The organism is Lysobacter soyae (genome assembly GCF_019551435.1).
GTDB lineage: Bacteria > Pseudomonadota > Gammaproteobacteria > Xanthomonadales > Xanthomonadaceae > Solilutibacter > Solilutibacter soyae.
Genome location: NZ_CP080544.1, coordinates 684,667 through 1,141,593, shown reverse-complemented (window position 1 = coordinate 1,141,593; position 456,927 = coordinate 684,667). Strand labels below are relative to the sequence as shown.

Genomic DNA, 456,927 nt, shown 5'->3' with positions numbered 1-456,927 from the left:
TCACGAAAGCACCCAACAACACCGCCCAGTAGGCGTATTGCGCAATGGCACCGCCGTGTTCGTGCGCATGCTCTGCCGCCGCTTCGATGATCGTGTCTTTGGAATAGAAACCGCTGAAGAACGGCGTGCCAACCAATGCCAGCGTGCCGATCAAGGACGTCCAATAGGTGATCGGCATGTATTTGCGCAGGCCACCCATCTTTCGCATGTCCTGTTCATGGTGCATGCCGATGATCACGCTACCCGCTGCCAAGAACAGCAAGGCCTTGAAGAAAGCGTGCGTCATCAAGTGGAAGACTGCTGCGGAATAGGCACTGACACCCAGCGCGACCGTCATATAGCCGAGCTGCGACAGTGTGGAATAGGCAACAACGCGCTTGATGTCGTTTTGCACCATGCCAATCAAGCCGGTCCAGAAGGCCGTTGTTGCACCAATGAACAAGACGAAGTTCAGTGCTGTCTGCGACAGTTCGAACAGCGGCGACATCCGCGCGACCATGAAAATACCCGCGGTCACCATGGTCGCGGCGTGGATCAACGCAGAAATCGGCGTCGGACCTTCCATCGAGTCAGGCAGCCAAACGTGCAACGGTACCTGGGCGGACTTGCCCATCGCGCCGATGAACAGACAGATGCACACGACCGTGGCCATCGTCCAGGGATGTCCGGCAAAAATTTCGACTTGGCTGTTCAGCTTGCTCGCACCGGCAAAGGCCTGTGCGTAGTCGAGCGTGCCCAACCAATACAGCACACCAGCGATCCCGAGCAGGAATCCGAAATCCCCCACGCGATTGACCAAAAACGCTTTGAGGTTGGCGAACACCGCCGTGGGCTTTTTGAACCAGAAACCGATCAACAAGTAGGAAACCAAGCCCACCGCTTCCCAGCCGAAGAACAGCTGCAGGAAGTTGTTGCTCATGACGAGCATCAACATCGAGAAGGTAAACAACGAGATGTAGCTGAAGAAGCGTTGGTAACCCGGATCTTCGTGCATGTAGCCGATGGTGTAGAGGTGGACCAGCAGCGACACGAAGGTCACCACCACCATCATCATGGCCGTGAGGTTGTCCACCATGAATCCGACGTGGGCACTGATGCCACCGATGTCGAACCACGTGTAGAGATTTTGATTGAAGCTCGCGGCGCCGTGTTGCAATTGCCACAGCACGGAGATCGACAACGCACAGCTGATGGCCACACCGGCGATGGTTGCGATGTGCGCACCCGTGCGGCCGACGAATTTGCCGAACAGGCCGGCAATGATCGAGCCCAGTAGCGGTGCCAGGACAATCGCGACCAGAACCGGTTGCGACAACGTGAGTTCAGTACCCGTCATGTTCAGCCCTTCAAGGTATCGAGTTCGGCCACGTTGATCGTGCGGCGATTACGGAACAGAGTCACCAGAATGGCCAGTCCGATGGCGGTTTCGGCAGCGGCAACGGTGAGAATGAAGAAGACGAAGACTTGTCCGGCCGCATCATTCATGTAGCGTGAAAACGCGACGAAATTGATGTTGACCGACAGCAGCATCAATTCAATCGACATCAACAGAATGATGACGTTCTTGCGGTTGAGGATGATGCCGGCGACGCTGATGCAGAACAGCACGGCAGCCAAAGTCAAATAGTGTCCCAAACCCAGCGCGGTCATTGCGCACCCTCCTCGTCCGGCGCCGCCTGTGCGGCCACGCGTTTTTCACTGACTGGCATTTTCACAAGACGCAAGCGGTCAGCAGATTTCACTCGGACTTGTTCCGACGGAATCTGATGCTTGATGCCCGGGCGGCGACGCAAGGTCAGCATCACCGCGGCGACCACGGCCATGGTCAAAATGATCGCGGCCACTTCAAACGGCAACAGGAAGTCCGTGAAAAGGTTTCGCGCAAGCCACACCGCGTTGGGCGCTTCATCGGTGATTTCGCGGAACGGCGCAAGCTTGGCGCGCACGCCGATCAACGTGAGCATTTCCACCAGCATGATGACCGCGACCACGAGACCGACCGGCATGAATTTGACAAAGCCCTCTCGCAACGGCTCGACGTCGAGATCCAACATCATCACCACGAACAGGAACAGCACCATCACCGCGCCCACGTAAACCACGATGAGGGCAACACCGAGAAACTCGGCACCGGCAATGATCCAAGTGCAGGCCACGGAGAAGAAGGTGAGCACCAGCAGCAACGCAGCGACGACCGGATTGCGTACCGAAATGACGCCGATACCCGCGGCGGCGGCCAGTACGGCGAATGCGTAAAAAGCGATCAACGTAAAGTCCATGCGATCCTCAGCGGTAAGGCGCGTCGATGGCGCGGCGTTCTGCGATTTCCGCTTCCAAGCGGTCACCGATGGCAAGCAACGTCGGCTTGGTCAGGATGTTTTGACCGCGCTTGTCGAAGTGATACTCAAACACATGCGTTTCGACAATCGAATCGACCGGGCAGCTCTCTTCACAAAAGCCACAGAAAATGCATTTGAACAAATCGATGTCATAGCGCGTCGTGCGGCGGGTGCCGTCTTCACGCGGTGCCGAATCGATCGTGATGGCCAGTGCCGGACACACCGCCTCGCAAAGTTTGCAAGCGATGCAGCGCTCTTCGCCGTTCGGATAACGACGTAAGGCATGAATGCCGCGGAAGCGCGGCGACTGCGGCGTCTTTTCCATCGGGTACATCAGCGTGTACTTCGGACGGAACACGTATTTCAGCGTCAGCCCCAAGCCCTTGATGAGCTCAATGAGGAGAAGACTTTTGAAAAAAGGAACAATTCGGCTCATCTCTGTCTCACTTGAACGGCACGAAGACGTTGAAATACGCCATGAGCGCCGTCACGAAGATCCAAACCAGGGCCAGCGGGATAAATACCTTCCAACCCAGGCGCATGATCTGGTCATAGCGGTAGCGCGGGAACGACGCGCGGAACCAAATGAAACAGCTCATGAAGAAAAATGCTTTCAGGAACAGCCAAAGTGCGCCGCCCTTCCAGATCCAGTCGACCAACCAATGCACGTGGCCGTCGTACAGACCTTGGAACGGGCTCAGCCAGCCGCCCGTGAAGAAGAGCGCGGTCAGAATGCTGACCAGAATCATGTTCGCGTATTCCGCCAGGAAGAACAGTGCGAACTGGGCGCCGGAATACTCGACCATGTGCCCGGCGACGATTTCCGATTCGCCTTCGACCACGTCGAACGGCGCGCGGTTGGTTTCCGCAACACCTGACACGAAGTAGACAATAAACAGCGGCAGCAGCGGCAGCCAGAACCAGTCGAACGGACCTTTCGAGCCGGACTGTGCCATGACGATGTCGGTCAGATTGAGGCTGCCCGCGGCAATCAACACGCCCACGAGCGCAAAGCCCATGGCGATTTCGTAGCTGACCACTTGTGCCGCGGACCGCATGGCGCCGAGGAAGGCGTACTTGGAGTTGGAAGCCCAACCGGCAAGAATGGTGCCGTACACGCCGAGCGAGGTCATGGCCAGGAGGTACATCAAGCCGGCATTGACATTCGCCAAGACGAGTTGGGTATCAAACGGCACAACGGCCCATGCGGCGAATGCCGGGGCGAGCCCGATCAAGGGCGCTAGCACGAACAGGAACCGATTGGCTTTGGCCGGACTCAGCACTTCCTTGAAGAGCAGTTTGAACACGTCCGCAAAGGCCTGGAAGATCCCCATGCCGACGTACATCGGACCATGACGGGTATGCATCCAACCGATCAGTTTGCGTTCCCAAACCACGTAAAAAGCAACGGTGATGATCACCGGCACCGCAATCAACAGAATCTTGAGGACGATCCAAGCCAGCAAACCGACGGTGCCAAAGCTCAGGAAGAAGTCTCGAATGGGGTCGATGTACTGCATCATGCTGCACTTGCCTCCGCATGCGACGTCGCCAACGGTGCGGTCGCACCAAATCCGCGTTCCACCCAGACCACGCCTTCTGCGACTGCGCTATCAGTGCGCACCGGCAAAGCCGCCGTACCCGCACCGGTCTTGAGCTTGGCGATGGCGCCATTGGCCAGACCGAGCTTTGACGCCGTTGCCGGATGCAAACTCAAGGACGCATCACGCGTTAGCGGATGTGCTTGGAGCGCTTCGGCGCGGCGCGTGACCGCATCGACGCGATAAATCGCATCGGTTGCCGTCACTTCGAGATCGCCCTGCCCTTTGGTAATTGCGCCACCTTGCGTGAGCGACACCGTGCGGGGTTCGCTACCAGCGCGCAGCCCGGCCAGGTCGTTGAAGCCGAAGCCCTGCCAGCCGAGACCGCCACCCAACGCACGCAGAACGCGCCAACCTTCACGCGCGAGACCCGGCAACTTCCCGGACGGCTCCGTGCCTTGAACATCACCTTGCAAATTGGTCAGCGTGGCCTCCAATTCCGGCAGGAGGGCGATCGGCAGAATCACGTCTGCGACAGCGCGCGTCGATTGGCAGGCGAAGTGACTGAAGGCCACCACGCTTGCGGGACCCAACGCACGACCGGCCAATCCCGGATCGGCGAAGTCGAGGCCCGGTTCGATCCCGTAGATGACGTAGGCTTTGCGCGGATCTTGAAGCATTTGCAGCGCATCTTTGCCCGATGGCAAAACGCCTGCGCGCGCCAAACCGATGGCGTTTGCGCCTTGCGGAACGCGACAGAACTTCGCATTCAAACGCGCGGCCAACGCACGGGCAGCCGCACGCAACTCACTGGCGTAGGCACTGCTTTCCGCGACATGGCCCAACACCACGACCGGCATGTTGGCTTGCCCGATATCCAGCGCTGCCAGGGCCGCCGCCATTTGCGAGGGCGCGACGATGGTTTTTCCGGCCACGTCGAAAGTGAATTCGAAGTCGACCGGATTGACCACATGCACTTTGGCACCGCGCGCCACCGCTTTGCGAATACGTTGGTGCAGCAACGGCAACTCGTGACGGATGTGCGTGCCGACCAAAACAATGTGATCGGCCTGCTCGAAGTCGGCAATACGCATACCGAAGACTTCCGCCTGCGCACCGTCAGAGAGGTCCGTCGCCTGGATGCGATGATCCAAATGTCCGGTACCCAACGCCTTCGCCATGCGGGCAAGCAACTCGCCTTCTTCATTGCTGGTGGCCGGATGGGCCAAGATGCCCAGTTCGTCACCCGCATGTTTCTCAAAAATCGCGGCCGCGGCTTCAAAGGCCTCGTCCCAGCTCACATCACGCCATTCACCATCGGCATCCTTGACCATAGGCGAAGTCGCCCGGTCTTGCGCGTACAGGCCTTGATGTGAATAGCGGTCACGATCCGACAACCAACATTCGTTGACGGTCTCGTTGTCACGCGGTACGGCGCGCAGCACTTCACCGCGCTTCGCATGCAGGAAGAGATTGCTTCCCATCGCGTCGTGATAGCCGATCGATTCGCGCGCCACCAATTCCCACGGGCGTGCGCGGAATTGGAAAACCTTGTTGGTGAGCGCGCCGACCGGACAAACGTCGATGACGTTGCCCGACAATTCGGTCGTCAGCGGCTTGCCGTCGTAGGTGCCGATTTGGAGATTCTCGCCCCGTTGCATCCCGCCGAGCTCATAGGTGCCGGCGATATCCGCGGTGAAACGCACGCAGCGTGTGCACTGGATGCAGCGCGTCATTTCCGTCGCAACCAGCGGCCCCATGTCTTCGTCGGGCACCACACGCTTGCGCTCCGAGTAGCGGCTCACAGAACGACCGTAGCCGACGGACACGTCTTGCAATTCGCATTCGCCGCCCTGATCGCAGATCGGGCAATCCAGCGGATGGTTGATGAGCAGGAATTCCATCACGTCGCGCTGGAACTTCAGTGCACGGTCGCTTCGGGTAAAGATTTTCATGCCGTCCGCAACCGGCGTGGCACAGGCCGGCGACGGCTTCGGAGCCATCCGGCCACCCAGCTCGGTGTCGACCATGCACATGCGACAGTTCGCTGCGATGGGCAGCTTCTCGTGATAGCAGAAGCGCGGAACCGGAATACCTGCCCTGTCGGCGGCGTGGATGATCATCGAGCCCTTGGGTGCCGCAAGCTCCTGACCGTCAATAAAAACCGTGACGTGATCGGGCGGCAGATTCGGGTTCACAGCTGACGGCGGCGTGCTCATGCGGCCACCTCCGAGCGGATCAGTGTGCCGGCGCGTTCATCGTCCACGTAGAAACGCTTGTTCACAATCGCGTACTCGAACTCGTGCCAGAAGTGGCGCAGGAAGCCTTGCACGGGCCATGCGGCCGCTTCACCGAATGCACAGATTGTGTGTCCTTCAATTTGTCCGGCGGAGGCCTTCAACATTTGCAAGTCGTCCATCGTCGCTTCATGGTTGACCATGCGGCTGAGCAAGCGGTACATCCAACCCGTGCCTTCACGACACGGGGTGCATTGACCGCAACTTTCCTTGAAATAGAAACGCGCGATCCGATGGCAGGCACGAACCATGCAGGTCGTTTCGTCCATCACGATCACCGCACCCGAACCCAAGCCGGAACCGGCCTTTTGCAATGCGTCGTAATCCATGGTCAACGACATCATGGTGTCGGCAGGCAGCACCGGCATGGACGAACCACCCGGAATCACGCCCTTCAATTTATGACCGTTGCGCACACCGCCGGCCATTGCTAACAGGTCTGCAAAACTTGTGCCCAAGCGGATTTCGAAATTGCCCGGCGTGTTCACATGACCGGAAACCGAGAAAATCTTCGGGCCGCCGTTGTTCGGCTTGCCGAGGTTCGCAAACCATTCCGCGCCGTTGCGAATGATCGCGGGAACCGATGCATAGGTTTCGGTGTTGTTGATCGTGGTGGGTTTGCCATACAGACCGAAGCCCGCCGGGAACGGCGGCTTGAAGCGCGGCTGGCCCTTCTTGCCTTCGAGCGATTCCATCAATGCGGTTTCTTCACCGCAAATGTAAGCACCCGCGCCCAACACCCCGTACAAGTCGATGTCGACGCCACTGCCGAGGACGTTCTTGCCCAGCCAGCCATTCTTATAGGCTTCGGCCAAGGCCTCTTCGAAATGTTCGAACGGTTCGTGGTGGAATTCACCGCGCAAGTAGTTGTAACCGACGGTGCAGCCGGTCGCGTAGCACGCGATCGCCATGCCTTCAATGACGGAATGCGGGTTGTACCGCAAGATGTCACGATCTTTGGCCGTGCCAGGCTCGGATTCGTCCGAGTTGCACAACATGTACTTTTGGCCTTCACCCTTGGGCATGAAGCTCCACTTCAAGCCGGTCGGGAAGCCGGCGCCGCCGCGACCGCGCAATCCGGATTGCTTGACCATTTCGACCACGTCGCCGGGCGCGATTTTCTCTTCCAGCACTTTGCGAAGCGCGCTGTAGCCGCCCGTTTTCAGGTAGTTCTCGTAGGACCACGGCTTGTCGAAATGCAAGGTGGTTCGAACGACGTTGTGTTCCTCGGGCGCGGGACCGACGGGACCGTAACCTTCCGAATAGTGACTTGCGTGCGCCATGCTTATGCCAACCCTTCCAGCAACGCCGTGACCTTCTCCGGCGTCAACTTCTCGTGGTAGTGACCATTGATCACCACAACCGGCGCGCCGCAACAGGCAGCCACGCATTCTTCTTCACGCTTCAAATAGACGCGACCATCGGCGGTCGATTCGCCCAATTTGCAGCCCAATACCTTCTCGGCGTGCGCGACCAGATCTTCAGCACCGTTCAACCAGCAGCTGATGTTGGTGCAGAAAGCGACGTTGTTTCGTCCCACCGGCTGCGTTTCAAACATCGAGTAGAAGGTCGCAACCTCATAGGCCCACACGGGGGGCAGACCGAGATAGCGCGCCACAGCAGCAATCAATTCATCCGTAAGCCAGCCGTTGTTCTGCTCCTGCGCGGCAAAGATGCCTTGCAACAGCGCAGAACGCTTGCGGTCTGCCGGGAACTTGGTCAGCCAATGATCAATATGCGCACGGGTTGCGTCGCTGAGGACGACCATGGGGTCGACGTGACGCGCATTTTCGAAATTACCTGTGGCCTTCATCGGTCCACCTCACCAAACACCAAATCATAGGTACCAATCATTGCCACGACGTCCGCCAACATATGGCCACGTACGACTGCGTCCATCGACGACAGATGCGCAAAACCCGGGGCGCGCAGCTTGACGCGGAACGGCTTGTTCGCACCGTCAGACACCATGTAAACGCCGAACTCGCCCTTCGGTGCTTCGACGGCGCAGTAGGTTGCGCCAGCCGGCACCGAATAGCCTTCAGAGAACAACTTGAAGTGGTGGATCAGGGCTTCCATGTCGTCTTTCATTTCTTCGCGGCGCGGCGGCGCCACTTTGAAGTTGTCGACGAACACCGGACCCGGGTTGGCCTTCAGCCACTTCACGCATTGCGCGATGATGCGATTGGCCTGGCGCATTTCTGCGACGCGGACCAGATAGCGGTCGTAGCAATCGCCATTGGTGCCGACCGGGACATCGAAGTCGACCTCGGCGTACTTGGCGTACGGCTGTTTCTTGCGCAAATCCCAAGCAACGCCACTGCCGCGCAACATCACCCCGGTCATGCCCCATTGGTAGGCGAGCTCAGGGGAGACGATGCCGATATCGACTGTACGTTGCTTCCAGATGCGGTTATCAGTGAGCAGTGTTTCGTACTCGTCCACGCGACCCGGGAAGGTTTGGGTGAAGTCCTCAAGGAAATCCAACAGGCTGCCTTCGCGCGCCTTGTTGAAGGATTTCAATTTGCTGCCCTTGCGCCACGGCGATTCGTGGTACTTCGGCATCGTGTCGGGCAAATCGCGTGCCACACCGCCCGGACGGTAGTAGGTCGCGTGCATACGCGCGCCACTGACCGCCTCATACGCGTCCATCAACTCTTCGCGTTCGCGGAAGGCATACAGGAAGACTGCCATCGCACCCAGATCGAGCGCGTTGGAACCGATCCACATCAAGTGGTTCAGGATGCGCGTGATCTCGTCGAACATCGTGCGGATATACAACGCACGGTCCGGCGGCGTAATGCCCATGAGGTTTTCAATGGCACCGACGTAGGCATGCTCGTTGCACATCATCGACACGTAGTCGAGCCGGTCCATATAGCCGATGGACTGATTGAACGGCTTGGATTCGGCCAATTTCTCGGTGCCACGATGCAACAGACCGACATGCGGATCGGCGCGCTGGACGATTTCACCGTCCATTTCCAAGATCAAACGCAACACACCGTGAGCCGCGGGATGCTGCGGACCGAAGTTCATCGTGTAGTTGCGGATTTCTTGCATTTTCTCTTTCGCATCGCTGGCGAGTGCAACACTGGCCGGCGCGGATTGAATGGAAGAGGCGGTCATTGCTTCGCTCCTGCAGGCCCGATACGCGAAGCGACTTTCAGGTCTGCGCTTTCGCCAATGGCGGTCACGATACGTGCGTCTTCGCGAATCACGCGCGGCACGCCCACCCTCGGCTCCACCGAAGTGACGGGTTCGTAAATCACGCGCTCTTTCTCAGCGTCGTAACGCACTTCCACGTTGCCTATCAACGGGAAATCCTTGCGGAACGGATGGCCGACAAAACCATAGTCGGTGAGAATCCGGCGCAAATCCGGATGACCGGTGAAGATGATGCCGAACATGTCGAAGGCTTCACGTTCGAACCAGTTCAACCCCGGCCAAATGGCCGTGAGCGAATCAACCACCGGCATGCGCGCGTCTTCGCAGAAGCACTGCACAGTGAGTCTTTGGTTGTTCGACAATGAAAGCAGTTGCAACACTACTTGGAAACGATTGCCGGGCACGGAGTCGGGACGTTCGTTACCGGTCGCGGCATCGGTATGAGTCGGAAACTCACCCCACTTGAAGCGACCCGGTCCCAACGCGTCCACGCCGCGACTGAATCCTTGCGAAGAAACATCGGTTTCCCACTCGTCTTCGCCGTAGCCGAGATGATCGACACCGCAAATATCGACCGCTTGCTCGAAGCCGAAATTTTTGCGGAGCGCGTCGTTGGTTTGAAACCAATCCGTCGCCGCTACCGTCAGGGTGACTTCGCCGCGCGGCAATGCCACATGGACAGCGGCATTGGGAAACGCCGAGCGCAGTGCTTCTGAAAATTGTTCAACGGTCTGGGTCATGAGGATCAGCGCGCAGTAATGACGCGAGTATCTGCGACGTTCTTGCGTTCGCCCCAGACGGTGTCGCGACGAATCTTCTTTTGAAGTTGCAAAATGCCGTAAATCAAAGCTTCAGCCGTCGGTGGGCAGCCCGGCACATAGATATCCACGGGTACCACGCGATCGCAGCCGCGCACGACAGAATAGGAATAGTGGTAATAGCCGCCGCCATTGGCGCAACTACCCATTGAAATGACCCACTTGGGATCCGGCATTTGGTCGTACACCTTGCGCAGTGCCGGCGCCATCTTGTTCACCAAGGTACCGGCGACGATCATCACGTCGGATTGGCGCGGACTCGGGCGGAACACGACACCGAAACGATCAAGATCGAGTCGCGACGCGCCCGCATGCATCATTTCGACGGCGCAGCAGGCCAAACCGAAGCTCATGGGCCACATCGAACCCGTGCGCGCCCAATTCCACAGCGCGTCCATGCTGGTGGTGACGAATCCTTGTTGCATCACCGGGTTGTCGCCTTCAGGACGGAGCAAATCGTCCAGGCGCCCTTCGGGCAACGGATTGAAGAACGGCGTGTGACTCACTCCCATTCCAGGGCTCCCCGCTTCCAGACATAGATGAAACCGATGAACAGCAGCGCCAGAAAGACGCCCATTTCAATCAAGCCGAAAACGCCGAGTTCGCGGAACACAAGGGCCCACGGAAAAACAAAGGCGATTTCGAGATCGAAAACGATGAAGAGGATCGCTAACAGGTAGTAGCGAACGTCGAACTTGAGACGTGCGTCCTCAAAAGGCAGGAAGCCACATTCGTAGGGAGAGAGTTTCTCGACGGTGGGCGTCTTGGGCCCGAGAAGATTGCCGATGACAATCAAGGCAATGCCGATTCCAAGTGCAACCAGCAGGAACAACAGCGTAGGCAGGTATTCGGCGAGCACGTTTCGTCGGTCCCTTCTGTTTTGATCGGTCGCTCCGGACTTTTCGTCCGGAGCGCCGTGATGTGGTGCCCAAGGGGGGACTCGAACCCCCACGACCTAAGCCGCTACCACCTCAAGGTAGTGCGTCTACCAATTCCGCCACCTGGGCAATGATTTCCGCATGAAGTTTTTTATGCGCCATGCGAGCGCATTAGTGTAAACCGTATTAAGGTTTTTGCGAAGGCGTTTGCTGCGTATTTTGCGCGGCAGGCGCTGCATTTTCTGCGGGCGCCGTCGAAGCCGGCGCTTGCGGAACCGGCGTTACGACAGAAGCCGGTGCTTGCGGCACCGCACTTTCGGTTTTTGCCGGTGAAACCGTCGCCGGTGCGGCGGCCGGCGCACCCGCCATCACACTGCCTTGCGCGCCGTTGGCGGCGTCGACCGGACGCTTCACGTGCATCCATGCCATCAACAAGGTGATGACAAAAAACGCGACAGCGAGCCATTTCGTGCTCTTGGACAAAAAGCTCGCGGAACCTTGCGCGCCAAACACCGTTCCCGATGCGCCCGCACCGAAACCGGATCCGGCTTGCGCTCCGGCGCCGCGTTGAAGAAGGATCAGCACGGTCATCGAGATCGCGATGAGCACGTAGAAGATATTCAGAACAAGAATCAACATTTAACAATCATCCAAACGTTACAGCGCGGCAGCTGCGGCCGCGATGCCCAGGAAATCTTGCGCCACCAAAGAGGCGCCTCCGACCAGGCCGCCGTCGACATCCGGCTGCGTGAACAGCGAGGCGGCGTTGTCGGCCTTGACGCTTCCACCGTACAGGATGGGGAGCGAGGCGGCGATTCTAGCATCCAAGGCGGCAATCTCGCCACGAATGAATGCATGAACGGCCTGCGCTTGCTCCGGGGAGGCGGTTTTGCCGGTGCCGATCGCCCAAACAGGCTCATAGGCGACGATAGCGCCATCCAACGCGCTGACGCCCGCCGTCGCGGTGAGTGCGGCAAGCTGAGCGCGGATCACCGCCTCGGTTTCATTCGCTTCACGTTGTGCCAAGGTCTCACCCACGCAAAGTACGGGCACCAGACCCGCAGACTTCGCAGCGACGAACTTGGCAGCGACATTCTCATTCGATTCCCGGTGATATTCACGACGCTCCGAGTGCCCGACAAGCACGTGGGTTGCACCGATATCCTTCAACATCGCCGGGGCGATTTCACCGGTGTAAGCCCCTTTATCGTGGGCGCTGACATCTTGCGCGCCAAAGGACAGGCCGCTTTCCGGAAATGCCTGAATCAGCGCCGCCAAATAGACCGCGGGCGGAAAAACCAAGCACTGGACATTCGCGGGCATGTTGGAAATGCCCTGCACCAGCGCATGCGCTGACGCCGTATCGCCGTTCATTTTCCAATTTCCGGCAACAATTTTTTGACGCATGTGAAAAATCCTCAAACGAGTTTGATTTCGCGCAACCGTTCCATCAAATACTCATTCGCGGTGATGGCTTCGGGATAGCGACTCGGGTTGTCCGGGGTGATCGTCGAAGGCAAAACGCCGACCGATGCATCCGGATTCAGGTGCAAAAAGAAGGGGGTTGAATATCTCGGCGCCCGCGCACTATCGCCCTTCGGATTGACCACACGATGCGTGGTGGAGGGATAAACGTGATTGGTCAGGCGTTGCAGCATGTCGCCGATATTCACAACGATGGTGTCGGCGTCTGCGGTAAAGGGCACCCACTCGCCCTTGCGCGACTTCACTTCCAGCCCTTCGGCGCTGGCACCGACCAACAGCGTGATCAAGTTGATGTCTTCGTGTTCCCCCGCCCGAACATTTGGGACGTCGCCTTCAGGGATCGGCGGATAGTGGATCGGGCGCAAGATGGAGTTTCCGGACGAGGTGCGTTCGACGAAAAAGTCGGGCGCCAGACCGAGGTCAGTCGCAAGCACTTCGAGAATCACGTTACCCAACGCATCCAACGACTCGAAAAGCGCGTATCCGATGGTCTTGAATTCCGGCAATTCCGCCGGCCAGACGTTGGCCTGCATGACATCGGCGTACTTGGAATCGCGCGGGATTTCGCGACCGATGTGATAGAACTCCTTCAAATCGAAATGCGTCGCGCCTTTCGCTGTTTCGATGCCGAACGGGGTATAGCCGCGTGCGCCGCCGGAACCGGGCAAGTGATAGGCCTTCTTGACCTCGTCAGGCAGGGCAAAAAATGCTTTGAACACGTCGTACGCCGCGTCAATGGTTTCTGCGGAAATACCGTGATTGCGAATGCCGGCAAATCCCCACTCGCGGTAGGCGTCGCCCAATTTCTTGACGAACGCGGCGCGTGAGGCCGCACTCTCCGCATGCGTGTATTCACCAATATCAAAGGTTGGAATCGGACCTTGGCTCATTTCGGACTCAATGTGCTTGTTCAACCACGGCAGCCAGCGCGTCGAGCGCTTGGTCCACCAGAATCATATCGTCCGCTTCGACGGTCACCCGGACAACGGGCTCAGTGCCGGACGGCCGGAGGAACGCGCGCCCCCTGCCCTCAACGAGTCGTTTTGCAGCATCAAGAGCGGCTTTGACGTCGTCACGTTCGACCACTTGCTTGGCATTGGCGATCTTTACATTCCGGGTCTTTTGCGGGACTTTCTTCAAACCACGCAACGCCTCGTCCAAAGACTCGCCCGACTCACGCAAGGCTTCCAGAACTTGCAGGGCCGCGATGATGCCATCACCGGTGGCACTGCGATCCAGGCACAACACGTGCCCTGAAGCTTCGCCACCCAAAATGCCGGCGTTATCCAGCAGCATGCGCAAGACGTAGCGATCGCCGACATTGGAGCGCATGAAAGGAATACCGAGATCGGCAAGCGACTTTTCGAAGCCGAAGTTCGTCATCAAGGTGCCGACGACCGGCCCTTTCAAACGTCCTTGTGCTTTCCAATGTTTGGCCAATACGAACAGGATGTCATCGCCGTCGCGGACGTTTCCGGCGCCGTCCACGAGGACCACGCGATCACCGTCCCCATCGAATGCGATGCCGAGTTCAGCGCCCAGCGCCACGACTTTTTCCGCCAAGGCGGCCGGATGGGTGGAACCCACACCGTCGTTGATGTTGGTGCCGTCGGGATCCACACCCAACACATCCACTTTGGCCCCCATTTCGCGGAACACCATGGGTCCGATTTGATAATTCGCGCCATTGGCGCAATCGATCACCAAGTGCATGCCCGACAAATCGACACCTTTGGCGATCGAGTTCTTGCAAGCCTCGACGTAACGCCCCACGGCATCGCGTGTGCGCACGGCCTTGCCCAGTTTTTCTGAAGCCACGGTTTCAAAAGGCGCATCGATAGCCGCTTCGATCGCACGCTCCGTTTCATCGTCGATTTTTTCGCCGTCGGCATTGAAGAATTTGATGCCGTTGTCATGGTGCGGATTGTGCGATGCCGAAATCACGATCCCGCCATCGGCACGCAATGAGCGCGTCAAATGCGAGACGGCAGGCGTTGGCATCGGACCCATCAGCTGCACATCCACACCGGCGGACACCAGCCCGGCCTCGAGCGCAGCCTCGAACATGTAGTTGGATATGCGCGTGTCTTTGCCGATCACCACGACCGGCTTGCGCCAATTGCCGCGCGCCTGATGCGCATGGCTCAACACACGCCCATAGGCATTGCCGAGCTGAAGCACGAAATCGGCCGAAATCGGATGCGAGCCAACCCGGCCGCGGATGCCGTCCGTGCCGAACCATTTGCGTCCGCTCAAGCCACCGTCTCCTCGTCATCCGCCGGCGCCGGCTTCTTGCCCAACATTGCGAGTAAAGTAGCAATCCGGTCACGCAATTCGCTTCGATCGCAAATTTGATCGATCGCCCCGTGCTCCAACAAAAATTCCGAGCGCTGGAAGCCTTCAGGAAGTTTTTCGCGGATGGTTTGCTCGATGACGCGAGGACCGGCAAAACCGATCAGTGCTTTGGGTTCACCGATATTGATATCGCCGAGCATCGCCAACGAGGCGGAAACGCCGCCCGTGGTCGGATGGGTCAGTACGGAGATGTAAGGCAACCCGCGATCACGCAGTCGCGCCAAGCCCGCCGAGGTCTTGGCCATTTGCATCAAGGAAAAAAGACTCTCCTGCATGCGGGCGCCGCCGCTCGCGGCGAAATTGACGAACGGCGCATCCAGGCGGATCGCTTCTTCCACCCCCAAAGCAAAACGCTCGCCGACCACCGAACCCATTGAACCGGCCATGTAGCCGAAGTCAAATGCGCTGGCCACGATCGGCATGCGTTTCAGCTGACCGGCGTACGCAATCAGACCTTCAGATTCGCCGGAGCTCTTTTGTGCCGCTTTGATGCGATCAGCGTATTTCTTTTGATCTTTGAACTTGAGGACATCGACAGGCAGCAAATCTCCGCCAATCTCCCGCAACTTGCCGTTGTCGAGAAAAGCGTGGAGCCGCGCACGTGCCCGAATAGGCATGTGATGCGCACACTTCGGACAAACCTGAAGGTTTTCCTCAAGTTCACGCGCATACAGGACAGACCCGCACTCGTCGCACTTTTCCCACAAGCCTTCCGGGACGTTGCGTTTGCGGGTTTCACTGCCCGCGTCCGTACGGGCACGTGTGGTTGTAATTCGTTTCAGCCAGGACATGGAATGTTTCGATCCAAAGAGCCCGACAGTCTATCCGACCGGTCGGGCAAACCCAATGCGGGTCAGGCCTGACCCGCGTTGGCGACGGCTTGATTGTTCTCGATCAAATTGTCGACGTTTTCTTCCAACATGCGGCGATACAAGTCGAGCATGTATTCGACGAAGGCTTCCTTGTTGGCCGCCGGGTTGGTTTCGTAACCGATGAAAGCATGAGAGTTATAACGCGCAGCGGCATACAAGATCGCTGCACTGACGCGCTTCATGCCGAAAGTTTGGCCTTGTTGATTGGCCAATTCCAGATAGGCATTCGTTGCGGTGAAAAATTGCGGGTCGAGTGCGACGCCTTCAGTTTCGTTTGCCTGGGTGTTGGTTGCGTTATCGTCAGTCATGTCGTGTATCCGGGAGCGTGCCTTCACAGGCGTTTTGGACCTCATGGCAATCGGCGCGTCTGGATTCGAAAACCACTTGACGCATCAGCTCACCGTCTTTGAGGCCGTGTCGGGCCTCGATCTCATCGCAGACGACGATGCCCCAAGGCTCGACGGTCGTGATGATCTCGAATATCTCATCGATTCTAAACCCGCCCGAGAGCAGAAAGGGCTTGGTGAGCTCGCTGGGCAACCATTTCCAGTCGGACTGTGACGTGGTACTCGAAGCTTGCGCCGCCCGGAATACGAATCCGGCAGCGCTTGGAAACTTGGCGTGCAACTGCTTGCCATCCATTCCGGGCACAAGCGCCTCCTGCTTGAAAGTCTTCAGGAAGGGGATGCCGAAAGCACGGCAAAACGCGTCCTCTTCTTCACCAGCGAAGATCGCCAGATTCGGCCGCAGTTGCTTGATGGCCTCCCGCACCTCCTGCTGGGTGTTGTTGGCAAAGGAGGCGACGGAACCCACCAACGGCGTGATGGCCTGACGCATGCTGCGCGCCGCCTCCACCCGAACGCTATGGGTCGATTCGCGCCCGAATTGAAAAGCCACCGCATCGGCACCGAGCTCACCCGCTAAGCGCACATCGCCCGGCCGCATGAATCCGTCAAACAGGGTTCGAGTTCGAAACAGCGATCTCACGCGTGGTGACCTCTTCGGGCAGATTCCATTTTTCAGGATAGCGTGGCCCGATGAACACCAATCCACACGCCGCCGCGGTGACGCCGCCTTGGGTTCTGTCGCGCATCGCCAACAGTTCGCCAATCCAGGACACGTGTTGCCGCCCCTTCCCGACCTCAATCAGTGCGCCGACGATGTTTCTCACCATGTGGTGCAGGAACGCATTGCCCTCAACGTCAATATGAATCAGGTCGCCTCTCCGCTGGACAGCGATCGATGTCAACAGACGGTTGGCATGCGGTGCTTCGCATTGGGAACTGCGAAAACTGCTGAAATCGTGCTCGCCCACCAACGATTGTGCGGCGATGTGCATGGCCTGCGCATCCAAGGAGTGCAGCTCCCACGCCAAATACTGAGCCATGAAGCCCGGGCGGGTTTGCCGGTTGAGTAGCGTATAGCGATAGGCCCGACGCACCGCAGAAAAGCGGGCATTGAATTCCGGATGAACAAGTCGGCACCATGCCACTGCGATCTCCCGCGGCAAATGCGTCGTCGCGCCAAGCAACCATGCACGCGTATCCCGCGCCACCTCGGAATCGAAATGAACCACTTGGCAGCGGGCATGCACACCGGCGTCGGTACGTCCCGAACAGGTCACGCTGATCGGCGCATTTGCCACTTTGGACAACGCGGACTCCAACGCCCCTTGTACAGACGGAACCTCAGCGGATGAACGCTGCCAACCGTGGAACGGGCCGCCATCATATTCGATGCCCAAGGCGAAACGCATGGCTTAAAGCGCGCTCAGCGGAGGTTTTGCATGAGTTGTTCGGCAGCGAGACGAGTCTCCGGCAGCAGCGTTCCTGCGAGCAATTCTTCGAGAATTTCACGTGCGGTGGATTTGTCACCGACGACGATGCACGCCCGCGCCTTGGCAATTTTCGACAACGCATCGTGGTCGCTGTCAGCCTTCTCGCTTTCATCAGCCGACACGACGTCATCGACGGGCGTACCGGTATCTTGCGCCGACGGAACTGATGCATCTCGGGGCATTTCTGCGGCAAACGACGGTGCAGTGCGTGCGCCCTCACCTTCTTGCAACCAGCGCGGTGTCGCCGACTGCGCGGTCTTGGGCGCCTTGCGGCGCAGGAAGAACCAAGCCAATCCGGCCAACGCCAGCGCGCCCAACAAGCCCAAAGTGAGACCCATCCAAGGGAACGCAGCGCTCGACGACGCGTCGTTGCGCGGGGATGCCTGCCGGGTTTCGAGATTCTTCTCGGCGCTTGCCAACTGCGTGTCTTTGATGGCAATCAACTGTGCCTGCTTGTTCTTGAGCTGCTCAAGCTCGGCGACACGCGATTTCAGTTCATTGATTTCGGCGTCTTTGCTGGCAATGGATTCGTTGGCTTGTTGGAGTTGTTGTTGAAGCATGTCGCCATCCCCTTGGGTACCACCGCCGCTACGCGTGGTGGGTGCATCGTTGTTGGCTGTGGGTGCCACGATCTTGAGCCTGGCTTCACGGGACGCCTTCGGCGCCGTTGCTGTGCTGGCGCGACTCGCACCCGACACGGTATTCGCCACGGTAGAAGTGTCTTCCGCGCGTGCAGCGCGATTGGTCATTGACGGCGCGGCAGCGGTCACTGCGGCACGCTCTTCGGCGTCCGCCGGCTTCACATCGCGGCTGCCTTCCGGTGTTCGAAGCACCGCGCCGGCCTTGAGCCGATTGATGTTACCGCCGATGAAGGCATCGCGATTGAGTGCCAACAACTGCTGCATGGTGGCCACGGCATCGCCGTTGGAGCCCGCCATTTCACGCGCGATGTCGCCGAGCGTCTCGCCATATCGGATCGGGCCGTAGGTCTTGCCTGATGCGGCAATACCCGAATCGCGGACCACCGAAGGCGTATTGGCGAGATTGCTGTCAGCAACCCGCGTCTCGTCGACGGTCGTTGTGGATGAAGGCGTTGGCGCGATGGCATCGGGCAGGCTTTCCGTCGCGGCCGTATCCATTCGCTCGACGGTATTGGCGGCGGCGACGGTTGGCGCTTCGATAACCGGTGGCGCACCGGCAATCGTATTGGGCGCCGCCATGAGTGCCGAATATTCGCGTACCAGCCGGCCGTCGGACCATTGCACTTCAACGAGGAAATCCAGCTCGGGCAAGGTCACCGGCGTCACACTGGTGACCTTGACGAACGGCTTGCCGTCATCGCCGGTCTCAATCGAGAAATGTAAATCGGAAACCAGTCGATCAGGCAAAGGCAAACCGATGCGGACGAAGGTCTCGGGATCGGCGAGTTTGGCGCTCAGCTCCTGCAGCTCGGCAGGATCATTTGAAATGATCGGAATATGGGCCAGAAACGGCTCGTTGAGACGCGACTTGACCTGGATTTGTCCCAATCCCAATGCCCATGCAGGCACGCTGGCCACCGCGAAAGCCAGTGCAATCACAATGACTTGCAAGAACTTCTTCATGTCAAGCCCCAATATCCTCTTGGCACTGTAGAGGGAATCAAGGCTTGTTTGCAATCAATTCGGCAATCTGGACCGCGTTCAAAGCCGCCCCTTTGCGAATATTGTCCGAGACCACCCACATGTTGATGCCGCGCGGATGCGAGATGTCTTCACGAATCCGTCCGACGAAAACGGCGTCGTTGCCGGAGGCATGGGTGACCGGTGTCGGATATCCACCGGGTTCACGCATGTCCACCAACTCGGCACCCGGCGCTTGATCGATCAGCTGACGCACTTCCGCCGCCGAAATCTTTTCGCGTGTCTCGATGGCAACCGCTTCGGAATGCCCGAAAAACACGGGAACGCGGACCACGGTGGCGTTGATCTGAATGGAAGGATCGCCAAGAATCTTGCGGGTTTCCCATACCAACTTCATTTCTTCAGAGGTATAGCCGTTGTCGAGAAAATCGCCACCATGGGGAATCACGTTGAATGCGATTTGCACGGGATAAACCGAAGGCTCGGCGGCATTGAAATTCAGCAAGTCGGCGGTCTGCTTACCCAACTCTTCCATCGCCCGTTTTCCCGTGCCGGAAACGGATTGGTAAGTGGCAATATTCAGTCGCTCGATGCCGACCTTGCGGTGGATGGGGGCAATGGCAACCATCAACTGCATCGTCGAGCAATTCGGATTGGCGACGATGCCTTTGGGAATGTCATTCAATGCCTCAGGATTCACTTCCGAGACGACCAAGGGCACATCCGGGTCCTGGCGGAAAGCGGAAGAATTGTCGATCACGATGGCCCCGGCCGCCGCAAATTTCGGCGCATAGGCTTTGGACGTTTCGCCGCCTGCAGAGAACAAGGCGATGTCCACGCCGACCGGGTCAAAGCTGGCCAAATCGCGCACGGTCAGTTTTCGATTTCCGTACTCAACTTCACTGCCCGCCGACCGTTCACTGGCCAAGGCCACAACTTCATCGGCCGGGAATTTGCGCTCCGCCAGAATGGAAAGCATCACTTCACCGACCGCGCCCGTGGCGCCCACAACTGCAACTTTCATATCCGTTCTCTGTGCTTTTGTACTGAAACGATCAAAATTCTTCACGACCCGGCGGGATGGCGGGCATATCGTGCACGACTTCACCGCATTGGGCCTGATGGCGCATGGCCTGATCCATTAACACGAGGGCCAACATCGCCTCGCAAATCGGTGCGGCGCGCAAGCCCACACAGGGATCGTGCCGGCCAGTCGTGACCACCTCCACCACTTCTCCGCGCTCATCCAAGCTTTGCACGGGGATACGCAAACTGGAGGTTGGCTTGAACGCGACACCGACGCGAATCATCTGGCCGGTACTGATGCCACCCAGAATTCCGCCGGCGTGATTGGAGAGGAACCCCTCCTGCGTGAGGGCATCCCGATGCTGCGTGCCTGATTGCGCGACACTGTCGAACCCAGCCCCGATCTCGACGCCCTTAGCCGCGTTGATCGACATCATGGCAGCGGCAATTTCCGCATCGAGCTTTCCGTAAACCGGTTCGCCCCATCCGGCAGGGACACCAGTGGCCTCCACCAACAAGCGCGCTCCGCAGGAGTCGCCCGACTTCCGCAATGCATCCAAATAGGCTTCCAATTGCGGCACTTGCGCCGCGTCCGGCCAAAACAATCCGTTGTCTTCGACGTGCGTCCAGTCCAAACGGTCCGCTTTGAACGTGCCGACCTGTGTGACGCAGGCACGAATCTCGATGCCGTGACGATGCCGCAGCCATTTCTTGGCGATGACGCCCGCCGCGACGCGGACCGCGGTTTCACGCGCACTGCTGCGTCCCCCGCCACGCGGATCACGAATGCCGTACTTGCGCAGGTAGGTGTAGTCGGCGTGCCCGGGCCTGAAGCTTTGGGCAATGGTTGCGTAGTCCTTGCTGCGCGCATCGACATTCTTGATCAACAGCGCAATCGGGGTGCCCGTTGTGACGCCTTCGTAGACGCCTGACAGGATCTCAACCTCATCCGGCTCATGGCGCTGCGATACATGACGCGATTTTCCGGTGGCGCGGCGTGCCAGATCTTCGCTGAAGTCAGCGGCCTTCAGAGGGATGTCCGGCGGGCAGCCATCCACCACGCAGCCGATCGCCGGTCCGTGCGACTCGCCGAACGTAGTGACACGCAAGAGCCTGCCGAAGCTATTCAACCGCGTGCGTCCGCCAAACTGCGAATGCGGTCGTGATGCTGCACCAAGTCCTCGCGTTCGATCACGAAAATTCCCATTTGTCCGACTTTGAATTCGACCCAAACCATCGGCACTTCCGGCAACAAAGCCGCCAAAGCATGTTCCGCTTCGCCGACTTCGCAAATCAACAAACCGTCCTCACTCAAATGCGCCGGCGCGTCCCGCATGATTTTCAATGCAAGGTCGAGTCCGTCATCACCGGCGCGCAAACCCATCTCGGGTTCAAAAGCGTATTCCGCGGGAAGCGCATCCGTTTCGTCATTGGTGACGTAGGGCGGGTTCGTCACGATCAAATCGTAGACGCGGCCCGACAATTGCGAGAACAGATCCGACTTCACCAACTCGACGTTTTCGGTCAGAAGTCGCGCCTTGTTTTCCGCCGCCAGTGCCAGCGCGTCATCTGACAAATCGACAGCATCGACTTGCCAGTCAGGCTGGTAATGGGCCATTGCGATCGCAATACAGCCCGATCCGGTGCACAGATCCAAGGCCCGCGATACTTCGCGACCGCCCAACCACGGCTCAAAGCCGGATTCGATCAATTCGGCAATCGGGGAGCGCGGCACCAGCGCCCGCGGATCGGACTTGAACGACAGGCCCGCAAACCATGCCTCGCCGGTGAGGTACGCGGCCGGAATCCGTTCATTGATACGGCGGTTGAACAGCGCCAGGATCTTGGCCTGCTCTTCCGCCGTCACAGCCGCAGCGCCATAGACCGGCGAGAGGTCATGCGGCATGTGCAAGGCGTGAAGCACCAACTGTGTGGCCTCATCCATGGCGTTGTCGAAACTGTGACCAAACGTCAGGCCGGCCTCATTGAAGCGGCTTCCGCCGTAACGGATGTGGTCGATGAGAGTGCGCAGTTCGGGGACGTTGGCGGGAAGCACGGGCGAGGCTCGATGGATGAATCCCACAGTATAGAGGCGACACGTCATGCAGACGGTATCATTGGGGCACTCTTCTGATGCCGATTTTCCATGTTCAATCGTTCGACTTTGTGGATCCTTGTAGTGGCATTCGGCTTGGCCGGCTTGGTCTCCGGATGGCTGTATTTCGAACGGCCCGCCGCAGCCCCACCGAAATTGACCGCGGTCCAGCTCATGGACGCACCGCGTGCGTTACCGGCATTCGAATTGCAACGCGCAGGCGGCCAGCGCTTCACGCCCGCGGATTTGAAGGGGCATTGGACCCTGATTTTTCTTGGCTTCACGCATTGCCCGGACATCTGCCCGACGACGCTCGCCACCATGAAGCCGGTGCAGGCGCACTGGAATCAGACCTATGCCGCCGATCAGCGCCCTCGCTTGGTTTTCGTCAGTGTGGATCCGAACCGCGACACACCCGAAGTTGCGCAGCGTTATGCCAGCGCCTTCAGTGCCGATACGCTCGCCGCGACCACGGATGAGGCGCACCTGCTGGAATTCACCCAGTCGCTGTCGATGGTTTTCATGCGCAACGCACCCGAGGACGCCTCGAAACCCGACCAATACAGCGTGGACCACTCCGCGGCGATGGCGGTGATCAATCCCCGCGGTGAATTGGCAGGATTTCTGAAGGCGCCGTTCGACGCGGCCGCCATCCAACGCGATTTCGATGTCTTGGCAAAGGCACCGACGCCGTGAGCCCGCTGACTTGGTTGACCTACGTACTGCCGCATCGCGCGCTCTCCAGCGCTGCGCGTAGCTTGGCTTACTCCCAACAGCCCCGTGTCAAACAATGGTTGATCGATACGGTTGTACGCAAATTCGGCGTGAATCTCGCCGAAGCAGCCGAACCCGATGCGTCCCGCTACCCGACCTTCAATGCCTTCTTCACGCGTGCGCTAAAAGAAGGCGTGCGCAATCCCCCGACGGATGACCGCATCATGGCGATGCCGGCAGACGGTCGCATCAGTCAATGTGGAACGATTGAGGACGGGCGCATTTTCCAAGCCAAGGGTCAATCGTTCACGACCGCCGAATTGTTGGGTGACGAGAATTTGGGCTCGCTGTTTCATGACGGCCAATTCGCCACGATTTATCTTTCCCCGCGCGATTACCACCGGGTCCATATGCCATGCGACGGCACACTGGTGGAAACCTTGCATGTGCCGGGACGATTGTTTTCCGTCGGTCCGGATGCCGTGCGCAATGTGCCCCGCCTTTTCGCTCGCAACGAGCGCTTGGTGTGCCACTTCGAGACCGAGTTCGGCCCGATGATGATGGTCATGGTCGGTGCATTGCTCGTGTCTGGCGTCGAAACCGTCTGGAGCGGCATTGAAATCCCCGCGTATGGCGACCGCATCCAACGCAAGGATTGGCGCGGCAAGGGCATCTCATTGAAACGATTCGAAGAGATGGCCCGATTCAATTACGGCTCAACCGTGATTGTTTTGATTCCGGCAAACGTCGGAAACTGGGCATCGGGCCTCACAGCGGAAACGCCCGTGAAATTGGGCGATCCGATGTTCGAATACAAGCGTTGAGTAACCTCAACGCTTGCAGTTGGCCAAGCTCAAGACCTGACCGGGCCGGATGTTATACCGCGGCGCTTTCAGTGCGTTGCCACTGATCAGCCCACCGACATTGCATTGGTAATCGCGCGCAATGCTGTAGAGCGTTTCGCCGTCGCGCACGCGATGCGTGGACGGTACCGAATTGGTGACCGCCGCGGATTTGGCGGGGGTTATCAAGGCCCGTGATTTGGCTGTCGCCGGCTTTTGCACGACCATGGCCGGATCGTTGTTAGACGTCGCGTCATCACCCGGACGATTGCTGGCGACGACATCCGAGTTGTCTGCCGACGCGTCCGTGCGATTGACCAACGCCCCCACCCGCACGATGGCGGTCGAGGGATCCGCGCTGATCACTTGCCGCGCGATGTCGGCACGCTTGCCGTTGACGCAATTCCAACTGTAGGCACGCGACATCGTTGAGTTGACCGTCAGCGTGGTTCCCGCTGGCAGCCATTGATTCGCATCCAAGCGCGGATTCATGTTGCGCAACGCGCGCTGGAAACCGTCGGTGCCGCGCTGATTGCCCATGCAAATCGTCATCTCATTCAAGGTGGTGGGCTTCTGCAGTCGCAGCGACACCTGCTTGTTGGAAATGCGCGGGAACCGCAGACCGTAGTCGCGTGCATGCAAGTACAGCCAAGCAGCGGCAATCACCATCGGCACGTAATCGCGTGTTTCCGCAGGAAATTGGTTGTAAACGGTCGAATCCCAGAAATTCTTGCTGCCCGTCGCGTTGAAGATGCGCAGCGCACGACCTTCACCGCCGTTATAGGCAGCCAACGCCATTTCGATGCTGCCATTCAATTCGGCAAAACGCTCCACGATATAGCTGGCGGCCGCTTCAGCCGACATGGCCGGGTCGTAACGGGTGTCGAATCCGGTCCCATCGTTCCCCAATCCGAATCTGCGTCCGGTGGCGGGCATGAATTGCAGAGGTCCGACCGCACCGACACGCGACCCGACATGGACTTTTCCGTTCGATTCCTTGGCAACGATGCCGAACAGCAAGGCCTCTGACAGGCCGTACTTGTGAAACGCCGGCGCCATTTGCGGTTTCAGGTACTGGAAATTCTCATAGCTGGTCATCAAGGACGGACGCATGTCCGTCAACCAGCGGCGGATGCCGGCCTGAACCGCCGGATTCATTTGCACGCGCGCCAGGAAATTGCGACTGCGATCATCCAACAGTGCATCGGCGTTCGCACCGTCCGGCACGTTGAGCCCGGTCACATTGATCCGGTCTTCCGCATCGATGTCATCCAAGTCCGCATCATCCAACGAATCTTCGATCGCGAGTGAACGCTTGTAGATTTCGAGCAACGGGACGATTTGGCAACCCTTCAATTTCCCGCATTGCTGGAGTGCGTCATCCATCTGTGAGATGGCGCGATCACGCTCATCGGCCGATTTGGCCGCCTTTGCCACATTTTCCAAACGCGTCATTTCTGCGCGCAATGCGGTTTCCTTGCTGTTCCGGGCGGCCGCGGAAGGCGACACCAGCATTGCCATTACCAGCGGCGACGCCGCCAACACACACTTTTTTGCAATCCGCACTTGTCCGATCCAGTCACTTGAAGCTGAAACCCGAGCCTAGTCTTTCCGGCGCGCAAGGGCAAGGTTGACACGCCCGTTCATTTGACACGAGTACCGCTAGAATGAATTTTTTCATTCGCGGAATTTCCATGGATCCCATTCTTGTCGGCAAGGGTGTCAGCAGTCCTGATAGCGGTGATGTCCATTTGCTTCCGAAATACGGCAATCGCCACGGCTTGGTGGCGGGCGCCACGGGCACCGGCAAAACCGTCACGCTGATGACGTTGGCGGAAGGTTTTTCCAAGATCGGTGTTCCGGTGTTCCTTGCCGACGTCAAAGGCGACGTCGCCGGCCTCGCCATGGCCGGGACACCCAATGAAAAAATCGATGCCCGCATCAAAGAACTCGGTGTGACAGGTTTCAGTCATGCGCCGAACCCGGTGGTGTTTTGGGATCTATGGGGTCAAAAGGGACATCCCGTCCGTACCACGGTCAGCGAAATGGGACCGCTTCTGCTCTCGCGCGTGCTTGAGTTGAATGACACCCAGAGCGGCGTGCTAGATATCGTTTTCAAACTCGCCGATGATCGCGGCCTGTTGTTGCTGGATTTGAAAGACCTGAGGGCGCTGCTCGGACTGATTGCCGACGAACGCAAGGATATTTCGACCAGTTACGGCTTGGTGAGCACACAATCCATCGGTGCGATCCAGCGTGCACTGCTGCAAATCGAGCAACAAGGCGGCGACGCGTTCTTCGGTGAACCCGCGCTCGACCTCAATGATTTGATGCGCACCACAACAGACGGCAAGGGTGTGCTTAACATCCTCGCGGCCGATCAACTCATCCTGAAACCGCGTCTTTATTCGAGCTTCCTGCTCTGGTTGCTGAGCGAGTTGTTCGAGCGATTGCCGGAAGTCGGTGACTTGGACAAGCCGAAACTGGTCTTTGTTTTTGACGAAGCCCATTTGCTGTTCGACGATGCCCCGCCCGCCCTGCAACAGCGCGTCGAGCAAGTCGTGCGCATCATCCGCTCGAAAGGTGTGGGCGTGTATTTCTGCTCGCAGTTTCCGGACGATGTGCCGGACGCCATCTTGGGCCAGCTTGGCAATCGTTTCCAACACGCCTTGCGCGCATTCACGCCACGTGACCAGAAAGCCGTTCGCACAGCGGCGGAAACCTTTGTCCCCAACCCCGCCATTGCCGATTTGCCGCAAACCATTTCGAGTCTCGGCGTAGGCGAAGCGTTGGTTTCCACGCTGCAAGACAAGGGTATCCCCATGCCGGTCGAGAAGACCTTGGTTGTTCCGCCGGGCTGCAGGCTCGGCGCGATCACGGATGCCGAAAGAACCCAAGTGCGCGCTACCAGCCCCGTCGGTGGCAAATATGACCAAGCCGTGGACCGCGAATCCGCCGCAGAAATGTTAGCGAAGAAAGCGGATGCGGCCACGGTTGCCGCCGACGCGCCGCCGGCGAAAACAGCGGATCAATCCGCTGAAGAAGACAGCGGCATCGGCCAAACGGTCAAGGACGCATTGTTTGGAACGAAGCGCCGTCAAGGCATGATCGAGACCATGGCCAAGCAGACGGCACGCACAGTGGGCTCCCAGGTGGGCCGGCAAATTCTTCGCGGCGTTTTGGGCGGCATTTTCGGCGGGCGTCGCTGAGGCAAGCCGCAACAGACATGGGACGTTGGCGCCCTCCATCCCCGACCAGCACCGCGCTGATCACGCCCGACGGGCATGCGCTCTTGAAAGCGGAGCTCGATGACCTGTGGCGCGTGCGCCGTCCGGAAGTTGTACGTGCTTTATCGGCGGCGGCCGCGGAAGGGGACCGCTCGGAGAACGCGGAGTACATCTATCGAAAGAAGCAATTGGCGGAGATTGACCGTCGCGTCCGCTATCTGAGCAAACGCATCCCGGCGCTGCGGGTCGCAGGTGACACCCCTACAGATCCGGAGTGCATTTTTTTCGGCGCCGTGGTCCAGCTGGAAGACTTGGACAGCGGCGATTGCACGACCTATCGAATCGTCGGTCCGGATGAAACCGATGCCGCGAAAGGCATGATCAGTATCGACTCGCCGATGGCCCGTGCCTTGCTCAAACGGCGTGTCGACGACGAATTCGAAGTCGAGCTTCCGGCAGGCAAACGCAGCTTCATTGTTGCGGGAGTGCGTTATCCCGCTTAATCGTCAAAGGGCACTTCGCCGTACAAATCGTGCTCGTCACTGCCCATGATGTCGACATCGACGAAATCGCCGGGCTTCAAACCGGCCTCGAAACCGTTTTGAATCTGTACCAAGCCGTCGATTTCCGGCGCGTCGGCCTTGGATCGTGCGATGGCCAATTCACCGTCAATCTCATCGACGATGCAAGATTGACGTGTCCCCACTTTCGCCGCCAGCTTGGCCTCTGATATCTCGGCCTGCAAGGCCATGAATCGCGCCAGACGCGACGCTTGCTCTTCCGCCGGGACATGACCCTCAATCGCATTCGCGGCTGCGCCTTCCACCGGCGAATAAGTGAAAGCACCGACGCGGTCAAGCTGGGCGTCTTCGATGAAATCCAACAGCATTTGGAAATCGGCCTCCGTTTCACCCGGGAATCCGACGATAAACGTGCTGCGAATCGTGAGATCCGGACAAACCTTGCGCCAGTTGTGGACACGTTGAAGGGTCTTGTCGATAGCGCCAGGGCGTTTCATCGCCTTCAACACCTTCGGGCTGGCATGTTGGAACGGAATATCGAGATACGGCAGGATTTTCCCGTCAGCCATCAAAGGAATGATGTCGTCCACATGGGGGTACGGATACACGTAATGCAGGCGCGTCCAGATCCCGAGTTCGGACAATCCTTCGCACAAAGATTTCATGCGCGTTTCATAGATTTTTTCATGCCACGTGCGCGGTGCATAACGCACATCGACGCCATAGGCACTGGTGTCCTGTGACACCACCAACAACTCTTTTACGCCGCCGGCGGCCAGCTTTTCGGCTTCACGCAAGACCTCATCCACGGGACGCGAAACCAAATCGCCGCGCATGGAGGGAATGATGCAGAAGGTGCAGCGATGGTTGCAGCCTTCCGAAATTTTCAGGTAGGCATAGTGCTTGGGCGTCAGTTTGATGCCGTAGTCCGGGATCAAGTCGATGAACGGATCATGCGCCGGCGGCAGCGCCGAATGCACGGCATCCATCACGCTCACGTAGTCTTGCGGGCCGCTGATCGACAACACGCCCGGATGTGCCTCGCGAATGATGTCTGCACGTTTACCCAAGCAACCGGTGACGATGACCTTACCGTTTTCCGCCATGGCTTCGCCGATCGCGTCCAAGGATTCGGCCACCGCTGAATCGATGAATCCGCAGGTGTTCACCACCACCACATCCGCGTCGTCGTAGTTCGGTGCGACGGCATAACCCTCGACTTTCAGTTGCGTCAGGATGCGTTCTGAGTCGACGAGCGCCTTCGGGCAGCCGAGACTGACGAAACCGACTTTGGGTGCTGCGATGGTCATGTGCCGTGGTTCTGATCAAGGGACCGGTCTATTCTAAGGCTGATCCCCCCGGACCGTTCCCATGGAAACCGTCTCTCTTCACGTCGCGAACTGCCCCGACGTCAAAGCCTATCTCGCTGAACCTGAAACGCCTGCAAGCGCCGGCATTGTGGTCATTCAGGAAATTTTCGGCGCCAACGCGCATATCCGTGATGTGACCCGACACTTCGCGCAAGAAGGCTATTTGGCGATCGCACCCGCGTTTTTCGATATTGAATCGCCGGACGTCGAACTCGACTACGACGCTGACGGCATGAATCGCGGCCGGGCGCTTGCGGCGGCCGTCGGTTTCGATCGCGCGCTCGATGTCGTTCGCTCGGCATGTGATGTCCTGAAGGCACGCGGCGCCGGCGTTGTTGGCGTGGTCGGATTCTGCTGGGGTGGCAGCGTGGCGTTCCTGTGCAACACGCGGCTGGGCTTGCCCGCAGTCAGTTACTACGGCGCGAAATCCCTGCCCTTCCTCAACGAAACCGCGAGGGCGCCATTGATGTTCCACTTCGGCGCGGAGGATGCCTCCATACCGCCGGAGGCCATTGAAAAGACGCGCGCGGCACAACCGGCCGCCGAATTGTTCGTCTACAAAGGTGCCGGGCACGCGTTCAATCGTGACGTGGACAATAGTCACTACCACGCCGAAGCCGCTTACCTGGCGGATGAACGAAGCTTGCGGTTTTTCAAGGAGTCCTTGCGTTGAGCTCATCCGAATGGCGACTCGACCCGCGCCTCGCCGCAGATACATTGGCACTCGGGCGCTGGCCCTTGTGCCACGTGCTTCTGATGGATGACACGCACTACCCTTGGCTGGTTCTTGTGCCCGAAGTCGTTGGCGTCACCGAGATCATTGACCTGGCGGCGGCGCAACGTGCGCAACTCGCCGTCGAAACAGACGCTGCCGCAAAGGCACTGCGCGAGGTGTTCTCACCCGACAAACTCAATGTCGCCGCCTTGGGTAATGTGGTCAGCCAATTGCACGTGCATGTCGTCGCGCGCTTCAAAGCCGATGCCGCGTGGCCCGCACCGGTTTGGGGCGCGGTGCCCGTCGAAAAAAGGCCCCACGCACAATCACTCGCACTTCGCGCCCAATTGCGCGAGGCACTCAGTCATGTATTACCCATGGAACCGGTCTTATGAAGAAAATCGCCCTGCTCGCGCTCTTGTTAGCCAGCCAAATGGCCAGCGCGGGCATTTTCAGCAAGAGTCCCGCCAAATCGGCGGAAGAAGCCGCGGCAGCAGCAATGCCGGCGGTGACGATCTTCGTCGACGCGACTTGGGGTTTCCGGAAACAGGGCGCGGCCAACGGATTGAGCGAGGCGCACGCCGCGTTCTATGCACGCGGCTACCACGTGGTGAGCGTCGAGCCCTATATCGAAAACGCCGATCTCGTAGGCTTTTTTGTCACCTATGAGCGCAATCGTTGATGCCCGATGGACTTCAGGTTTTCGGCAAGGTGACGCCGGTTTGACCTTGGTATTTGCCGCCCCGGTCGCGATATGAGGTATCGCACACCTCGTCGGATTGGAAGAACAGCATTTGCGCCACGCCCTCATTGGCGTAAATGCGCGCAGGCAAAGGCGTCGTGTTGCTGAATTCCAAGGTGACATGACCTTCCCACTCGGGCTCGAGCGGCGTCACATTGACGATGATGCCGCAACGGGCATAGGTGCTTTTACCCAAGCAGACCACCAGAACATCTCGTGGAATCTTGAAGTACTCAACCGTTCGCGCCAACGCAAACGAGTTGGGCGGAATGATGCAAACGTCGGACTCGATGTCCACAAAGCTGCCACTGTCGAACACCTTGGGATCCACGATGGTGGAGTTGATGTTGGTGAACACTTTGAATTCGCGGGAGCAACGCACGTCATAGCCGTAGCTCGAGGTCCCGTAACTGACGATTCGACCGCCTTCTTGATTCACCTTGACCTGACCCGGTTCGAACGGCGAAATCATGTCGTGCTGTTCCGACATGCGGCGGATCCATTTATCGCTCTTGATACTCATCAAAGTCCTTGGTGGTTGATCGGTGTGCTCAAACGAGCGAAGCGGCAATACTGCCTTGTGTGCGTGGGCGCCTTTCAAGCGCTTCGATGGTGCGTTCGGCAATGGCAACATACGCGGCGGCCAAGGCGGAATCCGGTTCGGCAATGGTCACCGGGACGCCAGCATCCCCTTGGGTCCGGATACGGATATCGAGCGGCAGACTGCCCAACATCGGTACGTCATAGCGTTCCGCCATGCTTTGACCGCCACCGCTGCCGAATACCGGTTCTTCGTGCCCGCATGCGCTGCAAATATGCGTCGCCATGTTTTCTACGACCCCCAGAACGGGCACGCCGACCTTCTCGAACATACGCAAAGCTTTGCGCGCATCCAATGTGGCGATGTCTTGGGGCGTCGTGACGATAATCGCGCCCGCGACCGGTATTTTTTGCGCCAGCGTCAATTGGATATCGCCCGTGCCCGGCGGTAGATCCACCACCAAGACATCGAGATCATCCCAACGGGTGTCATTGAACAATTGGGTGAGCGCCGAGGTCGCCATGGGGCCCCGCCAAATGGCCGGCGCGTCCTCCGAGTCGAGCAGCGAACCGATCGACATCGCCTGCAGCCCATGCGCTTGCAAAGGGGCAAAGGATTTGCCGTCCGGTGTCGTCGGTTTTCCGTGCAGGCCGAGCATCGCCGGAATAGACGGGCCATAGACATCCGCGTCCAAAATGCCCACCCGATAGCCCAATTTTTGCAGCGCAGCGGCGAAGTTCACGGCGGTTGTCGATTTCCCGACCCCGCCCTTGCCCGAGCCGACCACGATGACATTGCGCACCCCCGCATGCGGGTGGAGGGCACCCTGCACGGCGTGCGCCTGCAGTCTTTTCGGCAATGAAGTATTCATGACGCCATTTTAAGGCTTAACGTTCGGCATCGGCGAACATACGCCAGCTGAATGTTGCGTTGCGACTTTGCATGTTTGACCGGACATGCGATATACGTGTTGGTACGGCGACTGGCGCCGCATCACGAATACAGGGACCCATCCAAATGCGCACAATTTTCAAGACTGCGATTCTCATGTTGGCTTTGTCGCCGCTTGCCGCCATGGCCGATACCGCTTCGCCGATCGGCAAGTGGACAACGCTCGACGATGAATCCGGCAAACCCATGACCGTGGTTGAGGTGTACAAGGCCGCAAACGGCACGCTCGCCGCCAAGATCGTCGAAAACATTGCGGCGCCTGCCACTTGCACCACCTGCAAGGGCAAGGACAAGGGTCGCCCGATCGAGGGTGTCGTCGTTCTGTGGAATTTGAAGGCTCAGAAAGATGGCAGCTACGGCGACGGCAACGGCTTCAAGCCCTCCTCCGGCGATAGCTTCCGTGCGAAATCCATCAAAGTCACGGACGGCGGCAAGAAGCTCGCTGTGACCGGCTGCAAGGCGATTTTTTGCCGCACGGCCACCTGGGTCAAGCACCACTGATCCACGGTACAGACCGGGATTGGAAAAGGGCCCCATTGCGGGCCCTTTTTTTTGCCATGCGATAATCCGTTTTTTGCTCGATTCCGCCGCATATGCCTTCGAAACAACTCGTCACCTGTGCGCTGCCCTATGCCAACGGCCCGCTCCATCTGGGCCATTTGGTGGGCTACATCCAAGCCGACATCTGGGTGCGCGCCCAACGCATGGCCGGCAACGAAACGCATTTTGTTTGCGCTGACGATACCCACGGCACGCCGATAATGCTCGCCGCCGAGAAAGCGGGCGTCGCACCTGAGCAGTTCATTGCCGACATCCAAGCCGGACACGAAACCGATTTCGAGGATTTCAGTGTCGCGTTCGATCATTACGACTCGACGAATTCACCGCGCAACCGCGCGCTGGTGGAACGCATTTATTCGGTATTGAAAGAGAAAGGCCATATCGCATCGCGCACGATTTCGCAGTTGTACGATCCCGAGCGCGGCATGTTCCTGCCCGATCGCTACGTCAAAGGAACCTGCCCGAAATGCGGCACCGCCGATCAATACGGCGACAACTGTGAGAACTGTGGTGCGACCTATGCGCCCACCGATTTGATCGACCCGAGGTCTGTGCTGTCAGGCGCGACGCCCGTAATGAAGGACAGCGAACACTATTTCTTCGAGCTGGGACACTTCGATACCTTCTTGCGTCACTGGATGGCAGGAGATGTGGCTGTCGGCCCGGTCAAAGCCAAACTGCAAGAGTGGCTCAATATGGACGGCGGGTTGCGCGCATGGGACATTTCGCGAGATGCCCCCTACTTCGGCTTCGGCATTCCGGGCGCACCCGGCAAGTACTTCTATGTCTGGCTGGACGCGCCGATCGGTTATCTCTCGAGCTTCCAGGCATTGTGCGAAAAGCGCGGCATCGATTTCGATGCATGGATCGCGCCCGAGTCCGAACACGAACTGCATCACTTCATCGGCAAGGACATCGTCAATTTCCACGGCTTGTTTTGGCCGTCTGTGTTGGAAGGCGCCGGACTGAAAACCCCCGACCGCTTGCACGTCAACGGCTATCTGACCGTCGATGGCGCGAAAATGTCAAAGTCGCGCGGCACCTTCATCAAAGCACGCACGTTTTTGGACCATGGGCTGGCGCCCGAAGCCCTGCGTTATTACTTCGCCAGCAAAACCGCAGGCAGCGTGGATGATCTCGATCTCAATTTGTCGGACTTCACCAGTCGGGTGAACAGCGACATCGTCGGAAAATTTGTCAATCTCGCCAGCCGCTGCGCAGGATTCATCAACAAACGCTTTGAGGGCAATTTGGCACCGGCGCTGGATGACGCAGCCATGTACGCAGGCTTTGTCTCCCGCTTGCCTGCTATTCAATCCGCCTATGCGTCGAACAATGCGGCGGAAGTGCTGCGTGTCGTCATGGCAATGGCCGACGATGCGAACCGCTACATAGATGAGCAAAAACCGTGGGTGATCGCCAAACAAGAAGGCGAAGAAGCGCGCTTGCAGACGGTTTGCACCCAAGGCTTGAATTTGTTCCGCGTGATCGCCTTGGCATTGGCCCCGGTCCTACCCGAGACGGCATTCCGTGTCGGCGAGTTCTTCAACGCCCCGATGAACACCTGGCACGATTGCGATACACCGCTTCTGGCGCATCGAATCCGTGATTACCAACCGCTATTTACCCGCATCGACAGCAAGGAAATTGAAGGCATGATCGACGCCAGCAAGGAAACATTGAATGCACCGGTCGCCGCAGCACCGGCGGCTGTAGCACCTGCCGCCGTTGTCAAACAGTCGGAAGACGTGGCCTATATCGGTATCGACGACTTTGCCAAGCTCGATCTGCGAATTGGCCGGGTCACGCAATGTGCATTCGTTGACGGCTCGGACAAGTTGCTTCGATTCGAATTGGACGCCGGGCCGCTCGGCACACGCCAAATTTTTTCGGGTATTCGCGCGTCTTATCAGACACCCGACGCCCTCGTCGGTCGCAATGTTGTCTTCATCGCGAATTTGGCACCGAGAAAAATGCGTTTCGGTCTCAGCGAGGGCATGATTTTGTCGGCGGGCAACGATGGCGGCGATCTCTTCCTGCTTGACGCGGATAGCGGTGCCGAGCCGGGCATGCCTGTCCGTTAAGCCGTGTCCGGGAGCCTGCACAGCCCGACGAATCTTGTCGAGCGTATCGATCGACTGTTGCCGCAAACGCAGTGCGGACAATGCGGATTTCCCGCATGTCGTCCCTATGCGGAAGCTTTGGCAGTTGGCGAGGCCGGCATTGATCATTGCCCACCCGGCGGCGACGCCGGCGCTGCAGCGCTGGCGAAGCTCTTGGGCAAACCCTTCAAGCCCTATGACCGGAGTCGTGGGAAGCACGACCCTTCACTGAAGGTCCGCATCGTTGAAGCGGACTGCATCGGCTGTACAAAATGCATCAGCGCGTGTCCCGTCGATGCGATCATCGGCGCTGCAAAGCTGATGCACGTGGTAATCGAGCCGCTGTGTACCGGTTGCGAGCTCTGTATCCCGGCCTGCCCGGTGGACTGTATTGTCGTTAGCGACGCATCAGCGTAAGTTACAGGCCGCGCACACCCGTTCAACGGTATGACCGTTGCGCTTCAACATGGCGATCACGCTGTCATCGCCCAACAAATGCAGCGTACCGACAATCACCATGGCATTGCCGGATTTCATCTCCGCCATGGTGTTCTCAATTTTTTGTACCCAAAGGGTATTGCGGTCGGTCTGGATGCGCTGGTAAAGCTCGGGATAGTTCTTCTTGGTAGTCGACCCGAGCTCGGTCCATGCCGCGCGCTCGTCGCCTGCCAGCCAAGTATTCCGCAATTTCGCGAAGACCGCAGGTCCTTTCTCAAAGGAATCCAAGGACTCCTCCAACAGTTGGATCTGTGCTTTCTTGCCCAAGGCGTCAAACACATCGATTTGATCTTGCATGGACTCCATACCCTGGACGGACGCATCTGTGGCGCTTAAGCGCCCTTCCATTTGCTTGTCGAGACCGTATTCCGGATCCAATTCGCCTTTCTCCACACCCGAAAGCGTCAGCAAAAGCGCGACGTACCAGACCTCCAGCTGCTGACGCCCTTCCCCGTTGAGTAGTGCGAGCACTTCGCTCTTCTGACCGTGCTTGTCCAACACCGCACGCAGTTTGCGCTGTAGCGCGGGTGTCAAATCGTCATCCAGGCGACTGCCGTCCGTGCGGATCGCCGCTTCGAGGAATGCCATCCCCGCACGCATCGGATCTTTGGTCTCAGCCGGATCCACCTCGAAGAAAAACCGGTCACTTTGCGCCTGGGCGGACGCCACTTCGGGCGCGATACGCGTGTCTTGTTTTTTCAGGGCATGAAAGGTGCCGAGCAGATAGACACAACTATCACTATCGCAAGCCTTCCAGAGGAACGGTTTGTCGACTTTCTGGGTGTCGGCGAAGGCAACGCCCGACGCCAGCACCATGGCCATGCCTGCTGCTGCAATCTTCAAAAACATGTCATCTCCCCCGTAAGAACCATTTGTCCATGTCCGACAGACCGAACTGCGTCCATGTCGGCCGGCCGTGATTGCACTGACCCGAGCGTTCGGTCTCTTCCATTTGTCGCAGCAACGCGTTCATTTCGTCAATGGTCAATCGGCGATTGGCGCGCACGGCGCCATGGCAGGCCATCGTGGCCAACAACTCATCCCGTGCTTCTTCGACTTTGCGGGAATTGCTGTGCTGCCGCAGATCGCTCAAGACATCACGCACCAGGCTTTCCACATCGCCTTGCGCCAGTACATTCGGCACCGCGCGAATTTGGATGGCAGATGGCGAAACGCGCACCAGCTCAAATCCGAGCGCTTGCAACGAATCGGCTTCCGCTTCGACGACGTCCGCTTCGCGCTCACCCACAGACATGGACACCGGCACCAACAAAGGCTGACGAACAATACCTTCGGCGTCGTGTGCGAGTTTCAAACGTTCGTACTGGATGCGCTCATGCGCGGCGTGCATATCGACCACGACCAATCCTTGCGCGTTCTGCGCGAGGATGAACACGCCATGCAGTTGTGCCAGGGCAAAACCCAGAGGCGGCACCTCGCCGGGTTGCACCTCGGCCATAGGTGCGTGTTCGAAGCGCGGCGCCGTTTGTGACGCATCTACCGCCGGACCATATAGCCCCTGATAGGCCGCACGCATATCGTCCAAACGCAATCCCAGACCGATTGCCTGGGGCGGTGAGTACCCCGCGACGTTGACGGTTTTCGCGCTCCCCGCACGCGTCTGCGACAAAGCGTTGCTCAAAACACGGTAAACCACCTCATGCACTGCGCGGGAATCGCGGAAGCGAACTTCATGTTTGGCCGGGTGGACATTGACGTCGACCCGCTTCGGATCGATATCCACGAAAATCACATACGCCGGATGACGTCCGTGAAACAAGACATCCGCAAACGCTTGGCGGATGGCATGGGAAATGGTTTTGTCGCGGACGCAGCGTCCATTGACATAAAGATATTGCTGGTCCGTCGAGGCACGATTGTAGGTCGGCTTGGCGATCCAACCGGCGACACGTATACCGCCCATCTCGTCATCAACGGGCAATCGTTGCGCGAAAAAATCCGCGCCAAGCGTGTCGATGATGCGCGCGTTGCGCGTCTCGTTCGCATCCAATTCTTGTTTGTAGCGCCGAACGGCTTTGCCATTGTGCGAGATTCGCAGCTCGACGTCCGGCCGTGAAAGCGCCAATGTGCGCAACCAATCTTCGATATGGCCGAACTCGGTTCGCTCAGCACGCAGAAACTTGCGTCGCGCCGGTGTATTGAAGAACAAATCGTGCACTTCAATGGTGGTACCACGCGCATGCGGTGCCGGTGTTACGTCTCCGACGTTTCCGCCGTCAACGGTCAATTGAAACCCGCGTCCATCTTCCGCTTGCGAAGAGGTCACGATAAATCGGCTGACCGAAGCAATTGAGGGCAAGGCTTCACCGCGGAAACCCAAGGTCTGGACGGCTTCCAAGTCATCGAGCGAGGTGATCTTGCTGGTCGCATGCCGTTGTACCGAAAGCCTCAGATCCGCCTGCGACATGCCCATGCCATTGTCGCGGATCCGGATCAATCGCACGCCGCCTTCGACCAATTCAATGTCAACGCGCGTGGCACCCGCGTCCAAGGCATTTTCGACCAGTTCTTTGACGACAGAGGACGGACGTTCGACCACCTCACCCGCGGCAATTTGATTTGCCAGCGTTTCCGGCAAGACATGGATTACCTGCACACCCGGCTCCTTTTCAGCGACGACCGTCGCCGTAAATCGAAGCGTACTGTGTTCCCGGGGGTGGTTGGCGCTTGAAGTAGGTGTGAATGCCATTCAACACCGCACGTGCGAGTTGCTCCTGATAGGCAGGATTCAACAAACGGCGTTCTTCCTCCGGATTGCTGATGAAAGCCGTCTCAACCAGGATCGAAGGCACATCCGGGGAGCGCAGCACGACGAAATTGGCCCGTTCAATCTCGCCCTTATGGGTCTTGCCGAGATCTTTCAGGCCGCGCAGCACCTGTGCGCCGATCTCTTCGGAAGCGCGTTGCGTGGCGCTTTGCGAGAGATCCAACAACACCGATGCCAAGGAATTGTCTTTGTCTTTGAGGCGCACACCGCCCACCAGATCGGCGGCATTTTCCTGATCCGCGAGCCATCGCGCGGCTTGTGACGAAGCGCCGCGCCGCGACAGAACGAATACCGACGATCCGCTTGCCGACGGACTGGTGAACGCATCCGCGTGCACTGAGACAAACATATCCGCCTTCTTGGCGCGGGCACGTTGATACCGTTGCGCCAAAGGAATGAAGAAATCAGAATCGCGGGTCAAATAGGCACGCATACCCGGCGTCGCGTTGATTTGCGCCGCCAACTTCTTGGCAACCGCCAATGTGATGTGCTTTTCCATGCTGCCGGAAGCACCGCGTGCGCCCGTGTCCTGTCCGCCGTGGCCGGCATCAATCGCGATCAATAGCGGACGCCCGCCAGCCCGCTTGGCCACGTCGGCCACGGTGCGTACCGGTGCCTGCACGGTCGGTGTTGTATTTTTGGGCGGCGTCGCGTCGACGGCGCTTGTTGACGGTTCCCCGGTCGCAATGCCCACGATGGGGCCCGCGGGTTTGACCGTCGGCATGGCTTCCGGCGGCGGTTTCACGGCAACGGCCGGGGTGTCTTCGTCGCCCGGCAGGTCGAACACGAGCACGCGCTTTCCTGCGCGGGTCTCGAAGCGGGCATTGAGCGGCGTAACGCTTTCGGACAAGTCGAACACGATGCGCGCCACATCGGGACTCGGCGCACCGGTACGAATGGTGGTGATAACGCCTTTGCCGGAAGGAATGCGGGCGCGCGCCGACACCGTGGTGTCTTTGAAGTCGACCACCAGACGTGCAGGATCCTTCAATTCAATGAATGTGTAATCCGCATTTTCTGTGAGGGTGATTTCTGCTTGTGTACCCGTCGGCGTTTGCGACAAGCGCACTTGCGAGACCTCGCCTGCGTAAAGCGGCATCGCACAGAACAGCGCGCAACTGACGCCCACGATCCATTTCAAAAGCACATGCACTTCCCTGGAGACTCTTGGGGATTCAACCATCCCAAGCCGATGTTTACAAGAAAATGCGGTCTTTTTTTAAAGCGCCAGTCAGGCAGAAGCCACCCTCAGCGGTACCTTGGCAATCGCTTCCGCAATGCGTGAGAGCCATTGGGCAGCCGAAGAATTCTTCGCGTAAAGGCGCGCTGTGCGTCCGTCGCCCTCCATGGCGAAGGTGATCTGCAAATCTGCGTCACCCAATGCCTGCGCGCCTTGCTCGGGCCACTCGATCAGCACCAAGTGCAGGGCCTGTCGTTCCGGCAATCCCAGAAATTCGAGATCGTCGGGGCCCGCGAGGCGGTACAAATCGAGGTGCGCCGCCTGTTTGCCTTCAGGCAAGTCATAGAGTTCCACCAACGTGTAAGTCGGACTCTTGATCGCGCCAGCCACCCCGAGTGATCGCAAATAGGCCCTGGAAAACGCGGATTTTCCGGCCCCCAAATCACCTTTCAGCCAAATGACTGCCGGCGCCGTCTGCGTCCGGGCGACACACGATGCCAGTGCGTCCGTCGCTTCCGGATTGGGCAAAAAGACATCAAGGCGTACCATGTTGCAAACCGATCCGGCCAAATCTGGATTCTAAACGCCCCACCTCGCCGACGTGCACATGCCCGACATTTCGACCTACGCGACCGGACAGGATTTGAAGGATGCGCTTCGAATTCAGGCACACGCCATCGGGTTTACGCATTTCGGCGTCACCGATGTGTCCATCGAATCCGATGCGACCCATTTGACGGACTGGCTCGCAGAGGGCCGCCACGGGACGATGGCGTGGATGGCGCGCAACCACGAAAAACGCATCGCACCGGGAGCGTTGGTGCCGGGCACGGTCTGCGTGATTTCGGTCGGTCTGGACTACGGACGCGACCCTGATGCCGCCTGGGATAACTTGCGCGACAGTGAACGCGCTTACGTTGCGCGCTATGCACTGGGTCGCGACTATCACAAGCTGATGCGCAATCGATTGCAGAAGTTGGCGGATTGGCTTGCCGGAGAACTCGGCCCGCTCGGCCACCGGGTTTTCGTCGACTCCGCGCCGGTACTGGAGCGGGCGTTGGCCCGCAACGCAGGACTCGGTTGGATCGGCAAACACACTTGTTTGATCGACGCCGAAGGCGGATCCTGGTTTTTCTTGGGAGAACTTTTCGTCGACATCGCGCTACCGGTCGATCCGCCCGCCACGGCCCATTGCGGTACTTGCGTCAGGTGCATCGATATTTGCCCGACCCAGGCCATCATCGCGCCCTGGCAGCTGGATGCACGCCGCTGCATCAGCTATCTGACAATTGAACATGAAGGGGCGATTGCCGAAGAATTTCGCGAAGCCATCGGCAACCGGATTTTCGGCTGTGATGATTGCCAGCTGATTTGCCCTTGGAACAAGTTTGCGCAACGCAGCGACGAACCGGATTTCAGGGTGCGCAACAATTTGGATCAGGCGACGCTGAGCGAGTTGTTCCAATGGAGCGAAGACGAATTCCTCGCGCGTACTGAGGGCTCTGCGATCCGCCGCTCGGGACATCAGCGTTGGCGAAGAAATATTGCCGTCGCGCTCGGCAACGCAGAAACCAGCGCGGACGTGTTGGCAACGCTCAACTCGGCAAAAGAAGATCCGGATGTATTGGTTCGCGAGCATGTGCTTTGGGCACTCGGCCGACATGCGCAAAGGGCCCGTTGATTCGCGACTAGTCGCGACCGATTTCATCCATCAACGCGCGCGTGACCGGGTCATGCGCAGCTGCGCCATCGTCCCATGTGCGAAGGAGTCCGGCGGCCAGATGCTTGCCCAGTTCGACGCCGAATTGGTCGAAGGCATTGATTCCCCACATTACCGATTGCACGAAGACACTGTGCTCATAAAGGGCCAATAGCTGCCCCAACGAATCCGGGTTCAAGCGCGACATCAGTATCAAGGTATTCGGACGGTCACCCGCGTGCGCGAGGTGCGGATCGGTGGCAGCGTGCCCGTTGGCCAACGCCTCACTTTGCGCGAACAGGTTGGCGAGCACGACCTTGTGTTGATCGTTATGGGAATGATCGGGGTGAACGACACCGATCAGTTCGATGTTCGATGTCGCGTTGCCTTGGTGCAGGCATTGGAAATAACTGTGTTGCGCATCGGTACCGGCAGAACCCCACCAAACCGGCGACGTTGCGTCCACGATCTTCTGACCGTCAAAGCGTGTCGACTTGCCGAGACTCTCCATGACAAGTTGCTGCAAATACGCCGGCAGAAGTCGTAAACGTTCGTCGTAGGGCACCACCACGTGACCGGCGAGTCCGAGCGCATTCGTGTTCCAAACGACGGAAAGCGCGTGCCAAACCGCGGGATTTTCCCGCAACGGTGCTGAGTAAACGAGCGCATCGGTTTTTGCAGCGCCGTCGAGCAGAGATTTGAACCCGGACATGCCAAGCGCGAGAGCGATCGGCAAACCCACCGCGGACCACAACGAATAGCGCCCGCCTACCCAATCCCACATGGGCAGCACATGCGCCGGCGCCACGCCGAATTCAATGGCAGCCTCCGGACGGCTGGTCACGGCGTAGATGCGGTCGTTCGCGTATTCGCCTAGCCACGCGCGTGCAACACCCGCGTTCAAGAGCGTCTCTTGCGTACCGAAGGACTTGGACATGACGATGACAGCGGTATGGGCCGGATCCAAGGCAGCCAGACAACGGTCCACGGCATGCGCATCCGCATTCGAGACGAAATGCACACGCGTCGGTGTTTGACTGCCAAATGCGTCGACCACGAAGCGTGGTCCCAAATCGGAACCACCGATACCCAAGCTAACCACATCGTGGATATCCGGACGCGACAGGCGTTCGACGATTTCCGACATCCGTTCGAATGTCGCATTTGCCAATTGGTTGGATTCTCGCGCTGCCGGCGCATTGGAAATGTTCGAACGCAATGCTGTGTGCAACGCCGCGCGTTTTTCCGTGCGATTGACTTCCTTGCCGTCGAACAGATCTTTCAACTGCGCCGACACATCGCGTGCCGTCGCGATGTCGAACAACGCCTCCAATGCCTCGCGATCCCACCGTTGGCGCGCAAAGTTCAAATACAAATCATTGGCCTGCAACGCGAAATCCCGCGCACGCGCGGGATCATTAGAGTTCAGCTGCGCAAGCGGGATCGCTTTCAGGCGACTCGCGTGCGGGGCAAGCAGGTCGGTCAGTTGCATCAAGCCGCGGCTTGCTGGGGAATGCCGTTGTTGGTGTGGGTCAGCGCGTTTTCGCGGTCGACGTACACCAAGGTCGGTTTGTAGGCGCGCGCTTCCGCTTCGCTACATTGACCATACGCGCAAATGATGACCAGATCGCCGGGTTGTGCACGATGGGCGGCCGCGCCATTGACCGAAATGATGCCGCTGCCTTCTTCCGCCCGGATTGCATAGGTCGCGAATCGGTGGCCACTGTTCACGTTATAGATTTCAACGCGCTCGTTTTCGAGGATGCCCGAAATCTCCAACAAACGACCGTCAATCGCGCAGGAACCTTCGTAGTGAAGCGCCGCATGGGTGACCGTAGCGCGATGAATTTTTGCTTTCAAAACAGTGAGTTGCATGATTTCGACTTCTTTCAACGTGGAGCAAGTGTAACAGTCGTCACTGAATGATCCCAAGGTTCAAGTTCGGTCGAACTCGAGGTTGTCGATCAAACGGGTTTTCCCGAGGCGTGCCGCCACCAGGGCGACCAAACGGGTGTCATGACTTTCGGGCGCAGTGAGTGCCGGGGTGCGAACGACAAGGTAGTCGGGATCGAATCCCAGCGCGCGAAGCTGCCGCAATCCTTCTTGTTCCGCCGCGTCGATGTCGCCGCCGCTCGCGACACTGCGCGCCACTGCTTGCAAGCTTTCATAAAGGGTCGGCGCAAGCGCTCTTTGCGCCTCGTCGAGATACTGGTTGCGAGAGCTCAAGGCCAACCCGTCGGGTGCGCGCGCCGTGGGTGCGCCCACGATTTCGATAGGAAACGCCAAGTCGCGGACGAGGTAGCGGATGACCGCCAACTGTTGATAATCCTTGCGCCCGAACACGGCAGTGTGCGGCTGCACTTGGTTGAACAATCGCGACACGACGGTCGCCACGCCATCAAAGTGACCGGGGCGATGCGCGCCATCAAGAACTTCGGTGACACCCGGCACCGATACCTTGACCGTCGCTTCGACGCCGAAGGGATACATCTGCGCAACATCGGGCATCCAAAGCGCATCACACCCGGCTTCTACCAAGCCCCGGGCGTCGTCGACCGGTGTGCGCGGGTAACGGTCGAAATCCTCGTTCGGACCGAACTGTGTCGGATTCACGAAGACGCTGGCCACCACTTTGTCGGCATGCTGACGTGCCAACGCGATCAGGCTGAAATGTCCCGCGTGCAGATTTCCCATCGTCGGGACGAACGCGATCCGTTCTTTCTTGTCACGCCATTCCGCAATACAGGTTCGCAGCGCCTGCAAATCCTTGAACGTTTGCATTTTTATCAGCTCGCGTAAGTGTGTTCTTCGGCCGGGAAACGGCCTTCGCGTACCGCGGCGCAATAGGCGGCGATGGCACCGGCGACGGAACCGCCGTCGGCCAGAAAATCCTTCACAAATCTGGGCCTGCGGTGCCCGCTGTCCAGCCCCAGCATGTCGTGCAGCACCAACACTTGACCGTCGCAGTCTGCGCCGGCGCCAATGCCGATAGTGGGGATGCCGGCACTTTTCGTGATGCGGGCCGCCACCGGTGCGGGGACGCCTTCCAAGACCAAGAGTGCTGCACCGGCTGCTTCGACTTCTTGTGCTTCGCGCAGGAGTTTGTCCGCCGCTGCCTCACCCCGGCCTTGAACCTTGAACCCGCCAAAGCGCAGCACCGATTGCGGCGTCAGGCCGAGATGTGCGCAGACAGGGATCTCGCGTTCGCTCAAATAGCGAATGACTTCCAGTTTGTGACCCGCCCCTTCCAACTTCACCATGCCGGCACCCGACTGCAGGAATTTGACCGATGCATCCAAAGCGCGATCCGGCGACGCGTCCGCTTGGAACGGGAGATCCGAAACAATCAAAGCCCGGGTCGCAGCACGCGCAACGCAGGCGGTGTGGTACGCGATGTCATCCACCGTCACCGACAAGGTATTGCCCTCACCCTGCACGACCATGCCCAAGGAGTCGCCGACCAAAATAAGGTCGACGCCCTCGCCGTCCATGACCCGGGCAAAGCCTGCGTCGTAGGCGGTGAGCATCGTCAGCTTGCGACCTTCGCGCTTGGCTTCGGCCAGCGAAGGTACGGTAACGGCCTTCAAATCACGTTGTTGAATCGGTTTCATTCTGCCGCTCCGGCTGGATCCGTCTGTCCAAGACCGTCATTATCGCGCCCGCGTGTGCAGACGCGATATCACGCAGCACGGATCCGTCAAAAAGGACCAGATCGGGGGCGATCTCTGCCATCGGCACCACCACAAATGCACGTTCTTTGAAGCGCGGATGCGGCACTTGTAACGATTCATCGTCAATGCGCAGATCGCCGTACAGCAACAGATCGAGATCCAAGGTTCTCGCGCCCCAACGGATTTCTTGCGCGCGCTGCCGTCCGAAGGCCGCCTCGACCGCAAGCATTCGCGTGAGCAAATCTTGCGGCGTCAACGTTGTGTCCAAACGCACGACTGCGTTCAAATAGTCGGGCTGCGCGATGCCACCCCAAGGCGGTGTGCGATACACATGCGAACTCTCGCGAAAACGGATACCGCCGTCTGCAAGCAATCGCGTCAGTGCCTTGTCGAACGTGGCAGCGACATCTCCCAGATTGCCGCCGAATCCGACAAACGCCGTTTGCATCAACCCACGGTTCCGGATCTGCGACGACGTTTGCGCGTGCGGGGACGGTCTTCATCCACCGTCTCATGCGCGACCGGCCCAGACCCTGGCACAGCGTCGACAGCAGGTGCGTGTGCCGCCCAAAACGCCGCGTCTTCAGCATGTTGGGCCGTCGTGTCGGCACGCAGCTTGAAGAAGTCGTAGGCGGCGCGGAATCTCGGGTGGGTCACCAAACGCCCCACTTTTTTCCTTTGAGAGAACCGCGATTGCAACAGCCAGATTTCCTGCATCGGCAGCGAAAAACGACGCGGAATGGCAATGAGATGGACCTGCTGCAAGGTCACTTTGTCGGCTGCCCTTTGTTGCGCTTCGGCCGAATGCATACCACCGGCTTCCAACTGCGCTTTGGTACGACACCATGCGGGCCACAAGAGCAGTGCGAACAGGAATGCAGGCGACACCGAATCACCGCGTTGTACGCGGTCGTCCGTCTGCGCCAATCCCCGCAACAACATGGCGCGCAGACTGCCGTTGGAATTGGACTTCAACGCCTTGGCAGTGTCAGGCAACATCACCGGCAGCAGACCCATGCGCTCAAGGCCTTCGAAACTTCGCACGGCGTGTCCGGAGAGGAACAACTTCAAGCATTCGTCGAACAAGCGCGCCGGTGCCGCTTGATTCAACAAGCCCGCCAATGCAGGAATCGGCGCTGCGGTTTCCGGACTGATCTCAAAATGCAGTTTTGCGGCCAATCGGACCGCTCTCAGCATCCGGACCGGATCTTCACGATAGCGTCCTTCAGGATCGCCGATCAATCTCAGCCGGCGGTCGAGAACGTCTTGGAATCCGCCGACATAGTCGTGAACGGAAAAATCGGCAATGTTGTAATAGAGCGCATTGGCGGTGAAGTCACGGCGTACCGCATCTTCTTCAATTGATCCGTAGACGTTGTCGCGGATGACACGGCCGTCTTGATGGACTTGGCGATCTCCGGTGCCGTCATCGGTTTGACCGCGAAAGGTCGCGACTTCGATGATCTCGCGGCCGAAGACCACGTGGGCAAGACGGAATCTGCGCCCGATCAGCCGGCAATTCCGAAACAAGCCACGCACCTGTTCGGGCGTAGCGTCGGTGGCGATGTCGAAGTCCTTGGGGGTGATGCCGGCCAAGGCATCCCGCACGGCGCCGCCGACAAGAAACGCCGCAAAGCCTTCTTCGTGGAGACGATAAAGGACACGCAGAGCGCTTGTGCTGATTTGTTTGCGCGAGATCGGATGTTGATCACGCGGGATGATGGTTGGCTGCCGATTCAAGCAGTGACAGTCCTTGTTCAGGGTCTTAACGGGCCACGAATCGCGGCCGACTGGCTGATATACTAGCAAGTGTCGGTAATTCACCGGCTTGGGGCGCGCAATTTCTTGTGCAAACGACCCGCTAATTGAAATTGGAAAGACCGCAATGCCCTTCGTAGTGACCGACAATTGCATCAAATGCAAGTACACCGACTGCGTGGAAGTCTGCCCGGTGGATTGCTTCCACGAAGGCCCGAACTTCCTCGTCATCGACCCGGACGAGTGCATCGACTGCACCCTCTGTGAGCCGGAATGCCCCGCCCAAGCGATCTTCCCTGAAGATGATGTGCCGGCAGGCCAAGAACACTACATCAAGCTCAACGCCGAGCTTTCGCGCGACTGGCCAGTCATCGCCGTGCGCAAGGAAGCCCCGCCGGATGCCGCCGAATGGGATGGCGTCAAAGACAAACTCAAATACTTGGAAAAATAAACTTTCCAAAACAAACAAGGCGCCCATGGGCGCCTTGTTTTTATTTCAGCGGACGACTTATTGAAGACCCGCCTTCAATGCATTCAACAACTTGACCGGTGCCGCACCCTGTGCCGGCACGCCGCGGGGATCCACCGCAGAAACATACGCGCCACCACTCACATCGCTGACGCGGAGCAGGAAGTTCGCGCCCTCGAAGTTGACGTCATAGCTGCCGAGCAACTGTGCTTTGCTGGCAATGGTCACGCCCGGCGTCGCCGCCAAAACGGTGCCGACCTTCTCGAAGACCTGATCGCGTGAACCCTGCACCGTAAAGCCGGCACCGGACTCAGGCGACGCCATGGACTGTTGTACCGACGAGCGCGTGACGCTGTTGCCTGCGGCCGGCGCGTTCAATGCGGCGTCAGCAGTCGGGCGGTCGAGATCAGGCGGAATTTCCAACGGGCGCTGCTCGGCCGGCAACGCATAGTCTTTGTTCTTCTTGCCTTTCAACCAACCGCAGCCGGAGGTGAACGCCACACTCGACACCAACAAAACCGCGGTGATGCGAAGAATCTTTTGGGATTGCATATCGTGATTTCTCTACAAAGTATTCGGACGTCAGCTGCTTGACGATTCCAGCGCCACAATGACCTTGGCGATATCGTCCAAGCCACCCGAATGCGCAGCGGACAATTCTGTCAAAGGCAACCGCAAGCCGTGACCATAACCGAACTTCGCCAACAAAGCCTTCACGGGAATCGGATTCGGTTCAGCGGACAGAAAGGCGTACAGGCCGCGCATCTGTTCATCGAGGTCGTTGGCGGCGGGGTTTCCCGCCATCGCCAGATCCACCAAGCGAACGAACGTGCGCGGCGCAATATTGCTGCCGACCGAGACCAGACCATCGGCGCCCGCCTGGCACGCGTGCGCCACCGTCGGATCGTCACCGGACAACACGGCAAAGTCGGGCGACTTGAGCGCGAGCAATGCGTCCATACGCGCCGGCGCGTCAACCGCCTCTTTGACGCCGATGACGTTGGCATGCGTCGACAACTCAGCCACCGTTTCGGGCTGCATGTCCGTGCCCGTACGTCCAGGGACGTTATAGAGAATGACCGGCAAACCGCCCTCGTCCGCCACCGCGCGATAGTGGGCAATCAAACCGGCTTGGGTCGGCCTGACATAGGCCGGGGTGACCACCAAGGCGGCCTGCGCACCATGCGATTTGGCAAGACGCGTCATTTGAATGGTCTTGGCCGTGTTTGGAAGCCCGGTACCCGCAATGACTTGCATCGACCCTGCATGCGTGACAGCGGATTCAATCAGCTGCCCGTATTCAGCGTCGCTCAAGGCGTTGGCCTCCCCGGTCGAACCGGCAACCACCACACCGGCGATGCCGGCCGCCACTTGGGACTTGAGCAATCGCTCCCACGCGGGCATATCCAACTCACCGGTCGCGGCAAACGGTGTCGCCAGCGCTGTTATCACTCCACGCAGTTGCATCAAACGGTCCAATTGGGGATAGTCCGTTGATGTTACTTGCCGATCGAAACATCGGGCAAGTATTCTTGGGACAAGGCGTCCCGCCATGGAACATGCGATGAATCTGTCGCCGGAAGCACCACTTTGAATGAATTTGCTGCACGTCAGGCCACCCATGAGAACTTCCTTCTCATCAATGCCTATTCAACGCATCCGCTCTCGCCGTTGCTCCCGGTCTCCCGAAGAATCAATGACAGTGGCTGCAACCTTTTGGATGCGCGTTTGGCCACGGTCGGAAGGGACGTTTCGGTCACGCTGCTGGCGACCGGCTCTTGGGATGCCATCGCGAAACTCGAGGGCATCCTCGGCCGCTTGGAACGCGAGGAAGACGGCATTCGCTTGAATTGGAACCGCACCGGGCCAAAGCCGATCCAATCCAACCTCATTCCCTATGTGGTCGAGGTCGTTGCTGCCGACAAACCCGGCATTCTTTATCAGCTCGCTGATTTTTTTGACCGGCAAAGCATCACCGTCGAAAACCTGCAGAGCTCACGATACAAAGCCATGCAAACAGGCGCGGAAATGTTTACCGCGCAGCTCACCATCGGCGTGCCGGCGGATATGCATATCGCCGCATTGCGTGACGATTTCCTCGAGTTTTCAGACCGCCTGAATCTCGATGCGATCATGGATCCCATGAAATTCTGAGTACGGAATGCTGACGCCAGGCAAAGTGATTCAAAAAACCCTCGCGCGGATGCCACTCACCAACCAATCGGGTGAGGAAATCCGACTCTCGGATTACACAGGGCGTTGGCTCGTCGTGTATTTCTACCCGAAAGACAGCACACCCGGCTGCACCACAGAGGGTCTAGACTTCAATGCCTTGCTGCCCGAATTCGCCGCGAGCAATGCAACCGTCTTGGGCGTCTCGCGCGACTCCGTCAAATCCCATGCGAATTTCTGTCAAAAACAAGGATTCGCATTCGACCTGATCAGTGATGCCGATGGCGCACTGTGCGAGGCGTTCGGCGTCTGGCGCAAGAAAAAGAATTACGGTCGCGAATACGACGGCATCGTCCGAAGTACTTTTTTGCTGGATCCCGATCAAAAGCTCGTCCACGTCTGGGACCCGGTCAAAGTGAAAGGCCACGCTCAGGACGTACTCACCACTCTCAAGCAACTTTCCAACTGAAGGAATTGCGCATGACCCGAGGCAAGCGGATCTACGTACTAGACACCAACGTTTTGATGCATGACCCCACTGCCTTGTTCAAATTTGAAGAGCACGATGTTTACCTCACGATGCAAGTCATCGAAGAGTTGGACAACGGAAAGAAAGGCACCTCGGAAGCCAGTCGGAACGCACGTCAAGTCAGCCGCTTCATCAATGAATTGATCGAAGAGCAAGGGACCGATCAAATCGAAAAAGGGCTGCAACTGCGCCAGCCCGGCAGTGTGCAACTCAAATCCGGTGACGCGCGCGGCGTACTGCGATTCCAAACAAAGGGTTTCGGCGGCGGGGAATCCCTCGGCACTTCGATGGCCGACAACCACATCCTTGCCGCGATCGTCGCGTTGCAGGCACAAGAACCAGACACGCCGGTGGTGTTTGTTTCCAAAGACATCAATCTGCGGATCAAAGGTGCGATCGCGGGCATTCGCTCGGAAGACTACGAAAATGACCGCGCACTCGACGACTTCAATTTGCTGTTCACCGGCGCGACCGCGCTGGACGCGGAGTTTTGGAGTCGCAACGGCAAAGATCTGCGTTCTTGGACTGAACACGGTCGCACGTTTTACGAGGTCAGCGTGCTGGAAGGCGATGACTGGTATCCGAATCAATTCCTGTATTTGCCGGGCGATGAACAATCCGAATTCCGCGTCGTGAGCCTTGACGCCGGCAAGGCGGTGTTGCAGATCGTGGACGACTATCGCAATCCGCAGCACGCGGTGTGGGGTATCACGGCGCGAAACCGCGAACAGAATTTCGCTCTCAATGCATTGATGGAACCGGAGATCGATTTCGTCACCTTGCTCGGCACTGCCGGGACCGGCAAGACACTGCTCACTTTGGCCGCCGGTCTTGCCCAATCCATGGACGTGCAGCGCTACCGCGAAATCATCATGACCCGCGCCACCGTCAGCGTCGGCGAAGACATCGGCTTTCTGCCCGGCACCGAAGAAGAAAAGATGACCCCGTGGATGGGCGCGCTTACGGACAACCTGGAAGTCTTGATGCCGAATGCCAAAGAAGGCGGCGCTTGGGGACGCGCGGCCACCAATGATCTGTTGTCCTCGCGTATCAAGATCCGCTCAATGAACTTCATGCGCGGCCGCACGTTCTTGAGCCGTTACCTCATTCTGGATGAAGCGCAGAATCTGACGCCGAAACAGATGAAAACCCTGATAACGCGTGCAGGCCCCGGCACCAAAATCGTGTGCCTTGGCAACGTGGAGCAGATTGATACACCCTATCTCACCGAAACCACTTCCGGTCTCACCTATGTGGTCGATCGTTTCAAAGGTTGGGCACATAGCGCACACATCACCCTGCGTCGCGGCGAGCGCTCGCGTTTGGCCGATCACGCATCGGAAGTTCTGTGACCTGCGATGAGTGACGTGCGCGTGCCGCAATGTGCACTGACCATCGCCGGATCCGACTCCGGCGGTGGCGCCGGCATTCAAGCGGATCTCAAAACATTCGCGGCCTTGGGTGTTCATGGTCTTTCCGCAATTGCGGCACTCACCGCGCAAAACACCCGCGGCGTGCAAGCGGTCGAAGTGCCCGCCGCGTCATTTGTCCGTGCGCAAATCGACGCATGCTTCGATGATTTCGACATCGCCGCCGTCAAGATCGGAATGTTGGCCAATACCACGATCATCGACACTGTGGCCGATGCCCTGCTCGCCCACCGGGCCACGAATGTCGTCCTTGACCCGGTCATGATCGCGACTTCCGGTGCGCGTTTGTTGGCCGCCGATGCAGTCGATACCTTGATTCGACGATTGCTGCCGTTGGCCTGTGTTGTCACACCCAACGTTCCCGAACTCGAGACCTTGACGGGCATGCCGATTCGCACGGCAGAAGCCCTGCAAGCAGCTGCGCAGAAGCTGCTGTCGCTTGGCGCCGCAGCGGTCATGGCCAAGGGCGCCCATTTGGAAGAAGGATCGCTAGTAACAGATCGACTGTTCATGGCCGGCGAGCACTTCGAGTTCGTCCACCCGCGACTTGCCGTCGAAGCCCATGGCACCGGTTGCACTTTCGCCTCGGCCATTGCCGCGCAACTCGCCAAAGGTGCAACCCTGCCCCGCGCCTGCGCCAATGCAAGTGAATTTGTTTCAGAAGCCTTGAAACAAGGCTATTCCGTGGGTCGGGGACAACTGCATTTGCTACGACACATCCACTGAATCAAGCTCATCCTGAACAGGCATGAGGTATCCTTGTGCCTTCCTTCATGTCTGACCTTTGGCCCCGTAGCTCAGCTGGATAGAGCGGTCCCCTCCTAAGGGACAGGTCGTGCGTTCGAATCGCGCCGGGGTCACATGCCAGTCTTGCGTTTTCGAAATACATCACGGAGTTCCCATGCACCCTGTACTGACCGCCCTCGGCTTGAATGACACCGAATCCGGCACCTATCTCGGCAACAGCGAGTGGTCGCAAACGCGTGATGCCGGCGTGCTTGAGCCGGTCAATCCGACCACCGGCGAAGTCTTGGGCAAAGTCCATGCCAGCAGTCGCGCCGACTACGACACGATGATGGCGCGTGCCGACGCGGCCTTCAAAGCCTGGCGCAAAGTGCCGGCACCCAAGCGCGGCGAAGCCATCCGTCTGTGTGCCGACGCCTTGCGTGCCAACAAAGACGCATTGGGTTCGCTGGTGGCGCTGGAAATGGGCAAGTCCAAACCCGAAGGCGACGGCGAAGTCCAAGAAATGATCGACATCGGCGAATTTGCGGTTGGCTTGTCGCGTCAGCTTTACGGCTTGACCATGCACAGTGAGCGCCCGGGCCATCGCATGTACGAACAATGGCATCCGATCGGCATTGTCGGTGTCATCAGCGCGTTCAACTTTCCGGTCGCGGTGTGGGCATGGAACAGCTTTGTCGCCGCCGTCTGCGGCAATATCACCGTGTGGAAGCCCTCGCCGAAGACGCCGCTCTCGGCGATCGCGTCCATGAAAATTTGCAACGCCGCCTTGAAGGCTGCCGGCTTCCCGGACATCTTCTTCCTTTTCAACGATGCCGGCACCGAATTGGCGCAGGACTTCGTTGATGACAAACGCGTGGCCTTGGTGAGCTTCACCGGCTCCACCAAAGTGGGCCGCATTGTCGGCGAACGTGTCGCACGTCGCATGGGACGTTCCTTGCTCGAGCTGGGCGGCAACAACGCCATCATCGTCGATGAAAGCGCTGATTTGAAACTGGCGATTCCGGCCATTGTGTTTGGCGCCGTCGGCACGTGTGGCCAACGTTGCACCACGACGCGCCGATTGATCGTGCACGAATCCATTTACGACAACGTGCTCGCCAAGTTGATCACCGCCTACGGCCAAGTCGAAGGCAAAATCGGCGATCCGACCAATCCGGCCAACCTGGTCGGTCCGTTGAATTCCTCGGATGCCGTCGACGCGTTCCTGGATTCGATCGCCAAAGCCAAAGCCGCCGGCGGCAACGTCGAGATCGGCGGTACCGCCATCGAAGGCAAAGGTTTCTTCGTGAAGCCGGCAATCGTGACCGGACTCGGCAACGACGCGGAAGTGGTGCAACACGAAACATTTGCACCGATCCTGTATGTCATGAAATACAGCGACATCGATCAAGCGATCGACATGCAAAATGCTGTGCCTCAGGGCCTGTCGTCGGCGATTTTCACTACCGATCTGAAGCGTGCCGAAGCCTTCCTCGCCGCAACCGGTTCCGACTGCGGCATCGCCAACGTCAATATCGGCACCTCGGGCGCGGAAATCGGCGGCGCGTTCGGTGGTGAGAAGGAAACCGGTGGTGGTCGTGAATCCGGTTCGGACGCATGGAAAGCCTATATGCGTCGACAAACCAACACCATCAACTACTCCGACGCACTGCCTTTGGCGCAAGGCATCAAGTTCGATTTCTGATCGTGTATCCGATTGCGCGACCGTTTCTGATGCGTATGGACCCCGAGCGGGCCCATAGCGCCACGCTGGCGGGCTTGGACCGGATGCACGCGTTGGGTCTGACGTCATTGCTGACCAAACGTCCGCCCTCGCATCCGGTTCGCGTGTTCGGTTTGGACTTTCCGAACGCGGTGGGATTGGCAGCGGGACTCGACAAAAATGCCGGACACGTGGACGCCTTGTTCGCGCTGGGCTTCGGCTTTGTCGAAGTCGGCACCATCACACCGCGTCCGCAATCGGGGAATCCGAAACCGCGTTTGTTCCGTATTCCGGAAGAGAACGCCATCATTAACCGGATGGGCTTCAACAATGACGGGATGGACGCCGCCATCCGCAATTTGGAAGCCTCGCGATTCGTACGCGCGAACAAGAAACCCGGCATTCTCGGCATCAATATCGGCAAGAACAAAGATACGGACAACGATTCGGCGTGGCGTGACTATGTCACCTGCTTCGAACGCGCCTATCCATTGGCGGACTATGTCACGGTCAATATCTCGTCACCGAATACAATGGGATTGCGCGAGCTGCAGGAAGAACAGGCCTTGCGCCGTTTGATCGCCTCATTGTTCGAGCGTCGCGAGCAACTGGCAACCCGACACGGACGCCGTGTGCCGGTGCTGGTGAAACTCTCTCCGGATCTTGCCGAGCCCGATATTGACGCGGCGGCGCGTGTGTTCACCGAACTCAAAGTCGACGGCGTCATCGCGACCAACACCACGATCTCGCGTTTGACCGTACAAGCCTATCCGCAGGCGGCCGAAGCCGGCGGACTTTCCGGCGGCCCGTTGTTGGCGCGCTCGACCAGCTGCCTGCGCAGGCTCTGCTCCCGCTTGGATGATTCGATTCCCGTCATCGGTGTGGGCGGCATTTGCAAAGGTGCGGATGCGGTTGCCAAGACGGCTGCCGGCGCCACCTTGGTGCAGTTGTATACGGGATTTGTGTATCGCGGGCCGCGATTGATTGCGGAATGCGCGGAGGCCATTCGGCGTCGAAAAGTCGACCGTGCTTCGGGTATCGCGAATCTTCCATGAGCCAAGGATTTCGCGTCAGCCGCAACGCATCGCTCAAGTTCCTGAACACCTTTGGGATTGACGTCGCTGCCGACACCTTGATCGAGATCGACGAGCTCGACGCGTTCGAGGCGGCGATTTCCGCGCACGAATCAGCGGATTTGCTCTTGCTGGGGTCCGGCAGCAACGTCGTTTTCGTCGCTCCGCCCGCGTCGGTGCTGCGCATCGTCGACGAGTCCGTTTCCGGAACCGATATGGGCAACGGGCAAATCCGTGTCAGTTGTGCAGCCGGAAAATCCTGGCATGAATTCGTCATGCAGACTTTGGAAAACGGCTGGTACGGTCTGGAAAATCTTGCCTTGATTCCCGGCACGGTCGGCGCCTCACCGGTGCAGAACATCGGTGCGTACGGCGTCGAAGTCATGGACCGCATCGCGCATGTGGAAGCATGGGATCGGCGTGCCGGCATGCCGGTGACATTCATGCACGACGCGTGCGAGTTCAGCTATCGCGACAGCCGTTTCAAGCACGAACCCGACCGCTACTTCATCACGCGCGTTGAATTCAACCTCAGCACGCAGCCGCAACTGGTGCTGGATTACGCCGGTATTCGTGATGCGCTCACACGCGCAGGGGTGTCGGAGCCGACACCGGTCGATGTCGCCCAAGCGGTGATTCGCGAGCGCTTGCGTAAGCTTCCCGACCCGCAAGTGATCGGCAACGCCGGCAGTTTCTTCAAGAATCCGATATTGAGCGATGCCTTTTCGGAGGCCTTGGCGGCGAAATATCCGCAGATGCCGACGCATCCCTCCGGGATCGAAGGCACCCGCAAATTGTCGGCGGCTTGGTTGATCGAGCAATCCGGGATGAAAGGCTATACGCGCGGCAAAGCCGGCGTCTCCGATCGTCACGCGCTGGTGCTTGTGAATCATGGCGGGGCGAGTGGCAGCGAAGTCCTGCAGGTCGCGCGCGATGTCGCAGAGGCCGTCGAGCAAAAGTTCGGCGTACCGTTGCATCCCGAGCCACGTTTGATCGGCGGCCATTGGTAAACGCATGAATCGCAACTTTCAGGCACCGTTGTTGATGTTGGCCTCGACGGTGGGATTCGGGTTGATGGCCATCACCATCCGCTTGGCGTCGAAAACCGAACCGACTTGGGAAGTGGCTTTCTTCCGCAATCTTTTCGGTGGCTTGGCCGCATTGCCAGTGATCTTCATGCCGTTGTTGCGACAGCGGGCGACGCCACGCGAACTCGCCGCTGGGGTGAAATCCAATCAGTTGGGACGCTATTTCATACGCTGTCTGATTGGCGTGGTCAGCATGTTTTGTGGCTTCTGGGCCATCGCGAATTTGCCGTTGTCGCAGGCCATTGCCCTCGCCTACTCATCGCCGATCTTCGCCACCATTGCGGCCGCGTTGTTGTTAGGCGAAAAAGTGCGGGCCAGACGCTGGATGGCGGTGGTGATCGGCTTCATCGGCATGCTCGTCATCGTTCGGCCGTGGTCGCACGCGTTCTCCATCGGCGCACTCGTGGCCATCAGTGCTGCCGTGATCACCGCGATCGTCGCCATTCAAATCAAGCAACTCACCAAGAACGACACGCCAAACACCATTGTGTTTTGGACCTACGCGTTCTGGATTCCGATGTCCTTGGTACCCGCGTTATTTGTTTGGCACTGGCCCCAAGGTCAGGCGTGGATTTGGCTCGCCGCTTCCGGTATTTTGGGCACGGTCGGACAGTTGCTCTGGACGCGCGCATTGGATATCGGCGACGTCTCCGCCCTCACACCGATCAGCTTTGTCCAGCTGCCCATCGTGACCTTCGCGGGCTGGGCACTGTTCGGAGAGAGCATGGACGGTTGGACGCTTGGTGGTGCTGCCATCATCTTGAGCGCAACTGCCTATATCTCACATCGTGAAGCCAAGCTGGCGCGGCAAAACAAGAGCATGCAGCCCTCCAGCGGCGCCGAGCCAGGCGGCAACTAGACGCTGCGGCGACGCGGGTAATCAGGCCTCGACGATGCGCGCGTAATGCGTTTCCACGTAGTCGTCGATGATGCCAATGAATTCTTCCGCGATGTTTTCGCCGCGCAAGGTCACTTTCTTCTCACCATCGATGAAAACCGGCGCTGCGGGGGATTCACCGGTACCCGGCAACGAGATACCGATATTTGCATGACGGGATTCGCCGGGTCCGTTGACGATGCACCCCATGACGGCGAGCGTCATGTTTTCGGCACCGGGTCGGCTGACTTTCCATTCCGACATGCGTTCGCGCACATGGTTTTGCACCACTTTCGCAAGTTCTTGGAAGAACTCGGAAGTCGTGCGACCGCATCCCGGGCAAGCGGTGACCATCGGCGTAAACGCACGCAAACCCATGGTTTGCAGCAATTCCTGGGCCACGATCACTTCCTGGGTACGCGGCGCACCGGGCTCCGGCGTCAAGGAAATCCGGATGGTATCGCCGATGCCTTCCTGCATCAGCACGGCTAGGGCGGCACTGCTGGCGACAATGCCCTTGCTACCGATTCCCGCCTCGGTCAAGCCCAAATGCAGGGCGAAATCGCTACGTTTGGACAGATCACGGTAGACCGCGATCAATTCTTGAACGCCGCTGACTTTCGCGCTCAGGATGATCTTGTCGCGCGCGAGTCCCAATTCGACGGCGCGCTCCGCAGAATCAATGGCCGACAAAATCAGCGCTTCACGAAGCACGCGCCCCGCATCCCACGGTTGCGCACGCAGGTGGTTTTCATCCATCAACCGGGCGGCCAGGCTTTGATCCAGCGAGCCCCAGTTGGCACCAATACGCACCGGCTTGCCGTAACGGATGGCGAACTCGATCAATTGAGCGAATTGCGTGTCTTTTTTCTTGCCGAAGCCCACGTTGCCCGGATTGATCCGGTATTTCGCCAACATTTCCGCACAGGCGGGCTCTTCGGACAACAGCGTGTGACCGTTGTAGTGGAAGTCACCGATGATGGGCACCTCGATGCCCATCATGGCCAACTTCTCGACAATCTTCGGAATGGCCTTGGCGGACTCAGAATTGTTCACCGTGACACGGACGAGTTCCGAACCCGCACGCCAAAGTGCTGCCACTTGTTTGACCGTCGAATCGATGTCCGCCGTGTCCGTATTCGTCATGGATTGCACGACGACCGGGTGCGCCCCACCGACCCAAATCTTGCCGACTTGCACGGGCAACGTCGGCTTGCGAGCGCCGGTGCCGAGGGATTCGTTGGAATCGTCACGAGATTCAAGGTTCATGGGCGCATTTTACCTTCTGACCATGGCTGAATCGTTATGCTGATCCCATGCGCACCCCAGATGAGCCCGTTCTCACCCCCAGCCAACTCAACAGCCTCGCCCGCAACGCTCTGGAAGATATGTTTTCAGACATCCAGGTGGAGGGCGAAATCGGCAATCTGGCCCGGCCGTCCTCCGGCCACCTGTACTTCACGTTGAAGGACGAGCGCGCGCAGGTGCGTTGCGCATTGTTCAAACCCAAGAGCCAACGCCTCGACTTCCAGCCCAAGGACGGCACGCGCGTGATCGTCCACGGACGCATTTCGCTGTACGAGCCGCGCGGCGATTACCAGTTGATCGCCGATGGCATGACACTTGCAGGCGAAGGCGAACTGCGCCGGCAGTTGGAACTGCTGCGGCAGAAGTTGCAAGCCGAAGGTCTGTTCGACCCCCGCAACAAACAAACGCTGCCACGGTTCGTGCGACGTTTGGCCGTTATCACGTCGCCAAGCGGCGCGGCTGTAAGGGATGTCATCAGTGTGATCTCGCGGCGGTTTCCCTTGGTCGCCATCGACCTGATTCCTGTTCAAGTGCAAGGCGTTACGGCGCCCGGACAAATCCGCGAGGCCTTGCAATGGGCGGATGCGAGCCGACGGTACGACGTCATCCTGCTCACGCGTGGCGGCGGCTCGCTTGAGGATCTATGGGCATTCAATGACGAATCATTGGTGCGCGCCATTGCCGTGGCGCAAACACCCACCGTGTCGGCGGTCGGGCATGAGAGCGATACGACCTTGGCAGACTTCGCCGCGGATGTGCGCGCGGCAACGCCGTCCGCCGCCGCGGAGTTGATCACGCCCGCTTCTGGAGATCTCGCCATTCGCGTCGACGCCGCCATGCGCCGACTGTCTCAGCGCAACCGACACGGGCTCGATCTGGCGCGCCGGCATCTTGACCAAGTTGAGCGCCGGTTGTCGGCAACCTCGCCGCTGTCACGGTTCAAGTCGATGCGCGAACGTGCTGATGCGGTGTGGGCGAGAATCACCTATCGCCGTGCCATGGAGAACAACGAGCGGCTCACGCGCCTACGGCAGTTACGCGCGCGCCTCATGGCCAATCATCCGGGCGGACTTCCGGGTGAATTGCGGGCGCGCAGCGACACAGCGCTACACAGACTGTCCGAGTCCACCGGTCGGTTGATGCGTCTTCGCCTGCAAAGGTTGCAGGGATTGGGCCGGACGCTGCACGCCATCAGTCCGTTGGCCACGGTAGACCGCGGATACGCCTTGTTGCAAGACTCCGCCGGCAAATTGGTGGTGTCGGTGGAACAGGTGGCGACCGGCGACTCGTTGAATGCCAAGGTCAGCGACGGCACGTTGTTTTTGCGCATCACCGGAACGGAGAAACTTCCATGAAGCGTTTGCCTTTTTATTTGGCCGGTTCACCGGTACATAGCGAACACACGCTCGAGGTTTTGGACAAGTACACCGGTCGGGTCGCTTGGAAGGTCGCGTTCGGAAAGCGTGCCGATGTACTGGCGGCGATTCGCGCAGCCGAGCGCGCCAAACCTGCTATGGCGGCGCTTCCGGTCCACGAACGCCAACGCGTCTTGCAGCATTGCGTAAGCGCGTTCGAGTCCAAGCAGGACGCGCTGGCACAGGCCTTGTGCGTCGAAGCCGGCAAGCCGATCAAAGATGCGAAAGGGGAAGTCGCAAGGCTCATCGATACATTTCGCGTTGCCGCCAGCGAAGTGATGCGCGAGCAAGGCGATGTCCTTTCACTGGCCATTTCGCCCCGCGCCGACGGTTTGCGCGGATTCACCAAACGCGTGCCGATCGGCGTCTGCAGTTTCATCACGCCCTTCAACTTCCCGCTGAATTTGGTGGCGCACAAAGTTGCCCCTGCCATTGCCGCAGGCTGCCCATTTGTCCTGAAGCCCGCGGCCAACACACCGGTCGGGGCATTGATCATTGCGGAAGTGTTGGCCGGCGCGGGATTGCCCGAAGGGGCATTTTCAGTTTTGCCTTGCAGCAATGACGACGCCGCACCCTTGGTGGAAGACGACCGGATCGCGCTGCTCTCCTTCACCGGCGGATTGGTGGGCTGGGATCTCAAAGCCAAAGCCGGTCGCAAGAAGGTCACCTTGGAATTGGGCGGCAACGCCGCCTGCATCGTTGACGCGGATCCGGGCTGTGACCTCGGGACATTGGTCGAGCGAATCGTTTTCGGCGCCTATTACCAAAGCGGTCAAAGTTGCATCAGCGTGCAACGCTTGTACATTCACGAATCCCTCTATCCGCAACTGAAGACACGGTTGATCAAGGCCGTACGCGCATTGAAATCCGGCAACCCGATTCACCCCAAGACAGATATCGGCCCGATCATCGACATTCCCGCGGCAAAGCGCATTGACGAGTGGATGGATGAAGCGGAAGCGCTAGGCGGAAAAGCGTTGGTGCGCGGCGTGCGGCGCGGCAATCGACTGCCTCCCGCGCTCTTTGAACAAGTACCGCCGAACGCCAAACTCCAAACCGAGGAAGTTTTCGGCCCGGTCTTGGTGATTGAACCGTTCTCACGTTTCGACAGCGCACTGAAACGCGTCAATGCGAGTCGGTTCGGTCTTCAGGCCGGCGTATTCACGGCCAATCTTTCCCATGCGATGCGCGCATGGGACATCTTGGAAGTCGGCGGCGTCGTCATCGGCGACGTTCCAAGCATTCGCGTCGATGCCATGCCCTATGGGGGCGTCAAAGATTCCGGCATCGGGCGTGAAGGCGTGCGATACGCCATCGAAGACATGAGTGAAACGAGATTGCTGTTGCTGAAAGACCGTTAGGGGTCGAGCGATCCGGGGCGACCGTACAAGAAGCCTTGTGCATAACCACAACCCGCGGCGACCAGACGTTGCGCTTGGTATTCGGTTTCCACCCCTTCAGCGACGCACTCCAGATCCAAAGCGTGAGACATGGCGACAATCGCGTTGACCAATGCCTCGCTGCTGCCATCGCCGTCGGCGCTCATGCCGGAGACAAAGGAGCGATCGACTTTGATGCCGTACAAGGGGAAGCGCCGCAAATACGAGAGCGCCGAATAGCCGGTGCCGAAATCATCCAACAAGGTCTTGATGCCGCTGCGACGCAACTTCATGAGCACCTCCATGGCGAGACCGTCGTCTTCCATCAAGGCGCTTTCCGTGATCTCGATCCGAAGCCGATTCAAGTCGGCACCGGCATCGTTCATCATGGCAATCAAACGCTCGACAAAATCGCCGGACTGGAAATGCTGCGGCGATACGTTGATGCTGACGTAGGTGTCGCCCGCATTGGCCAGCCTCGCTGCCACTTTTTTGTAAACCAACCAATCGACGGCTTGGATCAAGCCGCTGTCTTCACCCATTCCGATAAACCGATCCGGCAGAATCCGGCGGCCATCCGGCGCGATCCAACGCACCAAGGCTTCGTGACCGACCACCGTCGCACGGTCGATCGCAACGACAGGCTGATAAACGACTTCAAAAGACTCATTGTTGATGGCACGGCGCAGATCGGCTTCCAGATCAAGCAAGCGCATGGATTCGGCGCGCATCTCCTCGTCGAACACCATGAACTTTCCGCGGCCCAGTGCTTTCGCGCGATACATCGCCGCATCCGCGTCCCGCAGCAATTCTTCTCCGTTGACGTAGCCTTCGCGCCAATAGGCAATGCCGATGCTGGCCGAAGGGAATAGCTCGCGGTCATGAATCCGCAGCGGCCGTTCGAAAGCAGATAGGATTCTCGCCGCCATGGACTCGATAACCAAAGGATCATCGAAATGTTCGGTGAGAATGGCGAACTCATCGCCCCCCAGTCGCGCGACAAGATCATCGGGACGCACGTGATCTTGCAGGCGTCTCGCCACGTCCACCAGCATCTCATCGCCAGCAGCATGTCCCATCGAGTCATTGACCAGTTTGAATTGGTCCATGTCGAGGTACAGCACCGCGAATGAGGGCGCCGTGCCATCGGATCGTGCATTGCGCATGTCGCGCGACAAACGGTCCAAGAGCTGTCTTCGATTGGCAAGGCCAGTCAACACATCATGCTGCGCTTGGTGGTGCAGACGATCTTCAACGCGAATGCGCTCTGCAATTTCTGCAAGCAACGCGCGATTGGAGCGTGCCAATTCCTGTGTACGGCGTTCGACGCGGTCTTCCAGTTCGCCCACCGCAGCGCGCCGGGCGAGCGCGCCGCCCACCTGTTGCGCGGCGAAGACAAACAATTCGAGATCCCGCTCGCTGTAGGTGACGCCCGGATCGTAGCTTTGCACGACCATCGCCCCGATCACCATGTTGTCTTTGCGCAGCGGGACGCCCAACCACGAATACGGCACTTCGCCACTCGGCACAACTTGTCCGGAATCGATCATGGCTTGGACGCCGTTGCGATCCAGCAAAGTCGGGCGACCGTGAGTGACCACATAATCCGTCACCGAGTTCAAACGATGCCGGCGCTTGGGTGTGGTGTCCTGCAAATCGATCCGATACACCAGCTCGAGATACTCACCGGTGTCATCCAATAGCGCAATGAAGAAGTTCTGGCATTCGACCAGTTTGGAAATGATTTCGTGCACCTCGGCAAAAAACCGTTCGCCGCTGATCGGCGCCGTTGAAAGCTCCGAGATGCGGAACAAGGTGCGCTGCAGCGCTTCACCCCGCTGTCGCTCGCTGATTTCCGATTGCAACACCGCATTGGCTTGGCGCAACTGTCGCGTGCGCTCGATCACGCGTGCTTCCAACGCATCGAACTCACGGCGCTGATCCAACGCCATTTGCAAATGTTGCGCGACGAACTCCAAAATCCGCAAGGATTCTTCCGAATACTCGGCTTCTTTTTCGTAGCTTTGAACGACGATGGCGCCACGCACCACACCGCGGCTCAACATCGGTACGCCCAACCACGCCTTGCTTGGTGAACCGTAACGCGGGTCGGTGCTGATGCCATACTCGATGCACAAGTCATCGGATGGGCCCAGCAATGGCTTTCCGACCACCATCATTTTCACAGCGAGACTTTCGGTCATTTTCGACGCGGGCTTGGGTTCCCGTGAAGCAACTTTCGTTGCCTGGTCCATCTCATCAATGAAATAGCGCAATTGAACCAAGTCCGTTTCACGATCCCAGGTGAGTACCATGAAGTTGCGCGCGTACATCAATTGCGCGACATCTTTATGGATGATCTCCAAGACCTCGTCCATGGTGGCATCCGACTGCACCACTTCACTGATGTTGAACAAGGCTTGTTGAAGTTGCTTCGAGGCATCCAACGCCTGGACCTGCCGATCAGCGCGCTCGGAATCGAGGACCGACTCAAACTGCGAGACGGCGAAGTTCCAAATGGAAGCTTCAAGCGTCGCCCCGGCGGGCACACGAACCACAAATGCCTGCTTGCGCCGACCCGATGTCCAAACTTTCAAGTAGGGCTCGAGCGGATACGCTTGCTCCAATGCACTCAGGGCAAAAGTCTCAAGATTTTTGCGATCAGCGCCGCTGGAACAGGCGGCGGAAGCACCGGCAAAGACCCAAGCGCCGGCGACCGCGGCGCCATCAGGCAAAATGGCGCCGATTTCGCGCAAGAATCGGGCGATTCGCGGGAACTCCGCGCAACCATTGGACTCCCCGACGATCGTGGTGCTTGAAACGACTCCCATGGCTGCAGAATAACGCAAAGGACGACCCCGAAGACGACACGCTCCCGTTCAATCCATGTCGGGTAGCATGGTGCTGCGGAACAAGAATTTTTCCCTTATGGACGGCGACTCGAACATCGATCAGGACAACGTTTGGATGGCTGCCTATGCGGCCGGCGATCCGAATGCGTTTGATCGTCTTTATCAAAGTTGCCGCCTGCCGCTGTTTCGATTTCTCATGCAGCACCTGCGCAACCAGGCGCTAGCAGACGAAATTTTCCAAGATGTGTGGCAAAAAGTGATTGCCAATCGCAAGCAATGGCAGCCCACCGCCAATTTCAAAAGCTGGCTGTTCCAGATCGCCCACAACCGCTTGATGGACCATTGGCGCGGCGCAAAATTGCGTCCCTCCGCGCCGGCCGATGCGGAAGCGCGTCTTGAACGGGTGGCTGAGACCCGCACGCCGGAGACCGAGCTCTCCGAGTTTGAACAAAGGCGACACCTGCAATTGGCCTTGGAGCGCCTTCCCGACGAACAACGGGTGGTCGTGGCATTAAGGCTGGATCAACAGCTGTCCTTGGAAGATATCGGTCGTATCACCGGTGTGGGGCGGGAAACGGTCAAATCCCGTTTGCGGTATGCCATGGACAAATTGAAGATGGAGATGGCGTCGTGAGCATCGATGAGTTCGATCCGTTGACCGAAGACGAGCGCGTACTGGCGGCGAAACTGGGTTTCAGCAAACGGACGCATGCGCCCTCGCCGGGGGTGGACGATGCGATACGTGCCGAAGCGCGACGTGCATTGCAGTCCGAAACGCGAACCCCGGCGCACGGAATCGGATGGCTGAAGTACGGCGGTGTCGCCGCGGTGTGCGTGCTTGCCCTGGGCTTGGGTTGGAAATCCATGCACGCACCACGCCAGGAAGGCGTGGATGCGATGCGTTCGAGCGAACCTGCGGCGGCTGCCCCCGCAAACAATGTCGAATCGCCCGTACCGATGCCTACCGGCGTCGCGGCCGAAGCCGCGATCCCAGCAGCGACAGATGCTGCCCCTGTGGTCTCGCCGCAAGCGCCTGCGCCCGCTAGCGCCGACGCGCCCGTGGTTCCGCGCCGCGATCCGGTGGCGGAAGCGCTCACTCCGCCCGCCGCGCCCGCCGCGCCCGCCGCGCCCGCCGCGCCTGCTCCCATCGCCGCGAAGCCGACAGCGGATGCCGCGTTCAAGGCAGCTGAAGCAGCTGAAGCCGCCGGTGCCCAAGCCGCACAAATGCAGGCAAAACGTCGCCTGTCACCGCCACCCGCTCCACCGGTGGACGACACTAGCGCGCGACGTGCAGATGAAGCGGCGGGTGTGGTTTTGCCGGTGCCCTCCGCTACGACGGCGGTCACTGCGGCGGAACTTCCTGCGCCGGCATCGTCCCCCGCGGTTGCCTCCCCTCCTCCGGCAGCCGCTGCACGCAGTGGCGAAATCGCGCTTGAAAACGGTTACGATGCGCGACCACCCAAAACCATGGATGCGGAAGACGTCCAGCAAGCTTGGTTGAAACGCATTCGCGCGCTGTACCAAGCCGGCAAAAAGGACGAAGCCGCAGCCAGCCTGGAGGCATGGCGCAAGCGTTACCCGCAATCGACGGTACCCCCGGATCTCGCTCCCTTGGGGAAAGTGACCCCTGAAAAATGACTGAAGAAAAGAAACCGCGCGTCGCAGTCGGCACCTTGCGCGCACTATGGCCGTTCGTCCTTCGCGAAAAAGCCTTGTTCGCCGGTTGGCTGATTGCACTTGCCTGCAGTTCGGCCGCGACGCTGACCATTCCGGTGGCGATCCGCAAGATGATTGACCAAGGCTTCCACGATCTGTCGAAGATTGACGGCACATTTCTTTTTATTTTCGGCGTTACGCTCGTGCTCGCGGTGGCAACCGCGGTGAGATTCTTTTTCGTTTCGTTGCTGGGTGAGCGCGTCGTCGCGGATTTGCGCCAACGTTTGTTTACGCACTTGCTTTCCCTGGATGCGGAATTTCAAGACAAAACCCGCAGCGGCGAGCTGGTCTCGCGCCTGACTGCCGATGCCGAATTGTTGCGTAGCGTCGTAGGTTCGACCATGTCGGTAGCTTTGCGCAGCACCATCACTGTGCTCGGCAGCTTGGTCGGACTCGTCGTCACCAGTCCGCATTTGGCCGGCTACACAATGATCGGCATTCCTTTGGCTGTGGCACCTATTGTTCTGAGCGGTCGTCGACTGCAAGGCATGTCCAGGCAAAATCAAGATCGCATTGCCGATGCCAACACGCATGCCAGCGAAGTGTTGGGCGCCATGCGCACCGTTCAAGCCCACGCGCGAGAGACCTACGAATTGACGCGCTATGCCAGCGGCTTGCGCGTGGCGCTCGATAGCGCGCGCAAACGCATTGCCGCGCAATCCTGGGTGACAGCACTTGCGATTGTCCTGATCTTCGGTGCGGTGACGCTGGTGCTTTGGAGCGGCGCCCGCGAAGTGGTCTCGGGTGAAATGAGCGCGGGAACCTTGGGCCAGTTCCTGATGTACGCGATGATCGGCGGCGGCTCGGTCGGCGCATTGGCAGAAGTGTGGAACGAACTACAACGTGCCGCGGGCGGCATGGGTCGGATCAATGAACTGATGCAAGAGTCGCCGGAAATTCGCGCGCCGGCCGACCCTGCCCATTGGCCCGCGAAGGTAAAGGGTGACATTCGTTTTGAAAACGTGGTCTTCCACTATCCGTCGCGACCGGATACGGCTGCCTTGCAGGACTTCAGCTTGCATGTGCGCCCGGGTGAGACCGTCGCTTTGGTCGGCCCGTCCGGCGCAGGCAAAAGCACCGTCTTTTCTTTGCTGTTGCGTTTCCATGATCCGGACGGCGGACAGGTGTTGTTGGACAACGTGGATATCCGGACGGCTGACCCCGCCGAGCTTCGCGACAACATCGCGCTGGTACCGCAGTCGCCGACGCTGTTTGCCGCAACGGCGGCGGAAAATATTCGATACGGACGCTTGGAAGCCACCGACGCGGAATTGCATTCGGCTACGCGTGCCGCAGAGGCGCTCGACTTCATCCAAGCCTTGCCGGATGGCTTCAACGCCCAATTGGGCGAACGTGGTGCGCGTCTGTCAGGCGGACAGCAACAACGCATCGTCATCGCGCGGGCAATTCTCAAGGACGCGCCGGTGCTGCTGCTGGATGAGGCCACTTCAGCGCTGGACGCCCAGAGTGAAATGGCGGTTCAAACCGCGTTGGGGCACCTGATGGAAGGTCGCACCACCCTGGTGATCGCACATCGTCTCTCGACCATATTGAAGGCCGACCGGATCGTCGTGATGGAGGCGGGTCGGATCGTCGCCAGTGGCACCCACAGCGAGCTCTTGTCGCAAGGCGGCTTGTATGCCGACCTCGCCAAACTTCAATTCCTAGACTGATCAGTCTTCGACGAAGCGGACACGGCGTGTAATTGAACACACCGGCTCATAGCCGATGGTGCCTGCAGATGCGCCGACGTGTTCCACCGGAATGTCCTCGCCCCACAAGGTGACTTGCTCGCCCGGCTGCGCGTCGGGAAAGCGTCGCAAATCCAAAGTCATCAAGTCCATCGAGACCCGGCCGACCGTGGGAACAACGTGGTCGCCAACCTTCACCAAGGTGCCGGAAGCGGCGGTGCGCGGATAGCCATCACCGTAACCCACAGCGGCAATACCGATGGTCATGTCTTCGGGCGCGGTCCAAGTGCCGGCGTAACCGACACGCCCACCCGCCGGAATCTTCTTGACTGAAATCAGACGTGTGGTGAATGTCATGGCCGGTCGAAGCCCGTAATCGGCCCCGGTTTTGCCCTCACAGACCGAAATACCGTAAAGCGCCCCGCCCGGCCGTACCCAATCGCCATGCGATTGCGGCCATCCCAGCACCGCGGCCGAATTGGCCATCGAGCGCTCGCCACCCAGGCCCGCCGTGACTTCATCAAACAACTTCAACTGAGACAATGTTTGGGCACCGCGGGAGGCGCTGTCCACATATTCATCGGAACTGGCGAAGTGCTGCAGCAATCCGATCTCGGGATCGACATTTGGCAATTGACGCAAGCGGGCGTGCGCGTCACGCGCCTCTTCAGGCGCAAATCCCAAACGGTGCATGCCGGTGTCCACCTTCAGCCAGCATCGCAAGGCCTCCGTGCCGTCTGATTGCGCCAGCATCGCCAGTTGCGAGGCGTGGTGCACCACCGACCAAACATTCAACGCACGCATGCGCGGAAGATCATCCGGTGCGTCGAAACCGGATAGCAACAGGATCGGCTGCGACATGCCGGCGGCGCGCAATCGTTCCGCGTCTGCCAGCGCCGCCACGCCGAACGCATCCGCACCCGACAAGGCATTGGCAACCCGTTCCAAGCCATGGCCGTAACCGTCGGCCTTGACGATGGCCATCACCTTGCTTGAGGGCGCGAGCTTGCGGACGACGCCCAAATTGTGCCGGAGCGCTTCGGGATGGATGATTGCGGTGGTTGAGCGTGCCATCGATAAAGTTTAAAAGATGCGTGTCAGGCCCGCGTATTATTCGAAACTGCCAACGCTGTCGCGCGCGAGATTGTCAAAGCGCGTGTACTCACCGAAGAACTTCAGCTTGACCATGCCGGTCGGACCGTTACGTTGCTTGCCGATAATGATTTCGGCCAAGCCTTTGTCATTGGATTCTTTGTTGTAGTACTCGTCGCGGTAGATGAAGCAGATCATGTCGGCGTCTTGCTCGATAGCACCCGATTCGCGCAAGTCAGCCATGACCGGACGTTTGTCGGTGCGAGTTTCCAGCGACCGGTTTAACTGCGACAAGGCGATGACCGGCACATTCAATTCTTTTGCCAGGGCTTTCAGGCTTCGGGAAATCTCGGAGATTTCGGTGGCGCGGTTTTCGTTATTGCCCGGCACGGACATCAACTGCAGGTAATCGATCACGATCAAGCCCAAATCGTGCTCGCGCTTCAGGCGACGCGATTTCGAGCGCAGCACATCCGGTGACAAACCGGGCGTTTCTTCGATGAAGATTTTTGCGGTATTCAACATCGACACCGCATGGGTCACCCGCGTCCAATCTTCGTCTTGCAGTTCGCCGGTGCGCAATCGCCGCGCGTCGATCCGACCGACGGAGGACACCAAGCGCATGGCTAACTGCGCCGCCGACATTTCCATAGAGAACACCGCGACCGCCTTGCGCGACTTGATGGCGGCGTATTCGGCCATGTTGAGTGCCAGCGTGGTCTTACCCATCGAGGGACGCGCAGCGACGATGACCAAATCGCTGGGCTGCAGGCCCGCGGTCATTTCATCCAGATCGGTGTAGCCCGTGGACAAGCCGGTGACCGCGCCCTGATTGGCGTAGCGCTCTTGCAGCATGTCCACCGCGCTGTTCAGTGCGGAATTCAAATCAACAAAATCCTTGCGACCCTGACCTTCTGTATTGGCCAATGCGAAGACGTCTTGTTCTGCCTTGGCCAGCACCTCGCGACTCTCCCGCCCTTCCGGCTGGAACGCGTCGTTGACGATCTTGGTGCCGACTTCGATCAAATTCCGCAGCGTGGCCTTGTCGCGCACAATGTTGGCGTAGGCGCGAATATTGGCGGCCGAAGGCGTTGTCGACGCCAGTTCGATCAAGTAGGCGCCGCCTGCCACCATTTCCGACATGCCTTGCGAATCGAACCACTCGCCCAAGGTCACCGCATCGAAGGGCTGGTCTTTATCGTTCAGTTGTTTGATTGCGCGGTAGATCAGCTGATGGTCGCGGCGATAGAAAGCCGCCTCGGTCAGGATCTCCGCCACGGCTTCGATCGAGACGGGAGACAACATCAGTCCGCCTAAAACACTTTGCTCAGCTTCGATCGAATGCGGCGGCACACGCAGTTGATCGATCTTCCGTTCTGTCCGGTTATCCGAATTGAAGCGCGGTTTGGATGACATCGGACAAGGGCTCCATGAAACATTGCAACGGCCGACCATCTAATCACGTCGACGCATCCCGGTGTTAGGGACAAGCCTGTGGATAACCGGTGGGAATCTTCAATACCTATACGCGAACGCCGTCTCACCGATTGAGACAAAAAAATACGGGCGCCGAAGCGCCCGTATCAAACAACATGGAACCTGCGATCAGGCAGCGTCACCTTCGACGATGACCTTGACCGTGGTTTCGACGTCTGCCGCGAAGTGCAGCACCACGTCGAATTCGCCGGTGTGGCGGATCGGACCTTCGCCCAACACCACTTCGCTCTTTTGCACCGGGGTGCCTTGCGCGGTGAGCGCATCAGCGATGTCACGCGGGGTGACCGAACCGTACAACTTGCCTTCGGCCGATGCGTGCGCCTTGATGGTCACGCTGCCACCGTCGAGTTTGGCACGACGCGCTTCGGCTTCGTCAAGGATCGACTTGGCTTTCGCTTCGTATTCAGCGCGCTTCGCTTCGAACGAGGCCAGGTTTGCGGCCGTGGCCGGCACGGCTTTGCCTTGGGGCACGAGGAAGTTGCGGCCGTAGCCCGGCTTCACGTTGACGGTATCGCCGAGCGCGCCGAGGTTTTGGACTTTTTGCAACAGAATCAATTTCATGGGGTGTCTCCGTTAGCAGCGTTCGCTGCAGCAGTGTTGTTGTCCGGATGGACAGCGGCGATCAAACGTCGTGGTTGTCGGTATACGGCAACAGCGCGAGGAAGCGGGCGCGCTTCACGGCGGTAGCCAGTTGGCGCTGGTAGCGCGACTTGGTACCAGTGATGCGGCTCGGGATGATCTTGCCGTTTTCGGTGATGTATTGGCGCAGAGTATTGAGGTCTTTGTAATCGACTTCAACGATGCCTTCTGCGGTGAATTTGCAGAACTTGCGACGGCGGAAGAACTTGGACATGTGTGTACTCCTCAGGCGGCTTCAGTGGTGTCGTCGTCGGATTCTTCCGAATCTTCAACGCCTTCGACTTCAACGTCGTCGCGACGGCGACGGTCGCGGTCACCACGTTCGACCTTCTCGTCCTTGTTCTTCATGATCAAGGATTGCTCGGTCACGGCTTCATCACGTGCGATCACAAGGTGACGCAGCACGGCATCGTTGAAGCGGAAGCCGTCAACGAGTTCGTTCAACGAAGCTTGATCGGCTTCGATGTTCATCATGATGTAGTGGGCCTTCACCAGATTGTTGATCGGGTAAGCCAGCATGCGGCGGCCCCAATCTTCGGTGCGGTGGATTTTGCCGCCGGCGGCTTCGATCAGCGCGGTGGTGCGCTCGATCATGCCCGGCACTTGTTCGCTTTGGTCCGGATGGACCATGAACACGATTTCGTAATGACGCATGGTGTTTTCCTTGTGGATACCCGGCCGCGGGATTGCGATCCGGACAGCTCCCCCATTGGGATGGAGCAAGGTCTCCCCTTCCGGGGAGCCGGATATTATGGCAAATCAATCACTTGTGCGCAAGGCAACGCCGCGCCGGACGACTCAGAGCGCTTTGTCGGGGTCAGTGGTGAAGCTCTCACCACAACCGCACTCGCCCTTCACCTGCGGGTTTCTGAAAACAAACTGCTCATTCAGGCCCTGCTTGATGAAATCAATCTCCGTGCCGTCGACCAGGGGCAGGCTCGCAGGATCCACGAGAATTTTGACGCCCGCCTGTTCGAAAACCGCATCGGCGTCGTTCACCGCATCTGCCATCTCGATGACATAGCCCCAGCCCGAACAGCCGGTCTTGCGGACACCAAATCGAAGCCCTGCCTTGGCGGGCTCGGCGGCGAGATAACTTTGTACGCGTTCAAGCGCCGAGGGCGCCAATTGGATACTCATGCGCACATCATGGGGCCGAGCTGCACCCGCTTCAAGCCACCATGCCTCCGGCGGGCTTTCCTTTATTATGGATGTTTCCCCAAGATTCATCCCGAGCGCCTCGCACCATGACGATTTCCAGCGTAGAACATGCGCTTTCGGGCAAGTTGCCCGAGGGCGGAAAAGTCACCCTTCGCGGCTGGGTCCGCACCCTGCGCGAATCCGCCAATCTGTGCTTCATTCAAGTCAGTGACGGCTCGTGCTTTGCACCGATGCAGGTAGTGGCGACCAATGCGCTTACCAATTTCGAAGACATCCGCAAGCTCACCTCGGGCTGTTCCGTCATTGCGACGGGCACGTTGGTCAAATCGCAGGGCAAGGGTCAGAGCTATGAAATCCAGGCCGATTCGGTCGAGGTGATCGGTTGGGTGGAAGACCCGCTGACCTACCCGATCCAGCCGAAGCCGATGTCACCGGAATTCCTGCGCGAAGTCGCCCATTTGCGCCCGCGCACCAACTTGTTCGGCGCCGTTACCCGCATCCGTCACTGCCTGTCGATGGCGGTACACCGCTATTTCCATGAGAACGGCTTCTACTGGATCTCGACGCCGATCATCACCACCAGCGACGCCGAGGGCGCCGGCCAGATGTTCCGGATCTCGACGCTGGACATGGCCAACCTGCCGCGCACCCAAGATGGGCAAGTGGATTTCAGCCGCGATTTCTTCGGCAAAGAAACCTTCTTGACCGTCTCGGGGCAATTGAACGTCGAAGCCTATTGTTTGGCGCTCAGCAAGGTGTACACCTTCGGGCCGACCTTCCGTGCCGAGCAGTCCCACACCACGCGCCATTTGGCCGAATTCTGGATGATCGAACCGGAAATCGCTTTTGCCGACCTGAATGACAACGCCAATCTCGCCGAAGACTTCCTCAAGTACCTCTTCCGCGCGGTGTTGAGCGAACGTGCGGACGACATGGCCTTCATTGCCGAGCGCGTGCAAAAAGACGCGGTGACCCGCTTGGAAGCCTTCGTCAATGCACCGTTTGAGCGTATCGATTACACCGATGCGGTCTCGCTGCTGCAAAAGAGTGGCAAGAAGTTCGAGTTCCCGGTCGAATGGGGTCTTGACCTGCAAACCGAGCACGAACGCTGGTTGACCGAAGAACACGTGGGTCGTCCGGTAGTCGTGATGAACTACCCCGAACACATCAAGGCGTTTTATATGCGCCTCAATGACGACGGCAAAACCGTTGCGGCCATGGATGTGCTCGCGCCCGGCATCGGCGAAATCATCGGGGGCTCGCAACGCGAAGAGCGCTTGGACGTCTTGGATGCACGGATGCAGCAGTTCGGGTTGGATCCCGAGCATTACGGCTGGTACCGCGATTTCCGCCGCTACGGCAGCGTTCCGCACGCGGGGTTCGGGCTCGGATTTGAACGCTTGGTGGTCTACGTCTGCGGCCTGACCAATATCCGCGACGCGATTGCGTATCCGCGGGCACCTGGCAGCGCGGAGTTCTGATCATGGTCCTGTTTTTCGCATTGTGGTTTGTGGCAATGGCCATTGCAGGCGCCACCGCCTTCGTGATTTTTTGGCCGCTGTCGCTCGTGCATCTGCGCGACAAACACCCTGAAACCAAACCCCTGCTCGGGGAATTCGCGTTCTTGAATCCCAAAGCGCTCTGGTGGTTGCTCACGGGTCACTATCGCAGTTTGCAGGATCGCTCGTTCACCGGATTGGCAACACCTGCGCGAATCTCGCTCATCATCATTTTGACGGGTCTGTTTTTCGCCTTTTTGCTTTACCTCTTTGCAACGCTGTATCCGGGAGTAGGCGGATGATCGACGACGAACTTCCGCGGGATGAATGGTGGCTCGCCACCTTGGGCAACACGCTCATCTGGGCACGGATGCGGATATTGGATGCGGGCACCGCAGAAGTGCTGGATTCCGATGGCAACCGTCTGCCTTATGACAGTCCGGATACCGCGCGCGCCGCATTGATGGACGCCGAGTTCGTGTCTTGGGACGGTTTGGACGAAGACGACGCACGCATGCGCGGCTTCAGCCTGACGGAATTCGCGCCGCCGACCGCAGCGCATGACGACGCTTTGATACCGCACATGGTGCGCAAATTGGGAACCCCTGCATGACACATTTGAATGGCCTGCTTGAAAACAATCGCCAATGGTCCGAGCGTGTCCATGCCGAGGATCCGACGTTCTTTCAGCGGCTTTCCAAGCAGCAAGCCCCGAAATACTTGTGGATAGGCTGCTCTGATTCCCGCGTGCCTGCGAACCAAGTGGTGGACGTCGCACCCGGTGAGGTCTTCGTCCATCGCAACATCGCCAATGTCGTCGTTCACACCGATCTGAATTGCCTCTCGGTGATCCAGTTTGCCGTCGATGTTCTGAAAGTCGAACATATCCTGGTGGTGGGTCACTATGGTTGCGGCGGCGTCCACGCCGGTTTGAATCAAAGCCGGCTCGGGTTGGCAGACAACTGGATCCGCCATGTGACTGACGTTCGCGATAAACACGCTGATTTCATCGAATCGCTGGGAGATCAGGAACTGCGTCACGACCGACTCTGCGATTTGAACGCTTTGGAACAAGTCACCCATGTGTGCACGACCACAATCGTTCAGGACGCGTGGGCGCGGGGTCAGAAGCTGGTTGTTCACGGCTGGGTCTACAGCTTGAAGGACGGCATCGTCCACGACATCGGTCTGAACATCGATTCGAACGAGGTCTTGAAGACGCAATACGCGCGCGCCCTCGCGCAAATCCACATCGATACGGAAAACCGATGACGACAGAAAGCATCCACAGTGATGCTGCGCCGCTTCCGGTTGGCCACTACCCGCATGCGCGCCGCGCCGGTCGATTCTTGTTCCTTTCCGGGATCGGCCCGCGCGACCCCGAAACCAACCAAGCACCCGGCAACACCTATGACGCCGACGGCCGGCTGATCGCGTATGACATCGCATTGCAAACGCGGTCGGTCTTGGACAATGTCGAGCGCGTCTTGAATGCCTGTGGCGCGACGTGGTCGGACGTCGTGGACGTGACAGTGTTCCTGACTGACATGGACCGCGACTTCAAAACCTACAACGCCATTTGGGCAGAGAAATTTCCGCAAGCGGCGTCTGCCCCTTGCCGCACGACGGTCGGGATCACCGCCCTGCCCGCACCGATTGCCATCGAATTCAAATGCACCGCCGTGCTGAAGGATGACTGATGTTGCCGAACCCGATCAACTTGCCTGCCTGGATTGAAGAACACCGCCACCTGCTCAAACCGCCGGTCGGCAACAAGACCATCGTCCAAGATGACTTCATCGTGATGATTGTCGGCGGCCCGAATGCGCGCACCGACTACCACTTTGAAGAGGGACCGGAGTGGTTCTACCAAATTGAAGGCGAGATGGTCCTGCGAATCCAAGAGGACGGACAGGTACGGGATATCCCGATCAAAGCGGGTGAGATTTTTTACTTGCCGCCGCGCATTCCGCACAGCCCGCAACGCATGCCGGGATCCGTCGGTCTGGTGATGGAGCGCAAGCGTCTCGCGCACGAAGATGACGCATTGATGTGGTTCTGCGTCAACTGCAATGAAAAGATTTACGAGGAATTCTTCCATCTCGAAGATATCGAAAAGGATTTCTTTGCCGTGTTCGAGCGTTTTTATCGCAGCGAAGACTTGCGCACCTGCAAGCATTGCGGCACTTTGAATCCGAGACCCACCCGATACGAACTTGATGCCAGCTCACAAGCGGACATCACCTGACCCGACATCACCTCATGCTCAAGATCGATATCCACGCGCACTACCTTCCCAAGGATTGGCCCGATCTGGCAAGCAAGTACGGCGATCCGCGCTTCGCCGTCATTCACCACGGTGACGACGGTCGCCATCGCATCTACAAGGACGGCAAATTTTTCCGCGAAATCTGGCCGAAAACCTGGGATCCGGAAATTCGCATTACCGACTACGCCGAGTTCGGCGTGCAAGTGCAGGTGTTGTCGACGGTCCCAGTGATGTTTTCGTACTGGGCGAAACCGCACCATGCTTTGGAGTTGCACCGTGCGTTGAACGACCACATGGCAGAAGCCTGTCGCAGCTATCCCAAGCACTATGCCGGCATCGGTACCGTGCCAATGCAATCTCCCGAATTGGCCATCCGCGAATTGGAACGCTGCATGGACGAACTGGGACTGCAAGGCGTTCAGATCGGTTCGCATATCGGCGACATGAATCTCGATGCCCCTGAATTGTTTCCGTTCTTCGAAGCGGCCTCGGAGTTGGGTGCGGCCATCCTTGTCCATCCTTGGGACATGATGGGCAGCGAGTCCATGCCCAAGTACTGGTTGCCTTGGCTGGTCGGCATGCCGGCCGAGCAATCGCGCGCCGCCTGCTGTTTGATTTTCGGCGGAGTGCTGGAACGCCTTCCGAATTTGCGCGTCTGCCTCGCGCACGGCGGCGGGAGTTTCCCCTACACCATCGGCCGAATCGAGCACGGTTTCAAAATGCGTCCTGACCTCGTCGCCACCGACAACTTCCGCAACCCGCGTGAATACTTGAAGCGCCTGTACTTCGACTCTTGGGTCGCGGACGAACTGGCGCTCAAATATTTGTTGGACGTGTGCGGCGCCGATCGGGTGATGTTGGGCACCGACTACCCCTTCCCCTTGGGCGAACAAACACCCGGCGAAAGCATCGAACGCTTGCCGTTGGACGAAGTCTCACGCGCACGGCTCTACAACGGCACAGCGCTTGAGTGGCTCGGCCTGAAAGAAACGAGATTTTCATGAACCAAGACCTGTTGTCTCCCGAGTTCGCGACGCGCATGGATCAAGCCGATCCGCTCAAGTCCTTTCGCGATGAATTCCTGTTTCCTAAACATGCGGGTGAACCGCAAGCCTACTTCGTCGGCAATTCCCTGGGACTGCAACCCAAGGGCGCACGCGCGCAGGTGGAAGAAGTCTTGAGCAAATGGGCCGACGAAGCGGTCGAAGGCCACTTCACCGGCCAAGCGCAGTGGATGCCGTATCACGAATTGGTAAGGGACGACCTCGCTGCCCTGGTCGGTGCCAAACCCCATGAAGTCGTGGCGATGAATTCGCTCACCGCCAATCTTCATTTGATGATGGTGAGCTTCTATCAGCCGACAATTGAACGCACGGCCATCCTGATTGAAGCCGGTAGCTTTCCCTCTGATCGCTATGCCGTGGAATCGCAGTTGAAGTTTCACGGCTTCAACGCCCAAAATTCGCTGATCGAAGTCGAGCCCGATTTGCCCAACGGCGTTTTCTCCGATCAATGCATCATCGATGCCATTCGTACGCACGGCAAACGTCTGAGCTTGGTGCTGTGGCCCGGCGTGCAATACCGCACAGGGCAAGCGTTCGATTTGCAAGCGATTGCAGGCGCGGCGCACGAGGCGGGCGCACTGGTCGGTTTCGACCTGGCGCATGCCGTCGGCAACTTGCCGTTGCAGTTGCACGATGACGACGCCGATTTTGCTGTGTGGTGCCATTACAAATACTGCAATGCCGGTCCGGGTGCGGTGGGCGGCTGTTTCGTCCATGAACGCCATGCCGAGACGACGCGTCCGCGATTGGCGGGCTGGTGGGGCAACAATCCCGATGTGCGATTCAAGATGGGGACGGAATTCAACCCGACGCGCGGCGCCGACGGCTGGCAATTGTCGAATCCGCCGATTCTCGGACTGGCGCCCCTGCGTGCATCGCTGGATCAGTTCAAACGTGCAGGCATGCCGGCGTTGCGGGAAAAGTCCCTTCAACTCACCCAGTATCTGGCGCAATGCATCGAGACCTACCTGTCGGATGCCATCGAGATCATCACGCCGATGTCTGCGGAAAAACGTGGCGCGCAATTGTCCTTGCGAGTGAAGGCGGGTCGCGATGCGGGTCGCTCGCTGTTCGAGCATCTGGCAGCGCAAGGCGTCTTGGGCGATTGGCGCGAACCCGATGTCATCCGCATCTCGCCCGCCCCTCTGTACAACAACGTTGCCGACGTACAACGCTTCGTACGCGCCACGCAGGAGTGGATGCATGGCCGACGCTAAACAGCTGACGATCATCGGCGGCGGTCTTGCCGGAGCGCTGCTTGCGAGTCTGCTCGCGCAACGGGGCTGGCAAGTCGACGTCTTTGAACAGCGTGGCGATCCGCGCGTCGAAGGCTATGCGGGCGGCCGTTCGATCAACCTGGCGCTGGCAGAGCGCGGCTTGTATGCACTTAAACAAGCGGGTTTGGATCATCGCGTTCTGGAACAGGCCGTAATGATGCGCGGCCGCTTCGTCCACCCGTTGGCGGGCGCGTCGCAATTGCAGCGCTATGGCCGCGATGACAGCGAGGTGATCTGGTCGATCAGCCGTGGCGAACTCAACATCACTTTGTTGAATGCCGCGGAACGTGCAGGCGTCCGCTTGCATTTCAATCAGCCCTTGAAATCTGTGGATTTCGAAGCGCGTCTGGCGACATTTGAAACGCCCGATGGTGAGAACGTCGTGCCCTTCAATGCGCTGATCGGTGCGGACGGTGCCGGTTCGACGCTTCGTGCACAAATGCACGCCACGTTGCCGTTTGATGAACGCACCGAATGGCTGGATCACGGCTACAAGGAGCTGGAAATTCCGCCCACCGCTTCCGGCGACTTCCGGATCGAACCGAACGCGCTGCATATCTGGCCGCGCGGGCATTACATGTGCATCGCGTTGCCCAATGATGAGCGTACTTTCACGGTCACCCTGTTTATGCCGCTAAAAGGTGTGTATCCGAGCTTCGAACTCATCACGACGCCTGACGCGGCGCAGACACTTTTCGAAACGCAATTCCCCGATACCCTGCCGCTGATTCCGGACCTTGCCGAAGATTTCGCCCGCAACCCGGTCGGCAAGCTGGCGACACTGTATCTCGATCGTTGGCATCTGGCGGACAAGGCGGTGCTGATCGGCGATGCCGCCCACGCAATGGTGCCCTTCCATGGCCAGGGCATGAACTGTGCCTTCGAAGACTGCGTCAGCTTGGCCAATCATTTGGACCGTTCACCGGCACTGTCAGACGCCTTCCAAGCATTCAGCGAAGAGCGTATGCCCAACGCTGCGGCGATCCAGCAAATGGCGCTGGAGAACTATGTGGAAATGCGCGACAAAGTCGACGATGCCGCGTTTTTGTTGCAGCGTGAGTTGGAATTGACCCTTCAGGCCAGACATCCCGAGCGATTTATTCCGCACTACACCATGGTGACTTTCATGCGCATTCCCTATGCGGTCGCACTGGCGCGCAGTGATATCCAACGCGACATTCTTGTCGCCGCCACCCACGGCAAGCAGCGTCTTGACGAGCTGGACATGGCACAGGCGGACGCGATGGTGCTCGCGCAGCTTCAACCCTTGTCGGACCTCGCGTGAGCCAAAGCTATCTTTTCTATGACCTCGAAACTTGGGGGCTGGATCCGCGAAAGACCCGCATCGCGCAATTCGCAGCGATTCGCACCAACGCCGAGCTCGAGGAGATCGACGCACCGGTAAGCCTTTTCGTGCGCCCGTCGGATGATTTTCTGCCATGTCCGGAAAGCGCTTTGATCACCGGCATCACCCCGCAACAAGCTGACGCCGAAGGTCTTCTCGAGGCCGACGCCATCGCGCAAATCCATGCCCTCATGGCGGAGCCGGAAACCTGCACGCTCGGTTTCAATACGTTGAAATTCGATGATGCTTTCATCCGGCATGCGCTTTACCGGAATTTCCACGATCCCTACGAACGGGAGTACCGTGAAGGCAATACGCGTTGGGATATTTTCAATGTCATTCGTGCGACACACGCGCTTCGACCCGAAGGGATTCAATGGCGGCCGCGCGAAGATGATCCGGACGCCACCAGTTTCAAATTGGAACATTTGGCCGAAGACAATGACCTGCGCGTAGGTAGCGCACATGAGGCCTTGTCAGACGTGCGCGCCACGATCGGATTGGCCCGACTGGTGAAAGACCGCCAGCCCAAACTGTGGCATTACCTGGGCAAACTGCGCGACAAGCGCCATGTGCAAGGCATGATTGATTTGGCCGGCATGACGCCTCTGCTACATATCGCGGGACGGTACCCTGCCCGTCAGCGCAATGCGGCGATTGTGGTGCCGCTGTCGGAGCATCCGGTCAATCGCAACCAGATCATTTTCCTTCGGATGGACGTGCCCGCCGACGCGCTGCTCTCCGATTCGGCGGATGCGGTGAAAACGCGATACTTCAGCCGGCGCGAGGCCCTGCCTGAAGGCATGTCACGCCCGCCGTTCACGGATATCCGCATCAACGAAAGCCCGACCCTTCTCCCGCTCGGTGATTTAAGAAGCGCCGACTTCGAGCGGATGAATATCGACATGACCGAGGTCGAGCGCAACATCGCGTTTGCCCGCAAACACCGCAATGCGCTCGCCGCACTGGCGCGACACGTGTTCGCGCCGGAAGACGGAAAGGAAGGGAACGCGGGGAACGACGTCGATGCCGCGTTGTACGACGGATTCATCCCTCCCGCCGACAAATCCCTGTTCAGTCGCATCCGTGCCTGTACGCCGGAAGCCTTGGGACAGGAAGGCTTCCGATTTCAAGACCGGCGCATGCCCGAGCTGTTCTTCCGCTATCGCGGGCGCAATTGGCCGGCGCTGCTCAACTTCGATGAACAAGTGCAGTGGCAGGCGCATCGCCGGTCGAGACTGCTCGACGGCGTACAGACACCTTACACACTCGCGGCACATGCGGAAAAGGTCCATGCATTGCGCGAAATCCACGCGGATCAGCCGCAGAAATTGGCGATACTCGATGCCATGGACGCTTGGCGCCAAGCCATCGGACACTCACTCGGAACATGACCATGTCGACCGCACAAAAATCCCCTCAAGCGACCCACGCCTCACTGACCATTCGTTTGGCGCTCGCGTTGGCGGCGTTGTTGCTGCTGTTGATCGCCTACGTGGCGGCCGGACCTTGGATCGCCATGCGCGGCATCCAGCATGCCGTTGAAACCCGCGATCTTGCCTCTTTGCCGAAATACATCAATTTTGAAAAGCTGCGACCGAACATGAAAGCGCAGCTGGAAGACGTGATTGCCGCGCAAATTGCCAATCGCGGCGGTTTGATGGGAAGCGCCGTCGCCGGCGCCGCGAACGTCGTGGCGGGCAGTGCTGCGGAAGGTATGGTCTCTCCTGCCGGCATCGCCATCTTGCTGGAAGGCGACGCATTGTTGAAACGCGCGCGGGGCGATATGAAACCGGGTTCCGGCATTGCCAGCGGCGGCCCGAAGTCGTTGGAAGCCTTCAAGAATGCCCAGACGCGTTTCGTTTCAATGAGTGCGTTTCAGGCCACCGTGGAAGTCGGCGATCAAAAAGTTGTGGATTTTCTCTTCGAACGCGAAGGTTTCAAGTGGCGTTTGGTCAACATCAAATTGCCCCACAAGAAAACCCCTTGATCAAGATTCGTTGTTGACCCCGTGCGGCACATGCCCGGCGGCGACGTGCGCACGCGCCGACTCCACGTTATGCAGGGAGTCGTCAAAGAAGATGTCGGCACCGAAGGCATTCAAGAACTCGCCCTTGTCGCGTCCACCGAGGAATGAGGCCTCATCCAGACGGACACCCCACTCGCGCAGGGTTCGAATCACACGCTCGTGGGCCGGAGCCGATCGCGCTGTCACCAAAGCGGTGCGGATCGGGGCGTCCTGACCTGCGGGAAACGCTTCTTGCAAATCGTGTAAGGCCTGGAGAAACCCGCGGAACGGTCCGCCGGACAGAGGCGACATGGCGTGCTTGCGTTCGTGCAAGCCGAAGGCTTCAACGCCTTGCTCGCGCGAGATTCGCTCGCTCTCATCTCCGAAGATGACGGCATCGCCATCGAAGGCGATACGGACCTGCTCCAGATGCGGCGTTTCCGCGGCATTCGCCGGCAAGATCGTGGCCGCAGCCACACCGGCGGCCAACGCGGCGGCCACCGACTCCGGGTTCGCCGACAAGAACAATTGCGCGCTGAAGGGTTTGATGTACGGCCAAACCGGCGCGCCGGAAGTGAAGGTCGCGCGCTTGATGTCCAGCCGGTGATGCTGGATGGAATTGAAAACGCGCAATCCGGTGTCGGTGGAATTGCGCGACAGCAAGATCACTTCCACATGCGGCGCGAGCTCCGGTGTCCGGGCATTGAGTGCAAGGATCTTGCGTACCAAGGGGAACGCGATGCCGGGCGGCAACGGGTCGTTTTCATGGGCCTGTTGGTATGCGCGATACGCCTCGATGCCTTCACGCTCGAACAAGCCGTGACTGTCCTCCATCGAGAACAAGGCTCTCGAGGTAATGGCGATCACTAACGGTGGTGGCACACGATCATTCATCAGGCAATGAATTGTTCACTCAAGATTCGTTCTTCGAGATTGTGCTCGGGATCGAACAACAAGACGGCGAACTGCGTTTGCGCTTCGCGGATCGTCACTTCGAGCACATCGCGCACCTCATGCGAATCGGCGGTCGCACTGACCGGACGTTTGTAGGGATCGAGCACGCGAAATTTGGCTTCGGTTTCACCGCGCAACACAGCACCGCGCCAGCGCCTCGGCCGGAACGGCGCAATCGGTGTCAATGCGACAACCTTCGAGCCCAAGGGCAGTATCGGTCCGCCGGCGGAAAAGTTGTAAGCGGTGCTTCCGGCGGGCGTCGCCACCATGACACCGTCGCAAATCAGTTCGTCCAAGCGCTCGACACCATTCAACTCTACGGCGATGTGCGCGGCCTGACGCGTCTGGCGCAATAGCGACACTTCGTTGTAGGCCAACGAATGGACGGTGGCACCCGATTCTGTCTGCGCCACCATTTCCAGCGGGCGCAAATTGGCCGGCTCGGCTTTGGCGATCCGGTCCAGCAAACCCTCGGCATGCGATTGGTTCATCAGGAACCCGACGGTGCCGTGCTTCATGCCGTAGAACGGCTTGCCGAGGCCCGCATGACGGTGCAGGCACTGCAGCATGAAACCGTCGCCCCCCAAGGGAACCAACACATCGGCCGCCTCGGGGGTGAGGTGACCGAAGCGCGCGGTCAGTGCGGAGAACGCCGCTTGGGCATCCTCCGCTTGGCTGGCCAGAAATGCGAGCTTCGGCGTACCCACTCAGCCCCGCGACGCCAGCTGGGCCAGACGCTGCACGGCCACCGATGCGGTCGGATAGTCGAGTTCCTTCTGCGTGGCCAGTTCCGCGAGCATCGACAAGGTGAAACGCAGGTTCGAATCATCGCGTTCCAACCAGGCTTGGACCCGTGCATCCGGATCCTTGCCCGGCAATTCGAGTACCTGTGCCGTCAACTTGCGCATCTGGGTGGACAGTTCGTCACGCAATACCCCGCGTGCGACGGCGTGCCAGCGTCCTTCGACTTCCAATGCTTCGATTTGACTGCGCAGCCACGGCAAGCGCAGTGCATCGCCCAGACGGAAATACAACTTCGCCACTTCGACCGGACGCAGCTTGTGCTCGCGCGCAAGCTCGATGATGTCCGGCGATGCGTCGAGGTAAGGCAGTGCGGCGATCTGATCGGCCAATTGCGCCGGCAAACCTTTCGCGCGCCATGCCTTGCGGGCTTCTTCATAGGCCGGACGTTGCGACGGCGGCAAGATGTTTTCACCGGCGCGAATGTCGCGGAACCCGTCGTGATAACGCTCGACAGCCACAGAGATTTGCGGAATCGCGCCCGCACGCGACAACAACCAGCGCGTAAAGGAACGTTGGAGCTCCCAAATGACCTGCAGCGCATCGATTTGCACGGATTCGGCGACTTTGCCATCCAATGCGTCGATGGCTGTCCACAAATCACGCGCATCCAGCGTTTCGCGGGTGATCGTGTAGGCACGCGCGATCTCGCCGATATTGCGGCCGCTGTCCTCCTCCATCCGCAACAGGAAGGTGGCACCCATTCGGTTGATCAACGAATTGGTCACTGCTGTGGCAATGATTTCACGCTTCAACGAATGGGATTCGGTGGCCTTTGCGTACTTCTCCTGCAGGGGCTGCGGGAAATAGCGCAACAGTTCCTTGGACAGATATTTGTCTTCCGGAATGTCACTGGCCAGCAAACGGGGGAAGGCCACCAATTTGGAATAGGCCAACAGGACGCTCAGCTCCGGACGGGTGAGGCCCATGCCACGCGACTTGCGCTCTGCCATTTCCGCATCTGTCGGGAGGTCTTCGATCTGACGATCAAGCAGACCCTGAGACTCCAGCGTGCGGATGAAATGCAGCTTCGAGCCCAAACGCGTGGCGGACATGCGTTCCATCAAAGTGAGAGTTTGGTTTTGACGATAGTTGTCGTTCAGCACCAAACCGGCGACCTCGTTGGTCATCGACGCCAAAAGCTTGTTGCGGTCCGCAAGCTTCAATCGACCCGATTGCACCTCACCGTTCAACAGGATCTTGATGTTGACCTCGTGATCGGACGTATCCACGCCGGCCGAGTTGTCGATGAAGTCGGTATTGATCAGCACGCCATGCTCGGCGGCTTCCACACGGCCCAACTGCGTGAAGCCGAGGTTACCGCCCTCGCCCACGATCTTGCAGCGCAGATCGCGGCCGTTCACGCGCAAGCCGTTGTTGGCGCGATCGCCGACATCGGCATTGGATTGCGAAGACGATTTCACGTAAGTGCCGATACCGCCGTTCCACAACAGGTCCACAGGGGACTTGAGAATTGCCGACATCAAATCGTTCGGCGTCATGCTCTTCACGTCCGCGTCGATCCCGAGCGCCGCCTTCACTTCCGGCGTCAGGTCAATGGACTTGGCACTGCGCGGATGCACGCCGCCGCCCTTGCTGATCAGCGCGGTGTTGTAATCCGCCCAGCTCGAGCGCGGCAATTTGAACAGACGTTGGCGCTCTTTGAACGACTCGGCCGAATCCGGATTCGGGTCGAGGAAAATGTGGCGATGGTCAAAAGCCGCCAACAAGCGGATTTTCTTCGACAGCAACATGCCGTTCCCGAACACGTCACCCGACATGTCGCCAATGCCGACGCAGGTGAAGTCTTCCTTCTGGCAGTCGTGCCCCAATGCGCGGAAATGGCGTTTAACCGATTCCCAGGCACCGCGCGCAGTGATGCCCATGCCCTTGTGGTCGTAACCCACCGAACCGCCCGAAGCGAACGCATCGTCCAACCAGAAGTCGTGCGCTTGCGAAATGCCGTTGGCAATGTCGGAGAAGGTCGCGGTGCCCTTGTCGGCGGCCACCACCAAGTACGGATCGTCATCGTCGTGACGGACGACGTTGGCCGGTGGAACCACCTTGCCCTTCACCAGGTTGTCGGTGATATCCAGCAGACCGTTGATGAAGCGCTTGTAGCACTCGACACCTTCGGCAAACCACGCATCACGGTTGACATTGATGTCCGGCAGTTGCTTGCAGTAGAAACCGCCCTTGGAACCGACCGGCACGATCACGGTGTTTTTCACCATTTGCGCTTTGACCAATCCCAACACTTCTGTGCGGAAATCCTCACGACGATCCGACCAACGAAGGCCACCGCGTGCCACCGGACCGAATCTCAGATGGACACCCTCGACACGCGGGCCGCAAACCCAAATTTCGCGATACGGACGTGGCTTGGGCAGATCCGGCACATTGGCCGAATCCAGTTTGAAACTCAAGTAGTCGGCCGGACCGCCATCCTTACGCTTGCCGTCGACGTAATCAACGTAATAGTTGGTTCGCAACGTGGCATCCATGACACCCATGAATGCCCGCAAGATGCGATCTTCATCCAAGCTCGAGACACGATCGTACAAGGCCATCAGCGTGGCATGAACCGCCTCGACTTGCGCCGCACGGCTGTCGGCACGCGCCTTGATCGCGCGCGCAAGCAACGCCATGGTGGCTTCGTCGCCGTCCGCAAGTGATTTCAGTTGCGATTCAAATGCTGCCGCACCCGCTTGGATTTGCGCCTTGCTTTCCTTTCCGGTGGTCGGGTCGAAGCGTGCTTCGAACAATTCAACCAGCAATCGTGCGATCAGCGGGTATTTCGCGATGCTCGATTCCATGTAGCTCTGCGAAAACGGCACGCCGACTTGCAGGAGGTACTTCGAATAGCTGCGCAACATCGCCACTTGGCGCCAGGTCAGACCCGCACCCAGAATCAAGCGGTTGAAGCCGTCGTTCTCGCATTGCCCCGCCCACATGCAGGAGAATGCGTCCACAAAGGCTTGTGCGTTGGCATCGACGTCAACGCGGCCGGAGGCCGGCAAGACGCTGAAGTCTTGGATGAAATACGGACCGTTGTCCGTCGAAACGCGATGCGCTTTTTCACCCATGACCCGCAGCCCCATGTTTTCCAACATGGGTAGGACGTCGGACAGCGGCAAGCTCGATCCGGCGTGGAACAACTTCACTTCGAAGCAGCCCTCACAGTCACTCGATGGGGCTTCAGAACGCAGTGAAATGCGCAATGCGCTGCCCTTTTCGAGCGCCGACAAGTGGTCCACGTCATCGGCGGCCGACAAAGTGGTTTCGGACTCTATATAGGCGAGCTGCAAACCGCGGCCAAACACTTTGGCAAGGCGCAAACCTTCAACTTCGCCATGACGCTCGATCAAGAGATCGGTCAAATCGTCATGCCAGTTGCGGACAATTTCGGCCAATCGTGCTTCCAACTCGGACATGTCGAATTTCGAGACGTCGGCCGAAGCGCGCGGACGCACAATCAAGTGCAGTTGCGCGAGCGGAGAATCGCTCATCATCACGTGGCTGTCGACCGAATCGGCTTGCAGGGTTTCCTTCAGCAATTGCTCGATACGCAGGCGCACTTCGGTGTTGAAGCGGTCACGCGGCACGTACACCAACGCCGAGAAGAAACGCCCGTAACGATCGCGACGCAGGAAGATCTTGCTTTCGACGCGTTCTTGGAGCCCGATGATGCCCTCGCCCAGCGAACCCAATTCTTCGGCGCTGGATTGGAACAATTCGTCGCGCGGAAGTGTTTCGAGGACGTGGCGCAAGGCCTTTGCGCTGTGCCCAGCATCCGGCAACTTCGAGTCGGCCATGACCTTTTCGAAGCGCGTGCGCACCATCGGGATTTCCCAAGGGCGGCGATTGTATGCGCTCGAAGTGAACAAACCTACAAAACGGCGCTCGCCGGTGGCGTTGCCCTTGGCATCAAACGTCACGACGCCGATGTAGTCCATGTAGCCGCGACGATGCACATTGGAACGCGCGTTGGTCTTGGTGATGATCAACGGTTCGCGCACGCCATGTTTTTGCAGCGCATGGGCATCCATCGATTTGAGCAAACGCGGCGTGCTTTCGTCATCATCACGGAGAATGCCGAGACCGCTGCCGTCGACGGCAACAAGCATTTGTTCCTTGCCTTGCTTGACCACCTCATATTCGCGATAGCCGAGATAGGTGAAGTGGTTGTCGGCAGCCCAGCGCAAAAACTCTTGGGATTCGGCGATGGTTTCAGGATCCACCACGCCCGCTTTTTCTTCCAAACCCTTGGCGGCGGCCAACATGCGATCGCGCATCTTGGCCCAATCATCAACACTCGCACGCACATCCAACAGCACTTCGAGCAAATGCTTCTCAAGCGCCTTTGCATCGTCAGCATCCAAGCGATCGATCTCGATGTGCATCAGCGATTCGAGACTGCCGCCGCTCAGCGCCTCGAGCTTTCCGGTTTTGTCGCGTGCAACAGACACCACCGGGTGCAGCAAACCGTGGACGCCGATGCCGCGCTCGCTCAAGGCATTGGTAATGGAGTCGACCAGGAACGGCATGTCGTCATTGACGATTTGCAGCGCCATCCGGTTGGACGTCCAGCCATTGGCCTTTTCGCTCGGCGCAAGGATGCGCAAATTCACCTTGCCCCGCTTGCGATTGCCGGCGTAGGCCAACAGATCATTCGAAATCGCCGCCCATTCTTGCGCGGAATGCGCTTGAAGTTCGGAAGAATGGGTGCGAGCAATAAATGCTTGCGCAAACTGCGTGGCGGTCTTCTTTTGCGTCGCGTTTGCTGCTTTTTGAACGGCAGCAATGATCTGTTCCGGCGTGGCCGGCGGCTTTTTGGCTGTGGTCATGTCTATGTTTGGAAATGTGCTCGTAGAGTTGACGGGGGAAAGCTGAGAATCAACGGATACCGGTTTCACCACGCGCGATCACCAAACGCTGGATCTCGCTGGTACCTTCATAGATTTCCGTGATCTTTGCGTCGCGGAAGTAACGTTCGACCGGCATTTCTTTGGAATAGCCCATGCCGGCATGGATTTGCACGGTTTGATGCGTGATCCACATCGCCGCTTCGGAAGCGGTGAGCTTGGCCACGGCGGCCTCGGTCGAAAACTTCTTGCCTTGACCTTTGGTCCAAGCGGCGCGCAGGGTCAGGAGCAACGACGCATCGAGTTTGCATTTCATATCGGCGATCTTCGCCTGGGTCATCTGGAAGGCACCGATCGGCTGACCGAACGCTTTTCGCTCTTTCACGTATTCCAAGGTGGCTTCATACGCGGCACGCGCCAGCCCGATGGCCTGCGAGGCGATGCCGATACGACCTGCGTCCAGCACACTCATGGCGATCTTGAAGCCTTCGCCTTCGGCGCCCAGCACGTCTTCCGCGCGTGCCACGTAGCCGCTGAACTCGATTTCGCAGGTTGCCGACGCCCGAATGCCGAGTTTGGGTTCGGTCTTGCCGCGATGGAAACCTTCCCGATCGGTGTCGATGATGAACGCCGTGATGCCTCGCGCACCTTTTTCCGGATCGGTCATTGCGAACAGCACAATGTATTTCGCCACCGGACCCGAGGTGATCCAGCTCTTTTTGCCATCGATGACGTAGCTGCCATCGGCTTGCTTGACCGCGCGGCAACGCATGGCCGTGGCGTCGGAACCCGATTGCGGCTCGGTCAATGCGAAAGCACCGATTTCACGGCCTTCAGCGATCGCGCGCACATAGGTCTGTTTTTGCTCCTCGGTGCCGTGGGTGAGGATGCCGTTGCAAAACAGCGAGTTGTTCACTGACATGATGGTGCTGTGGGCAGCGTCGCCCGCGGCAATTTCAACCATGGCCAAAACGTATGCAATCGGGTCCATGCCTGCGCCGCCGTATTCGGTCGGCACTTCGATGCCCATCAGTCCGTTTTCACCGAGCAAACGGATGTTTTCCAACGGAAATTCGCCACTGCGATCAAAGCTCTCGGCCGAGGGTGCGATCTTTTCGCGCGCGATGCGGCGCGCCACATCCTGGATCATCAGCTGCTCTTCGGTGAAATTGAAATCCACGCTTTTTCCTCAAATTTTCGGACAAAGATGAATTGTAGCCCTCCGGTTGCGGAACCGCTCTCCTGCTTGAACATTCCGCCGATTCGCGCGACAATTATCTTTTAATCCGTATAAAGAGATATATATGGATCTCGACACTTGGTCGAACCATCTGAAGACACTCGCCGACACCACACGCGTGCGTTTGCTCGCGCTGCTGGAACGCGAAGAGCTGACGGTCGCCGAACTTGCCGCGATTACCGGTCTTGCCCAGCCACGCGTCTCCACGCATCTGTCCAAGCTGAAAGAGTTCAACTTGGTTCGTGATCGTCGTTCGGGTGTATCCGCCTATTACCGGTTCGACGAAGATACGCTGGATGAGGCACAAGCCAGATTGTGGGCGCTACTGCGTGACAGCAGCAATGACCCGTTGCTGGATCAGGATGCACGACGCCTCCCCGGTGTGTTGGCGAATCGCGCCGATACGCAAAACTGGGCGGATGGTGTCGCCGGTGACATGGAGCGACATTACTCACCGGGTCGCACTTGGGAAGCCATGGCGCGCTCCGCACTGCCGCTGCTGGATGCCGGTGACGTGCTCGACATTGCATCGGGCGACGGCGTGCTGGCCGAGCTGCTTGCCCCCCACGCGAAACGCTACGTCTGTCTAGATGCCAGCCGCCGCGTGGTGAATGCCGCAGCCGACCGATTAAAGCCTTTTCCGAACGTGGAAGTCCGCGAAGGCGATATGCATGCCTTGCCGTTTGACGCGGGCAGCTTCGACTTGGTGGTGCTGATGCACGCACTGACCTATTCGCGTGATCCGGCCACCGCAGTGAAAGAGGCTGCACGCGTACTGCGCCCGGGCGGCCGCGTATTGCTGAGCAGTTTGCGCAAACATGCGCACGCGACCGCCGTTGAACCGTTCGGCCACTTGAACCACGGCTTCACCAGTAAAGAGCTACGCAAATTCATGGATAAAGCCGGACTGAACTCAGAGGGCCTCGAATCCGTCACGCGTGAACGCCGCCCGCCGCATTTTGAAGTCATTTCTTTGATCGGTCACAAGGCATGAGTCACACCCTTCCCTGGCTGGATGCCGCGCGCGCCGACGCCCTTTGCGCTGCCCTGGCGTCTCGAATCCTGGTTTTGGACGGCGCCATGGGCACCATGATTCAAGCGCACGAATTAACCGAAGCCGACTATCGCGGCGACCGCTTTTCGGACGGCTATGACAGTCTGTTTGCTCCGGACGGCAGCCATGTACACGGCGCCGGTTGCGGCTGTGAAGCGCATGACCAACGCGGCAACAATGACTTGTTGACGCTCACCCGACCCGACATCATTCGCGACATCCACTTGCAGTACTTGCGCGCCGGCGCGGATCTCATTGAAACCAACACCTTCAACTCAACCTCGGTGTCGTTGGCCGACTACCGGCTGACGCATTTGGTACGCGAGCTCAATCGTGAAGGCGCGCGCCTTGCGCGTGAAGCGTGTGCGATTGTCGAAGGGGAAACGCCCGGGAAGCCGAGATTCGTGGTCGGGGTTCTTGGACCGACCAGCAAAACCGCATCGCTGTCGCCGGACGTGAACCGGCCCGGCTACCGCGCCACGTCGTTCGACGCATTGCGCACCGCCTATCGGGAGGCCGCCGACGGACTGATTGAAGGCGGTGCCGACATCCTGATGGTGGAGACCATTTTCGACACGCTCAACGCCAAAGCGGCGCTATTCGCCATTGAAGAGGCTTTTGACGCGCTCGGCAAGCGCATGCCGGTCATGATTTCGGGCACCATCACCGATGCATCCGGACGAACCCTCTCAGGCCAAACCGCGGAAGCATTTTGGTATTCATTGCGTCACGCCCAGCCCTTGGCGATCGGCTTGAATTGCGCTTTGGGCGCGAAAGAATTGCGGCCGCACGTGTCCGCACTCGCAGCCGTGGCAGACACCCATATTTCCGCCCACCCGAATGCGGGATTACCCAATGCCTTTGGCGGCTACGACGAAACGCCTGAGGACATGGCCGAAGTCGTAGGCGAGTTTGCACGCGCGGGGCTGGTCAATGTACTCGGCGGCTGTTGCGGGACATCGCCCGCGCACATCGCCGCCATTGCCGCCGTCGTCGACGGTGTCGCGCCCAGAAAAATTCCGCGCATGGAGGCGGCAGCATGACCGATTTGCGCCGGCAGACACGACTGTCGGGTCTCGAGCCGTTGGTGATCACACCGGAGCTCAACTTCATCAACGTCGGTGAGCGCACCAACGTCACCGGCAGTGCGCAGTTCAAGAAACTGATTCTCGAAGGACGTCTGGACGAAGCGGTCGTCGTCGCGCGCCAGCAAGTTGAGAACGGCGCGCAGATCATTGACGTGAACATGGACGAAGGCCTGCTCGATTCCGAGAAAGCGATGGTCGAGTTCTTGAATTTGATCGCCGCCGAACCCGATATCGCGCGCATTCCGGTGATGGTGGATTCGTCCAAATGGAGCGTGATCGAAGCCGGCCTGAAGTGTTTGCAGGGCAAAGGCATTGTCAATTCCATTTCGATGAAGGAAGGCGAAGCGGAATTCTTGCGCCAAGCGCGGCTCGTCCGCCGTTACGGTGCCGCCGTCGTCGTCATGGCCTTTGATGAGGTCGGCCAGGCGGACACCGCGGAACGCAAGATCGATATCTCCGCGCGCGCCTATGCCCTGTTGACCGAAGAGATCGGTTTTCCGCCGGAAGACATCATCTTCGACCCGAACTGTTTCGCGATTGCCACCGGTATCGAAGAACACGACAACTACGCGGTTGACTTCATCGAGGCGGCCAGGGAACTGCGACGCCGCTTCCCGCTGAGTCATATTTCCGGCGGCGTCTCGAATGTGTCCTTTTCCTTCCGCGGCAACGAAACCGTTCGCCAGGCCATTCACGTCGTCTTCCTTTACCACGCCATCAAAGCCGGCATGGACATGGGCATCGTCAACGCGGGCGCCCTGCCCCTTTATGACGACCTTGATCCCGAATTGCGTGAGCGCGTTGAAGATGTGGTGCTGAATCGTCGCAGCGACGCCACCGAACGCTTGCTCGAGATCGCCGACAAGTTCAAAGGCAAGAAAGGCGAAAAGAAGGTCGAAGATTTGCGCTGGCGTGATGCGCCCGTCGCAGCGCGCCTCAGTCACGCCTTGGTGCATGGCATCGATCAATACGTTGAACTGGACACCGAAGAAGCCCGCCTTGCAGCAACGCGTCCGCTGGATGTGATTGAAGGCCCCTTGATGGACGGCATGAACGTGGTCGGCGATTTGTTTGGCGCCGGAAAAATGTTCCTGCCGCAAGTGGTGAAGTCGGCGCGTGTCATGAAAAAAGCCGTGGCGCATCTGCTGCCGTACATCGAAGCCGAGAAGCTGCGGACTGGCGACGTTGGAAAGTCCAACGGCAAGGTGGTCATGGCGACGGTGAAAGGTGATGTGCACGACATCGGCAAGAACATCGTCGGCGTGGTGCTCGCCTGCAACAACTTCGAGGTGATCGACCTTGGGGTGATGGTGCCCGCGCAAACAATTTTGGATCGGGCGCGCGAAGAAAATGCCGATTTGATCGGCCTGTCGGGTTTGATCACGCCCTCGCTGGAAGAGATGAGCCATGTGGCTCGCGAGATGGAACGCCAATCCTTCAAGATTCCGTTGTTGATCGGCGGCGCGACGACCTCGCGCGCCCACACCGCGCTCAAGATCGATCCGCATTACACCTCGCCGACCGTCTGGGTGAAAGACGCCTCGCGCGCCGTGAACGTGGCGCAATCTTTGATTTCGCCGGAACTGCGCGCACCCTTCATGGCGGCGAACGACGCCGACTATGCGGAAATCCGCCAACGCCACCGCAATCGCGGCGACGCAAAGCGATTGGTCTCGCTGGAGAAAGCGCGCGCGCAAAAGTTCGACGGCGGATGGGATGCCTATACGCCGCCGACGCCGTTGAAGCCCGGCATCACGGTCTTCACCGACTATCCGCTCGACGATTTGGTCGAGTTGATCGATTGGGGCCCGTTTTTCAACGCCTGGGAATTGGCTGGCCGCTTCCCGGACATTCTCGACGATGAGATCGTCGGCGCGCAGGCGCGCGAACTGTTTGCGGATGCCAAGAAGATGCTGAAGCGCATCGTCGAAGAAAAATGGCTCTCCGCAAACGGGGTCATCGGGCTGTTTCCCGCCAACGCGGTCGGCGACGACGTCGTACTTGAAGACGGTAAAACCCTGCATTTCCTTCGGCAGCAGGTCGACAAGCCGGTTGAACGTCCTGACTTTTGTCTGGCCGACTTTGTCGCACCCGCGGATTCCGGCAAGCAGGATTGGATCGGCGCCTTCGCCTGCACCGCCGGAATCGGCATCGAAGCGCATGTGCAAAAGTTCGAAGCAGACCACGACGACTACAACGCGATCTTGTTGAAGTCTTTGGCGGACCGGTTGGCGGAGACGTTCGCTGAACGCTTGCATCAAAAGGTCCGCAAGGAATACTGGGGCTACGCATCCGACGAGAACCTGGATAGCAACTCACTGATCGGCGAGCAATACCAAGGCATTCGCCCGGCGCCGGGCTATCCCGCTTGCCCCGAACACAGTGAGAAACGCAGTTTGTTCGACTTGCTCGATGTCGAAGCCAACACCGGCATGCGTTTAACCGAGAATTTCGCGATGACGCCCGCCGCGGCGGTCTCAGGCTGGTATTTCAGCCATCCCAAATCCCAATATTTCGTCTTGGGTCGCGTCTCGAAAACGCAGGTGGCGGACTATGCGCAACGCAAAGGTGTGAGCGTGCAGCAAGCCGAACGTTGGCTCGCTGCAAACCTTGATTACGATCCCGAATAAGCGCCGCCACGCGGCGCGCGATCACCAGACCAGATCGTCTGGCACCTGATAGGCGGGATCACTGTACGGGTCGTCTTCGGTAGGCGCTCCCGGATCGATCTTTAACGCGACGGCCTGCGCGAAAATCTTCTCGGCTTCCGAAAGGGTCTCCGCAGTGACCAACAAATAACGGCCGTTCTGCTGCACGACGCCGAGCTCGCCGGCATTCAATGCCTTGAGCTGGCTCTCAGTGACGTAAACGCGTTTGATCTTGCCGCCATATTCGAAATGTCGTGCAATCTCCGCCGCTTCGTCGTTCAACGTTTTGCCGGTCAGGAACGCATTGAGCTTGGCGCGCGCCTCGCGCTTCAAACGCGCCTGTTCTTGCGCCAAGCGTTCCGCCTCGGCCCGTTCGCGCTGCTCTTGCGCGTTGCGTGCCGCGTACGCCCGGGCAAGATCGAATTCCTCGCTTGACGTTGCCTTGCCCGGCGGCCGCTGTCCGCGGGGCTTTTTCGACGCATCCGATCGGTTTCCGGAACCTTTGGGTGTGTGGGGCTTTCCGCGCGCGGATTTGGCCGCGGGCTTCTTCTCAGGCGTGGATTGTTTGAAACCCAGGCCCATGAGTTGATCACGCAATGAATCTGTCATGGCTTTCAGTAATGCGGAGGTGGCGGTTCGTCTGCGGCATCAATACTGACGCCGGCGCCCCGTGCGGATTTCAACTCCTCGACAACGCGTTTGAGCACCAATTGTTGCTTGCCCAATTCCATGCGTGCTTCAGCCAAGGCGTCGTTCAATGCTTGAATCGTGTGATCCTGAAACGCCACGCGCGATTCAAGTTCGATCAAACGGTCTTCGATGGTCATTCGGGCTCCACGCGCGTCGAACGGCCGCGTCCGATCGCCCAGTACGCCAAACCGTGGCCCTCGACTTCCGCCGGCTCGTACAAATTGCGCCCGTCGAAAATCACGCGATCGGCCAAGGCATGACCCAAAGCATTGAAATCGGGGCTGCGGAATTGCTTCCACTCCGTGACAATCACCAAGGCATCGGCCTGCGCCAACGCATCGGTCGCGCGCGGCACAATCTCCAAACCGGCGACGTCGCCGAAAATGCGTTTGGCCTCGTGCGCCGCCTCAGGATCGTAAGCGCGAACCTTTGCGCCCGCTTCGAGCAGCAATGCGATCAAACGGCGACTGGACGCCTCGCGCATGTCGTCGGTGTTGGGTTTGAATGCCAGGCCCCACAGTGCGATGTTCTTGCCGCGAAGCGCTTGCGCGCTGCCATAGTGGCGCACCATCAGTTCGAACAGATGGGACTTTTGACGGTCATTGACCGCCTCTACCGCACCGAGCAATTCCGCGCGGTAGCCGACCTGAGTCGCAGTCCGTTCCAAAGCCTGTACGTCTTTGGGAAAACACGAACCGCCGTATCCGGCACCCGGGTAAATGAAGTGCCAACCGATGCGCGGATCAGAGCCGATGCCCTTGCGGACATGCTCGATATCCGCACCGACGCGCTCGGCGATATTGGCGATCTCGTTCATGAAACTGATCTTGGTCGCGAGCATGGCGTTCGCGGCATATTTGGTCAGTTCGGCTGAGCGGATATCCATGGTGACCATTCGGTCGTGGTTGCGATTGAAAGGCGCATAGATGCGACGCATCACCATGACTGCATCTTCATTGTCGGCACCGATCACGATCCGATCAGGACGCATGCAATCTTTGACCGCATCACCCTCTTTCAAGAATTCGGGATTGGACACCACATCGAATTTGACCGAGGCGTTCCGGGCTTTCAATGCGCGTTCGATCTCGGCCCGGACTTTGTCCGCGGTACCCACCGGCACGGTGGATTTATTGACAACAATGACCGGGCGATGGATGTTTTCGCCGATGGTGCTCGCCACCTTCAACACGTATTGAAGATCGGCACTGCCGTCCTCGTCGGGCGGCGTGCCAACGGCAATAAAAATGACGTCGCCGGTTTGAATGGCGGCGACGGCATCGGTCGTGAAATTCAGACGTCCGGATGCGTGATTGTCCTTCACCATCGGCGCCAGGCCCGGCTCATAGATGGGGATCACACCGTTGTTCAAACCTTCCACCTTGGCGATATCGATATCCACACAGGTGACATCGTGTCCGACCTCGGCAAGGCAGGTGCCGGTGACCAATCCCACATAGCCGGTACCGAAAATGACGACTTTCATGCTGGCAACATCCTTATTAGTGCAACGGCCCGCGAGGGCCGTTGCTTGGTGGATCTATTACTTCGCGCCCTTGGGCATCGGCGGCGCTTTTTCGATGCTCAAAAGTTCGACCTCGAAGGTCAGCATGGCATTCGGCGGAATCGGACCGCCCGGGGTGCCTTGCTCGCCGTAGGCGAGATTCGAAGGAATCCAGAACTTGTACTTGCTGCCGACCGGCATCAACTGCACGCCTTCGGACCAACCCGGAATCACGCGGTTGACCGGGAACATGGTCGGCTCATTGCGGGTGTAGGAGCTGTCGAATTCCTTGCCGTCGAGCAAGGTGCCCTTGTAATGGACCTTCACGAAATCGGTGGCCTTCGGCTTCGGGCCGGTGCCCTCAGTGATGACGGAATATTGCAGACCCGAGGCCGTGGTCTTCACGCCTTCCTTCTTGCCGTTTTCCGCCAGGAATTTCGCGCCTGCTTCGGCGTTCTTTTTCTGGTCAGCCAACATCTCGGCAATTTGCTTGGCTTGCATCTTTTGACCGAAGGCTTCGCGGATCGCGTCGGCTTGCTTTTCGTCCATCAATTTCTTGCCACCGGCCAATTCGTCCTTGATACCTTTCATCATGGTGTCGAGGTCGATATCGTCTTTCGCCGGCTTCAAGGTGCGGCCCATGTCGAGACCCACCATGTAGCTCACTTGTTCGCGTTCTGTTTTGAGCCCGGGGATATCTGTTTTGGCGACGTCCTTGGCATCGGCCGCGGCGCCCGTCTTGGCATCATCTTTGTTTCCGGCACCGTCGGGCTTGTTACAACCCATCAAGGCCACGGTTGCGGCTGCCAGCATCGGCAAGGCGACTTTGCGAATCGACATCGTTTGTTGCTCCTGTTTAGAACCGGCATCAGACCGGCATGGGGACATTATCCAGAGATCGCGCGGGTTTATCGAACCACGCTGATAAGTTCGACATCGAAAATCAGGGTGGAGTTCGGCGGAATGGACGAAGATGCGCCTTTTTCGCCATAGGCCAGATAGGCGGGAATGAAAAACCGGAACTTCGAACCGGGTTTCATCAGCTGCAAACCTTCGGTCCAGCCCTGAATGACACGGTTCAAGGGAAATTCCGCCGGCGCATTTTCGGTGGCATCGAACACGCTGCCATCAATGAGGCGTCCTTCGTATTTCACCCGCACAGTGGAGGTACGCAAGGGCGCCGCACCCGCGCCCTGCTTCAAGATTTTGTATTGCAGCCCGCTGGCGGTGGTTGTCACACCGTCTTCGGCCTTGTTCTTTTGCAAGAAGGCTTCGTTCGCGCGTTTGTAGTCCGCGCCCGCGCGCGCCGCATCATCGATGTTTTTACGGATGTAGGCGTTTCGAAGTGCCGCGGCTTGGTCGTCACTCAACTGGGTTTTCTGACCCGACATGCGGTCCAACGCACCTTGCATCAACGGCGCCAGATCAAAGTCCGCTTTCATTTCCGTCAGCGGCGTACCCACTGCGTGTCCCACCAAGTAGGAGATGGTCTGCTTGCTGACATCCTTCGGCAAGGCACCGACACTCTTGCCGCGTTTGCGGCTGGCCACCCGCGCTTTCATGACCTCGCTGGCGCGCGTCGCCGCCGCCCCGGATACGAGGGGTTTGTTGCCGGCCAAAGCATTGCGAATCGCCTTCTCCAGCGCCGCCGGATCCAAGTCCGCGGCCGCCGGCGCGATGGACTTGCCGACGTCCATGCCCACCATATAGCTGAACTTCTCACGCTCGTTCTTAAGCGTTTTGTCCGCCGCAAAGGCAGACGTCGTCATCAAGGCCCCGGCGATCAGGATCAGGCCCAATGTTTTGCGCATTACTTACTCCAGCGTTCTCTCTGTCCGTATTGTGAATGATTCCGCCTGAATCCCGGACATAAATCACAGACAAAAAAAGACCCGCCTTTCGGCAGGTCTTTTTGGAATAGTGGCGTCCCCACGGGGATTCGAACCCCGGTCGCCACCGTGAAAGGGTGATGTCCTAGGCCTCTAGACGATGGGGACGCAGATACAACTTTGAGTTTTACAGCCAGTTCGTGGGCCTAATCACAAACCTTGAAACGGTACAGCTTGAAACATTTGAAACTTGGTGGAGCCAGGCGGGATCGAACCGCCGACCTCCTGCATGCCATGCAGGCGCTCTCCCAGCTGAGCTATGGCCCCGGATGGGAAGCACGAAAGAATACCGAGGTCTTTATAGTCCGTCAAGCATTTTTTTCATGCCACCGAAGCTTCGTGCAGCGGGCTGGCATCGAAGCTATCTGCAGCATGCCCTTGAGACGCCAAATAGTCCAGCCATTTACCCAAAAAAATGTTCATTCGCAGGCGATGGTCGATCATTTTTTCCGGCGGCGGGAACATGCCGATGGCGTCTTGCCAGTTTCGCCCTGCCCTGCAATGGGTCGCCTCGGCCTGATGCGCATCCCGATACGCGCGGATGAATGCAGACGGATCCAAGGTGCCCGTTTCCGGGTCTTCCACCGTGTACGTCAGCCGCAATTCGGTAGTGAAACGATGTTGCTCGAGCACATCCGCGCGAACGATCAAACCGTCCGAGCCTTGCGAGAAATACGTGCCGGGTGCGCGTTGCGCCGGGGCAAACAACTTTTCGAGCTTGACGTGATTCTCGGCGTACAAACCCATCAGCCATCGAAAACTGCTGAGGCGTGCCCATTGATCGGTGCGGTCAAGAATTTTCGTCATTGCAGCGATATATAGGCGAAATATCTTTCTTCAACAAGTCTTTCAGTACATCTCACGATTGATGCCCAAGGCTTCCAACACGCGGCTGGAAATTTCTTCGATGGAGGCATGCGTCGTGGACAGAACGGGGATGCCCTCGGTGCGAAAAATCACATCGGCGGCCGCAATTTCCCGCTTGCAGGTGTCCAACGCGGCATAGCGAGAATCCGGACGTCGTTCCTGACGGATCTGGTGCAAACGATCAGGATCGATCGTGAGACCGAAAATCTTGTTTTTGTAGGGCCGCAATTTGGCCGGAAGGCGATCGGTTTCCAGATCCTCTTCCGTGAGCGGATAGTTGGCGGCGCGAACGCCGTGATGCAATGCGAGATAGACACAGGTGGGTGTCTTCCCTGCCCGCGAAACGCCCAACAGGATCACCTCGGCATCCTTGTAATCCAGACGCACGCCGTCATCGTGGGTCAAGGCGTAATTCATCGCATTGATGCGCTGGTGATAACTGTCGAAGTTGACGATACCGTGCGCTTTACCCACGCGCGGTTGGCGCGATTTACCGAGCTCACGTTCAAGTGGTGCGATGAACGGCTCAAAGATGTCCAGTACCAACGCGCCGCTGCCGGCAATGATCTCGGCAATGTCTTGATTCACGCAGGAGCTCACCACCACGGGCCGCTCTCCGGCCGCCTCGCCGGCTGCCCGGATGTTGCGCGCCGCCTCATGCGCTTTGGCATCCGTATCGATGAACGGCATGCGGTCGCTTTTGAACTCGGTTTCAGTGAATTGCGTCAGCAAACTGTGGCCGATGGTTTCCGCTGTGATGCCGGTGCCATCGGAGACATAGAAAATTGGACGTGCACCCGGCATAAAGATCCCTTTGCGACCCTGCTAAAATATCGAACTCTTGCTGCAGCCCCAACCATAAACGGAGTACGCCTTGAGCGCCAACATCCTCTGGCTGAAAGACCTTCGCTTGACCGACCTCGCACAAGTCGGCGGCAAAAATTCCTCTCTGGGTGAAATGATCGGGCAATTGGCCGATCTCGGCGTGTCCGTCCCGGGCGGTTTCGCCACCACCGCCGATGCCTTCAAGGCGTTCATTGCCCACAATGACCTGCACGCGCGCATTTACGACAAGCTCGCCACGGTGGATGTTGAAGACGTGCCGGCGTTGACCCGTGCGGGTGCGGAGATCCGCGGCTGGGTGATCGATGCGCCGCTGCAGCCGGACCTTGATGCCGACATCCGTACGGCCTATGCGCAAATGTGCGCCGAAGCCGGCAGCACCGACATGGCGGTTGCCGTGCGCTCATCCGCCACCGCGGAAGACCTGCCCGACGCTTCCTTCGCGGGCCAACAAGAAACCTTCCTCAATGTGACCGGTGCCGATGATGTCGTGCACAAGGTCAAAGAAGTGTTCGCATCGCTGTACAACGATCGCGCCATCGCCTATCGCGTCCACCACGGCTTTGCCCATGAGGACGTGTTCCTGTCTGCCGGCGTCCAGCAAATGGTGCGCTCGGATATCGGCGCGTCCGGGGTCTTGTTCACCCTGGATACCGAATCAGGTTTCCGCGACGTTGTGTTCGTCACCTCAAGCTACGGCTTGGGTGAAATGGTGGTGCAAGGCGCCGTCAACCCGGACGAATTCTATGTCTACAAACCGACCTTGAAACAAGGCAAGCCGGCCATTCTGCGCCGCTCCCTCGGCAGCAAGCAGTTGCGCATGGTCTATTCGGATGTGCCGGGTGAACGCGTACGCACGGAAGACACGCCGTCGGAACTTCGCAATGCCTTCTCCATTACCGATGCCGATGTCCAAGAGCTGTCGAAACAGGCTTTGGTGATTGAGCAACATTACGGTCGTCCGATGGACATCGAATGGGGCAAAGACGGCAATACCGGCAAGCTTTACATCTTGCAGGCACGACCGGAAACAGTGAAATCGCGCGCCAAAGCCACGCAGATGGAACGCTACACCCTCGGCGAGCGCGGCGACATCGTTTGCGAAGGTCGCGCGATCGGACAAAAGATCGGCGCCGGTGTCGCTCGCGTAGTGCGCACCTTGGAAGACATGAACCGCGTGCAGCCGGGCGACGTGCTCGTTGCCGACATGACCGACCCCGATTGGGAACCGGTGATGAAGCGTGCCGCAGCGATTGTCACCAATCGTGGCGGTCGCACCTGCCACGCCGCGATCATCGCGCGTGAACTCGGTGTACCGGCGGTGGTCGGAACCGGCAATGCCCTCGACACCATCCAAGACGGCCAAGCGGTAACGGTCAGTTGCGCGGAAGGCGATACCGGCTTCATTTATGCGGGTCAGTTGCCGTTCGAACGCACCACCACCGATCTCGGCAACATGCCGCCCGCGCCGCTCAAGATCATGATGAACGTCGCGAACCCCGAACGCGCCTTCGATTTCGGTCAATTGCCGAATGCAGGCATCGGCTTGGCGCGTCTGGAAATGATCATCGCGAGCCATATCGGTATTCACCCGAAGGCGCTGCTCGAATTCGACAGCCAAGATGCTGAGACCCGCAACAAGATCAACGCCAAAATCGCGGGCTATGCTTCGCCGGTCGACTTCTACGTTGATCGCTTGGCGGAAGGCATTGCGACGATTACCGCTTCGGTGGCACCGAATCCGGTCATCGTGCGCTTGTCCGATTTCAAATCGAATGAATACGCGAATCTGATCGGCGGCAAGCGCTACGAGCCGCACGAAGAAAACCCGATGATCGGTTTCCGCGGGGCCAGCCGTTACATTTCGCCGAACTTCACCGAAGCGTTCGCACTGGAATGCCGCGCCGTCAAACGCGTGCGCGAAGACATGGGGCTCGACAACCTGTGGGTCATGATTCCGTTCGTGCGCACCTTGGACGAAGGCCGGAAGGTCATCGAGGTGCTGGCCAAGAACGGCCTGAAACAGGGCGAAAACGGTCTCAAGATCATCATGATGTGCGAGGTGCCCTCCAACGCCTTGTTGGCGGACGAATTCCTCGATATTTTCGATGGCTTCTCGATCGGTTCGAACGACATGACCCAGCTGACTTTGGGCTTGGATCGCGATTCCTCAATCGTCGCGGAGTTGTTCGACGAACGCGACCCCGCCGTCAAGAAGATGTTGTCCATGGCGATCAGTGCCGCCAAGCGCAAGAACAAGTACGTGGGTATTTGCGGTCAAGGGCCGAGTGATCATCCGGATCTTGCACAGTGGCTGATGGATGAGGGTATCGAGTCGGTGTCGTTGAATCCCGATACTGTGGTGGATACTTGGTTGAGGTTGGCTGGTAGCAAGAAATAATTGTTGTGCGCTGGAAAGCGCCTCACCCGCCCCCTTTGGGGGCACCCTCTCCATCGGAGATGGAGAGGGGAGGAGTTATTCCTTCTCCACGCAGTGGAGAAGGTGGCGCGAAGCGCCGGATGAGGCGCTCTTAACCCCGAATGAGCCGCTCTTAACCCATAAAAGACGCCAACCGCGTCCTGTAATAACGAAGCTCTTCAATCGAATCATGCACATCGCTCAACGCAGTGTGCTTGCTTTCCTTGCTAAAACCCGCCAGCACCGACGGCGCCCAACGGCGCGCGAGTTCTTTGAGCGTGCTCACATCGAGATTGCGGTAGTGGAAATACCGTTCGAGTGACGACATTTCCCGATGCAGGAAACGTCGATCCTGGCAGATGGAGTTGCCGCACATCGGCGAGGCTCGCTCCGGCACCCATTGCTTCAAGAACGCGATGGTTTGCGCTTCGGCCTCTGCCATCGGCACACCCTCTTCGACCACACGGCCCCACAGCCCGGACTTTGTGTGTTGATTGCGATTCCAATCGTCCATCGCTTCCAACTTGGCCAACGGATGCGCAATCGCTAGATCCGGCCCCTCAGCGAGCACATTCAAATTGGCATCCGTCACCACGGTGGCGATTTCAATGATGGAATCCGAATCGGTGTCCAAACCGGTCATTTCCAAATCGATCCAGATCAATCGTTCTGCGGGATTGTCACCGTGTGTATTCATGAAAGCGCTCTTGCGGTCAACTTGCGGCATGATACATCGGTACCCGCTCGGAGCCCGCCATGCCTTTCAGCAATGCCGTCAGCCACTACGCCATTCTGACCGCGATGCTCGCGCCTGCCTTGTTGATGACGGCGACCGCCTCACTCTTGGTGTCGGCCAACACACGTCTGGCGCGTGTCGTGGATCGCCTGCGGGGTTTGATCATAGAGTGGCGGCACGACGCGCCTGACCGTGCATTTCGCGAAGATCAAATCGCGCGTCACCGAGCGCGGGCGCAATTGGTATTGCGCACCTGCCAACTGCTGTATTTGGCGATGGCGGCCTTCGTTGGCACCAGTTTGGCGTTGGCGGCGGATGCCATCATCGGATTCAAGCTGGGTGCGCTTCCCACGGTGCTCGCCGTTTTTGGCGTTTGTTTCCTGTTGGGCGCGAGCTTTTGCATGTGGCGCGAAGTCACGATGTCGGTACAAAGTTTCGACAAGGAATTGGATCAGGAATACGCGCGGCGCAAACCGGGCGAGTGATCAGGCTTTACCGCGCTTCGCTCTGAAATAGGCGGTTAAACGGCTACCGGCTTCTTCTGCCAAGACACCGCCGCGCACCTCGACACGATGGTTGTGGCGGGCATCGGTCAACAAATCAAATACGCTGCCGGCGGCGCCGGTCTTGGGATCGTGTGCACCGAAGACCACGCGGGCGACACGTGCATGCACCATCGCCATGGCGCACATCGCACAGGGTTCCAAGGTGATGTACACGGTGCAGCCCACCAAACGGTGGTTGCCCAAGGCTTGACCTGCCCGACGCATCGCCACGATTTCGGCGTGGGCGGTCGGATCACATTCGTTGATGTTGCGATTCCAGCCTTCGGCGATGCAATTCCCGTCGGCGTCCAACACCAACGCCCCCACGGGAATCTCGTCGTCTTCGTGCCGGGCGCGATCACCCAGCGCCAAAGCTCGGCGCATCCATTCTTCATCAAGGGCGTTTTGGTCAGGACTCATCTTTGACCCGATTGGCGGAAGCGGTGGGATTCGAACCCACGAATGGTTTCCCATTGCCGGTTTTCAAGACCGGTGCCTTCAACCGCTCGGCCACACTTCCGGAAAAACGCGAACGCCCATTGTCGCATGCACGCGGGAATCTTTCAGCCCCCGCGCGCCCGAATCACACCGTAATGACAGACTTTCCACGCATGTAGGGCTGCAACACTTCCGGCACACGAATACTGCCGTCGGCTTCCTGGTAGTTCTCCATGACGGCGATCAGGCATCGGCCCACCGCCACGCCGGAGCCGTTCAAGGTATGCACCCATTCCGGCTTGCCGGTCTCCGGATTGCGCCAGCGCGCTTGCATGCGCCGCGCTTGGAAGTCGCCGCAGTTCGAGCAGGACGAGATTTCACGGTAGTTGGATTGCGACGGCAACCAGACTTCAAGGTCATAGGTTTTGCGGGCAGAGAAGCCCATGTCGCCGGTGCACAACAACATGCGCCGATACGGCAGGCCAAGGCGCTCAAGCACTGTTTCGGCCGCGCGCGTCATACGTTCGTGTTCCGCGTCGGAATTCGCCGGTTCGCTGATGGTGACCAATTCGACCTTTTCGAACTGATGCTGACGGATCATGCCGCGTACGTCGCGTCCACCGCTACCGGCTTCTGCACGGAAACACAGGGAGTCCGCCACCATGCGCAATGGCAACTGCGCCGCATCGACGATGGTGTCGTTGACGGTGTTGGTGAGCGGCACCTCCGCCGTCGGTACCAAATACCGGCGCGAGGCCTCTTCGCCCTCACCGACGGAGGTGGCGAAAAGATCATCTTCGAATTTCGGCAGTTGACCGGTGCCGCGCATCGCGTCGGCATTGACCAACACCGGCACGTTGGTTTCCACGTAACCGTGCTCTTCCACATGCAGATCGAGCATGAATTGCGCCAATGCACGATGCAGGCGGGCGATATCGCCACGCAACACCGTAAAGCGCGATCCGGACAATTTTGCGGCGGTCTCGGCATCCAGACCGCCCGCGGCCTGGCCGAGTTCGACGTGGTCTTTGGGCGTGAATGCGAAGGCGCGGGGCTCGCCCCAGCGCTTTTCTTCGCGGTTGTCGGCTTCATCCTTGCCGTCGGGCACGGATTCGTCGGGAATGTTCGGAATCGTGAGCGTGATGCTTTCAATGTCGGCCTTCAAGGCATCCAGTCGCATCTCGCCGGCCTTCAGCGCCTCGCCGATGCCGCCCACTTCCGCCATCACTGCAGAAACGTCTTCGCCCTTGGCTTTGAGCTGGCCGATGCTCTTGCTCAGGGTATTGCGCTTGTTCTGCAATTCCTGCGTTTCAACTTGCACTGATTTGCGCTCGGTTTCCAGCGCTTCAATTCGGGCAACGTCGAGCACATAACCGCGTCGGGCGAGCTGCGCGGCGACTTCGGTGATTTGCGTCCGCAGTTTCTGAGGGTCTAGCATGGGTTTTCACTTGTTCACACGTTCAAGTGCATTATCCATCATTGCCCCCGACTATCGCTCCAGACACAGGTTGCCCGTGGAAGAAATGCGTCCCAGTTCAAATCCGAAACGCCCTGATATTCACCGAAACCCGTGGGTGACCCGCAAACAACGGCGGTGGTTGATCGCGGCATTCGTCGTCGGGCTGCTCTTTTTCTTGTTGATTTGGAACCGGGAACGGCAGAACAAGTTTTTCAAGGTGGCGCCCGTAGCGCCGGTGACCAACAGCGAGGAATACCAGCCCTTGCCTGTGCCACTGCCCGGTGACGTTCGCGGCACCGTGGGTCCCGGCATCGCCCCACCCGACAGCAGCGAAGGGACCGCGCGAATTGAAGAGCGCACGCCGCCCCCGGCACCGGCGGCGCCGGTTCAACCGCGGCCGGCACCCACAGCACAGGCACCCAACGCGCCGATCAAAACCACGGATCCGCAACCTGTCTCCCGGGCGCAACCCGTCTACCCGCGTTCCCTGTTGAACGCCGGCATTGGCGGACGCGTGGTGATTCGCGCAACGATCGGAAGCAACGGCGAAGTGATCGATACCAGCATCGCCGAGCCTTCCGGCGAGATCCAACTGGACCGTGCGGCGAATCTAGCGGTGAAGCGCTGGCGCTTTTCGCCGGCAATGCAAAACGGACGCCCGGTGGTGGGCAGTGTCCTGATTCCCTTCGATTTCAAGCCGGATAGTCGATAGCCGCATCCCGGCGACAAAACATCGTGTGACTTCAAATCGCCTCGATGTTTGCGCCGATCGTCGAAAAATCCGCCACGAAACCGGGATAAGACGTTTCGACGTTGCCGACGTCTTCGATGCGGACCGGTGCTTCCGCAAGAAGTCCGGCGACTGCGAAGGCCATGGCAATGCGATGGTCGCCGTCCGTGTCCACCCGCCCGCCATGCATTGCGCCGCCGTGAATGTCGGCACCATCGGCGGTTTCCTCGACGCGGACGCCCAGAGTGCGAAGGCCCTCGGCCATCTTCGCGATCCGGTCCGATTCTTTCACCCGCAGTTCCGCGGCGCCGCGAACGCGCGTGATGCCTGTTGCGCAAGCCGCTGCGACAAACAAGATCGGAAATTCATCGATCATGTCCGGCACCGTTTCCACCGGCACGTCCACGCCCGACAGCGGCGATGCCTGCACGTCGATATCAAAGAGCTCGGTCCTACCTTGCACGGGCGTTATGTCGATACTCGCGCCCATCATGCGCAAAACATCGAGCAAACCGGTGCGCCGGGGATTCATTCCGACGGCGGTCAAACGCAGATGGCTTCCCGGCACCAAACACGCCGCCACAATGGCAAAGGCTGCAGAAGAAAAATCCGCCGGCACCTCGACATCCATGGCCTGCAGTCGTGAACCGCCTTGCAAACGTGCGAACCCATCGCCGTATTCAATGGCCGCGCCCATCTCTGCGAGCATCACTTCGGTGTAGTTGCGGGTCGGCACCGGTTCCACGATTTCCGTCGTGCCTTCCGCAAACAAGCCCGCCAACAGAACGGCGGACTTCACTTGTGCACTTGCCACCGGGCACCGGTAGCGGATGCCCTGCAGCTTGCCTGCCGGACTGAATTCGATTGGCGCCGTGTCAGTGGACGAGAGCGAAATCCTTGCACCCATATCCCGCAGTGGCGTCGCGATGCGATTCATCGGGCGACGGCTCAATGAAGCATCGCCCACCAGGACGCTGGAGAACGATTGCCCGGCCAGTACGCCACTCAACAACCGCATGGCCGTGCCTGAATTTCCGCAATCCAGTGCGGCATTCGGCGCCATCAAACCGTTCAAGCCGACGCCGTGAACGCGGCGCTCGCCATAAGCGGGCGTGTCGATTCCCACGCCCAGTTGTTGCATGACGCGTGCCGTGGCACGTGTGTCTTCGCCTTCAAGAAAGCCGCGAATATGCGAAACGCCATCGGCCAGAGACGCAAACATGACAGCCCGATGCGATACGGATTTATCGCCTGGGACGCGCAGCGCACCGGCGAGGGATTGTTTGCACGGTGCTACTTTCCAGGATTTCAAAGAGGGCGGCGTATCAGCCATGACGCATCTGGAAGTCGCGCATGAAGGCACACAATGCCTCGATGTCTTTCAGCGCGATAGCGTTGTACAACGACGCGCGCATGCCACCCAATGCCTTATGCCCTTTCAATCCGATCATGCCGGCACGCTCGCTCTCTTCGAGAAACACCGCATCGAGCGCAGCGTCATGCAAAACGAAGGGAATATTCATGCGCGAACGACAATCGGCCGCCACCGAATTGGTATAGAAACCGGCGGATTGGTCAATGGTGGCGTACAACAGCGAAGACTTGGCGAGATTGCGCGCCTCAAACGCCGCAGTCCCGCCCTCTCCCAACATCCATCGAATACAGAGTCCGAGGATGTACCAATTCAAGGTCGGCGGCGTGTTGAGCATCGAGCCTTGTGCCGCATGTGAGGCGAACTTGAAGATGTCCGGCCGTTGCATCCCCTCACGCGCCAACAACTCGCGTGACACGATGGTCAAGGTAATGCCGGAAGGTCCCAAATTCTTTTGCGCCCCTGCGTAAGCCAGGCCGATTTTTGAAAAATCCGTGGGCCTGGAGGCAATATTGGAACTCAAGTCCACCACCAGTGGCGCTTGCGTTGCCTCCGGCAGGTTGAAGAGCTCGACGCCGTGAATGGTTTCATTGCCGGTCACATGGAAATAGGCCGCGCCCTTCGTGTGCGTCCATTGCGACTTCTCTGGCAAACGCAGAAATCCATCATCTTCCGCACTGGCCACGGTGTGCACGGCGCACACGGCCGAGGCTTGCTTGATCGCCACTTTGCTCCAGTGGCCGGTCACCAAATAATCGGCGGTTTCGCCGGCCGCACAGAGATTCATCGGAATCAATGCTTGCTGGGTGGTCGCGCCGCCGGAAAGAAACAAGATGGCGTGCGAATCGGGCACCGCCAACAAACGACGCGCATCCGCTTCGATTTCCTCCGCCAACGCCATGAACGGCTTGCCGCGATGGCTGAGCTCCGCCACCGACGCACCGGTTCCACGCCAGTCGAGCAGCTCGTCTCGCAATTGTTCGAGTACGGGCAAAGGAAGCTGGGCAGGTCCCGCACTGAAATTCAGGCTACGCATTGCGTTTCAACGACCTCACGCACCGAACCAGATAACGGCCAATAACATCAAGGCGATGAACGCGGCCGACAGCAGGATCCATATGAAGGTCCAACGCTCGGTGTGCTTCGGTTCCGCCACTTCGACTTCTGCCACATCCACGTCGCGAACGACGACGCGTTCCGGACGGCTGCTCGGTGATTCGACGATCAAGCGCTGACCGCCCGGCAATCGCAACTGATCGCCCGACGACAGCAATGCTTCGGATACCGGCAAGCCATTGACCTCAAAGGGTCCGGATTCCGGAGAGGCTTGGATGAAAATTCGCTCACCGACGTCCGTCATCCGCAAACCGTTTTGCGCCGCCAGATCGATCACCGGGCAGTAGGTATCTCGCGAAGACACCGGCAAGGCTTGACCATGCAACGGACCGCAGAGACCACGCAGCACCGGATGCGGCACCACCGGCGGCACCTCCAAATCCACATCGCCGTCCACCCCGCCCGTCTCGGCTGATGATGGGCGCGTCAGCACAATTTCCATGCCTTCCACGTGCAGGCTGTCACCCACATGCAGGCAGGCCAAACTTTGTACCGGACGTCCATTGACGTGCACGCCCCAAACGCCTTCCGAAACGGTCATCCATATGCCGCGGCGATCCACCACGATGCGAATGAACGCATCTTGATCGGGCTGGACAACGGCGATGCCGCGATCGAAATCGGGGTCGCGTCCGAGCCCGGTCGCACCCGGCGGCAACGCAAGGTCCACATGCTCGTGATTGGGAAAATGGAGTCTGACGGAGTTCACGTTTTGGATTGTAGCCTGTGGCAAGATTCAGCCATCTTTTCGACGCTTTGAAATATACATGGCACACATCCATTTGCGACATGCACACCCGCTCGACGATGCCAAAGCGCGCAAGGCGATCGACGAGATCGCGAAAAAGCTTTCGGAGAAACTCGGCGTGGTGACCCAGTGGGAAGGCAACGCACTGAACTTCCAACGGACTGGCGTGCAAGGCAAGATCACCATGCACCCGGGTGAATTGGAGATCGATGCCAAGCTCGGCATGTTGTTTTCGGCCATGAAAGGCACGGTCGAAAGCGAGCTGAAACGCATACTCAAAGATAAATTCTGAGTGCAGGTGACAGCGCCGCGGTTTGCCGCTAAAATGGCCGGCTCGGGCGGTTAGCTCAGCGGTAGAGCATTGCCTTCACACGGCAAGGGTCACAGGTTCGATCCCTGTACCGCCCACCAAAAGAAACCGGCATTTTGCCGGTTTTTTTGTGCCTCAATGTCTAGACTTGAGTTTTCCGGTTGAGAGGACAGGCCATGAAACTGAATGACGAAGACCGTAAAGCAGCGATCGCGGCACTGAACAAGATCCTGGAAATCGAATTGGCGGGCGTCGTCCGCTATACGCATTACTCGCTCATGATTTACGGCTACGGCCGCATCCCGATTGTCTCGTGGATGAAAGGCAACGCCGAGGAAGGCTTGGTGCACGCCCATCGTGCCGGCGAAATGGTGACCCTGCTGGGTGGCCACCCCTCACTCAAGATCGGGCAGCTGTTGGAGTCGGAGCGCCACGACATCGGCGACATCTTGCGCGAGAGTCTGGAGCATGAGCACGCCTCCCTGGCCGCCTACTACGACTTGTTGAAATTGGTCGAAGGCAAATCAGTGTTGCTTGAAGAATATGCACGCGAGTTGATCGTGCATGAAGAGCAGCACATGGATGAAGTGAACAAGATGCTGCGCAAGCCGGGCGAGATTGCCCCTTTCCACGACTGAGTCGCGATTACCAGTCCGTTCTTTGCGGCAGTAGGCTGCGCAACTCCGCGTCCGTCAAGTTGCGCCATTGCCCAGGCTTCAAGTGACCCAGCTTGACGGTGCCGATGCGCATGCGCACCAATTGCTTCACCCGATATCGGAAATGCGCTGCCATCAGTCGGATTTGCCGGTTCAGGCCTTGCACCAAGATGATTTTGAAACCGACTGCGCCAAGCTTGCTGGTTTTGCAGGGCAGCGTCATTTGCCCGTGGACGGGCACACCCTTGGCCATGGCACGCAGGAACTCTTCAGTCACGGTCTTGTTGGTGCCCACCCAGTATTCTTTTTCCAGCTTGTTTTCGGCGCGAAGAATTTCGTTGACGATGTCGCCGTTGCTCGTGAGCAGGATCAAGCCTTCCGAATCCTTGTCCAAGCGGCCGATCGGAAAAATGCGTTGGTCGTGATCAACGAAATCCACGATGTTGCCTTTCACGGATTCATCGGTGGTGCACGTGACCCCCACCGGTTTGTTCAGCGCGATATAGACATGCTTACGCTGCCCCTTGGCGGCGGCGCGCGGACGGATTTTTTCACCGTCCAGGCGAATGTCATCCCCTTCGGCTACCTCATCGCCCACACGCGCACGCGTGCCGTTGACCGTGAGGCGGCCGGCACTGATCAACCGGTCGGCCTCGCGGCGCGAACAATAGCCGGTATCACTGATGTATTTGCTAAGACGCATGAAAATCCCGCGGTAACCAAACGATGCGGCCTGAAAGCCATTCAGGCTAGACTGCCAACATTCCCCCGCAAAATCGCACCATGCACGGAAAAGCAGACGAACTCCTGACGCCCGCATTATCGCAGGCTTTGCAAGCGGCCATGGCACAAGTCAACCAAGTGGTCCTTGGCAAGGCTTTGGAGGTCAGGCTCGCGTTCACGGCATTGCTGGCAGACGGCCATTTGCTGATCGAAGACCTGCCGGGCCTTGGCAAGACCACCCTCGCCCACGCCTTGGCGTCGAGTTTGGGTCTCGGGTTCCAACGGGTGCAGTTCACTTCGGATCTTTTGCCCGCGGATGTCGTAGGCGTCTCGATCTTTGACACCCACGCCAACGGCTTCGAATTCCACAAAGGCCCGGTGTTCACAAACGTCTTGTTGGCGGACGAAGTCAATCGCGCGCCGCCACGTACGCAGAGTGCCTTACTGGAAGCCATGGCGGAGTACCAAGTGACCGTGGACGGTGCGACCCATGCGCTGCCTACGCCGTTCTTTGTCATTGCCACGCAGAATCCGGTGGATCTGGTCGGCACGTATCCGCTACCGGATTCGCAACTGGATCGTTTCCTGATGCGGATCTCCATGGGCTATCCGGGCGAACAAGCGGAACGTGAATTGTTGGCCGGCATCGATCGGCGCACCTTGCTGCAATCGGCGCAAGCGATTTTGACGCCGGCCATGCTGACTGACTTGCGCGCCGCGGTGAACAAAGTGCACGTGAGCGAAGCCTTGGTCACATACGTTCAAAGCTTGTTGGCACGCAGTCGCAACCACCCCTGTGTGCGCGTGGGTCTGTCACCGCGTGCCGGCATCGCCCTGCTGCGTGCCGCGCGTGCCCATGCTCTGCTACTTGGGCGCGACCATGCAAGGCCGGAAGATATCCAACAATTGTTTGTGCATGTGGCCGGCCATCGATTGATGTCCAATGCCGACGCAAAAGAAGCGCGCAGCGTTGCCCATTCGGTGATGCTCGCCGTACCTGTGGACTGACAGTGTTCAAGCGTTCCGGCAAACCCCTGTGGCTGAAGCTTGAGAGATTTGTCCGTCGTCAACGCGTCGATACCCTGCCCGTACATATCGATCGTCGCCGAGTCTACGTGTTGCCCACCCGCTTCGGACTGTTTTTCGGTGCCGTCGTATTCGTCATGGCCGGCGGCGCCTTGAACTACAACAACAATCCTGCATTGCTGTTGGCGCTGATGTTGGGAACCGCCGGTCTTGCGGGATTGTTGACCGGTCACTTGCAGCTCTCCGGCCTGGTCATGCGTGGCATTCATGCCGACGCCGTGCATGCGGGCGACGATGCGGTCTTGCGCGTTTCGTTCCAAGCGCTGGATGCCCGTCCGCGCACCGGCGTGATGATCGGCATTGATGGGCAAAGCGCGATGTTGATGATGCGGGCATCGTCTGAAAGCGTGGTCGAACTGCGATTGCCGATGGTGCATCGCGGCTGGCATGAGATCGACAAGGTCAGTGTGTGGACCACACGACCGATGGGGTTGGCACATACCTGGTCTTGGCTGTATCCGGTGTACGGGTGGATTGTCTATCCGGCACTTGAGCACAACGGCCCGCCCCTGCCCGAAGCCAGCGCCGATGCGTCGCGCATGCGCGCCGCGCAAGGTGGCGATGATGTTCATCAATTGCGCGCCTACCGCCACGGTGATGCGCTGCGCGCCATCGCATGGAAGGCGTCTGCCAAGACCGGCGCCTTGTTGGCGCGCGAGTACGAACAAGCAGTTCAAGCCGATATCTTGTTGGCGTGGTCGCAAGTGCGGCAATTACCGCACGAGCAGGCCATATCGAGACTGGCGCATTGGGTGGCGCTGGCGGACAGACAAGGACGTCGATTTGCATTGCAGTTGCCGGGAATGCGGGCCATTGAGGCAAACACGGGCCTTGCCCATCGGCACGCTTGCATGGAAGCGTTGGCGAGACTCCCGGGTGTTCGCGCATGAATCTGGATGAGAAGACACGCCCCTATGTGATGCTGGCACTCGGTCTTTGCATGCTGCCTTTGCTGCTGCAATTGGAAATCCCGGTGGCACTCACAGTGACCGGCACTGCGCTCCTGACGACGATTGCCAGTTGGCGCAATCCGCTCCCCGGCGTTCTCAAGATCTTGCTGCTGGTGATCGTGGTGACTGCCGTCTTCATGGTCTATCGCGGCTTCGGAAGAGATACCGGCTGTGCCTTGCTCGCTGCCATGCTCGCAATCAAACCGTCCGAGACCCAGACCGTTCGCGATGGCCGGAGTTTGGTTGGCTTCGGCACGTTTGCGCCGTTTTCAACGTACCTGCTCAATCAAAGCCCGACTGCATTGATTTTGGGGGCCATCGCGGTCGTCGTGGCGATTCTTGTGTTGATGCGCCTCGCCGATTTGGAAAACCAGGTCGACTCAGCCGATTGGTCACCCAGAGAGCCGCTGCGCGCGACCGGTAAATTGCTGTTGACCGGTTTGCCGTTGGCGATGGCCGCGTTCTGGTTGTTTCCGCGCTTGCCTACCCCGTTGTGGGGTTTGCCGGAAAAGTCAGTCTCCAAGGTCGGCTTAGGCGACACGATGAAGCCCGGCGAATGGAGCGAGTTGCTATTGGATGACACCCCGGCCATGCGCGTGCGTTTTCAAGGCACGCCGCCGTCTTCGCAAGACCTGTATTGGCGTGGCACGGTGTTTTGGGATTTCGACGGTGTGGAGTGGAAGCCCGATAGCGCGGCGGCGATTGACACCGGCGGACGCAGTTTGATCAAGACGACGGCGTCACGTTGGCACTACACGGCCGATGTGGAACCGACCGACCGCAAGATTTTGCCGTTGCTCGAATACAGCACCGCAGTGCCCGAAGGCGTGCGCATGAACGTCGACGGTGCTCTGCGAACCGAAACCAACATGAGCAACCTGACGCGCTGGCAGGTGGAGGCGGCACCCGCAGCACTCGACCCGACTCCCCTGTCACGGGTGATCCGGCAACGTGCGCTGCGTTTGCCGAACGACTTGAACGGCCGGACGCGCGCATTGGGCCGTCAGTGGCGCAGTGAATTCGGCAGCAACGATGAAGGCATTGTGCAAAGGGCACTCGATACCTTCCACAGGGACTTCACCTATTCGTTGACTGTGCCGCAGCCGGGCCTGCATTGGATCGATGATTTCATGTTCCAGAACAAGGTCGGGTTTTGTGAGCACTACAGCACCGCATTCGTGGTGCTGATGCGCGCAGCCGGAATTCCGGCAAGGGTTGTTACGGGCTACGCCGGTGGTTTTTACAACAAGACCGGCGACTATTGGCTGATCCGCAATTCGGACGCGCACGCATGGTCGGAAGTTTGGTTGAACGGCCGCGGCTGGACGCGCGTCGACCCGACTGCCGCCGTGGCAGCCGCCAACATTTACGACACGCTCGAAGAACGCGCGCCTGGTCGAATCGGCCAGTTCGACGGATTCCAGCGTTTGTGGGAGGTCAGCGACAGTTTGCGCCGCGGGTGGAACGACTTCATTTTGGGCTTCGACGCGAAACGCCAAGCCGGCATGTTCAAGCGCTTCGGCATCAACAAGATGGATAGCAGCACGTTGATTGCACTATTCGTCATCGCGGTCGTCATCGCCATGGCGTGGATGGTGCTGTTATTGCGACGCGGTGAACGCGTGGCCGATCCGCTATTGCGTGCATGGCACGGCTTGAGCAAACGCTATGCGAAGCATGGCCTGGCGCGCGAAGCATACGAACCTGTGCATGCATGGTTGGATCGCATCACGCGGGCGCGACCGGAAAATGCGGCGGCGATGCAGGCGTTGGCCGAACGCTTCAGCGCAATGCGTTATGCGGCCGTATCCCGTGAAAAAACCGCACAGCTCATCAGAGACATCAAACGATTCAGGCCGTGAATCCGGCGCCCCTTGCGCCAAAATGCCCTAAGGGCGCACCCGCCAGCAAATGCAGATGGATTTGGAACACGGTTTGTCCGCCGTCGCCGTTGCAGTTCATGACGATGCGATAGCCGTTTTCGGCAAAGCCTTCCCGCTTCGCATAGGTCGCCGCCGCTGTCGCCAACCGCCCGATGATTTCCGGCGAATCGGCCGGCACATCGTTCAACGTGGCGAAGTCTTGCTTGGGCACGAACAACACATGCACCGGCGCTTGTGGCGCGATGTCGCGAAAGGCGAAGACGTGTTCGTCCTCGAACACAATCTCGGAAGGAATTTCGCGGTTCTTGATCTTGTGAAAAATGGTGTCGCTCATAACGCCCTCAGCTCATTTCGATGCGGCTACCGAAGGCATGCGCCAAGGTGCCACGATCCACATACTCAAGCTCGCCGCCCAACGGCACGCCATGCGCCAGACGACTCGGTTTGACCGACTTGCTGCGCGCCAACTGCGCAAGAAAATGCGCTGTGGCTTCACCTTCCACCGTCGGGTTGGTGGCAATGATCATTTCCGTGATCTCACCTTCGGCCAAGCGCGCGGCCAATTGATCCAAACCCAACTCCGCCGGCCCGATACCGTCGAGCGGACTCAGTCGGCCCTGCAAAATGAAGTACAAGCCCCGAAAGCCCGTGGCTTGTTCCAAGGCCATCCGGTCGGCAGGCGATTCCAAGACGCACAGCAAGTGCGCATCGCGCGAGGCACTGGTGCAAATGGCACAGACCTCGGTTTCACTGAAGTCGCGGCAGCGCGTGCAATGACCGATCTTTTCCACCGATTCGGCCAATACCGAGGCCAGCCGCGTCGCGCCATCGCGCTCGCGTTCCAGCACGTGATACGCCATACGTTGCGCCGTCTTCTGTCCTACGCCGGGAAGAATACGGAGGGCGTCAATCAGTTGTTCGAGCAGCGGTGATGACATCGAATCAGAACGGCAGCTTCATACCAGTCGGCAGACCCATGCCTTGCGTTGCCGCACTCATGCGTTCTTGCGCCGCGGCGTTGGCCTTGTTCACAGCGTCATTCATCGCTGCAGCCAACAGGTCTTCCAGCATTTCGACGTCTGACACCGTGGTGGGATCGATACGCACCTTGCGGCATTCCATACGACCCGTCAGCGTGACTTCCACCATGCCGCCACCTGCTTGGCCCACGACCTCGACATTGCCGAGTTCGTTTTGTGCCCGCTGCATGCTTTCTTGCATGGCCTGTGCCTGTTGCATCAATTGCGCGATATTGCCTCGCATGTTTTGCTCCTAATCGTTATAGGGTTGAATGGAATCCGGCACGATTTGCCCGCCTTCGGCCAGCAACGTCTGCACGAACGGATCCTCACGGAAAGATTGTTCCGCGGCGCTCATCCGGTCGTTTTGCACTTTCTCGTCTTGCGCGCGCACGGTGTCGGCCTTGATTTCATCTTGCAGCTCAACGGAAATCACCGGCACATAGCCGAGGATCGGCGTGAGCTTTTCTTCCAGCGCGCGCAGGGTGTTCGGACGCGCGGTATGCCCCAGGTTCTTCGGCAAGCCGAGCACGATCTGTGCACCCTTCTGCGACAGCAACGCGGCATTGATGGCACATTGCCCGATCAGCCCGCTGAGCTTTGCATTGCGCACCAGCGCGACCCAATCGTCGTGGTGCATCGGCACGATGTTTGAAGGCGTCGAGGCCGGCTTGGCGGGAATCGGCGGTTGCGCAGGTGCGGGCGCAGCGGCAACCGGCGAAGGCGCAGCCTGCGGAACCGGCGCATCTCGCTCCACGCGAGCGGGCGCAGCGGCAGGTGTTGCCGGCTTCAGCGAAGGCACTGGCGGCGCATGCGTTTCATTTCCCGCGGCAACGGCCTGCTGCGGCATCGGACGGAACGCCAACATGCGCAGCATCGACATCTCGAATCCCGTCCGCGCGGTCGGCGCGTGGTCGAGATCGCGTTTTCCGTTCAACGCGATTTGATACCAAAGCTGGACCAACTCCGGCGACACCGCCTCGGCGAAACCTTGCAGGTTTTCGGTGCTTTCGTCAGCCAAGGCTTCCGGCACCAGTTGCTTGATTTGGATCTTGTGCAAGGCTTTCGCCATCGCATCGAGCACCGCGCGCCAATCCGGCGAGAAATCCGCCAGTGCGGCGATCTCCTGCATCAATTCGGGTCCGCTTTGATTGACCAAGGCATTCAACAGCGCCTCCACACGGGTGCGGTCGACGGTGCCCAGCATCTTCGCCACCGCCGCTTCATCCACCTTGCCACCGGTGTAGGCGATGGCTTGATCCAGCAACGACAAACCATCGCGCAACGACCCGTCAGCCGCATCACTCAATTGCGCGACCGCTTCGACGTCGAACTCGATGTTTTCCGCCTGCAGAATGCGGGTGATCTGACCTTCGATTTGGTCGAGCTCCAAGCGCTTCAAATTGAATTGCAAACAACGCGACAGCACCGTGATCGGCAGTTTTTGCGGATCCGTTGTGGCAAGCAAAAATTTGACGTGACCCGGTGGCTCTTCGAGGGTCTTCAGCAAGGCGTTGAAGGCATTCTTCGTGAGCATGTGCACTTCGTCGATCAGATAGACCTTCACGCGACCGCGGGAGGGCATGTACTGTGCGTTGTCGATCAGCTCGCGCACATCGTCTACGCCGGTATTGCTGGCGGCGTCGATTTCCAGCAGATCAATGTAACGACCCGCATCGATGTCTTTACAGGTCGAACACTCGCCGCAGGGTTCGGCGGAAGTCCCGTTCTCGCAGTTGAGCGATTTGGCGAAGATCCGCGCAATCGTGGTTTTGCCGACGCCGCGGGTGCCGGTGAACAGGAAAGCGTGATGCACGCGCCCCGTTTCCAAGGCATTGGTCAATGCACGAACCACGTGCTCTTGGCCGACCAGTTCACTGAAACGACGCGGGCGCCATTTGCGCGCAAGTACGAGATAGCTCATACGGCCATTTTGACATGCCGGAGATGTCTGATTGCGAAGATGACCACAAGCTGCCACGTTGCAGTCATCCCGCATTGGAACCGGTCGAATGAATTCATTGAAACTCAGCCTCGCGACACTTGGCACCTGTGTCACCCTTGTCGCCTGCAGCCCGCCAGGCGCCAGCGCGGCCGCCGGTGGCGCGCCCTCTGAAGCATTGAATGCGGCCAAGTCCGAACCGGTTTCGGCGCCGCCGGAATCAACCTATACCGCCACGTCCCGCCTGCCCGGCTTGCATGCCAAGGCCTTGGGCACGCTGCCGGCGCCCGCAAAACCATCGAAGTTTGCGCAGGATGACTTTTGCAGCTACATCGCCCAAAAACCTGAAACGGCTGCCGGCAAAGATGCGGCCGCAAAAGGCTGGACAGTCAGCAGCGAAGTCACGGAAGGCGGCTTCACTGCTGTCGGCATTTTCAGCCAAGGCGAACAAGGGACGAGTGGCACCTGTATGGTCCGCGACGGCAACATCGCCATCTATCGCGGCACGCAGTTGCTCGGCATTGTCTATGGCGATACCCCGAAAGAAGGGGAAATGGGTGACGTGGGCGGCGTCATGAGAACGCCCACACCGGGCCGCCTGAGGATCGGTGACTTCACCCCGGCAAATTATGTCAGCGGCGACATTGTGCTGGCTGAAAACGGCTTTGAGGTTGCCCCGCTGGCAACATCGGAGAAATACTGCGGCCTGGACATCCCGAGCCTGTATGGCAAGGAGGTCCCGAAAGCGCGTGCCCTACTCGCCAAAACCGGCTGGAAGCCCAAGGCCCCGCGTGAAGAAGGCGACGAGAGCTACCCCGGCCACCTGACCGGTGAACCCGAAATCGCCGATTGCAGTGGCACCGGCTACGGATTCTGCAGTGGCGGCTATGCCCACCCCTCGGGCGCCCTGATGTCGTTCACCACGGCCGGCGACGGCCCCGCCACCATCGTGAGCTACAACGTGATCTGCCCGGGCAAAAAATGATTCATTGCCCCGGACCGCACTTCTCCGTAAAATAGCCGGTTCGCAAGAGAGCACCCTTGCGCAAGATCCGGAGAGGTGTCCGAGTGGTTGAAGGAGCACGCCTGGAAAGTGTGTAAGCGTCTAAACCGCGCTTCGGGGGTTCGAATCCCCCTCTCTCCGCCAGTAAGTGAAAGCGCCCCCAACGGGGCGTTTTTGCTTTCAACCCCTTCTCCACAAAGTGGAGAAGGTGGCGCGCAGCGCCGGATGAGGCGCCTTTCCGCCCCAATCGCACCCCCTGAGACACCCACCCCGCAATCTCCCCCCATCGCGGCCCAGTAACCGCACCCAGGGGAAACACGTGAGCATCAAGGTGAGGCACTGCAATTTGAAAGTCGAGTGCCACAAAAAATGGGACGACTTGGAAATCATTCGCACAGAAATGTACGTGCGATATTGCGGCGAGTGCCAGAGCGCGGTTTTCTTCTGCGCGACACCTGCGCAGATGGAGCAGCATGTCCGGCTCAAGCATTGTGTGGCGTTGGAAAGTGAGTCGATGCGACCGGTGCGGCCTCTTCCTCTCCCGTCAACGGCTTCGCTCGCTCACTTCACCGCAGACAAAAGCACCTAGGGAAGCTTCTTCGTTCTGCGGCAAAGACCATCGCAACATCGTCAATTCATGGAAGGCGTTGATCGACTCGCCGCCAACCGTCTTGCCATTGACATCGAACAGTTCGAAGCCTGAGGTCGCCACCTTTTCCGCGTCTTCGCCCTTGCACTGCCAAAGGTTTCTCACCACTGCCGTGCGAAAGGTCTTGCCGTCCTCGGTGCGTTGATCGGTGGGCCACTCGTATTTGGCGGTTGATTCCCAATGCGGAGGCGATTGGCCGGCTACATAATCGCTCAGGCCCAAGTAGGTGTGGCGTTTGATCGAGTGCGCGTCGTATTGAATGACGCCGCCATCCGGCAGCACCGCCACGACGATCCAGGATTGCGCAAGCGCTGTACCTGAGACCGCCAGCAAGGCCACAGCCAGCGAACCACCGCGCAACTTCATTCGCGAAACGCAGCCGGACAGTTGTCGAATCGAATTGCGGAGCCGGATTTTCATGAGCACACCCCCTTGTGCGAATGGCCTGCAATCAGGCCCGATGCCCACTATACGTGTCGCTCAGCGGAGATGTAGGCCTCAGCGCGAAGCGTAGGTCAGCCGCCGCCAAAACGCCTCCACCGGCCCATGCTCAAATCTTATCAACCACAGATGTGACACGAGCACCTGCACCGAGAACAAGGCCAACGCCCAAGCATACGTTTGCCCCATCGACAGCGTGCCCATCCACCCCAGACCGAATCCGAAAAACACCACACCATTGACCACCGACTGCATCAAGTAGTTCGTGAGCGGCATGCGACCGGGGGCAACCAGTACTCCGAGAACCCGCTTCGCCGTCGGCCAAAGCAACAGAAACGCCGACGCATATGCCAGCGCAAATGGAACCGTCCCGATCATCGAGGTCCAATCGCTTTGATTGACGCCTTTGCGCGAGGCATAAAAGGCGGTGGCCGGCACGCCGATCAACGCGCCCAATGCCAATACCCGCTTCAAGAAGGCGCGATCCGTCAGCAAACCATCGGGGATTTTTCGCCCGCACCACAGGCCGAGAATCATGATTCCCAGCACCTTTGGAATTCTCCAGCTGTCCAGCCGCAGTCCGAGCGAATAGACGGTGCCAGACAACGTCCACTTCGGATACTCGGCAAGGTTCGTGGATTGCAACCACGCCACTTCCCCACCGAACTGAGGGCCGCCCTGGGATTCGAGCCATTTCAAGGACCCGTCCAACAGGTAATCTGCGGGTGCCCAGCCCATCGCCGCAAATACCGCCTTGCCAAGGAAGGGCACGACGAATATCAACAGAAATGCCGCTACCAGCAAGGTACGGTCGGCGCGTTCCGCAAACCACGGCAAAGTGAAACCAAGCACCGCATAAAGCAGCAAGATATCGCCATCCCAAATCAGCAAGGTGTGCACGATGCCGATCAGCATCAACACCGCCATGCGTCGAAAATAGGTGCGCTTCCACGCATGCCCGTCGCGTTGCAGCCGCAGCATGATTAACACGCAGCCTGCGCCGAAAAGCAGCGAAAACAGGGTGTAAAACTTGCCATCGATCAGGAAGCGCTCGATGCCGCGCATGACACGGAGTTCGCTCGCATCATGGAAACGCGCCGTCTCCTTGGGCGACATCATCATCCAGCCCGCCCAATATTGGATGTTCGCCATCAGAATGCCGAAAAGGGCGAACCCCCGCAGCGCGTCGAGCACCTCGAGGCGCTCTGCGACGCGAACACCGCGAAGCGTTCGCGGCAAGGCATTAGCACTTCCAGTCTTTGTACCCACTGCGGCATCGATCTGGTTCATGGCTCGGTTGCGCCCGTGAAACGCCAAACTACATTATGTGACCTTTATCACATTTAAGGAATGGACGCCAACCCCTAGGCCTTGGCATCGACCGGGCTGGTCAGGCGTTCATACGTCTGCGGGGATTTGGGCAACAATGCCTGCATGTCAAGCAGCGAAGGTGATGCGATGTGCTACTCGGCACAGATCGAGCAAAGTTATAAGGACTACGTCCGCAAATTCGGTGCTGATATCAGCATCGATGAGTTCGCCAAAGTGTTTTGGAGCGACCGAAGCGCCAAAACACCCAAGGCGATGCGACAGGCGTTCTTGAATTCCAGCGAGCCATGGGCAAATGAAATTATTCAAGGCATCGAAGCACTAAACAAGGAACAGTCTGCGAAATTCGAGCAAGAGTTGTTTGCACAGAAAACGCGCCTGAATAAAGCCGTGGTGTCCTTGAAAACGAAAGAAACCAAGAAGGCGCTTGAGGACAAGCGCATTGCAAGCAACAAAATCAAAGCGGCGGAAAGCCGCTTGAAAGACTTGAAGCGGTCGAAATTGGAACCCAAAGATTCACGCGTCTTTCCCGGCATCTTCAGCACAGTGGTTGCCGCAGAAAACGGGAAGCGATTCGTCGCACCGATGCGCTATGGATGCCGACTTGCGGGAAAGCCGGCCTCATACGACCAACGTTACCCCGGAACCTACAACGCTCGCCGGGACAGCCTGGAAGGATTCTGGCGGCAACAATTCGGCTACACGCACGCGCTGATCATCGCCGACAAATTCTATGAAAACGTGGAGATTGACTGCAAAAACGTCGTGCTTGAATTCGAACCGAGAGATGGCGAGCCGATGTTGATTGCGTGTCTTTGGTCGCGTTGGACAGACCCGAAGGGGATAGAACCCGACTTACTTTCTTTTGCCGCGATTACGGACGAGCCCGAGCCCGAAGTCGCTGCCGCCGGCCACGACAGGACGATTATCAATATCAAGCCCGAGCACGTTGACGCGTGGCTAAATCCTGACCCGGCGAATCTTGAGGCTCTTTACGCGATCTTTGATGACAAACGGCATCCGTACTATGAGCATCGGATTGCGGCTTGATGAGAACTTGTGAGGTAGTTGTGTGGTCATGCGAAGTTTCGATTCTCGAAAGAAGCGCGCCTATATCAGGACGTGGATGACCGAACCTCCAAGATATTGACCCTCTTGGTCGCACGCAACCACTTTGAAAGAATTTCCGACACCTTCTCCACGTCCGCTTCAATGGCGCACTCCCAAACAACGGCAACGGACCAACCTCCCTCAACCAAAGCCAATGCACTTTGTTCGTCCCTCGTGCGATTTCCGTCCAGTTTCTCTTGCCAGAACTCAACACGCGACTTCGGCAATCTGAATCCAGCGCAATTCTCATGTGCGTGCCAAAAGCAACCGTGGACAAAAATTACGGCATTCCATTTGGTGAGAACCAAATCAGGCCGCCCAGGCAATCCTTTGCGGTGTAATGAATATCGGAAACCGATTGCCCACAATGAGCGACGGAGAAGCAACTCCGGTTTCGTATCCCGCCCACGAATCTGTGCCATCACATGTGATCGCTTTTCGCGTGAAAAAATATCCACAATTCGATCACTCAATTAAGGATGAGCGTGCCGCCTTCCTCGGACTTGGAATTCCACTTCGAAAGCGGATCGATCTTGCGATTCGAGGAATATGCTTCCATGACACGGTCTATATCAACATAAAGACAACGGATCTCTCCGAAATCGGTTGCCTCAGAACTGGTTTCACGAGCAATGAACTTCAAATACTCAAATCGACCTTCCGTGCCGGAAGCCGAAGGAAATAAGAAACAAGTGTCGACACGACTTCCGACAACGATGTGGCTCATCGCCATCCGGTAGCACACCTGTTTCAAAGCATCGCCCAACGCGGGAACGGAAAATGCGCCTTCAGCCGCATAGTACTTGGCGTCGACAATTACAAAGGTTGAATTCCTTCTCACCACGATGTCAGGCAACATCCCCGAGGCTACGACGTTAGCTCCGCTACGCGCAATGTACGTGGGCAATGGCAAACGCCGGTTCCAGCCCTGCTCCACCCCTTTAGTAGTTTCGCGAAGCATCACCTCCCAAACAGTGTGAAAATCCCGAACTCCGATAGTCAAGGCGCCATCACGTTCTGACCCCGTTTGCGTCAAATAGGCGCAAAGCAACCGCACTAGAGCAAGGTCACGACTTGCAAACATGTCCTTGGAAAGACTTTTTAACCTCTTGACCAATGCCTCCTTTCTCTGGCCAAGCAAATCCAAGCGTCTGATTGACTTGTCAACCGTGTTAGACGGTGGAATCCACCAGATATGATTTTTTTGAACTTCTCGAATCACCGCCGCATGAATAATGCTCAACGGATTCTCTGTGTCGGTGTCGAGCAACCGGGTGCGTATTTCATCAAAATGAGGGATTCCATCCGCTTGGAAATTGGGAGCAACGCGATTGGAGGTCGCTTTCCAGTCAGCTTTTCCCACATTCCTTGAATTGCGAGTGACCGAGTCCCTGAAGATTCCCCAGCGCTTGTAATCCTTAAGCAACTCCATGATCGTATGAGCGAGAGAAACTGAACCATCAATCTCCAGGGCAGTACCGGCACGTTCATTCCTAGAACCGAATTTTGCCAACACCCGCATGAGGCACCTGGCTTTCTCGAACCGCTGATCTTCCGGACAATTCAGGCCGGCTTTCAAAGGGAGAAACACAGTTGTATTGCCAAATTCATCTTGAATCAATCCGGAAAACTGAACCGTTCTGGCACCAGCGGGTATCGCGCCAAGACGCCTCAGACGATCAACAAGTTCCGGAGATTGCCTCTCAACTTCCGAAACTAAAACTCGGTCATTGAGAATTGCGTGCCTCATCCTTGACGTGTCCACTGAGAAGCAATCGTCAGAAAACCCTCTGAGAAATATGTCCCGCGATCATGTGCCTCTGCCTGAAGATGGGCATACGTCCTGAGATTCCCTGAAAATAGTGCACTCCTATCTTCGCCTCTCAGCAAGTCATCCCACAAGTAAAGCAGCAATTTGTCAGGAATTCGGCCATCTGCGAGATCCGTTTCGGATGCAAAATACTGACCTATGAGTCGGTCTTCCTCCGTCGCAAACTCAGAAACCAAGTAGTCGTTCAGAGCACCCAGAAAATCCCGCCAAGACATTTGAAGTGTCGGATCCAACCACACGAAGACATCAGAAGCGCGTGACACGTCCAAACGCTGGTAGATCGCCTTCCAACGCCGCCTAAACGCCATATCGATCGACTTTACGCCTTGGTCGGCGGAATTCATTGTCGCAATAAGTGACAAATTCGAAGGAATGTAGATTGTGGCTTGGGAAGCATTTTTTTTCTCGCCTTCCGATCCATAAACATATATCGAAAGCTCTTCATTCTCTGGATGAACTTCATAACAGCTTGCGCCGAACTCATCACGGTCCAACAGTTGAAACACCTCACCGAACGCCGCTGCCGCATTCGCTCGATTCAGCTCCTCGATAATTAGTACCACATGCTCTGAAGGATTGGCGACCGCTGCTTTCAATGCCCGCGAAAAAGGGCCTGGCGCAAATCCGTAGCTGACGGATGCACCATCCAACTTCGGTCGTATTGCACCAATAAAATCACCCTGCATAGTGTCCCCATGGAAGACCGTCCTGAATACCAGTTCGCTCTTGCCTGCGGTCCGCAGCAAAGCGTCATCGTTCGCCGCCTTGCTTTTACCTGTTCCTGGCGCCCCATACAAAAGGATATTTTCACCCTTCATTGCTGGTGTTGGGGCCCTATTCGTCGCAACCTTGTATGGAACAGATGAATTGTTATGCGTAGCTTCGCCAAATGCTTCCAGCGTCAACTTCAATGAAGTTCGTCCCAAGTCCAGGCGATTCTCATCGAAATCCCTCTCAGACATTTTTCTTGCCGCGCTTACCAACCTCGAAAGCACGGTGAAAAACGCCTTCGTCTGGGTGCTTGCAAGCGTCTTGACAGCGTCAGAACGGAACAGAGTCTTTGAGGCTTCACGCCATCTAGTTTCGTTGTATTGTTCGCCTGCTTCCAAAAAACGATCATTTTTATCGAGCAGATCCTCCAACGCCAGAATCAAATCCGAAACGGAGAGAGTAAATCTATTTCCTGTCGAATTGACAATATCTACAACACTTCGAGTTTCAGGAACAGAAAGTCCCATTTTTGATTCGTATGATGTCGCCAGCTCAAGAAAACCAATTGTCACTTCCCACCCCTTGTCAAATGACGAAAGAAAGTTACTTCAATTCCACGCTATTGCTTCAATAAAATCCTGATCATTTGCTTGGCGATGGCTTGAATCACTGGAACACTGACGGAGTTTCCAAATTGCTTGTAGGTCTGATTATCAGAACAGACCAACTCAAATTCTTCCGGAAACCCTTGAATACGCGCGCACTCGCGCGGTGTCAATTTACGCGGCAGGCGCCCGATATCCGACTGATCTATGAGGATCTCGCTTCCATCTTTGTAATACCTTGCGCTAATCGTGTTGCAATATTCACTCTTGTTGGAGAAGAGACTGAAACCGAACCCATTGCCCTTCAACAAGTGTTCTTGTTTTCGCCTCTCGTGTCCGGAGAACAATTTCTGAGAAAGTGTGTACTTTTCGTCAACCGTTGAATTTTCCTCGAGTACCTCACCCAGAAACTTCTTCGGCTCTCTCTTGATTGATGTCGTGAAGGCATCTCTGTCAAAATCAGGGAATCGTTTGCGATCGAATCCAACGAGGTAGATGCGAATCCGATTCTGCGGCACTCCGAAATCCCTAGCGTTCAAAACCAAGGGGACGACTTCATAGTCCAATTTTCTTGAAAGACTCTTCCGTGCTGCGATGGACATTGGGACGTCATCAGGTATGTCAGCGCTAGAGCGACCCTCAAGGACGTCCAAGATCGTCTTCAAAGTTCTGCCTTTGTCGTGCCCCTGCAACTGTCTCACGTTCTCCAGCAAGAATGCGGCGGGCCGCTTCTCAGCAAGAATCCTCTGAATTTCGAAAAACATGGTTCCGCGGGTGTCCGAAAAACCTTGCCTCAGACCTGCTTGCGAGAAGGCCTGACACGGAAAACCGGCTAACAAGACATCATGATCAGGAACATCAGCGGCGGCGATTGCGGTGATGTCACCCGACGGAATCTCGCCAAAATTGGCCGCATAGGTCTTCTGAGCGAACTTGTCCCATTCAGATGTAAAAACGCACTGTCCCCCCAGCTTCTGAAAAGGCAGGCGAATTCCACCAATTCCGGCAAACAAGTCAACAAATCGGAATTTATGTTCTTTCCGCTTGTCCCTGAAAGGTTGCGCCTTGCTGGCTGCAAGCAAAGCCTCAGCGCTCTCGCGGGATGGGAACCTCTCACCACGCTCCCATGCTCGAACGACGCGCCCATCTGAAACACCGACTTTTCGTGCCAACTCGCTCTGCGAGACTCCGACTAAGCCCCTGAGTTCGACAACTTCTTTATTCCGCATATTACCGGTGACTCCGAAGACAATGCACGAGCCTACCAGGCGGGAGTCGCCGGGTCAAATAGAGGATCAGTCTTTCTCGCACATTCGAGCAACAAATCTATTTTCCCATCGTCTCACTACGCGAGATCAGAGCCAATTCAAGAAATCTTCGCGATGACGACAGCGCACGATCCTCATATAAAGAAGAGTTGGTAGATTTGAATTGGGGAGGCCTGCAGGCGTGAATACCGCGACAAAGCGTTTTGAATGGGAGTTCTTGACGAACGATGCCAGGGAGGATGAAGGACTGGCTCACGCGGGCATTGAGACGTTTCGAGGCATGCAGTTTTCAAGTCTCGCGCGAGAATGTGCCCAAAACAGCTTGGACGCCGCCTTCCGTCAAGAAAATCTGCCGGACGAGCCAGTGGAGCTTCGGATTCGATTGGAACACATAGAAACCAAGTCCGTGCCGGGCGTCGCCTCACTCAAGAAATCGATCGTGGCTTGCCTGGATAGAGCCAAATCCAAAAACCTAAAAAAGGAACTGACATTCTTCGATTACGCATACCGGCTGCTTGAGTCGCAGACGATTCCGGTTCTATTAATCGAAGATTACGGAACGACTGGACTCGGCGATGCTTCAGAAGGCGGCGCATTCCATGCTTTGGTTAAGTCATCAGGTGTCAGCAAGAAGTCCCACGATGACGCTGGGGGTTCTTTCGGAATTGGGAAAAATGCGGTGTTTGCAAATTCCTCCCTCCGCACCGCCTTCTACGCTTCCCTAAGCACAAAGAACGGGACTAAGCATGAGCTTTTTCAAGGAAAGAGTATTCTCGTTTCGCACATGGCGGACGCCAAGCCAAAACGGGCAACAGGCTTTTACGGTGAGGAACAATTCGCACCAATCTTGACACACTCCGACTTGCCCAAATGGCTGCGCCGTGAAAAAGTCGGAACCACGATCGCTTGTTTGGGGTTCAAAGAAGCAAAAGACTGGCAATGGCAAATGATTGCCTCCATCACAACCAGTTTTTTCGCGGCGATACATCGTGAAGCAATTCGGTTTTCAGTATCTTGGGGACCGAATGAGTCGGTACGTATAGACAAGTCATCCCTTGCAGACTTATTCGCATCCCCTCAAGTGCAAGCCGCCGCGGACGACAATGGCTTCCTCGAAGACCTTCAATACGGCGCATCGATGTTTGCCGCACTTCAATCTGGCCAGACGGAACTGCATACCCGGACCTTTCCCACGATCGGAGAAATCGAACTCAGAATCCTCCAAGAAGAAGGGTTGCCGCGAAAGGTCGGAATCCTCAGAAACGGAATGGTGATCGCAGACAATTTGAAGTCCTTCGGTCAGTCTTTTTCCAGATTCTCCATGTGTCGGGACTTCATTTGTGTAGTGGAACCCGCAAGCAAACAAGCCAGCTCTGTGATCAGAGAGATGGAAAGCCCGCGTCACGATGAAATCTCGGTGGAGAGAATCGATGATCCGGCGCGCCAAAAAAAGATCCGATCAGAGATGAAAACCTTGGCATCGTGGATACGAGACACGATCAAGTCATCTACGACATCCCAATCCGAGACAATAATTTCATTGGATGAGCTCAATGAATTCTTTGCCGCACCGGGGGATCCGGAGAAGACAAAAGATGACGGCGATGCCGAACGCAACCCTGTGGAGATTGTAGTCCGAGGACCTGATCAGACAAATCCTCCCAAAACCGGCCGAGGTACTGATGGCGACAGCGGATCAGCGGGCGGTAAGCGGAAAAACGACCAGAGTGGCGGCACCACTTCGGGCGAAAGGAAAGGACAGGGCAAGGGATCAATCGGAGGACGTGGTGGCCGCGCAATTCCCTATTCGAGTGCGAGAACTGCATTGGCGGAGGCCGGAACGGACAGAACGCGTTTTATCGCATTTACTCCGGACAGAGACGGTTTAGCCGCGTTGGAAATTTATTCTCCGGGGGTATCAGGAGAAGAACCTTTGTCATTGGCGAAGTTCGGCGGCATCGAATGCATAAAGGCTCCGAAGCTCAAATTGAAGAAAGGAGTCAGGTTTTCGGTTGAAGTGGAGTTTGACCGACCTTACACCGGACCGATCAGCTTCGACTTGATTGCGGTAACGGAGATCTGAGATGCGATTGAAGAGGAATGTTCTATTCGCACATCCGGTGCTTTCTTCTGAGAATGACGACTTCCATGGCGGCAGCTTCGATTTTCGCGTCACCAAGGTAACTGAATGCGGCAACGGCGACGTCCTTATTCAAGGTGACTTTGAGGTAAGAGAAGAAACCACGAAGGTCGCACTTTCTTCCGGGGCACTCAAAGTGGTTCTGTTGTTGCAATGCTTGAACACTTATTTCGACGGAGCGTTCCCGGTTGGAGGGTCGCCGTTCGAAATTCGAATCCCCGACGGAAAACTCCTTGGCTTGGTCACACTTCGGGCTGTCATCGCGGCTCAGGCAAAGTCGTTCACCATCGAATCCAAAGCGGTTAGCGCGGAATTTCCTTCACGTTCGCTGTCGATAGCGAAGGCTGATGTTGTCGGACTTTCCGGTGAATACAAGTTCTATGTCGGACTCAAGACTCTCGCACCCTTGGAGTCCATCTTTCGCCTGGTGGAAAACGAATTCGCACCGGTTGACGCGTTCGACCTTGAACTCGACTCGGAATGCATCGGCATACATGTGCGCAAGCCGCTATTCGACTTTTTTGCAATCACCCGTGGAACTGCCAAGAGAGACGTATTGCTTTCGTCACTCTACTTGCCGGCACTTATCGGCGTTCTGGTTGAGATGAAGGACGGAGCCTACGCGGATCGGCGCTGGCATAGCGCGCTCATCGAACGCTTGAACGCGCTTGGCTTGACCCCGCAGGAGAACCCCTTGATCGCCGCACAAAAGCTGCTCGGTATGCCAATGGGTGCCTTGCAACAAGTATTCGCCAAGGAGTGAACATGCAGAACCTGCTTTATGTCAGCCAATCTGTCGCGGACGACCTCAAAGAATCCATAGGGATGAATATTGAAAGGTATCGATCCGGAAGCTTTCATGATTTGGAAGCCACTGGAGAATGGCGATACACGTTGCCGGTTCAAGCAAACCTTGCGGCGCTCTCGCAATTGGATCCATCCGGCTCTCCGGAAAGCGAGATTACTAATTCCATGATTGTCGGACAGGCATTTGCATCTTTGACGCCGGTATTGGCTCGAGAAGCACGGCTGTGGACACGGTTGACGCATACCGATGGCCTCGAGTTCGCGCGCAAGCGCTGGCTCAAGGCCGGTCAGAGCGATTTACAGGTTGAGCGATCTGTCTCTAAACATTTCTTCGCCAATGGCTTGACGGCATGCCGTGACGACCATGCAATCTCTCGATTGTGGTGGAATCATTACATCGCAAAAGGTGCCCTTCCAGAAGATCCGGAGCGCGCGCTCCGAATGATCTTGTCTCGATCGGACATAAGAAGCAGCTTGGTCGAACGACCTGCGCTCGGAGCTCGAATGCCTGTCACGCGCGCGATCATTCGGACTCTCGAGATAAATCAGGGACTTCGCCGCAATGAGAATCTGTTTCGCGAGTTCATGAAACGCCTAAACTTGTATGGTGCAGGCTTGGTCCTCGAGATGTTTGACGAAGAAGAAATGGACTTCTTCTTAAGTTCGTTAGTGCCAAAATAGTGTCCCCGGGTTGGAAAAGAGGAACAGCGTCTCGAACGTATTCATTATAACCGGCGCAACACCCCCGTTTCCGGATCCCTAAACTTCAACTGTCGAGCAACCAATTGCAAAGGATTCGAATAATCCCCGTCGCTCGATTCGCGAACGTCGGGGTAAATCGAATCCCCCATAATCCCCACCCCCAACCCCGCCATCTGCACCCGCAACTGATGCTTCCGTCCCGTCACCGGCATCAGTTTGTAAAGCCATAAATTCTCGCCACGCTCAATCACATCAATCACTGTCTCACTGTTCGGCTCTCCGAGCACTTCCTGCATTCGGAAGAAAGGCTCCCCCGGCACAATCCGTGTCCGATGGACAAACGGAAACTCACGCCCCTTTAAAGGCGGCGCAATGGCCTCGTAGGTCTTCTCAATCCTGCGTTCACGAAACAAAGCTTGATAGGCGGCACGCGTGTCTGGATTCGCCGAAAACATCACCAATCCGGCCGTCTCCCTGTCGATTCGATGCAAAGGCACCAAATCGGGATTTCCCAATCTCTCAATCAAGCGCGTCAGCAAGGTCTCGCGCACAAATCGCCCTGACGGCATGACTGGCAAGAAATGCGGCTTGTATGCAACGACCAAATGCGCATCCTGGTAGACGATGGATTCGGTGAAAGGAATCACCGGCTCCGATGCCACTTCGCGGAAGTAGCGCACTTCCAAACCGACGCGATACGGGGTTTCCGGCGTCAAGTTATTGCCGTTTGCGTCGGTCACCAAGCCCCGTGCAAATCGAGAGCGCCATGTCTCTTCCGAAATCCTCGGAAATCGTGCGCACAATCCTTCAATGAGCGTGGCCCAAGGACCGACGGGCAATTGTAGCCGGCTCGGTGGCACGGGAACCCCCGATCAAGGCTTGGCTTTGAATCCCAGCCAACTCAAGGCACCCGCAACCACGAGACCGAGAATCGACAACGCATTCGGCATTGCCCAACCACCCACGTCAATCGGCAGACCGACAACCAACCGACACACATGGAATAGTGCCAGGAGCGCAAAAATCGTTCCAACAAGCTTTGCATAGGCAGACTGTTTCACGAAGCGAATCCTCTTCAACTCAATCTTCAATACACATCGTATACCTTCAATGGCGACCTTCTAGAAGGAACCCGCATGAACACCCACACAAACGCCGCCGTGGAATTCCTGCAAATGTGCGCCCGTGGCGACGTCGCAGAAGCCTTTGCTAAGCATGTTGCACCCGACTTCCGTCATCACAATGCCTGGTTCCCAGACGATCAGGAAGCGCTCAAGCAAGGGATGGAACAAAGCGCTCGCGATGAGCCCAACAAGTCATTTGACGTCAAGCAAACGCTCGAATCGGGCGATCGCGTCATGGTGTTCTCGAACGTCCAGCGCGCGCAGGGCGAAACAAACATTGCGGTGGTCCACATTCTTCGATTTCACCACGATCAGATCGTCGAAATGTGGGATGTCGGCCAGGTCATCCCGAAAGATTCACCCAACCAATCCGGCATGTTTTAAGTCGCAGGTTCAGCCCTGTTGGGCATTGCCGGGAAACGCCGCCATATCCATCCAAAACACCTCCCAGATGTGACCGTCGAGATCGGTCAACGAGCGGTTGTACATGAATCCCAAATCTTGCTTTGCGTTCACATCGGCGGTCCCGCCGTGCTTCTGTGCAATGTCCAACGTCGCGTCGACCGCCTCCCGGTTTTCGCGCGGCACCGCAATCATGACTTCGCTTGCGCCCTTGGGCGGAATGGGACGATCGGTGAACTCGCGCCAGCGCGGATGCGTAATCAGCATCACGGCGAAGTGCGCATTCAACACCATGCAGGCGGCACTCTCGTCAGTGAAGACGGGATTGTTTTCGAATCCAAGAGCGCTGTAGAAAGCTTTCGATGAGTCGAGGTCTGCAACGGGCAGGTTGACGAAAATCATTTCTGACATGGCAAAGCTCCAGGCAAAGGGGAAGATCGTTGCGACAGTCGCGATGTTATGCCTGCCCCGTGACGGGCGCGACACGCGCTAGGTTTTTAGCGGCGGTGCGGCACTGTCAGGCAGCGGAATGAATTCCATATCGTCGCCGACCGGCAATTTCATGCGTTGTTGGCGCCAATCTTCGGCCGCTTCCGCCAGTCGCGCTTTAGACGAAGAGACGAAATTCCACAGCAGGAATCGTTCACCTACCGGTTCACCGCCCAGCACCATCACGGTGGCGTTTTCACGCGCACGCAAATCCACGGCTTGACCGGGCTTCAAGACCGCCATTCGTCCGGCAGCTAATGATTGATCCGCAATCTGGATTGAACCGCTCGCCACATACACCGCGCGCTCAGAATACTGTGCAGAGACCGTATGCCGCGCATTGCTCACCATTTCCAAGTGCTGATAGAACTGTGGCGAATGGACTTGTACGCCTGCACGCAATCCATCAATTTCGCCGGCAATCAGGCGCCCTTGCACGCCAGCGTCTGACCAGGTCGGCAAGTCGTCGCCGGCATGATGTGCAAAAGAAGGATCTACTTCTTCGGCTTCGTTCGGCAGCGCCACCCAAGCTTGAATGCCATGCATGTTCGCGCCTTCCAGTCGCGCACGCTCAAAACGCTCACTGTGGGTGATGCCCTTCCCCGCCGTCATCCAATTCACTTCGCCGGGACGAATTTCAATGTTCGAGCCCAGGCTGTCCCGGTGCGTCATCGCGCCGCTGTATAGGTAGGTGACCGTGCTGAGACCGATATGCGGATGGGGCCGTACATCCAAATTCCTGGGGATGCCCGGCGCGAGCATCATCGGCCCCATATGGTCGAAGAACACGTACGGACCGACCATGCGACGCGCGCGAAACGGCAGCACACGCCCGACTTTAAATCCGCCACCGAGGTCGTGAATGCGCTTGTCGATGATGAGGTCGATGGCCATGTCGCTGCTCCGTAGATCAGCCTTGATTGTCGCAAACGGCTGTAAAAGGTTCGTTCGCCCGTCTTTCCCAAAGCGGTTTCACTTCACCCACGGATAGGTGATCGCTTCAAAATCCACGTCCCGGCTGTGCACCATCAAATCGATCACTACGGGCATCAATGTGGACAGGATTGCCGCGGCATCCCGCACTTGGGCGCGATTGGCCTGCCCGTTCCATGTGGCGCCACCATGAACCAACTGGTTACGCAAGACATGCAGTCGGTCGGCGACCACTGAAAGCACGGTGGCGGTGTCGCGATCCATGATGGCTTTCAAGGCCACGCCTTTGGCTTGTTCAAACTTGGACTTCCAGAGTTCGCTACTGTCATGCTCCCGCATCGCCCGCCAAAACGGTTCGAATACGTATTTGTTGTCAATCAATGTGCGAATGGGGCCGCTGAATTGGTTGAACAGCACCGCGTGGATACGACCCTCAATATCGCAAGCCAGAAGCTTGCGCAGGAAGCGCATGGCTTCATCCCGCTCCGACTGCTCATAGCCGAATTCGCGAGCGTAGGCGGCATTGAGCGAGATCCACAAGAAAATGAATCTTGCATCCATGTCTTCTTTTTCCATCTCGGCCCGCTCCAGCCAGCTGATCGCGCGGTGGATACGCACGCGCAGGTTCTCGGGTTGAGCATCGCGCGTCGCGCGATGCGCCTCTCGAAGCGAAGGTGCCGAGTTTGGCGGCGGCATCATGATCATCTCGGATGTCTATAGGACTTTTCCGACTTTGCCTGAGGACGCGCCCTGACTTGCTCAGAAATTTTCGCAAGTGCGGACCGGCTAGCTGACGAGCTAGTTCTGGAAAGACGAGCGTGTAACATGTGGCGAATCACGTTGCAGCGGTGATTACAGCAAAGGCGATCAGGCAGCAATTGACGCCATTCCAGAAATCTAAGGTAGACCGAATGAATTTTCAGACGCGATTGTTCACGACAGCCATTGCGGCGGCGACCATGGTTGCTTCCTTGCAGGTGAAGGCTCTTGAACGCTGCGGCGATATCAATGGCAGTGGCGATCCCGTCGCTGTGGAGGTATCGGGTGTGACCTTGGGAAGCCGTGTGAACGACAAAGCACGCGTTGTGGTTCCGACAAAACTCTTCAAACCTGATGACACCATCTACGCGTCGGTCTCAACGAAAACCTGCACGGATGCCGCGACCGATGGCACGCTGGGTGTGCTCTGGACCTACGGTGAAGGTGATGCCAGCCAACAGGTTCAGACGGAAAGCACCGACCTGCGTTTTTCCGGCAGCGGCGACACCGTGTTTTCAATCGCGAAGCCGGATGCATGGCCAAATGGCAAGTACACGGTTGAAATCTTTTTGAACGGAGTTTCCGCTGATCGGCAGACTTACTCGGTCAAATAATTGAACGCATCAATCAACTGGCGCTACCCCTCGAACGACGCAAGAATCGGGCAAGGACCGGTCTTTTTCGCACTGCACTGGTGCGCCAGCTTTTGCAGATAATCCCGAGCCTGTTCCATCTCGGCAATTTGTTCATTGAGCAGCGTGATTCTGGTGCGCGCCAGTTCGCGTGCCCGCTGTCGATCCTGGCCTGCATCAAGCGCAAGCAATTCTTTGATTTCTTCGAGCGTGAAACCTGCGTGCTGGGCCATGCGGATAAACCGGAGTCGCCGGACATCGTCTTCACCGTAACGGCGGATACCGTCACCTTTTCCGGGCGTATCGAGTAACGCACGACGCTGGTAGTAGCGGACCGTTTCGACGCCGACGCCACCGGCTTCGGCAAACTTTTTGATGGAGAGATTCATGGGCTTGACTCCGTACCGTGGTACGGGAGTTAGCATACACCTAACCAATTCAAATCAGCGTTTTGAATCAGGAGGACAAATGTATACCTCAGGACCTCAGGGCCGCAAGCGCGCTTTTCTTCATCGCATGGTGATGGCGCAACATACCTGCCCTTATGGCTTGAAAGCCTTGGATTTGCTGCGTAGAGAAGGCTTCGACGTTGAAGACCGTTGGCTGACCTCTCGCGAAGAGGTGGATGCATTCAAGGCCGAGCACGGGGTGAAGACGACACCGCAGGTGTTTATCGCCGGTGTGCGAATCGGCGGCTATGACGATCTGCGACGCCATCTCGGAAAGCACGTGGCAGCGCCGGGTGCGACCAGCTATCGGCCGGTGATGGCGCTGTTCGGTATGACGCTGCTCATGGCGCTCGCGGCAAGTCAGGCCGTCCACGGGACACCTTTCACGGTTCGCGCCGCGGAATGGTTCATCGGCTTCAGCATGGCCGTGCTCGCATTGCTCAAACTGCAGAACGTCGAAAGTTTCGCGACGATGTTTTTGAACTACGACCTGCTTGCCAAGCGCTGGGTGCCCTATTCCTATCTGTATCCGTTTGCTGAAGGACTGGCCGGCATCTTGATGATCGCGGGCGTGCTCACGTGGCTCTCGGTTCCGGTCGCGCTCTTCATCGGGACGATAGGCGCTGTATCAGTGTTCAAAGCGGTGTATATCGATCGCCGGGAACTCAAGTGCGCCTGTGTCGGCGGGTCGAGCAACGTGCCGCTCGGCTTCGTCTCGCTCACCGAAAACTTGATGATGATTGCGATGGCAGTGTGGATGGCGCTGGGCGCCTTCGGTTTGCTACCTGCCTGGGCACATCAGGCCATGTAACGGCCTTGTCGTCCGGCGATGATCACTCCCACTCGATCGTCGCCGGCGGCTTGCCACTGATGTCGTACACCACCCGGCTGACGCCGCGCAGCTCATTGATGATGCGATTGCTGACACGACCCAGGAATTCATACGGCAAATGTGCCCAGTGCGCGGTCATGAAATCGATGGTTTCCACGGCGCGTAGCGCGATCACCCACTCGTAGGCGCGCGCATCGCCAACCACGCCCACTGACTTCACCGGCAGGAAGACAGCGAATGCTTGACTGGTTTTGTCGTACAAATCGGCCTTGCGCAGCTCGTCGATGAAGATCGCATCGGCTTGGGCCAGCAGCTCCGCGTATTCCCGCTTGACCTCACCCAAAATGCGAACGCCCAAGCCCGGGCCCGGGAACGGATGGCGGTAAACCATCTCGCGCGGCAAGCCCAAGGCCACGCCCAAACGGCGCACCTCGTCTTTGAACAGTTCGCGCAAGGGCTCTACCAAGCCGAGTTTCATGTCTTCAGGCAGGCCACCCACGTTGTGGTGACTCTTGATCACATGGGCCTTGCCGGTTTTGCTGCCGGCGGATTCAATCACGTCCGGATAAATGGTGCCTTGAGCCAGCCATTTCGCATTCGACAGCTTGTTGGACTCTTCATCAAAAATATCGATGAACAGATTGCCGATGATCTTGCGCTTGGCTTCCGGGTCTTCCACACCTTTGAGTTTTTCAAAGTAGCGATCGGCAGCGTTGACGCGAATCACCTTAATGCCCATGCCGCCCTTCTCGGCTTCATCGGCAAACATGGCCATGACCTGGTCGCCTTCTTTGTAGCGCAACAAGCCGGTGTCAACGAAGACGCAGGTCAGCTGGTCGCCGATCGCGCGATGCAACAACGCCGCGACCACCGAAGAATCGACGCCGCCCGAGAGACCCAAGATGACTTCGTCGCTGCCCACTTGCGCGCGCACGCGGGCGATCTGATCTTCGATGATGTTGTCTGCGGTCCACAGCGTGTCGCAGCCGCAAATGTCCACCACGAAGCGGCGCAACAAGGCTTCGCCGGCCGCGGTATGGGTCACTTCCGGATGGAATTGAACGCCGTAAATTTTGCGCGCATCGTTGGCAAACGCCGCGATGCCGAGACGATCTGTTTTCGCGGTGATGTCGAATCCTTCCGGCGCTTTGGAGACGTGATCACCGTGGCTCATCCACACGTTTCGCAGCGCGTCAGAGGTCGCGACTTTCGACAGCAAATTGTCTTCCGCAACGATCTCAAGCGCGGCATGACCGAACTCGCGCTGGTTGCCTGCCTCGGTGTCACCGCCGAGTTGCTTCGCCAGCGTTTGCATGCCGTAGCAAATGCCGAGTATCGGCAAGTTCGCATCGAAGACGGCCTGCGGCGCGGTCGGGCAACCGGCCTCTGTCGTGGATTCCGGACCACCCGACAAAATGATGCCCTTCGCACCGAATGCGGCAATCTCTTCCGGGCTGTGGTCCCACGCCCAGATTTCGCAATACACGCCGATCTCGCGAATACGACGCGCAATGAGCTGCGTGTATTGAGCGCCGAAGTCGAGGATCAAAATTTTGTCGTTATGAATATCAGTCATGCTCAATCTTCGATTCCCCTCTCCACAAAGTGGAGAGGGTGCCCCAAAGGGGCGGGTGAGGCGCTCTTAATGCTTATCAACCCGCCCGATAATTCGGCGGTTCTTTCGTAATCTGCACATCATGCACGTGGCTTTCGCGCTGCCCGGCGCCCGTCACTTTGACGAACTGCGGTTTAGTGCGCATCTCTTGAATCGATGCACAGCCGACATAGCCCATCGTTGCGCGCAAGCCGCCGATCAGTTGATGCACCACCGCGGACAGCGGTCCACGATACGGGACGCGTCCTTCGATGCCTTCCGGCACCAATTTGTCGGCGTCGGAGGCGTCTTGGAAGTAGCGGTCTTTCGACCCTTTTTCCATCGCTGCCAACGATCCCATGCCGCGATAGCTCTTATAGCTGCGTCCTTGGAACAATTCGGTTTCACCGGGGCTTTCTTCGGTGCCCGCGAAGAGTCCGCCGATCATGATCGTGGACGCGCCTGCCACAAGGGCTTTGCCGAGGTCACCGGAATAGCGAATGCCGCCATCGGCGATCAACGGAATGCGGTCTTGCAATGCATCGGCCACCATCGACACCGCGGTGATCTGCGGAACGCCGACGCCGGCCACAACGCGCGTGGTGCAGATCGAACCCGGACCCACGCCGACTTTCACTGCATCGGCACCGGCATCCATCAACGCCAACGCGGCGTCGCCGGTGACGATATTGCCGCCGATCACTTGCAACGACGGGTAATGCTTTTTCGCCCATGCCACGCGTTCGATCACGCCTTGCGAATGACCATGCGCGGTGTCGACGATGATGACGTCGACATCGGCATCCACCAAAGCTTCAATGCGTTGCTCGGTGTCTCCACCGACGCCGACGGCCGCGCCAACCAGCAATTGCCCGGTGCTGTCGTAAGCAGCGTACGGATTGTCGCGTTTCTTTTGAATGTCTTTGACGGTGATCAAACCGCGCAGCGCGAATTCGTCGTTGACCACCAGGATTTTTTCGATGCGATGACGATGCAACAGATCAAGGACTTCATCATCACTCGCGCCCTCGCGCACCGTGACCAGCTTCTCCTTGCGGGTCATGATGTTGTAGACCGGATCGTCCAGCTTCTTTTCGAAGCGCATGTCGCGACCGGTGACGATGCCGACCAAATGGCCTTCGGAATCCACCACCGGAACGCCTGAAATATTGCGTGCGCGCGTGAGGTTGATGACTTGGCCGATGGTGGTTTCAGGCGTCACCGTTAACGGTTCGCGAATCACACCGGCTTCGAAATTCTTGACCCGCTCAACCGCCTTGGCTTGTTCTTCCCAAGACATGTTCTTGTGCAAAATGCCGATACCGCCGAGCTGCGCCATGGCAATCGCCAAACGTGCGTCGGTGACCGTGTCCATTGCCGCGGACACAATCGGAATGTTCAAGGTGAGGGATTTCGTCAGCCGTGTGGACGTGTTGACGTCCTTGGGCAGCACGATGCTGTGGGCAGGAACGAGGGAAACGTCGTCGTAGGTGAGCGCTTCGGCCAAGATGCGGAGCATAAGAAGTCCGGTGGCTGGGAAGCAAGTAATTGTACCAGTAAAAGCGCCTCATCCGCCCCCTGCGGGGGCACCTTCTCCACTTTGTGGAGAAGGGGGAGCTTTCCCCTCTCCACGAAGTGGAGAGGGTGGCGCGAACGCGCCGGGTGAGGCGCTCTTGCCTTTGTGCTTGCCTACGCCCAAGTCAAGGCTCTTGCAGCGCAGCCGCTTCCAACGTGTTCTGCATCAGCGTCGCCACGGTCATCGGCCCCACCCCGCCAGGCACCGGCGTGATCCAACCGGCCCGTTCCAGCGCCGCGTCAAAGCCCACGTCGCCGACCAAACGACCGTCGTCAATGCGATTGATACCGACATCGATCACCACGGCACCGGGTTTCACCCACTCGCCCGGCACAAGCCCGGGTCGCCCCACCGCGACCACCAAGATATCGGCGTTGCGAACGGCGGCTTCCAAGACATCCGGTGGCGTGAATTTGTGGCAGCTCGTGACCGTGCAACCGGCAATCAAAAGCTCAAGCGCCATTGGGCGGCCGACGTGGTTGGAGACGCCGACGATGGTCGCGTTTGCCCCGCGCACCGGACGGTCGGTATAGGCCAGCAATGTCGTGATGCCGCGCGGTGTGCAGGGGCGCAGTCCGAATTGGCGCAGCGCCAGATGGCCGACGTTAGTCGGATGGAAACCATCGACGTCTTTGTCGGGGCGGATGCGTTCGATCAAGCGGCTGGCATCGGGAATTCCGGGCAGCGGCAGCTGGACCAAAATGCCGTGCACCGCCGGATCCGCGTTCAATTGGTCGATCAGGGCCAGCAGTTCGGCCTCGGTCGTGCCTTCAGGCAGGTCATGGTCGAAGGCTTGAATCCCGACTTTTTCCGCGGCCCGGCGCTTGTTGCGCACGTAGCTTTGCGATGCGGGGTCACCGCCCACCAGCACGACGGCAAGTCCCGGACGGCGCTTGCCGGCGGCAATAAGCGCGTCCACTTGCGCTTTCAAACCGGACAGCAAGTCGTCTGCAATGCGTTTGCCATCAAGAATGCGTGCCTGTGTCATGCGTCGGTCGTGCGTTGGGGAGCTGCGTATTATCGCATCACGCTTTGCCGCAGGCGCGACAGGCCGGATCCGGAACAATCTTGCTGCGTTTGAACTGCATGTCCAAGGCGTTGAACTGCAGCAGAGTGCCACTCAAGGTGTCGCCGATGCCGAGCAATAGCTTCAAGACTTCGGTCGCCTGAATCATACCTACGATGCCGGGAACGACACCCAGAACGCCGGCTTCCGCGCAGTTCAGCACGCCTTCCGGGGCATCGGGGAACAAGCAGCGATAACAAGGTACTGCGCCGCGCGCACCCGCGTTGAAGACGCTGGCATGGCCGGTAAAACGATCGACGGCACCGTAAACCAACGGAATGCGCGCCGCGACAGATGCGGCGTTCAATGCATGACGGACCGCGAAATTGTCAGAGCCATCGAGCACGACATCGGCCCCCGCAATCAACGTCGCCGCATTTCCCATGTCCAATGCCAGGTCATGTGTCTCGATTGAGATCTGAGGATTCAACGCCATCAATCGCTCGCGTGCGGAAGCGACTTTCTTCCGGCCCACGTCGGCGTCCACGTGCACGATTTGGCGTTGCAGATTGCTTCGATCGACGACGTCGTGATCCACCAAACTGAGGTGGCCCACACCCGCGGCCGCAAGATAGTAACTGGACGGTGCGCCCAAGCCACCCGCACCAACAATGACGACGCGGGCGTTGCTGAGTTTGCGCTGCCCTTCCATACCGACTTGGGGCAGACGCATTTGCCTTGAGTAGCGTTCGGCAAAATGCGGATCGCCCGTGGAATCGTCCAGCGCCGAGGATGTGATTGGCAGATTCGCGGCGATCCAGGCTTCGGTGCCGCCGTCCACCGACAGCGCGTTGAATCCGGCATCGCGCAATTGCGCCGCGGCGTTTGCAGACCGAATACCCTTCTGGCAAATCAACATCACCGGCGCATCGCCAAGATGCGTGTCCGGCGCCGCGAGCAAATCATCCATGACGAGAGCGGTGGCGCCTTCGGCCATGCCCGACAATCGTTCTATCTCACCGCGAATGTCCAGCAAGCGCATGCCCGCACGCATTTTTTCAATCGCCTCGCGGGGTGAAAGCGAGTGCTTGTCCATGGCTTATTTGTCGTTGCGCTTGTGGTGCCGGATCATGCGTTGGCGCTTGGCCTTTTGCTTGTCGGTCAAAACGTTGACTTTGTCTTTGAACGGGTTGTCGCTTTCGCGGAACACAAAACGCACAGGCGTGCCAACCAACTTGAATCGCTTGCGGAAGAAATTTTCCAAATAGCGGCGATACGTTTCCGACAAGGTACGCAAACGCGTGCCATGCACGATGAAGGTCGGTGGATTGCTGCCTCCCGCATGGGCGAAACGCATTTTGGCGACATGACCGCGAATCACCGGCGGCGGATTGGCGGTATAGGCCGCTTCAACCGCGCGCGTGACTTCGCTGGTACCGAATTCGCGCGTCGCCGATGCGTGGGCACGGTGGATAGCGCGGAAAAGCTCCCGCAAACCCGAGCCATGCAAGGCAGAAATCCGCACCGCCTGTGCCCAATCGACAAAGCCGAGCTTGCGGGACAACATCGTCTCCGCTTGTTCGCGCTGGTATTTTTCCAGACCGTCCCACTTGTTGATCGCAATCACCAAGGCGCGTCCCGCATCGAGGACCGCAGACAGAACCGTCGCATCCTGGTCGGTCACGCCTTCGGTGGCATCGAGCATCAGCACGGCGACTTGGCATTGCTCGATCGCTTGCAGCGTTTTCACGACCGAGAACTTCTCGACCGCTTCATCCACTTTCGAACGGCGACGCAATCCGGCGGTGTCAATCAATCGATACTTGCGGCCATCGCGTTCCAGATCGACGGAGATCGAATCGCGCGTGGTGCCAGGCACATCGGAGGCGATCATGCGCTCTTCGCCGAGAATCCGGTTGACCACGGTGGACTTGCCGACATTGGGGCGGCCGATAAACGCAATGCGTACGCGCTCCGGATCATCGTCGAGTTCTTCGCCCTGCCCTTGCTCAGGCAATTTGGGCAGCACGGCGTCGAGCAAATCATCAATGCCCGAGCGGTGCGAGGCCGCCGTGGGAATGACTTCCTTGAAACCGAATCGCACGAATTCGTTGATCGCGGCTTCGGTGTCGATGCCATCCACTTTGTTGACGACCAACAAGGTGGGTCGTGCGAGTTTGCGTAGCCAGCGCAGGATTTCATCGTCCAAAGCGGTCGGACCATCCCGGCCATCGACCACGAAACAGATGAGATCGGCCTCTTCGGCTGCGGCACGCGATTGCTTCGCGGTGGCGCCGGCCAAACCTTCGTCTTCGCCGGCAATACCGCCAGTGTCGATGACGACAAACGGCCGATCTTCGTCCAGACGGCAGACGCCGTAATTACGATCCCGGGTCACCCCGGGTTCGTCATGCACCAGGGCGTCACGCGTGCGCGTGAGGCCATTGAAGAGCGTGGATTTGCCGACGTTGGGGCGGCCAACAAGCGCTAACGTCGGCAACATGACTTAGTTCGCGCGGAAAGCGGCAATCTCACCGCCCGAGTTCTGGACAATGACCATGTCGTTGGCGACCACCGGTTGGCTGCGGATCGGACCGCCGCCAAAGCGCAGACGATTGACCAACTGGCCATCGCTCATACGGAACCAATGCAGGTAGCCGTCATAGTCGCCGACCACGGCATAGTCGCCGAGCACGGCCGGGGCCGAGATGCTGCGACGTGCCAGTTCCGGATACGACCACATCGGTGCGCCGGTGCTCTTGTCGAGCGCCCAAACAACATCCTTTGCGTCGCTCACCACCAGTGCGGTCGCACCGACGCCAACGCCGCCGGCGCCACCGTGTTCTTGTGCCCACATGATTTGACCGCTCGGGCCGTCAACCGCCACCGTACGTCCTTTGTAGCTGCTGGCGTAAAGGACCGAACCTTCGAGCACGGGCGTGCCGTCGACGTCGACCATGCGTTGCAATTCATTGCGACCGTCAGGATCGGCAACCGTGGCTTCCCAACCTTGTCCGCCATCGGCAGCACCCAGCGCAACCAACTTGCCGCTGTCGGTGCCGGTAAAGACTGCGCCAGGGCCCATCAGCGGCGCGCTGTTACCGCGCACCGAAAGCGCGACCGGTTCAGCTGACCAGTTCCAGCGACGCTCACCGGTGTTCATATCGAACGCGGTCAGACGACCGTCGTTGGAGCGCACCACGACCACCCCGTTGCCGATCGCCGGCGCGGTGATGACTTCGTTGATGACTTTGGCTGTCCATTTCTCTGCGCCGGTGGCGGCGTCGAGTGCGATGACTTCACCGTCCAATCCACCGACCACGACCAGACCTTGACCTGCGCCCGGACCGCCCGACAAACGCGCCTTCGAATCGTATTTCCAAATCTGTTTGCCGGTCGCGAGATCGTAAGCCTGCACACCGCCCGATACGGCAGCTGCATACACATGGCCATCGGCAACGGCGGGGACTTGGCTCAGGCCGGCGCGTTCGCCGCCCTTACCCACATTGATCGACCAGACTTTGGAAAAATTGGCGGAGGGTTTGAACTTCACCAATTCTGCAGGCTTGCTGGCTTTTTTGTCAGCGCGCGCGGAGCTGCTGCCGAACATGTTCTTGACCGAAGCACAACCGGCCAATGACGCGACGCCGGCAATCAACAGTGTGGTCTTGAACAAGGTGGAACGAGCTGTCATACGTGAAATCCTTGGGAGCTGTCGGAATGCGGGATCAGGACGTCGCAACGCCTGCGTTCGGCACTTGACCGCCCACATCTTCAAGTTTGAGTTCAACAATGGCGCGAGCGTTACTGCCGACTTCCATTGCGGTCAGCGCACGTTTATATGCGGCCTGCGCTTCTGCGTTCTTGCCGAGGCGCGCGTAGGCATCACCCGTGACTTCGAAAGCGCCGGCCGAGTCCAAAGCCTTGACCGTCGTGATCGCTTCTTGCGGTTTGCCGGTTTCGATCAACAGGCGCGCGATGCGCACTTGAACCGTACTCATGATGCCGGCGTCTTTGACCTGAATTTGCTTCAGCGTCGCCAGAGCGTCGGCCGACTTGCCGGCATCGACTTGTGAACGTGCGAGTTGCATGCGGGCCAAAGCGCCGTACATGGAATCCGCCGGCAGTTTGGCGATACCCGCAGCCGCTTTGGCCGGATCCGCCGTGTTGGCCACTTGGGCTTCAAATTGCTGCGCGCGCGCCGACGCATCGCTGGCTTGCTTGGCTTGCCACCATTTCCAGCCCATGATCATGGCCAATCCGATGAGGATGCCGGTCAGGATGCTGGCGCCGTTGCGGCGCAACCAATTGCGGACAACTTCGCCCTGTTCGTGTTCGTCTAATAGATCGTCAATAGCCATGCGTGTCTGGAGCCGCGATGCGCGACTCGTCATCAATCCGGATTGAAGGGTTTATTCGGCGTTTCCGCCGCCGAGCTTGCCGTCCGAGGATACAGCAATTCGTGCCACGTTCGACTTTGCGAAGGCTGACGTGTCAACGGCCGCACCCCCTTGCGTGATGCTGACTTCACTGACATTGCCGATCGTCATGCGGCTGATGTCGCTCGACTTGAAATTGCGGGTTTCGCCGGCTTTGATCAATCCTTTCTCGACCACGGCACCGTCTTTTCCGAAGATCTGAACCCAGCTTTCGCCGTTGAATGAGAGGGCGATATCGCCGATGGGTTGCGCGGCTTCAGCAAGACCGGGCGTCATGGAGGCAATGACCGGTTTTTGCGAGACGGCAGCGGCTTGGCGGGTCTCCCCATTGGCGGTGCTGCCGGCAACTTGCGCGTCGGACTCCAAACTGGCGGTTTGATTGTTTTGGCTTTCGCCCAAGGGCGATCGCGTCGCCGCCATCCATACCGGCACGGCAATGATGGCGGTCATGAGCACGTACACCAAACGCGGAGCAACGACATCCATCACGCGCTTCACCGGCGGCGTACGGGTATGGGAAACCAGTTGCGGCGGTTCTGACTGCGGCACACCGACCAAATACGGTTCGACGTCCACACGCATCAATTTGCCGTAGCTGCGCACCGCGCCTTTGACGAAAATCGGCGCACCGATCGGCGCCCATTCCCCGCTCTCGATCATCGTGACCGTTCGCAGCGGCAATCGGGCGGCGGTCGCCACTTCTTGAATCGATTTACCTGCATTCTCTCGCGCAGTGCGCAACCGGTGACCGCATTCGAGGGTGCCCGGATTGGTGGTGCTGTAAAGGGACTCTTGCATTTCGGTGACTTCAGCGTGAGGTGGCGGGGGAATTGAGTTTTGTCAGACGATCACGGTAGCGCTGTGCGCTGGCGCTATCGCCAAGTTTGGTTTCGATGAGAATCGCGCGCTGCAGACTTTCCGACGATTCGCCAAGCGCCAAGCGACGCTCGGAAAAAGCGCGCGCTTCGAAGTTTTGGCCGCGTTCGATCATGAGCTGGGTCATGCCATCCAGCGCGACACCGTTATTCGGTGCGGCGTCCAATGCCGCCCGCAGGTTCTGCTCGGCGCGTGCGGTTTGCCCGGCCTTCAATGCACATTTGCCGGCGTTGGCCAACATGCCCGCCGCATCAACGGCATCCGGGTACTGCAGTGCGCGATCGATCCAGTTGAGCCCTTCCGTCGCTTGGCCGCTTTCACACAGCCAGGAACCGTAGTTGCCCCACGCTGCCGGGCCCGCGTTGGGCAACGCGGCCGCTTTCTTGAAGTTGTCGCCGGCAGCGGCCGAATTGCCGCGCGTCTGTTGCACCAAGGCGAGAATGGAGTAGCCGGCGGGATCGGCCGGGGAAATCTTGATGGCGTTTTTCGCCGCCACTTCCGCACCGTCCAAATCGCCCGCTTGCAGGCGGTTGGCCGCCGCTTCGACCGAATCGGCCGCCATCATTCGGCGCTTGTCGGCGTCGCTGTCGTGCAGGTTGGGCGCTTGCTTGACCTGCTCAACCTTCATCTTGTCGTAGTTCGGCTTGATGAAAGTGAGGCGCTTGCAGCCGGCGATGGCCACAGTCGAAACCAATGCAACGAGGAGCGCCTTACGCAGCAGCATCAAAATCACCCGTTTGTTTGAGCCGTTTGGCGTGCTCGGCCTGACGGCGCGTGCGGTCGAGCACTTGGCCCTTCAACTGACCGCAAGCCGCGTCAATGTCATCGCCGCGCGTGCGTCGCACCGGCGCCACCAAACCTGCGTTGTTCAACACCTGTTGGAACGCGCGGATGTCATCCGCCTTCGAACGCGCGTAGCGCGTACCCGGGAAGGGGTTGAACGGAATCAGATTGACCTTGGCAGCGTCTTTCATTTGCACCGAACGATCGAAATCGCGCATCAAACGCGCCAAGGCACGTGCGTGCTCGGGCTGATCATTGATGCCTTGCATCAAGGTGTATTCAAAAGTGACAGACTCGCCCTTCTTGCGCAGTGCATAGCGCGTGCAGGCGTCCATCAACGTGGCAATGTTGTATTTCTTGTTGAGCGGCACCAATTCGTCACGCAGCTCGTCGAACGGCGCATGCAAGGACACCGCCAAAGAGACGTCACTTTCCTGCGCGAGCTTATCGATCATCGGCACGAGACCCGCCGTCGACAAAGTGACGCGCTTGTTGGCCAAGCCGTAACCGAAGTCATCTCGCATCACGCTCATAGCGCGAACGACGTTGTCGAAGTTCATGAGCGGTTCGCCCATTCCCATCATGACAACGTTGGTGAGTTTGCGTTCGCGATGCGGAATGTTGCCCAGGTGTTTTGCCGCCACCCAAACCTGGCCGATGATTTCAGCCGTTGAGAGATTGCGATTGAAACCTTGTGTCGCTGTGGAGCAAAACGTGCAATTCAATGCACAGCCCACTTGCGAAGACACGCACAAAGTGCCGCGCCCTTTGTCAGGGATATATACGGTTTCGATGGCATTTCCGCCATCCATCCCGAGCAGCCATTTGTGCGTGCCGTCGACGGATGGCTTGTCGAACATGACGTTGGGGACAACGATCTCGGCAGCGTCTTCGAGCTTTGCACGAAGGTGTTTGCCGAGATCGGTCATTTCCTCTATCGAAGTCACGTGGCGGTGATGAATCCACTTCATCACCTGATGCGCACGGAACTTCTTTTCATCGAGCGTTTCCACGAAGAAACGCTCCAGACCTTCGCGATCCAGCTCAAGCAGGTTTTGCTTTTGGCGCGAAGCTTCCGTCATATCAGCGGCCGTAAACGTCCGTTGCCGGGAAGAAGTAAGCGATTTCGATCGCGGCGTTTTCGAGCGAATCCGAACCGTGCACGGCGTTCGCATCGATCGAATCGGCGAAGTCGGCGCGGATGGTGCCGGCAGCGGCTTCCTTCGGGTTGGTGGCGCCCATCAGGTCACGGTTCTTCAACACCGCGCCTTCGCCTTCCAACACTTGGATCATCACCGGACCCGAGATCATGAAGTTGACCAACGCGCCGAAGAAGGGACGCTCGCGATGCACGGCGTAGAAGCCTTCCGCTTCTTGCTTGGAGAGTTGCTTCATTTTCGAAGCAACGACGCGCAAACCGTTCTTCTCGAAACGGGCGTAGATTTCACCGATGACGTTCTTGGCAACGGCGTCGGGCTTGATGATCGAGAGGGTGCGCTCCTGCGCCATAAGAAAAACTCCGAAAAAGTTGAGTGCAGATACGAAAAATGCCGCAAGCCCTCTGCAAACGCGGACTTACGGTGGAAATTGATTGCTCATTCTAGCCCTTTCACAGCTTTCCTGTCATTTGCATGAATGCGACCATACGCTATAGTCTGCATATCAAACGCTTGATTGAATCGGACACTCCCTATGGCAACCGCCCAATTCAACACCAAGGACCGAATCCTGAATGCGGCTGAGACCCTTTTCGCCACCCACGGCTTCATGGCGACCTCCCTGCGCGAGGTCACCTCTAAGGCCCAGGTGAACATCGCAGCCGTGAATTACCACTTCGGCAGCAAGGAAAACCTGATCAATGAGGTGTTCCGTCGCCGGATGGACGACATGAGCGCCAACCGCCTCGCCAGGCTGGAGCAGGCGTTGGCTCAAGGCAAAAACAACCTCGAAGGCATCCTCGACGCCTTCATCAGCCCTGCCCTGGCGCTCGCGGGCTCCACAGGCACGGCGTTCATCCGCATCTTGGCACGCGCCTATGTGGAGGAAAACGTCGGCCTGCGGGAATACGTGTCCAAGCGCTATGGCCACGTCTTGCGTGAGTTCGCCCACGCCTTGTCCGAATGCCTGCCCGAGCTCAGCAAGCAAGAACTCTATTGGCGCCTCGATTTTGTCGCGGGCGCCCTGACTTATGCGATGGCCGATTTCGGGCTCATCCGGCGTCCGCCCGGCCGTTCCGAACAGGCCCACCGCCAAGAGGCCTCGCGCCATCTCATCGCTTTCGCCATCGCCGGCCTCCGGGCCCCCTGACTTATCGATTCTCCCAGGAGTTTTAACCATGTCTCAGAAATTGCTGGTCCGTCGCGTTGCCGTTTTGGGCGCTGGCGTGATGGGCGCGCAAATCGCCGCGCACTTTGTCAATGCAGGCATTGATGTCGTGTTGTTCGACCTTCCCGCCAAAGAAGGCGATCCCAATGGCATTGTCCGCAAGGCCATCGCCAATCTCGGCAAGTTGTCGCCGGCACCGTTTGGACGCAAGAGCTTCGCCGATGCCATCGTGGCCGCCAACTACAACACGGGTCTGGACGAATTGAAGTCCTGTGATTTGGTGATCGAAGCGATTGCCGAGCGCATGGATTGGAAACAAGACCTCTATAAGAAAATCGCGCCGTTCGTGCCCGCCCATGCCGTCTTGGCAAGCAACACCTCGGGCCTCGGCATTGACAGCCTGAGCGACGTCCTTCCGGAAGAACTGCGCCATCGCTTCTGCGGCGTGCACTTCTTCAATCCGCCGCGCTACATGCACCTGGCGGAATTGATTCCTTCCAAACACACCGAGCAATGGGTGATGGATGCGTTGGAATCCTTCCTCACCACCTATATGGGAAAAGGCGTCGTTATCGCACGCGATACCCCGAACTTCATCGGCAATCGCATCGGCGTGTTTTCGATCTTGGCGGCCATGCATCACACGGGCGCGTTCGGTTTGCCTTTCGATGTGGTGGATGGTTTGACCGGTCCTTTGCTCGGCCGTCCGAAATCCGCCACCTATCGCACCGCCGACGTGGTCGGCCTTGACACGATGGCGCACGTCATCAAGACCATGGGCGATACATTGCCGGATGATCCTTGGCACAAGTATTTCAAGGCACCGGTGTGGCTGAGCGCGCTGGTGGAAAAAGGCGCCTTGGGTCAAAAAACCGGTGCCGGTATTTATCGAAAGGTCGGCAAAGACATCTTCGTGCTTGATCTTGCCAAACAAGACTACGCCGCCGGTTCCGCCGGCGCGGATGCCGAGGTTATTGAAATTCTGAAAGGCAAAGACCCGGTCAAGAAGTTGGGTGACTTGCGGTCAAGCGCCAATCCGCAAGCGCAATTTGTATGGGCGACCTTCCGTGATTTGTTCCACTATGCGGCTTATCACTTGAAGTCCATCGCCGATACCGCACGCGACGTGGATCTGGCTTTGCGTTGGGGCTACGGCTGGCGCATGGGCCCGTTTGAAACCTGGCAGGCATCGGGTTGGCAGCAAGTGGCCCAATGGATCGAGGAAGACATTGCCGCCGGCAAGGCCATGAGTGACGCACCTTTGCCGGATTGGGTGAAATCGCGCGAAGGCGTTTATTCCACTGAAGGTAGCTATAGCCCGACACGTGACGCCATGGTGCCCCGTTCCGACTTGCCCGTGTACAAGCGCCAGCGTTTCCCCGATCCGGTATTGGGCGAAAAGTTCGACCGCGGCGAAACCGTGTGGGAAAACGACGGCGTGCGCTTGTGGCGTGACGCCGGCGAAGACATCGCGGTCCTGAGTTTCAAGACCAAAATGCACACGGTCAGCGACCAAGTGCTCGATGGCATTCAAGAGGCCATCAAAATCGCCGAGCGCGATTTCAAGGGCATGGTGATTTGGCAAGACTCGGAGCCCTTCTCCGCCGGCGCCGACTTGGCCGGTGCGCTGGGCTTGTTGAAGGAAGGCAAGCATGCGCAATTCGAAGCCATGGTGTCGAACTTCCAACGCGCGAGCCAAGCCATCAAATATTCCTTGGTACCCGTGGTGTCCGCCGTGCGTGGCCTGGCGCTCGGCGGCGGCTGTGAATTCCAAATGCACAGCGCCAAGACCGTTGCGCATCTTGAAAGCTATATCGGTCTGGTGGAAGCCGGCGTCGGCTTGTTGCCTGCCGGCGGTGGACTGAAGGAATTTGCGACACGGGCATCGGAAGCCGCAGGTGCGAACGGCGACGTCTTTGAAGAGTTGAAGAAAATCTTTGAAACCGTCGCGATGGCCAAGGTCTCCACCTCGGCTTACGAGGCGCAGGATCTCGGCCTGATGCGCAAGAGCGACCGCGTGGTCTTGAACGCATACGAACTGTTGTATGTCGCGAAGGAAGAAGCTGCAGCCATGGCCGAAGCCGGTTACCGCCCGCCGCTGCCGGCCAGAAACATTCGCGTCGCCGGGAATGTCGGTATCGCCACTTTCAAAATGATGTTGGTGAACATGCTTGAAGGGCGTTTCATCAGTCCTTACGACAACGAAATCGCCGAGCGGATTGCCACGATCCTGTGTGGCGGCGAGGTGGATCGCAACAGCATCGTCGACGAGGAATGGCTGATCCGTTTGGAGCACGAACATTTCTGCGAACTGTCGAAGCAGCAAAAAACCCAAGACCGCATCGAACACATGCTCAAGACCGGCAAGCCGCTGAGGAATTGAGGCGCGCACGCGTCACAACCCTACTTCTTGCATTCAAGGAATTTCAGAAATGACCAAACAAGTACAGGACGCCTACATCGTTGCCGCGACGCGCACGCCCGTCGGCAAGGCACCTAAAGGCATGTTCCGCAACACGCGCCCGGACGACATGCTCGCCCATGTGTTGCGCGCCGTCGTCGATCAAGCACCAGGCATTGATGCGAAGCGCATCGAAGACGCCATCATCGGTTGTGCGATGCCGGAAGCCGAGCAAGGCATGAACGTCGCGCGCATCGGCGTGCTGTTGGCAGGACTGCCGAACACCGTCGCCGCACAAACCGTCAACCGTTTTTGCTCTTCCGGCCTTCAAGCCGTTGCTTTGGCGGCTGACCAGATCCGCTTGGGCCAATCGGATTTGATGCTCGCCGGCGGGACCGAGAGCATGAGCATGGTGCCGATGATGGGCAACAAGATTGCGTTGTCACCGGAAGTGTTTGCCAAGGACGAGAACGTGGCGATTGCCTACGGCATGGGCATCACCGCCGAGAAAGTCGCGGAGCAATGGAAAATCAGCCGTGAAGCGCAGGATGCGTTCGCTGTTGAGTCCCACAACAAGGCGCTCGCGGCGATCGCCGCCGGTGAATTCAAGGACGAAATCACGCCGTATGACATCGTGTCGCGCGTGCCGGATCTGGCGAACGACGTCATCCGCAACATGACCATGACGGTGGATACCGACGAGGGCCCACGTCCGGGCACCTCAATGGAAACCCTGGCGAAATTGCGCCCCGTGTTCCGTAACGGGCAGTTCGGCGGCACGGTCACCGCCGGTAACGCGTCGCAAATGAGCGACGGCGCCGCCGGCGTGCTGTTGGCCTCGGAAGCGGCCATCAAGGAATACAACCTCACGCCATTGGCGCGTTTTGTGAGTTTCTCGGTGGCCGGTGTGCCGCCGGAAATCATGGGCATCGGCCCGATCGCCGCCATCCCGAAGGCACTGAAGCAAGCCGGTCTCACTTCGGATCAATTGGATTGGATTGAATTGAATGAAGCCTTTGCCGCACAGGCGCTGGCCGTGATTCATGACACGAAGTTGGATCCGTCCAAGATCAATCCGCTGGGCGGCGCGATTGCTTTGGGACACCCGCTCGGCGCCACCGGTGCCATCCGTACCGCAACGCTGGTGCATGGCCTGCGTCGACGCAACCTGAAATACGGCATGGTGACCATGTGTATCGGAACCGGCATGGGTGCCGCGGGTATCTTCGAGCGCCTGTAACGCCAAAAAAAAAAGCACCGCATTTCGCGGTGCTTTTTTTATCGCCGGTTCTTCCGGCTGGGGAATTTGATAATCACTTGATTGTCGGCTTCGCCGTCCGCATTGCCGGGTTCGAATTCCGGCACGGATGCGCGAAGCAAATCATTGAGCGCGTCCAAGTCGTACGCATCGCTGGCGGTGCGCAAACTCGTTGCCATGGCATTGACCAGCGCCGGATCCAATTCGCGCGCGACCGCCTGCAGAATCTTGTTATGGCTGGTCGGCTTGTAGCTTTCTTCCGAATGGAACAAAGTCTCATGCAATTTTTCGCCGGGACGCAGGCCGGTATAGGTGATGGCGATGTCCTTACCCGGTTGTTTGCCCGCCAAGCGAATCAGTTGCTCTGCCAGCGTCCGGATAGACACCGGTTCACCCATGTCCAAGGTGTAAATGGAATCGTGGGCACCGATGGCCGCGGCTTGCAGAATCAAAATGCAGGCCTCGGGAATCGTCATGAAGTATCGAGTCACTTCCGGATCGGTGACCGTCACCGGCCCGCCAGTGCGGATCTGCTCACGGAACAACGGCACCACGCTGCCCGCCGAATCCAAAACGTTACCGAATCGCACGGTAATGAAGTGGGTATGGCTTTCCGCCGCCTTTGATTGGCAAATCATTTCGGCGAAACGTTTGCTCGCACCCAAGACGTTCACCGGATCCACGGCTTTGTCGGTCGAAATCAAAATGAAGGTCGCCACCCCCACCCGATCGCTTTCTTCCGCCACCACATGGGTGGCGAGTGCATTGTTACGCACGGCTTCACGGAGCTGCGTTTCCAACACCGGTACTTGTTTGTAAGCGGCTGCATGAAACACGGCATCAGGCACACATTGCTTGAATGCATGTCGCATCACGGCGGCATCGCCGCAGTCTCCCAACACGGACACGACCGCCAACGTGGGGAAATCGCGGCGCAATTCCGCCTCGATGCGCATCAGCGAAAGCTCGTCGATTTCCACCAAGAGGATTTGTGTGGCGCCGTGGCGCGCACATTGGCGGCACAACTCGGAACCGATGGAACCACCGGCACCGGTTACCAGCACGCAGCGGCCAACCAGCCATTCGCGAATTGCCTTCCAATTCGGCACGACCGGATCGCGCCCCAAGAGATCGTCAATGTCGACTTGTTTCAGCTCACCAGGCAACGCGCGACCACTCAGCACATCTTCAAGCTTCGGCAGCATTCGAAATGCAACGCCCGAGCGTTCACAAATGCCAATGACGCGTTGCATTTCTTCGGCGCCGACGTTGGGCAAGGCAATGACGAGAAGTTCGGCGGCGGTTTGTTTTGCCATCAGTGCCGCATCTTCAAAACGGCCCAGCACCGGGAATCCGAGCAATCGGCTGTTTTTCAGGGCCGGCGAATCATCCAAGAAACCGACCGGATGATAGGTGCCGCTCCGCAGCAAGTCACGGGCGCAGGCCTCGCCGGATTCACCAGCGCCCAAGATCAGGACGCGTGTGGCCTGGGGCTGCAAACGCATATGGGTCAGGCGATCCTTCCAAATGCGATAGAGCAAGCGCGGTGTGCCTAGGAGTGCCCCGAGCACGAACGGATAGAGCAACAAGACCGCACGGGAGACGCCGTTCAAGCGGTTGTAAGCGAAAAGTGCAACGGAGGCCAAAATGACCCCGCCGATGCCGGCTTTGATGATGTTCCACAAATCGGGAAGGCTGGCGAAGCGCCACAGGCCTTTGTACAGCCCCACCCATTGAAAGACCATCGCCTGGGACACCAGGACGATCGCCATTTCGGCGCCCAAGGCCTGGAACGGCGGCGTTTGGTTATTGATCCAATAGCGGATGGCGTGCAAGCCCAGCCAAGCAACGACGACCATGACGAGATCGTGCAAAACAATCAGATAACGCGGTAACTGCGCCATCCATGGACTACCACGCTTGCTCATCCAAATCCCTAGAAAGTTCGTGCAAATCCTTGTTTGCGAAGGATCCACCACGCCAGTGACAGGGATGTATACCACAGTGTTAGCGAAATCTTAATGAAATTGATGTCCATCCCTTGAACACCCAAGGCAATGGCGGCACCGGCCAAAGCCAGCGACAAGTAGGCCAAAGTGACCGGGACATGGGATCCGGCAATGCGCGCCCAGACCTGGTAGACGTGCGTGACATGGGCGGTCCACCAGCGTTCCCTTTGCCGCATGCGTGCCAGCAGGGTCCAACCTGCGTCCACCAAGAACGGCGCCAAGGGAAAAAGGAGTGGCAACACGCCTCGATAGCCGCCCGCCTCCATCAAGGCCGCGCATAGGAGAACGGCCACTAGAAAACCCAAAGTGCCGCTGCCCACGTCGCCCATGAAGATGCGCGCCTTCGGGAAGTTGAACGGCAAGAAGCCAAGGCAGGCACCGAGAAAAATGACCGCCAATGCGTGCGGTAGCGCCAATCCGAGCAACACCGAGGCCAGCCCGGCAAACACCGCTGCCTGACTTGCGGCAATGCCATTGATGCCGTCCATGAAATTCCAGACATTGATCAGCACGACGGCAGCAATGAAGACCAGACCGCCCCAGAGAGGGCCCAATCCGGAGGCCCAAGCCAACAACCCTGCGGCCACGATGTGCGCGATCAGGCGAAGCCGGATCGACAGATCGCGGTGATCATCCAACCAACCCACGCCCGCGACCAAAACCACACCGGCCAGAGCGGCTACCGCAAATGGCGATTTTTCGAGCCCGGAAAGATAGGCCAAACCTGTCGCGACCACCAGAACAATGGCGAGGCCACCGCCGCGCGGTGTTGCCTCGGCGTGGCTGCGACGTTCGCCGGGTTCATCCAACAAGCCACGGCGTCGCGCATAGACGATGGTTGCCAGGGTCAGCACGCCTGCAGCGATCGCTGCGACCATGACCCAGACCAAGGTTGGCGTCACGCTCAGACCACCGCGTAATTCAATAGCGGCTTGACCGTCGCCCACTCTTTGCAGCTCGGGCATTGCCAATGGTGCGATCGTGCGCCGAATCCACAACGCGTACAGCGATAGCTGGGATTGCGAACCAAAAGTTGATCGGTGATGCCCTTGAGTTCTTTGAGGGTGTCCACGGCATCGCTCTGCCCGGCCAGCGACAAATCAATCAACACGGATTCGCCGCGCACGGAGGGGCGCTTTTGAAGCTGTCCCACCAGAAAATCCCGTGCGGCCGCCGGACCGTCATCTTTCTCGACCAAGCGTGTGAGGGCCAGTACCGGTGAGATGCCGGCGTAGTGCTCGGACATTTCCGTCAGGAAGCCTTTGGCGCCCGGCGTGTCACCGATACGCGCATAGCACTCCAACAAGTGCGGCAATATCTCTGGCAGGAAATCGGGATCGTGTCGCGCTGCGCGCTCGTAGGCGCGTGTCGCGCCGCGCACGTCGCCGGCCTCCAAATCCAATCGGCCTTCAATCATGCCGGCACGGCAGCAGGTGGAATCGGCGGCGTAGGCACGCGCGATGCATTCACGTGCACCGGTGGTATCGCCTTCAGCGCGCTTGCGCTCGGCGAGCTCGCATTCCAACTGCGCAATCAGTTTGCCCATCGGCTCACCGGTGACCGACTCATAACGCACGGCGTTGTTGATGGCCTTTTCCCAGTCACGCTCGGACTGGTATATGCCGATCAAGTGTTTGAGCGCCAACGGGGCTTTTTGGTCAATGGAGGCAAGTTCCGAAAACACGGTTTCGGCGCGGTCCAACAGGCCGGAACGCATGTAGTCCTCGCCCAGCGCCAACAGCGCTTGAACGCGTTGTGCGTCGTTGAGGTCCTTGCGCTCGACCAATCCCTGGTGCAAACGGATGGCGCGGTCCACCTCGCCGCGACGACGGAACAAATGGCCCAAGGCGACTTGGGTCTCAAACGTTTCTTTGTCTATTTCCGCGATATGCAGGAAGAGCTCAATCGCTTTATCCGGCTGTTCGGTCAACAGGTAGTTGAGGCCGCGAAAATACGTGACAGACAGCTTGCTGACCTGGCTCTCTTTGTGGATCTGGCCGCCGCGACGCCCGACGATCCATCCGATGACGGCCGCACTCGGCACGAGGATGACAAGCCACAGCCATTGGTCGAGAAAGGCAAGCATGCGTTCCCTTGATGGATCAAACAGAATTGATTCTAAACCTTGCGCGGATTATTCCGCGGCATCGCTGTCTTCCAGCGGCACGACATCCGTCACCATCGTGCGGAGCTCTTTGCCCGGACGGAAGTGAGGTACATGTTTGGCCGGCAACTCGACGGCAGAGCCGGTACGCGGATTGCGACCGGTGCGCGAGGCACGGTAATGAATGGAAAAACTGCCAAACCCACGCACTTCAATGCGATCGTGGTTGGCCAAAGAGGCGGTCATGGCATCGAGGACCAATTTCACGGCGAGCTCTACGTCGTCCGTCTTGAGATGTGGTTGCTGCTTGTGCAGCTTTTCGATGAGTTCCGATTTGGTCATAGCCCCTATTCCGACCTTTTTTGCGTGCCGTGACATGCAGCCTGCCGAAGCAGGCTGCATGCGATTCACGATTTACAACTTATTCCGACTTGCCGAGTTGCTGACGCAGGAGGTCGCCCAACTGCGTGTTGCCGCTCGACGTATCTGCCGACTTGTTGTATTCGGCCATCGTTTCTTGCAGTTCGTCTTGATCCTTCGCGCGGATCGAGAGTTGCAGCAAGCGGCTCTTGCGATCGGTACCGACGATCTTGGCTTCAACTGCGTCACCGACCTTCAACTTGGTGGTGGCGTCGTCGACGCGTTCGGTCGAGATGTCGCGGGCGGCCAAGTAGCCTTCCACGCCGTCAGCCAATTCGATGGTTGCGCCCTTGGCGTCCACTTCTTTGACGGTGCCGTTCACGATCGAACCGCGGCTGTTGCTGGCTTGGAATTGACCCATCGGGTCTTGTTCCATTTGCTTGATGCCGAGCGAAATGCGTTCGCGTTCCGGATCAACGGCCAACACAACGGCTTCCAGGTTGTCACCCTTCTTGAAGTTGCGCGCCAGGTCTTCACCGGTGGAATTCCAGCTGATGTCCGACAAGTGGATGAGGCCGTCGATGCCGCCGTCCAAGCCGATGAACACACCGAAATCGGTGATCGACTTGATTTGGCCTTCGACCTTGTCACCCTTCTTGTGGATGGCAGCAAAGGTTTCCCACGGATTCGAGCTGACTTGCTTCATGCCGAGCGAAATGCGGCGACGTTCTTCATCAACGTCGAGGACCATGACTTGGACTTCGTCACCGACTTGGACAACCTTCGACGGGTTGACGTTCTTGTTGGTCCAATCCATTTCGGAGACGTGGACCAGGCCTTCGACGCCCGGTTCGATTTCAACGAACGCACCGTATTCGGTGACGTTGCTGACCTTGCCGAATGCGCGGGTATTGGCCGGGTAACGACGTGCGACGTTATCCCACGGATCTTCGCCCATTTGCTTGAGGCCGAGCGACACGCGGTTGCGTTCACGGTCGTACTTGAGCACGCGGACGTCGAGTTCTTGGCCGACTTCAACGACTTCGGACGGATGGCGCACGCGCTTCCATGCCATGTCGGTGATGTGCAGCAGGCCGTCGATACCGCCGAGGTCGACGAATGCGCCGTAGTCGGTGAGGTTCTTGACGACGCCCTTGAGCTTGGCGCCTTCGACCAGCTTTTCAAGCAGCTGTTCGCGCTCTTCCGAATGCTCGGTTTCGACCACTGCGCGGCGGCTGACCACCACGTTGTTGCGCTTGCGATCAAGCTTGATGAGCTTGAATTCGAGTTCCTTGCCTTCCAGGTAGACAGGATCGCGGACCGGACGCACGTCGACCAACGAACCCGGCAAGAATGCGCGGACGTCCTTGATGTCGACGGTGAAGCCGCCTTTGACCTTGCCGTTGATACGACCCACGATGGTGGCATCGTTGTTGAGCGCTTCTTCGAGCTCGTCCCACACCATCGCGCGCTTGGCTTTTTCACGCGAAAGGACGGTCTCGCCGAAACCGTTTTCGATGAACTCGAGCGCCACCTTCACGGTGTCGCCAATGCCCACGTCGATTTCGCCAGCGTCGTTACGGAACTGTTCGATCGGAACAATGCCTTCGGATTTCAGGCCGGCGTTGATGACCACGACATCGTTGCGGACATCCACGACGACGCCGGAGACGATAGCGCCCGGCTTCAGCTTGACCAGTTGGGCTTCGCTTTGTTCAAACAGTTCTGCAAATGATTCAGTCATTGATTTAACTCGGTTGTTGTACGGATGCGCGCACGACAATGCACGTATCCCCCGTTCGTCGGCACGGGCGGGATTGCCCATTGGCCGGGAGGTCAGGAAGTGGAAAACCTGCCGGCATGCCGACAGGGCCTTTTCTGCAGGGAAAGTGCTGCGATTTCCGCGAATGCGGAAAAGCAGAAATCTAGCGTGGCGTCATCAAAGACAAGACCTGTGCCACCACGGTGTCGATGTCGAGTCCGGTGGTGTCTATGACGACGGCATCGGATGCGGCTTTCAACGGTGCAATGGCCCGGTTTGCATCGCGGGCGTCACGGGCGACAATCTCGCCCAGCAGACCCGCTAGTGTAACGGAAATCCCCTTGTTCTTCAATTGCTTATAGCGCCTTTGCGCGCGCTCTTCGGCACTGGCATCGAGGAAGACTTTGACTTGGGCATCCGGGAAAATCACCGTCCCCATGTCTCGTCCGTCTGCCACCAAGCCCGGGAGCTTCCGGAAATTTCGCTGAACGTCGAGCAATGCGTCACGAACTTCCGGCAACGCCGCAATTGCCGAGGCCGCCGCACCGGCGGTTTCCGTACGGATTTCATCGGTGGCGTCCACGCCGTTGACCAACAAGCGAGGCTCTGAGTTTTTATCGCCGCCTTTGAACGCCAACTTGGTGCGGCGAGCGCAGGTGGCGACCGCCTCCGCGTCGGACAGATCGACCGATTCCCAGGCGGCGGCAAGACCCACGGCCCGGTAAAGTGCCCCCGAATCCAGATAGTGCCAACCCAACGCATTGGCGACCAAGCGACTGATGGTGCCCTTGCCTGAGCCGGAGGGTCCATCAATGGTCAATACCGGGACGTCTGGGCGCATGGGGCTCCGATCTGAGGTGTTCGTTCGCCATATATTAGACGTTGCCGGGCGAGGCTCGAAAGCTTCATTGGAGAAAGTCTGCAAGCGCTTGATCGCAGAGCATTTTTCCTGCTATCATTTCCGACTTCCAGTTTTTCAACGTTCTAGCCATTCGAGGTTCATCATGAAGGTCCTGTCCTCTCTGAAGTCGGCGAAGGCCCGTCACCGCGACTGCAAAGTGGTTCGCCGCCGTGGCAAGGTCTTCGTGATCTGCAAATCCAACCCGCGTTTCAAGGCGCGTCAGCGCTGATTCGCCACAGTTGCGAAGCTTCATGAAAAAGCCGCCTTTTGGGCGGCTTTTTCTTATGCGCTCGCTCGCTTCACTTCGCGGCCTCGACCCGATCCCATAAGGTCAGGAAGCTTGGCGAATAGCTGTAGCCCTCAGCAATCAATTGCTGCGGAAGCCGTGCCGACACTGTGTACCGGCCTTTGAATCGTTTCCCGAATTGCTGTTTGAGTGTCCCAAGGCGTACGCCGTCACCCTTCAACGCCGCGCAAACCAACAAACCCAACCAGCCATCCACCTCGTCAGGATCCGCGCTGAACGCACGGTCGAAGTGATCACAGGCGTTTGAGGTTTGCGCCAAATCCAGTTCGGTATAGGCCAAATTACGCCGCAATCCGTGATTGTCGGGATCCTTGATCAATTGCCGCTCGAGGATGCCCGCACCCTCTTTTAAGCGGCCGGTATTGATCAGCGCGTACGCCTGATGTTCTGCGATGGCCGGATTCTTATCTTCAGCGCTGGTCGCCTGGATCCGTTGTATGCGTCCTAACGCAAGTTCGTAATCCCGACGCGCACCGGCGATGTCATTCAATCGCTGCTTGAGACCTGCACGATTGAAAAATGCGGTGTAGTCAGCGGGGTTTCCGTCTATCGCCTCTTGCAGCACCTTGAACGCAGACGTGTTGTCGCCACTGCGCTCCAACGCTGAAGCCAGGTTCAATTGGACCGTGGTAATCATGTTCAAACGCGTCTCGCGGTCCAACTCGGGATCCGGTTGACGCTTCAGGGCATCGCGATACCAAGCAATGCCTGCGGCCGGATCATTCATCTGCAAAGCGTATTGGTTGCCCAAATTGAAATAGGCATCCAAGCGATCAGGTGCGAGCGCAATCGCACGCTTGTATGCGGCGACCGCGTCTTGTGCCTGCCCTGCCTCAGCCAAGGCATTGCCCAAATTGAGTTGCAGGCCATAGTTGGACGGCAGCTTTTGCGCGCCCTCGCGCGCGATCACCAACGATTTGCGGGTGTCGCCATGCGTCAACAAGAAAGCACTGTAGTTGACATACACCTCCGGCGCATCGGGCGTGAACGCCACACGCGCCAATTCGAAGTAACGACGTGCACCGGTCGTATCACCGGTTACATCCAAATGGCGCGCGTAGTTTTGCAGGGCACTGCTGTTGGTCGGTGCAATGCGCGTCAAATGCGCATAGTCCTTTCCGCTGCCCGGTTCGTCACCCAAGCGGCGCAACAGGTAACCGCGATTGGCAAGCGCCAGTGGCTGGTCAGGTGATCTCGCCAGCACGTCGTTCAAGATCTTGAGCGCCTGTTGCGGTTTGTCCAGATTGACGAGCACCGCGGACATATTGACCCAGGCCACGTCGTACTCCGGCCGCAAGCGCACTGCCGCCTCCAGCATGCTCAAAGCAGCGGTCCAATCCTTGTCTTTCATTTTCGCCGTGGCTTCGTTGACACGAATGGTTGCCACATCTTCCGGCGCCAAACCGTTGGCCGCGATCTCGTTTTCTCGCGCCGCCCGACCAGACTGGCCGAGATCGCGCAGCAAAGTGGCCCGATTGGCGCGCGCTGCCGCATTCTCGGGATCCAATTTCAGCGAGCGATCGTACGCGTCCAACGCCTGTTGTTGTTTGCCCAAGCGCTCATAGACAACGCCAAAGTTTTGCCAGAGTGCGGTATCGTCCACGCCCAACGCGTTCGCGCGGGTGAACGCCTCCATGGCGAGCGCGTAGTCCTCGGAATGCAGCCAAGTGACGCCACGCAGGAAATGGTAGTTGCCGTCTTTGGGCGCCAGCTCGATTGCTTTCGCGAAATCCGCCAGTGCCAGCGCGTATTTCCCCATGATGTCGTAAGCGATGCCGCGGTTGCCGTAAAAGCCGGCGTAGTCCGGACTCAGTGCAATGGATTCGTTCAAAAGCGTCACGGCCCGCATATAGTCTTTGCGCGCGATAAAGGCCAATGACGCGTAGAACGGAATATCGGCCTTGGCTTCCAATTCGTCCGGCGCGTCACGATGTCGTTGAACGTACTTTGCATACACGTCCATCAGTTCGTCATAGCGCCGCAATTCGTTGAGCGTATGCAGATAGTTGCGATAGAAGCCGGCGTCGAGCCTGTCGTAACGCAAAGCCAAACGGTAGTCGTCGAGCGAAAGCGCCTTGTTACCTAGAAAATAGTTCGCATTTGCGCGCATTTCGTAGGCTTCAGCATCTTCCGAATCCACTTTCAGTGCCGCGTTGGCCGCACGCAAAACGCCCGCGTGGTCATTGCGCGCCGCGGCGATATAACCGTCAAACTTGTGGTATTCGACCTCATTCGGATCGTTCTCGATGGCGCGCCGAATGGCCCGATCCGCGGCGCTCCAATTCTCCGCATCGTAGGCTTTGCGCGCCTCTGCAAAGGCTATCGCCGCTTTCAGGTTCACGGTCGGCATTTCGCCGACGTGATCATCGACAGCCTGCGCGACTGCCGCGGCTTCGTCCCCTTCCCCATTGTTTGACGCGTTCGATTGTGCAAACCCTGCATTCGCCAACAGCCCGCCCATCAAACACACCGTCAGGCGTGCCCTGTCAAAATTTCCCACCTGCTCTCCCCAGCAATTTTTGGTGACGTAGGATGCAACGGCACGGGTCCGGAAAGCAATCGGCGCGGTGACGGGGCATTGACGACAGTCGCCATGCGGTTCGCTATAGTGCAGTTCTGCACCGGAGGGCATTCATGAAGACATTCGCGTTTGTTGCTGTTTCGATATTGGCCTTGGGCACCGGGGTCTCCATGCCCCAAGCGAAGGCGCAAACTCTGCTGGTGGATCGAACCTTGGCGGAAAGAGCAGTCTCCGAACCCACCCGCGGCATGACGATGGCCCAAGTGCAGGCCCGTTATGGCGCCCCGCAGAGCAAGCTCGAACCGCGTGGCGGCCAAAAGCGTCAATGGCCCACGATCAACCGCTGGGAATATCCGAACTTCATCGTCTACTTCGAGAAGTCCAAGGTGATCGATGTGGTGTTGGTCAAAGCCTCACCAACGGAAGTCGGCCCTGCTCCCGCCGTACGCTGAGCTGCGACGACGTCACGTAACTTGTAGGCGATAGAATGTCGCATCCGCATTACAGGTTGCGAAATTCATGAATTCAAGCGCGCGTTTCCCCGCGGAATGGGAGCCCCAATCTGCGATTTTGATTGCTTGGCCCAACGATGAAACGGACTGGGCCGAGCGACTGGGCGAAGTCGAGGAAACCTACGTTGCGCTCGTCGCAGCCATCACACGTTTCGAAGATGTCGTGATCATCGTCCGCGATGATGACGTGGAAGCCTATGCCGAGGCGCGGCTTCGCAGCAATCGTATCGACATGGCGCGCGTCCGGTTCGTTCAAGTGCCCTATGACGACACCTGGTTGCGGGACAGCGGTCCGATCACGCTGCTCGACGACGGACGCTATTTACTCAACGACTTCCGCTTCACCGGCTGGGGCGGGAAGTTCGGCGCGAGCCAGGACGATCAGATTATCGAGCAGTTGGATCGCCAGTCGGTGTTCAACCATGCCACGCGCCATCCGATCGATTTTGCATTAGAAGGCGGCGCGATTGAAACCGATGGCCGAGGCACCTTGTTGTCCACATGGACCTGCCTGCACGAGCGTCACCCGGATGCCAGTCGTGAAGACATCACACACAAGCTCTGTGACTGGCTGAAACAAGACCGCGTGCTCTGGCTCGACCATGGCTATCTGGAAGGCGACGACACCGACGCCCATATTGATACCTTGGCTCGCTTCGCCAGCGAAGACGCCATCGTCTACCAAGCTTGTGACGATGAAGCCGACAGCCACTTCGTCGAGCTCAAGAAAATGGCCGAAGAAATCTCTGCTTTGCGCACGCGCGATGGCAAGCCATACCGGCTGTTCCCGTTGCCTTGGGCACGCCCGATTCTGGATGAAGGTCGACGTCTCGCGGCGAGCTACGCCAACTTCCTGATCGTCAATGGCGCGGTGTTGATGCCCGCCTATGGCGATGACGCCGACGCACCGGCAGCCGAGGTCATGCAGGCCGCGTTCCCAGATCGCGAAATCGTGCAGATTCCCTGCCGCCCCTTGATCTGGCAAAACGGCAGTCTGCATTGCCTGACCATGCAACTGCCTCGGGGTCTGGTTTGACCCATTCCGTTGTTGCCGTGCATTTACCTGATGCTCGGTAGCATGGACCCATCCATTTCGTACAAACCGCGAAGACATCCGCAATGAAATACGCACAACTCCCGGTTGCCTTGGTTCAGGAACGCAATCAAGGCGACGCCGACGCCAATCTTGCCGTGATCGATGACCGCGTGGCCGAAGCCGCCAAGCAAGGCGCCAAACTCGTCCTGTTGCAAGAGCTGCACAACGGGCCGTATTTCTGCCAACACGAGTCGGTGGACGAATTTGACTTGGCTGAGCGAATCCCCGGGCCGAGCACCGAGCGCCTGGGCAAACTCGCCAAGCAACACGGCGTGGTGTTGGTCAGTTCGTTGTTTGAAAAGCGCGCGACCGGCCTCTATCACAACACCGCGGTCGTCTTCGATGCTGACGGTTCTACCGCCGGCAAGTATCGAAAGATGCACATTCCGGATGATCCGGGTTTCTACGAGAAGTTCTATTTCACGCCGGGCGACCTCGGCTTCGAACCCATTGATACGTCCGTGGGTCGGTTGGGCGTGTTGGTGTGCTGGGATCAGTGGTATCCCGAAGGCGCACGTTTGATGGCTTTGGCGGGCGCGGATCTTCTGTTGTACCCGACGGCCATCGGTTGGGACCCCGACGACGAGCAAGAAGAGAAAGATCGCCAGCGCGATGCGTGGGTGTTGAGCCACCGCGGCCACGCGGTCGCCAACGGCCTGCCGGTGCTGTCGTGCAACCGTGTCGGTCATGAGGCATCACCGCTGGGCGCTTCCGGCATCGATTTCTGGGGCAATAGCCACGTCTTGGGCCCGCAAGGCGAAATGCTCGCCGAAGCCGGCACCGAACCAACTTTATTGATGGTGGACGTGGACATGCAACGCAGCGAACACGTGCGGCGTATTTGGCCGTTCCTGCGTGACCGCCGCATCGACGCCTACGGCGATTTGACGAAACGTTTCCGTGACTGAGCCCGTCATCGCCGATTGGCGCAATCAACCGATTGCCGAAGTTGAACGCGACGGCGTTCATTACACCTTGTTGGGTACGGCGCATGTCTCCCACCAAAGCACCGAAGCCGTGCGTGAAGCGGTGTCGTCAGGTGACTTCGATCTGATTGCCATTGAGTTGGATCCGCAACGCCACGAGGCGCTGTTCAATCCGGATGCCATGGCAAATCTGGATCTTGCCAAGGTGATGCGCGAAAACAAAGTCGCGATGTTTGCCGCGAACTTGGCACTTGCGGCTTATCAACGGCGCTTGGCCGAGCAGCTTGGCATCGAACCGGGTGCGGAGCTGAAGGCCGCATCCACCGAGGCCAAAGCACGCAACTTACCGGTGCACCTGATCGACCGCGAGATCGGCATCACGTTCAAGCGCGGCATGCAGCGATTGAAGTTTTGGGACCGGATGAAAATCGCCGGCGGCATGATCACGTCGCTGTTCGCCGACGAGGAAGTCAGCGAATCGCATATCGAGAATCTGAAAGAAGGCGACATGCTCGAAGCGAGCTTCGGCGAGTTCGCCAATGAGTCGCCGGCCCTGTATTCCGCGCTGATCGATGAGCGCGATCAATACATGGCAGCGAAGCTGCGTCAGTTGCAGGGCGGAAAACGCGTTCTGGCGGTTGTCGGTGCGGGCCACTTGAAAGGCCTCGCCAACTACTTGGCCAACGAGAGTGCACCGCCTTCGGAGAAGATCTCCGCACTCGACGAAGTCGTGAGCAAGCGCAAGATTCCTTGGATCACCTTGCTCATCTCAGCACTGGTGATTGGCGGCATCATTTGGGGTTTCGCCCACGGCGGCTTCACCAAAGGCATGGATCTGATCATCCTCTGGAGCGTGTGGACGGCAGGATTGTCTGCGCTCGGCGCCGCATTGGCTGCCGGGCATCCGTTCTCGGTACTCGCTGCCGCGATCGTCGCACCGTTCAAACCATTTCGCCCGGGCATGCCGGCCGGCATGTTCAGCGGCTTGGCTGAACTGAAAATGCGCAACCCGACTTATGCGGACTTCATGTCTTTGCGAAACGATGCGCAAACGCTCAAGGGTTGGTACTCAAACCGTGTGTGCCGGGTGATTCTGGTCTTCATCATGACGAATTTCGGCATGATGGCGGGCGAATGGATTGCCATTGCCCGCGGCGCCAAACACCTGTTTTCTTAAAAAACCCTCATCCGCCCCTGCGGGGAATCTTCAATCTACCCCTCTCCACAAAGTGGAGAGGGTGGCGCGAATGCGCCGGGTGAGGTGCTTTTTTGAAGAGCGCCTCATCCGCCCCTGCGGGGCACCTTCTCCACTTTGTGGAGAAGGGAGGATTCGACGGGCGGCAACTTCGACTTTTTGCCGCGCCATTGCCAATCGCGTGCCCACGCCCACTTCTTGCCGCTCTTGGTGCGCCAGTCGTCAAGCAGCGCGTAGATCGTCGGCAGGAACAACAAGCTCACCAAGGTGGAGAATGCCAAGCCGCCCGCGATGGCACGCGCCATCGGGAAGTAAGGCGGACCTTCACCACCGATCTGGGTGTTTGACACCGCAATCGGAATCATCGCGAGAATCGCCGTGCCCATGGTCATCAGGATCGGACGCAAACGCTCGCGACTACCCTCGACCAACGCATCCGTTCGACTCATGCCGCGTCGGCGCAAGTTGTTGATGTGTTCGATCATCACGATGCCGTTGTTCACCACCACGCCCATCAACACCAGGATGCCGATAAAGGCCATGATGTTGAACGTCGTGCCTGTGATCCAGAACAACCAGAACACACCGAAGATCGAGAAGACCACGCCGCTCATGATGGCCGCCGGGAACAGCAGCGACTCGAACACCGCGGCCATCACCACATAAATCATGACCAGCGCGATCAGCAAGTTGAAGCCCATCTGCGCCATCGCTTCCTGCTCGCCGATGTTCAGACCGAAGCCCTTGGTCGAATAGCTGTATCCCGGCGGGAAGCTATAGGCCTTGAGCACGTCCTCCATGGCCTTTTTGGCTTCGTCCTGATTCGAGTCGGCGGACACATTCGCGGTCAACTGCAAGGAGGTCTGGCGATCGAGACGCTGGATCTGTGTGGCCGAAGGCGACACACCCACGTCCACCATGGCCATCAGCGGAATTTGACGTCCATCAGGGCCGGTCACCATGAAGGCGCGCAATTGCTCCAATGTGGATTCTTCAGCACCTTCAAAACGCACGTTTACCGGTATTTGCTCAGAGCCGCGATTGAATTCACGCAATGACGAGCCGCGCAAAGCGATGCCGATATAGCGCGCGACGTCTTGGGTGCTGAAGCCGTAGGCGGCTGCGCGTTCGCGGTTCACGGTGATGCCGACCTCACTGTTCCGATCACCGGTATCAATGCGGACGTCACGCAATTCCTTACGCTGCGACAACAAGGGGATGACTTCTTTGGAGATGTCTTCCAAGCGTTGCGTGGAGTCGCCCACCAATCGGATGCGGACATCCTGCCCCATGCCGCCTTGGCCGCCGTCCTGCTGACCGATGCCGATCTTGGCTCGTGCGGATTTGGGCATCTCCTTGCGGATCAGCTCCTGGATATCCTTGGTGACCTTCGCATCTTTCGCGTCGATCTTCAGCGTCGTCCGACCCCAACCCTGTTCGCTGTAGCGCGACGACACTTCGGTGACTTTAAAGCGTTTGCGGTTCTTGTTGATGAAGTCTTCGACACGCTTCACCTCCTCGCCCATTTGGTCTTTGGAATAGGAACCGTTCCAGCTGTAGAACATCTCGATCTCGGCCGGATCATCGGCATCGAACATGCTCTTCTTGGTCAGCATCATCGGCACGACGCTGATGAGAACGACCAATACGATGCCCATGATGCTCTTGCCGCGATGCTCGAGCGTCCAGCGCAACAAGGTGGCATAGCGCAATTGCAGGCGCGCAATGAGGCCTTTCTTCGAACTCACCGCTGGCGGCGTTTTCATGCGCGCCGACAACATCGGGATCAAGCTCACCGCCACCAACCAAGACGCCAGCAAGGACACCGAAATGGTGATGGCAATTTGCGACATCTGGATGGTGATCATGTTGCGCGGACCGAAGAGGTTCGGCACAAACACAATGCAGTGGCACAAGGTGCCCGCGGTCAACGCGATAGCCACGTGGCGGGTGCCGACCACCGATGCGTACATCGGATTGTCCGGATAGCGTTCGCGTTCTTGATAGATGCTCTCCACCACGACCACGGCGTTGTCGACCAACATCCCGATAGCGAGCAGCAGGCCCATCATCGTGAGGATGTTCAAGGTGACATTGGCGAAATACATGAAGCCCAAGGTCATGATGAAGCAGATCGGAATCGCCAACGTCACCATCAAGGTGGAAGGCCAGTGGCGCAGGAAGAAGTACAACACCAGGATGGACAAGACCAAGCCGATGGCGCCAGCCTCGGCCAAGGCCATCAACGAGCTGATGACGCCCTCTCCCTGGTCGTCGGTGATGTCGATCTTGATGCCCTTGGCTTCAGGCGAGGCCTCGATGTCCTTCACCGCCTCACGGACCATTTTGCTGATTTCCACGATGTTGGCCGCGCGCTCTTTGTAGATATCGATGGCGACCATCGGCTTGCCGTCAATGGTGCGCGAGTAATTCATGCGCTGGTCGCGCATTTGCACGTCGGCAATATCGCCAAGGCGCGTGCCATTGGACGCGACCACCATGTTGCGCAACATCTCGACGCTCTTGAGCTCGCCGATGGGTTGAACGCGATAGCGCAATCCACCGTTGTCGATTTGCCCCGCCGAGACCGAGAAATTGGCGGATGACAGCTTGGTCACGAGGTCGTTCAGCGCGAGCCCGGCAGCGGACAGTCGATCCGGTTTGACGGCAACTTCCAACTCTTGATTGGGTACGCCCTCGATTTCGATTTTCGCGACGCCCGCCAACCGTTCGAGCGGCCGCTTGAACTCGCGATCGATCATTTCGCTTTGCGTGCGCAGATCGGAATCACTCGTCAGCTGCAGCGTGATCACCGGCTCATCGGTGGCCGACCAGCGGAACACAAAATAGCGCTGGAAGTCGTCCGGCAATTGGTCGCGAATGGCGTCCAATCGTTCGCGGGCTTCCGAGGCGGCAATGGAGACGTCCTTACTCCAATCGCGAAACAACACCATGACCGAACCACTGTCGGCCTGTGAACGCGATTGCAAAGCTTGCACACCACTCAAGGTGGCGAGTGCCTCTTCGGCCGGGCGAACCACGTTCCGCTCGACTTCTTCAGGTGTTGAGCCCGCATAGGGCAGTTGCACGAAGACGAACGGGAACGACATGTCCGGCATCATTTCCAACGGCAACCGCACCGCGGCAATGAGCCCGACCACGACCATGGACACGAACAACATGATCGTGGTGACGGGACGCTTGATGCTGAATTCAGACAAGCTCATGGCGATTACCCGTGATCCGCCACTTCGTGGTCGCCTGCGGCGATCACTGCACGTGCCCGGTCACCGCGCTCCTTGTAGAAGCTGTCCGGCTTGCGATCAAGCAAGTCGTAAATCACTGGCACCACGATCAGCGTCAACAAGGTCGACACGAGCAAACCACCCATCACCGTGATAGCCATGGGCGAACGCACTTCCGCGCCCTCACCGGTCGCGATCGCGAGCGGCAAGAAGCCGAACAAGGTACACAAGGTCGTCATCATGATCGGGCGCAAGCGCGAACGCGCACCTTCCACCAAGGCATCTCGCTTGGCGACGCCCTCTTCTCGCAACTGGTTCACCTTGTCGATGAGGATGATGGCGTTTTTCACCACCAAGCCCACCAACAGAATGAGCCCGATGAACACCACGACGGATATCGTCGAGCCGGTAATGAAAAGGGCAAGCACCGCACCGACAAGGGCCAACGGAATCGAGAACAAAATTACGAAGGGATGCAGCAAGGATTCGAATTGCGACGCCATCACCAGGTAAACCAGGAAAACCGCCAGTCCGAATGCGAACAGCAATGAACGCAACGACTCACCCAATTCTTCGCCCTGACCACCGATATGCAAATCGGTTTCCGCATCCAACGGATTCTTGGCGACGATTTCGTTCACTTCCCGTACCGCGCCCTGCAAGTCGATGTTTTGAAGGTTGGCCGAAATGATTGCGACCCGACGCTGGTCGACACGATGGATTTCCGAAGGGCCGGTGGTTTCCACGATATCGGCAACGGACGACAGGGTGATCGGCGCACCGCTGCCCGGGTTCACCACCAAATTGCGGATGGCTTCGACCGAATTACGATCTTCGGGACGCGAACGCACCAACACATCGATTTTGCGATCACGGAAGCTGTAGCGCGTGGCGACATTACCCGCCACCTTGTTGACGACAATGTCGGCAATTTGTCGGGTGGTCAGGCCCAAGGCTGCTGCGCGTTCCTGATCGAAACGGATCTGGATTTCAGGGAAACCCTGCTCCACCGTCGACTTCACGTCGGTGTAGTGCGGGTTGTTGCGCAGCAATGCCGCCAGTTTTTGACCGGCAACCTTCAAGGTGTCGAGATTGTCACCTTCGATCTCAATTTCCAAAGGCGGCGAGAACGAAAAGAGTTCGGGGCGGGCAAAATCGACCTGGGCATTGGGATGCGACTTCATCGTCTCCCGGAGCTTGGCAGTGGTGTCCGCTTCGACTTTTTCACTTCCGCCGCCGGCCATTACCACCGACAACTTGCCGATGTTTTCGCCGCTCTCCGTGGGGTTCGCATCCAAGCGTGTTCCGCTACCGCTCACCGCGAACAACGTTGAGACACCCGGCTCTTTGGCATGCTTGGTTTGCAGTTCCTTCACCAAGGCGTCCGTGGTCGCCAGCGGCGTTCCCGGCGGCAACTTGACGGTCATCTCGAAACGGTCCTGCGCCAGTTGCGGCATCAGGTTCGCACCGAGGAACGGAAGAATCGCCATTGACACCACAAACATGGCCGCCGCCACGACGAGCACCAACACCGGCTTGCCCATCGCCTTCGGCAACATGTTGAGATACATGCGCTCAGCGCGGTTGTAAGGTGCCATCACCAGATCACTGGCTTTGCGCATCACCGGACCGATCACACGTGACAGTCCGTTCCAGACGCGCATCACCAGCCACGCAAAGCCGTAGCCGATGGCACCGAAACCCATGCCCACACCGCGGCCGGCTTTCGCGACCGGCTTTTGCCATTTCTTCTCAGGCTGCCATTGCGGATGCGGCGCTTCTTCCGGATACGCGTCAACGTCTTTCGCCTTCAGCGCCGACAACATCGGCACCAGCGTCATGGACACGGCCAACGAGATCGCGACCGCCAAAGCGACCGTCAGCGCCTGATCGCGGAACAATTGACCGGCAATCCCTTGCACGAACACCAGCGGCAAGAACACGGCAATCGTCGTCAAGGTCGACGCGACAACCGCCATGCCGACTTCCCGCGTACCCGTCACTGCGGCCTGCAAGATTCCCAAGCCGCGCTCACGCGCCTTCGCGATGGACTCCAAAACCACGATTGAATCGTCAACGACCAAGCCGGTCGCCAACGCCAAACCGCCCAACGACATCACGTTGAGCGACAAACCCAACTGTCCCATGAAGAAGAAGGTCGTCACGATCGACGTCGGCAGGGCCAACGAAATGACAAACGTGCTCCATCCGTCGCGAAGGAACAGGAAGATCACCAGGATGGCCAATAAGCCGCCGATCACAGCGTCCAACTTCACGTCGCTGATGGCGTGACGAATGAAAACCGCCTGGTCTTCAACGGTGGTCAATTCGACATCGGCCGGCAATTGTTGACGCACACTTTTCAGGCGTTCCAACAAGCCGTCTGCCGTTGCAACGGTATTAGCATCGCCTTCTTTGTAGATGGCCAACTCGATCGCTTCGCGGCCATCCAGTCGAATGATGGATTCACGCTCTTTCCAGGACTGCGTGACGGTAGCAACGTCGCCAAGACGCACCGGCACCGAGGACCCGCTATTCGTGGTGTCCAACCCCGAGGCCGCAGCGACCGCCTCTGCAGAGCCGGAAGCCGCGGCAATGCGCGCCATGCGCGCGGCCGCAGCGGCCGATGAGCTATTGCCGGCGGATTGCACCGTCAACAGCATGTTTCGGATCGCCTCGACATCCTGGAATTGGTTGACGGTGCGCACGAGGTAGCGTTGCGCGCCCTGCTCCAAACGACCGCCGGAAACATTGACGTTTTCCGCCTTCAAGCGATTGATGACGGTATCAATCGAAATGCCAAGCTGCGCGAGCTTGCGCTGATCGATATCCACTTGGATTTCGTCTTCGAGGCCGCCGCCGACTTTCACCGCTGCAACGCCGGCCACGGTTTCCAATTTCTTCTTAAGGTCATCATCGGCGAAGCGACGAAGACCGACCAGTTGCGTATCAATACCATCGCTACCGGTCTTGGCGACCTTGGGCGCCAGCGCCAATCGCATGATGGGTTGCGTCGACGGATTGAATCGCAACATCACCGGACGCTTGGCGTCGAGCGGCAACTGCAGCGCCTCCATCTTGTCGCGCACATCCAGACCGGCTTGGTCCATGTTGGTGCCCCAAGCGAACTGCAGCACCACGTCGCTTTGACCGGTACGCGACACCGATTCCAGCTTGCGCACGTTCTTGACCACTCCCAAGGCCTCTTCGGCCGGCTGCGAAATCAGTGTTTCGATTTCGGCCGGCGCGGCGCCCGTATATTCGGTGCGCACGGTCAGGGTCGGATAGCTGAGATCCGGCAGCAGGTTCACCTTCAAGTCGCGCAAGGCAATCATGCCGAACAAGAACAAGGTGACCCACAGCATCGCGATGGTGACGCGACGACGGGTGGCGAATTCAACCAGTCCCGACTTCAGTGCCTCTGTCCGGGCTGCGAAGGTTTCAGAGGTACTCATGGTTATTTCGTCTTCGCGGCGGCCGCAGCCGGTGCCGGTGCGACCGGCTTGCCTTCGTTGATGACCTGGACTTTCACGCCGTCACGCAATGCCGCCTTGCCGGCAGTCACCACCGGATCGTTCAAGTTCAAACCGGAGACGATTTCGATCCATTCGCCTTCGGAATAGCCGGTTTTGACCGAGACGCGTGCTGCTTTTCCGTTCCGCACCGTGAACACGGCGGCTTCACCTTCGTCCTCGAGCAACGCTGCGCGCGGGATTGCCATGGCGCTGGCTTTTTGGTCGAACACGATATTGATGCGTCCGAACATGCCCGGCTGCAGCACGCCTGCACCGTTGAATGCTGTGACCACACGGAAGGTGCCGCTACCCGAATCCACCACGGGCGACACGCGCGCGACGCTGCCTTCAAACACTTGGCCAGGAACGGCATCGAGGCTCAATTGAACCGGCAAGCCGGCGCGGATGACGTCGACATTGCGTTCCGGCACGTTCAACGTCGCTTCAAGCCGGTTGGTATCGACGATGCGGAAAATGGGATTGCTGATTTGGACCAAGTTGCCGGTCTTGATCGAGCGCGAGGCCACGATACCGGAGATCGGTGCCACCACACGGGTGTAACTCAAATCCAACTTGGCGATATTCAACGCGGCACGTGCGTTTTGCAGATCGAAGCGGAGTTGATCGACATCATTCGCGCTCACCATCTTTTGCGTGGCGAGTTGCTGGGCGCGGGCATAGCTGCGCTCGAGCTTCATGACTTGTGCGGAGGTTTGTTGGACGCGAAGCTTCTGTTGCGCATCTTCGAGCTGCACGAGCACTTGGCCTGCGCCGACGTGTTGCCCTTCTTCCACCATCACACGTTGCGCGATGCCGGAGGTCTTGGCGACCACTTGAGCCTCGTTGCGTGCTTCCAGCGCCGCGGTGCCACTGAAACTTGCCGACATCGGACGCGTGGCAACGCGTGCGACTTCAACAGAGACAATCGTCTCTTGGGGTTTGCCGTCTTTCCCCATCCCGGGGCCTTGCGCGGCGCCACCCGGACCGCCCTTCTTGCAGCCCGCCATACCGCCGGATACGCCGATGACCAGTGCCAATGGCACGATCGCCAACCAGGTTTTGCCGGAGAGTCCGTGAGTTTTGTCGACGCGCATAGATAAGAGCCTGAGCAATAGATTCGAGGTGTTTGGGCAAGATATAACACCTTCCTGTTTTTCCATCGTGCCAGAGGTCATATCCGCCACAGGTCATGGGCTTGCAGGACTTGAATGCGCGGTCGGGCTATACTTCCCCACTGAATACCCACGGGCGTACGCGCCCCGCGCAAGAGACTTCAACATGCGAAAGCTTTGCCTGGCCATCGTTCTGACACTCGCCATGCCTGCCATGGCCCAAGCCGCTGACGTCAACGTCAAACGCGGCAAGGAAATCGCCTTCACCTGTCTGGGTTGCCACGGCATCACCGGTTACAAGAATGCGTACCCGAACTACCACATTCCCCGTATTGCCGGTCAGTCCGATCAATACCTGTTGAATGCGTTGAAGGACTACAAGGCCGGCAAGCGCAAGCACGCCACCATGCAGGCACAGGCCGCCAGCTTCAGCGATGAAGATCTCGCGAACCTCGCCGCCTACCTGTCCAGCATCAAGACGAAGTGAGCCACCCGATGATTGCAAAACGTATTCAAGTCGCCTGTTTCATCGCATTTGCCTCGTTGGGCCTGGCCGCATGCGGCAGTGGCAATAAAGACGCCACAGCCGAATCGCATGCCGAACAAAAAGATGAAGCGGCAGAAAAATCGCATGAAGCCGCGCAAGAGAACATCTCGTCGCGCTCGCTTGCAAGCTTGCCGTCGCCGAACATGGCAGCCGGCAAAGAAATCGCTGAAACCAAGTGCGTGACCTGTCATGGTCCGGGCGGCGCAAAACCGGTCAACAATCTGACCCCGCGTTTGGCCGGTCAGTACGGCGACTATTTGGCGCACAGCATGATCATGTATCGCGACGGTGAGCGAGATCACGCCATCATGAGCTTGCAAGCCAAAGAATTGACCGACCAACAAATTTCGGACTTGGCCGCTTATTTCTCGTCGCAACCGGGTCAGCTCGGCGACTTGGCAAACCAACACTGACTTTGTCGGTGGATGAAAAAAGCCCGCTACTGCGGGCTTTTTTTACGTCAGGATTTCACGGCGACGAGGCCGGCTTGGTTGACCATTCGTCGTTGGCCGGCTTCTTTGCTTGATCGGTTTTCGGCGGTCCCAACACACTTTGGTCCTCAAACAACTCACGTTTGAACGGAATATCCGGCGGCGGTCGCGCGGTCGCAGGGTTGTCTTTGGGACCGTTCTTTCCGCTGCCCGGAATACAACCCCCGCCCAACTGCAGCAGTGAAATCTGGCAGTTCAAGACCATATTGGTGCCCGGGATCGGAATCGAAATCGCTTTGATGCCCCGGCGCACCCAATCTTCAAGCAAGGTTCCCGGCGGTCGCCAGTACTTGTTGAACACCGTGTCCTGGACAACGATCCCCGGACGCTTCATCCAAGAACCTTCCTTGTAGGGATCCGGCGGCTTCGCCTTGAATTGATCCGGCAACCGGATACTGCCATCAGGATTGAAAATGCCTGCAGTGTTGTTTCCGGTGCCGTTCGCCTTTCCGTTGCCTCGGCTGCCACCTTTGGGCTTCCCCGCCACGTTCTTTTTCGCATCGCCCCAATCATCACCACGAATCGGCGTGGGCACGCTGCCCTGTTTGGGCGAAGTTGCGGCACCCGCACCCTGAGCGTTCGCGGCCACGCCTTGTTTGTTGCCGGCAGCGGCCGTCGGCGCGGCATTCGTAGCCGCGTTTTGCGCGCCGGTCGTGGTGCTGGCCTGTGCCTTATCAGAACTATCTGCCTGACCGGCGGCGCTTCCATTGGACGGCGTCGGATTGGGCAAAGCCTTGACCGCACCGGTCAAGTCCGAGGCCTGCATGCCCTTGGGTGCCTGCGTATTTGGCGCGATGCGAACATTCGGCATGGAAACACGGGGCGCCGCGGGCTCAGGCTCTGCGGGCATGGGCAATGTCGACAGCTCGGGTAACGTCTCCGCTTTCAATTCAACCGGGCGCTGCGCCGGCAGCGGCATGGGTTTGATATCCGGTACGCGGTACTCGGTCACCGCCGGGGTCGGCTTACTTGCAACAATCGGCTGGCTCTCGACAGGCTGTTCAATGTGCTGAATCGGCGGCGTGATGTTGCTGTGCGTGGGCACGGTGGCCTGCGTGACCGGGACGCTGGTTGCCTCGATATTTTCTTGCACCATCTCCGGCGTCATCGCATTGGCAGATTCCGATGCGGGTGCGTCGACGGTGGATTGCGCAGAACGGGATTGAGCCGACGCCACTTCGATATCACCGGCCCGTTCGGGCGCGCCGCCGCCCTCTTCTTCAGGTGCGCCCGCGCCGATCATTTGCACGCGAATGCTTTCATCCATTTGCGGGCGAGGCGGCATCATGAACTTCCAATACATGAGCCACAACAACATCGCGAAGAAAAACAGGTTCATCAAGGTACTGATGAAGGCTGCCGAGATTCTGAGTTTGCGATCTTCCGGTCCCGGCGGCATCCATTCCTGATTGAAGAGCCGTCGGATGGCTTGCCAGCGCGTGAGCTCCGGCAGGCGGCGCGTCGGTGGCTTGGGGCCGCGTTCAAAAAACACATCGCTCAAGCCGACCGGACTGAACACCGGTTGTGGCGCACTCGCCGGCCGCGCATCCAAGATCGCGTGCACGCGCGCAGCGTTCGACTCGCGTGATTCAGGCCGGATGGAGGTCAGTTTGCGTCTGGAATGCTTGAGGGCGTCGGCCAAACCTTCAGGCGTAAACATGCAGGCCCGCCGCTCAGTGACCCGTGCGCGGCATATAAGGCGCCGCACCCGAATCATGGTCGGTCGCATCACGGACGGCCGTGACCTCGGGCACACGTTCTTTCAGCGTCGTTTCAATGCCTTGTTTGAGGGTCACGTCCGCCATGCCACAGCCGTGGCAGCCACCGCCAAAACGCAGATACACCACGCCGTCGGCATCCACCGATTCCAATGTGGCACTGCCTCTGTGGCTCGCCAGCATCGGATTGATTTCGTGTTCCATCACATGGCGCACGCGCTCAATGACCGATGCGCCCTCGCCCGGAACTTCACCCTTGATTTTCGGCGCACGGATTTGCAACTGGCCGCCCATGCCTTGGGTCAGATAGTCGATGCGCGCACCATCCAAGAACCCTGCGGAGGCACCATCCACCCACAACGTGAAGCCATGGCAATCGACCGCCCATTCTTCACCGTCCAAATCGCCCGGCCCGGCAAATACCAAGGAAACATCGGCTTTGGGCGTACCGGCATTCACAGCAGCCAAACGCACGCCGATGTCCGGCATGTCTTCTTTTTCCAACAATCGGCGGAAGTGGGCTTGTGCAGATTCGGTGATTTCAATCATGGAAGGTATTCTAACGACACGTGGCCGGATCGAGGTCTACCGCGCTTTCGCACCGTCCACGGTTTTAACTCGCATACAGAAGAGACACCGCATGATCGATTTGGTTCCCCTCCTGCAAGCCCATTGTGTCGCCAAAAAGGGCGCCGAACACAAGTTGGGCGAAGTGGATGTGCGCAATCTGATGAGCCAGCTCGACGGTTGGTCATTGATTGAAAACGGCCACGCCATCGAACGAACGTTCACCTTTCCCGACTATTACAAGACGATGGCCTTCGTGAACGCGTTGGCGCATATGGCCCATCGTGAGGACCACCATCCGGACTTGGGCGTGCACTACGACCGCTGTGTCGTGCGCTATTCGACCCACGATGTGGGCGGCTTGTCGGAAAACGATTTCATTTGCGCGGCCAAAGCTGACGCCTTGAACCGCTGATCGTTGCGACCTAGCCGGCCATTTCGTCCAGCACCTGGCGCAGATCGTCCGACAACGGCGCATCGAGCACGTATTCGTCGCGACCTTCGTTCAAACGGAACTTCAACGACGCCGCATGCAGAAATAAGCGTTTCAGGCCGTACTTCGTCTTGAAACGCTTGTTGACGGTTTCGTCGCCGTATTTCTCATCGCCGGCCACCGGATAGCCGATGTGTTGGGCGTGAACGCGAATTTGGTGGGTGCGCCCGGTTTCAATCCGCACTTCACAGAGCGAATGGCCGTCCAGACGCTGCAAGACTTTGAAGTGGCTGATCGACGGCTTGCCTTGCGGGTTGACCTGTACATGGCGTTCACCGCCCTGACGCAAACCCACGTGCAGCGGCGCGTCCACATGCATGGTGCCATCGGGCATCCGGCCCACCAGCAGGGCCATGTAGCGCTTTTCGATACCCGCCCCGTGGTCTTCCCGCAGCAGCGCTTGCAATTCGCGCAGGGCCGAGCGCTTCTTTGCGAACACCAGCAGGCCGGAGGTATCGCGATCCAGCCGGTGAACCAACTCGAGATTGTCGTTGGGCCGTAGCGCACGCATGGCTTCGATCGCCCCGTGGCGAATGCCGCTGCCACCGTGGCTGGCCAATCCGGTCGGCTTGTTGATGGCCAGGAGGCGCGCATCTTCAAAGACAATCGCGCGCTCCAACACCTTTAGTAAGCCTTGGGCGACTTCAGGCCTTTCCGCGTTCTCATCAGGCATTGAGATTGGCGGGATTCTCACGACCTCGCCTGCGACCAGCTTGCGCTCGGCTTTGACCCGCCCGCCATTGACACGCACCTGGCCCGAACGCAGCAGCTTATAAATGAGTGACTTGGGGACGCCCTTCAGCTGACCCAGCAGAAAATTGTCCAGCCGCTGGCCGTCCCGATCATCCGGAACCGTCACCATACGCACGCCCCGTGGCGCTGACAAAGCTGAATCTGACATGGGCTTTCTGATACACTCCGGATACGAAACTTTATGGCTGTTTTTCGCCACAGTTGCGGCCGAAAGCCCACTGTACGAAGTTCCGCCCAGTAACGGAACCACCACCCTTGGGGTGGACATGTTAACCGGACTGGCGGCGCCAGCGACGATCGTCGGGCCTGAAGGGCCTGTAGTAGAACCCATTCGTGTCGAGCGTTGCGCTTTTCGCTGCGCCGGCTCCACAAAAACCAAGGAAGAAGCGCTCCCGCGGCATGCCGTGGTGTTGTAGCGCTGAACGACTCGAAATACGCGCTTGCGCGGAGTTTTCGTTGTTCAGAGGCAGTAACGCCCGGCGTTGGCGCGCATGGTAGCGCGAGGAACGCACAATGAAACGCATGCTCATCAATGCGACACAGGCAGAAGAACTGCGTGTCGCCATTGTCGATGGCCAGAATCTGTACGACATCGACATCGAACAACCGTCCAAAGAACAAAAAAAATCCAACATCTACAAGGGCAAGATCACCCGTATCGAACCGTCGCTTGAAGCGGCATTCGTCGACTACGGCGCCGCCCGCCACGGCTTCCTGCCGCTGAAAGAAATCTCCAAAAGCTTCTTTGTCGATGGCGTCGACCACCGCAGCGGCAACATCCGCGAGCTGCTGAAAGAAGGTCAGGAAATCGTCGTTCAGGTCGATAAAGAAGAACGCGGCAACAAGGGTGCGGCGCTCACAACCTTCATCTCGCTGGCCGGCCGTTACATGGTGCTGATGCCTAACTCGCCGAGCGCGGGTGGCGTCTCGCGCCGTATCGAAGGCGAAGATCGCGCTGAACTCAAGAAGGCCATGGACGCGCTCACGATTCCGGACGGCATGGGCGTGATCATCCGCACCGCCGGCGTCGGTCGCGATGCCGAAGAACTGCAATGGGATCTCGATTATCTGCTGTCGGTGTGGCGCGCCATCACCGAGGCCTCGTTGTCAAAGCCCTCGCCGTTCCTGATCTATCAAGAATCGCGTTTGATCATCCGTGCGCTGCGTGACTACATGCGTCCGGACATCGGCGAAGTGTTGGTCGACACGCCGGAAATGTACGAAGAGGCGCGTGAGTTTGTCGAGCAGGTGATGCCGCACAACTTGCGCAAGCTCAAGCATTACACCGACGACACGCCGCTGTTCAATCGCTTCCAAATCGAATCGCAAATCGAAAACGCCTACGAGCGCGAAGTGCGTCTGCCGTCCGGCGGCGCGCTGGTGATCGACCAAACCGAAGCACTCACTGCGGTCGACGTGAACTCCGCCCGCGCAACCCGCGGCGGCGACATCGAAGAAACCGCCTTCCAAACCAATCTGGAAGCCGCCGAAGAAGTCGCACGCCAATTGCGCCTGCGCGACTTGGGTGGCCTGGTGGTGATCGACTTCATTGATATGGATTCGACCAAGCACCAACGCGAAGTCGAAAACCGTCTGCAGAATGCCTTGCGCTCCGACCGTGCGCGCGTGCAGTTGGGTCGCATTTCGAAATTCGGCTTGATGGAAATGAGCCGACAACGTTTGCGTCCTTCTTTGGGCGAAAACAGCCAGATCGTGTGCCCGCGCTGCGAAGGCCATGGCCGCATGCGCAGTGTTGAGTCGCTGTCGCTTTCTATCATTCGCGTGGCTGAAGAACACGCCATGAAAGACAACACCGGACAAGTGCTGGTGCAAGCGCCGGTGGACATCGCCAACTATCTGTTGAATGAAAAGCGCAGCGCGATGGCGGAGATTGAGCGTCGCCACGGCGCACCGATTGTCATCGTTGCCGATGAGCAGCTGCACACGCCGCATTACGAAGTGACGCGCCTGCGTGAAAACGAAATGGGCGAAGAATCGTCGCGTCCGAGCTACCAACGCGGCACGCCGCGCAAGTTGCCGACCTATGCGCTGACGAAGAAGAACTTGAACATTCCGGATGCGCCCGCCGTCAAGGCTGTCCGCCCGTCGCAACCTGCCCCGATTCGCGAACCCCAAGCCCCGGTGCAGGAAATCGCACCCGCGCCGGTGGCGGCGAAGCCACGCAAGGGGTTGTTCGGCCGCATCCTCGACGCGTTGAAGGGTGAGGACGCCGCTGCGCCGGTGGAAGCACCGAAGCCTGCGCGTGGCAATGACGCCCGCAACAACAATCACGATCGCGGTGGCAATAACAACCGCAATCGCAATGCGCGTAACGACCGCAACGCTGATCGCCAAAAGCCGGCACGCGACGAAGCAGCACAAGGGAATCGTGCCAACGATCAACGGACCAAGCAGGAACCGCGCCCGCAGCAAGCCAAGGCAGCACCGGCGGAAAAGCCGGCAAATGCCAAGCAGGCACCGATGCCGGCAGCCGCTCAGGCACCTTCAGATGCCGCAACGCCGAACGACATCGCCGCGAACAGCGAAGTTCGTAGCAGCCGCCGCCGCAATCGCAATCGTCGTGGCCGCAACGGCCAGGATGAGGGCGCGGCAACGGGTGCCGTGAACGAGGCGGTTGAAACCACAACGACTGAAACGCCCGCAACGGCCGTCGCCGACACGACCGTGGCTAGCGCACCGGCACCGGCGGAAATTGCAGTGAATACCGCCACTGTTGCTGCGGAAGTCAGCGCCGAAACGGACGCGCAGAGCGATGAAGCAGCAGGCGAAACCGACAAGCCGAAGCGCCGTCGTGGCCGTCGCGGTGGCCGTCGTCGTCGTCGTGGTGGCGAAGGCGCGGCAGGCGAAGGCGCAGAAGATTCGGCATTCGATGACGCGGACGACACGCACGCGGAAACCGGCAGCCAGCCGGAGTTCGAATTTGACGACATTGAAGCCGGCGCGCCGGTCGAGACCGCCAAAGCAGCCCTCGTTGACGCGTCCGCCCCGACCACGCCGAATCTGAATGTCACAGCGACCGCGACCACAGCCAGCGAAGGTGTTGATGCCGTCGCATCGACCGAATCCTTCGTGCCGGCGAGCAATGCGGAAGCGGCTGCGCCGCAGTCGGATTCCGTGACAGCGACCAGCGATGAGGACATGCCTGCCACCTCGGCAGCTGTGCAACAAGCCGAACTCACTGCCGCGCCGGCCATGGCCGTCGTCGAACCGGTTACGGAAGCTCCGCAGCCGGCGGATGCGGCTGTGAGCACGGCAGAGGAAGCTGCTGCCGCCCAGGTCGACGAAGCGCCTGTCGCCGAATTGACGAAAGAAAGCGGCATGGGTTTGAACCAAACCCGTATTCCGCAACCCCTGCCCGCGTTGTCCTTGTCTCAAGCCATCGCGGTATCGCTTGCGGACCCGTCCAACAGCATCTTCCGCAATTCAACGGCGCCCGCGCCGAAGATCGAAGATACCGACGACAAGCCCGAGGCCTGACCGGCCTCAATCGCGGGACAAAGAAAAGGCGCAATCCATGGATTGCGCCTTTTCAGTTTCCACTCCCCGGAAATTTCAGAAGTCTCTAGGCAACGTCTGACTCGGATCCCCCAGCCCATGTTGCGACACCATGCGCGCCAGCGCAACTACATCTTTGATCCCCAGCTTGTCGTAAGCGCGTGTCTTGTGCGTATTGATGGTCTTGGCACTGAGGTTGAGCCGGCGGGCAATTTCTTCCTGGCGGATTCCCCGAACCAGCAGCAAAGACACTTCAATCTCCCGGCGAGATAGCAACTCGAACGGCGATTTGTCCTTGTTGACGCTGTAAAGCGCCATGTTCTGCGCGACATTGGTCGCCAAAAACCGCTTGCCCTTGTACGCATCACGAATCGCGCGAATCAGCTCACGCGAATCCCCGCCTTTGCCCACATACCCACATGCGCCCGCATCCAATAGACGCCTCGGCAGCGGACCATCCTCCATCACGGAAACCACAACAACCTTGATTTCCGGCATGGTCCGCGTCACACGCTCAGTGACTTCCAATCCGCTCACCCCTGGCAGATGGATGTCACACAACAAGACATCAGGTCGCAATGCCCTCAGCTGCGGCAGCGCAGTCTCCCCAGACTCCGCTTCGCCAACGACCTCGATATCAAGCTCCGCCTTCAACATCATGCGCATCCCCGAGCGCACGAGCGTGTGATCCTCCAGCATGAAAACGCGTATTGCCATACGATCTCTCCCCAAAACGTCATCCAATTCTGGTAGATGCGTCACACAATGACAACGATGAAAAGCGAGTTTTGGCCTGAGAAGTTTCGCGGAGCCAATGGGATGGAGAGTTTTCTACCCAAAGCAAGTCAAGAAGAACTCATGAGAAAGCGATTCACAGATAAGCAGGTTTTCCACACATTTTGGAAGCAAAGGCCCGCACAACTTCGATCAAAGCATTGTGCTAGATACATAACATTTCGGAACGCTCGTTCTACCGATGGCGCAATCAGATCGTCCGTCTTGAGTAGCTCTGCGGAAGCATTCTCGTTGCTCTTAATTCAACACAGTCAGTTCAATGATGGGCCTTCAATTAGTCCGTCAATTGATTGAGCGAATTGCCGATTTTCTGCCATGATGTAGACAGTCGTCACACTACACATTCCGCCATGTTCGAATTCGGCCATCTCACCCATACCGGCTTGCGTCGCGACCACAATGAAGACACCTATCACGGTGAGGCGGCGCTCGGCTTGTTCCTCGTGGCCGATGGTATTGGCGGCCACGACTACGGTGAAGTGGCGAGTGCTCTGGCACGTGATGTGATCGTCCGGGAAGTGCGCGATGGCCACGGTTTGGTCGATGCGTTTCGCACCGCCGGCGAGGAAATCCTGCGCGCCTCAAGACGTCGTGCGGATACCCTGCCAATGGGCACCACCGTCGTCGCCGCATTGGTCAAGAAGAGCCGGTATGAAATCGCCTGGATTGGCGATAGTCGCGCCTACCTGTGGCGACCCGGCACACGCGCAGTTCAGATCACCCAAGATCACAGTCATGTGGAAGAGTTGGTCGCACACGGCATGCTGAGCCGTGAAGAAGCGCGCTCCCATCCCAAACGCAAGATGGTCACGCAAGCGCTGGGCGTGACTGATTTGACGCAGCTGAATATCGAAAGCATTTCCGGAGATTTCGAACCGGGTGCCCAACTTCTACTGTGTAGTGACGGGCTGACCGAACACGTCACCGACGAGGTGATTTCATCAGTATTGGCAAACACCAAGGCGACCGCGCAAGAGGCCGTCGACACTTTGGTTGCCGGTGCGCTGGATGACGGCGGGACGGATAACGTCACCGTCCTCGTCATACGTCACAGTTGATCAAGCTAGAGAGACCAAACGAAAGGAATCTGTTCACAAAAATAGAACAAGCCTCACTTGAACTGCAGACAAACAATTGTCTCGTCCTCGTTCGACCGTTCCAAACCTTTTCAGACCGCACCTTTCAATACCGTGCGACATTTCCCCGCGCATAGCCTAACGCATCCCGGTTTCTTGCACCCGAACCGGCTAAAATGGACGGTATGAGCACAGATACCGACGCCACTTTGCGAGCGGCGAGCTTCCCGAAAACCAGTCCGGGCACGCTCTCCGATGACGGCGATGCGCTTAGCTTCTGCACAACTTGTGCATTCTCAAACGCCTGCATTTCACATGGGCTGGACAAAGACCAGCTGAATGAACTGCACGTTCTGGTTGAGCATATCGGGCCATTCCATGCCGGTGAACATATCTTCCGGGATGGCGATGCATTTGATGCCATTGCGGCGGTACGGTCCGGCAGCGTGAAAACTTACGTGCTAGATCGCGACGGCAATGAACATGTGCTCGGCTTCCACTTGCCGGGCGAGCTGATCGGCTTGAATGCGATTGATGGCGATCACTATCCGTGCAATGCCGTGGCGTTGGATACGGTGAGCCTGTGCCGCTTCTCGTTCCCGAAGATTTCGATATTGGCTGCCAAACTGCCCGGCTTGCAGCGCCAACTTTTCCGTTTGTTGAGTCGGGATATCGGCAAGGCCGCCTTGATGGCGGGTGATTGGACGGCGGAACAACGCATTGCCGCCTTCCTGGTCGGCATGTCACGCCGGTTGAGCGAGCGTGGCTATTCGCCGACTCGGTTCCAACTCAGCATGGCGCGAACCGACATTGCCAACTATTTGCGTTTAGCACCGGAGACCGTCAGTCGCGCCTTACGCAAATTCCAAGAGGAAGGTGTGCTGCACGTCGACCGACGTAATCTGGAAATCCTGGATCTCACCAAGTTGGAAACGCTCGCCAATCCGATCTTGCGTACTTAAGCGCCTAGGTTGAGGGGTCGGCCGGCGCATCGCAGGCCTCACCTTTGGCAACAACGCTGGTTGCCGCCAAATCGCCGGTGACATTACCCAGCGTGGCAAACACATCCGGAACGGTGTCGACCGCGAGCAAGACGCCCAGCGGCTCCACCGGCAACCCCATCGCATTGGTGATGGGGAGATTGGTGGCGATGAAACTGGCTTGCCCCGGCAGCCCGACCGAACCCAAGCTCACCACGACCGCCAACAAAACGGCGACCAACATTTGTACGGGACCCAAGTGCACACCTTGGGTCCAGGCAATGAACGAGGCCACGACGATGTATTGGACCGGGCTCGTCAGACGGAACAGCGACACCGCCATCGGCAATACCAACGAAGGTACACGCAAGGGATGACCCAAACTCTTGGCTGCAACTTGCAGCATGGCCGGCAACGACGCCAATGAAGACTGCGTGCTGACCGCCACGGTTTGTGCCGGAATGATGCCACGCGCGAATGCCGAAACCCGGTCACGCCCTGCCACGAATACGACGACATACATCGACAAAGTCGCCAGCACATACAACACAATGCTGACGGCGATGTAGATCGCCAACGCGGAGACCATATCCAAGCCGGTCTTCGCGGTCACCGCAAATACCAACGCAAACACACCGATCGGCGCGACCGCCAAGACCCAGCGCACGATGACAATCATCGTATCGGCGACGGCTTGAACGACTTCTGTCAGACGTGCCGCGCGCGAGGCTTCGATACGCGTCAACGCAAATCCGAAAAACAAGGCAAATACCACCAGCGACAGCATGGTGCCATTGGCCGCGGCGGCGATCGCATTGGTCGGAATGATATTGGTAAACCAATCGGTGGCCGCAGGTGCTGCCGTCTTGGCAGCGTCCGCACTTCCTGGCCCGACCAACGCATGCATCAAGGTCTCGCTACGCGGGGCAAGATTGAACAGCAGCGGCGCCAAGATTGCCGTCAAGGTCGCACTGAAAACCAAGAGCACCAGAAACACGGTCAAAGCTTTGCGCGTCATCCGACCGGAGGCCGCGGCGTGCTCGGCGTTGCTGACCGCCAAAACCACCAAGGCGGCGACCAGCGGAACAACCGTCATTTGCAGTGCGTTCAACCACAACTTGCCGATGGTTTGAAAAATGGTGGCGAGCGTGAGGGTGGCTTCCGGCGCCACACGGCTGGAAGTGAGCCCAAGCAGCACTGCCGCTATCAGGGCCGTGATCATTCGCGCAGTCGTCGACAACTTCATTCGATGCCATTCTCCATTGCCGGCAAAGCCAAGCTCGCCGCGTATGCTTGGTAGGCGTTTTCAGGCATCAACACAAAAACGGGATTCTCGCGTCGATCCAACCAAGCAATGAGTGTTTGCATGTCTTCAGGGGCCATTGCCGTACAGCCGGCCGTCGGCGTATCTCGATTCTTCCATTGATGCGCAAAGATGCAGCTGCCCTTGCCCGGTACGGCATCGGCGTTGTGTTCAATGACGAACCCGCGTTGATAACGCATGTCGCCTGGCTTGATCAAATCAAGTCGCATCGGCTCGGTTGAACCCAAGACCGCCGATTCCCCCACCTTGTTGGCATCCACGATGCGGTTGTACAAGGGCGATGCTGGTACGTCCATGCAGTAGTTGCTGGCTTGCATCGGGAGATAGATGAGTCGTGTGTCCAACTGTGTTGCATAACCGAATGCCGTGCCGATGCGGAACACGCCCGCCGGTGCTTTGCCGTCACCTTCGCGTTTTACCGGTGAAACGGCATCGGCAACCACGTCTTCCAAGCCGCGTCCCCAAGCACTGCCGGTACGACCCACAACAACTTCGACGGGGGCACCGACCGGCCGCCACTGCCCATGATGCTTTTCGAAACGTTGCAATTGACCGTGCGTCGCGTCCCAATCTTTGACCAGCACACGCACCAACTGCGTTGCGCTCGCGGCGTTGTGCACAGCCTTCGTCGACGGGTTGGCGGCGCAGCCTGACATCAGCGCGACGCTGGCAAACAAGAGTGGGTAAAGTAGTCGCTTCATTGCGCCAGCATACCTTCCATGAGCCCTAGCAGGGAATCCCGCACATCCGGCGCAATCACGCCTCGCCCCGCCGCATTGGGTGCGCAGGTGGGCGAGGCACGGCTGAAAGATGAGTTTCCGAAAGTCCTGCGCACGGTCGCCGGCGTGTGCACCGAATGGCATTCCGATGCCGGTGAACTGCGTGGCGCCGCAGTGCTGATGTCGTTCAAGGAATTTGCAGTCATTGATGCGGCGAGCGTGCGAATCGAAAGCCCTGCGCGCCCCGATTCGGAAGCCGTCGTCAGCTTGCTGCGCTCGGCGCTTGCACAACTTTCCGCACCGCCTGATTTGCTGTTTGTGCATGGCCATGGCGTGTCGCACGCTTCACGTGCAGGTTTGGCGGTGCGCTTGGGCGTACTGATGGATTTGCCGACCATTGGTGTTGCCCGGGAATCCGATGTCGGCACCTCCAAGCCCTTACACGAAATGCGGGGCGCGTTTTCGCCACTGCGGGAAGGCGGCGTGCAAATCGGTTGGGTGTTGCGCAGCAAGATCGAATCGCCGCCGTTGATTGTGTCGCCGGGCCATCGCGTTTCCATGGCCGCCGCACCCGAACTTGTGATGGATGTCATGAGATCGGACCGCATTCCTGAACCGATTCGTATCGCGGAATCGTATTTGCAGGGCGAATAGCGCGTTCTTTCACGTGCCATGCGGACGCGCTGCGGCAGTCTGTGGCTTCGTTTGAGGAGATCCGCCATGCAAAGTCAACGTGGTTTTTTAGCCGGTACCGGCTTGATGATGTTGTTGAGCATGGGTGCCTGCGCCAGTGGCACCGGACCGGGCAAGCCGACAACCCCCGCACCACCCGCTGTCCGTTTGGAGGTCGGTACGCAGACAACCTTGTCAGCCGGCGCGAACGCTCTGCTTCCGGACGGCTCGCGCCTCACCTATCAAGGCATCGTCAACGATTCGCGTTGCAAACCGGGTGTGCAGTGCGTTTGGGCTGGCGATGCCGAGGCGCGATTTACGCACACGACGCGCGCTGGCACGTCGGAGATCTTCTCCATCCATACCGAACTGCAGCCGCGAACCAAAACATTGGGTGCCACCACCCTGCATTTGCGCGGCGTGGATTGGCAGACACCGCCGGTGGTGACGATCGAGTTGAAGTAATCAGCGCGCGGTGATTCGCCAAGCCCGATGAATTTTGCTGTTGCGTGCGAAGTCCACCGGGATCGTCGACGAGGTGATGTCTTCAAAATTTGCAAACGCACTCAAGGCTTCTGCGTCCAGCTTGAAGCGACGTGCATTGTTCGAAAAATACAAGACGCCGCCCGGCGCAAGTCTGTCCACGCACAGGCTAATCAACTCCACATGCGATCGCTGGACCTCAAAGTCTTCCGCACGCTTTGAATTGGAGAAGGTCGGCGGATCGCAAAAAATCAAATCGTATTGCGCACGCTCTTCCGCCAGCCATTGCATCACGTCCGCTTGAACAATCCGGTGCTGGCGTCCCGCAAGGGCATTCTCTGCCAAGTTGTCCTCCAACCATTGCAAATAGGTGCCGGATAGATCGACGCTGGTGGTATTTCGTGCACGACCCAATGCGGCTTGGACGGTGGCCACGCCGGTATAGCAGAACAAGTTCAGAAAACGCGTGTCTTCGGCCTCATCGTGGATCCGCTTCCTGAGCGGCCGATGGTCCAGAAACACACCCGTATCCAAGTAGTCGAAAAGATTGACGCGGATACGTGCGCTGCCCTCCTCCACCACGATGAATTCATTGCGCTGGTCGAACTGGCCGTATTTGCTGCCGCCTTTGGCAATGCGACGTGTTTTCACGGCGACGTGCTCGCGATCCACGGCAAAGACTTCGCGTACCGCCGACAGCAGATCTGCGAATCGCTTGCGCGTAATTGCTTCCGGAATTTCCGCCGGCGCCTGGTACTCCTGCACGTGAATCCAGTGCGCCTGACTGCCGGATTCGGTATAGACGTCAACCGCCGCAGCGTATTCCGGAATATCGGCATCGTAGGCTCGCCAGTTGCCGATATTTTCGCGTTGCCGCCAAGCCTTGCTGTTCTTCAGGTTTTTGCGCAGACGATTCGCCACCATATGTGCGCCTTCCGACAATTCGGCCGGTTCGGCGACCGGTCGCGGCGCCTGCTTCATTCGCTCAATGACCAACAGGCTGCATTCCAATGCGCCATTACGCAGTGGATAGGCCTTCTTCCAACGAAGACCGATGGCCTTGGCCAAGGATTCACTGCCGCACAAAATACTGCCCGACCATTCCGGCGCGATACGTTGCAAGGCATCACCCAATGCCCGGTATTCGCCAGGATTGGATTCAAGGCGCTTGTCATAGGGCGGATTGCACACCACCAACCCGCTGACCAAATGCATCGGTGGCAAATCGGCGACATCCATTTGTGTGAACACACAGGCGTCTTGGATGCCTGCACGCTGTGCGTTCTCGCGGGCACTCTCTATCGCTCGTGCATCCAAATCACTGCCAAAGAACACCTGCCGCAACGCGGCGAGACCGGCATCCGCACGCGCCTGCGCTTCGTCTTGAAGCGATTTCCACACAGCGACCAGCAGGCCCATCCATCGGGTCGGTGGCAATCCTTGATGCCGTTGCAAACCCGGCGCAACATCGGCGGCCATGAGTGCGGCTTCGATGACCAGCGTACCGGCGCCGCACATCGGATCGAGCAGTGCCCCGCCATCGGCGTACACCTGCGGCCACTTGCCGCGCATCAACATGGCGGCCGCAAGATTTTCCTTCAGGGGCGCCGCGCCTTGCGCCGACCGCCAACCACGCCGATGAAGCGACTGCCCGCCCAAATCGATCGAGAGCGTTGCTTGTCCTTTTTGCACGACCAAATCCACGCGCACGTCCGGCGACTCCGTGTCCACGTCCGGGCGCACGCCGGTTTGGGCACGAAGCTGGTCCACGATCGCGTCCTTGACGCGCAGGGCCGCATATTGCTCATGCTTAAGCGCGTTACCCGAGACATGCGCGTTGACGGCGAAACTCGCAAGCAGCGGAATGTGTTGCTCCCAATCGATCTTTGAAATCGCCTCGTACAAGGCCTGCTCGTCTTCGCAGGGAAATTTCGCCAATGGCCACAGCACACGACTGGCGAGGCGCGACCACATGACGGCGCGCATGGCATTGTCCAAAGACCCTGTCGCGTTGACGCCTGCACGTGCCGCGGTGGCTGTCGCGCAACCCATTGCAAGCAACTCATCGACCAACAGGTACTCAAGGCCTTGCGCACAGCTGACAAAAAATGACGAGGTGGTGTTCAGAGTCTTTCCAGGAAGTGTTGGAATTGCATGCGGGTGGTGTCGACATGGTCGGACAATCGATGACTGTCGTTGACCAATAGCAGGCTGTCATTGCGTGCCTTCGCCCACTCAATGACGTCGGTCGCCGGAATCAGTTCGTCATGCCAGCCGTGGATGATCGCAGTGGGCACCTCCGCGGCGCGCAACGGGTGTTCGTCGTTGAGCGAAATGGGGGGCGCCATCAGGTATAGCCCCTTCACCGGCACCTTCAAGCTGGTATGCCCCGAGATATAGGCACCCAGGCTGGACCCGGCCAAAACGACGGGCCCTTTCTGGGCCGCCGCTTGCGCCAGCGCAAGGAGATGCGCCAAGCGCGCATCGACATCACCCAAGGGGCTGATGTCCCGCTTTGCGTCGTAGCCGGTGAAGTCCGGTCGCTCATGGGTCCAACCACAGGCTTCGGCAGCTTGGGCCAAGGCGGTGACCTTGGTGGCGTCCGGCCCGCTCTCGAAGCCGTGCGAAAGAATGCAATGACCCTTCATGCCATGGATTGAACGCGATAAAAGTGAATGATGAATGCTAGCATCCAGCTATGCCAGACTGCCCTGATATCCAGCGTTTGCCCCTGCCCTATGCGCACAATCTGGAGATTCGTGCGCTGGACGCGGTGAGCTTAGTGGTGATGCATTGCACGGAATTGCCCGATTTGGCCACGGCGCGCGAATTCGGTGAGCGGATTCACTACACCGAAAGCCAAACCGGCAACAGCGGGCATTTTTATATTGATCTGGACGGCAGTGTGCATCAGTGGGTGCCGTTGGATCGAGTTGCGCATCACACGCGCAATTTCAACGCGCAGTCCATCGGGATTGAATTGGTGAACATCGGTCGCTATCCGAATTGGCTTCATTCCCGCCACCAGACAATGGCTGCGGCGTATACGCCGGCACAACTGTCGGCGCTGGAAGGCTTGCTCGGCTTTTTGACGGTGCGCGTCCCCTCGCTGCGCCACATCGCCGGCCATGAGGATTTGGACCTGACCCGCGTGCCTGCGGAAGACAACCCTGACATTGAGGTGCAACGCAAGCTCGACCCGGGCCCGCATTTCCCGTGGCAACAGGTGCTCGACAAGACCCGATTGACCCGGCTGGATAGCGCCCGGCCGCTATAATAGCGAGTCTAAAAATTCGCGAATTTGAAATGAGCCCTGCCGTCTCTGAACTGGTCGAACTGCTCACCCTCGAGCGCTTGGAAGACAACATCTTCCGCGGACAAAGCCGCGACATCGGTACCAAATACGTCTTTGGCGGCCAGGTACTGGGGCAAGCCTTGTCCGCCGCGCAAATGAGTATGGATCCGAGCCGCTCTCCGCGCGCAGCGCATTCGTTGCATGCGTACTTTCTACGCGCCGGCGATATCGACGCCCCGATTCTCTACACCGTGGATCGCACACGCGATGGCGGCAGTTTCTCGGTTCGGCGGGTGACGGCCATCCAACACGGCCAAGTGATTTTCTTTGCAGCTGCCTCTTTCCAGCATGAGGAAGAAGGTGGCACGCACCAGCTGTCGATGCCGGAAGTACCGCAGCCTGACGACATTGCACCGCCCGCGCCAATTTCCGCCGAAGTGATGGCGACGCTGCCCACCAAGGTCCAACGCTGGTTGGATCGCGCCGGGCCGTTCGAATTCCGCCCTGTCTACCCGCGCGACGAACTGAATCCACCCAAGCGTCCACCGTTTCAGCAGGTGTGGTTCAAACTCAACACGCGCGTGCCCGACGAACCCGAACTGCATCGCGCCCTGCTCGCCTACGCATCGGATTTCCATTTGCTCGGCACGGCCAACTTCCCGCATGGCATCAGCTATTACCAGCCCAACGTCCAAATGGCTTCGTTGGATCACGCCATCTGGTTCCATCGCCCTTTCCGCGCCGACGAGTGGTTGCTGTATTCGATTGACAGCCCCAGTGCACAGAACGCACGCGGGCTGGCACGCGGTCTGATTTACGACCAAGCCGGACGATTGGTCGCAAGCACGGCCCAGGAAGGCATGATTCGCGTCATGCCGACGGAGGGCTGATATGCGCCAAGTATTCTCGAGTCGTCGATTGGAAAATGTCGAAGGCGTGGCAAAGCTCTTGGAAGACGCCGGGATCGAAACCCGCACGTACAACGGTCGCAGCTACAAAGGCAACCACCGCCATGCCTTCAGCTATCGCGAAGGACAAGACCACACACCGCAGGCCGAACTGTGGGTGGTGAAGAGTGAAGACCTGCCGAAGGCGCGCGAAATCCTACGTGAAGCCGGTCTGCTTGAAACAACGCGGCCGGCTTATGTGCCGGCCGCGTTTGCCGGAACCTCAGCACCCGAAACACCGAAGACACCGGAACAACGCGCGTTGAAGCTCAAAATCGCCTTTTTGTTCGCCTGCGTCATTGCGATTGCACTGATGCTGATTTTCCGCTGACGACAAAAATTACTTCGTCGGCTGCGACATCATGCCGGGCTTGCCGTGCATGTCATGCATGCCACGATGTTTGCCCATACGTCCTTTGCCACCCATGTGACCGGCCTTCATTTCTTCCATAGAAATGCTGCCGTCCTTGTTGGTATCCATGCGCGCAAACATTTCGTCTTGGCGACTAGCTTGCTTTTGCGCACGCTCGGCTTGCTTGCGGGTATGGAATGATTGCATTTCAGCCTTGCTGATTTTGCCGTCTTTGTTGCTGTCGACTTCGGCGAAATGCTGTTGCTGCATTTGCGCGCGTTTGGCTTCGAATTGTTTTTTCATGGCGGCGCGATCGGTGGCGTCGATGTAGCCGTCTTTATTGACATCCATCTTGTCAAAACCGGCAGCCATGCGCGGATTGGCGGCGACTTCCGCCTTGCTCAATTTGCCGTCTTTGTTGGTATCGAGCTTCGACATGCGGTCTTGACGCACTTGGCCGTCGCGCATCGGCGCGCTGGCTTGGGTTGCAGCTTGACCGGCCGCGAGCGCGGCACCCGCAATCAGCACTGCGGGGATCATCAGTAGTGCACGTTTCATGTTGGTTTCCTTTGGTCTGGTGGCGTGTCCACACAGGCATCAACGTCCGGACCATTCGCACGGTTGACCCTCCGACCGACGCATTCATGAACGGTTGCAGCGGCTGGCGTCGTCTCGCGCCGGAATGCGAGAATCCATTTATGGCCGTCGACGATGAATTGCGGATCTACCGCACCGGTTTCCACACCTGCGGATACTGGAAGGATCGTTTTGCGCGCGATTTGCTTTTGGATCCGCGCGAGCCCCGGCTGGATGCGATTTATCCGCTGGCCCTGTCCTGGGGGTTTCGACGCTCCGGCGACATGGTGTATCGCCCAGACTGTGTCACATGTCGCGAATGCAAGGCCGTACGCATTCCTGTGGCGCGCTTCGAGCCCGACCGTGCACAACGCCGCTGTCTGAAACGCAACGCAGATATCCAAGTGCGGGTTGTTGCCGCAGAACGAACCGACGAACAATTCGATCTTTATCACCGGTATCTGCAGGCGCGCCACAAAGACGGCGGCATGGACGACCACGTTGAAATCGACTTCGACCGTTTCATGGTGAGTGACTTCGCACAGACACGTTTCATCGAGATGCGCTTGGCAGAAGGGGCGCAGGCCGGCCGGTTGTTGGGTGTCGCTGTGACCGATGTTTGCGAAGAAGGACTGTCTGCGGTCTATACCTTTTTTGATCCGGCCGAGCGCTATCGAAGCCTCGGCACCTTCGGCATCCTTGAGCAACTCGCATGGGCGCGCCGGGAAGGATTGCCGCATGTGTACTTGGGCTATTGGATTGCCGGCCATCCGAAGATGGACTACAAGCGACGATTCAAGCCACTGGAAACCATCGAACAGGGACAATGGCGGGACTTGGACCCGGAGGCAGGTACATGAACAAACCATTCGCGATAGCGCTGCTCGGTTGCGCCGCCGCCCTGACCGCCGGTTGTTTGCGCATCGTCGTACATGGCGACCCGACATTGGCGGCGGAGCGGATGCCGAAGACCGTGGTGCGCGCATTCAAGGCGGCGATGCCGCCGGTACGGATTGCGACCTACAACGTCTCGCTGCATGGCAACGCCGCCGGCGAGCTCGTCAAGCGTCTCGAGAAGGACGATTTGAACGCACGTCGAATCGCCGCCGTGATTCAAAACGTTCGTCCGGACATCGTGCTCTTGAACGAATTCGATTACGACGCGGAGGGGCGCGCGGCCGACCTGTTCCAACGCCGCTATTTGGAGCAGCCGCAGCTGGGCGAAAAAGCGATCCACTATCCGTATCGATATTTGGCCGCGGTCAATACCGGCGTTGCCAGTGGATTCGATCTGGACCGTGACGGCAGCATCGGCAAGTCCGGCCGCGCATACGGCAATGACGCGTGGGGATTTGGTCTGTATCCCGGTCAATACGGCATGTTGCTCCTGTCGAGATACCCGATTGATGCGGCGCGGATTCGTAGCTTCAAGCACCTGAAATGGTCAACGATGCCGGATGCGAAAGCGCCGGTCATCATTGCGACCGGGCAACCCTGGTTTGCCACGGCGGCATGGCAGAAGATGCCGGTTTCATCAAAATCGCACTGGGATGTGCCGGTGCAAACACCGCAAGGTGAAATCCACGTGCTGGCATCGCATCCCACGCCGCCGTCATTTGACGGAGCTGAAAACCGCAACGGTCTGCGCAACAAGGCCGAATTGGATCTTTGGAACGCCTATCTGTCCGCGCCGGACGCCCGTTGGCTGTGCGACGACGGCGGTCAGTGTGGCGGCTTGAAGCCGCAGGAAAGTTTCGTGATCTTGGGCGATTTGAATGCCGACCCTCAGGATGGTGACGGCGAGCATGCCGGCATTGCGAACTTGATTGCGCACCCGCGCGTTGCCAAATACGCCGCACCGGAAAGCGATGGGGGCGCAAATACCGCCCTCAAGTACGCGCGCACCCGCGCCGGCAATGTACGCACGCACACCGCAGACTTCGGTCCGACAGTCGGGACGTTGCGGGTGGATTATGTGTTGCCTTCCGCAGACTTCGATGTTTTGCGGTCAGGCGTGTTCTGGCCCGTGGCGCCCAATCCCAAATCCCAATGGGTCGGCGCCAGTGATCACCACATGGTCTGGCTGGACATCCGAACGCCGCTGCCCAAGTAAGGCGACGTCGATCTATCAAAGGCTGAGATTGGCGGGTGCGGTGGCCATTTCTTCGGGCGTGCGCACCCGGAAGCCGAATCCGGCGCCGTCACCGTGTGCGGAAACGATCATGCGCACCATGTTCATCGGAATCATGAGTTCAATGTCGGTGACTTGACCGTTTGCGTCTTTGCCTTCGATGGTCAGTTCAACGAGCGCGCCTGCGGTATCGACTTCTTTGCAAACGAAGAAGTGCTCCGCACCTTCGCCCTCACCCTTTTGCATCAGCGGCAACGCCGGCGCGCCCAAGGCCTCGATGGCCGGCGGAAACAAGTAGACGATATATCCGGACGTGGTCACTGGGACTCCTCAGCTGTCTTTGAATTCGATGGCAATGGCTTGCGCACCTTGCCGTGCGATGGCGCGTGCCTCGTCACAGGATTCTGCACGCGCCAACGTGACTCCGACGCGACGATAGCCCTCCACGCGCGGTTTGCCGAACAGGCGCAAGGCGGTATCCGGTGCCTTCAACGCCACTTCAATATTTGAAAAACACGGCACGCCATGGCCGCGCGCGAGCAACGCCGCACTGGCGGCCGGCCCCAGGTTCGCAATATTTCCGTCCGCATCCGCACCGACCGGCAATCCGAGAATGGCGCGCGCATGCAACGCGAATTCGCTCAAGGTCTGCGACACCAACGTCACCAGTCCGGTGTCGTGCGGACGCGGAGACACCTCCGAGAACCAAACGTCATCGCCCTTGACGAAGAACTCCATGCCGAAGACGCCATGCCCGCCCAATGCGGTGGCGACTTTATCCGCCATCTCACGCGCGCGGGCAAGCGCCAGGGGCGGCATCGGCTGCGGCTGCCAAGACTCGATGTAGTCGCCGTCTTGTTGCAAATGCCCGATGGGCGCGCAAAACGCCGTTCCGCCGGCATGGCGCACGGTCAGGAGCGTGATCTCGTAGTCGAAATCAATGAAACCCTCGACTATGACCCGCCCTGCGCCCGCACGTCCTCCGGACTGCGCGTAGTCCCATGCCTTTTGAATGTCATCGGTGTGCTTGATGGTGGATTGTCCTTTGCCCGACGAAGACATGACCGGCTTCACCACGCAGGGCAACCCGATGCGAGTGACGGCGGCCTTGAAATCTTCGACATTCTCGACGAACGCAAACGGCGACGTCGGCACACCCAGTTCGACAGCAGCCAATGTGCGTATACCTTCGCGATCCATCGTGAGTCGCGTGGCGCGCGCCGTGGGCACGACCCGCAATCCGAATTCCTGCTCCATCGCTTCGAGCGTCGGTGTATGGATCGCTTCGATCTCGGGCACCACCAAGTCGGGCTGTTCGGCTTCGATCAGGGTGCGTAGGGCGTTCCCGTCCAACATATCGATCACATGACTGCGATGCGCCACTTGCATGGCCGGTGCATTGGCATAGCGATCGACGGCAATCGTCTCGACGCCAAAGCGCTGCAATTCAATGGCAACTTCCTTGCCCAGCTCACCACTGCCCAACAACATGACGCGAAAGGCTGACGTGGTCAGCGGAGTCTTGATATCGACCATAAAAAGCCACCTGGGAATGTGCCACAAGTTTAGCGTTTGGATACCGTTCCGACATCGCTTCTGTCATGCTTTGGGGGATGCGTCGTCTGCTTTTTGTCTCCACCGTTTCTTTGGGATTGTTGGTTGCGTGCAAGCAAGGCGTGCCCGTGGGCGACGGTGTACAGCTCGTCGGGATTTCGACCAACAAAGCCTTGGATGAAACCAGCGGCATCGCTGCTTCACGACTGGATCCGAACCGGTTGTGGGTGCTTGATGACAGCGGCAATCCGCCCAACCTTTACGCCATCACACCCGGTGGAAGTGACATCGGCACCTGGCATGTCGAGGGCGCCGACAAAAAGGATTGGGAAGACATCGCGAGCTTCAGCGATCACGGTAAAAACTGGCTCCTGGTGGCCGACACCGGTGACAACGGCGGAATTCGCAAGCGCGTCCGGCTGTTGTTTATCGAAGAGCCCTCTTTGGGCGACAAGCCCGGCGTGCTCAAACCGGCCCGGATCGTCGATGTCGTGTGGCCGAACGGCCCTCGTGACTGTGAAGCGGTCGCGGTCGATCTGACACGACGGGAAGTTGTGCTGATCACCAAGAAGCGACAACCGCCGTTGGTCTACACGGTGCCGCTCGATGTCGAGGACGGTGAAACCGTCACCGCGAAGTTGATCGCCAACCTGCCCCACGTGCCGCGTCCCAGCGCGAAAGACATCGCCAACAATCCAAAGCTTGCGAAGCTGTCGGTACAAGTCACTGCGGCCGATATCAGCCCCGACGGATTGTCGTTGGCGGTTTTGACGTATCGCCATTTGCTGCTCTACAAACGTGCCACAGCCAAGACCTCTTGGGCGCGTGCGACCGAACAACGTGCCCCGCAAGAGCTCTCCATGCCGCTCTTGCCTCAGCCGGAAGCCCTGGGTTGGGCCACGGACGGCCAGTCGCTCTATGTCAGCGGCGAGATTTCGCCCACCCTGATTTACCGCCTCCACCCCTGAAATACGGCGCCGTGACGGGCCCTGGGGTTAGACTTGCTCATCAGATATCATTTTGATATCATTTGAACATCAACGGAGAAAACTCATGAAAGAACGCGAAATCGGCTCCCTCCCGGGCATCCCCTTCCTCCTGTGCGTCCTGGTCTTGGCCATCGTGTCGGCTTGGATGTTCGTCACCGGCATCGGTCCGGATCCGGACAATGCCGGCGTCAATTCGCTCGCCAAAGTCTTCGGCGGCATCGTGCTTGCCACGCTGTCGTTCCTGAGCTTGATCGGTCTCTACAAAGTCGAGCCGAACCAATCGGTCGTTTTGAGCCTGTTCGGCAAATACGTCGGCACGGTCAAGGCCAACGGTTTGCGCTGGAACAATCCGTTCTATGCCAAGCGCAAAGTGAGCCAGCGGGTCCGCAATTTCGAGAGCGGCAAGTTGAAAGTCAATGAGTTGGACGGCTCGCCCATCGAAATCGCCTCGGTCATTGTTTGGCAAGTCGTGGATGCTTCCGAAGCGGTTTACAACGTGGACGAATACGAGACCTTCGTGCACATCCAGTCCGAGTCCGCACTGCGCGCGATGGCCACCAGCTATCCGTACGACCAACACGAAGAAGGCCAATTGTCGTTGCGCAGCCATGCGACGGAAATCGGCGAACACTTGAAGAAAGAACTGCAAGAACGTCTGGCCGATGCCGGTGTGCAAGTGCTCGACGCACGTATCAGCCACTTGGCCTATGCACCCGAAATCGCCCAAGCCATGCTGCAGCGTCAACAGGCCAACGCCATCATTGCGGCACGCACCCGCATCGTCGCCGGTGCCGTCGGCATGGTGGAGATGGCTTTGCAGGAGCTTCAAAAGAACGGCGTGGTGACTTTGGACGAAGAGCGCAAAGCACAAATGGTCAGCAATCTGCTGGTGGTGTTGTGTGGTGAACGCTCGACCCAACCCATCGTCAACGCCGGTTCCTTGTACTGATTGCAATGAGTGAGAAAAAGGCCTTTCCGCTGCGCATCAATGCCGAAATCATGGCGGCGACGCAGCGCTGGGCGGATGATGAAATCCGCAGTCTGAACGCGCAGATCGAGTATCTGTTGCGTGATGCCTTGCGTAAAAACGGTCGCCTGCCCAAGCCGGACGTGCGACCCGTCAACCAGGAGGATTCACAATGAGCACACGCTGGACGTTTCAAGTCGTTGAAATCAAGCCCGACGTTTGGGGCCGGATGAAAGCCCCGGTCATGCAGGAACAAATCAACAAGATGGGCGCACAAGGCTGGGAACTGGTGAATGTCGTCAGCCATGGACTGGCCGCACCGATGTACGCTTTCTTCAAGCGCGAGGCTTGACATGAAACGCCTCCTTCCCATCGTCTGCGCGGCTTTTGTGGCGACCACAGCCACGGCGCAAGTGGCGCCCGAGCGGGCGAAAGCGATCAGCACCACCCTGCTTGATCACTTGGATGCCGGCCGCTTCGAGCAAGCCGAGGCCATGTTTTCAGAATCCATGAAAACCGCGGTGCCGCTCGACAAAATGAAAGCCGCTTGGGGCTCGATGGCGGGCGCCGGGACGCGCGGTGATATCCGACTCGTTCAAAAAAACACCAGCCAAATTGCCTTGGTGCCCATGCACCGCGGGAATCAAGACTGGCAAGCGACGGTGTCGATTGATGCCCAAGGAAAAGTCGAAGGGCTCTTCATTCAACCCCAGCAAGCCCGTGCACCGGTTCAAGCCGTTCCTGCCAATGCGCATTTCAGCGAACGTGAACTGACGGTTGGATCTGGCGCAGACGCCCTTCCCGCGACCTTGGCGATGCCCAAGGGAACTGGGCCCTTTCCGGGGGTCGTCTTGGTGCACGGCTCAGGTCCGCAAGACCGCAACGAAACCGTCGGCGCCAACCGCCCGTTTTTGGACGTGGCGCGTGCTTTGGCCGACCAAGGGATTGCCGTACTGCGTTACGAAAAGCGCAGCAAAGCCATGCCCGAATGGTATGCATCGCATCCGGTGACCATCGACAGCGAAACAACAGATGATGCGGTGATGGCCCTTGCGACACTTCGCGCGCAGCCCGGCATCGATAAGAAACGCCTGTTTGTTTTGGGCCATAGCCAAGGGGCGATGCTCGCGCCGAGAATCGGGCAGCGTGATGGCCAAGTCGCCGGATTGATTCAATGGTCCGGACCTGCACGAAAGCTGGTGGAAGTCTTGCCTGAGCAAATGCGCTTCATGGGCAAGACGGGCAAAGTGCCCGCTGAAAAAACGGAAGAGAACATCCGGCTATTGGAAGCCGCCATCAAGATGTTTCGGGATCCGGGTTACCGAGGACCGTCCCTCATGGGGCAAACCGCCGACTACTGGCGCAGTGTGGATACAGTCGACCCAGTGAAAGACACCCGCGCGTCCAAATTGCCTGTGCTGTTGCTGCACGGCGGTCGTGATTTCCAAGTCAGCGACACCGATTGGCAGCTTTGGCAAAAAAACCTCCGCGGCGATAAGCGCATCGAAATGAAACGCTATCCCACGCTCAATCACTTGGGCATTACCGGCACCGGCGAGCCGAATGCCGCTGAATACTCGGCGCCCGGCCACGTGGACGCCGCGATGATCAACGACATCGTCGCCTGGATCAAGCGACATTGAATGCATGTCGACCTTGAAACTGCATAACCACGTATCGTTTGAAGCACTGCCCGCGCGCCTTGCACGAGCCAGTGCATCGTCGCACGCACGAGCCCTCGCGCTCTCAACTTGGCTGTTGAAACGAAAGCGCGATGGTCGTTTTCTTGCGGCCGTCGATACGCGCGGACAAATGCAGCGATTGGCGCCCATGCGCGCATCCGAAGTGCTGGCGTTGGAAAAGTTTGCGAAACAGATTCAAGCCGCTGGCAGATCGACGGGTCATACGCTCCCACTCGCCGGTCTCGAGCAGCGACTACGCATGCTCGGATTGTCGTCCGAGGACTACGCTCACCGCACCGGGTTGCACCTCATCGCTGAACCCGCCACGCTCGACTTCGCCGGATGGGATCGCTATCAACGTCCGCTTTGGTTGACGCGTGATACGGCGCGCGCATGGCATCAAATGGGTGTGGCCGCACGGCGGGACGACGTCCATCTTGAGGCAGTCTCCGGCTATCGCGGTCACGATTATCAGCTGCGCATTTTTGAACGCAAGTTGGGGCGCGGCCAACCCGTTGAAGACATTCTCCGCGTCAATGCTGCGCCCGGTTATTCCGAACATCACTCTGGTCGCGCGTTGGATATCTCTAGCCTGGGTGAGCCGGCTGCGGAAGAAAGTTTCGAGCGCACCGATGCTTTCCAATGGCTGTCAACGCACGCGCCTACATTCGGCTTTCGATTGAGCTATCCGCGCAATAACCCTCATGGCATCGTCTACGAGCCATGGCATTGGTATTACATCGGATGATCAGCTTTGCGAGCGTTTCACCGGTACAGCGTCGGCTTGCTTGAAGTCAGAAATTCGCCATAAATAGAACGACGCTTGCGTGCGCCAAGGGCCCCAGATTTCACCCAAGAGCGCCGCTTCTTTCGGCTTGGGCATGTCGGGCAATTCGCGCAATATCTGGATGCCGCGGCGAATGCCCAAATCATCGACGGGCAACACATCCTGACGGCCGAGTCTGGACATCAGCATCATTTCCACAGTCCAGCGCCCTATCCCGCGCACCGGCACCAAGGCGGCGATGATGTCGTCATTGCCCATGGTCGCCATACGACGCGTTGTCGGAATCTCGCCATCCTGCTCCCGCCGCATCAGGTCACGCAGCGCAAGGGTTTTGTTTCCCGAAACACCGCAGGCACGCATCCCCGCGTCGTCAATCGTGGACAGAGTGTCGCAATGCAGTCGTGTGCTGCCGATAGCGTTTTCCAACCTTCCGACAATGGTGCCTGCAGCTTTGCCGGAGAGCTGTTGATACAAAATGGCGCGTGCCAGCGCATCCACCGGATCGAACGGTTTTTTCCAGCCCGGGTTATTACCCAAAGCCCCAACGCGCTTGATCCAGCGACCCAATGCAGGGTCTCGCTTGGTCAGTACCCGGTTGGCCTGCGCGGCATCATACCCACGCACGTGGCGCACAGCGCTCATCGCCAAAACCGGTTGATCGCTACCCAAGCCCAAGCGAGCATCAACATCGAGCCACCCAAGGGTGCCAAAACCGTCGAGAGACCCAACAGCGCCCCGGCAATGACAGAACCCGAGAACAACACGGTACCGACCAACATCAACATCAACGCATAGCGATCATTGGGAATCACCGCCTGCATCGCCAGCGCGGTCGCGACGGCGCCATGCAACAGCATGAAGGTCGCGGCATTCATCGCACTTGCGCGCACATGCTCGATATCCGTGCCTTGCAATTTCCCCGCATGCGCGATCACCGCGGAGAGTGCCACCGCACACAAGGCCAGTACTGCCCCGCTGCCACCCAATACACGCTGCATTCTCACGGCGCGCCGTGCGGCTTCCAGTTGTGTGACGTGACTCATCGTGTCCTCCAAATACAAACGCCGCGAAAATCGCGGCGTTTGCTTCAACAGTGTTGTCAGATCACTTCTTGATCGGCCAGTAGGTATCGAACTGTGCCGAGCCTGCAGTGAACGACAGATCCGTTCCGCTCTTGTACACGTCAAACGGACGGTCGGCAATCTCCATGCCACGCACCATGGTCCAAGCGCGCAGAGATTCACGCGTCAGCTGCAACGAGTTGAAATCTGCGTTGGCAATCGAGGTCATGGTGGCGCGACGCGCCGGAATCTTGAGGAACTTCACCGGTGCAGCGACGCTCATGGTCGGGATTTGACCCGGTTGCACGCCGGCCTTGGTCACCGGTTGAACCAGATCGTAGCCGTAGTTGGCCGAGTTGTAGTCGGTGGTGACCAAGCGATAAGGACCGGCTGCTTGCAGACCATTGGCGGCGAGCGTGCGCGAAATCCATTCCTGGTTCTTCTTAACCGACAGCCAGACATCGGAGATGTCGTTGTTCAACGTGCCCGAGCTGATCACCAGCACGTCTTCGGCCGGCAGTTCAACCACTTTCGGCGGAGCCAACGGAACGGTCATGCGGTCGTACGGCATGTTCGGGATGTCAGACAACAAGCTGGTCAACTTGCGCAGACCCATCTTCATGTCTTCGCCCATGTAGCTCTTTGCGTACATACCGGCGTAGCGACCGATCAGGTTGAAGCCGTATTCGACATCGTAGGTTTGCTTGATTTCAACTTTGCGACCGTTTTCGTTCGGCGTCAGGATGAACGAAGACTTCTTGTTGTTGCCCATATCTTCGTTCACCAGCGCGAAATCAATGCGCTTGCCCGGTTCGTTACCGGTGATGGTCCAGCTGCCCTTGCCGACTTCACGCACTTTGGAGGTGTACTCGATTTTTGCGCCCTTGCCTTCGGCCGGACCGGAAATCTTGTACTGCGCGGCCGGATCACGCATGAACACCGCGTTCCAATCCTTGAAGCGGCCGAAACCGTTCAACATGTCATAGACGACAGTCGTATTGCGATTGGTGTCGACGGTCTCTTCAATGTGGCGCTTCGAAGGAAGCACGACGCCCATCAAAAGGAAGAACACGGCCACGATAGCAACCGACACCATTAGTTCTTTGAACAGCTTCATTCAGCAAATCTCCGGGGGCAACCATCCGGCTGCCAAGGGCAGGAAACAGGCATCGTAGCAAATGCCCTGTTTAAGCGAAATGGGGGAAACCGCGAAGGCCGTCGAATCTTCAGACCAATTTGGCTTCCAGGGCCTTGAGAACGGCACGCGTACGATCACGTACGCCCAATTTGGACAGGATATTCGACACGTGATTCTTGATCGTCCCTTCGGCAACACCCAAGGAGTTGGCGATTTCCTTGTTGGAAAACCCGCCCGCCATGAACCGGAGGATCTCGGTTTCCCGTTCGGTCAGCGGGTCCGGTTTGTCCAAGCTGGCAAACCCGGTCTGCATGTGCTCAAGCCCCGACAGGAGCTTTTGCGTAACTGTCGGCTGAACCAAGGAGCCGCCACTGGCCACGGTCCGGATTGCACCCACCAATTGCTCTAGCGAGACGTCTTTCAACAAGAATCCGCGTGCCCCGGCTTTGATACCGGCCAAGACCAGTTGGTCGTCATCGAAGGTGGTCAAGATGATGGTGGGCGGCAACATGCCGAGCCGCGACAGCGACTGGATGGCCTCGAGACCTGACAACACCGGCATGCGCATGTCCATCAGCACGACATCCGGGCTGACATCAGGGATCATCTCGATGGCTTGCTTGCCGTCCGTCGCCTCGGCCACGACTTCAATGCCTTCCGCTTCAGGCAAAGACAACAAAGAACGGATGCCCTGACGGACAAGGGTTTGGTCATCCACGAGCATGATTTTGATCACGCGATTCTCCTGTGTTTCAAGCGGTCATGGCCTGAAGCGGTAATGTAACGATGAGCGCAAAGCCTTGGCCCGGCGCGGTTTGGATGTCGAGCTTGCCGTCCTGCGCTTTGATGCGTTCCCGCATCCCGGACAGACCGTTGCCGGCGGTCACCAAATCGGCACCTTGGCCGTTGTCGCGGGCGGTCAAGTGAATATGGCCTTCGCGCACTTGCACGGAAATATGCAAGACGGAAGCCCCGGCATGTCGGACGGCATTGGTGATGATCTCTTGTGTGGTGCGCAGGATCACGTGGGCCAGATCCGGATCTTCCACCCGGAGCGCCTCCTGCACGTCGAGTTCGACCGACAAGCCGGGGACATTCTCCGCGAGCGGCCGCAGCGCCGTCGCGAGATCGATGCCGCCGTTTTCACGCATGTTGCTGACCGCTTCGCGCACATCGGTCAACAGCAATTTCGCCAGCGTGTGCGCTTGTTTGACGTGGTCCCGGGTTTTCCCGTCGGCCAAATGTCCGGCCACTTCGAGATTCAAGCTCAGCGCGGTGAGGTGATGACCGAGCAAATCATGCAACTCACGGGAAATTCGGGTGCGCTCGTTGACGCGCGCGCTTTCTGCCAACAACGCCCGCGTGGCCCGGAGCTCGGAATTCAGGCGCCGCTGTTCTTCCCGGGCCGTGGCCTGTTGCATCGCAACAAACGCGGTGACAAACACCAAACCCGAGAACCCCACATACAGCAAGGCCTGAATGACCGCCAAGATGGGGGAGTAATTCATCGCCATGACGAAAAGCGGCACGAACGCCAGGTTGCCGGCCAGCATCCAGACCAATCCCACCCGGACGCTCAAAATCCACGGCAACAAGGCCGCCATGACCATCAGCAAGACACTTCCGAGACCCGTGGCCGAAAAATAGCTGACACCGATGGCGCAAACGGTCATGACCAACAGTGCGGCATGATCAATCCAGCGGGGCTCCCGGCGCCCGATGCTGCGCGTGATCCACCAGTAGCAGACACCGAAGGTGAAATAGACGACCAGCCAAGGCATGATCCGGCTCCATACGGACTCCCCTTCCTCCAAGCGGAGGTAGTCCGGATCCAGCCATGCATTCAGCAGCCAACAACCGACAAGCGCCCACGTCACCATCCCGACGTAGCGCAGCAGTTGTATATGGTTCAGCTCTCGCATCATGCCCAATGGTACGGGGAATTTCTGAAGCAAATCACCCGCCGGAAGTCACGGAACCGGTTGCCCGCGAACATTCTTCGAGGCGCGCGCGTGGCATAATGTGCGGAAGTCGCCAAAGGCGGCTTTTCGCTTTTCAAACGGAGTGTGGAATGTCGCTTGTCATTCGCGACGTGCAAGAACATGAGTTGGTTCGCGTTCTTGAACTGAACAACGCAGCAGCAGGCCCTTCCATCAATGCTTTGGATCTGGATCGACTCCGCCGGTTTCATTCCGGGGCCGAATACTTTCGTGTTGCAGAAAAGGACGGAGAGATCTTCGCCTTCCTGGTCGCGTTCGGATATGACGCACGCCACGACAGCGACAACTTCGGCTGGTTCCAGCAAAACATTGACGAACCCTTCTTGTATATCGACCGCATCGTTGTCGATCGCGCGCAGCGGGGCAAAGGCACCGGTCATGTTTTTTATGCCGACGTGCAAACCTATGCCGAAATGCGCTACCCGGTGTTGGCCTGCGAAGTATTCCTCGTAGAAGGCTTCAACCGCGCCTTGCTCTTCCACGGCAGTTTGGAATTCCAAGAGATCGGTCAGTGCCCGCAAAACGAGCGCACCCGCGCGGCCATGTTGGTCAAAAACATGTGTAGCCACGCGTGGATCGCCGATACTTATGGCAAGAATCTCCCCGATTTGCCGTGGGTGGGCCATCCCCGCACCGAGTGGATCGACAAACGCACGAAAGGAACCGGTACCCGATGACATTGCCTGATTATTCGCTCGCGGGCGACGTCAAAATCGGCCAAGTCGGGATTGCGAACCTCAGGCTGCGTACCTTCGATATCGAGAAACTCGCGCTGGAAATGCGTGATCGCGTCCAACGGGCGCCCAAACTGTTTGAACGCGGCGCGGTCATTGTGGATTTCGGCGGTCTTGCCGAGCTGCCCAGTGTCGAGCAAGCCGGCGCCCTCATCGAAGCGCTCCGTCGCGAAGGGGTCCGCCCGGTCGCCATCGCCTACGGCAGCCCTGAAAACGACGCGCTGGCGCAAGCTTTGGGCTTGCCGACGCTGGCGAAATTCCGCGCCAGTTATGAACGCGCGGGTGGCGAGCCCGACGTGCCACCCGCACCTTCACCGGCACCAAAGTCGGCGTCGGCGCCGGTCGCCGCTAATCCGGTGACTGCCCCGTCTGCGGCAGCGTCCAAAACCTCTCAGGAAGGTCTGGTCATCACCCACCCTGTCCGTTCCGGGCAGCAGGTGTATGCCGAGCACCGCGACCTCACTGTCGTGGGCACGATCAGCATGGATGCCGAGGTGATGGCAGATGGCTCGGTGCACGTCTACGGCCCCTTGCGCGGTCGTGCTTTGGCCGGTGCGCGTGGCGACACTTCGGCACGCATCTTTTGCAACGAATTCAATGCCCAGCTCGTGGCCATCGCCGGGCACTATATAGTGTTGGACGAAGTGCCGGAAACACTGATCGGTAAAGCCGTTCAAGTGTGGCTGGAAAACGACAAAATTCAAATCGCCGCGCTCTGAAGCGCAGCACGAACAGGAGACTGCAACTTGACCGAAATCATCGTCGTGACATCCGGCAAAGGCGGCGTCGGTAAGACGACCTCCAGCGCAAGCATTGCAACGGGCTTGGCCCGCCGCGGCAAGAAAGTCGCCGTGATCGACTTCGACGTCGGCCTGCGCAATCTTGACCTCATCATGGGTTGCGAACGGCGCGTGGTTTACGACTTCGTCAATGTCGTGACCGGCGAAGCGACGCTCAAACAAGCGCTGATCAAAGACAAACGCTTCGATACGCTCCATGTGTTGGCCGCCTCGCAAACCCGCGACAAAGATGCCCTGACCCAGGAAGGTGTCGAGCGCGTATTGAATGATTTGAAGGCCGAGGGCTTCGATTACATCGTGTGCGATTCGCCGGCCGGCATTGAAAAGGGCGCGTTTCTTGCCATGTATTACGCCGACAAAGCGGTCGTCGTTGTCAATCCGGAAGTGTCCTCTGTACGGGACTCGGACCGCATCCTCGGTCTTCTGGCATCGAAGACCAAGAAAGCGATCGACGGCGGACGTGTCGAAGAGTTTCTGCTGTTGACACGCTATAGCCCGGCGCGCGTCGAAAAGGGCGAGATGCTCGGCATCAATGACGTGGAAGAAGTGCTCGGCTTGAAGGCGATCGGCGTCATTCCCGAATCCACCGATGTCTTGAATGCCTCCAACAAAGGCGAACCGGTCATCTTGGAAAACAACTCCGATGCCGCCATCGCCTATGACGATGCCGTCGCCCGCCTGATGGGTGAATCGCGTCCGATGCGCTTCCTGCAAGCCGAGAAAAAAGGCTTCTTCAGCAAGATGTTCGGAGGTTGATGATGGGTTTGTTCGACTTCCTCAAGCCCCGCAAAGACACTGCGCTTGAAGCAAAAAGCCGTTTGCAATTCATCATTGCCCAACAACGTGATTCACGTGATCCGCACGACCTCGAAATTCCGCCGGAATTCAAAGTCGAGTTGATGGCTCTGATTCAAAAGCACTTCCACATTCCGGACAGTGCGATTTCGGTCACCAAGGAAAAACACGGCGATTACGACGTGCTCGATATTTCGATCGAGCTGCCGGAAACGAAAGAAGACTGATCCCGTCGCCATGCGTGCAGACGATGTTCTCCGGGTGCGGCAAATTGATTTTGCCGCACTGTCTGCATTGTTACTGCGCTACGACCTGCAGCTTCGTCTGATTGCAGACGGCGACCCCATCCCCGGCAGCTATTGGGGTGACGACGAAGCGGGCATCATCGGCCACGACGTCTATGTTCGCGCCGACACGCCCGTACACTCCGTCTTGCACGAAGCAGGCCATCTGATTGTATTGCCACCGGAAAAGCGCGCCGGTGTTCATACCGATGCCACGGACTCCATCGACGAGGAAAACGCGGTGTGCGTGCTTCAAGCGCTGTTGGCGGACGCCCTGCCCGGCGTAGGACGCCACCGCATCTTGGCCGACATGGACGCCTGGGGTTACACCTTCCGCTTGGGAAGCGCACAGGCCTATGTGGAGCAGGATGCCGCGGACGCTTGGACGTGGCTGGCATCGCGCGGCTTGATCGACGTCAACCATCAACTCTCTATAAAGTAACGCCATGTCATCCAACGCCGATACCGACGACTCGCCGACCCGGCAAGTCGCTGCACGCCCCCTTGGCCTGTGGTCTGCCACCGCACTCGTCGTCGGCAGCATGATCGGCAGTGGCATCTTCGTTCTTCCGGCGTCTTTGGCGGAGTTTGGCGGCGTCAGCCTGTTGGGCTGGGCCGTCACCTTGTCAGGCGCGATGATGCTTGCCCTCACCTTCTCCAAGTTGGCCACGCGTTGGCCGCAATCGGGCGGGCCTTATGTGTTTGCGCGGAACGCTTTCGGCGAGACGCCCGGATTTCTGGTGGCCTGGAGTTACTGGGTGTCGGTGTGGTGTGCCAATGCCGCCATTGCCGTTGCCTTTGCCGGAGCGCTCGGTGCGCTGTGTCCACCGCTCACGGCCACACCGATGCGTGCCGCGGCATGTGCTGTGGGAGGCCTGTGGCTGTGCGCCGGCGTGAACCTGATGGGCGTACGCGAAGCCGGTCGCGTGCAACTTTTGCTCACTGTCCTGAAATTCGTGCCGTTGCTCGCGTTTGCAGGCATCGCCATCTGGTGGGTGGATGGCGCACACTTTGTGCCCTTCAATCGAAGCGAGTTGTCGATGTCCGGCGCCGTCCATGCGACCGTCGCGCTCACTTTGTGGGCCTTGCTCGGCCTCGAAGCCGCGACCGTGCCGGCAGGCTCGATAGACAATCCTGACCGAACCGTGCCGCGCGCCACCGTGATCGGTACGTTGTTGGCCGGGGTCGTCACTGTACTTGCTGTGACATCGGTGCTCGGCATCGTTCCCGCCGAATCGTTGAAGCATTCCGCTGCGCCCATGGCCGATGCGGCGGGACTGCTCTGGGGGCATTGGGCCGCCATTGGTATTGCGCTGGTGGCTGCGGTGTCGTGTCTGGGCGCTTTGAACGGCTGGGTGTTGATTTCGGCGCAAGTCCCGTTGGCCGCTGCCCGGGATGGCTTGCTGCCTGCGGTGTTCGCCAGGGTGGATCGCCGTGAAACGCCGCGATTCTCCATTCTCGCCAGTAGTGTGTTGGCAACCGCGCTGGTGTTGTCCAACTACACGCGATCATTAGTGTCGTTGTTTACGTTTTCGATCTTGTTGTCCACCGCTGCGACATTGCTGCCCTATTTCGCCGGCAGCGCAGCTTGGCTTCGCACCGGGGAAAGCAAAGGCCGCGTCATCGCCTTCATCGCATTGCTTTATAGCGCCTATGCCTTGCTTGGCACGGGCCATGAAGCGCTGCTGTGGGGCGGCATTCTGCTCTTGTCCGGCTTGCCGATTCACCTGTGGATGCGGCTGAAGCGATAACCGCTTGTGTCTCAGGGTAGCCAGCGCTGGCGGTGCCACCAGCCGGTGATCTGTTCTTCCCGCAACAAGGTGAACAAGCCCGCGACGAGAATGACGGCGATGCCAAGCCAAGTGAATCCGTCTACCGTCTCTTTGAACAGGAAATAGCCCAAGAAAACCGCCCACAGCATCTGCGAATATTGAATGGGCGCAACTTGGTTGACCGGTGCTTTCAAGGTCGCCATCATCAAAAACAGGCCGCCTGCCGCCGATAACAAACCGTAGCCGACGGTTTTCAGGGTCATGTCCATGTCCATGCCCTTCCACTGGGTGATGGACAGGCAGCCGCCGATAACGATACTGCCGACCAACGTGGTCGTGAAAAGCGTGATACGACTTTCCGTGTCGCCGGCCTTTCTCACCAGCACCACGCTCGCTGCGCCGCACAAGCCGGCCAATACGGCGCCGAAATGCCCGATGTTGAGTTCACGAAAACCGGGGCGCAACACGATCAAAACCCCTGCAAATCCCGCGGCAACGGCAAGCCATCTGCGCCAACCCACGTGTTCGCGCAAAAAGATGACCGACAACAACGTAACGAAAATCGGCATCAGGAAGATCAATGCAAACGCTTCAGGCATGGACAGCCGCTCGAAGGCCCAGATGGCGCCGATGGTATTTAGGACGCCGAAAATCAGCCGGAGAAACCAAATCAACGGTCGTCGCGGGGCGATGATGTCGCGCCATTGCCCGCCGGTGCGTAACACCAAAGGCACGACGACCAAACCGCAAAGGCTGCCTAGAAACATCAGCTGGAACGGCGGAACGGCGCCGCCCAACAGTTTGATGAAGGCATCACTCCACGAAAAAGCGGCGTAGGCCGCCGCACCGTACAACAGGCCCGTTGTTGTCTGCGAACGAAGCGTCGTTGCGTTTGCCATCACAATTCATCCAAGGGTTGCAACGCGGCCGCATCCGGCGTCGAACGCAACGCCAAACGCTTGCCACGAATCAAATCAAACCGCCAAATCAACCAACCGGAAATCAACATCGCCGCACTGCCATAAGCCAGCGTCAAGGCGGACCCCGACAGCAAGGGCGAAACGACACCGGCAATCAATGCGTTGGAAAGCAATGCAATAAAGGCCTGTACCGATGATGCGCCACCGCGCATGGAAGGAAACAAATTCAAATTCGCGAGCGTAATGATCGGCGAGATCAGCGCGATCGACAATGACGTCAGCATGATCGGAATCAACACCCAGGGTAATGCGGGTGGCATCCAAAGATTGAGTGCGATGTTCGACAACGCGGCGATGAGTCCCAGCGCAAAACCTGCGCGCATCTGCAAATGACCACTCAAGCGACCGGCCAATCTACCGCTCAGGAATGCACCCAAAATCATGCACGCAATCACCGGCACGAAGAACAGGTAGAACTCTTGCGGCGTTCGCTTCAGATGTTTCAGCACCAAGGCGGGTGCGGACGCGATATACAGAAACAGTCCCCCGAAATTCAACGCGGCGATGACCGACAGGCGACGAAAGCGGCCATTGGAGAAGATCGTCCAATAGCTTCGCAATAGCGGCTTGATCGCCAATTGTGTTCTGCGGGATTCGGGATGGGTTTCCGGCAAAGCGGCCGCCGTCGCCAGCAACAAACCCAAAGACAAGGCCACGAGAAAATAAAAGATTCCCGGCCATCGGCTGAAACCGATGATCCAACCGCCGACGATCGGTGCGATGGCGGGGGCGACACCGAAGACCATGGAAACGTGGCTCATCAGCCGCTGGGCATCGGCGCCTTCGAATAAATCACGGATCACGGCACGACCGACGATCAATCCGACGCCGGCGCTCAAGCCCTGCAGCGCGCGAAAGACCAACAGCATTTCCAACGTCGTCGACAAGGCGCAGCCGAGCGACGCCAAGCCGAAGCAAAACAACCCTACGGAGATCACCCGCTTCCGTCCCAGCGCGTCGGACAAAGGCCCGTGGAACAAGCTCATTCCCGCATAAGCGAACAAGTACACGCTGATGGTCTGTTGCAGTGCGAGGTCGTTCGCAGAGAACGCACGGCCAATCTGCGGGAATGCCGGAAACACCGTATCGATTGAAAAAGCACCGAGCATAGCCAAGCAGCCCAACAACGGGGCAAGCAATCGCGCCGCTTTGGCTTGACCACCTGTGCTGCCTTGATGCGAATCCAATGCCCCTTCCACCTGTCCCGTGCGAATGCGACAGGTAGTTTAACGAAGGCCCGTCACGGCACCGATTTGGCTTTGGCGTTGTCGCCGGAACGCTGCGAGGTCGCGCTTCCCTGTGTCGATGCCGAAGTCGTTGCAGGTGCCGCCTGCCGGCGCACAGATTCGATCCGTGCCGCCGATTCGAGTGACACCGCTTCCGCGCGCTTCGTGTCCGGCCAATAAAGGAATACGAAATCCCCTACGGCACCAAGCATGCGTGCGGTGCCGGGTTCGGGCGATTGTGCACCCGCAAACGTCACGCGGACACTGTGTCCGCCACCGCGCCGGACGCTTTCGGCTTTGTTGACTGCGACAACCATGGAAGAGCACAGGCTTAAGGTCAGTACGCCATACATGACCGCGCCGATAGCAGTGAAGCCGCCCCAGCCGATTTTGCGGCGCATCCAGCCGGCGAAACGATCGGGGTTTTCCGGAAGCAGCATCCGCTTGATTCGAGAGCCCATCCTGAAGGCCGGGTAGCCGGCGGGATCACGCAACCAAACACGATGCGGCCAACTCACCCATTGGGCCATGAAGTAGGCGAATACGACCACGACGATATTCGACGGATCACGCAGTCCCGCGGTTAGATAATCGCTTGGCGACATGTAATCCAGAATCGCGACGCCGAAACTTTTGAAAAACCAATAACTTCCCCAAACGCCTAGCACGGAGATGGAAAGGTAGGCCAGGGTAATGGCGTGCGCCGGGTCTTCTTTCAGCTCTTCGACCAACCAGGCCCACCACCTTGGCGGCCGCGCCAGTTGGGCGACGGCTTCGGCCTCATAGGCGGGGGTTTCCGGCGGCGGCGGGTTAGCATTCATATCGGCATGGTAGCGGATGCAAAGGTATAATCGTTCGCTAAGTTGTGGGAAAAGCGGCGCCGTGTTCCGGCATCCGCTGCCGAAGGCGCAACCGCCCGGAATCGCTCAGGCCCAAGACCGCAACCGGCTACATATTTCTGGAGAGATCGGCGATCAACAATGCCGGCGCCGAAGGGGCAAGACGCGCAAGCGTTCAAACTCTCAGGCAGAAGGACAGAGGGGCACACTTCCCGGCTCTTGCCGCGCTCACGGATGCCCCACCATGCCAAATACACCGTCCCTGCTTCAACTCGAAGATCACGATGCATTTATCGCCCGCCATATCGGCCCCGGCGAAGATGAGATCGCAGCCATGCTCAAGACATTGGGCCATGACTCCTTGGATGCGTTGACCGACGCCATCGTCCCCGCGAAGATTCGCAGCACGGCACCGTTGGCATTGCCGGCGGCAATGAGCGAAGTCGAAGCCCTTGCCAAGATTCGCGCACTGGCTGACAAGAATACGGTATTCAAAAGCTTCATCGGCCAAGGCTATTACGGCACCCACATGCCGAATGTCATCTTGCGCAACATTCTCGAAAACCCGGCTTGGTATACGGCATACACGCCCTACCAAGCGGAAATTTCGCAAGGCCGGATGGAAGCGCTCATCAACTTCCAAACCATGTGTGCCGATCTGACCGGCATGGAAATCGCCAATGCCTCTTTGCTGGATGAAGGCACTGCGGCAGCAGAAGCCATGACGTTGGCCAAGCGCTCGGCAAAGTCGAAGTCCAACACCTTCCTGGTCGCCGGCGATACCCATCCGCAAACCATCGAAGTGGTGCAGACCCGCGCCGAGCCGCTTGGCATCACTGTCGAAGTCGTTCGCAGCACGGATGAATTCCATGCGGCGGTTGAAAAAGGCGACTACTTCGGTGTCCTCGTCCAATACCCCGCCTCCAGCGGTTGGATTGCCGATTGGGACAAAGACGCGGAGATGATCCACTCGCACGGCGCATTGTTTGTTGTCGCCACTGACCTGCTGGCGCTGACCTTGCTGAAATCGCCGGGTGAAATGGGTGCCGACATCGTGATCGGCAACTCGCAGCGTTTCGGCGTGCCGTTCGGATTCGGCGGCCCGCACGCTGCCTACATGGCTTGCCGTGACGCTTACAAGCGCAACCTCGCCGGCCGTTTGATCGGCGTTTCTGTGGATGCCGAAGGCAACAAAGCCTATCGCTTGACGCTGCAAACGCGCGAACAACACATTCGCCGCGAGAAGGCGACCTCGAACATTTGTACCGCGCAGGTGTTGCTTGCGGTGCTCGCATCGATGTATGCCGTGTATCACGGCCCGGAAGGGCTGACCCGCATCGCATCGCGCGTTGCACGTCTGACGGCGATTTTGGCTGCCGGATTGAAGTCCATGGGCGTTGGCTTGGTTCACGCCTCGGCCTTCGACACCTTGTGCATCGAGAGCGCGGATGCCGACGCCGTTCTCGCGCGTGCAAAAGACGCGCGCATCAACTTGCGTGTCCGCAAAAACGGTTCCCTTTGCGTCTCTCTGGACGAGACCACCACGCGCGAAGACGTCGACACCTTGTGGCGTGTATTCGCAGGTGAAGGCAAGACCTTGCCGTCGGTTGACGCACTCGATGCGGACGCACCGTCGCTCATTCCGGAAGCACTGCGCCGCACCTCGAAGTTCCTGACCCACCCGGTCTTCAACACGCACCACAGCGAGCACGAGTTGCTGCGTTACATGCGTTCGTTGGCTGACAAGGATTTGGCCATGGATCGCACCATGATCCCGCTGGGATCCTGCACCATGAAGTTGAACGCCACCGCCGAAATGATTCCGGTGACGTGGCCGGAGTTCGCCAACATCCACCCGTTGGCACCCGCCGAACAAACGCGCGGTTATGAAGAACTGATCGCGGGACTCGAAGCCATGTTGGCGGAATGTACCGGCTACGACGCCGTCAGCTTGCAGCCGAATTCGGGTGCGCAAGGCGAATATGCGGGTCTGTTGGCCATTCGTGCCTACCACGCGTCGCGCGGTGAAACGCAACGTGACATCTGCTTGATTCCCGAATCCGCACACGGCACCAACCCGGCTTCCGCGCAGCTGTGCGGCATGAGCGTGGTCGTCGTCGCCTGTGACAAGAACGGCAACGTCGATGTCGAAGACTTGCGCGCGAAGGCGGAGAAGCACAAGGACCGCTTGGCGGCCATCATGATCACTTACCCTTCGACGCACGGCGTGTTTGAAGAAGGCATCGTCGAGATTTGCGATATCGTCCACGCGAACGGCGGTCAGGTCTACACCGACGGCGCAAACATGAACGCCTTGGTCGGCGTGGCCAAGCCCGGCAAGTGGGGCTCGGATGTGTCGCACTTGAATCTGCACAAAACTTTCTGCATTCCGCATGGCGGCGGCGGCCCGGGTGTCGGCCCGTGCGCGGTGCGTTCGCACTTGGCGCCCTTCCTGCCCAAGGCGGCCACCGATGCCTCGTTCAAGACCGAAGGCGTGGGCACGGGTGCGTTGGTCAGTGCTGCCAGCTATGGTTCGGCCAGCATCCTGCCGATCAGCTGGATGTATATCACCCTGATGGGTTCGGCTGGCTTGCGCAAGGCGACCCAGGTCGCACTGCTGAATGCCAACTACGTGGCAAAGCGTTTGGCACCGCACTACAAGACGCTGTACACGGGACGCAACGGTTTGGTCGCACACGAATGCATTCTCGACCTGCGTCCGATCAAAGACGAGACCGGCATCAGCGCGGAAGATGTGGCGAAGCGTCTGATCGACTTCGGCTTCCACGCCCCGACGCTGAGTTTCCCGGTGGCAGGCACGTTGATGGTTGAACCGACGGAATCCGAATCGCAATACGAATTGGATCGTTTCATCGACGCCATGATTCAAATCCGCGATGAAATCCGCATGGTTGAAAAAGGCGAACTCGACCGCGAAGACAATCCGCTCAAGCACGCCCCGCACACCGCCATGCAAGTGGCTACCGGTGAGTGGAAGCATGTGTACAGCCGCGAATTGGCCGTCTTCCCGTTGCAAAGCCTCAAGCAGCAAAAGTATTGGCCGCCGGTGGCACGTGTCGACAACGTCTACGGCGATAAGAACGTGTTCTGCTCCTGCATTCCTGTGGACGCCTTCAAGGAAGAGGAAGAGCCGGAAGCATTTAGCGAGCCGATGGCCGTTTGATACGCGTCATGATGAGTTGGGAAAAGGGCCGCCAAAGAGCGGCCCTTTTTTATGTTCAATGGGCATGTCCGTATTCGATCCCGCTGATGAAGCGCCGACCGGCATGCACTTGCACGTGAACCACGATATCAATGGTGCTCTTCAAGAGTCGTACGATGCTGTCAAAATCCAGACCCGCACCTTCCGGCGACGCTTTGATCATCAAGGCGAGCTGGTCCCATGTTTGCCGGGGGCTGCCTGCGTGACAACTGGTGATTGAGCCCGGATGTCCCGATGCACAATTGCGAATGAAATAGAAGGCTTCGTCGCCGCGCAATTCCGCCAGGATGATGCGATCGGGGCGCATCCGCAAGCAGGCTTCCATGCAACTCTTGGCTGTGACATTGCTGTTGGATTGCGCATTTTTCGGAAAGAGCAAATGCACGTGATTGGGTTGCGGCAATTCGATTTCACGCGCGTCTTCGATGCTGATGAGCCGCTCGTTCCGCGGAATATTGGCCACCAACGCTTTCATGAAGGTTGTCTTGCCACTGCCTGTCGCGCCTGCCACGACGATGTTCTTTCGCAGTGTCACGGCGAGCTCGAAAAATTCTGCGTGTCGGCCTTGCGACAGCAATGTCTCCAGCGGATCGACGGCGTCCGTCGCTGATGCGTCCGGACGCCGTGTCCGATCAAAGAATCCATCGTAGGCGTAATCGGTCAGTGTTTTTTGCACCCGCGAAGGAATGCGCAGCGTGATCGACACCTTGCCGGGTTCGCATGCCGGCGGCATCACCAGTTGTGCGCGCGCCCCATTAGCCATTGCCAATGAAACCATCGGTTCTTGATCGGTGATGCGCTGGCCCGTATTGCTTTCATTGACCACGGAAATACAAAAGTGTCGAGCGCGCTCGTAGGTCAGATCAGGCACGTCGATCTGCCGCCATTCGGCGCCGTTCTCAACAAACACACGCCCCGGCTCGTTGATGCAAATCTCGGTCACCCCGGCAGTCTCAAGCAAATCATGGATGCCGAGCACCTTGAACTGATGCCTCAGGAATTCGCTGATGTCCGATCTCACCGCCCCAGCGTCCGCCTGCTAACCGTTTGACCCAGTGTTTCCCAAGACCTCATTGAAATCGATGTCTTCGGTCACATAGACATTCAGTAGTGTGCCTTGCTTGATCACCACTGTTCGAGGACGACCCGCGCCTTGCGACAAGGCCTGCTCGGCAAGCGCCTGCGCCGTTTGCGCCGTATTGCTATTGAAGGGCTCGCTCACCACGGTACCGCCGGCATAGATTTCAGTCTCTCGCGGACCGTTCTTGGCGGCCGCATATTTGAATCCATCCGAGAGAATGCTGATCAGCATCGCCGATGCAATCCGTTCACCCCAATGCGAACTTCCCTTGCCTGGATGACCGGCGCCGCCCAAGGTATCCGTGCCGCTTCCGCCAAGCACTACATCCAAGCCGTCGGGCGTCAATGCCCGATCCCAACGCACTTCGAGTCGATCCCCTACGCTCGCACCGGAAGCATATTGCCCTAACAGTCGTGTTCCTTTCGGTAGCAAGACGTTGCGGCCATCCACGGCGTAGGCGGGCTCCACCAAAACACAAGACGCATAGCCTTGGAGATCACTGACAAGTCGGGAAGCCAAGGCGCAGCGCAAGTAGGTGCCGCGCACCAAGAGCATCGAAGGATGCTGCAATCGGCGCACCTTTCCCTGGTTTGTTGCGACCGCTCGAGAGGTTCCGGCGGAAGCGATGTCTGGACGGCGCCCGTCCTCCGTCGCTGTGGATGCGTCCGGGTCATTGCCATTCCAAATGCGCCGTTGCAACAGGCTTGCTTGATCGCGTGCTGGCGCGCTGGCTGACAAGGATGACGTGGTGGCTGGCGACGGTTCGCTTGCGTATTGCTCGGGCGACGCCTCGCGCGTCAATTGAATCGGCTCGGGAGGCAAAGGCGGCAACCCATTCGCTTCGGAGCTCATCGCCGACGATCCGGTACCGCCACTGCCACCTTCGCCTTGCGATGCGGCGTAGGGACTGTTTACCGGCGTTGTGTCGCCGGGCATGTCGGGCGATTCGACCGCTTGTTGTTGCTCCGTCGAAGCCAACGGTGTTGCCGACGACGTACCAAATGAATTGCCGACCCAGAGCATCAGTCCCAGCAACACCAAAACACTTGGTCCGAGAATCCACAGGGCGCGTTTGTTCAGACGCCGCGCATGCGCGTCATCCAATACAGCCAAGTCTTCATCGAGCCCGACGGCCGGCGCATCGTGCGGCGTCGCGTTGTCGGGTTGGTCGGCATACCACCGCGTAACGGGGGTCGATTCGGGATGTTCGGTCATTTCTTCGGATTCCGTCGAAGAAGTACGAGTTGCGACCCGTTCCGAAGCGCAAGAAATGGATAGACGCCATGGACGATCACGTTGTCGCCTTCGACGTGCGTGTTGACAACCATGTCACCGCCATCGGCCGAGCGACGCGCGAAAACGGCCGGTTGAATTATTCCAGACTTGCCCGCCGACCGCTTCAGAATCAGAACCGTAAAGACACCATCGTCATAGACGTTTTTCGGTGCCAAGGCTTCCGCACCCTTGGAAAGGGCGACGTCGTAATCAAACACATATGATTTGGCAGGATCGAAACCGATTCGGGACGTCGGCGTGCGTGCGGACGTCGCATCGATCCGCCGGCCTGCGACCGTCACACCGTCTGCGCTTCGTTCGGGTGCAAAAACCACCCGGTATTGCACGCCGGCCTGCTTCGCCTGATCGAGCTTTCGCCAATTCGATGCGACCACCTTCAAATCCATGATGTAGGTTCTAGCGCGCGTGCGTACGATCAAGTTCGTGTCTACATCCACGTTTTTTGGGCGAACGTAAAGCACCTGACCGCGTCGGCTGATATCCCAACCGCCACTGAAACCCACGCTGTAGTCTTCGACGTCGTCATCGCCAACCAAAACAATCTGCGTCGTGATGCCGAGTGCCGTCCTGACCGGGAAAGTCTTGCCCGTTTCGAACACATACTCTTGCACCACATCGGCATGTACCGGCGCGGCGCACAGCAACAAGAACACGGCGCCAATGCCGACACGCCACAACAAACGATTTGCCGCCGTCATTGACCCTGCCCCGTCAGCTGTACAGGAGGCATGGCGACCATCTGCTGTACTGGTATTGGTGTTGCGGCATCGGTGTCGACACGATAGTGAGTAACCACAAAACGAAGCGGGTTCTCAACACTGTCTTCGTCTTTCATTTTCAAATTCGGGTCATACTTGAATTCGAGCGTGGCGAGTTTGTTATCCAGAATTTGCGTCGCACCGCTTGCCTTGTCGAACAACAATCGTTGAAAGCGGACCGTGGCGCCCTTCGGCGGTTCACCGCTACGTTGACCAATGGGCGTAATGCTGAGAATCTTGACGCGAATGGCCGATTGCGTGCCGTATTTGCGCGACGGACTGTCGAGATTATTGGCATCGCGTTCCGCCTGCATTTGCCGCACCACTTCCGGTGCGGACATCATGTGCACCGTTCGCCAGTCGCGTTCGGACGTCCAAGTCGAATCCCAGGATTCGCGTGCCAAGATGAAGTGCCAGATATTGCTTCGATTCACGGCATCACTGGCCTTCATCTCGTCGAAGCGTGTGCCTGTCGTGAGGCGCGTCATTGAAGCCGTTCCTGTATAGGCATCGGCCATGACCAGATAAGGCACCTCGGTTTTCAGCGGCAATAGCCAGGCGAGTACGCCGCACATGCACACGGTGACGAACACCGCGACGGCGGCAATGCGCCAGGCGCGTTGTTCGCTCTTTCTTGCCATGTCAGCGAGACTCACCTCGAAGTCGATGGCACGGGCGACGACCTGTTTCGAACTGGCACTGACGCCTTGGACACTCATTTTCGGCCTTTACGTTTAGAATTTCGCGGCGAAGGCGGCAGCGATGTTGTAGACACGATCGGCTTGGATGCAGCCACGAGCACGCCAGACGCGAGATTTAATTGCACGCCGTTATCGGCATAGATCCGATTCAAGGCTTCTAGGGCCGCCTCCAATGAGCTCGCACGAATGGCCGCCGCTTCTTGGGACAAGCTGAAGTCCGACGCCAACTGGAAATCCAGCGCCATATTTCCCTCGCGCGCCCAACGTGTCAGCAAACCGCGTAGGGATTGATCAATCGGTGTCGACATGTACTGCGTGGCGGGTGCACGCAGGATGGGTTGCGGGGTTGTGTCCAGCGTATTCGCCGGACGCCACCCGCCGGAAACCTTGGCCGACTGGGATGCGCAACCAGCGCACAACAAACAAGCGGCCAAAAAAGCGGCACGCCGCCCACGAAGCGGCAAGGCTCCCGGCACATGAAACGATGGCATGTCTCGCCTCCCCGCGACACATCAAGAACGAACACACACCTTATTTTGACGACACAAAATGCGTCTGTAGGTGTAGTCCGAATCCGCTGTGGGAATCGGCGGCGTCAATCCGACCAGAGATCCACGCCGCTCTTCTTGGCGATGGCCGCGGTGCGCTCCCGATGCGCCGCTTCATCCGTAGGGCTCACTAGCATGCGCGGTCGCGGCGGCAATCCGATCGCGGATCGCGCACTGACCTTGGCACGGCCGGGCTCCGCGTGCACGGCAAAACCCATCTCATGTTGGCCGGATGTCATGGCCAAATAGACTTCTGCGAGCAACTGCGCATCGAGCAAAGCGCCGTGCAAATCGCGTCCCGAATTATCCACCCCCAATCGCCGACAAAGGCTGTCGAGGCTGACGCGCTGTCCGGGATACATCGATCGGGCAAGCTTCACGGTATCGAGCACGGTCACACGCGAGGCAAGGCCTTCGCGGCCGTCCCTGAGCAGTCGCAATTCGTTTTCCAAAAACCCCATGTCGAATTCGGCGTTATGAATCACGAGCTCGGCGCCTTCGACAAACTCGAGGAAAGCATCGGCGACTTCGGCGAAGAGCGGCTTGTCTTGCAGGAATGCATCCGACAAACCGGTGATTTCGACCGCCTCTAGGCTCATCGCGCGCTGCGGATTCAAATACACCTGGAAGCTGCGGCCGGTCGGGCGCCGCATCATCAATTCAACGCAACCGATTTCCACGACGCGATCGCCATTTTGCGGCGAAAGTCCTGTGGTTTCGGTATCCAATACAACTTGTCTCATCGCTTTCCTTCAATTTTTGTAGCGCTGCGCAGCGTCACGGGCGAGCTGATCCACACGTTCGTTCTCCACGTGTCCGGCGTGTCCTTTGACCCACACCCACGCGATGTGATGGCGTTGCGAGGCGGTCGCCAGACGTTCCCACAGGTCGCGGTTCTTCACCGCCCCACCGCCGGCGGTCTTCCAACCGCGTTTGATCCATCCGGGCAACCATTCGCTGAAACCTTGCAGCACATATTTGGAATCGGTGTGAAGCGTGACATCGCAGGGTTCGGTCAGGGCTTCCAGCGCCATGATGGCCGCCATGAGCTCCATGCGATTGTTGGTCGAGTCCGGCTCACCGCCTGAGATTTCGCGCTCGTGTTTCCCATACTTGAGCAAAGCGCCCCACCCGCCCGGCCCCGGATTTCCAGAACACGCACCATCGGTATGGATTTCGATCTGTTTTCGACTCACTTGACCAACCCCGGCACGACGGTCGGTTGCGCGGCTTTTGCCCGAATGGGCGTGAGTGGCACGGTGCGCTTTTCGGCGTGAAGTAAATAGGCAGCGCGCGCACCGGCACCGCGCCCACTACTGGTATCCGGGCTATTCCCCCACACAGGTCCGAAGCCCAGCGTCGAGGTGTCGCAGTGAAACCCTTCGCGACGCAAGCCCAAGCGCAATGACGAAGGCTCACTCGCGGCAATTCCGCATCGCCACCACCATCGACGCGCCGGCGACAAAGGATTGAGGGCGAAAACGAACAATTGACCGCCGGGCACGAGCACCCGATGACAATCTTGAAACAAGGCCTCACGATCACCACGGACGTCGGTGAGATGGTGCAACACGATGGTTCCGATCGATTCGGACGGCAACGGCCAAGGATGATTGCAGAGCGCATCGCCCGTATAACCGTCTTGCCAGGCACTGAGCCACAGCCCGCTCGGCAGCGACAGATCAGCGAACGCCGTCGGCTTTCCCATGACCGAAGCGCAGAGCACCGGCATGTTCGGACGTGTATTGCACACCGCCGCAAAATGCGGCCAACCGGAGACGAGTACGTTGCCGGCCTCCTGCGTGTGGAACCATGCTGCAGCACGGGATTGACGTTGGGCGTAAATATTGGGCATCGTGGACTAGTTTACGGTTCCCGGATGCCGCCGCGCCGATGTTGACGATCCTTCCTGCATTTGACGACAACTACGTATGGCTGTTCGGCCTTCCGGGACGTCGTATCGTCGTGGATCCCGGTGATGCCCGGGTTGTGATCGATGCATTGAACGACGAAATTCCTGCGGCCATCTTGATTACCCACCACCATGGCGACCATATCGGCGGATTGCCCGAATTGTGCGCACGCTGGCCCGACGTTCCCGTGTATGCGCCGGAGGATCCGCGCATTCCGCCTGCGACGAGGCGCGTCCAGAACGGCGATGTTGTCACTGCGGGCGACATGTCGTTTGAGGTGATTGCGGTGCCCGGACATACCTTGAGTCACGTCGCCTACTTCGGTGAGGGCCACTTGTTTTGTGGCGACACTCTTTTCAGCTTGGGTTGCGGTCGATTGTTCGAAGGCACGCCACAACAAATGTTGAACTCTTTACAACGTTTGTCGCAATTGCCCGCAAGCACCAAGGTGTGCTGCGCGCACGAGTACACCGCCGGCAATGCCGCATTTGCCCTGACCGTCGACCCGGACAACGCAGATCTCAAGGCGTATGCGGTTCAGATCGCCGAACTGCGTGCCGCCGGCCACCCCACCTTGCCGTCCACGCTGGCGCTCGAAAAAGCCTGCAATCCGTTTCTTCGTTCCGATACGCCCGCGATCATCGATCGTGTGTCCTCACACTCGGGGCAAACACTGTCGAACCCGGCCGCACAATTTGCCGCACTTCGGGCATGGAAGGATGTTTACCGATGAAGCGAATCTGTATTCAGGGGTTGTGCCTCTTGGCCATGGTGGGATCTGCCTGGGCCGCCGAACCGGCGAAAAAACAGTCAGCGCCGCGCACTGAATTCCGTTCCCACTTGGCCGACAAAGCGCCTTGCACGCATTCGAGTAAAAAATGGACACGCCATTACGCCCCTTATACCCGGCAACTGCAGTCCAAGAATTCGCGTGTGCGGCTGATGTTCAACAGCGTGTTGTCGAAAACGATTGCTGCCGGCTTACCGGCGGAGTACGCGCTCATTCCTTTCATTGAAAGTCATTACAAACCTTCCGCCCGAAGCGCGCTTGGCCCCGCGGGTTTATGGCAATTCACCGCACCGACTGCTCGAAATCACGGGTTGAAAGTTTCCGGAAAACAAGATGAGCGTATGAACGCCATCCGCTCCACCGACGCGGCCATCAAGTACCTGCGCTATTTACACCGCAAGTTCAAAGGCGATGAGGCCACAGTGCTGATGGCATTCAATGCCGGCGAAGGGCGTCTGCTCGCCTCACGACGGAAAAGCGGGCGGCGATTGTCGGGAATCACCCATGCCTACCCCGACAAGGTGACTGCGGTCGCCTGTAATCTGGTGCGGCAGGGCTATTGAGGCCTTCACTACGCCGGCGAAGGGTGAAAAACGGTGACCGACAAGGCACACTAGCCACTTCCAGAAAAGAAGGTGAATCATGGGATTCCTGCAAGGTAAACGCGCCCTCATCACGGGCATCGCCAGCCAACGGTCGATTGCCAATGGCATCGCCGAAGCCATGCGCCGCGAAGGCGCAGAGTTGGCTTTCACCTATCAAAATGAAAAACTTAAGTCGCGGGTGGAAGACGCCGCGGCCGAATACGGTTCGAATATCGTCATTCCGCTGGACGTCGCCGACGATGCGCAAATTGACGCCTGCTTCGCCGAGCTGAAAACCCACTGGGACACCCTCGACATCCTGGTGCACTCGATTGGCTTTGCACCGCGGGAAGCCCTGGACGGCGGCTATCTCGACAATTTGTCGCGTGACGCATTCCGCATTGCCCACGACATCTCGGCCTACTCCTTGTCTGCTATGGCGAAGGCGGCCCGCCCGATGATGGTCAATCATGATGCGTCCATCCTCACCCTCACCTACCTCGGTGCAGAGCGCGCCTTGGTGAACTACAACGTGATGGGCGTGGCGAAAGCGGCGTTGGAGGCCAGCGTGCGCTATCTCGCCATGAACCTCGGTCCTGAAGGCATTCGCGTCAATGCCATTTCCGCCGGCCCGATCAAAACCTTGGCAGCGTCGGGCGTGGGCAATCTGCGAAAGATGCTGACCCACGTCGAAGAGCAAGCGCCGCTGCGCCGCAACGTCACCATTGAGGACGTTGGCAACGTCGCTGCATTCCTCTGCTCGGACCTTGCCAAAGGCGTCACCGGCGAAGTCACCTACGTGGACTGCGGATACAACATCATGGGCATGACCGGATTGGACGCTTGAGTCCGACGGTTTGAACAGAAAAAAGGCGACCCTCGGGTCGCCTTTTTCATTTCCGTCGTCAGTGCCGGATCACATGCGGTCTTCAGCGACTTTGATCTTGAACTGCTTCTTGAGTGCGTTTACATAGTTCATGGCAGACGACACGCCGTAGGCATCGCCCAACTGCTTCATGATTTGGGCCCGCACTTCCGCCGGCACACGCTCTGCGTCACCGGGCTTTGCTTCAGTGACGGCAAACACGAGGACATTGCCATCAGGCAGCGTTGCCTTGCCGGGGCTTTGCTTGCCTGCGGCCGGTCGCGGCACGGCAAACATGGCGCGGTTCACTTCCGGCGTCGGAATTTCACCGCGAACAATTTCACCCTTGTTCTGCAATTGCGCACCGTTGGCTGCAGCCACTGCTTCAAGCGACTGTCCGGCCTTGATCGCGGCCAGAATCTTGTCGGCCTTCGCCAAGGCCGCCTTGTTAGCGCGATCCGCACGCACATCGGCGATGATCGCATCACGCACTTCCGTCAGCGGCAACTGGCGTTCCGGCGTACGCGACAGGACGCGGAACAACACGTTGTGGTTGTCACCGATTTTGATCGGATCACTCACGGCACCGATCGATTCCGCCACGTTCTTGGAGAACAAAACGCGCTGGACCGCCGGATTGGTGATGACCGCGTCACCTTGGCCCATCGCGATGGGGCCAGCGGTTTGCACGTTCAGCCCCAAGCGCTTGGCCGTGGCTGCGAAATTCGCCGGATTCTTGTAAGCCTCGTCGGTGAGCTCACCCAGCGCCGAGCTGAGGGCGCGTTCGCCTGACTGCTTCTTCAATTCCGCCTCGAGCTCAGGCTTCACGTCTTCGTAGGTCTTTGCGGTGCCGGCTTTGACATCACGCACTTCGATCACGTGCCAGCCGTATTGCGTACGAACCGGTGCACTCACCTGCCCCGCTTGCATGGCGAAGGCAGCAGCTTCAAAGGCGGCGTCGTTGCTGCCATCCCGTGAAATCCAACCCAAATCGCCGCCGGCGGCCTTTGAACCGACGTCGTCGGAGTTGGCTTTGGCCAGCGCTGCGAAATCGGCGCCGGGCGCACGCGCCTGTTCGGCAATCTGCGCCGCCTTCGCTTCTGCCGCGGAAATTGCCGCAGCCTTCGCATCCGCCGGGAGCTGAATCAGGATGTGAGAGACCAAGCGTTGATCATTACCAACATACTTCGATTTGCGTGATTCGTACAACGCGCGGACATCGCCTTCCTTGATGGCAGGCGCGGCGAAATTCGCCAGATCCGCATCCACATATTCAAGCGTCACTTTAGGCGGCGCGGAATACTGTTTGACGTGGGTCTTGTACCACGCGGCGATCTCGGCATCGGTCACCGGCGCGGTGTCTGCGAGCTTCGGAACAATCGCGGCGATCACGCCGCGTTGCTCGGTCATGATGTTGGCCAACCGCGTTTTTTCAGATGGGGTGACAAAGTCGGAACTGGCAATGCGGCCGGCCATGGCGTTACGACGCAGGTCTTGGCGAATGGACTCTTCGAACTGCGCAGGCGTCATCGGGTTCTGCAGCTTGGACAGGACCGTCTGATAGCGCGTCATGTTGAATTTGCCGTCCACTTGGAAATCCGGGAACGACTGGACGACATCGCGCACTGCCGCGTCGGACACTTGCACGCCGTTGCGGGTGCTCGCCATTTGCATGATGCGATCGTCAATGACTTGGTCGAGCACCTTGCGCTTGTTGTCGGCGCTTTCGAACTGCTCGCTATCGAACGCATCGCCCAAACGCTGGCGCTCGGATTGGCGAAGGTCATCGAAGGCTTTGCGGAACTGTTCGGTGGTGATCTCTTCAACGTCCCAGAGGCGCGTCAGCGGCCAGACATGCGGGGCACCTGCCCACCAGGTCGGCGGGGCTTCCACTCGGGCGACGAAGGTTTCCGAACTGGTGCCGTATTGTTCGATACCGAAAAAAGCGAACGGGATGACGAGCAATCCCATGATGACCGAAGCAATCCAACCACTGGTTTTTTCGCGCAAGCTCTGAAGCATATTTCTGTTTCCCGACGTGACTGTGCAGTTTAGCGCGAATGTCACCGGCTACGTTTATCGCAAAAACAAAAAACCCCGCATCTCTGCAGGGTTTTTTGCTTCATATGGCGGAGCGGACGGGACTCGAACCCGCGACCTCCGGCGTGACAGGCCAGCATTCTAACCAACTGAACTACCGCTCCGTGAAGCGCGAAAGTTTACAACAACACTTCCGGGCTTTGCAACACAAATTTTTTATTTCTTGAAACTGGTGGGCGCTGAGGGGATCGAACCCCCGACCCTCTCCGTGTAAAGGAGACGCTCTACCGCTGAGCTAAGCGCCCGACGAGCTCGTCAACAATCAGCTGTTGACGGCGTCCTTGAGGGCTTTACCCGGCTTGAATGCAGCAGCCTTCGACGCCGGAATGGTGATCGGTTCCTTGGTCTTCGGATTGCGGCCGGTGCGTTCGGCGCGGTTACGCACTTCAAACGTACCGAAGCCAACGAGCGCAATGGAATCGCCGTTCTTCAGCGTCTTGGTCACGGTGGACACGACGGCGTCAACTGCGCGGCCTGCGTCAACCTTGGACATGCCGGCGGCTTCGGCCACTGCATCGATGAATTCACCCTTGTTCATTTGGTTCTCCAGAGTTGATGGTCATCCCGACCATCGTGAAATAAATGTTCCGATCGACCCCGGGGGACGGGTGGCGAGAACTTCGCCAAATCGAGCGAATCGTTATACCAGCGTTTCACACACCACCGCAAGCGCGTGAAACGCTTGCAATGACTGGGTTTTAATGCTTGACACCTCGAACACGCGTTGCCTCACGGCGCTTGGACGCTGGCTTGGACACCGCCGTCGAAACCGTCTTTTTCCCGCTTGTCGAAGCTTTTTTGCCCACAACAATCGGACTTTCCAGTGCGATATCCAACACTTCATCGATCCATTTGACGGGAACAATGTGCATTTGCTCGGTGACCGCCTTGGGAATGTCGGCGAGATCCTTGGCGTTTTCATCGGGGATGATGACGGTCCGGATGCCGCCGCGCAGCGCGGCCAACAGTTTCTCTTTCAGTCCGCCGATCGCCGTCACGCGGCCCCGCAGCGTGATTTCACCGGTCATGGCGACATCCGCGCGCACGGGAATCTTGGTCAACGTCGAGACCAAAGACGTGGTCATGGCGATGCCTGCGCTCGGGCCGTCTTTAGGGGTCGCACCGTCGGGCACGTGCACGTGCAGGTCGAATTTGCCAAGGAAGTCGGGATCGATGCCCAACCGTTCCGCACGCGCGCGCACCACCGACAAGGCGGCGGACGCCGATTCTTTCATCACATTGCCGAGCTGACCGGTCAAAGTCACGCCACCCTTGCCCGGCACCAGGGTCGATTCGATTTGCAGCAAGTCACCGCCGACTTCGGTCCAGGCCAATCCCGTGACCAGGCCGATTTCGTTGTCGATTTCCGCGCGACCGAAGTCGAAGCGACGGACATCGAGGTATTTGTCGAGGTTGCTCTCGTCCACTCGCACTGTGGCGGCCTTCTTGGCCTTCGCCGGTGCTTTGGCCTTGCTGCCTGCCGTCTTTTTGGCCTTGGCCGGTGCGGGCGTTTGCGGGCCCGCCAGAGCGATCTGTTTTACCACCCGACGGCAAATCCGCGCAATCTCACGTTCCAAATTGCGCACACCGCTTTCGCGCGTGTAATAACGCACGATGTCGCGCACGGCACTTTCGTCAATTTCGAGTTCGCCGTCGCGCAACCCGTTGGCTTTCATCTGTTTGGGAATCAGATAACGCAGGGCGATATTGAGTTTTTCTTCCTCGGTATAGCCCGGAATACGGATCACTTCCATCCGGTCGAGCAGCGGCCCCGGGATATTCATCGAGTTGGACGTGGCGATGAACATCACCTCGGACAGGTCCAAATCGACTTCCAAGTAGTGATCGTTGAACGAATGGTTTTGTTCCGGATCGAGCACTTCCAACAATGCGGAGGAAGGATCCCCACGGAAATCCATGGCCATCTTGTCAATTTCGTCGAGAACGAACAAAGGATTGCGCGTGCCCGCCTTGTTGAGATTTTGGACAATGCGGCCCGGCATCGAACCGACGTAAGTGCGGCGATGCCCGCGAATTTCCGCTTCATCACGCACACCACCCAAGGCCATCCGCACGAAATTGCGATTCGTGGCTTTCGCGATGGACTGTCCTAGCGAGGTCTTGCCGACGCCCGGCGGCCCGACCAGACACAGGATCGGTGCTTTCATCTTGGAGACGCGCGATTGCACCGCAAGATATTCCAAGATGCGCTCTTTGACACGCTCCAGGCCGAAGTGGTCTTGGTCCAAAGTTTCTTGCGCCAACTTCAAATCGCGACGGACTTTGCTGCGCTTCTTCCACGGCACACCCAGCAGCCAATCGAGGTAGTTGCGGATGACCCCGGCTTCGGCAGACATCGGCGACATCTGCTTGAGCTTGGCCAATTCTCCCTTGGCCTTGGTTTCGACCGCTTTGGGCATGCCGGCATCGGCGATCTTGAGCGCGAGCGCGTCCATTTCATTCGGCGCTTCGTCGAGGTCACCCAATTCTTTCTGGATGGCCTTCATTTGTTCGTTGAGATAGTACTCGCGCTGACTCTTTTCCATCTGCGATTTGACGCGACCGCGAATGCGCTTTTCGAGCTGCTGCACGTCCAGCTCGCCGTCGACGAGAGCGATCAACTGTTCAAGACGCTTGCCGGGGTCGGTGGTTTCGAGCAATTTCTGCTTGTCGGGCAAGCGCACGGACAAGTGCGCGGACACGGTGTCCGACACGCGCGCGGGATCTTCGATGCCGCTGAGCGATTGCAGCAGCTCCGGTGGCAACTTGCGATTGGTCTTGACGTATTGCTCGAACAAGCCGAGCAAGGAACGACTCAGAGCTTCGATTTCGGAGGTTTCGCCTTCGGCGATTTCTTCCAAAGTTTCAGCGTGGGCGAAGAGCGCATTGTCGTGCTGCGTCATGTCGATCACGCGCGCGCGTGAAACGCCCTCGACCAGCACCTTGATGGTGCCGTCCGGCAATTTCAGCATCTGCAACACCTGCGACATCGCGCCGACGGTGTAGAGATCGTTCCGCTCGGGGTCGTCGATATCCGGGGAGACCTGCGCCAGCAGCAAGATGCGTTTGTCACCCGCCATCGCCGCTTCCAGCGCGCGGATCGACTTGTCGCGTCCCACAAACAAGGGGATCACCATGCTTGGAAACACCACCACGTCGCGTAGCGGCAACACCGGCACCATGCCTTCCGGGGCAACGATGCCCGGGGCGTTGTTTTCGGTGATCTCTTTGGATTCTTCCACGTTCTAATTCCTGATTGTTTCCGGTCGCACCACGTGCGACCGCCATTCCAAACGAGATGGGGGCACGTGCCTGCAATGCAAGCCTAACGCGATTGAAGTGAATCGGTCCCCGCCGAAATGTAAATGGGCGCCAATGGCGCCCATTTGCTTACTCACCACTGGCGAGTTTCTGCGGTGGCGCAGCCGCCGCGGCCGGATCGTAGATCAGGTAAGGCGGTGTGCGGTTTTCGATGACCGACTCATCAACGACTACTTTGCTGACGCCTTCGAGTGACGGCAAGTCGTACATGGTGTCGAGCAGAACCGATTCGACGATGGTGCGCAGACCGCGGGCACCCGTCTTGCGCTTGAGGGCCTTGCGCGCGATGGCGGTCAAGGCTTCGGGACGAAACTCGAGATCAACGCCTTCCATTTCGAACAAGCGGCGGAACTGTTTGGTGATGGCGTTTTTCGGCTCCGACAGAATCATGACGAGTGCGGCCTCATCCAATTCTTCGAGGGTTGCCACCACCGGCAGACGACCGACGAACTCGGGAATCAAACCGAACTTGATCAGATCTTCGGGCTCGACGTCGGCGAGGACTTTGCCCGTTTCAAGCTTGCGTTCGCTGCTCTTCACCTTGGCCGAGAAACCGATCCCGCCGGCGTCGGTGGTGCGCTGCGAAATCACTTTGTCGAGACCGGCGAAGGCGCCACCCACAATGAAAAGAATGTTGCGCGTATCGACTTGGAGGAATTCCTGTTGCGGATGTTTCCGGCCACCTTGCGGCGGAATCGAAGCCACCGTCCCTTCAATCAGTTTCAATAGCGCTTGCTGCACGCCCTCGCCCGACACGTCGCGGGTGATGGACGGGTTTTCACTCTTGCGGGAAATCTTGTCGATTTCGTCGATATAGACGATACCCTGCTGGGCTTTGTCCACGTCGTAATCGCATTTCTGCAAAAGCTTTTGGATGATGTTTTCGACGTCTTCGCCGACATACCCGGCTTCGGTCAAGGTGGTGGCATCCGCCATCGTGAACGGCACGTTGAGCGTGCGCGCCAACGTCTCGGCCAACAAGGTTTTGCCTGAGCCGGTCGGGCCCACCAACAAGATGTTCGACTTAGACAGTTCGATATCGTCGGATTTCTGACGGCTTTCAATGCGCTTGTAGTGGTTGTACACCGCTACGGCGAGCGTCTTTTTCGCACGTGCCTGCCCGATGACGTACTGATTCAGTACCTCAAGGATCTCGTGCGGTTTCGGCAAGGAACTGCGCGTGGCGTCCGATTTCGGATCCAATTCTTCACGGATGATGTCGTTGCACAACTCGACGCATTCGTCGCAAATGTGAACAGCAGGACCCGCAATCAAGCGGCGCACTTCGTGTTGGCTCTTTCCGCAGAAGGAGCAGAACAGGACTTTGGACGTGTCGGAAGTTCTGCCCGAACGGTCTTCGCTCATTTTTTTCCCAGTAAATCCAGTTGCATTTGGAGAATAGCACAGCCTCCCCGGATGCCAAGCACCCGGGAAAAGCCCGTCACTTCAATGCCCGAGAGGGGCTGCAGGCGGCGTATCAGGCCGCCTGGATGGTGTCGTCGAGTCGACGTTCGATGACTTGGTCGACCAGGCCGTAATCACGGGCGGCCTCGGCGCTCTTGAAGTTGTCGCGCTCGGTATCCCGGGCGATGGTTTCAAGCGACTGGCCGGTGTGTTTGGCCAAGATCTCGTTCAGACGCTGGCGCAAGGTCAGGATTTCGCGGGCATGGATGTCGATGTCCGTGGCCTGGCCTTGGAAGCCACCGAGCGGCTGGTGAATCATGACGCGGGCGTTGGGCAATGCGTAGCGCTTGCCGGCGGCGCCGGATGCGAGCAGCAGCGCCCCCATCGAAGCCGCTTGGCCCACACAAATGGTGGACACATCCGGCTTGATGAACTGCATGGTGTCGTAGATCGCCATGCCGGCCGTGACCACACCGCCGGGCGAGTTGATGTACAGGCTGATGTCCTTCTCGGGGTTTTCCGCTTCGAGGAACAACAGCTGGGCGACGATCACATTGGCCATGTAATCGTCGATCGGACCGACCAGGAAAATGACGCGTTCTTTCAGCAGGCGCGAATAGATGTCGTACGCGCGTTCGCCGCGGCTCGATTGCTCGACCACCATCGGCACGAGGTTCAAATTCTTGGTTTCGATGCTCATCCGGTTTCCCTGTTTTGGCTTTCGCCCGGATTATTCCGGACGAATCGCTTCTTGGAAGCTTAGCTGCGCGTCGTTGTGCTTGGCTTGCTCGGCGATCCAATCGATCACCTGCTCTTCCATCACGCGATTTTGCAGACCCTGCATAAGTTGGGGGTCGTTGCGGTACAAATCAATGACCTCTTGCGGTTGCTCGTAGGTCGATGCGATCAGGCGCATGGTTTCCATCAAGCGATTCGGGTCGAGACGCAGATTGTTTTGACGCGCGAATTCGCCGACCAACAGGCCAACCAACACGCGCTTGCGGGCTGCTTCGGCGTACGGGCCCGGCAGGGCTTCCATTTTTTGGCCCATTTGCGCCGCTTGCGCAGCGTCGGCATTGGCCATGGCTTGCGCTTCTTCCTGGATCATTTGCGGCGGCAATTCGGTTTCAGCGTAGGCCTTGATCAGCGCCTCACCCACTTCGCTGCGCAAACGGTGCATCAACGCACCCTTCAGTTCGCGTTCGAGATTGGCACGGATATCCGCGCGGAATTGCTCGGCGTCGCCGCTCTTCACGCCAAAGCTGCGGATGAAGGCTTGGTCCACTTCCGGCAAGGTGGCTTCGGCCACTTGCGTCACCTTGATGTTGGTCTTGGCGGTCTTGCCGGCGATGTCTTGGTTGCCCCAGTCTTGCGGGAAGGTCACGTCGAGCGTTTTTTCGTCCCCTTTGGCCATGCCGTCCAAGGCATTCTCGATATCCACCAACATGCTCTTCGAGCCGAGGACCGTCGCCGAGACATCGGCGCCTTGCGGCGGCATACGCTTGCCGTCGAGTTCGCCCCACATTTCGACGTCGACCAAATCGCCTTCTTTGGCGGCGCGTTCGACCGGCGACCAGCTGCGACGTTGAGCGCGCAGGTTCTCAATCATGTTGTCGATATCGGCGTCTTGCACTTCTGCCGTATAGCGCGTGACTTCGAGTACGGAGGCGTCCAATTTGCCGAAATCAGGCACCAATTCGAAATCGGCGACGTAAGCGAGTTCACCTTCGCTTGCGACGTTTTGATCGGGGGTGATGCGCGGATTGCCGGCGATACGCAGCTCTTGGCCTTCGACGGCCTTGCCGAAACCTTCGCGCAGCATTTCGTCGAGCAATTCGCCGCGGACCTGTGCGCCGAAGCGTTTGTCGATGACGCTGGTGGGCACTTTGCCCGGGCGGAAACCATTGATACGGGCATCACGTGCGATTTCGCGCAAACGCGAACCCACCTTGTTGTTGAAGTCGGCGGACGGCACACGGAAGGTGACGCGACGGCCCAGATTACCGGTGGATTCAATCGAAACTTGCATGGAAACTCCTGCCACCACGGGAATACCGTGGGCTGATGAACGAATTGGGGGCGCACGGTAGCGTGCTACGCGCGGCTAGCCGGTTATTTTGGCCGATTTTCGGGGTGGGTGCTAGTGGAAGGGCGAGGCTTGCCGTTGGTGGGGCGGGCTCTGGGTGGACAAAGCTCGTAATTGAGGTTCCTCGCTCGCGACGGCTCGTTCATCTTCATAGCCGTGCAAAGACTTTCGTGCGTCGTGGTGCGAAAGGGGGGACTCGAACCCCCACGCCTTGCGGCACTGGTACCTAAAACCAGGGCGTCTACCAATTCCGCCACTTTCGCAATGTGCAAATTGTACTGAATCAAACAAAAAACCCCGCTTTTCAGCGGGGCTTTTGAATTGGTGGGCTGTGAAGGATTCGAACCTTCGACCTATTGATTAAGAGTCAACTGCTCTACCAACTGAGCTAACAGCCCGAACTACACATTCTACAACGCGCCATTTCCATTGTGAATAGGCGATTGAATCAATGGGGTGGCTGAGGGGACTCGAACCCCCGACCACTGGAATCACAATCCAGAACTCTAACCAACTGAGCTACAGCCACCATTGAAACCGACACCACACAACTGGCGCGCCCGGCAGGAATCGAACCTGCAACCACCGGCTTAGAAGGCCGGTGCTCTATCCGGTTGAGCTACGGGCGCAATCGGATCGAACCAGAGTTGGTCGGGGTAGAGGGATTCGAACCCCCGACATCCTGCTCCCAAAGCAGGCGCGCTACCAGACTGCGCTATACCCCGACGTGAGCATTCCGTCGCACCCGCCCGCCAAGGCAAGCCTTTGGCACGTTGTGTTTTGCGAAGACGGGCATTTTGGCCGTAGCCCCGCCTGATGTCAATGCGAACGCTGAAACAAACTTGCGTTATGCTCAAGTGACGCCATATAAAAGGCGTATTCATACGGAGCAGAAAACATGATTCGCAGCGGAAACCCCGCCCTCAAGGAGTCCACCTTTCTAGACCTCGGCACCGGCAGCGTCGTCCGTGGCGCCGCAGATGCCATGACCCTGAACGGCACGGTCAACAAGACCGCCATTTTGCTGATCTTGTCCTGCATTTCGGCCGCCTTCGCTTGGTCGCAAATGATTGACGCTTCCGGCAACCTCAATCCGGGCGGCTCGATGTACATGCTGGGCGGCGCCATCGGCGGCTTTGTCCTTGCCATGGTGACCGTCTTCAAGAAGGAATGGTCGCCGATCACCGCCCCGCTCTATGCGCTGGTGGAAGGCTTGTTCCTCGGTGCCGTTTCGGCCGTCTTTGAAGCCAAATATCAAGGCATCGTCTTGCAAGCCGTGATGGCCACCATGGGCACCATGGGCGGTTTGTTGCTGGCTTATCGTTCGGGCCTGATCAAAGCCACCGAGAACTTCAAGCTCGGCGTCTTCGCCGCGACCGCGGGTATCGCCCTGCTCTACCTCGTCTCGATGGTCATGGGATTCTTCGGCAAATCCATTCCGATGATCCATGACAGCGGCATGATCGGCATCGGCTTCAGCGTCTTCGTGGTCATCATCGCCGCGTTGAATCTTGTGCTGGATTTCGACTTCATTGAAAACGGCGTCGAACGCGGCGCACCGAAATACATGGAGTGGTACGGCGCATTTGGCCTGATGGTCACCCTGGTGTGGCTCTATATCGAGTTCCTGCGTTTGCTCGGCAAACTGCGCAACTGATCTGACGAAAAACGCGGGCGGAACTCAGACGGCGGGTGTCGTCGGTTCCGCCCGTTTTTTATGGCGCGGCCACAGCATGAAAACGCAGGTGACGGCCATGAGTGCCCAGCAATAGTGCGCTTTTCCGATCAACGCCAAAGGCGACAGCGCGGCCAATGAGGCAGCCAACAGGATTTGCGCACCGTGTGGCAACACGCTCTGCACACAGCAAACAAACATATCCAACACACTGGCGGCGCGAGCCGGCTGCACGTCGTGGCGGTCCGCGATATCACGCGCGACGCCGCCGCTGACCAAAATGGCGACAGTGTTGTTGGCGGTGAATACATCCGTAATCGCGCCCAAGATTGCAATACTCCATTCGCCGGTTCGTCGGCCGTCACGATGACGGGACGCGCGCGCAATGGCCTGTGCCAACCATTCGAGGCCGCCGCCGGCCTTCATCAATGCGCCAAGACCGCCAACCAGCAACGCCAGCAGCAAAATTTCAAATACATCTTCGAATCCGGCATAAATATCGGCGGCGAATGCAACGACCCCATAGTCGTTTGACGAGAAGACAACGCCCGTGACCGCCGCGGTCATAAGGCCGATACTGAGAACGAGCAAAACGTCCAAACCCGCCAAGGCGAGCCCCAAGACAATCAAATACGGAATGACAAGGCCGATCGAAAACGATCCCGTATCCGTCACGGGCGTCGCGTCGCTGACGTAAGCAAGCATCGCCAGTGTGATCAGGCCTGCCGGCAAGGCCATTTTCAAATTCTCACGGAATTTTTCGCGGACACTACACCCCTGGGTGCGCGCCGCTGCGATCGCAGTGTCTGAAATCAGTGAAAGGTTGTCACCGAAGGTGGCGCCGCCCAACACGGCACCTACGACCAACGCCTTATCAAGACCTGAAGCTTCCGCAACAGCAAGCGCGATCGGCGTGATGGCGGCGATGGTGCCCATTGACGTTCCCACGGACAGAGAAAGAAAACCGGCCAGCAAAAACACACCCGGTAAGACGAGGATCGCCGGCAACGCACTGATACCCAATGACACCACCGCGTCAACAGCACCGATCTTGCGGGTGACCACCGCAAACGCCCCCGCCAACAAGAAAATCAAGCACATTTGCAGCAAGTCCGGATCGGCCATGCCCTTCAGAAAAGTGTTTTGCGAATCGATTCCGCGACGCGCGGCGATCCAAAGCGCCAAGGCGATGGCTGGCAGAATCGCGACCGGCGCCCGTAACTTGTAAAAGCCCATCGGGTCGCCGTGCGCCGTGAAAAACAAGCCGGCCCCGAAAAACAGCCCCAAAAACAGTAACAAGGGCGCAAGGGCGACAACACTGGCACGCGATTCCATCGCTTCATCCGCATAAAAGGATGGATATTGTGTCGATATCCTTTGGCAGATGCAATATGGCGCGCGAAAACGAAAAAGGCACCCGTGGGTGCCTTTTTTGAACCCGGATCAACGAACCGTTCAGAGTCGTCGTGCGATCGCCTCGGCAAAGCTCATCGTGGTGCCCGAGCCGCCCAAGTCCGGCGTCAAATTGTCCTTGGCTTCCAAGGTATCAACGATGGCTTTGCGCAGACGGTTTGCTTCGGCCGGCATCGCCAAATGGTCCAGCATTTGGCCGGCTGCCAGCAGCAAGGCACAGGGGTTGGCCACGCCTTTGCCCGCGATGTCCGGCGCCGAACCATGCACCGCCTCGAAAATGGCGGCGTCGTCGCCAATGTTTGCACCCGGCGCCAAGCCGAGACCGCCCACCAAGCCGGCGCACAAGTCCGAGATGATGTCGCCGAACAAGTTGGTGGTGACGATGATGTCGAATTGTTCGGGACGCATCACCAACTGCATGCAGGTGTTGTCCACGATCATTTCATTGGCTTCGATATCGGGATATTTCGCGGCGATCTCACGCGCGGTTTTCAAGAACAAGCCCGAGGTGGATTTCAGGATGTTTGCCTTGTGCACGATCGTGACTTTCTTGCGACCGGTCTTGCGCGCCAGTTCAAAGGCATAGCGCACCACGCGCTCCGCACCCTTGTGAGTGATGCGCGAAGTGGAGGTAGCGATTTCACCGTCTTCCGACACGGTCTGACCGTCGCCGATATACAGACCTTCGGTGTTTTCACGGATCGTGATCAGATCGACGCCGTCGGGGAAACGCGATTTGGTGTTCGGGAAGCTCTTGGCAGGGCGCACATTCGCGTAAAGATCGAACTTCTTGCGCAGGCTCACATTGATGGAGGTGAAGCCCTCGCCCACCGGCGTCGTCAACGGGCTCTTCAGTGCGATGCGATTCTTGGCGATGGAGTCCAAGGTCGCTTGGGGCAGCAGCTCGCCGTGCTTCTCTTGGGCCACCATTCCGGCATCGGCTTCTTCATAAGCCAAGCCGAGATTCATGGTGTCGAGAACGTGCAGCGTGGCGGCCATGATTTCAGGGCCAATGCCGTCGCCACGGATCACGGTGATCGTGTGGGTCATTTTCGGGTTCCAAGTGGGCGCGTAACGCGGAATGCATACGCCAGCGAAGGCACAATTATGCCAGACGACACCCTGTCATTGCCTGAAAAACCGCTTAGTCGGCGAGCAGCGACTCGAACTTGCCCTCACGGTGCAACGCCATCATGTCGTCATAGCCGCCGACATGGGTTTCACCCACAAAAATCTGCGGAACGCTGGTGCGCTTGGTGGCGGCGACCATTTTTTCGCGCTCAACCGGATCGGTATCAATGCGGATTTCGGTCCAGGCCAGGCCTTTCGACTTCAAGAAGTTCTTGGCCGCGACGCAGTACGGGCAAACCAATGTGCTGTAAATCTTGATTTCTTTTTGTTGCGACATCTGAAACCTCCGGTGAAGCGACTATTTTGCGCCGTTTCCGGTTGCATTGCACATGGGGGGTTTACGCACAATTCACGCGCTGGGCCGGGCTACGCGGCATGCTTAGCTAGCCATCAGACCACTCCATAAGGTACGTGTGTTGTTTCGATCCCGCGCTTTAGCTGCCTCCATTCTCGTGACGTTGTCGGCCGGACAGGTTCTCTCCGGCGGTTTGCACGCCCAAGAAAGCCGATTGCCAAACATGGGCTCATCGGCCGAGTCGCTGCTTTCTCCGACGCAGCAACAGGGCTACGGGGCGATGATGCTGATGCAGCTTCGCCACATGAATCTGACCTTGGAAGATCCGTTGTTGAACGAATGGATCCAATCGGTGGGTCACAAGTTGGTCGCCGCGAACAACCAGCCGGACGCATCATTCCATTACTTCTTGATGCGCGAGCGCGAAATCAACGCCTTCGCCACCTTGGGCGGCTACGTCGGGGTTAATTCCGGATTGATTTTGCTGGCTGAGAAAGAAGACGAACTGGCGGGGGTGCTGGCGCATGAAACCGCACACGTCACACAGGCGCATGTGCTGCGCGCCGTTGAACAAGCCAAACGCGACCAACTCCCAATTCTGCTCGCCATGCTGGGTGCGATCGCCGTGTCGCAGTCGGTTGGCGGAAGCTCCGCCGCCAACGGCACCATGGCTGCCGTGATGGGCGCCCAGGGACTGATGGTGCAGCGTCAAATCAACTACACCCGGGGACGTGAAGCCGAAGCGGATCGGGTTGGCATCCGCTTGTTGGCGCGTGCCGGTTATTCCGCTGATGCGATGGCGACATTTTTCGAGCGTATGCAAAACGCGCTTCGTGCAAATCGTGGCGGCGATCGCGAGGAGACGCCGGATTACCTGCTGACCCACCCGGTCACCCAGGTGCGTATTGCCGAAGCCAAAGAACGTGCGCGCGCCTATCACTCGAATGCGGGTTTCGCCGTCACCACCATCGGCAACAACCCGCTACTGCCGGGCAATATGCAAGTGACCTCGAGCACTCACACCGGCCAGGCCAGTAACTTCGAATTTGCCAAGGAACGCATTCGCGCACTCAGTGCGGATACCGCCGCCTTGGCCATCAAGGAATACAACGACTACGGCGCCGCAGGTGCGCTGCCTGATGCAAAACGGTATGGCATGGCAGTGGCGCAAATTCGCGCCGCGCGATATGCCGATGCGTTGGCATCGCTCGACAAGATTTCTACCGCGAACAGCCATCACGCTTGGGTGGAATTGGCGCGCGCCGAAGCGTTTGGCCTTTCCGGAAACGTGGCTGCCGCCGATGCGGCTTTCGAAGGCCTGGTCTCACGCATGCCCAACAGCCAACCGGTCGCCCTCACCTGTGCCCAAGTCCTGCTGCGCCGGAACTCAAAGGCCGCCGGCGCGCGCGCGCAAGCCGTCTTGCGAACCATCGCCACCAACGCCGCTGATGACCCGACGTTTCAGACCACGTACGCGCGCGCCAACGAAGTTGCCGGCGATTTGGTCCGTGCAGGCGAGGCCCACGCGGAGGCGGCCTACCTGACCGGCAACCCGGAAGCCGCACTCCTACAGCTCCATACGCTCAAGGCGCGCCCTGACTTGGATTACTACGCGCGGGCGCGCATCGACGCACGGATCGCCGCGATGACCCCCGTGGTGTTGGAATTGCGCCGCCAAGGCTTCAAGGACTGGGACGGACCGCAAAGGGATCGTTAACCGCGGTCGCATTTTTCCGTCCATGACACTGTCATGACACTGTCACTAAACTGTAGTCCCATGTGCACGTCTTTGGATATTTGGCGAAACCGTGCAGAAGCGAATACTGATAGTCGATGACGAACCTGCCATCCGCGACATGGTGGCCTTTGCCCTGCGAAAAGCCGAGTTCGAGCCGGTGGCCGCAGGCGACGCACGCGAGGCGCAAACGGCAATTGCAGATTTCGTTCCGGACCTGATCTTGTTGGATTGGATGTTGCCCGGCACCAGCGGGCTCGACCTAGCCCGCCGCTGGCGCAAGGACGCCCTCACCCGCGAAATTCCGATCATCATGCTGACCGCGCGCGGCGAAGAAAACGACCGCGTGTCCGGGCTTGAAGCCGGCGTCGACGACTATGTGGTCAAGCCGTTCTCCTCGCGGGAATTGCTTGCGCGGATCCGTGCGGTCATGCGCCGTACGCGCGAAGACGACGAAGAAGGCAACGTCGCCGTCGGCGCCATTCGCATTGACGGTGCAGGACACCGGGTATTCGCCACGGTGGACGGCGCACAAGTGCCGGTTTCGATTGGCCCGACCGAATATCGCTTGCTGCATTTCTTCATGACCCATCCCGAGCGCGTTTATACGCGGTCGCAATTGCTCGACCATGTTTGGGGTGGCAGTGTTTACGTCGAAGAACGCACCGTCGATGTTCACATCCGACGTTTGCGCAAGACCCTCGAGCCGCATGCATTGGACCAAATGGTGCAGACGGTCCGTGGTGCCGGATACCGTTTTTCGACGTCGACCTAAGGCATGTCACCTGAGATCCGATCCGCTTGGATGAAAACGCTACTTCCGCTGGCGTTTGCGATTGCGTGCGCGCTCTTGATCGGCATGCTCACCGGGCATATTTGGATGATGTTGGCGATTGCCGCACTCGGCGTTGTCGCATGGCACTACTGGCAGTTGCGCGCCATTCTTCATCACCTCAACGCACGGGCCATCACCCGTGCACCGGTGGGCGGTGGTGTTTGGAACGAGTTGCTGCGCTTGCTTGCGCGCCACCATCAGGAAGTGCGCTCCCGCAAAAAACGCTTGGTGTCCATGTTGCGCGCTTACGGCAAGGCCGGTGCCGCACTGCCTGATGCCGTCGTGATCATTTCGCGCAAGCGCAATGAGATCGAATGGTTCAACCAAGCGGCGACCGAGCTCCTGGGACTTGTCTATCCGCGTGACATCGGTTCGTCGCTGGAAGCGCACTTGCGTTATTTGAGCGTGCCCGACTGGCTCGACGTCAATCAAAATCCGGAGCCGTTGCTGGACGAAATTTCTCCGGTGAACTCCAGCGTCCACTTGGCGATGAAGATCATTCCTTACGCAGACGATGCGCGCATTCTGATCGCGCGCGACGTCAGCAAACTGATGCATCTCGAACAAATGCGCCAGGATTTCGTGGCCAATGTGTCGCATGAGCTGCGAACGCCTTTGACCGTGTTGCACGGCTATCTCGACATGCTTGACGGCGAGGATGACCCGGAGAGCGCGCGCATGTTTGCCGAGATGCGCCAGCAATCCCAGCGCATGAACCAATTGGTCGAAGATCTGCTGACACTTTCACGTCTCGAAGCCCAAGAGCATTCGGACGAGGACGTTGTTTCCATGCCTTTCATGCTCGCGGCGCTGCGGCGCGAAGCGGAAGCCTTGAGCCGCGGACGGCACAAGATACGCGTGGTGGACAATGCCGAAGTGGACCTATGGGGTTCGAACAAGGAATTGCACAGCGCATTTTCGAACCTCGTCAGTAACGCGGTGCGATATACCCCAGTCGGGGGCGAGATCGACATCGAGTTCAATCGCGATGGCGAAGGCGTGGCACTCAGTGTCATAGACAGCGGCTACGGTATTCCGGAAGCGCAGATTCCGCGCATCACCGAACGTTTCTACCGTGTATCGAACAGCCGATCACGGGAATCGGGCGGCACCGGTTTGGGCTTGTCCATCGTCAAACACGTTTTGAACCATCATGACGCCACATTGGAAATCGAAAGTGACGTCGGCAAAGGGAGCAGGTTTACATGTCATCTGAACGCAAATCGCGTGGTGCCGCGCCAAGTCCACACCATCTCACCGGTGTAGAGAATCGGGCCGTGACGGAATCCGACCCGCGCGCACTGCATGACAGCGGCTTGTATGCGAACCGCGAGCTGTCCCAGCTCGACTTTAACTTCCGCGTCTTGGATCAGGCTTACAACACCGACGTTCCGCTTCTGGAGCGCCTTCGATACATGTGCATTTCCTGCACGAATCTGGACGAGTTTTTCGAGATTCGCGCGGGCCGCGTGCGGCATGCGGAACAGTTGGATTTGGCCGCAGGTAGCGATGGTCGCGCCTATTCGACCCTGATCAAACAAATCCATGCGCGCGCCGCCGAGCTGGTTCACGATCAGTACGATTGCTTTTACAACGCGTTGAAGCCCGCCCTTTCTGACGCCGGCATCAATTTGCCGGAACAAAACCAGTGGACCGAGGCGCAGCGCGAATGGCTTCGCGCGTATTTTCGCGAACAGATCATGCCGGTGCTTTCACCGCTCGGCTTGGATCCTGCACACCCCTTCCCGAAGATTCTCAACAAGACCTTGAACGTCGTCGTGGTGCTTGAGGGCCGCGATGCGTTCGGGCGCGAAGGCCACTTGGCTGTGGTGCGCGCGCCGCGCTCACTGCCTCGCATCATCCGGATGCCGGACGCCGATGGCGATGGCGAGTCCTTCCACGATTTCGTTTTTCTGTCTTCGGTCCTGTCCGCCTTTGTTGACGAAATGTTTCCGGGGATGACGGTCAAGGGTGCCTATCAGTTCCGTGTGACGCGAAACTCGGAATTGATCATGGACGATGACGATGTCGACAATCTCGCCCACGCATTGCGAGACGAGTTGGTCGGACGCGGGTATCTGCGCGCCGTGCGGCTGGAACTTGAGGAAGGCTGTCCTGAAGATATCACCCGGATGCTGCTGCAAAATTTTGAGCTGACGGACAATGCGGTGTACCGCATCAATGGCCCCGTCAACTTGAATCGCGTCGGACAAGTGTATGACCTGGTCAACCGTCCGGAATTGAAGTTCCCGCCGATGCAGCCGCGGCAGATGGACACCACCAACATTTTCGAGACATTGCGAAAGGGCGATGTGCTGCTGCATCACCCGTTCGATTCGTTCAGCCCAGTGCCCGAGATGGTGCGTCAAGCCGCGATCGACCCTGATGTGTTGGCCATCAAGCAAACGCTTTATCGGACAGGCAAGGACTCGCCCATCGTTGATGCGTTGATCCATGCCGCACGCAACGGCAAGGACGTGACCGTGGTGGTCGAGCTGCTTGCGCGTTTCGATGAGGAGGCGAATCTGGGATTTGCCGACCGCTTGCAAGAGGCCGGCGTGCAAGTCGTCTACGGCGTGGTCGGTTACAAGACGCACGCAAAAATGATGCTGGTCGTGCGCCGCGAAAACGGCAAACTCAACCGCTATGTGCACTTGGGGACGGGTAACTATCATGCCGGGACAGCGCGCCTTTACACGGACATCGGGCTGATGACCTGCCATCCGGACATCGCCGAAGACGTGCACCAGATTTTCCAACAGATGTCAGGGCTCGCTTCGGAAGTCAAATTGCGCAAGTTGCTGCAATCGCCTTTCAGCCTGCACAGCGGTCTTTTGGAGCGTATCGAACGCGAGGCCGAAAACGCCAAGGCGGGCAAGCGAGGCCACGTCATTGCCAAAATGAATGCGTTGAACGAACCGAATGTGATTCGCGCGCTTTATCGCGCTTCTCAGGCCGGTGTGAAGATCGAACTGATCGTGCGCGGCGCTTGCACTTTGCGTCCGGGCATCAAAGGCGTATCGGAAAACATCACGGTGCGTTCGATCATCGGTCGCTTCCTGGAGCACCATCGGGTCTATTGGTTCGCCAATGATGATCAGCCGGAGATCTTTTGCTCCAGCGCCGACTGGCTGGAACGAAACCTTTTGCGGCGCGTGGAAACCTGCTTTCCGATCTTGGATCCGCAACTGGCCAAACGCGTTTTTGACGAGACACTGGCAAACTATCTTGCAGACAACACGCAAGCTTGGGAGCTGATGCCGGATGGCCACTATGTTCGCCGCACACCCGGACCGGGCGAAGTGCCGCACTCCGCGCAAGGCGCATTACTCGCCAAGTCGCAAAAATAAAACCACACGCGGAATGACATTTTGAGCACACCGCTTTTGAAAAATGGCGACATGCTGGCGGCCGTGGATTTGGGCTCGAACAGTTTCCACATGGTGGTCGCGCAGCAACAGCTCGGCCAGCTTCGCATCATCGATCGCATTCGCGAGATGGTACGCATGGCCGAAGGTCTGGATGCGAAAGGCAATCTGGACCGCAAAGTGGAAGATCGGGCAATTGCCTGTCTCGAGCGCTTCGGACAACGGATTCGAGGCATACCGGCAACGCAGGTGCGCGCCCTCGCCACAAACTCAGTGCGTGCCCTCGCCGATCCGCAGGCCTTCTTGGTGCGCGCAGAGGCGGCGCTCGGACACCGGATTGAAGTGGTGGCCGGACGTGAGGAAGCGCGTCTCGTGTACTTGGGCGTGGCTCAGGCCAATCCGACGCGCGATAACAGCCTGCGTATGGTCATGGATATCGGCGGTGGTTCAACTGAAACCATCATCGGGCGAGGCCTTGAGCCGATTGAGCGCGAAAGCTTGCAAGTGGGTTGCGTGGCGACCACCCGTAGATTTTTCAATAACGGCAAGTTGACACGCAAAAAATGGCGTCAAGGTTTGATCGAAGTGGCCGCGGAGTTCCAACAGTTCGCCACCGCCTATCGCCAGTTGGGCTGGAACGAAGCTATTGGATCTTCCGGCACGATCAAGGCGATTGGCAAAGTCTGCAAAGAAATGAAGTTGACCAACGGCGAAATCACGCCGGTGGCGCTTTGGACACTGCGCGATCGCGTTTTGTCGTTCGGGTCCATTGAGGCTATCGATCTACCCGATTTGAACGCCGACCGAAAGCCCGTCATCGCCGGCGGCATTTTGGTGCTGGAGGCGGCGTTTTCGGCCTTGGGTATCCGCGAAATGCGTGTCAGCAAGGATGCGATGCGCGAAGGCATTCTTTACGACATGGCCGGACGTCTCGGCGGTGTGGATCCGCGTGAATTGTCCATCGACGCGCTCATGGAGCGTTACGGGGTCGACAAGGCCCAGGCAGCGCGCGTCGAACGCACGGCACTGGCCCTGTTCCGACAAGTCGCCAAAGCCTGGAAACTGGGACCCGACGAACAAGCCCTGCTTTCTTGGGCCGCGAGAATTCATGAGTCCGGCCTCGCCATCGCGCATAGCCAGTACCAGATACACGGTGCCTACATCGTGCAAAACTCGGACATTTCTGGCTTCACCTATCAAGAGCAGCAACAACTGGCTTGCATTGTCCGGAACCAGCGGCGCTCTATCAGTCGTTCGAGTTTGGCCGCCCTGCCCGATCGCGTTCGTTTGTCGACCAAACGGTTGGTGCTGCTTTTGCGTCTTGCGGTTTTGTTGCATCGTTCGCACGATGCGGAAATCATCAGACGAAAGAAGGCGACCGCGAAGGGCACCACACTTACCTTGGAACTCAGCCGCAAGTGGTTGGACAACCGCCCTCTACTCAAGACCGATCTGGAGAGCGAACCCGATGACCTCAAGGGCCTCGGCATCAAACTCAACATCAAACAAACGTAGGCCTGTCACGGTGTTGTCACCCGTCTGACAAGCCGCCGTCATCCCCGGCATTCAGCATGATCCGAGCAGACAAGGGTTACGGGCATGCATTACACGATCGTCACCGAGACATACCCGCCGGAAGTCAACGGCGTCGCCCTGACCGTGCAAGATTTGGAAAAAGGACTGCGCGCACGCGGGCATGCGGTCGATGTCATCCGACCGCGACAGGGTGAAGACACCACCGGTCAGCCGCACGAACTGCTGATGCGCAGCTCCGAGATTCCGCGCTATCCCGGCATGCGCTTCGGGCATCCGGCCGGTAGCACCTTGCGCAAGCGTTGGCAGAAGTCTCGACCCGATGCCCTGTACATCGCGACCGAAGGACCGCTCGGCTATTCCGCTGTACGCGCGGCCGTGAAACTCGGCATCCCGTTTGCCACGGGTTTTCACACGCGTTTCGACCAATACATGCGGGACTACGGTGTGCCCTTCCTGCAGCCCCTTGCGCTGCGTTGGATGCGGCACTTCCACAATGCCTCCGACGCGACGCTTGTACCGACCTGTGAATTGGCCGACTTTCTGATTTCCATGGGCTTTGACAAAGTCTCGCATTTACCGCGGGCGGTCGACACCGCACGTTTCAGTCCCGACAAGCGCGACCATACCTTGCGTGCCTCGTGGGGCTTGGGCCCGGACGACCTTGCGGTCATTTATCTGGGGCGCATTGCCGCCGAGAAGAATCTACCGCTGGCCGTGCGCACTTTCCGCGAAATCCAACGGCGCCAGCCGACGGCCAAATTCATTTGGGTCGGCGTCGGTCCGGAAGCGGAAAACATCGAACGCGCCAATCCCGACTTCGTGTTTGCCGGACTGCGGCGCGGAGACGACTTGGCCAGGCACTTTGCCACCGCCGATATGTTTGTGTTTCCGAGCCACTCCGAAACATTCGGCAACGTCACGATCGAATCGATGGCCAGTGGCGTTCCGCCGGTGGCCTATCGCTATGGTGCGGCCAAGGAACACCTTCGCGACGGCATTGACGGCTTTGCTGTTGAGGGAAAAGGCGAAGACAACTTTGTGGACGCCGCAATCCGCCTCGCGACCGATGCCGAGCTTCGCGCTTCCATGCGCGTCAACGCGCGTGAATCGGTGGCGCGTTTGCAGCCTGCCCAAGTCGCGTCCGACTTGGACGACATCCTGATGCGAATGATCCGTGAGAGGAGCCCACATGAACTCTCTGCTGTCGCGTAATCATTGGTTCACCCAAGACCGGGGTTGGTGCAAGCGTGCCAACGCCCTAGGGCGGCAATCCCTGGTTTTGCGCTACTTCTCGACGATCAGTCGATTGGGCGACGGCGTTTTCTGGTATGGCTTGATGGTGGTCTTCAGCGTGTTCTTCGGTGCCGCCGGTGCCAAAGCCGCCGTCCATCTGGCGGCCACCGGCATCGTCTCGCTTCTGCTCTACAAAGGACTGAAACATTGGACACGTCGACCCCGTCCCTTTGCTTCGGATATTTCCATCAAAGCCTGGATCGCCCCGCTGGATGAGTTCAGCTTTCCTTCCGGTCACACCTTGCATGCCGTGACATTCACGCTGCTGGCCATGGCCTATTTTCCGATGTCGGGTTGGTTGCTCATCCCGTTCACGGCCAGCGTGGCGCTGTCGCGCGTCATCTTGGGCTTGCACTATCCCAGTGACGTGGCTGCCGCAACGGTGATCGGCAGCTTGCTGGCAAGCCTTTCCCTTTGGATGGTTCCCGGAGCCAGTCTGTTGCAGTAAGACCCGCGCTCACCGTGATGCCTTAACATGCGGCGATGAATTATCGCCATGCCTTCCACGCGGGAAATCACGCCGACGTTTTGAAACATGTCGTGCTGCTCGGTCTGTGCGACGCCTTGATGGCGAAACCTACGCCGATGTTTTTTTGGGATGTGCACGCAGGCGCGGGTGTCTACGACCTGGCCGGAGAAGAGGCGGGCAAAACCGCTGAGTTTCATGAGGGCATCGCCAAAGTTTGTGCGCCTGACGCGTCTCTCTTGCAAAGCTATCTCGCCGCGATCGACTTGTGCCGTCAGCAATGGGGTGAATCTGCCTATCCGGGCTCCCCTTGGTTGATACAGGCGCGCATGCGCACCGATGATCGGCTGATTTGCACGGAGCTCCAACCGGATGTCGTCGCCTTGCTTCGCGAAACGATGCGCGGCGATACGCGTGTCTCCGTCCAGTCCGCCGATGGCTATGGGAAGGTGCGCGCATTGCTGCCACCCAAAAGCGGTGCCGCGCGTCTGAATCGTGGCATCGTCTTGCTGGATCCGCCGTACGAGGCACAACTGGCCGAGTTTGATGCCGCATTTCAAACGGTGTCGGCGGCGATCGAGCGCTGGGCACAAGGCACTTTCGTACTTTGGTATCCGATCAAGCGACGTCGGGACCTTGCCCGAATTTATCGGGACGCGGCGGCGCTTCCCGCCAAATCCTTGTTGTCGGTGGAGTTGATCGTGCGTGACGACGATAGCCCGTTGCGCATGAACGGCAGCGGGCTCTTCATTTGGAACGCGCCATACCAATTCGACGCCCGACTTGACCCCGCATTGGCGGAGCTGGGCAGCCTATTGGCCGAGGCGCAGCCCAATGCCCGCGCCACTTGGCTGAAAAAGGCCGACTGACCTTTCTCAGCGGGCGTTTGCCCGCGGAAGCTCCGGCTCGAAAAAGCTCCAACGCACTTCTTTGAACTCGGCCTTGATGCGTCGTTCAACCGTCGTGATTTGCTGGATGAATCCGGCCACGTCTTCTTTCTCGGTCATCACTGCTTGCACCGACATCATCACTTCGTTGCCCAACTGCAAGGTGATCAAGCTGATAACGCGGTCCACTTCAGGTTGTGCTTGGATGAACTCACGGAGGGCATCCTCCCGGTCCGGGTCCATGCGCTGGCCGATCAACATTGCTTTGACTTCGATGGCCACGAACACAGCAACCACAATCAGCAACAAGCCAATCGCCAATGTGCCCAGGGCATCCCATACCGGATTGCCGGTGACGATGGTCATCAGAACGGCCGCCAAAGCCAGGACCAGACCAGTCAATGCCGCCAAGTCCTCGCCGAAAATTACAATCAGTTCCGCTTGACGACTGGTCCGGAACCACTGCCAGATGCTGCGCCCGCCGCGCGCCTTGGCAACTTCCTGCAGGCAGGCACGCATCGACATGCCTTCCGCGATAATCGCGAACACGAGCACGCCGACTGCCCACCACAATTTGCCGGTTTCTGGCGCATGCAGCTCGTGCAATTTGTGCCAACCTTCGTAGAGCGAGTACATCCCGCCCACGGTGAACAACATCACCGCGACAAGGAATGACCAGAAGTAAATCGCTTTGCCATAGCCCAATGGATACTCATCGGTCGCGGGCCGCTTGGATTGCTTCACGCCCAAAATCAGCAGCAATTGGTTGCCGCAATCCGCTAGCGAATGGACTGTCTCGGCCAACATGGCACTCGAGCCGGTGAAAAACGCCGCAACCCCCTTGGCGCACGCGATTGCAAAATTCGCCCCCAGGGCGAACAGAATGGCGCGGGTCGAATCTCCACCACCTGACATCGGAACTTCCTGTCTGCGAAAACGTGCGCCAGTCTACCAAAACGGCGGCGTAACCCCGATTCAGCCCAACGAAAATTTCATGCAAATCGTGGCAGGATGTGCCTATGGCTATCCGTAATCAACTGCCGCCTTGGCACGAAAAAATGCACTTGGCGAACGGCCGCGAAGTGTTGATCCGACCCGTTCGTCCGGAAGACGCGACCATCCTCAGGGCAACCTTTCCGTTGTTCGAACCGCAATCGGTCGCCAAGACCTTCCAATCGAGCGACGCCGAACTCGGTGTCGACGATGCGGCACGTTTGGCCCAGCCCGACCCTAAGAACGAATTCGTCCTGGTGGCCACCGAGCCCTACGAGCCCGGTGAAGCGATGATTTTCGCCATGGTCCGCGGCAAGACGGAGGAAGGCTCGGACGAAGCCGAATTCCATGTGTTGGTCGGTCGCAATGTGTTGAACCTCGGATTGGGTCGCCACCTGTTGTCGCGCTTGTCGCGCTGGACCAAAGGCCGCGGCATCAGCCGCATGGTTGGCGATCTGCCGCAGGAAAACAGCCCGATTCTCGATCATGCCGACTCACTCGGTTTTCAACGTCAGAGCGAAAGTGAAGAATCCGGATTGGTGCGGGTGGTACTGGATGGCGGCGCAAGTGCCGAGGCCGAAGCCCCGCGTTGAGTCTCCGCGGCGTGACGCGCGTCCGCTAAAATGCGCGTTCACATGAGTTCCAAGGCTTCGAGTTCCCCACCGCTTCCGCGCGCTGGTCAGCAGCGCGCGTGGTGGCGTGCGCCCGGCACTCCCAGCGGACTCGCTTGGGCCATTCTTCGTGCGGCCATCGCACATGAGGGGCCGTTGCTGGCCGTGACGCCGGACAATCAACAGGCGCACCAACTCGAAAACGATTTGCGCGTACTGGCAGGCAGCGATTCCGGCTTGGATATCTTGCCGTTTCCCGACTGGGAAACTCTGCCCTACGACAGTTTCAGTCCGCATCCTGAAATCACCTCGCAACGCCTGGCAACCTTGCACCGGTTGCCACAGATCCACAAAGGCGTGGTGGTTGTTCCGGTGCAAACACTGGTACAGCGGCTCGCCCCCCTCGCCCACATTGTCGGCGGGAGTTTCAATTACGCTCGTGGCGAAAAACTCGATCTCGATGCCGAGAAGCGTCGACTGGAATCGGCCGGCTATCGAAACGTCCCACAAGTACTCGACCCCGGTGATTTTGCAGTGCGCGGCGGTTTACTTGACGTTTTCCCTATGGGTACGGTCACGCCTTACCGGATCGAATTGTTCGACGACGAGATCGACACACTCAGGGCATTCGACCCTGAGACACAGCGTTCGCAGGACCATGTCGAACACGTTCGCCTATTGCCCGGTCGTGAAGTCCCGGTCGGTGACCAACCTTTCGAGAACGTCATGCGTATTTTGCGTGACCGCTTCGAGATCGATACGCGCCAAAGCGCGCTTTACAAAGATTTGAAGTCAGGCTTGCTGCCCGCGGGCATCGAAGCTTGGCTGCCTTTGTTCTTCACCGATGCGTCGGGCAATTCGAAAACGTCGACGCTGTTTGACTATTTGCCCGCCAGCACCTTGCCGGTGTTGTGCGAAGACATCGGCGCGAATTTGGATCGATTCTGGCAACAGACCGGTAATCGCTACGAACAACGCCGCTATGATCCCGAGCGGCCGATTCTGCCGCCGGCCGAGCTGTATCTGACGCCCGATCAGTTGCGCGAACGTTTGAATCAGGGCCTCCGGGTGGAGGTGTGCGGGAGCGCGCATCCGCGTTTTGCTGACGCCACGCCGTTGGGAGTCCAACCGGTTCCGCCATTGCCGTTAGCCAGCCATTCCGAGACCCCTGCCGCAGCCTTCAAGCAATTTGCCGCCGCGTATCCCGGCGAAATCCGCATTGCGGCGGAATCCGCCGGCCGCCGCGAGGCATTGCTCGACGTGTTCCGTGCCGCCGGAATCGCACCGGATATTCGCACGACGCTTGCTCTGGGTGATGCCGTACAACCCAAGCACATCAGCATTTGTGTTGCCCCGCTATCGGATGGTTTCGCGCTTGACGATCCGCTCGTCGCCGTACTGACCGAGCAACAATTCTTCCCCGAACGCGCGGCACATGTGCGGCGCTCGCGCAAAGCCGCGCGCGAACCGGAAGCGATCATTCGCGATCTGGGTGAACTCACGGAAGGTGCGCCGATCGTTCACGAAGACCACGGTGTCGGCCGCTATCGCGGACTGATCACGCTGGTCACCGATGGCGAAAAAGGCGAATACCTCGACATCGAATATGCGAAAGGCGACCGCTTGTATGTGCCGGTGTCGCAATTGGATTTGGTGTCACGCTATTCCGGCGCATCGCCGGAAACCGCGCCGCTGCATTCGCTGGGTGGCGAGCGTTGGACCAAAGCCAAGCAGAAGGCCGCCGAAAAAGTCCGCGACGTCGCCGCAGAGCTTTTGGATATCCAAGCCAGACGTCAGGCACGCGCAGGGATCTCACTGGAAACCGATCGCGCTTTGTACGAGCCTTTCGCCGCCAGTTTCCCCTTCGAGGAAACCCCTGACCAATACGCGGCAATCGAGTCAGTGTTGCGGGATCTCGCCTCTTCCCAACCGATGGACCGGGTGGTCTGCGGCGACGTTGGGTTTGGCAAAACCGAGGTCGCTGTGCGCGCGGCATTTGCCGCGGCATCCGCCGGCAAACAGGTGGCAGTGCTGGTACCCACGACCCTGCTTGCAGAACAGCATTACCGCAACTTCCGCGATCGTTTCGCCGATTGGCCGCTGAAAGTCGAAGTGCTTTCGCGCTTCAAAACCGCCAAGGAAACCAAACTCGCGTTGGAACGGCTGGAGCGCGGCGACATCGACGTTATTGTCGGCACCCACAAATTGCTGAGCCCCGATATCCGCTTCAAGGACTTGGGGCTGGTGATCGTGGATGAAGAGCAACGCTTCGGCGTGCGTCAAAAAGAGGCCCTCAAAGCTTTGCGCGCAAACGTCCATCTGCTGACGCTGACCGCCACGCCGATTCCGCGCACCTTGAACATGGCCATGGCCGGCTTGCGCGACTTGTCCATCATCGCCACTGCCCCGACCAATCGCCTCGCCGTGCAAACCTTTGTGGCCCCGTGGGATACAGCGTTGCTCAGAGAAGCGTTCCAGCGTGAGCTTGGTCGCGGGGGTCAGGTGTACTTCCTGCATAACGATCTGGACAGCATCGAGCGCATGAAGACAACACTCGAAGAACTGATTCCGGAAGCACGCATCGGTGTCGCGCACGGCCAGATGCCCGAACGCGAGCTCGAGCAAGTGATGCTCGACTTCCAGAAGCAACGTGTGAACGTTTTGCTGTGTTCCACTATCGTTGAGTCTGGCATCGACATTCCGAATGCCAACACGATGATCATCAATCGCGCGGACATGTTCGGCCTGGCGCAATTGCACCAACTGCGCGGGCGCGTCGGCCGTTCGCATCATCGCGCCTATGCCTATTTGTTGATCCCCGACGACCGTTCCATCACGTCTGATGCGCGCAAGCGGTTGGAAGCGATCAGCTCGATGGACGAACTGGGCGCAGGCTTCCTGCTTGCGACCCATGATCTTGAGATTCGCGGTGCAGGCGAATTACTCGGTGAAGACCAGAGCGGTCAAATGACCGAAGTCGGTTTCAGCCTGTATACGGAACTTCTTGAGCGTGCCGTTCGCAGCATCAAGGAAGGCAAATTGCCGGAATACGACGCTGACGCGGCGCGCGGTGCCGAGGTCGAACTGCATGTGCCGGCGTTGATTCCGGACGACTACTTGCCGGACGTGCACACGCGGCTGACCTTGTACAAGCGCATCAGTGCCGCGCGCACCGAATCCGCCTTGCGTGATTTGCAGATCGAGCTCATCGATCGCTTCGGATTGCTACCTGACCCCGTCAAACATCTGTTCGCCGTGGCCGAGCTCAAGCTTGAAGCCACGCGCATGGGCATCAAGAAACTGGTGTTGGGCGAAAACGGCGGACGCGTTCAATTTGTTGAAAAGCCTGACATCGATCCGATGGCATTGATCAAGTTGATTCAAACGCAACCCAACCGCTATCGCATGGACGGCCCGCAAAAACTGCGTATTGTGGACGCCGACCTGCCCGACTTTGCCAGCCGAATGAAACAAGCGCAGGGCTTGCTCACCCTGCTGCGTATTTCTTGAATCAGCGCAACTGACTGTCTTTGCTGCCGCGACGGTTGTAGCCGCCGTCGGTGGCGTTTTCCAAATCAACCGTTTCCTGGCAAGGCACGCATAAGCGCACGCCGGGAATGGCTTTGCGTCGCGCTTCCGGAATTGGCGCATCACACGATTCGCAGTGCTCGAGACCGGGACCGGTGGGCAATTGCTGACGCGCGCGTTTGATCGCGTCTTTCACCGTCGCATCAATTTGGTCTTGAACGGCGCCGTCGCCTGCCCAACCGGTGGCCATCTTGTTTCTCCGTTACACCGCGCCTGTTTCAGGCGCCTTCTTGTTCTTCCATCCCGACGTGCACATGCGCCGAATCGTACACCGCTTGATCGAGCAATCCGGTTTCTTTCGCCACCAGGACCGGAATCAACACCTGACCGGTGACGTTGGTCATCGTGCGCATCATGTCCAGGATGCGGTCGATGGCATACAAGATGCCGATAGCGTGCAAGGGCAAGCCGGCCGAGCTCAAGACCACCGTCGCCATGATCACCGCAGTACCCGGCACACCTGCCGTCCCGAAACTACCCAACACCGATGCCAAGGCAATGATGAAGTATTGGCCCGGCGACAAATCGATGCCCATGTATTGGGCAATGAACACCGCCGACAACGCCGGATAGATGGCGCCACAACCGTCCATCTTGATGCTCGCGCCGAGCGGCACCGCAAAGCTCGCATAGTCCTTGTTGACGCCCAGGTTGTCAGTGGCGGAACGCAAGGACATCGGCAACGCAGCGAAACTGCTGGACGCCACAAAAGCGACTTGCATGGCCGGCGCAGCGCCCTTGAAGAACTTCCAAGGATTCAAGCCGTGCGCGATCAACAGACCGGTGTAGACAAAAACAATGTGGAACGCGCAGGCGGCATACAAGGCAATCACGAACTTGCCCAGCGGGATCAGTTGTTCAAAGCCATAACCGCCGACCAACGCCGCGATCAAACCGAAGGTACCGATGGGCGTGAACTCAAGGACAAAGCGCGTGACTTGAATCATCACTTCGCTGGATTGTTTGAAGATGTCGCGCACGCCGGCCGTCTTCGCACCCAGTTTCACAAAGGCGAAACCGATCAATCCCGCAAAGAAAATCACTTGCAGGACCGTGAAGTTGCTCGGCACGATGATCGATTGACCATCCGCGGTCTTACCCGACCCCAACGCCGCCATCGCCCGGAAGGGATTCTCTGGCACCAAATTCAACAGCACTTGAAGCGGACCCGGCACGTTTTTCGGTTTGTAGTCTGCGGCCACCTGCAGGCTGGCCACGTCGACGCCAACCCCGGGCTTCAAAATCCAACCGAACACCAATCCGACGGTGACGGCCAGGACGGCCGTGATCGCGAACCACAAGAACGTTCGCCCGCCCAAAGCAGCGATGGATTTTTGACCATGCAGGGAACTGACCGCACTGACCACCGCAAAGAACACCAGCGGGATGGCGATCATTTTGATCAGGTTGACGTAGACATCGCCCAGCGGCCCAAACCAAGTAACGGCGTTTTCGCCGAACGCCCAACCCGCCAACATGCCCAAGACAAAACCGGCAACCACGCGCTGCCAAAACGGAATTCGGAACCACCAAGCCATCGGACGGCGCCTTGCGAAAACGGAAAGTCAAACAATAGCGGAGACCGGGGCAACCTGCATTGAACGAATCATCACGCAGGCGATCGACACGGCAAATCGTGATAATGGAGGCATTCCAGACGGTTGACAGCGATGAATCTTTTGAAACCCATCACACTTGCCTGCCTGTCCACCCTGCTGGGCGCTTGCGCCACAACCGCGACTTCGGGAACCGCTTCCACCGGCGCGGCGGTCGAGATCGCAGTGCCGGTGATTGAGCGTCCTGCCGGTGAAAGCGCGGCTTGGTGGTTCAACAATGGTGCTGCTGAAGCGGCCCGTTTGGGCGCATCGCGCGGCAAAGCCAAGAACCTGATCCTGTTTATTGGCGATGGTATGAGTTTGACCACTGTCGCCGCAGCAAGAATTTTTGAAGGTCAACGCAAAGGCGGCAGCGGCGAAGAGAACCGCCTGAGTTGGGAGAACTGGTCCAACACCGGCTTGAGTCGCACCTACAACACCGACTCGCAGACACCCGACTCCGCCGGCACGATGTCGGCCATGGCAACGGGTGCCAAGACGCGACTCGGCGTGTTGAGCATCGGACAATCCGCGGCGCGCGGTGACTGCAGCGCGGCACGCAAGGCGCCGCTCTTGACGCTTTGGGAGCTGGCTGCCGCAAGTGGCTTGGCGACGGGGGTCGTCACAACCACACGCGTGACGCATGCGACGCCCGGCGCGACCTTCAGCCACAGCGCGGATCGCAACTGGGAAGACGATACCGATCTGAAGGGCGATGCCCGTGAGGCCGGTTGCGTGGATATCGCCCGGCAAATGGTGGAAACGGATTTCGGCAACGGACCGGACGTCTTGATGGGCGGTGGCCGTGCACAGTTCATGCCCGCGCAACAAACTGATCCCGAGTACGACGACAAAGTGGGCGCCCGTCTGGATGGACGAGATTTGATCGCCGAATGGAAAGCGCGCCACCCCGACGGCAACTTCGTCTGGAATGAAAAACAATTGCAAGACGCCCCGAAGACCGGCGCACTGCTCGCGCTGTTCGAGCCAAGCCACATGCAGTACGAACATGACCGCAAACAGGATGGCGCCGGTGAACCTTCACTGGCAGAGATGACGCGTGCGGCGATTACACGTCTGAAGAACAACCCCAATGGCTTCGTTCTCCTCGTCGAAGGCGGTCGCATCGATCACGCCAACCACGCCGGCAACGCGTACCGCGCATTGTCCGATACCGTCGCGTTGTCGGATGCCGTTTGGGCCGCTCAGGCCATGTCGGATCCCGAAGACACGTTGATGATTGTCACCGCCGACCACTCGCATTCGCTGAGCTTTGTCGGCTACCCGACCCGCGGCAATCCCATCCTGGGCAAAGTCAAAGGCGGCAGCGGCGAAGGCGGCGATCCCGCACAATTCGCGCGCGATGCCACCGGCCTGACCTACACCACCTTGGTGTACGCGAACGGCCCGGGCAATGTCGGCGCCACCGATCAACAACCGGAAGGGCCGAAGAAGTTCGAGCACTATGCCAGCGGCTATCAACGGCCGGTGGCTGCGCGGCCGAATCTGGAGTCGGTCAATACCGAAGATCCTGACTACATGCAGGAGGCATTGGTCCCGATGAGTGCCGAAACACACGGCGGCGATGACGTCGGCGTCTGGGCGTGGGGCGCGCAAGCGTCGGCGGTTCGCGGCAACATCGAAGAGAACACGATCTTCCATTTGCTCCTGCAAGCAAATCCGCGCTTGCGTGCCGCCTTGTGCGCGAAGACGGCCTGTGTTCAAGGTGTGCCGGTTGCGTTGCCCGATCCAAAGGTATTCGAGACGCCGGTCAAGCGCTGATCACTTCACATCCCGCTTCCAGTGCGGCACGGAAAATAGAGGATTCGCAAGGAGCACTCATGAACACATCATTGAAGGACAAGGTCTGCGTGGTGACCGGTGCGGCTAGCGGTATCGGCAAACGCATAGCCGAGGTCTATGCCGCTGCAGGCGCGCGCGTTGCCATTGCCGATCTCAAGATCGAAGCCGCCGAAGCCACTGCACAAGAAATTCGCACTGCCGGCGGCGAAGCCTTGGCGGTTGCGATGGACGTCACCCAGGAACAGGAAGTCATCGACGGCATCGCGAAAGTCGTTGCCCAATGGAAAAAAGTCGACGTGTTGGTGTCGAATGCGGGCATCCAGATCATTAACAAGATCACCGACTTCGCCTTCGACGATTGGAAAAAGATGTTGGCCATCCATTGCGACGGCGCATTCCTGACAGCGCGTGAATGCATGCGCGACATGGAACGGCGCAAGGCTGGTGGCGCGATCATCATGATGGGATCGGTGCACTCGCACGAAGCCTCGCCGCTGAAGGCACCTTATGTCACTGCCAAACACGGCCTGCTCGGTCTCGCCCGCGTGATCGCCAAAGAAGGCGGCAAGCTCGGGATCCGTTCCAATGTAATTTGCCCGGGATTCGTGCGCACGCCCTTGGTCGACAAACAGATTCCGGAACAGGCGAAAGAGCTCGGCATCAGCGAAGAAGAAGTCATTAAGAACGTCATGCTGAAGGAAACCGTCGACGGTGAATTCACCACGGTCGATGACGTCGCGAATGTCGCATTGTTCCTGGCAGCGTTCGAAACCAATGCGCTGACCGGACAAAGCATCATCGTCAGCCATGGCTGGCACATCAACTAAGCACGAGGAGCGGCTGCAGCGCATTCGCGCGGCTGCCGCCGATTACCCGACCATTGCATTGGTGCTGCAAGGCGGCGGCGCGCTGGGAGCCTACCAGTGCGGCGTTTACGAGGGTTTGGCCGAGGCCGGCGTGATGCCGAATTGGCTGGCCGGCATTTCCATCGGCGCCATCAATGCGGCAATCATCGCGGGCAACCCCGCCGAAGAACGGATCCCGCAACTCAGACGTTTTTGGGAACAGGTCAGCCAGCCCGGTGAGGCACTCGCCATGCCGGCCACCTATATCCGGAGTCTGTTGTCGGCCATGCCTCAGACTGATTTCACCCACGCTTGGGCGGCCGCCTTGAGTGCCGGCGCGGCAATGTTGAACGGTCAGTCGGGGTTCTTTGAATCGCGGCCTATTTCCCCGTTCTTGAGTTTGAGTGGCGGCGAGGCAGCCACCAGCTTTTACGACACATCGAGTTTGAAGCTAACGCTTGAACGCTGCGTCGACTTCGACCGCATCAATCACAAAGACAGCTGTCGGTTGACCGTCGGCGCAGCCGAAGTCACTACCGGCAATTTCCGCTATTTCGACAGTCGCAAAACGCGCATGACCCCGGAGCACATCATGGCGTCGGGTGCGTTGCCGCCGGCATTTCCCGCCATTGAAATCGATGGGGTCGCTTATTGGGACGGCGGGTTGATTTCCAATACCCCGCTCGAATATGTGTTGGATCTATGGCCGCGCGAGGACACGCTCGCCTTGCAGGTCGATCTTTGGAGCGCACGCGGACCGATGCCGACCACCATGCTGGAAGTCCTCGAGCGCCAGAAGGATATTCAGTATTCCAGCAGAACGCGTCATGGCACTGACATGGTCGCGCGCACCCAACATCTGCGCACGGCACTGGGCGATTTGATCCAGCGATTGCCCGACCGAAAAGTCCCTGATGAATTGAAAGATGCCTTGGCACCTTGGCTGGACGATCGGGTTTTCAACATCGTGCATTTCATCTATCAGGCGAAGTCACATGAGGAAAACTTCAAGGACTATGCGTTTGGCAGATTTGCAATGCACGAGCACTGGGAGAGCGGTTTGCGCGATACGCGGATGACCTTGGAACACCCCGAGTTCTTGAAGCTTCCGGATCGCCGCAAAGGCTATGCGGTGCACGATGTGCATCGCATGGCGGAACAACCCCAAGTCAAGCTGGTTTGAGGGTCAGAACGGCTTGGCGAGCACCAGCCACACGATGCCCACCAAGATGAGGACCGGTAGCTCGTTGATCCAACGCAGGGTCTTCGCGGAGGGCAATGCACCGCCGCTGGCAGCACGCTTGACGAGTCGGCCGGCCCAAATGAAATAAGCGAGCATCACTGCGACCAACACCAACTTGGCATGCAGCCAACCGCCTTGGATCTTGTAGCCGAACCACAGCCACAGCCCGAGCAACACCATGATGCCGAACATATGGTGTCCGAACCGGTACAAGCGACGCCCCATCAATACCAAGCGCTCGCGCACGGCCGGTGCATCTCCCGCTTCCGCGATATTGACCAAGATGCGCGGCAGGTAAAAGACGCAAGACATGAAGGCGATCACGAAGACCAAGTGGGCGGTTTTGATCAAGAGATAGGACGTCGCCATAAACTATTCTTCCGAAGAGAAGTGGACATCATAGGCTGCATGCGCAAGTCCCCCAAAATTTACGACAAGAAATACTTCGACCGCTGGTATCGCAAAAGCGATATCGGCGCACGTGCGGAAGTGGCGCGCCTGGTCGCCTTGGCAGTGGCGATGGCCGAATACCATCTGGAACGACCGCTGCGCAGCGTCTTGGACATCGGTTGTGGCGAGGCCCCTTGGCAGCCGATCGTGAAGCGTCTGCGGCCGAAGGCGGACTATTTGGGATTTGATGCCAGTGAGTACGCCGTACAAACCTTCGGTGCCCGCAGGAATATCCACTTTGCCCGGTTCGGTGACTTCGAACTGTTGCGGCCCTGCCCGCCCGCGGATCTGGTGGTGTGCTCCGACGTCCTGCACTATTTGACTCCGCGAGAAATCGACCGCGGCCTACCGGGGCTGGTCGAATTGACCGGCGGCATCCTATGCCTGCCGACCTTTGTGCGCGGCGATGCGGTGGAAGGCGACTTCCACGATTTCTATCAGCGACCCGCGGCGTTCTACACCCGCCGGCTGACGGCACTGGGCATGCAATCGCTCGGGGCACATTGTTGGATTCATGCCGACCATCCGCTGACCGGACTGGAAAAACGGTGAATCCGCGCACGAAAACCTTCATCCCAGTGCGTTATGCTGCATTGCACAAGCGGAGAACTGCATGTTTTATCAATTGAACGAATACACCCGCGCTTGGTTGCAACCGTGGACTTTCCTCGCGGATGCCGGCGCACAAATGTATTCCTCACAAGGGAGTTGGATGTCGCAACTGCCGTGGGCCGACCGCACCGCCGCAGGGTTCGAACTGTTTCACCGCTTGGCCAAGGATTACGAAAAGCCGCGCTTCGACATCGACCGCGTTGAAGTCAACGGCCGGGAGTGCGCTGTCCTGCAGCGCACGGTCGCCTCGAAACCGTTTTGCAAACTCGAGCATTTCAACCGACTGTCAGACGATGCGCAAACGGTCGAGCGTTTGATGAACTCCCCCAACGTGTTGTTGGTTGCACCGCTCTCAGGCCACCACGCCACGTTGTTGCGCGACACCGTGCGCAGCTTGCTGCAGGACCACAACGTGTTCATCACCGACTGGGTTGATGCACGCATGGTTCCCGTCGGTGAAGGTGAGTTCTCGCTCGACGACTATGTGAAGTATGTCGAGGAATTCATTCGCGTCATCGGTGCTGACGACCTGCATGTCATCAGTGTCTGCCAACCGACGGTGCCGACACTCGCCGCCGTATCGCTGATGGCGGCGCGCGGTGAGGACACGCCGAATTCATTGATCATGATGGGCGGCCCGATTGATACACGCCGCTCGCCGACGTCGGTCAACAATTTGGCAACGCGCCATCCCTTCAGTTGGTTTGAACAAAACGTCATCCATGTCGTCCCCGCGAATTACCCCGGCGCCGGTCGTCGCGTTTACCCGGGCTTTTTGCAGCACATGGGATTCATTGCCATGAACCCAGAACGCCATGCGGTTTCGCATTGGGACTTCTACCGCGACTTGGTGAAGGGTGACATGGAAACCGCGCAAGCCCACCGGCGTTTCTATGATGAATACAATGCCGTGCTCGACATGCCTGCCGAATATTATTTGGACTGCATTCGCATCGTGTTCCAAGAACACTTGTTGCCACGCGGCCAATGGCATGTTGCCGGTGAGCGTGTTGACCCGGCAAAAATCAGCTCGGCGATCATGACGATCGAAGGCGAGCTCGACGATATTTCGGGTGTCGGCCAAACCAGTGCCGCGCACGACCTTTGCACCAATGTGGCGGAAAAAGATCGCGAGAAGCTGGTGGTGGAAGGTGCCGGGCACTATGGCATCTTTAGTGGCCGACGCTGGCGTACGCAGGTTTATCCGCAGGTCCGGGATTTCATCGCGCGCGAACGCAACTGAAAATCGAGCTATTCTGCAACGAGTCTTTTGAGGGGCGTTGCATGAATCGACACATCGCACGAGTCACGGGTTTCGCAGCCCTGTTCGCCACCGCACTTTGGGCCGGCGGCTTGCGGGCTGAGGGCAACAAGCCGACTTATCAATCCGCCAACCAGATCATTGATGCCGCGCCCGCGACTGCGTGGCGAACCCCCGACCCGTCACAGGTTCTTTATATGGATCTGGCGGATGGCAAGCGGGTCATCATCGAGCTGGCCCCGCATTTCGCACCGCAACATGTCGCCAACATCCAAGCCTTGGCACACGGCGGATTCTGGGACGGCCTTTCCATCTACCGCTCACAGGACAATTACGTCGTGCAGTTCGGAGATCCGGACGCCGACGACGCAACAAAGGCAAAGCCATTGTCGGCCGGCGCCAAGCCGAAGCTGGTTGCCGAATTTGAACGCAGCAGCAAGCAATTGCCCTTCCACCGTTTGAAAGACGTGGATGGCTGGGCACCGGAAACCGGCTTTTCCAATGGATTTCCGGCGGCACGTGATCCGGCCACCCAAACCGCGTGGATGACGCATTGCTACGGCACGTTGGGCGCCGGACGCGGCAATGAAGCCGACAGCTCAACCGGCGCGGAACTCTACGTGATCATCGGTGATGCACCGCGCGGCCTCGATCGCAACATCACCGTCGTGGGTCGCGTGCTGCAAGGCATGGAAAACTTAAGCGTGATTCCGCGCGGCCCGGCACCGATGGGTTTCTTCGAAGATCCTGCCAAGCGCGTTCCGATCAAATCCATTCGTTTGGAGGCGGATGTACCCGTTGCAGAGAGGACGCCCTTGCAGGTCTTCCGTACAGACACCGTCTGGTTCGACCGCGCCATTGAAGCGCGGCGCAACCGACGTGACGAATGGTACAAGCGCCCCGCCAACCATATTGGTATTTGTAGTGTTGCACCTGTGGTACGTACGCCCAAGTAAGCTTGGGGTTCGCATTAAAACCTGGAGATCATCATGATGATGTTGCGCGTGCGTATGACCGGCGACGAGAGTCAAATCCGGACGATGATGAATTTGTTGGAAGGGATGGACGGCGTCCACTCCGTTGAAGAAGTGGCGGACTTGATGCCGCACATGGATGACCCGGACTCAAGCTCATCGGGCTTGAGCGATGAATTGGGGCCGGATGCGCACGAAGTGGAGGTGGAAATCTCCAATCGTTCCACGGCGCAAAAAGTTCAAGAAGCGATGGATGCATTGGCCTACGACCTCGACATGTTGGTCGAGTTCGAATCAGTGGACGACGAATGAAAAAAATGATCTTGGGGGCTTCCGCGCTGGCGTGCGCGGCGGCGGTTTTCGCCTCAGTGCAACCCACGCCAACCGCCGCAGTCACGCAAAACGCTGCACCTTCCCCCGCTGGCTGCGCAAGCATTCCCCTCGCTGGCAAAAATGCCGGCATGGTGACCACCCCCAGCAGCGCATCGGCTTGGGGTGGCGAGCGCGCCGCAGATAGCGGCACGTTGTCCGATCGCGTCGTGAGCTACAAGATCGATGCAACGCTTGATCCGGTCAAACACACGGTGAAAGGCCAGCAACAGTTGGGCTGGCGCAATCGCAGTGCGCAGCCCGTCTGCAGCGTTTATCTGCATCTGTATTTGAATGCATTCAAGAAGGGCAGTACCTTCCGTACAGAACAAGAAAAAGGCTTCAAATTCCGCTCCGGCGTGACCTCTGATGAAAAAGAGGCGGGAGACGCCAAACTGCTGAGCGTTTTGCAGAACGGTCAGGCGGTGAAATGGCAGTTTGTCCAACCCGACGGCGGCCCGAAGACGGACCAAACGGTTGTACGGCTTGATCTGCCCATGCCCGTGGCCGCGGGCGCGACCACCCAGCTTGATATCGCCTTTGAAAACAAATTGCCACGCGTGGTGGCACGGACCGGCTATTTCGACACCTTCCATCTGGTGGGCCAATGGTTCCCGAAGATCGGTGTCCTTGAATTGCCCGGTGAACGCGGCGCCAGCGCGCCACGCTGGAATGCCCACGAAATGCATTTGCATAGCGAGTTCTATGCCGACTTCGGTAGCTACGACGTCAAGCTGACAGTGCCGGACAACTACATCGTGGGCGCCACCGGTGCGCTGCAAGGTGCGCCTGTCCGCAAGAACGGTTGGACCACCCATCACTATGCCCAAGACGACGTCCACGACTTTGCATGGACCGCGTACGACAAGTACGGCACACCTTTGGAATCCACTTGGCGCAGTCCGGCAGGCCATGATGTGAAAGTGCGCGTCTTGTACCCCAAGGGTTATGAGGCCAGCGGCAAGTTCGTCATGAAATCGACCGTCGACTCGCTCGATTATTTTTCAAAGACCTTGGGCGCCTATCCGTATAAGACCGTGACTGCGGTAGTCCCCGCTTACAACGCGGACGAAGCGGGCGGCATGGAATATCCGACATTCTTCACCGCGACTCTGACCGAGCCCAGCAAGAAGGGTTATGGCGTGCCGGATCTGATGTTGGATTTCGTCACCATCCATGAGTTCGGGCACGGCTACTTCTACGGCATTCTCGCCTCGAATGAATTCGAAGAGCCGATGCTCGACGAAGGCATGAACGAATATTGGGACATGCGCATGGTGCGTGATTTGAACCGCGGTCCGAAGATCGAGCGCTTCGACAAGAAAGGTTTTGTGCCGTTCAACGCATTTGCGGTCGAGCGTGTGATGTCGCGCCCCGACAAACCGGAAGACCCGCTCGGAAACAGCGCGTGGAACCGCAAGTCCAGCCAAAGTTACACGCGTGTGTACCAGGGCACTTCCACCGTGATGCACGACATCGAAGTCGCCGTGGGTCGCGAGTCGATGGAGCGCGCCGTGAAGCTGTATTACGACCGCTGGAAGTTCCGTCACCCGTCCATCGCTGATTTGGAACAAGCACTGATCGACGGCACCGGGCGCCCCGACATCATCAAGCCCTACTTCGCCGCACAGATTTACGGCGCCAAGCGTTTGAATGACCGGATCGCCAGCGTGTCGACTGCCGCGGCAGCCAGCGGATTCGAAACGCGTGTGGATCTGCGTCGCAGCGGCGTGGCATTGCCGCGCTCGCTCGTTGTCACCTTTAAGGACGGCAGCCGACAAACGCGTCTGATCACCGACGCAAAAGCCGCGCAAAACTTGGTGTTCACAAGCACTTCGCCTGCCGTCTCCGCCGCGCTCGATCCCTCGGGTGGCAACTACCTTGATATCAATCTCAACGACAACGCACGAACGGTTGCTGCAGTAGAGACCGGGAGCTACACCACCTGGGCCCGCGCCGCATTCCAAACCGCATTCGGCTGGATGTTCGCACTATGACGACTCATGCTACTCAATCGCGCGTTGGCGCACTCCAAGCCATCGGCCAAGGATTCCGCGCCGGCATCAAACATTGGCGCTGGCTGTCGCTGTCTGCGGTTTTCGCACTGCTGCTCGGCGGTATCGCATCGCTCCCATTGACGCGCCAATTGAAAGCCAGCCTGGGCTTCAACCCTGCCGGCGCTTCAACTGACTCGGGCGACCGCATCCAAGCGTGGGTCGAAACCCTGCGTTCGCTTGCCGGAAACGCAGAAGGCATGGCGCAGTTTGTCACCGGGGTACTGTGTTGCGTCATCGTCGCGTGGTTGCTGAAAACCTGGCTCGCCAGCGGCTTGGTCGGCAGCGTTCGCAGTGGCCGCGGTCTCGGCTATCGCGAACTGATTCGGATTTCCAATGCGGGGTTTTGGCCGCAGCTGAAACAAAATCTCTTGTTTGTGGTCGTTTTCGTCTTGTTTGCGTTGCCGGTCTTCTTCACCTTCAAATGGGTGCAAGGTGTCCGTAAAACGGCGATTGCGGCAGCGCAGGTTGAACAGGCCAATCTGGTGTTCTATCTCGTTGCCCTGCTGTGTTTGTTCTTGTTCGCCCTATGGCTGGAAATGGCACGTGCCAACCTGGCCAACGCGCATCAGACAAGCCCGCGAATTCGCAGTAGTGTGGCGCAGGGTTTGAAGACGATGTTCAAACGGCCGTTCGCGGTGATTTTGGCCTTCGTCTTGTTTCTTGCCCTCGGGCTTGCGGCATTGGCCCTGATCAGCATGCCGGTGTCGGGCATTGCCAATCCTTGGCTGTCGGCGGTCATCGTCGCTTTGGCGACCATGGTCGGTGGCGCGTTCCGTGCCATGCGTCTGGAATCACTGGCCCGCGTCGCACGCTAATCCGGCGTCGTTTCTTCCATACCGGCGGAGACGAATCCGCCGGTTTGCCGTTCCCACAATCGGGCGTACAGGCCACCCGAAGCCAGAAGTTCGGCATGGCTGCCACTTTCCACGATTCGGCCTTGATCCATCACGATCAAGCGATCCATTCGCGCGATGGTGGACAGACGATGCGCAATCGCAATGACGGTCTTGCCTTCCATCAGCGTTGCCAGCGACTCTTGAATGACCGCCTCCACTTCCGAGTCCAATGCGGAGGTCGCCTCGTCCAGCACCAATATGGGCGCGTCTTTCAACAACACACGCGCAATGGCAATGCGCTGGCGCTGACCGCCGGAGAGCTTGACGCCGCGCTCGCCCACGTGGGCATCCAAACCCCGGCGCCCTTCGCTGTCTGACAAGTCGGGTACAAATCCGTCCGCGCGCGCAGCTACGAGTGCCGCTTGTATGGCATCTTCCGATGCGTCGGCTTTCGCGATCAACAGGTTCTCGCGAATTGAGCGATGCAACAGCGAAGGCTCCTGCGTGACGACGCCGATCGCTTGTCGCAGACTCTCTTGGGCGACCTCCGCGATGTCTTGATCGTCGATCAAAATCCGACCCGCTTCGAGATCATAGAAGCGCAGCAACAAGTTCATCAGCGTGGTCTTGCCTGCGCCCGAAGGTCCGACCAACCCGACGCGTTCGCCTGGCGCGATGCGCAAGTCCAAACCGCTGATGACGCCGCTACCTTTTCCGTAATGGAAATGGATATTGTCGAAATGGATGGCGCCGGCCCGCACATGCAACGGCTTCGCATCCGGCTTGTCGGTGACGGTGAGCGGTTTCGCGACGGTTTCCATGCCGTCTTGCACAGTACCGATCGATTCGAAAATCCCGTTGATCACCCACATGATCCAACCCGACATGTTGTTGATCCGGATCACGAGTCCCGTCGACAAGGCAATCGCACCCGCCGTGATATGTCCGCCTGACCACAGCCAGATACCGAGCGCACCTGTAGCAGCAATCAACAATCCGTTCCAGAACGTGATGCTGAGATCCATGAGCGTTGTCAGGCGCGTCATCGCACGGACTTTATCGACGTTCTCCTGCACCGACTCACGTACGTATTCGTCCTCACGTGCGCTGTGCGGGAACAGCTTCAGCGCGCTGGCATTGGTGTAGCCGTCGACCACCCGCCCCATAAATTTGGATTTCGCCGTTGAGGCGGCCAAAGACCTAACTTTCGTTCTCGGGACAAACACCACCAACAACACGATGTAGCCGACCAGCCAGATCGCCAGCGGCAGACTCAGTTTCGGATCGGCCTTTGCAAAGAGGACCAGCGCAGTCACTGTGTAAATGACGACATACCAAACCGCGTCGACGATCTGTAGCGCCGATTCTCGCAAACTTGCGCCAGTCTGCATGATGCGATTGGCGATCCGTCCGGCGAAATCATTATTGAAAAATGCCAGGCTTTGCATTGACACATGGCGGTGTTGCTGCCAGCGGACCAAAGCGGTGAAAGATGGCAGCATCGCCTGATTGATCAACAAATCGTGCGCAAAGAGCAGCAAAGGCCGTACAAGCAACACGATGACAGCCATCCAAATAAGCTCGCGCCCGTGGATGGTCAAGAAATCGCGCGCCGGCAACCCTTGTGCCAGGTCGACAATGCGTCCGACAAATGAAAACAGGGAGACTTCAACCAGCGCGACCAGAAAACCGAGAATCGCTGTGCAAAACAAGACGCCCTTGGCCTGCTTCAAGTAATGCAAATAAAATCGCCACAACGATGTCGGCGGGGTGACGTTGGCCACCGGCCGGAACGGGTCAATTCGCGATTCGAACCATTTGAATATCATTCGTCATTGTGCTCGAAGGCCGGTGAAGCCGCCTCAAGCGTCGATGAATTGCGCTTGCAACTCTGCAACGGCGGTTTCGCCCAACATGGGCCGCCCCAAATGATAGCCTTGCACGAAGTCGCATCCCAATGACGCCAGTACTTCCAGCGTCTTCTGGTCTTCCACGCCTTCCGCCACAGCAGTGATGCCCAGACGATGGGACATATCAATCATCGATGCGACAAGATGTTGCAGGCGTTGACGGTGCAACAAGGTTCGAATGAACACTTGGTCGATTTTCAGTTCGGATACCGGGAAATCTTTCAGGTAGGCGAACGACGCGTAGCCGGTGCCGAAATCATCGATGGCGATCGAGACGCCGCTGCGTTTCAAGGCCATCATGCCGTCAATGACGGCGTCGGCGTTTTCCGCAAAGGCTGTTTCGGTGATTTCCAGTATCAGTCGCTCCGGCGGAACATTCCATATACCCATCGCGCGCTGGACAAGATCGGGGAAAACCGGATCGGCGGCAAAAAGGGGCGAGATATTGACCGAGACACTGATATCGGGCGCGAACTCCAACCATTGCGAGAGCAAGCGCAATGACGAATGCAGACTCCACATGGTGAGGTCCTGGATCAGTCCGCCGCGCTCTGCCATCGGAATAAAAACATTCGGGGGCACGAAGCCGCCTTCGCAAGGCCAACGGGCCAGCGATTCGAACGCGACGATCTTTTCCGGAGAGCGCGCCGAATGAATCGGCTGTAAATACAGCTGCAATTCGTTTTGACGAATGGCTTGAACCAAGCGTTCGTGCTCGTATTGGGTCGCAGAGGCATCGCTACGATGCATCTCGTAACTGTATTGGTTGTTGACCGCCCGCGAGCAGGCGCGATCGGCCGCCATCAGCAAGGCGTCGAAGTCGTGTGCGTCATCGGGAAAGTAGGCGGCACCGACGGCCACGCGAACACGGAATTTGCGCTCGCCGATTTCCACCGGGTCAGAGAACGAACGCGCGATGCGACCGGCAGCCAATTCAAGGTGATTGCGGCTGCGCAGATTACAGAAGATCACGGCGCAATCAGCCTCACCAATCCGCACCAGCTTGTCGCCCGGCCGCAGCGCTTCGCGAACGCGTTCGGGCATGGCGTGAAACAGAGCATCGCCGAGCTCGTGCCCGTACAAGAGCTCGAGGTCACGAAGACGCTGAAGTCTTGCGACCACCAAACCGACCGGCGCGACATCGCCGTTTTCGCCTTGAATCGCGCGATCAAATTCTTGACGCAGTGCAAGCAAACCGATCAAAGAAACAACTCCGACGGATCCAATCCGAAAGCACCGGGTCCCAAAGTGCGCAAGATATGAACGCTGGCATCCTCGCGCGTTTCAGAGAGATCCATAGAATGAAAGTGACCCAAGGTTTGCTTGAGTTCGTTGGTCAAGACCATGATTCTGGGGCGCAACCGCAACAAGGCGTTTTGTACCATCACAATCGCGACTTCACCGGTATTGAGCTCGACAAGGGATCCCACGGGATAGATGCCCAAGCACTTCACGAACTCTTCGACGAGCTCGCTGTGGAAATGCTTGCCGCGCTGGCAATAAAGTTCGTGCAGGGATTCCGACCGCGAAATGGCAAATCGATGCGGGCGATCCGCCGTCATGGCGTCGAATGCATCGACGATGGCGGCCAAGCGACCGGCCATCGGAATCCCCGCGCCTTGCAATCCGGACGGATAGCCGGTTCCGTCGTAGCGCTCATGGTGGCACCTGACCATCGCCAAGGTGTCGACGTCGCTGAAGCCCATCGCTTCAACGCGTCGAATGCCGTGCGCCACATGCGTTTGCACAATTGCCCGCTCATCGCTACGAAGTTCCCGGCGCACGCTGAGAATGTCGTCTGGCACGTCGACCATGCCGATGTTCATGATGAGCCCGCCTACCGCAATCGCATTGATTCGATCCGGCGGCAGTGCGAGTTCGTGCGCGAATGCGGCCGACAACGCGCAGCAATTCATCGCGTGCAAGTACTCATAGTTCGAGTGGCGTTTCAACGCCATCAACCATAGGAACGCATCCTGATTCTGGGTGACATTGCGGACCACCGGTTCCGCGGCTTGTTCGATGGCTTCTCGCGTGACGAGCCGCCCCTCGCGCAAAGACTCGAACAAATGGTTAGTGCGGTCGACCAAGGTCGCGATGGCAGCGCGGGCCGTATCAAGATCGTCCGGCGTGGGCATTCGCCCGGTCTTGTGTGGCGCGGGCACCTGCGGCGGCGGCATGGCCGCCTGCACCGCGCCACTAGCGGAGAAAGGTGATTTGGCGCCGTTGGCCGGGCGCGGCAATGCACGCAGCTTGGCAGCGATTTCGGGCTTGCTCAAATCGACGTCGACGAACACGGTTTTGCAGTACTCGGCCAACATTTTGACGTCGGCCGGCGTCTCGATCAGCAGCCCCTGCAACAAGAACGGTGTCCCCGCCCACGGCCTGTCGAGCCGGCATACCCACATGCCGAGCTCGAGAGACTGAACAGGAATTTCACGCTCTTCCAGCATTCGTGACCAAAAGCCAAAGAAATCTCCATTGCAGGTTACCGCGAAAAAGTCTTAGGGTGACTACGCGCCTTTGACGGGATTCACGGGAGCGAGACGGAGGTCTTGGAAATCGAAGCTGAAATCGGTCAACGGGGAGATCGATTCCATACGCGCCCCGACCGGCTTGCCATCAGGATCGAGCTGGAAGGTGATGAAGGCATCCGCATTGAGCGAGCGGTCGTCCCAACGGATGATGAATGTTTCACCTTGCCAATGCTCGAGTCTGCCCTTCAGCTGCGCCGTCTTGAGGAATTGGATGTTCAGTGCGCCGCCCGCCTCTGACAAGGAGACGTCGCCATACCAAGGATCCCGCCACACCCCTGCATAGCCTGACAGCGGCAATTGCGGCTTGCCGGCTTTGCGTGCGGCCACGTGTTTTTCCCAACTGGTATCGGCATCCGATTGCGCCTTGTCGAATGACTTGCCATAGGCCGCGAGCCAATCATTCCCGCTGCCGCCGTTCAACATGAGATCCAATGCCTTGAAGGTGACGGCATTGAACGCGACGCCGACCTCTTGGTTGGTCAGCACCACGACGCCGATTTTGCTGTTCGGCATCAAAGTGAGGCGGGAAACTTGTCCCGGCCAGCCACCGGTATGCCAAACCAGTTTGTTGCCCTGATAGTCGCCCACGTTCCAACCTTGGGCGTAGCCCATCATGTTGGGGACGGCCGGGGCCAGTTCGGGAATCGACGGTTTGCCCACCGGCATCGGCGTCAAGACGTTCCAAAGATCACGCGCGGCGCGCTCACTAAACAAGGCTTTGCCGTTGGCTTCACCATTTACCTTGCCACCGGCCAGCATGGTATTCATCCAACGCGTCAGGTCATGCACGCTGGAGTAGAGCCCGCCGGCGCCCGGCGCATTCGACCAGGTCAGGGTCCCAACCGGTTTCAACTCGGTGAAATTGAATTTGGCGTGTCCGGTGGCGACGTTGTCGCCCGCCTTCAGATCGTCGGCGTTATAGCGTGTCTCGGTCATGCCGAGCGGTGTGAAGAAACGCGTGCTCAGGAATTGTTTGAACGACATGCCCGAGGCTTCTTCAATGACCAGCGAGGCAACGCCAAACAAGATGTTGTCGTAGGCATAGCGCGCGCGGAATGAGCCGGTAATCGGCACATCTTTCAAACGCTGTGCCACTTCTTTGGTCGAATAGGACGTGGTGGGCCAATACAACAGGTCGCCCGCGCCCAGCCCGAGACCGCTGCGATGCGCAAGCAGGTCACGTATGCGCATATCGTGGGTGATGTAGGGATCCGACATGCGGAACCATGGCAAATGGTCGATGACGCGATCGTCCATCGACAGCTTCTTTTCGTCGGCAAGGATTTGCAGGGCTGCAGCCGTGAATGCTTTGGTGTTGGAAGCAATGGCGAACATGGTGTGCTCATCCACCTTGCCGGGCTTGCCCATTTCGCGATCACCGTAACCGCGTTCGAGCACGACCTTGCCATCTTTGACGATGGCTACGGCGATGCCCGGCACATCAAAGCGCTTGCGTACCGCATCAACGTAGGCGTCGAAAGCCGCCCAATCCGGGTCCGCGCGCGCGACATGGGGCTTCGCTGCGGCGATGGCGGCATCTTGCTGCGGGGGCGCGGCGAAGGCGGAAGCGGTAACCAGTAGCAAACCTGCGGCAAGGGGTTTCAAACGCATGGGATCTGATCCGTTGGACTTCCATCGAATGTAACAAACCCGTGCCATCAGTAACCGGGCCAAAAGTGCTAGAGGCGGTCGATACGAGCAAACGGCAAGTGTGCGCGGATGCGATAGCCCAGCCGCTCATAAAGGGCATGCGCACGCGTATTGGCCGGACTCACTTGCAAGAAAGCAACATCCCCACGCGTCAGCGTGTCGCGCGTCAACCATGTGGTGAGTCGCCCTGCTAATCCCTTGCCCAGATGATCCGGATGCGTGCAGATCGCACTGATCTCACGAAATCCCGGTGCTCCCAGACGTTCGCCGGCCATCGCCGCCAATTGGCCTTGCCGGTCAATGCCGAAGTATCGCCCCATGCATGTTGTGCGGGATCGGAAGTAATGCGGATAGACCAAGGCGGTCAATCCCAAAATGTCGGATTGGCGTGTCGCATCGAGGGCGATGATGTCGTCATCTGCGCAGGCGGGCATCGGCACATCGCACACCATCTGCCAAAGCGTTTCCAGTGGTGTCAGCGTGAAGCCTTCCGGGACGGCCTCCGGCAACAAACCGAGCACCAAACGCGTTTCACCGGGCTGCATGAGCGCCTCGAGCGTCGCCCGCGTTGCCGCGCCCGGATGCGCCAATCCGAGAAACGGCGCAACATCGGCGGGGAAAACCGCCGCATCTCCGGCGCGCACTGCCAGGCCGGCGTGGATCGAGTCCAACGCCGACCAAAACGGATTATCGAGCGCGCGCGTATCCATCAACGCCGAATGATCAGCTCAGCCAACCCCGGCTTTGCGCGCGACGCGCATACCAAAGCAAGGCCACGGCAATCACGGTGACCACGATCGGCATTGTCAGGGCCTGTGCCGCACCGACTTTTCCGATCATGTCGGACATCAGAAAGCTGTAGCCGAACATCACGACAATGGCGATCAACGAGAGCCAATAAAACGGCACGGACAGTTTCTTGCGCATGATCAGTAAGAAAGATGCCACCACGCCCGCAACCACGGCGACGCCGTTGGCGATCCAGACCCACTGCGGCATGGCTTCATGCACCGCGCGCTGGCCCTCGGGAAGTTGTGCCAATTGCTCAGGTGTGATGTTCCATTGCATCCAGAACATTGCAAGTCCCATCAAGTTCCAAGCCAGTGCCATGATGGCCACCAGACGAAATGTGCCGGTTCGCGGCGTCGTCAACGTATCCATGCAATTTCCCCATTAGGCCCGGAGCGGGCGTTATTGAGGTTAGCGCACTCAGGCGGGTTTGTCGGCGGCGATGTCGCGGAGTGCTTTTTCGAAGATTTCCGGCGGCTGCCCGCCCGAAATCAGGTGGCGCTGATTGATGATGATCGCAGGGACAGAGGAAATGCCGTTTCGCTGAAAGAATTGCTCCGCGGCACGCACTTCATCGGAATATTGGCCCTCAAGCAGCACGGCACGTGCGGCCTCTTCCGGCAGACCGACAGAAACCGCAACATCCACCAATGTGTCGACGTCGGAGACGTTTCGCCCTTCGGTGAAGTTGGCCTTGAGCAACGCGCGCTTGAGTTCGAGTTGTTTGCCCTCCAACGCCGCCCAATGTAAAAGGCGGTGGGCATCGAACGTATTCCAAGTGCGCTGGCGGCGCTGCCAATCAAAAACGAAGCCTAGTGCGGCGCCTCGCTCACGGATGTTCTCTTGATTGTCCGCCACCTGTTCAGCGCTCAAGCCGTACTTCTTCTGCAAATGCTCGACCACATCTTCGCCCTCAGGCCCAAACTGGGCGTTGAGCTCGAAGGGCTGGAAATGGATTTGGGTTGCAATCTCGTCCTCTATCTTCGCAAGTGCCTGTTCCAACGAGGCGAGGCCGATCGCGCACCAAGGGCAGACGACGTCCGAGACGAAATCGATACGAAGTGGGGCTGCAGTATTCATTGCAACAGCCTAGCGCACCCGGAATGACCGACGCGTGCAGGACACACCCCCGCGCTTCCTGCGATCATACGCAGATGGATGACACCTCTGATTTCTCGACCCTTGCCCTTTCACCACAGCTGAAGTCCGGCCTTGATGCGCTGGGCTACAGCAAAATGACCGCGGTCCAAGCGCTTTCGCTGCCGTCCATTCTGGCCGGGCGCGACCTGATTGCCCAAGCCCCAACCGGCAGCGGTAAAACGGCTGCGTTTGGCTTGGGCTTGCTTCAGCAAATGGATGCCGGACGCAGTGGAACCCAGGCGTTGGTGCTCTGCCCGACCCGTGAGTTGGCCGATCAGGTCGGCAAGCAGTTGCGAAAATTGGCCATCGGCATTCCCAACCTCAAACTGTCCATTTTGTGCGGCGGCATTCCTCTGGCACCGCAATTGGCTTCTTTGACCCATGCACCGCACATCGTGGTCGGCACACCGGGGCGCGTGCTTGAGCTGACCGAAAAAGGTGCACTGGACCTATCCGCCGTCTCGGTGTTCGTGCTCGACGAAGCTGATCGCATGCTGGATATGGGTTTCGAGGAAGATATCCGTGCTTTGTCCAAGCGGATGCCGAAGCAACGCATGGGCCTGTTGTTTTCCGCGACATTCCCGGACGCGATTCGTGCATTGGGCACGGCTTTGTTACGCGATCCGGTGGAAGTCGCTGTGGATGCCATTGAACACCGGCCGGACATCACGGCACGATTCATCCATACCGATCCGGCGAAGCGTGTGCAGCAGCTGGCGGCCCTGTTGATGCAGTATCGACCGCAATCCACCGTCGTTTTCTGCAACATGCGCCGCGATACGGTGGAGGTCGAACAGTCCCTGTCGCATTACGGTTTCAGTGCCTTGAGTTTGCACGGCGATATGGAACAGCGCGATCGCGAGGAAGTTTTGGTGCGCTTCGCGAATCGGAGCTGTTCGGTCTTGGTCGCGAGCGATGTCGCCGCGCGCGGTCTGGACATCGACGGCATTGACGCGGTGATCAATTACGAACTGCCGACCGATGCCGACACTTACTTGCACCGCATCGGACGCACGGGACGCGCCGGGCGCGCCGGACTCGCCTTGAGCCTGGTCGCCGACAGCGAAGATGGCCGCGCACGGGTCATCGACTTGCACTTGGGCAAAGCGACTCCTTGGGAGACGGTGGCCGCCATCGAAGGACGCCCGCGTGCCGTGCCGCAGGCGCCGATGGTGACCTTGAGAATCGATGCCGGTCGCACTGACAAGTTGAGGCCCGGTGACATCGTCGGTGCCTTGACCGGTGATGTTGGCTTGAAGAAAGAAGCCATCGGCAAGATTGATGTGTTTGCAACGAGAAGCTATGTGGCCATCGCCCACCCGCAGGCCGGCCAAACGCTCGAGAAACTTCGCAACGGCAAGATCAAAGGCCGGAAATTGCGCGTCCATCGCCTCTGATCCGACTCTCCTCCACGATCCCCTCCCCCTCTCCATCTGCGATGGAGAGGGTGCCCCCGAAAGGGGGCGGGTGAGGCGGTTTTTTTGCAGCGGTTTAAGAGCGCCTCATCCGGCGCTTCGCGCCACCTTCTCCACTTTCTTGAAAAAGGGTTAGAGCATGGGGAGGTCTAGGCCTTGTTCTTTGGCGCAGGTCTTGGCGATGTCGTAGCCGGCGTCGGCGTGGCGCATGACGCCTGTGCCGGGGTCGTTCCAGAGTACGCGTTCGATGCGTTGGTCGGCGGCTTCGCTGCCGTCGCAGACGATCACCACACCGCTGTGCTGCGAGTAGCCCATGCCGACACCGCCACCGTGGTGCAGTGACACCCAGGTCGCGCCGCCGGCGACGTTGAGCATGGCGTTCAACAAAGGCCAATCGCTGACGGCGTCACTGCCATCGATCATCGATTCGGTTTCACGGTTCGGGCTTGCCACACTGCCCGAATCGAGATGGTCGCGACCGATGACAACCGGTGCTTTCAGTTCGCCATTGCGCACCATTTCATTGAAGGCGAGGCCCAACTTGTGGCGCAATCCCAGACCGACCCAACAGATGCGCGCGGGCAAACCTTGGAAGCTGATGCGTTCGCGCGCCATGTCCAACCAACGGTGCAGATGTGGATCGTCGGCGATGATCTCTTTGACTTTCGCGTCGGTTTTGTAAATGTCTTCCGGATCTCCGGACAGGGCAACCCAGCGGAACGGGCCGACACCGCGACAAAACAAAGGACGCACATACGCCGGTACGAAACCCGGGAAATCAAAGGCATTCTTGCAACCGACATCGAAGGCCATTTGCCGGATGTTGTTGCCGTAGTCGACTGTCGGGATGCCTTGCGCATGGAACGCCAGCATGGCTTCCACATGGACACGCATGGACTGTTTGGCTGCGTCACGGACAGCTTCCGGCTCAGAGGCTTGTTTCGCCTCCCACTCGGCCACCGTCCAGCCGATCGGCAAATAGCCATGGACCGGATCATGCGCTGACGTTTGATCGGTCACGCAATCCGGCCGCACGCCACGCTTCACCAATTCCGGCAAGATTTCCGCGGCATTGCCAAGCAGCGCAATGGACTTGGCTTCACCGGCGGCCGTGTATTTGGCGATACGCGCCAGTGCATCGTCGATATCGGTCGCCTGCTCATCGACATAGCGTGTCTTCAAACGGAAATCGATGCTCGATTGGCGACATTCGATGTTGAGCGAACAGGCACCCGCCAGTGATGCTGCCAAAGGTTGCGCGCCACCCATCCCGCCCAAACCGGCGGTGAGAATCCATTTGCCTTTGAGGCTGCCGCCGTAATGTTGACGCCCCATTTCGACGAAGGTTTCGTAGGTGCCTTGAACGATGCCTTGTGACCCGATGTAGATCCACGAGCCGGCGGTCATTTGACCGTACATCATCAAGCCGCCGCGATCGAGTTCGTTGAAGTGCTCCCACGTGGCCCAATGCGGCACTAGGTTTGAATTGGCAATCAACACGCGCGGTGCATCGGCGTGCGTCTTGAAGACACCGACCGGTTTGCCGGATTGCACCAACAGCGTTTCGGTATCTTCCAAACGCTGCAATACCTCAAGAATTTTGTCGTAGCTCGCCCAATCGCGCGCCGCCCGACCGATGCCGCCGTAGACCACCAAGTCTTCAGGACGCTCGGCAACCTCCGCATCGAGATTGTTTTGAAGCATGCGAAACGGTGCTTCCGTCAGCCAGCTTTTGCAGGAGAGCGTCGCACCGCGCGGCGCGCGAATGCTGCGCGAGGGATCGTGGCGTGAGGGGCGTACCGTGCCTTCCATGCAAACTCCGGGGTGAAAGAAGCCAATTATCGCATTTACGCCCATTTTTTCTGACGATGCTGCAAAGGTCATATTGGCGTGGCACTCTGGACGGATGCGTATTGTCGTTTCCCTATTTCTTGTGGCACTGCTGGCGGCCTGCGCCCACCTCCCGCCAACGCATCAGGCGGTTGCGCCGCTCATTCTTATTTCGGTGGATGGATTGCGTCCAGACGACGTCAACGCCGCGCAGATGCCGCGCTTGACGCGCTTCGGTCGTGAAGGGGTGCGCGCACGGATGCGACCCTCGTATCCGAGTCTGACATTCCCCAATCACTACACCTTGGTGACCGGCCTGAGGCCGGACGTCCACGGCATCGTGCACAACCAAATGCGTGACGCGGCCTTGGGCGAGTTTCAGGTGAAAGACGGCAATGCCGTCGGCAATCCTGCGTGGTGGGGTGGAGAGCCTTTGTGGGTCGGCGTGATCCGTGCTGGCGCACAAGCCGACACGTTGTTTTGGCCCGGCAGTGAAGCACCGATTCAAGGCGTGCGTCCGCGTCGCTGGCTGCGCTATGACGACACCCTCTCGCCGAGGGCGCAAGTCGAACGGTTGCTGTCATGGATACGCGACAAACACGCGCCGTTGGCAAGACTGTCGACCATGTACTTCAGCCAAGTCGACAAAGCCTCTCATGACCATGGCCCCGACTCGCCCGAGGCGCGCGCGGCGCGAGGCGAAGTGGATGCCGCGATCGGGACACTCATGGATGCGTTGGCCGCCGATGGACTGGCGGTGAATCTGGTCGTCGTTTCCGACCATGGCTTTGAGACCGTGCCAATCGGCCAGCAAATTTCCACCAGCGATCTGCTTCCAACGACGTTGGCGACACCGATCAGCGAAGGACAAGTCATCGGCTTCGTTCCGCGGCAAGGGCAATCCGATCAAGTGCGGAAGGCCATCAGCAATCCGTTGCCGCATGCGACGTGTTTTACGAAGGACTCGCTTCCCGAACGTTGGCACTCCGGTCGCAACCCGCGCATTCCGCCCATCGTCTGTCAAATGAAACCGGGCTGGGATGCCCTTTATCCTGCTTCACTGGCGAAAGCACGGACGCATCCCGCATCGACTCGCGGATCGCATGGTTACGATCCGGATTTGCCGGCGATGCGCGCGCTGTTTATCGCCCGCGGCCCCGCATTTCCCGCCGGGATCACCCTGGCCGATTTCGACAACGTCGACGTCTATGGCCTTCTGCGCCGACTGGTCGCCTTGCCGCCGGCGCGAAGCGACGGCAACCCGCATCGTTTCGACGACTTATTGGACGCCGGCCGACACGCCCGACATTGATGTCCGAAAATGGCGAGAATGATCGCAAGGCTCGCCTGATACTGACCCCATGCCTTCGCTTTCCGCCCATCGCAAACCTGACGATGTCGTCGCGCCGCATATGCCGAGCCGTGACGCCTGTGATGCCGCGCGGCAATCGAAAGACGCACGCTTTGACGGGCTTTTTTTCACGGCAGTCAAGACCACGGGTATTTATTGCCGGCCGGTCTGTCCGGCGCCAACGCCCAAGGCCGGCAATGTTGATTACTACCCCAGCGCGGCCAGCGCCGAGGCAGCGGGCTTCCGGCCGTGTTTGCGCTGCCGTCCGGAGCTGTCTCCCGCAGACGGCGGATGGCGGCGCGGCGACGACGTCGTCGCGCGCGCTGTCCGTCTGGTCGAGGCGGGCATGTTGGACACGGCCTCTCTCGCGCAATTGGCCGACCGCATGCATGTCGGTGAACGCCATTTGCGTCGATTGTTCGTCTCGCGCCTGGGCACGTCGCCCAAACAAGTCCAAGCCACAAAGCGCCTGCTTTTCGCCAAACAATTGCTGACCGAGACCGCACTGCCCGTCACTGAAATTGCATTGGCCTCCGGTTTTCAAAGCCTTCGTCGTTTCAATGACGCGTTCTTGAGTGCCTACGGACTCGCGCCGAGCAGACTGCGCAAAACCACCGGGCACACCGCCGATGGTTCGGCGCTCAATTTGCGTTTGGTCTATCGCCCGCCGTTTGAGTTCGGCACCACCCTCGCCTTCTTGTCGACGCGTGCACTCGCAGGTTTGGAGCACGTGGATGTTGAAGCAAGAACGTATCGACGATTGATCGATGATCGCGGCGCTTGGTTATCTGTGTCGGAATGGGGACGCAATGAATCGGCTTTGCGCCTCACATTGCATGGTGTACGGGCGCACGCGATTCCGGAGTTGGTGCAGCGGGTGCGGAGAATGTTCGACTTGGATGCCGATATGCGCGCCGTACATGACGTGCTGAGGAACGATCCACGCCTTGCCACCACGGTTACCCGCCACCCCGGCTTGAGGCTGGCAGGCGGCTGGGACGGCTTGGAAATGGCTACCCGCGCCATCGTCGGCCAGCAAGTCAGTGTGGCCGCCGCACGTACCTTGGCGACGCGACTCTTGCAGCGAACGGGCACGCGTTTGACCGACAGTCCGGTCGAAGGCCTTGAATGGATCTTCCCGACCGCCGAGACACTCGCAGCGGCAAATTTGGACGGCATGGGTCTGACCGGACGCCGTGTCGCAACACTCCAAACCATGGCTTCCGCAGTGGCACGCGGAGACGCGACGTTCGACGCGCACCTGCCCTTGAACGATTTCATCGAACGCTGGTGTGCGTTGCCGGGTATTGGCGAGTGGACGGCCCACTATTTGGCCTTGCGCGCTTTGGGTCATCCGGACGCGTTTCCTGCAGGTGACTTGGTGCTGCGACAACAGCTTCAACCTGGGACTCTCGTGTCCGAAGCGACACTTCGACAGCGGTCGAAAGACTGGCAACCTTGGCGCGCCTATGCCGCCCTTCATTTATGGCGCGCTGCGCTACCCGAAACAGGCACAAGCCCATGACCCCATTGTTCGTCAATACGTTTGAAAGTCCCGTGGGCACGCTCACGCTCGTCGCGGGCGATGAGGGCTTGCACACCATCGAATTTCCCGAGAACCGCCATCAGGTCAAGGGTCGTGAGGAATGGCAATCCGGTTCGCACCGCGTGTTGGATGCCACCATGCAACAACTCTCGGACTACTTCGACGGCAAACGACGCGCGTTCGACTTGCCTTTGGCGCCGCGCGGCACGGCTTTCCAACTTCACGTATGGAACGCTTTGCGCGACATCCCCTATGGGGCAACCTGCAGTTATCTCGACATCGCGCGCAGCATTGGCAAGTCTTCAGCGACACGGGCCGTCGGTGCCGCAAACGGTCGAAATCCACTCCCGATTGTGGTGCCTTGCCATCGGGTGATCGGTGCCAATGGCGCACTCACCGGATTCGGCGGCGGATTGCCGACCAAAGTGTTTTTGCTGAATCTCGAATCGTCCGACCACAGTTCAGACGCCTTCCGCTTGGAGTGAGGTCAAACGCGCACGCAACGCTTCAAGTGAAAGTGCACCATGCCCCCCGGGTGACACGCGCGCTGACAAACTGACCTCGGGATCGCCCGCTTCCCAGCGTTGCGGATTCGCGACTTCAACATAGGCATCCCGGAAAGGCATGCCCTTTGCCGCCAGTTCAATGGCAAGGTCGGTGGCATACATCGACGGCTCCAACGCCGCGCGCATGGCCTCGGGCTTCCATTCAAGCGCGCGGAGCAACGCCGGCAAGAGATTGAGCGCTGCCAAGCCACGACCGAATCCATGGAAAATCGCCCCTTTGCTCGACTGCAGATCGCGGTGGTAGCCCGTCGGCAGAGATAACAGCTGCTCGATTTCGGTCCGTGCGGCAGCGACGCTGGCGTGGCTGGCACGCATCAGCTCGACCACATCCGGATTGCGCTTGTTCGGCATCAAGGAACTGCCTGTGGTGTATTGCGCGGGTAAGCCGACAAAGCCGAACTCGGCGCTGGTGAAGAGACTCAAATCCCAGGCCAAACGGCGCAAGTCCAGCGTCGCGCTGCCCAAAGCTTCGAGCGCCGCAAGCTCATATTTACCGCGTGACAATTGCGTTGCGATCGGCGAGATCTGCATGCGTGCAAAGCCCAAGACCTCCGTCACGTGCGCACGATCCAAGGGCAAATTCACCCCGTAGCCGGCGGCCGTGCCCAGCGGATTCGCATCGATCAAGGCACGCGTATCCCCCGCACGTTGCGCCGAATCGAGGAAGGACTCCGCCCACGCGCTCCACCACATCGCCGTAGAAGACACCATGGCGCGCTGCATGTGTGTGTATCCGGGCAGGGGCCATTGTTCGGATTCGGCGCGCGAAAGTGCCACGTCGGCGACCTCGACGCAGAGGCGCTGCAATGTCGTCAGTCGCGCCTTCAACCACAATCGCGTCGCGACCAACACTTGATCATTGCGGCTGCGCCCGGTGTGGATTTTTTTGCCGGTCTCACCCAATTGCTCGATCAGGCGTGCCTCAATCGCAGAATGCATGTCTTCATAGCGCGCATCGAGGACAAACCGGCCTTCGACGATATCGGCGTCCAGCGCCAACAAGGCTTGGCGAATGGCCAGAGATTCGTTTTCCGTCAGCACACCAATGCGTTGAAGACCGCTCGCGTGCGCGAGACTTGCTTCGATGTCGAAGCGGATGAACTCGCGATCCAACAGTACGTCGTCACCGGCCAAGAAGTTCTGGATCGACTCATCAATGACAACACCCGATTTTTGCCATAACAAATCGCTCATGCTGTCTTCTCCAGTTCCAAGCCCGTGAATTCATCGATCCCCAAGGCAATGTTGATGTTTTGCATGGCTTGGGTCGCCGCGCCTTTGAGCAAGTTGTCGAGCACCGATACGACGACCAGTCGCCTGCCGGATGCGTCCAACGTAAAGCCGCCGATGCGGACGCCATGCTTGCCGGCGATGTCACTGACCCATGGCGGATCGGACTGCAGGTGAATCAAAGGCTCGTTCGCATACGCCGATTCAAATCTCTCGCGAACTTCCGAGGCCTCGAATCCCCGCGACAGATGCAAATTGCATGTCATGGTGATGCCGCGGAAATGCGGCGCGACATGCGGTATGAATTCAACCGGCGCGCAATGCCTGGCCACCTCACGCTCGTGAATGTGATTGACCAACGCATAGGGCATTAGATTGTCAGCCAATTTGCGGAGGTCATTCTTATCGCTTGGCGTCGTGCCGGCGCCGGAGTAGCCGGACACGCCGAAACACTGCACGGCACCGTCCAACGCGTCGCGCATGGGGTGGATGGCCAACTGCATCGCGCTCGCATAGCAGCCCGGGTTGCTGATCCGACGCGCACCCGCCGCGTGCGTGCGCGTCAGTTCGGGCAAGCCGTAATACCACGCCGAATCAAACCGGTAATCGGCCGACAGGTCTACCACCAGCGCGTCAGGGTGAAAGCGTTCTATGGAAGACACGCAGTCCGCGGCCATGCCATTGGGTAGCGCAAGCACGAACACATCAACGGGCTGTCGACCCACCTCGTCAAAGGCGACTTGGCTATAAACCAGATCCTGCTTCAAGCCGGGAAAAAAATCCGACAATGGCTTGCCGACCCGCTCTCTTGACGAAACGAATCCCAAGGAGAGATCCGGATGCGCGTCGATGATGCGGATCAGCGCTTCGCCGACATGCCCGCGCGCGCCCACTAAGCCGATTTTCAGCGTCATACCGCCTCCAAGGTGGCCGGCCTCGACAACGCATCGCGAACCAAACGCTCGATTTTGTCGAACGCTTCGACGCCAAACCAAAATGCCGTCCATGGATCGCGTTTGTAGCTTCCGTCCGCTTCCGCGTCGTAGAACACATTCACCGGATTCGCTCGCCGCGAACGCCAGTACAAGCTTGGCGTCTCGCCACGCATGACGTGCCAAACCGCACGCCCCAACCCTTCTCCCTGGGCGTCGTCCAAGACAGCAAATTTATCCAGATAAGGAACGCCCTCGGCGCCTTGCGTCAAAATCAGTGCCGCCCGGTAGTTTTCACTGACGTAGGCCTTGAGCAACCGCGCCTCGTCAAAATAGTCGGCGGTCAATTTTCGACCGAAGGCGGACTCAATCAACTCGCGCAGCCGCGGGATGTCAAACGCGTCCCATCGCGATGCGACAAGCACGCGCTCACCGCGACGCACCAAGGTGCCCGACCCGCGATGGGTGAACAATTCCTTGGCAAGTTCAGCCGGCTTGGTGATCGACACGGAGGAAGACAGGGGCACGCTATCCAACAGCGCTTTGATTTGCTGGATTTTCACCCGCATGCCGCCATTGATCCAATCGGCCGCCATCAATTCTTCGTACTCCGAGGAGAGATTGATCGAATCAATGATCTCGCCTTCGGCATTCAACAGGCCGCCGGTTTCGGTGAGGAAAACGATTTTGTCCGGCTGGAGTTTGGCCACCAACGCATTGGCGGCGAAATCCGCGTTGATATTGACGATCTGACCGCTCGCCGTTTCACCAAGGCATGCGAGCACGGGAATGGATCCGGCCTTCAAACTTGCGCGAATCGGGCCCAGCTCGACATCCGATACCTCGCCTACCAAACCGTATTCGTCGGCATCCAGCAGCTGCGCTTCGAACACGCCGGAAACAATGGATGTTGCCCGCGCATCGCGCGCTTGCAAGTCTTCCACCAAGGCCAAATTTTGCGCATGAAGCACCTTGCGTACGACCGCCAAAACCTCAGGCGTGGTCACACGCAGGCCGTTCTTGATCTGCTTCTCAATGCCAAGATCTGCCAAGGCCGCATCGAGCTGGGGTCCGGCGCCGTGAATCACGATGGGTGTAAGTCCCACATCCTGCAAAAACGCCAAGGCGCTGGACAGCGCTTCCAAATCGTCACGCAACACTGCGCCGCCAACTTTCACCACGGCAAAGCGCGCGGCTTCAAGCTGCGAATAGCGCTTGAGATACTGAGTGATCTCTTTGGCGCTGCCCATGCTGGACAGCAGCCGCACAATCGTCTGGCGTGTTTGCGGATCGTGGACGGCGGCTTGTTGATTCAACGGCGTCATGCCTGCTGTGCTCCGATGATACGTACGACGTGTTGCGAATACCGCGCAAGATCGGACAGCGCGACCCATTCGTCGGCGCTGTGTGCTTGTGCAATGTCCCCCGGACCGAACACCAAGGTGTCGTAGCCCGCCTGCGAAAACAGGGAAGCCTCGGTCCAGAAGTCCACGGGGGCCCGAACCGGAATCCCGAATCGCTTTGCTACCGCTTCGGCGCGTTCACGCCGGACGTCGCTGTCAGGCCCGACCGGCAAAGAAGGGCCGCGAAACAATTCCTCGTATGATGCGCCCTCGCCGGCTGCGGCACGGAACTGCGCGTGCAAGGCATCCATGTCTTGTGAGGGCAGCGGACGGAAGCCGAAGCGGCACTCCGCCGAAGGGGCGATCACATTGCCTTTGATGCCGCCTTGCACTTTGCCGATATTGAAGCGCGTACCGCGCAAACCCGCGAACTCCTCTTCGGCCTTGGCTTCAATCAAGTCAAGACAGGCAGCGCCCCAACGAATCGCTTTGTGGACCGCACTTGGATTGTGTGCGTTTGAAGCGTGGCCGGCTTCGCCATGGAATTCGACACGCACCGACGAAATCCCGCGGTGTACCGCAACGGCCTCGCAACCGGTCGGCTCGGCGACGAGCACAGCCTCGAACGATTCATTGCGTTGCAGGAAATCTGCGATGCAGCGTGCGTCGTTCGCCTCTTCATCACTGCTGAAAAGGAAAGCGACGTCGCCCTTCACCGCCCGCGACGCCGCAATCAACGCCGCGGCCGCACCTTTGATATCACAAGCGCCGAGCCCCACCGCGCGGTCTTCACCCACAGTCAGCACGAATGGATCTTGTGACCACGCAGGGGAATCGGGGACGGTGTCCAAATGCACGTTGAACAGAACAGCAGGCGCTCCGCGCTTCGCGTACAAATACACAGCACCGGCACCCAAGTCGCGCACTTCGATGTCGAAATCCGGCAATTGCGCACGGACATACGCAAAAATGCCGGCCTCATCGAACAAACGCGGCGGATTGCGCGTATCGAACGACACCAGTGCCCGCAAATGAGCAACCACGTCAGGCATGAGATCGATATCAGCCATTGGCGTCGGCATTTACTTCGGCCCACAAAGTGCTGCTCATGCCGAACAGCTTGATGAATCCCTCGGCTTCTTCCACGCCCCAGTCAGCACTCTGTGCATAAGTGGCGCCCTTCGACTGCAGCAAATGCGGCGAAGTCACGGCAACCGCGTCCACATGCGCGCCACTGGTCTGGAGCACGACGTCACCGTTCACCATCCGCTGGCTGGATTTCAGGAAGCTTTCGATATCGGTCTTCAGCGGATCGTGGAAGAATCCTTCGTAGACCAATTCGACCCACTTGCGGGCGAGCTCCGGCTTGAATCGATTCTGTTGTTTGCTGAGGACGGCTTCTTCCAACGCGCGATGGGCGACCAGCAGCGCGGTCAGACCCGGCGCTTCATACACAATCCGCCCTTTCAACCCGATGGTGGTGTCACCCGTGTACATGCCGCGGCCGACGCCGTATTCGGCGAACATGGCGTTCAATTGTTGCAGGAGCTTGTCTCCGGCCAGCGACGCACCATTGATGGCGACCGCTTCACCCTGGACGAAGGTCAAACGCACCTCCAAAGATTCGGCAGGCCACTCCCCCCGCGGCTTGCACCAACCGCGCGCGTTCTCACCCGGGGCTTTCCACTCGTCGATTTCCGCGCCAGACAGGGTGACGCCCAGAACGTTTTCGTTGATGGTGTACTGCTGTTGCTTGCTCCTGACGCCGAAGCCGCGTGCATCCAAGAAAGCTTGCTCGTAAGCGCGGGTCTGCGTGTGTTCTTTCTGAATTTCGCGAATCGGTGCAACGATGCGATAGTCGCCACTGGCTTTGACGGCCAAATCAAAACGCACTTGATCGTTACCCATGCCGGTACATCCGTGGGCAATCGCATTGGTACCCAAAGCCTGCGCGCGTGCCAACGCAGCGTCCACAATCAAATAGCGATCTGAGACGAGCAGCGGATACTGCGCTTGATAGCCTTCGCCCGCCCAGACGAAGGGCTTGACGAACCCTTCCCAAATGGCCGGACCGCCGTCCACGGTGACGTGACTGGCCACGCCCAACTCCGCCGCGCGCTGCTCGATATAGGCGCGTTCGTCGGCATCGACGCCGCCGGTATCCGCAAAAACGGTGTGGACATTCCAGCCGCGCTCTTTCAAATATGGCACACAGAAACTGGTATCCAGCCCGCCGGAAAACGCGAGCACGATGTCTTTGGAATCATTGACTGACATTGGCAAATCCTTATTGCGCGATGAGTGCGGCCATGATGGCCTTTTGAACGTGCAGCCGGTTCTCGGCTTCTTCGATGGCGATGCACGCGGGCGAATCCATGACGGCATCGGTGGCTTTGACATTCCGGCGCAGCGGCAAGCAATGCGAAAACGCCGCTTCACGTGTCAATGCCATCTTTGCTTCGTCGACGATGAAATGTTTGTACTGATCCCGAATCGGTTTTTCATCTTGCCAACGACCGAAATAAGGCAGCGCACCCCAGCTCTTCGCATACACCACGTCTGCGTCGGTGTAAGCGCTTTCGATATCGTGACTGACCGTCAGTGAGCCGCCGTTCTCCGACACGTTTTGCGCTGCCCATCCCATGTAACGCTCATCGAGGACGTAGTCAGGTGTCGGACACAGCAAGGTCACGTCCATGCCCATGCGCGTGGCAATCGTCAACGCGGAGTTAGCGACGGCAGTGTTCAGCGCCTTCGGGTGGTAAGTCCAGGTGAGCACATACTTCTTGCCGCGCAAGTCCTCTGTCCCGAAACGCTCTTGCAGGGCCAGCACGTGTGCCAATTCCTGACAGGGATGGGTGATGGTTTCCATGTTGATGACCGGTACGCCTGCATATTTGGCGAATCCCTTCAACACGCGATCTTCGCGGTCTTGTGCCCAATCAACGAATTTCGGGAATGCGCGCACGCCGATCAAATCGGCATAGCGGCCCAACACGCGCGCCACTTCCGCAATGTGCTCTTCGGCTTCACCGTCCATCACCGTGCCGAAATCGAACTCGATCGGCCATGCATCCTTGCCCGGCGACAACACAACGGCATGCCCGCCCAACTGAAAGGTGCCGAGCTCGAAACTCGTGCGTGTTCGCAATGACGGATTGAAGAAAACCAATGCGACACTTCGGCCCTTCAACGCGTCACCGAGCTTGTGGCGCTTGAAGTTTGCCGCGTCGCGCAACAGGGCATCAATGTCCGGACGGGACCAGTCTTGGGTATTGAGAAAATGCTTCATGAAAGTATTCAAGCGGATGAAAGTGACGGAAATAAAAAAGCCCGGCATGGCAGCCGGGCTTTTTCGCGAACAGCAGAATGCGAGCCGGCTTCAGTCGGGCAAGCAGGTACGGGCGCGCGAGGTCATGCCGCTGGCCATGGCAGCGGAACAAGCAAAGGAATGGAAACTCACGGTACGCATGCGCACATGATACTGCGATTGCGCCACGGCGGGTGAACCGCGGTCATCGGGTTCAGGCAAGCAGGGTCTTGATGGCCTGGTTGTAGCCGGCGGCGACGCTGTCGTGGTTTCGGTGACGCCCCGATTCCACCCAGCGGACGCCATCCACCACGACCTCCCGGACGCAGGGCACATTGCCGGAGAAGATCCATCGATCAACCACGTTCTCTTCCGTGGCACCCACCAAGGTCGGCAGATCGCCCGACAAAATCACTTCCGCACGATTCTCCGGGAATCCGGTGGAGGCCGCCGCACTGGCATAGGTTGCCCCCAACAGATTGAGACCGGTGCTCGGAGCGCCCGCCTGGCTCGCGACATTGCGACGGTGCGTGATCAAGCGTTGGCCGTATTCGAGCCAACGCAGTTCTTCCACAGGTGACACGGAGATATGCGAGTCCGAACCCACGCCCCAGGCGCCGCCCGCCGAGACGTAGGCGCCGAATGGAAAGAGTCCGTCACCCAAATTGCCTTCGGTGGTGGTGCAGATGGCAACCGTGGCGCCCGAACGGGCCACACCTTGGATTTCCGAGTCGTCCAAATGCGTGGCATGAACGAGCGTCCAGCGAGGGTTGACCTCCGCATGATCCAACAACCATGCAACGGGACGGGCACCGCGCAGCGCCACGCACTCTTCCACCTCTGGCAACTGTTCCGAGATATGGATGTGGATCGGGGCGTTGTCAGGAAGCGCCGCCACCACTTCGCGCATCGCCGCTTCGGGCACCGCGCGCAAACTGTGCAACGCGCAACCGATTCGCACATTGTCGGTTTCGTGCACGCGCAAATTCTGCAGCAACTTCAAATAGGCATCCACGCTGTGTCCGAAACGTGCTTGCCGCGCGTTCAAGGCGCGCCCATCGAATCCGCCTTGCATGTAAAGCACAGGCAACAGGGTCATGCCGATGCCGGTTTCGCGTGCCGCTTGAATCAAGACGTCGGACATCGCGGACGCGTTGGCGTGCGGTCGACCGTCCGCTTCGTGATGCAAATAATGGAATTCGCACACATGCGTATAGCCCGATTCGAGCATTTCCACATACAACTGGCTGGCAACGGCATGCAACAGCTCAGGCGTGAATTTCTGCGCCAATCCGTACATGACTTCACGCCAGGTCCAGAACGAATCCGCCGGATCGGTCTGGTGCTCGGCGAGACCCGCCATCGCGCGTTGAAAGGCATGGGAATGCAAATTGGCAATGCCGGGCAGCGACCAATCGCCGTTGCCGAATGCCTTGACCGGGCTTGGGTATGTCATCATCCGGTCAATTGTGACGTAGCAAGGGGCGGGTTGCAGAATGGATGGCGTGATCTTTGGCGCGACGTTGGTCACCTTCTCGAAAGACGAAGGCTTCGGGCGCATCGAGAACAGTGCGCTGGCTTGGAAAGACGGCCGCATTGCTTACGTCGGCCCACGTGACGGGCTGCCCGACAGTGCACAACACGCTGTGCGTCAGATCGAGTTCAACGGCTTGATTACGCCTGGCCTGATCGACTGCCATACCCATGCGGTCTTCGCAGCCAATCGCGCGCACGAATTCGAACTGCGCTTGAAAGGCGCAAGCTATGAAGAAGTCGCGCAAGCGGGTGGTGGCATCGTCTCGTCGGTGAAAGCGCTACACGCGGCGTCCTATGAAGAACTGCTCGAGCAATCCCTGCCGCGCGTTTACGACTTGATTGCCGATGGCGTGACCACACTCGAAATCAAATCCGGCTACGGATTGGATCTTGAGAACGAACGAAAAATGCTGCGCTGTGCGCGCGCCATCGCCAAGCGAACCGGCGCAACGGTGAAAACGACCTTTCTTGCGGCGCATGCCCTGCCCGAAGCGTTCGCCGGACGGGCCGATGACTACATTGAAGCCGCCATCTCCTGGATGTTGGAGCTGCATGCCGAAGGTCTGATTGATGCGGTGGACGCATTTGTCGAGCGCATCGGCTTCACGCCCGCACAAGGCGAACGCATGTTGTCAGCGGCGCGCACCTTGGGACTTCCGGTGAAACTGCATGCCGACCAACTCAGCGACGGCAACGGCGCCGCTTTGGCGGCCAAGTTCGGTGCCCTATCGGCAGACCACATTGAATACACCTCGGAGAGCGGTGTATTGGCCATGAAAGAGGCCGGCACCGTTGCCGTGCTTTTGCCTGGGGCATTTCATGTCCTGCGCGAAACACAACTGCCGCCCATCGATCTGTTGCGCAAACACAAAGTGCCGATGGCAATCGCTACTGACCTGAATCCGGGCACCTCGCCGCTGCGTTCAATGCGGCAAGCCATGCAACTGGCTTGCACGCATTTCAACATGACGCCCGAAGAAGTCTTGCGCGGTGCCACGGTCAACGCCGCGCGCGCCTTGGGTCTGGAGGATCGCGGTCGTTTAGTGGAAGGGCTGCGTGCCGATTTCAGTTGCTGGCGCGCCCATCACCCGGCGGAACTGGCCTATTGGTTGGGTGGTCGTTTGTGCGCCGCGACCTTCAAGGCCGGCGTTCGCTTGGAAATCGAATAAGTCCGACGTCCGGACGCAAAAACGCCCTGCATGGCAGGGCGTTTTATTACAGCGGTGAAGCGCTGGAATTACTTGGCAGCGGCTTTCTTAGCGACCACTTTCTTGGTGGCCTTTGCAGCGGACTTCACAACGGGAGCTGCTGCGTCACCGGTGGCCTTCAAGATGCCGCGGCCGCGTGCATTGCCGTAGCTCGAGTTGTAACGCTTGCCTTTGGTGGTACGACGGTCGCCCTTGCCCATGTGAATCCTGCTCCAAATCTAATAAGTTCGTGCCACGGCCGAGGCGGCCATTGGCGTGTGAAAGACCTGCAATTCTAACAAATTTCAGTGACTGCAGCTCGCGTCGTGCACGTGGCCGTGGTTCAGCTTCAGATTGATCAGGTGCGCTGCCGCAACCAAGGTGCCGCCCATTGCCATGACGGCGGCATGGCGAACGACGTTTTCATGCAGGTAAGGCAGGAGCAAAGTGAGCCAAATCAAGGCAAGGCCCGGCAGCATGAAACTCAATGCCCGCGTTGCCCGGTGTCGGCGCCAGCCTAGGTAAACGCTCCCCAAGCCCAAAATCGTGACAAAGGTAGCGATCGAAAACTCTAGTCGCGGATCAAACCAGCTGAGGCCGAGCGTCGGCAGCAGTGCGATCAACACCGGTCCGATGGCGCAGTGAACTGCACACAGTAAGGAGCCGGTTGCGCCGATCCGATCGAGCCACGAGTCGTTTTGCATTTTGTAATGATATAACAAAAACGACGACTGCGCGCTAACGCTGGTCCCCACTGCACGATGCACAAATCCCATGGACTTCCAGCGTCTGGGTTTGCGGGCTGAATCCCAGCGCCCTCGCCTGCCTATCCAAGTTTTCGACCACGGCCTGATCCTCCAGCTCGACGGCCTGGTGGCAGCGCGTACAAATCAAAAATGGCACCGAATGCTTGTCCGCGTTCGGGTGATGGCAGGCCACGAAGGCGTTGACGGATTCCAATTTGTGGATGAATCCATTCGCCAAGAGAAAGTCGAGGGCCCGGTAGACCGTCGGCGGCGCCGCCGCCCCGGGGCCGTCGCCCTCACGAACACGCTCGAGCAAGTCGTAGGCCTTGATCGGTTGCGCGACCTCGGCAATCAAGCCGAGCACATGCGCCCGAATCGGCGTCAGTCTGAGTCCGCGCGCCGCGCAGGCCCGTTCGACGGCGGCGACAAAATCGCCGGCGCCGTGGACATGCTCTTTCGGATGGGTGCAGTGCGCGGGTTTCATCCTTCCATAGTGGTGGCGAATGCCCCCGGCTTCAAGCCGGAATCATTCCCACGGCGGCCTCGATGCGCGCCAAGGCACGTTCACGCCCAGTCAAATAGATGGTGTGAGAGATGTCGGGGCTCACTGTGTTGCCGACCAAGGCAACGCGAAGTGCGGGCGCAACCTTGCCCATGCCCAGCCCCAATTGTTCGAGCACGTCGTGGAATGCAGCGGAGATCGCTTCCACGTTCCAAGTCTCCAAGCGCTCCAGCGCCGAGTGAACCGCCGTCAGCGGCGCGCGTGCGGCTTCCGTGAGTTGCTTGGCCACTGCCGCGTCGTCATAGCTGACTTGCGGCTGATACCACGGCGCCGCTTTTTCAGCCATTTCTCTCAAAGTCTGTGCGCGATCGCGGAGAGCGACGACCACATCGGCAGGTGCGGGACCTTCGCCGAGGTCATAGCCTTGATGCAGCAAATGCCACTGCAAATGCTTGGCCACTTCTTCCGGCGCGTCGGTCTTCAGATAGTGCTGGTTCAACCAACCCAGCTTGGCCATGTCCAGACGCGACGCTTTCGCATTGACGTCTTTGAGTTCGAACAGGTCGATCATTTCTCGGATCGAGAAAATCTCCTGATCACCATGTGACCAACCCAGACGCGCCAAGTAATTCAAAAGCGCATGCGGCAAATAGCCGGCATCCCGATACTGCATGACATCGGCCGCGCCGGTGCGCTTGGACAACTTCGCGCCGTCGGGATCCAGAATCATCGGCAAGTGGGCAAAACGTGGCGGTTCAACACCCAATGCACGATAGATGTTGATTTGGCGCGGGGTGTTGTTGACGTGGTCGTCGCCGCGCACCACGTCAGTGATGCCCATGTCCATGTCGTCCACCACCACGGCGAAGTTGTAAGTGGGATAGCCATCGGAGCGGAAGATGACAAGATCGTCGAGCTCGGTGTTTTGCCACTCGATCCGGCCTTTGACCAAATCGTCGAACACCACACTGCCATCGGTCGGATTCTTGAAGCGGATGACGCGGTAGGGGTCTTCTTTGAAGCCCGCATTCGCATCACGATACGCGCCGTTGTAACGCGGCTTCTCGTTCATCTCTAATGCGGCATTGCGCATCGCTTCGAGTTCTTCTTTGCTTTCGTAGGCGTAATACGCCGTGCCGTCAGCGACCATGCGTTCTGCAACTTCCTTGTAACGGGGCAGCCGCGCAGTCTGGTAGATCGGACCTTCCTCGTAATTCAAACCGAGCCAATCCATCGCCTGCAAAATCGCATCGATCGCTTCTTGGGTGCTGCGTTCGCGATCGGTGTCTTCAATTCGAAGGACAAACTCACCGCCGGCGTGGCGCGAGGCCAACCAGCAGTAAAGTGCGGTGCGGGCGCCGCCGATGTGGAGGTAGCCGGTAGGACTGGGCGCGAAGCGCGTGCGGACGGTCATGGTCGGAAAGCAATGCGGAAAGGCACTATTTTAGCGTCTCTCGAATGTCTGCTCCGGATGCCCCCTACAATGCGTTCATGACCACTTTTTTCGTTTCCGACACGCATCTGGAAGACGACGCCCTGGACAATACCGCCCGTTTCGAGCATTTCCTTCGAGACGAAGTGCGTGGCGCGTCGGCGTTGTACATCTTGGGGGACTTGTTCGAAGCATGGGTAGGTGACGACGACCCGAGTGAAATCGGGGCGCGCACAGCAGAAGCCATTCGCCAACTCTCGGATAGCGGCACGGCGGTGTACTTCATCCACGGCAATCGGGACTTCCTGTTGGGACGCGACTATGCCGCGCGTTGTGGCATGCAATTGCTGCCCGACCCAAGCGTGGTGATGCTCGATGGCGAACCGCTTTTGATCGGACATGGCGATTTGCTCTGCACAGATGATCTTGCCTACCAGCAGTTCAGGGCGATGACGCGCAACCCGACATGGCAAGCGCAATTTCTGTCGCAGCCGCTCGCCGCCCGGTTGGCCTTTGCCGAACAGGCGCGCGCCGCCAGCAAAGCGCGCTACGGCGAACTGAAAGCCCAAGGAACGCAAGAACAAATTGGCGACGTCTCATCAGAAACGGTACGCGAGACGTTTGCCCGTTTCGGCGTGAAGCGGATGGTTCACGGTCATACCCACCGACCGGCTGTCCATGACAACGAAGGCGGCGAACGCATTGTGCTGGGCGACTGGTACGGCGTGGGGACGATTGCGCGTGCGGATGCCGGGCAAATCACATTGATTCATCCCAAGGGCACCTAGCCCGCCATTGCTGCGTTGATCCCCTAAAGTGAGGCGATTCGTTCTACCAGAAACAGATCTTCCAACTCTTCAAGATCAAAGCCCGCAGCCAATCTAGCCTCACGGTTGTAGGGGCCGTGCAGCACGGATTTTGCATAGGCTTCGAGCAAATGCTTGAACGTTTCCCTAGGCTCGACGACCTCCCGTGCGCACAGCCAACGGAACCAACGCGAACCGCAGGCAACGTGCGAGACCTCTTCAGCGAGAATAATTTCGAGAATAGCTACGGTCTCGCGGTCGCCCAAACTCTTGAGTCGCTCGATCATGCTCGGCGTGACATCCAAACCTCGCGCTTCCAACACACGCGGCACAAGCGCCATGCGTGCCAAGCCCGAATGGGCTGTTTTTTCCGCCATTTCCCACAAACCGTTATGGGCAGGAAAGTCACCATAGTCATAGCCGAGGGACTTCAGCCGCGCACGCAATAAGGTGAAATGACGCGCCTCGTCGTCCGCCACTTTGATCCAATCGCGGTAATAGTCTTCCGGCATGTCGCGAAAGCGATAGACCGCATCCCAAGCCAGATCGATTGCGTTGAATTCGATGTGAGCCACAGCGTGAATGAAAGACGCCAGCCCCTCGGTACTCCCAAAGCCGCGTTTGCGCAGCAAGCGTGGTTCGACCAACTCGGGTTTGGTCGGGCGTCCGGGCATCCGAATCGGCAATGGCGTGCCCCGCGTAGCAGGAATTGCCAGCGAGCCATCTTGAAACGCCGCAGCCATTTCCCGCGTCAGGACCGGCTTGGCCTCCACTCTTCCCTCTGCGAGGCAGGCTGCAGCAGCGTCAAACACATTTCCTGACGTCAGTGCGTCCATCACGCTCAGGCGCGACGTTTGGTCTTCGCGTCGTCGGAGCGCTGTGACTGCAATTGTTCGAAGTAACCCTCGCCCACGCCGGTCACGTATTCACCGGAGAAGCAGGAGGTGTCGAACTTCATGCCGGGGTGCTTCGGACCTGCGACTGCGACTTCCATATCTGCCAAATCCTGATAGATCAACCAATCGCAGCCGATGAGTCTTTCCACTTCCGCTTCGCTGCGATCATGCGCAATCAATTCAGTCGGCGTGGGCATATCGATGCCATAGATGTTCGGGTAACGCACCGGCGGCGCCGCAGAGGCCAAATACACTTTTTTCGCGCCGGCATCGCGCGCCATTTGTACGATTTGTTTGCTGGTCGTGCCGCGAACGATCGAGTCATCCACCAAGAGCACCACCCTGCCCTTGAACTCCAAGGGAATCGGGTTCAATTTCCTGCGCACAGACTTGGAGCGCTCTTGCTGCCCCGGCATGATGAAGGTGCGGCCGACGTAGCGATTCTTGATGAATCCTTCCCGATACTTCACACCCAGCACGTTGGCAATTTCCAATGCGGCGTCACGCGAAGTGTCCGGAATCGGAATGACCACGTCGATGTCGTGATCGGGGCGTTCGCGCAGGATTTTTTCACCGAGCGTGACACCCATGCGCATGCGCGCCTTGTGCACGGAGATGTTGTCCATCATCGAATCGGGACGGGCGAAATACACGTATTCGAAAATGCACGGACGCATCAGTCCTTGTGCCGCGCAATGCTGATGCAGCAAGCGCCCGTCATTCGTGATCACCACTGCTTCGCCGGGCTCGATATCCCGCATGCGTTCGAAGCCGAGCACATCGAGCGCCACCGACTCTGATGCCACGGCATATTCAAACTGGCCTTCCAGTTCGCGGCGACCCAACACCAGGGGACGGATCGCATTCGGATCGCGAAACGCGACCAAACCCAAACCCATCACCATGCAAATAACGGCATAGCCGCCTTTGGCGCGCTTGTTCACACCTTCCACGGCACGAAACGCCGCTTCCGGACTCAGTTCTGACTGGATCGCGAGTTCGTGCGCGAACACGTTCAGCAGCACTTCCGAATCCGATTGCGTGTTGACGCTGCGGCGGTCTTGCTCGAAGACCTCTTTGCGCAAGGTCTCGGTGTTGATGAGGTTGCCGTTATGCGCGAGTGCAATGCCATAAGGGGAATTGACGTAAAACGGCTGGGCTTCGTCCGAGCCTTCGCTGCCCGCCGTGGGATACCGGCAATGCGCAATCCCGATGTTGCCGTGCAAGAGCGACATCGAATTCTCGTCGAACACATCACTGACGAGACCGTTGCCTTTCTCCACTCGCATCTGGCGTCCATTGCTCGTGGCAATGCCTGCGGCATCCTGGCCGCGATGCTGCAAGACGGTCAGGCCGTCATACAGACGCGCAGCGACGTCGTGGATACCAACAATGCCAACAATTCCGCACATGCGAACTCCGGATCAGGGTTGCGAACGCACGACGCCTGCGACGCCGAGCTTGGATTGCGCGGAAGCGCGCATGGCGTCCGCGGATTGACGGGTGGTGGTCGGACCCAATTTGACCCGGGTGAGCACACCTTTATCCGTCTTGACGGACTCGGTCGTGGCGCTAAAGCCGGCCGCACGTGCGCGATCACGCAGCTTCTGCGCCTCGTCCGGATTGGCGAACGCACCCAGTTGCACTGCGAATCCGGTGCTCGAGGCCGCCGGTTTTTCCACGGGCTTTGCAACCGGCGGTTTCTCAACCACTGCGGTTTGTGTCTTCGTTTCCGAAGCCGCCGGCTTTGTTACCTGAGGCTTGACCGTTTCGGTCTTGGCCGGTGCAGGTTTCGGAACTTCAGCGACTACGGGTTTTGCTTTTGGCGATTCCGCAACGGCAGCAACCACCGGCGGCGTGGACGCGGCCGGGGCCGAGGCCGGTTTGATCGATTCGGTCGCCACGGCATTCAAGGCGACGACTTCGGTCTTGACGCTCGGATTCACGCGAGCAGCATCAATACGCGCAGCCTCCGCCGCTTCGCGGGACGCATACGGACCGATACGCACGCGAAAGGCGGGTTTGTTCCCCGCATTCACCGCATCGCTGTAGGCACGCAAACCAGATTTTTCCAGCGCGGCGATCACCTTTTGGGCATCACCGGCGGAGCCGTAGTTACCGAAATTGATGGCATAGTCGCCAGCAGCCACCGCGGCCGGAGCGACGTCTTGCGCATCCACTGTGGCGGTGGTGTCGTCAAAGCCGGTTGCGCCGCTGGCAGGCAGTGCGCCCGGCTCACCCAAAGGGAGCTCTTGAATGTTGGACTGCGGCTGCTCTGAGGCTTTCGGAATATCGAGCGGAACATCGCGCACGCCGCTATCCGGTGCAGGTCCTTTCACCAACATGGGCAGGAAAATGACCGCAATGGCAATCAACACGGCGGCGCCCCATAGGCGCTGGGTGGTAGCTCGATCCATGCGTATTCGACCGGTTTCTGGAAGCCCGTGAATTATACGCCCGACCTAGCGCCCTCGCCCTCGCGTTTCGCGAGATGCGTGAACGCTTCCGCAACGGTATGAAACGAACCGAGCACGATAATGCGATCTGCGCTGGAGGACGCAGCGATTGCCGCGTCGAGTGCCTGCGCGACCGTTTCATGTGTCCGGTAGTCGGACGCATCCCGTTTGCCCTTCGCTGCCAGTGATTCAGCGGTTTGACCGCGCGCACCGCCGAGTGCGGCCAAATACCACTGCGCGATTTCGGCATCGAGCGCCTCGAACACCGCTGCCGCGTCTTTGTCAGCCAACATCGCGAGCACTGCACGTGTGCTGCCGGCAATCGGGTTGGCCGCCAGCCACTGCTCAAGCGCCGCAGCGGCTTGGGCATTGTGGGCAACGTCGATATAGAGCGGGATGCCGTCCACCTGACGATATTGCAAACGACCGGCGACATGGGCTGACGCGACGCCCGCTGCATAGGCACTCTCCGGAATGGAAAGTGGTGAAGCCTCCAATGCCGCGACAGCCATCGCCGCATTGCGTAACTGAACCGGCGCCGTGAGACGCGGCATCGGCAATTCGCGCTCCCCGCCCAGGGTTCGCCATAGCCATGTCGACGCGGTGTTCCGTCCGAAGAAGAAATCGCAGTTGATGCGAATCGCCGGGGCACCCAAGGTGTAAGCACGGCGCAACACACTGGACGGCGGATCATCATCACCGATCACGACCGGCTTACCCGCGCGCGCGATGCCGATCTTCTCAGCGCCGATGGCCTCGCGATCCGTGCCGAGCCAGTCGGTGTGATCGATATCCACCGTCGTCACGATGGCGACATCGGCATCGACCAGGTTCACCGCGTCCAAGCGCCCACCCAAGCCGACTTCCAAAACGGCAAGATCCAATGTCGCGTCTTCAAACACGCACAGCGCCGCCAGCGTGGTGAACTCAAAGTACGTCAGCGCCGTGTCTTGACGTGCTGCATCAATTCGTTCGAATGCCCGGACCAAGGTCGCATCGTCAACATCTTGGCCATCGATGCGAATACGTTCGTTGAACGCAAGAATATGCGGCGACGTGTAAGCACCGACGCGCAATCCGGCTGCACGCGCAATGGACTCGACAAATGCAACCGTCGAGCCCTTGCCATTCGTACCTGCAACAGAGATCACACACGAGGCAGGCTTGCCCAAACCTAGCAAGCCTGCCACGTGTTTCACACGATCCAAACCGAGTTCGATGGACGCGGGATGCATGGCTTCGATTTTGCGAAGCCATGCATTCAGTGCGGTCTCGCTCAAGGCTTCGCGACGCCCATTTCTTGCAACAGACGCGGCGCCGGATAGACCTCTTGCATGATCCAACGCATGTAACGCTGATCCACCGAAATCATCCGCGTCATGACGGGGTCGAACACCCAATTGGACGCCACCGATTCCCAATTGCCGTCAAAGGCGAGACCGACCAACTTGCCATTGGCATCCAAGACCGGTGAACCCGAGTTGCCACCCGTGATGTCCAGATCGGACAGGAAATTGACCGGTACGGTTCCGAGCTTCTTGTCTTCCAATCCGCCGTATTTTTTCGCTGCAATGGCGGCGAGCAATTCCGGCGGTGCATTGAACGGCTCTTCTTTCGTCGCTTTCGCGGCGACTTCCTCAAGCTTGGTGAACGGCGTCTGCACCTTGCCGTCCAGCTTGGTGTACCCGCGCACTTTGCCGAAGGTCAGGCGAAGCGTTGAGTTGGCATCCGGATAGACACCCTGCTTCTTCGAACGTTTGTAGTCAGCCACTGCTTGCAGATACAGCGGTCGATTGACCATCATTTCTCCCGCTCGATCCTTGCGTTCGTCTTCCACTTTGAGCATGGTCGGCATCAACGCCACGGCATAGCGAATGGCAGGATCCTTGCTGGATTCGAAGGCCTTGCGATCGGCCTTCAACCACTTCAGGCGCGCAGATTCCTTGCCCAGTTCGCTCTTGTGCATGTTCTTGATCGCCGTATCCACATTTTTCGCTTCGGCGCCGCCCATCCAAGCGTCCAGCGGAGCAATGCGTTGCGATGCATCCAACTTGACGTACTTGTTCAACCAATAGCGCTGGATGTCGCTATCCATGCCGGCTTCATAGCGCCGATCCATTTGTTTCAGCGCACCTTCAATCGCCGGGTAATCACGATCCTGGTAGCCCTTTTCACGTTCCGCATTGGGTTTCTCGCGTTCGATCGACGCGCGGTACAACTGCATCGCGACCGATCCCAATGCGCCACCCAGGTTGTTCATCACCAAATCGCGCTCGCGCGTTTTTCGGCCTTCCGCGTTGAGGGCGATCACCCGATCATGCGCATCCAGCGCCGCTTGGCCGGACTTGCCGTTCTTTTTCAACCACGCGATCACGGCGGCTTCTTCCGCTTGCTTCGTGGCCAACGCGTTGGTGCGTTTGAAACCGGCCAGCTGACCTTCGAAGTTCTTCATCGTATTTTCCCAACCCCGAACGGTGTTGGCATATTTGACTTGAACGTCCGGATTTTTCTTGCCGGCAGACAGCACGAGATTGGTCAAATCCTTGTAGTTTTGAACCACATTCGGATAGACCCAATCTTGCGTGCTCTGGAATTCATCGACCAAGGCATAGCGGTTGGTGGAGCCCGGGTAGCCGGCCACCATCACGAAGTCACCTGCCGCAAGCGGCTTGTCGGCAAACTTCAACCAATGCTTGGGTTTGTACGGCACGTTGTCTTTGCTGTAGGCGGCAGGCTTGCCGTCACGACCCACATAGGCACGGATGAACGAGAAATCGCCGGTATGGCGCGGCCACATCCAGTTGTCGATTTCACCGCCGTAATTGCCGATCGAACCCGGGGGCGCGTAAACCAAGCGCACGTCCTTGATTTCAATGGCACGGAACAGACGATAGGTATTGCCACCGAAAAAGCTCGAGACGCTGCAGCGATAGCCGCCGGGCGCTTCGCATTTCGAAACGATATCTTTTTCCAGCTTTTCGACAGCACGCGTGCGATCTGCAGGTGCCGAGGCGGAAGCAATAGCCGACTTGAATTGCGCGGTCACGTCATCGATTTGTTCCAGCACATAGATGCGGCTGCTCGGACCTGCCGACAACTCATCGCCCATCTTGGCGGCATTGAAACCCTTGGCAATCAGGTTGTTCTGAGCGGTGGAGTTCAATTGGATCGCACCGTAAGCGCAGTGATGGTTGGTCGCCACAAGGCCATCCGGCGACACGAAGCTTGCCGTGCAACCCCCCAACGAAACGATCGCGCCCAAAGGATCGCCGGTGAGGTTTGCCATCTGCTTCGGATCAAGTTTCAATCCGGCTTTCTTCAACTGAGCGGAGATCTCCGGCAGTTGTTGTGGCACCCACATCCCCTCACCCGCGACGGCCGCGGAGGTGGTCGTGATGGCCATCGCCAATGCTGTCCATTTCAATGTGTTCTTCATCTTCCTTCCTCTTTATTCGGCCGGGACATTCAATTCTTTCAACAACCAAGGCGCCGGATAGACCTTGGCCATCAACCAACGCATGTAACGCAAATCGACGTGGATGGCGCGCTTGTAACGCGGGTCGTACATCCAGCTGGCACTCACGGCTTCCCAGTTGCTGTCGAAGTTGAGGCCGATCAGTTTTCCATCTGCGTCCATGACCGGTGAACCCGAGTTACCCCCCGTCGTGTCGAGATTGGTCATGAAATTCACGCTTTGCGATTTCAAGACCGGATCTTTAGTGCTGCCGAAATCCCCTTTGGCGATGGCTTTGCGCAGTGCTTCCGGCGCATCGAAGGGGAACTTCCCGGTGTGCTTTTCAGTGATACCGGCTACCGTGGTCACGGGCGTGTATTCCATGCCGTCTTTGACGTGCATACCGGTGACTTTGCCGAAGCTGACCCGAAGCGTGCTGTTGGCATCCGGATACATGGCGCGGCCCTGGCTTTGGCGGAAGCCGGCCAGCGTGCGCATGTAGGCAGGACGCAAGCGAAGCAATTCACCGTCACGTTCCTTGGCTTTTTGCTCACCCGCAAGAATCGCACGCATCAATTTGGCTGCGGCCACCATGACCGGATCGGTCGAGCCGGCCACTTCGGCGGAATCGGCCTTCATCAAACGCAGGCGTTCCGACTCTTCGCCCAAGCGCGTGGTGGCATAGAGGCTGTCGAGTGTTTTGCGCGCGCCTGCCATGTCTTTTCCAAACACGGCGTCAATCTCTTGAATGCGCTGATTTGCCGGCAATCCGTAATAGCGTGCCAACAAATCAGCCAGGATCGCCTTCTCAACCGCCGGATCATAACGGCGCTGGACCTGTTTCAAATTGCCTTCAATCAAGGATTCGTCACGTTGCTGGTAGCCGCTTTCACGTTCCGCGTCCGGTTTCTTTTTCTCGATCGCAAAGCGTTGCAACTGAATCGCCGCACGCAGCACTTGCGTTTGAGAACGCATCAACATGAACAATTGATCGGCGTCACGTGTGGCACGCCCATCGGCCAGCAACTTCTCGACGGCATCCATGTCGCGAAGGGCCGCCTGCGCATTCGGTTGTTTTTTCAGCCATACCAACATGGCTTGTTCGTCTTCTTTGCGAACCGTATCGGCATTGCTGCGCGTCATGCCTTCCAGCTCACCTTGCGCACGCTTCAGCGTGTTTTTCGCACTTTGGACTTGCGCGGCATATTTCACCGCCGCTTCGGTTCCCGCCGGCGCGGCAGCCGCAATGTCTTTCAGGATGCTGCCGTAGAGCTCGACACGTGTCGGCAATTGCCAACGCATTTGGTCGGCAAACTCACCCGCCGTGCGATTGCGATAGGTGGTTCCGGGGTAGCCCGCCAACATGGCGTAGTCGCCGTCCTTGATCGGCGTGGTGCTGATTTGCAAGAACGCAGGCGGCGTGTACGGCACATTGTCCTTGCTATACGGCGCCGGTCGACCGTCCTTGCCCACATACGCACGCAACACGGTGAAGTCACCGCTATGGCGCGGCCACATGAAGTTGTCGATTTCATCGCCGTAATTGCCGATCGCTTCCGGCGGCGCATAGACCAGACGGATATCTTTCAACTCCAATTGCTTGATCAGATAAAAATCGCTGCCGTAGTGCATGTTGACGACACTGCAGCGGTATCCGGGATCTTGCTCGCAGGCCTTGACTTCGGCTTTGCCGGCCAAATCAATCGCTTCGTAATAGGCACGGCCGGTCTTGCCTGCGGCGGCCTTCAAAATGCGATCGGTGATCCGATCGAAACCGGTGGTGACCAGTACGCGGTAATCCGGATTTGCCGGCAATTCGGCTTCACGGTTTTCAGCCACAAAGCCGTTTTTGATCAAATCGCGCTCTTTCGAGCTGTTGTATTGGATGACGCCGAAGGCCACGTGATGATTGGTCAACACCAGTCCGTCTTTGGAAACGAAGGCACCCGTCGCGCCGCCCACTTTCGCCACTGCCGACAGCGGCGGCTTGGTAACATCCGCCAGCGCATTGACGTCACCTTTGTAACCTGCGGCCTTGATTTGCGCTTGAATTCCCGGCAATTGCGAAGGCAACCACATGCCCTCGTCCGACCATGCCGCCGGAGCGACCACCATGCCGGCGACAACGCCCGCCAGGATTTTCTTGCGCATATTCACATTTCCTTTCGAGTGACCTCCCATTACAGCATGTGCGTCGCGTTTTTTCTCGGGTACGCGTCATGCTCCGGCGCTAAAATGGTGCATTGAAATCCATTCGGAGCCGTGCATGACGCAGATGATGAAAGCCTTGGTCAAAAAGGAAGTCGGCAAGGGCATTTGGATGGATCAGGTCCCGGTTCCGGCCCCGGGCGCGAATGAAGTGCTGATCAAGCTTGAGAAAACCGCGATTTGCGGCACCGATCTGCATATCTACCTGTGGGATGAGTGGAGTCAACGCACCATCAAACCCGGCCTCGTAATCGGCCACGAATTTGTCGGCCGGATCGTGGAACTCGGCGCAGGTGTCAGCGGCTACGAAGTGGGTCAACGCGTGAGCGCGGAAGGCCATATCGTCTGCGGCCATTGCCGCAACTGCCGGGCCGGCCGCCAGCATCTGTGCCCCAACACCGTCGGGATTGGTGTGAACCGCAACGGCGCTTTTGCCGAATACATCGTCATGCCCGCGACCAACCTTTGGCCGATTCCCGACCAGATTCCCAGCGAACTCGCTGCGTTCTTCGATCCCTATGGCAATGCCGCCCACTGTGCATTGGAATTCGATGTCGTCGGTGAAGACGTGCTCATCACCGGCGCCGGCCCGATCGGCATCATTGCGGCGGGCATTTGCAAACATATCGGCGCGCGCAATGTCGTCGTCACCGATGTGAACGACTACCGCTTGAAGCTCGCGGCCGACATGGGCGCGACGCGCGTGGTCAACGTCGCCAACACGTCGCTGAAAGATGTGATGGCCGACCTGCACATGGAAGGGTTTGACGTGGGCCTTGAAATGAGCGGCAACCCCCGCGCTTTCGGCGACATGTTGGATTGCATGTATCACGGCGGGAAAATCGCCATGTTGGGCATCATGCCGAATGGCGCCGGCATTGATTGGGACAAGGTGATTTTCAAGGGACTGACCTTGCACGGCATCTACGGCCGCAAGATGTATGAAACCTGGTACAAGATGACCCAACTCGTGCTCTCGGGCTTCCCGCTTGGAAAAGTGTTGACCCACCAGTTGTCCATTGACGAATTCCAGAAAGGCTTTGAGCTCATGGAAGGCGGCAAATCGGGCAAAGTCGTTTTGAGTTGGAACTGATCGGGCGCACCCCAAAAGGAATGGCAATGTCGTTGACCGAACGCTACAAGCACACCCTCGAAGAAATTCGCGACGCGGGGTTGTTCAAATCAGAACGCGTGATTGCGAGTCCCCAGTCCGCTGAAATCGAACTGGAAGACGGCCGCAAAGTTTTGAATTTCTGCGCCAACAACTATCTGGGTTTGGCAGATCATCCCGACATCATTCAAGTCGCGAAGGATGCGCTGGACAGCCACGGCTTCGGCATGGCCTCCGTGCGTTTTATCTGTGGCACGCAAGATTTGCATAAGGCGCTCGAAGCCAAGATCGCCTCGTTCTTCGGCACCGAGGACACCATTCTGTATGCCGCATGTTTTGATGCCAACGGCGGACTGTTTGAGCCGCTGCTGGATGAAAACGATGCGATTATCTCGGATGCCTTGAATCACGCCTCGATCATCGACGGTGTCCGCTTGTGCAAGGCCAAGCGCTATCGCTATGCCAATTGCGACATGAGCGACTTGGAAACGCAATTGAAGCAAGCCAAGGCCGATGGCGCGCGCAGCATCATGATCACCACCGATGGTGTCTTCTCGATGGACGGATTCATCGCGCCGCTGGACGAAATCACTGCGCTCGCCGAGAAATACGGTGCGTTGGTGCATATCGACGAATGCCACGCGACCGGATTCCTTGGCGCCACCGGTCGCGGCTCAGCAGAAGTCAAAGGTGTCATGGACAAGATCGATATTTTCACCGGCACCTTGGGTAAGGCCATGGGCGGGGCGCTCGGCGGATTCACCACCGGCAAGCGCGAAGTGATCGAATTGTTGCGCCAACGCTCGCGTCCGTATTTGTTCTCCAATTCCCTGCCGCCACATGTTGTTGCCGCCGGCATCAAAGCGTTCGACATGCTGGCATCGGCTGGTGAGTTGCGTGAACAATTGGCCGAAAACACACGCTATTTCCGCGAGCAAATGACGGCCCGCGGTTTCGAAATTCGTCCGGGCGTGCATCCGATCAGCCCGGTCATGCTGCATGATGCCCCCTTGGCACAGAAGTTTGCCGCACGCCTTCTTGAGGAAGGCATTTATGCGATCGGTTTCTTCTTCCCGGTGGTTCCCAAAGGCCAGGCGCGCATCCGCACGCAAATGAGCGCCGCGCATACCCGCGAACATCTGGATCGCGCCATCGATGCATTTACGCGTATCGGCAAGGAATTGGGCGTCATCCGTTAACCGGACGAATCACGCTCAGGCGAGTGACTTGATCTCTGCGGGCGTCAGCGCACGCCATTCGCCTTTCGCGAGTTCGCCCAAACTGAGCTCACCAATGGCAATCCGGATCAAACGTAGGACGGCGATATCGAAGGCGGCAAGCAAGCGCCGGATTTGGCGGTTCTTGCCTTCATCCAAAACGATTTCCAACCACGCATTCTTGGTGCCTTCACGCAAGACAATCACGGAACTTGCCCTCAGATGCTCCCACTCGACTTCAATCCCCTGCATGAGGTTCACGATGGTGTCGATATCGGGAATGCAGTCCACCTGCACGTGATAGGTCTTTGAGGGCCCTGTTTCAGGCGAGGTGATTCTTGCCGCCCATGCCGGGTCATTGCTGAAGAGCAGCATGCCTTCACTGGCCTTGTCCAAACGCCCTACAGGCGCCACCCATGGCAAATCCGCCCCCGCCAGGCATTTGTACACCGTCTCCCTACCCTGCTCGTCTTTGGCGGTCGTGACCAAGCCGCGCGGTTTGTTCAACACCAAATAGGTCGGATTCGAAGACGCGCCTTCTTGACCGGCAATGTCGATCACTGCGGTCTCCGGATCGGTCGGGTGTTCGGGATCCCGGACGCAAACACCGCCAAGCAAAACGCGGCCCTCGGAAATGAGCGCCGCGGCTTGAGTGCGCGAACACATGCCGCGTTTGGACATCACGCGTGCGAGTCCGAACTTCGGCGCACGCTTAAGGACCATGACGGATTACTTTTTCTTCGGCGCGGGGTTTTCCGGCGCAACCGGCGCCTTGGTACCTGCCGGTGCCGATGGTTGACTCGTCGAAGGTGCAACCGGCGCGGTGCCACGCGCGACGCGCACGCCGCGAGACTTCATCCATGCATCGAATTCGTCGGCGGTCATACGTTTGCCGCCTTGCGTCATGTCAAAACGCCAAGGGCCGTTGTCGAACTCCGAGCGCTTCTGATAGGCCGCAGGATCGTTGGGCTTCGCGGCGGACGGCGCCGGAATCGCGCTGGCGACGCTCTTGCAGTTCTCGATGCGGATCCGGGTGATGACGGCGTCCACCGAAATGGCATCGCCGTAAGCCTGCGCCAATACGCCGGCAGGTCTACCCAGTTGGGAATTGATGGCGGAAAGCTCGGGCGCGACGGGCGCCAGCAAATCCGTATTCGCCGGCAACGAGCGCGGAACATTCGCACAGTTTTGTGATTGTGCCGCAGCAGTTCCACAGCAAGCGATCAATGCAACAGCGAGCAGACGACGCATCATGATTTCCTCTTCGGTCTGTCGACAGTGTATCGCCGATGACGGGTGAAAAAAAAGAAGCCCGGCATTGCCGGGCTTCTTTGTCTTGCTGAAACTTCCGCTTTGCGAAAGCAACGACCAATTAGTTTTGGACGTTGAGTTCGGTACGACGGTTGGTTTCGTTCTTGCAATCCGGCTTGGTTTGAGCGGTGTTGACCAGCGGACGGCTTTCGCCGTAGCCGACCGGACCGACCATACGGCCAGCGTCGATGCCATTAGCGGTCAGGTAGTCATACACAGCGCGTGCACGACGTTCCGACAGAGCTTGGTTGTAGGTGTCGGAACCGCACAAGTCGGTGTGGCCGGCAACTTCAACGCGCAGGTCGGGGTAACGCTTCAGGATTTCGATGCCTTCGTTCAAGATGGCGATCGCGTCGGGACGCAGCTTGGACTTATCGAAGTCGAAGTTGACACCCTTCAGGTCGATCGTCAACGGAACCGGGCAACCGTCCGGACCAACGGCTTGGCCAGCGGTCGAAGCCGGGCACTTGTCGTTGCAATCGTTCACGCCGTCGCCGTCGCCGTCTTTGTCGGCGCAGTTGTCGACAACCGGAGCTTCAACAACCGGAGCCATGCGGTCCGGGCCCAAAGCCACGGTCAGGCCAACCGATGCGAGCAGGTCGGTGAATTGCGATTGTTGGTCTTGCGGACGACGTGCTTGTTCCTTGTCGAAATCGACGCGTGCGCCGAGTTCGGTGCGGAGGTCAACGCGGCCGAAGTCGAATTGCAGGCCGACGCCGAGGTTGGCAGCTGCGTTGTTGTCTTCGTGTTGCGCCGGGCAATCAGCTTGCATCGGGATGCCCGAAGCCGGACCGCAGATGGCTGCGAATTCTTCTTCGTGACGTTGCATGCCGAGACCGAACTTCACGTACGGCCACCACTTGCTGTCCGCATTGCGGAAGTGGTAACGCGCGTCAACGGACAGACCGTACTGGGTCCACCACAGGTTCGGGTTCGAGGTCTTGTCCGGGTTTTGGTAGTTGGCTTCCAAATCCACCGACCAGTTCGGGGTCCAGAACTTACCGAAGCCCAAGGTGCCGAACAGCGCATCCTCAGTACCGCGATCATTATCCTGGAAGTTGACACCGGTGCTGCCCGAAACATACCAGCGGTCGTCGAACTCCTGGGCAGAAGCGGCTTGCGCCACGCCCATACCGCACAAGAGGGCGGCGCAGAGGAGTTTCTTGTTCATCGTGAGCTCCTTGAACTATTGAAATAAAAGTCTTGCGACATATGGAACAGAGGTAAAACGAAATCTGTAATAAAACTTAGCCGTTTGCCGACATGGGCAACCTTAAAAACCCAGCCGTGAAGACCGCGTTAACGATACCATAACGATATGCTGAATTTGCGCCTAGTTTGAATCGCGTGTTCAGGAACTTTTTTCGGGAAAACCTGTCTAGGAATCGGAATCTCGACTCCCCGCGCCGGCGCGAATCGCGCACGTCATCCAAGCATAAATACGAATCCTTGGGCAAATCGGCCATTCAGGATGGGTTGGGGTTCGACCTTTTAAGGTTCGCGCACTTTCCCCCATCCACTCATCGCTGAACAGAAAGCTGAACGAGTTGGAATTCAACAGGCCAGTCCGTCCCATTTGATGGATGCCTACAGGGCAAAACGCCGGCAGAGATCGGCGCCCTCCCCAAAACGCCAGAACATCGAATGTCGCGCAATCCAGCGTGACGGACGCTGGGGCAACGCGCAAGGAGTCGCTGTATGAAATTGGCATGGTTGTTGTGGTTGGCCTCGGTGTTACCGCCCCAGGCATCCGATTCACTTTGTTTGAGCACCACCGTTTATCTCGAAGCGCGCGACCAGCCCGTCATGGGTCAGCGCGCCGTCGCCGAAGTGGCGCTACGTCGCCAAGAAAGTGGTCAATGGGGCGATTCCATGTGTTCGGTCGTGACCGCGCGCAAGCAGTTCGCACCCACGCTCGTGTCGCCGCAATATGACCTCGGCAATCCCGACGCTTGGGGCGCCGCCGTCAATGTCGCTCTTGAGGCTGAACAGAACTGGGCGCTGCCGGTCGGTCGTCGCAAGGAAGTCGTGCCCGGCGCCACGCATTTTGCCGCGCTTGATTTGGCGCAGCCCAGCTGGCGGAACGCCTATCGCGTTGCCACGATCGGCGACCACACCTTCTTTGAAGTCGATCGCGTTCGCTCGCCCTACCGTCGCACCGCAACCGGAAGCTAACACCCGCCCGGGCACACTAGTCGACTTTCAACCCTGATGAAGGTCGCTATGAAGCTCTATACGAAACCGGGTGCCTGCTCCACCGCCGTCCATATTGTGTGCGAATGGGCCGGCAAGCCTTATGAATTTGAAGTGGTTGATGCGGCGACGATGAAGTCGCCGGAATTCCGCGCGATGAATCCCGTCGGCGCGGTTCCGGTCATCACCGATGGTGACTTCACGCTCACGCAGAACGCCGCGATCATGGCCTATATCGCCGATGGCGCACCCGAATCGGGTTTGTTCGGCGACAACGGCCGTCAGAACCGCGCAGAAGCCACGCGCTGGTTGGCATATGTGAACTCTGACGTGCACCCCGCGTTCAAACCGATTTTCGGTCCGAGCCTGTTTATTGACGACGACGCGCAATTCGATGCCGTGAAGGCACGCGCGATTCGTCGCGTGCAATCGATCTTTGAACTGGCCGACCAGCGCCTCGGCGAAGTCGAGTGGTTGGCCGGATTCAGAAGTGCCGCTGACGCTTATCTATATATAACGGTGCGTTGGGCGAATGCGATGAAGATTGATTTGAGCGCGCTGAAGCACCTTCAGGCATTCAAAGCCCGCATGGATGCCGATCCGGGGGTTTTGAAGGCGCTCGGGGATGAAGATTTGAAGGTGATCTGAAGAGCGCCTCACCCGCCCCGTTCGGGGCACCCTCTCCATCGAAGATGGAGAGGGGACTAATTCCTTCTCCGCGCAGTGGAGAAGGTGGCGCGCAGCGCCGGATGAGGCGCTCCTCAAACCGCCACAACATCCCCCGGATACGCCAAATCCACATCCACGCCATATCTCAGGGCCAGTTCCCCTGCCAGCGCCTCACGCGCAATGTCCTCGCCATGCACCAACATCACGCGCGGCGACACCTTGAACCCCGAATACCAATCCAAAAGCCCTGCCTGATCGGCATGTGCCGACAATCCGCCGACGGTATGTACGCGCGCATTCACGCGAACGTTGGCGCGATCAATGCGCACCCATTGCGCGCCATCCACCAGACGCCTTCCCAATGTGCCATTGGCTTGATAGCCGACAAACACCACATGTGACTGCGGCCGCTCCAGATGCTGTTTCAAGTGATGGATGATGCGGCCGCCACTGGCCATGCCATTGCCGGCAATGATGATGGCACCGCTACTAAGTGCGTTGACCGATTTCGATTCCTCAACCGACTGCGTGATCAAAAGATTCGGCAGGCGAAACGGGTTTTGCGTCCCCTGCATGACTTTTTGCGCCGCCTCGTCGAAGATCGCGTGGTACTTGTCGTAAACGCGCACGACTTTCGCCGCCATCGGAGAATCCAAAACGATTTTCCAGCGCGACATGTTCCACGCGTCCCAGTGCTGCGCAAACCAATACAACAACTCTTGCGAGCGTCCCACGGCGAATGCCGGAATCAACACATTGCCGCCGTTTTTCCATGCGGCCTCGAAAATTCGCCCAAGCTCCGCCACTGTGGTCTCACGGTCTTTGTGCAATCGGTTTCCGTAAGTGGATTCCATCAGCAGCAAGTCGGCGGCCGGCACGGGTTCGGGATCGCGCAGGATCGGCGTGTTCTTCTGTCCGATATCGCCCGAGAACACGAGGATTTTTCCATCTCCCTGCAGCTCAACGGTGCTCGAGCCCAGGATGTGTCCGGCATCACGGAACTGCAAATCAACACCGGGGAAGATCGATATGCGCAAATCGTATTTGAGCGTGCGAACTTGGGTCATCGCCCGCGCAACCGACTCTCTGCCGTAGAGCGGTTTGATTTCCGGCGCGCCCGGCTTGCGTTTGCGGTTGCTTCGCTCGGCATCGCTCTCCTGTAATGACGCCGAATCCATCAGCATGATCGGCAACAGTTCCGCCGTGGCTTCTTGCGCCAGAATCGGCCCTTTGAAGCCGCGGTCGGTCAATAGCGGCAGGCGCCCGACGTGATCGATATGGGCGTGGCTCAGAAGCACGGCATCAATGGTCGCCGGATCAAACGGAAACGGCTCGAAATTGCGTTGTTCAGCCTCCCGGCTCCCCTGCATCAGCCCGCAATCCAGCAGAATTCGTTTGCCTCCGACTTCCACCAGATGCATCGAACCCGTGACCTCACCTGCTGCGCCATGAAATTCCACCTGCACGTTCACACTCCTCTACCGGATGCCGGTCCGTCATTTAAGAATACTGTCGGGGCGTGACTTCCAGCACCCCTGTCGGTACGTCGCTTTCGCCTACAGTGAAGGTTTCCATGTTTCGAGGGGTGAAGATGAAATCGATTTTCCCGAAGCGCGCCGCGCTTGCCGCGGCCATTGCCGTCACGATGTTGGCCGCCGGCTCGGCGATCGCCGCCAAGCAAACTGCCGGCGCGAAGCCGAAAGACGATCCGTCTACGCCGCGTTTCCGCGTGACAGATTTGGACACCAGCAAGCGCGTTTGTGACGACCTGTCGGAATACGTCAATTCAAAGTGGCTCGCCGCCAACCCGATTCCGTCCGATCGCACCACCTGGGGCGCATTTGAACGTTTGGCGCAACAATCCGAAGAAGCGACCCATGCGCTGTCCGTGAAGGCCGCCGCAAACACCCGTGCCACCGGCGCGGAAAAGCTGGTGGGTGATTTGTTCGCCAGCGGCATGGATACGAAAGCACGTGAAGCGATGGGGGCGACGCCTTTGCTCGCTGTCTTCAAGGAAATCGATTCACTGAAGACGCCGGCGGATATCGCGCGCTACATGGCTGTTCACAACGATGACGGAATGGCAGACGCATTCAATGCTGGCGGCGGTTCCGATTTCAAAGACGCCACCAAAGTGATCGCGTTCGCGATGCAAGGCGGACTCTCTTTGCCGGAACGCGCCTACTACCTTGAAGACGGCAAAGACGGCAGCTACAAACGCATTCGCGAAGCCTTTGTCGGTCATTTGAAGAACCAATTGGTCAATGCCGGCGTTGCGCCGGACGCGGCCGCGCAACAAGCAGCGCAAACCTTGAGCCTGGAAACCAAACTGGCCGAAGCCTCCTTGAGCCCGATTGAACGTCGGGATCCGGCAAAGAACTACAACGTGGTGTCCATGGCCGAGGCACAGGCAGCCAACCCGAATTTGGATTGGGCGAATTTCTGGAAGGCACAAGGCGTCAATGTCGATTCATTCTCCTTGTCGCAACCCAAGTTCTTCCAAGCCTTGGACGGACTGGTCGCGAATGAGCCGGTCGCCGTGTGGCAATCCTATTTCCGCACCCATGCGGCGATGAGCTTGGCGCCGTATCTGTCAAACAAGTTCCAAGATGAGCAATTCGCCTTCTTCGGAAAGACCTTGAAAGGACAGCCCGAGCAACGTGATCTGTGGAAACGCGTGCTTGGCAGCGTTCAAGGCAGCACCGGCGAAGCGCTCGGCCAGCTGTACGTCAAGGAATATTTCCCCGCCTCTTCCAAGAAAGCCATGGAAGGTCTGGTGGCGGATTTGAGCCAGGCATTGAAGGCACGCATCAATCAGCTCGACTGGATGAGCCCGGAAACCAAGAAGAAGGCCATGGAAAAATGGGCGAGCTTCAAACCGATGATCGGCTACCCCGACAAATGGCGCAGCTGGCAAGGCCTGTCGTTCAAGCGCAATGACTACGTCGGCAACATTCTGGCCGCACGCAAATTCAATTCCTCATATTCGATGGCGAAAATCGGAAAGCCCTCGGATCGCAGTGAATGGGGCATGACGCCGCAAACCGTGAACGCGTATTACAACGCCAGCAAGAACGTGATCGTCTTCCCGGCCGCCATTTTGCAACCCCCGTTCTTCGATCCGAACGCCGATCTGGCGGTGAATTACGGCGGCATCGGCGCAGTCATCGGCCATGAAATGCTGCATGGTTATGACGACAAAGGCAGTCAGTTCGATGCCAACGGCAACTTCTCGAACTGGTGGACGGAATCGGATCGCAAGGGCTTTACGGCGCGCACGGACAAACTGGTCCAACAGTTCGACGACTATCGTTCTGTGGATGGACTGCCGGTCAAGGGACAACTCACCTTGGGCGAAAACATCGCGGACCTCGGTGGCCTGAACGTGGCGTTCGACGCCTTGCACGCGGCTATGAAGCGCGACGGCATCAAGCCGGACGCAAAAATCGACGGTCTCACCTACAACCAGCGCTTCTTCATGAACTGGGCAACCGTGTGGCGTCGGAACCACCGTCCGGAAGAGCTCAAGGTTCGTCTCAACACGGACTCACACGCACCGGCGAACTTCCGTGCCATCGGCGCCCCCAGCAACATGCCGGCATTTGCCAATGCATTCCAATGCAAAGCCGGAGATGCAATGGTTCGTGACGAGGCGCATCGCGTCGTCATCTGGTAAACGCGTCACTTGATAAACTTCCGGGAACCTCGGAACCCGGAAGTTTTCATGATCCAACGCACTTTGGTCATCGCCCTCTCGGCAGCACTCGCGCTCGCGCCTTCCATTGCCGGCGCCGATCCCGCCAAGGCCAAGGCCAAACCCAAGTCAAAGGTGGCCAAAACCGTTGCACCGCAGGTGTGCACCGACTTCTACAGCACGCTCAACAAGGATTGGTTGAATGCCAACAAGGCGCCCGAAGGCGCCGCCGTGAATTCGGCCATGGCCGTGCTGCAAGCGAACAGCATTCAACAACAGCGTCAATTGCTGGATGCCGCGATGACGGCGCCGCAGAACCAGAACCAAAAACTGCTGGGCGACTTCTGGGCCAGCGGTCTGGATGAAGCCTCGATCGAAACGGACGGGTCCAAGTCCATCGCGCCGCTGATTCAACGCGTGAACTCCATCAAACGCGCGAAAGACATTCCCGCTGCTATCGCCGCATTGCATCAGGTCGGTATCCCGGTCGCTTTCAATTTCAGCGCCGATGTCGACTTGAATGATCTGAACCGCCATATCGGCTACTTTTCGCAAGGCGGTTTGGGCCTTCCGGATGCGGCGTTCTATACCCGCAACGATGCGGACACGGTGGCACTCATGTCGCGTTATCGCGACTACGTCAAGAACATCCTGACCCTGACCGGTAGCGATGCCGGCAAAGTCGCCAATGATGTCAATCTGGTGATGGGCATCGAGTCGAGCATTGCAAAATTCTCGAAGCCCGCGCAAGCGACGCGTGATCCGCGCACCGCGTATGCCGCGATGCCGATTGCCAATTTGAAAAACCAGTACCGGAATTTGCAATTGGCGGAGTTCATTGCTGCGCAAGGCGTCAAGGACGACATGGTTTCGATGGTCGATCCGCAGTATTTCGCGCAGCTCGACGCCTTGGTGAAGAACACCTCGACCGAACAGTGGAAAACTTATTTGCGCTATCAAATCGGGCATGCCATGGCGCCGTATTTGTCGCGAAGCTTCCGTCAGGCCGAAGGTGAATTCTTCGGTCGCGTTTTCCGCAACGAAACGACGGCCCCACCGCGTTGGCAACAAGTGCTCGCTGCAATCAATCTGGCTGCCGGTCCGATGCTGGGTCGTGAATATGTCTCGCGCTATGTCCCGTCCGGTGCCGCCTCACGTGCGGAGTCCGTGGCCAAGGATGTTGTCGAAGCGCTGTCGCGCCGGATCGACAGCAACACTTGGATGAGCGCCGCCGCCAAGCAAGAGGCGAAAAGCAAGCTCGGCAAGACGACCATCGAAATCGGTGCGCCGCGTCGCGACCTCGATTACACCATCCAACCGATGGGCCGCGGCAGTTTCGGCGGCAACATGTTGATCGCTTCGACCTGGCGCCACGCACAGGAAATGAAGCGGATCGGTAAAGGCAATGCAGATCGTCGCTGGGATGTGCTGCCGCAGGACGCGGCGCTCGGCTATGACATGGCGCACAACCGCATCATCATCACCGCCGCGATCTTGCAGGCACCGGTCATCGACATGACCCAACCGCAAGCAGCGCAATACGGTGCGCTGGGCGCGTTGATCGGTCATGAATTGACCCGCGGATTCGACAATCGCGGCCGGATGGTGGATGCCGGCGGCAACCTCCGCGACTGGTGGACGCCGCAAGACGCTTCCGGCTGGAATTCGAAGATGACTGCCATCGCCTCGCAATACAGCGCCCACCCTTATCCGGAACTGTCCGGCGCGAAAGTCAACGGTGCGCTGACGCGCGAACAGGACACCGCCGATTTGGCCGGCCTGGAATTGGCTTGGGATGCATTGGCCAAAGGCGGCGCGCCGGATGTCGCCAACGCCACCGCGTTCTTCAATGGCTGGGGTCGCTTGTGGCCTCAGGCCATGAGCAAGGAAGCTGCCGCGCTACAACAGGCCACCAGCAGCTACTCGCCGGGCAAGTGGCGCACCAATGGTCCGCTCGCCAACATGCCGGAGTTTGCCACCGCGTTCAAATGCAAGGCAGGGACACCGATGTCGTTGCCGGCGGCTCAACAAGTGAAGATCTGGCGCTGAGTCAGACCACGCGTCGCAAGGTGGGCGGCTTCTTGCCCCCACCTTTGCCGCCGCGACCAAACGGCGGCTGCCCGCGCCAATAGCGGATCAGCAACCAAGCGAAGAGCATGCCGCCCAAGTGCGCGATCACCACCACCGGGGATTGCAAACCGCTGCCGGCAAAGACCAGCGCAAGAATGCCGTAAACGATGACCAGCGTACGCGCCTTCATCGGGATCGGCGGAATCAACATCATCACTTGCTGGTTCGGGAACAACATGCCGTAGGCCAGCAACATACCGAACAAGGTACCGGACGTGCCCATGGCCGGGCTGCCACTGCCGAGCAGGGCGCTGACGAGCAGCCAACACAGGCCGGAACCGATGGTGGTGACGGCAACAAACGTCATGAAGCGCTGCGAACCCCAGGTGTATTCGAGCTGCGCACCGAACATCACCAGCGCCAAGCCGTTGAAGAACAAATGCAGGAAAGACATATGCAGGAGGCCATGGGTCAGCAGTTGCCACGGCATGAATCCGTTCGAGAGCGGCCAGAGCGCAAAAAACTGTGTCAACCACTGCCCCGCGATCATCTGCGCCAAAAATCCGACGGCGATGGTGATGGCGATGGCACGGGTGACCGGGGGAATGTTGTTGATCATGGAGTCTCCGCAATTGCGCATATGATACGGACATGCGTGTCATAGACGTTGAAGGCAACGCCCCGGACGAAATTGCAGCGGCGTTGTTCAGCTCCGGCGCCTGTCGCGTGCGGAATTTCATTCCCCAGGTTCAGGCATGCGCCCTGCGCGACGAAGCTATGACGTTGGACGCAACGAATGCCTTCTCGATTGCACGCATGGGGCGCGGGGGTTCGACGACCACCGACGTGGCTTCACGCGGCGACCGTACGCTTTGGCTGGACAACGTCGCTTGTGTCAACGGCGGTGAATTTTTAGCCGCGCTGCATACACTCAGCCAGCAACTGAGAGCGAACTTACGGATGCCCATCCATGGCGTGGAAGCGCACTACGCGCTGTATCCGCCCGGGGCCCGCTACGTACGACACAAAGACCGCATGCAAGACAGTGGTGCGCGCATGATTTCCTGGGTCACCTATTTGAATGCGGATTGGCAACCCGCGGATGGCGGCCTGCTGCGTCTTTACTCGGACGATGGCGGCCACACCGATATCGCACCGACAATGGGAACTTCCGTGTGCTTCTTGAGCGACATCGAGCACGAAGTGCTGGCGTCACACCAGACGCGTCTCAGCATCGCGGGCTGGATGCGTCGTTTGGACTAATCCGGCGGTCCCCACAACCTCTCGTCTTCAGTCTTGGGGCGTTTCATGGCGACTTTGCCGTCTTTCACGCTGACTCCCTCTCTTTTGAGGGCCGCGACTTGGCGTTTAAAACCCGCACTGCCTTCGGCGAAGGCGATGCGGCCGTCACTTCGCAGCACGCGATGCCAAGGAATGTCGCCCGGCGACTTGCTCCACAGCAACTTGGCCACCCAACGCGCGCGGCCCGGAAAACCCGCCAGGCGCCCGACTTCGCCGTATCCGCGTACCGATCCGTGTGGAATCGCGCGTATGACCCGCCACACCTTGTCTTCGTCGGCTGAATCCACCATCTCTTCTCCGGCAGGCGCGTCAATTTCACTCGCGTCGCCTGCTACCATGCAGACGGAGCATTGAATCACACATGGACGAACCTAACTTAGCCCTGCGCATCGCGCACCCGAACCTCGCACTGAACGAACAGCAGGTGTTGCGCCCATGCTGAAGTTTGTCATCGTGCTGTTCCTGATCGTTCTGAATGCATTTTTCGCCATGTCTGAAATGGCGGTGATGACTTCACGTAAAAGCAAGTTGAAGCAGATGGCGGCGACCAGCCGCGGTGCGGCCAAAGCACTGGACTTGGCCAACAATCCCGAAAGCTTTTTGTCAGCGGTGCAGTTGTGGATCACGTTGTTGAGCTTGATGATCGGCTTCTTCGGCGGCGAAACCATGGGCGCGCAAATCGCCGAGCCTTTGAAAGATGTCCCGCTGTTCGCGCCGCACGCCGATCTGATCGGGATCGTCGTCGGTTTTATCGTCATGCTGTTCGCCTTCGGTTTGCTGGGCGAACTGGTTCCCAAGCGCCTTGGCACCATCGCACCGGAGCGCGTCGCTTCCGTAGCAGCGTATCCGATGGAGTTTTTTGCGCTCATCGTGAAGCCGCTGGTCATGCTGCTATCCGTCAGCACCCGCGGCATCATCAAGTTGTTCGGATTGGCCGGCGTCAACGACCAACAGATCACTGAAGAAGAAATTCAAATGTTGGTGTCGGAAGGACACGAACAAGGCGTCATCGACGACGACGAGCGCAACATGATGACGCGCGTTTTGAGACTCGGCGACCGCACCGCGGAAAGTTTGATGACGCCGAGAACGCGGATTGTCTGGCTCGACAGCGAAGCGGAATTCGAAGAGAACTTCGAAACCATGCGTCAGACACCATTCTCACGTTACCCCGTGTATCGCGGCAGCGATGCCGATGTGTTGGGCGTACTTGAAGTCAAATCCTTGCTCGACAATCTCGGCGAATCGCGTCCGCCGTTGTTCGATGAACTGCGCGAGGTTCTGTTCGTCAGCGAATCCACCCAGGCGATGAAGTTGCTGGAAATTTTTCGCGAAGAGCAACAATCCTTGGCGTTGGTTGTCGACGAATACGGCGATGTCACCGGTCTCGTGACCGTCAGTGACGTGATGGGCGCGGTCACCGGTCGTTTGCAGTCGGCCGAACACAACGACGCCGAAAACATGGTGTTGCAGCGCGACGACGGTTCCTGGTTGATCGATGGCAGTTTGCCGATTGACGAAGTCAGGGAAATCGTCGAATCGAACAAGCTTCCACTCGAAGACGAACATGACTATCACACGGCTGCGGGCCTCGCGATTGCCTGGTTCGGTCGGATTCCGCACGTGGGCGAGTCGTTCGAATGGAATCAATGGCGCTATGAAATCGTCGACCTCGACGGGCCGCGCGTGGACAAATTGTTGTTGACGCCCTTGCACAGCGAGCAAGCACCGGTCGGGCCCTGATCGTGAGTGACGAGGACGACGTAGGTCTGTTGGGCATGCTGGGGCGGTTCGCCCAGGGTGATCCCGAATCGCATATCACCTTGCATCAAATCATTGATGCGGTCGAAGAAAGCGGCTTCGGCATGATGCTGTTTGTCCTGACCTTGCCGGCTTTTATTCCGATTCCCGTGGGTGGCGCGCTTTCAGGGCCGATAGTGGCTTTGCTTGCCTTGCAAATGATCATCGGCCGGCGTGAGCCTTGGTTGCCACGCCGCGCGCTCGAGAAAGGACCCAAACGCGGTGCATTGGCCAATCTGCGCCGTCGGTTGTCGCCGGTCCTGCGTCCCTTGCACAAATTGATCAAGCCGCGCGCAGATTGGATCTTCGAAAACGGTCTGAGTTTTCGCTTCACCGGAATCATTCTGCTGCTGCTCGCGCTGCTGTTGGCGCTGCCCATTCCCGGCACCAATTATTTGTTCGGTCTGGCCTTGGTGTTGTTCGCCTTGGCGATGATCGAACGCGATGGCTGGTTGATGATGGCCTCTTGGATCGTCGGCTTCGCACTGATCGGCACAGCCGTGGTTCTGTCCAGTCAAATCATCGAAGCCTTTGCCGCCATGCAAGATCGCCTAAGCGACCTGTGGCAGCGCATCGTGATCTGAATCGCTAAACCTGCTTGCCGGCCAACATGGCCATGCGTTGCGCGTCCGCCAAAACGCCGCGCAGTAGACGGACTTCTTTGATTGACAGCGCATTGCGCAGGAAAATCCGGCGCAGTTTGCGCATCGCCGATTCGGGCGCACGCCCTTTGTGAAAATCGATGGCATGCAAGGTGGCGTCGAGCTGGCCAAAGAAACCTTCCAAATCCTGATGGCTCGCCGGCGGGTCGGTCTCGTTTTCAGCATCTTGTATCGACGTGCCCACGACGCCCGTTCCGTGCATCAGTTGACCCATGCGCACCGCATAGGCGATCACTTGCACCGCGGCGGCGAGATTCAAGGAGCTGAAATCAGGGTCGGACGGAATGTGGATCGCGGCGTGACACAGCTGCAGCTCTTCGTTGGTGAGCCCGGTGCGTTCACGACCGAACACCAAGGCCACTTCCCTGCCCTTGGCTGCTGCAGACAGGGCACGCTCGGCAGCCAGGGGCGGCGCCAGCTCCTCAAGCGCCACCCGGCGGCTTCGCGCCGTGCAACCCAGAACCAGACCGCAATCGGCGACGGCTTCCGCCAAGCTGGCGAACACCGGTGCTTCCCTCACCAGCGACTCGGCGCCGGCCGCCATCGCATCGGTCTCGTGGTTCGGCGCCTTTTCCGGCGCGACCAGCACCATCCGGGTGAAGCCCATCGTGCGCATGGCACGGGCGGCCGAACCCATGTTGCCCGGGTGCTGGGTGCCCACCAAAACGAAACGAATGGCAGGCGAAAGTGACATGTGATCTGGTTCCATGGCATCAATGTTAAACTTCCCGACCCGGCCACGGAGCCGGATTGTTCTTTTTCATTCCAGCAGAGGGCTCCCGCGATGCAGAAACCCGCGGTCACGATCATGGTCAAGGCGGCACGTGCTGCCGGTGATGTTTTGTTGCGCAGTGCGCAGCGTCTGGACAAGCTCAATGTCGTCGAAAAGGCGACGCTGGATTACGCAAGCGACGTCGATAAGAACGCCGAAGACGTGGCCATCCGCGAATTGACGCGTGCGATGCCCGAATGCGCCGTTCTCGGTGAAGAAGGCGGTTTGCGCGGTCGCGGCGGCCCCTTGGTTTGGGTCATCGACCCCCTCGACGGCACCAGCAACTACATCCGCGGTTTCGGCCACTACTGCGTCTCCATCGCACTGGTGGAGCGCGGCGAACCGATTCATGCTGTCATCTACGATCCGTTGCGCAACGACCTGTTCACCGCCAGCAAGGGCGCCGGTGCGCTGTTGAACGGCGTCCGCATTCGTGTCGGCGAGCGTAAGGATTTGAACGGCGCCTTGATCGCCACCGGCTTCCACCCGCGCGAGCGCGAGCGCACGCCGGCCCAACTCGAATGCACGCGCCAGCTGCTGCTCCATGCCGAAGATATCCGTCGCACGGGTTCTGCCGCGCTGGACTTGGCCTATGTCGCCGCCGGCCGTTTGGACGGCTACTTCGAAGCGGGCGTGAAGCCTTGGGATATCGCTGCCGGCGTTTTGCTGGTCCGTGAAGCCGGCGGTCGCGTTTGTGACTACAACGGTGCGCAAACGGGCCCGCTGGACGAACGCGGCATTGATAGCCGCACGATCATGGCCGGCAACTTGAAACTCGCCGATGCCTTGCAAAAAGTGATTGCCACATCCGGCTACGCCGCAACCTTCCGCCGCTAAGCCGCGAAACAAAAATGGGGTCAGAAGAAATTTTTCATTGAAAAATTTCTTCTGACCCCATTTTTTGCCCCGTTTTTAGGGGCGGCGGTTGAGGGCTTCGTTGTCCTTGGCGCGCGGCAACAGATCCTGGCGCGTGACTTTCAACGGCCCGATGGTCAGCAACGCACAGGCGATGAAGATCGACGACAGGGTGCCGATGACGATACCCATCATTTGCGACAAGGCCATGCCTTCGAGCGAACCACCGCCGTAAATGTACAAGGCCAGCACAGTCAAGAACGCGACGAACGAGGTGATGATCGTACGGGAAAGCGTTTGATTGACCGACGCGTTCAACACTTCACGCGGATCGGCGCGCATGCTGCGGAAGTTTTCCCGCACGCGGTCGAACACCACGATGGTGTCGTTGATCGAGTAACCCATCACCGACAGCAAACCGGCCAACACCGTGAGATCGAACTCACGACCGGTCGCCGCGAAGAAACCGGCACAGATCAGCACGTCGTGCATGGTGGCGACGATCGCCGCGACCGCGAACTTCCATTCGAAGCGGAAGGCGATGTAGCCGAGGAAGCCGATGATCACGAAAGCCAAAGCCATCGCCGCGTTCTTGGCCAAGTCGCTGCCGACCTGCGGATTCAAGAATGTCGAACGACCGACCTTGGCCGGGTTCGACGGCTGGTTGACTGCCTGCAAGACGCGTTGCGCGGCCAAGCTGCTGGCTTCGTCGGCATTCTTGGCGTTGCTATCGGATTCCGTGCGTACCAAGAGCTTGTTGCCGGCGCCATAGGTTTGCACGGTGGCATTGCCGAAACCGGCCTTGTCCAAGTTGTTGCGAACCGTATCGATGTTCGGCGTTTGTTGGAACTCGAGTTCCACTAAGGTGCCGCCGGTGAAATCCAGCGCGAAGTTGAAGCCCTTGAACGCGATCGCACCGATGGCGGCGAACATCAAAAGCGCGGCGATCGCGATCGAGACCCAGCGCAGTCGCATGAAATCGACGCGGGTGTCGTTCGGAATGAGGTGAAGCGGGAAAAGTTTCATTGTCTGTATTCCGTCAGATGGCGATCGACTTCAGTTTCTTGCGCTTGCCGTAAATCAAGGTGGCGAGCGCACGCGAAACCGTCACTGCGGAGAACAGCGAGGTCATGATGCCGATGATCATCGTCATCGCAAAGCCCTTGAGCGGGCCGGTACCGAAGGCAAGCAAGGCGATACCTGCGAGCAAGGCGGTCATGTTCGAGTCGAAGATGGTGCCGGACGCACGGTCGTAACCCACGGCAATGGCCGCTTTGGGCGGTACGCCCGCGCGCAGCTCTTCGCGGATGCGTTCGTTGATCAAGACGTTGGCGTCCACCGACATACCGACCGACAACGCCAAGCCGGCAAAGCCCGGCAACGACATCGTGGCGCCGAAGATCGACATAACGGCAACGATCATCACCATTTGCAGCAGCAGTGCCAGACAGGTGATCAAGCCGAACATGCGGTAGTAAACGAGGAAGAACACCAACGCGAAGGTGAAGGAGTACAACACCGCCTTGACACCGCGCTCGACGTTTTCACGACCCAAGCTCGGCCCGATCACGCCCTGCTCAACGAAGTCCATCGGCGCCGCCAAGGCACCCGACTTCAATTGCTTCGCAAGGTCGGTGGCCTGCTCGTTGGTCAAGCCCGTGGTGTTGAAACGCTCACCGAAAGGCTCGGCGATATTCGGTGCGGCGATCACGCGTTCCTGCGTGCGCGACGACTGCACTTCGTTGCCATTCGCATCTTTGGTGGTGACGGGAATGCGGTCGATGTACACCGTGGCCAATTGCTTGTTCACGTTGTTCACCGTGTGGTTGAACATGCGCTTGCCGGCGGCACCGGTCAGGGTCACGCTCACAGACGGCATACCGGACTTCGGATCCGGGGTGACTTGCGCATCCAGCAATTCATCACCCGAAACGAGCACGCGCTTGGAGAGCAGGATCGGGGCACCGTTTTCCATGCGGTAGAGCTTGGAACCCGGCGGCACCACGCCGCTACGCTCGGCCTCGGCCGCTGCTGTCATGTCACCCGTCACAGCGCGGAACTCGAGCGTCGCGGTTGCACCGATCTGGCGCTTGGCTTCAGCCATGTCTTGCAGACCGGGCAGTTCGACCACCAGACGATCGGTGCCTTGGCGTTGCAAGACCGGTTCCGCCACGCCCAGCGAGTTGATCCGGTCGGCGATCACGTTGCGGTTTTGGTCGACTGCATCGGCAGATACCGCCTGCAGCGCAGCTTCGTTCACGCGCACCATCAAGGTGCTGCCTTGCTGCACCACGGTGTACGGGTTGTTGGTACCCAATGCCAGGCCGGAGGCCAACGTGTTGGTGATCAAGGTTTGCGCCTTGCCCACATCGGCGGACGGATCGAGCACCACTGCCACGCTGGAATCGGCCAAACGTTCGACCGAACCATAGGGGATTTTTTCCGTTTGCAATGCGGTCCGGATGCGCTCGGCCGTGCCTTCCATGCGCTTTTCAAGTGCAGCCTTTTGGTCGACCTGCATGAGGAAGTGCACACCGCCTTGCAAGTCGAGACCCAAGGGCATGGGTTTCGCCCAGATATTGCGCAGCCACTGCGGAACCGTCGACACCAAGTTCAACGCCACCGATTGACCTTCGCCAAGCAAAGGACGCACTACATCGTTGGCACGTGTTTGATCGTCCGCCGTCTTCATGCGCACCAGCACTTTGCCGCTGGCGTCGGTTTCAATCGACTTCGGCGTGATATTGGCGGCCTTCAGCGCTGCCGAGACCTTGCCCTGCATGTCGGCGGGTACCGGCTGGCTGCCGTTACTGATCTGCAATGACGGGTCTTGCGGATAAATGTTCGGCATCGCGTACAAGGTCGAGAGCAACAAGACCAAGACGATGACAACGTACTTCCAACGGGGAAACTCAAGCATGGTTCGAATCCGGTGCCGGCATGCGCAGGCACTTAAGTAGGTTAGTTCTTCAGGCTGCCCTTGGGCAGAACGCTGCTGATCGCGGCGCGTTGCACGCGGACGACGACGCCCGGCGAGACTTCCATGGAGATGAAGTTTTCATCGATTTGGGTGACGGTGCCGGCCAAACCACCGCTGGTGAGGATTTCATCCCCTTTCGACAACTTTTCCAACAAGGCGCGGTGTTCTTTGGCTCGCTTCATTTGCGGGCGGATGACCATGAAGTACATCAGCAACACGAAGATCGGCATCATGAACAACATGCTCATGCTGCTGCCTTGGGCGCCGCCGGCGGCAGCTTGGGCGTAGGCGGGCGAAATCAAGAAATCCAACGGATTCATCAGGTACATCCTCAAAAAATCAACAGGCGATTATGCCATGCGGCCAAGCGGAGGCGGATTCAAGCCCCTCTTGGCGTAAAAATCGGCACGGAAGTCCAAAAACCGGCCGGTCTCGATCGCGCCGCGCATCCCCGCCATCAAACGCTGGTAGTGGCGGAGGTTGTGCATGGTGCCGAGCATCGGCCCCAGCATTTCATTGCAGCGGTCCAAATGTCGCAAATAGGAACGGGTGAACCCGTTCGCACAGGCGTGACAATCACAGCCTTCCTCGATCGGGCGCAGGTCATTTTCGTACTGTGCATTGCGAATCCGGACCACGCCGGAATCCGTGAAGAAATGGCCATTGCGCGCGTTGCGGGTCGGCATCACACAGTCGAACATGTCGACACCGCGCGCGACGGCTTCGACCAGGTCCTCGGGTCGTCCAACGCCCATCAGATAGCGCGGCCGGTCTTCGGGCAACTGCGGACAGATGAAATCCAAGGTCGCATTGCGCTCTTCTTCCGGCTCGCCAACGGCCAGTCCGCCCACCGCATAGCCATCGAAGCCGATTTGTTTCAGGCCTTCTGCAGAGCGGGTCCGCAAATCGTCGTACACACTCCCCTGCACGATGCCGAACAGCGCGGCATCGTTGCCCTCGTGCGCGCGCTTGGAGCGCTCCGCCCAGCGCAAGCTGAGTTCCATGGAGCTGCGCGCGACCTCGTGCGTCGCCGGGTACGGCGTGCATTCGTCAAAGATCATGACGATGTCGGAATCTAGAGTGCGTTGGATGTCCATACTGACTTCAGGGCTCAGAAACACCTTGCTACCGTCGGTCGGCGCGGCGAAGGTCACGCCCTCCTCAGTGATCTTGCGCCGGTGCGCCAGCGAGAACACTTGGAAACCGCCGGAGTCTGTCAGGATTGGTTTCGACCACTTGGCGAACCCATGCAAGCCGCCGTGCTCACGAATGACTTGCAAACCCGGTCGCAAGTACAAGTGGAACGTATTACCGAGAATGATTTCCGCGCCGAGGTTTTCAACCTCCGAAGGCAAAATGCCTTTGACCGACCCATAGGTGCCGACCGGCATGAACGCCGGCGTTTCAATGGTGCCGCGTGGAAAAGCGATCCTCCCCCGACGCGCCGCGCCATCCGTGGTGATGCGCTCGAATGTCATGCGGCTCATGCGTCATCCTCAGCGGCGTCACTTTGCGGCCAAAGCATCATGGCGTCGCCATAACTGAAGAAGCGATAGCGCTGCGCCACCGCATGCGCATACGCTTCAAGAATGCGATCACGGCCGGCAAACGCGGAGACCAGCATCAGCAACGTGCTTTCCGGCAGATGGAAATTGGTGATCAACGCATCCACGCTACGAATGCGATAACCGGGGAAAATGAAAATCTGGGTTTCGCCTGCGAAAGGTTGCAACTCACCGTCGCGCATCGCACTTTCAAGCGCACGCACGACGGTGGTGCCGACGGCGATGACGCGCCCGCCGGCCTCACGCGTACGGCGAATGCGCTGTACCAGTTCGGCACCCACGTTCAACCATTCACGATGCATGGTGTGGTCTTGGACGTTCTCCACGCGCATGGGCATGAATGTGCCCGCCCCCACATGCAAGGTGACGTAATCGGTTTGCACGCCTTTTGCACGAAGGCGATCCAACAACGCGTCATCGAAATGCAGGCCGGCAGTCGGGGCCGCAACGGCGCCCGGTGTTTTCGCGAAAACCGTCTGATAGCGAAGCGCGTCGGCGGAATCGGCCTCGCGCGTGATGTAAGGCGGCAACGGCAACTTTCCCGAATGCTGCAGCCACGACTCCAAGGCTCCCGGCACGTCGAATCGCAGGTGATAGAAGCCCTCGTCACGACTGAGCACTTCGGCGCTGCCGCCGGCATCCAATTGAATGGTGCTGCCGGGCTTGGGGGATTTGCTTGCACCGATCTGGGCGCGCGCTTCATTCGCCGGCAACAAGCGCTCGATCATGATTTCGACGCGGCCGCCGGTTTCCTTGCTGCCGAACACGCGGGCGGGTATCACCCGTGTGTCGTTGAAGACCAACAGATCGCCAGGCGCGAGCAAGGCTTCCAGTTCGGCAAACCGGCGATCTTCGAAGTCTGCGCCCACCGGCGGCACCCACAGCAGCCTGCTCGCCGTACGCTCCGGTAGGGGCGCTTGGGCAATCAGTTCGGGCGGCAAATCAAAGTGGAAATCGGACTTTTTCAACGGAAACCACGATCGTCTCGGCTCGATATTCTAGCCTTCGCAGGGGGTTATCGGCGCATGGGGCGTTTGCTAAACTCAATGAACACCTGCACCGGACCGCGCGCCCAGCCGCGCGATTTTCTTTTTTCCGGCGCCGAATTGGAGATGTCTCATGAATTTGCTCGATACCCTGAAGCCGCTGCGCGCGGCCGGAAAACAACGCACCACCGGCCTGGACGACGCCACCCTCCTCGATTTCGCTGCCCGCCATCCGGAGCTGGTTGAAGCCGTTGAAGCCGCGGTCCCGGCTTTTGAGCAAATCCAGCGCGATTTTCCCCAGCTCATCGACATGGACGAGCAAGCGCAGATCGAAGCGGTGCAAAACGGCTTCCTCAACTTCTATTCCATGGACAACGTCAATCCGTATGTGGCGTTGGTCGCCCGTGGCCCGTGGATCGTCACCCTGAAAGGTGCCGTGCTGCACGATTCCGGCGGCTACGGCATGCTCGGTTTCGGTCATGCGCCCAAAGCCGTGATTGAAGCGATGACACGTCCGCAGGCGATGGCCAACATCATGACGCCGAGCGTGTCGCAGATGCGTTTTGTCCAAGCCATGCGTCAAGAAATCGGCCAAACCCGTGCTGATGGCTGCCCTTACAGCCAATTCATGTGTTTGAACTCCGGTTCCGAATCGGTCTCGTTGGCGGCGCGTATCGTCGACGCCCACGCCAAAGAAATGACCGACCCGGGCGCCAGGCACGCCGGCAAGGCGATTCACCGCGTCGTGGTCAAAGGCAGCTTCCACGGACGTACCGACAAGCCGGCACTGTATTCGGATTCCAGCCGCAAGAACTACACCCAATTCCTGGCCAGCTATCGTGGCGAAAAAAGTGTCATCGTCATCGAGCCCTACGATATCGATGCCCTGAAAAAGGCATTTGCCGATGCCGACGCCAACGGCTGGTTCATCGAGGCCATGTTCCTTGAACCCGTGATGGGTGAAGGCGACCCGGGCCGTTCGGTGCCGCGTGCTTTCTACGATGCCGCACGTGAACTGACCGAAACACACGGCAGCCTGCTGTTGATCGACTCGATCCAAGCCGGCATCCGTGCCACGGGTTATTTGTCTTTTGTCGACTATCCCGGCATGGAAGGCATCAACCCGCCGGATATGGAAACCTATTCAAAGGCGCTGAATGCCGGCCAATATCCGCTGTCGGTGCTGGCCGCCAACGCACGTGCCTGCGACGCCTACAAACGCGGCTTGTACGGCAACACGATGACGGCGAACCCGCGTGCGCTCGACGTCGCCTGCACCGTGCTCGGCCTGCTCACGCCGGAATTGCGCGTCAACATTCGCGAACGTGGCCTTGAAGCCATTGCGAAATTGAATGCACTGAAAGACGAAACCGGCGGATTGGTCACCAAGGTTCAAGGCACCGGTTTGTTGTTCTCTTGCGAGCTGGCCGAGGGCTTCAAAGGCTATGGCGTCGGCTCCACCGAAGAGTGGATGCGTGAACGTGGTATCGGCGTGATCCATGGCGGCGTGAATTCCTTGCGCTTCACCCCGCGATTCGACACGCAATCCGACGAGCTCGATCTCGTCATCGCGATGATCAAGAAAGCATTGACCGAAGGCCCGCGGGACGCCGTCGAAAAAGCGGCTTGATTGATACCAAAAGAAAACGCCGCGAAAGCGGCGCTTTTTTTATTGCAGTGCGCGTGCGTGCAATTCGGCGACTTCGTGTGTCGTTCCGAACTTGCCCTTGTCATTCTTTTGCACCTGCGCCAACGCGCAGCCGGGATCATGGGTGAAAAACAAATGCACGTTTCGGGCGAGCTTGTCTTCAAGAAACGCGCGTTTCTCGTCAATCAGCAGCTCCGCATTGCGGTCATAGCCCATGGTGATCGGCACATGCACCCAGGGACGACCGGGAATCAAATCCGCACAGAACACCAAACCGCCATGACGGCTGCCATCCGAGGCTTCGGCGCCGACGATTTCCGCCAGCATGAGTCCCGGTGTATGCCCGTCGCTGTAATGGAAGCGAACAGATTCGCCCAAGGCTTCGCAGTGATCGCCCTCCACCAGCTGCAAACGGCCGCTGGCTTCCAGCAGCGGTTGCAGCTCGGGAATGAAACTCGCACGATCACGCGGATGCGGATGAAGCGCGCGTTCCCATGCCTGCTTGCCGATCACAAAGGTGGCATTTGGAAACAAGAGCTCGGCCGCCCCGCACTCAGACCAAGCTTTCAGCAAGCCGCCGGCATGATCAAAGTGCAAATGTGAAATGACCACGACGTCAATGTCTTCGTGCGAGAACCCCGCCTTGGCCAACGAATCCAACAACACGTGATCGGATTCTTGAACGCCATAGCGCTCACGCAGCTTGGGTTCGAAAAACGCACCGATACCGGTTTCAAACAACACCGTCTTGCCGTTCAAGGGAGATGCAAGCAAGGCGCGGCAAGCCAAGTCGATGCGATTTTCCCTATCGGGTTCGGACCACGACTGCCACATCGCGCGCGGCGCATTGCCGAACATCGCGCCGCCATCGAGCCGTTGCGAATTACCCAGAATCGACCAAAGTTTCATGCTTGGAGTTTACGCGCAGCGTTGTAAAAGCGGGTCAAGGTGATGATGCGCCATGCACCGCGGTTTTACCGACCGGATTGCGCGGATCGGTACCGCCGCGCACTTCGCCCGTGCGCGTATTCCAATCCACCGTTTGCATGTTGCCCCACGTCGAAGACCGCGGTTTGACCACGTGACCCATCGCTTCCAAGGCTTTGATGGTTTCGGCATCCAACGCATTCTTTTCAATTGAAATTTCGTCGGGCAGCCATTGGTGGTGGTAGCGCGGCAATGCAGCCACTTGCTGGGGTGTCAGACCGGCGTCATAGCCCAAAATGCCGAGCAAGACCATGGTGATGATGCGGCTGCCGCCTGGCGTTCCAATCACAACTTCCTGACCGGGCCTGGACATGAATGTCGGAGACATCGAGCTCAACATGCGCTTGCCGGGTTTCGGCGCATTGGCGGCATAACCGATCACACCGAACGCGTTCGGCGTACCGGCTTTCAGCGCGAAGTCGTCCATTTCATCGTTCAACAACACGCCGGTGCCCGGCGGAATGAATCCCGAGCCGAACTCCAAGTTGACCGTTTGCGTGACGCCGACTTTATTGCCTTGCGCATCAATGATCGAGAAATGCGTGGTTTCCTCGTGTTCGAACGGCGTGGGTTCGTTGGGGAACAACAAGCTCGGAGTCGCCTTCGACGGATTAATCGTGGTGCGAAGGCCGTCCGCATAATCGGGGCTCAACAAAGTCTTCTGCGGCACTTGAACGAAATCAGGGTCACCCAAGTAGAAGGTGCGATCGTGATAAGCACGACGCATCGATTCGACAACCAAGTGGGTCCGCTTCGCCGCAGACATTGCCTTGATATCCCATGGTTCGAGCAACTGCAGAATTTCCGCCAGTGCAATGCCACCCGATGACGGCGGCGGTGCCGTCACCAATTGCCAACCGCGGTAATTAAAACGAATCGGCTCGCGTTCTTTGACCCGATAGGACGACAATTCCTCTGCTGTCCAATGCCCGCCCTCTTGCTTCACCGCATCAAGGATTTGGCGAGCAACGCGACCTTTGTAAAAGCCGTCGAATCCTTTGTCAGCGATCAATTGCAGCGTATCGGCGAGATCGGTTTGAATCAGCAGGTCGCCGGTTGTGAGCGATTTGCCACCCGGCATGAAAATAGCGCGAGATCCCGGAAACCGGCCGATCACATCGCGTCGTTCCTGCAAGGCATTGGCCAAACGGGCATACATGGGAAAGCCGTTGCGCGCCAAACGAATGGCTGGTGCCAAGCTCGTTTTCAGCGGCAGCCGGCCGTATTTCTGCGACACATACACCAATGCGGCGGGCAAACCCGGAATACCTGCCGACCAAGGGCCGTCTTGCGATTTGCCGGTGTCCAGGTTGCCCTTTGCATCCAAAAATTTCTCCGGCGTAGCGGATGCCGGTGAGGTTTCGCGCGCATCAATGAAATAGTCTTTGCCGGTCTTTGCGTCGTGCAAAAGAAAGAAACCACCCCCGCCGAGTCCCGAGCTGACCGGCTCGACAACTGAGAGCGCCGCGGACACTGCCACGGCGGCGTCGAACGCATTGCCACCTTTGGCAATCACTTCGAATCCCGCGTCGGTCGCCAAGGCATGCGCGGAGGCGATGACGGTGCCTTGCGGCTTGACCATCGGCGGCTTCTTTGAAGGTGCGGACGCCGCAAACACCGGCGTGTAGAGCGCACACAAAAGCACGGCACTGAAAATGCGTCGAGCGTGTTTCAACACTGTCACTTCTCCTGGATCATGGCGAGCTTTGCCAAGAGCATGGACTCGCTTTCAACGTGGTTTGGATCGGGTTCGATGCATTCAACGGGGCACACCACCACGCATTGCGGCTCATCGAAGTGGCCCACACATTCGGTGCAGAGATCAGGATGAATGATGTAGATCTCTTCACCCTGGGTGATTGCCTTGTTCGGGCAGGCGGGTTCGCACACATCACAGTTGATGCAGGTTTCCAGGATCTTCAAGGACACGGCAGTTCAACTCGCCCGTGAAGATGCCCGCGATTCGGCAATCTGTTGACCGTGCAGCTCATCCAATGCGCGCCCCACACACGGCGGGACGAACTTGCTGACATCGCCACCAAGCCGGGAAATCTCCCGCACCAGCGACGACGAGATGAAGCCGTACTTTTCCGCCGGCGTCAGGAACAAGGTTTCAACACCGGGAATCAAATGGCGATTCATGCTGGCCAACTGGAATTCGTACTCGAAATCCGAGACCGCGCGGAGCCCGCGAATCAGCACACCTGCGCCGATCGATTGAACGAAATGTGCGAGCAGGCTGTCGAAGCCGCGAACTTCAACATTCGGAATATGGCTCAGGGATTCCTGCGCGAGCGCGACCCGACGTGCCAATGACAATCCCGGCCCTTTGTTCGGGCTTTCGGCCACCGCGATGATCAAGGTCTCGAACAACGGTGCGGCACGCTGCACCAAGTCGGCATGACCATTCGTGATCGGGTCGAAAGTGCCCGGGTAGATTGCAACGCGCGGGTTTGGTGTCACCGACATGGACATGCTGGCACCGGTGAAAAGGCCGGTTTCAATGGAGCGCCAAGTGTATCAACTCGCGCCCGTTCGCCGGTAAAGGCGACCGCAGGCGTCCTTGGTGGACATTTCCCGATGCAGCTGCCAATGGGAAGGCGGAACGGCATCCGCCGCATCCGGCGGCGACTCCACATAGAGCCACGCGTCGGGTTTCAGGCAAACGTCCAGCAACGGCCAAAGCTGTGACCACAAGCCCGCCGCAAATGGCGGATCGATGAAAGCCAGGTCAAACGCGGCCGGACTTTGTCGGGTCAGACACTGCAGGGCATCACCCAAAAGCAACTTCGCGGCCTCACCGCCTTGGAGCTTGCCGAGCACAGCTTTCAAATTGGCATGCAAGCCGCTATCGCGCTCGATCATGACCACCGACGCGGCACCGCGTGACAGAGCCTCCAGACCCAGCGCGCCGGTGCCCGCAAACGCATCCACCACTACGGCGCCCGGCAAGACCGGCTGCAGCCAATTGAAGAGCGTTTCCCGCATCCGGTCCGAACTCGGACGCAAGCCGTCGACGGATGGCACCGACAGGCGCGTGTTGCGCCATTTCCCGCCGATGATCCGCACTTGTCCGGACGGCGCGAGCTGCCTCGTTTTCATGGGGTCGATTCAGTGTCCAGTGTTACCATGCAGACCATTGTCCCGCATTCGCGTACCCATGGTCAGTTGGTTCCGCCGCAAAAAGCCTGAAACGGCCGATATCGCCCAAACTACCGCGCCGATCGAAGCGCAGGCCTCTGCTGAAATTCCCGCATCTTCCGCACCGACCGATGCGACGGGGATGATCGAACAAACCGTCGTCGATGACTACGCCAACGCCGCGCCCGCCGCCACGGCCGGCAAAGTCGGCTGGCGTGAACGGCTGGGTGGCAGTGCGATCGCTCGCAGCTTGGGCGGATTGTTCAAACGCAATCCGGCCCTGGATGAAGAACTCCTCGATGAGATCGAAACCGCTTTGATCACCGCGGATGTGGGCGTGACGGCGACCACCGCTTTGGTCGAAGATCTGCGCCGCCGAATGAACAAGCGCGAATTTGCCGACGCATCGGGTCTGTTCCGGGCGCTTCGACAATCCCTGATCGAGATGCTCGCACCGGTGGCCCAGCCCTTGTTGATCGACGGCACCGCAAAGCCTTTCGTGATTGTCACGGTGGGCGTGAACGGCGTCGGCAAGACCACGACGATCGGCAAATTGGCACGCAAATTCCGCGATGAACAACGTAGCCTGATGTTGGCCGCGGGCGATACATTTCGCGCCGCCGCTGTGGCGCAATTGCAAGCCTGGGGTGATCGCAACAATGTGCAAGTGATTGCGCAAGGGCAAAATGCCGATGCCGCGGCCGTGGCATTCGACGCATATCAGGCAGCGAAGTCACGCGGCACACAAATCCTGATTGCCGATACCGCCGGTCGCTTGCATACCCAAGCCGGATTGATGGACGAACTGTCCAAGATCGTTCGCGTGTTGGGCAAACAAGATCCGAATGTGCCGCACGAAACCTTGATGGTGATTGACGGCACCACAGGGCAGAACGCAATTTCGCAAGTCCGTGCGTTCAGTGCGAAAGTGCCGATCACAGGTTTGGTGGTGACCAAACTCGACGGCACCGCAAAAGGCGGCGTGGTCTTCGCGTTGGCACGCGAGTTCGGCATCCCGATCCGGTATGCCGGTATCGGTGAACGACCAGAAGATTTACGCGTGTTCGACGCTGCCGCGTTTGTGGATGCGCTGTTGCCGGAATCGATCAGCGAGTGAATGCCCCCGCGCAAGCCGAACGACGCAAGCTCGGCAAGCTCAAGTGGTTTGCACTCGTTTTCATCGTCCTGATTGCCGCAGTTCTGTTCGTCAGCTATCTGGCGCTTAAGCCGGAAAATTTCACGCCGCTGTTGCTGGAACGGATCGGCCAAGCCACCGGATTGGATATCCAAGCGAAAGGTCAGACCGAGATCAACTGGCGTGGAACGCCTTATATCGTTTTGCGGGAGGTCTCGGCGCGTAGCCCGGGGCAAAAGACCGCGGTCCTGACCGCAGACAGAATCAAGATCGCCTTGCCATGGGTGACCTTGCGATCGCGCGGGCAGGTTCTCGTGTTGGATCGGGTTGAATTGGATGCGCCTGTACTAGATTTGCAGGCGTTTCGTGCTTGGCAAGACACGCGCCCGAAGACCAAATCCGAGATCCCGGATTTCAAGCGCGGCGTCTCCGTCACGCGGGGAACGGTCATCGGTCGCGGCTGGCGGGTCGAGTCCCTCGATATTCAAGTGCCGGCATTTTCCATGCAAGCCCCTGTACAAGGCACGTTGGCGGGTTTGTTTACCAATGATGCTTTGCGCATGCGCTTTGATTTGGGCGCTGCACTGTCACGGCCTGCAAGTGGCGCCGGCGTCGGCATTAACGGCAGTGCTTCGTTGCTTACCAGCGGTTGGGCGCTGGCGACGCGCCCGCGTTTGAAGGGAATCTTGTCGCTCGAAAAAGGTGACGTCCGCATGCGCAACGGCACCCTCGGCGCCTTCGTCGAATATCGAACGGGCACCGACGTTCTACCGATGTCACTCGGACTTCATGGCGATTGGTTGTTGAACAGCGAAGGCTTGCAACTTTCACCTGCGCAAGTCGCTTTGCGCGTCAACGGGCGCGTGCCACAGCTCGATGCCAACGGCAAAGTGCATGTCGGGAGTGAGATGGACCTGGCACTGTCCGGACAAATCGCACAATGGCCCTCGGCGTGGCCCGCACTGCCGTCGCCTTTGAATCGCTATACAGGTCCGATGGCATTCACGCTGGCGTATGAGGGCGACACGCGCCTGACCGAACCGCTCGCTCTGACGTTGGACCGGCCGGACGCGCAATTCGACGGTCGTTTCCGTGCACAAGACGTGGTGGCTTGGACCCATGTCTCCGATCGCGGTACGCCTATTCCACCGCTGCAAGGACGGCTGAAGGCAAAACGTTTGGACATCGGCGATATCCGGCTGGAAGGCGTCGAGATCAACATTGAGCAAGACTGACGACATCGGCGAGCGCTTCGCGCCGGCGCTGTTGGACTGGTACGCGAAACACGGTCGCCATGATCTGCCGTGGACGCGTTCGCGCAGTCCGTATCATGTTTGGCTGTCGGAAATCATGTTGCAGCAAACCCAGGTTTCCACTGTATTGGGCTATTTTTCGCGCTTTATTTCGGCGCTTCCCACGGTGCAAGCGTTGGCCGATGCGCCGGAGGATCAAGTCCTCGGATTGTGGACTGGTCTCGGTTATTACAGCCGGGCCCGGAATTTGCACAAGGCCGCCAAGCGTTGCGTGGAAATTCACGGAGGCGCCATTCCGGACAATTTTGCCGCGTTGATCGCCTTGCCTGGCATCGGACGCAGTACGGCCGGTGCCATTTTGTCGCAAGCATTCAACCAGCCGTTCCCTATCCTGGATGGCAACGTCAAGCGCGTGCTTACGCGTGTGATCGGCGAACGCGATTGGCCGGGAAAGCCGGCAGTGGAAAAAAGACTATGGTCGTTGGCGGAGACATTGATGCCTGCGTCGGATGTCGCTGATTACACACAAGCGATTATGGATTTGGGCGCGACGCTTTGCACACGCAGCAAACCCCGCTGTGTGGCCTGCCCGCTCAATGAATTGTGCGTTGCGCATGAAACCGGAAACACCGGAAACATCCCCGCGAGAAAACCTAAGAAGCCGGTGCCCGAACGTCGGTGTGCAGTGGTTTGGTTGCAAGATTCTGACGGCGCACATTTCCTGAAAAAACGCCCTGAAACGGGGATTTGGGGTTCGCTTTGGAGCTTGCCGCAGTTCGATGATGTGGCCGACGCAAACGCATGGCTTGCCGAACAAGGGATTCAAGAAGCACGCGAGCTGCCCGCTTTCCGCCACGTGTTCACGCATTTCAAACTCGAGATCACGCCGGTGCATGCCGTGGTGACGCGAAAACCCCAGCGTGTGCGTGAAGATCTGCCGTCAACATGGGCAGATGCCGATACACTTTCGACATTGGGCATGCCCGCACCTATCAGAAAATTGTTGGAGACTGATCGATGAGCCGGACTGTCTATTGCGAATATTCGAAGACCGAAACCGAAGGATTGGATTTCGTTCCTTGGCCGGGCGACATGGGCAAACGCGTGTTCGCCCATATCGGAAAAGCCGCGTGGGCCGCGTGGTTGACCCATCAAACCATGCTGATCAACGAAAACCGGTTGTCGCCCATGGATCCGAAACATCGCGCATTTCTCGAAGCCGAGATGACGAAGTTCCTGTTTGGCGGCGGCGCGGAAAAACCCCAAGGCTTTACCCCGGAAGCTTGATCAGCTTCCTTTGCCGGCCTGCATCGCGGCGTAATCGAGGGGTCGGATCTCACGAATCAAGCAGGTAATGCGCGAATCCATCGTGCCGATACGGTCAGTGCCTGCAGACAGCATGCCCGTCATATGCGCATCCACAATCAAGCTGGGTGAGCCATTCGAAAATTGAAGACAGGGACCATCGAGCTTCAAAAGATATTGCTCATTCGGGCGCGTTTCCAACAACACATGTTGATCGGTGATTTTTTCCCAGTTGCGCGCTTGGGTGTAGCGAATCGACTTCACCGCAGGCTGCAAGTAAGGGGTATACGCCGCCAAGTGGCTGGCATCGCTTCCACCGCCCGTGGTGGCACAAGCGCCCAATGACAGCGCGATGGCGGCGAACGAGATGGGCATCAGCTGTTTGATGTTCATCACCGACAACTCCAAAAAGTGTGTCCTCAAGTGTATTGAAACGTCCTTCACGCGTCCGTGACGATTGCCGCCGCTGCCTGAACCAATGCCGACCATTCACGTTCAGGCAAAGCAACGGGCTCTAGTCTCCAGTTTTCCCGCACGTTCCCGATTTTTCAGGAGGAAGGACCCCATGAACGTATTGACCAAGAGCGCCATCGCCGCCGCAGTTGCGGCCACCATGCTTGCCGGCTGTGCCACCTACACCGGCCAGACCAATGATCCGAATGATCCGAACCGCACCCGCAACGGCGCCTTGATCGGCGCGAGCATCGGCGCAGTCGCCGGTCTCCTGTCCGGTAAAGACGCGACCGAGCGCCGCCAACGCGCAATGGTCGGTGCCGGTATCGGTGGCCTCGCCGGTGCGGGTATCGGTGCGTACCAAGATCGTCAGGAAGCCGAGCTGCGTCGTCAGACCGCCGGCACCGGCGTTGACGTGCAGCGCGATGGCGATGTCATCAAGCTCAACTTGCCGGACGGCGTGACCTTCGACTTCAACAAGACCGAAGTGAAACCGCAGTTCTATCCGGCACTGAACAACATTGCCAGCACGATCAAGGAATACAACCAAACGATCGTTGAGATCAATGGACACACCGACAACGTCGGTTCGCTTGCAGCCAACCAGAAGGTGTCGGAAGGTCGCGCACAAGCGGTCGGTAACTATCTGGCCGGTCAAGGTGTGCAGTCGGTGCGTATGGAAATGCACGGCTACAACTACCAATACCCGGTGGCCGACAACACCACCGATGCGGGCCGCGCCAAGAACCGTCGCGTCGAAATCCGCCTGATTCCGGTCAACAACGGCGCCTGATCGTTCCGACCGATCGGTGAAAGACAAAACGCCCGGCATGCATCGCCGGGCGTTTTTTATGCGTCGTCAGAAACCGAGCTTTGCACCGGCCCCAAACAGTGTGGCCAGACCCAAAAGCGCAAAAATCGCCGCGGCAATGGAATGCACCAGCCTCATCGGAATTTTTGCGGCAAGCTTGTCGCCGACAAAGACCGCGGGTACGTCTGCGATCAGCATGCCGAGGGTCGTACCGATCACCACCATGACCGGTGTCGAATAATGGGCTGCCATGGCGATGGTTGCGATTTGGGTCTTGTCGCCCATCTCAGCCAGGAAGAAGGTCACCAGGGTGGCGCCGAAAACGCCGAAGCGTTTGCCGATTCGGGTTTCCTCTTCTTCGATCTTGTCCGGGATCAGGGTCCAAATGGCCATCCCGATGAAGGACAGGCCCAGCACCCAGCGAAGGATTTCCGGGCTGACCGATGCGGTGATCCAAGCGCCGAGTGCGCCGGCCAAGCCGTGATTGACGACGGTGGCGGCCAGGATGCCGAGAATGATGGGCACCGGTTTTTTGAAACGCGCGGCGAGAAGGAAGGCGAGCAGTTGGGTCTTGTCGCCGATTTCGGCGAGGGCGACGACGCCCGTGGAGACGAGAAGCGCTTCCAATTTCATTCCACCTTTGAAAAAGGGTCTGCATTTCTGCAGACCCTTGAAAAATGGTGGCCAGGGAGGGAATCGAACCCCCGACACGGGGATTTTCAATCCCCTGCTCTACCAACTGAGCTACCTAGCCGTCGCTTTCGCGAGCCGCCAAGTATAGCCAGACCTCCGAGTCGCGGCAAGCCCGACGCGCAAAGCTTTTCAAGATGAGCAGGACAGCATCGAACAACCGGGGGCATTGCGCGCCCAATCCGGGCGCTTTCCGGCGACTCCGGTAAATCCTGCGTGCGGCTCGTAAGGGCGTCGAATGACCTCAAGCAAATCCAAAATAACTTGCTCGTCGCCCGCTTCCGCGCGCTCGATGGCACGTTGCGTCATCCAATTGCGCAGGATGAACGCCGGGTTGGCTTGGCGCATTACGGCCATTCGCTGCTCGGGATCCCAGCCATCGGCTTGAACACGTGCTTTGTATCGCGACAGCCAGTTCTCAAAATCACCCATGTGGGCGGCACGCTTGGACAAGTCGTAGTGCGCCTCGTCAAAATGCGCCGTGTTCAACGCCCCTGCGTCCGCGGATCCGAGTGCGTTAAAGAAGAGCGTCATGTCGACTTCGGCCACATGCATCCAGACCTGCAAATCGGCCATCAAGCGCAAGTCTTCTTCCGTGCAGCCCGACAACCCGAGTTTGCGTGCGGTGTTCTCGCGTGTGCGAGCATCGAATTCCGCCGCGTAAGCCTCAAGTCCCGCCTGCAATGGCGCTACGTCGTCAAACAACGGTGCGATGGCCGAAGCCAATTGCTGCAAGTTCCAATAAGCGATGCGCGGCTGCCAGCCGTATCGGTAGCGGCGCCCCTGCGCGTCAGTGGTATTAGGGGTGAAATCAGGATCGAATGCGTCCAGGAACCCATAAGGACCGTAGTCGATGGTGAGACCGAGCACACTCATGTTGTCGGTGTTCATGACGCCGTGGACGAAGCCGACGCGCATCCACTCGGCAATCATCGTAGCGGTGCGAACACATACCGCCTTGAACCATTCCGCATAAGCATCAGGATCCGGCTGCCCCAGCTGCGGAAAATCGCGGGTGATGCAAAAGTCGACCAGGGATTGCAGCAATGCTTGGTCGCCGCGTGATGCCGGCAATTGAAAATGTCCGAAGCGCAGGAACGATGGCGAGACACGACAGACGATTGCGCCGGGCTCTTCCCGCGGGCGACCGTCGTAAAACATATCGCGCAAGACCGGATCACCGGTCGACATCAAGGACAGGGCGCGTGTGGTCGGGACACCGAGGTGGTACATCGCTTCGCTACAGAGGAACTCACGAACCGACGATCGCAATACGGCGCGCCCGTCAGCATGGCGCGAATACGGCGTGCGTCCTGCCCCTTTCAGTTGCAACTCCCAATGCGCGCCGTCCGCTGCGACGACCTCGCCCAAAGTGATTGCACGTCCGTCGCCCAGTTGACCCGCCCAATGCCCGAATTGATGCCCGCCATAGTTGGTCGCATGCGGCTGCATTCTGGGGAGCAATGCATTGCCGGAGAACACATCAGCAAAACGCTGTGATTGCGCGATCACTGTCGGCAACCCGAGCACCGATAACATGTCATCCGACACCGCGATCACGCGTGGCGCCGACACAGGTTCGGGCGCCACTGCCGACCAAGCGGCCAGCACCTGACGTACGCCGGGACCGGTCACCGGATCTTTCGGCAACTTCCTCGGAAAGCTGTTGTCAAACAACAGGATGTCTTGCAAGTCATAGGTCATCGCCTCAAAGATGGGGTTTGCTCGAAGCCGAAGCAAGCTTCCAACTTCACCATTCGTAACGGTATCCTTTCATTAGCTTCAAGGAACAATTCCCATGACCTTGGTACGTACCCTGCTCATCATTTTGCTTTCGGCTTTGGTCGGCGCTTGCGCTTCCACCGGCGGCGCACGCATCTCCGAACCGGATGCGCGCATCCAACAAATCCAAGTGGACGCGAACGGGCGCTGGAACGTCACCGTGCGCTTGCAGAATTACAGCAGCATTGAGATGCGATTCGACCGTATCGCGTTAATGGCCCGATTCGACGACAGCACTGTCGTGCCGCTGAACGCTGCGCCGGCAATGACCGTACCGGCCGAGAGCGCCGATGTCTTCAACTTGCAGATCACGCCCGATGCACAAGCGAAATTGTTCATCGCCGATGCGTTGGCCAGCGGTCGCAGCCTGCCCTACACCTTGGGCGGCAAAGTCAGTGCCGCGCCCGGCACCGGCGGCGCGCGCGACTACATCCTCGATTCCAAACACAATCAACTGAGCCCTGTACCCGGCCTGCCGGGCACGTTGCGCTAATTCGGAGAACCCATGAGCAATCGTTATCGCGCCCCTGTTGACGACCTGCGTTTTGCTTTGTTCGATGTGTTGAACACCGACAAAACTTTCGAGGCCGTCGGCAAACCTGAAGTCGGCCGCGAATTGGTTGACGCTATTCTCGACGAAGCCGCGCGTTTCACCGAGAACGTGCTGGCACCGCTGAATTCCGTCGGCGACGAACAAGGCTGCACTCTGGATACCGCCACGGGCGCGGTGAAAACGCCGGAAGGGTTCAAAGCGGCCTACGAGGCCTATGTGGAAAACGGTTGGGCCGGTCTCAGCGCACCCGAGGAATTCGGCGGACAAGGCATGCCGCATGTGGTCGGCGCGGCAGTGAAAGAAATGATTGATGCGTCGAACCTTGCCTGGAGCAACTTCCCCCTGCTCTCGCACGGTGCGATGGACGCCCTTCAGTTCCACGGCAACGATTGGATGAAGGAAACCTTCTTGAAGCCACTGGTGAGCGGACTCTGGACCGGAACCATGTGCTTGACCGAACCGCACGCGGGTACCGACCTTGGTCTGTTGAAAACCCGTGCAGTTCCCAACGAAGACGGGACTTACACCATCACCGGCACGAAAATCTTTATCACCGCCGGCGAACATGACCTGACTGAAAACATCATTCATTTGGTCTTGGCAAAGCTGCCGGATGCCCCGGAAGGCAGCCGCGGCATTTCCTTGTTCATCGTGCCGAAGTATCTGCTCGACGACGCGGGCAAGACGACAGCAACGCCGAACCACGCCCGTTGCGGTGCGTTGGAACACAAGATGGGCATTCACGGCTCTTCCACCTGTGTAATGAATTTCGACGGGTCGAAGGGTTATTTGGTCGGCCAGGCTAACAAAGGGCTCATGGCGATGTTTACCATGATGAATTCGGCACGCCTCGGCGTCGGCATTCAAGGTCTCAGCCAATCCGAACGTGCCTATCAAAACGCATTGAACTATGCACGTGAACGTCTGCAAATGCGCGCCCTGACCGGGCCGAAATTTCCGGACAAACCGGCGGATCCGATCATCGTCCATCCGGATGTCCGCCGCATGCTGCTGACGCAGAAAGCCCTGATTGAAGGCGGTCGTGTGCTGGCATTGTTCGCGAACACCCAAGTGGATTTGTCCCATGCCGCTCCCGGCGAAGCCGAACGCAGCGATGCAGACGCGATGGCCGGATTCCTGACTCCCATCGTCAAAGCTTGTCTGACCGAGTGGGGCGTCGAATGTGCCTATCACGCTCAACAGTGCTTCGGCGGTCACGGCTACATCGCCGAACACGGCATGGAACAGATCGCGCGCGATGTGCGCATCACCACGCTATACGAAGGCACCACCGGTATCCAAGCGCTCGATTTGGTCGGCCGCAAATTGCTTCAGCTCCAAGGTGCGGGTTTCAAGCCGTTCGCACAAATGGTCGGCGAGTTTTGCCAAGCGAATGCCAACGACCCGTTGTTGGCGCCGTTTGTCTCGGAGCTGTCCTCTCTCCTGCAGGAATGGGTGGCGACGAGCCAAAGTATTGCCGGCAAAGCAGCGCAGAATCCTGATGAGGTCGGTGCGAGCGCTTACGACTACCTGTTCTATTCCGGCTATATCTGTCTCGCCTACTTCTGGGCCCGGTCGGTGAAGGCCGCGCATGCCACAGACGCGGCATCGAAAAGGGCCACGGCCAAATTGGAAACCGCCCGCTTCTACTACGACCGGATCCTACCTCGCACGCGAATGCACTTGGCTGCCCTGCAGAGCGGCGCGGACAACCTGATGCGATTGGACGCCGACCTGTTCGATTGATCGCATCACTGTTCACAAATCGTCACAAATCAGGTATATGCTGGATTCCCGTATGGAGCCAGCACACACACCCGATCGTGTGAGACTGGCCGGAGCCCAAACGGGCCCGGCGATTGACAGCTATTCCCCGGAAGAAACACGCATTCATACCCTAAGACCCAGCGTGCGTCTGCTTGCGCTCGATGCGCACGGGCAGGCGCTGGACTGGATCAGCTGGCAAGATGCCGCCTGTCTGTACGCGCGCGATGCGGTGGCCTGGACGCTCGGTGACCCATGCATTCGACTCCATGGTGGTGTGTCGCGCCTCACCGGCAAGCGCAGCGCGTTGGACGTCCACCCGATCATCGCTGCCCGCAGCCACGCCCGCGGTCGCCATGCCTGTCCGACACCGTCCCTGACCAACATCGCATTGTTCGCGCGTGACCAACAACTGTGCATGTATTGCGGTGGCAGCTTCCCGCGCAGCCATCTCACGCGTGATCACGTGCAACCGGTGTCCAAGGGCGGCTTGGATATTTGGGAGAACGTCGTAGCGGCCTGCGTCGGCTGCAACTCCCGCAAAGGCAACCGCACGCCACAACAAGCATCGATGCCCCTCCTCGCGATTCCTTACCGACCCAGTTGGGTCGAGCATCTGATTTTGTCGAACCGGCACATCCTGGCCGACCAGATGTCCTTCCTCAAGGCACAAATGCCGAAACGGCCGTCACGCATCCTATAGGTCCGTAGTTGCCGGTGGCCGCCTGCGCGGTACACTTGCAGGTCTAAGGAACAGGGAAGCGGAAATGGCGTTGAAATTGGGTATGACAGGCATGGACGGTCAAACGCAGGCTGCGTTGACCACGGCATTCAATGAAGTGAACGCCGCCATCGGCAAACCGTTCGAACTCACCCAAGGCAACGACGCTGATTTCGTCATCGTCGACATGGATAGCTTGTACGGCCCGATGAGTTTCATGCAGCTGCACAATGCCGGTAAACACGTCATCGGATTGACGCAGGCCGCAACGACCAAAGCCGACTCGCGTTTGGCACGCCCGCTGGACTTGGCGCAATTCAAGGCCGTTCTGACGGCAGTATCCGGCGGCGCTGCCAGCGAAACCCCCGCAGCGGCTGCGCCGATTGCCGGCACGTCGGGTGCGACCCCGGCGCCTGCACCGGCTGACGTATTGCCGGAAGAAACGGTCGCACCGACCCAGGCACCTGCCCCCGCGCAACCCGCAGCGCCGGTTGCCGCCGCCGCCAATGTTTCCCCGGAACCGGTGAGCGCCCCGGTCGCTGCGGCGCCAGAACCGGAGCCGGAACCGGAACCCGTTCCGGAGCCGCCGCGCACGCGCAACTTGGTGGATTGGCTTGAACCCGGTCAATTGAACACGCCCGTGCTGCTGACACGAGACGGCCTGCCGGAACTCATCATTGATCCGGGTAAGCGCGAATATCGCGGTCCTGCGACCTTGAAATCGCTGGCAGGTTACTTTGACGGCGAGGTCACCCAAGATGACCTCAAGCCGGCGACCGACGCCGATCTTTTGCGTACCGCAGGCAGCGCACAGCCGCTGCAACGTCTGGTGTGGCTCGCCGGCCTGACTGCTGGAAAAGGGAAGCTCGAAACCGGCGTCGGTGAACGCGCGGATTACGTTCTGACCAAGTGGCCGCAAACCGAACGCGAATACCCCAAGCATTTCCGCATTGCCACGGCGATGATGAAAGGTCCCTCGCACATCATGGAAATCGCCGATGCCGCTGGCGTGCCGGTGGAAGACGTGGCGGATTTCATCAACGCCAATGTGGCGACCGGATTCGCATCGGCGAGCCTCAACGGTGCGCCGCTTGAGTTGAGCGGGCCGTTGGCAAAGTTGCGTCCGCGCTGATTTCCATTCGGTCAAGGCGGCCTGTGTGCGCCGCCTTGTCACGCGCGCGTTTACAATACGGGGATGATTGACGCATCACGATATCCCCGTCTTTCGCGCATAAAAACGCCACAAGACCTGCGCACATTCGAGCCTTCCGAACTCCGGGCGATTGCGGACGAGCTGCGTGCCTACCTCATTGAATCCGTTGGCAAGTCCGGCGGACATTTCGGTGCGAATTTGGGCGTGGTCGAACTCACGACCGCCTTGCACTATTTGTTCAACACGCCCGAAGATCGCATCGTCTGGGACGTTGGCCACCAAGCCTATCCGCACAAGATTCTGACCGGTCGCGGCGACAACATCCACACCGTCAAACAAAAAGACGGTGTCGCACCTTTCCCCAAACGGGAAGAGAGCGAATTCGATACGTTCGGCGTCGGTCACTCGTCCACGTCTATCTCTGCCGCACTCGGCATGGCGGTGGCCAACAAACTCGCCGGCAATGATCGTCGCGTGGTGGCCATCATCGGCGATGGCGCGATGACGGCCGGCATGGCCTATGAAGCTTTGAATCACGCCGGCGGCATGGAGGAAGAACCCAACCTGCTGGTGATCCTCAACGACAACCGGATGTCGATCTCCGAAGCCGTCGGCGGACTCACCAAGATGTTGGGCCGCATGACCGGCAGCCGTACCTTGAACGCATTGCGCGAAGGCGGCAAGAAACTGCTGGGCGACAAAGACAAGGCGCCCGCGCGATTCGTTCGACGCTGGGAAGAGCATTGGAAAGGCATGTTCGTGCCTTCCACTTTGTTTGAAGAGATGGGCTTCCATTACACCGGTCCCATCGACGGTCACGATATGGAATCCCTCGTGGCCACCCTGAAGACTTTGCAAGGTTTGAAGGGTCCGCAGCTCTTGCACGTGATCACCACCAAGGGCAAAGGCTATGAGCGCGCGGAAGGTGACCAAATCGGTTACCACGCGGTGTCGCCGTTCAATCCCGATCTCGGTGTGGTGGCCAAACCCGGCGCGGTCAAGAAACCGACCTACACCGATGTCTTCGGTGAATGGCTGTGCGACATGGCCGCTGCCGACCCGGCGCTGCTAGGCATCACCCCGGCAATGCGCGAAGGCTCCGGCCTTGTCGAATTCTCCAAACAGTTTCCGGAGCGGTATTTCGATACGGCGATCGCCGAGCAACACGCCGTGACCCTAGCAGCCGGCATGGCCTGTGAAGGGGCGAAGCCGGTCGTCGCCATTTATTCCACCTTCTTGCAACGCGCCTACGACCAGTTGGTGCATGACGTTGCCATTCAAAAGCTCGACGTGATGTTTGCCATCGATCGCGGCGGCGTGGTCGGACCGGACGGCGCCACGCATGCGGGCAACTTGGATCTGAGTTTCCTGCGCTGCGTTCCGAACATGGTCGTTATGGCGCCGTCGGACGAACACGAAGCGCGGCTGCTGTTGAATACCGCTTATGCATACAAGGGACCCGCCGCCGTGCGCTATCCGCGTGGCAGCGGCACGGGTGTCGCCGCGGGCGATTCACTGGACGGTGTTGTCATCGGCAAGGCCGTGGTTCGTCGTCAAGGCTCCCGAATCGCGGTGCTTGCGTTCGGTGCGCCGCTTCCGGCGGCACTCACTGCCGCAGAGGCCTTGGGGCTCACCGTTGTCGACATGCGTTTCGTGAAGCCGCTTGATCGTGCGCTGATTCTAGAACTGGCACGCAATCACGATGGCTTTGTCACTGTGGAAGACAACGTGGTTGCGGGCGGCGCCGGGTCCGGCGTCTCGGAACTGTTGTCCGCCGAGAACATCGTTCTGCCCGTGTTGCATTTGGGCTTGCCGGATGCGTTCCAACACCACGCCAGCCGCGAGGATTTGCTGGCTGAAGCCGGTCTTGATGCCGACGGCATCCGTGATGCCATCATCAAGCGCTGGCCGGATCTGGCACAGACGCCTGCACGATCCGCGCAGGGATAAAAGAAAAGGCGGCCTTGCGGCCGCCTTTTCTTTAGGGCTCGACGATCTCGTAGCCCTTGCTGCGCAGCGCGGCGAGGTAGCCGTCCCGGCCAAGCAGCATGTCTACGGAAAGCACGGCAAATGACCTTTCGTTATTCACCAATGCCTTGTCGACGGCCGACAACCAATTCGCTTTCATTTTGCTTGGCGCATCGTGCAGTCCGCGTTTCGCGGCGACTTTCGCTTCCATCAAGGCTTGCACGCAATTGCTGCCGAGATCGCTGATCGGGAGTTGTCGAATGCGCGCGACGTCACCGCGCGCCCAGGCATTGGCACGTGCTTTCACCGCCGGAATGTTGTTTTCGAGCAAGGCCATCGAACTCGACAAGCAGGATTCATCATTCATGGACTCGTCCTTGAATTCCTTCAAGGCCTTGGAAGGATCGTCAATCGTCAACTTGATCGACGTGCTGGTCACCTTCAACTTGGCTGCCTTGGCCGCATCCCGAATCGGCGGCCAAATCAAGGATTTTTCGCTCAAGCCGCTCTTTGCATAAGCCGCCCTCAGCAATTCGCCACCCGCGAACATCGGGCGTTTTTTGTCGACATCTTTGTCATTGGGCATGTATCGCGCTTTCAGTTTCTGCCAACGCGCGTACGCGGGCGCGGACAAGACATCTTTCAATTGTTTGCCGTCCGGATTGCGGTCCATCTTGCGCAAACTGTTGTATAGAAACAGCCCCTTGAAGAAACCGATATTGGCATTGATGTCGATGCTCGGCGGATAAATGATTTCCTGCGATTGGGCAATCACTTCCTTCACCGTCGCGGACTGCCATTGCATGCCGCTGGGGAGCGGTGAAACCGTCCCGAGAATCCACACCGTGTGGCCGCCCTTGCTGACCTGCCAAAGACCCGGACCCGGCTGGGCACCCTCGACATTCACGGAATCAAGTTGTGTATAGGTGGGCGATGTTGCCGGCATGATTTGAGTCGCCGCCTGTCCCGCGGTGACACTTTGCGCATGCGCAAATGTATGGGCAAAAGGTGCCGCAGCGACCAACGCCGCCGCGCAATAAAGCAAACGCATGTAGTTCCTCCCGTATGTGTTTATCGACAGACCGCAACTTGCCGTCGAAGTTCATTTCCCCGCGCGAACAATAACCGAAATTCCCAAGACGTCTGCGTATGTTCCGGCGCGATAAAATTGACGGAGATATTGCAGGTCGAACGCATGGACACGCTCGCGTCGAAAGTCAGACACGAAGTCGAGATCAAACACAGTCGCTTCATCGCACAGGCCATGCCCGTGACATCGCCAGAACAAGCGTTGGCATTTTTCAAGGAAGTCAGCGACGCCGATGCCACGCACAACTGCTGGGCTTGGCGTTTGGACGGCGAATATCGCTTCAACGATGATGGCGAGCCCGCCGGCACAGCAGGTCGCCCCATTTTGTCTGCCATCGACGGCCAAGGCCTCGATCGGATCGCCGTCGTGGTGACACGATGGTACGGCGGCATCAAACTCGGCGCGGGCGGCTTGGTTCGCGCCTATGGCGGCACCGCTGCGGAATGCTTGCGCACGGCGCCACGCCAACCACTCATCGCCATGTCGGACCTTGAAATTTTGTTTGGCTTTGAAGACACCGGCGCAGTGCACAGCACCCTCATGCAATTCGCCGCAGAAAAAACCTCCGAGCATTTTGATGCCGCGGGCAGCACCGTCAACGTGCGTCTTCCGCTATCGGAGGTTGATCGCATCAAGGTCGCCTTGCGGAACGCCACGCGCGATCGCGCTCAGGTCCGCGTCGATTCAAACGCACTCTAAGAGGCCGCTATTCGCTGGCGCTGCGGTCCGCATCGTCGAAGACAACCCGTTCGGCCCGACCGGAACGACGCATGCTGATTTTCTCTGAAACAGCCGACCACGCCGCATCGTTGCCACGCTTGGATTTGTGGAATTTGAGTGCGGCATGGGCGGATACCCCCATGCCACGCGCATCCTGGAAGGCGGTTTCATCCGCACTCAAGAAAACAAAATCCCAACCCAAGGCTTTCTTCGCTTCAATCAGTGCACTGACACGCGCCCGATTGAATTCGCGACTGGCGTTTTCCTGACCGTCGGTAACCACCACGAAAATCACCTTACCGGGGCGTTCGGATTCCGGAATTGCCGCGAGCTTGGCTTCCAGATCGAGAATGCCGCGACCCATCGCATCGTACAGCGGCGTGGAGGCGCGAGGCACATACTGCTCCAGCGTCAGGGGCTGCACCGCGGCGATGGGTTCGAAAGCACGGAGCACCTCGAACGGGTCTTGGGAATCGAACTGCACCAGCGTGAAACTGGCCGGATGCGGCGCCGCCTGTTGTTGCGCGAGAAAGGCATTGAAGCCGCCGATGACATCGGCGCGTATGCATTCCATCGATCCGGTGCGGTCGAGAATGACCGAGATATGGCTGTGTTCATTCATGGCTGTGCCCCGAGAGTAGGTCAGCCGATACTGCGGCGCCCCTATCTCACAGTTTGCGACGCGCAATGTCAGTTGCGCCCTTTGCCTGTACTCAGCGCGCCATCGGCCGCTTCGAAACAAAAGGATTGTCGGCAATCACAAATCGCAGAGGCGCCTCAACCGCCTTGCTGATGCCGATTCGCGGACAGGCGATAACGGTCACCGGTGCATGTGCGTCGTCGATCACCGTAAAAGGCCCGCCGCCTACAACGTCCGTCCCATCTGCGTGTCGATCAATACCCATGGCTTGTGCCAGCTTGCCTGGCCCGTTGCACAACTGTTTGAACGCAACATTTCCCCGTGCTGCTTCCATCAGGTCGATGCCCGCCATGGGTTGCGCCGCGCGCAACAGAACGCCTGCACCAAAACCCTTCGGACCGCAGACCACATTGGCGCACCAATGCACGCCGTAACTGAAATAAACATACATGTGACCGGGCGGTCCGAACATGGAACGATTCCGCGCGGTCTCACCGCGAAACGTGTGCGCGGCAGGATCGTCTTGTGCATAGGCTTCGGTTTCTACAATCCGTACCATGCGGCCGTCGTGCGCGACCAAACATTTCCCGAGCAACTCGGGCGCAACGATGTGCGGCATGCGATCAAAGAACCGGCGGGTCAGTGTTTTCACGATCGACGAATTTGCCTGCATGAATGGGTCGAATATCAATATAGGCTTGAAAACGTGAACATTCCGCACACGTGCTAAGGAAAAACTCACTTCCCTGTAAGGTTATGCGGACCACACTGATCCTGCCCGACACTTGTTTTGTCGGTGCAGTGGAGAACTACCAATGAATCACAATCAGCAGCATGAACGCTTGAATGACCGCAATCAGAGCAATATGGGTCAAGAAAAAAAGAAACAGGCAGTCGACAACAACAGCAACACAGACAATACGAAGCGCGCAAAACCGCGTGCCCACACGACCGCAGACTCCGGGTCGGCCGATCAGAAGGACACGCGAGCCAACAACGAAAATCGCCACTGAGAGCGTCGAACTTCGTTATCACGTCGTCCAATGTGACACGGTTTGAATGGAGAAGCGGACGCGAAAGCGTCCGTTTTCCGTTTCAGATTCACGGAGCAGCTAACGTCGGAGTGCATACTGGAAGAAAATCGCCGGCGCCCCGCTTGGCGGAAGCCGGAGCCCCCAACGCGTTGCCCTCACACCGTTCCGCTCAACCTGATGAAGTTCGGGATGCACGTGCCTCCGGCTTGACCTACGTGCACGACGACGCGCCCGGCATTTCACGTTTGCGAGCCGGCCGAAGCTTTCGTTACCGAATGCCTGATGGCCACTGCGTCCGGGACGCAAAGGCGATCGATCGCATTACAGCCTTGGCGATACCGCCGGCGTGGAGCGATGTTTGGATTTGCACCTCTGCAAACGGCCATTTACAGGCCACCGGTCGGGATGCGAAAGGCAGGAAGCAATATCGCTACCATGCTGCTTGGCGCAGCACACGAGACAGTGGAAAATTCGATCGGGTGGTGTCCTTCGGACAGCAGCTGCCAAAATTGCGGGCTGCCGTTCGAAAGGCGCTCGCGGCTCCCGGATTCCCGCGTGAAAAAGTCATTGCGATGGTTGTCGCAGTCCTCGCTGACACGCTGATCCGTGTCGGCAACGCAGCCTATGCGAAAGAAAACAATTCATTCGGAGTGACCACGTTGCGTAACCGCCATGTCGACTTCGTGCAAGGAGGTCGCGCGCAATTTCATTTCAAAGGCAAATCCGGAAAAACACACGACATCGCGCTGGACGACAAGCGGCTTGTAAAGCTCATTCGCAAATGTCAGCAACTGCCGGGCCAGGCGCTTTTTCAGTACATCGATGAGAACGACAAACGCACGCCCGTTGAATCGGGAGACGTGAATGCCTGGTTGAGAGAGATCGCAGGAGATGACTTTACAGCGAAGGACTTTCGGACTTGGGCAGGCACCTCAATAGCGTTTCGGCGCTTTTGCGAGACGCCGCTGCCGGAGGGTGTCCAGGGCAAGCCGCCCTCAGAACGCGCATTGGCGAGCATAGAAAAGGCGATCGTGGCGGAGATCGCCGAAGTGCTGGGCAACACTGTGGCAGTCTGCCGCAAATCCTACATTGATCCTGCCGTATTCGAAGCTTGGCGGCAGGGAAAGCTAAGCAATGTGCAAGCACGGACGCGTGGCCCAAGACAGTGGGAGGCAGAAACCCTCGCCTTCTTGAAGCGCGCGCGAAGGGCTAAACACAGATAGCCGCCCCGCTCAGGCCTTCTTGCGTCGCGACGCGGTCGCCTTCTTGGCAGTCGCGGGTCGCTTCACTGTCTTTGCGCTCGCCTTGGTCGCTTTCGCACCCTGCCCTTTCTTGGCCAGACTTTGTTGCAACAGCGCCATGAAATCGACGACGTTGGTTGCCGCGTTTTCTTCGGCTTGTGGCGTGTCCAGCACCTTGGTGGTGGCACCCCTGGCCTTGATGCGCTTCTTGATGATCGCCGATAGACGCTCACGAAACTCATCATGGAAATCACCCGGTTCAAACTTTCCGGACATCGATGCCACGAGTTGCGTTGCCATCTCCAACTCCTTGGCACTGATGCGGTAATCCGCCTTTGCACCCTTGGGCAAGTTGTATTCGGCCGGATCCACAAGTTCCTGCGGGTAGCGCATCAACACCAGTGTGATCGCGTCTTCGTAAGGCATGACCGCAGCCAAATATTCGCGCGAGCGGATTACCACACGTGCAATTCCCACTTTCTTCGCCTTCTTTAAAGTCTCGCGTAGCAGCACGTAGCCCTTCTCGGCCTTCTTGCCCGGGACCAGCACATACGGCTTCTCGAAATAGCGGGGATCAATCTCATCTTCATCGACGAAGGCTTCAATTTCTACGCTCTCGTGGCTTTCGGGCGCAGCAGAGGCGATGTCATCCTTCTCAATGACGACATAGCTGCCCTTGTCATATTCGAACGCCTTCACGATATCCTTCCACGGAACTTCCTCACCTGTTTCCGCGTTGACACGTTCGAAGCGGATCGGCTTTTTGTCGCGCGCATCCAACATGCGGAAAGACAGGTCGGTGCTTCGGCTACCGGGCATCAATGCAACCGGGACGTTCAACAGCCCGAACGACAAGCTACCTGTCCAGATGGGGCGTGCCATATGCGCTTCTCCTTAAATCCGATGTCAGTCCGAGTGTCGCAAAGTCTGCTTCAACGCACGGTAGTCTCCCCAAGGATGCGTCGACCAAGCCGCCATCCGCGGGAGGGCGTTCGCAAGGTTAAAGACATCGCCGCCCTCGGTTCGGCCGAGTTCCGACCATGCGAGTGGCATCGCCAGGGGAGCGCCCGCTCGTGCCCGCAGCGAAAAGCTCGCAACGCTGGTCGAACCGCGGCCATTTCGAAGCCAATCAATAAAGATGCGACCGGTCCGTTTCGCCTTATTGGCCGTGGCGGTATAGCGATCCGGATGCAGCGCTACCATCGTCTTTGCAAACGCTTCGGCAAAAGGTTTCGCATCAGACCACGGGACCGGCGGGTTGAGTGGCACGAACACATGCAGGCCCTTACCACCACTGGTACGCACGAAAGACGCCAAGCTCGCCTTGCGCAAATTGTCGTGCACTTCGCGCGCTGCGCGCACAACCTCCTTCCAAGGAAGTCCGGGATCCGGATCCAAGTCGAACACCAGACCGTCGGCATGCTCCGGTGACTCGGCGCGCGCACCCCAAGGGTGAAACTCCAAGGTGTTGAATTGGACGAGGATTCGAACGTCGTCTTCCGAATGTACAACGGGCGTGTCGGCGTCCAAGGACGCAGAGGTCTTCGGTGGTTTTGCGCTTGCGCTGCGCATGTCGGCGGTGGCGTGTTTCTGGAAGAAGCAGTTCCCATCAATCCCGCCCGGGCACCTGACCAGAGACAATGGACGTCCTTCTATCTCTGGCAAGAACCAATCCATCACGGCGTTGTAGTAATCCCAGACCTGTTGTTTGGTAATTCCCGATTCGGGGAACAGAATTTTCTCCGGACTGCTCAAAGACACCGCGACGTCGGGTGACCGCAGGTCTTCAGCGCGTTTGTCTGGACGTACGGTTTTGAACGAGGCTTGCCGCAACAGTCCGTTGCCGCCGAATCCTCGCACGTAGACCTCCACCACTCCTTCCGGCGGGATCCAGAGTGCTTTGGAAAGATCGGTATCATTCTCCGGCACCCGCACGGTTGGGCGCGGGGTTCCATGCCCGTCCAGCGTGCGCGCGAAGGCCGACAATACGTCGTCACTGATGCCGCTGCCGACCCGCCCGACATAACGCCATCCGCTTTTGCCTTCCGGCGTCGCAAGGAGCAATGCGCCGATGCCCTTCCGTCCGCCCTTGGGATGCGTGTACCCGACAATCGCAAATTCGTCGGATGCAATTGCCTTTGTTTTGAGCCAATCCTCGCTCCGACCCGCCATGTAACGGGAGTCTTCACGCTTCGAAATGATGCCTTCATAGCCTGCATTCACCGCAATTTGAAGGGCGCGATCCGCAGAGCTTTTCGCCACTTGGGTGAACCCCACTCCGCCGTTCCTCCCATCCAACAAGGCCTTCAGTCTTGCTTTTCGCACGGATAGAGGGAGCTCACGCAGGTCTTCCCCGTCCACTTCAAGAAGATCGAAAGCCATATACACCAGAGCATCTGAGCGACCTGCCTTCAGCGCCGCCTGCAGTGCATTGAAATCTTCGCGCGTACCTTTGCCTGCGATTACTTCACCATCCAGGATGGCATCGTCAATGTTCAAAGCTTCCACAGCTTCGACAACTGCAGGCATCTTTGTGCTCCAGTCGAGACCATTCCGGGAATACAAGCGCGCCTTTCCGTGTCGGAGGATCGCAACAATGCGATATCCATCCCATTTGATTTCATGAATCCAACCGCTGCCTACGGGGGGGCGGTCCACCAATCGCGCCAGCATGGGTGCGGGTGGTGAACTCGAGCGCTTGCGTTTCGCGGATACAGCCTTATTGGAATGAAGAGCTGAGCGCTTGCCTGGACGTCGCGCGCGAGCCAGGTCGACCGCGTCGGGCAGGGTTACGCCCTCGAGCAAGTCATCTGCTTCGATCGGTCCGGCCCATGCGTCGTCCGACTTGAACAACAGCCATTGCGGCTTTGTTGCACTTTTACGCGTCCGGACCAAATGCCACTGTCCCTTCAGCCGCTCGCCATGCAAGTCGAACTTGAGATGCCCTTTCTCAACCATTTCGAACGCGTCTCCGCCGATCGGCGTCCAGGTGCCGGCATCGAATACGGCCACATGCCCGCCGCCGTATTGATCGTGGGGAATCTTGCCTTCGAAGCCCGCGTAATCCAGTGGATGATCCTCGACCTCCACCGCCATTCGTTTGACCGACGGATCGAAGCTCGGACCCTTGGGCACGGCCCAGCTTTTCAGCACGCCCCCCAACTCCAAGCGGAAGTCGTAATGGCGATGGCTTGCATGATGTAACTGAACCACGAAACTTAGATCGCGCGCTGCGCGCTTCCTGCGCATGGCGAGACCGTCGGGTTCCGGCGTCTTCGAGAAGCTACGCTTCTTGCGGTACGCCTCAAGCGCCATCGCAGCTCATCCGATGGGCCCACCCATGACCGGCAGCACAATCCCGTTGACGTACGACGACATGACAGGAGACGCAAGGAACACGAATGCGGGAGCGAGCTCTTCGGGTTGTGCCGGCCGCCCCATCGCACTGTCCTTGCCGAATTTGGCCACTTCCTTCGCCGGCTTGTCAGCCGGGTTGAAAGGTGTCCACACCGGTCCGGGCGCTACTGCATTCACGCGGATGCCGCGCGTTAACAAATTCGTGGCCAGCGCCTTGGTGAATGCGTGCACCGCGCCCTTGGTCGCGGAGTAGTCGATCAGTTTCGGGCTGCCGAACAAGCCGGTGACGGAGCCACAATTGACGATCGATGCACCTTCCTTCATGTGCGGCAGCACCGCGCGCGCCATGTACAAGTAGCCGGCGACATTGGTTTGCAAAGTCTCCTGAATGTGCGCGTCGGTCAGGTCTTCGAGTTTGTCGCCATGGAGTTGGAAACCTGCGTTGTTGACCAAAACATCAATGCTGCCGAAGGCTTTCTTGGCTTTGGCAACAGCCCTCTTGCAGAACGCGGAATCACGCACGTCGCCGGGAATGCACAGGGCCTTTCTACCCTCGCCTTCCACCCAGCGTGCGCTTTCCGCCGCATCCTCGTGTTCGTTGAGATAAACGATCGCGACGTTGGCGCCTTCACGCGCAAACAGTACCGCCACAGCTCTACCGATACCGGAATCTCCACCCGTCACGATCGCATTCAAACCATTCAACTTGCCGCTTCCTACATAGTCAGGGGCATCAAAGCGGGGCGCTAGCGCCAGCGCCGCTTCTCGACCCGGCTTTTTCAAATGTTGCTCGGGCATTCGCACGGGCTGCTTTCGCAAACCCGCCTGAACGGGCTTCTTCGACGGCGTCGAACTTTTCTGCGTCGCATCTTTTGAGTCCACGTCCCGCTGCAGCGCCCGCTGTCTCGAGACCGTTCTAGCCGCGCTTTGCTTGTTGCCCGTTTCAGCGTTTTTTTTTTCGCGCGACCATGAAATGCCCTCTTCCGCGTCACCCGTCTGATTTACCGATTCTTCTCCGGTGCATCAATTGAAGATGTGAAGATTTCATTCTCAATTCATTTTTCTTCTTGAATGAAGCACTAACGGCTGACAGATCGCGACATCAAATGCATTCCGCGATCTGCATGCTCTTCGATATGAACGCCACTTCTATTCAAACAGAGACGCCGGAGGAGTCACAGGCCACCGAAGGTCTGCGTATTACCAAGTACACGGCAGAAGGCGAAGCCAATGGTATTGCGCTTGATGAACTTTTCCCCTGTGAGAATCGTGACGAATTATTCTGGATCGACGTGATGTCGGACAGCTTTTTGGACGATATCCGCAGTCGTCTCAACATCCCGCACCTACCCTTCGAAAGCGCACTGTCACCGGGCAGTAACCCCACTGTCGGAGTTGATAGCGATTACGCGTGGTGTCGGGTGGCCATCTCACAACATTCGGGCAACCTGAAATTTGATGGCATCCTGCTCGATATCTTCGCCGGACCTGGCTACGTTCTCACCCGGCACCATAAGCCTGTGCCCTTCATCGACGACCTGAGAAATCGCGAGCATGGCCATTCGCGCTTGGGTGAGCTCGGCTCGTTAACCTTCATGGGTTCGTTGCTTCACTGGGTGCTGGAATCCTATTTCGATGCTGTGACGGTATTTGAAGCTGCGCTGGACCGCATTGAAGCGGACATCCTCGAAGACAGGCACGATGAGGATTCGGTGCGACTGGCAACGATGCGCAAGACGGCGGCACGATTGCGTAGGATGCTCGCTTCTCATCGAATCGTTTTCTCGAGTCTTTCCCGACCCGACTTCATGCCAGATGCATCCAAATCCGTTTCCCGTCTCTTCAATGCATTGGAGCAGCAATTCCAGAATGCAATAGATGCCGTTGAAGGAACCCGTGAACTCGTGATCGGCACGTTGGAAGTACTGACCAATCGCATTGCGCTTCGCACCAACAGAAGTTTGCGACTCATTTCATTTGCTGCCGGAACTTTCGGCTTCATGTCCGTGGTCGTTGGCGCGATGGGAATGAATTTTCAAACTTCGTTTTTCGAGACGGAGGACAAAGGCTTCTTCATCACCATTGGAACGATGCTGGCGGTTTCGTCGTGCGTGCTATTGGTAGGTGCACGGCGCAAGTGGTTCTGAAAGCATCATGAGCCGGGCCTTTCTGTATGTGTTGGCGGTGGCAGGTCCGGAAGACCTGTTAAAAATCGGTTTAACGCATGATCCGTTGAAACGCTGGTCTTCCTTTCATGCGCGTTGGTTCGAGGAATTTGATATTGACCACAGCCAACTCGTCGAGACCGAGACCCGAAAGGATGCACAAGCGCTGGAAACCCGATTGCATCGCCTGCTTCGCGATCATGCTTGCCCGATGCCATTGACGTTATCCATTGCCGCCGGCGGTCGAACAGAGTGGTTCAGGGGTGCCAACGCCATCGCAGCCGAGGCTGTGGATATGTTGAATTCCCAGGGTTTCACCACCCACAGTTCCGCCCGTGCTGTCATTGAGGAACGAATGACTTCGGAACTTGATCACCTATTCGGCCTTATATCGCGTGGCCATGCCCAGCATCTGGACGGGATGCTCAGCCGAGATGCGCTGAACCGACTACGCAACGTGGTGGACGCACATCGTGCATTCGGCGTCAATGTCGAACGAACCGTTCCGCGCGAAATGCTCGTGACGCTCGGTCTATGACCATGTGATTTTTACGTTACCGCAACTCCGGGTGTGTTACTGCTTGGTTGACCGGAAAGCATCCGGTGTCACAGGAGCGTGTTATGCCACGCGGAGACAAATCAAGCTATACGGATAAACAGAAGCGCCAAGCTGCGCATATTGAAAAAAGTGAGCGCGACGCAGGAAAGAGCGAGAAAATCGCAGAACGAATCGCTTGGGCAACCGTGAACAAGCAGGATGGCGGCGGCAAGAAGTCGTCTTCAAGAAAGTCTCACTGACCGAGCGCTTGAAACGACGCGTCTGCATATGACGTATTCACGGAATGCGGGAATCGCGTTGACCAAAATCGGCGGAGTGAGAACCGCGGTCCATGTCAGAGGGGAAAAAGGTATGTCCCGTGCATGAAGACGCCAACTTCCCGGTTCTGTCCAGCCTTTGAAGCCCAAGCAATCCGCATTCTTTCTGACCACGCTCAAAGCATTGCTGGACACGCTCGAGGTGAATGCATTGGTCATCACAGGAGTAGCTACCGATGCTTGTGTACTTTGCACCGCATTGATAGTGATCAAAAGGACCTCATCCAGAAAGGCATTGATGAGAAGTCCTACGCTTTGATCTCTGATGACATTGCCTTTCGGCTGTTGAACGCGAATACGGGAAATTCCTTATCGCCACGAAAACAAAACCCCCGGATTTCTCCGAGGGTTTTTCAAACTTGACAGAGGCTGCCATCGAATTTTGGTCGGGGTAGCCGGATTCGAACCGACGACCACCAGTCCCCCAGACTGGTGCGCTACCAGGCTGCGCTATACCCCGAAAAGGACGCTCATTATAGCGGTTAACGCGACAAAAGATCGAGGATCGCCTCGAGCTCCGCACGAATCGCGAAATAGCTGTCGCTACCGCCGGCGGCCACAGCGGAGGTTTTGTTGGCCTCGCCGTCAATTCGCAGACGGGCGCCACCGATGGTGTAGCCCTGTTCGTACAGCAGACCGCGGATCTGGCGCACCATCACCACGTCGGTGCGTTGGTAGTAACGGCGATTGCCGCGACGCTTCACCGGTTTCAGTGACGGAAACTCCGTTTCCCAATAGCGCAAGACGTGCGGCTTGACGTCGCACAATTCGCTGACCTCGCCGATGGTGAAATACCGCTTAGCCGGAATCGGCGGAAGTTCTTTGTTGCTGCCCGGATCAAGCACGTGCTTCCACCCTTTCCTTCAGCTTTTGGCCGGGCTTGAAGGTGACTACAGTGCGTGCGCTGATTGGAATTTCCTCGCCGGTTTTCGGATTACGACCCGGGCGTTGGTTCTTGCGGCGCAGATCGAAATTGCCGAAACCGGACAACTTCACTTGACGGCCCTCGGCCAAGGCTTCACTCACGGCATCAAAGAACGAATCGACAAACTCTTTCGACTCGCGCTTGTTGAGCCCGACCTGCTCATTGATGTGGTCGGCGAGTTCCGCTTTGGTTAGTGCCATCTCTACCCCCCTCAGGATCTGATCACGGCGCCGAAGTCATGAGACAACCGTTCAGTTACGGCTTGCATCACGTCATTGGCAACTTGATCAGTCAGAGTGCGCGAATTGTCTTGAAGAATCAAGCCCATGGCGAGACTTTTTGATCCCTCTTCGATGCCCTTCCCACTATAGCGGTCGAACAACAGCAAAGACTTCAACGACTCGCCTGCGGCTGCACGCACGGCTTCGGAAATTTTCGCCCATGAGACGTCTTCGCCCACGACAAACGCGAGGTCGCGACGCACGGCCGGGAATTTCGACAAGGTCTCCGCACGCGGCACCTTGCGTTGCACCAACGCATTCACGTCGAGCTCAAACGCGAACACAGGGGTATCCACATCGAGTTGTTTTTGCAGACGCGGATGCAACTGTCCAACCCAACCGATCTTCTTACCGTCGCGCAAGACATCGGCGGAACGACCCGGATGTGCGTGCGCAGGTGCGGAAGCGACAAATTCCAAGGTGCATTGCGCCATGGCGGCGAGCGCTTCCACTTCACCCTTGATGTCGAAGATATCGAATGCGCGCGCACCGGACGCCCATTGCTCGGCCATCGCATCCCCGGTCGCCACTGCGGCGAAATGCGCGTTTTCGATCGGCGCGTCGTTGCCATTTGCGTGGAAGACGTTGCCGAGTTCGAACAGACGCACGCGGTTTTGCTGCCTTGCCACGTTGTAGGCCAAAGTTTGCGCGAGCCCCGGCAACAATCCGGTGCGCATGATGCCCAATTCGGCGCTCAGCGGGTTGGCAAGCGCGACGTGGTTGTCGGCCAGACCCCAACGTTCCAACAGTGGCAAATCGACGAAGGCAAAACACAGCGCTTCCTGCCAGTCACGCGCCACCATGTGCGCACGCAGCGCTTGCGCCGTGATCCGCGTTTCGGTCGGCGCATGGATATGTGCGCCGGCTGCCGGCAAGGTGGTGGGAATGCGGTCGTAGCCGTGAATGCGCGCGACTTCTTCGATCAGGTCATCTTCAATCGCAATATCGAAACGTCGGCTCGGCGGCGTGGCAAGCCAACCGTCTGCCGTCGTTTCCACCGTCATGCCTAGGGCGCTCAGAATCCGTTCCACATCCGCGCTCGGCACTTGCACGCCCAGGACTCGGTCCAGACGTGCACGACGCAGGCTGACTGCGCTGCGTTGCGGCAGGTGAACGTCAAGGGTTTCAACAACCACCGGACCTGGCTTGCCGCCCGCATGATCCATGATCAATTGCGTGGCGCGTTCGATGGCAATGGCCGGCAAGTGGGGATCGACACCGCGTTCAAAGCGGTGCGAGGCATCGGTGTGCAAACCAAATCGACGAGATTTGCCGATAATGGCTTCCGGCGCGAAATGTGCCGCTTCAAGAAACACGTTGCGCGTCGCGTCAGTAACGCGCGTATCCGCGCCACCCATGATGCCCGCCAGCGCAACCGGCCGGTCGGCATCGGTAATCACCAAGAGGTCGTCATCGAGCGCGGCCTCGCGACCGTCAAGCAATTTGACTTGTTCGCCCTTGCGCGCCAGCCGTACACCGACCGGACCTTTCAACAAGTCTCGGTCGAAGGCGTGCATGGGTTGACCCAAATCGAGCATCACATACTGAGTGACGTCGACCAAGAAGCTCACCGGTCGGATACCGCTGCGACGCAGGCGCTCGGCCAGCCACAAGGGCGTGATCGCGTCTGGATCGACACCTTCAATCACGCGACCGGCATAGCGCGGCGCCGCGGCGCCCGCCTCGAGTTTGACTTGCAGCGTGCTGTCGATCGCCGGCCCGACTTGCGCTTGGACTTCTTGGGACAGGTGCACGCCATTGGCGGCCGCGATATCCGCGGCGATGCCTTGCACGCAGAAGCAATCGGCCCGGTTGGGCGTGAGACCGAGTTCGATGACACGATCGGGCAAACCGAGGTAGTCAACCAAGGCGGCACCGACAGGCGCATCACCCGGTAACTCCAGCAGGCCCGATGCATCGGCATCCAAACCGAGTTCTTTTGCAGAGCAGAGCATGCCGTTGGATTCAACACCCCGAAGTTTCGCCGGTTTGATTTTCAACTCACCGATTTGCGCGCCCACCATCGCCAGCGGGGCTTTCAAACCCTGGCGTGCGTTGGGTGCGCCGCAGACGATCTGCAGCGTGCCGTGCTCACCGGCATCCACTTTGCAGATTTGCAAGCGGTCGGCTTCGGGATGACGCGCACAGGCCACAATCTGTCCGACCACGACATGATCAAGACCCACGCCGAGGGTCTCGCTGCCTTCGACTTCAAGGCCGATCATGGTGAGCTGGTGTTCGAGTTGTTCGCTGGCCGGCAAGTCCGGCACAAGTTCGCGCAACCAATTTTCAGAGAATTTCATGCTCGGACTCCTTACGCGAATTGGCGCAGGAAGCGCACGTCATTTTCAAAGAAGGCGCGAAGATCGGTCACGCCATAGCGCAACATCGCCAAACGCTCGACGCCCATACCAAAGGCAAAACCGGTGTATTTCTCAGGATCGATCCCGGCACTCTGCAACACGTTCGGGTGAACCATGCCGCAGCCGAGCACTTCGAGCCAACGCGATTCGCCGTTCTCGAGTTCCCATTTGATCACCACGTCAGCACCCGGTTCGACGAACGGGAAGTACGTGGGCTTGAACAGCATTTCAAAATCGCGCTCGAAGAAGCTGCGCAAGAATGCGGCAATGGTGCCCTTCAAGTCGGCGAAGTTCGCGTGTTCGTCAATCAGCAAGCCTTCCACTTGGTGGAACATGGGCGAATGGGTCTGATCGCTGTCGCTGCGGTAGACCTTGCCCGGCGCAATCATGCGTAACGGCGGCTGTTGGTCTTTCATGTAACGGATCTGCACACCCGAGGTATGGGTTCGCAGCAAACGACCGTCACCGAAATAGAAAGTGTCGTGCATGGCGCGCGCCGGATGGTGCGGCGGAAAATTCAATGCTTCGAAGTTGTGCCAGTCGTCTTCGATTTCGGGGCCTTCGGCGACGTCATAGCCCATGCGCGCGAAGATATCGATGATGCGGTCCAAGGCGCGCGTCAGCGGATGTGCACCGCCACGCTCTGCCTGACGCCCCGGCAAGGTCATGTCGACGCGTTCGGCCCTGACCTTCGCATCTTCCGCGGCCTGGTCGAGCAGTTGCTTGCGTGCGTTGAGGGCATCTTGCACCTCGGTGCGAACGGCATTCAACGCTTCGCCTGCGAGCTTGCGCGCATCGGGGGCCAAGGTACCCAGGGTTTTCAGTTGCGCGGTGATGCTGCCGCTCTTGCCGAACAGCCCGACACGCAGGGCTTCGATGGCCTCCGGCGTGTCTGCAGCCGCGATGTCCGCAAGCGCGGTTTGTTTCAAGGATTCGTTGTCGGTCATGACAGCAATTTACCGTGTTTAGTAGGCGAGCCGCAGGTCGCACAAATGAAAATGGGGGAGGACTCGCGCCCTCCCCCATCGGGTTTCACTCGACAATCCGTTCGCGCACGCAACGCGAAGGAAAGTTCGGCGTTGGCTTACGCGCGGCCGCCCAACAGTTCGTCTTGCAATGCCTTCAATTCGTCCATCTTGCCTTCGGCAGCGAGTGCTGCTTGTTGCGGCCAGGTGGTCGGATCGTGCGAAGCAAATTGGCTGCCGGCTTCGTCGAGGATTTCGCGGAGCTTGGCGGCATCGGTGCCGGCCAATTCTGCGAAGGTCGAGATGCCTGCGGCGTTGAACACTTCAGCGATCTTCGGGCCGATGCCTTCAATCACTTTCAGGTCGTCCTTGGCGGACTTGGCGGCAGCTTTCTTCGGTGCGGCTTCAGCCTTCGGCGCGGCAGCCTTCTTGGCAGCGGCTTTCTTGGCCGGTGCTTTTTCGGCGGCAGCCGGTGCGGCGTCGGTTTTGGTCTTCGACTTGTAGGTCGGGCGAACCGGTTCCATCACGTATTGCGGCACATTGGCCGGACGCGTGATTTCGATGTTCAATGCCTTGCCTGCAGCTTCAGCGAGATCGCCGAAACCTTTCAAGTCGTGCACGGCGATATCCGACAAGACCTTGCGGTCAAGGGTGATGCCGGCCTTTAGCAGACCGTTCATGAAGCGGCTGTAGGACAGACCGTACATGCGGGATGCGGCGTTGATACGCGCAATCCACAGCGAACGGAACTGACGCTTCTTGAGCTTGCGGCCGATGTAGGCGTATTGCTGGGCCTTGATGACGGCCTGCTTGGCTACGCGGAAAACCTTGCGGCGGGCGTTGTAATAACCCTTCGCGCGGTTCAGAACTTTTTTGTGACGGCGACGTGCGATGACGCCACGCTTAACTCGTGCCATGGTTCAGGTCCTCAGAGGTAGGGAAGCATACGGTCCAAACGGCCTGCATCTTCTGCACGAACGTGGTTCGTTTGACGCAGATTGCGCTTCCGCTTGGTGGCTTTCTTGGTGAGGATGTGGCTGCGGTTTGCGTGTCCGCACTTGTATTTGCCGCTTGCGGTCTTGCGAAAACGCTTCGCCGCCCCGCGGTGGGTTTTGATCTTCGGCATGTTTTTATCCTTGTGATCTTCAGACTGACCGGGCGGAGGTCGAAACCTCGCTTTCCATCCATGCCCAAGCCGGTTAATAGGCCGTGGCTGCGCCTGAGAGGGGCGAAACGCACGACGGGTCCACTTCCCCCGCATTCACGGGGTCGCCAAGTATGGCTTATTTTGGGGGTTTGCGCAAGGTGAGTTGGGAAGAGCGGAAGAGCGCCTCACCCGCCCCCTGCGGGGGCACCCTCTCCATCAAAGATGGAGAGGGGACTGCTTTTCCTTCTCCACGCAGTGGAGAAGGTGGCGCGAAGCGCCGGATGAGGCCGCTTTTGCTTACTTCTTCTTCGGCGCAATCATCATGACCATCTGCCGGCCTTCCAGGCGCGGACGCGATTCGATCACGATGTCTTCGCCAAGATCCGCTTCGATCCGCTTGGCCATTTCAACGCCCAGATCCTGATGGCTCATTTCGCGGCCACGGAAACGGATGTTGACTTTCACTTTGTCGCCTTCTTCAAGGAAGCGGCGCATGTTGCGCAGCTTGATCTGATAGTCGCCTTCGTCGGTGACGGGACGGAACTTCAGTTCCTTGATTTCTTGCTGCTTGGTTTTCTTCTTGGCTTCGTTCGCCTTCTTTTGCAGATCGAACTTGAACTTGCCGAAGTCCATGATCTTGCAAACCGGCGGATCAGCGTTGGGTTGGATTTCGACAAGGTCGAGACCCTCATCTTCCGCTGCCCGAAGTGCTTCATCGCGTGACAACACGCCAATCATTTCTCCGTCACTGCCAATCACGCGCACGCGGGGAACGCGGATTTCTCCGTTACGGCGGTTTTGTTTGTTGTCGTTGGTACTGATGCTGCAATCTCCGTTGGGTTTCAAGACCGGGGCACGTTTTTCATCGGCCCCGGGTTCGGACACCATTATGCCGGAATGTGCTCCGCTGCGAGGCGTTCGGCAAACGATTCAATCGGCATGCTGCCGAGGTCTTCGCCGGCTCGGGTCCGGACCGCCACCATGCCCTGCTCCTTCTCACGGTCGCCCACCACCAATTGATAGGGGATGCGCTGCATGGCGTGTTCGCGGATTTTGTAGCCGATTTTCTCGTTGCGCAGGTCGGTCTCGACACGGAAGCCCTTGCCGGCAAGTGCCTGGGCAACGTCGCGGACGTAGTCGGCTTGGGCGTCGGTGATGTTCATGACAACGGCCTGAACAGGCGCCAACCATGCCGGGAAATGACCCGCATGGTGCTCAATCAGAATGCCGATGAAGCGCTCCATGGACCCGACGATCGCGCGGTGCAGCATGACCGGGTGCTTCCGCTGGCTGTTTTCGTCAACGTATTCGGCGCCCAGACGGCCCGGCATCATGAAGTCCACCTGCATGGTGCCCAGCTGCCACGTGCGGCCGATCGCGTCCTTCAAGTGGTATTCGATCTTGGGACCATAAAACGCCCCTTCGCCCGGAAGCTCTTCCCATTCCACACCGGCGCCGCCAAGTGCGCTACGCAGGGCATCTTCGGCCTTGTCCCAGGTGGCATCGTCGCCCAGACGCGATTCCGGACGCAAGGCGATCTTGATTTGGATATCGCTGAAGCCGAAATCGGCATAGACCTTAAGCGCTTGCTGGTGGAATGCCGCCACTTCTTGTTCGATTTGCGCTTCGGTGCAGAAGATATGGCCATCGTCCTGGGTGAAACCGCGCACGCGCAAGATGCCGTGCAACGCACCCGACGGTTCGTTGCGATGGCAGGCGCCGAACTCGCCGTAACGGATCGGCAAGTCACGGTAGCTATGCAAGCCTTGATTGAAGACTTGCACGTGACCCGGACAGTTCATCGGCTTGAGCGCATAGGTGCGCTTTTCCGATTCGGTGAAAAACATGTTGTCCTGATAGTTGTCCCAGTGGCCGGACTTTTGCCACAACGACACATCGAGAATTTGCGGGCAACGCACTTCGCCATAGCCGGTGTCGACATAGACCTTGCGCATGTATTGCTCGACCACCTGCCAAATGCGCCAGCCCTTCGGATGCCAGAACACCAGACCGGGGCCTTCTTCTTGAAGATGGAAGAGATCTTGCGCCTTGCCGATCTTGCGGTGATCGCGCTTCTCGGCTTCTTCCAATTGCGTGAGGTAGGCCTTGAGATCTTTGTCATTCAACCAGGCCGTCCCGTAGATGCGGGACAGCATCGCGTTGTTGTGATCACCGCGCCAATAGGCACCGGCCACTTTCATCAACTTGAAAGCGCGCAGTTTGTCGGTGTTCGGCACGTGCGGGCCGCGGCACAAATCGGTAAATCCGCCTTGCTTGTACAGCGAGAGCGGTTCGTCCGACGGAATCGATTCGATGATTTGCGCCTTGTACTCTTCGCCCATGTCGCGGAAGAATTTCGTCGCTTCATCACGCGCCATGACACTGCGTTCGACCGGCAGCGACTCCTTCACGATTTTTTGCATTTCGGCTTCAATGGCCGGCAAGTCTTCCGGGGTGAACGGGCGTTCGAAGGCGAAGTCGTAATAGAAGCCGTTGTCGATCACCGGACCGATGGTGACCTGCGCCGTGGGGAACAAGCGTTGCACCGCCTGGGCCAACAAGTGCGCGCTGGAATGGCGCAGGACTTCAAGGGCGTCGGGGTGCTTGTCGGTGACGATTTCCAGCGCTGCGTCTTGGTCAATGCGATGGCTGGTATCGACCAGCTTGCCGTCCACTTTTCCGGCCAAAGCGGCCTTGGCAAGACCGGCACCGATGGACGCGGCAATTTCGCCGACAGTGACAGGGTTTTCGAATTCGCGGCGGCTGCCGTCCGGGAGCGTGATATTGATCATGGGTCTGTGTAGGTTGCGGGCACAAAAAAAGACGCCGAGGCGCCTTATCGATGGGTTCGATAGCGTCGGCAGATTCAGGCGTGGCGGATGGTAGTACTCATGTCACACACTCGGCCGGCTTGCGCGGGCCACCTCTTCAACGGGGTTGATGTGCCTATCGTCGCGCGCATGGATAAATAGGTCAAGCCCGAGGCTTGACGCGGCCGATTGGCATGGGCATAATTCCCAGCTCACAGCGCGCCCGTAGCTCAGTTGGATAGAGCACCAGGCTACGAACTTGGGGGTCGGGCGTTCGAATCGCTCCGGGCGCGCCATTAAAGAAACCAGCCGATTGGCTGGTTTTTTTATGTCTGGAATGCGCTTAAGAGCGCCTCATCCGGCGCTTTGCGCCACCTTCTCCACTTTGTGGAGAAGGGAGAGCTGTGCTTCTACACGCAGTGGAGAAGGGAAAATCATTGGCGGTAGAGGGCGTTGGATTCTATGAAGTCGGCGACTTTGGGGTCGACCCCGGTTTGCCAGGCGCCGCCTTGCGCGATGCGTGCGCGGATTTCGCTTGAGGAATGCGGGAAGACCGGTTGGTTCATCATGAACACGCTGCCGGCGGCGGCTTGATGCAATTCCTCCGGTGTTTGCACGATGCGTTCGCTCGCGGCCTCATGCAATTCCGTTGGCCAGGTATTGGCCTGCAAGACATTGCCCGGACGTTCCGCCACAACAAAGTGCGCAAGGCCGAACAGCGCGCGCCATTCTTTCCACGTGGGCAATGACAGAAAGCTGTCTGCGCCGATCAACAGGGCGACGGGGAGGTCGAATCCGATCTCTTCGCGAAGTTCGACCAAGGTGTCGAAGGTCCACGACGGGGTATCGCGCATCGCTTCGCGCGCGTCCACGCGCAAGCCTCGGATTCCCGCGATCGCCAAATCGCACATGGCCACACGTTGTGCGGCGCTCGCAAGCGTGGGCCCTTTATGCGGCGGATCACCCGCCGGTAACAACGCGACCTCTGCGGCCAGCACGTCACGGGCATGTTTCGCCACCGCGATGTGACCGGCATGCACGGGGTCGAAGGTACCGCCGTACAGCACGCGCAAACTCAAGCGTGCGCCCTCAACAATCCATGCGCACGCGGCTCGGCCACGGCGAGCAAGACGCGTTCCAGCAACAACCAAGGATCGTCACCCGCTCTGCCTTTGCCGGCACGATCCAAACGTCCGATTTCCGCCAGCAATCCTTGCCATTTGGCCGCGGGATAACGCGCAAGCGCGCGCTTGTATTGCGCCTGCTTCGAATCCCAGATGCGGTGAACTTTGAATTCCTGCGACATGTTGCCGCCGCGCGCCTGCGTGATCGCGAGTGCGGTCAGGCGCTGAACTTCCATGATCACCATGCCGAGCAAGGCTTGAATCGCCGTCCCTTCCGCTTGCAGGCCGGCCACCATGCGCGACACCATCGGCGCATCGCCGTTCAACGCGCTATCCAACAAACGAAAGACATCGAAACGCGCGGCATCGGCGACAAATGTCTCCATCCCCGCTTCATCGATCATGTCACCGCCGGCAAGCAATGCAAGCTTGTCAATCTCTTGTGCGGCAGCCAACAAATTGCCCTCGGTACGCAGGGCCAGTTGTTCGATGGCCGCTTGCGTGGCTTGGACTTTCCGGCTGCGCATGCGCGCGCGGATCCAATCGGGAAACTCGTGGGGCTTTACCGGCCATGCAATCGAGACCACGCCGACGCGGCCAATGGCGTCGCTCCACTTCCCCGCATGTTTGTTGCTCCATTCGTTGGCAAGCACCAACAAGGTGGTGCCGGGCGGCGGATTGGCGCAGAAGGCTTCGATCATCGCCGCGCCCTCTTTGCCCGGCTTGCCCGTCGGCACCGTCACTTCAACCAATTTCGTTGAACTGAACAGCCCCATCGCGCTGGTGGCATTCTCGACAAACTGCCAATCGAAATCTTTCGGCGACGAGTCGAACACATCGCGACCGTCCACACCGGCCGCACGTGCCGCCGCGCGAATCGCGTCAGCGGCTTCCATAACTTTGAGGAATTCAGCACCCGCGATCAAATAGGCGGGTTTGAGCGTCTGTGCGGTGACTGACGCAGCCAGTTGTTCGGGCTTTTGTTCCACGGTTACTGCGGTGCGGCTTCCACCGCACGCGCACGCTTGGACACCGTATCGATACGACGCAAGATCGTCGCAGACATTTCACGGCGAAGCTCCTTGGCCAACAAGTCGCGTTCGCTGCTGCGCCCTATGGCATCCGCAGGCGGCGCCACGTAGTCACGCGACAGTTCGACGACTTGTTGCGGAATGATTTCCTTGTCCAGCGTGTCACGCATGCTGAACACGACGGCGTATTTCAAGCTGAATTCCAGCGCACGGCCTTGTTGATCGATCGCAATCGGAATGTCGCCCCAACGCTCGGAATGGATTTCCAAGGTGGAGACACCGGTGGTCAGGCTCGGATCGGCCGGCATGGCACCGGCGCGTGTCATCGCCTCGGAAAGCGATTCTGCCAGCGGGCTGTACGGATCGCTCGAGACCACGCGCAGCGGACCCAAATCTTCCGGCAAGACCATCGCGCCGCGCGGATGAAAGCCGCAGCCGGCCAAGACAACGAAGCAAACGAGGATCAGCAACTTACGAATCATGTGCACTCGCGCGGGGTTCGGGAACCGGTTCATCTTAGCTTGCCACGATGTTGACGACGCGACCCGGGACCACGATCACCTTGCGAATCGTCATCCCGTTCAGATTGGCGACCACGCCCGGTTCGGCCAATGCCATGGCTTCGATCGATGCGGTGTCGGCACCCTGCGCCACTTCCAAGGTGCCGCGCAATTTGCCGTTCAACTGCACGGCAAGCTTGAGCGAGTCGCGCACCAATGCGTCCGGATCCACTGTCGGGAACGGCACGTCTTCCAGCACGGTTTCGGGATGCCCCAACACCTGCCACAAACGATGGCTGATATGCGGCGTGACCGGATTCAACATCAGGACGATGGTTTCGAACGCCTCATGGCGGATCGCACGGCCTTGATCGCTCATGTCGTCAAACTTGTTGACGTGATTCAACAATTCCATCATCGATGCGATGGCGGTATTGAAACTGTGGCGGCGACCGAAATCGTCTCCCACTTTTTGGATCGTTTCATGCACGTGCCGGCGCATTTGTTTTTGTGCGGCATTCAACGCCGATGTATCCACTTCCGGATGATCGGGTTGGGAAGCGTGGGTGACCACATCGCGCCAGACACGTCGCAGAAAACGCGCCATGCCTTCGACGCCCGCATCGCTCCATTCCAGAGACTGCTCCGGCGGTGCTGCAAACATCGAGAAAAGACGCACGGTGTCGGCACCGTATTTATCGACCAGCACCTGCGGATCCACGCCGTTGTTCTTCGACTTCGACATTTTTTCGGTGCCGCCGATGTGCACCGGCGAACCGTCTTGAATGCTGACGGCGCCGATCACCTTGCCGCGCTCGTCGCGTTGGATGTCGACGTCGGCGGGATTGATCCATTCCTTGCGACCGTCGCCGCCATCACGGAAAAAGGTGTCGGCAATCACCATACCCTGCGTCAGCAGATGCGTCGCAGGTTCACTCGCCGGCACCATTCCCGCTTCATGCAACAACTTGTTGTAGAAACGGAAATACATCAAGTGCAGGATCGCGTGTTCGATACCGCCGATGTATTGATCGACGGGCAACCAATACTTGGCGCGTTCGTCCACCATCTCGTTGGCACCCGGCGACGTGTAGCGCGCGTAGTACCAGCTCGACTCCATGAAGGTGTCGAAGGTGTCGGTTTCACGTTCTGCCGGCTTGCCGCAGGTCGGACACGTACATTTGCGCCATTCCGGATCCGCCTTGATGGGTGACACGACCTGACCGGCGGCGAAGGCATCCTCGACATCTTCAGGCAGTCGCACCGGCAACTGGTCTTCAGGTACCGGTACGGCGCCGCAGTCGGCGCAATAGATCACCGGAATCGGGCAACCCCAATAGCGTTGACGGCTCACACCCCAATCGCGCAAGCGGTAATTGACTTGTACGCGTCCGCGACCGTCCTCTTCGAAATTGCGCGCCAGCGCTTCGAACGCGGCGGCGTAATCCATGCCGTTGTATTCGCCGGAATTGATCAGGAATCCACGCTCCGTGTAGGCGGCTTCATCGTTGATCTTGCGCAGGTACTCGGAAATCACCTGCACCGCGGCATCTTTCTCGTAGACGTCCAGCGAGGTTTGTGCGCCCAATGCCGCTTGCATGATGTCGGCATGCGAATGCTCGTCGGCGGTGACTTCGGCCAGGGCGTCGCGTACCGACACCGGCACCACCACCGGCCGGATCGGCAAGCCGTAGGCCTTGGCAAATTCCCAATCGCGCTGATCATGCGCAGGCACGGCCATCACCGCACCGGTGCCGTAGCCCATCAAGACAAAGTTCGCGATGTAGATCGGCAGGTCTTCACCGGTGATCGGATGGGTCGCCCAAAGCCCTGTGGCAATGCCGCGCTTTTCTTGCGTTTCCTGCTCGGCTTCCGAAACGCCGCCCTGCTTCAACGATGCCACGAAAGCGGCGATCTCCGGATTCCCGGCGGCCGCCTTCTGTGCCAACGGATGTTCACCGGCAATGCTGAGGAAGGTCACGCCCATCAGCGTGTCGGGACGGGTGGTGAAGACACACAGCGGTGCTTCTTCGCCTTCGACGCGGAACTGAACCTCCAAGCCTTCGCTGCGGCCGATCCAATTGCGCTGCATGGTCTTGACCGAATCCGGCCAGCCGTCGAGCGTGTCCAAACCGTCGAGCAAATCTTGCGCGTAATCGGTGATGCGCAGGAACCACTGTGGAATTTCGCGCTTTTCGATCAAGGCGCCGGTTCGCCAGCCGCGACCGTCAATGACTTGCTCATTGGCCAGCACGGTTTGGTCGATCGGATCCCAATTGACGACGCTGTTCTTGCGATAGGCGATGCCCTTTTTCATCAAGCGCACGAACATGCGTTGCTCATGCACGTAATAGTCGGGGCGGCAGGTGGCGAATTCGCGACTCCAATCGATGGCGTAGCCCATGGACTGCAACTGTGTACGCATGTGCGCAATGTTTGCGTAGGTCCACTTCGCGGGCGCGGTCTTGTTTTTGATCGCCGCGTTTTCCGCCGGAAGACCGAACGCATCCCAGCCCATCGGCTGCAACACGTTGAAACCGGTCATGCGTTTGTAACGCGAAATCACATCGCCGATGGTGTAATTGCGCACGTGACCCACATGCAAAGCACCACTCGGGTACGGCAACATCGACAAGCAGTAATACTTCGGCTTGTCGCCCGTTTCGCTCACTTCATAGGCGCGACTGGCGGACCAGAAATTCTGCGCGGCGGATTCGATGCTGCGGGGATCGTAATGCGAGGGATCAGGGGCTACTTGCGTGTTCACGTGTGCGGCATAAGCTGAAAGAAACAGCGTACCGCACTGCAGCAAGGAGGAACAGGTGCGGCAAGCCTTTTCAGGCTCAAATCACCGACTTTTCATCCTTTTGACGACTCAGCATGCCGACGCGGCTGAACGGCCATACCATCCACGCCAAAACGGCAAAGACCTGCGCCACGCCCACCGGCGCCACCGAAGGCAAATACCAAACGCCCAAAAGAATTTCCACGAAGGCGAACACGGCAAACCAACGCAGTCGTTGTTCGCGACCGAACACCGCCGCGATACAACCCAGTGCCGCCGACGACCACCACAGATACCAGGCAACCGCATGGTGTTGATTGCTGCCTTCGTCAATCCCGATGCGCGTGTCCAAAGAAAACACACCCATCGACGCGAAGGCCATGCCGCTGAGCATCCACAACCACATAGCGAAGCGCTCGCCCCTGCCTGCGGATTCCAGCATCCGCATGCGGCTACGCAAGGCTTGGAAGGCCATCAACATGCCCGGCGCGACAAACCCCAGCGCGTTGAACTCCTGGGCAACCTTGGACAGGTTCGACCCCGCCAAGCTGATCGGCAGACCGACATGCCATCCCGCCACGCGCACTGCGGCGAACAGCGCCGCAGCGAACATGGCCAAGGCCAAGATGCCCGGCCAGGGCAGATCGCGAAATCCGCGGGTTTTGTCTGTTCCAATACCGATCATTCTTGATTTCCGCTCACGCACCCTTATCTGGGTGTATGGGAGCATTGCACACATCACAACGGATTCAAATCATGACCACTGACACCTACAGCGTCGACGTCACCACAGACGCCTTTGAGAAAGAAATCATCCACAAATCGATGGAGATGCCGGTCATCATTGATTTCTGGGCGGAATGGTGCGGCCCGTGCAAGACCCTCAAACCGATTCTTGAAAAATTGGCCGCCGAGTACAACGGTGCGTTTGTGTTGGCGAAAGTCGATACCGAAGCCGAGCCGCAAATTGCCGCGGCGTTTCAAATCCGCTCGATTCCCACGGTCTATTTGTTCCGCAACGGGCAGCCGGTGGACGGCTTCCAAGGTGCGCTACCTGAAGACCAAGTGCGCTCATTCTTGAGTCATCATGGCATCGAGCCGCTTGCGGCCGCGGTCGAAGACGCGGTGGTTGAAGGTGCGACGGAAGAAAAGCCGGATCCCCATGCGGAAGTGGTGCGCCTCCGGCATTTGATGGAGACCGAGCCGGACAAGCCCGGGCACGCACTCGACCTCGCGCTGGCGCTGCTCGAAACCGGTGCCATGCACGAAGCGCGCACCATGATCGACGCCCTGCCCGCCAATCTCGCCACCGATGACCGCGCAGTCAAAGCCCACGCCAAGCTCGACTTCGCCCGCCAGCTTGAAAACGCCCCGCCGCGCGAAGTGCTCGAAGCGGCAGTAGCCACCGATGCCGGCGACATGACCGCACGCCATTTGTTGGCCTTGCACCACCTTCTGGGCGGGCAGCAGGAAGAGGGTCTGAAACAGCTGCTGGAAATGCTGAAACGCGATCGGACGTATCAGGACGGGTTGCCGCGAAAGGCCTTGATCGACGCATTCCGGATCATCGACGACGACGATTTGGTCAGCCGCTACCGCCGTCAAATGTCGGCACTGTTGCTGTCCTGATTCAATGGAAGTCACCCCTTTCATGTTTCGCCACGGGATCAACCTGTGGCCGCCCTTTTTGTTTTCCGGCATCAAGCTCACCGAACTCAGCAACGATTGGCGCCATGCGCGCGTCGTTTTGCGTCTGCGCCCGTGGAATCGAAACTACGTGGGCTCGCAATTCGGCGGCAGTCTGTTCTCGATGACCGATCCCTTTTGGATGTTGTTGATCCTGCATCAACTGGGGCGCGACTACATCGTCTGGGATCGCGCCGCGGAGATCTCCTTCGAGAAGCCTGGTCGCGGTCACGTCTCGGCAACTTTCGATGTCACACCGGAAATCGTTGACGAACTCCGCGCCGCCGCTGCTGGCGGTGAAAAGGTTTTGCGCTGGTTTAACACCGATGTGGTGGCCGACGATGGCACGGTGGTGGCAAAGGTTCGCAAGCAAATCTATGTCCGACTGAAAAAAAGTCGCCGGACGACCGAAGACCGGTCATCAGACGCAGCGTAGAATCGCCGCATGTCGACCGAACCCCAATCCCGATCCCTTCGCCGCTTGTTTTTGACCGGCCTGTTGACCTTGCTGCCGATTTGGCTGACTTGGGTGGTGGTCCGCTTCGTGTTTGTCACGCTGAGCGACATCAGTCGGCCATGGGTCGAGCCCGCACTCGCGGAGATTGCCGCCGGCAATCCGGCAATGGCTTGGATCACCAGTGAGACCGCCCGGGGTTTCCTGGCATTGATCGGCACGATCGCCGTGATTTTGCTGGTCGGTGCGTTTGCCGGACGCATGGTCGGGCAGCGCATTTTGCTTGCCTTCGATAGGTTCATCCAACGGGTACCGCTGGCGAATTCGGTCTATTCCGGCGCGCGAAAATTGCTCGATATTTTGCAGACTTCGCCTGACGGTACGCAGCGCGTTGTACTCATCGAGTTTCCGGCCAAAGGCATGCGGACGGTCGGATTCGTCACCCGGGTATTGAAAGAAGAAGGTACGGGTCGCGAGATGGCGGCCGTCTATGTGCCGACCACGCCCAACCCGACCGGCGGTTATTTGGAAATCGTCCCGATCGAAGATCTGATCCCCACCGATTGGACGGTGGATCAAGCCATGAGTTTCATCATTTCCGGCGGCGCCGTGGCACCTTCAAATCATTTGCCGCGCTCCAACCCACCTTTGAGCTGATCTCATGAAAAACCTGTTGCGGCTTGCGTTCATCGCTCTCACCGTCAGCTTCGCAACAGCGGCCGCCGCGGCAAATGCCAGCGCGCCCTTGTTTGCCAAGACATTGAAGTTGGCCGATGGCCGGACGATGACACTCAACCTGCCGAAAGGTTATACGTTCTCGGTGGTGGCGGATGGATTCAAGCGTCCGAGATTTTTTGCGCGCAGCCCGGACAACCGCATCTTCCTCACCAGCATGTACAACCTCGCCGACAATTCGCGCGGCGCGATTTACATTTTGGACGGCTTCGATCCGAAGACCGGTCGCGTCAAGCGCGTCACCCCGTGGGCCAGCGGTCTGCGCAACCCGAACAGCGTCGCTTTCATGAAAGACGCTGCGGGCAAACAATGGATTTATGTCGCGCTGACCGACGTGCTGCTGCGTTATGCCTATGTGGCGGGTGAAACCCGGCCGACCGGCGCCGCCCAAGTGGTGGCCCGTTTCCCCGACAAAGGCATGAGCGCCGCAAATGGCGGCTGGCATCTGACACGAACCGTCGTTGCCGGTCCCAACGGCAAACTCTACGTGGCCATCGGCAGCAGCTGTAACGCTTGCATCGAAGATCCGGCAGAAATGGACAAGCGCGCCGTGGTGCTCGAAATGAATCCCGATGGCAGTGGCTCGAACGTTTTCGCACGCGGTCTGCGCAATGCGGTCTGGATGCAGTTTGCCGGCGATCGGTTGATGGCGACCAATCAGGGCGTCGATCACCTCGGACCGAACCTGCCGAACGAATCCTTTTACGCCTTGAGCCGCGGCAAGGACTACGGCTGGCCGCATTGCTATGTCGCCGGTGCTGCCATCAAGGCCGATCCGAAATATCCGCGCAAGGAAGCCTGCAAGAATGTCCCGGCGCCGATGGGACGATTCGACGCCCATGCTTCAGCGCTCGGATTCGATTTTTTCGGCGCCGCCAATAATGCGCAGTTGGCGGATGAATATCTGGTCGCGCTGCATGGTTCGGGCAGCACGAAACTCGGGCACGGCTACAAAATTGTCCGCATGTCCGCCAGCGGCAAACCGCTCGGTGACTTCATGACCGGATTCCTCAGCGCCGGAAAAGTATCCGGCCGACCCTGCGGCATTCTGAGAACCGGCAATGACGCATTCCTGTTCACGGATGACAAATACGGCGTGGTTTATTACGTCCATCCCGAATAAGCGCAGCCTCACCGATGTCCGACCAACGCGTGTTCGAGGGAGCGCCGGGTGCGCCAAGTTCGGTACCGGAAATTTTTCTGGCCTTCTTGAAATTGGGCTTGTCCGCGTTCGGCGGCCCGATTGCGCACGTGGGCTACATGCACAACGAATTCGTCGTCCGGCGTCGATGGCTGGATGAACCGACGTTTGCGCAAGTACTGGCGCTCTGCCAATTCTTGCCTGGCCCCGCAAGCAGCCAATTGGGATTTTCGCTGGGACTGATGCGCGGCGGCTCACTCGGCGCGATCGCAGCCTTCGTCGCCTTTACTTTGCCCTCGGTGTTGCTGATGTTCGGCATGGTCGCCGCCCTACCGCATTTGGACACGGCCGTTGCCGCGGCACTCATTCACGGGCTCAAACTGGTCGCCGTCGTGGTCGTGGCGCATGGTCTGATCGGCATGGCGCGCCAACTCACGCCGGACATACCGCGTGCCGTCATTGCTGTCTGTGCCGCGCTTGCCATCCTGGCAACGCAAAGCGCTTGGATGCAATTGCTGACCATTGTGTTCGGTGCGATGGCCGGTCGCGTTTTTTGCCGGCACGTGGCACCCAAAGCAAGCTCGGCGATTCCGCTGCGTTTTGGTGCGCGCTGGGCGCCGGTCTTCATGCTGCTCTACTTGATCGGCCTCGGTACTGCGTTGTACTTGGGGCGACACGCCTTGCCGACCTCAACGGGCATCGCAGCCGCTTTTTATCAAGCCGGCGCACTGGTCTTTGGTGGCGGTCATGTGGTCTTGCCGCTGTTGCAAAGCGCAACCGTCGACACGGGTTGGCTCACACCGCAAACCTTTCTCGCCGGCTATGGCGCAGCACAGGCGATGCCGGGTCCGATGTTTTCATTGGCGGCATTTTTGGGCGCCGAGGCGAACGTTGGACAGCCTTGGCTCGGTGGACTCGTGGCGGTATTGGCGATCTTCCTGCCCGGATTCTTGTTGCTGATGGCCACCTTGCCGGTCTGGGCACGCGTTGCGAACCACCCGCGCGCGGTGCACGCCATGGCCGGCATCAACGCGGCCGTCGTGGGTGTGTTGGCCGCCGCGTTTGTCACGCCGGTATGCACGCAGGGGCTGCATTCGCTTTGGGACGGTATGTTCGCCGTGATTGCCTGTGTTGCGATGCTGGGCTATCGCGTGCCGGCGATTTGGATTGTCGGCGCCTGCTTGGTTTACGCTTCGGCGGCCGCGTGGTCTTAAAACCGTGGAATAAAAAAAGCCGGGTTTCCCCGGCTTTCTTTGCAACGATCAGCGCTTGCTGATGTCCACATAGTCGCGATCTTCCGGACCCGTGTAATTCGCACTCGGACGGATAATCTTGCCGTCTTCGCGCTGTTCGATCACGTGCGCACTCCAGCCGGAAGTACGGGCGATCACGAACAAGGGCGTGAACATCGGCGTCGGAATGCCCATCATGTGGTACGCGCTTGCGGAATACCAATCCAGATTCGGGAACATCTTCTTGGTATCCATCATCAGATTTTCGATGCGTTCGGAGACGTCAAACAGCGTTTGATTGCCACCCGCCTTGCACAAGGCACGCGAAATTTCCTTGATGATCGGATTGCGCGGATCGCCGACGGTATAGACCGGGTGGCCGAATCCGATGACGATTTCTTTGCGTTCCATCCGTGCCTTGATATCGGCCTCGGCCTCATCGGCCGTGTCGTAACGGCTGATGATGTCCATCGCCACTTCGTTGGCACCCCCGTGTTTGGGGCCGCGCAAGGCGCCGATCGCGCCGGTAATGCAGGAATACATGTCGCTGCCCGTGCCGGCAATGACGCGACCGGTGAAGGTCGATGCATTGAACTCGTGCTCCGCGTACAAAATGAGCGACTTGTCCAGGGAATCCGCTTCCAGTGCCGTCGGCGCGTGACCATGCAAGAGATGCAGGAAATGTCCGGCGATCGTTTCGTCGTCGGTTTCCACGTCAATGCGACGGCTGTTGCGGGTGAAATGCCACCAGTACAGCAACATCGAACCGAAGCTCGCCATCAAACGATCGGCGATGTCACGCGCTTCGGACGCGGGATGGGTTTCGCGTTCGGGCAACACGGTACCCAACACTGAGCAACCGGTGCGCAACACATCCATCGGATGGGCATTTGCCGGAACGAGTTCCAGCGCATCGGTCACCACCGCCGGCAAGCCGCGCAGACGCTTGAGCTTGGTCCGGTAGTACTTCAACTGCGAGGCCGTCGGCAGCGTGCCGTGCACCAACAAGTGGGCGACTTCCTCAAAGCTCGACTTCGTCGCCAGATCTTTGATGTCATAGCCGCGATAGTGCAAATCATTGCCGCTGCGACCGACGGTACACAAGGCGGTGTTGCCTGCCGCCGTCCCGGAAAGCGCGACGGATTTCTTGACCTTCGGTGCGTTGGTATCGGTATTCGTCATGGGTTACTCCTTGGATTCCTGACCCGCAAACAGCGCGTCGAGCTTGTCTTCGTAAGCGTGGTAGCCGAGAAAGTCGTACAACTCGGCGCGGGTTTGCAATTGATCGATCGTATTGCGCTGGGTGCCTTCTCGACGCACGGTTTCGTAGAACCCCAGCGCAGCCTTGTTCATTGCGCGGTAGGCACCGCAGCAATACAACGCGATGTCCACACCCGCGCTGCGCAATTCGTCCGTGGTGAAAAACGGTGTCGAGCCGAACTCGGTGAGGTTCGCAAGAATCGGCACTTTCACCGCATCCTTGAACTTGCGGTAGTCCTCAAGCGTTTTCATGGCTTCTGGAAAGATCATGTCAGCGCCGGCCTCCACATAGGCCACGGCGCGCTCGATGGCACTATCGATGCCTTCGACCGCAGCGGCATCGGTGCGTGCCATCAAGACGAAGTCTTTGTCGGTCTTCGCATCTACCGCAGCTTTGACGCGATCGACCATTTCCGCGGTCGAAACCACTTCTTTGCCGGGGCGATGGCCACAGCGTTTTTGACCGACCTGATCTTCCATGTGTACGGCGGCGACGCCCACGCGCTCAAAATTGCGGATGGTGCGTGCGATGTTGAACGCCCCTCCCCAACCGGTATCAATGTCCACCATCAAAGGCATGCCGGTGGCGTCGACGATGCGTCGCGCGTCAGTGAGGACGTCTTCCATCGTGCTGATGCCAAGATCCGGCATGCCGAGCGAGTTGGCCGCCACACCGCCGCCTGACAGATAGAGCGCGCGATAACCGGTGCGTTTGGCCATCAAGCCGGCGTAGGCGGTGATGGCGCCCATCACCTGCAAGGGGGTCTCTTGTGAAAGCGCGGCGCGGAATCGTGCGCCTGCAGAAGCTTGGGACATGGAACGGCTCCAAGTGAAACGTTGATTTTACGCTGTCGGCTGCCCTGACGTGTTTCAGAAGGGCGGCGGATCGTCAAAAACGAGCGCCATGCCCGAAACCGGATGCCGGAATGCCAGATGGCGCGCGTGGAGCATGACGCGTGACGCCGCGTCGGCACCGTAAAACACGTCGCCCACGATGGGGTGACCCAGTGCTTGCAAATGCACACGCAGCTGGTGCGTGCGCCCTGTGACCGGCACCAACGCAACGCGCGTTTGTCCGGCAGATTTTGTCATCACCGACCAGCGGGTACACGCCGCTTTTCCGATCGCGTGGTCGATGATTTGCTTCGGGCGATTCGGCCAATCGCAAATCAAAGGCAAATCGATGACGCCGGAATCAGCCTTAAGCTCACCCTGCACGATGGCTTCGTAGACCTTGTCGACTTCCCGCGCGGCAAACGCGTCGCTCAGCGCGCGGTGCGCGCGGGCGTTGCGTGCAAAGACCATCAGCCCGCTCGTGACTTGGTCCAGCCGATGCACGGTCAACGCGTCCGGCCATTGCTGTTGCAGGCGTGCGACGAGGCAGTCTTGCTTGTCTTCACCGCGACCCGGCACCGACAGAAGCCCTGCGGGCTTTGAGACCACGAGCAGGTCATCGTCGATGTGATGAGGAATGGTCATTTTGCAGAGAAAAAGGGAGGCCTGAGCCTCCCTTTTTGCGTCGCAATCAAAGTCGTCCGGACGGACGCCCGATTACAACAAGTGCGAAACGCCGGCGCGCTCTTCTTCCAACTCTGCCAAGGTTTTGTCCATGGCGGTGCGGCTGAAGTCGTCGATCGGCAGGTCTTTGATGACCGTGTATTCGCCGTTGGCGCAAGTCACCGGAACGCCGTAAATCACGCCTTCCGGCACACCGTAGCTACCATCGCTCGGCACACCCATGGTGACCCATTCGCCATCCGTGCCCAGGGCCCAATCGTGCATGTGGTCAATGGCGGCGTTGGCGGCCGACGCCGCAGACGACAAGCCGCGTGCTTCGATGATGGCGGCACCACGCTTGCCGACGGTCGGAATGAAGTTGTTTGCGTTCCAGTCGGCGTCGTTGATTTTGTCCTTCAATGAGGCACCGTCCACGGTGGCAAAACGGTAATCCGGGTACATGGTCGGGCTGTGGTTGCCCCAAACGACCAGCTTCTTGATATCGGCAACGGCGACACCCGCCTTGTTGGCCAACTGCGACAAGGCGCGGTTGTGATCGAGACGCAGCATCGCGGTGAAGTTCTTGGCCGGCAGATCCGGCGCCGATTTCATGGCGATATAGGCGTTGGTGTTGGCGGGATTACCGACCACCAACACCTTCACATTGCGGCTCGCGACTTTATTGAGCGCCTTGCCTTGAACGGTGAAGATTTCGGCATTCTTCAACAACAGATCCTTGCGCTCCATTCCCGGACCGCGCGGCATGGCGCCGACCAACAATGCGTAATCGGCGTCCTTGAAGGCGACTTCCGGATCGTCGGTGCCGACCATGCCGGCCAACAGCGGGAACGCGCAATCTTCAAGTTCCATCATCACGCCGCGCAATGCGGCCTGTGCTTTTTCCATCGGCAATTCGAGCATTTGCAAGATGACCGGCTGGTCTTTTCCGAGCATTTCGCCGGAGGCGATGCGGAACAAAAGTGCATAGCCGATTTGGCCAGCTGCGCCGGTAACGGCGACGCGAACAGGTTGTTTCATGGAATCACTCCGAAAATGTTTGGTGGGTGTGGATCACTGCATTTCTGCGAAGAACGCTTTGATGCGTTCCATACCCGGGGCCAACTGCGGCGTCGGGCAGGTGTAACTGATACGCAATGCATTCGGCTCGCCGAACGCGGAACCCGGGACGCAGGCCACGCCTTTCGACTCGAGCAAGGCATTGCAAAATTCGATGTCGTTGTTCACGACTTTGCCGTCGTGCGACTTGCCGAAATAGGCACTGATGTCGGGGAACACGTAGAAGGCGCCGTCCGGCTTCGGGCAGACCACGCCCGGAATCGAATCGAGTACCGCCATGACTTGATCGCGCTTGTCTTGGAACTCACGCACTTTTGCATTCGGCACATCTTGTGGACCGGTCAAGGCAGCGATTGCCGCAGCCGTGGTGATTTCCGGCAGGTTGGTGATGTGATTGGAGTTCATGGTGGTGACGGCATTGGCCACGGATTCGGGCCCGGCCATGAAGCCCACGCGCCAACCCGGCATGCCGTAGGTCTTCGACAACGAGTCGATGAAAATGACGCGATCCTTCAATTCGGGACGGGCATGCACGAAATTGTGGTAGCCGGCGCCGTCGAAAATCATGCGGTTGTAGATGTCATCGGTGATGATCCAGGTGTCCGGATACTTGGCGATCACATCGGCCAACGCAGAGATTTCTTCCTTGCTGTACACCATGCCCGTCGGATTCGACGGATTGTTGAACAGGAACACGCGCGGCTTCTTGGCCAAGGTGGCATCGAGTTGTTCCGGCGTCATCTTGTAGTGCTGTGACGCGGGACAGGGCAATAATTCGATTTTCGCGTTGACGATTTCCGCGATATCGACGTAGCTGGTCCAGTATGGGGTCGGGAACGCGATGGTGTCGCCTTCATCCAGCAGGGCTTCGCACAAGTTGTAGATGACATGCTTGGCGCCGACACCGGTGGCGATGTTCTTCGCGCTGTAGCCGGTCAGACCGATGGCTTCAATGTGCTTCAGGAAGGCGTCGACCAGTGCCGGTGCACCGCGATTGCTGCCGTATTGCCCCGAATCGTGCGCCAGCGCATCGCGCGCTGCGGCGTAGACATGCTCGCCGGGCAGAAAATTCGGCACCCCGATGGAGAAGCTGATGATGTCCTTCCCTGCCGCTTTCAGGGCTTTGGCCTTCTCCGCGACCGCCATGATGGCGCTGGGTTTGGCACGATCCATACGACTGGAAAAATCAGGCATTTCGCTTCTCTTCAACGGTTCGGTGGAGCCGGAAATTTTACCACGCCCGCCCTACTCACTCTGCGTGCGGGGAATTGTCCGGGTAGTTCTCGCCCACGTAACGCGTCCAATCCGAGTAGGCCTTTTGCAGGCATTCAGTATTGGTGCAAGCGTCCAGCTGCTTTTGCGCCGACGCCAGGCTGTTTTGCGCATCCACGCCATAATTCGTTTGCGCGTCGGAGAATGCCATCTCGAATTCACGGCGTGCCAGCTTGAGCGGGCCCTCCTTGCAAGTCGTGCGATCGACAAAATTCGTCGCACTTGCGCAGTCATCGGTCGACTCTACAGCGGCTGCGACGGACCCGACGTCCGCCTCGTCGTTGCTAGTCCGTGCCTCAGCGATGGCCGTCATATCTTGTGCGCTCAAGCGGCGCACGAAACTCAGATCCGAAAACTGGCCATTGCCGAACGTGATGCGCAACGTGAACGGTGCGTCGGGTTTGCCGCGGTCCGCCGCTTCAACAACGCGCGTCGCGGTCAACATTTCCTTCGGGTCGCGCTCGCCGCTGGTTTCAAACGTCACCACTTGATTGTCCGTGTCCACGTCGACGAGATGGACGTCGAACACGTGCGCATCCATCACGAAATCACTGTTGTCCTTGGTGAATCGCAAACGGAAAACGGTTTCCGCATCATCCGTGCCGGCACTGGATGTGGTTGCCCACACGCCGTCGAATCCCGACAAGAAAGCCGCTTCGTCAACGGGCGCCGCTGCCACCGCCGCTTGCGGTGCGTTCGTTTTGTCACAACCCGCGATCGTTCCCATCGCCAACAGCATGGCGAGACCCACATATTTCATTTTCCCTCCCCGGAATAGCGATCAAGCACCCGAAGGTGCTTGATCAATCAGTCGGCCGGTTGGCCGGATGCCGCATGTTACGACAGAATTACGGTGCCAGCTTGGCATTCCATTCGGCAACGCGATCAGCCTTGGCTGCCAAAGCAGCGTCGATATCGCCTTCGATCTTGACCGACTTGATTTTGTCGCCTTGCTTCACGCTGTCGACCACGTCGAGACCTTCAAGCACTTTGCCGAACACGGTGTGCTTGCCATCCAACCAATCGGTCTTGATGTGGGTGATGAAGAATTGGCTGCCGTTGGTGTTCGGACCGGCATTGGCCATGGACAGCACGCCGCGCTCATGCGGAACGCCATTGTTCGTCTCATCTTCGAACTTGTAGCCCGGACCACCGGTGCCGGTGCCTTGCGGGCAGCCGCCTTGAATCATGAAGTCATTGATGACGCGGTGAAAATTCAGCCCGTCGTAAAAGCCCTTGGTGGCCAGATTGACGAAATTCGCCACGGTCAGGGGCGCCTTGTCCTGGAACAGTTCCAGCTTGATCGGGCCGCGGTCGGTATCAAAGGTGGCGGTCAATGCCATGTCGAACTCCTGAAGATTCAGCTTGAAAGGGGGTGAAATTAACATGGGGCCGGTATTTGATCGATGCAAGGGGGCCATCTGCGCTGGACAGGCCGCCACTCCGCTATAATTTGCCCCTCATTTCCAGACCCCCCGGTCGCGCAAGGCGACCCTTTCCGCATGTCCATTCAAAATCTCCGCAACATCGCCATCGTCGCCCACGTCGACCACGGCAAAACCACCCTCGTCGATCAGCTGCTGAAGCAATCCGATACCTTCGACGAGCGCACCGTGCTTGCAGAGCGCGTCATGGACAGTGGCGACATCGAAAAAGAACGCGGCATCACCATTCTTTCGAAGAACACCGCCATCAAGTGGAAATCGCCGCAGGGTGAAGAGTTCCGCATCAACATCGTCGATACCCCCGGACACGCCGACTTCGGCGGCGAAGTCGAACGCGTGTTGTCCATGGTCGATTCGGTGTTGATCCTGGTGGACGCGATGGACGGCCCGATGCCGCAAACGCGCTTCGTCACCCAGAAGGCATTTGCGATGGGTTTCAAACCGATCGTGGTCATCAACAAAGTCGATCGCCCGGGCGCGCGTCCGGCCTGGGTGCTGGATCAAACCTTCGACCTGTTCGACCGTCTCGGCGCCACCGACGAGCAGCTGGACTTCCCGGTCGTGTACGCCTCGGGCTTGAACGGTTATGCCGGCCTTGACGAATCGGTTCGCGAAGGCGACATGACGCCGCTGTTCGAAGCCATCATCAAGCATGTGCCGGTGCCGCCGGTGAGCGAAGAAGGTCCGTTCCAAATGCGCGTGACCTCGCTCGACTACAACAACTATGTCGGCGTGATCGGCGTCGGCCGCATCCAGCGCGGCAAGGTCAAGACCAACCAGCAGGTGACCGTTGTCGGCACCGATGGCAAGACCCGCAATGGCAAGGTGCTGCAGGTGCTCGGCTTCATGGGCCTTGAACGCATCGAAGTGCCCGAAGCGCAGGCCGGCGACATCATCGCCTTCTCGGGCATTGAAGGCCTCGGCATTTCTGAAACCTTGTGCGACCCGTCCGCCGTTGAACAATTGCCGGTGCTGTCGGTCGACGAACCGACCATCTCGATGACCTTCCAGGTGAACGATTCGCCTTTTGCCGGCGTCAAAGATCGTAGCGGCGGCAAGTTCCTGACCTCACGCCAATTGCGCGATCGCCTCACCCGCGAAACGCAACACAACGTGGCGCTGAAAGTGGAAGACACGGCGGATGCCGACAAATTCAAAGTGTCGGGCCGTGGTGAATTGCACTTGTCGATCCTGATCGAAACCATGCGTCGCGAAGGCTATGAATTGGCCGTGTCGCGTCCGGAAGTGATCATTCGTGAAATCGACGGCGTGATGCAAGAGCCCTTCGAACAACTCGTGGTCGACCTTGAAGAACAATTCCAAGGCGGCGTGATGGGTCGCTTGGGCGAACGCAAAGCCTTGCTGCAAAACATGGAACCGGATGGCAAAGGCCGGGTGCGCATGGAATTCCTGATTCCGGCGCGCGGCTTGATCGGCTTCCAAACCGAATTCCGCACGCTCACCGCCGGCACCGGCTTGTTGTTCCACGTGTTCGATCACTACAACGTCAAAGCCGAAGGCCAAATCGGCCAACGCCAGAACGGTGTGCTGATTTCGAACGGCACCGGCCCCTCGCCTGCCTATGCGCAAATCGCCATGCAAGAGCGCGGCCGTTTGTTCATCGAACCGGGTGACGAAATCTACGAAGGTCAGATCGTCGGCATCCACGCCAAAGACAACGACCTCACCGTGAATGCCTTGAAGGGCAAGCAGCTCACCAACTTCCGTGCGTCCGGCACCGACAAGGACGAAGGCCTGATCCCGGCCATCAAGTTCTCGTTGGAACAGGCACTCGAATTCATCGACGACGACGAATTGGTGGAAGTGACGCCGAAAGCGATCCGGATTCGCAAGAAGCACCGTTCGGAAACCGATCGCAAGCGCGCCAGCCGCGCCGCCTGATCCGACCGCGTTTTACGCATCCACGCGTGGAAGTCGTATCCCCTCGAAAAGCGCTGCGATGGATTGCAGCGGTCGAGCTGTTCAAGGGCGCTGTGGCATGCCTTGGCGGGTTCTCACTCGCCTGGGCAGGCCCGGCACCGGTGAAAAACGCGATTGAACATTTGGCGCGCGCATTCCATATGGATGCGCAAAACGGCATGCTTGCGCAATTGTCGGCGCGCATCAGCACCAACAGCATCCATGTGGCAGTCGCCGTAACTTTGGCCTACGCCGCCATGCGCTTTGTCGAAGGCTATGGCCTGTGGCGAACCCGCGAGTGGGCCTCCTGGTTTGGCGCGATTTCCGCTGGTGTCTATCTGCCGATCGAAATCATTGCCTTGGTGCGACACCCGCACGTGCTAGAGGCTTCCATCCTAGTGTTGAACATTGCAGTCGTGCTGTATTTGATTCACGACATTCGCAGGCGCCATCCGAATTACGGCAAGAGATCGAAGCTCCCGTAACCGGCGCCAATGATGGCGATGGAAACCATCGCCAACAGAAAAGTCATTAAGCCATATTGCAAATGCTTTGGAATCGGCAATTGATCGAGCTTCGCTTCTTCCGTGTTTTTGTCGAGCACCCAACCGTGCTCGCACTCGAGGCAGGCCAATTCATAGCGCTTGTTGTAAACCCATCCGAATAACGCATAGACGTGGCCGAATTTGTAGCGCAGCCGCGGCTGGAACATGCGCTCGCCACCGCATTTCGGGCACTCATGTTTTTCAGGCGTACCGTAAGGGACAACACGCTCGCCTTGACCAAAGAAAATCATCGCGCTGGCGCTCCGGCGGCGTCGACTTGCGCGCGTGTGTAGCGGCCGACCCGACCTTTGACGCCGCTCATCCAAACCGCGTTACCTGAAATCTCCACGCTGTCCCACGATGCCGTATCGAGCACGCGCCAAGCGCTTCCGTTCCACATGTCAGCGCCGCTCGGCCCGACAGCCACACACACATCCCCCGCAGCGAAACAGGCCACCCCCGATCGATACCCGGGCGGCGCGGCGATGACGGTCATTTTTCCGTTTTTGAAGACCGACGCATTGCCCGGTTTTTTCTCTTCTTTGTAATCACCGCCAACCAAGATCATGGCGTCACCCATCGCAGCGGCACTGAACACACCGGCTGATGCGAGCTGACGTCCCATGCCGCTGTCGAATTTCTGCCAACGGCTCGAACCGTCGCGCTTGGCGTGCAAATTCGCTTCTGCGCCGCCGGTAGGGACAAAGGTCGAATCGCCATTGCGCGCGATGCAAGTGCCACTTGCCGCAAAGGCCGCTTCGTCCTTCACCGCCGGCGTGCCGTTGTTTGACAGCGACCAATGCGCGCCGCGATCACGCGTTTGGAACACCTGATAGCGCCCATTGATGGGATCACCCAACATCCAGCCGCGATCGCCCTCAAACGCCATGCAATCGTAGAAGCCCTGCGGGTCGAGATTTTGCAGCACGAGCGACCAGTGGGCGCCCCCGTCGGTGGTGCGATACAGCTTGGAGTCCGGTCCAGGTGCAGCGGCAAGTACAACCGCTTCGCTGTCTGAAAAAGCTTCGATGTCGCGGAAATCCAAAGCACCGGCGCCGGGCACCGAGACGTTGTGCCAAGTCGCACCGCCATCGACGGTTCGAATCACCGTTCCCTTCACGCCGGATGCCCAAGCGATGTTTTCATCCACCGCCGAAAGCCCGCGCAGCCGGCCTTGGGCCACGCTCGCGGAGGCTGTGGCAGGTTGCGCATCTTGTGCATGCGCGCCATGTCCGGCCAGCAGGATCGCTGCGAGTACGAGGGAGCATCCGCTTTGCGACAGAGGCGCCGGCAAGGACAGTGGTCGTAAGCGTTGAGTCGGGTGAATTCGGCGCATGGCAACCTCAAATGAAGTACAGCGTTTACTGACGCAAAGCGCGCAACGGCGCGGGCAACAAGTTGTACAGTCGCACAAGCGCATGCAGCTGCCAAGGAAACACACAGCGCGCCTGCTGCCGATCCAATGCCTTCTTCATGACCGCGACCGCATGCGCTTCCTGCTGCAGGAAGGGTTTGTCCGGACGCTGGCCGCCATTCAAGCGCCGTAATTCCTGCGTATCGACATACCCCGGTACCAGCAATGTCAGCCCGACATTGTGCGCTGCCGCTTTTTCACGGTAAGACGCGAATCGAGACATCGCGCGTCGCTTACTGGTCGCGTAGCGTGTCGTCCAAGGGTCGGGTCGCAGCAAGCCGGCAATGGAGGCAATCAACGCGATTCGGCCGCCGTGTCGCATCAAGGGTAGCGCCGCTTCGACAACATGGCCGACACCGTCGACATTGGTCTGATCGATGCGCTCGCCCTTTTTCGGGTCGGCGCGCACTTCCGCTTCCGTGGCGTAAAACCCCGCGCTGTAGATGAGCAAATCCAGTCCGTCTTGGCCTGCCTCACGCACGCGCGTTTGGATCATTGCGGCCTCGGTAACATCAGCTTGCATTGCGCGAATGCCCTCGCGCTGCGCAACTTCCGGCAAGCGTCCGGCGTCCCGTCCGATCACAGTGACCTTGGCACCGGAAGCCGCATAACAACGCGCAAGTCCGAGGCCCATGCCACTGGTGCCGCCAACCACGAGCACATGCGTCATGCGCGCCTCCTGTCGGCTACTGCAAGCGCACGCAACGCACGCTCGCGCCCGTAATGCCACTGTGATGTCATCTGCTTTGCAAAGGCAGCATGGTTCTCTGCCGGGCGCAGCACAATCCGGCCGGACCGCACATCCACACCCTTGCCGGTGGTTTCCTCTTGCAGCACACGGGAGACATCTTGCGTGTCAATCCAGGCGTCCGCCGACTGCGCTTGTGCTTGTTGCCGTCGTGCATTGCCATCGACGCCGTACACCGCACGTACGGCGGGCTGCGCGTACCAAACATTGAATGGGCGCTTGCGTTCCATCCAAACGCGTTCTGCCAACGCCTGTGCGATCTCAATGGGAAACAGATCCACCAACCCGCCTGACCACTTTTGGCTTTGCGCTTCGACCAACGAAAAATAGTAAGGATCGGCGATTGAAATGCGCACCGCATCCGACAACGGCATGCCTGTATTGCAGTCGAGCACGGCGTCCACTGTGGTGTTGGCGAGCTGTGCCGCCCAGGTCTTGTGACCATTGAGAAGACGTGCGACACGCGTAGGACCGAAGACTGTTTCATGGAGCCTGCATTTCGCGTTCCCATTTGCTGAGGTGTTTTCGGCGCAGGGCGACACGCGTGCGCCAATGATGGCGACATCGGGGCCCTCGCCCGTCGTCGCGGGCAACACGGGAAGCGGCGGCAGCGCAAACATGCCCTCATACAACGCTGACGCTCGCATGCACGCTGACGACTGCGGCCACATGGCGCGTTTCAACAAATTCGGCAACACGCGCCACCACACCGCTTGAGGCGAGCTAGTGATCGCGCGCTGAAACTCATACAACTGTGGCGAGGTCAGCCACGCCATTCGTGCGTCCTTGTCGGGCAATGCGTGAATGACCGCAGCAGCGATCGCACCGCCGCAAGCGCCGATCAAGAGATCAGGTGCCAAGCCTTCCTCTTCCGCGGCCGCATGCATCCCGAGATAACAACCGAAGCGAAAACCGCCACCGGCCATTACCATGCAACGTTGATACTTTGCGGGATCCTCCATGCCGTATTCTCACCAAGGCGCGCAGGCGGTGCAACGCCCCGGCGAAGACGCATGGGAGCGACTACGCCTTGGCCTGATCAATCTCATTGCCTTCGCCTTGGCTTACGGCAGCGCGCACGTGCGTGATTTGACGACACTGGCAACGCATCATTTTTCAGTGCCATTGGATGCCTCGGTACCGATGTGGCCGCTCATGGTGTGGCCGTATCTGTGCAGCGTGCCTTTGCTGATGGCTTGTTTCTGCTTGGCGCCGGCCGGCGAGCCATTGCGGACGTTCAGTCGGCGCATGCTGTGTGTGACTGCGCTGGCCGGGCTGTGCTTTGCCTCCTTTCCCGCAATAAACACCTTCCCACCGCCCGACCCCGCAGCCGGCTTGTCATCGGAACTTTTGCACCTGCTTGATGATGTTGACGGCCGCGGCAACCAGTTGCCCTCCTTGCATGTTGCCTATGCCGTGCTGGCGATGACGCTGACGCGTTTTTTCCGTCCGGGACTTCGCAACGTTGCGCGCGTCTTTTTGAGCGTGGTTGCGATCTCCGCCGTGATGACGCATCGCCATCACTTGGCCGATGCCGCGGTCGCGCTGCTCATGACCTGGATTGTCATGCATGTCGTGAAGCCGGATCGACCAACACCGGATGTCGCTTTGCATTACTTTTGCTTCGGCGTGCTGGCGTTCGCGACAGCGCGCAATCTCGGATGGCTGTGGGCAGGCGTTTATCTAGCCGCGTCTTTGATACGCGTGGCATGGGCATACGAACGCAACGATGCAGCGTTCGCGCACAAACAAGACGGACGACTGCCATGGCATGCGTGGCTGGTGTTGGCGCCATGGCTTATCGGCTACCGAATCACTTGGTGCCTGCAGCGGATGCGGACGCGAGGCTTGTCGCCCTTCCAACGTTGGCAACCGGATCTCTGGGTTGGTCGCCGACTCACAGAGAACGAATCAGCGCGACTTCCGCGCCCACTCAGCGTGATTGATTTGTCTGCAGAACTCAGCGAGACAGCGTCGCTGAGAACGCAGCACTATCACCATGTACCGCTGCTCGATCTGCGCCTCCCTTCAGAAGATTCGTTGCGCGACATTTCGGCGATCATTGCGGAAGAACGCGCAGCCGGCCGCCACGTTTATTTGCACTGCTCGATGGGGATCGCGCGCAGTATCCAGGTGGCAAATGCCATCGCCCCCTTCAGGACGTCCCGATGATTTCGATCTATCAAATCAAGCCCGCCTTCCAACGTTTGCTGTCGCCCTTGCTCGGCGGCTTGGACGCGGCCGGCGTCCAGCCGAATCACATCACCCTTGCGGCCTTGCTGATCAGCATTGCGCAAGGTGCGGCATTGGCCGTTTGGCCTGATTCGACTTGGGTGTTGGCACTGTATGCGCCGGTGCTGCTGGTGCGCATGGCACTCGACGCATTGGACGGCATGCTCGCCCGACGCAAGCAACTCGAAAGCCGCTTGGGCGCATTGCTCAATGAGCTGGGCGATGTCTTGGCTGACATCGCCCTGTATCTGCCCTTTGCGTGCGTGATCGGCATTCAACCGGTGCTGGTCGTGGCCGTTGTATTGCTCGCCGTGGTTGCGGAATTCACCGGCGTTTTGGCGCAGGTCATTTCAGGCGCGCGCGGCCATCAAGGACCGATGGGCAAAAGCGATCGTGCTTTCGCATTTGCCCTGCTTGGCATCCTCTGTGCGCTGGATATTTCCGCCGTCATTCGCAACGGCGTGTTGATCTTGGTCGGATTGTGTCTGGTTTGGACGATCTTCAACCGTTGCCGTGCGGGTCTGCGATCCGCCGAGCCACAGACACCGTAAAGATGCCCTGCGGTCCCACTTCGGTGGCGGTTTTCTTGAAACCCGCCATCTGTACCAACGCATCCAGCTCGTTCTGCGGTCTCGGACGCATTACCCATGCGCCGCCCAAATGGCTGTCTAGGGTTTCCGCGATCTGCCGCAATTGCGGATGCCAAGGCTGTCCCGTGTAGACCAAGGCACCGCCCGGACGCACGGCGCGCGCAATGGATTTCAATGACGCGAACACCGGTGCGTTTTCGGGAAACAATTCGTACAAGCCGGAGACGACTGCGATATCAAACAATGACGCATCGGCGTCTTGCTCGGGCGGATTGAATGCATCGGCTTGGACATAGCGGATTTGAACCCGATCGCCCAACTTCAACTGCGTTGCCAACTTCTCTGCGGCGGCCAAATTCGCAGGATCCATGTCACGCAATTCGACGTCGAACGAGGTCTGTTTGAATCCCGCCAAGGTCTCGAGCAAGTAACGTCCGGAGCCGGTGGCAACGTCCAGAATTTTGAGCGTGGCGCCTTGTGGTGCCGTTCGGATGAGTTCAGACAACAATGCTTGCGTATGTACTTTGCGCACACGGACACCGCGCCAGCCGGTCGCATCCAAGTAGCCGCGATCCAGCATCGCACCCACGCCGAATCGACCGGACGCACGGTTACGGTACACATAGTCCAGCGAGGCGCCGGAGTCGAAACCTTGTGTCAGACCGATTTTCATCCCGTCGCTCAAGTGTCCGATCCGTCGCAACAGGGCGCGTTGCAGACGGTTCGACAGACCGGGGCGTTTCACCCCGGCAGCAATCGTGGCATGCAATGTCGCGCTGGGGCCTTCGAGGTCGTTATCCAGGTAACGCGCCGGCTCGGGCAATGCATTGGCAAAGCAGACCTCAATGAAATGCCGGCAGGCGGCATCCGCAAGTTGCGTTTCTTCCTCATGAAAGATCGCATGCTTGCTTTCGGGAATCTCCAGCCATTGCTTCCGCGTCGAAGACAACGCATCGAAGAAGGCTCGCTGTGGTGCCGTCCTGACCACCACGTCTTTTCCGGCGACCAACATCAGGACAGGCGTGTCGATGGCGTGCGCATCGGCGACCACACGACGCGCCGTGTCAGCAAGGTCGACCAGCACGCGTGCCGAAATATCGCGTGTGACCAACGGATCGGACGCGTAGGCTTCGGCTTCGTGTTTCGAATGCGTGATCATCGACGGGCGAACATAACTCGTCACCTTCAAATCAGGCTTCGCTTTCAAGCCCAAACGCAGGGCCGGTTCGGCCAGCGGCACATACAACTTGATTGAGAATGCCGCCGCGGCCATCGCCACACCACGAATCCGCGGCGCATAGTCATGCAACCACGTGGCCGTGACAACCGCCGCCACACTATTGGCCACGATAAAGATGTCTTCGACGTCCACACCGTGGGTTTGCACCACGTGCTTCACAAACGCGTCGAGATCACGCACCAGCGCCATGAAATCGGGCGCATCACCGCGGACGCCAGGGGAACGGCCGTGACCGCGCGCATCCCACGCGAAGCACAAATCACCGGGACCGGCGATTCGCGACACCAAGGCGGCCACGCGGCCGGAATGTTCGTGCCCGCGATGCAAAAAAATCAGGACGCGACCGGAGGGTTCGGTGACGGGTTTCCATGTGCGGTAAACCAAACGCATGCGGTCGAACGTGGCGAAATCGGATTCAGTACTTGTGCGTTGCATCGGGGGATTGGCACTCATGGTCGGATAACAGGGAACAGGGATTGAAGGGGAAGAAGACAGAGATACAAAACAGGGACCGTCAATATCAGGCTATCGACGCGATCGAGCAAGCCGCCATGTCCTGGCATCCATGCGGAAAAGTCCTTTATAGCCAGCATTCTTTTGCAGGCGGACAAGGTGATATCGCCCAAGAAGCCGGCGACGGCGATCAAAACACTTAAGCGTGCAAGCACGGGAATGTCGGCCAAATGCATCAGCCCACCGAGTGAGATGCCAGCGAGCATCGCGACACCGATCCCGCCGATGAGTCCGACCCAGGTCTTGCCGGGACTCGCAGCCGGTGCAATTTTTGTTTTGCCGAACACGGTGCCCGCGACAAATTGCCCGACATCGGCAAGCGCGGTCACGGCGCACACCCACAAGAGCCATGCGCCTTCGTCGCTCAGGGCGCGCTGCAATGTCGGAAGGAATGACAGTCCGCAGGCAATCAGCACCAACGCACTTCCACCCACGCGCCCACGCGCGGGAGGATAAAAACGGCGGCGGAACATTTGCCAGATCAAGCCCACGGCCAAGGCAATCAGTGCCAGCGCGACCGCCGGCCACAGGAAGGTCAGCGCGACCAGCACAACGCACAAGGCGATGCCGAGCACATGCCGCCATCGCGCACTTTCCGGACTTGCGAAATGCATGTGGGCTGCAAGCTCGCGCACACCGAGGGCCAGCAGAAGCGCAGCAAGCACCCAGGCCGAATAGGCCTTGAAAAGCAGCGCGAGACTGACCGCCGGCAGAAACCACCACCAGGCATGAATCTTTTGTTTCAGTTCAACCGACTGCCGCGTGATGAACGCCCAAAGCGTCGACACAGACAAAAAGGCATACAGCGCCAGCAGTGCGGCGCCCAAACCCGGTGGCCAGCGGTTGAAGTCGTCAATGAAAGTTTGGATATGCCCCGCCCCTCCCCGGGCAAGTCAATGCCGGGGTTGCGGCTCAGGCTTTGTTTTGTTTGCGGACAATGCACATGGCAAGTTCGAGCGCTTGCTCGTCATTCAAACGCGGATCCACAGTGGTGCGATAGTCACGCTCCAGATCCAAGTCAGTCAACGCACGCGCGCCACCGGTGCACTCGGTGACGTTTTCACCGGTGAGCTCGAGATGGACACCGCCCAATCGTGTTCCACACGCGGCGTGGACATCAAACGAACGTTCGATCTCGCCACGAATGTTGTCGAAGCGGCGGGTCTTCAAGCCGTTGGCCGCGGTCTCGGTGTTGCCGTGCATCGGATCGCACACCCAGAGAACACGACTGCCGTCGGCTTGAACGCTACGCAACAGCGGCGGCAACTTGGCTTCGACTTCGTTCACACCCATGCGGTGAATCAAGGTGAGGCGACCGGGCAAGTTGTCGGGGTTCAAACGCGCAATCACACGACGAAGCGCGTCCGGCGTCACCGACGGGCCGACCTTCACTGCAATGGGATTGCGGATGCCGCGCATGTATTCCAGATGCGCACCGTCATCGGCCGCGGTGCGCATGCCGATCCACGGGAAATGCGTGCCCATGTTGAACCAGCCCGTTTGCCTCGGCACTTCCCGCGTCACCGCTTCTTCGTAGGGCAACAACAGGGCTTCGTGCGAGGTATAGAAATCGACCGTGTCCATGTTGCGCAAAGCATGGCCCGACAGCGTTTCCATGAATTGCACCGAATCACGGACGCCGTCGACCATGCGCTGGTATTCGCCGAGCAGCGGCGAATCTTTCATCCAGGCCAAGTCCCAGTATTCCGGGTGATGCAAGTCGGCAAACCCGCCGTCAATCAATGCACGCACGAAATTGAGCGTCATTGCGGAACGCGCATGCGCACGGATCATGCGGCGCGGATCCGGTGTACGCGCCTCCTCGGTGAATTCGGGTGAATTGATGATGTCGCCGCGATAGCTCGGCAAGGCCTTGCCATCCCGCACTTCGAGATCGGCCGAGCGCGGCTTTGCGTATTGCCCGGCAAATCGCCCGACGCGAACCACGGGCACACGAAGGCCGTGCACCAAGACCAAACTCATTTGCAACAGCACTTTCAGGCGATTGGAGATGACATCGTTGGTGCAGTCGGCAAAAATCTCCGCGCAATCGCCACCTTGCAGCAAAAACCGCTTGCCTTCCTGTGCCTCGGCAATCTGCGATTGCAACGACAAGATTTCCCAAGAGGTCACCAACGGCGGCAAGCTGCGCACTTCGTCGACGGCGTCTTGGAGTTTGTCCAAGTCCGGGTAGTTCGGTTGCTGCAAAGCCACTTTGTCGTGCCAGCTCTGAGGCGTCCAAGTGGTTTCTGTTTGCAATGGGGAGACTCCGGACGCGGCGTGTGCCGAACTCACTTAAAACGTCTCCATCCATCGCGTGCATGCGTGAACCATCCTGCGCGTATCGCCCAACAGGCGAACCCAAGGAATGCAATCAGGCTCCATGCCGGCATGGTCATGCCGAATAGTTTCCAGTCGGTGTTGCTGCAATCGCCGCTCGCGGTCAACACCTTTCGAATGACGTTGTCGAATGACATGGTTTGCAGCATGAACTCAAGCGGTGATCCGCACATGGCCATGGCCGGCGGATACAACTGCACCCAGACATGACGGAAGGCGATGCCGGCGCCGATCAAGGCGATGATCACGGCCAATCCCGCGTAAATCTTGCGGCCCTTACCCGGGCGCGGCGCATGCAATCCGGCGATCAGAAATACCAAGCCCAATGCGGCATAGCAGACGCGCTGAAAAATGCAGAAAGCACAGGGCATCAAACCTTCTTGGAATTGCGCATAAAACGCATACGCCAGCATCGCCGCGCACGCGAAGGCAGCGAGCAAACAGCGAGAACGAAACGCTTTTGGAAGCAACGGAATGTCCATCCGGACACAATAACAAAAAACCCCAGCCGATTGACTGGGGTTTTCCATTTACTGCTGTGCAAATTCGATCAATCAGCCGCAACCGGGCGGTCGACGAGTTCGACATACGCCATCGGCGCGTTGTCGCCGTCGCGGAAGCCGCACTTCAGGATGCGCACATAACCGCCGGGGCGGCTGGTGTAACGCGGGCCGAGCACGGTGAACAAGGTGCCCACTGCTTCTTTGTCACGCAAGCGCGAGAAAGCCAAGCGGCGGTTTGCAACGCCGTCGGTTTTTGCCAAGGTGATCAGCGGCTCTGCGACGCGGCGCAGTTCCTTGGCCTTCGGCAAAGTGGTCTTGATCAGCTCATGCTTGATCAATGAAGCCGCCATGTTGCGGAACATTGCTTCGCGGTGCGAGCTGGTGCGGGAGAATTTGCGTCCGGATTTCTGGTGGCGCATGGTCGTGATTCCTACTCAAATATCTGTCAGTGGGCTTGCCGGTCTGCCCCGCCGTTGCCAACGGGGCCGACGGGTTTACCCCATCATGCCGTGCTGCGAAACGCCAGCAGGCGGCCAATTGTCAACTTTCATGCCGAGCGACAAGCCGTGCTGTGCAAGCACTTCCTTGATTTCGGTCAGCGACTTCTTGCCAAGATTCGGGGTCTTCAGCAATTCCACTTCGGTCTTTTGGATCAGTTCACCGACGTAGTAAATGCTTTCGGCCTTCAGGCAATTAGCCGAACGCACGGTCAAGTCGAGGTCGTCGATCGGACGCATCAGCATCGGATCCACGCCACCGGCTTGTTGCTTCGGCGCACCTGCTTGGCGCGGTACGAAATCGCCGAACACCGACAACTGCTCGATCAAGATGTTGGAGGCGGTACGCACCGCTTCTTCCGCATCGATCGTGCCGTTGGTTTCGATGTCGAGCACAAGCTTGTCGAGGTTGGTGCGCTGTTCAACACGCGCAGCTTCCACGGCATAAGCCACGCGGCGAACCGGGGAGAACGATGCGTCGAGCATCAAACGACCCACGGTGCTGGTGTCTTCGTCGGGAGAACGGCGTTGGGCAGCCGGCTGATAGCCGAAACCGCGCTCGATCTTGAGTTGCATGTTGATCTGCGTGTCCTTGGTCAGGTTGCAGATCACATGGTCCGGATTCACGATTTCAACATTGGAATCCGTTTTGATATCACCGGCGGTCACAACGCCCGCACCTTGTTTGGACAAGGTCAGGGTTGCGGTTTCGCCGCTGGCCATGCGAATGGCGACATCCTTGAGGTTCAACAACACTTCAAGCACGTCTTCTTGCAAGCCTTCGATGGTGCTGTATTCGTGCACCACGCCATCGATGCTCACTTCCGTGACAGCGAAACCCGGGATGGACGAAAGCAGGACACGGCGCAGGGCGTTGCCCAGCGTGTGTCCGTAGCCGCGTTCGAGCGGCTCGATCACAACCTTCGAGCGAAGGTCGGTGATACGCTCGATTTGAGGAGCACGCGGGCGCAGGACTTGGTTGGCAATTGCCGACATGTATGGCGTCTCCATGACACCCCGACCAAAGACCGGGGTGCTTTGCTAAGGGGATTACTTCGAGTACAACTCGACGATCAGCGCTTCGTTGATGTCGGCCGGCAGGTCGCCGCGGTCAGGCACAGCCTTGAACACGCCGGAGAACTTGCCTGCATCAACGTCAACCCAAGACGGAGAAAGATCCATCTGTTGGGAAAGCGTCAGTGCTTCCTGCACGCGGAGTTGCTTTTGCGCGCGTTCGGAAAGCGAGATCGCGTCACCGGCCTTGACTTGGTAGGAAGGCAGGTTCACGTACTTGCCGTTGACCAACACGCCGCGGTGCGAGACCAATTGGCGAGCGGATGCACGGGTGACAGCGAAGCCCATACGGAAGACGACGTTGTCCAGGCGGGTTTCCAGGAGTTGCAACAGGTTTTCACCGGTGTTGCCCTTCTTGGTCGACGCCTTCTTGTAGTAATTGCGGAATTGGCGCTCGAGCAAACCGTAGATACGCTTGACCTTCTGCTTTTCACGCAGCTGGGTGGCGTAGTCGGAGAGCTTGCCCTTACGGGCGGTAGCACCATGCTGGCCGGGCTTCTGTTCCAGTTTGCACTTGGAATCGAGGGCGCGGGCCGGGCTCTTGAGGGAAAGGTCGGCGCCTTCGCGACGCGCGAGCTTACAGGTAGGTCCAATATAACGTGCCATGTCTTGTCAACTCCTCAGACGCGACGCTTTTTCGGCGGACGGCAACCGTTGTGCGGGATTGGCGTCACGTCCGTGATGTTGAGAATTTTGTAACCGACGCTGTTCAAAGAACGCACGGCCGATTCACGGCCCGGGCCCGGGCCCTTGATACGCACTTCGAGCGCCTTCACACCGTAGTCGAGTGCAGCGCGACCGGCCTTTTCGGCGGCGACCTGTGCTGCAAACGGGGTCGACTTGCGCGAACCGCGGAAGCCGGCACCACCCGAAGTCGCCCAGGACAATGCATTGCCTTGGCGGTCGGTGATGGTGATGATCGTGTTGTTGAAGGAAGCGTGCACGTGTGCAATGCCGTCGGTGACGACGCGCTTGATCTTCTTCTTCGTTTTAACTGCTGGCTTGGCCATGGTCTATGGACTCCCTTACTTCTTGATGGCCTTGCGCGGACCCTTACGGGTGCGAGCATTGGTACGGGTGCGCTGACCACGCAGCGGCAGGCCACGACGGTGACGCAAGCCACGGAAGCTGCCCATGTCCATCAAACGCTTGATGGCCATGCCGACTTCACGACGCAGGTCGCCTTCGACGATGAACTTACCGATTTCCGAACGCAGGCGCTCGACTTCCGGCTCCGACAGATCGCGGATTTTGGTGGTTTTGGTCACGCCAGCGGCGTCACACACGAGTTTGGAACGGGTACGACCGATGCCGTAAATGCTTTGCAATCCGACCCAGACATGCTTCTGGGCAGGCAGATTGACGCCTGCGATACGCGCCATGAGGCGATCTCCAACGAAAAAATTGAAGCACAGCTCTTAAGAACTGGGCGGGGAAACGTTCAAGTATAGCAATGTCCCGAGGTTTATTGAAGCCGACGCTGTTCTGACGGCCCGGCATGGGGAGTGTGCCCATGCTCCGGCGAAGACCTGGTCCTAGGCAGAAGGCAGCCCTTGCAGGCTGCCCCGCCGCGCTCGCTACTCTGGCGTGCGCATCGGAACCGGGTCACTTGCGCGCGGGACAGCCGCGCAAGTCGCCCATTTCATCCGGCGGAGACTGATGTTCCGCTCGGATGCTGTGGTCAGCGCCCGCGGGCGCCGCCTTTGAGATTCGCCTTTTTGAGGAGGCTTTGATACTGGTGCGACATCAAATGCGCCTGAATCTGCGCAATGAAGTCCATGACCACCACGACCACGATGAGCAGCGATGTGCCGCCGAAGTAGAACGAGGTGCCCAATTGGGTGCGCATAATTTCAGGCAAGATGCATACCGCTGTCAAGTAGATAGCGCCGACCAGCGTCAAACGGGTCAACACGCCGTCCACATATTCCGCCGTGGCACGGCCCGGACGGATGCCCGGAATCAGGGCGCCCGACTTCTTCAGGTTGTCTGCGGTTTCTTGCGAGTTGAACACCAAGGCGGTGTAGAAGAACGCGAAACCGATGATCAAGGCACTGAAAAGGATCATGTGCAGCGGCTGACCGGGCGACAGGGCCTGGGCAACGCGTTGCATCCACTGCGTGGCGGCGGAACCGGAGGTGCCGAACCATTGCGCGGCGGTTGCCGGGAACATGATGATCGACGAGGCGAAGATCGGCGGAATGACGCCGGCCATGTTCAGCTTCAACGGCAGGAACGAGGACTGGTTGTTGAAACCGCGACGACCCGACTGCCCTGCCCGCGCGTAATTCACCGTGACACGGCGTTGGCCGCGTTCGACGAAGACCACGAGGTAGGTGAATGCGAACACCACCAATGCGACCACGATCAAGGCAATGGCCGACATGTTGCCGTCCAACGTCGCCTTGACGGTGCTGATGACAGCACTGGGCAAGCCCGCCACGATCCCTGCAAAGATGATTAGCGACACACCGTTGCCGATGCCGCGCTCGGTCATTTGCTCACCCAACCACATCAGGAACATGGTGCCGGCGGTCAAGGAAATGACGGCCGTGAGGATGAAGGCCGGACCCGGGTTGTACACCACGGCAATGCCGTTGGCTGCGCCCGAGTTTTGCAGCGCGACCGCGATACCGAAGGCTTGGAAGATCGCCAAAGGCACAGCGGCGAGGCGCGACCATTGGGTGATTTTCCGACGACCCGACTCACCTTCCTTCTGGATGGCTTTCAAGCTCGGGAAGATCTGCGCACAGAGCTGGATGATGATGGATGCCGAAATGTAAGGCATCACGTTCAACGCGAACACGCTGAAACGGTGAAGCGCACCACCGGAGAACATGTTGAACATGTCGACGATCGTGCCCTTCTGGGAGTCCATGAGCGCGGTCATGGCTTCGGGATTGACGCCCGGCACCGGGATGAAACAGCCCAACCGATATACGATCATGGCGCCCAAAACGAACAGCAGGCGTTGACGGAGCTCGGTAAATTGACCGAGCCCGCCCACGCCGCCGATGGCGTTGCCGCTACGCGACATCCGACCCTTACTCCTCGAACTTGCCGCCAGCGGCTTCGATCGCCGCCTTGGCACCTGCAGTTGCGGTCACACCCTTCAGCACGAATGCCTTGGTGACTTCACCCTTCATCACGATCTTGGCGCGCTTCGCGGTGCTCGGCACCAGCTTGGCAGCACGCAAGGCCGCGAAATCAACGGTACCGGCATCGAGCAAGTCGAGCTTGTACAACAACACTTCCGCGGTATCGGCAGCCATCTTGGAACGGAAACCGATCTTCGGCAGACGCATGTGCATCGGCATTTGACCGCCTTCGAAGCCGGCCTTGATCTTGCCCTTGCCGGCGCGTGCGAACGAACCCTTGTGGCCACGGCCACAGGTCTTGCCGAGGCCGGAGCCGATGCCGCGGCCGACGCGCTTCGGCGCGGTGAGCGCGCCAGCGGCGCGCTTGATGGTATTGAGCTTCATGTGATTATTCCTCGACCTTCACCAGGTAGTGGACCTTGTTGATCAGACCACGAACCTGCGGGCAGTCTTTCAGTTCACGCACGTCGTTGAGCTTGTTCAAGCCCAGCGCACGAACCGACAAACGATGCTTTGCCTGCGAACCACGCAGACCCTTGACCAGACGCACCTTCACGGTGCCGGTGGAATTAGTTGCGGACATGCATGATCTCCTCAACGGTCTTGCCACGCTTCGAAGCGATGTTGGACGGCGAGTGCATTTGCACCAGGCCCTTCAACGTTGCGCGGACGAGATTGATCGGGTTGCGCGAACCGACGGCCTTGGCCAAAACGTCTTTGACGCCCACGGCTTCAAGCACGGCGCGCATGGCGCCACCGGCGATGACGCCGGTACCTTCGGACGCCGGCTTCATGAACACGCGTGCCGCGCCGTGACCGGCCTTCACTTCGTGCCACAAGGTGCCGTTGTTCAGGTCGACGACCGACATGTTCTTGCGGGCTTGTTCCATCGACTTCTGGATGGCGATCGGCACTTCACGTGCTTTGCCATAACCGAAACCGACTTTACCCGAACCGTCGCCGACGACAGTCAGCGCGGTGAAGGTGAATTGGCGACCGCCCTTGACCGTCTTGCTGACGCGGTTGACCGCGACCAGCTTTTCGATCATGCCGTCATCGTATTCCTCGCGCGAGCGATCGTTGTTGCGATCGCGGCCGCGGGGTTCGCGTTGCTCATTTGCCATGATTGTTCTCTATTGAATGTGATTACGGCTGATGCCGCTTATTGTTGTTGGACTGTTGCGTGTTGCTTAGAACTGCAAGCCCGCTTCACGTGCGGCATCGGCCAAAGCCTTGATGCGACCGTGGTAGCGGTAGCCCGAACGGTCGAAAGCAATCGAATCAATCCCGGCGGCCTTGGCGCGCTCGGCAATGACGCGGCCGACTTGTGCGGCTGCTTCGATGTTCTTCTTGCTCTTCAAACCACCGCCGACTTCGGCTTGCAAGGTGTTCGCCGAAGCGATCACCGTTGCGCCGTCAGCCGAAAAGAGCTGGGCATAAATGTGTTGACCGGTACGCAGCACCGAAAGGCGCGGCACACCGAGGATGCGGATGCGGGCGCGCGTGGACTTGGCGCGGCGCAGACGTGCGATTTTCTTTTCCATTGCAATAACTCCTGAAAGCGGATCGGCCGATTAGGCCTTCTTGGCTTCCTTGCGGATGATGACTTCGTCTGAGTACTTCACGCCCTTGCCCTTGTACGGCTCCGGCGGGCGGAACCCACGGATCTTGGCTGCCACTTGACCGACGAGTTGCTTGTCGGCACCCGAAACCAGGATTTCAGTCTGGGTCGGGGTTGCAATGGTAATGCCTTCCGGCGCGGGAAACACGACCGGATGCGAAAAACCGAGCTGAAGGTTCAGATCCTTGCCTTGAACGGCTGCGCGGTAACCCACGCCGACGAGTTCAAGCTTGCGTTCGAAACCTTCCGAAACGCCCTTCACCATGTTGGCGAGGATGGCGCGCAAGGTGCCGGTCAGCGGCACTTTGGACGGGTCGGCGGCGCTCATGACGACGTTGCCGTCTTCGACAGCGTAGTTGACGCCTTCCGGTTGCGCGATCGACAAGGTGCCCTTGCCGCCCTTCACAACGATTTGGCCGTTTTCGGTCTTGACTTCCACACCCTTCGGCAGGGCGATCGGTTGTTTGGCTACACGTGACATATTCGAATACTCCCGATCAAGCCACGAAGCACAGGACTTCACCGCCGACGCCTTGGTGGCGTGCTTGCGAGTCGGTCATGATGCCTTTCGAGGTGGAGACGATGGCGATACCCAGGCCACCGAGGACCTTCGGCAAGTCGTGCTTGCTGCGGTATTGGCGCAGGCCCGAACGCGAAACGCGATGCAAGCGTTCGATGACCGGACGGCCTTCGAAGTACTTCAATTGGATTTCGAGTTCGGCTTTGTTGTTGCCGATATCCGAGGTACGGAAGTCGGTGATGTAGCCTTCAGCCTTCAAGACGCCGGCGATGGCGACCTTGATTTTGGAGGACGGCATTTTCACCGTCGGCTTGCGAACAGCGGCCGCATTCTTGATGCGGACCAGCATGTCGGCGATTGGATCAGTCATGCTCATACGAGTATTTCCTTTAGCATCGATATCCGCGATTAAGCGGTGTGGGTATTACCAGGAGGCTTTGCGCAAGCCCGGAACGTCACCACGCATGGTGGCTTCGCGGAGCTTGTTGCGGCCCAAGCCGAACTTGCTGTAGACGCCCTGGGGACGACCGGTCAGCGCGCAACGGCTCATTTGGCGTGCAGGCGAGGAATCGCGCGGCAGCTTTTGCAGCTTGGCCGATGCATCCATCTTTTCTTCGTAGGATGCGTCAGCGCTGGCGATGATCTTTTTGAGTGCTGCGCGCTTGCCGGCGTACTTGTCGGCGAGTTTGGCGCGCTTCACTTCGCGGTTGATCATGGAAGTCTTGGCCATGTCAATTCCTCAATTAGTTGCGGAACGGGAAGCGGAAGGCTTCGAGCAATGCCTTGGCTTCTTCGTTGGTGCGGGCGGACGTGGTGATGGCGATATCCATACCGCGGAGCGCGTCGACGGCGTCGAAGTCGATTTCCGGGAAGATGATCTGTTCCTTCAGGCCCATATTGTAGTTGCCGCGACCGTCGAACGAACGACCATTCACGCCACGGAAGTCACGCACGCGCGGGAGCGAGACGTTGATCAGGCGATCGAGGAATTCGTACATCTTGGCGCGACGCAGGGTCACCTTGGTGCCGATCGGCCAGCCATCACGGATCTTGAACGAAGCGACCGACACGCGGCTCTTCGTGATGATCGGTTGTTGACCGGTGATCTTGGCAAGGTCTGCCACGGCGTTTTCCAACACTTTCTTATTGGTTGCTGCTTCGCCCACGCCCATGTTGATGGTGATCTTTTCGATCCGCGGAACTTGCATCGGATTGGTGTAGCCAAAGCGCTTCATCAGCACCGGCACCACTTCTTCCTTGTAGATTTTTTCGAGACGGGTGGTCATGGGTTCAGTCCTCAGGCGTCAATTGCATCGCCACTGGAGCGGAACACGCGAATTTTGCGTCCATTCTCCAGCACCTTGATACCGACGCGCTCACCCTTGCCCGAGGCAGGGTTGAACAGCATCACATTCGAAGCGTCGATTGCCGCTTCACGTTCAATCACACCGCCAGCCACGCCGGCTTGCGGGTTCGGCTTGGTGTGGCGCTTGATCATGTTGACGTTCGAGACGACGACTTTGCCGCCACCCACGCTTACAACATCACCTTTCTTGCCCTTGTCCTTGCCGGCAATGACGATCACTTGATCGCCTTTCTTGATTCGGTTCATCAGATATCTCCGGCTCAGAGCACTTCAGGTGCAAGCGAAACGATCTTCATGAACTTCTCGGAGCGCAGTTCGCGCGTCACCGGTCCGAAGATACGGGTACCGATCGGTTCATGCTTGTTATTGAGCAGCACGGCTGCGTTGCCGTCGAAACGGATCAACGAACCGTCCGGGCGGCGAACGCCCTTGCGGGTACGAACGACGACAGCGTTGTACACCTCGCCCTTCTTGACCTTGCCGCGCGGAATGGCATCTTTCACCGACACCTTGATGATGTCGCCGATGTGGGCGTAACGGCGCTTGGAGCCGCCGAGCACCTTGATGCACATCACTTCTTTCGCACCCGAGTTGTCAGCGACATCGAGATGGCTTTGCATTTGAATCATGGCTGTGCCTCCTCTTATTCAGCTGCGCGGGCGACGATTTCGACGACGCGCCAGTTTTTGGTTTTCGACAACGGCGCGCATTCGACGATGCGGACGAAATCACCTTCATTGCACGAATTGTCTGCGTCGTGAGCGTGCAACTTGGTGGAACGGCGGATGAACTTGCCGTAGAGCGCGTGCTTGATTTGGCGCTCGACAAGAACGGTGACCGTCTTGTCCATCTTGTTGCTCACCACGCGACCTTCGACCGAGTGCTGCTTTTTATCAGTATTGTTCATGGTCAAGTCCTGGTGGGTTACTGCTTGGCGGCGCCAAGCAGCATTTTCACGCGGGCGATTTCACGGCGCACGCGACGAATTTCGTGGGTCTTGGTCATTTGGCCGGTCACCTTCTGCATACGCAGGGCGAATTGCTCCTTTTGGAGCTCAACCAGATGGCCATTCAAGTCGGCGGCCGACTTTTGGCGGAGTTCTTTAATGCTCATTAGCGCACCGTCCGGGTCACGAATTGGGTGGTGACCGAAAGCTTGGCGGCGGCAAGGCGGAACGCTTCGCGTGCCGTTGCTTCGTCCACACCTTCGATTTCATAAATCATGCGGCCGGGTTGGATCTGTGCCACCCAGTACTCGACGTTACCCTTACCCGAGCCCATGCGGACTTCGATCGGCTTTTGGGTAATCGGCTTGTCCGGGAACACGCGGATCCACATCTTGCCACCGCGCTTCACATAGCGGGAGATGGCACGACGTGCGGCTTCGATTTGGCGAGCGGTGAGGCGGCCGGTTTGCGTAGAACGCAGACCGTATTCGCCAAAGCTCACTGCATTGGAGCTCCATGCCAGGCCGTCATTACGACCCTTGTGGAGTTTGCGGTATTTGGTTCGCTTCGGTTGCAACATGGCTTAGCCCCTTGCCTCGCGATTGTCACGGTCGCCGCCACGCGGTGCACGGGGTGCACGTGCCGGGCGGTCCGAACGCTCATTGCGCGGCTGCTCGTCGTTCTTTTCTTGGCCCACTTGGCTGAAGTCGAAAACTTCACCCTTGTAGATCCACACCTTGATACCGATGACACCATAGGTGGTGTGCGCTTCGGCAAAACCGTAGTCGATGTCGGCACGGAGGGTATGCAACGGCACGCGGCCTTCGCGGTACCATTCCGAACGCGCGATTTCCGCACCGTTCAAACGGCCTGCGACATTGACCTTGATGCCCAGTGCGCCGAGGCGCATGGCATTACCGACCGAGCGCTTCATCGCACGGCGGAACATGATACGGCGTTCCAGCTGTTGTGCGATGGATTCAGCGACCAGCTGTGCGTCCAGTTCAGGCTTGCGGACTTCGGTGACGTTGATGTGCGCCGGAACGCCCATCATGTCGCCGACTTCCTTACGCAGCTTTTCGATGTCTTCACCACGCTTGCCGATCACCAGACCCGGACGTGCCGTGAAGATGGTGACGCGAGCGGTTTTAGCCGGACGTTCGATCAGGATGCGCGAGATGCCAGCCGAAGCGAGCTTCTTGCGCAGCATTTCACGAACCTTCAAATCGGCGGCGAGAAAACCTGCGAATTCCTTCTTGCCGGCATACCACTTGGAGTTCCAATCTTTGGCGATGCCAAGACGGATGCCGATCGGGTTTACTTTATGACCCATGATTATTTGCCCTCGCCGACGACAATGGTGATGTGGCTGGTGCGCTTGGTGATACGCGTACCGCGGCCCTTGGCACGTGCCATGAAGCGCTTCAGGGTCGGTGCTTCATCGACCATGATCGTCTTCACGCGCAGTGCGTCGGCATCGGCGCCGTTGTTGTTTTCGGCATTGGAAACGGCCGACCAGAGCAACTTGTGAATCATCGCTGCCGCCTTCTTGTCGCTGAACTTCAGCAAGTCGAGGGCGCGTGCGGCCGGGAGGCCACGGATTTGGTCAGCGACCAAACGGGCCTTCTGCGGGGAAATGCGCGCGGTGCGCAAAATCGCCTTGGCGTCATTAGTGTTCATAGCCATTTCCTTAGCGCCCCTTCTTGTCGCCGCCGTGACCCTTGAACGTACGGGTCAATGCGAATTCGCCAAGCTTGTGACCGACCATTTGCTCGTTGACGAGCACCGGCACATGGGCTTTACCGTTATGCACGGCAATGGTGTAACCCACCATTTCCGGCATGATCATGGAACGACGCGACCAGGTTTTGATCGGCTTCTTGGTGTTGCCGGCAGCGGCCTCCACCTTCGTGATCAGGTGGTGGTCGATGAACGGACCTTTCTTTAGTGAACGTGCCATCTTCTATCAACCCCTGCGATCGCGAACGATGAATTGCTGCGTGCGCTTGTTCTTGCGCGTCTTGTAACCCTTGGTCGGAACGCCCCACGGTGTAACCGGATGCGGATTGCCCTGACCAGCCTTTGCTTCACCACCACCGTGCGGGTGATCCACCGGGTTCATGGCTGCACCACGAACAGTCGGACGGATACCGCGCCAGCGCTTGGCACCGGCCTTGCCGAGCTTCTCGAGGCTGTGCTCGACGTTGCCGACTTCACCGATGGTTGCGCGGCACTCGACCGGCACGCGGCGCATTTCGCCGGAGCGCAGACGAAGCGTGGCGTAGCCTTGTTCGCGAGCGACCAACTGGACGCCTGCGCCGGCGGCGCGCGCCATTTGTGCACCCTTGCCCGGCTTCATTTCGATGCAATGCACCGTGGTGCCGACCGGAATGTTGCGCAACGGCAAGGTGTTGCCCGAACGGATCGGCGATGCCGAACCTGCGAGCACTTGGTCGCCGGCCTTCAAGCCCTTCGGCGCAATGATGTAACGACGTTCGCCGTCTGCGTACACCAACAAAGCGATGTGGGCAGTGCGGTTCGGATCGTATTCAATGCGCTCGACCTTCGCCGGAATGGCTTCTTTGTCGCGCTTGAAGTCGATGATGCGGTAATGCTGCTTATGACCACCGCCGATGTGACGGGTGGTGATGCGGCCGTAGTTGTTGCGACCACCGGTCTTACCCTTCTTCTCGAGCAACGGCGCGTACGGCGCACCCTTGTGGAGATCGGGCGTGACAACGCGGACTGCGCTGCGACGGCCGGGGGAGGTGGGATTAAATGTCATCAATGGCATGGGTCGTGTCCTCAGGCCTTGGCCATCACGTCGATGGACTGGCCATCAGCGAGCTTGACGTATGCTTTTTTCCAGTCGCTGCGGCGGCCGGCGCGTTGACGGAAGTTCTTGGTCTTGCCCTTCACGTTGACGACGTTCACCGATTCGACCTTGACTTCGAAGATCTGCTCGACGGCGGCTTTGACGTCAGCCTTCGTAGCAGTCGTTGCGATTTCAAAGACATACTGGTTGGAGAGTTCCTGCAAACGGGCGGTCTTTTCAGACACGCGCGGTGCGCGGATTACTGCGTATACATTCGTGGCGCTCATGCCAACCACTCCTCAATCTTCTTGACCGCATCTTCCGTCATGACGACGGTGTCGGAAGCGACCAATGCGACCGGGTCGAGACCCAGGACATCGCGCACTTCGACGTACGGAATGTTGCGTGCGGCGAGATACAGGTTCTCGCTGGCATCTTCGACCACGAGCAGCGGACGCTTGCCGGCCTTCAGATCAGCCAGCTTGGCAACCAAGCCGCTTGTCTTCGGTGCATCGACGTCAAACGCTTCAACGATGGTCAAACGGTTTTGACGGTTCAGTTCCGACAGGATCGACATGACCGCAGCGCGGTACATCTTGCGGTTGACCTTTTGCGCGAAGCTACGCGGCTTTGCTGCGAAGGTCACACCACCACCGACGAAGATCGGAGCAGTCAAGGCGCCGTGACGTGCACCGCCACCCTTTTGCTTCTTCGACTTCTTGGTGGTGCCGCTGACTTCCGAACGGGTCTTCTGGGCCTTGGTGCCCGAACGACCGGCGTTGCGGTAAGCGGTCACAACCTGCTGGACGAGGTCCTGGTTGAATTCGCGACCGAAGATGGCTTCGGAAACCGAGACCTTCTTGCCGCTACCGTTGATAACGAGTTCCATGATCAGACCCCCTTGCTCGTCGGACGCACGATGACGTCGCCACCCGGCGCACCCGGAACGGCGCCGCGCACGGCGATGAGGCCGCGTTCTGCGTCAACTTTCACGATGGCGAGACCTTGGGTGGTTTGCGTGTCTTGACCCATGTGACCCGACATCTTCTTGCCCGGGAAAACACGACCCGGCGTTTGGCGCTGGCCGATCGAACCGGGTGAGCGGTGCGACAGCGAGTTACCGTGGGTGGCGTCACCCATGCGGAAGTTCCAGCGCTTGATGGTGCCTTGGAAGCCCTTACCCTTCGTGACGCCTTGGACGTCGACGATTTGGCCCTCGCTGAAGATATCGGCCTTGATTTCGCCACCCACGGCGAAGTCGGCGATTTTTTCATCAGCGACGCGGAATTCCCACAAGCCACGGCCGGCTTCGACTTTCGCCTTGGCGTAGTGACCTGCACCGGTCTTGTTTACGAGTGCCGCACGCTTCACACCGGCGGTGACCTGGATCGCGGCGTAGCCGTCGGTTTCCGGGGTCTTCACTTGGGTGATGCGGTTCGGCGTTGCTTCAATCAGAGTCACCGGCACGGACTTGCCGTCTTCGGTGAACATGCGGCTCATGCCGGCCTTGCGACCGACGATGCCGAGCGAAAGAATTTTCGCGCTCATCTGTCAGTCTCCTCAGGTCAACTTGATTTGCACGTCGACGCCAGCCGCGAGTTCGAGCTTCATCAGCGCGTCCACGGTCTTGTCGTTCGGATCGACGATATCGAGCACGCGCTTGTGCGTGCGGGTTTCGTACTGATCACGCGCGTCTTTGTCGACGTGCGGCGAGGTCAATACGGTGTAGCGTTCGGTTTTGGTCGGCAACGGAATCGGACCACGGACTTGAGCGCCGGTGCGCTTGGCCGTTTCCACGATTTCGCTGGCCGAACGATCGATCAGTCGGTGATCGAAGGCTTTGAGCCTGATACGAATTTTTTGATCCGCCATGGCGGTGAATCCTCGGTTGAAAGAGCGAAGGCCAAGCAGCTAGGTGTGCCTGACCCGGGGCGCCGACCCTTAAAACCCGCAGGTTTTACGGTTTCGACGTATTGCAAATCCTTGAAACGACAAAGGCAGGCCCGGTTTCCCGGCCTGCCCAGACTGAAACGTAATCCGCGCCGCCCACGCATCTGTATGCGTGAGATCTTTGCGCGACAAGTCCCTGTCTGGCGAAGACGAGCAAGGCATCCTGCCGCTCATTTCGCGTCACTGCGGCGTGTTTTGACCCCTGTTGGGACACGTATTCGCAAGTGGTCTTACATTCTAACGGGTATTCAAGGCACTACGCAAGCCCCGCGAACAAAAAATTCACGGCTGCAGCCCAAACACCGGCACATATCATACACCCAACCCCTCCCCCCTTCTCCACTACGTGGAGAAGGTGCCCCGCAGGGGCGGATGAGGCGCTCCTAAATAAGCCCCCACTTACTCCAGTCCCTCACCCAAACCGCACCGTCAACATAGAAATAGACCCCCCATCCATCCCCTCCACCGGATAACTCGGCACCTCCCCCTCATAACTCGCCCCAAGCACATACAACAACGGCAAATAATGCTCCGGCGTCGGAATCGACAGCTCCGCATCCCGCCCCAAAGCGTCGTAATCCACCAAAGTCTGATGATCCCCCTGCTCCATCAGCTTGCGGGCCAAGGTCTCGAAACGGGTCGCCCAGTCAAACGGTTCCACCGGATGGCGGCCCCAGGCATAACTGTGGAGGTTATGCACGACGTCCCCGCTCCCCATCAGGAGAATGCCTTCGTCGCGAAGTGGACGGAGCTTGCGCCCCAACTCGTAATGGAAGGCCGGCGGTTTCGTGCTGTCGATGGAAAGTTGGACGACCGGGATGTCGGCATTCGGATAGACATGACAGAGTACGGACCAAGTGCCGTGGTCGAGACCCCAAGAAGAATCCGCGGCCACTGCAAGCGGTGCCAACAACTCTTGAACCCGTTTGACTAGATCCGCGTCGCCGGGCGCCGGATATTGGACGTCGAACAAGGGCTTCGGGAAACCACCGAAGTCGTGGATGGTTTTGGGCCGCGCGTTGGCGGTGACCGCCGTGGCCGGCACATACCAGTGCGCGGATACCGACAGAATGGCCCGCGGCTTGGGCAAGTCACGCCCGATGGCGCCCCAAGCACGCGCCCAATCGTTGTCCTCGATGGCGTTCATCGGGCTGCCGTGACCGAAGAAGAGTGTGGGCATGCGTGCGTTCATGGGATGCTCCTTGAATAGCTATCCAGCGTAGCAACTCGCGATTCGGCGTAGTAGCAGTGGCCGTGCGACACAGTGTTCCGAAAGCACGCTTTTCAAATGTTAAAGTGACCGACGCGACCAGGGACCGCCATGCCTTCATCTGAAGTTCTGCTGTTGATCGCCGATTTAGTCGGCACGTTCGTCTTTGCATTGAGCGGCGCGACTGTGGCTACACGAAAGCAGTTGGATCTGTTCGGCGTGCTCGTACTTTCTTTTGCCGCTTCAAGCGCTGGCGGTATTTGTCGTGACGTGTTGATTGGTGCAACGCCGCCAGCTGCATTGCGGGACTGGCGCTACTTGGCGGTGGCGATGGGTGCCGGTCTTATCACCTTCTTCTGGGCGCCCTTGATTGAACGCATGAAAACACCGGTGCGGATGTTCGATGCCGCTGGCTTGGGATTGTTTGCCGTTGCCGGCGCGCAGAAAGCCTTGGACTACGGATTGAATCCGGTGATGGCGGCGTTGCTTGGCATGCTCACCGGGATCGGCGGCGGGATGTTGCGTGATGTGTTGCTGGCCGATGTGCCGATGGTGTTGCGTGCGGATTTGTATGCGATTGCGGCGTTGGCTGGTGCGACCGTGGTGGTGGTTGGTATAGCGTTGGGCCTGCCGTCTGCGGCGGTGATGTTTGCGGGTGCGCTGCTTTGTTTTGTTTTGCGGATGTTGGCGGTGCGTAGGGGCTGGCATTTGCCCGTTGCGGGGACGGACAGGAACAAATGAGGTTCCCTCACTTGCTGAGCCCACATCTTCGCGGTGCATGTGAACGGCCGTTGATGTGCGGAGAAAGTTTTAAAGCATTGAGAATTTACGCAGTACAAATCGTTCGAAAACTGGAAGATGCACAATGAATAACATTGACTCAAGTAAGAGCATTAACGGCGGAACGCTTGGTTTCGAGGCGGACATGTTCAAGGCCGCTGACAAGCTGCGCGGTAACATGGAGCCGTCCGACTACAAGCACGTCGCGCTTGGGCTAATCTTCCTGAAGTTCATCTCCGATGCCTTCGAGGCCAAACACAATGCGCTTCTGGCCGAAGATGCGCAGGCCGCCGAGGACAAAGACGAGTACCTCGCTGACAATGTGTTCTGGGTACCCAAGGAGGCACGCTGGTCGCACCTGCAAGCCAACGCCAAGCTTTCCAGCATCGGCACTTTGATCGACGACGCGATGCGCGTAATCGAGAAAGACAACGAATCGCTGAAGGGCGTGCTGCCCAAGGACTACGCCCGACCCGCGCTCAACAAAGTGATGCTGGGCGAGCTGATCGACCTGATCTCCGGCATTGCGCTCAACGAGGAAGGTGACCGATCGAAGGACATTCTCGGGCGCGTCTACGAGTATTTCCTAGGCCAGTTCGCCGGTGCTGAAGGAAAGCGCGGCGGCGAATTCTACACCCCACGTTCCGTGGTGCGCGTACTGGTCGAAATGCTGGAACCGTACTCGGGCCGTGTATACGACCCGTGCTGCGGCTCGGGCGGGATGTTCGTGCAGTCGGAAAAGTTCGTGCAGGAGCACGGCGGCCGCATTGGCGACATTGCGATTTACGGGCAGGAGTCGAACTACACCACATGGCGACTGGCCAAGATGAACTTGGCCGTGCGCGGCATCGATTCCGACATCCGCTGGAACAACGAGGGCAGCTTCCACAAGGACGAACTGCGCGACCTCAAGGCCGACTACATCCTCGCTAATCCCCCATTCAACATCTCTGACTGGGGCGGCGAACGCCTGCGTGAAGACGTGCGCTGGAAGTTTGGTGCGCCGCCCGTAGGCAACGCCAACTACGCGTGGCTCCAGCACATCTACCACCACCTTGCACCCAACGGCACGGCGGGCGTGGTGCTCGCCAACGGCTCGATGAGCTCTAACCAGTCGGGCGAAGGCGACATCCGCAAGGCGATGCTCGAAGCCGACGCGGTGGATTGCATGGTGGCGCTACCTGGGCAGCTCTTCTACTCCACGCAGATTCCCGCGTGCCTGTGGTTCCTGGCCCGCAACAAGAACCCCGGCAAGGGCCTGCGTGACCGGCGTGGGCAAGTACTGTTCATCGACGCCCGCAAGATGGGCGTGCTGGTGGATCGCACCCGGCGCGAACTCACGGACGAAGATATCCAGAAGATCGCCGACACCTATCACGCTTGGCGCGGTGAGGAAGACGCTGGGGAGTACGCCGACGTAGCTGGCTTCTGTAAGTCGGCATCGATGGAAGACATCCGCAAACACGGCCACGTACTGACACCGGGACGCTATGTCGGCGCGGCGGAACAAGAAGGCGACGGCGAACCCTTCGAGGAAAAGATGCTGCGGCTCTCTGCGTTATGGCGCGAGCAGCGCGCGGATGCAGCAAAGCTGGATGCCGCAATTGATGCCAATCTCAAGGAGCTTGGGTATGGCGAATGATTGGCGCTCAGTCTCACTTGGGGAACTATTCAGGGTCAAGCATGGATTCGCTTTTAAGAGCGAGTACTTCACTGACGAACCGCAAGCCACTGTGTTGGTTACACCAGGAAATTTTGCTATTGGCGGAGGCTTTCAAGACGGAAAGCGCAAGTACTACCACGGTCAGTTGCCTGAGGACTACGTTCTAAAGCCGGGGCAAGTTGTCGTGACGATGACAGATCTCAGCAAAGAATCCGACACCCTCGGATACGCAGCGAGCATTCCAAACGATTCAACCATTTGGCTGCACAACCAGCGCATTGGTCTACTCGAATTTAAGAAGGAAATACCTACGTCGCCACGATTCGTTGAGTACCTATTGCGAACGCACGAATATCGCTCATGGATTGTCGGCTCTGCTACGGGAACAACGGTAAAACACACTGCGCCGGGACGAATCGAGAGCTTTACTACAAAAATTCCTCCTATCGAAGAGCAGCGCGCCATCGCCCGCATACTCGGCACGATTGACGACAAGATCGAACTCAACCGCCACGCAAACGAAGCACTGGAGGCGATGGCTCGCGCCTTGTTCAAGGCGTGGTTCGTGGACTTCGAGCCGGTGCGCGCCAAGCTGGAAGGCCGCTGGCAGCGCGGCCAATCGCTGTCCGGCCTGCCCGTGCACCTCTACGACTTCTTCCCCGACCGACTCGTCGAATCGGAGTTGGGGGAGATTCCGGAGGGGTGGGAAATGCGCTCTCTGGATTCGATTGCGAACTATCTAAATGGTCTTGCTCTACAGAAATTCCCACCCGAAAGCGAAGACGAGTTTCTGCCGGTTATCAAGATTGCGCAACTACGCGCCGGAAATACGACTGGGGCAGACAAGGCGAGCACAGAAATTAAGGCTGAATACGTCGTTGTTGATGGCGACGTGTTGTTCTCGTGGTCGGGTTCGCTCGAAGTTGAAGTGTGGAATGGTGGGCGTGGTGCATTGAACCAGCATCTGTTTAAAGTTACCTCCACCGAAGTGCCGAAGTGGTTCTATTTCTTCGCCACTCGTCATCATTTGTCCGATTTCCGCGCTATCGCTGCTGGCAAGGCCACAACAATGGGCCACATTCAGCGCAAGCACCTAACAGAAGCAAGGGTTGCCGTCGCACCACCGGAAAGCATGAAACAATTTGACGAAGTCATTGCTTCGCAATTCGATCAATTGGTCATCAACGCGCAGCAATCCCGCTCCCTTGCCCAATTGCGCGACACTCTGATGCCCAAGCTAATCTCCGGCGAACTGCGCGTCCAGGATGTTGAACGCATTCTCGGGGCTTGATCAGATGAAGCTTCAGCTCGACCCAAACAATTATGAGGCTTGTCCGACATACAACGAGTGGTTGGATGAGCAGTACTCAGAACAGACGGGCGGAAACCTCGAAATTTTTGGTTTTCAGCCAAGGCCAAGCTTCGTTCTTTTCACCATGAGTCCGGATACTTATGAAGCGACATTTTCGGACTTCACCCAACAGCGCGAAGAAGGAATTAAAGAATCCGTATGCAATCAATTTCCATCACCGATTGCTTACTATTTTTACCGATTCGAAAATGGGTACGAGAGCGATCTGCAACGCCTGCATCTTCTACGGGACACCTGGGAGTCGGTCATCGATATTCTTCATGCGCTAGCTGTGGCGGAATGTCGTCATCGAAATATTCCGGTCGTAGATCCGCTGAAGTTCAAGGATCTGTTCACTGATAGCGTTGCACAAAGGCTTGAAAACATCGAGAAAATCACTAGCCAGTTGAGTGCAGCAGGAATTTTCCCCTCCGTCGCAAAAATCTCACCAGCGGCGACACTTGCTGCGATGAAGGAGCTCAACCAGTCTCGAAATGCCTTCTCTCATAGCGCGGCACAGTCTGAGGTACAGGCGCGGAGCTGGATTACCGAATGCTATGTAGATGTAGTGGAAGTACTTGCAGATCTTGATGGACTAGAAGACATCCAGATTGTTCGATATTTAGGTCAGGTTGATGGGACAACTCTGCGATGTGAAATATTCCGCGGGCATAGCTCCACAAGGACAATCCAGAACATCAAAATTAGCCATCAGCAAATGCTGGAGTCTGCGAAATATTTTCAGCAAGGACAAATGCTCGTTATTGCTGATGGGCTTATTTTTGGCCTTCGCCCGTTGATTTACTTTCGCGAGGACGGCGTCGGTCACTCTACTCGTCTTTGCATATTTAGAAAGACACGCGGGGAAGACCCCGATAGGCGGCTTGAGTACGAAGTTATTGGTGAAGCCACGCGTCACGAAGAAAGCCGAAAAAACTTCGCAACAGAAATAAATGAGTTGCGGGGGGTTTTTGGGTTAGAGGCTGAATAGAAATGTACAAATTCAGATTCGCAGGAGAACAATAATGGCTTTTCTATCTGAGGCCGCCGTCGAGCAGGCGTTGCTGGATCAGCTGCGAGCTCTCGATTACGTCGTCGAACGCGAGGAGGACATTGGCCCAGATGGACACCGACCGGAGCGCGAGAGTCACGATGAGGTCGTGCTCAAGAAACGATTCGAGGACGCCGTTGCGCGTCTGAATCCTGGTTTGCCATTGGAGGCGCGTCATGAAGCCGTCCGGCGCGTGATGCAGTCCGATCTGCCATCGTTGCTCGAAGAGAACCGCCGCCTCCACCAGCTGATGACGGAAGGCGTGGACGTCGAGTACTACGCCGACGACGGCACGCTGACAGCGGGCAAGGTCGCGCTCATCGACCTCGAAAACCCGGAGCAGAACGACTGGCTGGCGGTAAGCCAGTTCGTGGTGATCAACGGCCAGAACAACCGGCGACCCGATGTGGTGGTGTTCGTGAACGGCTTGCCGCTGGGGGTGATTGAGCTGAAAGCTCCAGGCAGCGCGGGGGCGCATCTGCTGGGCGCGTTCAACCAGCTTCAGACCTACAAGAAGCAGATTCCGGCGCTGTTCAACACCAACGCGCTGCTGGTTACGTCAGATGGTATTGCGGCCCGGGTGGGGTCACTGTCGGCAGACGTTGAACGCTTCATGCCGTGGCGCACTACCGATGGCACGGACGTTGCACCGAAGGGCGCGCCGGAACTTTCAACACTGATTGATGGTGTGTTCGAGCATAGTCGACTGCTCGACCTGCTCTGTCACTTCACAGTCTTCGGCGAAACCGGTTCGGGGCTGGCCAAGATCATCGCGGGCTACCACCAGTTCCATGCAGTGCGACACGCGGTGGCATCGACTGTTCGTGCTTCGATGGCAGTGGAGGGAGTGGCAGAAGACCCTGTTGGCTACGGTTTGCCAAGTGTGAGGACTCAACGTCAAGGCGATAAGCGCGCGGGCGTGATTTGGCACACCCAGGGCTCTGGCAAAAGCCTGCTGATGGCGTTCTACGCTGGGCAGCTGGTCAAACACCCGGCAATGGCCAACCCGACGTTGGTGGTGCTGACTGACCGCAACGACCTCGACGATCAGCTCTTTTCTACCTTCTCTAGGTGCCGCGATCTGATCCGGCAGACGCCCGTGCAGGCCGAGAACCGAGAAGATCTTCAGAAGGTTTTGAGCCGGGCATCTGGCGGCGTGATTTTCACGACCTTGCAGAAGTTCGGCGAGGTTGCGGAGCCGCTCACTACCCGTCGCAACGTGGTCGTCATCGCGGATGAAGCGCACCGCAGCCAATACGGCTTCAAGGCCAAAGTGGACGCGAAGACCGGCGAAATCTCCTATGGCTTTGCCAAGTACATGCGCGACGCTCTGCCGAACGCATCCTTCATCGGCTTTACCGGTACGCCCATCGAAGCGGACGACGTCAATACCCCGGCGGTATTCGGCAACTACATCGATGTCTACGACATCAGCCGTGCGGTCGAGGATGGTGCGACCGTTCCGATCTATTACGAGTCGCGGTTGGCGCGCATCGAACTCGACGAGGACGAGAAGCCGAAGATCGACGCCGAGGTTGACGATCTGACTGAGGAGGACTCCGAGGTCGACCAGGAGCGCTTCAAGAAGAAGTGGTCAACGGTTGAAGCTCTGGTTGGCAGCGATAAGCGCCTTGCTTTGGTGGCCAACGATATGATTGCCCACTTCGAGGACCGTGTGGCAGCCCTTGATGGCAAGGCGATGGTGGTGTGTATGAGCCGTCGCATTTGCGTGAAGCTCTACGACGAGATCATCAAGCTGCGACCCGACTGGCACAGCACCGATGACAACGCAGGTGCTGTTAAGATCGTGATGACGGGGGCCGCGAGCGACCCGCAGGAGTGGCAGCAGCACATTGGCAACAAGGCCCGGCGTGATCTGTTGGCGATGCGTGCGCGCGATCCCAAAGACCCGCTCAAGCTCGTGATCGTTCGGGACATGTGGCTCACCGGCTTTGACGCACCGTGCATGCACACGATGTACGTGGATAAGCCGATGAAGGGGCATGGCCTAATGCAGGCGATTGCACGTGTGAACCGTGTGTTCCGCGACAAGCCCGCAGGACTGATCGTGGACTACATCGGCATTGCGCAAAGCCTGAAGTCCGCTCTACAACAGTACTCCAAGAGCGACCAAGAAAACACCGGCGTCGACGAAGCGCAGGCCATCGCAGTGCTGATGGAGAAGTACGAGGTCGTGCGGGACATGTACCACGGCTACGACTATGCGTCGGCGATTGGTGGTACGCCCCAAGAGCGCTTGGTAATGATGGCTGGCGCCATCGAGTGGATTCTTGGTCTGCAGCAGAAGCTGGCTGAGAAGGAAAGAACGGCGGAGGGTAAGAAGAACGCTCACCGCCGATACCAGGATGCCGTGCTCGCATTGTCCAAGGCTTACGCTTTGGCCTCTGCCTCTGACGAGGCGCGAGAAATTCGAGAGGAGGTTGGCTTCTTCCAGGCGATTCGCGCTGCATTGGTCAAGAGCAGTTCAGGGTCTGGCATGGCCCAGCAGGAGCGCGAATTGGCTATCCAGCAAATCGTAAGCCGTGCTGTGGTTTCGACCGAGATCGTAGACATCCTGGCGGCTGCAGGAGTCAAGAGCCCGGACATCTCCATCCTCTCCGACGAGTTCCTTGCCGAAGTGCAACAGATGGAGAAGAGGAATCTTGCTCTGGAAGCATTGCGCAAGTTGCTGAACGATGGGATTCGCTCGCGCAGCAAGGCCAACGTGGTGCAGACCAAGGCCTTCTCGGAACGCCTAGAAGACGCTATGGCGCGCTACCACGCCAATGCGATCACGACCGCAGAGGTGCTGCAGGAGCTGATCCAGTTGGCCAAGGACATCCGTGCGGCACGCCAGCGGGGTGAAGAGCAAGGGCTGTCCGACGAGGAGATTGCCTTCTACGATGCACTTGCCGAGAACGAAAGCGCCATTCAGATGATGGGCGACGACAGGCTGAAACTTATCGCTCACGAGCTGCTGGTCAGTCTGCGCGAAAACGTCTCCGTCGATTGGGCGCACCGCGATTCGGCAAGAGCGCGGATGCGCGTGTTGGTGAAGCGCATCCTGAGAAAGTATGGCTATCCGCCTGATTTGCAGGATGCGGCAGTGCAGACCGTGCTGCAGCAAGCTGAGGCGTTGTCATCGGGGTGGTCGGTTCGCATCGCTGAACTACCCAATAAGCATTCGCGATAACCGTCACGTCGGTAACGCAAGAACAAAGGGAGCCTGAGGGATATGGCACGCATTGAGAACCACCAATACCGCTTTGAGGAGGCATTGCGATAGTGCTTCAATATAGTCTTGGACTACAAGCGCGAGTAAGTCTGGGCGGACAAGGAAGTGCATCAGCTGCTGGCAGACATGGGGAATTTCATCCACCTGAAATCGCCATATCTGCAACTCAATAAACCGCCGGGGCGTTTGTTCTACTGTTTTTTGCAAATCGGTTTTTTAATTGGTTCAAGCCGACAGTTAGGATCAATTCGATGTCAAACCTACCTGAAGGTTGGCAGCGACTTAACTCGAGTGCTTTAGATGTATGGTGCATTTATGGACACTTTCGAGGAAATGAAGCTGCATTTGGAACAGGCGGAGGACGCCCAGAATCATAGGGCGAAACTAGAGCATTTGGTTACTGCCCGCGGCTTGCTCCAAGAACTTGTAGACGATGCCGAACACGATATTGCAGATAAATCTAAGAATTTGTACGGTTTATATCTACAGCGTTGCCTAAACCAGTTCACACAAACTGCACCCGTCACTTTTGAGATTTATAGAGGCCTACTAAGGCTCGTCAATCCTGGCTCGGATTCTACTCGCTATATATTCGGTCACGACATCGGCGTGGTTTCGGCTTTCAACGAATTCAACAAGCGCCACAGCTGGATTCCAAACTTTGAGTTCAAAGTCTAGAGCCGCAGTATCCGCACGCCACCCTAACGCGACGATTTACCAACTCAAGAATGACCTACTCGAGCCCGCTTAGAGACAGGACACTTATTGTCGCAATGATCTGAAGATCAGCATTGCCGCAGGGGCATTCTGATGCTCATTGCCGACTCCGCGACCCGCGTCGATAGATTTGATTTGAAGTAAGTCACGTTGGATGCCAACTGTCCGCTGCAAGAAGCACTTCGAGAAGAACGCTCAGACCATGTGATCTTCCATCATAAAACTCTGGAGGTTTGCAGGTCTAAAGTGGGCTTCAATATCCAAGCGCTCAGTCACATACTGGAGGAGCTCTCGCTTCTCCGCGTCAAGTATTGCCAATTCCGATGGCTCGATGGCTTCCTGTCAATGCGTCAAAAGCTGTATAGGCAACCCGAAGGCAACCTTTAGAGCCGCTTGAATATGATGCTCAATCTAACGGATTGTTGGACCGATCAATCGTTTGTCGGGGAATACGATGTCACCGGTCACCATCTTGGATGCATCATTCAACGAGTCTGCTGGTTCCATCTGTGGGAGCGGAAAACATAACTTGGATAAACGTTGTGTTGCGCGAAAGCGGACGGGTTTCTGGGAATCTACCGCAATGGATGGAGTATCAAGGACGGGCTTACGGAGTTTGTATCGGCAGCGACAGCCTTGTTCGGTTTTACAACATGGTCATGATTATCAGTGCAGCAGCGACCCTTCAGAAGGGCACGACAACATAGAATTCCTTGTCGATCCCTCGAGTGTTGTCGGGAAAACGCGGACGACAGTCCCGCAAGCCTTGCGAACAACGGGTGGGCGCAGGCAGCCCAAACAATGGTAAGGAGTTTGGTGGAGCCAGGGAGGATCGAACTCCCGACCTCGTCATTGCGAACGACGCGCTCTCCCAGCTGAGCTATGGCCCCGTAGGTACGGTTTGATCATACATAAAAAAATCCCCCGCTTTTTTGAGCGGGGGATTTTTTTGGGTTTATCAAGGGTGGGCTTTTTTAGGAGCGCCTCATCCGCCCCCTTTGGGGGCACCTTCTCCACGTAGTGGAGAAGGGGTTGGGTTCCTTCTCCACTTTGTGGAGAAGGAGGGGGATGATTACTTGATGATCTTCGAGACCACGCCGGCGCCGACGGTACGGCCGCCTTCGCGGATCGCGAAGCGCAGACCTTCGTCCATGGCCACCGGGTTGATCAAGCTGACAACCATCTTCACGTTGTCGCCCGGCATCACCATTTCAACGCCTTCCGGCAATTCAACCGCACCGGTGATATCGGTGGTACGGAAGTAGAACTGCGGACGGTAACCCTTGAAGAACGGCGTGTGACGGCCACCTTCGTCTTTCGACAACACATACACTTCGGCTTCGAAGTCGGTATGCGGGTTGATCGAACCCGGCTTGCACAACACTTGGCCGCGCTCAACGTCGTCACGCTTGGTACCGCGCAACAGCAAACCTGCGTTGTCGCCTGCTTGACCTTGGTCCAGCAGCTTGCGGAACATTTCAACGCCGGTCACGGTCGTCTTCTGGGTCGGACGGATACCGACGATTTCGATTTCGTCACCAACCTTGATGATGCCGCGTTCGATACGGCCGGTCACCACGGTGCCGCGACCCGAGATCGAGAACACGTCTTCCACCGGCATCAGGAACGGCTTGTCGATGTCGCGTTCCGGTTCCGGAATGTACGAATCCAACGCGTCAACCAACTTCAGGATGGCCGGCACGCCGATGTCCGATTGGTCGCCTTCCAAAGCCAAGCGAGCCGAACCGTGCACGATCGGGGTGTCGTCGCCCGGGAAGTCGTACTTCGACAGCAATTCACGGACTTCCATTTCGACGAGTTCGAGCAGCTCGGCGTCGTCAACCATGTCAGCCTTGTTCAAGAACACCACAATGTGCGGCACGCCAACTTGGCGCGACAGCAGGATGTGTTCGCGGGTTTGCGGCATCGGGCCGTCAGCGGCCGAGCACACCAGGATCGCGCCGTCCATCTGCGCTGCACCCGTGATCATGTTCTTCACGTAGTCGGCGTGGCCCGGGCAGTCAACGTGCGCGTAGTGGCGCGTCGGGCTTTCGTATTCAACGTGCGCGGTCGAGATCGTGATACCACGGGCCTTCTCTTCCGGCGCGGCGTCAATCGCCGAGTAGTCTTTGAATTCACCACCGAAACGCTCTGCGCCAACCTTCGTCAGTGCTGCCGTCAAGGTCGTTTTGCCATGGTCAACGTGACCAATCGTGCCCACGTTCACGTGCGGCTTCTTGCGCTCAAACTTTTCCTTTGCCATTTCTCTTCTACCTGATTGGAGAATTTAAATTGGGGTCTGTCTGGCGACAGACCCATTGCATGATTACTTTTTCTTCATCGCCTGTTCAGCGATGTTCGACGGGGCTTCGGCGTAATGGTCGAATTCCATCGAGAAGGTCGCGCGGCCTTGCGACATCGAGCGCAAGGTGGTGGCGTAACCGAACATTTCACCCAGCGGGATCATCGCGTTGATGATCTTGCCCGACGGGCTGTCGTCCTGACCCTGCAGGATGCCGCGACGACGTGACACGTCGCCCATGACGTCACCGAGGTAGTCTTCCGGGGTCACGATTTCGACCTTCATGATCGGCTCGAGCAACACAGGCGATGCCTTGTTGAAGCCTTCCTTGAAGCCCATGGAGCCGGCGATTTTGAACGCCATTTCCGAGGAGTCGACTTCGTGGTACGAGCCGTCGAACAGCTTGACCTTGACGTCAACGATCGGGTAACCGGCGAGGATACCGTTGGCCAAAGCTTCCTGGATGCCCTTGTCGACAGCCGGGATGTATTCCTTCGGCACCACACCACCGACGATCGCGTTTTCGAACTCGTAACCTTGGCCGGCTTCTTGCGGCGAGATTTCGAGCCACACGTGACCGAACTGACCCTTACCACCGGACTGGCGAACGAACTTGCCTTCCGACTTGACGGTCTTGCGGATGGTTTCGCGGTAAGCCACCTGCGGCTTGCCGACGTTGGCTTCCACGTTGAACTCGCGCTTCATGCGGTCGACGATGATGTCGAGGTGCAATTCGCCCATGCCCGCGATGATGGTTTGGCCGGATTCTTCGTCGGTACGCACGCGGAACGACGGATCTTCTTGCGCCAAACGGCCCAAAGCGATACCCATCTTTTCCTGGTCCGACTTGGTCTTCGGTTCGACCGCCATCGAGATGACCGGCTCCGGGAACACCATGCGTTCGAGGATGATCGGCGCGTCCATCGAGCACAAGGTGTCACCGGTGGTGACGTCCTTCAAGCCGACGGCTGCGGCGATGTCGCCTGCCAACACTTCTTTGATTTCTTCGCGGTTGTTCGAGTGCATTTGCAGCAATCGACCGATGCGTTCCTTCTTGCTCTTGACCGAGTTCAAGACTTGGTCGCCGGCATTCAGGGTGCCCGAGTACACGCGGAAGAAGGTCAGCGAACCCACGAACGGGTCGGTGATGATCTTGAACGCGAGCGCCGAGAAGGGGTCTTTGTCAGACGACTTGCGGGTCATTTCAACCGTTTCGTCGTCAACGTCGAGGCCCTTCACGTCCGGCACGTCGACAGGCGACGGCAGGAGTTGGATCACGCCGTCGAGCATGGCTTGCACGCCCTTGTTCTTGAACGCGGTGCCGCAGTACATCGGCACGATTTCGGTCTTCAAGGTGCGTTCGCGCAATGCGTTGACGATTTCGGCTTCGGTCAGCTCTTCGCCGCCGAGGTACTTGTCCATCAGCTCTTCGTTGGCTTCAGCCGCGCTTTCCACCATGAAGGCGCGCGCTTCTTCGGCTTCGGCTTGCAATTCGGCCGGAATGTCCTTGTATTCGAACTTCATGCCTTGCGAAGCGGTATCCCAATGAATCGCTTTCATCTTCAGCAAGTCGACAACGCCTTCGAAGTTGTCTTCAGCGCCGATCGGCACTTGCATCGGCACCGGCACGGCACCGAGGCGCGACTTCAATTGGTCACGAACCTTGAGGAAGTTGGCACCGGTGCGGTCCATCTTGTTGACGAACGCGATGCGCGGCACGTGGTACTTGTTGGCTTGGCGCCACACGGTTTCCGACTGCGGCTGCACGCCACCGACGGCGCACAACACGAACACGGCACCGTCGAGCACGCGCAAGGAGCGCTCCACTTCGATGGTGAAGTCAACGTGGCCGGGGGTGTCGATGATGTTGAAGCGGTGTTCCGGCAAGGACTTGTCCATGCCTTTCCAGAATGCCGTGGTCGCAGCGGATTGGATCGTGATACCACGTTCCTGTTCCTGCTCCATCCAGTCCATGGTGGCGGCACCATCGTGCACTTCACCGATCTTGTGGCTCTTGCCGGTGTAGAACAGGATGCGTTCAGACGTAGTGGTCTTGCCGGCATCGATGTGAGCCATGATGCCGAAATTGCGATAGCGTTCGATAGGAGTGGTGCGTGCCACGGTCGTCTCTCTCTTTGTGTTTTGACCGGAAGGAAATCCTTACCGGTAAATGCCCAAACGCCGCCCATGGGGCGGCCTCTGGATGGATCCACGCGCCCGGAGGCGCGTGAGGTCGCGAAGGCCGGTATTACCGGCTTCCACTGGCGAAACCGATTACCAGCGGAAGTGCGCGAATGCCTTGTTGGCTTCCGCCATGCGGTGCGTTTCTTCGCGCTTCTTGATGGCGCCGCCGCGGCTTTCCGAGGCGTCCAACAATTCAGCAGCGAGCTTGCGCGGCATGGAGTTTTCACCGCGCTTGCGCGCAGATTCAATCAACCAGCGCATGGCCAAGGCCATACGACGCGAAGCGCGGACTTCGACCGGCACCTGATAGGTGGCGCCGCCGACGCGACGCGACTTCACTTCAACAGTCGGTGCGACATTTGCGAGGGCTTTTTCCACCAATTCCAGGGAATTGGGGTTCTTTTCACCGATCACGTCCATGGCGCCGTAGACGATCTTTTCAGCGATCGACTTCTTGCCACTTTGCATGACCATGTTGATGAAACGTGCAATGGTTTCCGATCCGTGCTTCGGGTCCGGAAGGACATTGCGTTGCGGGGTTGAACCTTTACGCGACATGGGTGTATCTCAATCTGTAGTTCTTGGAGCCACCGGAAATCCGACGGCAGGAAATTGGCTTTACGCCTTCGGACGCTTGGCGCCGTACTTCGAGCGGCGTTGGCGACGCTTGGCGACACCGGCGGCGTCGAGCGAACCGCGCACGGTGTGGTAACGCACACCCGGCAAATCCTTCACACGGCCACCGCGGATCAGGACCACGCTGTGCTCTTGCAGGTTGTGGCCTTCACCACCGATGTACGAAATGACTTCGTAACCATTGGTGAGACGCACCTTGGCCACCTTACGCATTGCCGAGTTCGGCTTCTTCGGGGTGGTGGTGTAAACGCGCGTGCAGACGCCGCGACGTTGCGGGCAGTTCGCCAATGCCGGCGAAGTGCTCTTATAAGTTTCCGGGCTCCGCGGCTTGCGGACCAGCTGGTTGATGGTTGCCATGATTTACCGTGTGATTCGAGGGCGGATGCCCGTTCAGTTCAAACAACAAGGCCGGGAAACATGCGAAACCCGGCCAAGTTAGACGAAAAAGTATAGCCGGCTCGACGCCTGCGCGTCAAACCGGCAAAACTTCATTAATCCCCTCATCCGTGAACTGGACACGAGGCGCCATTCCTTGGCACCTCTTTCCAGAATCTGGAGGTGGCCCTAAGGCCCCTCTAACCCGCTAAGTATAACTCAGTTTTCCGGGTTTGCGGCCGGTTCGTCACCTTCGTACATCATGACTTGCGGTGCCGCGGGTTCTTCGACGTCCACCACCGACGGTGCGGCGGCCAGCACATCCAGCTCGTCTTCGCTGAGCAGGCCTTCGGCCTTGCGACGACGTTGGGTGTGATAGGCGAGACCCGTACCGGCCGGAATCAGACGACCGACGATGACGTTTTCCTTCAGGCCGCGCAGGTTGTCGCGGGTACCACGGACCGCTGCCTCGGTGAGGACGCGAGTGGTTTCCTGGAAGGACGCCGCCGAGATGAACGACTCGGTCGCCAACGAGGCCTTGGTGATACCGAGCAGAACCGGTGCCCACTTGGCTTCGATTTCCTTGCGGGCGGCGATCGAACGGTTTTCCTCGATGACGCGCTGACGTTCCAGCTGTTCACCGGCGAGGTAACGGCTGTCACCGGCATCGGTGATTTCCACCTTGCGCAGCATCTGACGGATGATCACTTCAATGTGCTTGTCGTTGATCTTCACGCCTTGCAGGCGGTACACGTCCTGGATTTCCTTGACGAGGTAGGCGGCCAATTCCTCGACACCCTTCAAACGCAGGATGTCTTGCGGGTTCGGTTCGCCGTCCACGACGGTATCGCCCTTCTCCACGTGTTCGCCTTCGAACACGATGATTTGGCGGTACTTGGGAATCAGTTCTTCGTGTTCCTGACCGTCCGGTCCCTTGATGATCAGACGTTGCTTGCCCTTGGTGTCCTTACCGAAGCTGACCACGCCCGAGATTTCGGACAGGATCGCTTGATCCTTCGGCTTGCGCGCTTCGAACAAGTCGGCCACGCGCGGCAGACCACCGGTGATGTCGCGGGTCTTCGAAGCTTCTTGCGGAATCTTCGCGACCACGTCACCCACGCCGACGGCGGCGCCGTCTTGCAGGTTGACGATCGAGCGCGGCGGCAACAGGTATTGCGCCGGCAGGTCGGTACCCGGGATGTTGAGGTCCTTGCCTGCTTTGTCGACGATGCGAACCAGCGGACGCAGGTCCTTGCCTTGCGAACCACGACGCTTCGGATCGGTGATTTCACGCGACGCCAAGCCGGTGAGTTCGTCGGTCTTCTCGATGACGGTGATGCCATCGGTGAAGTCGATGAAGCGCACGAAACCTTGGACTTCCGAAACGATCGGGTGGTTATGCGGATCCCAGTTGGCGATGGTTTGACCGCCCTTCACCGCCGCACCGTCATGAACGGTGATGGTGGCGCCGTAAGGCAGCTTGTAACGTTCGCGCTCGCGACCGTGCAAGTCGAGCACCGACACTTCGCCCGAACGCGACACCGCAACGACGTTGCCGTTGGCTTGTTCAACGAACTTGAGGTTGTTGAACTTGACCGTACCGGTGGTCTTCACGGTGATGTTGTCGATAGCTGCCGCACGCGATGCCGCACCACCGATGTGGAAGGTACGCATGGTGAGCTGGGTACCCGGTTCACCGATGGATTGTGCCGCGACGACGCCGACGGCTTCACCCATGTTGACCAAGTGACCGCGACCGAGGTCACGACCGTAGCAGTGTGCGCAGACGCCGAACGGTGCTTCACAGGTGATGGTGGAACGCACCTTCACCAGCTGCACGCTGTTGTCTTCCAGCTTCTTGACCCAAGCTTCGTCGAGCAGCGTGTTGCGGGTGACGATCGGTTCTTCGTCGTCGCCCGGCAGGAACACGTCTTCCGCCACGATGCGGCCGAGGACGCGGTCGCGCAACGGTTCGACTTCGTCGCCGCCTTCGATGATCGGCGTCATGGTGATGCCTTCCATCGTGCCGCAGTCGTCGAGCACGATGACCACGTCTTGTGCCACGTCGACCAGACGACGGGTCAGGTAACCCGAGTTCGCCGTCTTCAGTGCGGTATCGGCCAGACCTTTACGTGCACCGTGGGTCGAGATGAAGTACTGAAGCACGTTCAGACCTTCGCGGAAGTTCGCCGTGATCGGCGTTTCGATGATCGAGCCGTCCGGCTTCGCCATCAAACCACGCATACCGGCGAGCTGACGGATCTGGGCTTGCGAACCACGCGCACCCGAGTCGGCCATGATGTAAATGGAGTTCATCGACTTCTGATCGATGGTTTCGCCCTTGGCGTTCACCACCTTCTCGGTGCCGATGGTGTCCATCATCGCCTTGGCCACCTTTTCATTGGTGCGCGACCAGATGTCGACCACTTTGTTGTAGCGTTCGCCGGCGGTCACGAGACCCGATTGGTACTGTTCTTGGATTTCCAGCACTTCTTGTTCGGCCGAGGCCAGGATGCCCTTCTTGGCGTCCGGGATGGTCATGTCGTCGATACCGATGGACACGCCGGCGCGCGTTGCATAACGGAAGCCGGTGTACATCAGTTGGTCGGCGAACACGACGGTGTCCTTCAAGCCCAACATGCGATAGCTGGTGTTGATCAGGCGGCTGATGTTCTTCTTGGTCAGCTCGGTGTTGACCAGCTCAAAGGGCAGGCCCTTGGGCATGATCTCGGCGAGCAAGGCACGACCGACGGTGGTTTCAACGATCTTGGTGCCGGTGACATCCCCAACGGTTCCGGTGATACGCACCTTGACCTTGGCGTGCAGTTCGACCACGCGACCGCCTTCGTCGTGTTGTGATTCGTATGCACGCTTCACTTCAGAGACGTTGGCGAACACCATGCCTTCACCACGCTTGTTTTCAAGCGCGCGGGTCATGTAGTACAAGCCCAACACGACGTCTTGCGACGGCACGATGATCGGCTCGCCGTTGGCAGGCGACAGGATGTTGTTCGAGGCCATCATCAAAGCGCGGGCTTCGAGCTGCGCTTCGATCGACAACGGCACGTGGACAGCCATTTGGTCACCGTCGAAGTCGGCGTTGAATGCCGTACACACGAGCGGGTGCAACTGGATGGCCTTGCCTTCGATCAGGACCGGTTCGAATGCCTGGATACCGAGACGGTGAAGCGTCGGTGCGCGGTTCAGCAACACCGGATGCTCGCGGATCACCTCTTCGAGGATGTCCCACACTTCCGCTTCTTCGCGTTCAACGAGCTTCTTCGCCGCCTTGATGGTGGTGGCGAGGCCGCGCGATTGCAGCTTGGCGAAGATGAAGGGCTTGAACAATTCAAGCGCCATTTTCTTCGGCAGACCGCATTCGTGCAGACGCAGGGTCGGACCGACCACGATGACCGAACGGCCCGAGTAGTCGACGCGCTTGCCGAGCAAGTTTTGACGGAAGCGACCTTGCTTGCCCTTGATCATGTCGGCGAGCGACTTGAGGGCGCGCTTGTTGGTGCCGGTGATGGCGCGGCCGCGACGGCCGTTGTCCATCAAGGCGTCAACCGATTCTTGCAGCATGCGCTTTTCGTTGCGCACGATGATGTCCGGCGCGGTGAGTTCAAGCAGGCGGCGCAAACGGTTGTTGCGGTTGATGACGCGACGGTAGAGGTCGTTGAGGTCGGAGGTCGCGAAACGACCGCCGTCCAGCGGCACCAGCGGACGCAGGTCCGGCGGCAACACCGGCAACACCGTCATGATCATCCATTCCGGACGGTTGCCCGATTCCTGGAAGGCTTCGATCAATTTGATGCGCTTGGTGAAACGCTTGAGCTTGGTTTCCGAGGAGGTCGAGGCGATCTCTTCCTTCAGGTTGACCATTTCGCTTTGCAGGTCGATCTCTTTGAGGAGTTCGAACACGGCTTCAGCACCCATGCCGGCTTCGAAGTCCTTACCGAACTCTTCGCGGGCCAGCATGTATTGCTCTTCGTTGAGCAACTGGCGAGGTTCGAGCGTGGTGAGGCCGGCGTCGGTGACGACGTAGGCTTCGAAGTAGAGGATGCGTTCGATGTCACGCAGGCTCATGTCCAGCATCAAACCGATGCGCGACGGCAGCGACTTCAAGAACCAGATGTGCGCGACCGGCGATGCGAGATCGATGTGGCCCATGCGTTCACGGCGCACTTTGGCGAGCGTGACTTCGGTGCCGCACTTTTCACAGACAACGCCGCGATGCTTCATGCGCTTGTACTTGCCGCAGAGGCATTCGTAGTCCTTGATCGGTCCGAAGATGGCCGAGCAGAACAGGCCGTCACGTTCCGGCTTGAAGGTGCGGTAGTTGATGGTTTCCGGCTTTTTGACTTCGCCGAACGACCACGAACGGATCATGTCCGGGGATGCGAGCGCGATCTTGATCGCGTCGAAGTCCGGCAACGCACGCTGCATGTTGAACAGATTGAGAAGATCTTTCATTAGTGTTCCTCCAACTCCATGTTGATGCCGAGCGAGCGGATTTCCTTCAACAACACGTTGAACGATTCCGGCATACCCGCCACCATTTCGTAGTTGCCATCCACGATGTTCTTGTACATCTGGTTACGGCCCTGCACGTCGTCCGACTTCACAGTCAGCATTTCTTGCAAGGTGTAAGCGGCACCGTAGGCTTCCAGTGCCCAGACTTCCATTTCACCGAAGCGCTGACCGCCGAACTGCGCCTTACCACCCAGCGGCTGCTGCGTGACGAGCGAGTACGGACCGGTGGAACGTGCGTGCATCTTGTCGTCCACCAAGTGGTTCAACTTCAGCATGTGCATGTAACCGACCGTGGTCTTGCGATCGAAGGCTTCGCCGGTACGACCGTCATACAACTGGGTCTGACCCGACACCGGCAAATCAGCCAATTCGAGCATGGCCTTGATTTCCGATTCGGCAGCACCGTCGAACACCGGGGTGGCCATCGGCACGCCGTCGGTGAGGTTGTTGGCGAGGCGCATCAGCTCTTCATCATTGAACTGGCCGAGGTCAACGCGGACTTCGTGTTCGATGGTGTCGTGGTTGTAGATCTGATCGAGGAACTTGCGCAGTTCGGACACGGCGGCCTTGGCATCCAACATGCGTTGGATCTTCTGGCCCAGACCCTTCGCCGCCCAACCCAAGTGGACTTCGAGGACCTGACCGATGTTCATCCGCGACGGCACGCCGAGCGGATTGAGCACGATGTCGACGGTTTGGCCGTCGGCCATGTACGGCATGTCTTCCACCGGCACGATGTTCGAGACGACACCCTTGTTACCGTGTCGGCCGGCCATCTTGTCACCCGGTTGGATGCGACGCTTCACTGCCAGGAACACCTTGACCATCTTGAGCACGCCCGGTGCCAGATCGTCGCCTTGTTGGATCTTCGAGCGCTTGTCTTCAAAGCGGCGTTCGAATTCCTTGGCGTGCAGTTCGATTTGCTTTTGGGCGCGTTCGATCGCGTCTTGCGCGTCGTCGTCCTTCATCTTCAAAGCGAACCACTGCTTGCGATCGAGTTGGTCGAGCACCAGCGAGGTGATGGTTTCACCCGACTTGACACCCACCCCGCCCTTCGCGGTCTTGCCGAGCAAGACTTGGCGCAGACGCTGGTAGATGGCGGCTTCGAGGATCAAACGTTGGTCGTCGAAATCCTTCTTGACGCGACGGATTTCTTCTTCCTGGATCTTCAATGCGCGCTTGTCGCGATCAACACCGTCACGCGTGAAGACCTGCACGTCGATGACGGTGCCGTCCATGCCCGGGGGCACGCGCAGCGAGCTGTCTTTCACGTCGGAGGCTTTTTCACCGAAGATGGCGCGAAGCAGTTTTTCTTCCGGGGTCAGTTGGCTTTCGCCCTTGGGCGTGACTTTGCCGACCAGGATGTCACCTGCGCGCACTTCCGCACCGATGTAGACCACGCCGGATTCGTCGAGACGATTCAAGGCATGTTCGGACACGTTCGGGATGTCTTGCGAAATTTCTTCCGCGCCGAGCTTGGTGTCACGCGCTTGGCAGACCAGTTCTTCGATGTGGATGGTGGTGTAGCGATCTTCTTCAACGACGCGTTCCGAGAGCAGGATCGAGTCTTCGAAGTTGTAGCCGTTCCACGGCATGAACGCGACCAGCATGTTTTGGCCGAGGGCCAATTCGCCGATGTCGGTGGACGGACCGTCCGCCAAGACGTCGCCGCGTGCAATCACATCACCCACGGTGACCAACGGGCGTTGGTTGATGCAGGTGTTTTGGTTGGAGCGGGTGTATTTGACCAAGGTGTAGATATCGACGCCGGCATCGGTTTCACCCGAAATTTCGGCTTCGTTGACCTTGACCACGATACGGCCGGCATCGATTTGCTCGATGACACCGCCGCGACGTGCGTTCACGGTCACACCGGAGTCACGCGCCACGGCGCGTTCGATGCCGGTACCCACCAGCGGCTTTTGCGCGTGCAAAGTCGGCACGGCTTGGCGCTGCATGTTCGCACCCATCAATGCACGGTTTGCGTCATCGTGCTCAAGGAACGGCACGAGTGCGGCAGCGACCGACACCGTCTGCATGGGCGAGACGTCCATGAAGTCGACTTCGCTCGGCGGACGCAGCGTGGTTTCACCTTGGTAACGACAGGCAACGAATTGCGCATCGATGTTGCGGTCGGCGTCTTGTGCGGCGTTGGCCTGCGCAATGACGTATTCGTTTTCTTCGATGGCCGACAGGTATTCGATCTCGTCGGTGACGCGACCGTTGATCACCTTGCGGTACGGGGTTTCAAGGAAACCGTAACCGTTGGTCCGTGCGAACACGGCCAAGGAGTTGATCAAACCGATGTTCGGACCTTCCGGCGTTTCGATGGTGCAGACACGACCGTAGTGCGTCGGGTGAACGTCGCGGACTTCGAAGCCGGCGCGTTCGCGGGTCAAGCCGCCCGGGCCGAGGGCCGACACGCGACGCTTGTGCGTGACTTCCGACAGCGGGTTGTTTTGATCCATGAACTGCGAGAGCTGCGACGAACCGAAGAACTCCTTCATCGCAGCCGCAACCGGCTTGGCGTTGATCAGGTCTTGCGGAGTCAGGCCATCGGTTTCCGCCATGGTCAGGCGTTCACGCACGGCACGTTCCACGCGGACCAAGCCTACGCGGAAGGTGTTTTCAGCCATTTCACCGACCGAACGCACGCGACGGTTGCCCAAGTGGTCGATATCGTCGACGCCACCGCGGCCGTTGCGGATTTCGGTCAGCACCTTGATGACATCGAGGATGTCGGAGGTGTTGCCGTTGGCTTCAACGTAGCGCTTGCTTTCGTCGTCGTTGCGGTCTTGGAAGTAACGCGCGTCGTACAAGATCGGCGAGCCTTCGACTTCGCGACGGCCCAGACGGCGGTTGAACTTCATGCGGCCGACCGACGACAAGTCGTAACGGTCGAAGGTGAAGAACAAGTTGTGGAACAGGTTTTGCGCAGCGTCCTTGGTCGGCGGTTCGCCCGGACGCATCATGCGGTAGATTTCGACCAAGGCATCGAGCTGGGTCTTGCTGTGGTCGATGCGCAGGGTGTTCGAAATGTACGCGCCGCGATCGAGATCGTTGGTCCAGATGGTACCGACGGCCGTGACGCCCGCTTTGCGGAACGCTTCGAGATGCGCTTCGGTGATTTCGTCGTTGGCACTGGCGATGAGTTCGCCGGTGGATTCATCGACGACGTCGTGCGAGAGCACGCGACCCATGAGGTAGCTGTCCGGCACGGCGAGCGCGGCGATGGCGGCATCGTTCAATTGCTTGACGTGACGCGCGGTGATGCGCTTGCCGGCTTCCACAATGACCTTGTCGCCATCGGCGAGGTCGAATTCGAGCGTTTCGCCACGCAGACGATCCGGCACAAGCTCAAGCTCGACGCCTTCGCTCAAGATATGGAAGGTGTTGATTTCGTAGAACTCGTTGAGCATTTCTTCGTTGGTGTAACCCAACGCGCGCAACAAGATCGAGACCGGCAATTTACGGCGACGGTCGATACGGGTGTACAGGGCATCCTTCGGATCGAATTCGAAGTCGAGCCAGGAGCCGCGGTAAGGAATGATGCGTGCGCTATAGAGCAGCTTGCCCGAGCTGTGGGTCTTGCCACGGTCGTGGTCGAAGAACACACCCGGCGAGCGGTGCAATTGCGACACGATGACGCGCTCGGTGCCGTTCACGATGAACGTGCCGTTTTCGGTCATCAGCGGGACTTCGCCCATGTAGACGTCTTGCTCTTTGACGTACTTGACCTTCTTGTCGGACGATTCGCGATCGTAGATGACAAGACGGACTTTGGCGCGCAACGGGGCGCCGTAGGACAAACCGCGGTTGCGGCATTCGCGCTCGTCGAACGGCGGTTCACCCAAGGTGTAACCGGCATATTCGAGTGCGGCGAAGCCATTGTTGCTGCGGATCGGGAACACCGACTTCAAGGCTGCATGCAGACCTTTGTCGTCGCGCTTTTCCGGATCTTTGTCGGCCTGCAGGAATTCCCTGTAGGAGTCGACTTGAATGGCGAGCAGGAAGGGCACCTCGAGGATCGCGCGGCGTTTGCCGAAATTCTTTCGAATGCGCTTCTTCTCGGTGAAAGAGTATTGCTGTGCGGATGTATTCGCCATGATCTTGAAATCACCTTCATTTGAGGCCAACGGAACGCCGTTGGAACTGTCAGGAAATCGCCTTGCGGCGCTGTGCTGTCAGTTGGAAGTCGCTGGTATTGCCGGCACCAGCACGCCCTCTATTACCACTTCCAAATCGCGTGTATTGCGGTAGATCTATTACGTATTTCATAAAACGGCCAAAGGCCGGGGGCGAACCCCCAGCCTTGGCTTGGCTACCTACGATTGCAGGCAGCGCATGAAAACTTACTTGAGCTCGACTTGAGCGCCAGCAGCTTCCAGGTCCTTCTTCATCTTTTCAGCGTCTTCCTTCGAAGCGCCTTCCTTCACGGTTTGCGGTGCGCCTTCGACCATGTCTTTGGCTTCCTTCAAGCCCAGACCGGTGATTGCGCGCACTGCCTTGATGACTTCAACCTTCTTGTCACCGGCAGCCTTCAGGATGACGTTGAATTCGGTTTGTTCTTCAGCAGCAGCAGCCGGGCCGGCAGCCGGGCCGGCCATCATGACCGGAGCAGCGGCGGTGACGCCGAACTTTTCTTCGATGGCCTTGACCAGTTCCATGACTTCCATCAGCGACTTGGCGGCGATGGCGTCAACGATTTGTTCGTTGGTAAGCGACATTGTGAGTACCTTCAATTAATGTTTCGGATGAGAACCGGAGATCCGGTTCGCGTTAAAAGACGTTGCGGATTATTCCGCTGCAGCGGTTTCGGTTGCTTCTTCAGCCGGGGCGGCATCGCCACCACCTTGCTGGTCGGCAACAGCCTTGACCACACGTGCGAACATCGATGCCGGCTCGGCCAAGACGCGGGCAAGCATGCCCAGGGCTTGTTCGAGGGTCGGAAGCGAGGCAAGCACTTCGACGTGGCTGGCCGGGTAGGATTGACCACCCACGACCACCAACTTCGGTTGCAGCTTGTCGTTGCCCTTGGCGAATTCCTTGACCAAGCGACCGGCAGCGCCGGGCTCTTCCAACGAAAATGCATAGAGGAGCGGACCGACCAATGCGTCTTTGGCGCATTCGAATTCGGTGCCGTCCACAGCACGTGCAGCCAGGGTGTTCTTGACAACTTTCAAGTACACGCCGGTTTCACGGGCCTTTTTGCGCATCGCGGTCAGTTGTTCGACCGTGGTGCCAGCATATTCGGCGGCGATCAGGGAATGGGCCTTGGCGGCAACGTCAGCCACTTCTGCGACGACGTCTTTCTTTTGGTTCAGATTAAGAGCCATTGGCATTCCTCTTTTCGAATTTCCGCATCCGGCTCCAGCCGGTTGCGGGCTCAATCAACACCTTCCGTGGTGTCGGGGATGCAAGCATCCCTAGGTGCCGGCTTCCGAATCGAGGCGAACCCCGAAACATATTGGAAGGGCGACCATCTACGCAGGTTGTGTCCGTTACCGGACAGGATTAAGCAGCCTCGCTTTGTTCGACGGCGATTCCTTGCCGTGTCGAGCTTCCTTGCCCGTCGTCGAACTGCGCCGACCGCACCTGCGGTCTTTGATGGCGTCGCGCAACTTGCGTTGCGCGGGCCTTCAAAATTTTTTCCTCCCCTCTCCCTCCGTGAGAGGGGTTGGGGGTGTGGCGCTTCTAGTCTCTTGAACTTGAAAGCGCCTCATCCGCCCCCTTCGGGGGCACCTTCTCCACTTCGTGGAGAAGGGGATTACTTGAGGTTCAGGGTCGACTGGTCGACCGTGACGCCCGGGCCCATCGTCGAGCTGATGGCCACTTTTTGCAGGTAAGTGCCCTTCGAGGTCGAGGGCTTGGCCTTGACCAGGTCGACGAGCAGCGCTTCCAGGTTGTTCTTCAGCTTGGCGGCATCGAAGTCAGCCTTGCCGATGGTGCAGTGGATGATACCGGCCTTGTCGGTGCGGTAACGGACCTGGCCACCCTTGGCGTTCTTCACAGCTTCACCGACGTTCGGGGAAACGGTGCCGACCTTCGGGTTCGGCATCAAGCCGCGCGGACCGAGCACGGTACCGAGCTTACCCACAACGCGCATGGCGTCCGGGGTCGCGATGACGACGTCGTAGTTCAGATCACCGGCTTGCATTTTTTCAGCCAGATCATCCATACCGACGATGTCGGCGCCAGCAGCCAAAGCTTCTTCAGCCTTCGCACCGGCCGGCACGAACACAGCAACGCGAACCGACTTACCGGTGCCTTCCGGCAACACGGTCGAGCCGCGGACTTGTTGGTCCGACTTGCGCGCATCGACGCCGAGGCGCACGGCCACGTCGACCGATTCCACGAACTTGGTCTTGCTGTTGTCCTTGACGATCTTCAGTGCTTCATCAATGGCGTATGCCTTGCCTTGTTGCACGGCAGCGGCGATGTTCTTTTGACGTTTCGTTTGTGCCATGGGATCAGCCCTCCACCGTCAGGCCCATCGAACGGGCCGAACCCGCGATGGTTTTTACAGCCGCGTCCAGATCTGCAGCAGTCAGATCGGGTTCTTTGGCCTTTGCGATTTCTTCAAGTTGCTTGCGGGTGACCTTGCCCACCTTTTCGGTGTTCGGGCGCTTGGAGCCCGACTGGATGCCCACAGCCTTCTTCAACAAGATGGTCGCCGGCGGCGTCTTGGTGATGAAGGTGAAGGTCTTATCCGAATACGCGGTGATCACGGTCGGAATCGGCAAACCCGGTTCCAGCTTCTGCGTCGCAGCGTTGAACGCTTTGCAGAATTCCATGATGTTGAGGCCGCGTTGGCCGAGGGCCGGACCGACCGGCGGCGAAGGGTTGGCTTGACCCGCCTTCACCTGCAGTTTGATGTAACCAATAACTTTCTTTGCCACTTTCTTTCTCCTTCGAGTTCAATCGCTCGCCTTGCGGTCCGCTCCTCGTCTTTGGGGTTTTACAACTTATTTTTGCTTTTCAACCTGGCCGAACTCGAGCTCGACCGGGGTGGAACGACCGAAAATCAGCACGGCCACGCGGACCTTGCTCTTTTCGTAATTGACTTCTTCGACGACGCCGTTGAAATCGTTGAACGGGCCATCGACAACACGGACCATTTCGCCGGCTTCGAACAGCACCTTCGGACGCGGCTTCTCGACACCTTCTTGCACGCGATCGAGGATGCGATCAGCCTCTTCGTCGGCGATCGGCAGCGGACGGTCGGCGGTGCCGCCGATGAAGCCCATGACCTTGGAGGTTTCCTTGATCAAGTGCCAGCTTTCGTTGTCGATGCGCGGAATGCCGTTTTCTTTATTGGTGGCGATTTGAACCAACACGTAGCCCGGGAAGAACTTGCGTTCCGAGCGGCGTTTTTGGCCCGAACGCATTTCCACGACCTCTTCGGTCGGGACAATGACGTCGCCGAATTTGCTTTGCATGTCGTAATTGACGATGCGTTCGCGCAATGCCTGTGCAACGGTCTTCTCGAAACCGGAATACGCGTGCACGACATACCAGCGCAGGTTGCGGTTGTCGTCCATCTTCGTTGCGATTTCTTCTTGCGTTGCTTCGGTCATGTCTTTTCCAAATCCTGTATCAGCGGGACAACAGCCACTTGATCAGCTGCGCGATGATCGCGTCGAAGCCGAACAAAACGAGGCTGAAAATCACGACCACGAGCATGACGATCCAGGTCATGCGCATGGCTTCTTGGCGGGTCGGCCAAACCACTTTGCGGAGCTCGAAGATCGATTCGCGGGTGAACTCGCGCAGCTTCGGACCTTTCGTGCTCGACATGAAGATGAGTGCGGACACTGCCATCCCACCAACCACGGTCAGGACGCGCAACCAGGCGCTCCATTGACCATCAAACCAGTAGTAGGCGAAGACGCTTGCTGCAAGCAACAGACCTGCCACGACGAACTTCGCCATATCGGCGCCGTTGCTCGCTTTGGGTTTGTTTTGAACCGCTTTGCTATTCACGCTTTATCGAACCTTCTTGTTCGATCCCGGAGGATCGCGTCAGTGGAGTGGCACGCCAGGAGGGACTCGAACCCCCAACCTGCGGTTTTGGAGACCGCTGCTCTGCCAATTGAGCTACTGGCGTAAACCTGTTGAATCCACGTCTTGTTTAAACGACAAGGGCGAACGGTGTTCCGTTCGCCTTTGTGCGCATCAAGGGCACCTTTTTAGAGCGCCTCATCCGCCCCTTCGGGGCACCTTCTCCACTTTGTGGAGAAGGAGGGGGATGATTACTTGATGATCTTCGAAACCACGCCGGCGCCGACGGTACGGCCGCCTTCGCGGATCGCGAAGCGCAGACCTTCGTCCATGGCCACCGGGTTGATCAAGCTGACAACCATCTTCACGTTGTCGCCCGGCATCACCATTTCAACGCCTTCCGGCAATTCAACCGCACCGGTGATATCGGTGGTACGGAAGTAGAACTGCGGACGGTAACCCTTGAAGAACGGCGTGTGACGGCCACCTTCGTCTTTCGACAACACATACACTTCGGCTTCGAAGTCGGTATGCGGGTTGATCGAACCCGGCTTGCACAACACTTGGCCGCGCTCAACGTCGTCACGCTTGGTACCGCGCAACAGCAAACCTGCGTTGTCGCCTGCTTGACCTTGGTCCAGCAGCTTGCGGAACATTTCAACGCCGGTCACGGTCGTCTTCTGGGTCGGACGGATACCGACGATTTCGATTTCGTCACCAACCTTGATGATGCCGCGTTCGATACGGCCGGTCACCACGGTGCCGCGACCCGAGATCGAGAACACGTCTTCCACCGGCATCAGGAACGGCTTGTCGATGTCGCGTTCCGGTTCCGGAATGTACGAATCCAACGCGTCAACCAACTTCAGGATGGCCGGCACGCCGATGTCCGATTGGTCGCCTTCCAAAGCCAAGCGAGCCGAACCGTGCACGATCGGGGTGTCGTCGCCCGGGAAGTCGTACTTCGACAGCAATTCACGGACTTCCATTTCGACGAGTTCGAGCAGCTCGGCGTCGTCAACCATGTCAGCCTTGTTCAAGAACACCACAATGTGCGGCACGCCAACTTGGCGCGACAGCAGGATGTGTTCGCGGGTTTGCGGCATCGGGCCGTCAGCGGCCGAGCACACCAGGATCGCGCCGTCCATCTGCGCTGCACCCGTGATCATGTTCTTCACGTAGTCGGCGTGGCCCGGGCAGTCAACGTGCGCGTAGTGGCGCGTCGGGCTTTCGTATTCAACGTGCGCGGTCGAGATCGTGATACCACGGGCCTTCTCTTCCGGCGCGGCGTCAATCGCCGAGTAGTCTTTGAATTCACCACCGAAACGCTCTGCGCCAACCTTCGTCAGTGCTGCCGTCAAGGTCGTTTTGCCATGGTCAACGTGACCAATCGTGCCCACGTTCACGTGTGGCTTCTTGCGCTCAAACTTTTCCTTTGCCATGTCGCGTCTCGGTTTGGTATTTGAAAGTGGTGCTCACGAATGGAATCGAACCATCGACCTCCTCCTTACCAAGGAGGTGCTCTACCGACTGAGCTACGTGAGCGGAGTTTTACTGTTACCCGATAAAGCAATTCAGTGGAGCGGGAGACGGGAATCGAACCCGCACTAGTAGCTTGGAAGGCTACAGTTCTACCATTGAACTACTCCCGCATCGGGAACATCTTCAACATCAGTTTTGTTCGTGCCGTCTTCGATGTTTTGAAGATGGTGGAGGGAGGTGGATTCGAACCACCGAAGGCGTAAGCCAGCAGATTTACAGTCTGCCCCCGTTGGCCGCTTGGGTATCCCTCCGCCGAAACCGACTGGCGGTGAAAGAGCCGACTATTCTGAGGCTGATCTGAAGTTATGTCAACGCCTTTGAAAAGATTGTTTTCTATCTTTTCTGACCTGCGTCGGAACGCTGATCTCCGGTCATTATCTCATCCGCGAAGATGGCGACGTGGGGAATCCCGTCGGCGCCGATCCAGCCGCGAAACATACCGTCGGTGTTGAACGGAAACGCGAATTCACCTGTCGCGGAGAGCACAATCGCCCCGCCGTCGCCGCCCAAACGCGGGATTTCTTCGTTAATGACCGCTTGTCCGGCCTGCGCAGGGTGCTCATTCAGGTACTTCATGCGTTCACACACCGCGCTGGCCGCGTGGGTGCGGATGTAGTACTCACCCCAGCCGGTGCCGGAGACGCCGCAACGCTCATCGGCCCAGGTGCCGGCGCCGATGATGGGCGAATCCCCGACCCGACCCCAACGCTTGTTCATCATGCCGCCGGTGGAGGTGCCTGCCGCGAGCCCGCCTGCGGCGTCGAGGGCGACGGCGCCAACTGTGCCGAAATGTTTGCGCGCTTCGACGTCGGTGAAGGCGGTTTTGCGCTTTTCTTCGTTCAGAGTCTTTTGCAGCTGTTTCCAGCGTTTTTCGGTCTTGAAGTAAGAAGGATCGACCAGGGTGATGCCCTGTTCTTTTGCGAAGGCTTCCGCACCGTCGCCCACCAGCATGACGTGGCTGGATTTTTCCATCACCGCACGCGCGGCAAGAATCGGATTACGGATGTGGTGAACACCGGCGACCGCACCGGCCCGGCGGGTTTTGCCTTCCATGATCGAACTGTCGAGCTCGTTTTTGCCGTCATGGGTGAATACAGCACCCTTACCGGCGTTGAAATGGGGACTGTCTTCGAGCACGGTGATGGCCGCGGTAACGGCATCTAGCGCGGGCTTGCCCTGCTGCAGTTGTTGATAACCGCGCGTCAGCGCGGTGGACATCGCAGCACGGATCTCCGCCTCGTCTTGGGCGCTCATAGTGCGCTTGATGACGCCGGCGCCGCCGTGGATGACGAGGACGGCTTTGGGGTTTTCTGCGGCCTTGGCGCTGAACGGCAGGGTCGCGGCGAAGAGCAGTGCGCTGAGGGCGAGCTTGCGTGGCATGGGATGGAGTGTTTGGCGGGGATTGGGTGAGTTTAGACGCTTGAGGAGCGCCTCACCCGCCCCATTCGGGGCACCCTCTCCACTTTGTGGAGAGGGGAAGTCAAGAGCGCCTCACCCGCCCCTTCGGGGCACCCTCTCCATCGGAGATGGAGAGGGGAAGGATTTCCTTCTCCACGGAGTGGAGAAGGTGGCGCGCAGCGCCGGATGAGGCGCTTTTTAAGGCCCGCCTCAGACGTTAAACCGGAAATGCAAAATATCGCCTTCCTGCACGCGATATTCCTTGCCTTCCAAACGCAGGCGCCCTGCTTCTTTGCAACCCTGCTCACCCTTGTACTTGATGAAGTCGTCGTAGCTCATCGTTTCGGCGCGGATGAAGCCTTTTTCGAAATCGCTGTGGATGGCGCCGGCGGCTTGCGGTGCGGTGCAGTTCTTTTTCACGGTCCAGGCACGCACTTCTTTCACGCCTGCGGTGAAATACGTTTGCAGACCGAGCAAGGCATAGGCCGCGCGAATGACGCGATTCAAGCCGGGTTCGTCGAGGCCGAGGTCGGCGAGGAAGGTATCGCGGTCTTCGTCTTCCAATTGCGAGAGTTCTTCTTCAATCGCTGCCGAGACAGCCACAACTTGCGCACCCTCGCCTTCCGCGCGTACACGCACGGCGTCGAGATGCGCGTTGTTGTCGAAGCCATCTTCCAATACGTTGGCGACGTACATCACCGGCTTGCCCGTCAGCAAGAACAAGTCGCGAATCAGGGCGCGATCTTCATCACTCAAACCCATGGCACGAACGGGCTTGCCCGCATCGAGTCCAACACGAACGCGACCCAACACTTCGGCACGCGCCTTGGCGTCTTTGTCACCGGATTTCGCACTGCGCTCGGCGCGTTGCAGCGCTTTTTCAACGGACTCGAGATCGGCCAGCGCGAGCTCGGTATCGATCGTGTCGATATCGGCGAGCGGATCCACTTTATTGTTGACGTGAATCACGTCCGGATTTTCAAAGCAACGCACCACGTGCGCAATGGCATCGACCTCGCGGATGTGCGCGAGGAATTTGTTGCCCAGGCCTTCGCCCTTTGCCGCGCCGGCAACGAGACCGGCGATGTCGACGAACTCGACCGCCGTCGGGATGACGCGTTCGGGCTTGACGATGTCACTCAGCGCATTCAAGCGCGGATCCGGCACAGGCACGACACCGGTATTGGGCTCGATCGTGCAGAAAGGAAAGTTGGCGGCGGCGATACCGGCCTTGGTCAGCGCATTGAACAGCGTGGACTTGCCGACGTTCGGGAGACCCACGATGCCGCATTGGATTGCCATGATCTTTTCTTCCTGTTTATTTCGAGGTGTGCAGAATTTTCTGCGCTTCGTTTCGGTCGCCGTCGATGAAGCGCGGCATAACCGCAAGGGCTTCATCCACACCGCGTCCGATGAGAATGTCTTCGTCGGCCGTCGGGCGGCCAAGCACCCAACCGGTCACGCGATCTTTGTGTCCAGGGTGGCCAATACCAACCCGCAGACGATGAAACTTGCCATGGCCCAGCAAACGCATGATGTCGCGCAGGCCGTTTTGGCCGCCGTGGCCACCATCGAACTTCAATCGGACCTGGCCCGTGGGCAAGTCCAGTTCATCGTGGGCCACCAGCATTTGTGCGGGATCGATTTTCCAGAACTGCAATGCCGCCAATACCGACTTGCCGCTCAGGTTCATGAAAGTGGCCGGTTTCAGCAGCCAAACGTCGTGACCGCCGATCGACACCTTCGCGGTTTCGCCGAACAGCTTGCCATCAACATTCCAGCGTGCGCCCGCTTGCGCCGCCATTTCTTCAACAAAACGAAAACCCGCATTGTGGCGGGTTTTCGCGTGTTCCTGCCCCGGATTCCCGAGGCCGACAATGAGCCGGATGGTGTCCATGATTCACCGGAATGCGCGAGACGAGACGTCCGCGCACCCCTTCGACATGATCAGGCTTCGCCGCCTTCTTCGGCAGCCGGTGCGTCGCCTTCAGCGTCAGACTGCGCTTCGGCTGTTGCTTCGGCGGCTGCGGCTTCATCGGCCGCTTCGTCTGCTGCAGCGGTGCGGTTCAAACGTGCCACGGCAACTGCCGGGTTGTGCGCTTCATCGATCGGGTGGACCAATTCGACGCCCTTCGGCAATTTGACGTCCGACAGGTGCACGGTGTCACCGGTGTTGATCTTGGACAGATCGACTTCGATGAATTCCGGCAGGTCTTTCGGCAAGCAGGTGACTTCGACGTCGTTCAGTTCACTTGTCACCGACACTTCCGAGTTCTTGCCGGCCGGCGAGTCTTCGATGTTGATGAAGTGCAACGGCACGCGGGTGTGCAGCTTTTCACCGGCCTTCACGCGTTGGAAATCCAAGTGCATGACCAGTTGCTTGTACGGATGGCGTTGCATATCGCGCAACAGCACGCTTTCGACTTTGCCGTCGATTTCCAGCGAAATGATCGAGGAATAGAACCAGTCGTTTTGCTGGGCGAGCCACAGCGGTTCGTGTTCGACTTCGATCGATTGCGGCGCGGCGTCACCACCGTAAACCACTGCCGGCGTACGACCCGCATGACGCAGGCGGCGGCTCGCACCCTTCCCTTCGTCCTTGCGGCCATAAGCCTTGATTTTATGTTCAGTTGCCATGTTTGCTTACTCACTACGGTTGAAAACCACATCGCTGTGGTTGGATGACTTGCCCGCGACCAGACAAGCCTTGAAAAAATCAGTCGACGTACAACGAACTCACCGACTCACCGAAGGCGATCCGGCGAATCGTTTCGGCCAGCAGCTCCGCCACCGTCAGTTGGCGGATTTTCGGGCAGGCTTTGGCTGCCGCGCTGAGCGGGATGGTGTCGGTGACGACGAGTTCGTCCAAAGCGGACTTTGTGACGTTGTCGATGGCGGGACCCGACAACACCGGATGGGTGATGTAAGCCGCCACTTTCGTGGCGCCACGCTCTTTGAGCGCTGCAGCCGCGGCACATAGTGTACCCGCTGTATCAACGATATCGTCCACCAGCACGCAATTTTTGCCTTCCACCTCACCGATGATGTTCATCACCGTGGCGACATTGGCCTTGGGACGACGCTTGTCGATGATGGCGAGATCGGCGTCATCCAGGCGTTTGGCGATGGCCCGGGCCCGCACCACGCCGCCGACGTCCGGAGACACAACGATCAGGTTTTCGGTGCCGTAGGCGCGCCAGATGTCCGCCAGCAGCAGCGGCGAGGCATAGACATTGTCCACCGGGACGTCGAAAAACCCCTGGATTTGATCGGCGTGCAGGTCGACGGTCAGCACACGGTCCGCCTTCACGGCCGTGAACATGCTCGCAGCGACCTTGGCGGTGATCGGCACGCGGGCCGAGCGCGGACGGCGATCTTGGCGGGCATAGCCGAAATACGGGACGACCGCGGTGACTTTGCTGGCCGAAGCGCGCTTCAGCGCATCAATCAAGACCAGCAACTCCATCAGGTTTTCGGCGCTCGGCGCCGATGTGGGCTGAATGACGAAGACCTCTTGCCCACGCACGTTTTCTTCGATTTCGACCTGGACTTCGCCGTCGGAGAACTTCCCGACCAAGGCCTTGCCGGGGCGAATGCCGAGTTCGGCGCAGACGGATTCGGCGAGGGGCCTGTTGGCGTTACCGGTAAAAACGAGAAGGTTACGTTCGTCCATCGATACACCGCGCGGTCATGAAACGTGGATGCCGGAAACAAAATCGGAAACCTCAGTGCCCTGCGATTTCCGTTCTTGTTCTTATTCGAATTGGCAGGGGCGGAAGGATTCGAACCTACGCATGCCAGGATCAAAACCTGGTGCCTTAACCACTTGGCGACGCCCCTATTAGATTTTTTCCACCGCATCCAGCAGTGGCGACTGATCCGCACCTTGAACTACCCAAGATGCGCAGCCCGCAGGAACGAATCCTTGCGCCGCTTCAGCCGCTTGGCGCGATTCGCATTCGATGAACACCACACTTCCCGAACCTGTCAATTGCGGTTTTCCCGCGGATAACAAGGCACGAAACAGGGCATCAACTGCGTTTTCGCGCCGCCGGAGGACAGCTTCAAAGGCATTCACCTTGTCGACCCGCCCCTCGGCGAAGTCCGATATTGTGACGGGTCGGGAATCGCGCGTCAATTCCGGATCCGAAAAAAGTTCAGCCGTGGCGGCATGAACCGCCGGCTTCGCCAACAAGTACCAAGCATCCGGTAGCGCGATCGGCGTCAACACTTCGCCCATTCCGGTCGCAAATGCGTTGTGACCGCGGACGAAAACCGGCACGTCCGCACCGAGCGTCAGGCCGATGTCTGCCAAGGACGCCGGGTCAAGTCCGGTGCGCCAGAGCGCGTTGAGCGCCACCAACACAGTGGCGGCGTCCGAGGATCCGCCGCCGAGGCCCGCGCCGGTCGGAATTGTTTTTTCGATGGCGATCGAAGCGCCGGCACGCACGCCGGTGTGCTGCTGAAGCAAACGGGCGGCGCGAATGGCGAGATCGGCATCTTCAGGGACCTCCGCATGACCCTGCCCTTCGCGCCGGACCTGGCCGTCCTCGCGCAATCGGATTCGCACGGTATCGCCCCAATCGAGCAAGCGAAAGACGGTTTGCAAGGCGTGGTAGCCGTTCGGCAGCACCCCGGTGATTTGTAAGAACAAATTCAGTTTTGCCGGCGCCGGAAACGCGTGCCACACACTCGCTTGCGTCATGGCGTGGCGGACTTCAACCACGAGTCAATGACCAGCCTCACTTGACCCGTGCCGTTGCGCGCGAAGATGCGCTGCGGCGGTCCGCCGACCTCGCCACCTTCGAACTTCAGCGTCCAACCCGATTGCGTGAATCCAATGACGCGCGGCGCGGCGCCAGCGCTGAAGACATAGGCGGAAGCGCTGGCACCGGGAGACGGCAACGCATGTACCCAATAGCGCATGTCATCGACCGGGATGGTCCAGCCAGTGGCCTGCTTCAAGAGGTCGACCGGATCGCGTCCACTGCGCGGTCCACCCTTCATGCCGAGCACGGTGCTCCCCGCCGGCGTGACTTCCAATTGCCAGGATTGCGAGGTCACCGGCGCCGAGAGTTCGACCTGATAGGTTTCGAACGATTGCGCATCCCAAGCGATTCCCGCGTTGCCGCCTTGGCTGCCCTGACTGATCGCGATGCGACCACGGAATGCGAAGGCGGAAGCCGCGTCACTTTGAATGGCTTTCAGGCGCGCGCTGGATTGGTTCAAGCCGCCGATGGCGCGTTCGCAGGCTGGGGAAGTTGATGCACCGGAACACGTGATTGTCGCGCCCGTTTCTGCCGAGGGCTTGGGCACCGTTGCGCAACCAGCGAGCGCGACAAGGGCGAACATCAACATCGACTTCTTCATCTCACTCTCCAATCAACGCGATCGCGCGCAGCAGCGAGCGGTTTTCGGGATCGATTTTCTTCGCTGTGGCAATCCAGCGCTTGGCCTCTTCGCGCTCACCGAGTTTCCAAAGCACTTCGGCGATGTGCGCGGCAATTTCAGCATCGCGTTGCAGGACAAAGGCTTTGCGCAAGTGCGGAAGCGCCTCTTTTGCGCGTCCCAACCGATAAAGCACCCAACCGTAACTGTCGATGATCGCGGCGTTGGAAGGTTCCGCCAAACGCGCGCGGTCGATGAGCTGCAGCGCTTCCGCATAGCGTGAGGTGCGATCTGCCAAGGTGTAACCCAAGGCGTTGAGCGCCATGGTGTTTTCCGGATCGGTCGCGAGAATGGCCCTCAGATCGGCCTCGGCTTTGTCGATGCGATCCAATCGCTCCCAAGCCAAGCCGCGTGCATAGAGCAACGCGTTGTCATCGGGCATGGCGGCCAGCGCGCGATTGTAGGCTTCGATTTCGCCTGCTCCGTCTTTTTCTTGCCGGCGGAATTCCGCCTCCAACACGAAGGCATCGCGCCGGACATTTTCGGCAGCACGCGGATCGCTTTGCATTTCTTTCAGCGTCGCAAAGGCTTCGGGCTTTTTGCCGGTTTCAAACAGGATATTGGCGATTCGGATGCGCGCGTTGTCAGCCAGCGCGGGATCCTTGACCTTGCGGTACCATGCCAAGGCCTGCGGATAGCGCTTCAGCGTTTCATCCATGGTGCCGAGAATCAGCATCAATCGTTGCGATTTCTCCGGCCGAGCATTGATGTCGTCGTACAGCTTTTCCAGACCGGCCATGTCTTCGGCTTTGGCCAACATGGCTGCACGCAGACCCAAGGTGTCTTCATCTTGAGGACCCAGTGCCATGACGCGTGCGGCGCCGGCAGCATCCCCGGTCAAGTCATACTCGTTTGCGACAAGCACTCGGAGTCTGCGATCATCCGCAGCGCCTTTCTCAAGCGCTGCAAGCACGCCACGGGCTTGCTCGTATTCGCCTTCATCGCGCAATTGCGAGGCACGTAACAACTGCACGCGAGGTTCGTTCGGAAAGCGCGTGACGATATCCGCCACCATGCGACTGGCCAACGCGGGCTCACCCAAACGTTGCGCCAATCCGGCAAAGGCCAACCAAGGATCCAGCGTACCGGGCAAGGCATTGTTGTCCGCCAAACGTTTCAGGACATTCGCGCTGACGCTCATGTTGCGGCTTCCGCCAGACAATGCCGTGAGGGCCAAGCGCCAGCCTTGGTCATCTTTGCGTTGAATCAACGCCGTTGCAATCCGCGCCGCGTCGGCAACCCGTTCTTCGCGTAGGGCGATACTGAGTTCCGCCATCGCCAAGGTCGCCGTGTCGGTGGTGGGGTGCCGCTTCCAAATCTCGAATGCCCGCTTGGCGGTGACGTCGTCATCTGCCAGCAACGCCAAGCGCGTTGCACGCTCGGCCAACACGCCGTCGTCCGATGCTTGGGCCGCTTTCAAATAGAAGTCCGCCGCTTCCCTCAAGCGACCTTCCTGCGTGGCAAATTCGCCCGCCAAGGTGTCGCGCAGCGTTTCGGGTGAAGCCGTCAGTGATTGCGAACGATTCTCATCCTTGGTGACCTGCTGCGCATGAAGCGGCGAAACCAATAGGAAAACAGTTGCGCAAAGTGCGATCACGCAGGGTTTTCGAAGTGAAAAATCAAGCATTCCGCAGGTCCGAGCTTTAGAATTGGCAACCATCATGTTGAAGCTTATCCCAAGCGCCTGAACGTATGCCCCTGCATGCCATCGGCTTGAATCACCAGTCTGCGCCCATCGCCCTACGCGAGCGGGTGGCGTTTGCGGGTGAGCGTTTGGGTGACGCTCTGGCGGCCTTGAAGGCGCAACCGGGCGTGCACGAAATTGCCGTGCTTTCCACATGCAATCGCACCGAGGTGTATGCCATCACCGACACGTCGGCGTCGCCCGTGGCCGATTGGTTGGCAACGCACGCGGCCGGCAATGGTGATTTGCACGCCTATCTGTACACGCATGGCGATGCCGACGCCGCACGCCATTTGTTCCGCGTGGCGACCGGCCTTGATTCGATGGTTTTGGGCGAGCCGCAAATCCTGGGACAGGTCAAGCAGTGCTGGAGTGATGCCAAGAGTGCCGGCACCCTCGGGCCGCACCTGGACCGTCTGTTCCAACATGCGTTCTCAACGGCCAAGCGCGCACGCAGTGAAACCGCCGTGGGCAACAACTCGGTGTCGGTGGCGGCTACGGCCGTGAAACTCTCCCGCGAAACCTTCATGCGACCGCAAGAAGCCAACATCCTGTTGGTCGGCGCCGGTGAAACCATCGAGTTGGTCGCACGTCACCTGACGAATCTGAAACCCAAATCCTTGATGTTCGCCAACCGGACATTGGCGCATGCGCAAAATTTGGCAAGCCAATACGCAGGCGTGGCGATCGCATTGGAAGACTTGCCGCACCACTTGGACGCTGCGGATATCGTGTTCAGTGCCACGGCAAGTCAGCAACCCGTCATCACGCAGGCGCATGTTGCACAAGCTTTGAAAGCGCGCAAACACCGTCCGATGCTGTTGATGGACTTGGCGGTGCCGCGCGACGTTGCAGCGGATGTGGCGGCGTTGAAAGATGCGTTTGTTTACACGGTGGATGATCTGCATCGCGTCGTGGAAGAAAACGTGCAGACACGTCGCGATGCGGCGTCCGCAGCCGATGCCATCATCGAACTGCAAGTCGATCGCTACATGGAGATGCTGGCATTGAACGCACATGGCAAGGAAGCGGTCCGAAAGATCCGCGCGCACGGTGAGCGTGCCCGCGAGGATGCCGTCTCCAAGGCGAAAGCCCAGTTGGCCGCGGGCCACGCCACTGAAGCCGTGATCGAACAGTTGGCGCACACGCTGACCAACAAACTCATGCACTCGCCCACTGCGGCAATTCGACAAGCGGCCATCCAAGGCGATGCCGATCTGGTTCGGGCTGCCGACCTTCTCTTTCCTTTTGATGATGTGAATGATGCTGCCGGGACTCCGTCGAAAACTTGAGGCACTGGCGGAGCGACGCGAAGAACTCGAAAGGATGTTGGCCGATCCGGCGGTGATCGGCGATCAAAACAACTTCAGAAAGCTGTCGCGGGAGTTCGCGCGCCTTGAGCCCGTGGTCATCGCGTTGGCCGCGGAGCGTCAAGCGCGCGAAGACTTGCAGACCGCCGAGTCGCTGCGCGACGACCCCGAAATGCGGCAAATGGCTGATGAGGAAATGGCCTCTGCGCGTGCACGCCTTGCCGCACTCGAAGGCGAACTCATGGCGCAATTGTTGCCGCGCGATGCGCGCGACGATGGCAGCCTGTATCTGGAAGTGCGCGCAGGTACCGGCGGTGACGAAGCCGCCCTGTTTGCCGGTGATTTGTTTCGCATGTACTCGCGTTATGCGGAACGCCAAGGCTGGCGTGTCGAAATCGAATCCGCCAACGAAGCGGAGCGTGGCGGCTTCAAGGAAATCATCGCCCGCGTCGAAGGCGAAGGCGCGTACTCCAAATTGAAATACGAGTCAGGCACGCACCGTGTGCAACGTGTGCCCGAAACCGAGTCGCAAGGACGCATCCACACCTCCGCCGCCACCGTGGCCATCATTGCCGAAGATGCGGGCGAGGTCGAACTCGAGATCAATCCATCCGACTTGCGCGTGGACACCTTTCGCTCCTCCGGCGCAGGGGGTCAGCACGTCAACAAGACCGAGTCGGCGATCCGCATCACGCATATCCCGAGTGGCGTCGTGGTGGAAAACCAAACCGAACGCAGCCAACACGCCAATCGCGAAAAGGCCATGCGGCGGTTGAAATCGGTGTTGGTCGAGGCGGAGATCGAACGTCGCGAAGCCGCTCAAGCCGCAGACCGGAAGTTGCAGGTCGGCAGCGGCGACCGCAGCCAACGCATTCGCACTTACAGTTTCCCGCAAGGCCGGATCACCGATCACAGGGTGGAAGGGCTCACGCTCTACGATTTGCTCGCGGTCATGGAGGGCAACCTCGACGTGTTGATCGGTCGACTGCAATCGGAAGCCCAAGCGGACGCGCTGGCGCGGATGAACTACGAAGACTGAGTGTCATCCGGACTTACCGTCGAACACGGTATGCTCAACCCAGTTACCGGAGGACGCCAGATGGTCGAAAAAACCCGGATCAAACAAGCCACTCTCGACGACATGGACGAGTTGGCGCCGATGTTCGATGCGTATCGTGTGTTTTACGGCTGCAAGTCTGATGTGCGTCGTGCGCACGACTGGCTGCGTGCGCGCATCGGCAACAACGAATCGACGGTATTGATGGCGACCACGGGAAACGACCCCGCGGGTTTCGTGCAGATGTACCCCATGTATTCCTCTGTGCACACGGCGCGGATTTGGATCTTGAATGATTTGTTTGTCGACCCGGCACATCGTCGGAGCGGTGTCGCACAAGCCCTGCTCGACGCGGCGAAGTCATTCGCACGTGACGACGGGGCCCGTTCGATCATGCTGGAAACGAGCCGCGACAATGCCGCGGCACGTGCACTGTACACAGGCAACGGTTGGCAGGAAGACGACACACAGTGGTACTCCCACATCCTTTGAGCGCGCCATGTCGAAACTGAGTTCAAAAGAATACGAAGCCCTACTCGAACCCATGCAGGTGGAGCTCCTCCACCTCTCGCAGTGGCTGCAGGCGGAAGGCAAGCGTCTCGCGGTTGTGGTCGAAGGCCGCGACACCGCGGGCAAGGGTGGCGTTATCAAGGCCATCACCGAACACCTCAATCCGCGCATGGTGAGGCATGTTGCGCTTCCCAAACCCGACGCGCGCGAGCAGACCCAATGGTACTTCCAGCGCTATGTCGCCCACTTGCCTGCTGCGGGCGAAATCGTGTTGTTCGACCGCAGTTGGTACAACCGCGCCGGCGTGGAAAAAGTGATGGGCTTCGCCACGGAATCGCAGGTGTCCGCCTTCTTGAAACAAGCGCCGGTGTTTGAAAAGCAATTAGTCGACGACGGACTTTTGCTTCGCAAGTACTGGCTGACTTGTGATCAGGAAACGCAGGAAAAACGTTTTGCCGAACGACGCACAGATCCTCTCAAAGGTTGGAAGCTATCGCCGATCGACGTCTCTGCGCGCGAGAAATACGCGGAATACACGCGGGCGCGCGAAGCCATGTTGAAAGCTACGCATACACGAAGCGCGCCGTGGACGCTCGTCGACTTCAACAACCAACGCCTGGGACGATTGACGATGATCCGTCACCTGCTGGATTCATTGGCGGATTTTGTCGTGCCGCAGAAAAAGGTCGCCTTGCCCGCGCTGAAACAGCCGCTCAAAAAAGAGCACTACGGCGTGGTCAAACCGATCAAAAAATTCAAGCTACCCTAACGTCAAGCTTTCGGGACTGCATCCGCCTTGGCAGACTTGTCGATTTCCTCACGCAGCATGTTGGCGTGCACAGGCCCCGCGAAAACACGCGCCAGCTTGCCGTTTGGATCGATCAACCAGGTTTTGGGCAGGAACTGCACGGAACCGAAACCGGCCGGTGGGCGCATCGGATCCATGGCGGCAATGGGATAGACGACAGGATGCTTCTCCAAGAATGCATCGAGGTCGGCGCGCGCAATGTCTTCCATATCAAGGCCGATGACTTTCACGTCTTCGTTCATGGCATCCAAGGCCGACAACTCCGGCATTTCCTCGATGCAAGGGCCGCACCAGGTCGCCCACATGTTGACCACCACCCAGTGACCGCGTTGCGCTGCCAGATCGAATGTCTTGCCATCCAGCGTCGGTACCGACAGCGTCATGGCATCGCCTACTTTTGCCTCCGTCGGCGGCGCGGGGACGGGTGCCTGCGTTGCCTGTTCAGGCGCATCGGCGGTCGCGCCGGTCGGCGTTTGGCGAGAACACGCACCTGCGCCCAACACGACAATCAATGACGCCGCGGCAAGCGACAAACGGGGGTATTTCATGCTTCCAATCCTTCATAAATACTTGAGACGCGCCGCTTCAATTTCTCGCGCATCGGCAAACGCAGATCATCGATCACCCGCAATACGGCTTTACCGAGCGGATCGTCATGACAGGGCAAATGCGCCTCATGCACCGGCACCCTGAGCCGGCCTGCCACGTAAAGCTCCTGCAAATTGACTTCGTCCAAATCGCGCGAGAGGAACCATTCGCCGTTCTCGTTCCGCTGCACGATGCCGACTTCATTCAAATAGCCCAGCATGTCTTGCACAAGGGCATCGGTGAGCATGGGATCGAGTCGTTGCAACTCTTCACTGTGCATGCCGTGGCCCTGCTTGCGTGCCAGATGGAAGCGACCGAGCATGCGCAGCATGCCGTAGATTTCGAAGCCCTCCGGCAAGCGTTGCGACGCGGGTTGATAGCGGAAAGCCGACAGGCTTGATGCGAACGAGGCACCCAACAACACCGACACCCAAACCAGATACATCCACAACAGGAAAATCGGAACGAACGCGAGGGCGCCATACAACTTGCTGTAGCTGCTGAAGTTGCCGATGAAGGCACCGATGCCCCACTTCACCAATTCGAATCCGGCGACCGCGAAAATGGCGCCGCCGAATGCGTGGGCCCATTTCACAGTGCGATGCGGAACCACTTTGTACAGCACCGCAAACGCACCGAACTCAATCAAAAGCGGCGTGATGCGCAAGGCGAGGTGTTCCAGCGCTTGGCCGGGCGCGGATTCGAACACCGTCAAGGCGAACAACTTTGACGACAAGGCAAGGCTGGCCACGGCGATCAGGCTGCCGAGCGTCAGTACCGTCCAATACACCAGAAACCGGCCGAACTTCGGACGCCCCACCGACACACGCCAAATCCGGTTGAACGTGGATTCGAGGCCGGTCAAGGTGATCAGCAACGAAATGACCAAGGCAATGATGCCGGCCGTGGTGAGTTGCGCCGCGCCATCGGAAAATTGAATGACGTATTTCTCAACTTCGCGCGCCGAGGATGGCACGAAGTTCGAGAAAATGTAGTCACTCAGTTGCACCCGCCATTTCGCAAACACGGGAAAGGCGCTCAACATGCCGAAGACCACGGTCGCCAAGGGAACCAACGCGAATACCGTGGTGTAGGCCAACGAGCCCGCGGATTCAAACAATCGATCCGCCCAAAAACGCTCCGCCACAAAACGCAGAAATGTGCGACGACGAATCGGGTCGGTGATCCGGTGGTGATAGATGTGGAGGCGCTCACGTAAATCCATGCGCCCAAGCCTAACCGCTTGCGGGTGAATTGGGCGGAATTGCGTACACTGTCCGCTGCGTGAAACAGATGGATTCGGACAAGGGAATGGCGGAAATACTGGTGCTCTACTACAGCCGCGGTGGATCGGTGGCCGCTTTGGCGCGGCAAATCGCCCGCGGTATCGAAGAGGTGCCCGGCATGCAGGCGCGTTTGCGCAGCGTGCCCCCGGTGGCCGTGCAAACCGAGGTGGCGCAGCCGCCGGTGCCCGAGGAAGGCGCACCCTATGTCAGCAAGCGCGATTTGGAAGAGTGTGCGGCACTCGCCTTGGGTAGCCCGACGCGCTTTGGCAACATGGCCGCACCGGTCAAGCATTTCATCGACACGCTGGGGGCCGAGTGGGCCAGCGGCAGTTTGGTCGACAAACCGGCCTGTGTTTTTACCTCGACCGCCTCGATGCATGGAGGGCAGGAATCGACCTTGCTGTCGATGATGGTGCCGCTGCTGCATCACGGCTGCTTGATCACGGGCATTCCCTTTCACGGCACAGCGCTGTCAGACACCCGGACCGGCGGCACGCCCTATGGCGCAAGCCACTATGCCGGGCCGCGCGACGACAACACGCTGTCTGAAGACGAGGCGGCATTGGCACGCGGCCTCGGCACACGGCTTGCGCGAGTGACGCGCGCCATGCAGCACGCATGAAACGGGCACGCCATGTCTTGATGGGGGCACTGGCCGCGCTTTGCGTTCTCTACCTCTTTTGGTTCCAGCACAAACCCGCGGCGTTGGTCATTTTTGCCCTGCCGGTCGCGCTGCTCTTGCTTGGTGTGGCACTCAAGCGACGCACCGCAGGATTCTGGTCGGCTTTGTTTGCGCTGCTCTGGTTCTCACACGGCGTCATGGTGGCATGGACGCGTGCGCCTGAACGTGGCATGGCCTGGATTGAACTGTTGCTAGCGGTCGTCGTGGTTTTTTCCGCCAGTCTGCCCGGCATGCAATCACGCTTCGCCAAGCGCCCCGACTGACGACCGCTATAATTCGCGCTACGTGTCACGCGTGAATTTGGAACAAGACCCATGGACTCCCTGCTCATCGTCACCACCGGTGGCACGATCGACAAAATCTATTTCGATGCGAAATCTGACTATCAGGTCGGCGACCCGCAAATCGGACGGATTTTGGAAGACCTCGGCGTGGCGTTCCGGTTCCGGGTCATTGCGCTACTGCGTAAGGACTCCTTGTTTATCGATATGGGGGATCGCGAACTGATGCGTGCCACCATCGAGGCGCAGCCCGAAACGCATGTACTGATCACCCACGGTACCGATTCGATGGTCGAAACCGCCAAGGTATTGGCCGCCATCCCGAACAAGGTGATGGTTTTGACCGGTGCGCTCAATCCCGCGCGATTCGAAGGCTCGGACGCGGAGTTCAACATCGGCTGTGCCGTCGGCGCCGTGCAATCGTTGGCCCCGGGCGTGTACATCGCCATGAACGGCCGGATTTGGGATCCTGCCAAAGTCCGCAAGAACGTGGACGCCAATCGCTTCGAAGCCAGCGAAGGCTGAGGCTTAAAACATCCCAGTTTCGAGTTTTGCCGCATCCGACATCATGTTGCGGTTCCACGGCGGATCGAAGACGAGTTCAACATCGGCTTCCGCGATGGTCGGAATCAGTTCCAACTTGCTTCGCACATCATCGACGAGGATGTCGCCCATGCCGCAGCCGGGTGCGGTCAGGGTCATCCGGACATCGACACGGTATTCGGCGTTCTCGACCGGGGTGAGCTCGGCGCTGTAAACGAGCCCGAGCTCCACCACATTGATCGGAATTTCAGGATCGAAACAGGTGCGCAGTTGTTGCCAGACCAGTTTTTCGATGTCTTCGACCGTCGCGCCTTCGGGAAGTTCGATGGGCGTGGGTGGTTCCTTTCCGATGGCATCGGCATCTTTGCCGGCAATGCGCATCAGATTGCCCTCGACAAAGACAGTCCAACTGCCGCCCAAGGATTGGGTGATGTAACCGATGCTGCCAGCCGGCATCACCACGTTCTCACCTGAAGGGACCAGCACGACATCACAATCGCGCTCGAATTTGACCGGTTCGCTGCTACGGGAATACATAACGCATAGTTTAGCCGCTCCCATTTATCCTGTACGGATGTCTTTGCCTTCTCAATCCGCATCGCCCTCCGACCCGCGCGGGCGGTGGCGCCTGCCAACCCTGCTCGTCCTGGGTGTCTCCGTGGTCGTGCTGGCCCTTGCTTGGACCGTGCTGGCACTGGTCTTCGACCGGGAATTGAGCGGCTTTGCGTTGGTCGCCGCGGCATTGCTGGCGTCGACCCTGCGTTATTGGAAGGCACCCGAGCGTGCGTCCAGACCATGGGTGGCCGCCATCGCGTTGGCGGTGTGCGTGCTGCTGGCGCGGTGGTGGATCGCGGCAGGCTTCCTCGGCGCCAGCTTGGGTTTGTATCCGCAGGAATCCGTTCAGCGAATGGGGCTTTGGTTCGCCACCTATTTGAACCTGCACGCGTTGGGCGCGGTCGACTATTGCCTGTTTGCCTCGGCCCTTTTGCTGGCTGCTTATTTGGCGCGCCCCCGTGTCTAGGTCTGTCAACGGGCGGCGTCCTCGGGCGTTGATTGCATGTAACCCACGTCACAATGAAGGAATCACTCGCAGATGTGTCCGGACGCCGGTTTGGTACCGCGCATGAGCGAGGGTATCGACACCAAAACTTGGCCGAACATCAATGCGTTCTTCAAGGACGTGAACGCGCGTGCATTCCGGTTTGCCGAATACGGATTGCGTAGCCGGGAGGACGCCATGGATGCCGTCCAAGACGCCATGTTGAAGATGTTGGCGTATGGCGACCGGCCGTCGAACGAATGGACACCGTTGTTTTGGCGGATTTTGCGGACGCGGGTCATCGACATGCAACGCCGACGCAAGTTTCGTTTGAGTTGGATGTTGGGTGGCGTGGAAGAAGACTCGAGCGTGGCATGGGCGGATACGTCAGCCGACCCCGCACGCGCCCATGACAACCGCGAAGCGTTCGAACACTTCTCGGTGGCGATGGGGAAACTGCCCGCCCGTCAGCGCGAAGCGTTCAACCTTCGCGTGCTGGAGGAATTGGATGTTGCAACCACCGCGAGCGTCATGGGTTGCAGCGAGGGATCGGTGAAAACCCATCTCTCACGTGCTCGCGCTGCTTTGCAACCGTATTTGGAGGACTTTTCATGAACACCGAACACAGGCTTGACCAACGCGCACGCGACTTGCATGCGGTCGGACTTGCCCACGTGCCGTTTTCGGTCACCACCCGCTTGCATCCGCAGGCAACGACCCCTGCCCGACACGGGATTTGGCGTCCGGTGATGGCGGGCGCGATGGTGTTTGCCTTGGCGGCGGTTGGCATTTTGCAACTGCAATCGCCAACACGAAAACCTGCGCCTGCGGCGATCGCCACGGCGCCTTCGGCAGGTTTGCCGGTGGCGTCGCCGACCACGGCGATGGACAACGACCCCGAGTTTTACGCGTGGCTTGGCAGCGATGCCAATGCTTTGCATCTGGAGAAATGAGTATGAAATTCCCGAGCCTGGTCTTCGCCGTATTGGTGGCATTGGGCACACCCGCATACGCGCAATCGCAGCGCCCGCAAACGCAGCAATCGCTGTCCGATTGGGAGGCATTGACGCCGGCGCAGCGCGAGGTCCTGATCGCACCGCTGCGCGCCCGTTGGAACGACAACCCCACGCAACGTGCGGAAATGATGAACCGTGCGCAGCATTGGGCGTCGATGTCGCCGACCGAGCGCAAGTTGGCGCAACGCGGCATGCATCGTTGGGAGAAGCTGAGCCCCGAACAACGCGCGGAAGCCAAGGAACTGTATTTGCGAATGAAGACGATGACGCCGGAAGCACGACGTGCGCTGCGTGATCAATGGCATTCCATGACCGCAGAACAGCGGGCGGCCTGGCTGAAAGCCAACCCGCCACGCTGATTCACCGCTGCACTGCAAACCCGACGGCGCCCGCGTGGCGCCGTTTTTACGCGTATGTGCCGGAGCGTGCATGGCACAATGGTCCTGGCGCTTCTTACAAGAAAACACATGACCGATTGCCTTGAATGTCTGGACGCGCGGCGTTCAGTTCCTTACACGCAGATGACCGGGCCCGGCCCCGACGACGGGCAATTGCTGCGGATGCTGAACTCGGCCTCACGCGTCCCCGATCATGGCAAGCGCGTGCCGTTTCGTTTCATCGAAATACGCGGAGAAGCCCGTGAGGCGCTGGGCGCAGCCTTGGAGCAGCGTATGCGCGCGCTCGATCCGGATGCTGCCGATGGCGTGTACGAAAAGGCGCGCAAGCGTTTCAGCTACGCGCCCGTGATCGTCATGGTTGTCGCCGCGCAAGGCGAAGACATGAAAATCCCCGCGCACGAACGCTACGCCACCGCTGCCTGCGTGTGTTTCGCCTTGCTGCTCGCGGCGCAAGCGCAAGGGTTTGTCGCGCAATGGCTCACCGGCGTCGTTGCCAGTGATCCTGAAATCCTTCGTTTGCTCGGCGTCGGTGCCGAGGAAGTCTTGGTCGGACATATTCATATCGGCAGTACGTCGACGCCGGTGCCTGAGCGTATCCGGCCGGAGGCCGCCGATTTGCTGACACGCTGGACGCCGGCGTGAGCGGGATGAATCGCCCTGCGGTCCACTTGGTGGATGCCAGCATGTATGTTTTTCGTGCTTGGCATTCGATGCCGGATGCTTGGCACGACGAAGACGGTTGGCCGCTCAATGCGGTGCATGGCTTTGCACGCTTCCTGTGTGAATTGCATGAGCGCGAACGTCCTGCGCACATCGTGGTGGCCTTTGACGAAGCTCTGGATTCTTGCTATCGCAATACGCTGTATCCCCAGTACAAAGCCAATCGTCCGCCGGCGCCGGAAGAATTGCGGCGGCAATTCGTTACCTGCAAAGCCATTGCCGATGCACTGGGCTTGAATGTGATGTCGCATCACGAATTCGAAGCCGATGACCTCATCGGTGCCGCCATGGTGTTGGCGCGCGAAAAGGGCTTTCGCGGCATCATTGTTTCAGCCGACAAGGATTTGTCGCAACTTTTGCAAGACGACGACGAGCAGTTCGATTTCGCCCGCAATACGCGCTGGACGCACGCCGGCGTAAAAGCGAAACATGGCGTGCACGCGCATCAGATTGCCGACTATCTCGCCTTGTGCGGTGATGCGGTCGACAACATTCCCGGCATTCAAGGGATCGGTCAGAAAACCGCCGCGCAATTGATCTCGCATTTCGACAGCCTCGACGCGCTCCTTGACCGCGTGGACGAAGTACCGCACTTGCGCATCCGCGGAGCGCACGGGATCGCGTTGCGACTCAAAGCACAGCAGGCCGATGCGCGACTGTTTCAACAACTGACCCGCATCGCCACACACGCACCGGTCGGTGAGGCACAGCCGCCCTTTGCGCGCACGGCGGTCGATGTCAGCCGATTGACTTCTCTTTGCGATACTTTGAAATTCGGCCCACTCACCCGCCGCAGGTTGTTGGCGGTGGCGGGCGTCACTGCCTAGCGGGGGAAACGCGATGTCGCAGCACACAGATGAAGAAAGCGAAGTCTTGTATTTGGGCAAATGGCTGCGCCTCGTCAAGCGCGGACATTGGGAATCTTGTGAGCGCGTGCACGGCGACGGCATGGCGGTGCTCATCATGGCGGTCACGCCACAGGATGAAGTGCTTTTTGTCGAACAATTCCGCGTACCGCTTGGCAAACGCACCATCGAGATGCCGGCCGGACTGGTCGGTGACGATGACGCCGCCGACACCTTGGAAGCGGCCGCAGTGCGGGAGCTTGAAGAGGAAACCGGTTGGCGACCCGGCAAGGTCGACGTGCTGTTGATCGGCCCGACCAGCTCGGGCATGAGCAACGAGCGCATCGCCTTCGTGCGTGCGACGCAATTGACCAAAGTCGGCGAAGGCGGCGGGGTCGCTGATGAAGACATCACCGTGCATCATGTGCCCCGGAAAGAGGCGCCGGCCTGGTTGATGAAAAAATATGCAGAAGGCTTCGAGTTGGATCTCAAGCTTTGGGCAGGACTGTGGATGATCGAACACAATCCCGACGGCAGCAAAGCCAACCCCGAGCGCGCCGACGCACACGCATGAGATGCGTTGACGGATGCTGCAGGCATGGCTGATCGCCAAGCGTCGGTATATGACATCGTTGTGTTGGGCGGTGGCGCCGCCGGGTTGATGAGCGCCTTGACAGCGGGTCGGCTGGGACGTCGGGTGTTGGTGGTCGAGCACGCCGAACGCTGCGGAAAGAAAATCTTGATGTCGGGCGGTGGCCGATGCAACTTCACCAATACCGGCACCACGCCCGCGCAGTTCCTTTCCGCCAATCCGCATTTTTGCAAATCGGCCTTGGCGAAATTCAAGCCGACCGACTTCATTGATATGGTGGATGCGCACGGCATCCGTTGGCATGAGAAAGAACTCGGACAGTTG

Annotated in this window: 448 protein-coding genes, 23 tRNA genes, 3 pseudogenes and 1 riboswitch (2 of these 475 cut by a window edge); of the genes and pseudogenes, 180 read left to right on the top strand and 294 right to left on the bottom strand. The window is 58.7% G+C overall.

Annotated features, from left to right (window positions below):
* The 25 genes from nuoL to prmB form a co-directional block, all read right to left on the bottom strand.
* On the bottom strand, positions 1–1,336 hold the 5' portion of the coding sequence (gene nuoL, locus H8L67_RS05515; RefSeq protein ID WP_220378871.1) for an NADH-quinone oxidoreductase subunit L. Its footprint begins 728 nt before the window's first position; 1,336 of the gene's 2,064 nt are visible here — the first part of the coding sequence; its start codon is at positions 1,334–1,336; its stop codon lies beyond the left edge, outside the window.
* Positions 1,337–1,338: 2 nt separating this feature from the next.
* Positions 1,339–1,650 carry an NADH-quinone oxidoreductase subunit NuoK gene (nuoK, locus tag H8L67_RS05510; protein ID WP_220378870.1) on the bottom strand — a complete coding sequence of 104 codons (312 nt, stop codon included), beginning with the start codon at positions 1,648–1,650 and terminating at the stop codon, positions 1,339–1,341.
* Positions 1,647–2,279 carry an NADH-quinone oxidoreductase subunit J gene (locus H8L67_RS05505; protein WP_220378869.1) on the bottom strand — a complete coding sequence of 211 codons (633 nt, stop codon included), beginning with the start codon at positions 2,277–2,279 and terminating at the stop codon, positions 1,647–1,649. Before H8L67_RS05505 ends, nuoK begins: the two co-directional genes overlap by 4 nt.
* 7 nt (positions 2,280–2,286) lie before the next feature.
* Positions 2,287–2,775: an NADH-quinone oxidoreductase subunit NuoI gene (nuoI, locus tag H8L67_RS05500; RefSeq protein ID WP_220378868.1), complete on the bottom strand. Its 489-nt coding sequence runs from the start codon at positions 2,773–2,775 to the stop codon at positions 2,287–2,289.
* A gap of 7 nt (positions 2,776–2,782) precedes the next feature.
* Positions 2,783–3,862 carry an NADH-quinone oxidoreductase subunit NuoH gene (gene nuoH / locus H8L67_RS05495; RefSeq protein ID WP_220378867.1) on the bottom strand — a complete coding sequence of 360 codons (1,080 nt, stop codon included), beginning with the start codon at positions 3,860–3,862 and terminating at the stop codon, positions 2,783–2,785.
* On the bottom strand, positions 3,859–6,099 hold the full coding sequence (gene nuoG, locus H8L67_RS05490; RefSeq protein ID WP_220378866.1) for an NADH-quinone oxidoreductase subunit NuoG: 2,241 nt from the start codon (positions 6,097–6,099) through the stop codon (positions 3,859–3,861). Before nuoG ends, nuoH begins: the two co-directional genes overlap by 4 nt.
* Positions 6,096–7,460 (bottom strand): NADH-quinone oxidoreductase subunit NuoF, encoded by a 1,365-nt coding sequence (nuoF, locus tag H8L67_RS05485; protein ID WP_220378865.1) that lies wholly within the window; start codon positions 7,458–7,460, stop codon positions 6,096–6,098. Before nuoF ends, nuoG begins: the two co-directional genes overlap by 4 nt.
* A 2-nt stretch (positions 7,461–7,462) precedes the next feature.
* Positions 7,463–7,990, bottom strand: a complete 528-nt coding sequence (nuoE, locus tag H8L67_RS05480) for an NADH-quinone oxidoreductase subunit NuoE (RefSeq protein WP_220378864.1) — start codon at positions 7,988–7,990, stop codon at positions 7,463–7,465.
* A complete protein-coding gene (locus H8L67_RS05475; protein WP_255556071.1) occupies positions 7,987–9,240 on the bottom strand; it encodes an NADH-quinone oxidoreductase subunit D in 1,254 nt (417 codons plus the stop codon). The genes nuoE and H8L67_RS05475 overlap by 4 nt, the downstream gene beginning before the upstream one ends.
* Before the next feature lie 62 nt (positions 9,241–9,302).
* On the bottom strand, positions 9,303–10,085 hold the full coding sequence (locus tag H8L67_RS05470; protein WP_220378862.1) for an NADH-quinone oxidoreductase subunit C: 783 nt from the start codon (positions 10,083–10,085) through the stop codon (positions 9,303–9,305).
* 5 nt (positions 10,086–10,090) lie between these two features.
* Positions 10,091–10,675 carry a NuoB/complex I 20 kDa subunit family protein gene (locus H8L67_RS05465; RefSeq protein WP_220378861.1) on the bottom strand — a complete coding sequence of 195 codons (585 nt, stop codon included), beginning with the start codon at positions 10,673–10,675 and terminating at the stop codon, positions 10,091–10,093.
* The gene (locus H8L67_RS05460) at positions 10,666–11,022 is read right to left on the bottom strand and encodes an NADH-quinone oxidoreductase subunit A (RefSeq protein ID WP_220378860.1); all 357 of its coding nucleotides are present in this window, start codon (positions 11,020–11,022) and stop codon (positions 10,666–10,668) included. The genes H8L67_RS05465 and H8L67_RS05460 overlap by 10 nt, the downstream gene beginning before the upstream one ends.
* 63 nt (positions 11,023–11,085) lie before the next feature.
* Positions 11,086–11,170 (bottom strand) — tRNA-Leu (locus H8L67_RS05455).
* A 57-nt stretch (positions 11,171–11,227) separates the two neighbouring features.
* Positions 11,228–11,680 carry a preprotein translocase subunit SecG gene (gene secG, locus H8L67_RS05450; protein ID WP_220378859.1) on the bottom strand — a complete coding sequence of 151 codons (453 nt, stop codon included), beginning with the start codon at positions 11,678–11,680 and terminating at the stop codon, positions 11,228–11,230.
* An 18-nt stretch (positions 11,681–11,698) separates the two neighbouring features.
* Positions 11,699–12,448 carry a triose-phosphate isomerase gene (gene tpiA / locus H8L67_RS05445; protein WP_220378858.1) on the bottom strand — a complete coding sequence of 250 codons (750 nt, stop codon included), beginning with the start codon at positions 12,446–12,448 and terminating at the stop codon, positions 11,699–11,701.
* An 11-nt stretch (positions 12,449–12,459) separates the two neighbouring features.
* The gene (locus H8L67_RS05440; RefSeq protein ID WP_220378857.1) at positions 12,460–13,416 is read right to left on the bottom strand and encodes an isopenicillin N synthase family dioxygenase; all 957 of its coding nucleotides are present in this window, start codon (positions 13,414–13,416) and stop codon (positions 12,460–12,462) included.
* A gap of 7 nt (positions 13,417–13,423) precedes the next feature.
* Positions 13,424–14,782: a phosphoglucosamine mutase gene (gene glmM / locus H8L67_RS05435; RefSeq protein ID WP_220378856.1), complete on the bottom strand. Its 1,359-nt coding sequence runs from the start codon at positions 14,780–14,782 to the stop codon at positions 13,424–13,426.
* Positions 14,779–15,672, bottom strand: a complete 894-nt coding sequence (accD, locus tag H8L67_RS05430; protein ID WP_220378855.1) for an acetyl-CoA carboxylase, carboxyltransferase subunit beta — start codon at positions 15,670–15,672, stop codon at positions 14,779–14,781. The genes glmM and accD overlap by 4 nt, the downstream gene beginning before the upstream one ends.
* A gap of 62 nt (positions 15,673–15,734) precedes the next feature.
* Positions 15,735–16,061: a DUF3144 domain-containing protein gene (locus H8L67_RS05425; protein WP_220378854.1), complete on the bottom strand. Its 327-nt coding sequence runs from the start codon at positions 16,059–16,061 to the stop codon at positions 15,735–15,737.
* A complete protein-coding gene (gene trpF, locus H8L67_RS05420; protein WP_220378853.1) occupies positions 16,054–16,698 on the bottom strand; it encodes a phosphoribosylanthranilate isomerase in 645 nt (214 codons plus the stop codon). The genes H8L67_RS05425 and trpF overlap by 8 nt, the downstream gene beginning before the upstream one ends.
* Before the next feature lie 7 nt (positions 16,699–16,705).
* Positions 16,706–17,509, bottom strand: a complete 804-nt coding sequence (gene truA, locus H8L67_RS05415) for a tRNA pseudouridine(38-40) synthase TruA (protein WP_220378852.1) — start codon at positions 17,507–17,509, stop codon at positions 16,706–16,708.
* Positions 17,510–17,523: 14 nt separating this feature from the next.
* Positions 17,524–19,194 carry a FimV/HubP-related protein gene (locus H8L67_RS05410; protein ID WP_220378851.1) on the bottom strand — a complete coding sequence of 557 codons (1,671 nt, stop codon included), beginning with the start codon at positions 19,192–19,194 and terminating at the stop codon, positions 17,524–17,526.
* Positions 19,195–19,231: 37 nt separating this feature from the next.
* A complete protein-coding gene (locus H8L67_RS05405) occupies positions 19,232–20,236 on the bottom strand; it encodes an aspartate-semialdehyde dehydrogenase (protein ID WP_220378850.1) in 1,005 nt (334 codons plus the stop codon).
* Positions 20,237–20,267: 31 nt separating this feature from the next.
* On the bottom strand, positions 20,268–21,368 hold the full coding sequence (aroC, locus tag H8L67_RS05400; RefSeq protein WP_220378849.1) for a chorismate synthase: 1,101 nt from the start codon (positions 21,366–21,368) through the stop codon (positions 20,268–20,270).
* The gene (prmB, locus tag H8L67_RS05395; RefSeq protein ID WP_255555820.1) at positions 21,365–22,294 is read right to left on the bottom strand and encodes a 50S ribosomal protein L3 N(5)-glutamine methyltransferase; all 930 of its coding nucleotides are present in this window, start codon (positions 22,292–22,294) and stop codon (positions 21,365–21,367) included. The genes aroC and prmB overlap by 4 nt, the downstream gene beginning before the upstream one ends.
* A gap of 90 nt (positions 22,295–22,384) precedes the next feature.
* On the opposite strand from prmB, the gene H8L67_RS05390 reads away from it, so the two are divergent.
* Positions 22,385–23,029, top strand: a complete 645-nt coding sequence (locus H8L67_RS05390; RefSeq protein WP_220378847.1) for an SCO family protein — start codon at positions 22,385–22,387, stop codon at positions 23,027–23,029.
* Positions 23,026–23,871, top strand: coding sequence for an archaetidylserine decarboxylase (gene asd / locus H8L67_RS05385; RefSeq protein ID WP_220378846.1), 846 nt, complete (start codon positions 23,026–23,028; stop codon positions 23,869–23,871). The genes H8L67_RS05390 and asd overlap by 4 nt, the downstream gene beginning before the upstream one ends.
* 6 nt (positions 23,872–23,877) lie before the next feature.
* On the opposite strand, the gene H8L67_RS05380 is transcribed toward asd, so the two are convergent.
* Positions 23,878–25,410, bottom strand: coding sequence for a transglycosylase SLT domain-containing protein (locus H8L67_RS05380; protein ID WP_220380752.1), 1,533 nt, complete (start codon positions 25,408–25,410; stop codon positions 23,878–23,880).
* A gap of 173 nt (positions 25,411–25,583) precedes the next feature.
* Here H8L67_RS05380 and H8L67_RS05375 point away from each other — a divergent pair, with 173 nt between their 5' ends.
* Positions 25,584–27,098, top strand: coding sequence for a helicase HerA-like domain-containing protein (locus H8L67_RS05375; RefSeq protein ID WP_220378845.1), 1,515 nt, complete (start codon positions 25,584–25,586; stop codon positions 27,096–27,098).
* 17 nt (positions 27,099–27,115) lie between these two features.
* On the top strand, positions 27,116–27,619 hold the full coding sequence (greB, locus tag H8L67_RS05370) for a transcription elongation factor GreB (protein ID WP_220378844.1): 504 nt from the start codon (positions 27,116–27,118) through the stop codon (positions 27,617–27,619).
* On the opposite strand, the gene rimO is transcribed toward greB, so the two are convergent.
* Positions 27,616–28,947 carry a 30S ribosomal protein S12 methylthiotransferase RimO gene (gene rimO / locus H8L67_RS05365; protein ID WP_220378843.1) on the bottom strand — a complete coding sequence of 444 codons (1,332 nt, stop codon included), beginning with the start codon at positions 28,945–28,947 and terminating at the stop codon, positions 27,616–27,618. The genes greB and rimO overlap by 4 nt on opposite strands.
* Positions 28,948–29,008: 61 nt before the next feature.
* On the opposite strand from rimO, the gene H8L67_RS05360 reads away from it, so the two are divergent.
* The 3 genes from H8L67_RS05360 to H8L67_RS05350 are packed head-to-tail and all read left to right on the top strand — an operon-like array spanning position 29,009 to position 30,404.
* Positions 29,009–29,680 (top strand): dienelactone hydrolase family protein, encoded by a 672-nt coding sequence (locus H8L67_RS05360; RefSeq protein WP_220378842.1) that lies wholly within the window; start codon positions 29,009–29,011, stop codon positions 29,678–29,680.
* Positions 29,677–30,117: an HIT domain-containing protein gene (locus H8L67_RS05355; RefSeq protein ID WP_220378841.1), complete on the top strand. Its 441-nt coding sequence runs from the start codon at positions 29,677–29,679 to the stop codon at positions 30,115–30,117. Before H8L67_RS05360 ends, H8L67_RS05355 begins: the two co-directional genes overlap by 4 nt.
* Positions 30,114–30,404 carry a hypothetical protein gene (locus H8L67_RS05350; protein WP_220378840.1) on the top strand — a complete coding sequence of 97 codons (291 nt, stop codon included), beginning with the start codon at positions 30,114–30,116 and terminating at the stop codon, positions 30,402–30,404. The genes H8L67_RS05355 and H8L67_RS05350 overlap by 4 nt, the downstream gene beginning before the upstream one ends.
* Positions 30,405–30,417: 13 nt before the next feature.
* Here the strand turns inward: H8L67_RS05350 and dcd are convergent, their stop codons facing one another.
* A complete protein-coding gene (gene dcd / locus H8L67_RS05345) occupies positions 30,418–30,987 on the bottom strand; it encodes a dCTP deaminase (protein ID WP_220378839.1) in 570 nt (189 codons plus the stop codon).
* 28 nt (positions 30,988–31,015) lie between these two features.
* Positions 31,016–31,876 carry an iron-sulfur cluster carrier protein ApbC gene (gene apbC, locus H8L67_RS05340; protein ID WP_220378838.1) on the bottom strand — a complete coding sequence of 287 codons (861 nt, stop codon included), beginning with the start codon at positions 31,874–31,876 and terminating at the stop codon, positions 31,016–31,018.
* A 146-nt stretch (positions 31,877–32,022) separates the two neighbouring features.
* Between apbC and H8L67_RS05335 the strand changes: the two genes are divergently transcribed.
* The 3 genes from H8L67_RS05335 (at position 32,023) to rnfB (ending at position 35,036) form a co-directional block, all read left to right on the top strand.
* Entirely contained in the window at positions 32,023–32,457 is a 435-nt protein-coding gene (locus tag H8L67_RS05335; protein WP_220378837.1) for a DUF2147 domain-containing protein, read from the top strand.
* 92 nt (positions 32,458–32,549) lie between these two features.
* Positions 32,550–34,601, top strand: a complete 2,052-nt coding sequence (gene metG / locus H8L67_RS05330; protein ID WP_220378836.1) for a methionine--tRNA ligase — start codon at positions 32,550–32,552, stop codon at positions 34,599–34,601.
* A 3-nt stretch (positions 34,602–34,604) separates the two neighbouring features.
* On the top strand, positions 34,605–35,036 hold the full coding sequence (gene rnfB / locus H8L67_RS05325) for an Rnf electron transport complex subunit RnfB (protein WP_255555818.1): 432 nt from the start codon (positions 34,605–34,607) through the stop codon (positions 35,034–35,036).
* Here rnfB and H8L67_RS05320 read toward each other — a convergent pair.
* From H8L67_RS05320 to tsaE, 4 genes are all read right to left on the bottom strand, one after another.
* Positions 35,028–35,966: a TraB/GumN family protein gene (locus H8L67_RS05320; RefSeq protein ID WP_220378835.1), complete on the bottom strand. Its 939-nt coding sequence runs from the start codon at positions 35,964–35,966 to the stop codon at positions 35,028–35,030. The genes rnfB and H8L67_RS05320 overlap by 9 nt on opposite strands.
* Before the next feature lies 1 nt (position 35,967).
* Positions 35,968–37,734, bottom strand: a complete 1,767-nt coding sequence (gene mutL, locus H8L67_RS05315; protein WP_434063394.1) for a DNA mismatch repair endonuclease MutL — start codon at positions 37,732–37,734, stop codon at positions 35,968–35,970.
* Positions 37,735–37,747: 13 nt separating this feature from the next.
* On the bottom strand, positions 37,748–39,052 hold the full coding sequence (locus tag H8L67_RS05310; protein WP_343222339.1) for an N-acetylmuramoyl-L-alanine amidase: 1,305 nt from the start codon (positions 39,050–39,052) through the stop codon (positions 37,748–37,750).
* A gap of 84 nt (positions 39,053–39,136) precedes the next feature.
* A complete protein-coding gene (tsaE, locus tag H8L67_RS05305; RefSeq protein WP_220378832.1) occupies positions 39,137–39,634 on the bottom strand; it encodes a tRNA (adenosine(37)-N6)-threonylcarbamoyltransferase complex ATPase subunit type 1 TsaE in 498 nt (165 codons plus the stop codon).
* Positions 39,635–39,692: 58 nt separating this feature from the next.
* Between tsaE and queG the strand changes: the two genes are divergently transcribed.
* Complete coding sequence (gene queG, locus H8L67_RS05300) at positions 39,693–40,766, top strand: tRNA epoxyqueuosine(34) reductase QueG (protein ID WP_220378831.1); 1,074 nt, start codon at positions 39,693–39,695, stop codon at positions 40,764–40,766.
* A gap of 7 nt (positions 40,767–40,773) precedes the next feature.
* On the opposite strand, the gene pgi is transcribed toward queG, so the two are convergent.
* The 6 genes from pgi to pcnB are packed head-to-tail and all read right to left on the bottom strand — an operon-like array spanning position 40,774 to position 46,195.
* A complete protein-coding gene (pgi, locus tag H8L67_RS05295; RefSeq protein ID WP_220378830.1) occupies positions 40,774–42,276 on the bottom strand; it encodes a glucose-6-phosphate isomerase in 1,503 nt (500 codons plus the stop codon).
* Positions 42,276–42,659 (bottom strand): aspartate 1-decarboxylase, encoded by a 384-nt coding sequence (gene panD / locus H8L67_RS05290; protein WP_220378829.1) that lies wholly within the window; start codon positions 42,657–42,659, stop codon positions 42,276–42,278. The genes pgi and panD overlap by 1 nt, the downstream gene beginning before the upstream one ends.
* Before the next feature lie 60 nt (positions 42,660–42,719).
* Entirely contained in the window at positions 42,720–43,565 is an 846-nt protein-coding gene (panC, locus tag H8L67_RS05285; RefSeq protein WP_220378828.1) for a pantoate--beta-alanine ligase, read from the bottom strand.
* 5 nt (positions 43,566–43,570) lie between these two features.
* Positions 43,571–44,395, bottom strand: coding sequence for a 3-methyl-2-oxobutanoate hydroxymethyltransferase (gene panB, locus H8L67_RS05280; protein WP_220378827.1), 825 nt, complete (start codon positions 44,393–44,395; stop codon positions 43,571–43,573).
* Positions 44,373–44,903, bottom strand: a complete 531-nt coding sequence (gene folK / locus H8L67_RS05275; RefSeq protein WP_220378826.1) for a 2-amino-4-hydroxy-6-hydroxymethyldihydropteridine diphosphokinase — start codon at positions 44,901–44,903, stop codon at positions 44,373–44,375. Before folK ends, panB begins: the two co-directional genes overlap by 23 nt.
* Positions 44,903–46,195, bottom strand: a complete 1,293-nt coding sequence (gene pcnB, locus H8L67_RS05270; RefSeq protein ID WP_255555811.1) for a polynucleotide adenylyltransferase PcnB — start codon at positions 46,193–46,195, stop codon at positions 44,903–44,905. Before pcnB ends, folK begins: the two co-directional genes overlap by 1 nt.
* Before the next feature lie 145 nt (positions 46,196–46,340).
* On the opposite strand from pcnB, the gene fdxA reads away from it, so the two are divergent.
* Positions 46,341–46,664, top strand: a complete 324-nt coding sequence (gene fdxA, locus H8L67_RS05265) for a ferredoxin FdxA (protein ID WP_220378824.1) — start codon at positions 46,341–46,343, stop codon at positions 46,662–46,664.
* 57 nt (positions 46,665–46,721) lie between these two features.
* On the opposite strand, the gene H8L67_RS05260 is transcribed toward fdxA, so the two are convergent.
* A complete protein-coding gene (locus H8L67_RS05260; RefSeq protein ID WP_220378823.1) occupies positions 46,722–47,234 on the bottom strand; it encodes a hypothetical protein in 513 nt (170 codons plus the stop codon).
* Positions 47,235–47,264: 30 nt separating this feature from the next.
* Positions 47,265–48,149: a 4-hydroxy-tetrahydrodipicolinate synthase gene (gene dapA / locus H8L67_RS05255; RefSeq protein WP_220378822.1), complete on the bottom strand. Its 885-nt coding sequence runs from the start codon at positions 48,147–48,149 to the stop codon at positions 47,265–47,267.
* A 123-nt stretch (positions 48,150–48,272) separates the two neighbouring features.
* Between dapA and H8L67_RS05250 the strand changes: the two genes are divergently transcribed.
* The 9 genes from H8L67_RS05250 (at position 48,273) to H8L67_RS05210 (ending at position 56,282) form a co-directional block, all read left to right on the top strand.
* Positions 48,273–48,836 (top strand): glycine cleavage system transcriptional repressor, encoded by a 564-nt coding sequence (locus H8L67_RS05250; RefSeq protein WP_220378821.1) that lies wholly within the window; start codon positions 48,273–48,275, stop codon positions 48,834–48,836.
* A 7-nt stretch (positions 48,837–48,843) separates the two neighbouring features.
* On the top strand, positions 48,844–49,323 hold the full coding sequence (locus H8L67_RS05245) for a peroxiredoxin (protein ID WP_220378820.1): 480 nt from the start codon (positions 48,844–48,846) through the stop codon (positions 49,321–49,323).
* 11 nt (positions 49,324–49,334) lie between these two features.
* Entirely contained in the window at positions 49,335–50,735 is a 1,401-nt protein-coding gene (locus H8L67_RS05240; protein WP_220378819.1) for a PhoH family protein, read from the top strand.
* Positions 50,736–50,741: 6 nt separating this feature from the next.
* A complete protein-coding gene (thiD, locus tag H8L67_RS05235; RefSeq protein ID WP_220378818.1) occupies positions 50,742–51,539 on the top strand; it encodes a bifunctional hydroxymethylpyrimidine kinase/phosphomethylpyrimidine kinase in 798 nt (265 codons plus the stop codon).
* A gap of 60 nt (positions 51,540–51,599) precedes the next feature.
* Positions 51,600–51,673 (top strand) — tRNA-Arg (locus H8L67_RS05230).
* Between the two features lie 41 nt (positions 51,674–51,714).
* Positions 51,715–53,244 carry an L-piperidine-6-carboxylate dehydrogenase gene (gene amaB / locus H8L67_RS05225; protein WP_220378817.1) on the top strand — a complete coding sequence of 510 codons (1,530 nt, stop codon included), beginning with the start codon at positions 51,715–51,717 and terminating at the stop codon, positions 53,242–53,244.
* Between the two features lie 2 nt (positions 53,245–53,246).
* Positions 53,247–54,317: a quinone-dependent dihydroorotate dehydrogenase gene (locus tag H8L67_RS05220; RefSeq protein ID WP_220378816.1), complete on the top strand. Its 1,071-nt coding sequence runs from the start codon at positions 53,247–53,249 to the stop codon at positions 54,315–54,317.
* Complete coding sequence (gene murB, locus H8L67_RS05215) at positions 54,314–55,345, top strand: UDP-N-acetylmuramate dehydrogenase (protein ID WP_220378815.1); 1,032 nt, start codon at positions 54,314–54,316, stop codon at positions 55,343–55,345. The genes H8L67_RS05220 and murB overlap by 4 nt, the downstream gene beginning before the upstream one ends.
* Positions 55,346–55,349: 4 nt before the next feature.
* Positions 55,350–56,282, top strand: coding sequence for a DMT family transporter (locus H8L67_RS05210; protein ID WP_220378814.1), 933 nt, complete (start codon positions 55,350–55,352; stop codon positions 56,280–56,282).
* A gap of 21 nt (positions 56,283–56,303) precedes the next feature.
* Here H8L67_RS05210 and ispG read toward each other — a convergent pair whose 3' ends face one another.
* On the bottom strand, positions 56,304–57,569 hold the full coding sequence (gene ispG / locus H8L67_RS05205) for a flavodoxin-dependent (E)-4-hydroxy-3-methylbut-2-enyl-diphosphate synthase (protein ID WP_220378813.1): 1,266 nt from the start codon (positions 57,567–57,569) through the stop codon (positions 56,304–56,306).
* Positions 57,570–57,616: 47 nt separating this feature from the next.
* On the opposite strand from ispG, the gene xseA reads away from it, so the two are divergent.
* Together xseA and H8L67_RS05195 are read left to right on the top strand one after the other, a co-directional pair.
* Positions 57,617–58,963: an exodeoxyribonuclease VII large subunit gene (gene xseA, locus H8L67_RS05200; RefSeq protein ID WP_220378812.1), complete on the top strand. Its 1,347-nt coding sequence runs from the start codon at positions 57,617–57,619 to the stop codon at positions 58,961–58,963.
* Positions 58,960–60,384, top strand: coding sequence for an aldehyde dehydrogenase family protein (locus H8L67_RS05195; protein ID WP_220378811.1), 1,425 nt, complete (start codon positions 58,960–58,962; stop codon positions 60,382–60,384). The genes xseA and H8L67_RS05195 overlap by 4 nt, the downstream gene beginning before the upstream one ends.
* Here the strand turns inward: H8L67_RS05195 and H8L67_RS05190 are convergent.
* Entirely contained in the window at positions 60,381–63,233 is a 2,853-nt protein-coding gene (locus H8L67_RS05190) for an EAL domain-containing protein (RefSeq protein ID WP_220378810.1), read from the bottom strand. The genes H8L67_RS05195 and H8L67_RS05190 overlap by 4 nt on opposite strands.
* Positions 63,234–63,330: 97 nt before the next feature.
* On the opposite strand from H8L67_RS05190, the gene H8L67_RS05185 reads away from it, so the two are divergent.
* Genes H8L67_RS05185 through H8L67_RS05175 form a run of 3 tightly spaced genes read left to right on the top strand, consistent with a single transcriptional unit; the run spans position 63,331 to position 66,643 of the window.
* Positions 63,331–63,888 (top strand): RNA polymerase sigma factor, encoded by a 558-nt coding sequence (locus tag H8L67_RS05185; protein ID WP_220380750.1) that lies wholly within the window; start codon positions 63,331–63,333, stop codon positions 63,886–63,888.
* On the top strand, positions 63,885–64,892 hold the full coding sequence (locus H8L67_RS05180) for a tetratricopeptide repeat protein (protein WP_220378809.1): 1,008 nt from the start codon (positions 63,885–63,887) through the stop codon (positions 64,890–64,892). The genes H8L67_RS05185 and H8L67_RS05180 overlap by 4 nt, the downstream gene beginning before the upstream one ends.
* Complete coding sequence (locus H8L67_RS05175) at positions 64,889–66,643, top strand: ABC transporter transmembrane domain-containing protein (RefSeq protein ID WP_220378808.1); 1,755 nt, start codon at positions 64,889–64,891, stop codon at positions 66,641–66,643. Before H8L67_RS05180 ends, H8L67_RS05175 begins: the two co-directional genes overlap by 4 nt.
* On the opposite strand, the gene alr is transcribed toward H8L67_RS05175, so the two are convergent.
* The 6 genes from alr to H8L67_RS05145 all read right to left on the bottom strand — a co-directional run bounded on the left by alr (position 66,644) and on the right by H8L67_RS05145 (position 71,029).
* The gene (gene alr / locus H8L67_RS05170) at positions 66,644–67,735 is read right to left on the bottom strand and encodes an alanine racemase (protein ID WP_220378807.1); all 1,092 of its coding nucleotides are present in this window, start codon (positions 67,733–67,735) and stop codon (positions 66,644–66,646) included.
* A 36-nt stretch (positions 67,736–67,771) separates the two neighbouring features.
* Positions 67,772–69,169, bottom strand: coding sequence for a replicative DNA helicase (locus H8L67_RS05165; protein ID WP_220378806.1), 1,398 nt, complete (start codon positions 69,167–69,169; stop codon positions 67,772–67,774).
* Positions 69,170–69,358: 189 nt separating this feature from the next.
* Positions 69,359–69,811 (bottom strand): 50S ribosomal protein L9, encoded by a 453-nt coding sequence (gene rplI / locus H8L67_RS05160; protein ID WP_220378805.1) that lies wholly within the window; start codon positions 69,809–69,811, stop codon positions 69,359–69,361.
* A 61-nt stretch (positions 69,812–69,872) separates the two neighbouring features.
* The gene (gene rpsR, locus H8L67_RS05155) at positions 69,873–70,103 is read right to left on the bottom strand and encodes a 30S ribosomal protein S18 (RefSeq protein WP_166296184.1); all 231 of its coding nucleotides are present in this window, start codon (positions 70,101–70,103) and stop codon (positions 69,873–69,875) included.
* 11 nt (positions 70,104–70,114) lie between these two features.
* Positions 70,115–70,543 carry a 30S ribosomal protein S6 gene (gene rpsF, locus H8L67_RS05150; RefSeq protein ID WP_220378804.1) on the bottom strand — a complete coding sequence of 143 codons (429 nt, stop codon included), beginning with the start codon at positions 70,541–70,543 and terminating at the stop codon, positions 70,115–70,117.
* Positions 70,544–70,687: 144 nt separating this feature from the next.
* Entirely contained in the window at positions 70,688–71,029 is a 342-nt protein-coding gene (locus H8L67_RS05145; RefSeq protein ID WP_220380749.1) for a HesB/IscA family protein, read from the bottom strand.
* A gap of 107 nt (positions 71,030–71,136) precedes the next feature.
* On the opposite strand from H8L67_RS05145, the gene asnS reads away from it, so the two are divergent.
* Genes asnS through H8L67_RS05090 form a run of 11 tightly spaced genes read left to right on the top strand, consistent with a single transcriptional unit; the run spans position 71,137 to position 80,494 of the window.
* The gene (gene asnS / locus H8L67_RS05140; protein ID WP_220378803.1) at positions 71,137–72,531 is read left to right on the top strand and encodes an asparagine--tRNA ligase; all 1,395 of its coding nucleotides are present in this window, start codon (positions 71,137–71,139) and stop codon (positions 72,529–72,531) included.
* 2 nt (positions 72,532–72,533) lie between these two features.
* Positions 72,534–72,851 carry a hypothetical protein gene (locus H8L67_RS05135; protein WP_220378802.1) on the top strand — a complete coding sequence of 106 codons (318 nt, stop codon included), beginning with the start codon at positions 72,534–72,536 and terminating at the stop codon, positions 72,849–72,851.
* Positions 72,848–73,162 carry a hypothetical protein gene (locus H8L67_RS05130; RefSeq protein WP_220378801.1) on the top strand — a complete coding sequence of 105 codons (315 nt, stop codon included), beginning with the start codon at positions 72,848–72,850 and terminating at the stop codon, positions 73,160–73,162. The genes H8L67_RS05135 and H8L67_RS05130 overlap by 4 nt, the downstream gene beginning before the upstream one ends.
* Positions 73,159–73,821 (top strand): carbonate dehydratase, encoded by a 663-nt coding sequence (can, locus tag H8L67_RS05125; RefSeq protein WP_220378800.1) that lies wholly within the window; start codon positions 73,159–73,161, stop codon positions 73,819–73,821. Before H8L67_RS05130 ends, can begins: the two co-directional genes overlap by 4 nt.
* Positions 73,818–74,249 carry a RidA family protein gene (locus H8L67_RS05120; protein WP_220380659.1) on the top strand — a complete coding sequence of 144 codons (432 nt, stop codon included), beginning with the start codon at positions 73,818–73,820 and terminating at the stop codon, positions 74,247–74,249. Before can ends, H8L67_RS05120 begins: the two co-directional genes overlap by 4 nt.
* Complete coding sequence (locus tag H8L67_RS05115) at positions 74,249–74,797, top strand: 3-hydroxyanthranilate 3,4-dioxygenase (RefSeq protein WP_220380658.1); 549 nt, start codon at positions 74,249–74,251, stop codon at positions 74,795–74,797. Before H8L67_RS05120 ends, H8L67_RS05115 begins: the two co-directional genes overlap by 1 nt.
* 14 nt (positions 74,798–74,811) lie before the next feature.
* Positions 74,812–75,822: an amidohydrolase family protein gene (locus tag H8L67_RS05110; RefSeq protein WP_220380657.1), complete on the top strand. Its 1,011-nt coding sequence runs from the start codon at positions 74,812–74,814 to the stop codon at positions 75,820–75,822.
* On the top strand, positions 75,819–77,099 hold the full coding sequence (gene kynU, locus H8L67_RS05105; protein ID WP_220380656.1) for a kynureninase: 1,281 nt from the start codon (positions 75,819–75,821) through the stop codon (positions 77,097–77,099). The genes H8L67_RS05110 and kynU overlap by 4 nt, the downstream gene beginning before the upstream one ends.
* A complete protein-coding gene (locus H8L67_RS05100) occupies positions 77,086–78,444 on the top strand; it encodes an FAD-dependent oxidoreductase (RefSeq protein WP_220380655.1) in 1,359 nt (452 codons plus the stop codon). Before kynU ends, H8L67_RS05100 begins: the two co-directional genes overlap by 14 nt.
* Positions 78,441–79,898, top strand: coding sequence for an exodeoxyribonuclease I (gene sbcB, locus H8L67_RS05095; protein WP_220380654.1), 1,458 nt, complete (start codon positions 78,441–78,443; stop codon positions 79,896–79,898). Before H8L67_RS05100 ends, sbcB begins: the two co-directional genes overlap by 4 nt.
* A 2-nt stretch (positions 79,899–79,900) precedes the next feature.
* Positions 79,901–80,494: a DUF2939 domain-containing protein gene (locus tag H8L67_RS05090; protein WP_220380653.1), complete on the top strand. Its 594-nt coding sequence runs from the start codon at positions 79,901–79,903 to the stop codon at positions 80,492–80,494.
* Here the strand turns inward: H8L67_RS05090 and H8L67_RS05085 are convergent, their stop codons facing one another.
* From H8L67_RS05085 to H8L67_RS05070, 4 genes are read right to left on the bottom strand one after another with little or no spacing between them, the layout of a single operon-like run.
* Positions 80,495–81,406, bottom strand: a complete 912-nt coding sequence (locus H8L67_RS05085) for a 5'-nucleotidase (protein WP_220380652.1) — start codon at positions 81,404–81,406, stop codon at positions 80,495–80,497.
* Positions 81,406–82,173 (bottom strand): NAD kinase, encoded by a 768-nt coding sequence (locus H8L67_RS05080; RefSeq protein WP_220380651.1) that lies wholly within the window; start codon positions 82,171–82,173, stop codon positions 81,406–81,408. Before H8L67_RS05080 ends, H8L67_RS05085 begins: the two co-directional genes overlap by 1 nt.
* Positions 82,174–87,114 (bottom strand): NAD-glutamate dehydrogenase, encoded by a 4,941-nt coding sequence (locus H8L67_RS05075; protein WP_220380650.1) that lies wholly within the window; start codon positions 87,112–87,114, stop codon positions 82,174–82,176.
* 49 nt (positions 87,115–87,163) lie between these two features.
* Positions 87,164–88,312, bottom strand: a complete 1,149-nt coding sequence (locus H8L67_RS05070; RefSeq protein WP_220380649.1) for an acyl-CoA dehydrogenase family protein — start codon at positions 88,310–88,312, stop codon at positions 87,164–87,166.
* Positions 88,313–88,436: 124 nt separating this feature from the next.
* On the opposite strand from H8L67_RS05070, the gene H8L67_RS05065 reads away from it, so the two are divergent.
* The 3 genes from H8L67_RS05065 to metH are packed head-to-tail and all read left to right on the top strand — an operon-like array spanning position 88,437 to position 93,144.
* Complete coding sequence (locus H8L67_RS05065) at positions 88,437–89,366, top strand: ArsR/SmtB family transcription factor (RefSeq protein ID WP_220380648.1); 930 nt, start codon at positions 88,437–88,439, stop codon at positions 89,364–89,366.
* The gene (locus tag H8L67_RS05060; protein WP_220380647.1) at positions 89,363–90,469 is read left to right on the top strand and encodes a homocysteine S-methyltransferase family protein; all 1,107 of its coding nucleotides are present in this window, start codon (positions 89,363–89,365) and stop codon (positions 90,467–90,469) included. Before H8L67_RS05065 ends, H8L67_RS05060 begins: the two co-directional genes overlap by 4 nt.
* Entirely contained in the window at positions 90,466–93,144 is a 2,679-nt protein-coding gene (gene metH, locus H8L67_RS05055) for a methionine synthase (protein ID WP_220380646.1), read from the top strand. The genes H8L67_RS05060 and metH overlap by 4 nt, the downstream gene beginning before the upstream one ends.
* 21 nt (positions 93,145–93,165) lie before the next feature.
* On the opposite strand, the gene H8L67_RS05050 is transcribed toward metH, so the two are convergent.
* The 9 genes from H8L67_RS05050 to ppsR form a co-directional block, all read right to left on the bottom strand.
* Positions 93,166–93,771 carry a DUF2058 domain-containing protein gene (locus tag H8L67_RS05050; RefSeq protein WP_220380645.1) on the bottom strand — a complete coding sequence of 202 codons (606 nt, stop codon included), beginning with the start codon at positions 93,769–93,771 and terminating at the stop codon, positions 93,166–93,168.
* 5 nt (positions 93,772–93,776) lie between these two features.
* Complete coding sequence (locus tag H8L67_RS05045; RefSeq protein WP_220380644.1) at positions 93,777–93,989, bottom strand: SlyX family protein; 213 nt, start codon at positions 93,987–93,989, stop codon at positions 93,777–93,779.
* A complete protein-coding gene (locus H8L67_RS05040) occupies positions 93,986–95,338 on the bottom strand; it encodes a UDP-glucose dehydrogenase family protein (protein ID WP_220380643.1) in 1,353 nt (450 codons plus the stop codon). The genes H8L67_RS05045 and H8L67_RS05040 overlap by 4 nt, the downstream gene beginning before the upstream one ends.
* A 57-nt stretch (positions 95,339–95,395) precedes the next feature.
* Positions 95,396–96,196, bottom strand: coding sequence for a BamJ family beta-barrel-assembly machinery protein (gene bamJ / locus H8L67_RS05035; protein ID WP_220380642.1), 801 nt, complete (start codon positions 96,194–96,196; stop codon positions 95,396–95,398).
* Between the two features lie 68 nt (positions 96,197–96,264).
* Entirely contained in the window at positions 96,265–97,167 is a 903-nt protein-coding gene (gene bamJ / locus H8L67_RS05030; RefSeq protein ID WP_220380641.1) for a BamJ family beta-barrel-assembly machinery protein, read from the bottom strand.
* Between the two features lie 110 nt (positions 97,168–97,277).
* Positions 97,278–97,353: transfer RNA gene (locus H8L67_RS05025), tRNA-Glu, on the bottom strand.
* A gap of 83 nt (positions 97,354–97,436) precedes the next feature.
* Positions 97,437–97,512: transfer RNA gene (locus H8L67_RS05020), tRNA-Ala, on the bottom strand.
* A 54-nt stretch (positions 97,513–97,566) separates the two neighbouring features.
* Positions 97,567–98,052 (bottom strand): DUF1249 domain-containing protein, encoded by a 486-nt coding sequence (locus H8L67_RS05015; protein WP_220380640.1) that lies wholly within the window; start codon positions 98,050–98,052, stop codon positions 97,567–97,569.
* Positions 98,053–98,094: 42 nt separating this feature from the next.
* Positions 98,095–98,916: a posphoenolpyruvate synthetase regulatory kinase/phosphorylase PpsR gene (gene ppsR / locus H8L67_RS05010; RefSeq protein ID WP_220380639.1), complete on the bottom strand. Its 822-nt coding sequence runs from the start codon at positions 98,914–98,916 to the stop codon at positions 98,095–98,097.
* Positions 98,917–98,986: 70 nt separating this feature from the next.
* Here ppsR and ppsA point away from each other — a divergent pair, with 70 nt between their 5' ends.
* Positions 98,987–101,356: a phosphoenolpyruvate synthase gene (gene ppsA, locus H8L67_RS05005; RefSeq protein ID WP_220380638.1), complete on the top strand. Its 2,370-nt coding sequence runs from the start codon at positions 98,987–98,989 to the stop codon at positions 101,354–101,356.
* Positions 101,357–101,507: 151 nt separating this feature from the next.
* Here ppsA and orn read toward each other — a convergent pair whose 3' ends face one another.
* A complete protein-coding gene (orn, locus tag H8L67_RS05000; protein ID WP_220380637.1) occupies positions 101,508–102,071 on the bottom strand; it encodes an oligoribonuclease in 564 nt (187 codons plus the stop codon).
* Positions 102,072–102,130: 59 nt separating this feature from the next.
* Between orn and H8L67_RS04995 the strand changes: the two genes are divergently transcribed.
* Positions 102,131–102,595, top strand: coding sequence for a DUF2721 domain-containing protein (locus H8L67_RS04995; protein WP_220380636.1), 465 nt, complete (start codon positions 102,131–102,133; stop codon positions 102,593–102,595).
* Here H8L67_RS04995 and tadA read toward each other — a convergent pair whose 3' ends face one another.
* The 3 genes from tadA to serS form a co-directional block, all read right to left on the bottom strand.
* Positions 102,596–103,075 (bottom strand): tRNA adenosine(34) deaminase TadA, encoded by a 480-nt coding sequence (tadA, locus tag H8L67_RS04990; protein WP_220380635.1) that lies wholly within the window; start codon positions 103,073–103,075, stop codon positions 102,596–102,598.
* Positions 103,076–103,087: 12 nt separating this feature from the next.
* Positions 103,088–103,175 (bottom strand) — tRNA-Ser (locus H8L67_RS04985).
* Positions 103,176–103,238: 63 nt separating this feature from the next.
* A complete protein-coding gene (gene serS, locus H8L67_RS04980; RefSeq protein WP_220380634.1) occupies positions 103,239–104,531 on the bottom strand; it encodes a serine--tRNA ligase in 1,293 nt (430 codons plus the stop codon).
* A 136-nt stretch (positions 104,532–104,667) separates the two neighbouring features.
* On the opposite strand from serS, the gene H8L67_RS04975 reads away from it, so the two are divergent.
* Positions 104,668–105,264 carry an energy transducer TonB gene (locus tag H8L67_RS04975; protein WP_220380633.1) on the top strand — a complete coding sequence of 199 codons (597 nt, stop codon included), beginning with the start codon at positions 104,668–104,670 and terminating at the stop codon, positions 105,262–105,264.
* A 31-nt stretch (positions 105,265–105,295) separates the two neighbouring features.
* Here the strand turns inward: H8L67_RS04975 and aroA are convergent, their stop codons facing one another.
* Genes aroA through H8L67_RS04960 form a run of 3 tightly spaced genes read right to left on the bottom strand, consistent with a single transcriptional unit; the run spans position 105,296 to position 108,479 of the window.
* On the bottom strand, positions 105,296–106,615 hold the full coding sequence (gene aroA, locus H8L67_RS04970) for a 3-phosphoshikimate 1-carboxyvinyltransferase (protein ID WP_220380632.1): 1,320 nt from the start codon (positions 106,613–106,615) through the stop codon (positions 105,296–105,298).
* Positions 106,608–107,690, bottom strand: coding sequence for a phosphoserine transaminase (gene serC, locus H8L67_RS04965; protein WP_220380631.1), 1,083 nt, complete (start codon positions 107,688–107,690; stop codon positions 106,608–106,610). The genes aroA and serC overlap by 8 nt, the downstream gene beginning before the upstream one ends.
* A 15-nt stretch (positions 107,691–107,705) precedes the next feature.
* Complete coding sequence (locus H8L67_RS04960; RefSeq protein WP_220380630.1) at positions 107,706–108,479, bottom strand: FHA domain-containing protein; 774 nt, start codon at positions 108,477–108,479, stop codon at positions 107,706–107,708.
* Between the two features lie 58 nt (positions 108,480–108,537).
* Between H8L67_RS04960 and H8L67_RS04955 the strand changes: the two genes are divergently transcribed.
* From H8L67_RS04955 to H8L67_RS04945, 3 genes are all read left to right on the top strand, one after another.
* Complete coding sequence (locus H8L67_RS04955; protein ID WP_220380629.1) at positions 108,538–108,810, top strand: polyhydroxyalkanoic acid system family protein; 273 nt, start codon at positions 108,538–108,540, stop codon at positions 108,808–108,810.
* A 44-nt stretch (positions 108,811–108,854) separates the two neighbouring features.
* Positions 108,855–108,929 (top strand) — tRNA-Val (locus H8L67_RS04950).
* 75 nt (positions 108,930–109,004) lie between these two features.
* Positions 109,005–109,466 carry a ferritin-like domain-containing protein gene (locus H8L67_RS04945; RefSeq protein WP_255556050.1) on the top strand — a complete coding sequence of 154 codons (462 nt, stop codon included), beginning with the start codon at positions 109,005–109,007 and terminating at the stop codon, positions 109,464–109,466.
* 7 nt (positions 109,467–109,473) lie between these two features.
* Here H8L67_RS04945 and H8L67_RS04940 read toward each other — a convergent pair whose 3' ends face one another.
* Positions 109,474–110,187, bottom strand: a complete 714-nt coding sequence (locus H8L67_RS04940) for a pseudouridine synthase (protein WP_220380628.1) — start codon at positions 110,185–110,187, stop codon at positions 109,474–109,476.
* 80 nt (positions 110,188–110,267) lie between these two features.
* On the opposite strand from H8L67_RS04940, the gene H8L67_RS04935 reads away from it, so the two are divergent.
* The 3 genes from H8L67_RS04935 to H8L67_RS04925 are packed head-to-tail and all read left to right on the top strand — an operon-like array spanning position 110,268 to position 114,105.
* Positions 110,268–111,215 (top strand): AAA family ATPase, encoded by a 948-nt coding sequence (locus H8L67_RS04935; RefSeq protein WP_220380627.1) that lies wholly within the window; start codon positions 110,268–110,270, stop codon positions 111,213–111,215.
* A 2-nt stretch (positions 111,216–111,217) separates the two neighbouring features.
* A complete protein-coding gene (locus H8L67_RS04930) occupies positions 111,218–112,183 on the top strand; it encodes a DUF58 domain-containing protein (RefSeq protein ID WP_220380626.1) in 966 nt (321 codons plus the stop codon).
* Positions 112,180–114,105 (top strand): transglutaminase TgpA family protein, encoded by a 1,926-nt coding sequence (locus H8L67_RS04925; protein WP_255556048.1) that lies wholly within the window; start codon positions 112,180–112,182, stop codon positions 114,103–114,105. Before H8L67_RS04930 ends, H8L67_RS04925 begins: the two co-directional genes overlap by 4 nt.
* On the opposite strand, the gene H8L67_RS04920 is transcribed toward H8L67_RS04925, so the two are convergent.
* Genes H8L67_RS04920 through dnaX form a run of 4 tightly spaced genes read right to left on the bottom strand, consistent with a single transcriptional unit; the run spans position 114,095 to position 117,069 of the window.
* Complete coding sequence (locus tag H8L67_RS04920) at positions 114,095–114,460, bottom strand: histidine triad nucleotide-binding protein (RefSeq protein ID WP_220380625.1); 366 nt, start codon at positions 114,458–114,460, stop codon at positions 114,095–114,097. The genes H8L67_RS04925 and H8L67_RS04920 overlap by 11 nt on opposite strands.
* 7 nt (positions 114,461–114,467) lie before the next feature.
* Positions 114,468–115,064, bottom strand: coding sequence for a recombination mediator RecR (recR, locus tag H8L67_RS04915; protein ID WP_220380624.1), 597 nt, complete (start codon positions 115,062–115,064; stop codon positions 114,468–114,470).
* 4 nt (positions 115,065–115,068) lie between these two features.
* Positions 115,069–115,389, bottom strand: coding sequence for a YbaB/EbfC family nucleoid-associated protein (locus H8L67_RS04910; protein ID WP_220380623.1), 321 nt, complete (start codon positions 115,387–115,389; stop codon positions 115,069–115,071).
* A gap of 9 nt (positions 115,390–115,398) precedes the next feature.
* Complete coding sequence (gene dnaX / locus H8L67_RS04905; protein WP_220380622.1) at positions 115,399–117,069, bottom strand: DNA polymerase III subunit gamma/tau; 1,671 nt, start codon at positions 117,067–117,069, stop codon at positions 115,399–115,401.
* An 88-nt stretch (positions 117,070–117,157) separates the two neighbouring features.
* Here dnaX and H8L67_RS04900 point away from each other — a divergent pair, with 88 nt between their 5' ends.
* Both H8L67_RS04900 and H8L67_RS04895 read left to right on the top strand, forming a co-directional pair.
* Positions 117,158–118,072, top strand: a complete 915-nt coding sequence (locus tag H8L67_RS04900; RefSeq protein ID WP_220380621.1) for a hypothetical protein — start codon at positions 117,158–117,160, stop codon at positions 118,070–118,072.
* 69 nt (positions 118,073–118,141) lie between these two features.
* Positions 118,142–118,234 (top strand) — tRNA-Ser (locus tag H8L67_RS04895).
* A 400-nt stretch (positions 118,235–118,634) separates the two neighbouring features.
* On the opposite strand, the gene H8L67_RS04890 is transcribed toward H8L67_RS04895, so the two are convergent.
* On the bottom strand, positions 118,635–119,159 hold the full coding sequence (locus H8L67_RS04890) for a hypothetical protein (protein WP_220380620.1): 525 nt from the start codon (positions 119,157–119,159) through the stop codon (positions 118,635–118,637).
* Between the two features lie 78 nt (positions 119,160–119,237).
* A complete protein-coding gene (locus tag H8L67_RS04885; RefSeq protein WP_220380619.1) occupies positions 119,238–120,470 on the bottom strand; it encodes a DUF418 domain-containing protein in 1,233 nt (410 codons plus the stop codon).
* A gap of 168 nt (positions 120,471–120,638) precedes the next feature.
* Here H8L67_RS04885 and H8L67_RS04880 point away from each other — a divergent pair, with 168 nt between their 5' ends.
* Positions 120,639–121,559: an SOS response-associated peptidase family protein gene (locus H8L67_RS04880; protein ID WP_220380746.1), complete on the top strand. Its 921-nt coding sequence runs from the start codon at positions 120,639–120,641 to the stop codon at positions 121,557–121,559.
* Positions 121,560–121,624: 65 nt separating this feature from the next.
* Here the strand turns inward: H8L67_RS04880 and H8L67_RS04875 are convergent, their stop codons facing one another.
* The 4 genes from H8L67_RS04875 to dcm are packed head-to-tail and all read right to left on the bottom strand — an operon-like array spanning position 121,625 to position 125,995.
* Positions 121,625–122,077, bottom strand: a complete 453-nt coding sequence (locus H8L67_RS04875) for a very short patch repair endonuclease (RefSeq protein ID WP_255556068.1) — start codon at positions 122,075–122,077, stop codon at positions 121,625–121,627.
* 11 nt (positions 122,078–122,088) lie between these two features.
* Positions 122,089–123,369 carry an LlaJI family restriction endonuclease gene (locus H8L67_RS04870; protein ID WP_220380618.1) on the bottom strand — a complete coding sequence of 427 codons (1,281 nt, stop codon included), beginning with the start codon at positions 123,367–123,369 and terminating at the stop codon, positions 122,089–122,091.
* The gene (locus H8L67_RS04865; RefSeq protein WP_220380617.1) at positions 123,366–124,733 is read right to left on the bottom strand and encodes an AAA family ATPase; all 1,368 of its coding nucleotides are present in this window, start codon (positions 124,731–124,733) and stop codon (positions 123,366–123,368) included. The genes H8L67_RS04870 and H8L67_RS04865 overlap by 4 nt, the downstream gene beginning before the upstream one ends.
* A 47-nt stretch (positions 124,734–124,780) precedes the next feature.
* Complete coding sequence (gene dcm, locus H8L67_RS04860) at positions 124,781–125,995, bottom strand: DNA (cytosine-5-)-methyltransferase (protein ID WP_220380616.1); 1,215 nt, start codon at positions 125,993–125,995, stop codon at positions 124,781–124,783.
* Between the two features lie 220 nt (positions 125,996–126,215).
* Between dcm and H8L67_RS04855 the strand changes: the two genes are divergently transcribed.
* Genes H8L67_RS04855 through H8L67_RS04845 form a run of 3 tightly spaced genes read left to right on the top strand, consistent with a single transcriptional unit; the run spans position 126,216 to position 129,662 of the window.
* Positions 126,216–128,117 (top strand): hypothetical protein, encoded by a 1,902-nt coding sequence (locus H8L67_RS04855; protein WP_220380615.1) that lies wholly within the window; start codon positions 126,216–126,218, stop codon positions 128,115–128,117.
* Between the two features lies 1 nt (position 128,118).
* Positions 128,119–128,937 (top strand): hypothetical protein, encoded by an 819-nt coding sequence (locus H8L67_RS04850; protein ID WP_220380614.1) that lies wholly within the window; start codon positions 128,119–128,121, stop codon positions 128,935–128,937.
* A 2-nt stretch (positions 128,938–128,939) separates the two neighbouring features.
* The gene (locus tag H8L67_RS04845; RefSeq protein WP_220380613.1) at positions 128,940–129,662 is read left to right on the top strand and encodes a DUF6339 family protein; all 723 of its coding nucleotides are present in this window, start codon (positions 128,940–128,942) and stop codon (positions 129,660–129,662) included.
* Between the two features lie 44 nt (positions 129,663–129,706).
* Here H8L67_RS04845 and H8L67_RS04840 read toward each other — a convergent pair whose 3' ends face one another.
* On the bottom strand, positions 129,707–130,543 hold the full coding sequence (locus tag H8L67_RS04840; protein WP_220380612.1) for a pseudouridine synthase: 837 nt from the start codon (positions 130,541–130,543) through the stop codon (positions 129,707–129,709).
* Between the two features lie 12 nt (positions 130,544–130,555).
* Complete coding sequence (locus H8L67_RS04835) at positions 130,556–130,744, bottom strand: hypothetical protein (protein WP_220380611.1); 189 nt, start codon at positions 130,742–130,744, stop codon at positions 130,556–130,558.
* A 75-nt stretch (positions 130,745–130,819) separates the two neighbouring features.
* Here H8L67_RS04835 and H8L67_RS04830 point away from each other — a divergent pair, with 75 nt between their 5' ends.
* Complete coding sequence (locus H8L67_RS04830) at positions 130,820–131,191, top strand: nuclear transport factor 2 family protein (RefSeq protein ID WP_220380610.1); 372 nt, start codon at positions 130,820–130,822, stop codon at positions 131,189–131,191.
* Between the two features lie 9 nt (positions 131,192–131,200).
* Here the strand turns inward: H8L67_RS04830 and H8L67_RS04825 are convergent, their stop codons facing one another.
* The 3 genes from H8L67_RS04825 to H8L67_RS04815 all read right to left on the bottom strand — a co-directional run bounded on the left by H8L67_RS04825 (position 131,201) and on the right by H8L67_RS04815 (position 133,330).
* Positions 131,201–131,620 carry a VOC family protein gene (locus H8L67_RS04825; RefSeq protein WP_220380609.1) on the bottom strand — a complete coding sequence of 140 codons (420 nt, stop codon included), beginning with the start codon at positions 131,618–131,620 and terminating at the stop codon, positions 131,201–131,203.
* Positions 131,621–131,698: 78 nt separating this feature from the next.
* Positions 131,699–132,592 carry a pirin family protein gene (locus H8L67_RS04820; RefSeq protein WP_220380608.1) on the bottom strand — a complete coding sequence of 298 codons (894 nt, stop codon included), beginning with the start codon at positions 132,590–132,592 and terminating at the stop codon, positions 131,699–131,701.
* Between the two features lie 78 nt (positions 132,593–132,670).
* The gene (locus H8L67_RS04815) at positions 132,671–133,330 is read right to left on the bottom strand and encodes a HEPN domain-containing protein (RefSeq protein WP_220380607.1); all 660 of its coding nucleotides are present in this window, start codon (positions 133,328–133,330) and stop codon (positions 132,671–132,673) included.
* 212 nt (positions 133,331–133,542) lie between these two features.
* Here H8L67_RS04815 and H8L67_RS04810 point away from each other — a divergent pair, with 212 nt between their 5' ends.
* Positions 133,543–134,004: a hypothetical protein gene (locus H8L67_RS04810; RefSeq protein ID WP_220380606.1), complete on the top strand. Its 462-nt coding sequence runs from the start codon at positions 133,543–133,545 to the stop codon at positions 134,002–134,004.
* Positions 134,005–134,027: 23 nt separating this feature from the next.
* Here H8L67_RS04810 and H8L67_RS04805 read toward each other — a convergent pair whose 3' ends face one another.
* Positions 134,028–134,411, bottom strand: coding sequence for a MerR family transcriptional regulator (locus tag H8L67_RS04805; RefSeq protein WP_220380605.1), 384 nt, complete (start codon positions 134,409–134,411; stop codon positions 134,028–134,030).
* A 79-nt stretch (positions 134,412–134,490) separates the two neighbouring features.
* Here H8L67_RS04805 and H8L67_RS04800 point away from each other — a divergent pair, with 79 nt between their 5' ends.
* Positions 134,491–135,282, top strand: coding sequence for a glutaredoxin family protein (locus tag H8L67_RS04800; RefSeq protein WP_220380604.1), 792 nt, complete (start codon positions 134,491–134,493; stop codon positions 135,280–135,282).
* 22 nt (positions 135,283–135,304) lie between these two features.
* On the opposite strand, the gene guaA is transcribed toward H8L67_RS04800, so the two are convergent.
* From guaA to ndk, 11 genes are all read right to left on the bottom strand, one after another.
* Positions 135,305–136,879 (bottom strand): glutamine-hydrolyzing GMP synthase, encoded by a 1,575-nt coding sequence (gene guaA, locus H8L67_RS04795; RefSeq protein ID WP_220380603.1) that lies wholly within the window; start codon positions 136,877–136,879, stop codon positions 135,305–135,307.
* 76 nt (positions 136,880–136,955) lie between these two features.
* Positions 136,956–138,416, bottom strand: a complete 1,461-nt coding sequence (gene guaB, locus H8L67_RS04790) for an IMP dehydrogenase (RefSeq protein ID WP_220380602.1) — start codon at positions 138,414–138,416, stop codon at positions 136,956–136,958.
* Between the two features lie 181 nt (positions 138,417–138,597).
* Positions 138,598–139,461, bottom strand: a complete 864-nt coding sequence (gene folD, locus H8L67_RS04785; RefSeq protein WP_220380601.1) for a bifunctional methylenetetrahydrofolate dehydrogenase/methenyltetrahydrofolate cyclohydrolase FolD — start codon at positions 139,459–139,461, stop codon at positions 138,598–138,600.
* A gap of 37 nt (positions 139,462–139,498) precedes the next feature.
* Complete coding sequence (gene moeB / locus H8L67_RS04780; protein ID WP_220380600.1) at positions 139,499–140,575, bottom strand: molybdopterin-synthase adenylyltransferase MoeB; 1,077 nt, start codon at positions 140,573–140,575, stop codon at positions 139,499–139,501.
* Between the two features lie 3 nt (positions 140,576–140,578).
* Positions 140,579–141,982, bottom strand: a complete 1,404-nt coding sequence (gene der, locus H8L67_RS04775) for a ribosome biogenesis GTPase Der (protein ID WP_220380599.1) — start codon at positions 141,980–141,982, stop codon at positions 140,579–140,581.
* A 3-nt stretch (positions 141,983–141,985) separates the two neighbouring features.
* Positions 141,986–143,173, bottom strand: coding sequence for an outer membrane protein assembly factor BamB (gene bamB / locus H8L67_RS04770; protein WP_220380598.1), 1,188 nt, complete (start codon positions 143,171–143,173; stop codon positions 141,986–141,988).
* 34 nt (positions 143,174–143,207) lie between these two features.
* Positions 143,208–143,840, bottom strand: a complete 633-nt coding sequence (locus H8L67_RS04765) for a YfgM family protein (protein ID WP_220380597.1) — start codon at positions 143,838–143,840, stop codon at positions 143,208–143,210.
* Between the two features lie 51 nt (positions 143,841–143,891).
* Positions 143,892–144,716: a RodZ domain-containing protein gene (locus H8L67_RS04760; protein ID WP_220380596.1), complete on the bottom strand. Its 825-nt coding sequence runs from the start codon at positions 144,714–144,716 to the stop codon at positions 143,892–143,894.
* Between the two features lie 10 nt (positions 144,717–144,726).
* Complete coding sequence (locus H8L67_RS04755; protein ID WP_220380595.1) at positions 144,727–145,518, bottom strand: tetratricopeptide repeat protein; 792 nt, start codon at positions 145,516–145,518, stop codon at positions 144,727–144,729.
* Positions 145,505–146,659, bottom strand: a complete 1,155-nt coding sequence (rlmN, locus tag H8L67_RS04750) for a dual-specificity RNA methyltransferase RlmN (protein WP_255556047.1) — start codon at positions 146,657–146,659, stop codon at positions 145,505–145,507. Before rlmN ends, H8L67_RS04755 begins: the two co-directional genes overlap by 14 nt.
* Position 146,660: 1 nt before the next feature.
* Positions 146,661–147,086 carry a nucleoside-diphosphate kinase gene (gene ndk, locus H8L67_RS04745; RefSeq protein ID WP_166295994.1) on the bottom strand — a complete coding sequence of 142 codons (426 nt, stop codon included), beginning with the start codon at positions 147,084–147,086 and terminating at the stop codon, positions 146,661–146,663.
* A 183-nt stretch (positions 147,087–147,269) separates the two neighbouring features.
* Here ndk and H8L67_RS04740 point away from each other — a divergent pair, with 183 nt between their 5' ends.
* From H8L67_RS04740 to H8L67_RS04730, 3 genes are read left to right on the top strand one after another with little or no spacing between them, the layout of a single operon-like run.
* Complete coding sequence (locus H8L67_RS04740) at positions 147,270–147,884, top strand: TetR/AcrR family transcriptional regulator (RefSeq protein WP_220380593.1); 615 nt, start codon at positions 147,270–147,272, stop codon at positions 147,882–147,884.
* 28 nt (positions 147,885–147,912) lie between these two features.
* On the top strand, positions 147,913–150,285 hold the full coding sequence (locus tag H8L67_RS04735) for a 3-hydroxyacyl-CoA dehydrogenase NAD-binding domain-containing protein (RefSeq protein WP_220380592.1): 2,373 nt from the start codon (positions 147,913–147,915) through the stop codon (positions 150,283–150,285).
* A 49-nt stretch (positions 150,286–150,334) separates the two neighbouring features.
* Complete coding sequence (locus H8L67_RS04730) at positions 150,335–151,543, top strand: acetyl-CoA C-acyltransferase (protein WP_220380591.1); 1,209 nt, start codon at positions 150,335–150,337, stop codon at positions 151,541–151,543.
* Positions 151,544–151,581: 38 nt separating this feature from the next.
* Here the strand turns inward: H8L67_RS04730 and H8L67_RS04725 are convergent, their stop codons facing one another.
* From H8L67_RS04725 to cmk, 6 genes are all read right to left on the bottom strand, one after another.
* A complete protein-coding gene (locus tag H8L67_RS04725; protein WP_255556046.1) occupies positions 151,582–153,489 on the bottom strand; it encodes a polysaccharide biosynthesis protein in 1,908 nt (635 codons plus the stop codon).
* 8 nt (positions 153,490–153,497) lie between these two features.
* Positions 153,498–154,472, bottom strand: a complete 975-nt coding sequence (locus H8L67_RS04720; protein ID WP_220380590.1) for an MraY family glycosyltransferase — start codon at positions 154,470–154,472, stop codon at positions 153,498–153,500.
* 2 nt (positions 154,473–154,474) lie between these two features.
* Positions 154,475–155,656 carry a lipopolysaccharide assembly protein LapB gene (lapB, locus tag H8L67_RS04715; protein WP_220380589.1) on the bottom strand — a complete coding sequence of 394 codons (1,182 nt, stop codon included), beginning with the start codon at positions 155,654–155,656 and terminating at the stop codon, positions 154,475–154,477.
* A 48-nt stretch (positions 155,657–155,704) separates the two neighbouring features.
* Positions 155,705–156,052 (bottom strand): integration host factor subunit beta, encoded by a 348-nt coding sequence (locus tag H8L67_RS04710; protein WP_220380588.1) that lies wholly within the window; start codon positions 156,050–156,052, stop codon positions 155,705–155,707.
* Positions 156,053–156,095: 43 nt separating this feature from the next.
* Positions 156,096–157,778, bottom strand: coding sequence for a 30S ribosomal protein S1 (rpsA, locus tag H8L67_RS04705; protein WP_220380587.1), 1,683 nt, complete (start codon positions 157,776–157,778; stop codon positions 156,096–156,098).
* 181 nt (positions 157,779–157,959) lie between these two features.
* The gene (cmk, locus tag H8L67_RS04700) at positions 157,960–158,637 is read right to left on the bottom strand and encodes a (d)CMP kinase (protein ID WP_220380586.1); all 678 of its coding nucleotides are present in this window, start codon (positions 158,635–158,637) and stop codon (positions 157,960–157,962) included.
* Between the two features lie 163 nt (positions 158,638–158,800).
* Here cmk and ykgO point away from each other — a divergent pair, with 163 nt between their 5' ends.
* On the top strand, positions 158,801–158,926 hold the full coding sequence (gene ykgO / locus H8L67_RS04695; RefSeq protein ID WP_010342887.1) for a type B 50S ribosomal protein L36: 126 nt from the start codon (positions 158,801–158,803) through the stop codon (positions 158,924–158,926).
* Positions 158,927–158,996: 70 nt separating this feature from the next.
* Here the strand turns inward: ykgO and H8L67_RS04690 are convergent, their stop codons facing one another.
* Positions 158,997–161,504, bottom strand: coding sequence for a tetratricopeptide repeat protein (locus H8L67_RS04690; RefSeq protein WP_220380585.1), 2,508 nt, complete (start codon positions 161,502–161,504; stop codon positions 158,997–158,999).
* A gap of 116 nt (positions 161,505–161,620) precedes the next feature.
* Here H8L67_RS04690 and H8L67_RS04685 point away from each other — a divergent pair, with 116 nt between their 5' ends.
* From H8L67_RS04685 to H8L67_RS04670, 4 genes are all read left to right on the top strand, one after another.
* Entirely contained in the window at positions 161,621–161,977 is a 357-nt protein-coding gene (locus H8L67_RS04685) for a hypothetical protein (RefSeq protein WP_434063427.1), read from the top strand.
* A gap of 67 nt (positions 161,978–162,044) precedes the next feature.
* Positions 162,045–163,073, top strand: a complete 1,029-nt coding sequence (locus tag H8L67_RS04680) for an agmatine deiminase family protein (RefSeq protein WP_220380583.1) — start codon at positions 162,045–162,047, stop codon at positions 163,071–163,073.
* A gap of 83 nt (positions 163,074–163,156) precedes the next feature.
* A complete protein-coding gene (locus H8L67_RS04675) occupies positions 163,157–164,041 on the top strand; it encodes a carbon-nitrogen hydrolase (RefSeq protein ID WP_220380582.1) in 885 nt (294 codons plus the stop codon).
* A complete protein-coding gene (locus H8L67_RS04670; RefSeq protein ID WP_220380581.1) occupies positions 164,034–165,236 on the top strand; it encodes a TraB/GumN family protein in 1,203 nt (400 codons plus the stop codon). Before H8L67_RS04675 ends, H8L67_RS04670 begins: the two co-directional genes overlap by 8 nt.
* Before the next feature lie 104 nt (positions 165,237–165,340).
* Here H8L67_RS04670 and H8L67_RS04665 read toward each other — a convergent pair whose 3' ends face one another.
* Genes H8L67_RS04665 through H8L67_RS04655 form a run of 3 tightly spaced genes read right to left on the bottom strand, consistent with a single transcriptional unit; the run spans position 165,341 to position 173,060 of the window.
* Positions 165,341–168,481: an efflux RND transporter permease subunit gene (locus H8L67_RS04665; protein ID WP_220380580.1), complete on the bottom strand. Its 3,141-nt coding sequence runs from the start codon at positions 168,479–168,481 to the stop codon at positions 165,341–165,343.
* A gap of 5 nt (positions 168,482–168,486) precedes the next feature.
* A complete protein-coding gene (locus tag H8L67_RS04660; RefSeq protein WP_220380579.1) occupies positions 168,487–171,954 on the bottom strand; it encodes an efflux RND transporter permease subunit in 3,468 nt (1,155 codons plus the stop codon).
* Between the two features lie 2 nt (positions 171,955–171,956).
* Positions 171,957–173,060, bottom strand: coding sequence for an efflux RND transporter periplasmic adaptor subunit (locus tag H8L67_RS04655; protein WP_434063426.1), 1,104 nt, complete (start codon positions 173,058–173,060; stop codon positions 171,957–171,959).
* 232 nt (positions 173,061–173,292) lie between these two features.
* Between H8L67_RS04655 and H8L67_RS04650 the strand changes: the two genes are divergently transcribed.
* Positions 173,293–173,613, top strand: a complete 321-nt coding sequence (locus H8L67_RS04650; protein WP_434063418.1) for a c-type cytochrome — start codon at positions 173,293–173,295, stop codon at positions 173,611–173,613.
* An 8-nt stretch (positions 173,614–173,621) separates the two neighbouring features.
* On the top strand, positions 173,622–174,086 hold the full coding sequence (locus tag H8L67_RS04645; RefSeq protein ID WP_220380578.1) for a c-type cytochrome: 465 nt from the start codon (positions 173,622–173,624) through the stop codon (positions 174,084–174,086).
* Positions 174,087–174,141: 55 nt separating this feature from the next.
* On the opposite strand, the gene H8L67_RS04640 is transcribed toward H8L67_RS04645, so the two are convergent.
* Together H8L67_RS04640 and H8L67_RS04635 are read right to left on the bottom strand one after the other, a co-directional pair.
* Positions 174,142–175,824 carry a hypothetical protein gene (locus H8L67_RS04640; protein WP_220380577.1) on the bottom strand — a complete coding sequence of 561 codons (1,683 nt, stop codon included), beginning with the start codon at positions 175,822–175,824 and terminating at the stop codon, positions 174,142–174,144.
* A 13-nt stretch (positions 175,825–175,837) separates the two neighbouring features.
* Positions 175,838–176,431 (bottom strand): NfuA family Fe-S biogenesis protein, encoded by a 594-nt coding sequence (locus H8L67_RS04635; protein ID WP_220380576.1) that lies wholly within the window; start codon positions 176,429–176,431, stop codon positions 175,838–175,840.
* 91 nt (positions 176,432–176,522) lie between these two features.
* Here H8L67_RS04635 and H8L67_RS04630 point away from each other — a divergent pair, with 91 nt between their 5' ends.
* On the top strand, positions 176,523–176,864 hold the full coding sequence (locus H8L67_RS04630; protein ID WP_220380575.1) for a 4a-hydroxytetrahydrobiopterin dehydratase: 342 nt from the start codon (positions 176,523–176,525) through the stop codon (positions 176,862–176,864).
* Between the two features lie 10 nt (positions 176,865–176,874).
* Here H8L67_RS04630 and H8L67_RS04625 read toward each other — a convergent pair whose 3' ends face one another.
* Positions 176,875–177,843, bottom strand: a complete 969-nt coding sequence (locus H8L67_RS04625; RefSeq protein ID WP_255556043.1) for an RluA family pseudouridine synthase — start codon at positions 177,841–177,843, stop codon at positions 176,875–176,877.
* Positions 177,844–178,208: 365 nt separating this feature from the next.
* Between H8L67_RS04625 and H8L67_RS04620 the strand changes: the two genes are divergently transcribed.
* Positions 178,209–181,193: an Rne/Rng family ribonuclease gene (locus tag H8L67_RS04620; protein ID WP_220380574.1), complete on the top strand. Its 2,985-nt coding sequence runs from the start codon at positions 178,209–178,211 to the stop codon at positions 181,191–181,193.
* A 75-nt stretch (positions 181,194–181,268) separates the two neighbouring features.
* On the opposite strand, the gene H8L67_RS04615 is transcribed toward H8L67_RS04620, so the two are convergent.
* Positions 181,269–181,928 carry a response regulator gene (locus H8L67_RS04615; protein ID WP_220380573.1) on the bottom strand — a complete coding sequence of 220 codons (660 nt, stop codon included), beginning with the start codon at positions 181,926–181,928 and terminating at the stop codon, positions 181,269–181,271.
* A gap of 428 nt (positions 181,929–182,356) precedes the next feature.
* Here H8L67_RS04615 and H8L67_RS04610 point away from each other — a divergent pair, with 428 nt between their 5' ends.
* Positions 182,357–183,064 (top strand): PP2C family protein-serine/threonine phosphatase, encoded by a 708-nt coding sequence (locus tag H8L67_RS04610; RefSeq protein ID WP_220380572.1) that lies wholly within the window; start codon positions 182,357–182,359, stop codon positions 183,062–183,064.
* A 203-nt stretch (positions 183,065–183,267) separates the two neighbouring features.
* Positions 183,268–184,044 (top strand): helix-turn-helix domain-containing protein, encoded by a 777-nt coding sequence (locus H8L67_RS04605; RefSeq protein WP_220380571.1) that lies wholly within the window; start codon positions 183,268–183,270, stop codon positions 184,042–184,044.
* A 4-nt stretch (positions 184,045–184,048) separates the two neighbouring features.
* Here H8L67_RS04605 and H8L67_RS04600 read toward each other — a convergent pair whose 3' ends face one another.
* Positions 184,049–185,308 carry a dicarboxylate/amino acid:cation symporter gene (locus H8L67_RS04600; protein ID WP_343222349.1) on the bottom strand — a complete coding sequence of 420 codons (1,260 nt, stop codon included), beginning with the start codon at positions 185,306–185,308 and terminating at the stop codon, positions 184,049–184,051.
* Entirely contained in the window at positions 185,305–186,087 is a 783-nt protein-coding gene (locus H8L67_RS04595; protein ID WP_220380570.1) for a L,D-transpeptidase family protein, read from the bottom strand. Before H8L67_RS04595 ends, H8L67_RS04600 begins: the two co-directional genes overlap by 4 nt.
* Before the next feature lie 18 nt (positions 186,088–186,105).
* On the opposite strand from H8L67_RS04595, the gene H8L67_RS04590 reads away from it, so the two are divergent.
* Positions 186,106–186,759, top strand: a complete 654-nt coding sequence (locus H8L67_RS04590) for an endonuclease V (protein ID WP_220380569.1) — start codon at positions 186,106–186,108, stop codon at positions 186,757–186,759.
* 66 nt (positions 186,760–186,825) lie between these two features.
* Positions 186,826–187,242: a hypothetical protein gene (locus tag H8L67_RS04585; protein ID WP_220380568.1), complete on the top strand. Its 417-nt coding sequence runs from the start codon at positions 186,826–186,828 to the stop codon at positions 187,240–187,242.
* On the opposite strand, the gene rlmKL is transcribed toward H8L67_RS04585, so the two are convergent.
* Together rlmKL and H8L67_RS04575 are read right to left on the bottom strand one after the other, a co-directional pair.
* The gene (rlmKL, locus tag H8L67_RS04580; protein WP_220380739.1) at positions 187,243–189,387 is read right to left on the bottom strand and encodes a bifunctional 23S rRNA (guanine(2069)-N(7))-methyltransferase RlmK/23S rRNA (guanine(2445)-N(2))-methyltransferase RlmL; all 2,145 of its coding nucleotides are present in this window, start codon (positions 189,385–189,387) and stop codon (positions 187,243–187,245) included.
* Entirely contained in the window at positions 189,384–189,908 is a 525-nt protein-coding gene (locus tag H8L67_RS04575) for an alpha/beta fold hydrolase (RefSeq protein ID WP_220380567.1), read from the bottom strand. The genes rlmKL and H8L67_RS04575 overlap by 4 nt, the downstream gene beginning before the upstream one ends.
* Before the next feature lie 50 nt (positions 189,909–189,958).
* On the opposite strand from H8L67_RS04575, the gene H8L67_RS04570 reads away from it, so the two are divergent.
* The 3 genes from H8L67_RS04570 to H8L67_RS04560 are packed head-to-tail and all read left to right on the top strand — an operon-like array spanning position 189,959 to position 191,833.
* Positions 189,959–190,537: an N-acetylmuramoyl-L-alanine amidase gene (locus tag H8L67_RS04570; protein WP_220380566.1), complete on the top strand. Its 579-nt coding sequence runs from the start codon at positions 189,959–189,961 to the stop codon at positions 190,535–190,537.
* 29 nt (positions 190,538–190,566) lie between these two features.
* A complete protein-coding gene (locus H8L67_RS04565) occupies positions 190,567–191,445 on the top strand; it encodes an acyl-CoA thioesterase (protein ID WP_220380565.1) in 879 nt (292 codons plus the stop codon).
* Position 191,446: 1 nt separating this feature from the next.
* On the top strand, positions 191,447–191,833 hold the full coding sequence (locus H8L67_RS04560; RefSeq protein ID WP_220380564.1) for a putative signal transducing protein: 387 nt from the start codon (positions 191,447–191,449) through the stop codon (positions 191,831–191,833).
* Between the two features lie 9 nt (positions 191,834–191,842).
* Here H8L67_RS04560 and H8L67_RS04555 read toward each other — a convergent pair whose 3' ends face one another.
* Positions 191,843–192,412 (bottom strand): EF-hand domain-containing protein, encoded by a 570-nt coding sequence (locus tag H8L67_RS04555; protein WP_220380563.1) that lies wholly within the window; start codon positions 192,410–192,412, stop codon positions 191,843–191,845.
* 140 nt (positions 192,413–192,552) lie between these two features.
* Between H8L67_RS04555 and H8L67_RS04550 the strand changes: the two genes are divergently transcribed.
* Both H8L67_RS04550 and H8L67_RS04545 read left to right on the top strand, forming a co-directional pair.
* On the top strand, positions 192,553–193,290 hold the full coding sequence (locus tag H8L67_RS04550) for an arginyltransferase (protein WP_220380562.1): 738 nt from the start codon (positions 192,553–192,555) through the stop codon (positions 193,288–193,290).
* Positions 193,287–194,543, top strand: a complete 1,257-nt coding sequence (locus H8L67_RS04545; protein ID WP_220380561.1) for an endonuclease/exonuclease/phosphatase family protein — start codon at positions 193,287–193,289, stop codon at positions 194,541–194,543. The genes H8L67_RS04550 and H8L67_RS04545 overlap by 4 nt, the downstream gene beginning before the upstream one ends.
* A gap of 15 nt (positions 194,544–194,558) precedes the next feature.
* On the opposite strand, the gene H8L67_RS04540 is transcribed toward H8L67_RS04545, so the two are convergent.
* Positions 194,559–194,882, bottom strand: coding sequence for a hypothetical protein (locus H8L67_RS04540; protein WP_220380560.1), 324 nt, complete (start codon positions 194,880–194,882; stop codon positions 194,559–194,561).
* 9 nt (positions 194,883–194,891) lie between these two features.
* A complete protein-coding gene (purT, locus tag H8L67_RS04535; protein WP_220380559.1) occupies positions 194,892–196,097 on the bottom strand; it encodes a formate-dependent phosphoribosylglycinamide formyltransferase in 1,206 nt (401 codons plus the stop codon).
* A gap of 77 nt (positions 196,098–196,174) precedes the next feature.
* Between purT and H8L67_RS04530 the strand changes: the two genes are divergently transcribed.
* The 6 genes from H8L67_RS04530 to H8L67_RS04505 all read left to right on the top strand — a co-directional run bounded on the left by H8L67_RS04530 (position 196,175) and on the right by H8L67_RS04505 (position 200,501).
* The gene (locus H8L67_RS04530) at positions 196,175–197,083 is read left to right on the top strand and encodes a hypothetical protein (RefSeq protein WP_220380558.1); all 909 of its coding nucleotides are present in this window, start codon (positions 196,175–196,177) and stop codon (positions 197,081–197,083) included.
* A gap of 85 nt (positions 197,084–197,168) precedes the next feature.
* Positions 197,169–198,053, top strand: a complete 885-nt coding sequence (locus tag H8L67_RS04525) for an SPFH domain-containing protein (RefSeq protein ID WP_220380557.1) — start codon at positions 197,169–197,171, stop codon at positions 198,051–198,053.
* A 5-nt stretch (positions 198,054–198,058) separates the two neighbouring features.
* Positions 198,059–198,247 carry a type II toxin-antitoxin system antitoxin gene (locus H8L67_RS04520; protein ID WP_220380556.1) on the top strand — a complete coding sequence of 63 codons (189 nt, stop codon included), beginning with the start codon at positions 198,059–198,061 and terminating at the stop codon, positions 198,245–198,247.
* The gene (locus H8L67_RS04515; protein WP_220380555.1) at positions 198,244–198,423 is read left to right on the top strand and encodes a DUF4177 domain-containing protein; all 180 of its coding nucleotides are present in this window, start codon (positions 198,244–198,246) and stop codon (positions 198,421–198,423) included. Before H8L67_RS04520 ends, H8L67_RS04515 begins: the two co-directional genes overlap by 4 nt.
* A 1-nt stretch (position 198,424) precedes the next feature.
* Positions 198,425–199,714 carry an alpha/beta hydrolase gene (locus H8L67_RS04510; protein WP_220380554.1) on the top strand — a complete coding sequence of 430 codons (1,290 nt, stop codon included), beginning with the start codon at positions 198,425–198,427 and terminating at the stop codon, positions 199,712–199,714.
* 4 nt (positions 199,715–199,718) lie between these two features.
* Entirely contained in the window at positions 199,719–200,501 is a 783-nt protein-coding gene (locus H8L67_RS04505) for a M15 family metallopeptidase (protein WP_220380553.1), read from the top strand.
* Here H8L67_RS04505 and H8L67_RS04500 read toward each other — a convergent pair whose 3' ends face one another.
* The 5 genes from H8L67_RS04500 to H8L67_RS04480 all read right to left on the bottom strand — a co-directional run bounded on the left by H8L67_RS04500 (position 200,502) and on the right by H8L67_RS04480 (position 204,664).
* Positions 200,502–201,182, bottom strand: coding sequence for a DNA-3-methyladenine glycosylase family protein (locus tag H8L67_RS04500; RefSeq protein ID WP_220380552.1), 681 nt, complete (start codon positions 201,180–201,182; stop codon positions 200,502–200,504).
* Positions 201,179–201,583 carry a DUF423 domain-containing protein gene (locus tag H8L67_RS04495; RefSeq protein WP_220380551.1) on the bottom strand — a complete coding sequence of 135 codons (405 nt, stop codon included), beginning with the start codon at positions 201,581–201,583 and terminating at the stop codon, positions 201,179–201,181. The genes H8L67_RS04500 and H8L67_RS04495 overlap by 4 nt, the downstream gene beginning before the upstream one ends.
* Before the next feature lie 61 nt (positions 201,584–201,644).
* Complete coding sequence (locus H8L67_RS04490) at positions 201,645–202,718, bottom strand: SRPBCC family protein (RefSeq protein ID WP_220380550.1); 1,074 nt, start codon at positions 202,716–202,718, stop codon at positions 201,645–201,647.
* 109 nt (positions 202,719–202,827) lie between these two features.
* Entirely contained in the window at positions 202,828–203,475 is a 648-nt protein-coding gene (locus tag H8L67_RS04485) for a response regulator (protein ID WP_220380549.1), read from the bottom strand.
* Between the two features lie 16 nt (positions 203,476–203,491).
* Positions 203,492–204,664, bottom strand: coding sequence for a sensor histidine kinase (locus H8L67_RS04480; protein ID WP_220380548.1), 1,173 nt, complete (start codon positions 204,662–204,664; stop codon positions 203,492–203,494).
* Between the two features lie 146 nt (positions 204,665–204,810).
* Here H8L67_RS04480 and H8L67_RS04475 point away from each other — a divergent pair, with 146 nt between their 5' ends.
* Genes H8L67_RS04475 through H8L67_RS04450 form a run of 6 tightly spaced genes read left to right on the top strand, consistent with a single transcriptional unit; the run spans position 204,811 to position 209,103 of the window.
* Positions 204,811–205,416, top strand: coding sequence for a GNAT family N-acetyltransferase (locus tag H8L67_RS04475; RefSeq protein ID WP_220380547.1), 606 nt, complete (start codon positions 204,811–204,813; stop codon positions 205,414–205,416).
* Positions 205,413–206,192, top strand: a complete 780-nt coding sequence (gene minC, locus H8L67_RS04470; protein ID WP_220380546.1) for a septum site-determining protein MinC — start codon at positions 205,413–205,415, stop codon at positions 206,190–206,192. The genes H8L67_RS04475 and minC overlap by 4 nt, the downstream gene beginning before the upstream one ends.
* A 27-nt stretch (positions 206,193–206,219) precedes the next feature.
* Positions 206,220–207,029 (top strand): septum site-determining protein MinD, encoded by an 810-nt coding sequence (gene minD, locus H8L67_RS04465; RefSeq protein ID WP_220380545.1) that lies wholly within the window; start codon positions 206,220–206,222, stop codon positions 207,027–207,029.
* Entirely contained in the window at positions 207,029–207,295 is a 267-nt protein-coding gene (minE, locus tag H8L67_RS04460) for a cell division topological specificity factor MinE (protein ID WP_255556042.1), read from the top strand. Before minD ends, minE begins: the two co-directional genes overlap by 1 nt.
* A gap of 10 nt (positions 207,296–207,305) precedes the next feature.
* Positions 207,306–207,794, top strand: coding sequence for a hypothetical protein (locus tag H8L67_RS04455; protein WP_220380544.1), 489 nt, complete (start codon positions 207,306–207,308; stop codon positions 207,792–207,794).
* Between the two features lie 4 nt (positions 207,795–207,798).
* Positions 207,799–209,103, top strand: coding sequence for an amino acid permease (locus H8L67_RS04450; RefSeq protein ID WP_220380543.1), 1,305 nt, complete (start codon positions 207,799–207,801; stop codon positions 209,101–209,103).
* A gap of 11 nt (positions 209,104–209,114) precedes the next feature.
* On the opposite strand, the gene H8L67_RS04445 is transcribed toward H8L67_RS04450, so the two are convergent.
* The 3 genes from H8L67_RS04445 to H8L67_RS04435 are packed head-to-tail and all read right to left on the bottom strand — an operon-like array spanning position 209,115 to position 212,151.
* Positions 209,115–210,023 carry a DMT family transporter gene (locus tag H8L67_RS04445; RefSeq protein ID WP_220380542.1) on the bottom strand — a complete coding sequence of 303 codons (909 nt, stop codon included), beginning with the start codon at positions 210,021–210,023 and terminating at the stop codon, positions 209,115–209,117.
* Complete coding sequence (locus tag H8L67_RS04440) at positions 210,023–211,291, bottom strand: multidrug effflux MFS transporter (protein ID WP_255556040.1); 1,269 nt, start codon at positions 211,289–211,291, stop codon at positions 210,023–210,025. The genes H8L67_RS04445 and H8L67_RS04440 overlap by 1 nt, the downstream gene beginning before the upstream one ends.
* A 53-nt stretch (positions 211,292–211,344) precedes the next feature.
* Entirely contained in the window at positions 211,345–212,151 is an 807-nt protein-coding gene (locus H8L67_RS04435) for a hypothetical protein (RefSeq protein ID WP_220380541.1), read from the bottom strand.
* A 127-nt stretch (positions 212,152–212,278) separates the two neighbouring features.
* Positions 212,279–212,378: riboswitch (glycine riboswitch) on the top strand.
* A 35-nt stretch (positions 212,379–212,413) separates the two neighbouring features.
* Here H8L67_RS04435 and gcvP point away from each other — a divergent pair.
* The gene (gene gcvP / locus H8L67_RS04430) at positions 212,414–215,353 is read left to right on the top strand and encodes an aminomethyl-transferring glycine dehydrogenase (protein WP_220380540.1); all 2,940 of its coding nucleotides are present in this window, start codon (positions 212,414–212,416) and stop codon (positions 215,351–215,353) included.
* Between the two features lie 55 nt (positions 215,354–215,408).
* On the opposite strand, the gene virB11 is transcribed toward gcvP, so the two are convergent.
* From virB11 to H8L67_RS04390, 8 genes are all read right to left on the bottom strand, one after another.
* Positions 215,409–216,413 carry a P-type DNA transfer ATPase VirB11 gene (gene virB11 / locus H8L67_RS04425; protein ID WP_220380539.1) on the bottom strand — a complete coding sequence of 335 codons (1,005 nt, stop codon included), beginning with the start codon at positions 216,411–216,413 and terminating at the stop codon, positions 215,409–215,411.
* A gap of 18 nt (positions 216,414–216,431) precedes the next feature.
* Positions 216,432–217,688 (bottom strand): TraB/TrbI/VirB10 family type IV secretion system protein, encoded by a 1,257-nt coding sequence (locus H8L67_RS04420; protein WP_220380538.1) that lies wholly within the window; start codon positions 217,686–217,688, stop codon positions 216,432–216,434.
* Positions 217,685–218,467, bottom strand: coding sequence for a TrbG/VirB9 family P-type conjugative transfer protein (locus H8L67_RS04415; protein ID WP_220380537.1), 783 nt, complete (start codon positions 218,465–218,467; stop codon positions 217,685–217,687). Before H8L67_RS04415 ends, H8L67_RS04420 begins: the two co-directional genes overlap by 4 nt.
* The gene (locus tag H8L67_RS04410; protein ID WP_220380536.1) at positions 218,464–219,246 is read right to left on the bottom strand and encodes a VirB8 family type IV secretion system protein; all 783 of its coding nucleotides are present in this window, start codon (positions 219,244–219,246) and stop codon (positions 218,464–218,466) included. Before H8L67_RS04410 ends, H8L67_RS04415 begins: the two co-directional genes overlap by 4 nt.
* A complete protein-coding gene (locus tag H8L67_RS04405) occupies positions 219,243–219,536 on the bottom strand; it encodes a toxin co-regulated pilus biosynthesis Q family protein (RefSeq protein ID WP_220380535.1) in 294 nt (97 codons plus the stop codon). The genes H8L67_RS04410 and H8L67_RS04405 overlap by 4 nt, the downstream gene beginning before the upstream one ends.
* A 287-nt stretch (positions 219,537–219,823) precedes the next feature.
* Positions 219,824–220,519 carry a DNA polymerase III subunit epsilon gene (dnaQ, locus tag H8L67_RS04400; protein ID WP_220380534.1) on the bottom strand — a complete coding sequence of 232 codons (696 nt, stop codon included), beginning with the start codon at positions 220,517–220,519 and terminating at the stop codon, positions 219,824–219,826.
* 9 nt (positions 220,520–220,528) lie between these two features.
* Positions 220,529–220,972, bottom strand: a complete 444-nt coding sequence (gene rnhA / locus H8L67_RS04395; RefSeq protein WP_220380533.1) for a ribonuclease HI — start codon at positions 220,970–220,972, stop codon at positions 220,529–220,531.
* Positions 220,969–221,631: a class I SAM-dependent methyltransferase gene (locus H8L67_RS04390; RefSeq protein WP_220380532.1), complete on the bottom strand. Its 663-nt coding sequence runs from the start codon at positions 221,629–221,631 to the stop codon at positions 220,969–220,971. Before H8L67_RS04390 ends, rnhA begins: the two co-directional genes overlap by 4 nt.
* A 38-nt stretch (positions 221,632–221,669) precedes the next feature.
* Here H8L67_RS04390 and gloB point away from each other — a divergent pair, with 38 nt between their 5' ends.
* From gloB to H8L67_RS04375, 3 genes are all read left to right on the top strand, one after another.
* Entirely contained in the window at positions 221,670–222,422 is a 753-nt protein-coding gene (gene gloB, locus H8L67_RS04385; RefSeq protein WP_220380531.1) for a hydroxyacylglutathione hydrolase, read from the top strand.
* The gene (locus H8L67_RS10385; RefSeq protein ID WP_343222348.1) at positions 222,401–223,042 is read left to right on the top strand and encodes a lytic transglycosylase domain-containing protein; all 642 of its coding nucleotides are present in this window, start codon (positions 222,401–222,403) and stop codon (positions 223,040–223,042) included. The genes gloB and H8L67_RS10385 overlap by 22 nt, the downstream gene beginning before the upstream one ends.
* Before the next feature lie 79 nt (positions 223,043–223,121).
* Entirely contained in the window at positions 223,122–223,910 is a 789-nt protein-coding gene (locus H8L67_RS04375) for an enoyl-ACP reductase FabI (RefSeq protein WP_220380529.1), read from the top strand.
* 69 nt (positions 223,911–223,979) lie between these two features.
* Here the strand turns inward: H8L67_RS04375 and H8L67_RS04370 are convergent, their stop codons facing one another.
* The 13 genes from H8L67_RS04370 to H8L67_RS04310 all read right to left on the bottom strand — a co-directional run bounded on the left by H8L67_RS04370 (position 223,980) and on the right by H8L67_RS04310 (position 233,564).
* Positions 223,980–225,950: a SurA N-terminal domain-containing protein gene (locus H8L67_RS04370; protein WP_220380528.1), complete on the bottom strand. Its 1,971-nt coding sequence runs from the start codon at positions 225,948–225,950 to the stop codon at positions 223,980–223,982.
* 105 nt (positions 225,951–226,055) lie between these two features.
* A tRNA-Asp gene (locus H8L67_RS04365) sits at positions 226,056–226,132 on the bottom strand.
* Positions 226,133–226,198: 66 nt separating this feature from the next.
* Positions 226,199–226,273 (bottom strand) — tRNA-Val (locus H8L67_RS04360).
* Between the two features lie 17 nt (positions 226,274–226,290).
* Positions 226,291–226,566: an HU family DNA-binding protein gene (locus tag H8L67_RS04355; RefSeq protein WP_220380527.1), complete on the bottom strand. Its 276-nt coding sequence runs from the start codon at positions 226,564–226,566 to the stop codon at positions 226,291–226,293.
* Positions 226,567–226,726: 160 nt separating this feature from the next.
* Complete coding sequence (lon, locus tag H8L67_RS04350; protein WP_220380736.1) at positions 226,727–229,210, bottom strand: endopeptidase La; 2,484 nt, start codon at positions 229,208–229,210, stop codon at positions 226,727–226,729.
* 208 nt (positions 229,211–229,418) lie between these two features.
* Positions 229,419–230,714: an ATP-dependent Clp protease ATP-binding subunit ClpX gene (gene clpX, locus H8L67_RS04345; protein WP_220380526.1), complete on the bottom strand. Its 1,296-nt coding sequence runs from the start codon at positions 230,712–230,714 to the stop codon at positions 229,419–229,421.
* Between the two features lie 112 nt (positions 230,715–230,826).
* Positions 230,827–231,453, bottom strand: a complete 627-nt coding sequence (gene clpP, locus H8L67_RS04340) for an ATP-dependent Clp endopeptidase proteolytic subunit ClpP (protein WP_220380525.1) — start codon at positions 231,451–231,453, stop codon at positions 230,827–230,829.
* Between the two features lie 30 nt (positions 231,454–231,483).
* Positions 231,484–232,782 carry a trigger factor gene (gene tig, locus H8L67_RS04335; RefSeq protein WP_220380524.1) on the bottom strand — a complete coding sequence of 433 codons (1,299 nt, stop codon included), beginning with the start codon at positions 232,780–232,782 and terminating at the stop codon, positions 231,484–231,486.
* 235 nt (positions 232,783–233,017) lie between these two features.
* Positions 233,018–233,102 (bottom strand) — tRNA-Leu (locus tag H8L67_RS04330).
* A 59-nt stretch (positions 233,103–233,161) separates the two neighbouring features.
* Positions 233,162–233,237 (bottom strand) — tRNA-Lys (locus H8L67_RS04325).
* A gap of 54 nt (positions 233,238–233,291) precedes the next feature.
* Positions 233,292–233,368, bottom strand: a tRNA-His gene (locus tag H8L67_RS04320).
* Between the two features lie 23 nt (positions 233,369–233,391).
* Positions 233,392–233,468 (bottom strand) — tRNA-Arg (locus H8L67_RS04315).
* Positions 233,469–233,487: 19 nt separating this feature from the next.
* Positions 233,488–233,564 (bottom strand) — tRNA-Pro (locus tag H8L67_RS04310).
* A gap of 176 nt (positions 233,565–233,740) precedes the next feature.
* On the opposite strand from H8L67_RS04310, the gene H8L67_RS04305 reads away from it, so the two are divergent.
* Complete coding sequence (locus tag H8L67_RS04305) at positions 233,741–234,496, top strand: Bax inhibitor-1/YccA family protein (protein ID WP_220380735.1); 756 nt, start codon at positions 233,741–233,743, stop codon at positions 234,494–234,496.
* A gap of 24 nt (positions 234,497–234,520) precedes the next feature.
* On the opposite strand, the gene H8L67_RS04300 is transcribed toward H8L67_RS04305, so the two are convergent.
* The 3 genes from H8L67_RS04300 to grxC form a co-directional block, all read right to left on the bottom strand.
* Complete coding sequence (locus tag H8L67_RS04300; RefSeq protein WP_220380523.1) at positions 234,521–235,849, bottom strand: Na+/H+ antiporter NhaC family protein; 1,329 nt, start codon at positions 235,847–235,849, stop codon at positions 234,521–234,523.
* A 120-nt stretch (positions 235,850–235,969) separates the two neighbouring features.
* The gene (locus H8L67_RS04295) at positions 235,970–236,977 is read right to left on the bottom strand and encodes an isocitrate dehydrogenase (protein ID WP_220380522.1); all 1,008 of its coding nucleotides are present in this window, start codon (positions 236,975–236,977) and stop codon (positions 235,970–235,972) included.
* A 94-nt stretch (positions 236,978–237,071) separates the two neighbouring features.
* Positions 237,072–237,335 (bottom strand): glutaredoxin 3, encoded by a 264-nt coding sequence (gene grxC, locus H8L67_RS04290; protein ID WP_220380521.1) that lies wholly within the window; start codon positions 237,333–237,335, stop codon positions 237,072–237,074.
* 241 nt (positions 237,336–237,576) lie between these two features.
* Here grxC and H8L67_RS04285 point away from each other — a divergent pair, with 241 nt between their 5' ends.
* The 8 genes from H8L67_RS04285 (at position 237,577) to H8L67_RS04250 (ending at position 247,455) form a co-directional block, all read left to right on the top strand.
* Positions 237,577–239,070: a M48 family metalloprotease gene (locus H8L67_RS04285; RefSeq protein ID WP_220380520.1), complete on the top strand. Its 1,494-nt coding sequence runs from the start codon at positions 237,577–237,579 to the stop codon at positions 239,068–239,070.
* A gap of 91 nt (positions 239,071–239,161) precedes the next feature.
* Positions 239,162–239,863, top strand: a complete 702-nt coding sequence (phoB, locus tag H8L67_RS04280; RefSeq protein WP_220380519.1) for a phosphate regulon transcriptional regulator PhoB — start codon at positions 239,162–239,164, stop codon at positions 239,861–239,863.
* A 3-nt stretch (positions 239,864–239,866) separates the two neighbouring features.
* Complete coding sequence (gene phoR, locus H8L67_RS04275) at positions 239,867–241,189, top strand: phosphate regulon sensor histidine kinase PhoR (RefSeq protein ID WP_220380518.1); 1,323 nt, start codon at positions 239,867–239,869, stop codon at positions 241,187–241,189.
* Positions 241,129–243,273 carry a polyphosphate kinase 1 gene (gene ppk1 / locus H8L67_RS04270; protein WP_220380517.1) on the top strand — a complete coding sequence of 715 codons (2,145 nt, stop codon included), beginning with the start codon at positions 241,129–241,131 and terminating at the stop codon, positions 243,271–243,273. The genes phoR and ppk1 overlap by 61 nt, the downstream gene beginning before the upstream one ends.
* Before the next feature lie 51 nt (positions 243,274–243,324).
* Positions 243,325–244,806, top strand: coding sequence for a Ppx/GppA phosphatase family protein (locus H8L67_RS04265; protein WP_220380734.1), 1,482 nt, complete (start codon positions 243,325–243,327; stop codon positions 244,804–244,806).
* A gap of 84 nt (positions 244,807–244,890) precedes the next feature.
* Positions 244,891–246,039, top strand: coding sequence for a glycosyltransferase family 4 protein (locus H8L67_RS04260; RefSeq protein ID WP_220380516.1), 1,149 nt, complete (start codon positions 244,891–244,893; stop codon positions 246,037–246,039).
* Positions 246,017–246,568 (top strand): phosphatase PAP2 family protein, encoded by a 552-nt coding sequence (locus H8L67_RS04255; RefSeq protein WP_220380515.1) that lies wholly within the window; start codon positions 246,017–246,019, stop codon positions 246,566–246,568. Before H8L67_RS04260 ends, H8L67_RS04255 begins: the two co-directional genes overlap by 23 nt.
* Before the next feature lie 35 nt (positions 246,569–246,603).
* The gene (locus H8L67_RS04250; RefSeq protein WP_220380514.1) at positions 246,604–247,455 is read left to right on the top strand and encodes a 23S rRNA (adenine(2030)-N(6))-methyltransferase RlmJ; all 852 of its coding nucleotides are present in this window, start codon (positions 246,604–246,606) and stop codon (positions 247,453–247,455) included.
* Positions 247,456–247,461: 6 nt separating this feature from the next.
* On the opposite strand, the gene H8L67_RS04245 is transcribed toward H8L67_RS04250, so the two are convergent.
* The gene (locus H8L67_RS04245) at positions 247,462–248,388 is read right to left on the bottom strand and encodes a cation diffusion facilitator family transporter (protein WP_220380513.1); all 927 of its coding nucleotides are present in this window, start codon (positions 248,386–248,388) and stop codon (positions 247,462–247,464) included.
* Between the two features lie 104 nt (positions 248,389–248,492).
* Here H8L67_RS04245 and H8L67_RS04240 point away from each other — a divergent pair, with 104 nt between their 5' ends.
* Positions 248,493–249,059 carry a GNAT family N-acetyltransferase gene (locus H8L67_RS04240; RefSeq protein ID WP_220380512.1) on the top strand — a complete coding sequence of 189 codons (567 nt, stop codon included), beginning with the start codon at positions 248,493–248,495 and terminating at the stop codon, positions 249,057–249,059.
* A gap of 42 nt (positions 249,060–249,101) precedes the next feature.
* Positions 249,102–252,587, top strand: coding sequence for a transcription-repair coupling factor (gene mfd / locus H8L67_RS04235; protein ID WP_220380511.1), 3,486 nt, complete (start codon positions 249,102–249,104; stop codon positions 252,585–252,587).
* A gap of 1 nt (position 252,588) precedes the next feature.
* Here the strand turns inward: mfd and H8L67_RS04230 are convergent, their stop codons facing one another.
* Both H8L67_RS04230 and H8L67_RS04225 read right to left on the bottom strand, forming a co-directional pair.
* A complete protein-coding gene (locus tag H8L67_RS04230; RefSeq protein WP_220380510.1) occupies positions 252,589–252,855 on the bottom strand; it encodes a DksA/TraR family C4-type zinc finger protein in 267 nt (88 codons plus the stop codon).
* Between the two features lie 28 nt (positions 252,856–252,883).
* On the bottom strand, positions 252,884–254,203 hold the full coding sequence (locus H8L67_RS04225; protein WP_220380509.1) for a dicarboxylate/amino acid:cation symporter: 1,320 nt from the start codon (positions 254,201–254,203) through the stop codon (positions 252,884–252,886).
* 132 nt (positions 254,204–254,335) lie between these two features.
* Between H8L67_RS04225 and H8L67_RS04220 the strand changes: the two genes are divergently transcribed.
* Genes H8L67_RS04220 through H8L67_RS04210 form a run of 3 tightly spaced genes read left to right on the top strand, consistent with a single transcriptional unit; the run spans position 254,336 to position 258,091 of the window.
* On the top strand, positions 254,336–256,042 hold the full coding sequence (locus tag H8L67_RS04220; protein ID WP_220380508.1) for an alkaline phosphatase: 1,707 nt from the start codon (positions 254,336–254,338) through the stop codon (positions 256,040–256,042).
* A 59-nt stretch (positions 256,043–256,101) separates the two neighbouring features.
* Positions 256,102–256,890 carry a 3-hydroxybutyrate dehydrogenase gene (locus tag H8L67_RS04215; RefSeq protein WP_220380507.1) on the top strand — a complete coding sequence of 263 codons (789 nt, stop codon included), beginning with the start codon at positions 256,102–256,104 and terminating at the stop codon, positions 256,888–256,890.
* Positions 256,871–258,091 (top strand): DUF3734 domain-containing protein, encoded by a 1,221-nt coding sequence (locus H8L67_RS04210; RefSeq protein ID WP_220380506.1) that lies wholly within the window; start codon positions 256,871–256,873, stop codon positions 258,089–258,091. Before H8L67_RS04215 ends, H8L67_RS04210 begins: the two co-directional genes overlap by 20 nt.
* Before the next feature lie 3 nt (positions 258,092–258,094).
* On the opposite strand, the gene H8L67_RS04205 is transcribed toward H8L67_RS04210, so the two are convergent.
* Complete coding sequence (locus H8L67_RS04205) at positions 258,095–258,520, bottom strand: CopD family protein (protein WP_220380505.1); 426 nt, start codon at positions 258,518–258,520, stop codon at positions 258,095–258,097.
* A 39-nt stretch (positions 258,521–258,559) separates the two neighbouring features.
* Here H8L67_RS04205 and H8L67_RS04200 point away from each other — a divergent pair, with 39 nt between their 5' ends.
* The 6 genes from H8L67_RS04200 to H8L67_RS04175 all read left to right on the top strand — a co-directional run bounded on the left by H8L67_RS04200 (position 258,560) and on the right by H8L67_RS04175 (position 264,689).
* Positions 258,560–259,153 (top strand): class I SAM-dependent DNA methyltransferase, encoded by a 594-nt coding sequence (locus tag H8L67_RS04200; protein ID WP_220380504.1) that lies wholly within the window; start codon positions 258,560–258,562, stop codon positions 259,151–259,153.
* A 61-nt stretch (positions 259,154–259,214) separates the two neighbouring features.
* Positions 259,215–260,456 (top strand): polyhydroxyalkanoate depolymerase, encoded by a 1,242-nt coding sequence (locus H8L67_RS04195; RefSeq protein WP_220380503.1) that lies wholly within the window; start codon positions 259,215–259,217, stop codon positions 260,454–260,456.
* Between the two features lie 41 nt (positions 260,457–260,497).
* Complete coding sequence (locus tag H8L67_RS04190; RefSeq protein ID WP_220380502.1) at positions 260,498–261,430, top strand: peptidylprolyl isomerase; 933 nt, start codon at positions 260,498–260,500, stop codon at positions 261,428–261,430.
* A gap of 33 nt (positions 261,431–261,463) precedes the next feature.
* Positions 261,464–261,760 carry a hypothetical protein gene (locus tag H8L67_RS04185; protein WP_220380501.1) on the top strand — a complete coding sequence of 99 codons (297 nt, stop codon included), beginning with the start codon at positions 261,464–261,466 and terminating at the stop codon, positions 261,758–261,760.
* A 149-nt stretch (positions 261,761–261,909) separates the two neighbouring features.
* Positions 261,910–263,814, top strand: coding sequence for a M1 family metallopeptidase (locus tag H8L67_RS04180; RefSeq protein ID WP_220380500.1), 1,905 nt, complete (start codon positions 261,910–261,912; stop codon positions 263,812–263,814).
* A complete protein-coding gene (locus tag H8L67_RS04175) occupies positions 263,811–264,689 on the top strand; it encodes a hypothetical protein (RefSeq protein ID WP_220380499.1) in 879 nt (292 codons plus the stop codon). The genes H8L67_RS04180 and H8L67_RS04175 overlap by 4 nt, the downstream gene beginning before the upstream one ends.
* Here H8L67_RS04175 and H8L67_RS04170 read toward each other — a convergent pair.
* The 7 genes from H8L67_RS04170 to H8L67_RS04140 all read right to left on the bottom strand — a co-directional run bounded on the left by H8L67_RS04170 (position 264,686) and on the right by H8L67_RS04140 (position 272,676).
* Entirely contained in the window at positions 264,686–266,539 is a 1,854-nt protein-coding gene (locus H8L67_RS04170) for an ABC transporter ATP-binding protein (RefSeq protein ID WP_305068567.1), read from the bottom strand. The two genes, H8L67_RS04175 and H8L67_RS04170, sit on opposite strands and share 4 nt — an antisense overlap.
* Positions 266,540–266,572: 33 nt before the next feature.
* Complete coding sequence (locus tag H8L67_RS04165) at positions 266,573–267,823, bottom strand: putative bifunctional diguanylate cyclase/phosphodiesterase (RefSeq protein ID WP_220380498.1); 1,251 nt, start codon at positions 267,821–267,823, stop codon at positions 266,573–266,575.
* Entirely contained in the window at positions 267,820–269,073 is a 1,254-nt protein-coding gene (locus H8L67_RS04160; RefSeq protein WP_220380497.1) for a cyclic di-GMP phosphodiesterase, read from the bottom strand. The genes H8L67_RS04165 and H8L67_RS04160 overlap by 4 nt, the downstream gene beginning before the upstream one ends.
* Before the next feature lie 60 nt (positions 269,074–269,133).
* Positions 269,134–270,768, bottom strand: coding sequence for a serine hydrolase (locus H8L67_RS04155; RefSeq protein WP_220380496.1), 1,635 nt, complete (start codon positions 270,766–270,768; stop codon positions 269,134–269,136).
* 68 nt (positions 270,769–270,836) lie between these two features.
* A complete protein-coding gene (locus H8L67_RS04150; RefSeq protein ID WP_220380495.1) occupies positions 270,837–271,517 on the bottom strand; it encodes a GNAT family N-acetyltransferase in 681 nt (226 codons plus the stop codon).
* 13 nt (positions 271,518–271,530) lie between these two features.
* Positions 271,531–271,968, bottom strand: a complete 438-nt coding sequence (locus tag H8L67_RS04145; protein ID WP_220380494.1) for a hypothetical protein — start codon at positions 271,966–271,968, stop codon at positions 271,531–271,533.
* 48 nt (positions 271,969–272,016) lie between these two features.
* Positions 272,017–272,676 carry a DsbA family oxidoreductase gene (locus H8L67_RS04140; RefSeq protein ID WP_220380493.1) on the bottom strand — a complete coding sequence of 220 codons (660 nt, stop codon included), beginning with the start codon at positions 272,674–272,676 and terminating at the stop codon, positions 272,017–272,019.
* Positions 272,677–272,750: 74 nt separating this feature from the next.
* Here H8L67_RS04140 and dbpA point away from each other — a divergent pair, with 74 nt between their 5' ends.
* Positions 272,751–274,133 carry an ATP-dependent RNA helicase DbpA gene (gene dbpA / locus H8L67_RS04135; RefSeq protein ID WP_220380492.1) on the top strand — a complete coding sequence of 461 codons (1,383 nt, stop codon included), beginning with the start codon at positions 272,751–272,753 and terminating at the stop codon, positions 274,131–274,133.
* A 150-nt stretch (positions 274,134–274,283) separates the two neighbouring features.
* On the opposite strand, the gene hutU is transcribed toward dbpA, so the two are convergent.
* Positions 274,284–275,963, bottom strand: coding sequence for a urocanate hydratase (gene hutU, locus H8L67_RS04130; RefSeq protein WP_220380491.1), 1,680 nt, complete (start codon positions 275,961–275,963; stop codon positions 274,284–274,286).
* A 94-nt stretch (positions 275,964–276,057) separates the two neighbouring features.
* Between hutU and H8L67_RS04125 the strand changes: the two genes are divergently transcribed.
* From H8L67_RS04125 to H8L67_RS04115, 3 genes are read left to right on the top strand one after another with little or no spacing between them, the layout of a single operon-like run.
* Positions 276,058–277,293 (top strand): alkaline phosphatase family protein, encoded by a 1,236-nt coding sequence (locus H8L67_RS04125; RefSeq protein ID WP_220380490.1) that lies wholly within the window; start codon positions 276,058–276,060, stop codon positions 277,291–277,293.
* A 49-nt stretch (positions 277,294–277,342) separates the two neighbouring features.
* Positions 277,343–278,857, top strand: a complete 1,515-nt coding sequence (locus H8L67_RS04120) for an AlkA N-terminal domain-containing protein (protein WP_255556035.1) — start codon at positions 277,343–277,345, stop codon at positions 278,855–278,857.
* Positions 278,854–279,363: a methylated-DNA--[protein]-cysteine S-methyltransferase gene (locus H8L67_RS04115; protein ID WP_220380489.1), complete on the top strand. Its 510-nt coding sequence runs from the start codon at positions 278,854–278,856 to the stop codon at positions 279,361–279,363. The genes H8L67_RS04120 and H8L67_RS04115 overlap by 4 nt, the downstream gene beginning before the upstream one ends.
* On the opposite strand, the gene argH is transcribed toward H8L67_RS04115, so the two are convergent.
* From argH to H8L67_RS04085, 6 genes are read right to left on the bottom strand one after another with little or no spacing between them, the layout of a single operon-like run.
* Entirely contained in the window at positions 279,340–280,638 is a 1,299-nt protein-coding gene (gene argH, locus H8L67_RS04110) for an argininosuccinate lyase (RefSeq protein ID WP_220380488.1), read from the bottom strand. The genes H8L67_RS04115 and argH overlap by 24 nt on opposite strands.
* Positions 280,635–281,588 carry an N-acetyl-gamma-glutamyl-phosphate reductase gene (gene argC / locus H8L67_RS04105; RefSeq protein ID WP_220380487.1) on the bottom strand — a complete coding sequence of 318 codons (954 nt, stop codon included), beginning with the start codon at positions 281,586–281,588 and terminating at the stop codon, positions 280,635–280,637. The genes argH and argC overlap by 4 nt, the downstream gene beginning before the upstream one ends.
* Positions 281,585–282,931 carry an acetylglutamate kinase gene (locus H8L67_RS04100; protein ID WP_220380486.1) on the bottom strand — a complete coding sequence of 449 codons (1,347 nt, stop codon included), beginning with the start codon at positions 282,929–282,931 and terminating at the stop codon, positions 281,585–281,587. The genes argC and H8L67_RS04100 overlap by 4 nt, the downstream gene beginning before the upstream one ends.
* Positions 282,928–284,019: an acetylornithine deacetylase gene (locus tag H8L67_RS04095; RefSeq protein ID WP_220380485.1), complete on the bottom strand. Its 1,092-nt coding sequence runs from the start codon at positions 284,017–284,019 to the stop codon at positions 282,928–282,930. Before H8L67_RS04095 ends, H8L67_RS04100 begins: the two co-directional genes overlap by 4 nt.
* A complete protein-coding gene (locus tag H8L67_RS04090; protein WP_220380484.1) occupies positions 284,012–285,226 on the bottom strand; it encodes an argininosuccinate synthase in 1,215 nt (404 codons plus the stop codon). Before H8L67_RS04090 ends, H8L67_RS04095 begins: the two co-directional genes overlap by 8 nt.
* Before the next feature lie 10 nt (positions 285,227–285,236).
* Positions 285,237–286,241, bottom strand: a complete 1,005-nt coding sequence (locus H8L67_RS04085) for an N-acetylornithine carbamoyltransferase (protein ID WP_220380483.1) — start codon at positions 286,239–286,241, stop codon at positions 285,237–285,239.
* Between H8L67_RS04085 and H8L67_RS04080 the strand changes: the two genes are divergently transcribed.
* Positions 286,240–286,431: a hypothetical protein gene (locus tag H8L67_RS04080; protein ID WP_220380482.1), complete on the top strand. Its 192-nt coding sequence runs from the start codon at positions 286,240–286,242 to the stop codon at positions 286,429–286,431. The two genes, H8L67_RS04085 and H8L67_RS04080, sit on opposite strands and share 2 nt — an antisense overlap.
* Before the next feature lie 42 nt (positions 286,432–286,473).
* Here H8L67_RS04080 and H8L67_RS04075 read toward each other — a convergent pair whose 3' ends face one another.
* A complete protein-coding gene (locus tag H8L67_RS04075; RefSeq protein ID WP_220380481.1) occupies positions 286,474–287,718 on the bottom strand; it encodes a formimidoylglutamate deiminase in 1,245 nt (414 codons plus the stop codon).
* A 37-nt stretch (positions 287,719–287,755) separates the two neighbouring features.
* Between H8L67_RS04075 and hutI the strand changes: the two genes are divergently transcribed.
* Positions 287,756–288,964, top strand: a complete 1,209-nt coding sequence (gene hutI / locus H8L67_RS04070) for an imidazolonepropionase (protein ID WP_220380480.1) — start codon at positions 287,756–287,758, stop codon at positions 288,962–288,964.
* A 68-nt stretch (positions 288,965–289,032) separates the two neighbouring features.
* On the opposite strand, the gene H8L67_RS04065 is transcribed toward hutI, so the two are convergent.
* The 4 genes from H8L67_RS04065 to gltX all read right to left on the bottom strand — a co-directional run bounded on the left by H8L67_RS04065 (position 289,033) and on the right by gltX (position 291,644).
* On the bottom strand, positions 289,033–289,203 hold the full coding sequence (locus tag H8L67_RS04065; RefSeq protein WP_220380479.1) for a 30S ribosomal protein THX: 171 nt from the start codon (positions 289,201–289,203) through the stop codon (positions 289,033–289,035).
* A gap of 84 nt (positions 289,204–289,287) precedes the next feature.
* Complete coding sequence (locus H8L67_RS04060; RefSeq protein WP_220380478.1) at positions 289,288–289,686, bottom strand: MerC domain-containing protein; 399 nt, start codon at positions 289,684–289,686, stop codon at positions 289,288–289,290.
* Between the two features lie 34 nt (positions 289,687–289,720).
* Entirely contained in the window at positions 289,721–290,212 is a 492-nt protein-coding gene (locus H8L67_RS04055; RefSeq protein ID WP_220380477.1) for a transcriptional repressor, read from the bottom strand.
* Positions 290,213–290,243: 31 nt separating this feature from the next.
* A complete protein-coding gene (gene gltX, locus H8L67_RS04050; RefSeq protein ID WP_220380476.1) occupies positions 290,244–291,644 on the bottom strand; it encodes a glutamate--tRNA ligase in 1,401 nt (466 codons plus the stop codon).
* Between the two features lie 77 nt (positions 291,645–291,721).
* Here gltX and H8L67_RS04045 point away from each other — a divergent pair, with 77 nt between their 5' ends.
* Positions 291,722–292,450 (top strand): UDP-2,3-diacylglucosamine diphosphatase, encoded by a 729-nt coding sequence (locus H8L67_RS04045; protein ID WP_220380475.1) that lies wholly within the window; start codon positions 291,722–291,724, stop codon positions 292,448–292,450.
* Positions 292,451–292,473: 23 nt separating this feature from the next.
* Here the strand turns inward: H8L67_RS04045 and H8L67_RS04040 are convergent, their stop codons facing one another.
* Genes H8L67_RS04040 through H8L67_RS04015 form a run of 6 tightly spaced genes read right to left on the bottom strand, consistent with a single transcriptional unit; the run spans position 292,474 to position 301,431 of the window.
* Positions 292,474–293,304, bottom strand: coding sequence for a ferritin-like domain-containing protein (locus H8L67_RS04040; protein WP_220380474.1), 831 nt, complete (start codon positions 293,302–293,304; stop codon positions 292,474–292,476).
* A 5-nt stretch (positions 293,305–293,309) separates the two neighbouring features.
* On the bottom strand, positions 293,310–294,776 hold the full coding sequence (purF, locus tag H8L67_RS04035; protein ID WP_220380473.1) for an amidophosphoribosyltransferase: 1,467 nt from the start codon (positions 294,774–294,776) through the stop codon (positions 293,310–293,312).
* Between the two features lie 12 nt (positions 294,777–294,788).
* Positions 294,789–295,781, bottom strand: coding sequence for an SPOR domain-containing protein (locus H8L67_RS04030; RefSeq protein ID WP_220380472.1), 993 nt, complete (start codon positions 295,779–295,781; stop codon positions 294,789–294,791).
* A gap of 32 nt (positions 295,782–295,813) precedes the next feature.
* Positions 295,814–297,100: a bifunctional tetrahydrofolate synthase/dihydrofolate synthase gene (gene folC, locus H8L67_RS04025; RefSeq protein WP_220380471.1), complete on the bottom strand. Its 1,287-nt coding sequence runs from the start codon at positions 297,098–297,100 to the stop codon at positions 295,814–295,816.
* On the bottom strand, positions 297,097–299,256 hold the full coding sequence (locus H8L67_RS04020) for a S46 family peptidase (protein ID WP_220380470.1): 2,160 nt from the start codon (positions 299,254–299,256) through the stop codon (positions 297,097–297,099). The genes folC and H8L67_RS04020 overlap by 4 nt, the downstream gene beginning before the upstream one ends.
* A gap of 12 nt (positions 299,257–299,268) precedes the next feature.
* Complete coding sequence (locus H8L67_RS04015; RefSeq protein ID WP_434063417.1) at positions 299,269–301,431, bottom strand: S46 family peptidase; 2,163 nt, start codon at positions 301,429–301,431, stop codon at positions 299,269–299,271.
* 109 nt (positions 301,432–301,540) lie between these two features.
* On the opposite strand from H8L67_RS04015, the gene tdh reads away from it, so the two are divergent.
* Both tdh and kbl read left to right on the top strand, forming a co-directional pair.
* Entirely contained in the window at positions 301,541–302,575 is a 1,035-nt protein-coding gene (tdh, locus tag H8L67_RS04010; protein WP_220380469.1) for an L-threonine 3-dehydrogenase, read from the top strand.
* A 26-nt stretch (positions 302,576–302,601) separates the two neighbouring features.
* Positions 302,602–303,792, top strand: a complete 1,191-nt coding sequence (gene kbl, locus H8L67_RS04005; protein WP_255556032.1) for a glycine C-acetyltransferase — start codon at positions 302,602–302,604, stop codon at positions 303,790–303,792.
* 15 nt (positions 303,793–303,807) lie between these two features.
* On the opposite strand, the gene H8L67_RS04000 is transcribed toward kbl, so the two are convergent.
* The 3 genes from H8L67_RS04000 to H8L67_RS03990 all read right to left on the bottom strand — a co-directional run bounded on the left by H8L67_RS04000 (position 303,808) and on the right by H8L67_RS03990 (position 306,292).
* Positions 303,808–304,533 (bottom strand): pseudouridine synthase, encoded by a 726-nt coding sequence (locus tag H8L67_RS04000; protein ID WP_220380467.1) that lies wholly within the window; start codon positions 304,531–304,533, stop codon positions 303,808–303,810.
* A 6-nt stretch (positions 304,534–304,539) separates the two neighbouring features.
* Positions 304,540–305,064 (bottom strand): hypothetical protein, encoded by a 525-nt coding sequence (locus tag H8L67_RS03995; RefSeq protein WP_220380466.1) that lies wholly within the window; start codon positions 305,062–305,064, stop codon positions 304,540–304,542.
* A 118-nt stretch (positions 305,065–305,182) separates the two neighbouring features.
* Positions 305,183–306,292: an OmpA family protein gene (locus tag H8L67_RS03990; RefSeq protein ID WP_220380465.1), complete on the bottom strand. Its 1,110-nt coding sequence runs from the start codon at positions 306,290–306,292 to the stop codon at positions 305,183–305,185.
* Between the two features lie 527 nt (positions 306,293–306,819).
* Between H8L67_RS03990 and H8L67_RS03985 the strand changes: the two genes are divergently transcribed.
* On the top strand, positions 306,820–307,296 hold the full coding sequence (locus H8L67_RS03985) for a cell wall hydrolase (RefSeq protein WP_220380464.1): 477 nt from the start codon (positions 306,820–306,822) through the stop codon (positions 307,294–307,296).
* Positions 307,297–307,344: 48 nt separating this feature from the next.
* Complete coding sequence (locus H8L67_RS03980; protein WP_220380730.1) at positions 307,345–307,962, top strand: glutathione S-transferase family protein; 618 nt, start codon at positions 307,345–307,347, stop codon at positions 307,960–307,962.
* 113 nt (positions 307,963–308,075) lie between these two features.
* Here the strand turns inward: H8L67_RS03980 and H8L67_RS03975 are convergent, their stop codons facing one another.
* Positions 308,076–309,449, bottom strand: a complete 1,374-nt coding sequence (locus H8L67_RS03975; RefSeq protein ID WP_220380463.1) for an MBL fold metallo-hydrolase RNA specificity domain-containing protein — start codon at positions 309,447–309,449, stop codon at positions 308,076–308,078.
* A 119-nt stretch (positions 309,450–309,568) separates the two neighbouring features.
* On the opposite strand from H8L67_RS03975, the gene H8L67_RS03970 reads away from it, so the two are divergent.
* A complete protein-coding gene (locus H8L67_RS03970; RefSeq protein WP_434063425.1) occupies positions 309,569–311,659 on the top strand; it encodes a M13 family metallopeptidase in 2,091 nt (696 codons plus the stop codon).
* A 48-nt stretch (positions 311,660–311,707) separates the two neighbouring features.
* Positions 311,708–313,726, top strand: a complete 2,019-nt coding sequence (locus tag H8L67_RS03965; RefSeq protein ID WP_220380461.1) for a M13 family metallopeptidase — start codon at positions 311,708–311,710, stop codon at positions 313,724–313,726.
* A 1-nt stretch (position 313,727) separates the two neighbouring features.
* Here the strand turns inward: H8L67_RS03965 and H8L67_RS03960 are convergent, their stop codons facing one another.
* Positions 313,728–314,363 (bottom strand): rhomboid family intramembrane serine protease, encoded by a 636-nt coding sequence (locus tag H8L67_RS03960; protein WP_434063424.1) that lies wholly within the window; start codon positions 314,361–314,363, stop codon positions 313,728–313,730.
* A 35-nt stretch (positions 314,364–314,398) separates the two neighbouring features.
* On the opposite strand from H8L67_RS03960, the gene H8L67_RS03955 reads away from it, so the two are divergent.
* The gene (locus H8L67_RS03955) at positions 314,399–315,010 is read left to right on the top strand and encodes a 2OG-Fe(II) oxygenase (RefSeq protein WP_255556031.1); all 612 of its coding nucleotides are present in this window, start codon (positions 314,399–314,401) and stop codon (positions 315,008–315,010) included.
* On the opposite strand, the gene H8L67_RS03950 is transcribed toward H8L67_RS03955, so the two are convergent.
* The gene (locus H8L67_RS03950; protein WP_220380459.1) at positions 315,007–315,387 is read right to left on the bottom strand and encodes an MGMT family protein; all 381 of its coding nucleotides are present in this window, start codon (positions 315,385–315,387) and stop codon (positions 315,007–315,009) included. The genes H8L67_RS03955 and H8L67_RS03950 overlap by 4 nt on opposite strands.
* A gap of 97 nt (positions 315,388–315,484) precedes the next feature.
* Here H8L67_RS03950 and H8L67_RS03945 point away from each other — a divergent pair, with 97 nt between their 5' ends.
* Positions 315,485–316,792, top strand: coding sequence for a hemolysin family protein (locus H8L67_RS03945; RefSeq protein WP_220380458.1), 1,308 nt, complete (start codon positions 315,485–315,487; stop codon positions 316,790–316,792).
* Between the two features lie 2 nt (positions 316,793–316,794).
* Positions 316,795–317,433, top strand: coding sequence for an exopolysaccharide biosynthesis protein (locus H8L67_RS03940; RefSeq protein WP_220380457.1), 639 nt, complete (start codon positions 316,795–316,797; stop codon positions 317,431–317,433).
* 4 nt (positions 317,434–317,437) lie between these two features.
* Here the strand turns inward: H8L67_RS03940 and H8L67_RS03935 are convergent, their stop codons facing one another.
* The gene (locus H8L67_RS03935; protein WP_220380456.1) at positions 317,438–318,205 is read right to left on the bottom strand and encodes an RNA methyltransferase; all 768 of its coding nucleotides are present in this window, start codon (positions 318,203–318,205) and stop codon (positions 317,438–317,440) included.
* 90 nt (positions 318,206–318,295) lie between these two features.
* Here H8L67_RS03935 and H8L67_RS03930 point away from each other — a divergent pair, with 90 nt between their 5' ends.
* Positions 318,296–319,120 (top strand): inositol monophosphatase family protein, encoded by an 825-nt coding sequence (locus H8L67_RS03930; protein ID WP_220380455.1) that lies wholly within the window; start codon positions 318,296–318,298, stop codon positions 319,118–319,120.
* A gap of 75 nt (positions 319,121–319,195) precedes the next feature.
* On the opposite strand, the gene secF is transcribed toward H8L67_RS03930, so the two are convergent.
* From secF to queA, 5 genes are read right to left on the bottom strand one after another with little or no spacing between them, the layout of a single operon-like run.
* On the bottom strand, positions 319,196–320,164 hold the full coding sequence (gene secF / locus H8L67_RS03925; protein ID WP_220380454.1) for a protein translocase subunit SecF: 969 nt from the start codon (positions 320,162–320,164) through the stop codon (positions 319,196–319,198).
* A 13-nt stretch (positions 320,165–320,177) separates the two neighbouring features.
* Positions 320,178–322,058, bottom strand: a complete 1,881-nt coding sequence (gene secD, locus H8L67_RS03920; RefSeq protein ID WP_220380453.1) for a protein translocase subunit SecD — start codon at positions 322,056–322,058, stop codon at positions 320,178–320,180.
* A gap of 41 nt (positions 322,059–322,099) precedes the next feature.
* Positions 322,100–322,438: a preprotein translocase subunit YajC gene (gene yajC / locus H8L67_RS03915; RefSeq protein WP_220380452.1), complete on the bottom strand. Its 339-nt coding sequence runs from the start codon at positions 322,436–322,438 to the stop codon at positions 322,100–322,102.
* Positions 322,439–322,468: 30 nt separating this feature from the next.
* Positions 322,469–323,605, bottom strand: a complete 1,137-nt coding sequence (tgt, locus tag H8L67_RS03910; RefSeq protein WP_220380451.1) for a tRNA guanosine(34) transglycosylase Tgt — start codon at positions 323,603–323,605, stop codon at positions 322,469–322,471.
* Positions 323,602–324,651, bottom strand: a complete 1,050-nt coding sequence (gene queA / locus H8L67_RS03905) for a tRNA preQ1(34) S-adenosylmethionine ribosyltransferase-isomerase QueA (protein ID WP_220380450.1) — start codon at positions 324,649–324,651, stop codon at positions 323,602–323,604. The genes tgt and queA overlap by 4 nt, the downstream gene beginning before the upstream one ends.
* A gap of 151 nt (positions 324,652–324,802) precedes the next feature.
* Here queA and H8L67_RS03900 point away from each other — a divergent pair, with 151 nt between their 5' ends.
* Positions 324,803–326,299: an aminotransferase class III-fold pyridoxal phosphate-dependent enzyme gene (locus H8L67_RS03900; protein WP_220380449.1), complete on the top strand. Its 1,497-nt coding sequence runs from the start codon at positions 324,803–324,805 to the stop codon at positions 326,297–326,299.
* A gap of 39 nt (positions 326,300–326,338) precedes the next feature.
* Here the strand turns inward: H8L67_RS03900 and H8L67_RS03895 are convergent, their stop codons facing one another.
* The 5 genes from H8L67_RS03895 to rsmD are packed head-to-tail and all read right to left on the bottom strand — an operon-like array spanning position 326,339 to position 330,406.
* Positions 326,339–327,226 (bottom strand): MBL fold metallo-hydrolase, encoded by an 888-nt coding sequence (locus tag H8L67_RS03895; protein ID WP_220380448.1) that lies wholly within the window; start codon positions 327,224–327,226, stop codon positions 326,339–326,341.
* Positions 327,227–327,260: 34 nt separating this feature from the next.
* Complete coding sequence (ggt, locus tag H8L67_RS03890; RefSeq protein WP_434063416.1) at positions 327,261–328,982, bottom strand: gamma-glutamyltransferase; 1,722 nt, start codon at positions 328,980–328,982, stop codon at positions 327,261–327,263.
* Between the two features lie 2 nt (positions 328,983–328,984).
* Positions 328,985–329,233 carry a YfhL family 4Fe-4S dicluster ferredoxin gene (locus H8L67_RS03885; protein WP_220380447.1) on the bottom strand — a complete coding sequence of 83 codons (249 nt, stop codon included), beginning with the start codon at positions 329,231–329,233 and terminating at the stop codon, positions 328,985–328,987.
* A 6-nt stretch (positions 329,234–329,239) separates the two neighbouring features.
* Positions 329,240–329,773, bottom strand: a complete 534-nt coding sequence (coaD, locus tag H8L67_RS03880) for a pantetheine-phosphate adenylyltransferase (protein ID WP_220380727.1) — start codon at positions 329,771–329,773, stop codon at positions 329,240–329,242.
* 51 nt (positions 329,774–329,824) lie between these two features.
* A complete protein-coding gene (gene rsmD / locus H8L67_RS03875) occupies positions 329,825–330,406 on the bottom strand; it encodes a 16S rRNA (guanine(966)-N(2))-methyltransferase RsmD (RefSeq protein WP_220380446.1) in 582 nt (193 codons plus the stop codon).
* Between rsmD and ftsY the strand changes: the two genes are divergently transcribed.
* The 4 genes from ftsY to H8L67_RS03855 are packed head-to-tail and all read left to right on the top strand — an operon-like array spanning position 330,291 to position 334,120.
* Entirely contained in the window at positions 330,291–331,562 is a 1,272-nt protein-coding gene (ftsY, locus tag H8L67_RS03870; RefSeq protein WP_255556064.1) for a signal recognition particle-docking protein FtsY, read from the top strand. The two genes, rsmD and ftsY, sit on opposite strands and share 116 nt — an antisense overlap.
* Complete coding sequence (locus H8L67_RS03865) at positions 331,559–332,815, top strand: AsmA family protein (protein WP_220380445.1); 1,257 nt, start codon at positions 331,559–331,561, stop codon at positions 332,813–332,815. The genes ftsY and H8L67_RS03865 overlap by 4 nt, the downstream gene beginning before the upstream one ends.
* On the top strand, positions 332,802–333,854 hold the full coding sequence (mutY, locus tag H8L67_RS03860; protein ID WP_255556030.1) for an A/G-specific adenine glycosylase: 1,053 nt from the start codon (positions 332,802–332,804) through the stop codon (positions 333,852–333,854). The genes H8L67_RS03865 and mutY overlap by 14 nt, the downstream gene beginning before the upstream one ends.
* Positions 333,851–334,120 (top strand): oxidative damage protection protein, encoded by a 270-nt coding sequence (locus tag H8L67_RS03855; RefSeq protein ID WP_220380444.1) that lies wholly within the window; start codon positions 333,851–333,853, stop codon positions 334,118–334,120. The genes mutY and H8L67_RS03855 overlap by 4 nt, the downstream gene beginning before the upstream one ends.
* On the opposite strand, the gene H8L67_RS03850 is transcribed toward H8L67_RS03855, so the two are convergent.
* Complete coding sequence (locus H8L67_RS03850; RefSeq protein ID WP_220380443.1) at positions 334,121–334,531, bottom strand: DUF6491 family protein; 411 nt, start codon at positions 334,529–334,531, stop codon at positions 334,121–334,123.
* 172 nt (positions 334,532–334,703) lie between these two features.
* Here H8L67_RS03850 and H8L67_RS03845 point away from each other — a divergent pair, with 172 nt between their 5' ends.
* A complete protein-coding gene (locus H8L67_RS03845; protein WP_220380442.1) occupies positions 334,704–335,384 on the top strand; it encodes a YiaD family glycine zipper/OmpA-like lipoprotein in 681 nt (226 codons plus the stop codon).
* A 66-nt stretch (positions 335,385–335,450) separates the two neighbouring features.
* Here the strand turns inward: H8L67_RS03845 and H8L67_RS03840 are convergent, their stop codons facing one another.
* The 3 genes from H8L67_RS03840 to H8L67_RS03830 all read right to left on the bottom strand — a co-directional run bounded on the left by H8L67_RS03840 (position 335,451) and on the right by H8L67_RS03830 (position 337,796).
* A complete protein-coding gene (locus tag H8L67_RS03840; RefSeq protein WP_220380441.1) occupies positions 335,451–336,035 on the bottom strand; it encodes a TMEM165/GDT1 family protein in 585 nt (194 codons plus the stop codon).
* A gap of 45 nt (positions 336,036–336,080) precedes the next feature.
* Positions 336,081–336,156 (bottom strand) — tRNA-Phe (locus H8L67_RS03835).
* A gap of 68 nt (positions 336,157–336,224) precedes the next feature.
* The gene (locus H8L67_RS03830) at positions 336,225–337,796 is read right to left on the bottom strand and encodes a protein adenylyltransferase SelO (RefSeq protein ID WP_220380440.1); all 1,572 of its coding nucleotides are present in this window, start codon (positions 337,794–337,796) and stop codon (positions 336,225–336,227) included.
* A 94-nt stretch (positions 337,797–337,890) separates the two neighbouring features.
* On the opposite strand from H8L67_RS03830, the gene H8L67_RS03825 reads away from it, so the two are divergent.
* The 5 genes and pseudogenes from H8L67_RS03825 (at position 337,891) to dxs (ending at position 344,015) form a co-directional block, all read left to right on the top strand.
* Positions 337,891–338,367 carry an LEA/WHy family protein gene (locus tag H8L67_RS03825; RefSeq protein ID WP_220380439.1) on the top strand — a complete coding sequence of 159 codons (477 nt, stop codon included), beginning with the start codon at positions 337,891–337,893 and terminating at the stop codon, positions 338,365–338,367.
* Positions 338,368–338,379: 12 nt separating this feature from the next.
* Positions 338,380–340,173, top strand: a complete 1,794-nt coding sequence (locus tag H8L67_RS03820; protein ID WP_220380438.1) for an acyl-CoA dehydrogenase C-terminal domain-containing protein — start codon at positions 338,380–338,382, stop codon at positions 340,171–340,173.
* Between the two features lie 142 nt (positions 340,174–340,315).
* Positions 340,316–340,894, top strand: a pseudogene (locus tag H8L67_RS03815) (HNH endonuclease); the annotation flags it as partial.
* A gap of 64 nt (positions 340,895–340,958) precedes the next feature.
* The gene (locus H8L67_RS03810) at positions 340,959–342,044 is read left to right on the top strand and encodes a hypothetical protein (protein ID WP_220380436.1); all 1,086 of its coding nucleotides are present in this window, start codon (positions 340,959–340,961) and stop codon (positions 342,042–342,044) included.
* 63 nt (positions 342,045–342,107) lie between these two features.
* Positions 342,108–344,015 carry a 1-deoxy-D-xylulose-5-phosphate synthase gene (dxs, locus tag H8L67_RS03805; RefSeq protein ID WP_220380435.1) on the top strand — a complete coding sequence of 636 codons (1,908 nt, stop codon included), beginning with the start codon at positions 342,108–342,110 and terminating at the stop codon, positions 344,013–344,015.
* A 31-nt stretch (positions 344,016–344,046) separates the two neighbouring features.
* On the opposite strand, the gene H8L67_RS03800 is transcribed toward dxs, so the two are convergent.
* Positions 344,047–345,084 carry a TraB/GumN family protein gene (locus H8L67_RS03800; protein ID WP_220380434.1) on the bottom strand — a complete coding sequence of 346 codons (1,038 nt, stop codon included), beginning with the start codon at positions 345,082–345,084 and terminating at the stop codon, positions 344,047–344,049.
* A 144-nt stretch (positions 345,085–345,228) separates the two neighbouring features.
* Between H8L67_RS03800 and H8L67_RS03795 the strand changes: the two genes are divergently transcribed.
* Positions 345,229–345,822 carry an IMPACT family protein gene (locus H8L67_RS03795; RefSeq protein WP_220380725.1) on the top strand — a complete coding sequence of 198 codons (594 nt, stop codon included), beginning with the start codon at positions 345,229–345,231 and terminating at the stop codon, positions 345,820–345,822.
* 7 nt (positions 345,823–345,829) lie between these two features.
* Here H8L67_RS03795 and H8L67_RS03790 read toward each other — a convergent pair whose 3' ends face one another.
* Together H8L67_RS03790 and H8L67_RS03785 are read right to left on the bottom strand one after the other, a co-directional pair.
* Complete coding sequence (locus H8L67_RS03790) at positions 345,830–346,465, bottom strand: vWA domain-containing protein (RefSeq protein WP_220380433.1); 636 nt, start codon at positions 346,463–346,465, stop codon at positions 345,830–345,832.
* Positions 346,466–346,556: 91 nt separating this feature from the next.
* Positions 346,557–347,135 (bottom strand): DNA-3-methyladenine glycosylase, encoded by a 579-nt coding sequence (locus H8L67_RS03785; protein WP_255556028.1) that lies wholly within the window; start codon positions 347,133–347,135, stop codon positions 346,557–346,559.
* A gap of 447 nt (positions 347,136–347,582) precedes the next feature.
* Between H8L67_RS03785 and H8L67_RS03780 the strand changes: the two genes are divergently transcribed.
* The gene (locus tag H8L67_RS03780; RefSeq protein ID WP_434063423.1) at positions 347,583–348,740 is read left to right on the top strand and encodes a DNA topoisomerase IB; all 1,158 of its coding nucleotides are present in this window, start codon (positions 347,583–347,585) and stop codon (positions 348,738–348,740) included.
* Between the two features lie 9 nt (positions 348,741–348,749).
* On the opposite strand, the gene ku is transcribed toward H8L67_RS03780, so the two are convergent.
* From ku to H8L67_RS03765, 3 genes are read right to left on the bottom strand one after another with little or no spacing between them, the layout of a single operon-like run.
* Positions 348,750–349,640 (bottom strand): non-homologous end joining protein Ku, encoded by an 891-nt coding sequence (ku, locus tag H8L67_RS03775; RefSeq protein WP_220380431.1) that lies wholly within the window; start codon positions 349,638–349,640, stop codon positions 348,750–348,752.
* Positions 349,641–349,664: 24 nt separating this feature from the next.
* Positions 349,665–352,073, bottom strand: a complete 2,409-nt coding sequence (ligD, locus tag H8L67_RS03770; RefSeq protein WP_220380430.1) for a DNA ligase D — start codon at positions 352,071–352,073, stop codon at positions 349,665–349,667.
* 6 nt (positions 352,074–352,079) lie between these two features.
* Positions 352,080–353,090, bottom strand: coding sequence for an SDR family oxidoreductase (locus H8L67_RS03765; RefSeq protein WP_220380723.1), 1,011 nt, complete (start codon positions 353,088–353,090; stop codon positions 352,080–352,082).
* A 131-nt stretch (positions 353,091–353,221) separates the two neighbouring features.
* Between H8L67_RS03765 and H8L67_RS03760 the strand changes: the two genes are divergently transcribed.
* The 4 genes and pseudogenes from H8L67_RS03760 (at position 353,222) to H8L67_RS03745 (ending at position 355,415) form a co-directional block, all read left to right on the top strand.
* Positions 353,222–354,262, top strand: coding sequence for a magnesium transporter CorA family protein (locus H8L67_RS03760; RefSeq protein ID WP_220380429.1), 1,041 nt, complete (start codon positions 353,222–353,224; stop codon positions 354,260–354,262).
* Positions 354,263–354,269: 7 nt separating this feature from the next.
* Positions 354,270–354,818 carry a GIY-YIG nuclease family protein gene (locus tag H8L67_RS03755; RefSeq protein ID WP_220380428.1) on the top strand — a complete coding sequence of 183 codons (549 nt, stop codon included), beginning with the start codon at positions 354,270–354,272 and terminating at the stop codon, positions 354,816–354,818.
* Positions 354,819–354,901: 83 nt separating this feature from the next.
* Positions 354,902–355,069 (top strand): annotated as a pseudogene (locus H8L67_RS03750) (HupB); the annotation flags it as partial.
* Between the two features lie 166 nt (positions 355,070–355,235).
* Entirely contained in the window at positions 355,236–355,415 is a 180-nt protein-coding gene (locus H8L67_RS03745; RefSeq protein ID WP_220380426.1) for an isochorismatase family protein, read from the top strand.
* 124 nt (positions 355,416–355,539) lie between these two features.
* Here H8L67_RS03745 and H8L67_RS03740 read toward each other — a convergent pair.
* The 10 genes and pseudogenes from H8L67_RS03740 to thrS all read right to left on the bottom strand — a co-directional run bounded on the left by H8L67_RS03740 (position 355,540) and on the right by thrS (position 363,629).
* Positions 355,540–355,616 (bottom strand) — tRNA-Pro (locus H8L67_RS03740).
* A 22-nt stretch (positions 355,617–355,638) separates the two neighbouring features.
* The gene (locus H8L67_RS03735; RefSeq protein ID WP_220380425.1) at positions 355,639–356,001 is read right to left on the bottom strand and encodes a MerR family transcriptional regulator; all 363 of its coding nucleotides are present in this window, start codon (positions 355,999–356,001) and stop codon (positions 355,639–355,641) included.
* Entirely contained in the window at positions 355,994–356,281 is a 288-nt protein-coding gene (locus H8L67_RS03730) for an integration host factor subunit alpha (RefSeq protein WP_220380424.1), read from the bottom strand. The genes H8L67_RS03735 and H8L67_RS03730 overlap by 8 nt, the downstream gene beginning before the upstream one ends.
* 11 nt (positions 356,282–356,292) lie before the next feature.
* Entirely contained in the window at positions 356,293–358,665 is a 2,373-nt protein-coding gene (gene pheT, locus H8L67_RS03725; protein WP_220380423.1) for a phenylalanine--tRNA ligase subunit beta, read from the bottom strand.
* A gap of 11 nt (positions 358,666–358,676) precedes the next feature.
* Positions 358,677–359,672 (bottom strand): phenylalanine--tRNA ligase subunit alpha, encoded by a 996-nt coding sequence (gene pheS / locus H8L67_RS03720; RefSeq protein ID WP_220380422.1) that lies wholly within the window; start codon positions 359,670–359,672, stop codon positions 358,677–358,679.
* A 137-nt stretch (positions 359,673–359,809) separates the two neighbouring features.
* On the bottom strand, positions 359,810–360,214 hold the full coding sequence (locus tag H8L67_RS10410) for a DUF4332 domain-containing protein (RefSeq protein WP_343222350.1): 405 nt from the start codon (positions 360,212–360,214) through the stop codon (positions 359,810–359,812).
* 42 nt (positions 360,215–360,256) lie between these two features.
* Positions 360,257–360,607: pseudogene (gene rplT / locus H8L67_RS03715) on the bottom strand (50S ribosomal protein L20); the annotation flags it as partial.
* An 11-nt stretch (positions 360,608–360,618) separates the two neighbouring features.
* Complete coding sequence (gene rpmI / locus H8L67_RS03710) at positions 360,619–360,816, bottom strand: 50S ribosomal protein L35 (RefSeq protein ID WP_166295503.1); 198 nt, start codon at positions 360,814–360,816, stop codon at positions 360,619–360,621.
* Between the two features lie 318 nt (positions 360,817–361,134).
* Positions 361,135–361,725 carry a translation initiation factor IF-3 gene (gene infC, locus H8L67_RS03705; RefSeq protein WP_220380421.1) on the bottom strand — a complete coding sequence of 197 codons (591 nt, stop codon included), beginning with the start codon at positions 361,723–361,725 and terminating at the stop codon, positions 361,135–361,137.
* A complete protein-coding gene (gene thrS, locus H8L67_RS03700) occupies positions 361,725–363,629 on the bottom strand; it encodes a threonine--tRNA ligase (RefSeq protein WP_220380420.1) in 1,905 nt (634 codons plus the stop codon). The genes infC and thrS overlap by 1 nt, the downstream gene beginning before the upstream one ends.
* 237 nt (positions 363,630–363,866) lie before the next feature.
* On the opposite strand from thrS, the gene H8L67_RS03695 reads away from it, so the two are divergent.
* A tRNA-Arg gene (locus tag H8L67_RS03695) sits at positions 363,867–363,943 on the top strand.
* A 138-nt stretch (positions 363,944–364,081) separates the two neighbouring features.
* On the opposite strand, the gene nadD is transcribed toward H8L67_RS03695, so the two are convergent.
* The 5 genes from nadD to H8L67_RS03670 form a co-directional block, all read right to left on the bottom strand.
* Positions 364,082–364,726 (bottom strand): nicotinate-nucleotide adenylyltransferase, encoded by a 645-nt coding sequence (gene nadD, locus H8L67_RS03690; protein ID WP_220380419.1) that lies wholly within the window; start codon positions 364,724–364,726, stop codon positions 364,082–364,084.
* Complete coding sequence (gene holA, locus H8L67_RS03685; RefSeq protein WP_220380418.1) at positions 364,723–365,760, bottom strand: DNA polymerase III subunit delta; 1,038 nt, start codon at positions 365,758–365,760, stop codon at positions 364,723–364,725. The genes nadD and holA overlap by 4 nt, the downstream gene beginning before the upstream one ends.
* 2 nt (positions 365,761–365,762) lie before the next feature.
* Positions 365,763–366,284, bottom strand: a complete 522-nt coding sequence (locus tag H8L67_RS03680; protein WP_220380417.1) for an LPS-assembly lipoprotein LptE — start codon at positions 366,282–366,284, stop codon at positions 365,763–365,765.
* Positions 366,285–366,318: 34 nt separating this feature from the next.
* On the bottom strand, positions 366,319–369,069 hold the full coding sequence (leuS, locus tag H8L67_RS03675; RefSeq protein WP_220380416.1) for a leucine--tRNA ligase: 2,751 nt from the start codon (positions 369,067–369,069) through the stop codon (positions 366,319–366,321).
* Positions 369,070–369,145: 76 nt separating this feature from the next.
* On the bottom strand, positions 369,146–369,772 hold the full coding sequence (locus H8L67_RS03670) for a DUF998 domain-containing protein (RefSeq protein WP_220380415.1): 627 nt from the start codon (positions 369,770–369,772) through the stop codon (positions 369,146–369,148).
* A 71-nt stretch (positions 369,773–369,843) separates the two neighbouring features.
* On the opposite strand from H8L67_RS03670, the gene trxA reads away from it, so the two are divergent.
* From trxA to chrA, 5 genes are read left to right on the top strand one after another with little or no spacing between them, the layout of a single operon-like run.
* On the top strand, positions 369,844–370,716 hold the full coding sequence (trxA, locus tag H8L67_RS03665; protein ID WP_220380414.1) for a thioredoxin: 873 nt from the start codon (positions 369,844–369,846) through the stop codon (positions 370,714–370,716).
* 4 nt (positions 370,717–370,720) lie between these two features.
* Positions 370,721–371,209 (top strand): DUF4442 domain-containing protein, encoded by a 489-nt coding sequence (locus tag H8L67_RS03660; RefSeq protein ID WP_220380413.1) that lies wholly within the window; start codon positions 370,721–370,723, stop codon positions 371,207–371,209.
* Positions 371,210–371,218: 9 nt separating this feature from the next.
* Positions 371,219–371,884: a DUF502 domain-containing protein gene (locus H8L67_RS03655; protein ID WP_220380412.1), complete on the top strand. Its 666-nt coding sequence runs from the start codon at positions 371,219–371,221 to the stop codon at positions 371,882–371,884.
* Between the two features lie 4 nt (positions 371,885–371,888).
* Complete coding sequence (locus H8L67_RS03650) at positions 371,889–373,085, top strand: PQQ-dependent sugar dehydrogenase (protein WP_220380411.1); 1,197 nt, start codon at positions 371,889–371,891, stop codon at positions 373,083–373,085.
* Positions 373,086–373,099: 14 nt separating this feature from the next.
* Positions 373,100–374,317 (top strand): chromate efflux transporter, encoded by a 1,218-nt coding sequence (gene chrA, locus H8L67_RS03645; RefSeq protein ID WP_220380410.1) that lies wholly within the window; start codon positions 373,100–373,102, stop codon positions 374,315–374,317.
* 48 nt (positions 374,318–374,365) lie between these two features.
* Here chrA and prpC read toward each other — a convergent pair whose 3' ends face one another.
* From prpC to H8L67_RS03610, 7 genes are all read right to left on the bottom strand, one after another.
* Positions 374,366–375,517: a bifunctional 2-methylcitrate synthase/citrate synthase gene (gene prpC / locus H8L67_RS03640; RefSeq protein ID WP_220380409.1), complete on the bottom strand. Its 1,152-nt coding sequence runs from the start codon at positions 375,515–375,517 to the stop codon at positions 374,366–374,368.
* Between the two features lie 3 nt (positions 375,518–375,520).
* Positions 375,521–376,411, bottom strand: coding sequence for a methylisocitrate lyase (gene prpB, locus H8L67_RS03635; protein ID WP_220380408.1), 891 nt, complete (start codon positions 376,409–376,411; stop codon positions 375,521–375,523).
* Positions 376,412–376,465: 54 nt separating this feature from the next.
* Positions 376,466–377,074 carry an RluA family pseudouridine synthase gene (locus H8L67_RS03630; protein ID WP_220380407.1) on the bottom strand — a complete coding sequence of 203 codons (609 nt, stop codon included), beginning with the start codon at positions 377,072–377,074 and terminating at the stop codon, positions 376,466–376,468.
* 72 nt (positions 377,075–377,146) lie between these two features.
* Positions 377,147–378,130, bottom strand: coding sequence for a malate dehydrogenase (locus tag H8L67_RS03625; RefSeq protein ID WP_220380406.1), 984 nt, complete (start codon positions 378,128–378,130; stop codon positions 377,147–377,149).
* Between the two features lie 33 nt (positions 378,131–378,163).
* Positions 378,164–379,363, bottom strand: coding sequence for a pyridoxal phosphate-dependent aminotransferase (locus H8L67_RS03620; protein ID WP_220380405.1), 1,200 nt, complete (start codon positions 379,361–379,363; stop codon positions 378,164–378,166).
* Positions 379,364–379,418: 55 nt separating this feature from the next.
* Entirely contained in the window at positions 379,419–380,201 is a 783-nt protein-coding gene (locus H8L67_RS03615) for a hypothetical protein (protein ID WP_220380404.1), read from the bottom strand.
* 88 nt (positions 380,202–380,289) lie between these two features.
* A complete protein-coding gene (locus H8L67_RS03610) occupies positions 380,290–380,784 on the bottom strand; it encodes a peptidylprolyl isomerase (RefSeq protein WP_220380403.1) in 495 nt (164 codons plus the stop codon).
* A gap of 159 nt (positions 380,785–380,943) precedes the next feature.
* Between H8L67_RS03610 and typA the strand changes: the two genes are divergently transcribed.
* Together typA and H8L67_RS03600 are read left to right on the top strand one after the other, a co-directional pair.
* Positions 380,944–382,788, top strand: a complete 1,845-nt coding sequence (typA, locus tag H8L67_RS03605; RefSeq protein WP_220380402.1) for a translational GTPase TypA — start codon at positions 380,944–380,946, stop codon at positions 382,786–382,788.
* 26 nt (positions 382,789–382,814) lie between these two features.
* A complete protein-coding gene (locus tag H8L67_RS03600) occupies positions 382,815–383,291 on the top strand; it encodes a DUF2127 domain-containing protein (RefSeq protein WP_220380401.1) in 477 nt (158 codons plus the stop codon).
* Here the strand turns inward: H8L67_RS03600 and H8L67_RS03595 are convergent.
* Genes H8L67_RS03595 through H8L67_RS03580 form a run of 4 tightly spaced genes read right to left on the bottom strand, consistent with a single transcriptional unit; the run spans position 383,264 to position 386,475 of the window.
* Positions 383,264–383,602, bottom strand: a complete 339-nt coding sequence (locus tag H8L67_RS03595) for a hypothetical protein (protein WP_220380400.1) — start codon at positions 383,600–383,602, stop codon at positions 383,264–383,266. The two genes, H8L67_RS03600 and H8L67_RS03595, sit on opposite strands and share 28 nt — an antisense overlap.
* Positions 383,599–384,687, bottom strand: coding sequence for a WD40/YVTN/BNR-like repeat-containing protein (locus H8L67_RS03590; protein ID WP_220380399.1), 1,089 nt, complete (start codon positions 384,685–384,687; stop codon positions 383,599–383,601). The genes H8L67_RS03595 and H8L67_RS03590 overlap by 4 nt, the downstream gene beginning before the upstream one ends.
* 25 nt (positions 384,688–384,712) lie before the next feature.
* Positions 384,713–385,435 (bottom strand): SDR family NAD(P)-dependent oxidoreductase, encoded by a 723-nt coding sequence (locus H8L67_RS03585; RefSeq protein ID WP_220380398.1) that lies wholly within the window; start codon positions 385,433–385,435, stop codon positions 384,713–384,715.
* Positions 385,432–386,475: a patatin-like phospholipase family protein gene (locus H8L67_RS03580; protein ID WP_220380397.1), complete on the bottom strand. Its 1,044-nt coding sequence runs from the start codon at positions 386,473–386,475 to the stop codon at positions 385,432–385,434. Before H8L67_RS03580 ends, H8L67_RS03585 begins: the two co-directional genes overlap by 4 nt.
* Between H8L67_RS03580 and H8L67_RS03575 the strand changes: the two genes are divergently transcribed.
* Both H8L67_RS03575 and H8L67_RS03570 read left to right on the top strand, forming a co-directional pair.
* Entirely contained in the window at positions 386,474–387,685 is a 1,212-nt protein-coding gene (locus H8L67_RS03575) for a phosphatase PAP2 family protein (protein WP_220380396.1), read from the top strand. The two genes, H8L67_RS03580 and H8L67_RS03575, sit on opposite strands and share 2 nt — an antisense overlap.
* On the top strand, positions 387,682–388,296 hold the full coding sequence (locus H8L67_RS03570) for a CDP-alcohol phosphatidyltransferase family protein (protein ID WP_220380395.1): 615 nt from the start codon (positions 387,682–387,684) through the stop codon (positions 388,294–388,296). Before H8L67_RS03575 ends, H8L67_RS03570 begins: the two co-directional genes overlap by 4 nt.
* On the opposite strand, the gene H8L67_RS03565 is transcribed toward H8L67_RS03570, so the two are convergent.
* The 32 genes from H8L67_RS03565 to ygiD form a co-directional block, all read right to left on the bottom strand.
* Positions 388,247–390,028 (bottom strand): bifunctional alpha/beta hydrolase/class I SAM-dependent methyltransferase, encoded by a 1,782-nt coding sequence (locus H8L67_RS03565; protein ID WP_255556026.1) that lies wholly within the window; start codon positions 390,026–390,028, stop codon positions 388,247–388,249. The two genes, H8L67_RS03570 and H8L67_RS03565, sit on opposite strands and share 50 nt — an antisense overlap.
* Entirely contained in the window at positions 390,025–390,915 is an 891-nt protein-coding gene (locus H8L67_RS03560; RefSeq protein ID WP_220380394.1) for a phosphatidate cytidylyltransferase, read from the bottom strand. Before H8L67_RS03560 ends, H8L67_RS03565 begins: the two co-directional genes overlap by 4 nt.
* Before the next feature lie 85 nt (positions 390,916–391,000).
* Entirely contained in the window at positions 391,001–392,347 is a 1,347-nt protein-coding gene (locus H8L67_RS03555) for a class II 3-deoxy-7-phosphoheptulonate synthase (protein WP_255556025.1), read from the bottom strand.
* Positions 392,348–392,379: 32 nt separating this feature from the next.
* Positions 392,380–392,910 carry a disulfide bond formation protein B gene (locus H8L67_RS03550; RefSeq protein ID WP_220380392.1) on the bottom strand — a complete coding sequence of 177 codons (531 nt, stop codon included), beginning with the start codon at positions 392,908–392,910 and terminating at the stop codon, positions 392,380–392,382.
* Positions 392,911–392,978: 68 nt separating this feature from the next.
* A complete protein-coding gene (gene rplQ / locus H8L67_RS03545) occupies positions 392,979–393,350 on the bottom strand; it encodes a 50S ribosomal protein L17 (protein WP_220380391.1) in 372 nt (123 codons plus the stop codon).
* A 75-nt stretch (positions 393,351–393,425) separates the two neighbouring features.
* Positions 393,426–394,424 carry a DNA-directed RNA polymerase subunit alpha gene (locus tag H8L67_RS03540; protein WP_220380390.1) on the bottom strand — a complete coding sequence of 333 codons (999 nt, stop codon included), beginning with the start codon at positions 394,422–394,424 and terminating at the stop codon, positions 393,426–393,428.
* A 54-nt stretch (positions 394,425–394,478) separates the two neighbouring features.
* The gene (gene rpsD, locus H8L67_RS03535) at positions 394,479–395,108 is read right to left on the bottom strand and encodes a 30S ribosomal protein S4 (protein WP_166295449.1); all 630 of its coding nucleotides are present in this window, start codon (positions 395,106–395,108) and stop codon (positions 394,479–394,481) included.
* A 14-nt stretch (positions 395,109–395,122) separates the two neighbouring features.
* Positions 395,123–395,512 (bottom strand): 30S ribosomal protein S11, encoded by a 390-nt coding sequence (gene rpsK / locus H8L67_RS03530; RefSeq protein WP_220380389.1) that lies wholly within the window; start codon positions 395,510–395,512, stop codon positions 395,123–395,125.
* A gap of 15 nt (positions 395,513–395,527) precedes the next feature.
* Positions 395,528–395,884, bottom strand: a complete 357-nt coding sequence (gene rpsM, locus H8L67_RS03525) for a 30S ribosomal protein S13 (RefSeq protein WP_220380388.1) — start codon at positions 395,882–395,884, stop codon at positions 395,528–395,530.
* A 299-nt stretch (positions 395,885–396,183) separates the two neighbouring features.
* The gene (gene secY / locus H8L67_RS03520; protein ID WP_220380387.1) at positions 396,184–397,539 is read right to left on the bottom strand and encodes a preprotein translocase subunit SecY; all 1,356 of its coding nucleotides are present in this window, start codon (positions 397,537–397,539) and stop codon (positions 396,184–396,186) included.
* Positions 397,540–397,546: 7 nt separating this feature from the next.
* On the bottom strand, positions 397,547–397,984 hold the full coding sequence (gene rplO, locus H8L67_RS03515; protein WP_220380386.1) for a 50S ribosomal protein L15: 438 nt from the start codon (positions 397,982–397,984) through the stop codon (positions 397,547–397,549).
* A gap of 4 nt (positions 397,985–397,988) precedes the next feature.
* Positions 397,989–398,183: a 50S ribosomal protein L30 gene (rpmD, locus tag H8L67_RS03510; protein ID WP_166295429.1), complete on the bottom strand. Its 195-nt coding sequence runs from the start codon at positions 398,181–398,183 to the stop codon at positions 397,989–397,991.
* A complete protein-coding gene (gene rpsE, locus H8L67_RS03505) occupies positions 398,170–398,724 on the bottom strand; it encodes a 30S ribosomal protein S5 (protein ID WP_220380385.1) in 555 nt (184 codons plus the stop codon). The genes rpmD and rpsE overlap by 14 nt, the downstream gene beginning before the upstream one ends.
* A gap of 66 nt (positions 398,725–398,790) precedes the next feature.
* Positions 398,791–399,144 (bottom strand): 50S ribosomal protein L18, encoded by a 354-nt coding sequence (rplR, locus tag H8L67_RS03500; protein ID WP_434063415.1) that lies wholly within the window; start codon positions 399,142–399,144, stop codon positions 398,791–398,793.
* Between the two features lie 30 nt (positions 399,145–399,174).
* Positions 399,175–399,702, bottom strand: a complete 528-nt coding sequence (gene rplF, locus H8L67_RS03495) for a 50S ribosomal protein L6 (protein ID WP_220380384.1) — start codon at positions 399,700–399,702, stop codon at positions 399,175–399,177.
* A 16-nt stretch (positions 399,703–399,718) separates the two neighbouring features.
* Positions 399,719–400,117, bottom strand: a complete 399-nt coding sequence (gene rpsH, locus H8L67_RS03490) for a 30S ribosomal protein S8 (protein ID WP_220380383.1) — start codon at positions 400,115–400,117, stop codon at positions 399,719–399,721.
* Between the two features lie 48 nt (positions 400,118–400,165).
* Positions 400,166–400,471, bottom strand: coding sequence for a 30S ribosomal protein S14 (gene rpsN / locus H8L67_RS03485; protein ID WP_220380382.1), 306 nt, complete (start codon positions 400,469–400,471; stop codon positions 400,166–400,168).
* A 13-nt stretch (positions 400,472–400,484) separates the two neighbouring features.
* On the bottom strand, positions 400,485–401,027 hold the full coding sequence (rplE, locus tag H8L67_RS03480) for a 50S ribosomal protein L5 (protein WP_220380381.1): 543 nt from the start codon (positions 401,025–401,027) through the stop codon (positions 400,485–400,487).
* Positions 401,028–401,038: 11 nt separating this feature from the next.
* On the bottom strand, positions 401,039–401,356 hold the full coding sequence (rplX, locus tag H8L67_RS03475; protein ID WP_220380720.1) for a 50S ribosomal protein L24: 318 nt from the start codon (positions 401,354–401,356) through the stop codon (positions 401,039–401,041).
* An 11-nt stretch (positions 401,357–401,367) separates the two neighbouring features.
* Entirely contained in the window at positions 401,368–401,736 is a 369-nt protein-coding gene (gene rplN / locus H8L67_RS03470; RefSeq protein WP_166295413.1) for a 50S ribosomal protein L14, read from the bottom strand.
* A 14-nt stretch (positions 401,737–401,750) separates the two neighbouring features.
* Complete coding sequence (rpsQ, locus tag H8L67_RS03465) at positions 401,751–402,014, bottom strand: 30S ribosomal protein S17 (protein ID WP_220380380.1); 264 nt, start codon at positions 402,012–402,014, stop codon at positions 401,751–401,753.
* A gap of 17 nt (positions 402,015–402,031) precedes the next feature.
* Positions 402,032–402,220, bottom strand: coding sequence for a 50S ribosomal protein L29 (gene rpmC / locus H8L67_RS03460; RefSeq protein ID WP_220380379.1), 189 nt, complete (start codon positions 402,218–402,220; stop codon positions 402,032–402,034).
* Positions 402,220–402,633, bottom strand: coding sequence for a 50S ribosomal protein L16 (rplP, locus tag H8L67_RS03455; protein WP_220380378.1), 414 nt, complete (start codon positions 402,631–402,633; stop codon positions 402,220–402,222). The genes rpmC and rplP overlap by 1 nt, the downstream gene beginning before the upstream one ends.
* Positions 402,634–402,636: 3 nt before the next feature.
* The gene (rpsC, locus tag H8L67_RS03450) at positions 402,637–403,386 is read right to left on the bottom strand and encodes a 30S ribosomal protein S3 (RefSeq protein ID WP_220380377.1); all 750 of its coding nucleotides are present in this window, start codon (positions 403,384–403,386) and stop codon (positions 402,637–402,639) included.
* 2 nt (positions 403,387–403,388) lie between these two features.
* Positions 403,389–403,733: a 50S ribosomal protein L22 gene (gene rplV / locus H8L67_RS03445; RefSeq protein ID WP_220380376.1), complete on the bottom strand. Its 345-nt coding sequence runs from the start codon at positions 403,731–403,733 to the stop codon at positions 403,389–403,391.
* Positions 403,734–403,743: 10 nt separating this feature from the next.
* On the bottom strand, positions 403,744–404,013 hold the full coding sequence (rpsS, locus tag H8L67_RS03440) for a 30S ribosomal protein S19 (RefSeq protein ID WP_166295399.1): 270 nt from the start codon (positions 404,011–404,013) through the stop codon (positions 403,744–403,746).
* Between the two features lie 6 nt (positions 404,014–404,019).
* Entirely contained in the window at positions 404,020–404,847 is an 828-nt protein-coding gene (rplB, locus tag H8L67_RS03435) for a 50S ribosomal protein L2 (RefSeq protein ID WP_220380375.1), read from the bottom strand.
* Between the two features lie 11 nt (positions 404,848–404,858).
* Positions 404,859–405,155, bottom strand: a complete 297-nt coding sequence (gene rplW, locus H8L67_RS03430) for a 50S ribosomal protein L23 (RefSeq protein WP_166295397.1) — start codon at positions 405,153–405,155, stop codon at positions 404,859–404,861.
* Positions 405,152–405,757 carry a 50S ribosomal protein L4 gene (gene rplD / locus H8L67_RS03425; protein ID WP_220380374.1) on the bottom strand — a complete coding sequence of 202 codons (606 nt, stop codon included), beginning with the start codon at positions 405,755–405,757 and terminating at the stop codon, positions 405,152–405,154. The genes rplW and rplD overlap by 4 nt, the downstream gene beginning before the upstream one ends.
* 2 nt (positions 405,758–405,759) lie before the next feature.
* A complete protein-coding gene (gene rplC / locus H8L67_RS03420) occupies positions 405,760–406,416 on the bottom strand; it encodes a 50S ribosomal protein L3 (RefSeq protein WP_220380373.1) in 657 nt (218 codons plus the stop codon).
* A gap of 12 nt (positions 406,417–406,428) precedes the next feature.
* Positions 406,429–406,740, bottom strand: a complete 312-nt coding sequence (rpsJ, locus tag H8L67_RS03415; RefSeq protein ID WP_076586709.1) for a 30S ribosomal protein S10 — start codon at positions 406,738–406,740, stop codon at positions 406,429–406,431.
* A gap of 490 nt (positions 406,741–407,230) precedes the next feature.
* Complete coding sequence (ygiD, locus tag H8L67_RS03410) at positions 407,231–408,010, bottom strand: 4,5-DOPA-extradiol-dioxygenase (protein WP_220380372.1); 780 nt, start codon at positions 408,008–408,010, stop codon at positions 407,231–407,233.
* A gap of 129 nt (positions 408,011–408,139) precedes the next feature.
* Between ygiD and H8L67_RS03405 the strand changes: the two genes are divergently transcribed.
* The 6 genes from H8L67_RS03405 to H8L67_RS03380 all read left to right on the top strand — a co-directional run bounded on the left by H8L67_RS03405 (position 408,140) and on the right by H8L67_RS03380 (position 416,786).
* Positions 408,140–408,769 (top strand): trimeric intracellular cation channel family protein, encoded by a 630-nt coding sequence (locus H8L67_RS03405; RefSeq protein ID WP_220380371.1) that lies wholly within the window; start codon positions 408,140–408,142, stop codon positions 408,767–408,769.
* 124 nt (positions 408,770–408,893) lie between these two features.
* Positions 408,894–410,450 carry a class I SAM-dependent DNA methyltransferase gene (locus tag H8L67_RS03400; RefSeq protein WP_220380370.1) on the top strand — a complete coding sequence of 519 codons (1,557 nt, stop codon included), beginning with the start codon at positions 408,894–408,896 and terminating at the stop codon, positions 410,448–410,450.
* The gene (locus H8L67_RS03395; RefSeq protein ID WP_255556023.1) at positions 410,440–411,762 is read left to right on the top strand and encodes a restriction endonuclease subunit S; all 1,323 of its coding nucleotides are present in this window, start codon (positions 410,440–410,442) and stop codon (positions 411,760–411,762) included. The genes H8L67_RS03400 and H8L67_RS03395 overlap by 11 nt, the downstream gene beginning before the upstream one ends.
* Positions 411,737–412,813 carry a hypothetical protein gene (locus H8L67_RS03390; protein ID WP_220380369.1) on the top strand — a complete coding sequence of 359 codons (1,077 nt, stop codon included), beginning with the start codon at positions 411,737–411,739 and terminating at the stop codon, positions 412,811–412,813. The genes H8L67_RS03395 and H8L67_RS03390 overlap by 26 nt, the downstream gene beginning before the upstream one ends.
* Before the next feature lie 34 nt (positions 412,814–412,847).
* The gene (locus tag H8L67_RS03385) at positions 412,848–416,066 is read left to right on the top strand and encodes a type I restriction endonuclease subunit R (RefSeq protein WP_220380368.1); all 3,219 of its coding nucleotides are present in this window, start codon (positions 412,848–412,850) and stop codon (positions 416,064–416,066) included.
* Between the two features lie 357 nt (positions 416,067–416,423).
* Positions 416,424–416,786, top strand: a complete 363-nt coding sequence (locus H8L67_RS03380; RefSeq protein WP_220380367.1) for a glypican family protein — start codon at positions 416,424–416,426, stop codon at positions 416,784–416,786.
* Between the two features lie 853 nt (positions 416,787–417,639).
* Here H8L67_RS03380 and H8L67_RS03375 read toward each other — a convergent pair.
* The 27 genes from H8L67_RS03375 to H8L67_RS03245 form a co-directional block, all read right to left on the bottom strand.
* Positions 417,640–417,715: transfer RNA gene (locus H8L67_RS03375), tRNA-Ala, on the bottom strand.
* Between the two features lie 182 nt (positions 417,716–417,897).
* Entirely contained in the window at positions 417,898–419,088 is a 1,191-nt protein-coding gene (tuf, locus tag H8L67_RS03370; protein ID WP_220380357.1) for an elongation factor Tu, read from the bottom strand.
* 63 nt (positions 419,089–419,151) lie between these two features.
* Positions 419,152–421,248 (bottom strand): elongation factor G, encoded by a 2,097-nt coding sequence (fusA, locus tag H8L67_RS03365; protein WP_220380366.1) that lies wholly within the window; start codon positions 421,246–421,248, stop codon positions 419,152–419,154.
* Positions 421,249–421,401: 153 nt separating this feature from the next.
* Positions 421,402–421,869 (bottom strand): 30S ribosomal protein S7, encoded by a 468-nt coding sequence (gene rpsG / locus H8L67_RS03360; protein WP_220380365.1) that lies wholly within the window; start codon positions 421,867–421,869, stop codon positions 421,402–421,404.
* A gap of 60 nt (positions 421,870–421,929) precedes the next feature.
* Positions 421,930–422,304: a 30S ribosomal protein S12 gene (gene rpsL / locus H8L67_RS03355; protein WP_166295382.1), complete on the bottom strand. Its 375-nt coding sequence runs from the start codon at positions 422,302–422,304 to the stop codon at positions 421,930–421,932.
* A gap of 237 nt (positions 422,305–422,541) precedes the next feature.
* A complete protein-coding gene (gene rpoC, locus H8L67_RS03350) occupies positions 422,542–426,795 on the bottom strand; it encodes a DNA-directed RNA polymerase subunit beta' (RefSeq protein ID WP_220380364.1) in 4,254 nt (1,417 codons plus the stop codon).
* Positions 426,795–430,961 (bottom strand): DNA-directed RNA polymerase subunit beta, encoded by a 4,167-nt coding sequence (gene rpoB, locus H8L67_RS03345; protein WP_220380363.1) that lies wholly within the window; start codon positions 430,959–430,961, stop codon positions 426,795–426,797. Before rpoB ends, rpoC begins: the two co-directional genes overlap by 1 nt.
* Positions 430,962–431,207: 246 nt before the next feature.
* A complete protein-coding gene (rplL, locus tag H8L67_RS03340) occupies positions 431,208–431,582 on the bottom strand; it encodes a 50S ribosomal protein L7/L12 (protein ID WP_220380362.1) in 375 nt (124 codons plus the stop codon).
* Between the two features lie 69 nt (positions 431,583–431,651).
* Positions 431,652–432,191: a 50S ribosomal protein L10 gene (rplJ, locus tag H8L67_RS03335; protein WP_220380361.1), complete on the bottom strand. Its 540-nt coding sequence runs from the start codon at positions 432,189–432,191 to the stop codon at positions 431,652–431,654.
* 431 nt (positions 432,192–432,622) lie between these two features.
* Positions 432,623–433,321 carry a 50S ribosomal protein L1 gene (rplA, locus tag H8L67_RS03330; protein WP_220380360.1) on the bottom strand — a complete coding sequence of 233 codons (699 nt, stop codon included), beginning with the start codon at positions 433,319–433,321 and terminating at the stop codon, positions 432,623–432,625.
* A gap of 4 nt (positions 433,322–433,325) precedes the next feature.
* Positions 433,326–433,754 (bottom strand): 50S ribosomal protein L11, encoded by a 429-nt coding sequence (gene rplK, locus H8L67_RS03325; RefSeq protein WP_220380359.1) that lies wholly within the window; start codon positions 433,752–433,754, stop codon positions 433,326–433,328.
* 66 nt (positions 433,755–433,820) lie between these two features.
* A complete protein-coding gene (gene nusG, locus H8L67_RS03320; protein WP_220380718.1) occupies positions 433,821–434,396 on the bottom strand; it encodes a transcription termination/antitermination protein NusG in 576 nt (191 codons plus the stop codon).
* Positions 434,397–434,451: 55 nt separating this feature from the next.
* Positions 434,452–434,838 carry a preprotein translocase subunit SecE gene (secE, locus tag H8L67_RS03315; protein WP_220380358.1) on the bottom strand — a complete coding sequence of 129 codons (387 nt, stop codon included), beginning with the start codon at positions 434,836–434,838 and terminating at the stop codon, positions 434,452–434,454.
* Positions 434,839–434,886: 48 nt separating this feature from the next.
* Positions 434,887–434,962, bottom strand: a tRNA-Trp gene (locus H8L67_RS03310).
* A gap of 145 nt (positions 434,963–435,107) precedes the next feature.
* On the bottom strand, positions 435,108–436,298 hold the full coding sequence (tuf, locus tag H8L67_RS03305; RefSeq protein ID WP_220380357.1) for an elongation factor Tu: 1,191 nt from the start codon (positions 436,296–436,298) through the stop codon (positions 435,108–435,110).
* A gap of 27 nt (positions 436,299–436,325) precedes the next feature.
* A tRNA-Thr gene (locus H8L67_RS03300) sits at positions 436,326–436,401 on the bottom strand.
* A gap of 33 nt (positions 436,402–436,434) precedes the next feature.
* Positions 436,435–436,508, bottom strand: a tRNA-Gly gene (locus H8L67_RS03295).
* A 55-nt stretch (positions 436,509–436,563) separates the two neighbouring features.
* Positions 436,564–436,649, bottom strand: a tRNA-Tyr gene (locus H8L67_RS03290).
* Between the two features lie 82 nt (positions 436,650–436,731).
* On the bottom strand, positions 436,732–437,778 hold the full coding sequence (locus H8L67_RS03285; RefSeq protein WP_220380356.1) for an isoaspartyl peptidase/L-asparaginase family protein: 1,047 nt from the start codon (positions 437,776–437,778) through the stop codon (positions 436,732–436,734).
* Between the two features lie 228 nt (positions 437,779–438,006).
* Positions 438,007–439,098, bottom strand: a complete 1,092-nt coding sequence (gene ychF, locus H8L67_RS03280; RefSeq protein ID WP_220380355.1) for a redox-regulated ATPase YchF — start codon at positions 439,096–439,098, stop codon at positions 438,007–438,009.
* Between the two features lie 16 nt (positions 439,099–439,114).
* A complete protein-coding gene (gene pth, locus H8L67_RS03275) occupies positions 439,115–439,693 on the bottom strand; it encodes an aminoacyl-tRNA hydrolase (protein WP_220380354.1) in 579 nt (192 codons plus the stop codon).
* Between the two features lie 50 nt (positions 439,694–439,743).
* On the bottom strand, positions 439,744–440,433 hold the full coding sequence (locus H8L67_RS03270; protein ID WP_220380353.1) for a 50S ribosomal protein L25/general stress protein Ctc: 690 nt from the start codon (positions 440,431–440,433) through the stop codon (positions 439,744–439,746).
* A 79-nt stretch (positions 440,434–440,512) separates the two neighbouring features.
* Positions 440,513–441,469: a ribose-phosphate diphosphokinase gene (locus H8L67_RS03265; protein ID WP_220380352.1), complete on the bottom strand. Its 957-nt coding sequence runs from the start codon at positions 441,467–441,469 to the stop codon at positions 440,513–440,515.
* Positions 441,470–441,560: 91 nt separating this feature from the next.
* Positions 441,561–441,636: transfer RNA gene (locus tag H8L67_RS03260), tRNA-Gln, on the bottom strand.
* Position 441,637: 1 nt separating this feature from the next.
* The gene (ispE, locus tag H8L67_RS03255) at positions 441,638–442,501 is read right to left on the bottom strand and encodes a 4-(cytidine 5'-diphospho)-2-C-methyl-D-erythritol kinase (protein ID WP_220380351.1); all 864 of its coding nucleotides are present in this window, start codon (positions 442,499–442,501) and stop codon (positions 441,638–441,640) included.
* Positions 442,498–443,166, bottom strand: coding sequence for a lipoprotein insertase outer membrane protein LolB (lolB, locus tag H8L67_RS03250; RefSeq protein ID WP_220380350.1), 669 nt, complete (start codon positions 443,164–443,166; stop codon positions 442,498–442,500). Before lolB ends, ispE begins: the two co-directional genes overlap by 4 nt.
* A 1-nt stretch (position 443,167) precedes the next feature.
* Entirely contained in the window at positions 443,168–444,841 is a 1,674-nt protein-coding gene (locus H8L67_RS03245) for a tetratricopeptide repeat protein (RefSeq protein WP_220380349.1), read from the bottom strand.
* 95 nt (positions 444,842–444,936) lie between these two features.
* Here H8L67_RS03245 and hemA point away from each other — a divergent pair, with 95 nt between their 5' ends.
* From hemA to ppk2, 4 genes are read left to right on the top strand one after another with little or no spacing between them, the layout of a single operon-like run.
* Positions 444,937–446,220: a glutamyl-tRNA reductase gene (gene hemA, locus H8L67_RS03240; protein WP_220380348.1), complete on the top strand. Its 1,284-nt coding sequence runs from the start codon at positions 444,937–444,939 to the stop codon at positions 446,218–446,220.
* A complete protein-coding gene (gene prfA, locus H8L67_RS03235; RefSeq protein ID WP_220380717.1) occupies positions 446,192–447,277 on the top strand; it encodes a peptide chain release factor 1 in 1,086 nt (361 codons plus the stop codon). Before hemA ends, prfA begins: the two co-directional genes overlap by 29 nt.
* A 60-nt stretch (positions 447,278–447,337) precedes the next feature.
* Positions 447,338–447,787 (top strand): GNAT family N-acetyltransferase, encoded by a 450-nt coding sequence (locus H8L67_RS03230; protein ID WP_220380347.1) that lies wholly within the window; start codon positions 447,338–447,340, stop codon positions 447,785–447,787.
* Positions 447,788–447,794: 7 nt separating this feature from the next.
* Positions 447,795–448,574, top strand: coding sequence for a polyphosphate kinase 2 (gene ppk2 / locus H8L67_RS03225; RefSeq protein WP_220380346.1), 780 nt, complete (start codon positions 447,795–447,797; stop codon positions 448,572–448,574).
* A gap of 2 nt (positions 448,575–448,576) precedes the next feature.
* On the opposite strand, the gene H8L67_RS03220 is transcribed toward ppk2, so the two are convergent.
* Together H8L67_RS03220 and H8L67_RS03215 are read right to left on the bottom strand one after the other, a co-directional pair.
* Positions 448,577–449,161, bottom strand: coding sequence for a TlpA family protein disulfide reductase (locus H8L67_RS03220; RefSeq protein WP_220380345.1), 585 nt, complete (start codon positions 449,159–449,161; stop codon positions 448,577–448,579).
* On the bottom strand, positions 449,158–450,426 hold the full coding sequence (locus tag H8L67_RS03215) for a YihY family inner membrane protein (protein WP_220380344.1): 1,269 nt from the start codon (positions 450,424–450,426) through the stop codon (positions 449,158–449,160). Before H8L67_RS03215 ends, H8L67_RS03220 begins: the two co-directional genes overlap by 4 nt.
* Before the next feature lie 86 nt (positions 450,427–450,512).
* Between H8L67_RS03215 and wrbA the strand changes: the two genes are divergently transcribed.
* Genes wrbA through H8L67_RS03200 form a run of 3 tightly spaced genes read left to right on the top strand, consistent with a single transcriptional unit; the run spans position 450,513 to position 451,975 of the window.
* Positions 450,513–451,109, top strand: coding sequence for an NAD(P)H:quinone oxidoreductase (gene wrbA / locus H8L67_RS03210; RefSeq protein WP_220380716.1), 597 nt, complete (start codon positions 450,513–450,515; stop codon positions 451,107–451,109).
* A complete protein-coding gene (locus H8L67_RS03205; protein ID WP_220380343.1) occupies positions 451,106–451,432 on the top strand; it encodes a DUF2069 domain-containing protein in 327 nt (108 codons plus the stop codon). Before wrbA ends, H8L67_RS03205 begins: the two co-directional genes overlap by 4 nt.
* A 51-nt stretch (positions 451,433–451,483) precedes the next feature.
* Positions 451,484–451,975 (top strand): asparaginase domain-containing protein, encoded by a 492-nt coding sequence (locus H8L67_RS03200; RefSeq protein ID WP_220380342.1) that lies wholly within the window; start codon positions 451,484–451,486, stop codon positions 451,973–451,975.
* A 3-nt stretch (positions 451,976–451,978) separates the two neighbouring features.
* On the opposite strand, the gene sufT is transcribed toward H8L67_RS03200, so the two are convergent.
* Positions 451,979–452,530, bottom strand: coding sequence for a putative Fe-S cluster assembly protein SufT (gene sufT / locus H8L67_RS03195; protein WP_220380341.1), 552 nt, complete (start codon positions 452,528–452,530; stop codon positions 451,979–451,981).
* A gap of 37 nt (positions 452,531–452,567) precedes the next feature.
* Here sufT and H8L67_RS03190 point away from each other — a divergent pair, with 37 nt between their 5' ends.
* The 8 genes from H8L67_RS03190 to H8L67_RS03155 all read left to right on the top strand — a co-directional run.
* The gene (locus H8L67_RS03190; protein WP_220380340.1) at positions 452,568–453,014 is read left to right on the top strand and encodes a hypothetical protein; all 447 of its coding nucleotides are present in this window, start codon (positions 452,568–452,570) and stop codon (positions 453,012–453,014) included.
* A 102-nt stretch (positions 453,015–453,116) separates the two neighbouring features.
* Complete coding sequence (locus H8L67_RS03185) at positions 453,117–453,647, top strand: RNA polymerase sigma factor (RefSeq protein WP_255556059.1); 531 nt, start codon at positions 453,117–453,119, stop codon at positions 453,645–453,647.
* Positions 453,644–453,985, top strand: coding sequence for a hypothetical protein (locus H8L67_RS03180; RefSeq protein WP_220380338.1), 342 nt, complete (start codon positions 453,644–453,646; stop codon positions 453,983–453,985). The genes H8L67_RS03185 and H8L67_RS03180 overlap by 4 nt, the downstream gene beginning before the upstream one ends.
* Before the next feature lie 2 nt (positions 453,986–453,987).
* Positions 453,988–454,407, top strand: a complete 420-nt coding sequence (locus tag H8L67_RS03175; RefSeq protein WP_220380337.1) for a DUF3106 domain-containing protein — start codon at positions 453,988–453,990, stop codon at positions 454,405–454,407.
* Positions 454,408–454,515: 108 nt separating this feature from the next.
* Positions 454,516–455,088 carry a nitroreductase family protein gene (locus H8L67_RS03170; RefSeq protein ID WP_220380336.1) on the top strand — a complete coding sequence of 191 codons (573 nt, stop codon included), beginning with the start codon at positions 454,516–454,518 and terminating at the stop codon, positions 455,086–455,088.
* 5 nt (positions 455,089–455,093) lie between these two features.
* A complete protein-coding gene (locus tag H8L67_RS03165) occupies positions 455,094–455,993 on the top strand; it encodes a 5'-3' exonuclease (RefSeq protein WP_220380335.1) in 900 nt (299 codons plus the stop codon).
* 13 nt (positions 455,994–456,006) lie between these two features.
* Entirely contained in the window at positions 456,007–456,585 is a 579-nt protein-coding gene (locus H8L67_RS03160) for an NUDIX hydrolase (protein ID WP_220380334.1), read from the top strand.
* Positions 456,586–456,609: 24 nt separating this feature from the next.
* Positions 456,610–456,927, top strand: the beginning of a protein-coding gene (locus tag H8L67_RS03155; protein WP_220380333.1) for a BaiN/RdsA family NAD(P)/FAD-dependent oxidoreductase. The gene runs 888 nt beyond the window's last position; only the first 318 of its 1,206 coding nucleotides appear in the window; its start codon is at positions 456,610–456,612; its stop codon lies off the right edge, out of view.

Bases quoted from the DNA above. Each gene is read 5' to 3' on its own strand.
- H8L67_RS03680 (WP_220380417.1), bottom strand. From the start codon at position 366,284: ATGATTCGTAAGTTGCTGATCCTCGTTTGCTTCGTTGTCTTGGCCGGC.
- lolB (WP_220380350.1), bottom strand. From the start codon at position 443,166: ATGAAGAAGTCGATGTTGATGTTCGCCCTTGTCGCGCTCGCTGGTTGC.
- H8L67_RS10385 (WP_343222348.1), top strand. From the start codon at position 222,401: ATGGAAGGATGTTTACCGATGAAGCGAATCTGTATTCAGGGGTTGTGC.
- rplJ (WP_220380361.1), bottom strand. From the start codon at position 432,191: ATGGCTCTTAATCTGAACCAAAAGAAAGACGTCGTCGCAGAAGTGGCT.
- H8L67_RS03390 (WP_220380369.1), top strand. From the start codon at position 411,737: ATGTTGAACGCATTCTCGGGGCTTGATCAGATGAAGCTTCAGCTCGAC.
- H8L67_RS04995 (WP_220380636.1), top strand. From the start codon at position 102,131: ATGCCTTTCAGCAATGCCGTCAGCCACTACGCCATTCTGACCGCGATG.
- H8L67_RS03610 (WP_220380403.1), bottom strand. From the start codon at position 380,784: ATGGCATTGACCGCCACCTTTGATACCGACCGCGGCCCGATCAAGCTG.
- rpsF (WP_220378804.1), bottom strand. From the start codon at position 70,543: ATGCGTCATTACGAAATCGTGTTCATGGTCCATCCGGACCAAAGCGAA.
- H8L67_RS04505 (WP_220380553.1), top strand. From the start codon at position 199,719: ATGTCGACCTTGAAACTGCATAACCACGTATCGTTTGAAGCACTGCCC.
- H8L67_RS04205 (WP_220380505.1), bottom strand. From the start codon at position 258,520: ATGGCGACGTCCTATCTCTTGATCAAAACCGCCCACTTGGTCTTCGTG.
- H8L67_RS04170 (WP_305068567.1), bottom strand. From the start codon at position 266,539: ATGATATTCAAATGGTTCGAATCGCGAATTGACCCGTTCCGGCCGGTG.
- H8L67_RS04100 (WP_220380486.1), bottom strand. From the start codon at position 282,931: ATGACGCCGTTGAATCAACAAGCCGCCGTCCACGATCCGCAAACACGC.
- H8L67_RS04155 (WP_220380496.1), bottom strand. From the start codon at position 270,768: ATGCGTTTGAAACCCCTTGCCGCAGGTTTGCTACTGGTTACCGCTTCC.
- H8L67_RS04285 (WP_220380520.1), top strand. From the start codon at position 237,577: ATGGGCTCATCGGCCGAGTCGCTGCTTTCTCCGACGCAGCAACAGGGC.
- H8L67_RS04210 (WP_220380506.1), top strand. From the start codon at position 256,871: ATGGCTGGCACATCAACTAAGCACGAGGAGCGGCTGCAGCGCATTCGC.
- H8L67_RS04735 (WP_220380592.1), top strand. From the start codon at position 147,913: ATGTCTCAGAAATTGCTGGTCCGTCGCGTTGCCGTTTTGGGCGCTGGC.
- rplC (WP_220380373.1), bottom strand. From the start codon at position 406,416: ATGAGCGCGAAAATTCTTTCGCTCGGCATCGTCGGTCGCAAGGCCGGC.
- hemA (WP_220380348.1), top strand. From the start codon at position 444,937: ATGCCCCTGCATGCCATCGGCTTGAATCACCAGTCTGCGCCCATCGCC.
- nuoF (WP_220378865.1), bottom strand. From the start codon at position 7,460: ATGGCGCACGCAAGTCACTATTCGGAAGGTTACGGTCCCGTCGGTCCC.
- H8L67_RS03840 (WP_220380441.1), bottom strand. From the start codon at position 336,035: ATGAAATTGGAAGCGCTTCTCGTCTCCACGGGCGTCGTCGCCCTCGCC.
- H8L67_RS04095 (WP_220380485.1), bottom strand. From the start codon at position 284,019: ATGGCTGATATCGATCTCATGCCTGACGTGGTTGCTCATTTGCGGGCA.
- H8L67_RS04890 (WP_220380620.1), bottom strand. From the start codon at position 119,159: ATGAAAATCCGGCTCCGCAATTCGATTCGACAACTGTCCGGCTGCGTT.
- H8L67_RS04940 (WP_220380628.1), bottom strand. From the start codon at position 110,187: ATGCGTCTTAGCAAATACATCAGTGATACCGGCTATTGTTCGCGCCGC.
- ligD (WP_220380430.1), bottom strand. From the start codon at position 352,073: ATGGCGCTTGAGGCGTACCGCAAGAAGCGTAGCTTCTCGAAGACGCCG.
- rpsE (WP_220380385.1), bottom strand. From the start codon at position 398,724: ATGGCAAATGAGCAACGCGAACCCCGCGGCCGCGATCGCAACAACGAT.
- tuf (WP_220380357.1), bottom strand. From the start codon at position 419,088: ATGGCAAAGGAAAAGTTTGAGCGCAAGAAGCCGCACGTGAACGTGGGC.
- H8L67_RS04300 (WP_220380523.1), bottom strand. From the start codon at position 235,849: ATGGAATCGCGTGCCAGTGTTGTCGCCCTTGCGCCCTTGTTACTGTTT.
- H8L67_RS04455 (WP_220380544.1), top strand. From the start codon at position 207,306: ATGCGTGCAGACGATGTTCTCCGGGTGCGGCAAATTGATTTTGCCGCA.
- H8L67_RS04225 (WP_220380509.1), bottom strand. From the start codon at position 254,203: ATGGCTTGGTGGTTCCGAATTCCGTTTTGGCAGCGCGTGGTTGCCGGT.
- gcvP (WP_220380540.1), top strand. From the start codon at position 212,414: ATGCCAAATACACCGTCCCTGCTTCAACTCGAAGATCACGATGCATTT.
- greB (WP_220378844.1), top strand. From the start codon at position 27,116: ATGGGACGTTGGCGCCCTCCATCCCCGACCAGCACCGCGCTGATCACG.
- H8L67_RS04390 (WP_220380532.1), bottom strand. From the start codon at position 221,631: ATGCCCAATATTTACGCCCAACGTCAATCCCGTGCTGCAGCATGGTTC.
- H8L67_RS05240 (WP_220378819.1), top strand. From the start codon at position 49,335: ATGACCCGAGGCAAGCGGATCTACGTACTAGACACCAACGTTTTGATG.
- secF (WP_220380454.1), bottom strand. From the start codon at position 320,164: ATGAAACTTTTCCCGCTTCACCTCATTCCGAACGACACCCGCGTCGAT.
- H8L67_RS04925 (WP_255556048.1), top strand. From the start codon at position 112,180: ATGAATCTGGATGAGAAGACACGCCCCTATGTGATGCTGGCACTCGGT.
- ispE (WP_220380351.1), bottom strand. From the start codon at position 442,501: ATGACGCAAGCGAGTGTGTGGCACGCGTTTCCGGCGCCGGCAAAACTG.
- tadA (WP_220380635.1), bottom strand. From the start codon at position 103,075: ATGAGTCCTGACCAAAACGCCCTTGATGAAGAATGGATGCGCCGAGCT.
- asnS (WP_220378803.1), top strand. From the start codon at position 71,137: ATGACGATTTCCAGCGTAGAACATGCGCTTTCGGGCAAGTTGCCCGAG.
- ndk (WP_166295994.1), bottom strand. From the start codon at position 147,086: ATGGCGCAGGAGCGCACCCTCTCGATCATCAAGCCCGACGCCGTTGCC.
- rplD (WP_220380374.1), bottom strand. From the start codon at position 405,757: ATGGAACTCGTTATCAACGGTAGCGGCAAGAAGGTCTCGGTTTCCGAA.
- H8L67_RS04845 (WP_220380613.1), top strand. From the start codon at position 128,940: ATGCAGAACCTGCTTTATGTCAGCCAATCTGTCGCGGACGACCTCAAA.
- H8L67_RS03955 (WP_255556031.1), top strand. From the start codon at position 314,399: ATGCGTGTCATAGACGTTGAAGGCAACGCCCCGGACGAAATTGCAGCG.
- H8L67_RS03730 (WP_220380424.1), bottom strand. From the start codon at position 356,281: ATGGCACTAACCAAAGCGGAACTCGCCGACCACATCAATGAGCAGGTC.
- panC (WP_220378828.1), bottom strand. From the start codon at position 43,565: ATGCAAACGTTCAAGGATTTGCAGGCGCTGCGAACCTGTATTGCGGAA.
- H8L67_RS04570 (WP_220380566.1), top strand. From the start codon at position 189,959: ATGCCAGACTGCCCTGATATCCAGCGTTTGCCCCTGCCCTATGCGCAC.
- H8L67_RS04405 (WP_220380535.1), bottom strand. From the start codon at position 219,536: ATGTCGACACCGATTGATCAATCCCTACGCGGTTTGCTGACACGTTGG.
- H8L67_RS04230 (WP_220380510.1), bottom strand. From the start codon at position 252,855: ATGGCCACCGGTTGGGCAGGCGACGGCGCCGTTCAAGACCAAATTGAT.
- rpmD (WP_166295429.1), bottom strand. From the start codon at position 398,183: ATGTCCGCAACTAATTCCACCGGCACCGTGAAGGTGCGTCTGGTCAAG.
- H8L67_RS04260 (WP_220380516.1), top strand. From the start codon at position 244,891: ATGCATTACACGATCGTCACCGAGACATACCCGCCGGAAGTCAACGGC.
- queG (WP_220378831.1), top strand. From the start codon at position 39,693: ATGCCCGACATTTCGACCTACGCGACCGGACAGGATTTGAAGGATGCG.
- H8L67_RS05210 (WP_220378814.1), top strand. From the start codon at position 55,350: ATGAATCGCAACTTTCAGGCACCGTTGTTGATGTTGGCCTCGACGGTG.
- pgi (WP_220378830.1), bottom strand. From the start codon at position 42,276: ATGCAACTGACCGACCTGCTTGCCCCGCACGCGAGTCGCCTGAAAGCG.
- H8L67_RS04850 (WP_220380614.1), top strand. From the start codon at position 128,119: ATGCGATTGAAGAGGAATGTTCTATTCGCACATCCGGTGCTTTCTTCT.
- H8L67_RS04055 (WP_220380477.1), bottom strand. From the start codon at position 290,212: ATGAAACCCGCGCACTGCACCCATCCGAAAGAGCATGTCCACGGCGCC.
- rplL (WP_220380362.1), bottom strand. From the start codon at position 431,582: ATGTCGCTTACCAACGAACAAATCGTTGACGCCATCGCCGCCAAGTCG.
- H8L67_RS04175 (WP_220380499.1), top strand. From the start codon at position 263,811: ATGACGACTCATGCTACTCAATCGCGCGTTGGCGCACTCCAAGCCATC.
- H8L67_RS04410 (WP_220380536.1), bottom strand. From the start codon at position 219,246: ATGAGTGTCCAAGGCGTCAGTGCCAGTTCGAAACAGGTCGTCGCCCGT.
- dcd (WP_220378839.1), bottom strand. From the start codon at position 30,987: ATGAGTATCAAGAGCGATAAATGGATCCGCCGCATGTCGGAACAGCAC.
- rpsM (WP_220380388.1), bottom strand. From the start codon at position 395,884: ATGGCGCGTATCGCAGGCGTCAATCTGCCTGCCCAGAAGCATGTCTGG.
- H8L67_RS04675 (WP_220380582.1), top strand. From the start codon at position 163,157: ATGAAATACGCACAACTCCCGGTTGCCTTGGTTCAGGAACGCAATCAA.
- H8L67_RS03265 (WP_220380352.1), bottom strand. From the start codon at position 441,469: ATGGACGAACGTAACCTTCTCGTTTTTACCGGTAACGCCAACAGGCCC.
- tig (WP_220380524.1), bottom strand. From the start codon at position 232,782: ATGCAAGTTTCGATTGAATCCACCGGTAATCTGGGCCGTCGCGTCACC.
- H8L67_RS03620 (WP_220380405.1), bottom strand. From the start codon at position 379,363: ATGCCTGATTTTTCCAGTCGTATGGATCGTGCCAAACCCAGCGCCATC.
- H8L67_RS03650 (WP_220380411.1), top strand. From the start codon at position 371,889: ATGAAAAACCTGTTGCGGCTTGCGTTCATCGCTCTCACCGTCAGCTTC.
- H8L67_RS04805 (WP_220380605.1), bottom strand. From the start codon at position 134,411: ATGAATCTCTCCATCAAAAAGTTTGCCGAAGCCGGTGGCGTCGGCGTC.
- tpiA (WP_220378858.1), bottom strand. From the start codon at position 12,448: ATGCGTCAAAAAATTGTTGCCGGAAATTGGAAAATGAACGGCGATACG.
- H8L67_RS04510 (WP_220380554.1), top strand. From the start codon at position 198,425: ATGAAACGCCTCCTTCCCATCGTCTGCGCGGCTTTTGTGGCGACCACA.
- secD (WP_220380453.1), bottom strand. From the start codon at position 322,058: ATGCTTGAGTTTCCCCGTTGGAAGTACGTTGTCATCGTCTTGGTCTTG.
- H8L67_RS03175 (WP_220380337.1), top strand. From the start codon at position 453,988: ATGAAATTCCCGAGCCTGGTCTTCGCCGTATTGGTGGCATTGGGCACA.
- H8L67_RS04640 (WP_220380577.1), bottom strand. From the start codon at position 175,824: ATGTTTACGCCTGAAGGTTTGGCCGACGCCCTCAAGCATTCCAGACGC.
- nuoG (WP_220378866.1), bottom strand. From the start codon at position 6,099: ATGAGCACGCCGCCGTCAGCTGTGAACCCGAATCTGCCGCCCGATCAC.
- rlmN (WP_255556047.1), bottom strand. From the start codon at position 146,659: ATGACGGAAGCTTCGCGCCAAAAGCAAAACCTGCTTGAGCTGGATCGC.
- H8L67_RS05065 (WP_220380648.1), top strand. From the start codon at position 88,437: ATGGATCTCGACACTTGGTCGAACCATCTGAAGACACTCGCCGACACC.
- nuoE (WP_220378864.1), bottom strand. From the start codon at position 7,990: ATGAAGGCCACAGGTAATTTCGAAAATGCGCGTCACGTCGACCCCATG.
- clpP (WP_220380525.1), bottom strand. From the start codon at position 231,453: ATGAGCATCGAAACCAAGAATTTGAACCTCGTGCCGATGGTGGTCGAG.
- H8L67_RS04595 (WP_220380570.1), bottom strand. From the start codon at position 186,087: ATGAAGCGACTACTTTACCCACTCTTGTTTGCCAGCGTCGCGCTGATG.
- H8L67_RS05425 (WP_220378854.1), bottom strand. From the start codon at position 16,061: ATGACTGACGATAACGCAACCAACACCCAGGCAAACGAAACTGAAGGC.
- H8L67_RS05195 (WP_220378811.1), top strand. From the start codon at position 58,960: ATGAAGCGTTTGCCTTTTTATTTGGCCGGTTCACCGGTACATAGCGAA.
- H8L67_RS04605 (WP_220380571.1), top strand. From the start codon at position 183,268: ATGAGCACAGATACCGACGCCACTTTGCGAGCGGCGAGCTTCCCGAAA.
- H8L67_RS05115 (WP_220380658.1), top strand. From the start codon at position 74,249: ATGTTGCCGAACCCGATCAACTTGCCTGCCTGGATTGAAGAACACCGC.
- H8L67_RS03160 (WP_220380334.1), top strand. From the start codon at position 456,007: ATGTCGCAGCACACAGATGAAGAAAGCGAAGTCTTGTATTTGGGCAAA.
- yajC (WP_220380452.1), bottom strand. From the start codon at position 322,438: ATGAATCCGTTGGATTTCTTGATTTCGCCCGCCTACGCCCAAGCTGCC.
- panB (WP_220378827.1), bottom strand. From the start codon at position 44,395: ATGAAACCGATTCAACAACGTGATTTGAAGGCCGTTACCGTACCTTCG.
- H8L67_RS05470 (WP_220378862.1), bottom strand. From the start codon at position 10,085: ATGACCCAGACCGTTGAACAATTTTCAGAAGCACTGCGCTCGGCGTTT.
- guaB (WP_220380602.1), bottom strand. From the start codon at position 138,416: ATGCTCCGCATCTTGGCCGAAGCGCTCACCTACGACGACGTTTCCCTC.
- H8L67_RS03790 (WP_220380433.1), bottom strand. From the start codon at position 346,465: ATGAATGAACACAGCCATATCTCGGTCATTCTCGACCGCACCGGATCG.
- H8L67_RS04760 (WP_220380596.1), bottom strand. From the start codon at position 144,716: ATGCAAGAGTCCCTTTACAGCACCACCAATCCGGGCACCCTCGAATGC.
- H8L67_RS04240 (WP_220380512.1), top strand. From the start codon at position 248,493: ATGGCTATCCGTAATCAACTGCCGCCTTGGCACGAAAAAATGCACTTG.
- rimO (WP_220378843.1), bottom strand. From the start codon at position 28,947: ATGACCATCGCAGCACCCAAAGTCGGTTTCGTCAGTCTCGGCTGCCCG.
- rplA (WP_220380360.1), bottom strand. From the start codon at position 433,321: ATGGCACAAACGAAACGTCAAAAGAACATCGCCGCTGCCGTGCAACAA.
- H8L67_RS05100 (WP_220380655.1), top strand. From the start codon at position 77,086: ATGGCCGACGCTAAACAGCTGACGATCATCGGCGGCGGTCTTGCCGGA.
- H8L67_RS04615 (WP_220380573.1), bottom strand. From the start codon at position 181,928: ATGGCAATACGCGTTTTCATGCTGGAGGATCACACGCTCGTGCGCTCG.
- H8L67_RS04550 (WP_220380562.1), top strand. From the start codon at position 192,553: ATGGCCGTCGACGATGAATTGCGGATCTACCGCACCGGTTTCCACACC.
- H8L67_RS05375 (WP_220378845.1), top strand. From the start codon at position 25,584: ATGGATCCCATTCTTGTCGGCAAGGGTGTCAGCAGTCCTGATAGCGGT.
- pth (WP_220380354.1), bottom strand. From the start codon at position 439,693: ATGGACACCATCCGGCTCATTGTCGGCCTCGGGAATCCGGGGCAGGAA.
- rplE (WP_220380381.1), bottom strand. From the start codon at position 401,027: ATGACCACCCGTCTCGAAAAAATCTACAAGGAAGAAGTGGTGCCGGTG.
- H8L67_RS05050 (WP_220380645.1), bottom strand. From the start codon at position 93,771: ATGACAGATTCATTGCGTGATCAACTCATGGGCCTGGGTTTCAAACAA.
- H8L67_RS03200 (WP_220380342.1), top strand. From the start codon at position 451,484: ATGGACTCCCTGCTCATCGTCACCACCGGTGGCACGATCGACAAAATC.
- H8L67_RS03825 (WP_220380439.1), top strand. From the start codon at position 337,891: ATGACCTTGGTACGTACCCTGCTCATCATTTTGCTTTCGGCTTTGGTC.
- H8L67_RS03755 (WP_220380428.1), top strand. From the start codon at position 354,270: ATGAGCCGGGCCTTTCTGTATGTGTTGGCGGTGGCAGGTCCGGAAGAC.
- H8L67_RS04475 (WP_220380547.1), top strand. From the start codon at position 204,811: ATGTCGCTTGTCATTCGCGACGTGCAAGAACATGAGTTGGTTCGCGTT.
- H8L67_RS05260 (WP_220378823.1), bottom strand. From the start codon at position 47,234: ATGCAATCCCAAAAGATTCTTCGCATCACCGCGGTTTTGTTGGTGTCG.
- H8L67_RS03575 (WP_220380396.1), top strand. From the start codon at position 386,474: ATGCCGTATTCTCACCAAGGCGCGCAGGCGGTGCAACGCCCCGGCGAA.
- rpsS (WP_166295399.1), bottom strand. From the start codon at position 404,013: ATGGCACGTTCACTAAAGAAAGGTCCGTTCATCGACCACCACCTGATC.
- H8L67_RS03400 (WP_220380370.1), top strand. From the start codon at position 408,894: ATGAATAACATTGACTCAAGTAAGAGCATTAACGGCGGAACGCTTGGT.
- trpF (WP_220378853.1), bottom strand. From the start codon at position 16,698: ATGCGGCCGGGCGATGTGCGCTTAGCGGGTGAGCTCGGTGCCGATGCG.
- rpsK (WP_220380389.1), bottom strand. From the start codon at position 395,512: ATGGCCAAGCCAGCAGTTAAAACGAAGAAGAAGATCAAGCGCGTCGTC.
- H8L67_RS04815 (WP_220380607.1), bottom strand. From the start codon at position 133,330: ATGATGCCGCCGCCAAACTCGGCACCTTCGCTTCGAGAGGCGCATCGC.
- H8L67_RS04420 (WP_220380538.1), bottom strand. From the start codon at position 217,688: ATGACCGAACATCCCGAATCGACCCCCGTTACGCGGTGGTATGCCGAC.
- H8L67_RS05060 (WP_220380647.1), top strand. From the start codon at position 89,363: ATGAGTCACACCCTTCCCTGGCTGGATGCCGCGCGCGCCGACGCCCTT.
- H8L67_RS03670 (WP_220380415.1), bottom strand. From the start codon at position 369,772: ATGATCGGTATTGGAACAGACAAAACCCGCGGATTTCGCGATCTGCCC.
- H8L67_RS03760 (WP_220380429.1), top strand. From the start codon at position 353,222: ATGCATTCCGCGATCTGCATGCTCTTCGATATGAACGCCACTTCTATT.
- H8L67_RS04450 (WP_220380543.1), top strand. From the start codon at position 207,799: ATGTCATCCAACGCCGATACCGACGACTCGCCGACCCGGCAAGTCGCT.
- H8L67_RS04630 (WP_220380575.1), top strand. From the start codon at position 176,523: ATGATCGATTTGGTTCCCCTCCTGCAAGCCCATTGTGTCGCCAAAAAG.
- H8L67_RS03800 (WP_220380434.1), bottom strand. From the start codon at position 345,084: ATGCGTTTGCTTTATTGCGCGGCGGCGTTGGTCGCTGCGGCACCTTTT.
- trxA (WP_220380414.1), top strand. From the start codon at position 369,844: ATGACCACTGACACCTACAGCGTCGACGTCACCACAGACGCCTTTGAG.
- H8L67_RS05110 (WP_220380657.1), top strand. From the start codon at position 74,812: ATGCTCAAGATCGATATCCACGCGCACTACCTTCCCAAGGATTGGCCC.
- H8L67_RS04560 (WP_220380564.1), top strand. From the start codon at position 191,447: ATGCGCCAAGTATTCTCGAGTCGTCGATTGGAAAATGTCGAAGGCGTG.
- rplV (WP_220380376.1), bottom strand. From the start codon at position 403,733: ATGAACACTAATGACGCCAAGGCGATTTTGCGCACCGCGCGCATTTCC.
- H8L67_RS03395 (WP_255556023.1), top strand. From the start codon at position 410,440: ATGGCGAATGATTGGCGCTCAGTCTCACTTGGGGAACTATTCAGGGTC.
- nusG (WP_220380718.1), bottom strand. From the start codon at position 434,396: ATGGACGACAACCGCAACCTGCGCTGGTATGTCGTGCACGCGTATTCC.
- H8L67_RS04680 (WP_220380583.1), top strand. From the start codon at position 162,045: ATGAATTCAAGCGCGCGTTTCCCCGCGGAATGGGAGCCCCAATCTGCG.
- H8L67_RS04525 (WP_220380557.1), top strand. From the start codon at position 197,169: ATGAAAGAACGCGAAATCGGCTCCCTCCCGGGCATCCCCTTCCTCCTG.
- H8L67_RS04295 (WP_220380522.1), bottom strand. From the start codon at position 236,977: ATGACCCACACGATCACCGTGATCCGTGGCGACGGCATTGGCCCTGAA.
- H8L67_RS04520 (WP_220380556.1), top strand. From the start codon at position 198,059: ATGAGTGAGAAAAAGGCCTTTCCGCTGCGCATCAATGCCGAAATCATG.
- H8L67_RS04825 (WP_220380609.1), bottom strand. From the start codon at position 131,620: ATGTCAGAAATGATTTTCGTCAACCTGCCCGTTGCAGACCTCGACTCA.
- H8L67_RS04880 (WP_220380746.1), top strand. From the start codon at position 120,639: ATGTGCTACTCGGCACAGATCGAGCAAAGTTATAAGGACTACGTCCGC.
- H8L67_RS03990 (WP_220380465.1), bottom strand. From the start codon at position 306,292: ATGAACAAGAAACTCCTCTGCGCCGCCCTCTTGTGCGGTATGGGCGTG.
- H8L67_RS03570 (WP_220380395.1), top strand. From the start codon at position 387,682: ATGATTTCGATCTATCAAATCAAGCCCGCCTTCCAACGTTTGCTGTCG.
- H8L67_RS05320 (WP_220378835.1), bottom strand. From the start codon at position 35,966: ATGTTTTTGAAGATTGCAGCAGCAGGCATGGCCATGGTGCTGGCGTCG.
- H8L67_RS04370 (WP_220380528.1), bottom strand. From the start codon at position 225,950: ATGCTTCAGAGCTTGCGCGAAAAAACCAGTGGTTGGATTGCTTCGGTC.
- H8L67_RS04220 (WP_220380508.1), top strand. From the start codon at position 254,336: ATGAATCTTTTGAAACCCATCACACTTGCCTGCCTGTCCACCCTGCTG.
- kbl (WP_255556032.1), top strand. From the start codon at position 302,602: ATGTCGTTGACCGAACGCTACAAGCACACCCTCGAAGAAATTCGCGAC.
- H8L67_RS03405 (WP_220380371.1), top strand. From the start codon at position 408,140: ATGCCTTCATCTGAAGTTCTGCTGTTGATCGCCGATTTAGTCGGCACG.
- dxs (WP_220380435.1), top strand. From the start codon at position 342,108: ATGATTGACGCATCACGATATCCCCGTCTTTCGCGCATAAAAACGCCA.
- dcm (WP_220380616.1), bottom strand. From the start codon at position 125,995: ATGCGGAATAAAGAAGTTGTCGAACTCAGGGGCTTAGTCGGAGTCTCG.
- H8L67_RS04665 (WP_220380580.1), bottom strand. From the start codon at position 168,481: ATGAGCTTGTCTGAATTCAGCATCAAGCGTCCCGTCACCACGATCATG.
- H8L67_RS04140 (WP_220380493.1), bottom strand. From the start codon at position 272,676: ATGAATACTGCAGCCCCACTTCGTATCGATTTCGTCTCGGACGTCGTC.
- rpsH (WP_220380383.1), bottom strand. From the start codon at position 400,117: ATGAGCATGACTGATCCAATCGCCGACATGCTGGTCCGCATCAAGAAT.
- H8L67_RS04245 (WP_220380513.1), bottom strand. From the start codon at position 248,388: ATGTCAGGTGGTGGAGATTCGACCCGCGCCATTCTGTTCGCCCTGGGG.
- H8L67_RS04065 (WP_220380479.1), bottom strand. From the start codon at position 289,203: ATGGGCAAGGGCGACCGTCGTACCACCAAAGGCAAGCGTTACAACTCG.
- purF (WP_220380473.1), bottom strand. From the start codon at position 294,776: ATGTGCGGAATTGTTGGCATTGTTGGTATCCACGACGTCGCTGCGCGT.
- H8L67_RS04445 (WP_220380542.1), bottom strand. From the start codon at position 210,023: ATGGCAAACGCAACGACGCTTCGTTCGCAGACAACAACGGGCCTGTTG.
- H8L67_RS03205 (WP_220380343.1), top strand. From the start codon at position 451,106: ATGAAACGGGCACGCCATGTCTTGATGGGGGCACTGGCCGCGCTTTGC.
- metG (WP_220378836.1), top strand. From the start codon at position 32,550: ATGCCTTCGAAACAACTCGTCACCTGTGCGCTGCCCTATGCCAACGGC.
- sufT (WP_220380341.1), bottom strand. From the start codon at position 452,530: ATGTATTCCCGTAGCAGCGAACCGGTCAAATTCGAGCGCGATTGTGAT.
- H8L67_RS04000 (WP_220380467.1), bottom strand. From the start codon at position 304,533: ATGGTCCTTAAGCGTGCGCCGAAGTTCGGACTCGCACGCGTGATGTCC.
- H8L67_RS04820 (WP_220380608.1), bottom strand. From the start codon at position 132,592: ATGGCCATCGACCTCATCATCGACAAGCGCATTCACGACCTCGGTGGC.
- H8L67_RS04600 (WP_343222349.1), bottom strand. From the start codon at position 185,308: ATGAAGTTGTCGACGACTGCGCGAATGATCACGGCCCTGATAGCGGCA.
- H8L67_RS04765 (WP_220380597.1), bottom strand. From the start codon at position 143,840: ATGGCTATTGACGATCTATTAGACGAACACGAACAGGGCGAAGTTGTC.
- dnaX (WP_220380622.1), bottom strand. From the start codon at position 117,069: ATGAGCTATCTCGTACTTGCGCGCAAATGGCGCCCGCGTCGTTTCAGT.
- H8L67_RS03950 (WP_220380459.1), bottom strand. From the start codon at position 315,387: ATGGTAGCAGGCGACGCGAGTGAAATTGACGCGCCTGCCGGAGAAGAG.
- ispG (WP_220378813.1), bottom strand. From the start codon at position 57,569: ATGAACCTTGAATCTCGTGACGATTCCAACGAATCCCTCGGCACCGGC.
- typA (WP_220380402.1), top strand. From the start codon at position 380,944: ATGTCCATTCAAAATCTCCGCAACATCGCCATCGTCGCCCACGTCGAC.
- H8L67_RS04160 (WP_220380497.1), bottom strand. From the start codon at position 269,073: ATGCTGGAAGAGCGTGAAATTCCTGTTCAGTCTCTCGAGCTCGGCATG.
- H8L67_RS03585 (WP_220380398.1), bottom strand. From the start codon at position 385,435: ATGACGCATGTGCTCGTGGTTGGCGGCACCAGTGGCATGGGCCTCGGA.
- rpsQ (WP_220380380.1), bottom strand. From the start codon at position 402,014: ATGAACAATACTGATAAAAAGCAGCACTCGGTCGAAGGTCGCGTGGTG.
- H8L67_RS05475 (WP_255556071.1), bottom strand. From the start codon at position 9,240: ATGCAAGAAATCCGCAACTACACGATGAACTTCGGTCCGCAGCATCCC.
- H8L67_RS05130 (WP_220378801.1), top strand. From the start codon at position 72,848: ATGATCGACGACGAACTTCCGCGGGATGAATGGTGGCTCGCCACCTTG.
- H8L67_RS04945 (WP_255556050.1), top strand. From the start codon at position 109,005: ATGAAACTGAATGACGAAGACCGTAAAGCAGCGATCGCGGCACTGAAC.
- H8L67_RS03855 (WP_220380444.1), top strand. From the start codon at position 333,851: ATGAGCCGGACTGTCTATTGCGAATATTCGAAGACCGAAACCGAAGGA.
- H8L67_RS03900 (WP_220380449.1), top strand. From the start codon at position 324,803: ATGAATTTGCTCGATACCCTGAAGCCGCTGCGCGCGGCCGGAAAACAA.
- H8L67_RS04375 (WP_220380529.1), top strand. From the start codon at position 223,122: ATGGGATTCCTGCAAGGTAAACGCGCCCTCATCACGGGCATCGCCAGC.
- H8L67_RS05090 (WP_220380653.1), top strand. From the start codon at position 79,901: ATGTCGACCGCACAAAAATCCCCTCAAGCGACCCACGCCTCACTGACC.
- metH (WP_220380646.1), top strand. From the start codon at position 90,466: ATGACCGATTTGCGCCGGCAGACACGACTGTCGGGTCTCGAGCCGTTG.
- rpsA (WP_220380587.1), bottom strand. From the start codon at position 157,778: ATGACTGAATCATTTGCAGAACTGTTTGAACAAAGCGAAGCCCAACTG.
- H8L67_RS03630 (WP_220380407.1), bottom strand. From the start codon at position 377,074: ATGACCATTCCTCATCACATCGACGATGACCTGCTCGTGGTCTCAAAG.
- H8L67_RS04610 (WP_220380572.1), top strand. From the start codon at position 182,357: ATGTTCGAATTCGGCCATCTCACCCATACCGGCTTGCGTCGCGACCAC.
- H8L67_RS04085 (WP_220380483.1), bottom strand. From the start codon at position 286,241: ATGAAGCATTTTCTCAATACCCAAGACTGGTCCCGTCCGGACATTGAT.
- H8L67_RS03895 (WP_220380448.1), bottom strand. From the start codon at position 327,226: ATGAAACTTTGGTCGATTCTGGGTAATTCGCAACGGCTCGATGGCGGC.
- H8L67_RS03590 (WP_220380399.1), bottom strand. From the start codon at position 384,687: ATGCGCCGAATTCACCCGACTCAACGCTTACGACCACTGTCCTTGCCG.
- H8L67_RS05350 (WP_220378840.1), top strand. From the start codon at position 30,114: ATGAAGAAAATCGCCCTGCTCGCGCTCTTGTTAGCCAGCCAAATGGCC.
- tdh (WP_220380469.1), top strand. From the start codon at position 301,541: ATGACGCAGATGATGAAAGCCTTGGTCAAAAAGGAAGTCGGCAAGGGC.
- H8L67_RS03830 (WP_220380440.1), bottom strand. From the start codon at position 337,796: ATGACCTATGACTTGCAAGACATCCTGTTGTTTGACAACAGCTTTCCG.
- H8L67_RS05075 (WP_220380650.1), bottom strand. From the start codon at position 87,114: ATGACCACAGCCAAAAAGCCGCCGGCCACGCCGGAACAGATCATTGCT.
- H8L67_RS04490 (WP_220380550.1), bottom strand. From the start codon at position 202,718: ATGAAGCTGTTCAAAGAACTAATGGTGTCGGTTGCTATCGTGGCCGTG.
- rpsR (WP_166296184.1), bottom strand. From the start codon at position 70,103: ATGTCCAAGTTCTTCCGCCGTCGCAAGTTCTGCAAATTCACCGCAGAA.
- hutI (WP_220380480.1), top strand. From the start codon at position 287,756: ATGGATGGCGTGATCTTTGGCGCGACGTTGGTCACCTTCTCGAAAGAC.
- H8L67_RS05045 (WP_220380644.1), bottom strand. From the start codon at position 93,989: ATGACCATCGAAGACCGTTTGATCGAACTTGAATCGCGCGTGGCGTTT.
- H8L67_RS03980 (WP_220380730.1), top strand. From the start codon at position 307,345: ATGAAGCTCTATACGAAACCGGGTGCCTGCTCCACCGCCGTCCATATT.
- H8L67_RS04195 (WP_220380503.1), top strand. From the start codon at position 259,215: ATGTTTTATCAATTGAACGAATACACCCGCGCTTGGTTGCAACCGTGG.
- H8L67_RS05505 (WP_220378869.1), bottom strand. From the start codon at position 2,279: ATGGACTTTACGTTGATCGCTTTTTACGCATTCGCCGTACTGGCCGCC.
- H8L67_RS04625 (WP_255556043.1), bottom strand. From the start codon at position 177,843: ATGTCAGATTCAGCTTTGTCAGCGCCACGGGGCGTGCGTATGGTGACG.
- H8L67_RS04265 (WP_220380734.1), top strand. From the start codon at position 243,325: ATGCTGGCGGCCGTGGATTTGGGCTCGAACAGTTTCCACATGGTGGTC.
- H8L67_RS03285 (WP_220380356.1), bottom strand. From the start codon at position 437,778: ATGCCACGCAAGCTCGCCCTCAGCGCACTGCTCTTCGCCGCGACCCTG.
- wrbA (WP_220380716.1), top strand. From the start codon at position 450,513: ATGGCGGAAATACTGGTGCTCTACTACAGCCGCGGTGGATCGGTGGCC.
- H8L67_RS05465 (WP_220378861.1), bottom strand. From the start codon at position 10,675: ATGGGAGTGAGTCACACGCCGTTCTTCAATCCGTTGCCCGAAGGGCGC.
- H8L67_RS05040 (WP_220380643.1), bottom strand. From the start codon at position 95,338: ATGAAAGTCGTCATTTTCGGTACCGGCTATGTGGGATTGGTCACCGGC.
- guaA (WP_220380603.1), bottom strand. From the start codon at position 136,879: ATGACTGATATTCATAACGACAAAATTTTGATCCTCGACTTCGGCGCT.
- lon (WP_220380736.1), bottom strand. From the start codon at position 229,210: ATGGTGCCGGTGTTGCCGCTACGCGACGTGGTGGTGTTTCCAAGCATG.
- H8L67_RS03615 (WP_220380404.1), bottom strand. From the start codon at position 380,201: ATGAAATATGTGGGTCTCGCCATGCTGTTGGCGATGGGAACGATCGCG.
- H8L67_RS04755 (WP_220380595.1), bottom strand. From the start codon at position 145,518: ATGCTGCTGCGTAAGGCGCTCCTCGTTGCATTGGTTTCGACTGTGGCC.
- H8L67_RS04635 (WP_220380576.1), bottom strand. From the start codon at position 176,431: ATGATTGAAATCACCGAATCTGCACAAGCCCACTTCCGCCGATTGTTG.
- H8L67_RS04530 (WP_220380558.1), top strand. From the start codon at position 196,175: ATGCGTCGTCTGCTTTTTGTCTCCACCGTTTCTTTGGGATTGTTGGTT.
- clpX (WP_220380526.1), bottom strand. From the start codon at position 230,714: ATGAGCGAAGACCGTTCGGGCAGAACTTCCGACACGTCCAAAGTCCTG.
- nuoH (WP_220378867.1), bottom strand. From the start codon at position 3,862: ATGATGCAGTACATCGACCCCATTCGAGACTTCTTCCTGAGCTTTGGC.
- serC (WP_220380631.1), bottom strand. From the start codon at position 107,690: ATGCGTAGCCTGAATTTCAGTGCGGGACCTGCCCAGCTTCCTTTGCCC.
- ppsR (WP_220380639.1), bottom strand. From the start codon at position 98,916: ATGCCGGGTGCACGTCCAATTTTCTATGTCTCCGATGGCACCGGCATC.
- H8L67_RS04500 (WP_220380552.1), bottom strand. From the start codon at position 201,182: ATGAGCGCTGTGCGCCACGTGCGTGGGTATGATGCCGCGCAGGCCAAC.
- dnaQ (WP_220380534.1), bottom strand. From the start codon at position 220,519: ATGAGACAAGTTGTATTGGATACCGAAACCACAGGACTTTCGCCGCAA.
- H8L67_RS04800 (WP_220380604.1), top strand. From the start codon at position 134,491: ATGTATACCTCAGGACCTCAGGGCCGCAAGCGCGCTTTTCTTCATCGC.
- H8L67_RS04740 (WP_220380593.1), top strand. From the start codon at position 147,270: ATGGCAACCGCCCAATTCAACACCAAGGACCGAATCCTGAATGCGGCT.
- H8L67_RS05185 (WP_220380750.1), top strand. From the start codon at position 63,331: ATGGACGGCGACTCGAACATCGATCAGGACAACGTTTGGATGGCTGCC.
- H8L67_RS04255 (WP_220380515.1), top strand. From the start codon at position 246,017: ATGAACTCTCTGCTGTCGCGTAATCATTGGTTCACCCAAGACCGGGGT.
- H8L67_RS04080 (WP_220380482.1), top strand. From the start codon at position 286,240: ATGAAAGTATTCAAGCGGATGAAAGTGACGGAAATAAAAAAGCCCGGC.
- rpoB (WP_220380363.1), bottom strand. From the start codon at position 430,961: ATGGCGAATACATCCGCACAGCAATACTCTTTCACCGAGAAGAAGCGC.
- H8L67_RS03270 (WP_220380353.1), bottom strand. From the start codon at position 440,433: ATGGCAACTGAACATAAAATCAAGGCTTATGGCCGCAAGGACGAAGGG.
- rpmC (WP_220380379.1), bottom strand. From the start codon at position 402,220: ATGAGCATTAAAGAACTCCGCCAAAAGTCGGCCGCCGACTTGAATGGC.
- H8L67_RS04585 (WP_220380568.1), top strand. From the start codon at position 186,826: ATGCAAAGTCAACGTGGTTTTTTAGCCGGTACCGGCTTGATGATGTTG.
- hutU (WP_220380491.1), bottom strand. From the start codon at position 275,963: ATGGAAGGCACGGTACGCCCCTCACGCCACGATCCCTCGCGCAGCATT.
- H8L67_RS04415 (WP_220380537.1), bottom strand. From the start codon at position 218,467: ATGACGGCGGCAAATCGTTTGTTGTGGCGTGTCGGCATTGGCGCCGTG.
- H8L67_RS04435 (WP_220380541.1), bottom strand. From the start codon at position 212,151: ATGAATGCTAACCCGCCGCCGCCGGAAACCCCCGCCTATGAGGCCGAA.
- H8L67_RS04020 (WP_220380470.1), bottom strand. From the start codon at position 299,256: ATGAAGAACACATTGAAATGGACAGCATTGGCGATGGCCATCACGACC.
- H8L67_RS05335 (WP_220378837.1), top strand. From the start codon at position 32,023: ATGCGCACAATTTTCAAGACTGCGATTCTCATGTTGGCTTTGTCGCCG.
- H8L67_RS04090 (WP_220380484.1), bottom strand. From the start codon at position 285,226: ATGTCAGTCAATGATTCCAAAGACATCGTGCTCGCGTTTTCCGGCGGG.
- dbpA (WP_220380492.1), top strand. From the start codon at position 272,751: ATGGATGACACCTCTGATTTCTCGACCCTTGCCCTTTCACCACAGCTG.
- cmk (WP_220380586.1), bottom strand. From the start codon at position 158,637: ATGCGCCCAGACGTCCCGGTATTGACCATTGATGGACCCTCCGGCTCA.
- H8L67_RS03380 (WP_220380367.1), top strand. From the start codon at position 416,424: ATGGACACTTTCGAGGAAATGAAGCTGCATTTGGAACAGGCGGAGGAC.
- rsmD (WP_220380446.1), bottom strand. From the start codon at position 330,406: ATGAAAACGAGGCAGCTCGCGCCGTCCGGACAAGTGCGGATCATCGGC.
- panD (WP_220378829.1), bottom strand. From the start codon at position 42,659: ATGCAACTCACTGTTTTGAAAGCAAAAATTCATCGCGCTACGGTCACC.
- H8L67_RS05085 (WP_220380652.1), bottom strand. From the start codon at position 81,406: ATGAATGATCGTGTGCCACCACCGTTAGTGATCGCCATTACCTCGAGA.
- H8L67_RS04040 (WP_220380474.1), bottom strand. From the start codon at position 293,304: ATGGACGCACTGACGTCAGGAAATGTGTTTGACGCTGCTGCAGCCTGC.
- H8L67_RS03385 (WP_220380368.1), top strand. From the start codon at position 412,848: ATGGCTTTTCTATCTGAGGCCGCCGTCGAGCAGGCGTTGCTGGATCAG.
- H8L67_RS04355 (WP_220380527.1), bottom strand. From the start codon at position 226,566: ATGAACAAGGGTGAATTCATCGATGCAGTGGCCGAAGCCGCCGGCATG.
- H8L67_RS03810 (WP_220380436.1), top strand. From the start codon at position 340,959: ATGGCGTTGAAATTGGGTATGACAGGCATGGACGGTCAAACGCAGGCT.
- H8L67_RS04125 (WP_220380490.1), top strand. From the start codon at position 276,058: ATGCGTATTGTCGTTTCCCTATTTCTTGTGGCACTGCTGGCGGCCTGC.
- coaD (WP_220380727.1), bottom strand. From the start codon at position 329,773: ATGTCGGTGACACCAAACCCGCGCGTTGCAATCTACCCGGGCACTTTC.
- H8L67_RS04150 (WP_220380495.1), bottom strand. From the start codon at position 271,517: ATGGATACGCGCGCGCTCGATAATCCGTTTTGGTCGGCGTTGGACTCG.
- nuoK (WP_220378870.1), bottom strand. From the start codon at position 1,650: ATGACCGCGCTGGGTTTGGGACACTATTTGACTTTGGCTGCCGTGCTG.
- der (WP_220380599.1), bottom strand. From the start codon at position 141,982: ATGTTGCCGACGTTAGCGCTTGTTGGCCGCCCCAACGTCGGCAAATCC.
- rpsN (WP_220380382.1), bottom strand. From the start codon at position 400,471: ATGGCCAAGACTTCCATGATCAACCGCGAAGTGAAGCGCGCCAAACTC.
- nuoI (WP_220378868.1), bottom strand. From the start codon at position 2,775: ATGAGCCGAATTGTTCCTTTTTTCAAAAGTCTTCTCCTCATTGAGCTC.
- argC (WP_220380487.1), bottom strand. From the start codon at position 281,588: ATGACGCTGAAAATCGGCTTAGTGGGCGCGCGCGGGCATGTCGGCGAA.
- H8L67_RS04190 (WP_220380502.1), top strand. From the start codon at position 260,498: ATGAATCGACACATCGCACGAGTCACGGGTTTCGCAGCCCTGTTCGCC.
- H8L67_RS03945 (WP_220380458.1), top strand. From the start codon at position 315,485: ATGCTGAAGTTTGTCATCGTGCTGTTCCTGATCGTTCTGAATGCATTT.
- secG (WP_220378859.1), bottom strand. From the start codon at position 11,680: ATGTTGATTCTTGTTCTGAATATCTTCTACGTGCTCATCGCGATCTCG.
- kynU (WP_220380656.1), top strand. From the start codon at position 75,819: ATGAACCAAGACCTGTTGTCTCCCGAGTTCGCGACGCGCATGGATCAA.
- H8L67_RS05015 (WP_220380640.1), bottom strand. From the start codon at position 98,052: ATGACGAAAATTCTTGACCGCACCGATCAATGGGCACGCCTCAGCAGT.
- H8L67_RS04725 (WP_255556046.1), bottom strand. From the start codon at position 153,489: ATGAGCAAGCGTGGTAGTCCATGGATGGCGCAGTTACCGCGTTATCTG.
- H8L67_RS03965 (WP_220380461.1), top strand. From the start codon at position 311,708: ATGATCCAACGCACTTTGGTCATCGCCCTCTCGGCAGCACTCGCGCTC.
- murB (WP_220378815.1), top strand. From the start codon at position 54,314: ATGAGCCAAGGATTTCGCGTCAGCCGCAACGCATCGCTCAAGTTCCTG.
- H8L67_RS04115 (WP_220380489.1), top strand. From the start codon at position 278,854: ATGACCCCATTGTTCGTCAATACGTTTGAAAGTCCCGTGGGCACGCTC.
- H8L67_RS05120 (WP_220380659.1), top strand. From the start codon at position 73,818: ATGACGACAGAAAGCATCCACAGTGATGCTGCGCCGCTTCCGGTTGGC.
- H8L67_RS04910 (WP_220380623.1), bottom strand. From the start codon at position 115,389: ATGCGAGGCAATATCGCGCAATTGATGCAACAGGCACAGGCCATGCAA.
- amaB (WP_220378817.1), top strand. From the start codon at position 51,715: ATGCACCCTGTACTGACCGCCCTCGGCTTGAATGACACCGAATCCGGC.
- rplF (WP_220380384.1), bottom strand. From the start codon at position 399,702: ATGTCACGTGTAGCCAAACAACCGATCGCCCTGCCGAAGGGTGTGGAA.
- H8L67_RS03215 (WP_220380344.1), bottom strand. From the start codon at position 450,426: ATGGATTTACGTGAGCGCCTCCACATCTATCACCACCGGATCACCGAC.
- rpmI (WP_166295503.1), bottom strand. From the start codon at position 360,816: ATGCCGAAGATCAAAACCCACCGCGGGGCGGCGAAGCGTTTTCGCAAG.
- ykgO (WP_010342887.1), top strand. From the start codon at position 158,801: ATGAAGGTCCTGTCCTCTCTGAAGTCGGCGAAGGCCCGTCACCGCGAC.
- moeB (WP_220380600.1), bottom strand. From the start codon at position 140,575: ATGGACAAGCACTCGCTTTCACCCCGCGAGGCGATTGAAAAAATGCGT.
- ku (WP_220380431.1), bottom strand. From the start codon at position 349,640: ATGGCACGCCCCATCTGGACAGGTAGCTTGTCGTTCGGGCTGTTGAAC.
- tuf (WP_220380357.1), bottom strand. From the start codon at position 436,298: ATGGCAAAGGAAAAGTTTGAGCGCAAGAAGCCACACGTGAACGTGGGC.
- rpsJ (WP_076586709.1), bottom strand. From the start codon at position 406,740: ATGGCGGATCAAAAAATTCGTATCAGGCTCAAAGCCTTCGATCACCGA.
- H8L67_RS04660 (WP_220380579.1), bottom strand. From the start codon at position 171,954: ATGAGTACCTCTGAAACCTTCGCAGCCCGGACAGAGGCACTGAAGTCG.
- H8L67_RS04810 (WP_220380606.1), top strand. From the start codon at position 133,543: ATGAATTTTCAGACGCGATTGTTCACGACAGCCATTGCGGCGGCGACC.
- H8L67_RS03655 (WP_220380412.1), top strand. From the start codon at position 371,219: ATGTCGACCGAACCCCAATCCCGATCCCTTCGCCGCTTGTTTTTGACC.
- H8L67_RS04870 (WP_220380618.1), bottom strand. From the start codon at position 123,369: ATGAGGCACGCAATTCTCAATGACCGAGTTTTAGTTTCGGAAGTTGAG.
- H8L67_RS04030 (WP_220380472.1), bottom strand. From the start codon at position 295,781: ATGGATCGAGCTACCACCCAGCGCCTATGGGGCGCCGCCGTGTTGATT.
- bamJ (WP_220380641.1), bottom strand. From the start codon at position 97,167: ATGCGCAAAACATTGGGCCTGATCCTGATCGCCGGGGCCTTGATGACG.
- H8L67_RS03565 (WP_255556026.1), bottom strand. From the start codon at position 390,028: ATGAGTGCCAATCCCCCGATGCAACGCACAAGTACTGAATCCGATTTC.
- H8L67_RS05360 (WP_220378842.1), top strand. From the start codon at position 29,009: ATGGAAACCGTCTCTCTTCACGTCGCGAACTGCCCCGACGTCAAAGCC.
- H8L67_RS03795 (WP_220380725.1), top strand. From the start codon at position 345,229: ATGGACACGCTCGCGTCGAAAGTCAGACACGAAGTCGAGATCAAACAC.
- H8L67_RS04935 (WP_220380627.1), top strand. From the start codon at position 110,268: ATGCACGGAAAAGCAGACGAACTCCTGACGCCCGCATTATCGCAGGCT.
- tsaE (WP_220378832.1), bottom strand. From the start codon at position 39,634: ATGGTACGCCTTGATGTCTTTTTGCCCAATCCGGAAGCGACGGACGCA.
- H8L67_RS04885 (WP_220380619.1), bottom strand. From the start codon at position 120,470: ATGAACCAGATCGATGCCGCAGTGGGTACAAAGACTGGAAGTGCTAAT.
- H8L67_RS04120 (WP_255556035.1), top strand. From the start codon at position 277,343: ATGCCTTCGCTTTCCGCCCATCGCAAACCTGACGATGTCGTCGCGCCG.
- H8L67_RS03985 (WP_220380464.1), top strand. From the start codon at position 306,820: ATGAAATTGGCATGGTTGTTGTGGTTGGCCTCGGTGTTACCGCCCCAG.
- H8L67_RS03220 (WP_220380345.1), bottom strand. From the start codon at position 449,161: ATGAAATACCCCCGTTTGTCGCTTGCCGCGGCGTCATTGATTGTCGTG.
- H8L67_RS03935 (WP_220380456.1), bottom strand. From the start codon at position 318,205: ATGTCACTTTCGCCTGCCATTCGTTTCGTTTTGGTGGGCACCCAGCAC.
- H8L67_RS03165 (WP_220380335.1), top strand. From the start codon at position 455,094: ATGAATCGCCCTGCGGTCCACTTGGTGGATGCCAGCATGTATGTTTTT.
- ygiD (WP_220380372.1), bottom strand. From the start codon at position 408,010: ATGAACGCACGCATGCCCACACTCTTCTTCGGTCACGGCAGCCCGATG.
- H8L67_RS03595 (WP_220380400.1), bottom strand. From the start codon at position 383,602: ATGATTTTCTTTGGTCAAGGCGAGCGTGTTGTCCCTTACGGTACGCCT.
- argH (WP_220380488.1), bottom strand. From the start codon at position 280,638: ATGAGCGATTTGTTATGGCAAAAATCGGGTGTTGTCATTGATGAGTCG.
- rplI (WP_220378805.1), bottom strand. From the start codon at position 69,811: ATGAAATTGATTCTGTTGCAAAAAGTCCAAAACCTCGGCGCGCTCGGC.
- H8L67_RS04575 (WP_220380567.1), bottom strand. From the start codon at position 189,908: ATGAAGGGTCATTGCATTCTTTCGCACGGCTTCGAGAGCGGGCCGGAC.
- H8L67_RS04730 (WP_220380591.1), top strand. From the start codon at position 150,335: ATGACCAAACAAGTACAGGACGCCTACATCGTTGCCGCGACGCGCACG.
- H8L67_RS03820 (WP_220380438.1), top strand. From the start codon at position 338,380: ATGAGCAATCGTTATCGCGCCCCTGTTGACGACCTGCGTTTTGCTTTG.
- H8L67_RS04920 (WP_220380625.1), bottom strand. From the start codon at position 114,460: ATGAGCGACACCATTTTTCACAAGATCAAGAACCGCGAAATTCCTTCC.
- H8L67_RS03850 (WP_220380443.1), bottom strand. From the start codon at position 334,531: ATGAACATCAAACAGCTGATGCCCATCTCGTTCGCCGCCATCGCGCTG.
- H8L67_RS04480 (WP_220380548.1), bottom strand. From the start codon at position 204,664: ATGATGCGAGAGCTGAACCATATACAACTGCTGCGCTACGTCGGGATG.
- aroA (WP_220380632.1), bottom strand. From the start codon at position 106,615: ATGGCTGATACGCCGCCCTCTTTGAAATCCTGGAAAGTAGCACCGTGC.
- truA (WP_220378852.1), bottom strand. From the start codon at position 17,509: ATGCGTTTCGCCTTGGGCATCGAATATGATGGCGGCCCGTTCCACGGT.
- H8L67_RS03580 (WP_220380397.1), bottom strand. From the start codon at position 386,475: ATGGAGGATCCCGCAAAGTATCAACGTTGCATGGTAATGGCCGGTGGC.
- phoR (WP_220380518.1), top strand. From the start codon at position 239,867: ATGTCACCTGAGATCCGATCCGCTTGGATGAAAACGCTACTTCCGCTG.
- H8L67_RS04060 (WP_220380478.1), bottom strand. From the start codon at position 289,686: ATGCAAAACGACTCGTGGCTCGATCGGATCGGCGCAACCGGCTCCTTA.
- H8L67_RS05390 (WP_220378847.1), top strand. From the start codon at position 22,385: ATGTTCAATCGTTCGACTTTGTGGATCCTTGTAGTGGCATTCGGCTTG.
- H8L67_RS03995 (WP_220380466.1), bottom strand. From the start codon at position 305,064: ATGATGCGTCGTCTGCTCGCTGTTGCATTGATCGCTTGCTGTGGAACT.
- rplR (WP_434063415.1), bottom strand. From the start codon at position 399,144: ATGGAAAAGAAAATCGCACGTCTGCGCCGCGCCAAGTCCACGCGCGCC.
- H8L67_RS04900 (WP_220380621.1), top strand. From the start codon at position 117,158: ATGAATTCATTGAAACTCAGCCTCGCGACACTTGGCACCTGTGTCACC.
- grxC (WP_220380521.1), bottom strand. From the start codon at position 237,335: ATGTCGCAACAAAAAGAAATCAAGATTTACAGCACATTGGTTTGCCCG.
- H8L67_RS05135 (WP_220378802.1), top strand. From the start codon at position 72,534: ATGGTCCTGTTTTTCGCATTGTGGTTTGTGGCAATGGCCATTGCAGGC.
- rpsD (WP_166295449.1), bottom strand. From the start codon at position 395,108: ATGGCACGTTATATTGGACCTACCTGTAAGCTCGCGCGTCGCGAAGGC.
- pheS (WP_220380422.1), bottom strand. From the start codon at position 359,672: ATGACCGACAACGAATCCTTGAAACAAACCGCGCTTGCGGACATCGCG.
- rpoC (WP_220380364.1), bottom strand. From the start codon at position 426,795: ATGAAAGATCTTCTCAATCTGTTCAACATGCAGCGTGCGTTGCCGGAC.
- H8L67_RS04555 (WP_220380563.1), bottom strand. From the start codon at position 192,412: ATGAAACGTGCACTACTGATGATCCCCGCAGTGCTGATTGCGGGTGCC.
- infC (WP_220380421.1), bottom strand. From the start codon at position 361,725: ATGGTGTCCGAACCCGGGGCCGATGAAAAACGTGCCCCGGTCTTGAAA.
- H8L67_RS03180 (WP_220380338.1), top strand. From the start codon at position 453,644: ATGAACACCGAACACAGGCTTGACCAACGCGCACGCGACTTGCATGCG.
- H8L67_RS03845 (WP_220380442.1), top strand. From the start codon at position 334,704: ATGAACGTATTGACCAAGAGCGCCATCGCCGCCGCAGTTGCGGCCACC.
- accD (WP_220378855.1), bottom strand. From the start codon at position 15,672: ATGTCCTGGCTGAAACGAATTACAACCACACGTGCCCGTACGGACGCG.
- bamB (WP_220380598.1), bottom strand. From the start codon at position 143,173: ATGACAGCTCGTTCCACCTTGTTCAAGACCACACTGTTGATTGCCGGC.
- secY (WP_220380387.1), bottom strand. From the start codon at position 397,539: ATGTCGCGTAGCGGCAACGCCATCGGCGGCGTGGGCGGGCTCGGTCAA.
- serS (WP_220380634.1), bottom strand. From the start codon at position 104,531: ATGCTAGACCCTCAGAAACTGCGGACGCAAATCACCGAAGTCGCCGCG.
- thrS (WP_220380420.1), bottom strand. From the start codon at position 363,629: ATGATCAATATCACGCTCCCGGACGGCAGCCGCCGCGAATTCGAAAAC.
- H8L67_RS04955 (WP_220380629.1), top strand. From the start codon at position 108,538: ATGGCACACATCCATTTGCGACATGCACACCCGCTCGACGATGCCAAA.
- H8L67_RS04075 (WP_220380481.1), bottom strand. From the start codon at position 287,718: ATGATGACATACCCAAGCCCGGTCAAGGCATTCGGCAACGGCGATTGG.
- H8L67_RS04250 (WP_220380514.1), top strand. From the start codon at position 246,604: ATGAATTATCGCCATGCCTTCCACGCGGGAAATCACGCCGACGTTTTG.
- H8L67_RS03230 (WP_220380347.1), top strand. From the start codon at position 447,338: ATGGTCGAAAAAACCCGGATCAAACAAGCCACTCTCGACGACATGGAC.
- rpsC (WP_220380377.1), bottom strand. From the start codon at position 403,386: ATGGGTCATAAAGTAAACCCGATCGGCATCCGTCTTGGCATCGCCAAA.
- ppk1 (WP_220380517.1), top strand. From the start codon at position 241,129: ATGTCATCTGAACGCAAATCGCGTGGTGCCGCGCCAAGTCCACACCAT.
- rplO (WP_220380386.1), bottom strand. From the start codon at position 397,984: ATGAAGCTCAATACCATCAAGCGCGCCGCTGGCGCGCTCACCGCGCCG.
- rplQ (WP_220380391.1), bottom strand. From the start codon at position 393,350: ATGCGCCACCAGAAATCCGGACGCAAATTCTCCCGCACCAGCTCGCAC.
- H8L67_RS04830 (WP_220380610.1), top strand. From the start codon at position 130,820: ATGAACACCCACACAAACGCCGCCGTGGAATTCCTGCAAATGTGCGCC.
- H8L67_RS04215 (WP_220380507.1), top strand. From the start codon at position 256,102: ATGAACACATCATTGAAGGACAAGGTCTGCGTGGTGACCGGTGCGGCT.
- H8L67_RS05440 (WP_220378857.1), bottom strand. From the start codon at position 13,416: ATGAGCCAAGGTCCGATTCCAACCTTTGATATTGGTGAATACACGCAT.
- ychF (WP_220380355.1), bottom strand. From the start codon at position 439,098: ATGGCAATCCAATGCGGCATCGTGGGTCTCCCGAACGTCGGCAAGTCC.
- chrA (WP_220380410.1), top strand. From the start codon at position 373,100: ATGTCCGACCAACGCGTGTTCGAGGGAGCGCCGGGTGCGCCAAGTTCG.
- H8L67_RS05405 (WP_220378850.1), bottom strand. From the start codon at position 20,236: ATGAAAGTTGCAGTTGTGGGCGCCACGGGCGCGGTCGGTGAAGTGATG.
- H8L67_RS04710 (WP_220380588.1), bottom strand. From the start codon at position 156,052: ATGTCACGGCACGCAAAAAAGGTCGGAATAGGGGCTATGACCAAATCG.
- tgt (WP_220380451.1), bottom strand. From the start codon at position 323,605: ATGAGCCGCATGACATTCGAGCGCATCACCACGGATGGCGCGGCGCGT.
- prpC (WP_220380409.1), bottom strand. From the start codon at position 375,517: ATGACGAATACCGATACCAACGCACCGAAGGTCAAGAAATCCGTCGCG.
- bamJ (WP_220380642.1), bottom strand. From the start codon at position 96,196: ATGTCGATTCGCAAAGTCGCCTTGCCGATGCTGGCAGCCGCAACCGTG.
- H8L67_RS03930 (WP_220380455.1), top strand. From the start codon at position 318,296: ATGCAGAAACCCGCGGTCACGATCATGGTCAAGGCGGCACGTGCTGCC.
- recR (WP_220380624.1), bottom strand. From the start codon at position 115,064: ATGTCATCACCGCTGCTCGAACAACTGATTGACGCCCTCCGTATTCTT.
- H8L67_RS03540 (WP_220380390.1), bottom strand. From the start codon at position 394,424: ATGTCGGCAATTGCCAACCAAGTCCTGCGCCCGCGTGCTCCTCAAATC.
- H8L67_RS04180 (WP_220380500.1), top strand. From the start codon at position 261,910: ATGGTGACCACCCCCAGCAGCGCATCGGCTTGGGGTGGCGAGCGCGCC.
- H8L67_RS05175 (WP_220378808.1), top strand. From the start codon at position 64,889: ATGACTGAAGAAAAGAAACCGCGCGTCGCAGTCGGCACCTTGCGCGCA.
- alr (WP_220378807.1), bottom strand. From the start codon at position 67,735: ATGGCACGCTCAACCACCGCAATCATCCATCCCGAAGCGCTCCGGCAC.
- rplP (WP_220380378.1), bottom strand. From the start codon at position 402,633: ATGTTGCAACCGAAGCGAACCAAATACCGCAAACTCCACAAGGGTCGT.
- orn (WP_220380637.1), bottom strand. From the start codon at position 102,071: ATGAATACACACGGTGACAATCCCGCAGAACGATTGATCTGGATCGAT.
- folK (WP_220378826.1), bottom strand. From the start codon at position 44,903: ATGCAAACGGCGTTTGTCGGATTCGGCGGCAATCTGGGAGATGTCGCT.
- H8L67_RS05145 (WP_220380749.1), bottom strand. From the start codon at position 71,029: ATGAGTATCCAATTGGCGCCCTCGGCGCTTGAACGCGTACAAAGTTAT.
- prpB (WP_220380408.1), bottom strand. From the start codon at position 376,411: ATGTCCCAAGCTTCTGCAGGCGCACGATTCCGCGCCGCGCTTTCACAA.
- ppk2 (WP_220380346.1), top strand. From the start codon at position 447,795: ATGTCGAAACTGAGTTCAAAAGAATACGAAGCCCTACTCGAACCCATG.
- prfA (WP_220380717.1), top strand. From the start codon at position 446,192: ATGCTGCCGGGACTCCGTCGAAAACTTGAGGCACTGGCGGAGCGACGC.
- fdxA (WP_220378824.1), top strand. From the start codon at position 46,341: ATGCCCTTCGTAGTGACCGACAATTGCATCAAATGCAAGTACACCGAC.
- H8L67_RS04200 (WP_220380504.1), top strand. From the start codon at position 258,560: ATGCGCAAGTCCCCCAAAATTTACGACAAGAAATACTTCGACCGCTGG.
- rplN (WP_166295413.1), bottom strand. From the start codon at position 401,736: ATGATTCAAATGCAAAGCCATCTCGATGTCGCTGACAACTCGGGTGCG.
- dapA (WP_220378822.1), bottom strand. From the start codon at position 48,149: ATGCAACTGCGTGGAGTGATAACAGCGCTGGCGACACCGTTTGCCGCG.
- H8L67_RS04590 (WP_220380569.1), top strand. From the start codon at position 186,106: ATGAGCCCTAGCAGGGAATCCCGCACATCCGGCGCAATCACGCCTCGC.
- H8L67_RS03625 (WP_220380406.1), bottom strand. From the start codon at position 378,130: ATGAAACAACCTGTTCGCGTCGCCGTTACCGGCGCAGCTGGCCAAATC.
- H8L67_RS05410 (WP_220378851.1), bottom strand. From the start codon at position 19,194: ATGAAGAAGTTCTTGCAAGTCATTGTGATTGCACTGGCTTTCGCGGTG.
- H8L67_RS03660 (WP_220380413.1), top strand. From the start codon at position 370,721: ATGGAAGTCACCCCTTTCATGTTTCGCCACGGGATCAACCTGTGGCCG.
- gloB (WP_220380531.1), top strand. From the start codon at position 221,670: ATGTTGACGATCCTTCCTGCATTTGACGACAACTACGTATGGCTGTTC.
- rpsG (WP_220380365.1), bottom strand. From the start codon at position 421,869: ATGTCGCGTAAAGGTTCAACCCCGCAACGCAATGTCCTTCCGGACCCG.
- H8L67_RS03185 (WP_255556059.1), top strand. From the start codon at position 453,117: ATGAGCGAGGGTATCGACACCAAAACTTGGCCGAACATCAATGCGTTC.
- H8L67_RS04545 (WP_220380561.1), top strand. From the start codon at position 193,287: ATGAACAAACCATTCGCGATAGCGCTGCTCGGTTGCGCCGCCGCCCTG.
- xseA (WP_220378812.1), top strand. From the start codon at position 57,617: ATGCGCACCCCAGATGAGCCCGTTCTCACCCCCAGCCAACTCAACAGC.
- H8L67_RS05165 (WP_220378806.1), bottom strand. From the start codon at position 69,169: ATGTCATCCAAACCGCGCTTCAATTCGGATAACCGGACAGAACGGAAG.
- rplB (WP_220380375.1), bottom strand. From the start codon at position 404,847: ATGCCATTGATGACATTTAATCCCACCTCCCCCGGCCGTCGCAGCGCA.
- can (WP_220378800.1), top strand. From the start codon at position 73,159: ATGACACATTTGAATGGCCTGCTTGAAAACAATCGCCAATGGTCCGAG.
- rpsL (WP_166295382.1), bottom strand. From the start codon at position 422,304: ATGGCAACCATCAACCAGCTGGTCCGCAAGCCGCGGAGCCCGGAAACT.
- H8L67_RS03550 (WP_220380392.1), bottom strand. From the start codon at position 392,910: ATGGACATTCCGTTGCTTCCAAAAGCGTTTCGTTCTCGCTGTTTGCTC.
- thiD (WP_220378818.1), top strand. From the start codon at position 50,742: ATGAGTGACGTGCGCGTGCCGCAATGTGCACTGACCATCGCCGGATCC.
- H8L67_RS05190 (WP_220378810.1), bottom strand. From the start codon at position 63,233: ATGGGAGTCGTTTCAAGCACCACGATCGTCGGGGAGTCCAATGGTTGC.
- H8L67_RS04645 (WP_220380578.1), top strand. From the start codon at position 173,622: ATGATTGCAAAACGTATTCAAGTCGCCTGTTTCATCGCATTTGCCTCG.
- H8L67_RS04650 (WP_434063418.1), top strand. From the start codon at position 173,293: ATGCGAAAGCTTTGCCTGGCCATCGTTCTGACACTCGCCATGCCTGCC.
- H8L67_RS04045 (WP_220380475.1), top strand. From the start codon at position 291,722: ATGACCACTTTTTTCGTTTCCGACACGCATCTGGAAGACGACGCCCTG.
- H8L67_RS10410 (WP_343222350.1), bottom strand. From the start codon at position 360,214: ATGGAACCGGTTCGCCCGACCTACAAGTCGAAGACCAAAACCGACGCC.
- gltX (WP_220380476.1), bottom strand. From the start codon at position 291,644: ATGACCGTCCGCACGCGCTTCGCGCCCAGTCCTACCGGCTACCTCCAC.
- minC (WP_220380546.1), top strand. From the start codon at position 205,413: ATGACATTGCCTGATTATTCGCTCGCGGGCGACGTCAAAATCGGCCAA.
- H8L67_RS03190 (WP_220380340.1), top strand. From the start codon at position 452,568: ATGTCTTTGCCTTCTCAATCCGCATCGCCCTCCGACCCGCGCGGGCGG.
- folD (WP_220380601.1), bottom strand. From the start codon at position 139,461: ATGACACAGGCACGCATTCTTGATGGCAAACGCATTGCAGACGACTTG.
- H8L67_RS05380 (WP_220380752.1), bottom strand. From the start codon at position 25,410: ATGGCAATGCTGGTGTCGCCTTCCGCGGCCGCCCGGAACAGCAAGGAA.
- H8L67_RS04515 (WP_220380555.1), top strand. From the start codon at position 198,244: ATGAGCACACGCTGGACGTTTCAAGTCGTTGAAATCAAGCCCGACGTT.
- H8L67_RS05245 (WP_220378820.1), top strand. From the start codon at position 48,844: ATGCTGACGCCAGGCAAAGTGATTCAAAAAACCCTCGCGCGGATGCCA.
- mfd (WP_220380511.1), top strand. From the start codon at position 249,102: ATGAGTTCCAAGGCTTCGAGTTCCCCACCGCTTCCGCGCGCTGGTCAG.
- H8L67_RS04620 (WP_220380574.1), top strand. From the start codon at position 178,209: ATGAAACGCATGCTCATCAATGCGACACAGGCAGAAGAACTGCGTGTC.
- H8L67_RS04185 (WP_220380501.1), top strand. From the start codon at position 261,464: ATGATGATGTTGCGCGTGCGTATGACCGGCGACGAGAGTCAAATCCGG.
- pheT (WP_220380423.1), bottom strand. From the start codon at position 358,665: ATGAAATTCTCTGAAAATTGGTTGCGCGAACTTGTGCCGGACTTGCCG.
- minE (WP_255556042.1), top strand. From the start codon at position 207,029: ATGATGGGTTTGTTCGACTTCCTCAAGCCCCGCAAAGACACTGCGCTT.
- lapB (WP_220380589.1), bottom strand. From the start codon at position 155,656: ATGCTTGCCTTTCTCGACCAATGGCTGTGGCTTGTCATCCTCGTGCCG.
- rplW (WP_166295397.1), bottom strand. From the start codon at position 405,155: ATGAGCGCCACGAATGTATACGCAGTAATCCGCGCACCGCGCGTGTCT.
- H8L67_RS04495 (WP_220380551.1), bottom strand. From the start codon at position 201,583: ATGAGTCACGTCACACAACTGGAAGCCGCACGGCGCGCCGTGAGAATG.
- apbC (WP_220378838.1), bottom strand. From the start codon at position 31,876: ATGAATACTTCATTGCCGAAAAGACTGCAGGCGCACGCCGTGCAGGGT.
- purT (WP_220380559.1), bottom strand. From the start codon at position 196,097: ATGGTCGATATCAAGACTCCGCTGACCACGTCAGCCTTTCGCGTCATG.
- H8L67_RS04145 (WP_220380494.1), bottom strand. From the start codon at position 271,968: ATGGATACGTTGACGACGCCGCGAACCGGCACATTTCGTCTGGTGGCC.
- H8L67_RS04565 (WP_220380565.1), top strand. From the start codon at position 190,567: ATGAGCCCTGCCGTCTCTGAACTGGTCGAACTGCTCACCCTCGAGCGC.
- H8L67_RS03170 (WP_220380336.1), top strand. From the start codon at position 454,516: ATGACCGATTGCCTTGAATGTCTGGACGCGCGGCGTTCAGTTCCTTAC.